This is a genomic window from Luteipulveratus mongoliensis, from assembly GCF_001190945.1.
GTDB classification, from domain to species: Bacteria; Actinomycetota; Actinomycetes; order Actinomycetales; family Dermatophilaceae; genus Luteipulveratus; species Luteipulveratus mongoliensis.
On record NZ_CP011112.1, the window covers coordinates 2,146,815 to 2,598,713 of the forward strand.

The window sequence follows — 451,899 nt, forward strand, 5'->3', positions numbered from 1 at the left end:
TCGGTACGTTGAAGTCGGCGGGCCGGTCCGTGCCGACTCGCGAGGTCACCAGTACGACGTATCGGTCTGGGGCGTATGCAGGCCGATTCGAAGGAGGTACGGGGGTGAGCTCCGACGGCGATTCTGCGGGTCGCAGGCTGTGGTCGATCCCGGCCTGGCGCTACGCGTTCCCCGCTGCCGTCATCTCCAAGCTCGGCGACCTCGTCTTCGACCTCACGATCGTCCTGTGGATCAGCACCGACATCGCCAAGGGTGAGACCTGGGCGCCCGCCGCTGTCGGCGGGGTGCTGATCGCGGCCGCTCTGCCGGTTCTGCTGGTCGGGCCCATCGCCGGCGTCTACGCCGATCGGTCCGACCGTCACGCGATCCTGGTGCGTAGCAACGCCGTTCAGGCCATCGCGATCGCAAGCCTGCTGCTGATCCCGATCCTCGGCGACCGGCTCAGCCGGACGGCCGACCTGGTCTGGATCTTTGCCGCGATCGTGCTCACGAGCGCGGCCGGTCAGTTCTTCACGCAGGCACGCACGGCGATGATCGCCAAGACGATCCCGGACGAGCTGCGCACGTCGGCGTACTCACGGCAGGGCTCGGCCAACAGCCTTCTGGCGATTGCCGGTCCGCCCCTGGCCGCGCCGCTCTACGTCGCGCTCGGCGCCAGTGCCGCCCTGACCGTCAACGCACTGTCGTTCGTGGTGTCCTCGATCCTGCTGGGCCTCGTGAAGTGGGACTCCAAGCCCGACCATGCCGCCGCCGCGCAGTCGTTCTGGGACTCGCTGCGGGCCGGCATCCGCACCGTGTCGACGCACCGGCTGCTGCTGGCCGTCACGATCGCGCTGACGATCGTCACGTTCGCGACCGGCATGATCAACGTGCTCGAGGTCTTCTTCGTCACCGACGTGCTGCACAGGCAAGCGGGACTGCTCGGAGTGCTGCTCATGTGTTTCGCGATCGGCACTCTGGTCGGCACCCTGACGGCGCCGCGCATCGAGCGGCGGCTCAGCGCGGCCTCGATCTTCGTGTGGTCACTGATCCTGGTCGGAATCGGCATCGTGCTCTACTCGCGGATGACCTCGATCGTCCCGGCGGTCGTGCTGTTCTTCCTGCTGGCCATCCCGCTGGGTGCGGCCAACACGGTGTTCATGCCGATGATCATGCGCTCGGTGCCGTCCGAGCTGCTCGGGCGCGCGACGGTCGCCATCTCGGTGTTTCCGACTGTCGCGAGCCTGGCCTCGATGGGCGCGACCGCGTGGGTGGTCAGCACCGTCATGCAGGACCTGGACACTGATGTCGCGGGCCTGCACTTCGGACCCGTCGACACGGTTTTCACGGTCTCCGGGCTGATCATGATCGCCACGGGTCTGCTGGTGTGGCGCCCGATCGCGGCGGCGCAGTCCGACCGGACTGGGACGCCTGGCCGCTCTGGGACGCCTGGCCGCACCGTCGGGGCGGATGGTCCGGACTCGTCTCACACGATGCGCGCTGCGACGACGCGCCCCCGACGTACGGCCGGCAAGCACTTCGCCAAGTGACCTGAGCGGCGTACGGCTCAGGCGCGCAGGTCGTGCCAAGCGATGTCGATCTCGGTCAGCATCTCGCGGACCAACGGAAGGCTGAGGCCGACGACGTTGTGGTAGTCGCCCTCGATGCCCCGGACATACGCGCCGCCGAGACCGTCGATCTTGAAAGCCCCTGCTACGTCTAGGGGTTCGCCGGTTGCGACGTACGCCGCGATCTCGTCTGCGGTCAGCGTCGCGAAGTGCACGGTCGTCGAGGCCACCGCCCCGAAGGTGGCACCCGTACCGTCGTCGCGGTTGTCGATCACCCAGTGGCCGGAGTGCAGTACGCCCGACTGGCCGCTCATCTGGGCCCAGCGCTCAGCGGCCTCCGCGGCGTCGGCGGGCTTGCCGTAGGTCTGACCGTCCAGCTCCAGCACCGAGTCGCAGCCGAGGACAACAGGGCTCTCGGGTACGTCGTCGGGCTCGTTGTCCGTGATGGTCGCCGCGACCGCCTCGCACTTGGCCCGCGCGAGCAGCAGCGCGACGTCCTCCGGTGCCAGCTCGCCGAACTCGGTCTCGGCGCGTTGCACGAGAGCCGGCTCGTCGACGTCGGACACCACGACGGTGGGCTCGACGCCCGCGCTGCGCAGCGTTGCGAGACGGGCAGGTGAGGCCGAGGCCAGGACCAGGGGGATCGCCATGCCCAGAGGGTAGCGACGCCCACGCGACGCCCGCGCGACGCCTGCGCGACGCGTCAGACCGGCAGGGCCTGCGGTACGTCGACCGGACCGGCCGGTGTACCCGCCAGCTCACCGCGCAGCACGTCGCGCACGTAGGAGAAGTAGCGCTCCACGTTGGTCACAGCCTGCGGGAAGTCGGGCACGGTGCAGGTGACGTAGGTGTGCGCCGGCATCCGGTTGATCCAGACGTTGACGTCGTCGTCGTCACCGCCGCCGGTGACGCCGAAGAAGCGCTGCTCCAGCCAGGCGTCCTGCCCGGGGATCTTGCGGCCGTCGAGGTAGGACACGATGCGCGGCCGCTCGGTGCTGTTGGCATCGAAGCCGAACATCTCGGACAGGATCTCCAGCACCCGCACCGCCGGCACTTCCTGTGACGCGCGGCCGTCGCGGAACGCCTGTCGGGTCGAACGCGCGATGTCCATGAGCGAGGCGTCGGCCGGGGCGTCGACGTGCACGGGCATGACGTTGATGAACCAGCCCATCGCGGCGGCGGTCTCGGGCGTGAGGCGGGTGCTGACCGGATTGAAGAACCGGTACGCGCTCTGGCCGGCGAGGTCGCGAGCGGCAGCCGCGCAGGCGGCGTACACGAGGGCGGGGAACGTCGCCCCAGCCTCACGGGCGACGACCTCGAGCGCGTCGGTCTCGGCGGCGGTGAGCAGGTCGTAGCGCTCGGAGCGGATCGGTCGCTTGTCGCCCTTCTCCAGCCCGAGGTCCATCGGAAAGCGCGGCGAGCCCTCGAGGTCCTTGAGTGCGTAGTCGGTCCAGTACGCCACGGCCGGGTGCTCACGGGTGATCGACTCGGCGGCGGCTCGCTCGGCCTGCGCGAACTCGAGGTAGCTGGCCACCTCGGGGAGCTCGGCGGGCGTGCCGGTGGTCTCCTCGCGGTAGAGCGCGTTGACCTCCTCGAAGGCCACCAGGATGCTGAAGCCGTCGCTGTAGGTGTGGTCGCTGCCGGCGTACATCACGGCGTGCGCGTCGCCCTGGACGGCGGCGAAGCCGTAGCCGAGCCGGTCCAGCGGCGTGCAGACCTTGTCGAAGAGCCGCCCGACATAGGTATGGGTGCCACCGGGGGAGGCCGCCGTGCCGACCACGCGGGGGACGACCTCGATGTCGGCCGGGTCCAGCTGGACGCGCTCATAACCGTCACCTGCGACGCGGAACCAGCCGTGCATGACCGCGTGCCGCCGCACCCAGGCGGTCAGCGCACGACCCATAGCCTCGAGGTCGAGCTCACCGGGCAGGTCGAACGCCATCCCGATCCAGCTGGCGTCCCGCTTGCCGTCCCGCTCCATCGCCAGACGCAGGCCGATGTGCGTCTCCTGCATGTACGACGGCCGGTCGCCGGTGACCGGCGCGCGCTCGATGGCAGCGAGGGTGCGCTCGCTCGGCTCCCAGGTGATCAGCCGGCCGGCCACCGTCTCGTGCTTCTCGAGGCGGGTCATCTGCATGGGTCAGGCTCCTTGGGCGTCGGGCAGGAAAGCGGTCGAGGCGTCGAGCAGCTCATCGCGCATGCTCAGCGCCAGCCGGTGCACCCAAGAGGTGCACCGCGGGGTCTGTGGGTAGCGGATCTCCAGGTAGGTCCCGTGCGGCAGGCAGCTGATCCAGGCGTGCACCTGAGCGCCCGGGGCAACCGGTCCGAGCAGCACCTGCGCCTCGCTGTCGGCCCAGCCCTCCCAGCCCGGGCAGCGTCGACCGTTGATGTAGGACAGCACCAACGACGGCTCCAGCTCGGCGTCCAGCAGCTCGGCCGCAAGAGGCAGGGGTACGTCGGCGGCCGGCTGCGAGGCGTCCCACGCCTCAGCCGTCGCCTGGGTCACCTCGGCCAGGTCCGCGTGCTTCGGTGCGTTCACCGTCATGGGCGCGACGCCGGCGAACCAGCCGACAGCGGAGGCCAGCGCGGGCGTCGCGCGGTTGTGCGTCGACATCAGCGCGGTGAGTCTGCTGCTGCCCTCCTCGAGCATGAGCGCGTGCACCAGCAGGGCGATGAAGCCGACGCCGACGGGCGTCTGCGCCGCGCGCAGGTGACCGATGAAGTGGTTGGTCTCCGTGGGTGAGGCGATGAGGTGGGACTCGACCGTGTGCCGGTGACGTGCGCCCCGGCGTACACCGGACGCGGACGGCAGCGCCGGGAGCCGACGGTGCTCATCAAGGGCCGCACTCCACCGCTCCAGACCGGACTCCACGTCGCCCGTCGTGCACAGCTCCTGCTCGGTCACGGCGAAGTCGACGTAGCTGCCCACCTGTGGTGGTGCCTGGCGGTGCAGATCGGCGAGCTCGGCCACGCTGAGGTAGGCGGAGTAGCCGTCGAAGGTGCCGTGGTCGAAGGCCGCCAGCAGCGTGGTGCCCTCGGCGCCGTCGACCGTCACGAACGCCGCGGACGGCCAGGCGAGGGGATGGGTCTCGGCGGCGAGGTGCGCGGCCGCGACGTCGTGGGCGGAGTCCGCGTCGGCGTACTCCGCGAGGACCTGTGGCTCGAACGTCACGATGCCAGCCGGGAGCGTACGACGGACGAGGCGCCCGCCGTCCCGCGTCACGAAGCCGCTGCGCAGGCTCTCGTGCCGGTCCACGTAGCGGGCGAGCATCGATGCGACGCTGTCCTCCGTCGCATTGCCGAGCCGGCATGAGAAGCCGATCCACGGAGCGGGCTGCTCGTCGTGGGGGCGGGTGGTGCCGACCTGCTTCGCGCGGTGCAAGTGGGCGCGCTGGTTGAAGGTGGGCGGGCGGGGGTCGAGCGTGGTGGCGGCGTACGAGCGGTGGGTCTGCTCGCAGGGGCGCCAGGCGACGATGCGACCTGCGCCGACATGCTCTCGGTCGAACTGAAAAATGCGCACGGGACCTCCCAGATGCCTGGTCGGGCGAGAAGGTAAGGGGGGTGGTCACGGCAACCTTGCCGGCGACCGCAGCAACGTTAGGGCACGAAGTTCAAGCGTTGGTCAAGAGAGAACAGGGCGCCTTCAAATCACGAGTGACGTTGGGCACAAAGGGAATTCGCGGGTGACGTGAGTCACCCGATCAGCCCAGCAGGTTGTGCTTGAAGCACCAGCGCCATGCCTCGCCCGGCTCGAAGGAGCGCATGACGGGGTGGCCGGTCTCCTCGTAGTGGCGGGTCGCGTGCCGGCTCACCGAGGAGTCGCAGCAGCCGACGTTGCCGCAGGTGAGGCAGAGCCGCAGGTGGACCCAGGTGGTGCCTTCGCGGATGCACTCCGGGCACTCGTCGTGGGTCTCGGGCTCGACCGACGAGTCGGCGTCGCGCAGGTCCTCGCAGCCGCCTTTGCGCCCCTCAGGGGTCAGCAGCATCCGGTCGCGCATCTGCTCCTCGCGATCTCCGATCGAGGCGATCATCGACTCCTCGATGTCGAGTGAGCTCATCACCGTTCGCAGTATGTCGTGGTCCAGGAGTCCGTGGTCGCGCATCTTCAGGACCTTGGTGCGCTCGGCCTGCAGCATGGCGGTCCGAAGCCGCCGGTAGACCTCGGTCGGTGCCTCCGAGTCGTCGCGGCCGCCGCCCAGGCGCTCCCAGGCGAGGTTGGCCCGCCGCTCGGCCTGCGCACGCAGCGCGTGCTCGATGTCCGCGGGCACGGGCGGCGCGTCGGGGTCCTCGATGACCCGGTCCAGCTCGGCGCCGCCTGCGCGCACGGCGGCCTGGGTGACCTGCGCGGCCTGCAGCGCGTCCTCACGCGGGTCGGGTGCGTGCAGATCCAGCCGTCGCGACAGCCAGCCCAGCGAGAAGCCCTGGATGATGAGGGTGCCGACGGTGACCACTAGGGCGATGAGCACGATCGCCTCGCGCTGCGGGAAGTTCTCCGGCAGCAGGAAGGCCGCCGCCAGCGTCACCACACCGCGCATGCCGGCCCAGGAGATGATCGCCGCCTCCCGCAACGAGAGCGCGTTGGCGAGGGAGAACGGGCGCTTCCACAACCAGGCCAGCGGCATCACGAAGATCGGCCGCAGCAGCATCACGGTCACCAGGACGCCGAGGCTGACGAGCAGTGCCGAGCCGAGCCCGATGTTGGGATCGTGCACGACCGCGTCGACGATCGTGCGGGTCTGCAGGCCGATCAGCAGGAAGACGAGGTTCTCGAGCAGGAACTGGATGGTCGACCAGTTCATCCGCTCGTAGACCCGCGACTGGGCGGTCTGGATGATCGGCGCCTTGTGTGCCAGCAGCACGCCGCAGACGACGACCGCGATGACACCCGAGGCGTGTGCCCCGTCGATGTTGATCTCCTCCGCAGGCAGGTACGCCAGCCACGGGGACAGGAACGAGATCGCCACATCGGTGACGGGTTCGGTCACGTGCGTGCGGACGTACGCGATGACCTTGAACGCGATCAGCCCGACGACCGCGCCACCGATCGAGGCGATGAGGAAGTCGCGGGACGCGATGAAGAGTGAGGCGCCGCCGGCAGTGACGGCGGCCGCAGCAGCTGTCCGGACGGTCACCAGCGCGGTGGCGTCGTTGAACAGCGACTCGCCCTCGAGGATCGTGACGACACGTTTGGGCAGCCCGATTCTGCGAGCCACCGCCGTTGCGGCCACGGCATCCGGGGGAGCCACCACGCCACCCAGCGCGAGGGCCGCAGCGAAGGGGATGGCCAGCCCGAGCCAGCTGTGCAGCAGCAGCCAGGCCACGACGCCGACGCCGAGCGCGGTGAACAGCACGAGGAACACCGACAGCGACAGGATCTGGATGCGGTTGCGTCCGAGATCGATCAGCGACGTCTGCGACGCGGCCGCGAACAGCAGCGGCGGCAGGAACCCGAGCAGGATGACCTCGGGGTCGACCTCGAACGGGAACGGCATCCACGGCAGGTAGGACGCCAGCGCCCCCAGCGCGGTGAGCACCAGGGGCGCGGACAGGCTGACGCGACGCGACAGGGTCGTGATGATGACGACCGTGGCGACGAGCAGCAGGATGGGGAGGGCGACGTCCACCGGGTCATCCTTCCACCGCGCAGCGGCGGGTTACGCCGCTATCCGGCCAGGGCCTCCCGCAGCGTGTCCAGGCCGAGCCCGCCGAGGTCGAGCGCGCGACGGTGGAAGGCCTTGAGGTCGAAGGCGTCGCCCTCGCGGGTCTTGACCTCCTCACGCAGCTGCAGCCACAGCCGCTCGCCGATCTTGTACGACGGAGCCTGGCCCGGCCAGCCGAGGTAGCGGTCCAGCTCGAATCGCAGGAAGCCCTCGGCCATGTCGGCGTGCGCGTTGAGGAACTGCCAGGCCTTGTCGTAGGTCCAGTCGCCGCCACCGACCTCGGCCGGCGCCTCGAACCCGCAGTGCACACCGATGTCGAGCACGACGCGGGCCGCGCGCAGCGACTGACCGTCGAGCATGCCGAGTCGGCTGCCCGGGTCATCGAGGTAGCCGAGCTCCTCCATCAGCCGCTCGGCATAGAGCGCCCAGCCCTCGCCGTGACCCGAGGTCCACACGTCCATCCGGCGCCAGGAGTTCAGCAGCTCGGAGCGGTACATCGTCTGGGCGACCTGGAGGTGATGGCCAGGGACACCCTCGTGATAGACGGTCGTCAGCTCGCGCCAGGTGCCGAACTGCTCGACACCCTTGGGCACCGACCACCACATGCGCCCCGGACGGGAGAAGTCCTCGCTCGGGCCGGTGTAGTAGATGCCGCCGGACTGGGTCGGCGCGATCATGCACTCGATCGTGCGCACCGGGTCGGGGATGTCGAAGTGCGTGCCGCCAAGCTCCGCGATCGCCTCGTCGGCCTTCTCCTGCATCCACGCCTTGAGCGCGTCGGTGCCGTGCAGCTGGTAGGCCGGGTCATCGTCCAGAACCTTCATGGCCTCCTTGACCGAGGCGCCCGGCTTGATCTGCTGGGCGACCTTGCCCATCTCGGCGGTGATGCGCGCGAGCTCTTCCTGACCCCAGGCGTACGTCTCCTCCAGGTCGACCTTCGCGCCGAGGAAGCGACGGGAGTGCAGGGGGTAGATCTCGCGCCCGCAGCCGTCCGTCTCGGGCGCCTGCGGCAGGAACTCGGCGCGCAGGCGCTCGCCGGCCTTGGCGTACGCCGACGCCGCGGCCTGGGCGGCCTTCTCCAGGTCCGTACGCACCGCGTCGGGGAGGGTGTCGCCGTCGCCGGCCTTCGCGTTCTTGACGAGGCTGGCGAAGTAGCCGTCGTCGGCGGTGTGGTCGACGGTCTGCGTGATGCACGCCTCGACCTGACGACGGGCGCTGACCGAGCCGCGCTCGGCGCCTGCGGCCAAGGACTCGAACCACTGGTCGAGGGCCTTCGGCATGGCGTTCAGGCGGCCGGCGATGTGTGACCAGTGCTCGCCCGTGTCGGTCGGCATCAGGTCCAGGACGTCGCGCATCTCCTGCAGCGGGGAAGCGATGACGTTGAGATTCATCAGCTCCAGACCGGCCTCGTGGACCTCCTGGGCGAGGCCAAGCCGCTCGCGCATCGCCGAGATGGTCACCCGGTCGACGTCATCGGTCGCCTCGACACCGTCCAGGGACGTGAGGACGTCGGCTCGCAGACGGGCGTGCGCATCGAGCCCGGCCGGTGAGAAGTCGTCGAGCTCCTCCTCGTGGCCCTCGATCCCGAGGTAGGTCTGCCCGATCGGGCTGAGCGCCAGCTGATCCTCGTGGTAGCGCTCAGCGATCGCGTCGACGGCGGTGGGCGTGCGGGTGGGAGTGGTGTCGGTCACCTCTGGACTCTAGGCAGAGTGACATCGGTCGGGCCACACAGTTGTCGAACTGTCTGGGCCCGCGTGCGCCGTACCCCCGCTAGCGTCGCACCATGACAACGTCCCATGTGAATGGTCAGGCCCGGCGTACGACGTGGACGCGTGCCGTCATCGGCGTCGTCGCGGCGTTCGTGATGGTCCTCGGGGCGGCTGCTCCGGCGCGCGCAGCCAGTCCGGTCAAGATCGCGAATGTCGGTGCCTGGGCTGAGAACTCGGTGACCTTGCCGAACGGCGACATCATCGTGTCAGGCGACGGGCTGCAGCGGATCGACCACGACACGCACGCCGTCACCAAGGTCGCCGACGTGAGCGGGCCGGGCGGCCTGGTGCTCAAGGGGGACACGGTCTACTTCGCGGCAGGCGTCAGCCCCGCCAATGTGATTCAGCACCATGCGACCATCGAGTCGCTCGACCTGTCGACCGGGCAACGCGCGGTGGTGCTGTCGGGTCTGCCGTTCATCAACGGCCTCGGTCTGCTGCCCGACGGCTCTCTCGTGTTCACCGCGACGATCGATCTGACCTTGTCCGGTGTCTACCGCACCTCATCGGACCTGAGCACCTATCACCGGATCAACACCACGATCCCCACGCCCAACGGACTCACAGTCGGTCCGGACGGCCAGATCTACGTCGGCTCGACGGTGCAGGGCACGATCACCCGCGTCGACCCGACGTCGGGTGCGGCGAGCGGTGTCACCGGCAGGCTGCCGCTGATCGACGACCTCACGTACGCCCCCGACGGCTTCCTCTACGCCGCCACCAACACCGGCTGCATCGTGCGCGTCGACCCGCGCACGGGTGCCCGCACCACCGTAGCCAGCGGACTGCTCGGGGCGACCAGTGCCAAGACGTACGACGCCACCCAGGTCGTCGTGACGACGATCCCGGGTGACGTCTCGCTCGTGCCGACGAGCTGAGTGTCAGCTGCGACGAGCGGTCAGCAGGAGGTACTCCCACTGCATCCGACCGTTGCCCAGGTCGTGCTGCGCAGCGAGGTCCACGAGCGCCTGGTCCAGGGCGGCGATCCGGTCGGCATCGTCGCCGAGGGACGTGTAGACCGCGATGGTCGGGCCGTACGCCGCCTTGAAGAAGTCGCGGAACTCCTCCGGGCGGGCGAAGCAGGTCACCTCGAGCAGCTCCTTGCGCGCGGACACGTCCGTGACGCGGTCGCCGAGCAGCCCCCGTACGTGTGCCTCGTCGCCCCACAGCGGCGGCGGCTGCGCGCCGGGAGGCGGCGCGGGAGCGTACGGCTTCAGCGCCGCGAACAGCTGGCCGATGAACCCCTGCGGGGTCCAGCTGACCAGCCCGAGCGATCCGCCGGGCCGCAGCACGCGGACCAGCTCATCGGCGCTGTCCTGGTGGTGCGGCGCAAACATCACGCCGACGCAGGACATGACGGTGTCGAACTCGCCGTCCTCGAAGGGCAGGGACTCGGCATCGGCCTCGCTCCACGTGAGCACGGCTCCCTGGGCCGCGGCCTCCTTGGCGCCGATCTCGAGCAGCTCCGGGGTGAGATCGGTCGCCACGACCCGGCCGCCCTCGAGCGCCGCGGGAATCGCCGCATTGCCCGTCCCGGCCGCCACGTCGAGCACGTGGTCTCCCACGCGAATCTCTAATGCCTGCACCAGAACTCGGCCGAGATCGGGGATGACGTCTCCCGCCACAGCGGAGTAGTCGCCCGAGGCCCACATGGCACGGTGCCGGGCCTTGAGCTCGTGATCGAGGGTGGTCTGCTGGGTCATGTCGTTCTCCTTTGAACGGGTGATCTCAGGGTCGGTGGGCGTGCTCCGGGCCGCTAGTTCCAGGTCTGAAGCGCTCACGGTTCACGATCTGTACTGGTGCGCCGGTCGGTCCGGGCGTCTACTGGGGGTGGGGAGCGGTGAAGGAGGGAGCACCCACTTCAACGAGCTGCGGCGCGGCAACCCCAAGATGTCGCCGGCCCTGCTGTCCAAACGGCTGCGCAGCCTCGAGCGCGCGGGAGTCGTACGGCGCACCGTCGACCACGGTCGCGCGGCGTACACGCTGACCGAGTGCGGTATGGAGCTGCGCCCGGTCGTGGAGGGCTTGGGCGCGTGGGGCGTGCGCTGGATCGGCGAGCTCGGCGAGGCCGACCTTGACCCGCACCTGCTGATGTGGGACATCAAGCGCACGGTGCCGCTGGACGCCTGGCCGCGGGCGCGGACCGTGGTGGCGTTCCGGTTCGCCGATGTGAGCCCACAGGTGGCGCGCTGGTGGCTGTGCGTCGCCGACGGCGCCATCGACGTGTGCGACTTCGACCCAGGTTTCGAGGTCACCGCGCAGGTCGACATCGGCCTGCGCACCCTCACCGAGATCTGGCGTGGCGACACGTCCTGGCTGCAGGCGCTGCGCGCCGACCGGGTGACCGTCACCGGACCTGCCCAGGTCCGTACGGCCGTGCCGACCTGGCTGGGCCAGTCCGCCCTGGCGGCCGTCGCCAGACCTGCGTGAGCCCTCAGCACGCGGCAGCGCGGGTGAGGGGGAGTTCCATGAAGTACGCGTGCTCCTGGAGACCCGACAGCGCGGTCTCGGAGTGCTCAAGCATCGGGATGCTGTGGAAGCCGAGCGAGCGGTACAGCCCATGCGCCTCGGTCATGAACACCGCCGTCTCGAGCCGCACGCACTGATAGCCGATGGCGCGGGCCTCCGAGAGCAGTCGCTGCAGCAGCGCGCGACCGAGTCCGTCGCCCCTGAACTCCGGGCGGACGTACATCCGCTTGATGTGAGCCGTGGTGTCGTCGACCGGCCGCAGCGCGCCGACGCCGACGACCTCGCCGTCGTCCAGGCCGACCAGCAGCCGGCCGGACGCGCCGAGCAGTCGAGGCAGCTCCTGCAGGAACTCTTGGTGGTGCTTCTCGGCGAGCGCCTGGTGGTCCTCGATGACGACACCGCACTGCTGCTCGAGCTGGTGAGTGGCCCAGTGCAGGTACTCCCGCAGCAGGGGCTCGACGAGCGCTCGCGCCTGGATCGGCGGGTTGCCCAGTCGTTGGATACGCATGGTGCTCCTTCCGTCGCCGCCTCCGCGTCGACCTGCTGGAAGGAGTACGTCCCGGGCGGGCTGATACTGCCTCGCGCCTTGCCGATGCCCGTCGTACGGTGGCGCCGTGTTCACAGTGCTCTCGGTCAACGTCGGCTCAGCGCAGGCCCAGCCGGGCGGCAAGGGACTGCCGACCGGCATCGGTAAGCAGCCGGTCGACCACATCGACGTCCGCGACCCGGGGCCCAAGCACGGCGGTGAAGGCAGCGGCGTCACGGGTGACTTCATCGGCGACCGTCAGCATCACGGGGGATCACTGCAGGCGCTGTACGCCTTTGCTCGGGAAGAGCTCGACGGCTGGCAGGAGCGCCTCGGCAGAGAGCTGCCCAACGGCATGTTCGGCGAGAACCTCACGACCCAGGGCATCGAGGTCGACGCCGCTCTGATCGGTGAGCGCTGGGCGATCGGACCCGAGGTGGTGGCCGTGGTGACCGCGCCACGCATCCCGTGCGTCACGTTCGCTGCGCGCATGGGCGAGCCTGGATGGCTGAAAACCTTTGCAGCGCACGGTCTTTCAGGTGCCTACCTCGCGATCGAGACGCCCGGACGGATCAGCGTCGGCGCCGAGATCGAGGTGTTGTCCAGGCCCGACCACGACGTGGTCGTACCCGTGGTGTTCGAGGCGTTCATGGGTGACCTGGATGCCGCTCGCCACGTCCTCGATGCCGAGGTGCTGCACTCGGTCGAGCACGAGTCCTTGCGGCGGCACGTCGAGCGGCGCAGCGCGCCCTGACGTCAGGCGTTGACCGACGCCGGGACGGACTCGGGTGTGGTCTGCTCGATCCGCTCGGCCTTGCGCCACTCGCGGACGGAGTAGGCGATGGCGGCGGCCCAGACGGCGTACAGCACGACGTAGACCGCGTAGCGGGTGCCGTCGGACGCGTCGATCCAGTCGCTCTTGAGCAGCGTGCGGCTGTTGGTCACGATGATGACGCCGCCGACCAGCGAGCCGAGGATGCGCGGCGGGATGATGCGCACGAGCCAGGCCGCGATCGGAGCGGCGATGGCGCCACCGATGAGCAGCGCCGCCACCCAGCCGAAGTCGATGCCCTTGGAGCCGAGCGCGGTCAGGAATCCGATGCTCGCGGCGATGGAGACGAGGAACTCCGCGGTGTCCACGGACCCAATGACCTTGCGCGGCTCGAGCCGACCCGAGCTGAGGATCGCCGGCGTGCCGACCGGGCCCCAGCCGCCGCCGCCCGTGGCGTCCACGAAACCGGCGACCAGGCCGAGCGGGCTCAGGAAGCGCTTGCGCAGCGGCTTGCCGAGGTGGGTGGTCTTCAGTCCCCAGAGCGTGAAGCGGGTGAGGACGTAGATGCCGAGCGTCAGCAGCACGATCGACATGACCGGCTCGGCCGTCTCGGTCGAGAGGTTGGACAGGAACGTCGCTCCGGCGAACGCGCCGACTGCGCCGGGGATGCCGATCTTGAGGACGACGCCCCAGTCGACGTTGCCGAACTTCCAGTGCGAGGTGCCCGAGACCAGCGTCGTACCGATCTCAGCGAGGTGCACGGTGGCCGACGCGGCGGCCGGGTTGGTGCCGATCGCGAGCAGCAGCGTGGTGGAGGTGACGCCGTACGCCATCCCGAGGCTGCCGTCGACGAGCTGAGCGCCCAGGCCCACGAGGGCGAGCAAGAGGAGTTTGCGCATGGGGTGCTGCTCCTGGCGTCGTACGGGCACGGTCAGGGGCACGAACCCCACGCCGGACGATAACAGGGCACACGGAGATTGATAATTGAGTGTTACTCATTGTGAGACGCGGACGTTCAGCCGGGGCGGCCCGAGCCGACCCACCCGTCGTGCGATGCGCGTACGGCCGACCGCAGCTGGGGACGACCCCACCTGGAGCGGGGGTCGGGCGCCGATGGCTCGGCCGAACCGCGCGCCGCCGAGAGGACCGCGAGCACCGCAGCAACCTCCTCGGGCGAGGCGTCGCCGCTGATGACCCGCAGCGGTGGTTGCTGCTCGCTCATAGCGGGATGTTGCCGTGCTTGCGGGGCGGCAGGGTCTCGCGCTTGGTGCGCAGCGCGCGCAACGCCTTGACGACGTAGGTGCGGGTGTAGGACGGCGGGATCACCGAGTCGACATAGCCCCGCTCGGCCGCGATGTAGGGGTTGGCGAGCGCGTCCTCGTACTCCTGGATGAGCTCCTGGCGCCTCGCCTCGATGGCGCTCTGATCGCCACCGCTTTCCTCGGCCGCGGCGGCAATTTGCTTGCGGTACAAGATGTTTGCCGCACCTTGCGCACCCATCACCGCGATCTGCGCCGTCGGCCAGGCGAGGTTGATGTCGGCGCCGAGGTGCTTGGAGCCCATGACGTCGTACGCGCCGCCGTAGGCCTTGCGGGTGATCACCGTGACGAGCGGCACGGTGGCCTCGGCGTACGCATAGAGCAGCTTGGCGCCGCGACGGATGATGCCGCCCCACTCCTGGTCGGTGCCGGGCAGGAAGCCCGGCACGTCGACAAACGTGAGGACCGGGATGTTGAACGCGTCGCAGGTGCGGACGAAGCGGGCGGCCTTCTCGGAGGCGTTGATGTCGAGCGTGCCGGCCAGCTGCATCGGCTGGTTGGCCACGACACCGACCGGGCGACCCTCGACGCGCCCGAACCCGGTCACGATGTTGGGCGCGAAAAGCTCTTGGGTCTCGAGGAACTCGCCGTCATCGAGCACGTGGTCGATGGCGGTCTTGATGTCGTAGGGCATGTTGGGCGAGTCCGGGACCAGCGTGTCCAGCTCGCGGTCGACATCGGTGACCTCGAGCTCGACCTCGGTGTCGTAGACCACCGGCTCATCCATGTTGTTGGACGGCAGGTACGCGAGCAGCTCCTTGACGTAGGAGATCGCATCGGTCTCGTCGGAGGCCATGTAGTGCGCCACGCCCGACTTGGTGCTGTGGGCCCGCGCGCCGCCCAGGTCCTCGAACGCGACGTCCTCGCCGGTCACGGTCTTGATGACGTCCGGACCGGTGATGAACATGTGCGACGTCTGGTCGACCATCACGGTGAAGTCGGTGATGGCGGGGGAGTAGACCGCACCACCGGCGCACGGTCCCATCACCAACGAGATCTGCGGGATGACGCCGGATGCGTGCACATTGCGACGGAAGATCTCGGCGTAGAGCCCGAGCGCGACGACACCCTCCTGGATGCGCGCGCCGCCGGAGTCGTTGATGCCGACGACCGGGCAGCCGATCTTGGCCGCGAGGTCCATGACCTTGACGATCTTCTCGCCGAACACCTCGCCCAGCGACCCGCCGAACACGGTGAAGTCCTGGGAGAAGACGCAGACCGTACGACCATCGACGGTGCCGTAGCCGGTCACCACGCCATCGCCGTACGGCCGCTCCTGCTCCTGCCCGAAGCTGGTCGATCGGTGCCGGGCCAGCTCGTCCATCTCGATGAACGAACCTTCGTCGAGCAGCAGGTCGATCCGCTCGCGGGCGGTCTGCTTGCCCTTGGCGTGCTGCTTGTCGACCGCACGGGCGGATCCGGCGTGAACAGCCTCGTCATTGCGCTGGTGCAGGTCCGCCAGCCGCCCCGCCGTGGTGTGCAGATCCGGTGTGCCGTCGGAGGGGAGGGCGTTTCCTGTGCCGTTTCGCGTAGCTCCTCCTCCCGTCGGCGTCGCAGGCTCCGCCGAGCGGGCATTGTCGCTACTCATGCGCGAGACAATAGCCTTGGCCGTGTGAGCCAGATTGAGGACGTCTCAGGGAGCACGCGCCTCCCCCTCGATCGAGACCGCCTGACCGTGCTTCTCGAGGGTGCGCCGTGGGCCGATGTCGTGGTGCACGAGACCGTGGGCTCGACCAACGCCGAGCTGGTCGATGACGCCCGTCCCTGGCGGGTGGTGACGGCCGACCACCAGCAGCAGGGCCGTGGACGGATGGCCCGGACCTGGCAGGCGCCGCCCCGCTCCTCGATCGCGCTCTCCGTCAGCCTTCCGCTGCCCGCCTCGCCCGAGGTCTGGGGCTGGGTGCCCCTTCTGGTCGGCGCGACCGTACGCACGGCTCTCGTGGGTCGTACGGGTGTCGACATCGGGTTGAAGTGGCCCAACGACGTCCTCGCGCGCCGGGCGGGCTCCGACGACGAGTGGCGCAAGGTCGCGGGCATCCTCTGCCAGACGGCGACAGCGGCCGGCACAGCGCCTCTGGTGGTCGTCGGTATCGGACTGAACGTCGACCTCACCGAGCCCGAGCTGCCGGTGCAGACCGCGACCTCACTGACGTTGAGCGGCGCCGAGCCGCTCGACCGCGAGCAGCTCATCGCTGACATCCTCGACGGCCTCGTCCGGCTCCAGCGCACCTGGGAGGGTGAGCCCGACCTCGGAGCCCTGCGGGCGCCCTACGTCGAGCACTGCGTCACCCTCGGTCAGCAGGTCGACGTCCACCTGCCCGACGGATCCGTACGCCGGGGCCTGGCTCGCGACATCGACGCGACCGGGCGGCTGGTCGTCGAGGGCGACGACGGGTTGGTGCCGCACGCCGTCGGTGACGTGGTCCATGTGCGAGCTGCCGGCGCGGCCGGGCCCAGGAGCGCGGCCCCGTGACCGAGCCCGAGCAGCGCGAGAGTGCGCGCTATGTCGATGACATCGAGGCCCAGATCATGGGTCACCCCCGCACCCTGCGACGCACCGACGTCGGGCGGATCGCAGGGGTGTCGGGCGAGGACATGCAGCGGCTGTGGCGGGCGCTGGGGTTCGCCAGCCCACGCGATGAGGACGTGCTCTTCTCCGAGGCCGACGTCGTCGCACTGCGCGGTGTGATGAACCTTGTCAGCGACCAGGAGGTGGACCGGGCGACCGCATTGTCGATGGCCCGGGCCTTCGGTCGAAGCACCGACCGCCTCGCCATGTGGCAGACCCAGCTGATCGCCGACTTCGTCAGCGGTGATGACGGCATCGGCCTGGACCGGCACACCGCGTTGCAGACGGCGCAGGTCACCGCCGAGCTGGCCGACCGGCTCGAGCCGCTGCTGGTCTACGCCTGGCGCCGCAACATGACCCTCGCGATCTCACGGATGGTGGCCGACTCCGAGCCGGAGAGCCAGGTCGGCGTGATCCGCACGGTCGGCTTCGCGGATCTGGTGAGCTTCACCCAGCTGGTCCGCCAGCTCAGCGAGCGCGAGCTGGCGCAGCTCGTGCTGAGGTTCGAGGCGCTGGCCTCCGACGTGGTCTCCGCCCATGGCGGCGCGCTGGTCAAGACCGTCGGCGACGAGGTGCTCTTCACCCACCAGGAGATCGAGGGCGCCGTCGACATCGCCTTCGACCTGCTGGACGCGGCTGCGGCCGACGATCTGGTGCCGCGGATGCGGGTGGGCATGGCGACCGGCCGGGTCCTCGCCCGGCTGGGGGACATCTACGGCAACACGGTCAACCGCGCCGCTCGCCTCACTTCGGTCGCTCGGCCAGGTACCGTGCTCGCCGACGCCCAGGTGGCCACCGCGGTGCAGGACCGACCGCACGTCCGCACGGCCGCACTGGACAAGATCGACCTGCCCGGGCTGGGCGAGCTGCGCCCGTGGGCCCTGCAGCACAAGCGAGACTCCGACCAAGGAGACGCATGACCACCGACACCCTGGTGCGCATCGAACGTCACGGCAACCACGTGGCCGAGCTGGTGCTCGACCGCCCGGACTCCCTCAACGCCATCTCCACCGAGATGGCTCGCCAGCTCGCCGCCCGCGCTGCCGAGCTCGCCGCTGATGAGAGCGTGCGCTGCGTCGTGGTCTCCAGCAGCCAGGCCAAGGCGTTCTGTGTAGGCGCCGACCTCAAGGAACGCAACGGGTTCAGCGACGCTGAGCTGATGGCTCAACGGCCCGTCACGCGGGCGGCGTACGGCGGTGTCCTGGCTCTCCCGGTGCCCGCGGTGGCCGCGGTCGAGGGCTATGCGCTCGGTGGCGGTCTGGAGATCGCGCTGTCCTGTGACATCGTCGTGTGCGGCGACTCGGCCGTGGTCGGTCTGCCCGAAGTTTCGGTCGGAGTCATCCCAGGTGGCGGCGGTACCCAGCTACTGACCCGTAGAGTCGGCTGGTCGCGCGCCGCGCGGATGATCTTCTCCGCCCGACGGCTGTCGGCGGACGAGGCCCACCGCGACGGTGTCGTCGATCAGGTTGTTCCGGCGGGTGAAGCACACGCCGCCGCTCTGGCTCTGGCCGAAGCGGTGGCGGCCAACTCGCCGGTCGGCCTGCGCAACGCCAAGAAGGCGATGCGGCTGGGACTGGATGTTGACCTGGCGACCGGGCTCGAGGTGGAGGACGCGTGCTGGAGGGCTACAGCTTTTTCTGCGGACCGGGCCGAAGGTGTGCGAGCCTTCGCCGAGAAACGAGCTCCGCAATGGCCGTGACGGCGAACGTACGGTGTGCAGGAGTTGAGGAAGCGGTGAAGAGTGATGTCTGAGGCCCCTACGATCACGCCCATGGCTCGGGTGCTGCTGGCGGAGGACGACCCGACCATCTCCGAGCCCTTGGCGCGCGCGCTGCGACGCGAGGGTTACGAGGTCGATGTACGCGAGAACGGCGAGGCCGCGCTGGCCGGGGCGAAGGAGAACCCCGACGTCGTGGTGCTCGACCTCGGACTGCCCAAGATCGATGGGCTGGAGGTCTGCCGTCGGCTGCGGGCCGCCGGCCGCACGGTCCCGGTGCTGATCCTCACCGCTCGGGCTGACGAGGTCGACACGGTGGTCGGGCTCGATGCCGGCGCCGACGACTACGTCACCAAGCCGTTCCGGCTCGCTGAGCTGCTGGCCCGCGTGCGGGCCCTGCTGCGGCGCAGTCCGACCGATGCGGCGACCGTCGCACCGCTCGTGCGGATCGACGCTGACGCACGCCGCGCGTTCTTCGGCGACGACGAGCTGCAGCTGACGGCCAAGGAGTTCGACCTGCTTCGGGTGCTGGTGCGCGAGCAGGGCAAGGTCGTCTCTCGTGAGCAGCTGATGCGCGAGATCTGGGAGACCGCGTGGTTCGGGTCGACCAAGACGCTCGACATGCACGTGTCCGTGCTGCGTCGCAAGCTCGGCGACGACGCCTCCTCGCCCCGATTCATCACCACGGTGCGTGGTGTGGGCTTCCGGTTCGAGCCTGGGGCAGGCGACTGAGTGGGGCTTCGGTCTCGGCTGGTCCGGGCGACCCTTCTCACGGTCGTCGTCGCGGTCCTGATCATCACGCTGCCGGTCCTGGTGATCGTGCTGTGGCGTGGTCTCGCGCTCAACGGCAGCTCCGTCGACACGGCCGTCTGGCGCCTCGTGGGGCTGCTCGTCCTGATGAGTGCCATCGCTCTGGTTGTCGCGACGGTCATGGCCCGGCGCAACGCCGACCTGGTGGCCAGTCCCATGACCGAGCTCGCCGAGCGCGCCGCGGACCTGGGTGCGCGGCGTCCGCAGTTCCAGGCGTTGAAGACCGAGATCGCCGAGATCGACAAGGTCGCGGAGGTGCTCCAGCGGCGCGCCACCGACGTCGCCCGTCAGCTCGCCAACGAGCGCGACTTCGCCTCTGATGCGAGCCACCAGCTCCGAACACCGTTGACAGCGCTGCTGATTCGGCTCGAAGAGATCTCGCTGTCCGATGACCCCGTCACGATGCGCGAGGAAGCCCACATCTGCATCGACCAGGTCGAGCGGCTCACCCGCGTGGTCGATGACCTGTTGCGACGCTCGCGCGCGACGCCGGCCGAGGAGGTGCCAGAGGTGTCACTGGACTCCGTGCTGGCCTCGTTGCAGCTGGAGTGGCTCCCGGCCTTTCAGCAGGCTCGTCGCAGCGTGAAGGTGTCCGGGCAGCGCGACCTGCGGGTGCTCGCCAATCCTGACCACCTCGCCCAGATCATCTCGACCCTCCTGGAGAACTCGCTCAAGCATGGTGACGGCCGGGTCGAGGTCAATGCGCGGCGCAGCGGTCCTTCTGTCGTGCTCGAGGTGACCGACGAGGGCCGGGGCATCGACCCGAGCATCGCCGCGCGGATCTTCGAGCGGCGTGTCACGACCGGAGGCACCGGCCTCGGTCTGGCTCTGGCCCGCGACCTGGCTCAGTCCAACGGTGGCCGCCTCGAGCTGCTCGGCATCCACCCACCGCAGTTCGCGCTGTTCCTGTCGGAGGCGCCGGGCTCAGGCTCGGCCTGAGGCGGTCGGGACTAGGACCGGCTGCCGGCGTTGTGGTTGGTCTCAGTGCCCACTGCGTCATGGTCGCTGAGCGGCTCGTTGGCGAAGACGAACTGGCGGTAGGTCCAGAACCTGAAGAGCGTGCCCAGGCCGATGCCGATGAACGCGTTGACGTTGTTGGCGAGCTTGCCGTCCATGTTGAGCGTGTAGTGCGCGAAGGCCAGCCAGCCGGCCGCGATGGCCAAAGCGATGCCGTTGACGACGAAGAACAGCAGCACCTCGTGGGTCACAGGCCGGTTACGGCGGTGCCGGAACGTCCAGTAGCGGTTGCCGACCCAGGCCACGAGCGTGGCGATCGCACCGCTGACGATCTTGGCGGTGGTGACCTTGTGCTCGAGCGCACCGTTGACCAGGACGTTGAATCCGCCCATGTCGATCACGAAGCAGACGGCGCCGACGATCCCGAACTTGGCCATCTCACGCCAGAGGACGTCAACGGCACCCCGGAGCCGGTCGATGAATGGCACCCCATGACTGTAGACGTGGTCCCGGCGCCGTCCACGTAGGGTGTGCGACGTGATCGAACCGACCACCTCAGCCCCCGTGCGCCGGGCCCCTGGCGGCTTCCCCGTGGTGGGTGTCATCGGCGGCGGCCAGCTCGCCCGGATGATGCAGCCGCCCGCCGTCAACCTCGGCCTCACCCTGGCGGTTCTCGCCGAGTCCGACGACGCGTCCGCCGCGCTCGTGGTCCCACACGCGCCGGTCGGGCAGCACACCGACGTCGAGGCCGTCCGGGCTTTCGCCCGGGAGTGCGATGTCGTCACGTTCGACCACGAGCACGTACCAGCCGAGGTGCTGAGCGCCCTCGAGGCCGACGGCGTCGTCCTGCACCCCTCGCCCGCGGCGCTGGTGTACGCCCAGGACAAGCTCGCGATGCGTCGTCGCCTGACCGAGATCGGCATCCCGTGCCCCGCGTGGGCGCAGGTCACCGACCTCGCCGGGCTGCAGGCGTTCGGCGACGAGCACGGCTGGCCGGTCGTGGTGAAGACGCCACGCGGTGGCTATGACGGCAAGGGTGTCCGCGTCGTCGGCACTGCTGCCGAAGCGGCGGACTGGCTCGACCGTGCGGTCGAGTCGGGCGGTCTCCTCGCCGAGGAGGCGGTCGGCTTCAGCCGCGAGCTCGCGGTGCTCGTCGCCCGCAGTCCCTCCGGCCAGGCGGCGGTGTGGCCGGTCGTCGAGACCGTGCAGACCGACGGCATCTGCACCGAGGTGCTGGCGCCGGCCCCGGAGCTGTCCGAAGAGCTCGCGGTCCAGGTCACCGAGGCCGCGCTGCGCATCGTCGGCGAGCTCGACGTCACGGGCGTCATGGCCGTGGAGCTTTTCGAGATCCCCGGTGAGGGCCAGCCGACGTACGTGGTCAATGAGCTCGCGATGCGTCCGCACAACAGCGGTCACTGGACGATCGACGGTTCGGTGACCAGCCAGTTCGAGCAGCACCTGCGTGCCGTGCTGGACCTGCCGCTGGGTGACGTACGCGCCCGAGCGCCGTGGACCGTGATGGGCAACGTGCTCGGCGGCGACTACCCCGAGCTCTATGCGACCTACCGACACATCCTCGCGCGCGACCCGGGTCTCAAGGTGCACCTCTACGGCAAGGGCGTGCGCCCCGGTCGCAAGATCGGACACGTCAACGTCAGTGGTGACGATCTCGCCGACCTGCGCGGTCGCGCGCAGCACGCGGCCGACTACCTGCAGGGAGTGATCACTGAATGATGCTGGATGCCAAGGCTGTTGGGCCCGTCGGGCTCGTGATGGGCAGTGACAGCGACTGGCCCGTGATGAAGCAGGCCGCAGACGTCCTGCGCGAGTTCGGCGTGGCCTTCGAGGCCGACGTCGTCTCAGCGCACCGGATGCCGCACGAGATGGTCGACTACGGCGCGCGAGCGGCCGAACGCGGACTGCGCGTCATCATCGCCGGCGCCGGGGGAGCGGCCCACCTGCCCGGCATGCTCGCGTCGGTGACGCCGCTTCCGGTGATCGGGGTGCCGGTGCCGCTGAAGTACCTCGACGGCATGGACTCCCTGATGTCGATCGTGCAGATGCCGGCTGGGGTTCCCGTCGCGACCGTGTCGATCGGTGGTGCCCGCAACGCCGGGCTGCTCGCGCTGCGGATCCTCGCGGCGGGTAGCGGCGACGAGGCGGCGCGTCTGCGCGAACGGATGACGCAGTTCCAGACGACGCTCAAGGAGCAGGCCTACGCCAAGGGTGAGGCGCTGCGCCAGCAGGTCGCGAACCCGGCCGAAGACTGACTCAGCCGCGCATCGCCCGCCGGACACCTCGGCGTACGGCCTCGGAGACGGTCTTGGTCGTGTGCGGGTTGGTGTGCACGGCCATGTGCACAGGCGGGGGAGTCGGCAGGGACTCGACCTCGCGCAGCCCCTCGGGCGGAGCACCGAGCGTGGGCAGGAGGAGTACGCCCATGCCGGCTCGTGCGGCAGCGTGGCCCCCTGCGAGGTCGCCAGTCTCGGCCACGATGTGCCACCGCAGGTCACCGCCGGAGAGCGTGTCGAAGGATGGCTGACGCAGAGTGCACGGCGCATTGAAGACCACCAGCGGAACGGAGCCCAGGGGTGGCATCCAGGTGCTGGCGGCGTACCACCGCAGCGTGAGCTTGCTGCGCTCCTGAGCAGGTGCTGCGCCCAGCTCTGTGACGACCGCGACGTCGATCGCACGGGCGTCGAGCATGTCGAGCACGGCGTACGTCCGGTCGAGGCGGAAGCGAATCTCCTTGTGCGGCAGGCTTTCTCGCACCGCGGAGGCCATCTCAGGGAGCATGATCTCGGCTGCGTGCTGAGCCGCACCGATGACGAGCACGTCGGACCTGGTCTGCTCGAACTGCGCGATCGCCGCGTCGTGCGCGGCCAGGATCTTGCGCGCCTCGCCGAGGAGTCGTTCGCCGTCCGGGGTGAAGCGGGTACGTCGGCCGACCCGCTCCACGAGGGGTGCGCCGGTCGCCTGCTCGAGGCGGCGTACGTGCTGGCTCACCGCCGACTGGGTGAGGTGCAGAGTGACGGCAGCCCGGTGGAAGCCACCTGCAGCGGCGATCGCAACCAGGGACCTGAGCGGAGCGATGTCGAGTGTCTGGCTCACGTCTACAGGCTATCTGAGTAGCGATCGCGATTGATAATGATCACTGATCATTGTTGGACATGGCGGCCGGTTGGTCGCACGCTGGGTGACATGAAGCTGAAACCCCAGATGGCCGTGTCGGTCGCCTTCCTCTATGCACTGGGCTACCCGATCGCGGCGCTGGGCGTCGAGGCGATGTCACCGGGTCCACTTCTCGTGCTGCGGTTCGCGCTGTCCGGTCTGATCCTCGCGCTGATCGCGAAGGTCACCCATGCACGGTGGCCGCGTGGGCGGCAGCTCCGGGACGCGGTCGTCGTGGGGCTGCTGACCCAGGCCGTGCAGTTCATCGGCTGCTACGAGGCGCTGCGGCTGGGTGTCTCGCCGGTGCTCGTGGCGCTCGTCGTCGCGATGAACCCGCTGTCGACCGCGATGCTGGCCGCGCTTCTGCTCGGTGAGCCGATCTCGCGGCGCAAGGTGGTGGCTCTCGTCCTCGCGGTCGTGGCCGTCGTGGTGGCGTTCGCCGGTCGAGTGGCCGACGTGGGCGGGATCGACCTCGCGGTGCTGCTGCCTGTCGTGGCGCTGCTCGGCATCTCGCTCGGCAGCGTTCATCAGCAGCGTCGGCTGAAGGGCGCCGATGCGGTCCCGGTCAGCGCGATCGGTGTCACGGCGTCGGTGCCGTTCGCCGTGGTGTTCTCCCTGACCGCGCCCATGGAGGTGTACGACGTCCGCCAGGCGGTCCTGTCGTTGCTCGCCATGGTGGTCTTCAGCTCCGTGCTCGGCATGACGCTCTTCCTCGCGGCGGTCAAGCAGGCCGGTGCCGCACAGGTCTCGATGTTGTTCGCGGTCATCCCCTCGGGCGCCGCGTTGCTGACATGGGTGCTGCTGGGCACTCGGCCGGACATCGGAGTCGGGATCGGTCTGGTGATCGGAGCCGTCGCCTGCCTGGTCGGCCGGGAGGCGACGTCGCGCAAGCCGGCCGCGCGACCGGCGTACGACCTGGAGGCAGGGGAGGTGCCGGGCCGCTCGGCCCGGGCGGCGTCGTACTAACGTCCTGCATGGTTGTCGTCCACGTAGGAGGTCGGTGTGCGTTTCGGAGTCTTTGTTCCGCAGGGTTGGAAGATGGATCTGGTCGGCATCGAGCCGGCTCGGCAGTGGCAGGTGATGAACGACCTCGCCCAGCGGTTCGACGCCGACGAGCGGTGGGAGTCCATCTGGGTCTTCGACCACTTCCACACCACACCGGTCCCCACCGAGCAGGCGACGCACGAGGCGTGGAGCCTGATGGCGGCGTTCGCCGCGTCGACGTCGCGGATCCGCCTCGGGCAGATGTGCACCTGCATGGCCTATCGCAACCCGGGCTACCTCGCCAAGGTCGCCGCCACGATCGACATCATCTCCGGTGGACGGGTCGAGATGGGCATCGGAGCGGGCTGGTACGAGCACGAGTGGCGGGCGTACGGCTACGGCTTCCCGCGGGCGGGCGTGCGGCTGGAGATGCTCCGTGAGGGTGTCGATGTCTTCCGGCAGATGTGGACGACGGGATCCGCGACGCTGGACGGCAAGCACTACCAGCTGGACGGCGCGATCTGCCAGCCTCAGCCGCTGCAGACCACCTCGCCGGAGAACCGGATCCCGATGTGGGTCGCGGGCGGTGGCGAGAAGAAGACGCTGCGCATCGCGGCGGAGTACGCCGACTACACCAACTTCGATGGCTCACCCGAGGGGTTCGTCGCGAAGTCGGCGATCCTCGAGCAGCACTGCAAGGACGTCGGTCGCGACTTCGGCTCGATCGTGCGGTCGGCCAACTACAACGTGTTCATCGGCGAGAACGCTCAGGAAGTGCAAGATCGGCTCGACTGGCTCGAGGAGCACTACCGCGAGGCCGGCCTGACCGCGGAGAAGGCGGCCGAGCAGCGCGCCAACTTCTCGCGGGGGCCTCTCGTCGGCACACCCGAGCAGATTGTCGAGACTCTGCGCGGGCTGGAGGCGAGCGGCATGACCTACGCGATCACCAACTTCGCAGAGGCGGCGTACGACACTTCCGGCATCGAGCTGTTCGAGAGTCAGGTCCTGCCCGAGCTGGGCTAGCCGCCTCTGTCCACATCCCCGCTGTGCTTGCGGCGCCCTCCACAGGGGTGGCCTCGGGCATCGTGCGGTCTGGCCCCTCGGCCGAGGATCAACGCATCAGTCGATCTCTCGCTCAGGAGCCCTGCCATGATCCGTCCCGTTCTCGTTGTCGCGTCTGCCGTTCTCGCCGCCGCAGGCACGCTCGCGCCGTCCACCGCCCAAGGAGTCGAAGTACCCATGACGACCACCCCCAGCCCGACGAGCCCGGCCGCCACCCCGCCTGCGGAGGTGGGCGGCGTCGCGCTCTCGCAGCTGCCCGCCGGTCTCGGCGCGCTGAGCGTGTTCGACTCGGAGGACGACGACGCGCAGATCTCCACAGGTGTCTGGGAGTCGACCGTGCCCGAGGGTTCGGCCGTCGATCTGAGTGTCACGGTCGTGCGATCCGACCGGTTCACCACGCCGGAGGCGTTTCACGACTGGGTGGTGCCGTGGCAGGAGCGTCCGGCGGAGGAGGCTGTCTACGAGCAGACGACGGTCGGCGGTGGGACCGCGTGGCTGGCCAAGGACCAGGTGCTCTGGCTGATCCGGCCGGGTCTGGGCGCCTCCGTGACGATCGATGCGAAGCGATTCGACGCCACCACGCTGCCGCAGGTCGCCGAGGCCGCTCACGAGACAGCTTCAGGTGGTGCCGGCGCGCCGAAGTAGAGTGCCCCCCGTGACTGGGAACACTGACTTCGACCTCTTCAAGATCTCCGAGGACCACGAGGCCCTCCGCGAGGCCGTCCGAGCTGTTGCGGACGACAAGATCGCGCCGCATGCGGCCGAGGTGGACGAGAAGAGCGAGTTCCCACAGGCGGCACTCGACGCGCTCGTGGCCTCCGACTTCCACGCCCCGCACATCGCCGAGGAGTACGACGGCGTCGGCGCGGACGCGCTCGCGACCTGCATCGTCATCGAGGAGGTTGCGCGCGCGTGCGCGTCGTCCTCGTTGATCCCGGCGGTGAACAAGCTCGGCTCGATGCCGGTCATCCTCGGCGCCTCCGACGAGGTCAAGGCCAAGTACCTCCCGCCGGTGGCCAAGGGAGAGGCGATGTTCTCGTACGGCCTGTCCGAGCGCGAGGCCGGCTCGGACACCGCGTCGATGAAGTGCAAGGCCAAGAAGGACGGCGACTTCTACGTCCTCAACGGCCAGAAGTCCTGGATCACCAACGCGGGCGTCTCGCAGTTCTACACGGTCCTCGCGGTCACTGATCCGGACGGCGAGCGCGGCCGCAACATCTCGGCGTTCGTCGTCGAGAAGGACGACGAGGGCTTCGGGTTCGGTGAGCCGGAGCGCAAGCTCGGCATCAAGGGCAGCCCGACCCGCGAGCTGCACTTCGACAGCTGCCGCATCCCGGCCGACCGCATCATCGGCCAGGAGGGTGAGGGTCTCAAGATCGCGCTGCGCACCCTCGACCACACCCGCGTCACGATCGGAGCCCAGGCCGTCGGCATCGCGCAGGGTGCGCTGGACTATGCGCTCGGCTACGTCAAGGAGCGCAAGCAGTTCGGCAAGGCCATTGCTGAGTTCCAGGGTCTGCAGTTCATGCTCGGCGACATGGCCATGAAGCTCGAGGCCGCGCGGCAGATGGTCTACGTCGCGGCTGCCAAGTCCGAGCGTGGGGACGCCGACCTGCCGTTCTTCGGTGCGGCGGCCAAGTGCTTCGCCAGTGACGTCGCGATGGAGGTCACGACCGACGCCGTACAGCTGCTCGGGGGTGCCGGTTACGTCAAGGACCACCCCGTCGAGCGGATGATGCGCGACGCCAAGATCACCCAGATCTACGAAGGCACCAACCAGATCCAGCGCATGGTGATGGCCCGCCAGCTCCTCAAGCGCTGACCCAGGGCGCCCTTCTGCCGGGGAGAGTTCACTCGTGCGGGACAACGCAGAAGGTTCGAGCGTCATAGCGCTCGAACCTTCTGCAGTTGCCGTTCAGCTGGCGAGCGGTTTGCTGATCCGGACCTCTTCCTGCTCATATCCGAGCGCCGCGTAGAACGTGCGCGCGCCCTGGTTCGCGGCACCGGTCTCGAGCTGGATTCGTTGATGTCCGCGGGCGCGAGCCCACTGCTCGGCTGCGCGTATGAGTGCGGAACCGACTCCCAGTCGAGTCGCGTGCTCGGCGACCACGAGCTCGCCTAGGCATCAACCTCGCCGGACCAGTGCGTTCGTGTGCCCAACGAGACGAAACCGAGAACGCCGCTCTGATCCGCCGCTACGTACAGCGCATGTCCTGGGTCATCCGCACGCGCGATGCTCTCGGATACCCACGAAATCACTGCCGCTTGGACGCCGCGATGGTCACGCCACGAAGCAACGCCAGACGTCAGCCGCGGAGCGAGTTCAAGGACTGCATCTCGTTCTATGGCTCTGAACCGTCGGATCTCCATGAGGCGAGGCTAGAACTCGGTGCCCTAGTGAATAAGGCAACGGGTAAGCCCAGGAACGGCGGCGGGTTCGGGTGCCATCGGGACCGCGCGGGTCTGCGAGTCTCCGCATCCCACAATCGGTGCCCTTTCCGTCCACAGGTCGCGTTCGTCGACTGTGACCCAGTCACGGACGTTGAGAGGCTGGTTGCCATGGACGGTACGAACGGGCGGAACTCGTCGCGGAGCTCGCAGACGCCCAAGGCGGCGTGTTGTCGCGAGCGCAGCTTCGCGGTCTCGGCCTCTCACGCCACGAGGTGAAGCGGGAGGTCGCCGCGGGGCGATGGCGACTGCTGGGCACGCGGACGGTAGCTGTACTGCCCGACCTTGAGCCGGCCGCACGGTGGTGGCGAGCGGTGTGGGAGAGCGGGGAACGCGCGCGACTTGATGGTGCGACCGCCTTGCTGGCTGCGGGGCTAAAGCACTGGGATGAACCGGTCGTGCACGTCTCGGTGCCACGCGGCAGCCATGCGCGGCGCGTGACGGGAGTGCGGATCCATGCCGTCACGGACCTGGAGTTGCCGCATGGAGCGAGCATCCCGACGACGCGCCGGGAGATCGCCGTGGTCCGTGCCGCGCAGTGGGCAAGGACGGATCGCGAAGCCGCGACGATCATGGCGATGTCGGGTTCAGCAGCGCCTCGTCTCCGCGGCCCGACTTGCCGAAGCATGGCGGCACGTGACGCGCAGTCGGCGTCGAGCCTTGCTGGACGCCGTGATCCGAGACGTATGCAACGGTGCCGAGTCGCTGAGTGAGCTGGACTTCGCAGCGGCTTGCCGCGCGCGCGGCCTGCCGACACCGTCCCGGCAGGTGCTACGCCGAGGGCCGAAGGGCCGGATCTATCTCGACGTCGCCTGGGAGGACCTCGGAGTCGCGGTGGAGATCGACGGCGCACATCACGGATGGGGGCTCGGCGCAGTCGAGGATGCGTTGCGAGACAACAATGTCCGTCTGGACGGACTGCTGACGCTACGAATTCCCGTGTTGGGCTGGCGCATGGATCAGCGCGCCTTCATGGACCAGGTCGAGAGGGCCTTGGTTGCCGCAGCGGAGAGGGCGGAACTGCAGAAGGTTCGAGCGTCATGACGCTCGAACCTTCTGCGGAGAATTGCCGCCGTTGGTACGGGTGGCAGCGAAACCGGTTGCTAGGGCTTGACGTTGGGGGACTGGTCCTGGTTGAGCGCGTCGAACAGGGCGGCTGCGCCCTTGTCGTCCCACAGCACTGCGGACCCGGCCGGCGTCGAGTAGTTCGTATCCGCCACCGGCACCTGGATCGACTGACCCTTGCCACCGGAGAGCGACTTCAGGGCCCGCATGACCTTGAACGCCTCCCACGGCGACATGTCCTTGTCGACCGCAACACCTTGCGCACCCGAGGCGCCCATCTTCTTGAGCTTGAACGGGTTGATGATGTTGCTGGGCGAGGCCATCTTCTTCATCAGCGCACCGAGGAACTCCCGCTGCCGCTTGGCGCGACCGAGGTCACCCAGCGGGTCGGAGTAGCGGGCCCGGACGTAACCGAGCGCGTTCTTGCCGTCGAGGTTCTGGCAGCCGGCCGGCAGGTTGATGTGCGCCTTCTCGTCCTTCATCGCCTTGGGCAGGCACATCCGTACGCCGCCGACCGAGTCGACCACCGACGCGAACCCGCCGAAGCCGATCTCCATGTAGCCATCGACGTGCAGGTTGGTCGCACCCTCGACGGTCTGGACGAGCAGCTGCGGCCCGCCGACGGAGAAGGAGGCGTTGATCTTGTTCTTGCGGTGGCCCGGGATCTTCACATAGCTGTCGCGCGGCAGGCTGACCAGCGTCGGAGAACCGCTGTCGGGCATGTGCAGCAGCATGATCGAGTCCGTACGCCGTCCCGCCGCCGAGCCGGTGCCGAGGTCGTGCTTCTGGGCCGCGCTCAGACCCTCGCGGCTGTCGGAGCCGACGAGCACGATGTTGGTGCCCTTGCCCTCACCGGGACGCTCACCCGACGTCGGGATCGCGTCCACCTTGGTCACCTTGTCCCAGACGGTCTTGCCCGCCCAGGCGATCGCGGCGATCCACAGCAGCAGGATGATCAGGAATGCGCCGACCCACTTGGTCCAACGCCGCTTGCGCCGCGGACGCGAGATCGGGGCCGGGGTGCCCATGGGCCCGCCGGGACCGCCCGGCCCCTCGGGTCCTCCTGGTCCACCACCCGAACCGCCCGGTCCCTGGGGCCGGGTCTGGGTTGGACGTGGTGCGCCGACGGGCAGCCGCTGAGTGTGATCGGCGTACGCCGGGTCCTGGCCCGTGGCCGCCGCAGACGGGCGAGGGGCTGAGGCGGCTGCGCGCGCGCCGCTGGCGGGACGTGCGCCGGTCGGGCGTCGCACGGGTGCGGCCTGAGTGGCGCCGCCGTCGAGGTCGTCGTCGTACTGCGGTCGCTGGTCGTGGCGTACGGGAATCGGTTGGGCTCCAGGTTGCTCAGGCCCGCGACGACGCGGCCGCGGGGTCGCTCGCTCAGCGCCGCGGCGGGTGTCAACCGTGAACGCTTCGGTCTCCTCCGGGCCTGGTCGTGGAGCCGCAGGACGCGGCCGACGAGGGTCCGACTTGTCTTCGTGAGGCACGGCGTCAGGGTAACGGCCCCTCATGAGGGTGCAGTGGGGCGCAACGCCGTCATTTCCGGGACGCCGTACCGGTATGTGTGGTACGCACCCATCGCGTCGAGACCAGTCGGTGAGCGGTGGGTGGTGCACCGTCCCGAGCGCCGCCAACGGCCCTGTAACCTCGTGCAGCCATGACTGACGAGACAGCCGACCGCGCGACAGACGCCGCAGCAACAGGGATCTCGGTGGTGATGCCGATCCTCAACGAGGAGCGTTATCTCAAGACCGCGGTCGAGTCGATCCTCGCCCAGGACGCGCCAGGACCGGTCGAGGTCATCCTCGCCGTCGGGCCGAGCACCGACCGCACGCAGGAGATCGCCGATGCGATCGCTGCGAACGACTCACGTGTCCACGTGGTGGACAACCCCACCGGTCGGACCCCTGACGCCCTCAACGCGGCCCTGGCCAAGGCGTCGTACGACATCGTGGCCCGTGCGGACGGCCACGGCATCCTCTCCCCGGGCTACCTGCGTACGGCCGCGGAGGCGCTGCGCCAGACCGGCGCCGCCAACGTCGGCGGGATCATGGACGCCGTCGGCACCACGCCCTTCGAGCGCACCGTGGCCGCGGCCATGAAGTCGCGGCTCGGCGTGGGCGGCGCACGGTTCAAGCTCGGTGGTGAGGCCGGCGAGGCGGAGACCGTCTACCTCGGCGTCTTCCGCCGCGACTGGCTGGAGCAGATCGGCGGCTACGACAGCCGCTTCAGCCGCGCCCAGGACTGGGAGATGAACTACCGCATCCGGCAGGCGGGCGGGCTGGTCTGGTTCACGCCCGATCTGCGCGTCGAGTACCGACCGCGCGGCACCTTCCGCGCTCTCGCTCGCCAGTACCGCGACTACGGCCGCTGGCGCCGGGTCGTCGCACGGCAGCACAAGGGCTCCATCAACCCGCGCTACCTCGCGCCACCCGTGGCGCTCGGCGCCGTCGCGCTCGGCGCGGTCGGTGGGTTCGTCTGGCATCCGCTGTGGGTCGTGCCCGTGGCGTACGCCGCCGCCGTCACCGTTGGTGGCGTGCTGATCTCGCGCGGTGAGGGCCTCGGCGTTGCGGCTCGAATGCCCGCCGTACTGGCCACGATGCACATGACCTGGGGCTGGGGATTCCTGACTAGTCGCATCCGTCTGCAGGACTCACAGCAGGCGTTCGGCCAGGTTCAGCAGACTCCCAGCGACGGGACGGTAGCCTGACTCGGCGCGCCCGCGAGAGTGGGCGCTGGGGTGGGGGCATGAGCACGATCGACAACCAGGCAAGGACGGCATGGACAGCACGCGGCTGGCGAGCATCTGGTCACAGCGCAAGGTGCTCGACACCCTGGTCCGTCGGGACCTTCGAGTGCGGTACGCACGGAGCTGGCTGGGCTATCTCTGGACCCTGATCGACCCACTCGCGATGGCGCTGGTCTACTTCTTCGTCTTCGGGATCCTGTTCCACCGCTCGACTGGCGACAACGACCTCGTCTTCATCCTCTATCTGCTCGCCGGAATGCTCCCGTGGAACTGGTTCAACAGCTCCCTCAACGAGACGGCTCGGGCGCTGTACGCCGAACGCCTGCTCGTGCGCTCGACCAACATCCCGCGCGAGATGTGGGTCATCCGGGTCGTGATCGCGAAGGGCATCGAGTTCCTGCTCTCACTGCCGGTGCTGGCGTTCTTTGTGGTGCTCGTCCTCGCCGGCGTCAACCTTGGCAAAGGCAATCTGAGCCTTAATGTGCAGCTCCTCGCCATCATCCCGGCAATCCTGCTGCAGTTCGTGCTGTGCATCGGGATGGGGCTGGTGATGGCGCCCGTCACGGCACTCGTCGACGACTTTGTGCGCATTGTGCGCATTGTGCTGCGGATGCTGTTCTACTTCACGCCGATCGTCTACTCCATGGCTCTGGTCGACAAGGAGCTGCCGGAGGCGCGCAACATCATGATCTGGAACCCACTCGTCGGGATCATGGACATGTGGCGGGTCGGACTGTCCGGCAAGGTCGGCGTCGAGGGCTGGGCCTGGATCACCGCGACCATCGTGTCGTTCGCGTGGCTGGCGTTCGGGCTCTGGGTGTTCCGCAAGCTGGAGCCGGCAGTGCTGAAGGAGATCTGACGTGACTGACGTGAGCGACTCTGTGGAGTGGCGGACCAAGCCCGGCCAGCCGGTGATCACGGTGGACAACCTCGGGATCGAGTTCCTGCGCGGCCGCAAGCGCAAGCTGTCGTTGCGCGAGATGGTCTACCGCGGTGGCACCAGCCACGACAAGGAGACCTTCTGGGCGCTGCGCAACATCTCGTTCGAGGTGGGTCGCGGCGAGGCCGTGGGTCTGGTCGGCGGCAACGGTGGCGGCAAGTCGACGCTGCTCAAGATGATCGCCGGCACGCTGCTGCCTGATGAGGGCAAGGCGCAGGTCCGCGAAGGCGTGGCGCCGCTGATCGAGCTGACCGGCGGCTTCATCGGCGAGCTGTCCGCGCGCGAGAACGTCTACCTCACCGCCGGCCTGCACGGCATGTCCAACGATCAGATCGACGAGCGGTTCGACCAGATCATCGACTTCGCCGGTCCGCAGGTCCGCGACGGCGTCGACAAGCCGTTCCGCCACTTCTCCTCAGGTATGCAGGTGCGACTCGGCTTTGCCGTCATCACCTGTCTCGACGAGCCGATCATCCTGGTCGACGAGGTGCTCGCCGTCGGTGACAAGGGTTTCCGCGAGAAGTGCTACCAGCGGATGGAGGCCCTGCTCGAGCAGGGCCGCACGCTGTTCCTGGTCTCACACTCCGAGGGCGACCTCAAGCGGTTCTGCACCCGGGGCCTCTATCTCAAGGGCGGCGAGCTCGCCGCAGACGGCAGCATGGATGACATCCTCGAGCAGTACAACGTCGACATCATGAGCGAGTGACTGAGTCGGACCGCGCCGCCCGCTCGGGTGACTAGGCCAGGTCGACCGTGAGCTCGGGCTCGGTCTTCTGACGGACCTCGTCCTCGGTCACGCCGGGTGCCAGCTCGCGCAGCACCAGCCCGTCCGGGGTGACGTCGATGACCGCCAGGTCGGTGATGATCCGCTGCACCACACCCTTGCCGGTGAACGGTAGGGAGCACTCGTTGACGATCTTGTGCGAGCCGTCCTTGGCGACGTGCTCCATCAGCACGATGACCTTCTTGGCGCCGTGCACCAGGTCCATCGCACCGCCCATCCCCTTGACCATCTTGCCGGGGATCATCCAGTTGGCGATGTCACCGACCGCCGAGACCTGCATCGCGCCCAGGATCGCGGCGTCGACCTTGCCGCCGCGGATCATCCCGAACGACGTTGCCGAGTCGAAGATCGACGCGCCACGACGCAGGGTCACGGTCTCCTTGCCGGCGTTGATCAGGTCCGGATCTTCTTCGCCAGCAACGGGATACGCGCCGACGCCGAGGATGCCGTTCTCGGACTGCAGCACGAGCTCGACGTCGTCAGCGACGTAGTTGGGGACCAGCGTCGGCAGGCCGATGCCGAGATTGACGTAGTCGCCGTCGGCGAGCTCCGCCGCCGCGCGGGTGGCCATCTGCTCACGAGTCAGAGCCATGTCAGCCCTCCTGCTGGGGTGCCGGTCGGGTGGTCACGCGCTCGATGCGCTTGTCAGCGGCCTGCTCGGGCGTCAACGCGAGCACGCGCTGCACGTAGATGCCAGGCAGATGGATCTCGTCCGGGTCGAGCTCGCCGGGCTCGACCAGCTCCTCCACCTCGGCGATGCTGACCTGACCCGACATCGCGCACAGCGGGTTGAAGTTGCGCGTGCTCGTGCGGAAGACGAGGTTGCCGTGGCGGTCGCCCTTCCAAGCACGGACCAGACCGAAGTCGGTCACGATGGCCTCTTCGAGGACGTACTCACGGGACTGGTCGCCCATGGTGAGGGTGCGGGTCTCCTTGGGCTCGGACGCCTTCGTCACTGAGCCGTCGCTGCCGTAGCGCAGCGGCATGCCGCCCTCGGCCACCTGGGTGCCGACGCCCGTCGCGGTGAAGAACGCCGGAATGCCTGCTCCACCGGCACGCAGCTTTTCGGCCAGGGTGCCCTGCGGCGTGAGATGCACCTCGAGCTCGCCGTCGAGATACTGCCGCGCGAACTCCTTGTTCTCACCGACGTACGACGCCGTGATCTTGGCAATCCGCTTGTCCTGCAAGAGGATTCCGAGACCCCAGCCATCGACGCCACAGTTGTTGGAGACGACCTGCAGGTCGGTGGCACCGGACTCGTGGATCGCGCGGATCAGCACGCTGGGGATGCCACAGAGTCCGAACCCACCGACAGCCAGGGAGGATCCGTTCTGGATCCCCTCGATGGCCTGCTCGGCGCTTGAGACGACTTTGTCCATGAGCGCGACTGTATCGGCGCCGAGCCGAGGCCCGTGGCGCGGGTCACACCGGCGGCGAGGCCGTCCGGGTCACTCCTTCGGTGGTCAGACGGGCATCGAGCCGTGCCTGATCGGGCTCGCGCACGAGCACCACCGAGCCGTCGTCGGCCCAGGTCGCGAGGGTCTCGCGGAGCACCTGCTCGAGGTCACCCGTGACGTACGCCCTTCGCCCAGCCTCGTCGCTCGCCACGGCGACGAGGTCGGCGTACGACGTCTCACCCGTGGCCGACCGCAGCGCGACGTCCGTGGATGCGGGCTCGCCGTGCGGGGTGAGCTGGTCGCCGTAGGTCGCGAGCTCGTGCGCCTCATCGATCGCCCCAGCCGGGACAGACTGGTCAGCGCGTCGCGCAAGGGCGGCGAGGGTGACGACCACCTGCTCGGCCGACGAGGACGCAGACGGTGATGTGGTCACGACGACCTCGGCCTCCGGGTCTGCGACGACGGAGACCGTCGCCCCGACCGACCAGGCCGCCAGCGCCCAGTAGAGCGTGCGCCAGTGGTGTGCCGGCAAGTCCAGCACGACCACGCCGCCGGGCTCGACATCGAGCTCGTCCTGCAGCAGGTTGCCGGCCTTGGCGACCCAGTTGGCTAGCACCTTGGCCGACAGCTCGATGCGTTCGCCCTGGGTCGGTCCGGGCGCGTCGTCGTAGTAGGTGACGCGAGGTCGGGTCGCGTCCCGGCGCAGCATCGCGAGGAGCACTCCGGACGGGGTCATGCACGCACCTTGGAGAGGGCATCGTGCACCTGCTGGACCTCAGCGGGGGAGAGGGGCTCGCGCGCCGCCAGGTCGGCGTTGCGGCGTACCTCTTGGTCGCTGTGGCAGCCGATCACGGCCGAGGTGATCACGTCATGGCCGAGGACGTACGCGAGGCACAGGTCGTCGACTCCGTCGCGGCCCAGGTCGTCCGCCAGCGACGCCAGCACCTTGGCTGCCGGATGGTCAGCGAGGAGCGCGCCCCCGTCGTACGTCCGGTAGGTCGCGACGACGACCTTGGCCGATCGCAGGGCTCGCTCAGTCTCTTCGGGGAGAGCCTGCAGCACGTTGAACGGCATCTCGAGGTAGCCGATCTCGCCCAGTGCCAACGCTTTTGGGACTTCATCAAGTGAGGAGACCGAGACGCCGAGGCGTCCGACCTCGCCCGTCGCGTGGTACTTGCGCAGTCGCGCCCACGCCTTGTCGCCCGCGTCTCCCGGGCCTGCCAGCACGGCTGCGGCCACGCTGCGGCGACCGAGCTCGGCGAAGGTGCGTTCGAGGCTCGCCTCGACCGCGAGCGCCTCACCGGCCTCGAGTGGGCGGAGGCGGCTGATGTAGCCCAGCCGCCGGGTCAGCTGCGGCTCGATGCCAGCGCGCAGGACTCGCTCCGCGCGTCCGTCGGCCCGGCCCACCTCGACGTGCGTGACGCCCCGAACGACCGCGGTGTCCAGCAGGGTGCGGACCTCGGCTGCGTCCGGAGCGTGGTCACCGGAGAGATGCGCACCGCCGACCACGAAGGCGCTCTGGCGCAGCTCGGAGGTGTCGCGGGTACGCACCGTCGGACCCTGCTCGGCGATGTCGCCGGAGAGGGCGTCCATGAAGTCGGTCCACGGCACAGCGACCGGGTCCTCGACGTGCGCGAACAACCGGCTCACCCGGTCGAAGTCGCTGAGGTTGTCCACGGTGCAGCGGTAGCGGGCCGGCTCGCCCGGGTTGGCCTTCGGCGCGAAGAGCAGCTCACCGAGCGTGCGGCGCAGCCACGGCGTGACGTGCTCACGGTCGTAGGGGTCCTGGGTGGACTCCGAGGCGCGGCGCAGGTCGCCGACCCAGAACCCTTCTGCGCCCAGGCCTTCGGGGACGACGTCGATGTCGACGCGGCCGTACGCGTGGCCTGACTCGTCCATCGCGGCGAGCAGCTCATCGACGACGTCGGCGTCCATGACCGGGTTGTCGCCGGTGAGGCGGACGACGCGGTCGGTCGGGTCGAGATCTTCGGTCGCCTGCACGAAGCGGCCCAGGACGTCGTCGAGCGCACCGCGGACGACGCGGATCCCGACGTGCTCCAGGTGCTCGGCGATGCGGGTGTCGTAGTGCTCGTCGCTGGTCGCCACGACCACCTCGTGGCCGCTGCGTGACGCGCGGCGGGCGACCAGCTCGATGAGCGGCATACCGGCGACGGCCATCAGGGCCTTGCCGGGCAGGCGTGAGGAGTTGAGTCGTGACTGGATCACGACGCGGGTGCGTGGCACCGGAGTGACCTCCGCGGGGAGGGGATGGGCGGACCTGGGCAGGCTACCCGCGCAGCTCGTACACCGCGGCTTCGCCCGCGCTGATCTTGAGCCGGGCCAGCGAGCGCAGCCGTGGGCTGACCGGGCCGGCCCGCGTGTCGGCGACCAGCCAGCGGACACCGTCGGCGTACATCCGCTTGAGGACGTCAGCGGTCGGGGCCGTGAACGCGGCGTCGTTGCGTCGCAACCGCTCCGGGTCGTAGAACGGCTGACGGACGTACGGCAGCCCGTCCTTTCCGTGCATCGCGCGGGCCTCGTCGGTGTAGGCCCAGCCCTCGACGTACGCCGCCCGCTCGCCGAGACCGGTCACCCAGAACGAGCGGGTGTCGCAGTGAGGGGTGGGCGCGATCCCGCGGCAGTGCACGTTGGTCGCGACCAGGTCGTCTCGCGGCGTATGGGCGCGCAGCCAGCCAGTCACTGTGACCTCACCAGACGTGAGGTGGTGGCGTGGCTCGTCGCGCAGCAGCTCGCTGATGGTGTGGCTGGAGGTCTGTACGCCGGTCGGCACGACCGCGGCGGCCAGAACTCCGATCACGGCGAGGGTCGCGAGGCCTGGGCGTCGCAGCGCCCAGAGCGCGCCGAGGACGACCACGATCAGGCAGACGGCGAGGGAGAGCCGGAGAACGGTGTGGGCGCTCGAGGTCGGGCCCGCGACGAGTCGTACGCCACCCCACGCGGCCAGGCCCGCGGCGGCTGCCAGCGCGGCGTCGCGCGCGCCGGGCGGTCGGCGCTCGAGCAGGTGCACCGCGCCCCAGGCGCTGAGCACGGCCCACAGCGGCACAACCCCGCGGAGGAAGTAGACCTGAGAGCCGGACGGGTGCACCAAGATCAGCACCACGGCGAAACCGGCGGTGAACGCTCCCGCGATGAACCACAGCGTCGGGTCGCGGCGCGGCAGGCTGAGCGCGCCGATCGCGTGGGCGTGCTGCGCCAGCATGAGTACGGCCACGGCCACGCCCAGCAGGACGAGGGCCGGTCCCGACAGATGCGCGCTGGTGTACGCCGGCAGGTGCCTGGCCGTACCTCCCACCTCGAGCTCCGACCCGCCTCCGCCACCGGCGAACCACGGGATGCTCACGGCCATGACGAGGGTGGCGAGGCCGAGCGCCAGCGCGGTCGGACGCCTGGCCGGTGTCCGCCAGGTCGCGACGAGCGCCACGGCGAGGCCGCCGACCAACGTCGGGAGGATGGAGCTCTTCGCGCCCGAGCACGCCGCCAGCATCAGGACCAGCAGCAGCCAGCCGCGACCGCTCGTCCGGCCGCGCAACGTGTCGATGAGCAGCCAGGCCGACAGCAGCATCATCGAGTGTCCGAGTACCTCCGTCGGCGAGGCCGCAGACAGGGCGTCCACGCCGACACCAGGGACGGACAGGATCGGCGTGAGTGCTGCCGGTGCGAGCAGCAGCCCGCAGGCCAGCACCCCGGCCCAGGGACGCCGGCTGAGGTGGACGGTGAGGAGATAGACCAGGGCCAGCGTGACGGCGTACACCGGGAGGTACCAGAGGCGGGCGCTCACGGTGATCAGGTCGACCTTGGACACGAGGGAGTCCGCGGCCGTGTGAGCGCTGGAGAACCAGTGGTAGCGCAGCACCTCGCCGCTGGCCTGCGGGACCTGCGGCGGCGCCGAGCGGGTCGCCTCGGCGTTGATCGACAGCTGCCAGTAGAGATCGGGCGGCCACATGCCGGTGCGCCTCGGCAGGGGAGTGCTCTCGAAGACGTTGGCGCAGACGCGGGCGAGGCCAAGGCTGTACGCCACGAGCAACCCCCACGCGGGGCCGACCGGCAGGCGCTCGTCGTAGGGCTTGAGGTGCAGACGCTGCCGCAGCCCCGGAACCGCGCTGAAGACCGCGAGCACGAGGAGCGGATAGGTCGCGAGCCAGTCACCCAGGCCGAGGGCGACGTACGCGGCCCAGGCCAGAAGTCGTACGGCCACACCGACAGCGAACGCCGGCGCCACCTCGGCCAGCAGGTGCGCCGGCCGGGACCGCAGGGCGCGGTGGACGAGCACGCCGGGGAGCAGGACCGACCAGAGGGACGCGAGCGCGAATCGTGTGGTGTCCCAGACGGATACGCCGTAGATCGCGAGGACGATCACTGTCCCGGCGACCGCGACGAGCGCGGGCAGCCAGCCCCGAAGTCGGCTCACCGGGGCAGCCGAGCGAGCAACGCATCGGCCACGCGCGTGCGGCCCTGGCCGTCGACGAGCCGCTGCCCGAGCGCCGCGAGATCTGCACGCCGGTCGCCGTCGGTCAGCACGGAACGCAGCTCCGCCACAGCGGCGGCGCGAGCGGCATCGTCGGTGCGCAGCTCGTCCAGCACGCCGACGGGCGCGACGACGCCCTCGCCGACCGTCGCGGTGTAGCCCTGACGTTGGTTGTCGACGACGCACACGACGCCAGTCGGCACGCCTAGGCACAGCAGCTCCCACACCGAAGACCCGGAGGCGCTCACCGCGACGTCGCTCTCGGCCGCCAGTGCAGCCAGGTCGGAGACGGGGTCGAGCACCTCGAGCGACTGGCCGGCGCCGGGGGAGAGTCCGGCGAGCGTCGTACGGACCTCCTCGCGGGCCGCGATCACCGTCACCTGGACAGGCACCTCAGTTGCGAGCACGAGGGGTACGACGGTCGCGGCGGCCGCGTAAGGATCAGTCCCGCCGAACACGGCGAGCAGGCGGGGCGGGTCGTGGGCCGGGACGGGCTCGACGCGGCGACGGGTGAGGACGGTGTCGCGGAACAGCGCGTAGTCCAGGCCGGCGAGCGCCGCGGCACCTGGCGGCAGGTCGGCGCGAGGTGTCGCGCGGAGGTTCTGGTCGACGTACAGATCGGCCTCCTGGCCGGCGCCGAACTCGGCGTCGACCATGGCGAGCACCACGAGCCCGGCAGTGCGCAGGGCGGCTCCCGTCTCAGAAGGCAGGTGGTAGCCGTCGAGGACGACGGCCACGGCCGCCAGCGCAGTGACCTGCTCGGCCACCTGTGCGGGGTCCTCCTGCGCTGGGAGAACGGGGATCCCGCGGTCGCGGACGAGCTGCTCGACCCATGTGATGCCGCCCAGGTCGCCCACGAGCGAGACGGCGACGCCGCGGGCCTGGAGCTCCTCGGCCAGTGCCAGGCTGCGGATGAGGTGACCGACACCGAATGTGGGGTGTGCGTCGCACCGCAGGACCACGCGCGTCTGGGGAGGTTCATCCATGCCCGAATCGTAGGGTTGTGGCTGATAACCTCTGCGATGGCCTGCACCGCTGACGGCGGGCCCAGATCACATCACCACTGGGAGAAGTTGAGTGAGCATTCTCGAAGGTTCGTCCATTCTCGTCACCGGCGGCACCGGTTCCTTCGGGAAGGCGTTCATCACCAGGCTGCTCGAGGACTACAACCCCAAGCGCGTCGTGATCATCTCGCGCGATGAGCTGAAGCAGTGGGAGGTCCGCGCGCAGTTCAAGGACGACCCGCGGCTGCGCTGGTTCATCGGTGACATCCGCGACCTGGACCGCCTCAAGCGCGCGATGCACAACGTCGACTACGTCGTGCACGCCGCTGCGCTCAAGCAGGTCGACACCGCGGAGTACAACCCGTTCGAGTTCGTCAAGACCAACGTGCTGGGCAGCCAGAACGTCATCGAGGCGGCCATCGACTCCGGCGTCAAGAAGGTCGTGGCGCTGTCCACCGACAAGGCGTCCAGCCCGATCAACCTCTACGGCGCCACCAAGCTGACCGCCGACAAGCTGTTCATCACGGGCAACCACTACGCCGCGGCGTACGAGACCCGGTTCGCCGTGGTCCGCTACGGCAACGTGATGGGCTCGCGCGGCTCGATCATCCCCAAGTTCCGTGCGCTGCAGGAGGCCGGCGAGTCGCTGCCGATCACCGACCTGCGCTGCACCCGCTTCCTGATCACCCTGCCGCAGGCTGTGCAGATGGTGCTGGACACCTTCGAGCTGATGCAGGGTGGCGAGCTGCTCGTCCCGCGCATCCCCTCGATGAAGGTCACCGACCTGGCCCAGGCGATCGCGCCCGGCGCCAAGATGCACGACATCGGTCTGCGCCCGGGCGAGAAGCTGCACGAGGAGATGATCAGCCCGGAGGAAGGCCGCCGCGCGGTCATCGTCCACGACGGCAAGTACTTCGTGATCCAGCCCGACCTGGCGACCTGGGGCTACCAGCCGCCGGCTGACGGCAAGCCGGTCGAGGACGGCTTCCACTTCTCCTCGGACAACAACGACCAGTGGTTCACCATTGAGCAGATCCGCGAGATCTTGGAGTCCGACGTCTGATGGTTCTGCCTTACGGGCGCCAGTCCATTGATGAGTCCGACATCGAGGCTGTCGCGGCGGTCCTGCGTGGCGACTGGCTGACCACGGGTCCGGCAGTCGACCGTTTCGAGCAGGACATTGCGGCGGTCGCCGGCGTCTCAGCGTCGGTTGCGGTGACCTCCGGGACGGCTGCGCTGCACACGGCGTACGCCGCGGTGCCGTTGCAGCAGGGAGATGAGGTCATCACGACCCCGCTGACGTTCTTCGCCACAGCCACCTGCGCCATCTGGCAGGGCGCCACGATCGTCTTCGCCGACGTCAGCGAAGACACCGGCAACTTGGACCCTGCGGCCGCGGCTGCTGCGGTCACGGGCAAGACCAAGGTCGTCGCCGGCGTCGACTACGCCGGGCACCCGATCGACGGCCCCGCCCTGTCGAAGGTCGCGCACGACGCGGGCGCGCTCCTGCTCGAGGACGCGGCCCACTCGATCGGTGGCTCGCTCGACGGCGTACCGGTCGGCTCGTTGGCCGACGTCACGACGTTCTCCTTCTTCCCGACCAAGAACCTCACGACCGGTGAGGGTGGCGCCGTGGTCTCCACGAGCACCGAGGTGCTCGACCGGGCGCGTGAGTTCAAGTCGATCGGCTACACCCGCGACCCCGAGAAGTGGCACGCCAAGGGCGATCAGGGCGGCTGGTACTACGAGGTGCACAACCTCGGGCTGAACTACCGGCTCCCCGACGTGCTCGCGGCCCTGGGCTCCAACCAGCTGCACCGCCTGGACGCGTTCAAGAAGCGCCGGCAGGACATCACGGACCGCTACAACGCTGGTCTGGCCGGTATCGACGCGCTGCGCACCCCCGCGCACCGGGAGGGCGCCGACCCCATGTGGCACCTCTACCCGCTGCGCATCCAGGACGGCCGCCGGCGTGAGCTGTTCGACCACCTGCGCGGTAACGGCATCGGTGTCCAGGTCAACTACATCCCGGTGCACTGGCAGCCCTACTTCGCCGAGCGCGGCTACCGCAAGGGCATGTGCCCGATCGCGGAGACCTACTCCGAGCAAGAGGTCAGTCTGCCGATGTTCCCCGACCTGTTGGACTCCGACGTGGACCGCGTCATCGAGCTGGTCCGCGAGTTCGTCGGCGCCTGAGCCGGTGCATCACGCCAACCACTTCTATGGTCACGCGTCGATCCTGGCGCGCTACTGCGGGCTGACGGGGTCGCCGACCATCTGGGGCTACCTCCAGCACGGCTGGAACACCCACGACGGTTTTGCGGTCGGTCACGAGTTCGTGCCCGGCTATCCCAAGCTGGTCTGGTCGGAGGCAGTCGCCCGTCGCGGGTGGGCGCTCGGGCTGCGCAACTACGTCGTGATCGGCTCGCCCTGGGCCTACCTCCTGGCGCTGCAGGCGCAGGCGCCGCCGCCGGAGGGTGAGCGTGCGGGCACGCTGGTCTATCCCTTCCACGGCTGGGAGGGACAGCAGATCGTCGGTGACCACGAGGCCTACGCCGACGATGTCCGCGAGCGTGAGGGCGACGTACCGCTCACGATGTGCCTCTACTGGAACGACTACGAGGACGCGAACGTACGAAAGACGTACGAGGACAAGGGTTTTCGTGTGATCACGCACGGTCGGCGCGGCCATATGTACGTCGGTGGTGACCTCGACTTCCTCGATCGGCAGCTCACCGAGGTGCGGGCGCACCGCCGCGTCGTCAGCAACCGCCTCGGCAGCGCGCTGCTCTACGGCGCGAGCACCGGAGCGGAGATCGGCGTCTACGGCGACCCGATGGTGCTCGAGGGCGACCATGCGGTGCTCGGCGGGATGGCCAAGCAGCAGCGGCTCTTCCCCGAGCTGCACCAGGACCAGGTCCCGGACGCGGTCGCGCACGCGGTCGCCCGCCGGGAGCTCGGCCTCGACGAGACGCTGAGCCCCACACTCCTTCAGCACACGCTGGGGTGGGACGATGACATGCCCCCTCAGCCGAACCAGGAGCACGTCTGACATGGACTCCAGCAACCACTGGTACCGGCATGCCCACATCTGGTCGCAGTACTGCGGGCTGGGTTTCGAGCACCCGCCACGTCTCAACGGCGTCATCCAGCACGGCTGGACGTTCGTGCACGGCTTCGGCGCGGGTCACGCGCCGCCGCACGGCTTCGCCAAGTACATCTGGGCCGACGTCAACCGGCGCCGCGGCCAGGCGATCGGCTGGCGTGACTACTACGTCACCGGTGCACCGTTCCTCTATCTCGATGAGATGACGCCGTACGCCGAGGACGACCCCGAGCCCGAGGGCACCATCTGGTACCCGTTCCACGGCACGGTCGACTACGAAGCCGTCTCCGGCGACCACGACCGGCTGATCGATGAGATCAACGCGACCGAGACCGGTCCGGTCACGATGTGCCTCTACTACGTCGAGTACAAGATCCCGGCCATCCGGGCGAAGTACGAGGACGCCGGCTTCCGGGTCATCAGCCACGGCGACCGAGGCATCAAGTGGACCGGCGGCGACGCGGACTTCCTGCCCAGCCAGCTGCGCGAGCTGCGCCGCCACCGGCGGGTCGCGTCCAACCGGCTGAGCACCGCGATCATGTACGGCGCCTCGCTAGGGCTGCAGCCCGCGGTCTACGGCGACCCGATGGACCTGGTCGGCGTGAAGGCCGGCTTCAACGGCACCGACCTGCTGGAGCACACCTTCCCCGAGCTGCACGGCACCGACATCGATGCCGCGGTGGCCCATGAGATTGCCAATCGTGAGCTCGGCCGCGACGCCATGCTGAGTCCCACCGAGCTCGCCCTGGTCCTCGGCTGGGAAGAAGAGCAGCGACTGACGACGAAAGTGAGCGCATGACTACCACGACCCAGGTCGACCGCCCGGACAACGTTCTCCTGGTGCCGGGCGCCATGCAGAACTGGTCCGACCTCGACCACGGTCCGGCCGGCACCTCCGCAGCCTTGCGTGCGCTGGTCGAGCAGCATGTCGGCGACGGCTCGCGAGTCGCGGTCGTCGGTCCGCACGCGCTGGACCTGATCAGCGGCCTGGCCAGCCAGGTCTCGCACCTGAGCGTGTTCACCCGCTCGATCCCGGACGCCGCGACCATCGGCGCCGCGCTCTCGGAGGTCCCGTCCGCGAAGGTGTTCTGCGGCAGCGTCGCGCACCTGACCGAGCAGCCCGAGCCGTACGACGTGGTCATCGCCCTCGATGACGTCACCCGGGTGCTCTCGCTGGAGACCGAGGCCCTCACCTGGCGTGAGATGTTCGATGCCGTACGCCGGTTGGTCGCCCCCACCGGCACCCTCCTGCTGGCCGTCGAGCACGAGCTCGGCCTGCACCGGATCGCGTCCCTGCACTCGCGCTACACCGCCAACAACGACGCCGACTGGTCGGTCACCGCGACCTTCGACCTGAGCCGCCCTCGCACTCCGAAGGCCGTGCTCGCCGCGGCCGCCGAGGCGGGACTGACCACGCAGGCCCTGGGGTCGGCGTACCCCGCCTGGGACGACCAGACCGTGCTGGCGTACGGCGCCGAGAGCTTCACGCCACCGATGCATGCGGTGCTCGCAGCGGTGACTCTCGGGTCGCCGGCGTTCCGTCGGGTCGGCGCGGATCCCACCCGCGTGACTCGTGCGGCCGTCATGTCCGGCCGTCTCGCGGACCTGGCGTCGGGATGGGTTTTGGTCGCGAGTGGCGTTGCAGGGCAAGGTAATTCGCCGACAAAGGCCATCGTCGAGTCGACGTTGCATGGTGGCGTCGCGACCTACACCGCGGTGCGCGCCGGAGTGCAGCGCACCCTCGACGACGGCGAGCCGACCAAGATCGCGATCCCGGCCGGGTCTCGGCTCCTGTCCGAGGACATCCTCGACGCCTGTGCGGCCCACGACCTCCCGGTGCTGCGTCGTCAGCTCAAGCAGTACGCCGGCTGGCTGGCTGCCGCTGCCCCCGAAGGCACCCTGCCGGCGGCGCGCAGCGATGCCCGCCTGGACAACGTACTCGTCGACGGTGACCGGTTGCTCCCGCTCGCTCCGGGTGACCGTGAGCGGCCGCTGGAAGCGGCCACGTGGGTCGGCCTGGCCGATCTGGTCCACGTTATCCGGGCCCGTGGTGCACGCCACCCGTGGCCGTCCGCGATGGACGACCGCACGATGCTGGCGACGATCGGCGCGATGGCCGGGCTGACTCTGCAGGACGACCTGGACCGCTACCTCGCTGCAGCGCCTGCCTCACAGGAGCCGGCGTTGCCCGCGCACGACGTGCCGGGTCTGCTGGCCGTCATCGAGCGGCTCACCGAGACCAACGAGGCGCTGGCTTCGCGGGCGCAGTGGTTCGAGGACCGGCTCAACACGCGCGAGCGTGAGATGCGTTCGCGCGCCTCACGGCACGACGAGGAGCTCAAGCGCGTCATGCGGCAGCAGGACGTGCTGCGCGAGTCGGCCGAGGACGTACGTCGGTCCATCACCTACCGGACCGGCAACGTCGTGATCGGCCCGATGCGCAAGCTGCGCGACCGCACCAAGTCGTAGCAGCCGTCAGCGGGTGCGGCGGAGCGCCCGGACCTTGCCGTCGAGCTTGCGCGCGACGCCGCGGACCAGCGTCTTGGGCTGCGCGACGAGGCTTGCTCGGCGCATCTGGTTGGCCAGCCGGTAGGTCCGGGATCGGCGCAGGTCCTGGGCCAGCTTGACGGCACGGTCGCGGTTGCGCGCTGCGCCGAGGGCCTGCTGGCGCAAGGTCCTGATGCGTGCTTCACGGATCAGCAGCTGCTCGTCACGAGCCGCGAGCGTGTCGGTGAGCGCAGCCACCCGGTCCTGCAGGATGTCCAGCCGCGAGGCCTCGTCGACGACGGCGGGCACGGCAACTGCCGGGGCGTCGGCCTCCGGGGCAACGGTGCCTGGAGCGACACCGGACATCGTGAGCCACAGCTGGACCAGGTCCTCCTCGCCGAAGATCGCCGGCCAGGCGCTGCGCCGACCGGAGTGGGCGAACCGCGTGGCGAACCGGCGCCAGGCCTGCGCGAGGCGGGCCTCCGATGCGCTGACCTGCCGCGCCGACGGGTCGGGCTCGCGCTCCACATCGGGTGCGTCCTCGGCGACCGGGGCCGCATCGGTGACGGGAGCGTGCCGGAGGCTGATGCCGCGTGCCAGGGTGGCGCCGGCCACGCGGACCTCGTCGAGTCGGATCTCGGAGGACTCGGCTGCGTCAGCACTGCTGCGGACCCAGTCACCCAGCTGGCGGGCGACCGCCCTGAACGCCGGCAGGTCCGCGCGTGCGATGTGGCGCAGGAGCGTGCGCTCGACCGTGATCGTGTCCGGGACCCGCTGCGGCAGCGCCGCTGCAGTGTCGGCGTCCCCGCCGATGACCCAGTCCAGGCCGGGCCCGTCCTGGTCAGCCCAGACGACCGCGTCGTCGACGGTCCAGTAGACCGATCGTCCACGACCGCCCGAGACCGCGACCCACTGTGTCGCGAGGTTGGACAGCTGGCCGCTGCGCGCCGCAACCGCGACGACATCGGGCGCGGGGATGCTCGCCGTGCCGGCCTGGTCGATCACGTGCTCGACCACCTGCGCTGGCAGTGAGCCGTCGCGGCTGCCGGTGGCCAGCGCGTCGATCACCGCGGCGCCGGGATTGACCGGGTCGCCGTACAGGCCGTGCACGGTGGTGACCGGCTGCCCGGCGGCAGCAAGAGCCTGCGCCAGCGCGGCCGCAGAGGTGGGCCTGGTCGGGTCGTCGTCCGCGCGCGCCCAGTCGATCCGCTCGGCGTGGCCAAGAGCCATCAGCGGGGCGTCATTGCCCAGTCCGACGATGACCGTGCCGCCGGCCTGTGCCAGTGCGGTGACGTGCGCCAGCCGCTGCTGCCAGGGCATGGTGTCGGCTGGTGGCAGCAGGCCGTCCAGCCCGCCCAGGGCGAGCACCAGCTCGCGCGGCTGGGAGCGGCGGTCCTGGGCAAAGGCGGCGATGCCGGCGGTGACGAGCTCGACCGCGTCGGGCAGCTCGTCCTTGAGCTGCGACGCCTCCTCGTCGGTGGCGACCAGGACGGTGGTGCTGCGGCTGCGCTCCAGCACGAGGTCCAGGATCTGCGGGCTCGGCAGGCCGAGGACGTAGGCCGACTCGACCCGCGGGATGACGTCACCCAGCAGCGTCGGCACCAGCGCGGTGTCGGCGGTCTCGGGGATCGGATCAGCCACGGGTGCTCCATTCGAGGACGGCGCGCAGCTCATCGCGCGGCATCAGGTGGTCACGCCCGAGCTCGCGGTCGGCGAGCTCGCGCAGGGTGCGGTCAGGGGAGGTGGAGTCGCGCAGCAGACCGTCGATGGGCTGCTGCACAGCAAGTCCGAGAGGCGCCTGCCCGTAGACGCGGACGGGCAGTCCGGCCGAGGCGGCGTAGAGCAGGGGCGTGTCCATCGCGTTGCTTGCCACCCGCTCGTGCGCGCGCAAGAGGTCGAGCAGACGCAGGAGGTAGCGCGGCTCGTCGGTGCCGGCCTCGTCGTCGCGATCACCCAGGGGGACGACGTCGAACCCTGCGTCCTCGTAGGCCCGCTTGAGGGCATCGATCGCGAAGTCCTGGTGGGACAGGGCGACGGTGACAGGCCCGGTCTCGCGCTCATGGATCTGGGCGATCAGTCGGGTCGCGCCGTGCACGCCGTGCAGGTCATGACGCGGCAGCCAGAGCGTGCCGGCCGGCGGGACCTGGGGCTTGTCGCCATTGCCATTGCCATTGCCATCGCCGTTCCCGTTGCCGTTGGGTGCCTCCGACGGCAGCCAGTCCGGCTCCTGGACCTTGGGCATCTCGTCGCGGTCCAGGGTGAGCAGGTAGAGCCAGGGTGCACCGATGACGACATGGCCGGTCTGCCCTCGGGCCGTACGTCGGCGACGCGCAGCATCGCTCCAGAGGTACGCCGTCCGGCTCGGTCCCAGCTCGTCGGCCGCTGGGCACGGACTCACCAGGTCCCAGTCGTGCTGGATGTGGCCGGCGATGCTCGGGACGCTGTAGGGGTCGACATCGCCGACATAGACCGCCAGCGCCTGGTTCTGGCCGAGAAGGGTGTTGTGAGGATGCATGGCGCGCCTCACCGTACCTGCGCGCGGACCGTCTCGGCGACGGTCGTGAGGGTCAGATGACGACCGTCGGCCTCCCAGTCCAGGGGCAGCACGCTGGCGAGGGCGGCCTGACAGGCAACGGCCTGGTCGCCGGTCGCCAGCTCGACGAACAACGTCCACTCACCGGCCGGGGCGCCCGGCTGGATCGGCTGGTCGACCTCGGGGATGAGCTGTGCCGACGGCACCGTGACCTGCCAACGGCCGTCGGCGCGTACGACGTCACAGCTCGCCTCGGCGTAGTCGTCCGAGCCCGGCAGGAAGCGGCGCCAGGAGAAGGCGGTCGGCGGGAGGCTGGACCACTCGACGCCCTCGACCACGAGGTCGGACCCATCGACCCGCGCGGTCACCGCGGACGGGTTGGCCGGGCCGTGGGTCAGGTTGGCCAGCCCGAACGGCGTGCGTACGAGAGAGACCAGCTCGTCGCCGGACTCCAGGGACACGGCACCGTGGTGCGCGGGCCAGGTGAGGTTGTGCGAGCCGAGGTCGGTGTCCAGGCGCAGCGCCCGCACCGAGCGGAGGGTGAACGGGTCGTCGGGGTAGTCACCCTCCAGCGCCTGCTCGCCCGGGATCCGCGCGATGACCCGCGAGCCTCGCTCGTCCTCGATCACCTCGGCAGCGATGGTGACCGGCGTGGCTGGCGCCGTGCGCGCGATCACCACATCGGCGCGCCGCAGCCGGTCCGGGCTGAGGCACTCGAGCACCAGGTGGCCATCGGTGGCACTGGCGCCGGTGACTATGACCGGGTCGGCCACCCGGTGCAGCACGTAGGCACCCTTGGTGCCGCGGCCGGGCTGGATCCACTCGTGATCGCTGAGCCAGTGCCCGTGCGGATAGTTGGGACTGCCGCCGCGCGGGCCACCCAGGTGCGCCTTGCGACGCATGCTGCCCACGCGCAGGTCGAGCTCGAAGCGCAGCGGCCAGACCAGCTCGTACTCCTTGTCGACCTGCTCGAGGTCGACGCTCACCTCGAAGCCGACAAGCGTGCGGTCGGCGTGCTGATCGACAGTCTCGAACCGCTTGACTGCCAACGGAATTCGCTGGATGCCATTGATGAGGGAGGCTTCCAGCTCGGAGTCCGCGACCATCGGCAGGTGGCTGATCTCAGCGGTGCCGCGCAGGGTGACGGTGCTGCCCATCCAGGCGACGTGGTCGACCGTGCTGCGCAGCCGCAGGGACGTCATCGGGTAGGCGTAGGTCTTGGCGGGCGCGGTGGAGCGGCCCCGGCCAGGGAAGTCGGCGTCGAACTCCCACGGCCGGCTCCGGCGTCGGTGGACGTGACCGCCGCCGACCAGGCCGCCCTCGTCACGGAACACCGCAAGGTCGTGCAGCAGCTCCGCATCGCCGGCGCGCAGGGCGTGCCACTGGATCTGATCGAAGCGCGGACGTGAGCCGATGTTGACCTGGAGCCTGTTGACGAGGCGCTGGCCGAGCTCGATGGTGCGCTCGACGTCCTCCTCGGGTACGACCGCGAAGGCCTGGGCGAGCGCGATCACGTCGATGAACGTGAAGTAGTCGTGCGTCGCCTGCCGCACCTCGGGCGACGCCTGCTGGTCGAGGATGTCCAGCACCATCTCGGCCGAGACGACTCGGTCGAGCAGGTTGTCGTAGCGGAAGACCTGCTGGGTGATCGAGTCGCCCGACTCACGCTCGCGCCAGAAATAGGTCGGGGTGTTGATCACGTCGACGGTCAACGCGTCGAGGTGCGCCTTCAGCGTGACGGGATAGTCCTCGTACCGGATCGGCGGGAAGGCGTAGCCGTATTCGTCCCAGAACGAGCGGCGGTAGACCTTGTTCCAGACCATCCGGTCCATGACCAGCTCGGGCCGCTCGAGCACGTGGGTCGCGAGTCTCGGTGTGGCGCAAGGCTTCTGGTGAGTCCAGGACTGGCGTACGCCGGACGTACGGCTGAAGCGCTTGGCGTTGCCGAGGACGAACGAGGAGCCGGTGCGCTGCAGGCTGCCGACCATCTGGGCGTAGGCGTTGAACGGCACCAGGTCGTCGGAGTCGACGTAGGTGATGAACTCGCCGTGGGCGTGCGCCGTGCCCGTGTTGCGCGCTGGCCCGAGGCCCTGGTTCTCCTGGATGACCAGCTTGAACCGCTCGTCGCGAGCGCAGAAGCGCTCGGCGATCTCGATGCTGTTGTCGGGCGAGCCGTCATCGACCATGACGACCTCGAAGTCGGTCAGGGTCTGGCGGCGCAGCGACTCGAGGCAGTCATGCAGGTAGGCCTCGACGCCGTAGTAGGGAACGACGATCGACAGCAGGGGAGTAGGCACGCGCGCCCCGGGCTAGAAGAGGTCCCAGGACAGCGCGGTGCCCTTGGGCACGTCCTGGGTGAAGGTGCGGCCCTGGACGAGATCGAAGGTGTCGGGGGCCAGGCCGTTGGCCGGGCGGATCGACCGGACGTTGTCCGGGGTGATCGCGTCGCCCGCCTTGACGTCCGCCACGACGTAGAGCGAGCGGCGGAACCGCAGGCCCTCCTTCTCCTGCTGGCGAGCACCGATCCGCGCCTGTCCCAGGCACTGCCAACCGACCTTGGTCTGGGACACCAGCGCCTCGAGCTCGTCCGGCTCGCTGGAGAACGCCGAGTCCACGCCGCCGCCCTCGCGCTGCAGCGTCACGTGCTTCTCGACCAGACAGGCGCCGAGGGCGACCGCAGTGATGGCGGCGCCGATGCCGATGGTGTGGTCGGAGTAGCCGATCAGCGTGCCGAGCGCATCGGCCATCACGGGGATGCCGCGCAGGTTGGACTCGCTGGGGTCGGCCGGGTAGTTGGCCGTGCACGCCAGGACCACGATCTGCTCGTTGCCGGTGCTGCGCGCGGCCTCGACGGCTGCGTTGATCTCACCGAGTGAGGCCATGCCGGTGGAGATGATGATCGGCTTGCCCTTGGACGCCGCGAGCCGGATGAGCGGCAGGTCGACGATCTCGGACGACGCGATCTTGTACGCCGGTGCGCCCAGCTCCTCGAGCAGGTCGATGGCGGTCGGGTCGAACGGCGAGGAGAAGACCGTGATGCCGACCTTCTTGGCCTCTTCGAAGATCGGTGCGTGCCACTCCCACGGGGTGTGCGCCTCGGTGTAGAGGTCCCAGAGCGTACGACCGCCCCACAGCTCGTGGCCCTCGGACAGCCGGAAGTCAGGCGAGTCCGACTCGATGGTGATCGTCTCGGGCTTGTAGGTCTGCAGCTTGACCGCGTGCGCGCCGGCCTTGGCGGCCATGCGGACGATCTCCAGTGCCTTGTCCAGCGAACCGTCGTGGTTGCCGGACATCTCGGCGATGATGTAGGGCTCGTGCTCCGGACCGATCGAGTGCGGGCCGATCTTGATGTCGGGCAGGGTCATGGGTCAGGCCTTCTGCTGGTCTCGGGTACGGCGGATGCGGTGCACGAGCGTGGGTTTGCCACCGACCTCGCGCTCGTAGGAGTCGATCTCCTCGAAGCCGCTGCGCTGGTTCATGCTGCGCACGGCCTCGTTGTGGTCCAGGACCTCGCCCTCCAGGATGTCCAGACCGAGCTCCTCGAAGGCGTAGCGGGCCCCTTCGCGCTGGATCTGCATCCAGGCGGGGAGCAGCGTGCCCGACGCCGTCAGGCCCGCGTTGTCGAGGTAGTAGCCCCACATCCCGGAGCGCGGGCTGGTGCCCTCCGGGGTGATGTCGAAGAAGTTCACGACGCCGGCCGGCTGGTCGCGGCGCTCGTACATCAGCACCAGGCGGGACGGGTCCTGCTTGACCGCGGCCCACCACTGCTCGTGCATCTCCGGGGTGATCTCGTCCTGGGTCAGGGAGACCGCCTGGACGTCGGGATGATTGCGCCAGACGCGGACGGACTCCTGGTCGGCGTCCGTGGCGGGGCGAAGCATGAAGAAGCCTCCGGAAGAGTTGAAGGGGGCGGGGGCGGGAGCGGCTAGGGCGGTCGGGCGGGGGAGGCATTTACACTACAACGGGCCCGGCCCCGGGCATTCATCCGATGACAGCGAGGATCAATGAGCACGCAGCTCAGCCGTGACCAGGTGCGCACCATGATGGCCGAGGTGCTGTCCGCGCAGGGCAAGGAGCTCCCGGCCGATGACTCGGCCTCCCTGGAGACCATCGGATTCCGGTCGCTGGACTTCTCCGAGCTGGCGCTGCGCGTCGAGGACGAGATCGGCGACGAGCTCAACTTCGACGCCCCCGGTCTGCGCGCGATCGAGACCATCGGTGACGTCCTGGACTTCCTCGAGCAGCTGCAGACGGCGTGACGCAACCCGCTGAGCCCGTCGGTGCGGGCAACCGCATCATCACGGCCGGGTACGACGGTCCTTGGAGTGGACTGCCCGGTTTGCCGAATCTGCCGCCGGCCGCCGCTGTGCTCGTCGCCGACAACACCGAAGCCGTGCGAGCGGTCTGGCAGGCCGCGACCACGCCGCGCGAGACGCTGGTCGCGGCCTCGACGCGGGTCGGGGACGAGCAGGCCCAGGGGTTCCGGGAGAGCGGCCTGGCAGTCGTACGCGCCGGGCAGGTAGAGCCGGCCCTCACCGAGCGGGAGCCCGAGGTCGGGCGGGTCTGGTTGCTGACGTCCGGCTCGACCGGGCGACCCAAGCAGGTCGCGCACACCCTCGAGTCGCTGACGACCGTCGCCGGTGACCCTCCGCCGCGCACCTGGCTGTGTCCTTATGCGACCGGCGCGTACGCGTGGTGGCAGGTCGTCACCTTGTCGCTGTCGCTGCCCGGTCAGGACGTGCTCTTCATCGAGCCGAGCGAGCTGGACCGCTGGCCGAAGATGGCGCTCGACGCCGGCGTTACGGCCGCCTCAGGTACACCGACCTTCTGGCGACAGGCGCTGTTCCGTTCCGGCGATGTGCTGGCTCAGCTGCCGCTGGAGCAGATCACCCTCGGCGGCGAGCCGGTCGACCAGGCGATCCTGACCCGGCTGCGCGAGGTCTACCCGGAGGCGCGGATCTCCTGGATCTACGCCTCGTCCGAGGCCGGCGCGGCGATCGTCGTGCACGACGGGCTGGCGGGCTTCCCCGCCGCCTGGCTGGACCGCGAGACGCCGGGTCGCCCGCGGCTGTCGATCGTCGACGGCGAGCTGGTCATTGCCTCGTCCAAGGCGGCCGAAGGTATGGACGCCGCCATCCGCACCGGTGACCGCGCCGAGATCGTGGACGACCGCGTACTCATCACCGGCCGGATCGCCTCCGACGAGATCAACGTCGGTGGCTCCAAGGCGTCGGCGTCCAAGGTGCGTGGCGTCCTGCTCGACCACCCGGACGTCGAGTGGGCTGCCGTCCGCGGACGCAAGGCACCCCTGGTCGGTCAGGTGGTGATGGCCGAGGTCGTGCTGACCGAAGGCTCCTCGACCACCGACGTCGAGCTGACCGCGTGGTGCGCCGCACGACTGCCTGACTACTCCGTGCCGCGCCGGCTGCGCGTGCTGCCCGAGATCCCGATCAAGGAGACCCTGAAGAGCGATGTCTGACCCCACCGGCCCCATCCCCGCAGCCCAGTGCGTGCTCATCACCGGCGGCACCAAGGGCCTGGGCCTCGAGCTCGTCCGGGACACCCTCGCGCAGGGCGCCAAGGTGGCGACCTTCTCCCGCTCGCTGACACCGGAGATCGAGGCGCTGCGCAAGGAGCACCCTGACCGGCTCTTCGTCGCCTCGCTCGACATCAACGACGAGGCCGGGGCCAAGACGTTCCTCAAGGACGCCTCCGCCGCGCTCGGGCCGATCGACTCGCTCGTCAACAACGCGGCCATCGGGCAGGACTCGATGCACCTGCACACCTCGCCCGAGCGCATCGCGCAGATCGTCCAGACCAACCTGACCGCGCCGCTGATCCTGACCCGGGCCTTCATCCGGCACGCGATGGCCAAGGTCGGCCGTGGCCGCATCGTCATGGTCACCTCGATCTGCGCCCAGCGCGGCTACTCCGGCCTCGTCGCGTACTCCGCGACCAAGGGCGGGCTCGACTCGGCGATGCGCACTCTCGCGCGTGAGATGCACGGACGGTTCATGGTCAACTCCGTGGCCCCGGGCTTCTTCGACTCCGAGATGTCCTCCGTGCTCGGCACCGAGCAGCTGTCCACCATCGCGCGGCGTACGCCGTCGGGTCGCATGGTCACCCCGACCAACATCGCGCCGGTCGTGCGCTCGCTGCTGTTCGACGACACCAACATGAACGGCCAGGTCGTCGTCATTGATGGCGGCGGCTCGATCTAGTCCATGCGCTTGATCCAAGAGGTCTCCTGGGGCGATGCCCCGGGAGACCTCTTGGCTTCTGTCGCGACCCCGTCGTCACTGACGGTCGACGCGTCGGTCTCGCGGACGTCGTACCCCTCGTCGTCGCGGACCTACCTCGCCGATGGCAGAGGCGTGGCGTGGACTGCATTGGCACCCAACGGTTTTCGGCTGGCGATCGACGCCGAGCTGGTGGCGCAACGGGTGCCGCCTGCCGTCGTACGCCGCGCTCGGCTGACCGAACCCGTCGAGCCCGTGGACTTCTGGCGGCGGTGGACACAGGCCGAGGTGCTCGCCAAGCTGCTCGACGTCCCGATCCTGTTGTGGGTGCGTACGCATCGCCTGGTCGCGCCGACCGAGCTGGACGCGTCGGTGGCCTTGCGGACCGTGCTGTACGACGACCTCGTCATCACCTTCGGCCTCGCCCGGGAGGGCGCGGCCGACTAGCCGTCGTGGGTCGCGGTGACGAGCGTTCGCAGCGGCGCGGCGACCTCGTCCGGCTGCTCGATCCACGGGAGATGTCCTGCGCGACGCACCGGGCGCAGCTGTGCGCCACGTGTCGCATCTGCGAGCTGGCGGGCGTTGTCGAGCGGACGAGGGTCCTCGGTGCCGTGGATGAATGTCACCGGGCAGGTGACGGACGCGGCCCAGGCGACACAGTCCTCGTCGGTGAACGTCAACGCCTTGTTGGCCCGCGTGTTGATCGCCAGATCGACCTCGGCCATCGGTCGCGCGAGCTCGATGCCTTGCGTGGCGTCGGCGTAGTCGGTGGCCCAGTGAAGCTGTCGCCACTCGGTCTCCTCGGCTGCGGTGCGCACGGTGCGTTCTTCCAGGTCGCCCAGGCGCGCCGCGAACGGACGTCCCCGCCTCGCGCGCTCGCGCATGAACGGCGTCTGCCAGTCGCCGATCCCGACACCCGAGACGTAGCCCAGGCCGGCGGTGTGCGAGGGGTGTCCTGAGGCGTACGCGAGGGCAAGCGTGGCGCCGAAGGAGTGGCCGATGACGGTCCAGCGGTCATAGCCGGCCGCGGCGCGCAGGGCGTCGAGGTCGGCGACGTACTGGGACATCGAGTACGGGCCGCCGATGTCGCTGCGTCCGCACCCGCGCTGGTCGTAGCGATGGACGAGGGTGAGGTCGTCGATCAGGGCCGCGAGCGGGGCGAGGTAGTCCCACAGACCGGGGCCGCCGTGCACGAGGACGACGGGCGGATGGGCGCCCGGCGATCCGGTCGTCCAGGTCGCGAGTCGGTGGCCATCCGGCATGGGCGTGAGGCGCATAGCGCGAGCGTACGTCGCGGTTGCGGCCGGGTGGTCGCGGTGGGTGTCAGTGGTCGATGGCAGGCTGTTGTCGGCCATGTCTGGAACTCTTTGTGGCAGCGAAAAGCATTGGCAATGAAGATGATTGGGCACATTCCGGGTTGACCGTGGATTCGAACATGTGTATGGTCTCTGCATGGGGAAGATAGCGCAGGTCATCGGTGCGGAGGCGGTCCGCACCGATGACCTGCGTGCATTTCTTGACGCGCTGCCGGGTCTGAGCGCCGACGTGAGCGACTCCGAGCGGATCGATCAGCTGGCTCTGCTGGAGCGGGTTCAGGCGGCGTGCGTGGCGGCGCAGGCGAGGGTGATGGTCGACTTCGATGCGTCGCAGAGACATGACCAGGCTGAGGCCGGTGTGCCGCGGCGTCGGCAAGGTGGGGGAGTGGCCGACCAGATCGGTCTGGCCTGCAAGATCTCGCCGCAGGCGGCTGCGATGCGGCTGGGGCGTGCCCGCGTGCTGGTGGCCGAGATGCCGTGCACGATGAGGGCGCTGGCGCGTGGCGACATCAGTGAACGCGTCGCCGACGCAGCCGTGCGACAGACGTCTCACCTCGAGCCGGCTGATCGCCGGGCCGTCGATGCGCTGGCCGCTCCTCGGTTGCCTGACATGTCACTACGCGAGGCAGACGCGGCCGTACGACGACTGGCCTATCAGCGCGATCCTGAGGGGTCTGTGGCTCGCATTGCGGCGGCGGCGCGGGATCGGGCGGTCTGGTCTCGGCCGGCGCCGGACTGCATGAGCCGGCTGAGCGCGATCCTTCCGGCCGCGCAGGGCGTTGCTGCCTATGCGTCACTCGACCAGCAGGCGCGACATCTGCGGGCGCAGGGAGACGGCCGGACACTGAGCCAGCTCAGGGCAGATGTACTCGTGGAGCGGCTGACGGGGCAGGCCAGCGCAGAGGCCGTGCCGGTCGAGGTCGGCATCACGATGACGGTCGAGGCGTTGCTCGACGACAGTGACGAGCCCGCCTATGTCGACGGTCACGGCCCGGTTCCGGCCGCACTCGCCCGGACGATCGCGGCAGGACGCCAGCAGGCAGAGACTTCGCGCGACCCGGTGGGGGAGCGGTCGCGGGCTTGGGTGCGACGGATCTTCACCGACCCGATCGACGGGTCAGTGATTGCCGTCGACCCCCGACGCCGCGAGCTCGACGGTCCGCTGCGTCGGCATCTCGACACTCGGGACCGGGTGTGCCGAGTGCCGTTCTGCGACAGTCCGATTCGGCACCGCGATCACGTGGAGCCCTACTCCGAGGGTGGGCTCTCCACGATCGCCAACGGGCAGGGCGTGTGCGAACGGTTCAACTACACCAAGCAGCTGCCCGGCTGGCGCACGATCGTGCTGCATCCGGGACACGAGCATCCCAGGCACGAGCACTCCACGACCGATGCGGCACAGCGACGGCCACGGGCACGCGGGCCGGCGCACCGCGTCGAGATCATCACGCCGACCGGTCATCGCTATCAGTCCCACGCGCCGCCGGCCCTCGGTCCCGGTGCCGTGCCGGCGCGGATCGGCGAGGTCAGCGAGCTGGAGCACCAACTGGTGCTGCGGTTGATCGATGCTGCCTGAGTGCCTGGGCTCAGCTCGGGCGCCGCTTCACCCGTGATCGTGCAGCCTCGACAAGGCGGTGAGTGGGCGCGGTCATCACCAGCAGGACGCGTCGGGGCAGCGGTCCGTCCGCGGTGCCGATCGCGTGCTCGAGGGCTCGGATTCGGCGTTCCTGCTCGCTGACCTTGCGCTGCAACCACTGCACCTGGCCCGAGCGATCGCGCAGACCCGCGGTCAGCTCGGCGACCCGTTGGGCCGAGTCGGAGGCGGCAATGCTCGCACCCTGCGACGTCGTCGCCGGCTCGGGCCCGTCCGCCGGGGTGAGTCCGGCAAGGGCTCGCAGCTCACGAGTCACACCCTGCGCATCCAGCTCGGGCGCGAAGGGATGTGCACCGGCAGCACCCGCCACCTGGTCACCCAGCTCAACCAGCGCCACCCCGCAAGCGTTCTCGTCGTCGTAGGCGCCCCGCAAGTCGGCGAGCAGGACGCGGGTCCGTGCGAGATTGCCGTCCCGCAGCGCCCGCAGCAGGGGCAGGCGACGCGACACAAGGGTCGACTCAGACGACACGGTCGCCCCAGACCCCGCGTCCGAAGAGGGCGTGACTGCCGGCAGCATCACCGTGCTCGGGACGTGCCCAGCGACCAGCAACCACCCGGCCGCGAGGTCGCGCGCCGCGCCCGCCTCGATCGCATCAATCGCGCGATCCGCTCCCTCAACGCGGTGCACCGACGCAGCCAGTGTCTCGACGGCGGAAGTCCGCCCCTCCTCGTCCTGGCTGTCGACCGTGACGACCGGTGACGCGAGGCTGGGCAGCACCGACCGCCCCGCCCACAGGTGGAGGCCAGCGTCCTCGAGCAGCGACCGCAGCTCGTGGTGGAAGGGCCGGCGGACGTCGTACCCGCTGGTGCCGACCCACCAGGCCCGGTCGTCCGCGAGGGCGCGCGGCGCAGGCACAGCCGACAACGTGTCGAGCCCGATCCCGTTGGCTACCAACGCGATCAGGGCACCATCAGCGGCCAGCGCATCAGCCGCGACACCCAGCATGTCAGTGTGCGAGAGCCCAGGGGAGTCCGGCGTGAGCAGGACCTCAGGCGGGTCGAGAACGACGACGAGGTCGTACCCCGCATCGGCCGCCAGGCGGTCCAGCCCACCGCACAGGGCAATCACGCCGGCATCGGCGAGCGAGGTGGCGTCCGGCAGCCCACGCACCAGAGCCGCGACCTCGCGGTCGCGCAGCGCGGGCGCCAGGACCGATGCGCGCGGTCCGGCGAGCAGAACCCGTCGGGCGCCGGACGGCACGGCTGCCAGCACCAGCTCCTCCAGGGCGCCGAGCGCGGCGGCCGGCAGGTCACGCTGCTGCGGCATCTCGCCGCCGATAAGGCGAACGCCGTCGCCGGAGGGGTCAGTGTCGCCGGAGGGGTCAGAGTGGGACGACTGGGACAACGCTGCCTCGCTCGCGGATGTCAGTGGTGGGCCGGTGATCTAACCTAGCCGGGTGCCTCAGGAGACGACCTTGCCCCGTGTCGGAGTGGTACTGCTGCACATGGGTGACCGCCCGGTCGAGCTCGCTGAGGCACTGCGCACCCTGCGCGCCCAGGAAGACGTGGATCTGGACGTCGTTCTCGTCGGCAACGGCTGGGAGCCGCAGGGTCTGCCCGACTGGGTTCGCACCGTGCACCTGCCCGAGAACGTCGGCATCCCCGAGGGCCGCAACGTCGGTGCTCGTGAGGTCAAGGGCGAGCTCCTCTACTTCTACGACGACGACGCGTCCCTGCCGACACCGGATGTCCTGTCGCGCCTCGCCCGCGTGATCCTGGGCGACCCGACGGTCGCTGTTGCCCAGCCGCGCGGACTCGACCCGACCGGCAAGCCGTCACCGCGCCGATGGGTCCCGCGCTTCAACGTCGAGGACGGCGGCAAGGCCGGCCCGGCCACCTGGTTCTGGGAAGCCGTCTTCATGGTCCGCTGCGAAGCCTTCGAACAGGTCGGCGGCTGGCCCGGTCACTTCTTCTACGGCCACGAAGGCATCGATCTCGCATGGCGTCTGGTCGATGCCGGCTGGACGATCCAGTACGTCCCCGCCGTCATCGTCAACCACCCCGCGACCAGCCCCGCGCGACACCAGGTCTTCTACCGGATGAACGCCCGCAACCGGGTCTGGGTCGCTCGCCGCAACCTGCCTGCCCCCTTGGTGCCCGTCTACCTCGCGTCCTGGACCGCCGTCACCCTCGCGAGAGTGCACGACAAGGACGCGCTTGCGGTGTGGTTCAAGGGGTTTGGCGAGGGTATGACCTCGGACGCGGGGGAGCGCCGACCGATGTCCTGGCGCACCGTCGGTCGTCTTGCTCGTGCCGGCCGTCCGCCGGTGATCTAGCCGTGGCTGAGGGGCGAGACGCGGGTCTGCATGTCGTGATCACCGGGGTCAGGAGCCTGACCCACCTGGTGCATGTGGCGTCCTACCTGCGCGCCGAGCTCACCCGTCGTACGACACCCATCACCGTCGCGTACGTCGGCGGCGGCACGTTCCTGGGCCGCGCGTCGGTCGGTGAGGACGACGTACGCCGTCTGCTCCCGTCGGACGAGCGGCTGCAGCTTTCCTTCGCCGAGGGTGACGCCCGCTGGCAGTGCCCAGACGGCGTCGACGTCGTCTACGTCGCCGTCGGCGCCCCCGGCCTGAAGCCGTGGGCACAGCTGCGAAAAGCCAATCCTCGCAGGCGAATTCGCGTGGTCGTGACAGATGAAGGACTCGGCACCTACGGTGACTGGCGGACCCGGCGCGATGCCTGGGCACGACAGGGCGTGCAGGAGCCGTGGCGCTCGATCCGTACGGCCGCGGTCACCGGCGGCGCTCACGCGCTCACCTCCGAGAGGTGGCCGCTCTACCGGCAGAGCCACGGTTCGTGGCAAGTCGTCGAGGTCGTGGCCGACGAGTTCCGGCGGCACACCTCGGCGGTGACACCTGGCAGCGTGCCGCGCCGCGTCGTCTTCGCCACCCAGCCATGGGTGGACCTCGGGCTGCTCAATGAGGCTGCGTACCTGTCCCACGTCGAGCAGGTCGCGACCGCGGTTGACCGCTCCGGTGGCACGCTCACCGTCCGCCCGCACCCCGGGGAGCCGGCCGAGCGTTATGCCGGGTTCGAGCTGATGAGTGGGCATGGCCCGGCCGAGCTCGACCCAGAGGTCGTCCGAGCCGGAGCTGTCGTGGGTGGCGGCAGCACTGCCGTGCTCAATCTGGCGGCGGTCTTCGGGCTGTCCGCTGTCCGCCTCACGGTGCCGGGACTGGAGCACCTCGACAACGAGCTCGGCAGCGCTCAGCGCGACCTCTTGGAGGCGTTCACGGGACCGGTCGTCCCCGCGACCGAGCTGCACGTGCGCCTGCGCCTGGGCTGAACGAGTCTGCGGACGTCGCACCCGGCGACTAGTCTCGATGGTGTGAACGGTAAGGCGGGGAGTGGCGACGATGCCGGTTCGCGGGAGCGTGCGACCGGGACCGGAGGAGGAGCCGCGCGAATGAGCTCAGGAACCAAGGCGGGCCGCGTGCCAGCCGCATCGCGTGCCGCGACCGCTGAGGTTCGCCGGTTGGCAGCGTCTCCTGCAGCCCAGCGGATCGCCGGGCGGGTGCGCCAGGCGGCGCAGCAGACCGCCGCCCGCCTGCCTCACTCCGAGGTCGCGCTGCCGCTGCAGGCCGCGGACCTGCGCGGCGTCCGCGCCACCGACATCCTCGTCGACGGCGTCGAGGCGAGGGCAGCTCGTCGTACGGCCCGGGCCCTCGGTCTCCCACGCACGCTGGACGACACGTCCGCCTGGGTCGCGCTCGGCGCGTTGGCCGCGCTGGTCCGGATCGCCGACGACGGACGTCGGAAGGCGGTCGTCCTGGACGCCTCCGGTCCGCGGTCGCTGTTCTTCCGGTGGGCCACCCGCGCCGGGTTCGCCCCCATCCAGCTGGACGTGACCCGTCCTGAGGTGGTCGGCTCAGCGATCGACCCGGGCTCGGTCGACCTGGTCGCCCGACTCCACCCGCGCTCGGTGCGCGCTGATGAGGCGGACGTCGACCTCGTCCGCGGGTCGTCCGCACTGCGCCGCGGTGGCCTGATGTCCATCACCCTGCGCCTCGGGCCGGCGGCTGACGGTGGCGTCGGTGTGCCTGAGCTGCGTTCGCTGATCGCGCGCGCGGACGAGCAGGGCCTGAGCCTGATCGGGGATCTGGACATCACGGACGGGCTGCGCCTGCGCGCGGCTCAGCAGGCGTTCGCCGACAGCAGTGTCGGCCTGGCGCTGATGACGTTCCGGCGCCGGTGACCGCCGCGGGCCGGCGAAGCTGCTCACCGACCCGCGACGATGACCTACGGAGTCGGCACCTCGAAGGTGCCGCGTGGGATCACACCGCTGGGGATCGTGTTGTCGGCGATGTAGGAGTCGAGGAACGCCGATTTCGAGCCCTCGGTCTTCACATCATGCGCCGTCGACTGCACAGCCAGCTGCAGCTGGGCGTCGTTGACGGTGATCGTTCGACCACTGGCGTTGATGTACCAGTAGCCGCCCTGGATCGTGCCGATGGTGACCGCGAGGCGATGGCCCTTGGGCAGCGTCCAGTCCAGGGACTTCAGGTCGAACGTGCGTCCCGACTTGGTCAGCTCCGCCACGTTCTCGTTGATGAGGGTGGCCGTGCCCTTGTCCGGCGCCACGTCCCACATGCCCACATAGACCTCACCCTGGCCGCGCGTGTTGAGGATGATCCGGGGTGTCCCGGTCAGCCTCGTGCTCACCTTCACCGGCTTGGACCAGGTCTGGTAGGAGTTCGGGACTGCTGCGGCATCGGAGAGCTTGGCCGCACGACGCTGCGCCGCGGTGCCGAGCTGACTGGTGACCCGTTGGTCGACGTCCTGGCCCGAACGCTGCGTCCTGCGCGTCGGCACCTGGTTGTCGCGGACCTTCTCAGCCTGTACGGCGGTGAGTCCCTTGCCGTTGGCGTCTCCGGCACGTCGGGCACCGGCCGCGGGCGCCTGATCAGCGACCGGTCCGCTGTCGATGTACTTGCCCGGCTGGAGGGTCACCAGGGAGCGGTTCTGCGTCACGGGCCACGTGGTCTGGGCGCGCCAGCTGCCGAAGTTGTCCTGGATGGCGTAGTTGGGGTCCTTCACCGTGGGTTTGATGCCCTTGAGGTACTGGTCGTAGAACCGCACCACCTCGCCGAAGAAGTTCTTGCGACCCTGTGCCAGCCGGCCGGTGGTCGGGTCGACATCGTTGCCGCGCACGTGCTCCCACGGCCCCAGCCAGCCCCGCTCGGGTCCGACGTGGTTGCTCAGGAACTGCTCCATCTGCTCGGGCTTGGTGTTGCTCTCGGTGAAGCCCTGCGTCACGAACAGCGGGGTCGTGGTGCCCTTGGCCAGGGCCGCGTGGTTGCGCACCTTCCAGTACTTGTCATCGGCGCTGGTGTTGCTGACGTTGTCGTGCAGGTTGCGGGTGTAGCACTCGGGGTGCTGCTTCTCGTAGTCCGCCGCGGCCTTGTAGCGGGCGCTGTCGCCGGTGGTGCCGCCCAATCCTGCGATCGAGTTGTACGCCAGCGGCGTCCCGTCCTGGTTGGGGCGTGGCACGTCGTTGCTGTAGAGGTAGGGATACATGTTCCACAGCGGCTCCTGAGCCACCACCGCCTTGAGGCCCTTGGGCTTGAGGTCGTTGGCCCACAGGCCGGTGACGGCGTCGTACGACTTGCCGTAGGTGCCGACCTTGCCGGTCGACCACGGCCGGCTCGCGGCCCACTCGACGGAGGCCTTGATATCGGCCTGCTCGCCGGGTCCGACCCAGTCGAGGCAGCCGGTGCTCGCACCGAAGCCGCGCAGGTCGACCGCGATGAATGTGTAGCCGCGCTTCATCAGCTGGGCGCCGTCGATGAGGTCATCGAAGCGCGAGGTCGGCTGGTAGGTGTCGGTCTCACGCCCGGTCTGACCGGAGTGATTGAAGTAGGGCCCCATCGAGATGATCACGGGGGTCTTGGCGTTGGCCGGCAGGTTCGCCGGCCGGAAGATGTCCGCGTGCAGCGTCACCTTGGACGGTGCGCCGGCACGAGGGCTGGAGAAGTACTGCTCGCTCCAGGACGCGCCCTTGGGCACGCCGGGGTTGTCGGCGTGTGTGACGCCCTTGGCCGACGGCGTGACTGGAGCACCCTGCGCTGGGGCCGCCAGCGCTGCTCCGGTCGCCACGGCGGCGGTGGCTGCCAGGGTCGCCAGAAGTCGAGATCGATTCATGGGATCTTTGTTCCTCTCCGAGAGCATTCCTCCGGACCGACGGGCGGTCGCCCGGCTCAAAATAACGCGACGCGCCACCTGATCACGGAGACATCCGATGAATTACGTATCTGACATCGCGGCATCCGACGAGCCTGCGGTCCGCGCCTGGAGTCCGGGCCGCCCAGTCCCGCTGGGCACGATCCTGTCGGGACTTCGACACGGCGCCGGCGACCCGACCTGGCAGCACGACTCCTCCGGCATCTGGCGCGCCAGCCGCACACCGGACGGCCCGGTCACGATGCAGCACACGCTGATGCCGAGCGAGGCTGGAGACACGGTGACCACGCGGGCGTGGGGTCCGGGCAGCGACTGGCTGCTGGAGCACGTCCCGGATCTTCTCGGAGCGTCCGACGACCCGGACGGCTTCGTGCCCGATCACCCGGTGCTGCACGACGCGCATCGACGCGCGCGGCACTTCCGGGTGCCACGCAGCGGACTCGTCATCGAGTCACTGGTCCCGGTGATCATCGAGCAGCGAGTCACGGGCAAGCAGGCGTTCACGGCCTATCGCACGCTCATGCGTCGCTACGGCGAGCCGGCGCCCGGCCCCGGTGCCGCCCGCCGCCTCGTCGTGCCGCCCGCGGCCGCGACGTGGCGCCGAGTCCCGTCCTGGGAGTGGTTGCGCGCCGGCGTCGACGCGTCGCGAGCCGACACGCTGATGCGCGCGCTGGTCGTCGCGGCGCGGCTTGAGGACTGCGTGCACCTGCCCGCGGAGGAGGCCCGACGTCGGTTGCGCGCCGTGCCCGGCATCGGTGTCTGGACGGCCGCCGAGGTCGCCCAGCGTGCCCTCGGCGACGCGGACGCGGTCAGCGTCGGCGACTACCACGTCGCCAAGAACATCACCTACGCACTCGAGGGCCGCGTCGGTGACGACGCGCGCATGCTCGAGCTGCTGCAGCCGTACGCCGGGCACCGGTTCCGAGTCCAGCGCCTCATCGAGCTGGCCGGGATCGTACGACCTCGTCGTGGGCCTCGGCTGTCGGTACCGACCCACTTGCCACGCTGAACAGTCCGAAGGATGACAGGACCATGACGACGCTCAACGTTGACTCACACGCGATCATCACCGGCGGCTCCAGCGGCATCGGGCTGGAGACCGCGCGGCTGCTGGCCGCACGGGGTGTGACCGTCTCGCTGGTGGCGCGGCGGCAGGAGGTGCTCGATGCAGCCGCCGAGGACCTACGTGCAGACGGGGCCACCGTGCAGGTCGCCTCTGCGGATGTGGCTGACCAAGAGAGCATCGTCGGGGCCATCAGAGGCCTGGAGTCCGCCGCGGGTCCGTGCGACGTCCTGGTCACGAGCGCGGGCCAGGCCAGGCCGGGACACTTCCTCGAGCTCGATGACGAGGTGTTCCGGCGGATGATGGAGGTCGACTACTTCGGCACGCTGTACGCCGTGCGGGCGGTGGCACCGGGCATGGTGGCGCGAGGCGGCGGATCGATCGTGGCGGTCTCGTCCGGTGCCGCCCTGGTCGGCGTCTTCGGCTACACCGCGTACGGTCCGGCGAAGTTCGCCGTACGTGGCCTCATGGAGGCGCTGCGTTCGGAGCTGGCGCCGCATGGCGTGCACGTGGCGTGCGCCTACCCGTCGGACGTTGATACCCCGCAGCTTGCTGAGGAGAACGAGTTCAAACCGGCGGAGACGGCAGCGATCAGCGGGACCGTCAAGCCGGTCCGGCCCGAGCGGGTCGCAGCTGCGGTCGTGCGGTCGATCGACTCCGGCCGGTTCGCGGTCTACTCCGATCCCGGGATGGCCGCTCTGGCCGGCGTCGGACCGCTGCTGGCCCCGGTCGTCCGGCGCTTCGTCGATCGCAAGGTTCGTGCGGTGAGACGAGGGGCCGGCACCGGCCTCAGGACGTGACGTCCTTGCTGCTGAACCGCGCCCAGGCCGCCAGCCAGGCGACGACGATGTAGGTCAGGGCGACGAACACCCCGTCGACCAGCGGATCCCAGTTGATCGGGTCGCGGAACACCTCGATGAACGCCGTCCAGTGATGCGTCGGCAGATAAGGCCCCAGCCAGTCCAGCTGCGGGATCTGGTCCAGGATCAGGCTGATGACATCGATCGCGATGACGCCGATAGCGGCGCCGATCGGCTGCTCGGTCAGGGTCGAGAGGAACAGCCCGATGGCGCCGAGCGATGCCAGGCACAGCACGACGTACGCCGTCACGATCAGGATCCGCAGGACCGCGTCTCCCATGCCGATCTGGGTTCCTGAGAGCAGCGTCATCCGCCCGGTCCCGAACAACGGGATACCGATCGCGGCGCCGACGACCACGATCAGGAGCGCGGCGACCGCGGCGGCGATGACGATCATCGTGAACTTCAGGACGAGCAGGCGGGTACGGCTCACGGGCACCGTCAGCAGGTAGCGCAGCGTGCCGATGTTGGCCTCGCCCGCGACGCTGTCTCCGGCCACCAGACCGATCGCCAGAGGCAGGAAGAACGGCAGCTCCATCCCCAGGGCCGCGAGCGGCACGAACAACCCGTTCTGCGTGACTGAGCCCAGGAAGTTGGGGGCTTCTGGACCCGGCGCGGAGGCGGCCACCTTGATCGAGATCGCCAGCACGATCGGCACGGCGGCGAGCACCAGCATGCCGACCTGGTTGCGGCGCCGTCCGAGCACGAGGGTGAGCTCGGACCGGAGCAGCCGGCTGCTACCCGCTGACATCGAAACCCTCCCCGGTCAGGGACACGAACAGGTCCTCCAGGCTGGGCTCCTCGACGGCGTACCCGAGCACAGGCACCTCGGCGCGAACCAGCGCAGGAACGACACTCGTCCGCGGCGTCTCACCGATCAGCCCGCTCGCGTGCGCATGGTCGACCTTGACGTCGTCCAGGCCGAGCTCGTGCAGCACTCGTGCCGCATCGGCCGGCCGATCCGTCTGGACCACCGCGCGGCTGGTCGTCGTGGCGCGCAGCTCGGCCACCGGTCCCTGGGCGACCAGCGCGCCCTCGTTCATGACACCGATGTGCGTGCAGATCTGCTCGACCTCGGCGAGCAGGTGGCTGGAGACAAGGACCGTGCGTCCTTCGTCGGCAAGGTCACTGACGAGGTGTCGCACCTCCCGAGTCCCTTGCGGGTCAAGGCCGTTCGTCGGTTCGTCGAGGACGAGGAGGTCTCGCGGTGACAGCAGCGCAGCGGCGATTCCGAGGCGCTGTCCCATGCCCAAGGAGTACGCCCGGTAGCGCTTGTCCGCGGCCGCCAGCAGTCCGACGCGATCGAGCGCCTCGTCGACGCGATGCGCTCTGTCACGTGGGTCCGTGCTGGCGTCCGCGTCGTCGAGTCGGCGCAGGTTGGCCCGGCCGCTGAGGTACGGGTGGAACGCCGGACCCTCCACGAGGGCGCCGACCCGCGGCAGCACGGAGGCCGCCGACGAGGGCATCGCCTCCCCGAGCAGAGAGTGCTCTCCCGCGGTGGGGCGTACGAGTCCGAGCAGCATGCGGATGGTGGTGGTCTTGCCCGAGCCGTTCGGCCCGAGGAAGCCGTACACCGAGCCGCGGGGCACGACCAGATCGATACCGGCGACGACGGTCTGGTCGCCGAATCGTTTGGTCAGCCCCGCGGACTCGACCGCGAGGGCTCCGGTCACTTGACCGCGGCGTACAGCGTCCGCGGGGGCACCGCACCGACCAGGAGCTTGCCGTCATCGGTCAGCAGCGCGGTGAACAGCGTGCCCTCCAGCTGGTGGCCTGAGCCCCACGTGCCGTGCACGCGCGGCAGCATCTTGACCAGCTGGCTGACGTCGGGACCGCTCTCCTTGCCGGACTTGGGGTTGAGCAGCTCGTCAGGCACGTTCGCCTTGAGCACGGAGGCCCAACCGGCGCCGACCACGTTGGGCGAGCTGGTCTTGAGCAGGCTGCCCAGCTGAGACGGCATGATGCCCGAGTTCTTATGTGTCGGAACGGATTTGGTCGTCACCTTGGTGCCGGGCGGCGGGTTGAAGGTGAACTGCCCGGCGTCCGGCTTGCCGAAGTCGACCGACGTGAACCCGACTTCGATCGCGGGCTTGGAGATCTTGGTCGAGTGGACCTGAACCCGCAGCGGTACGTGCGTCTTGCCGTCCACCGCGACGCGCACGTCCTTGACGAGCGTGCCGGACTGCTTGGGTGTGAGGACCAGCTCGTACGCCGCTCGCCCGGCGACCGAGGTCGTCCCCCCGACCGAGACATTGGTGCTCGGACGGAGGTCGGCGAGGATCGCGTTGCTCGTCTCCTGCGGGGTGATCGGGACTGATGTCTGTGCGCGCGTCTGCTTCGCAGGCAGCGTCAGGTGGGTCGCCGAGCGGCCCTGGCTGGACCACAGCCACACGTCGCGGCCGTTGCGGATGACGTCGGACTCGCCGTTGGACCCGAGCAGGGCGAGGCGTGCCTTGTCGTCACCGGAGGCCCAGACCCGCATGGTGTGGGTGCCGGAGATGAGGGACGACAGCTCGCTGCTGCCGCGTCCGCCGCCGGTCGGGAGCGCCGGCAGGCCCAGGTCGACCGAGGCGACCACGGTGCCGGACAGGCCTGGGATCTTCACAGTCTGCACGTCGGTCATCAGCTGGGCCGCGCTGCGCTCGGGCAGGTTGGTGTCGGCGCTCGCGCTCATCCGGCTGGCTACGGCGCTGCCGCCGATGAGGCAGGCCGCTGCCGCCACGGGGGCGGTCCATCGAAGGGACGGGTGCTCGGCGATGAGGCTCATGACTCATATGTTGCGCCCGGCCCCCTGTGAAGGTGCTGAGAACCTGACAGCCCTCTCAGGCGCGACCATGCCAAGGTGTCGGCATGCGGCTGCTGCTGGTGGAGGACGAGGAGCGCCTGGCGCTTGCCCTCCAGCGTGGGCTGGTGGCCGAGGGCTTCGTCGTCGACGTCCGCCACGACGGACACTCAGGACTCAACGCGGCTCGCCACGGCGACTACGACGCGCTGATCCTCGACATCATGCTGCCGCGGATGTCCGGGTACGACGTCGTACGGACCCTGCGCGCCGAGCAGGTCTGGCTGCCGGTGCTGATGCTGTCGGCCAAGGACGGCGAGTACGACCAGGCGGACGGCCTGGACTACGGCGCGGACGACTACCTCACCAAACCGTTCTCGTTCGTCGTGCTACTTGCCCGGCTGCGCGCGCTGCTCCGACGCGGCGGCGCGGCCCGAGCACCTGTGCTCACATCAGGTGACATCGAGCTCGATCCGTCGCTGCGCGAGGTGCGCCAGGGCGGCGAGACGGTGCCGCTCAGCCCACGCGAGCTGACCTTGCTGGAGTACCTCATGCGCAACTCCGAGCGCGTCATCGGCAAGGTCGAGCTGCTCGACCACGTCTGGGACTCGGCGCAGGACACCGACCCCAACGTGGTCGAGGTCTACGTCGGCTACCTGCGCCGCAAGCTCGGGCGCGAGGCGATCCGGACGGTCCGGGGCGCCGGCTACACCTTGCGTCGATGAGGCTCCCGTCGCTGAGCCGGCTCACTCTCCGGTGGCGCCTGATGCTGATCGGTCTCGCGGGTGCCGCGGTGGCTCTGCTGGTCGGCAGCATCGTGCTGTCGGCCGTGCTCGGTATCGCCGGACGCCGCGCGCTGGACGAGACCGCCTCCAACGCCGCTAAGGACATCGCGCTCATCGTGACGAGCGATACCGCGCCGGACCCGTTGCCCGCATCGGGCGCTCAGTCGGTGCAGGTCGTCGACTCGCAAGGGAGAGTCGTCGCGGGGTCTGCCAATGCCGACCGTCTCACCTCCCTCCTACGACCCGCCGAGCTCGACAGAGCGCGGGACGGCCAACGACTCCAGGTGTCCGGCCGAAGGGTGGGGGCGTCCGGACCGCTGCGCGTGGTCGCCGTCCCGGTGACGCGACCGGGGGAGCGCCGAGACGCCTCGACGGTGATCGTTGCGGTCCAGGCCGGCGACGTCCTGCACGCCGAAAAGGTTTTGAGGACAACGCTTCTCGTCGTCGCCCCGCTCATCCTGCTCGTGATGGGACTGGTCGCGTGGTGGGTGATCGGTCGAGCCCTGCGGCCCGTCGAGCGACTGCGCGCCGGTGCCGAGACCATCAGTGGCGACGCCGGGGCGGAGCGGCTCCCGGTGCCGGCGCAGGTGGACGAGATCCAAGCCCTCGCAGTCACTCTCAACGGAATGCTCGACCGCCTCACCCACGCGCGGGAGCGGCAGCGCGGTCTGGTGGCCGATGCGGCTCACGAGCTGCGCAGCCCCCTGGCAAGCATCCAGACCCAGCTCGAGGTCGAGCAGCGCGTGAGCGGCAGCAACGCCCTCACGGACGACCTGCTGGTCGACGTGCGCCGTCTGGCGGCACTCATCGAGGACCTGCTGCTCCTCGCACGGTCAGATGAGAACGCCTGGGTTGCTCGCAGACCCGAACCCGTAGACGTACCAACGCTTCTCGCTGACATCGCGAGGTCGTACGCCGGTGCTCGGGTGGCCGTCACCGTCACCGACTCCGCGGACACACTCACCGCCAGGGTCGTCCCCGAGGAGCTGCGACGCATCCTGACCAACCTGGTCGACAACGCCGTCCGGCACGCCTCGACGGCGGTGACGCTGACCGCAGCTGCGGACGGCGGTGAGGCGTTGATCGTGGTCGGTGACGACGGCACCGGCATCCGACCCGAGGACCGAGTGAGGGCGTTCGAACGCTTCACCCGTCTGGACGACGCTCGCGACCGTGATGCCGGCGGCAGCGGCCTCGGGCTGGCGATCGTCCAGGAGCTGGTCCATCGAGCGCGCGGCTCGGTGGTCCTGACTGACCATCCGGCCGTTGACGGGGCGACACCCGGACTTCGCGTGGAGGTCCGCGTCCCTCGCTAGCGTCGGCACAAGCCGCGCGGACCGTCGCTCAGGCTCCAGGCTAGGACGGCTGAGTGACGTGTACGACGCTGGTGCTGTCGTCGTACGCCGTTGTGGCAGTAAGGCGTTCGCCGGCCAGGGCGACTTCGAGGCGGGCGACCGCACGGCCGAGCTGGATGTCATCCCGAGCGCGGATCCGCAGTGTGCTGGCGTCGCCGGCCGGATGGGCAGCCTCGACGCCGTCGCAGCCGTGCAGGGCCACCTGGAGAGCGCGGTCCACCCTCTGACTCAGCGTCTCGGGGTGCACGGACTCGATGCCGACGTTCTCGGACTCGGGGGAGCCGGCCCTGATCCCAAGCGCTTCCCGGACCGCCTCGGCGCGACCGAGCGCGAACCAGTCGTCGGGTCCTGAGCGGACCAGCGAACGCGCCGACGAGCCGTCGGAGACGACGAGATGGGACAAGCCGCGGATCACGGCCGCGGGCACGCGGTCGATCTTGCCCTTGACCAGGTCTGCTGCGGCCGCGAGCTCATCGGCGAGGCAGCGGACCGTGACTGCGAGGTCGCGACCGTCGGTGTCGGCGCGTCCACGCAGGTCGTCGATGCCCTCGATCCCGGAGAGCCCGAGCGCCAGGTCCACGAGACCAGCCCGCCACGGACGCCCGGCGGTGTCACTCAGCACGACGCCGATCCGGAGGGGCTCGGTGCTGGCGGCCAAGACCTTGTCGTGGACCCAGCGCGCGCTGGCGTCGGGGTCCTGGGGCAGCAGCAGCAGATCGGCCTCGCCGGTGTTGGACGCGTCGATTCCAGCGCCCGCCATCACCGGGCCGGCATGGGCTGCGACAACGCGGGTGAGGCCGGTGCTGGTGGCGCGCTCGCTGACGACCCGGTCGGACTCTCGCAGCACCAGCTCCTGTCGGTCGCTGGGCTGTGTGGTCCGGACGACGAGGCCCTCCGCCTTGGACACCACCTTCGATGTCACCACGAGGATGTCGCCGTCCTGCAGGGGCGACCCTGCCTGCTCGAGCGCGCGCATGATGAGCAGTCCGAGGTCATCGCCCGGGCCGATCTCGGGCAGCCCTCGAACCGGGATCAGCAGCACCGCACCGGGCGGCGTGGACTCAGGCATCGCGCAGATCGAGGGCCAGGTCGAGTGCTCCGCCGGCGATGCGCGCGGCGTGGTCGATGTCTCGCATCAGCAAGGGCATGCTGCGGACTGTAGGGCTTTTGCTCGCCGCTGCGGCCCGCATGGACTCCGCATCTGCGTCATCGACCAGCCAGCCGTCCAGGAAGTCGGCGTAGAGACCCGCGACACCCGATGCGCTCGACTCGACGCCGATGGCGCTCAGGCACGCATCGGCGTGGCCTCGCACGGGAGCGCCACCGACGAGCGGAGAGACGCCGACCACGGGAGCAGCGGTGCCCCGCAACGCATCTCGCACTCCTGGCACTCCGAGGATGATGCCGATCGAGACGACCGGGTTGCTCGGCGGCAGCAGGATGACGTCAGCCGTCCGGAGGGCGTCCAGGACGCCCGGGGCAGCGGACGCCTGGTCGAGTCCGGCGACCACGAAGCGCTGTGCCGGCACAGCCGCCTGCAGGCGTACCCACCACTCCTGGAAGTGCACCGCGCGCTGCTCGCCGTCCTCCTCGAGCACCACGTGGGTCTCGACAGGGGTGTCGGTCATCGGCAGCACGGTGACGCCCTGCTCGGGCAGACCCCAGCGCTGTGCGAGCCGCGCGGTGACCTGCGAGAGCGTCTGACCCTGCGCGAGCCACTGGCTGCGCACGATGTGGGTGCCGAAGTCGCGGTCGCCGAGCCCGAACCACTGGGGCGAGGCGCCGTACGCCTTGAGCTCGCCCTGGACGGTGTGCGTCTCGTCGGCGCGCCCCCAGCCCTGTGCTTCGTGCACGCCGCCACCAAGGGTGTAGACGAGCGTGTCGAGGTCGGGGCAGACCCGGAGACCGAACAAGGTGATGTCGTCGCCGGTGTTGCCGATCACGGTGAGGGAGTGGGGTCCGTCGGTGCGGGCCTCGAGGTGGCGGAGGAGCCCACGCAGAAAACGGGCTCCGCCGACGCCACCCGCCAGGGCGGTGATGCGCATGCGCGACAGTCTCTCAAGCGGTCCGCCGAGCCGACCGTGGGGGCGGAATTGTGCACCCCCGGAGAAACTCGCGCTTGACGAATGGCGAAATACACGCGTGTAATTGCAGTGTTGTTGTTCGGCCGCGACAGCACTGCACAGGCAAACGACCCGCGATCAGTCGAGGAGGAGACGTGCACGAGCTGCAGCTGATCAGCATGCACGACGACGCGCAGGGAGAAGACGGCGAGGAGTCCTGGCAAGAGAATGCGCTGTGCGCACAGACGGACCCGGAGGCGTTCTTCCCTGAGAAGGGCGGCTCCACCCGCGAGGCCAAGAAGGTCTGCGTCGGGTGCGAGGTCCGCTCCGAGTGCCTGCAGTACGCCCTTGAGCACGACGAGAGGTTCGGCATCTGGGGAGGGCTCTCGGAGCGCGAGCGCCGAAAGCTGAAGAAGCGCGCGGTCTGACCGCGCGTCTCCTTGGGAGCGGCCGGGCTGACTGGCATGGTCAGGACATGACCACGCCACCCGGCGTTTCAGGCCCAGTGTGCGTGAGCGACTCATGACCATGACCGACGCGCCACCATCTCCACCCGCTGACCCCGAGCCCGGGTGGGGCCCACTCGACGACGACACCTCCTCCACGCCGCTCGTCGTCACGGCTCTTCTGGTGATCCAGCACTCCTGGTCCTCGTGGATGGAGCGCACGTTCTCCGCTCTGGCTGATCTCGAGGTCAGCCCCGACCGGCTCGTCCTCGTCGACGCCACCCCGCAGCACCAGGTTCGCCAGCTGCTGGACGATCGCGACGACCTGAGTGCGGCCTTCCCTGACGTCTCGGTCGTGACCGTGCCGTCGGGTAGCGCGTTCGCGGCCATCGTGGACACCGCGGTCGAGGCGCTGCCCCGTCCCGGAGAGGACGCGGTCGTCGCCCGTCGAGTGCGTCAGCGCGCCCGCAAGCGGCAGGTTCGCCCGCGTGACCGGCACGAATGGTTCTGGTTGCTGCACGAGGACACCGCACCGGACCCGGACGCGCTGGATGCGCTCACCCGCGTGGTCGGCCGGTCCGAGCGCATCGGGATCGCCGGCTGCAAGGTGGTCGAGCTGCGCGACCGCGACCAGATCGTCAACGTCGGGCTCGACGTCACCCGCACCGGGCGGCACGTCGGCTCGACGATGCTGGGCGAGCCCGACCAAGGTCAGTACGACGACCGTCACGACGTCCTCGCGGTGTCCAGCGCGGGCATGCTGATCCGGCGTGACGTCTACCTGAGCCTCGGTGGCTTCGACCCGGCCTTCGACGGTGATGGCGACGGCCTCGATCTCTGCTGGCGTACGCACCTCATGGGTCATCAGGTCGTCGTGGTGCCCCAGGCGCGGGTCAGTCAGGACCTCGGTGGCAAGGCCCTGATCACCTCGCTGGCCGAACCGGAGCCAGAACTGGAACCCGAGGCGGAGGCGGAGGCAGAGGCAGAGGAGCCGACGGGCGAGGACCCCACCGCCGAACCCGAGTCCGAGACCCCTGAGTCCGAGACCCCTGAGTCCGAGCCGGAGGCCGCCGCTGAGCCCGAGTCGCCACCACGATCCCTGCGCCGCCACGGCGACACCGACCGTCCGGCACCGTTGTCGGCACGCACCCTGCGCCGACACCGCCAGGTCGCCCTGGCTCGCTGCTCCTGGTTCGGGATGCCGTTCGTGGCCCTGTGGACCATGCTCAGCTGCACCGCCCTCGGTGTCGTGCTGCTGCTCGTCAAGCGGCCGCGCCATGCGTTCGCCGAGCTCGGCCAGGCAACGGCACCCCTCGGCGTACGCCGGGTGCTGGGTGCGCGGGCCCGCTTCGGGACCCGAGGCGTCACGAGGCGACGAGACCTCGATGCGCTGTTCGTGCCTCTCGGTGCGGCCAGCCAGCACGCCTGGGACGCGGTCCGCGATGCGGTCAGCACGGAGCCGTCCGGCCATGACCTGCTGGACGACCCGGATCGACTTGAGTCCGGACCAGTCAGCGACGAGTCCGGTGCGCTCCCGGCCGTGCGGTCCACCTGGATCCGGCGGACCCTCCGCCACGCGGGCTTGTGGATGACCGTCTCCCTCGCCGTCGCGAGCGGGTTCATGTGGCGGCACCTGCTGACCACCGACGCTGTGCGCGGCACCGCGCAAGGGCTCGATGGAGGTCAGCTGCGACCGTTCGACACCGACTCCGGCGGCGTGTGGCGACTCTGGCGCGACCAGTGGGTCGGCCCGGGCCTCGGGTCCGATCTGCACGAGCAGCCTTATCTACCAGTGCTCGCCGCACTCGCGCGCGGCGTCGAGACGTTGCCGTGGGTGGACGACACCACGACCGGCGCGACCGTGATCACCTGGCTGCTGCTCCTCGCGATGCCGCTGTCCGGCGTGACCGCCTACCTCGCCGGACGTGCCGCGACGCGGGCCCAGTGGCCGCGCGCCGTGGCCGGGCTGGTCTGGGCGTCCCTCGCCACCCTCACCGCCGGCGTCTCCTCCGGACGCATCGGACCGGTCGTCGCCCACATCCTGCTGCCGCTCGTGCTCGCCGGGGCGCTGTCGATCGGCCGCAGGACGGCAGGCGCCCCCGTGACGTTCGGCACCGTGCTGGCCGCGGCGCTCATGGGAGCCTTCGCACCGGTCCTGCTCGTGGCGACCACCGTCATCGCGTTCGGCGTCGTGCTCGTCGGCACCGGTTGGGCACGCCTGCGCGGCGCCTTCCTGCTCGTCGTGCCGTGGCTGCTGCTCGGCCCGTGGACCGTCGACCGGATCCGTCAGGACTGGCGGGTCCTGCTGGCCGGACCCGGCGCCCTGCGCAGTGGCCCTGACGCCGACCCCTGGCAGCTGGCCCTGCTCCACCCGGGCGGCGCGGGCTCCTACCTCGCGCTGCTGTCGGCTCCCGTACTCGCCCTCGGAGTCCTTGGGCTCCTGCGTCGCCGACCTCAGCACGGTCGTACGGTCGTCGGGCTCGGCCTCGTGGCCCTGCTCGGTCTGGGTGCCGCGCTCGCGGCATCGCACGTCACGGTCACTGCGGGTGGCTCCGGTCCACGGTCACCGTGGCCAGGCCCGGCGCTCGACCTCTGCGCTGCCGCGCTGCTGGGCGCGGCCCTCCTCGCTGGAGGCGACATCTTTGCCAAGGCGCGCTGGCAAGCGCTCGCCACGCGTTGGCGTACGGCACTCGCCGTGGGTCTCGTGCTCGCCCTCGGCTGGGCACTCGGCCTGGTCGCGCTCGTCGGCTGGACCGAGGACATCACGACCCTGGAGCCCGCGACTCCGCGGATGCCGGCGGTCGCCGAGCAGATGAGCCAGGCCAACCGGGCGACGCGCATGCTGTCGATCAATGTCGGCAAGGACGGATCGGTGACCTACAGCCTGGACGGCTCGGAGACCGGGCTGCCCGCCCGCGACCTCGACGTCCCGATCCGCACCAGTCCCGTGGTGGCGCGCGGCGTGGCCTCGCTGCTCACGCCCGGCACGGCGGTCGGCGGACAGGCCCACGACCTGATGGCCGATCTCGATGTCGGCTTCGTCGGCGTGACCGGACCTGGTGACCGGGCTGCGCTGAGCCGCCTGTTCCAGACCGTCGACGGGCTGTCGCCGATGGCCAGCAACCGGTCCATCTCGCTGTGGCGCGTCGACGCGCTCGACGGTGCGGACATGGGCTCGACGGTGTCGCCCAGCCGCTTGCGGCTGACCCTCGAGGGACAACCCTGGGGTGAGCTGCCGTCGGCCGGGCCGCACGGCCGGTCGACCACCCGCGTACCCGAAGGTCCCGAGGGTCGCCGACTCGTCGTCTCGGAGTCGGGTGGCTGGGCCCGGCGGGCACACGTGAGTCTCAACGGCCACCGGCTGACCCCGCTGGCAGGCCAGACCTTCCCGACCTACGCGGTGCCGGCCGGCGGCGGACGGCTGCACGTCGAGCCGGGTCTGTCCTACCAACGCTGGCGGTGGGTCCAGGGCGCGCTGCTGTTCCTGGTGGTCTTCCTTGCGGTGCCGTTCGGCAACGCCCGCTCCCGGAGGAACGCATGAGAGGTCTCGGAGTCGTCCGCGTGCTCGTGGTCGCCGGCGCCGGCTCGGCGATGGTGTGGGGCGCGACCGGCTCGGATGCCCGTGTCGACCTGTCTCGCGCCGGTGACACCCGCGCGACCAGTGCCGTCAGCACCCAGTCGCTGACCCGCAGCGAGCTCGTGTGTCCAGGACCGGACCGCCCCGGTGTGGCCGGCTCGGGATCAGCGCAGCAGACCGTTGCGATCCAGACGGCCAGCCTGCCTCCGACGCTCTTGCCACCGGACGACGCCGGCTCGAGGGAGACGGGTGAGGTGAGCGCAACCCGGCTCCCCGGGTCGGCCGGCGACCTGGTCAACGCCGTGACCAGTCGCGGAGGTTTTACCTCCACCCCGGTGAGCGGCGCCGGCTCGGTCGACATCGTCGGCTCGGCGGGCCTCGCGCCTGGCCTCGCTGCGCTCCAGGTCAATGACGACCGCACCGCGACCGCGCAGGGCCTGGCGATGATGCCGTGCCCGACGACCAGCACGACCTCCTATCTCCTGGCTGGTGGCCCGCAGCCGGGTCGGCTGGAGCGCATCGTCCTGAGCAACCCCTCGCCCAACGCGGTCGTCGCCCGGCTGAGCGTCCTCGGCGCGGGCAAGCCCCAAGAGGTCTCGGTGCCGGCCCGCTCGCGCACGGTGGCGCTCCTCGGCGAGATCGACGACACCTCACCGGCGCCCGTCGTCAAGGTGACCACCACCTCGGGCACCGTGGCCGTCGCGATGGCCGATATGGCGTTCGAGGGCACCGTTCCTCAAGGGTCGGAGCTGGTCGGACCCGCCACCGATCCGTCCACCGACGCAGTGATCCCGGCCGGGCTGGCCAGCGGCGGTCGGGTGTCCGTTCGCGTGGGCGTCCCTGGCAAGGACGAGGCCGTGGTCCGTGTCCAGGTCCTGGGGCCGCCGGATGCCAACGTGCCCGACGCCGTACAGACCGTGCCGGCCGGGTCCAGCGGCACGATCGACCTGACCGGCCTGCCACTGGGCCGCTATGCGCTGCGGGTGACCGCTGACGTCCCGGTCGTGGCGGCGGCGGAGTCCACGACCGCCAAGGGGCCGCAGGGCAGTATCGACAACGCCTGGGCGCCGACGGCTGCGCCGATCACCACGATCGCGGGCACACCCGTGCCGCACGTGCCCGGTGTGAAGTCCGTGCTCATGCTCTCGTCCGTGGGCCGCGAGGCACACGTCACGGTCGGCAGCACGGATGCGACCGGCAGCACGACGACTCAGCTGGTGACCGTCCCGGCGGACGGCGTGGCCTCGGTGTCGACCGGCAGCGCCTCTGCGGTCTGGGTCAAGACGGGTGGCCACGCGGTCTACGGTGCGCTCGTGCTCGGCGGCGGTGACACCAAGAAGCAGCCGCTCCTCTCGGTCGCACCGCTCAACCCCGTGCCCGTGTCGGCCAAGGTCATCGACGCTCGAGAAGGCTTGCCGCAGTAGCCCGTTGGGCCGTTTCGGCCGCGAGCTGGTCAGGCGGCGGCGACGCGTGCGGCCAGCCACTCGGCGTACGGCAGGCCGCCTCGCTCGGCCCCGGGCCCGGGCAGGTTGGAGCCGCGCGAGAGCGCCCGTAGCACCGCGCCGACGGCAGGCATCGGCACCAGGCGTGGCGCGGGCTGCCCCTTGATGCGAGCCGTCAGCACGGCGATCTCACGAGCCGACAGCACCTCGGGACCAGCCAGCTCCAGCGGTTCGCGTCGCGGCTCGGACAGGGCGTGGTCGACCAGCCGACCGGCGACGTAGACGGGGTCGACGCTGGCGAACCGCAGACCCTTCACCCCGAGGCCGAACGGTCCGACCGACACCCGGGTGAGGCGTTCGACCAGGTCGTGGAACTGCGTGGCTCGGACGATCGTCCGTCGGCCCTCCCAGCCCGTGACGAGGGTCTCGGCGGCCACCTTGGCGCGGTAGTAGGGCAGCGGGTTGGCGAGCGCGCCGAGGATCGACATGTGCACCAGGTGGGCTTCGGGGCTGACCTCGGACAGGACGTCGAGCAGGCGCCGGGTGCCCGCGACGTCGACGTCCTGAGGGTGGGTCGGGTGAGTGGCGCAGTGGATGACCGCGTGTACGCCGTCGACCGCCTCGTGCAGCCCCTCGCCGGTCGTCAGGTCACCGTGTACCTGCTCGGTCTCGACCTGACGGGGTGTGCGGGTGAGCACTCTCGCCGGCACGTTGGAGCGCTCGAGCTCGGCCACGACCGCTCGACCGAGCGTGCCGGTGCCGCCGGTCACCAGGATGGGCGCGCGGCCGACGCCAGGAAGGCCCTCGACCCAGACAGGCGGGTCCGTGGGGTTGGTCACGCGTCAGTCCTCGAGGTCTTCGGGCGACAGACCGAGCAGGCTGGCGACCTGCTCGGTGACCACGCTGTCGACGAGTGCGGCCAGGTCACGGGGTCCCTCGGCGCGGCTCTCGACGGGGCGGCGGTAGACGACCAGCCTTGCAGGAGAACGGTTTTCGGCCGGAAAGAGACGTCCCAGCGGCACGGTTTCTTCCCACGACGAGGGGTCGCTGGGCGGTACGTCCTCGACGGCCAGCTCGACCTGGTCGAGAGGTCGTCCGAGTCGGCGCTCGAGGCGTTCGGCAGCATCCAGCACGAGCTCGTCGAAGCGGGCGGCGCGGGCCACCATCGAGGGAACCCGCGGCCAGGCGGTCGGACCGCGCAGGCCGCGCCCGTGCCGGTCGCGGCGAGACCGCGCGGTGGGCCCCTCGCTGCCACCACGGCCGGACCTCAAGGACGAACGCACTCTGTGAGCGTACGACGGGAACGATCCCTCGGCGTGGCCGCGGGAGGTGTGTCGGTGTCCTGGCCTAGAGTCCTGAGGGTGACGACGACGCCGCCAGCCAGAAACAGGTCCCGCACCTGCTCGCGGGCGGCCTGCCACCGCGCAGCTGTCGCCACCCTCACCTATGTCTATGCCGACCAGACGGCCGTGCTCGGACCGCTGGCGACCTACGCAGAGCCGCACACCTACGACCTGTGCGCCGACCACGCCAGCCGGCTGACCGCACCGCGCGGCTGGGACGTGGTCCGCCTGGCCGTCGACCTGACCGAGCCCGAGCCCACACCGGACGACCTGCTGGCCCTCGCGGACGCCGTACGCGCCGCGGCCCGGCCGGCGACGCCCGTCTCGCCGCCCGCTGCCGAGCCGTCGGCGCAGCCCGCGACTCCCGGTGCCGGCGACCAGGTGCTGGCCGGTGACCGTCGGCGCCACCTGCGCGTACTGCCCGACGTGTGATCCGCGGATCACTGCGCCGGTAGAGTCGCGCACTGTGAATGCACCCCGACTCGCCGACTTCGTGAAGGCGTACGACGTGCGGGGCATCGTTCCCGATCAGGTGAGTCCGCAGGTGTCCCGCGCACTCGGTGCCGCCTTCGCCCAGGTCGTTGCGATCCCCGACGGTCACCGCTCGATCGTCATCGGTCGCGACATGCGGCCGAGCTCACCCGAGCTGGCCCGGGCCTTCGCCGAGGGTGCAGCCGCACATGGCCTGGACGTCACGCTGATCGGGCTGTGCTCGACCGACGGGCTCTACTACGCCAGCGGTGTGCTGGACGTCCCTGGCGCGATGTTCACCGCTAGCCACAACCCCGCCCGCTACAACGGCATCAAGATGTGCCGCTCGGGCGCGCGGCCCATCAGCCAGGACACCGGCCTGGCCGAGATCCGCGACCTCGCGCAGTGGACGCTGGACCGCGGAGACGTGCACGACCTCGGCAGCACCTCGCCCGGTCAGATCGTCGAGCGAGACATGCTCGAGGACTACGCCGACTTCCTGCGCAACCTGGTCGACGTGTCCGGCTCGCGCCAGCTCACGGTGGTGGTGGACGCTGGGAACGGCATGGCCGGCCACACGGTGCCCGCGGTCCTGAAAGACCTTCCGTTGCACGTCATTCCGCTCTACTTCGAGCTGGACGGCACGTTCCCCAATCACGAGGCCAACCCGCTCGAGCCGGCCAATCTGGTCGACCTGCAGGCTGCGGTGCGCGAGCACGGGGCCGACCTCGGCCTCGCCTTCGACGGTGACGCCGACCGCTGCTTCGTCGTGGACGAGCGCGGCGAGCCGGTCAGCCCGTCGGCCATCACGGCGCTGGTGGCGGTCCGCGAGATCGACGCCCAGGTCGCGGCCGGGACGCCCGCCGGCGACATCGCTGTGGTCTACAACCTGATCTCCTCCCGCGCGGTGCCGGAGATCGTGGCGGAGCATGGCGCGCGCCCGGTGCGTACCCGCGTCGGGCACTCGCTGATCAAGGCCGAGATGGCCGCGAACAACGCCTTGTTCGGTGGCGAGCACTCCGCGCACTACTACTTCCGTGACTTCTGGTTTGCCGACACCGGCATGCTGGCGGCCCTGCACGTGCTGGCCGCGCTCGGGGAGACCGACCGGCCGCTGTCGCACGTCATGGCTGACTACAGTCGCTATGTCGCCTCGGGGGAGATCAACTCGACGGTGACCGATGCAGCAGCGGCGACCGACCGTGTGAGAGCGTGGGCGATCGCCCAGGGCGATGTCATCGAGGACACCCTCGACGGACTGACCTTGACCCACGCCACCGCACCGATGTGGTGGCTGAACCTGCGGGCGAGCAATACCGAGCCGCTGCTGCGGCTCAATGTCGAGGCCACGGACGACGCGACCATGGCGATGATCCGCGACGGCGCCCTGGCGCTGGTGCGGCAGGAGGAAGGACAGACATGAGCCCGACGATCGAGCCTTGGCTTCGAGAGATCCTGCGTTGCCCGCTGTGCCGCAACGAGCTGGTCGACGCCACCGGTGCCGATGGTGGCGCCGAGCTGCACTGCGACGGCGACTGCGAGCAGCCCGGCCAGCGCCGGGCGTACCGCATCGATGACGGCATCCCGGTGCTGCTGGCCGAGGAAGCCCGGACCTTCCAGGTCTGACGATGCCCTACATCGAGGAGTCCGCACTCGACGACGTCGAGCGCCTCAGCCGCGTGGACTCCCAGGACACGCTGCGGGCGCTCGCGACAGCCGGAGCCCAGGTGCGCGAGGCGGTCACCCTGTCGCAGGAGGCCGGTGTCGAGCGGGTGGCCTACGGCGAGCGTCCCCGGTCGGTGCTGGTCGCGGCGCTCGGTGGTTCGTCGGTCGTGGCCGATGTGCTCGACCTGCTCGCCGAGCCCGGGTCACCGGTGCCCGTGACCGTACGCCGCAACCTGCCTCTCCCCGGATGGGTGGGTCCGCTGGACCTGGTCATCGCGGTGTCGCTCTCGGGACGCGCTGAGGGTCCGCTGGCGCTCGCGGCCGAGGCAGCCCGTCGTGGCGCGGCCCTGCTCACGGTGGGTGCCGAGGACTCGCCACTGGCCGACGTGTGCAAGCAGCATCGCGGCGTGCACATCGGCGTCGGACGCGACCGGACCTCGAGCCGTACGTCGTTGTGGTCATTGCTGACGCCGGTGCTGATGGCGGGCGACAGTCTCGGACTGATCGACGCACCTGCGTCCGTGCTCCCTGAGCTCGCAGCCCGGCTCGACGTGCAGGCCGAGTCGTGCCGTCCGTCCTCGGAGTCCTTCGTCAATCCGGCCAAGCTGGCCGCCGTACAGCTGGGTGACACGGTGCCGATGGCGCTCGGCGACAACGCGTTGACAGGTGTCGCGGCCCTGCGGGCGGCGTCCATGCTGACCCGGACGGCACGGATGCCGGCCACCTGGGGTGAGCTGCCGGATGCCGCATCGCAGGTGGTGGCGTGCTTCGACGGTCCGTTCACCGCAGGTGGCGGTCGCGGATCCATGAACGGCGGTGTCGACGTGTTCGCCGACCCGTTCCTGGACGCACCCGCCCAGCCTTCGCTCGGCCTGCTCATGCTGCAGGACGCGCCGCCCGAGCAGCCGAGCCAGCAGACCGACGAGGCGCAGGCTCTGACCGACGCGCTGCTCGAGACCGCCCGTGAGGCCGGGGTCACCGTCGTCGAGACCGTTGCCGAGGCCGGACCGGCCGTCGTACGTCTGGCCGGAATGCTGTCGTTCACCGACTACGTCTCGACCTACCTCGCCCTCGGCCTCGGCCTGGACCCATCGGTCTCGCCGCACGTCGCTGAGCTGCGTGACCGCACCAAGGGCTGGAAGCCGTGACCGATGGCGCCCGTCCCGCCCAGCGCGATCTCGAAGGTGGTGTCGAGCGGGACTTCCGCCAGGCGATGTCCTACGGCGACTACCTCGACCTGGACCGCCTGCTGTCGGCGCAGCACCCGCTCGCTCAACCGCCGCAGCACGACGAGCTGCTGTTCATCGTGCAGCACCAGACCAGCGAGCTGTGGTTCAAGCTCGTCCTGCACGAGCTGCGTTCGGCGCGCGACCTGCTGCGTGGCGACCAGCTCGCGGCATCGCTGAAGCGGCTGGCCCGGGTCAAGCACATCCAGTCCACACTCACAGAGCAGTGGTCGGTGCTGGCGACCCTGACACCGAGTGAGTACGCGCAGTTCCGCGACTTCCTGGCGACCTCGTCAGGCTTCCAGTCCTACCAGTACCGCGCCGTGGAGTTCCTGCTCGGCAACAAGAACGCCGACATGGTCCCGGTCTTCGACCACGACCCCGTCGCGCAGGAGATGCTCACCCAGCTGCTCCACGAACCGAGCCTGTACGACGAGTTCATCGCGCTCCTCGCGCGGCGCGGTCTCCCGGTCCCGGCCGAGCTCCTGGACCGTGATTGGTCGAAGCCGCACCAGGCGAATCCCGCTCTCGTGCAAGCGATCCGGGCGGTCTACGAGGATCCCGAGGAGCGCTGGGACATCTACGAGGCGTGCGAAGAGCTGGTCGACCTCGAGGACAACTTCCAGTTCTGGCGGTTCCGTCACCTCAAGACCGTGGAGCGCATCATCGGGTCGGCCCGAGGCACCGGCGGCAGCAGCGGTGTGCCGTTCCTGCGCAAGGCCCTGGAGCTGACGTTCTTCCCCGAGCTGTACTCCGTCCGAGGGCAGATCGCCGAGTCGCGGTAGGGCCCACTTACGCTGACACCGTGACGCACTTCGACCTCGCCATCATCGGCACCGGCTCCGGCAACTCCCTGGTGACTCCCGACTTCGACGGCAAGCGTGTCGCGGTCATCGAGGAGGGTCTGTTCGGCGGCACCTGCCTCAACGTCGGGTGCATCCCGACCAAGATGTTCGTGTACGCCGCTGATGTCGCCGACCATGTGCGCGACTCCGCGCGCTACGGCATCGACGCCACGCTCGACGGCGTGCGCTGGCCCGACATCCGCGACCGCGTCTTCGGACGGATCGACCCGATCGCCGAGGGCGGCAAGGACTACCGCGTCAACGGACCCAACACGACGGCCCACCTCGGGCACGCGACCTTCACCGGGCCGCTCTCCCTGGAGGTCGATGTCGACGGCACGAAGCAGGAGGTCACGGCCGACCAGATCGTCGTGGCCGCCGGCGGGCACGCCAACGTCCCGGAGGTCGTCCAGGCATCGGGTGTGCCGTTCCACACCAGCGACACGATCATGCGGATCGATGAGCTGCCCGCCTCGATGGTCATCGTCGGAGGTGGCTTCATCAGCGCCGAGTTCGCCCATGTCTTCTCGGCGCTCGGCGTCGACGTCCGCATCGTGACCCGCGGGCCTGCGCTGCTGCGAGCCGAGGACGCCGAGATCTCCCAGCGCTTCACCGAGATCGCCCAGAAGCAGTGGGAGGTCCACCTGTCCGCCACCGTCGAGACCGTCAAGGGCGACGACGCCGGTGTCACGCTCTCGCTCGCCGACGGCACGACCGTCGAGGGCGACATCCTGCTGGTCGCCACCGGTCGCACACCCAACACGCAGCACCTCGGGGTCGAAAAGGCAGGCATTGTAACGCATTCCGACGGTCGCATCAAGGTCGACGAGTTCGGTCGTACGACGGCTGCCGGAGTCTGGTCGCTGGGAGACATCTCGTCGCCGTACCAGCTCAAGCACGTCGCCAACCATGAGGCGCGCACCGTGGCGCACAACCTCGTACACCCCGACAACCTGCGCGCCAACGATCACCGGTTCGTGCCCGCTGCGGTGTTCACCCATCCCCAGGTCGCGTCGGTCGGTCTCACCGAGCAGCAGGCGCGCGACGCGGGCCACGACGTGACCACCAAGACGCAGGCCTTCGGTGATGTCGCGTACGGCTGGGCGATGGAGGACACGACAGGTGTCTGCAAGCTGGTCGCGGATCGAACGACCGGCGCGCTGCTGGGCGCGCACATCATGGGGCCGCAGGCGTCGACTGTCATCCAGCCGGCCATCCAGGCGCTGTCATTCGGACTCGGGGTCCGCGAGATGGCGCGTGGACAGTACTGGATCCACCCGGCACTGGCCGAGGTGCTGGAGAACGCCCTGCTCGGGCTGGACGTACCCGGCCAGGACTGAGCACCACGACTGACGGTCCGCCGGTCGGTGGCGTCGTCTGACGGTCGCTCGGTGCCCATACGATGTGCGCCATGGCTGGCGGACTGGTTGCTCTTCTGGACGATGTCGCGGCGCTCGCACGAGCTGCTGCCGCATCGATCGACGACGTCGGCGCCGCTGCGGCCCGGGCGAGTGTGAAGGCCACCGGTGTCGTCGTCGACGACACCGCGGTCACACCGCGCTACGTGCAGGGCCTGGACCCCAAGCGTGAGCTGCCGATCATCAAGAAGATCGCCAAGGGCTCGATCCGCAACAAGCTGCTGTTCATCCTGCCGGCGATCATGCTGCTGTCGCAGTTCCTTCCGTGGCTGCTGATGCCGGTGCTGATGGTCGGCGGTGCGTACCTCAGCTACGAGGGTGCCGAAAAGCTCTGGGAGGCGCTGCGCGGCGGGCACGAGGAGGAGAGCAACGCGGACAAGAGCGAGGCCGAGATCACCGGCGGGGCGATCCGCACCGACTTCATCCTGTCGGCCGAGATCATGGTCATCTCGCTCAAGGAGGTCGAGGACGAGCCGTTCCTCTCGCGCCTGGCCATCCTGATCGTCGTCGCCCTCCTGATCACCGTGCTCGTCTACGGCGTGGTCGCTCTGATCGTGAAGATGGACGACGTCGGCCTGCACCTGACGCAGAAGCCCGGCCGTGGCGCACAGCGCCTCGGCAGCACGCTGGTGCACGGCATGCCCAAGGTGCTCAGCGTGCTCTCGACCGTCGGGATCGCCGCGATGCTCTGGGTCGGCGGCCACATCCTGCTGATCGGGCTGGACGACGTCGGCTGGCACTGGCCCTACGCGCAGGTCCACCACCTCGAGGAGTCGGTGCACGACGCCACCGGTGCGCTCGGCAGCGTCCTCGGCTGGCTGACCAACACGCTAGGCTCGGCCCTCGTCGGACTGGTCGTGGGCGCGGTCATCGTCGCCGCCCTGCACGTCATCCCGCGCCGCAACAGCAAGGTGGCCGAGGGCGCCGCCCACTGAGGCGTTCAAGGTGGCTGCTGCTGTTCAACATCGGGAGTGTCGGCAAAAGCCTCGATGAGCCCACGCCGCTCTACGTGATCCTCGAGGGCGTCCTCGGCGGCAACCTGTACATGTCCGAGCTGCGCGACCGCATGTACCGAGGCGACATCCGGCACGGGCGTGCCCGGACCTACCATCGCGTCTGAGCAAACCTCACACAGACGCAGGAGGCTGACGTGACTCAGGAGATCGTTCCGGACACCAAGGACTGGACCTGGACCCTCGAACGTCCTTGTCCCGACTGCGGATTCGACGCAGGCGCGGTGACCGCTGATCAGGTGGGCATTCTCGTCCTGCAGGCCGCGCAGCCCTGGACCGAGGTGCTGGAGCGCGCAGACGCGCGTGACCGTCGTACGCCTGGGGTCTGGTCGGACCTGGAGTACGGCTGCCACGTCCGCGACGTGTGCGTGCTGTTCGCTCAGCGGACCCAGCAGATGCTGGAGGAGGACGACCCGGCGTTCGCCAACTGGGATCAGGACGTAACGGCGGCCGAGAGCAACTACGCCGAGCAGGATCCGGCGGCCGTGTCGACCGAGCTCGCCGAGGCTGCAGCGGCCTATGCCCGGGCGTACGGAGAGGTGACGGGGGAGCAGTGGGCGCGCACCGGCGTACGGTCCGGCGGGTCGCACTTCACCGTGCTGACCCTCGCGCAGTACGGCTTGCACGACCTCAACCACCACCTGCACGACGTCGGTGCCGTCGGAGTCCAGACCCAGCAGTGAGCTCGGGCCTCTACACTGGCCCGTGCCGGCGTGGGTGATGACCCGCGAGTTCCCAGAGGGGCGCGCCGAGTCCGAAACCAAGACAGGGAGTTCTTCCACCATGTCGTTTGACCACAAGGTTCGCGATCTGAGCCTCGCCGAGGCCGGCCGCCACCAGTTCCGCCTGGCCGAGCACGAGATGCCCGGCCTGATGTCCCTGCGCGAGGAGTTCGGCGACAGCCAGCCGCTCAAGGGCGCCAAGATCGCCGGCTCGCTGCACATGACCGTGCAGACCGGCGTGCTCATCGAGACGCTGACGGCGCTCGGTGCCGAGGTCCGCTGGGCCTCCTGCAACATCTACTCCACCCAGGACGAGGCCGCGGCCGCCGCAGTTGTCGGCCCCGACGGCACTCCCGAGGACCCCAAGGGCGTCCCGGTCTTCGCCTGGAAGGGCGAGTCGCTGCCGGAGTACTGGGAGTGCACCAACGAGATCCTCACCTGGCCCAATGGCGAGGGTCCCAACATGATCCTCGACGACGGCGGCGACGCCACGATGCTGGTCCACAAGGGCCGCGAGTGGGAGGCCGCCGGTCAGGTGCCCCCCACGACCGACGCGGACTCCGAGGAGTTCTCCGTGTTCAAGGACCTGGTCCGCAAGACTCTGGCCGAGGACCCGAAGAAGTGGACCAAGATCTCTGAGGGCATCAAGGGTGTCACCGAGGAGACCACCACCGGTGTGCACCGGCTCTACGAGCTGGCCAAGGCCGGCGAGCTGCTGTTCCCGGCGATCAATGTCAACGACTCGGTCACCAAGTCCAAGTTCGACAACAAGTACGGCTGCCGCCACAGCGTCATCGACGGCCTCAACCGTGCGACCGACGTCCTCATCGGCGGCAAGGTTGCCGTCGTGGCCGGCTTCGGCGACGTGGGCAAGGGTGTTGCCTCCGCGCTGGCCGGTCAGGGTGCGCGCGTCATCGTCACCGAGGTCGACCCGATCTGTGCGCTGCAGGCCGCGATGGAGGGCTTCCAGGTCGCCAAGCTCGATGACGTGCTGGACATTGCCGACATCTACGTCACGACGACCGGCTGCTACGACGTGATCACCGCCGACCACATGTCGAAGATGAAGAACAAGGCGATCGTGTCCAACATCGGTCACTTCGACAACGAGATCGACATGGCCGGCCTGGCCAAGATCCCGGGCGTCAAGAAGGTCGAGATCAAGCCGCAGGTGCACGAGTGGACCTTCGAGGGTGGCAACTCCATCATCGTGCTGTCCGAGGGTCGCCTCATGAACCTCGGCAACGCCACGGGCCACCCGAGCTTCGTGATGTCGAACTCGTTCGCCAACCAGACGATCGCGCAGATCGAGATCTTCACCAAGCCGGGCGAGTACAAGAACGACGTCTACGTCCTGCCCAAGCACCTGGACGAGAAGGTCGCCCGTCTGCACCTGGCGGCGCTGGGTGTCGAGCTCACCGAGCTGTCCAAGGCGCAGGCCGAGTACCTCGGTGTCGACGTCGCCGGCCCCTACAAGCCGGAGCACTACCGCTACTGACCGATCCGCCGGTCGAGTAGGGCGAGGGGTCGAGTAGGGCGAGGAACGAGCCGTATCGAGACCCAGAACCCGTATCGAGACCTCTGCCGTACGCCGTCCGCTCACCTGAGCGGGCGGCGTACGCGTGTGTCACGGCGTACTTGGAGAACTCTGTGTGAAAATGTGGCCGCGTCCCGGGGCGCTGTTCGGCGAGCCCGGGGGAGCCACAACGGAAGGACACCCACACGGTGAAGGGCCGCATACTCGTCGTCGATGACGATCCCGCTCTCGCTGAGATGCTCGGCATCATCTTGCACAGCGAGGGTCTCGAGGTGACCCATTGCGCCGAGGGGGGCACCGCCGTACAAGCCTTCCGCGACAGCAAACCCGATGTCGTGCTGCTCGACGTCATGCTTCCCGGGCTGGACGGCATCGAGGTGTGCCGGCGGATCCGCGCCGAGTCCGGTGTCCCGATCATCATGCTCACCGCTCGCACCGACACCGTCGACGTGGTCGTCGGCCTGGAGTCCGGAGCGGACGACTACGTCAACAAGCCGTTCAAGCCCCAGGAGCTGGTCGCCCGCGTGCGAGCCCGGCTACGCCGGGGCGATGAGCCGGAGCCGGAGCGCCTGCAGATCGGTGACCTGACGATCGATGTCGCAGGACACACCGTCAAGCGTGCCGACGAGCTGATCTCGCTGACACCGCTGGAGTTCGACCTGCTCGTCGCTCTTGCACGCAAGCCGTGGCAGGTGTTCACCCGTGAGGTCCTGCTGGAGCAGGTCTGGGGCTACCGCCACGCCGGCGACACCCGACTGGTCAACGTGCACGTCCAGCGGCTGCGTTCCAAGATCGAGCGGGACCCGGAGCGTCCGGAGATCGTGCTGACCGTGCGTGGGGTCGGCTACAAGGCGGGATCGAGCTAGGCCCATGTCCAGCAGCGGTGTCACCGACGGGACCAGTCCGGCCGCCGGTGGATCGACCCCTCGGGCGGGCGAACCGACGTGGGACGAGCGCCTCCGGCTGCTGCTGATGCACAGCGGCTGGCGCGGGCGGCGCGTGCTGCGCCGCTGGCTACGGCCGTGGCGGCGATCACTGCTGCTACGGGTCATGACGACCACCGTGCTGCTGGGGGCGCTGACGTCGTTCGCGCTCGGGTCGTTCATGTACCAGCGCATCGCCGACGGCCTTGTGGCCGCCAAGATGCGTTCGTCGGAGCAGGACGCTGCGCAGCGCCGCACCGATGCCGAGCGGAAGATCGCCAGCACCATCAGGGTCGACCCGAGCACGATGCAGCAGCTCGGCCAGGACATCGTCGACCAGACGGCGGCGCCAGGCGAGGACCGGTCACGTCTAGCCATTCTCACGCTAGCGAAGACGCCGGGCGAGACCAACGACGCCTTGCCCGCGATGTTCACACCGCCCTACGTCCAGGAGAGCTGGATCCCGGAGTCGATCCGCGACGCGCTGGATGCTGATCCTGAGCACCAGCAGGCGATGACGATCCGCGTCAGTGGGCAGGACGAAGGGTCGCCGACCAACATCCCAGCGGTCGTCATCGGCTCTCAGCTCCGCCTGCAGCAGGCCGGCAACTACGACCTCTACATCATCTATCCGATGCAGACGGAGACTCGCACGCTCGCGCTCATCAAGAACGCGTTCATCCTGGGTGGTCTCGGACTGGTCCTCCTGCTCGCCGCGCTCGCCTACATGGTGACGCGCATGGTGGTCACACCGGTCCGCTCGGCCCGGCACGTGGCCGAGCGGCTGAGTGAAGGCGCGCTCAACGAGCGCATGGTGGCTCAGGGAGAGGACGACCTGGCCCGGCTCGCGACATCGTTCAACGCCATGGCCGACAACCTGCAGCGTCAGATCCGTCAGCTCGAGGACCTGTCTGAGGTGCAGCAGCGTTTCACCTCCGACGTCTCGCACGAACTGCGCACCCCGTTGACCACGATCCGGATGGCGGCCGACCTGATCCATCAGAGCCGCAGCGACTTCAGCGCGCCGGTGTCCCGGTCGGCCGAGCTGCTGCTGCGCGAGCTGGACCGCTTCGAGTCGCTGCTGGCCGACCTTCTGGAGATCAGCCGGTTCGACGCCGGTGCAGCCTCCCTCGAGCTGGAGCAGGCTGACCTGCGCGATGTCGTACGCCGGGTCATCGACTCCACGGCGACCCTCGCCTCACGCGCCGGCACCGTGGTCATGGTCGAGGCTCCTGCGCCCTGCCGTGCGGACATGGACCAACGCCGTGTCGAGCGAGTGATCCGCAACCTCGTGAGCAACGCCATCGAGCATGCCGAGCAGCGTCCGATCGACATCACGGTGGGGGCCAACGACACCGCGGTTGCCGTGTCCGTACGCGACCACGGCGTCGGTCTCAAACCGGGGGAGGCCTCGATGGTCTTCAACAGGTTCTGGCGATCGGATCCGGCCCGCGCGCGGACGACGGGCGGCACCGGACTAGGGCTGTCGATCTCGTTGGAGGACGCCCGTCTGCACCAGGGTTGGCTGCAGGCCTGGGGAGAGCCGGGTGAAGGCTCGTGCTTCCGTCTCACTCTGCCGTTGCGGCCGGGTGACGCCATCAAGCGCTCGCCGACGCGCCTGGTCGATGTGGCGCCCACGGCGACCGCGGACCCGAGCACGTTGGTGATTCCTGCTGCTACGGACCGGGTGGACCGATGAGGCGCGTGCTGGTCGCGGTCCTGACGGTGTGCTGTCTCCTGGCGCTCAGCGCCTGTGGCGGGATCCCCAAGCAGAGCGCGGTGCAGCCGCGGCTCGCGGTCGGCACCGATTCCGGCAAGGAGGTCAACCGCGTCTCGATCGACCCACTGCCGCCCCAGTCGGGTGCGACTCGCGAGCAGGTGGCGGCGGGCTTCATCAAGGCGCACATCGGCACCGACGACGCCTTCGCGACAGCCAAGGACTTCATGGCGCCGGCCGCTCAGCAGCGCTGGGGGCCCGACCAGTCGATCGTGGTGCTGCGGGACCATAACCTCACGATCACCCGCAAGGGCAACGTCGTGACGGTCTCAGCGGTCGCGATCGCGCAGGTCAGCTCCGACGGACACCTCTCGGAGCTGCCGGAGCCCAAGTCAATGAGTGTCGCCCTGCCGATGGCGAAGGTCGGCGAGGACTGGCGGGTCGCTCAGGTGCCGCCCACCCTCGGGTTGTGGCTGGCCAAGGACGACTTCACGCGGCTCTACACCCCGCGTCAGATCTTCTACGGCGCGATCGGTCAGAAGAAGGTCCTGGTGCCCGACACACGATGGCTGTCCGAGCCGGCCAGTGTCACCGCGATGGCCAAGGCGGTGCTGACGCCACCGCCGGCATGGTTGTCGCCCGCGGTGCGGCACCAGATGCCTGCAGGGATCGACCTTCCGGTGCAGTCGGTGCCGGTGTCGGACGACGGCACCGCCCAGGTCGAGCTCCCGCCCGAGATCCGTGACGCGTCACCGGCAGACCGAGTGCTGCTGTGGGCGTGCATGCTGCAGACCCTCAGCCTGGGACCGAAGGTGCAAAAGGTCGAGGTCACGGTCGGTGGCGCACCCCTTCAGGTGCCGCAGTTCCCGCCACAGCCGGCCTCTGCGGGAGACCTGGGCTACCAGGCGATCGTCTCCAACGACGGCCCGGCGATCCTGCGCGACGGCGAGCAGCTGCAGTGGGAGACAGACACCCTCGGCAGTGAGAACGACCACAACACCAAGCTGCGCCCCGAGGAAGAGACGCTGCCGAGTCTGCCTGCCATCACCCGCAACTGGACGCTGCTGGCCGCCGACAGCCAGGCGCGTGAGCTGGCTGCCGTCTCGGGTGACCTGCGCACGATCTCTCGCTGGGTCGGGGGCCATCGGTACGATCGGCCGGCCTTCGCGACCGGCCTGGTGCGGCCCTCGTACGACGGTGACGGGAGCCTATGGCTGGCGGGCCGAGCCCTGGCGACTGCGGGCCCCACTCCGACGACCGGCAAGCCTGATGCTGCGGGGCCGGCAACGGTGTGGGTCATCGACACCGGCGATCCCGTCGAGCAGGCGCAACCCAAGGCGATCGACGCCCCCTGGCTGGCCGGCCGCGACGTGCTCGCCCTTGAGGTCTCTGCGGAGGGACAGCGTGTCGCGCTCGTGGTCCGCGAGCGCAACGGCGGCCGAACCTCCTTGCTCATCAGTGCGATTCAGCGGGATCCGCAGGGTGAGGTCGAGTCCCTGACTCCGCCGCGGGTGGTGAACGACTCGGTCACCCACCTCACCGACGTGTCGTGGGTCAACAGCACGACCCTGGCGGTCGTCGGCAAGCTTCGGTCCGACCCGTCGCAGGAGCGGCCGATCCTGGTGAATTTGGACGGTTTCGCGGCACCGCTGCGGCGCGCCGACGGCGCCGTTCGCGTCGTCGGAGGTACGCGCTCGCAGGACAACGTCAGCGTCGTCACCAATCGCGACACGATCCTGGTCCGCCAAGGCGAGGCCTGGAAGAAGGTGGCCACAGGCCAGGACCTGGTGGTCCCCGCCCCTCAGTAGTCCACAGCCCATGGCCGCAGGCGGGCTTCGCACACAGCTCGAGTGCCGGACCTGCCGGATCGTGGCCGGCGCTGGTCCGATGGGCGCATGACTGCTGCACATGCACTGCTCGACCTGGTGCTGCCGCGACGCTGCGCAGGTTGTGACGCACCGGGGGACGGGTGGTGCGCCGACTGCCGGGACGAGGTGGCGAGGCGTCGTCGTGGCCCGGCTCGGCCGACGCGCCCGTCGCCCGCCCCGGACGGATTCCCACCCACCTGGGCGATGACGACGTACGAGGACCCGGTGCGCCGAGCCATCGTGGAGCACAAGGACTCTGGTCGTGCCGATCTGGTGCCGTTGCTCGCTGCCTGGTGGCGCGATGCAGCGGCGGGAGCCCTATCAGGCGACCCGCACGCCTGTGCGGCCCTGGGGCAGGCGCCAGTGTTCGTGGTCCCTGCGCCGTCCTCGGGGAGCGCGAGGCGGCAGCGCGGGCGAGACCCGTGGGCTGAGGTCACCAGAGCGGCCGTCGCGGGAGTGTCCACGCTGTCCTTCCATCGTTGCTTGACGCAGGTGCGGCGAGTCGCAGACCAGTCCGGGCTGGACGCAGCCGCGCGATGGGACAACCTGCATGCCGCGATGGCTGTCCGCGATCCGGGACCTCTGAGAGGGGCGGTGTGCCTGGTGAGCGATGACGTCCTGACCAGCGGCGCCACCCTCACGGAGGCCTCTCGAGCGCTCTACGCCGCCGGTGCGAGGCACGTCTGCGCGGCGGTGCTGGCGGCCACGCAGCGACGTCCGCGGACTACCCGTGGACTCCAGGCACCGGGTCGTCTACCGTGACGGGATGGAGCACCTGCTGCACTCAGCGCAGCGCCTGGTCCGTCGAGCCGCGAGCGGTTCCGCGCCAGGAGTGCCCGACGAGCACCAGACATCGTGGACTGGGGTGATGCCGTTCAGCGAAGGGGCCTGACCGCCCTGTTCTCTCGAATCGTTCATCCCCAGGAGGTAGTCCATGGAGATCACTGTCACGGGACGGCACGCCACGATTGCGGACAGGTTCCGCCGCCACATCGAGGACAAGCTGTCGAAGATCCCTCAGCTCGACCCGAGGGTCACCCGATGTGAAGTCGTTCTGTCGCATGAGTCGAACCCGCGCCAGGCGAAGGCCTCCGAACGGATCGAGATCACCTGCTACGCCAGACGTACGGTGATCAGGGGTGAGGCTTCGGCCGACGACGAGTTCGCTGCGCTGGACCTGGCCATGAACCGGATCCTGGAGCGCCTGCGCCGCCAGCACGACAAGCGTCGCGTGCACCGTGGACGGCACCAACCCAAGTCCGTCGCACAGGCCACTGCTGACCTCCCCACCCACGCTCTCGGCAGCGCCGAGGAGGGCGAGGCGTCGCAGGCGGCACTGCCGGAGCACATCGCCAAGGTCGGCGGCGACGAGGACTGCCCGGTCCAGCTGCGCGAAAAGGTGCACAACACCGAGCCGATGACCGTTGACGTGGCCCTGAGCCAGATGGAGCTGGTCGGCCACGACTTCTACCTCTACGAGGACGCTGAGACCGGCAAGGCCAGCGTCGTCTATCGTCGGCGTGGCTGGTCCTACGGTGTGATCCACCTCGAGGTCGAGCGCGCCGCTGGCACCACTTCCGACGAGGTATCCGTGCGACGCCCACAGAACGGTCCGGATACGGTCCCGGGCCGAGCAGCAGCCAAGGCTGAGTCCGCCTGAGCCACGCCTTCCACCGGGGCGGGCTCACCTGCTCCGGTGGAAGGAGGCGCCCAACGTGACCCAAGACATCCGCGTCGTGGTGATCGACGACTACGGCATCTACCGGCGCGGCATCGGCACCGTCCTGGAACTCGAGCCGGACATCACCGTGGTCGGTGAGGCGGAGAGCGCCGAGGATGCGCTGCCCCTCGTCCGTGACCTCAAGCCGGACGTGATCCTGCTGGATATCTATCTGCCCGGCGAGAGCGGTATCGCGGTCTGCCAACGACTCAAGACCCTCTCGCCCAGCTCTCAGATCCTGATGCTGACGGCCTCGGACGTCGACGCCGACCTGGTGGCAGCCATCAAGGCCGGCGCCACCGGTTACCTGCTCAAGGACGTCGGCCCCGACGAGCTGGCCGACGGCATCCGGGCCGTACGCAGTGGGCAGGCCTTGCTGTCGCCGTCTTTGGCGTCCGTCCTGCTCGGTGAGTTCGCCCAGCTCGTCCGCAACGAGCCTGCACCGTCAGCGGCCGTTCCCACGCCCATGCCGTCGCTGACCGAGCGCGAGCGCGAGGTTCTCGCCCTGGTCGCTCGCGGGTGGAGCAACCGCACGGTTGCCGACGAGCTCTACATCTCCGAGAACACCGTCAAGAACCACATGCGCAGCATTCTCGACAAGCTCCAACTGGGGTCACGGATGGAGGCCGCGATGTACGCCGTCCGCAACAAGCTCGTCGATGACCCGGCGGACGGAGCCGACGCCGGATGACCAGAACGACGCGGAGACTGGGTCAGGATTGATCCGCCCACTCGGTCGCGAGAAGGTCGAACCGGCGCAGGTCGACGTAGGAGCCGTCGCCGAGAGGCTCGGCCAGCCGGTCTGTCCCGACCTGGGTGAAGCCGAACCGCCGCGGCACCCGCGCCGAGACCTCGTTGCCCGCGGCGACGTTGAGGCTGAGTCGTCGTAGGCCAAGACCACCGGCGTCGACAGGGGTCAGCGCGTGCATGATCGCGAGACGGGTCGCCTCGGTCGCCACTCCCTTGCCACGGGCGTCCGGCGAGACCCAGTAGCCGATCTCGGCCACCGTGGGGTCGAGGCCGCTCATGCCCATCAGCGCCAGGGAGCCGAGGGCCTCATCAGTGTCCGGGTCGGCGATGCACCAGCACAGGGTCCGACCTGACCGCGCGCCCTCGTTGATGTTCTTGATGTACGCCCGTGCCGACGCCAGGGTGTACGGATCTGGCAGGTCCGCCAGCCAGTGCCGGGTCACCGGATCGGTGCAGGCAGCCACGATCCGCTCGCTGTCGCCGTCGCGCCACGGGCGCAGTCCTAGACCTTCGCCGTCGAGAACAGGAACCGTGATGCCGGCGCGCTCAGGCGGATCGGCGTCGTCGTGCTCTGCGCGCCAGTCGTCCACGAGCAGCTCGAAGTACGCCCCGTCGGACAGCGACCCGTCGGCACGGGCGTAGGACTGATGGTCCTCGCCCCAACGGTGAAAACCGTTGCCCTCCAACAACTTCTGCGAGGCGACGTTTTCCAGATCGGTGTCGGCGTGCACGCGATGTAGACCGAGGCCGTCCAGCTCGACCGGCGTGAAGGCATGCTCGAGAACGGGCGGGATGGCCTCCTGGAGATAGCCGTTGCCGCGCGCGTCGGCGTACAGCCAGTAGCCCAGCTCGCCGTCGCCGGGCGTGCCGGCGCTGAGCCCGAACAGCAGGATGCAACCCAGTGGCTCGCCAGTCTTCCGGTCGGCGATGCACCAGCTCAGGTCGCCGAGATCCTGCAGCCGGCCACGGCGCTCGAGCCAGGGGTCGTACGTCGATGCGCTCGGCTGAGCGCCGGCCGGCATGAACCGCAGCGAGTCGCGGTCCAGGTCCTGGTCGCCGCGGGGCCGGTCCTGCGGCGTCCATGGGCGGAGGCGGAGCCGCTCGGTGTCCAGCACCGGGATGACGCCGGGTTCGATGGTCTGAGCGACCCGGTCGTCGGTGTCGAGCAGCTCGAACGAGATGGCCCCGGTCGGCGGGCGGTCGTCGTGCGCGATCGCGGCTCGCTCGGTGCAGACCTGGCGGAAGCCGGCACGGCGGAGGGCTCGTTGGGAGGCGCGGTTGCCCTCGTCCGTGCCTGCCCACAGCCGGTGCAGCCCCAGGCCGCTGTGCCCGGCGTCATCAGTGCGCGGTGCGAAGGCGTGCTCGATGACCAGGTCGAGCGCATCCTGGATCGCGCCGCGACCGCGGCCGTGGGGGTGCAGCCAGTAGCCGACGACCCCCGTGCCCCTGGTGAACGGGATGTGCAGCTGTGCGAGCTGGATGCCTCCGAGCGATTCGTCGGTCTGTGCGTCGGCGATGCACCAGTAGACGCCTTGGCCGTCCGCCATCCGGTTGAGGCGGATCTGCCGCCACTCCTCGAAACCGTCCGGAGTGGGCTGCTTGCCGCCGTTGTAGAGCTCGGACGCCTTGTCCGGGTGACTTGGAGGTACGTCTTCCGCTCGCCATGGGCGGATCCGAATGTGTTCGGACTCAAGGACCTCGGGCTCCCACCATGGGTGGCGAGGCGTGCGCGGCTCGCCCTTGTGGAGCTGGCCGAGCCACATGTCGTCCACATGGCCGGACGGGATCGCGTGCATGCCACGCCAGAGCCCCTCGACCGCGAAGCCGTTGGCCCACGCGACGCGTCGTGACGCCAGGTTGCCGACCGCAGCCCGCCAGCCCATCGTCTCGACGCCGTCGTGCTCGAAGGCCCAGCCGAGCACGAGGCGCAGCGCGTGCGACATGACCCCAGCTCCGCGGGAGTCCACGTGGAGGCCGTAGCCGACCTCAGCCGTACCGCCGCCCTTGAGTCGGTAGTTGATGGTCCCGGCGTACCGACCGCCGACCTCGACCGCCCAGAAGCGGGCGTCGCCGTCCTCCCAGGCGCCACGAATGATCTCGAGGAAGGCGAGGGCATGCGAGTCGTCGTACGGCAGCGGCACGCTCGTCCAACGCTGGAAACGGGCGTCGTTGATCTGCTCCACGATCCTGCTGACGTCGTCCACGTGATGGGCGCGCAGCTGGACCACGTCATCGGCGAGGACGGGTACGACGCCGGGGAAGGTCGCGGGGGCCATGTGCACACCCAAGCAATCAGGTCCCGTCCGCTCAAGCGAGTTGCGCCGCTGGCTCAACCAATCTCGCTCGTGCTGCGTCGGGAGGTCATGATCATGGGATGGGGGAGGTGCGATGCGACCTGCTGATGAGGACTCGTTCGTCGCGTTCGTGGAGGCGTCGTCGCCGCGGCTGCTGCGCTTGGCCTGGCTGACCTGTGGGGACCCGCACCTGGCTCAGGAGCTGCTCCAGGAGACGTACGAACGCGTTTACGTGAAGTGGGGCAAGGCCAGTGTCGCCAACCCGACGGCGTACACCCGGCGCGTCCTGATGAACCTCACCACCGACCGATGGCGTCGACGCCGCAAGGAGACGCTGTCGATCGACGGCACCCTCCCCGAGGTCGCCGGTGCCGATGAGCACGGTCGAGCCGAGGACCGCGACCTGCTCATGCGGCTGCTGCGCGCCCTCCCACCGCGTGAGCGACAGATCGTTGTCCTGCGCCACTACGACGACCTCTCCGAGCGTGAGGTCGCCGACGCCCTGGGTATCAGCCTGGGCACCGTGAAGAGCTCGACCTCGCGCGGCCTTGCCACGATGCGCGCCGCGCTGACCCAGATGCAGGAGGCCTGACCATGCCGTTCACACCTGACGACACCGACCTGGCCACGCTGGTCCGCGAGGCGCCCGCCCCTGACATGGCGATCGACCTCGACCGCATCCGGTCCGGTGGGCAGCGCCGCCAGCGCCGTCGCCGGGTGTCGTACCTCGGGTCCGGTATCTGTGTCGCTGTAGTCCTCCTGGTCGCGGCAGGCCTCGCGCTGAACGTCGACCGAGCCAAGGAAGTCCGTCCGGCGGCCCCCAGCGTGGTGACGACTGTTGACGGTTGGCGCGCCGCGGTTCGTCTGATCCCTCAGCCGAGCGACCCCGAGCCGCCGCTCATCCAGGTCAGATCGATCAGAGGCATCCTCAGTGTTCGCTCGCTATCAGCGGAGCAGGGGACGCCAGTCGTGTGGACGGCGGAACGACGACCCTCCTCGGAGGACGTCGTCTTCCGTGACGGCACGCGAACCTTGGTTGCGAGCGTGTACCCGAAGGGTTCCCAGGAGCCTCGACTCATTGCACCCGACCGAGGCAATGCCACGTGGGCATCCCAGGTTCTCGCGGTTCCAGGGGCCGTGCTCTCCATACGTTCCACGGCGTCATCAGTAGCTGCGGCCGGGGTCGGCACAGCCTGGACCTTCCGGCGTGACAGTGGGCTCGTAGCCATGCCAGGCGGTCGAGCTGCACGTGAGGCATCGGCACGCGGCGTAGGTGTGTGGGGCAGCGAGTCCGCTGCGGCCTGGGGGGTGGACTGGGAAGGTCAGCACCTGTCCGCATCGAACGAGCCGGAGGTCGCGCTCCGTGGCGTGGCGGCAGGTGCCGACGAGCGCTCGTGGCGCCTGATCGTTGCGGCCCGGGTCCTCGCGGACCAGACGAACCCGAGCCTGAGCGCGCCTCCCGGCGCGACACCGGTGGGTCCTGGCACGGTCTCAGGACCTATCGACAGCGCAGGCACTCGAGTCGTTGTCCGGACCTTCACGGTCATGGAGAAGGCGGCACTGGTTGCACCGGTCAGGCTGGAGTTCGCGCAGGACGGTCGGCCAGGAGCGTTCGCGACGTTGCGCTGATTCGAGCGCATCCTGCGGACCGGGAACCATGGTCTGGCGTGACACGCTGGAACGAACGACTACCCTAGATGGGTCTGTCCTGTGTGCAGCGTCACCATGGCGTGTGCACAGGCAGTCCATCGGTAGTCATGGCGTACGCCGACCGCGTCGCCACCGAGAACGTTGACCAGGAGTCCTGCGTGCCCAAGATCGTCGAGAAGGTACTGCGTGCTGGCGAGGGCCGGCTGCTCAAGAAGCTGGAGGGCATCGCCGCTCAGGTCAACATCCTCGAGGAGGACTTCCAAAAGCTCACTGATGCCGAGCTGAAGGCTGAGACCGCTTCGTTCAGGAAGCGGCTCAAGGAGGGCGAGACGCTGGACGACCTCCTGCCGGAGGCGTTCGCCGCCGTCCGTGAGGCCAGCGTCCGCACCATCGGCAAGCGTCACTTCGACGTCCAGCTCCAGGGTGGCGCGGCGCTCCACCTCGGCAACGTGGCGGAGATGAAGACCGGTGAGGGCAAGACGCTCGTCGCGACCCTGCCGTCCTACCTCAACGCGTTGTCCGGCAAGGGCGTCCACGTCGTGACGACCAACGACTACCTCGCCGAGTACCAGTCGGAGCTGATGGGTCGCGTGCACCGCGCCCTCGGCCTGGAGACCGGCGTGATCCTGTCGGCCATGACCCCGGAGCAGCGTCGGGTCGAGTACCGCAAGGACATCACCTACGGCACCAACAACGAGTTCGGCTTCGACTACCTGCGCGACAACATGGCGTGGTCCAAGGACGAGCTGGTCCAGCGCGGTCACAACTTCGCGATCGTCGACGAGGTCGACTCGATCCTGATCGACGAGGCCCGTACGCCCCTGATCATCAGCGGTCCCGCGGACGAGGCGACCAAGTGGTACGTCGAGTTCGCCAAGATCGTCGATCACCTGACCCGGGCGAAGAAGGACAAGGACAACAAGGTCATCGCCGGCACGGGTGACTACGAGGTCGACGAGAAGAAGAAGACGGTCGGTCTGCTCGAGTCGGGCATCGAGAAGGTCGAGGACCTGCTCGGCATCGACAACCTCTACGAGGCGCACAACACGCCGCTGATCGGCTACCTCAACAACGCGATCAAGGCCAAAGAGCTGTTCAAGCGCGACAAGGACTACGTCGCGATGAACGACGAGATCCTCATCGTCGACGAGCACACCGGCCGCATGCTGTCGGGCCGTCGCTACAACGAGGGCATGCACCAGGCCATCGAGGCGAAGGAGGGTGTCGAGATCCAGAACGAGAACCAGACGCTCGCCACCGTCACACTGCAGAACTACTTCCGCATGTACGACAAGCTCTCCGGCATGACCGGTACGGCCCAGACCGAGGCCGCCGAGCTCTACCAGATCTACAAGCTGGGCGTCGTCAGCATCCCCACCAACAAGCCGATGATCCGCAAGGACCAGGCCGACCTCGTCTACCGGACCGAGGAAGCCAAGTTCCACGCCGTGGTCGAGGACATCGTCGCCCGCCACAAGGAGGGCCAGCCGATCCTGGTCGGCACGACGAGCGTCGAGAAGAGCGAGCGCCTGTCCGAGCAGCTCAAGCGCAAGGGCATCCCGCACGAGGTCCTCAACGCCAAGCAGCACGAGCGTGAGGCCGCGATCGTGGCCCAGGCCGGCCGCAAGGGCGCCGTCACTGTCTCGACCAACATGGCTGGTCGAGGCACCGACATCATGCTCGGTGGCAACCCCGAGTTCATGGCGGTCGCAGCACTGAAGAACAAGGGCCTGGACCCGGTGGAGACGCCGGAGGAGTACGAAGCGCAGTGGGACGAGGCGATGGCCAAGGCTGAGAAGTCCGTGGCCAAGGCGCACGACGAGATCCAGGAGGTCGGCGGCCTCTACGTCCTGGGCACCGAGCGGCACGAGTCGCGCCGTATCGACAACCAGCTGCGCGGTCGTGCCGGCCGTCAGGGTGACCCGGGCGAGAGCCGCTTCTACCTGTCGCTGCAGGACGACCTCATGCGGCTGTTCAACGCGGCCATGGTCGACCGGTTCATGCAGACCGCCAAGATCGAGGACGAGGTCCCGATCGAGTCCAAGATGGTCAGCCGCTCCATCCAGAGCGCGCAGAGCCAGGTCGAGTCGCAGAACTTCGAGATCCGCAAGAACGTCCTGAAGTATGACGACGTCCTCAACCGCCAGCGCGAGGTCATCTACGACGAGCGTCGCCGGGTGCTGGAGGGCGAGGACCTCGAGCCCCAGATGCGGCACTTCGTCAACGACACGGTCGACGCCTACGTCGACGGTGCGGCTGAGGTGGGCTTTGCTGACGACTGGGACCTCGACAAGCTGTGGGAGGCCCTGGCCGAGCTGTACCCGGTCTCGATCTCGGTCGACGAGCTTGAGCAGGAAGTCGGCGGTCGCGCCGGTCTGACGGCCGACATCCTCACCGAGGAGTTGCGCTCGGACGCCCAGCACGCCTACGACGCCCGTGAGACCGATCTCGGCGACCGGGTGTCCCGCGAGGTGGAGCGCCGCGTCGTGCTGTCGGTCCTGGACCGCAAGTGGCGTGAGCACCTCTACGAGATGGACTACCTCAAGGAGGGCATCCACCTGCGCCAGATGGCCCAGCGTGACCCCTTGGTGGAGTATCAGCGCGAGGGCTTCCAGATGTTCGACGCGATGAACGACGCGATCAAGGAGGAGTCGATCCAGTACTTCTTCAACGTCGAGGTCGACCCGGCCGAGGTCGAGTCGTCGCTTCCCGCGAGCAAGCCCAAGATGCACCTCACCGCTCCTGGCGAGGACGGTCTGGCCCACGAGCACGACATCGACGAGCACGGTCGCGTGCTCGAGGAGGACGCGAGTCTGCCTCGGCGCGAGCGTCGCGCCCGCGCCAAGGCGGACAAGTCCTCGGCGACGGCGCCGGCCACCCGCTCGGCGAGCAAGAACAAGCAGAAGGCCAAGGCCAAGCGCCGCTGACCCGACGCGACGAAGGCCGGCACCCGTCAGGGTTGCCGGCCTTTGTCGTACCCGCTTCGTCGGACGCGGTCAGCCGATGACCAGCTCGGTCATCAGCCAGCGACCGTCCACGCCGTTGAGTCGCAGCGCGACCGCCCGCAGCCGGCCGTCCAGCAGCACCAGCGCGGACGCCTCGACCACTCCGTCAGAGGGTTCGGTCACGCGCACCCGACGTACCTGAGGGCGGTCGACCGGCCGGCGCCCTCGCCGCTGAGCAACCTTGTGCCGCCTCGCAACTCGCTCATGTACATCAATCGTCATCCAGCGCGTGAGCTGCTGCGGAGTCCGTACGCCGACGCTGCACTCCAGCGCCGCCAGCAGCACCTGATGGGCCCAGGCGAGCGGGTCGGGCAAATCGGTACGGGAGGTGGCCTGCGGTCCGAACTCGGGATCCTCACCGCGGCCACGGAAGTCGACCGCGAGGCTGCCCTGGACGTACGCCGGGATCGCCTCGGGACGTCGTACGCCGCGGCGCGCGTCGGCGTACAGGTCTCGCACCGTCTCCTCGTCCAGGGCCGGTGGCTCGAGCGTAGGCGCCGGGCGGAGGGTGACGGGTCGCGGGCAGGTGCGCAGGGCGGCAGCACTCATCGGACGGCTCCTTCGGGGATCCGCAGGGTCAGGCCGATCTGCAGGAGGTTGGGGTCGTCGCCGATCTCGGCGCGGTTGGCGTCGTACCACCGCGGCCAATCCTGCGCGATGCGAGCCGGGTCCGCGTCGCTGCCGAGATGGCGCTCGACCAGCGACCAGAGGTCGTCGCCACGATGGACGACCACGGTGTCGGAGTCACTGTCCGAGGGACAACCAGCGAGCAGATGTACGTGCTCGGCGCCACGGGCGCGGACCGGCGTCGGCCGATCCGGCGTCCAGCCGGGGACGGGCGCTTGGGGAGCGCATCCGGGTGGCTGCGTCATGTCGGTCTTGCCGAAGGACGGGACGGGCGCGGGCGCAGGCGGCTCGCCGAGGCCGAAGGACGGGACCGGTGCTGAGGCGACGACAACGGAGGCGGCGGGCGCGTCCGGCGCGGGCTGAGCGTGCGCCGCTCCGGATCCCAACGCGGTGACCGCCAGCAGCAGACCGGACACCCGCAGCGCGAGATCGGGAGCCAGTCGCCAGGCGAGCGGATCGGAGTACGCCGGTCGCCTGGGGCGGAGCAGGTCGTGGGCGCAGGCGGAGAGCAGCACGACACACCACAGCAGCGCGAGCACCAGGACGAGGAGCGCGAGCACGGTGACCGCATCGCTGGTCTGCACCGTGGGGCGGGTCGCCAGGCCGCGCAGAAGGGCCTGCAGCGCGCGAGCTGCCGCAAGGGCGAGCACGAGCAGGCCGCCGGCGCCGAGCAGACCGAGAAGGCCCGCTCGCCACCGGTGCGATGTCGAAGGGTCACCCGTGAGATGGCCAGGTGAAGTGCTCATCGATCCCCCAGTGCAGTCAGATGGTGTTTCCTGATGACGTTGATTGCACAGTAATGACGTTTAGTGACGTTTGTCTACCGTTGCCGTCACCTCTGTCGTGCTGACCGTCCGCATAGGATCCGGCTGTGCGCTGGCAGGACCTGTTCGCCGATCTCGAGGGACAGCTGCGTCATGCCGAGCAGCGGGACCGCATCGCAGAGGTCGCTGACCGCACCCGACGAGAGCGCGCCACGGTGGCGTGGACGGACCGCGCGGCCGTCTCGGTCGGCTCGTCGATCACGGTCGTCACCGCAGCGGGACCAGTCGTCGGCGTGCTGGAGGACCTCGGCGAGGACTGGCTGCTGCTGGAGGAGACCGGTCGGCGTACGGCGCTGGTCCCGACCGCATCTGTCCTGAGCCTCGTCGGCTTGGCGCAGCAGTCGGACGGGCACCGTGGTTTCGGTCGACGTTTCGGCCTGAGCGTCGCGCTGCGCGCGGTGAGTCGGGACCGGGCGCCGGTGGTGGTGCACGACGTCGCTGGGAGCGCGACGAGCGGCACGATCGACCGGGTGGGCGCGGACTACTTCGACCTGGCCGAGCACCCGGCCGATGTCGTACGCCGGCCCGGCTCGATCACCGGTGAGCGCACCGTGACCTTCGCAGCCCTGGCCGTGCTGCGACGGGCCTGATCCTCAGGCCTCGACGTCGTCGTCGACCAGCTCGTTGTTCTCGACCTGGCGACGGGTCTGGGCATAGGCCCGTTCGATGTAGCTCTCGAGCTCGGCGCTCTCGACCCGCCAGCTGTTGCCGACCTTGATCGCCGGCAGCTCGCCGCTCTTGACGAGGCTGTAGGCCTGCCGGGCAGAGATGTTCAACGTCTCGGCGACGTCGGCGATCTGCACAAAGCGAGGCACGGGCTGCTCCTGGTCTTCTCGGGTCCGCCCAGCCTAGAGCGACCTGACGCGGCTCGGCGTACCCGCCTGTGGATATCGCCGGCCGTCGTCCTGACCAACTCCTTACCCTGTGGGCCAACCGTCCGCGCGCCGGCCAGGACACCATGTGGTGCCGCTCCGTGCGACTCAACAAGGAGGACCCGTGGGGGAGACACGTTCGGGCAGGGGAGAGACGGCGCTGCCGCGACCCGCTGCTCAACGACTGCAGAAGCCGTCATGGCGGGACAGTCGGCTAGTGATCGGCGTCCTGCTCATCGTGCTGGCCACGGTCGGCGGGGCGACGGTGATCCAACGCTTCGACAACTCGGTCGAGGTGCTGCAGGCCTCCCGGTCCTTGGTGCCAGGCCAGCCGATCACCAAGGACGACGTACGCACGGTGCGGGTTCGCATCGATCGGGCCGGGAGCACCTACGTCTCGGCCACTCGTGCCCTGCCGACCGGCCGCCTGGTCCGTGAGGTCCGTCCGGGCGAGCTCCTGCCGCGGTCGGCGATCGGATCGCCCGCGCAGGTCGAGGTGAAGGCTGTGTCGGTGCGCATCGACCCGTCGTTGGCCGCTGCCCTCGTACCCGGCTCGATCGTCGACGTGTGGGTCAGCGCCAAGCGGGATGTGGCCGGCGCGGCCACCTATGCCAAGCCGACCCGGATGATCGAGCGTGCGGTGGTCTCGCGCGTCCCGGCGGACGACGGACGCTTCGGCATCGGGTCCGGACAGGACGCGGCCGTGCACGTGCTCGTGCCCAAGGACCGAGTGGCCGCCGTCATCGGAGCGGTCAACACCGAGGCCAAGGTCACCCTCGTCCCGACCGCCGACTCCCCGCTGCGGAAGTCGTCGTGACGGTCACCGTCCTCACCGGCGTGTCCGCCGCGCTCGAGGCCGAGGTCGCCACACGGCTCGAGCTGGCTCCTGACCTGCGTCTCGTACGCCGGTGCCCGGACGTGGAGGACCTCCTCGCCGCAGGTGCCGCCCAGGTCGCGCAGACGGCCGTGGTCGGAGCCGACCTGCCGGGCCTGGACCGCACCGTGGTCGCTGACCTTCGGGCGGCGGGCTGCTGGGTGGCAGGCGTGCATCGAGCGGGCGACGAGGCCGAGCAGCGCCATCTGCGCCAGCTCGGCGTCGAACGCCTGGTGGCGTTGGACGGTCTCCCTGGCGACTGGGCAGACGCCCTCACCCCGACATCCGAGGTGTCCGAGCAGGACGCGGGTCTGGCACAAGCGCACGAGACCGATCTGGATGACGCGATCAGCCGCGAGCTGCTCGGTGGGCCGATCGGCCCGATCCTGCGCGCGAGCGGAGGCCCGCCCACGGGCGCCGCAGCCACGACACCCGGCGCCGCGTCGGTCATGGGGCCGCCGGCGCCGTTGCCCGCCGCGCACTGGGCGGGCGACGTCGGCCCGCCCGAGGCGCCTCGGAACGAGCGCGCGCTGATCGTCGTCTGGGGGCCGGCAGGCGCCCCGGGCCGGACGACCGTTGCGGTCAACCTGGCGGCAGAGATCGCCAGGCTTGGGCGCAGCGTCGTGCTGGTCGACGCCGACACCTACGGAGCGTCCGTGGCTCAGCACCTTGCGCTGCTCGACGAGGCGCCCGGGGTGGCCGCAGCCACGAGGCTCGCCGACGCGGGGGCCCTGGATCTGCCGCGGCTGGCCGGGATCGCACCGGAAGCAGCGCCCGGTCTGCGGGTGCTGACCGGCCTACCGCGCCCCGACCGGTGGACCGAGCTACGCGAGGACGCGTTCGCCGAGGTCCTGCGCCAGTGTCGCCGCCTCGCCGAGGTCACCGTCGTCGATGTCGGGTTCTGCCTCGAAGAAGACGAAGAGCTCAGCTACGACACCCGGGCTCCTCGCCGCAACGCCACGACGACGGCCGCACTGCGGGAAGCCACCGAGGTGCTGGCCGTAGGCGCGGCGGACCCTGTCGGGCTGCAGCGCCTGGTCCGCGGGCTCGATGACCTCAAGTCCTTCACCAGCACCCCACGTGTCGTGGTGACCAAGGTGCGCGCATCCGCAGTGGGCGGCTCGCCCGACCGCCGGATCGCTGAGGCTCTGGACCGATTCGCGGGCGTCCGGGACGTCGTCACCGTGCCGGATGATCGGCCCGCCCTCGACAGCGCCATGCTGGCCGGGCGCACCCTTGCCGAGGCCGCGCCCAGCTCGCCCGCACGACGGGCGCTGGCCGAGCTGGCGGGCGTCCTGCTCGGCGTCGATGTGGTGCTGCGTCGCAGAGTGCCGCTCAGGTCACGGCGCGCGGCACGCGCGACATCGGGGTGACGATGGCAGGATGACGCGCGTGGCCGAACGTATGAGCTCGCTGGATGCATCCTTCCTCTACCTGGAGGATCGCAACACGCCGATGCATGTCGGCAGCGTGCTCATCTTCAAGCCCGCGGACGACGGGTTCGACTACGACCGCCTCGTCAGCCTGGTCACCAACCGGATCGCCTATGTCCCGCGCTACCGGCAGCGGGTGCGAGAGATCCCGGGACGGCTGCTCAACCCGGTCTGGATCGACGACGCCGACTTCGACGTGACCTATCACGTACGCCGCTCGGCGCTGCCTCGTCCCGGCACCCTCGCGCAGCTCGAGGAATTCGTTGGCCGGATCGAGGCCCGCGCCCTCGACCGCAAGCGCCCGCTCTGGGAGCTCTACCTCGTCGAGGGGCTCGAGGACGGCCGGTTCGCGATCGTCACCAAGACCCACCAGGCGCTGGTCGACGGCGTGCACGCCATCGACATCGGCCAGGTCATCGTCGACTCCGACGTCGAGACGGCCGACCCCGTCCCACACAGCTGGCGGGCGGCACGCGAGCCCAGCAGCGTCGAGCTCGTCGCCCAGGCGGCCATCGACGTCGTACGCCGACCCGCTCACGTGCTCGATGGCGTCCGGTCCGGACTACTCGATGCCACCAAGGTCGCCGGCCGCGCCGCCTCCGTGGTCGGTGGCGTCGCTCAGACAGTCGCCCGTTCGGCCGCGCTGCCCGCACCGTCGAGCCCACTCAACCGTGATGTCGGCGCGCATCGCCGGTTCGTCATGGTCGAGACGGATCTTAAGGATTACCAACGCATTCGGCGCCGGGTCGCCAAGTCGCGGGGTGCCGTCGACATCACCGTGCACGACGTCATCCTGGCCACAGTGACCGGTGGTCTGAGGGCCTGGCTGCTCACGCGTGGCGAGTCGATGACGACGGGTGAGACGGTGCGCGCGATGGTGCCCGTCAGCACGCACGTCGTCGAGGGTGACCGACCGACCGAGCAGGTCGTGCCGTCCTTCGTCGACCTCCCCGTCGGCGAGTCGCGGCCGACGATGCGGCTCCACCAGGTGGCCTACGCCATGCACCAGCAGATCGAGAGCGGTCAGGGGGTCTCCGCAAGCACGCTCGCCGGACTCGCCGGCTTCGCGCCGCCGACCCTGCACTCATTGGGTGCCCGGCTCGGCAGTGCGATGTCGCGCCGGCTGTTCAACGTGGTCATCACCAACGTGCCCGGTCCGCAGCAGCCGCTCTACGCGGCGGACGCACTGATGACCGCGTCCCACCCGGTGATCCCTCTGGCCAAGGGGCAGGCGCTCGCCATCGGGCTGACGTCGTACGACGGAGGCGTCTACTTCGGTCTCAACGCGGACCGGGACGCGATGCCCGACGTGGACGTGCTCGGCCAGTGCCTGATCGACGCGCTCGAAGAGCTGCGCGAGGACAAGGAGGTCTTGGCATGAAGACGATGGTCCGGGTCTACCTGCCTGTGACGCCGGCGGATCTTGAGGCGCTGTCGGAGACCAACCGGCTGCCCGGCGAGCGGCAAGACGCCTACGCCGTCACCGAGAAGGTCCGCCGCGACCAGCCGACCGAGGACCCGGAGGTCCTGGAGTTCGGAGCCTTGCAGGACGCGGCCATGGCCAGCGGTGCGAGCAGTGACCGCATCCTGGTGGCCGCCGCGGACATGCACCCAGGGGTGGTGCGCGAGCCGGACGAAGGAATCGAGACCGCTGTGTCGGTCGAGGGCATCGTGGAGCTGCAGCGCGTCGTCAGCCTGCACCTGGGCGATCCTGGCGACGACGGCACCGGCGACGATGATGTCGAGCTGTCCTGGTACGACGTGACTGAGCTGGATCAGGTCCGCGCCGAGCTCGGCTGATGCAAGCAATCGAGCTCGCGCGGCGCGTCAAGCGCGGTTGGACGGCGCCGGTCGACGTCGCCTTCTTCTCGTATGAACCGATGCCGGACGATGGGCGTCGCCGTGATCTGCCCGGCAGTGCCCGCCGCGCGGTGCGGCAGACGCAGCTCCGCAACGTCTGGCACTCGATCCGAGGCAACGATCTCGAGACGGACGCGCAGACCCTTGCCACGCGCCGCGAGCAAACGCATCCGGTCTCGGTTGAGGAACCTTGGCAAGACCTCGTCGATAGGGCCGGTTCGGACGGCGCCACGCCCTTTCCTCTGTCGCTCGAGGAGTCGGTCGAGCTCGCGAGACGTGTTGTGAATGAACGGTTTCCGGATGTCGTGGCGGCTTGGCTCGGGGGCAGCGTGGTGCGGGGCAACGCGACGGCGACCTCCGATTTGGACATCACGGTCCTGCTCGACGGTTCGCCCGCACCGTTCCGCGAGTCGCTGATCGAGCAGGGCCTGCCGGTCGAGCTCTTCGTCCAGACGCCCGCATCGCTGACGCACTACCGGACCAAGGATCAACAACGTCGGCAGCCGACGATGGCTCGCCTGGTCGCAGAGTCGGTGATCCTGGTCGGCGGCAAGCGCGCAGAGAAGTTGCGCGCGGAGTGTGCCGCCGAGGTCGCAGCGGGACCAAGACCGTTGTCCCAGAACGAGATTGACGCCCAGCGCTACGCCCTGACCTGCCTGGTCGACGACCTGGTGGGAAGCGTCGAGCCGATGGAGAGAAGCGTGCTCGCCTACGAGGCGTGGGACGCCTCGGCGCGGCTGTTGCTGGGGCTCGAAGGACGATGGCAGGGCAGCGGCAAGGGGCTGCAGCGCGCGCTCAGTGACTGGCACAGAGACGTCGACATGATCGGCGACGAGGACGCCCACTCGCGGAGCGAGGAGTACGAGACCGCCATGGTTGGCCACTACCTCTTCATGACACTCTTCGGCATCGGGGACGCCCCAGCCGGCGTGATCCAGGCCGCAGATGGGGTGCTGAGCCGTTGCGGCGGAAGGCTTTTCGAGGGTTACCGGCTCGGCGGCGAGGCGGGCTGATCCAGCGCCTCCGCGAGGAAGGGGTCGACCACAGAGTGGTAGCCCTCGGGGTTGTCGAAGCGGACGAAGTGTCCCGCGTCAGCGACCTTCGCCACGCGAATCGCTGGATTGCTGATGTCGGACACCATGCGCAGCGACTCGTCATTGACGGTGTTGTCGTCCTGGTCGCCGGTGACCAGGAGAGTCGGCACGGTCAGAGCAGCGGCCACGTCGGCCCACGGAGTTCGTGCGACGCACTGTCCGGTGTGCTTGAGCAAGGGATCGATCTGCGTCGTGGAGGTCGCCCAGCTGCGTAACAGCTCGTCCGACCAGGCCGGGTGCTCCTTGCGCAAGGCAGCGACCGCTTCTTCGAAGTCATCACGGAACTCCTGCGCCCACTCCTGGGCAGGGTGCTCGTCACGCCAGCCCTTGGCACGTTCGAGCGGCATCCACGCCGGGTCCTCCAGCACCAGCGCGCCGATGAGGTCGGGTCGTTCGGCCCCGACTCCGGCCGCGACGCCTGCACCCATGGAGTGCCCCACCAGCACGTTCTTCGAATCGCCTTGTGCAGCAAGAGATTCCAGAATCCGTACGACGTCAGCGATCATGATCGGCGCAGCCGTCGGCTTGGCCTGCTCGATCGTGAGGCGGGGTGAGCCGCCGTGGCCGCGGGCATCCGGGACGACGAGGCGATAGCCGGCCCACCGTCGTACGGCATCGGCCCACACCGCGCCCGAGGCGAGGAATCCGTGCAGCAGCACGACCGTCGGGCCGGGCTCGCCGTGGACAGAGATCGACAGGTCTGTGGGCTCCGTTGCCATGCCGGTCACCCTAGGCAGCGTCGTCGCGGAGCGGACACCGGCTGGCGCGGACCATGGTGATGGCCATGCCACGATGGGGTGTCCCACACCTGGACGCCGAAGTCGTCGCCCGAAGGAGCCTCTTACCCATGGACGCTGTCACTCAGGTCCCCACCCCGCTGAACGAGACTGTTCTCGAGTACGCGCCCGGCAGTGCCGAGCGCGCGAGCCTCGAGGTCGCCCTGGCCGAGCTGGGCTCGACCCCGGTCGATCTGCCCCACACGATCGGCGGCAAGCGGGTCATGGGCGGAGGGCGCGCGGTGGCCGTCCGCCAGCCGCACGCGCACAAGAAGGTCCTGGGCACGCTCAAGAACGCCACCGTCACCGACGCGCAGGCTGCGGTCGACGCTGCGAAGGCTGCGGCTCCCGGCTGGCGCGCGCTGTCGTTCGACGACCGCGCCGCGATCCTGCTCAAGGCGGCTGACCTGCTCGCCGGCCCGTGGCGTGCGCGCCTCAACGCGGCGACGATGCTGGGCCAGTCCAAGACGGCGTACCAGGCCGAGATCGATGCGGCGTGCGAGCTGATCGACTTCTGGCGCTTCAACGTCCACTTCGCCCGGCAGGTGCTGGCCGAGCAGCCGGTCGCCAACTCGCGTGGTGTGTGGAACCGCACCGACCACCGCCCGCTCGAGGGCTTCGTCTACGCGATCACGCCGTTCAACTTCACCGCGATCGCTGGCAACCTGCCGACCGCGCCGGCGCTCATGGGCAACACCGTCGTCTGGAAGCCCTCGCCGACCCAGCAGCGCGCGGCCCAGCTGACCATGGAGCTGCTCGAGGCCGCTGGCCTGCCGCCGGGTGTCATCAACATGGTCACGGGAGATGGCATCAACGTCTCCAAGGTCGCGCTGAACGACCCCGACCTGGCCGGCATCCACTTCACCGGCTCGACCGCGACCTTCCAGCACCTGTGGCAGGAGGTCGGCTCCAACCTGCAGAAGTACCGCACGTACCCGCGACTCGTGGGCGAGACCGGCGGCAAGGACTTCATCCTGGCGCACCCCTCCGCGGACCCAGATGTGTTGCGAACAGCCATGATTCGCGGTGCGTTCGAGTTCCAAGGGCAGAAGTGCTCGGCGGCTTCACGCGCCTATGTGCCGCAGTCGCTGTGGCGCAAGATCAAGAAGGACCTCGTCTCGCTGACCGAGGGCATCACCCAGGGTGACGTCACCGACCTGTCCAACTTCATGGGCGCGGTCATCGACTCGCGGGCGTTCGCCAAGCACAAGGAAGCGCTCGACATGGCGCACGCGCACGCCGACATCGACGTGATCGCGGGCGGCACGTACGACGACTCGGTCGGCTACTTCGTGCGGCCGACGGTGCTTGAGGTGAGCAACCCTGAGAACCAGGTCTTCTCGACCGAGTACTTCGGTCCGATCCTTGCGGTGCACGTCTTCCCAGACCGGCAGTACGACAAGGTGCTGGACCAGATGGAGTCCTTCGCGCCGTACGCCCTCACCGGCTCGATCATCGCCCAGGACCGGGCGGTCGTCGCGGACGCGATGGCACGGCTGCGCTACGCCGCGGGCAACTTCTACATCAACGACAAGCCGACGGGTGCGGTCGTCGGGCAGCAGCCGTTCGGTGGTGCGCGCGGATCAGGCACCAACGACAAGGCGGGCGCCGCGCAGAACCTCGTGCGCTGGACGAGCACCCGCTCGATCAAGGAGACGTTCGTCCCGCCGACGGACTACACCTACCCGCACCAGGCCTAGGTCAACCGGCGTTTGCGAGCCACTCGCGGCCGACCGCCGCCTCTGAGCTCGCTGCGGCCTTGATGACCGGGGCGACAGCCTTCTCGACCCGGCCGCCGAACAGCGGGATACGCGCTTTGACATCACCGTCGATGACGATGCGCGTCCCGCTGCCTTCGGGACGTGAGACGGCGCGGCCCTCCATCCCGACCGGCTGACCCTTCATCACCACCTGGATCGTGGCCTCGCGCGATCCGTCGCCGCGGTCAGGGCCCCAGGTCTGGGTCTCGGTGATGGTGACGGTCCGGCCGACGACGGCCCGCAGCTGCTCGGGGACGCCGTCGGTCGCCATCTCGCGCGTGGCCACGATGACCGTCCGGTCACCGTCCGCGGTCACGCTCGTCTGGTACGACGCGGCGCCGGCTTCCTTGCACTTGCGGTCCTGGAAGTCCTTGCTCGCGGTCATCGCCCATACCTCGGCAGGCGGTGCGTCGTAGGTCCAGTCGACAGTGATCTTCATGACCGCAGGGTAGCCACGGCAACCTTCTGGAGCCGGTGTTCGGCGCGCACGACACGGCCGAGCAGCTGATCGACCGCCGTCGCGTCGGTCGGCTCACCCGCCGTGTCCTGCGGGGGAGCGGTCTGCAGCCGGACCAGTCGCGCAGCCTCGTCGCGCACGACGTCGGACTGCTTGGTGAGCGCCTTGGCCAGCCGGCTCAACGCGTGACTCAGCTCGTCGCCGCCGGATCGCAGCCGTTCGTCCTCGACCTGCGCGGCGATCTCGTCGACGACGCCCCGGATCTGCCGTAGCTCACCGGCCGCGGTCTGGGTGCTGATCGGGTTGCCGGGTACGCGTCCGGCCCGGATGGCGTGCGCGAGCCGCCGCGATGCGCGGGCGGGCGCGAGGTCGTACGCCGTGCTCGCGCTCGGCAGGAGGCCGTGGGACCGGCCCTCGACCAGCTCGTCGTGCCAGGTCAGAAGTGCCTCCGCGAGGCGCTCGACGGCCTCGTCGACGACATCTGCGGTCTCGGTCTCGGCCGGCTCCACCTGCACCGCGAGGAGCCGAGGAACGACACCCGCGACGCGGGTCGCGAGCAACGCAGGCGATGAGGTCACAGTCGCACCATAAACGCCTGACGGCCTCGCGGCCATGGTCACCCACAGGCACCGCCCGGCGTTCCGGTCCCACGGCTCGACCCGTGTCGGGCATCAGGCCGACTCAGCGTTACGCTCGGCAAGGCGCACAACGACGTGGGCCATGCCCTGCTGGTGGATGAGGTAGAGAGCTCCAATGTCTGCAGTCGTGCAGTCCCGGGACGACATCCTTCGCGAGACCGCGAAGCTCGACGACGTCGGGGGTGACATCCCCGGCTGGCTGATCGGTCGCTACTTCCGGCACGTAGCCGAGGACGACCTCTCCGAGTGCGGGTCGCCCATGCTGGCCGGAATCATCCGCAGCCACCGCGAGCTCGCCGAGCACCGACCCAACGGCACGTCACGGGTGCGGATCTTCCACCCGAGCGACGAGCAGGACGGCTGGACCTGCTCGTACGCCGTGCTCCAGGTCGTCACCGACGACATGCCTTTCCTCGTCGACTCCGTGACGGCGGCCCTGGCCAAGCACGACCGCGACGTCCACCTGCTCATCCACCCTCAGCTCGTGGTCCGACGCAACGCCGTCGGCGACATCGAGGAGATCCGCGACGTCGATCCGGCACCCGGACCGGCCAACGGCGAGGCCGGGGCGATCGATGAGTCCTGGATGCACCTGGAGATCGACCTCGGGCCCGACCAGGCTGCCGACGACGCGCTGGTCAAGGCCCTCGAAGCGGTGATCCGGGATGCCCGTGACGCCGTCGAGGACTGGCCCAAGATGCACGCGGAGTGCGAGGACATGGTCGCGGAGCTGGAGTCTGCGCCCCCGACGAGCGTCCCGACCGAGATCGTCCAGCGCACGCAAGGTTTCCTGCGGTGGTTGGCCGATGACCACTTCACGTTCCTCGGCTACAAGGAGTACGCCCTCGACAACGTCGACGGCGAGGACGTCCTGCGCACCGTCCCCGGCACCGGCCTGGGCATCCTGCGCTGGGACCGGCCGGGCAGCAAGTCCGACAGCTTCAGTCGGCTGACGCCCGAGGCGCGCGCCACGGCGCGTGATCCGCAGCTGCTGATCATCACCAAGGCCAACTCGCGCGCGACTGTGCACCGCACGGCCTACCTCGACTACATCGGCCTCAAGATGTTCGACGCCGACGGCAACGTCACCGGTGAGAAGCGCTTCCTCGGACTGTTCACCTCCAGTGCCTATACCGAGTCCGTACGCCGGGTGCCGATCGTGCGTGAGCGCATCACCAAGGTGCTCGCCCGGGCCGGGTTCGCCCCGGACAGCCACTCGGGCAAGGACCTGCTCCAGGTGCTGGAGACCTACCCGCGCGACGAGCTGTTCCAGACCAGCTCCGAGCACCTCTACGCGGTGGCGACCAAGGTGCTGCGGCTCTCGGAGCGTCGGCAGTCGCACCTATTCCTGCGCAAGGACGACTACGGCCGGTTCGTCTCGGCCCTGGTCTACCTGCCGCGCGACCGCTACAACACCACGGTCCGACTCAGCATGGAGAAGATCCTGCGCGAGGTGTTCGACGCGCAGACGGTCGACTACACCACCAGCGTGAGCGATGCGATCCTGGCCCGGATCCATTTCGTCGTCCGGGTCAAGCGCGGTGCCGCGATTCCCGACGTCAACGAGGACTCGCTGCGGCAGCGGCTCATCGACGCCACCCGCACCTGGGGTGAGCGGCTCGGCGACATGTCGCGCGCCGAGGACGGTGACGACGCGGCCGCACGGGTGATCAGCCTCTACTCGCGGGCCTTCCCGGAGGCCTACAAGGAAGACTTCACGCCGCGTCAGGGCGTCGCCGACCTGCGTCGCATCGAGGCGTTGGACGGCGAGGACCACACGCTGCTCACGCTCTACCGCGAGCCGGGAGCCGACGAGCGCGTACGCCGCTTCAAGCTGTTCCGTCGCTCCAAGCTCATCCTCACCGACGTCCTTCCGGTGTTCACCGATCTTGGCGTCAAGGTGTCTGACGAGCGGCCCTACGCCATGCATCGCGCCGACGGCACCGAGGTCTACGTCTACGACTTCGGCCTGATGGCGCCTGACGCCACGGTCTGGGGGAGCGACGACGCCGGCGTGGCCTCGATCCGTGAGGTGTTCCAGGACGCGTTCTCCGCGGTCTGGGACGGCGAGGCCGAGAGCGATGGGTTCAACGCTCTCGTGCTCCAAGGCGGTCTCACCTGGCGTCAGGTGGTGGTGCTGCGCTGCGTGGCCAAGTACCTGCGCCAGATCGGCTTCACCTTCAGCCAGGACTACCTGATCTCCGCGCTGGTCGGCAACGTCGACCTGGCGCGCGCTCTGGTCGAGCTGTTCGAGGTGCGCTTCGACCCGGCCTTCGAAGGCGGTGACCGCGCTGCGGGCGAGGCGGACGTCGTACGCCGCATCGAGGCCGACCTCGAGGACGTCGCGAGCCTGGACCACGACCGGATCATCCGCGCGTTCATGGGCGTGATGCGAGCAACGTTGCGTACCAACGCTTTTCAGCGTGACGAGGAGGGCAACCGTCGTCCGGTCGTCAGCCTCAAGCTGGACTGCAAGGAGGTCCCAGGGCTGCCCAGCCCGCGGCCGATGTTCGAGATCTGGGTCTACAGCCCGCGGGTCGAGGGTGTGCACCTGCGCTTCGGCAAGGTGGCCCGCGGTGGGCTGCGCTGGAGCGATCGACGCGAGGACTTCCGGACCGAGATCCTCGGCCTGGTCAAGGCGCAGACGGTCAAGAACGCCGTCATCGTGCCGACCGGCTCCAAGGGCGGGTTCGTCGCCAAGCAGCTGCCGGACTCCAGCGATCGCGACGCCTGGCTGGCTGAGGGCATCTCGTCATACAAGTGCTTCATCTCCGGTCTGCTCGACATCACGGACAACCTCGTCGCGGGCGAGGTCGTGCCACCACAGGGTGTGGTCAGGCACGACCCCGACGACACCTACCTCGTGGTGGCCGCGGACAAGGGCACCGCGACGTTCTCCGACATCGCCAACGGCGTCGCGCAGGACTTCGGCTTCTGGCTGGACGACGCTTTCGCCTCCGGCGGATCGGCGGGCTATGACCACAAGGCCATGGGCATCACCGCCCGTGGCGCCTGGGAGTCGGTCAAGCGTCACTTCCGCGACCTCGGCGTCGACTGCCAGACCGAGGACTTCACGGTCGTCGGCATCGGCGACATGAGCGGTGACGTGTTCGGCAACGGCATGCTCCTGTCGGAGCACATCAGGCTGGTCGCGGCGTTCGACCACCGCCACATCTTCATCGACCCGCAGCCCGTGGCCGCGACGTCGTACGCCGAGCGCCGCCGGCTGTTCGACCTGCCGCGCTCGTCCTGGGCGGACTACGACACCAGTCTCATCTCCGAGGGCGGCGGCATCTGGCCGCGGTCGGCCAAGTCGATCAAGATCAGCCAGGAGGCAGCCGACGCGCTGCACATCAAGGGCGGCGCGACCAAGATGACGCCGGCCGAGCTGATGGAGGCGATCCTGCTCGCCAAGGTGGACCTGTTCTGGAATGGCGGCATCGGCACCTACATCAAGTCCGCGATCGAGACCAACACCGACATCGGTGACCGCGCCAACGACGCGATCCGCGTCGACGGAAAACAGTTGCGCTGCAAGGTGATCGGCGAGGGCGGCAACCTCGGCGCGAGCCAGCTGGGGCGGATCGAGGCGGCGCGCCACGGCGTACACGTCAACACCGACGCAATCGACAACTCCGCCGGTGTCGACACCTCCGACCACGAGGTCAACATCAAGATCCTGCTGACCGACCGGATGCGCAGCGGCGACCTGACGCTCGAGCAGCGCAACGAGCTGCTGCAGTCGATGACCGACGACGTGACGCGACAGGTGCTGCGGCACAACTATGAGCAGAACACCCTGCTGGGCAACGCCCGCGCGCAGGAGCACGCGATGCTGCCCGTGCACGTCCGGCTGATCCGCTGGCTGGAGAAGCGCGGCGAGCTGGACCGCGACCTGGAGTTCCTGCCGAGCAAGGCCGAGCTCAAGCGTCGTGCCGATGCCGGTCTTGGCCTCACCTCGCCGGAGTTCTCGGTGCTGGTGGCCTACGCCAAGCTCGCGCTGAAGGCCGACCTGGCCGAGAGCGAGCTCACCGACGACCCGTGGTTCGAGCAGACGCTGCGCGGCTACTTCCCGGAGGCGCTGCGGGAGCGCTACGCCGACCAGCTGCGGGAGCACCCGCTGCGCCGCGAGATCGTCATCAACGCCGTGGCCAACAGCATGATCAACCGTGGGGGCATCACCTTCGCCTTCCGCGCGGGGGAGGAGACCGGCGCGTCCCCGGAGCAGATCGCCCGCGCCTACGTCATCGCGCGTGAGGTCTTCGGGCTGGCTGACTTCGTGGCCGCGGTCGAGGCGCTGGACAACAAGGTGCCGACCTCGGCACAGACGGGCCTCTACCTGGAGTTCCGTCGCCTCATCGACCGGTCGGTGCGGTGGATCCTGCACAGCCGGCCCACCCACCTCGACGTGGGCGCTGAGATCGAGCGGTTCCAGGGTGTGGTCTCCGAGCTGGCACCCCAGCTGCCCCAGCTGCTGCAGGGTGCCGAGCACGACCGGTGGGAGCGCAATGCCTCGACCCGGTTCGCTGAGGGCGGCGTGCCCCGAGAGCTGGCCGAGCGGGGCGCGACCATCCTCGACACGTTCTCGCTGCTCGACATCGCCGAGCAGGCACGGGCCACGGGCGAGTCGGCGAAGTCGGTCGCCGAGCTCTACTTCACGCTGTCGGAGCGTCTTGGCATCGACCGCATGCTGTCGTCGGTCTCCCAGCTGCCGCGTGATGACCGCTGGGACGCGCTGGCGCGCGGGGCCGTACGCGATGACCTCTACGCCGTGCTCGACGCGCTGACCGGCGCGGTCCTGGCCGGTACGCCCCGCGACCTCCCAGCGACCGAGCGAGTCAGTCAGTGGTCGGGTGCCAACGATGCCGCGATCACCCGCGGAGAGCAGGCGCTCGCGGGCATCGGCGAGCTGGACCACCCCGGTCTCGCGCCACTGTCGGTCGCGCTGCGCACGCTGCGCACCGTGATCCGGTCGGGGTCGGCCACCTGACCTGACCTAGGCTCGGCCCGTGCCCACCATGAATGACGTCCTGGCTGAGCACACCCGGCTGGACGCGGCGGCTGCCGACTGGCTGCACCAGCTGGTGGGCGACTGGCAGCTGCTGTCCGACCTGTCCTTCGCCGACCTGGTCCTCTGGGTCCCGCGCGAAGGTGGGGGTTGGACGGCGGCGGCCCACGTCCGTCCGACGACGGGCGTAGGTGTCTTCCTCGAGGACTTGGTCGGGCAGGACATCGACCGCAGTCGCATCGGCCCGGTCGACCAGGCGTTCACCCACAACCGTCTCGTACGCGCGCCTCAGACGCTGTGGCGGGACGACACTCCCGTGCGTGAGGAGTCGATCCCGGTCGTCGCCCGAGCCGGAGGTGACCCGGTCGCCGTGGTGACCCGGCACACCAACCTGGCCTCCATGCGTACCCCGAGCCGGCTCGAGGTCACCTATCTGGCGACCGCGGACGCGCTCGCCCGGATGATCTCAACGGGGGAGTTCCCGACCAGGGGCGGCCACACCGGTCGGCGCCGGGGTGCACCGCGCGTCGGCGACGGTGTGCTGCGGCTGGACCGTGAGGGCAAGGTGACCTATGCCAGCCCCAACGCGGTCTCGGCGATCCACCGGCTGGGCTACGGCGGCGAGCTGGTCGGCGTACGACTGGCGAACGCGCTGTCGGGGCTGCTGCCGCGCACCGGGCCACTGGACGAAGAGCTCATGCCCGTGCTCGCCGGTGCGCTCCCGTGGGCGACCGAGCTGCCATCGCGCAGCGCCAACGTCACGGTGCGCTCCATCCCGCTGTCGGAGGCGGGCAAACGGGTCGGCGCCGTGCTGCTCGTCCGCGATGTCAGCGAGCTGCGACGGCGCGAGCAGGAGCTGCTGACCAAGGACGCGACGATCCGCGAGATCCACCACCGGGTCAAGAACAACCTGCAGACGGTGGCGGCGGTGCTGCGGCTGCAGTCGCGACGGCTTGACGACCCGGGCGCGAAGGCGGCGCTGGATGATGCCGTACGCCGCGTCGCGACGATCGCGCTGGTGCACGAGACGTTGAGCACCCACCTTGAGGACTCGGTCGACTTCGACGTGATCGCGCTACGCGGGTTGAAGGCGGCCATCGAGGTGGCCAACCGGACGGCTGTCCGCGTGCGCGGGGTGACCACGGGTTCGTTCGGCGTGCTGTCCTCGGAGGACGCGACCGTGCTGGCGATGGTGCTGGCGGAGCTGGTGCACAACGCCGTCGAGCACGGTCTGGCCGATCGCGACGGGACGGTCGCGGTGGACGCCCGCCGAGTCCAGGTGGACGGCGATGAGGTCCTGCAGGTCAGCGTCACCGATGACGGTCCGGGGCTGCCGGTCGGCTTCGTGCCGGGCAACGGCGGGCTCGGGACCCAGATCGTGCTGTCCCTGGTGCAGGACCTGCGCGGTCAGATCACGTGGGGCGCTGCCCAGCCGAATGGCACCAAGGTGACGTTCGACGCCCGGCTGCGGCCGCGTACGACCGAGGCCGGCTCGGCCGGCATAGACGAGCCCCCGGAAGAGGACCGGGGGCTGTAGCTGCGCTCGGGGTCAGCCGGCGCGGCGGGCGCGAGCATTGCGGCGCTTGAGAGCGCGGCGCTCGTCTTCGGAGAGACCGCCCCAGACGCCGGCATCCTGGCCGGTCTCGAGGGCCCATTTCAAGCAGGTGTCTACGACCTCGCAGCGACGGCACACCACTTTGGCGTCCTCGATCTGCTGCAGGGCGGGACCGGTGTTGCCGATCGGGAAGAACAGCTCCGGGTCCTCGTCCAAACACGCAGCGCGGTTGCGCCAATCCATGGGGTGTTGCTCCTTTAGCCTTGTTTCGTACGCGCACAGGCGCGTCGCGATGCGGTGTTGCTCGCAGTGGATGTCAGGCAGTCCTCGGCCTCGTCGGAAGGGCTGGGGGGCCCAGTGGGTGATCGATCTCCAGAAGAGACTTCTCGACTCCGACACCCGGGCAACGCCCGCCGGTCACAGACTGTTCCCCAACTGTCACAGATCTGCACAGGAGCACACAAGGCCTTTGGGAGAATTTTTCGGTACCGAAGATGAGGTCTCGGTCACACCCCACGAGGCGACTACCCTGCCCGCTTGTGACGTCGTCCTCGCCAGATCCTGCCACTACATCCAGCGCTATGGCCGTTCGAGCAGCGGCTTTTCTCATGGCCGCACAAGCGGCAGCGCTCGTCGTCCTGGTGGTGATCGCCCTTGCGCAGGTCATCACCGGGCATGCCGATGGGGTGACTCAGGCACTGACCGAGGCCGCATTGGTGCTCGTTTTTGCCGCCTGCGCGGCGGCTCTGGCCTGGGCTCTCCTGCACGGCAAGGCCGTCGCCCGTACGCCCACACTGGTCTGGAATGCGCTGCTGCTGCCGGTGGGCGCGTCCATGGTGAGCGGCGGCGCCACGGTGGTCGGCGTCGTGGTGCTCGTCTGTGCGATCGCGACTCTGCTCGCGGCGTTGTTGGTGCCGCGCGCCGACCTGGACTGAGGCGTCAGCCGGCTGAGGTGTCAGCCGCCAGCTTGGCAGCCAGCAGCTGGACCAGAGCCGGGACCACGCGCTGGCGGTAGTCCTGGCGCGAGGCGAGGTAGTCCGGCTTGAGGTGGGCGAAGCCGATCCCGCTGAACCACACCTGGCCCGCGACAGTCCCCTGCTGCAGCAGAGCTCGAGTCGTGGTGCCGTCGGTCTGGGCGGCGGCCGCGCCGAGGCTGCCGTTCTTGTAGAACGTGTAGAGACCCGGTCGCTTGACCGAACGCTGCCGCTGCTCGGCGTCCGTGGTGGCCCAGCTCTGGCCGATGGGCATCGGGAGGCCGAAGCCGCGGATGTTGACCAGCAGCTTGCTCTGGTTGTCGCGCGGCTCGCCCTTGATCGTCAGGTCGAGCGTGCAGCGCGTGCTGTGGGCGGACGACTTGCCACCCGTGATCTGACTGGTGGAGCAGTCATGTGCCCGGATGGCGGTCAGGCCAGGCAGGACCTGGGCCAGCTCTTTCGCCGTGAAAAGGGTCGAGGCGTCCGGCCAGGTCGCATCGAGCGGCTGCTTGCCGGTCGGGTCGCTGCGGACCGCGAACGCGCCCTCGGGTGTGATCTTGACGGCAGTAGCCGTGACGGCTCCGGCCGCGTCCGCAGGCGGGACGTAAGGCTTGGGCGCTGGGGGAGTGGTGGCGGTGGCGGTGCCGGTCGGCGTCGTACCGCTCGGAGGCGTCGGCGACCCGGTGCCCGGGACCGCCGGAGGACTGGTGAAGCGGGTCGGCGTAGCGGCCGGCGCCGAGCGTGGCGCGGCCGAGCCCTGGGAAGCGGCGTAGGCCGGCACAACGGTGAGCGTGAGGGCCGCGACGGCCGCGCCCACGGTGAGGCGGCGACTCATGCGAACTTCCGGGGCAGCTTACCGACGAGGTCCTGCACGGCGATCGGGAAGATTTGCTTGCGGACCACATCGCCCACGCCGCCGCCGGCCGGCGCGGTGAGGAAGTCGAAGCCGACGAACTCGATGTCGATCCACGCGGCCACCTGACCGTCGGAGATCACGAACGAGCCGAGGCCCTTCTGTCGGAAGAGCGCGCGCCGCGCGCCGTAGGTCCCGTCTTGGTAGAAGACGTCCTGGCTCACATTCTCCGCGCGGTATCCGTCGCGGGCCTTGTCCCACGCCTTGGTGACCTCGCTGTCGGCGCCGATGCCGCGAAGGTGGACCTTCATCTTGGACTTGGCGTCGTCGTACTTGCCCTCGTTGACCTTGACCGAGACGGTGCAGTTGGCGTTCTTGGGCGTCATGCCTCCGCCGTCGATCGACCCGAAGCTGCACGGGGTCAGCTGCAGGCTCTTGGACTCCGGGAGCATGCCGGTCAGCTGATCGCTGGCGTAGAGCTCGTTGGCGTCCGGCCAGGACGCGAAGTCGACCATGGCCGAGTCGGGTGCGAGCTTCATGTCCTGCCAAGAGGTGGCCGACGGGACGACCTTGCGGTTGCCGCCCTGCTCCTGCTCACCCGGCTTGTCCTGCTTGTTGGAGGCGTCGCCTGCGCTCCAGGCCGTCGGGACCGGGCCGCCACCCGACTTGCCATTGCCTCCGCCTCCGCTGCACGCGGTGGTCGCGAGCGTCAGGGCGAGCAGACCCGCGGCGATGGTGGCGGTGCTGCGACGAGCCGACATGTTCTCCCCTCCGGTGGCCCTGCGAACGAGCTGCCGCGGGCCGTGGTGTGCACAGATGTGCGCCAGTATGCCTGCTCGCCCTGGCACCGTGCGGCGTGCCTGTCGCATGTGTCATCTGGCGACCTGGACCTCCACCGCACGACCGCGCACGACGAGGACACCACGGCCCGGGACCCGTCGGCGTACGTCGGGCAGCCTCGCGCCCAGCAGCTCGCCGTCGTGTCGGTCCGGCTGCAGGATCAGACCGGTCTGGCGCCGCCGGAGCTCGTGCGCCACGCCGCGGTAGGCGCCCTCGAGGTCGCGGGTCGTGCCGGCCGCGAGGAGTCCGCCTCCGCTGGAGCGGCACCGGCGCAGGTGCTCGACGGCCATGTCCTGCACCTGATCGCTGACGATCTGCTCGAGGTCATCGAGCACCAGCACGGTGTCGGGGTGCGCCTCGAGGTGCGACCAGACGGCGTCGGTGTCGTCCCACTCGACGTGCGTCGCCCCGGACGGGAGGCCTTGGTCCGGCAGTGCACCGCCGGTGAGCCACAGGATGGGCGACGTGTCGCGCAGCTGGCCCACCAGGGTGAGGAGGGTGGTCGTACGGCCGCTGCCGGGAGGGCCGCACACGAGCCCGGCGAGGCCCCAGGTCGGGTCACGGCTCAGACCGACGACATCGAGGTTCTCGCCGCCCAGACCAAGCACCGGGCTGGGGTCATCCGCTCCGCCCGTCAGGTCGGCCAACGAGACCGAGTCCGGCAACGATGCGAACCGTCGCGGTGGCGTGCCAGCCGGAGGGGGCATCGATGACGCACCGTGCTGAACCGCGGCGGCCTGCGCACGCCCGGACGCGTCGGCGTCCAGCAGGGCGAGCTGGACCTCTTGAGCATCGGGCAGAAGAAGCGCGCGGCCCGGTGGCATGTCGGCGGGCACCTGGTCCGAACGCAGACCGGCCATGAGCAGGTCCATCTCGTCGGCCATCCGCAGACAGAGGCGGTGCTGGAGCGTGGCGGACACCCGTGACGAGAGCAGGCTGCGTCCGCCGGTGAGGACGACATGGATGCCGGCGGCCACGCCGTCCCGCAGAACTTCCAGGAAGAGGTCGTTGACCCGCCCGTTCTCGATCGCTTCGTAGGTCTCCGCGAACGCCTCCCAGCCGTCGACTGCGACCAGGATCCGGGGCAGGCTCTCCGCGGCGACGCCTGCGGCCTCTCGGGCGGCGCGATGCTCGGTGAGGTCGGCATGGTGCTCGGCGGCCAGCAGCGCCTGACGCCGGGCGATCTCCTCCGCGAGCCAGGTGATGAGGCGCACGCCGGCGCCCTCGTCGTCGCGACCGATGACCGCACCGACGTGCGGGAAGTCGTGGAGCGCGCGCAAGGACCCGCTCGGGTCGAGGACGTAGAGGTGGAGCTCATCCGGTGTGCAGCGGACTGCGAGATCCGTGCACAGGGTGCGCAAGGCGGTGGTCTTGCCGCAGCGCGGACCGGCCACAACGGCCAGGTGCCCGCCGGCCAGGTCCCAGCCGAGCGGGTCCTGACGCTGGAGGTGTGGCAGGTCGACCAGGCCCAGACGAGCGTGTGCCGTCGTCACCTGGACCGGCTCGTCGTCCAGTCGGTCGAGCAGGCGGTGTGTCGGGGCGAGTCCGTCGATGGTGCACGTGCCGTCCAGCGGAGCGAGCCATGGCGAGACCACCGCTGGGATGTCAGCCATCCGTGCTGCCTCGACAGTGGCGTCGACGAGGCACTGCAGGTCGGTCGCACCCGCGGGCGTCTCGCTTGGTGGCGGCAGCAGCGCTCGACCGGTGATCGGGTCGACCGGCCAGACGGTGACGGATCCTGCGGCACCCAGCGCGTGCCCGCCCACTCTGGCCGTCTGGAAGGTCACGGTGGGAGACGACGCCGATCGCAGGATGGCGCGGCCCGGCGTCCGACTCGAGATGCGTGCCGCGGCCGGTGAGTCGATGACGTCATCGGAATCGGCCGTGTCCCGGACGCGCAGGGCGATCCGCAGGTTGACGTTGGCTCGGATGTCGGTGGACACGACGCCGCCAGGACGCTGGGTCGCGAGCACCAGGTGGATGCCGAGGGAGCGCCCGACGGCCGCGATGCGCACCAGGCCGTCGATGAAGTCGGGCAGCTCCTCGGCCAGCACCCGGAACTCATCGATCACCAGGACGAGCCGGGGGAGCGGCGCTACGTCCGCCATGCCCTGGTAGTCGTCGAGGTCCTTGGCGCCAACCGATCCGAGCAAGCGCTCGCGTCGATGGATCTCGGCGTCGAGTGAGGTCAGGGCGCGCTGGGTGAGGTGGGCGTCGAGGTCGGTGACCAGGCCGATCGTGTGCGGCAGCCGAGCGCAGTCCTTGAACGCTGCCCCACCCTTGTAGTCGACCAGCACGAAGACCATCTCGTCCGGCCGGTTGCCGACGGCGAGCGAGGCGATGAGGGTCTGGAGCAGCTCGGACTTGCCGGACCCTGTCGTACCGCCGATCAGGGCGTGCGGTCCGTCGGAGGCCAGGTCGATCGTCACCCGACCGTCGGCGCCCAGTCCCAGAAGGGCACGGGTCGTACGCCGCTCGCTCGCCCAGCCATCGGCCAGAGCCTGTGCATCGGTCGCCCCCTGTATGAGGTCGAGAAGCCTTGCTGCTGAAGGAGGTCCGGCATCCTCGGAGGTTGGCGTGACGTCCACGCAGGAGGTGATCTCATCGACGATGCCGAGCGTCCAGCCTGCCGCTGGCAGGTCCGGCGTGAACCCCTGGCTCAGCTCGCCACGTAGGAGTGCCTGGGTGGCCGACACCAGGTCGACCGTCACGGCACACTCGGCAGGAAGGTGCTCGCGCCGCTCGTCGACCGCGACCACCGTGACGCCGTGCTCGTGCCCATGAGCGAGCACCCCGGCGATGACGGGATGCCGGACGAGGCGGCGCGCACCGTCCAGGATCAGCACGGTGCGGACCGGTGGCGCCGTGTGTCCGAGCCGCTCCTCGACGGCGACGGAGCGGTCGCCGAGATGGTGCGCGATGAGCTCGTCGTCCTCACCCACGACGAGGACGGTCGCCGGGTCGGCCAGGTCGCGGGACAGGTGGGGCAGCCAGCCGGCCCACGCCCATGCCGGCCGGGTCGCCCGATCGGCGAGCACCACCACGACGTGCACGAACAGGGGTGAGTGCAGCACTGCGAGCTGACCGAGCAAGCCGTCAACGGCCGCCCGCAGCAGGGCGGTCGCTCCGCTCAGGCCGACGACGCGGTGCTCGGCGAGAGACACCATCACCGGGCATCCGCCACGGGTCGCCTCGTCGGGCTCGCCGTCGGGGTCGTAGACAGTCACGCCCACGAGCACGATCCCCGTGCCGACGCGCCACCAGAGGTGATCGCCATCGGTTGGTCGCCGCGGCCAGAGGCGTCCGCGGGAGGCCATCGCACGCATCTCGGCCAGGTCGGGCGCCAGGCGGCGGCGCAGGGTCACGGCTGCCTCGACCGCCTCCTCGCGGCGCCCCTCCACCCGGTGGCGCTCCCGGTCGTACGACGCCTGGTCGCGTCGGCCGTCGGCGCGCCCCGTGCGCCGGTCGTGCAGGTACTGGCCCAGCATCATCACGGGACTCATCAGCCCGAAGCCGAGCATCATCATCGACTTCATGGCCAGCGCCATCACCACGGCAAGAGGGATCGGCAGCAGCATCATCAGCCAGGGCAGACGATCGTTGCCGTGCCCTCGTGGGGCGCTGGGCAGGTGCAGCTCGATCTCTGGCAGACGTACCGGCTCTCGAGGCGCCCGATGGATCTGCCGGCGGCCGGCCACCACGGCCATTCGGGCTTCGGCCCGAGCAGCGGTCTGCAGCCGAAAAGTGCTGCTACCAGCCATGATTCGCTGACCGACGCGGACGTCACGAGGTACGCCTGCCGCCAGCCGGTCGTCGTCGACGCAGGTGCCGTTGGTCGAGCCCAGGTCAGTCGCGCGCACCTGACCGTGCGCGATCTCAAGCAGGAGGTGCGAACGTGACAGGTCAGGGTCAGCAACACTCACGGTCTCGGTGGGCGCACGTCCGATGCGGACGGTTGACGCGGTCACCGCAGCGACGGCACCGGCGTCCGGCCCTTCAGCGACCGCGACCTCGAGCAGTCCCGACGGCGAGGTCGCACGCGGACGGTCGGTCAGGACGACGCCATGAATGAGTGGCGAGCTGCCCAGGACCGCGTCGTCGTCCACGCGGACTGCGCCTGCGTACACGTCGACGGGCAACGGCAGGTGCGGCGTCAGATGCGGACGTAGGTCGCCCCAGCGCACGTCGGAAGAAGCGGTGACGACGACCTGGTGGCGTGTCGCGTCGCGGCTGCACACGAGCGTGATGAGGATGCTGGCGAGGTCGTCGCCGTCGGTTGACGTGGTCACGCGGCGGAGTATCGACCGGGGAGTGCCTGGTCTGCAGAGGTGCCTGTGGACAACTACCGAGAAGCGACCCGAATGGTCACGTCACCGTCTGTGATTGGTCAAGGCTGAGTAAAGACCCCTGTGCATACCGCCACGGGCGTCTCCGGGTGACTTTCATAGCCGCGGACGTCGCCTGCAGGGGGCACGACAGGGAGTGGGGCGCGCATGGAGGGGATCCAGCTCATCGAGGGCGAGGTCCGTGAGCTGATCCGTCGGCAACGGCTCGACCCGGGGCGCGATCACGGCGAGCTGCGCGCCCTCGTCCGCGAGGTCGTACAGGACTACGAGGAGCGCAGCCTGCACGGCGGGCTCGTCCCGCTGGCCGACCGGGATGTCGCGACGAGAGCCGTGCTCGACGCGGTCGTGGGCTACGGCCCGCTGCAGCCCTACCTGGACGATCCGACGATCGAGGAGATCTGGATCAACGAGCCGGCACGGGTGTTCGTCGCTCGTGACGGCGTCGCCGAGCTCACGCCGACGATCCTCACCGACGAGCAGGTCAAGTACCTCGTCGAGCGGATGCTCAAGCCGTCCGGCCGCCGGATCGACCTGTCCTCGCCCTTCGTCGACGCGGCGCTCCCGGACGGGTCGCGGCTGCACGTCGCGATTCCCGATGTCACACGGGCTCACTGGATGGTCAACATCCGCAAGTTCGTGGTCCGTGCACATGGTCTCGAGGACCTGGTGCGGATGGGCACGCTCACCCAGCCGGCGGCCCGATTCCTTTCAGCCTGTGTGGCTTCCGGCCTCAACATCCTGGTCGCGGGCGGGACTCAAGCCGGCAAGACCACCATGCTCAACTGCCTTGGCGCCGCCATCCCCTCCAACGAGCGGGTGGTGTCGTGCGAGGAGGTCTTCGAGCTCAAGCTCCCGTTGCGCGACTGGGCGGCCATGCAGTGCCGGCAGCCCAGCCTCGAGGGCACCGGTGAGATCCCGCTTCGTCGCCTCGTCAAGGAGGCGTTGCGGATGCGACCGTCGCGGATCATCGTCGGCGAGGTCCGCCAGGAAGAGAGCCTGGACCTGCTCATCGCGCTCAACAGCGGTCTGCCTGGGATGTGCACGATCCACGCCAACAGCGCTCGCGAGGCCGTCATCAAGATGTGCACGCTGCCGCTGCTGGCCGGCTCCAACGTGAGCAGCCGGTTCGTGGTCCCCACCGTCGCGAGCGCGGTCGACATCGTGGTGCAGATCGCCCTCGAACGTGACGGCCGCCGCCGCGTCCGCGAGATCGTCGCGGTGCCCGGCCGCGCCGAGGGAGACGTGGTCGAGCTCGCTGAGCTGTTCGTGACCCGCGGTGGTCGGCTGGTCCGCGGCGACGGCTTCCCGCCGCACCAGGACCGCTTCGAACGAGCCGGGTACGACGCCATCGAGCTGCTCCGGGATGTCGCATGACGGGCGCGCTGCTGGGCCTCGTCCTGGGGCTCGGGCTGTTCTGCGTGTGGTGGTCGTGCTGGCCGCAGACGGCGAAGCAGGTCGAGACCCGCAAACCGACCTACGCCGACCGTCTTCACGACGAGATCGTGCAGGCCGGCATGCTGTCCCTCACCGTCACTCGGCTCCTCCTGGCTTGCGCCGCAACGGGTTTCGTCGTCGGCGCGCTCGTGCTGGCCGTCACGGGAGTTGCGCCGCTCGGACTCGGAGCGGCCGCGGCGGCGGGCTACGCACCCGTTGGCCTGGTGAAGTCGCGAGCCCGTCGTCGACGTAGCCAGCTGCGTGAGGTGTGGCCCGACGTGGTCGACCACATCGCCTCCGCTGTGCGAGCCGGCCTGGCCCTGCCGGAGTCCCTGAGCCAGCTCGCGGTCCGTGGTCCCGAAGAGCTGCGACCGGCCTTCGCCGACTTCGCGCAGGACTACCGCACGACCGGTCGCTTCCAGGACTGCTTGGACAGCCTGAAGTCCCGTCTCAGCGACCCGGTGGCGGATCGGCTCATCGAGTCCTTGCGGATCGCACGGGAGGTCGGTGGCACTGACCTCGGCCGCCTGCTGAGGACCCTGTCGACCTTCCTGCGCGAGGACGCTCGCACCCGCGCCGAGCTCGAGGCACGGCAGAGCTGGACCATCAACGCAGCTCGGCTGGCCCTCGCCGCTCCATGGGTCGTCCTCGCCATGCTCGCGACCAGGGGAGACTCACTGTCGGTCTACCGCGAGCCGGCCGGCGTGATGGTGCTGCTGGTCGGTGGCGCGGTGTCGTTCGCTGCCTACCGGATCATGCGGCGGATCGGTCAGCTGCCCGAGGAAGTCCGGGTGCTCCGATGAGTGCGCTCGCGTGGTCGTGGCCCGGTGCCTTGCTGGGCGCGGCCCTCGGGGTCGGCATCCTGCTCGTCTACCGCGGTCTGCCGATGCGGCGCCGGCCCGATCTGATGACTCGGGTCGAGCCCTACATCAGGGACAGTCCGCGGCCCTCGCGGCTGCTGGCCTCCGGGCAGGCGGATCTCGGGGTGCATCACCTGCTTGCGCCACTGCTGCACCGCCTGGGTGCCGCTGTCGACTCGACGCTCGGCGGTGCGGTGTCCGTACGCCGGCGCCTGGAGCGGGCAGGGCAGCCCACCGACGTCGAGGGCTTCCGTGCACAGCAGGCCCTGTGGGGCGTGCTCGCCGGTCTGGCCGCTGCCGTCATCGGCTCACTGCGCTGGATGAGCGACGGCGCCTCACTGGTCAGCGCACTCGCGCTCGTGGTCGTGTCGGTGATGGGAGGGATCGTCGCTCGAGACCAGGCGCTGACTCGAGCAGCGCGGCGCCGCGAGGAGCGCATCCTGGCCGAGTTCCCTTCTGTCGCAGAGATGCTGGCGCTGGCGGTCACGGCTGGCGAAGGTGCGGCGGCCGCTTTGGATCGGGTGGCCCGACTCTCGTCGGGTGAGCTGTCCGGTGAGCTGGGCCGATGCCTGGCCGACGCCCGAGCCGGCGCGACCTTGCCGGAGGCTCTGCAAGGACTGGCTGATCGCACCGGCATCGCCAGCCTCGCCAGGTTTGTCGACGGCATCGTCGTTGCTGTCGAACGTGGGACGCCGCTTGCGGATGTGATGCGCGCCCAGGCCCAGGACGCCCGAGACGCCAGCAAGCAGCTCCTGATCGAGGAGGGCGGCAAGCGCGAGATCGCGATGATGATTCCTGTCGTCTTCCTCGTCCTGCCAGTCACGATCTTGTTCGCGGTCTATCCAGGACTCAACGAGCTCAGGCTGTCGCTGTGACCGGCTGATACAGACCACCAATCATGTGACGTACCAACTTCATCGGAGGAAAGATGCAGACCAACCGCACCCTGAGCGACCGCCTCGCTCGCACCATGCTCACCGCACGCCACCGCTTCACGGCGCACGCCGAGCGTGATCGCGGGGATGTGCCCGGATGGGTCCTGATCACCATCATGACCGCCGGACTCGTGACCGGGTTGTGGGCCATCGCCGGTCCTGCTCTGAAGCGCATGTTCAGCGACGCGGTCAACGGCGTCTCCGGCCCGTGACCCGACCCCTCGGTCGGTGGGCCGAGGCCAGCGCTGAGGGCCGTCGACGGCGCGAACGTGGTTCTGCCGTCGCTGAATTCGCGATGGTCAGCACCCTGGTGATCGTGCTGTTCATGGCGGCGTTCCAGCTGGGCTTCGCGCTGCACGTGCGCAACACCTTGATCGCCCATGCGAGCGAAGGTGCCCGCTACGGCGCTCGTGCCGACAGCTCGCCGGGACAGGGGGCGGACCGCGCGCGTCAGCTCATCCGGACCAGCCTGTCCGGCCGCTTCGCGCGTCACGTCAGCGCGACGCGGACCACGGAAGGTGGCGCGGCGGTCGTACGCGTCACGGTCGTTGCCCCGATGCCTGTGTTCGGCCCGTTCGGGCCGGGCGGCGAGCTCAAGGTCAGCGGGCGCGCCTACGCGGAGGACCAGTGACTCTGCTGCCGAAGGCGTTGGTACGCCTGCACGCTCGCGCTCGTCGGGACCGCGGCACCGCGGTCATCGAGTTCGTCGTGCTCGGTGTGCTGATGACGTTGCCGGTGTTCTACCTCATCGTGGCGCTGGCACGCCTGCAGGCCGGAACGTACGCCGTCGCAGCAGCCTCGAGGGAGGCGGGCCGCACCTTCGTGACGGCGTCGACGGAGGACGAGGCTGCAGGGCGGGCGCAGGCATCTGCCCGAATGGCGTTCCAGGATCAGGGTTTTGGGGGCCGAGGGTCGGTGCGTGTCTCGTGCGACGCATCGCCCTGCCTGACGCGGGACGCGACGGTGCGGACGTACGCCGAGGTGGAGGTCCGACTGCCGCTCATCCCGGATCTGCTGTCCGGTGTGCTGCCGACGAGCATCACGGTGAGTGCTGACCACGCCGAGAAGGTCGACCGATTCGGAGCCAAGCGGTGAGCCGGCTGTGGGCGCGCCCGGGGCGTGGCGACGACGGCCGGATCTCGATCCTCATCGTGGGTCTGTTCGCGCTGCTCGGCATCCTCGTGATGGGTGGTGTCGATGTGACGGCCGTTCAGCTGTCACGCATGCACCTGATCGATGTCGCGGACGCCGCGGCTGTCGACGCTGCGGATGCGATCGACGACCCGACTGTCTATCAGCAGGGAGTCGGGTCCAACCTGCGCCTGACGGATCGCTCGGTCGGGACGGTGGCCGGCAGCAGCCTGGCCCAGCAGAAGAAGCCCGCGCACATCACCAGCTGGGGACTGATCGGCGGCACGGGCACCACGGACGGACGTACGGCAGTGGTCCGGCTGCGCGGAAACGTACGACCACCACTACTCGGAGGCTTCATGTCGTTCTTCGACGCCGACATCTCGATCACCGTCGAGTCCCGCGCCCGCGCAGACGTGGGCGGGTGACCGTGAAGACAGTGTCCCGAGCGGTCCTCGCCGCCCTTCTGGTTGCGGCACTCGCTTCCTGCGGTCTTGACATAGCGGCGCCCGGTTCTCTGCGGGCAGGAGGCGACAGCGCGGTCATTCCTGGAGGAGTATCCGGTCATGCGGTGGTGGGCGAGAAGGTCTCCATTGCGAGCTTCCCGATCTGTGTTGCTGGAGGTCCCGCCACGCTGTCTGGCCTTCGGATCAGCGACCCCGGAGCGGTGATCGTCGACTCTCGTCTGCGGGTGGTGGCGCCGGGCGGCCAAGGAGATGGGGTCGGCGCGGCCACACTCCTGCCCGGCGGGCGCGCCATCAAGGGCGCCAGGATCGAGGTCGTGTGCGGGCACCACAAAGGATCCTCCGCTCCGGAGGTCAGCATTCTTCTCCGACGAGTCAGTGCGGCGGCGTTCTCCGGCAGCTTGATCGTCGACTACGAGTCGGGCGGCGCGAAGCATTCCTTGACCTACCCCGTGAGCGTCGCCCTCTCGCCGGCGGCCAACCAATGAATCGAGGCGGTTCGCCGCATGAATGACTTCACTCGTCGATCGGTCGTCTGCGTGCTCTATGGAGTGGTCGCATCAGCAGCGCTGACGGGCTGCAGCGACCAGTCGCCCACCGTCCAGGGAGCGGAGAAGGCGGGCAAGAAGTTCGTTGAGGCCCTCAACGCGAAGAACGACGACGCATTGGCCAAACTGTCCATGGGCACCGGAGAGGTGCGGCCGGCACCACAGGCCGACCTACGAGCCACCATGGCGACCTACGGCGGCGCTGGCCTGTCGACCAGGGACGTCTCGGTGACCGCCGAGACGCGAGGACACGGATCGCTGCAGCTCCAGTGGAAGGGCAAGATCGTCACGTGGCCGATGACGTGGGTCGACAGCGAATCACGTTGGTATGTCGTGATCGTGAAGGCGTCCTAGCTCAGGGCGTCGATGGTGCGGCCGCTGGTGATCGGTGCCGGCGACAACGAGCCCGGGCCGATCAGTGACGTCAGCGCCTTGGTCGACAGGTCGTAGCGGCGCAGGCTCGGGGTGCCGGTCTCGCCGTTCCAGAAGACGTAGATCGACGAGCCACGGGCGCCCGTCAAGCGGTGGTGCGGGTCGTCCGGCTCACCCGGCAGGTTGAGTCCCCTGAGCCCGCCGGCATCGACGTAACCCACGTAGTTCGGGATGCCCGTGGCCTCCGGGATGCTGACCACGCGCAGCGGAGTGGTGTTCCAGACCGCGGATGCGCCCGCCGGTGTCACCGCCGACGTGGCGCCCGTGCTCAGCACGACGCGGTACTGGCGGGGGAGTGCCGGATCGGTGCTCTCGCACGAGAGGACAGCGGACGTCGAGTCCCACAGCCGGCGCGGGAAGCACCAGTGCCCAGCTGGGTCCGCCACCGTGCGTGTGACCGCACCGGTCGCAGCGGAGCGGACGGCCGTGCCCGCAGTCACGCGCTGCAGCACGGTCGAGCCGTCCGGCGTGACCGCCGCTTCCGCCTGCCCGGCGACCGTCGGATAGGTCCGGATGACAGCGCCGTTCGTAGTCGAGCGCACGCGAGTGGTGCCCGTGCCATAGTCCACGGTCAGGATGCCGCCGCTCACCAACGCGATCGACGTCGTGGCGCCGATGGCGAACGACGTCTTGGTGCCGGCCCCGAGGTTCCAGGTCGTGATCGACTGCCGCGGGTAGGTCAGCGGCGTCACGGTCAGGACGGTCCGCGCGTCCGTGCTGGTGTCCAGCACCTGCTCGTTCGCGCGCGTCGCTCCGAGGGCTCGGTGACCACCATCAGGGGCGACGAGGACGAGCTGCCCGGCGGCGTCGTACGACCCCTGGGTCACGACCGAGTAGCCGATGTTGGCTCGCCCGGCCGGCGGGAGCGGGATGTCGGCGGCGGCAACGGTGCGAGGAGGGCCGGACCCGAAGGACGCGCCGGGCGCGGCGCCGATCAGCGTCAGTGCAAGAACCCCGCAGGCGGCCGTGGCCGTGACCCGACTCATCTCCCCAACAGTAGCCACGCAAAGCCCTCCACGACCGGGAGGCGAGCGGCGGCGTACGCCGGCTGGTGGCTGACCGCGTAGGCTCACCGTTTGTGGCTGTTGACTTCCCCGCTGAGATCAAGGACCTGCGCACCACCATGGGCACCGTCCGTGACGTGAGCGACCTGGACTCCTTGCGCAGCCAGATCACTGAGCTGGAGGAGCAGTCCGGCGCGCCCGACCTCTGGGACGACCCCGAGAAGGCGCAGCAGGTCACCAGCAAGCTGTCCCGCGCGAAGGCCGAGCTGGGCCGTGTCGAGGGCATGGACCAGCGGATCGAGGATCTCGAGACCCTGGTCGAGATGGGGCAGGAAGAGGACGATGCCGAGACGATGGCGGAGGCCGAGAAGGAGCTGGCGTCCGTCAAGAAGGCCGTCGGCGAGCTCGAGGTCCGCACACTGCTCGCAGGCGAGTACGACCAGCGCGAGGCCGTCGTCACGATCCGCGCCGGGGCCGGTGGCGTCGACGCCGCCGACTTCGCCGAGATGCTGATGCGGATGTACCTGCGCTGGGCCGAGCGGCATGGCTTCCCCACCAAGGTGATGGACACGTCGTACGCCGAGGAGGCCGGCCTCAAGAGCGCCACCTTCGAGATCAACATGCCCTACGCCTACGGCAACCTGTCGGTCGAGGCAGGCACGCACCGCCTCGTGCGGATCAGCCCGTTCGACAACCAGGGCCGGCGGCAGACGTCGTTCGCCGCGGTCGAGGTCGTGCCGCTGATCGAGCAGACCGACTCGATCGAGATCCCCGAGAACGAGCTCAAGATCGACGTGTTCCGCTCGTCCGGCCCGGGTGGGCAGTCGGTCAACACGACCGACTCGGCCGTGCGGATGACGCACATCCCGACCGGCACGATCGTGTCGATGCAGAACGAGAAGTCCCAGATCCAGAACCGCGCCGCGGCCCTGCGCGTCATGCAGTCCCGCCTGCTGCTGCTCAAGAAGCAGGAAGAGGCCGCGGAGAAGAAAGAGCTGGCCGGCGACATCAAGGCCAGCTGGGGTGACCAGATGCGGTCTTACGTGCTGCACCCCTACCAGATGGTCAAGGACCTGCGCACCGAGCACGAGGTCGGCAAGACTGACGCGGTGTTCGACGGCGACATCGACGGCTTCATCGAGGCTGGCATCCGCTGGAAGCGCGGCCAGGAGCGCGACAACGCCTCCTAGGCCGACCGGCCGGAAGGGGCTGCACGAATGGGCGAGTACGCATCGGTCAACGGCATCGACCTCTACTACGAGGTCCACGGCGCCGACAACCCCGGGCCGCCGCTCGTCATGCTGCACGGCGGCGTGCTCACCTTCCACCTGAGCTTCGACGCGTTGCTGCCCGAGCTCACCGCCGACCGTCACGTGATCGGCATCGAGCTGCAGGGGCACGGCCACACCGCCGACAGCGACCGGCCGTTCACCATCCGGCAGTGCGCCGACGACGTCTTGGCGCTGCTCGACCAGCTCGGCCACCAGCAGGCTGACTTCTTCGGCTACAGCCTGGGCGGCCTGGTCTCGACCGACATCGCCACGCGCCACCCCGAGCGGGTCGGCCGCCTCGTGCTGGCGGCAGCGCACTTCCGCCCGGACGCGTACTACCCGGAGATCACCGGACCCGAGCAGAACTCCCCGCGGCTCCCGACCGAGGCCAACTTCGACGCGATGCACCGGGCGTACGACGAGGTCGCGCCCAACCGGGACGACTTCTTCCCGTTCATGGAGAAGATCCAGCCTGCCGTCCACGAGTTTGAGCCGTGGACCCCAGAGCAGCTCGCCCAGATCACCATGCCGGTGCTGATCATCATCGGCGACACCGACTTCATCCGGCTCGAGCATGCCGTCGAGATGAAGCAGCTGCTGCCTGACGCCCAGCTGGCCATCCTGCCCGGCACGAAGCACACCGAGGTCATTCGAGCTGACCTGGTACTGCCCATGATTCGGCCGTTCCTGGCTCAGTCGCCCGGTGCGGACCTCGGCAGGACCAGCCCGGTCTCGTAGGCGAACACGACCAGCTGGGCACGGTCTCGGGCGTGCACCTTGGTCATCGACCGGCTGACGTGCGTCTTGGCCGTGGTCGGGCTGACCACCATGTGCTCGGCGATCTCGTCGTTGGACAGGCCCTGGCCGACCAGAGCCACGACCTCGCGCTCGCGCGGCGTCAGGTGCTGCAGGCCCGCGGTCGACACCGATGCCGGTGGCCTGGACACGAACTCGCTGATCAGCGTCCGAGTGATCGCCGGTGAGAGCAGCGCGTTGCCGTCTGCGACCACCCGTAGTGCCTGCAGCAGGTCAGCGGGCTCGGTGTCCTTGACGAGGAAGCCGCTCGCGCCGGCGCGCAACGCGTTGAAGACGTACTCGTCGAGGCCGTAGTTGGTCAGCACGATGACGCGCACGCGAGAAAGGTTGTCGTTGTTGACGATTCGCCGCGTCGCCTCGATGCCGTCCATGACGGGCATCTGCACATCCATCAGCACCAGGTCCGGCACCAGCTCTGCGGCGAGCTCGACCGCTCGGGCACCGTTGTCCGCCTCAGCCACGACCTCGAGGTCGTCCTCGGCGTCGAGCAGGGCGCGGAGGCCGGTGCGGATGAGCGTCTGGTCATCGACCAGCAGAACGCGAATCATCAGCATTCCGTGGGCAGCTCGGCCCGCACGGTGAACCCACCGTCTGGTCGACCCTGCGCCACGAGGCGGCCTCCGAGCGCCGTCGCACGCTCACGCATCCCGATCAGACCGAGGCCGGGAGTCGGCGTACCGCCAGGGCAGCCGTTGCCGTCGTCGTCCACCTGAACGGTGAGGGCAGTGCTGCTGTAGGTGACTGTCACGCGGGCCGAGGTCGCGCCGGCGTGCCGCGACACGTTGGTCAGCGACTCCTGCACGATCCGGTACGCCGCGCGGTCCACCTCGGGAGGCAGCTCGCCTCGGCGTCCGAGTGTCGTGACGTGCGTGCGCAGGCCGGCGGACGTCGCGCGGTCCACGAGCTGGGGGAGTGCGTCCAGGCCGTGCCCGTTGGTGGCGTCCACGCCGCGGAGCACGGTCAGCGTCTCCCGCAGCTCGCGCGCGGCGTCGCCGGCAGCCTCCTCGATGGCGACGAGGGAGGCGGGCACCTCGTCGCCGCGCTTGCGCGCCAGGTGGGTCGCGACGCCGGCGTGCACCTTGATCACCGAGATGCTGTGGGTCAACGAGTCGTGCAGCTCGCGGGCGATCCGCAACCGCTCGTCGTCCGCTCGGCGTGCTGCTTCCTCCTGGGCGCGCTCAGCCTCGACGGCTCGCGCCTCGATCGCCTGAACCTTCACGTGCCACTGCCGGAACGCCACCACCGTGACCACTTCCGAGAGAAGCAGTCCGGCGGCGTAGAGCCGCTTCCGTCCGAGGTCTGTACGCACATCCAGAACCCTAGGCGCGGCGCCCGCATGTCACATCCTCCACAGGGAGTACGTCATCTGTACGTCAGCGGCAGCACTCAGCCCTCCGGACCAGGCCCTGAGGAGGCGCGCCAGGTGTCCTCTCCTGGGGGAGGACTTCGGGGTCGACCTCGACCAGCGTTGAGCGCGTGACACCGGCCACCCCGACGAAGGAGTCAGCATGACCACGCAAGCGACTGCACCCGACCCGACGGAGCTCGGCATGGGAGAGGTGCTCGCCCCGCAGGATGCGGGATACGCCGATGCCTCCCGCGCCGTATTCGCCACGGGCACAACGGATCTCATCGTCCGGCCGCGTGATGCAGGTGAGGTCGCGGCGGCAGTCCGGCAGGCGTCGTACGCCGGTCTGGCCCTGACCGTGCGCTCCGGCGGACACAGCATGGCCGGCCTGAGCAGCCACCACGAGGGCATGCTGATCGATCTGTCCGCGCTCGACCGGGTCGAGGTCCTGAACGAGGACTGGCTGGTGCGGATCGAGGGCGGCGCGACCTGGGGTCAGGTGGCCGACGAGCTGCGTGGTCACGGTCTCGGGATCACCGCCGGTGACACCGCGAGCGTCGGTGTCGGCGGCCTCCTGCTGGGTGGCGGCATCGGCTGGATGGCGCGGCGCTACGGCCTGGCCATCGACAGCCTCGTCGCCGCCGAGGTGGTCACGGCCGACGGTGACCTGGTGCGCACGACCGCAGAGAGCCACCCGGACCTCTTCTGGGCGCTGCAGGGCGGCGGTGGCAACTTCGGTGTGGTCGTGGCCTTCGAGGTGATCGCGCAGGCCGTCACCGACGTGCACTTCGGCACGATCACCCTTGAGCTGGACAACGTGGCACGCATCGTCACCGACTGGAGTGAGGCGATGCGGGACAGCGACGAGCGACTCACGAGCACGTTGATGATGCTGCCGCCGATGATGGGCCGACCGGCGCTGGCCAACGTCGCAGTGTGCTTCGCGTCGGCGGATGCCGCCGCAGCCGACGCGGCGCTCCAGCCGCTGCGCGCGCTCGGGACCGTCCTCGACGACGACGTCTCGGTCCGCCCCTACGCCGACGTCCTCGTGGAGGAGTCGCAGCCGGAAGGTGTGCAGATGCTGGTGCGCAACACCTTCGTCCGCGAGGTGAACGACGACGTCGTCGCCGCGCTGCACGAGTCGTTCGGTCAGGGACCAACGGCTTTCATCCTGCGCAGCCTCGGTGGCGCGGTCGGCCGGGTCCGTCCCGACGAGACCGCCTTCGCCCATCGCGACGCGGAGGCTCTGCTGGTGACCGGGACGATGCTGCCGGTGGGTGCGCCGGCGCAGCTCCGGGACGAGGCCATGGCTTTCTGGCCCGCGCTCGCGGAGCTCGGTGAGGGCGCGTACGTCGGCTTCCTCGGCTCTGCGACGCCGGAAGACACGGCGGCCGCGTACCCGCCCGCGACGTACGAGCGGCTGGCGAAGATCAAGGGGGCGTACGACCCGGGCAACGTGTTCTGTCGCAACCACAACATCGAGCCGTCGCGATGATCCTCAGCCCACGCAGTCTCGGCCGGGGCCTTCGAGCGTCCGAAGCGCGGCAGGGCGCCGCCCTGTCGCGAGCAGGAGCACCGCTCCCGCCGGACCGCGCAGCTCGGAGCCAGAGCCCGCGGACCAGTCGGCATCCGTGGCGATGAGACGTACGCCGTTCAGCCGGCGACGTGCGTGGAAGGGCCATCCCATCGTCCAGACCCGCTCGAGCGCAGCTGCCGCGGGCTCGGGTGGGACGGGGCGAGTGCGACCCAGCGGGAGCGCGATGTCCTGGCCGTGCACGAGGGCGTCGATCAAGGGCTCCAAGGACGTGATGCCCGGTGCGGTTCTGTGCGAGCCGACCATGGACCGCAGGCTGCGGCTTAGGTCGTGGAGCGGCGGACGGTGGCGTACGGCGGTGTCATGAATCATCCGATTGACGCTGCCGCGCGCCCGCACCATCTCGCGCAGCGCGGTCGGCGTGGACGTGTGCGCGAGCGTGAGATGCGCACCGACGTCGCGGACGGTCCAGTGCTCGCACAGTGAGCCCGCCTGCCACTCGTCCGGACTCAGGTCGTCCAGCAGGTCGGCCAGGCTCTGACGTTCCTGATCGATCGCGGCCCAGATGCGGTCCTCATCCATGACTTGCCCCGCTCGATAAAGTACGATCTTCGAACCATAATGGTTCGAAGATCTGACTAATGTCAAGGGGTTAGCCGCGTGCCTGAGGCCATCGATCAACCCAGTGTCGGCGTACTCTGCTTCATCGCGCACCGCGCCATGGAGACCCGTGTGATGGAGGGGCTGGCCGACGCCGGCTTCGACGATGTGACTCTGGCCCAAAGCCGGGTCTTCCAGAGAATCGCACCCGCGGGCAGCAGGATCACCGACCTGGCCGAGCAGGCGCGCGTGACCAAGCAGACGGCCGTCTTCCTGGTCAATCAGCTCGAACGAGTCGGTTACGTCGAGCGCGTCGCCGACCCGACCGATGCCCGAGCCCGGCTCGTACGGGTGGCCGGCCGCGGTCAGGCGGCGGTGGCGGCGGCCCGTCGGCTCGAGCGGCAGGTCGAGGAGGAGTGGACCCAGCACCTGGGTGCGAGAGATGTCGCCACGCTGACCAGGATCCTCGCCCGGCTGCGCGAGGTGACCGACCCGTACGCCTGAGTCTCGTACCTGGTCGGCGTGGCGACTCTCGTAGTCCACCTCTCGCGGCCTACCGTGGCGTACGCCTGCCAGGGCAGTAGTACATCTGCCCACGAGCCAGCGAGGTTGCCGCCGCCCGATGATCCGTTTCGACGCCGTCACGATGCGCTACGACAAGCAGAGCGAACCCGCTCTGGATGACGTGACTCTCGACATCGAACGTGGTGAGTTCGTCTTCGTCGTCGGTGCCTCGGGGTCGGGCAAGTCGACCCTGATGCGGATGATGATCCACGAGAAGGTCCCGTCCTCGGGGCAGGTGCTCGTGGCCGGCCGCGACCTCGGCGTGCTGCCCGACCGCAAGGTGCCGGCGCTGCGCCGCGGGATCGGCGTGGTGTTCCAGGACTTCCGGTTGCTGGAGAACAAGACGGTCTACCAGAACGTCGCGTTCGTGCTGCAGGTGCTGGGCCGTCGACGTCACCAGATCAAGCAGACCGTGCCCGAGACCCTCGACCTGGTGGGCCTGGACGGCAAGGCCGGCCGGATGCCGCACGAGCTCTCCGGTGGCGAGCAGCAGCGGGTCGCAATCGCCCGCGCTGTGGTCAAGAAGCCGGCGATCCTGCTGGCCGACGAGCCCACCGGCAACCTCGACCCCGAGACCAGCGTCGGCATCGTCAAGCTCCTCGAGCGCATCAACAAGACCGGCACCACGGTGCTGGTCGCCACCCACGACCACGGAATCGTCGACCAGTTCCAGAAGCGGGTCGTCGAGCTGGAGTCCGGGCGGGTCGTACGCGACGAGGCGATCGGTGGCTACGGCACCGACGTACGCAGCGCGCTCCCGCCGGAGGCCCACGAAGGCGCGGTCGACCCCGAGGGTGACCGCTGATGCGACTGCAGTTCATGCTCAGCGAGATCGCCAACGGGCTGCGTCGCAACGCCTCGATGATCATCTCGGTGATCCTCGTGTCGATGGTGTCGCTGTTCTTCCTCGGCTCCGGCCTGCTCGCTCAGCGCCAGGTCAGCACCGCCAAGGGCTACTGGTACGACAAGGTCCAGGTCTCGATCTTCCTGTGCACCGCGCAGTCGACGGACTCTCCCTCGTGCGCCGACGGTGCCGTGACGGCCACCCAGCGCGATCAGATCCGCCGCGACCTGGACAGCCTCAAGCCGCTGGTCGAGAAGGTCTACTTCGAGAGCTCGGACCAGGCGTTCACCAGGTTCCAGGAGCAGTTCCGCAACAGCCCCTACCTCGGCAGCATCGACAAGAGCGCGATGCCGGAGTCGTTCCGGGTCAAGCTGTCGGATCCGACGCGGTTCGGTGAGGTCGTCTCTGCATTCGACGGTGCTCCAGGCGTGGAGACGGTCAGCGACCAGCGCAAGGTGCTGGACACGTTCTTCAACCTGCTCAACGTGCTCTCTATCGGTGCTGTGGCGCTCGCCGTCATCATGCTCATCTGCTCGATCCTGTTGATCACCACCACGATTCGGCAGGTGGCGTTCACCCGTCGACGTCAGGTCGGGATCATGCGGCTCGTGGGCGCCTCGTCCACGGTCATCTATCTCCCGTTCGTCGTCGAGACCGTGCTAGCGACGATGGTCGGGGCAGCACTGGCGATCGGGCTGCTGTGGGCGATGGTGCACTACGGCATCTCGGGTCTGTTCGACAACGACCCGGGCGGCGGGGGTCTGGTGAGTCTGATCGGCGAGCATGACGTCTGGCTGATCACGCCGTGGCTCGCCGTCGGCGGGCTGGTGCTCGCCGTCGTCACCTCATGGATCACGTTGCGTCGATATCTGCGTGTCTAAGGTCTACGAGGACAAGGAGCTGTCATGACCGGAGCATCACGAGTACGCCGCGCGACGGCGGGCGTCATCGTCTCCGGCCTGCTGCTCGGCGTGGGCGGCTCGGCGATGGCCGACGACCCGGGCGCGCGCAAGAAGAAGATCGACGGGCAGATCGGCACGTCCCAGGAAGACCTCGAGATCGTCTCCAAGGATCTGCGCACAGCGCTGACCACGCTCGCGGCGACCAACAAGCGCGTCGGAACCGCCCGCACGACGCTGACCAAGGCCGAGGGTGAGCTGCGGGCGGCCAACAAGTACAACAAGGACATCGGCGGCAAGCTCAAGGTCGCGCAGGCCAACGAGGGCAAGAACGTCAAGTCGCTCAGCGACAACACGAAGGCTCAGGGCCGCACCAAGACCTTGGTCGGCGGGCTCGCACGGCGCAGCTACATGCAGGGCGGCATGGGACGCCTCGAGCTCACTCTCGACGTCCTCACGTCCGGCCGCAGTGATGTCACCGACAACCTCTCTCTGGCCGACATCGTGCTGCGTCAGCAGAGTGGGGTGCTGCGCAACCTGTCCGGAGAGAAGTCGGCCGGCAAGGCCACCGGCAACCGGCTCACGGCGATCCGCAAGCAGGTCGCCGATCTCAAGCGCAAAGCGGCGGGCGGCGTGGTCCGGGCCAAGAAGGCTCGCGACAGCGCCGGGCGCGCCAAGACCTCGTTGGACAACCTGCAGAAGTCGCAGACCAAGGCCGCGGGAGATCTGAAGCGTAAGAAGGACAAGGAGATCAAGGACCTTGCCTGGCTCAAGGGCGAGTCGGGTCGTCTGCAGCGCGTCCTCGATGCGCGCGCCAAGGCTCGCGCCAAGTCGAATCCCAAGGACGCACCCGCACCGACCGGCAGCGACGGCCACTTCCTCACCGGCCCACGGCCCAAGAGCCAGATCACCTCGGCCTTCGGCTACCGGCTGCACCCGATCCTGGGTATCTGGCTGCTGCACGCCGGCTCGGACTTCCACTTCGGCTGCGGCGCACCGGTCTATGCCGCTGCCGCCGGCGACGTCATCGAGGCGAGCACCAACTCGATCGCCGGCAACAACATCGTGATCGACCACGGCCGGGTCAGCGGCACCAACCTGGCGACGCAGTACGAGCACCTCAGCGCCTTCGTCGTCCGGGGCGGCCACGTCACCAAGGGCCAGCTCATCGGCCGGGTCGGCTCGACCGGCCGCTCGACCGGCTGCCACCTGCACTTCGCGGTCCTGGCCAACGGCCGTTACGTCAACCCTGCAGGCTGGATCGGCTAGCCCCAGGGAATCCATTGGGAGCCCAGGCGTTGCTCTGGGTAACCTGGGTCGCTGCCGTGCGGACGCCGTACGGCAGCACCAGTACTCGTGGAGGGAGGCGTGACCATGCCCAAGGAACAAGGCAACAAGGTGATTGCGAACAATAAGAAGGCCCGGCACGACTACCTCATCGAGGACACCGTCGAGGCCGGCCTGGTGCTCATGGGCACCGAGGTGAAGTCGCTGCGGATGGGCCGCGCGTCGCTCGTCGACGGATATGCCACCGATTACAACGGCGAGCTGTGGCTCGAGGGTGTGCACATCCCCGAATACCTGCAGGGCACCTGGACCAATCATTCGGCGCGGCGGCGGCGCAAGCTGCTGATGCATCGCCACGAGATGGACAAGCTGATCCGCAAGAGCCAGGAGTCCGGCCACACGCTGATCCCGCTGTCGCTGTACTTCAAGGACGGCAAGGTCAAGGTCGAGATCGCGCTGGCCAAGGGCAAGAAGCAGTACGACAAGCGGCAGTCGCTCAAGGAGCGTCAGGACCGCCGCGAGACCGAGCGCGCGATGTCCGTACGCCGGCAGCCTCCCGTCGCGAGGTAACGACCAGGGCGGTCCGGCGGCCGTCGTACCCGACATCTGACAGTCTGTGCGCCATGCGACGGATGTGGGCTGCGGTAGCAGCTGTGCTGGGTGTGCTGGCCCTGCTGACGATTGGTCCGGTGGGCGCGGCACACGCGGCGACGGGGGAGCGGATCACCTCGTTCGAGGCCGACTACGCGGTGCAGCCGGACGGCTCGGTCAAGGTCACCGAGCACCTGACCTGGCAGTTCGCCGGCGGCGACTCGCACGGGATCAAGCGCAACATCATCACGGCCCAGGGCTACGACCCGGACCCCAGCAAGTACCGCGCGTACCCGATCAGCGACATCAAGGCCTCCAGCCCGACCGGAGCGCCCGCCGACGTGAATCGGCAGCAGCTCGGCGCCAACACGGTGATCCGCATCGGCGACCCGAACGAGACAGTCAGCGGGACGCAGAAGTACGACGTCTCGTACACCCTCGGCCACGTCGTCAACGACCAGCCCGACCACGTCGAGCTCTACTGGAACGTCACCGGTGCGCAGACCTCGATCCCGACCGACCGGGTCAAGATCACCGTCCACGGACCCGGCGGCGTCACCAAGACCGCCTGCTACTACGGCCTCACCAAGGAGGCCAAGCAGTGTCAGTCGACCCCAGGCCAGACGGGGACCTTCACGGCGGCCGACCTGCAGGGCTTCGAGCAGGTCACCGTCGTCGCGGCGTTCCCCAAGGCCGGGTTCACCGACACCAAACCCCAGCTGGAGCAAGGCAACCCGGACTCCTACGACAAGGGTGACTCAGGCAAGCTCGGCGACAACCTGACGCCGGAGCAGCGGCGCGCGCTGCAAGGCGTATCGCTCGGTGCCGGTGTCGGCCTGCCGGTGCTGGCGGCCTCCGGCATGGGACTGCTGCTGTGGAAGCGCGGCCGCGACGAGCGCTATGCCTCGGCGGTCCCCGGACTGACCCCGCTGGCCGGCCAGGACGCGACCGTCGTACGCGGCAAGGGACCGGCCGTACCAGTGCAGTTCCAGCCGCCTCAGGGCGTCCGCCCCGGGCTCATGGGCACACTCATCGACGAGGACGCCGGCACGGTCGACGTCAGCGCCACGGTGATCGATCTCGCGGTGCGCGGCTTCCTGCAGATGAAGGAGGTCGACAAGGGCGGTCTGTTCAAGACGACCGACTGGGAGCTCACCCGGCTCGAGCCGCCTCAGGGCGAGAGCCTGATGTCGTACGAGAACACAGTGCTGAGCGGAATCTTCAGCAGTGGCAGCCCGATTCGGCTGTCGGAGCTCAAGAACAAGTTCCACGTGTCGTTGGCATCGGCCAAGAAGCAGATGTACGACGAGGTCGTGCAGCGTGGCTGGTTCCGGAAGTCGCCGGAGTCCACCCGAGGCGTCTGGAAGGCCGTCGGATTCCTGCTCGTCGGAGCGGGCGTGCTCGGCTTCTTCGTGCTGCCGGCGATCATGCGGCAGGCCATCGGCATCCCGATCGGCCTCGTGCTCGCCGGCCTGATCACGGTGTGGATGGGTCGACACATGGCGGCCAAGACGGCCGACGGCAGCGCGGTCACCACGCAGAGCCTCGGCTTCCGTCAGTACCTCGAGACCGCGGAGGCCAACCAGATCCGCTTCGAGGAGGCCGAGCAGATCTTCAGCCGCTACATGCCGTACGCCGTCGTGTTCGGCATCGCCGACCGGTGGGCCTCAACCTTTGGCAACGTCGCGGAGGCGGCTCAGGCCGCGGGTCGACCGCTGGTCATGCCGCTCTGGTACATCCCGTTGGGCACCGGCTTCCCGAGCTTCAACGGGATCGCCGAGGGTGTCGACGCGTTCGGCACGGTCGCGTCCGGCACCTTCGTCAGCACGCCCGGTTCGTCTGGCGGCAGCGGCTTCGGTGGCGGCGGGTTCTCCGGTGGTGGCGGCTTCAGCGGTGGTGGCGGCGGAGGCGGCGGCTCCAGCTCCTGGTGAGTACTGATGAGCATCGACCGGTCAGACGAGCCGCAACCAGTACCGGCACCACTACGGCCAGCCGTCCGACGGGGACGAGCGCACCCTCGGCTGGCTGACCGACATGGTCCAGTCGAAGATGCTCACGGTCTACACGGCATCAGTGGGCTCGCCGGCGGATGCACCTCCGATCGGCCTGGCGACCGGCCATGCGGTCCCTGCGTCGCTGGTCATGGGACGGTTCTGGCAGCTGCGTGACCTGTACGTGCTTCCCCGGTCCCGTCGCCAGGGAGCGGCAGCGGCCCTGGTCAGCGCTGTCCGAGAGGCTGCCAGTTCTGCTGCCGTGTAGGGCTGCTCGCTTGCGGCTCCTGTCACCTCCGAGGGTGGACCACTGGTCCACACGTCGGCCATGGCACGGGGCCTAGTTTCGGCCCCGTCGTAGCCAATGCCCTCATGGACGCCGTGGGTCGCCCAAGAAAGTTGTCCCCGTACGTCCCCACGGTCCGATCGGCCCGGATATGGTCCTGCTACCTCGGTAGGGAGCCGAGGGACAGGGGGACGACACAGGCGGGGATGCGTCCTGTCGACTCCATGATTTCTCATGAGAAGAAAGCTGTCAGACATGATCAGTAGAGGCATGGGCAGTATTGGTGGGGCTTTTCTATTGGCGACGGCAGGCATTGTGACGCCTGTCGCGGCGCACGCATCGTCAGGCCAGGCGGAAGAATTTGAGATCGCATCTGGAATTGTGACGAACGCCGGTCGCCCGCAGGCGGGTGTCGACGTCGTTGTCCAGCAGATGCCAGAGGATGTGTCTGCGAAGTCGTTTGCGGTCAAGCTGGTAGGATCGGCCCGAACAGATTCGAGCGGAAAGTGGTCGCTCAAGATTTCAAAGACGAAGGCGCCAACCTCGTCAGACGGCAGTCCCGATCTTCTGATCACCGCTGTTTCTGATGCAGCGACTGCTGTTTGGAATGAGCCTGTCGTTCCGCAGAGTGGAAAGGCGAAGACGGGCGCGACTTCAAAGGCAAAAATGGTCGCCCTGGACATGAAGGGTCGCACGGCAGTCCAATCGCCACGTGCGGCGTCTCTGATGCGACGCTACATCAAAGAAACTCACTTGTCGGCGGGTGGGGTCGAGCCCATGGCCAGCTGTCAGTTCTATAAGATCAAGGACCTTCCGCAGAGCGTCATCTACTTCACGCGTCTGTGGACAGACTCCCAGACGCGTGGACGAGTGATTCAGTCGGCATCCTCGAGTCATACTATGGGGGCTGGATACTCGGCGAGTGGCGACTATGGCAGCTTCGGCGCATCGGGCACCCAAACGAAGACCAGCGGAACGGGATACGACACGGGCTTCACCATCTGGAACAGCGCCATTGGAAACAAGTGGCTCTATGGGCTCTACGGGCGCAAGTGCGACGGTAGCTGGACGCCGGGGTCATTTACCTTCCCGATCAGGGCGACGGCTGGGCCGTACACGACAGGCACCGCCGCCGTTGGGTGGTGCGTGAACTCCACGCCGTATAAGGCGGGTTGGACGTTCGATAGGTACGCGAATAAGAGTGGCTCGGTCACATGGACCGGAAACATCATGGGCGCTCACATGTCCGCTCAGAGCGGCTGGGCAACCACCCAGAGGATTCAGTACCACTTCTACTACAGCGGCAGAATGTGTTCCGGAAGCTCGGCCGGCATCTTCGACGCCTACAATGTCAGAGCAGATCGCTAGTGAGGAGCGTTCTCCGAGCGATTTTCGCCGGCCTTCTCATCGCTGCTCTTGGTGGATGCAGCGATGAGAAGGCCGCGCCGGGTTCTCTTGAAGCTGGAAGCGGATTTGGAAAAGCACAGCCTGGCCAAGTTTCGGGCAACGCGGCCGTAGGCGAGAAAGTCTCCGTTTCCAGTTTCACGCTGTGCATTGGAGGGAAACCTGCGACCCTGTCCGGTGTGCGATTCAGTGATCCGGGAGCGGTGGTCTCAGATTCCCGGTTGCGTGTGGTGGCACCGAACGGCAAAAGAGATGCTGTCGGCGCTCCTACGCTCGAGCCAGGTGGGCAGCCCGTGAAAGGTTCGAGGATTGCCGACGAGTGCGGAAAGCGTAAAGGATCGTCAGTCACGGAGGTCAGTATTCTCCTCCGACGGGTAACCGCGCCGGCGTTCGCTGGGAGTTTGATCGTCGACTACGAGGTAGGTGGAGCGAAGCACTCCTTGAAGTATCCGGTAAGCGTTGCGTTCTCGGCGGCTGGAACGGCCTGACGTCTGACGGTCCGAACCCGTCACGACCGGACTCGCACCCTGTCGTGACGGGTTCGCCGTGCTTGCGCGTAGTCAGTGCTGTGCGGGCCCACATGGATAGCTTGGTCGGCAGGACGGGCAAGGGAGACTCAACGCGCCCGACTGATCTCATTCCGCTACTCGAAGGTCCTCGCCAGGTTCGGAGCAAGCCGTCTCGCGTGCTGAAGAAAGCAACGAGTCGCCGCAAGGGTGCCCTGCGTCCTGGTGCTGAGCGCCGGATGCAGCAAGAAGTCGAGCGCACCGGATCCGAAAGAGCCCCTGACAAGCCGATCCCGCTCGCGGGACAAGGTCTATGCATCCTGACGGCGTCCTCGGGCGGTGGGCCGGACAACTTGGACCCATTGCGCGTCAAGGCGATTGAGAAGGACCCAAGCATGATGCTGGTCTGGGTGACGGCGGTGGACCAAGTCGCCCGCGCCTCACGCGGGGCACGTACAGCACTGAGCGGATTCCCTTCTTCTCGCCGATCGCCCCAACGATCGCGGACTGAGTTCTAGGCGTACGTCGTTCGCTCGTCGATGTTCTGCGGGACGCCCCACGGGTTGCTGTCTTGCAACGGCGCGGGCAGCGCGGACTGCGGCCAGCCCTGATAGGCGACCGGCCGCAGGAAACGGTCGATCGCGGCGGTGCCCACGGAGGTCGTACCCGGTGCGGTCGTCGCCGGAAACGGCCCGCCGTGCTGCTGCGCAGCGCTGACTGCGACACCCGTCGGCCACTGGTTCCAGAGCACCCGACCCGAACGTGCAGCGAGAGCGCCCGTCAGGTCGGCGAGCTCGGCAGCCTCGTCGCTCGCGGCCTGCACGGTCGTGGTGAGCTGGCCGGGCAGGGAGGCGATCTCGCGTACGACGTCGTCCAGGTCGTCGTACGTCACCGTCACTCCGAGGGGACCGAACGCCTCCTCGTGCAGCACGGGCGAGCTCGCGAAGGTCTGCAGGTCGCAGGTCAGGAGCCTGGGTGAGAGCGGATCCGACGGTTCGACCGGTGCAGTGACGCCCGGGACCTGGGCCATCTGGCCCGCGACGGAGTGAAACCCGCTGGCGATCCGGTCGTTGAGCATGGGCGCCGGAGCCACGTCCGCCAGTCGGTCCGCGATCTCGCCGAGCACAGCGGAGCCGCGTGGCACGAACAGGAGGCCGGGGTTGGTGCAGAACTGACCCGCGCCCAACGTGAGCGAGCCGACGTAGCCCGCAGCGATGTCCGAGGCACGCTCGGTTGCGGCCCGAGGGGTGACGACGACGGGGTTGATGCTCCCCAGCTCGCCGAAGAACGGGATGGGTTCGGAGCGCGATGCCGCGATGCGAGCCAGTGCGAGGCCGCCGGAGATGGATCCGGTGAACGCTGCGGCCGCAAGGTGCGGGTGTTCCAGGACGGCGACACCGTCGCCCACCGAGGTCACCAGGCCGAAGCCGCCTGGCAGGTCGACTGCAGTCTCGACCAGAGCGGCGGTTCGGGAGGTCAGCTCGGGATGCCCCGGGTGTCCTTTGAGAATGACTGGGCAGCCCGCTGCGAGTGCGGACGCGGTGTCGCCACCAGCGACGCTGAAGGCGAACGGGAAGTTGCTCGCGGCGAAGACCTCGACGGGGCCGAGCGGCACCCGATAACGACGGAGGTCTGGGCGGGGTCCGCTCGGCCAGTCAGCGGCCGGCCGGTCGAGACGGACGTCCAGGAACGTGCCTTGTCGTACGGCATCGGCCAGCAGCCGCAGCTGAAATGTCGTGCGGGTGAGCTCGCCGTTGAGTCGCTGCTCCCCGAGATACGTCTCCCGGATAGCGAGCATGACCAATGCTTCTCGGTCGGACTCGAGGGCTTCGGCGATCCGTTCGAGTCGGTCGGCGCGCTCGGTCAGCGGCTCTTGAGCGAGGTGCCGGGCAGCCTTGCGTGCGGCCTCGAGGAGGTCATCGACGGACTGGCTCATACGAGCTCCTTGTCATCAAAGTTGTGGATCTGGTCAAGCGGATCGGCCAGCGCTCGCTCAGAACGCGAATCCGCGGGGGAACGGATCGGTCGGATCCAGCTGGTACGTCGCGGTGCCCGTGATCCACGCGCTGCCGGTGAACTCGGGTACGACGGCCGCGTAGCCACCGACCTCGGTCTCGCCGATCAGCCGGCCGGTGAAGTGTCGACCGATGAACGACTCATTGCGGAACTCGGTGTCCAGCGGCAGCTCGCCGCGGCCGTGCAGCTGCGCCATCCGGGCGCTGGTGCCGGTGCCGCAGGGGGAGCGGTCGAACCAGCCGGGGTGGATCGCCATCGCGTGGCGGGAGTGCCGTGCCGTCGACCCAGGCGCCACGAAGTGCACGTGCTTGCACCCGGCGATGCTGGACTCGGTCGGATGAGTCGGCCGGTCAACGTCATTGATAGCGCTCATGATTCGCAGCCCAGCATCCAAGATGTCGTCCTTGCGCGCCCGGTCGAACGGCAGGCCCACAGCATCCAGCTGAGTGATCGCGTAGAAGTTGCCGCCGTACGCGAGGTCGTACGTCACCGCACCCAGGCCGGGTACGTCGACGGTCGCGTCCGTCCGCATGAGGAACGAGTCCACGTTGCGGAGGGTGACGGCTTCCGCCCGACCGTCGCGCACACGTACACGGGCCTCGATGAGACCCGCCGGGACGTCGAGGCGGATGACCGTCTCCGGCTCGGTCACCTCGACGAGGCCCGTCTCCACCAGCACCGTCGCCACGCCGATCGTGCCGTGACCGCACATCGGCAGCAGGCCACTGACCTCGATGAACAGCACGCCCCAGTCCGCGTCGGGCCGGGTCGGCGGCATCAGGATCGCGCCGCTCATCGCCGAGTGTCCACGCGGCTCCAGCATCAGCAGCTCGCGCAGGTGGTCCATCTCGGACGCGAAGTGCACGCGCTTGTCGGCCATCGTGTCGCCGGGCACGAGCGGCAGGCCGCCCGTGATGACCCGGGTCGGCATGCCCTCCGTGTGCGAGTCGACGGCTGCGATGCTGTGGAGCGAACGCATGTCAGCGGCGCTGTGCGAGTGCGTCGACGGCGCGGGTCATGTCGGCGCGTACGCGGTCGGCCACCTCGGGCAGCAGCGCGCCACGGGGCGGGCGGCACGGGCCGCCATAGCGCCCGACCTGGTCCATGCACTGCTTGATCGCCTGCACGAACTCGGTGCGCGAGTCCCAGCGGAACGCCGCTACGAGAGGCGCGTACAGGTCGTACGCCTGCTGAAAGTCTCCCTTGCCGACCAGGTCGAACAGCTCGACCGATTCACGAGGGAAGACGTTCGGGAAGCCGGCGAACCAGCCGGTCGCGCCCATGGCGAGTGACTCGAGTGCGACGTCGTCGGCGCCGGCCACGACCTGCAGGTCCGGCGCGACCTCCTTGATCTCCAGGACCCGGCGGACGTCTCCGGAGAACTCCTTGATCGCGACAACGTTGTCGAGCTGCGCGAGCTCGGCGACCAGGTCCGGCGTCAGGTCGACCTTGGTGTCGATCGGGTTGTTGTAGGCCATGATCGGGAGGCCGACCTCGTTGATCGCCTCGTAGTGCTCGATCACGTCGCGCCGGTTCGCCCGGTACATGGTCGGGGGCAGGCAGAGCAGACCGTCGGCGCCGTCCTCGGCAGCGAGCTCGGCCCAGTGGCGAGCCTGGTGGGAGCCCGCACCGTGCACGCCGACCACGACGACGCCGTCGTCCCCGACCGCTTCGATGGCGGTCTGCGCGACCTTGCGGCGCTCCTCGTCGGTCAGCGACGAGTACTCCCCGAGCGAGCCGTTGGGCCCGACGCCGCGGCATCCGCTCTCGACAACCCAACGGCAGTGCTCGGCAAACCGGTCGTAGTCGACCTCGAGTCCCGCTGGCGCAGAAGGGTTCTCGCGGTACGGCAGGGCGGTCGCGACGATCACGCCGCCGAGGTCACGGGTGGGCTGCTTGCTCATGATGCTTCTCCTTGCTTGGTGGTCCGGTCGGCGTGCACGAGCTCGCCGAGACGGATCGGTGTGCTGATGGGTCGGGTCGTCTGGGATGGGTCGGCATGTCCGGTAGCGCGCGTCAGGGCGGCGATGGTGGGCCCGCACGTACGTCCCTGGCAGGGTCCGAGTCCGGCTCGCGTGCCGAGTCGTACGGCCGCGGTGCCGGACGTCACGGGATCGGCGAGAGCCTGGCGTACGACGTCATACGGGACGTCCTCGCAGCGGCAGATCACGGTGTCCGGTCGGAGCCACTCGAGCGAGCCCGGACCGATGGCGGTCGCTCCGGCGAGACGTCGCGCAAAGCCGCGCCACACGTCGCGAGCGCGCAGCTGCGGCGCGATGGCATCGGCTGATCCGCCGCCGGCGATCCAGCCGGCTACGGCGCCCTCAGCGGCGGCGCCCGCCTCACCCGCGATGCTCGTCACCTCGCCGGCTGCGAAGACGTCAGCCACGCTCGTCCGCTGATGTTCGTCGACCTCGACGAACTGGTCATCGGTGACGGTGCAGCCGGCCGCGAGCGGCAGCTCCAGGGCCGGGGTGAACCCGTGCCCGACGGCCACTGCGTCCACGGCGATGGTGGTCTCGGTGCCGGCGCGGACGCTCCAGTCGGGGGACAGGCGGGCGATGACCGCCTCCTCGACCCGGCCGTCACCGCGAGCCGCAACCACACCCCAGCCGGGGCGGTATTGGGTGCGTGATCGGGCAAGGCCGGTGACGTATCCGCTGAGTTCCCAGACCTTTTCAAGGTGCGACCGCAGCTCGTGAGGTCGCGCGAGCCAGTGGCGAGCGAGGTGGTTCGGGCGCTGCGCCTCGAGGACGGCGACCACCTCGGCGCCGACCGAGCTCAGGGTCTGGGCAACAGGGAGCAGGAACGGGCCGGTGCCGGCGATGAGCACACGACGCCCGATGGCGAGACGCTCGCGCTTCGCGAGGGCTTGCGCAGCGCCGGCGGTGTAGACACCTGGCAGGTCCCAGCCGGGGAACGGCAGGACGCGGTCGTGCGCGCCAGGACACAGCACGAGGGCATCTGCCCGCAGGCAGTGCTGCGTCCGGTCGGTGCCGTCCGACGGGCCGGTGACCACTCTGACCGTGGTGCCGTCCTCGATGGCCCAGACCGTCGCCGAGCGCAGCCAGGTGACGCCCTCCGGCGCCGTGGGGCCGACCGCGTCCGGCGTACGCAGCTGTGGTGCTGCCTGCCGGTGGTACTGACCGCCGAGACTGTCCGACTGATCGATGAGCGTGACCTCAGCGCCCGCACGGGCGGCCGCAGCCGCGGCCGCCAACCCCGCGGGTCCTGCGCCCACGACCGCGACGTGTCGGCCGGTCATGCCCGCTCCTCGTGACGGGACTGGGTGACGACGACGTCGCCCGCGGTGGCCGGTCGGCGACAGGCGCGTACGTCGGGCAGATCATTGACGGTGACCAGGCAGTCGAAGCAGACTCCGATGCCGCAGAACACGCCTCGCGAGGACCCGCCAGGTCCCGTGCGCCACGCCGAACGCCGCTGCGCCAGAAGGACGCCCGCGATGCTCTGACCCTCAACGCCCTCGAAGTCGACGCCGTCGACCGTGATGATGAGAGGAATGTCCTGAGGCTCACGCCGGAAGGTCGCGGGCATCAGACGGCCTCGTCCGCGTGCAGTCGTACGGCGTCGTTGGTGACCGCTTGGCGGACGCCGAGCGCCGACAGGTCAGGCTCCTGCACACCATCGACCATGAGCTGCGCCAGGAGCTGCGCTGTCCCGACGCTGAGGCCGATGCCGGCGCCCTCGTGGCCGGTCGCGTGCCACAGACCGGCCAGTCTCGGGTCCGGCCCGATGACCGGCAGGTGGTCAGGGGTGAAGGGCCGGAAGCCGCCATACGCCCGCATGACCGGGACGACGGCGAGGCGCGGGAACAGGGTGATGGCACCCGCGGCGAGGGCGGCGTACTGCTCGGCGCCCATCGTGCTGTTGAACCCGACGAGGCGGCGGGTGGAGCCGATGAGGATGGTCCCGCTGCGCGTGCTCTCGACGACGGTCGAGGTCTGCATGGCTGCTGAGCCGTTGTCGACCGCACCGACGTAGTCGGCGTCGTAGACCTTGTGGTGGACGATCGGCGGCTGTGCGGTCGTCACGAGCACCTCGCCACGACGGGGCCGGATGTCGAGGCTGACGCCGAAGTCGGACGCCACCGCGCCCGCCCACGGCCCGGCCGCGTTGACGACCGCGTCGACACGCATCGTGCCGGCCGTGGTTCGCAGCGCGCGAAGAGAGTCGCCCGACGTGATGCCGCCGAGAACCGTTGTGTCGCAATGCAGTTGGGCGCCCGCCATCACAGCGGACCGCAGCAGGAGGGTGGCGGCGCCGACCGGCTGGACCTGTGCGTCATCGGGATAGAGGTACGCGCACCGCGCCTCGCGGGTCACGTGCGGCTCTGCCTCGGCGAGCTCATCGGCGGACAACGGCTCAGCCCTGACTCCGGCTTGCTGCTGTCGGGTGGCGAACGCTTGCAGGGCATCAGCGCCCTGCTCCGTCGTCGCCACCACGACGCCGCCCTTGGGTTCCCACTCGACGTGTCGTACGGCGTCGTGACCGAGCTGCTCGGCCAGCTCCTCCAGCACCTGGGGCCACAGCTGCCGCGAACGCATCGCCAGGGTCAGCTCAGGCCCGGGCGCCTTGTCGGAGACCAGGATGTTGCCCTCGCCGTGAGAGGTCGTGCCGGCGCCAGGCATACCGCGCTCGATCACGTGGACCGACAGGCCGCGGAGGGCGAGCGCGCGGGCACAGGCAGCGCCCACCACACCGGCGCCGATGACGGCGACCGTGCCAGCGCTCATGGCACTCCACTTCGGGCGTTCGGGGAACTCGGACAAGGCGTTTGATATATCGAACGCTTGTCACGGTAGAGAGAACACGTTCGTCGTGTCAAGAAGTGGGCCGCGTCAGGGGTGCAGGTCGAAGACGCGCTGGGCCTCACCTGGCGGGTACTCCAGCAGCAGCACGGACCGTACGTCGCCATCGATCGCCTCGTAGCTGTGCGGCTGGTGGGCATCGAAGGCGATCGCGTCGCCGGCGTGCAGGTCCACGGTCTGCTCGCCGACGTGCACCCGCAGCGTGCCGACCTGGACGATGGTGTGCTCGGTGCCGATGTGGCCCGAGGAGGGCTGCGGCCCACCCGTGCGGATCTGCTGGTCGAACACCTCGACGGCGACGCCGTTGCGTCGCAACGTGCGGAGCATGCGCAGGTCGATGGTGGGGCCGCTGAGCACGTCCTGCTCATCGCCGCGCACGACCGACAGCGTCGGGACGGAGTCCTCGAGCAGCGTCGAGATCGGTGCGCCCAGCGCGCGAGAGAGGCTGAAGACGGTCTCGATCGTCGGGTTGCCCGCGCCCGACTCGAGCGCCGACAACGTGGCCTTGCCAATGCCCGAGCGACGCGACAGCTCGGACAGCGAGATGCCGGAGTCGAGGCGCGCGCGCCGCAGGTTGTCGGCGAGGACGCGGCGTACGGGCTCCGGCTCCATGCGCCGAACCCTAACTCGTCCGACGCGGGCCACGGCCGCGCCGCGCGACGGTATGGCTTTCCCAAGATCGTTCGACATACCGACCAGTTGCGTTTAATGTGCCGAACACTGTCGGTGCGCGGGGCGCCGGCGCCAACGGAAGGACGGGCATGAGTCGGACGGACGAGCTGGAGACCTCGAAGCCTGTGGCGCAGGATCCACGGCTGCCGCGGTTGTCCGAGAGCCCGGCGTTCGTGGACTACATGTCGAGCGGGTGGGACGAGCCGGACCGTACGCCGGTGGTCGCCGAGGGCGCAGCCGCGGCGGCCGCGCAACACCGAGCGCGACTGTCGGATCTGACCGTCGGTCGCACGGTCGTGATCGGCGCGGGCAGCGCTCCGACACGGAACGACGACAACGTCTACGACTTCCGGGTCGACTCCGGGTTCTACTGGCTGGCGGGAGCCTCGATCGAGCGCGCCGTGCTCGTCTTGCAGCCCGTCCCCGGCGGGCACGACGCCGTCCTCTTCCTTCCGCCGCCGGCCCGCCCCGGTGGTCCAGAGTTCTTCTCCGACTCCGCGCACGGCGAGCTGTGGGTCGGTCCGGCGCCTGGCATTGCCGAGTGGTCATCAGCGTTGCAGATCACCGTGCGACCGCTCGAGGAGCTCGAGTCCGCGCTCAGCACTGCGGTCCAGCCCTTCGTCGGAGGCCAGCTCGACCATGACGTCCTCAGGGGTCTGGGCGCGCAGGAGAGCGTCGAGCAGATCGTCTCCGAGCTGCGGCTGGTCAAGGACGCGTGGGAGGTCCAGCAGCTGCGCCGTGCGGTGGACCTGACCGTCGGGGGTTTCGCGGCGGTCGTTGCGGAGTTCCCGACCGCGATCGCGCACGGTGGCGAACGCTGGCTGCAGGGCACGTTCGACCGGCATGCGAGGACGTACGGCAACGGCGTCGGTTACGCGACGATCGTCGGCAGCGGCGCCCACGCGCCGACCCTCCACTGGGTCCGGTGCGACGGCCAGGTCCGTCCCTCCGATGCTGTGCTCCTGGACATGGGTGTCGAGACGCGCAGCCTCTACACGGCTGATGTCACCCGTACCTTTCCGGCCTCCGGCACGTTCAGCGATGTGCAGCGACAGGTGCACGACCTGGTCGAGAAGGCCCAGCGCGCAGCGCTCGCGACGGTCGCGCCAGGCCGCACGTTCGACGACTTCCACCACGCGGCGATGGAGGTCATCGTGCGCGGCCTGCACGACTGGAGCCTGTTGCCGGTGTCCGTCGACGAGGCGCTCTCGCCGGACGGTCAGCACCACCGCCGCTTCCTCGTCTGCGGTGTCGGCCATCACCTCGGGCTCGACGTGCACGACTGCTCGTCGGCTCGCTACGAGGAGTACCACGCCCGGTCGGTCTCCCCGGGGATGGCCATGGCCGTCGAACCCGGCCTCTACTTCCACGCGCACGACCTGTCGGTGCCGCCTGAGCTGCGCGGTATCGGCGTACGGATCGAGGACAACGTGCTGGTGACCGACACCGGCTCGGAAGTGCTCTCGGCCGCGCTCCCGCTCGACGCGCGCGGTCTGGAGAACTGGATGACGGCGCAACAGGTGCGCTGAACCGACACGGAGGCAACGATCATGGCTAGACGTGCAGGCGTTAGCAGATTCCTCTTCTCTACCGGTGTTCTCGGGCTTGCTGCAGCCACCATGGCTTTCAGCAGCGCGGACGCGGCGACCAGGCCACGTGGCCACGGCCACGGTCCCGGTCACGGCCACAAGGACACGACGTGCCTGACCGGCACGCTGAAGTACCACGGCTTCAACGCGGAGGCCGGGACGAGCAAGCCGGCGACCGAAGCGCCAGCCCGCAACGCCAACTGGGAGCTCTGGGGTTCGACGACCGCCTCGGGCTCGCCGAAGAAGCTCTCCGGCGGCATCACGTCGGCCGGCAACGGGTCCTTCAACGCGTGCTACTCCGCAGGGCCGTTGGCGAAGGCGTACGTCCGGTTCACCTCGGCGAGCACGGCGACGTGGCGGGTCATCACCAGCGAGACAGGCGGGGTGTACGCCTTCACGACGCCGACCCGGTCAGCGTCCGGGACCGTGAATCTCGGCACCGTGTGGGCGCCGACCGCGATCCAGGACGCCTGGAAGATCGTCGACACGATGAACCTCCTCTACTGGAAGCGCGCCAACCCCACGACGCCGTGCTGGACCAAGCACCAGGCTGCTGGCAAGTGCGACATCTTCACCGTGGTCTGGAGTGCGGACAGGGACGGGGGCTACTGGGACTACGGCGGCACCAACTTCGTGATCTTGGGCGGCGACCAGCCGGACTCGCAGCACCTGGTGCTGCACGAGGCCGGCCACTGGTTCCAGTGGCAGCTCTACAACAAGTCATTCCCCGAGGTGACCGGCTGCTCCCCGCACTACGTCGAGCGCAGCAGCTCGACCTCGTGCGCCTGGACCGAAGGCTTCGCTGACGCGGTCGCGGCCTACGCCCTGGGCGACTACCGCTACGTGTTCGACACGGGTCAAGAGGCGAGCTTCGTCAACGACCCGAGCACGCCGGGCTGGGACAGCGGTGACACCGTCCAGGGCCGAGTCGGCAGCTCACTGCTCGACCTGTGGGCGGGCGACGGGCCTGACGGCGGCTCGTGGGACAGCAACATCGCGATGATGAGCGGTCACTTCAGCCAGGACTTCCGGGAGTACTTCACGACGGACCGCCCGGCTGCCGGACTGGGCACGCAGGGAGTGCCCACCCAGATCCTGGCGTCGCACACGATCCGCTACTGAGTACCCGGGCCGGTCAGGCCGGTTCGATGACGGCGATCAGATCGCCGCCCTCGACCTGGGCCTGGCCGGTCACGGCCACTCGCTTCACGGTGCCGCTGACCGGCGCGGTGATCGCGGCCTCCATCTTCATCGCCTCGATCGTCGCCACAGCCGCACCAGCCTCGACGACAGTGCCTTCCTCGACCGAGACGGTGACGACTCCGGCGAACGGTGCGGGCACCTGCCCGGCCTGGCTCGGGTCGGCCTTCTCGGCCTGCTTGATGTCGACCGTGACCGACTCGTCCTTGACCTGGACCGGGCGCAGCTGGCCGTTCACGAGGCACATGACGGTGCGGAAGCCGCGCTCGTCGGGCTCGCTGATCGACTGGAACGACAGCAGCAGCCGCTTGCCCTGCTCGATGTCGACCTCGTGCTCCTGGCCCGGGCCGAGCCCGTGCAGGAACTCCTTGGTCGAGAGCAGTGAGAGGTCGTAGTACATCTCCTGCGACCGCTCGAAGTCCTTGGTGGGGCCGGGGAAAAGCAGCCGGTTGAGCGTACGTCCGGGGTTGGCGAGCAGTGCCTGCTCGTCCTCCTCCGACAGGTCCGTCACCGTCGGCCGGATCGTACGACCGGCGAGCGCCTTGGTGCGGAACGGCTCGGGCCAGCCGCCGGGCGGGTCTCCCAGCTCGCCGGCGAGGAAGCCGACGACCGAGTCCGGGATGTCGTACCTGCTCGGATTCTCTTCGAAGTCAACGGGATCCGCGTCCGCACCGACCAACGCGAGGGCGAGGTCGCCGACCACCTTGGACGACGGAGTCACCTTGACGATGTTGCCGAGGATCGCGTTGGCCGCGGCGTACATGTCCTCGATGTCCTCGAACCGGTGGCCGAGGCCCAGCGCGATGGCCTGCTGGCGCAGGTTGGACAGCTGACCGCCGGGGATCTCGTGGTGGTAGACGCGGCCGGTGGGGGAGGGGAGCCCGGACTCGAACGGCTTGTAGAGCTGACGCACGGCCTCCCAGTAGGGCTCGAGGTCGCCGACAGCCTGGAGGTCGAGTCCCGTTGCGCGAGTAGTGCCGTCGGTCGCAGCGACCAGCGCCGACATGGACGGCTGGCTCGTGGTGCCGGACATCGACGCGCTCGCGACATCGACCGCGTCGACGCCAGCATCGATGGCCGCGAGCAGCGTGCCGAGCTGGCCACCGGCCGTGTCGTGGGTGTGCAGGTGGACCGGCAGGTCGAACCGATCACGCAGTGCCGTCACGAGGGTGCGCGCCGCCGGCGCACGCAGCAGTCCGGCCATGTCCTTGATCGCGAGCACGTGCGCGCCGGCGTCCACGATGCGCTCCGCGAGCCCGAGGTAGTAGTCGAGTGTGTAGAGCTTTTCGTTCGGGCTGGTCAGGTCGCCGGTGTAGCAGAGCGCCACCTCGGCGACGGCCGTGCCGGTCGACCGGACGGCATCGATGGCCGGGCGCATCTGCTCAACGTCGTTGAGCGCATCGAAGATGCGGAAGACATCGATGCCGGTCCGCGCCGCCTCGTCGACGAAAGCGTCCGTGACGCGCGTCGGATAAGGCGTGTAGCCGACCGTGTTGCGACCGCGCAGCAGCATCTGGATCGGCAGGTTGGGCATCGCACCGCGCAGCTTGGCCAGCCGCTCCCACGGGTCCTCCGACAAGAAGCGCAGTGCGACGTCGAAGGTCGCGCCGCCCCAGGCCTCGACGCTCCACAGCTGCGGCGTCATCCGCGCGACGTAAGGCGCGACGTGCATCAGGTCGCGGGTGCGCACGCGCGTCGCCAGCAGCGACTGGTGCGCGTCACGCATGGTCGTCTCGGTGACGGCGACGGCCGTCTGCTCGCGCAGCGCCCGCGCGAACGCCTCCGGTCCGTCCTTGAGCAGCCGGTCACGGGCGCCCGACGGGATCGGGGTCGTGATGTCGTACGCCGGCAGCTTGCTCCGCGCGGTGTGCTTGATCGCGGCTTCGGGCCCGTAGGGCTGGTTGACGGTCTGGTGGGCGAGATAGCTCAGCAGCTTGGTGCCGCGGTCGCCCGGCACTCGCGCGCTGAGCAGCTGCGGCCGCTCCTCGATGAATGACGTGGTCACCCGGCCGGCCAGGAAGTCCGGCTCCTCGAGCACGGACTGCAGGAACGGGATGTTGGTGCTGACACCACGGACACGGAACTCCGCGAGCGCACGCCGCGCGCGACGTACGGCCGTCGCGAAGTCGCGTCCACGACAGGTGAGCTTCACGAGCATCGAGTCGAAGTGGGCGCTGATCTCGGCGCCGACGAAGATCGTGCCGCCGTCGAGGCGTACGCCGGAGCCGCCGGCCGAGCGGTAGACCGTGATCGAGCCGGTGTCCGGGCGGAAGCCGTTGGACGGGTCCTCGGTGGTGATGCGGCACTGCAGCGCCGCGCCCTTGACCTGGATGTCGTCCTGGGTGAGGCCGAGGTCGGTCAGCGTCTCACCGGACGCGATGCGCAGCTGCGAGGCGACCAGGTCGACGTCGGTGATCTCCTCGGTGACCGTGTGCTCGACCTGGATGCGCGGGTTCATCTCGATGAAGACATAGCGGCCCTGCGGATCGAGCAGGAACTCGACGGTGCCGGCGTTGACGTAGCCGATCTCGCGTGCGAAAGCCACTGCGTCAGCACACATCTGGGCACGCAGCTGCGGGTCGAGGTTGGGCGCCGGCGCGATCTCGACGACCTTCTGGTGGCGGCGCTGCACCGAGCAGTCCCGCTCATACAGATGGATCACGTCACCGTCACCGTCAGCCAGCACCTGCACCTCGATGTGCCGCGGGTCGACCACGGCCTCCTCGATGAAGCAGGTCGCGTCGCCGAACGCGGACTCCGCCTCGCGCATCGCGGCCTCGAGGGACTCGCGCAGATCCTCCGGACGCTCGACCCGGCGCATACCGCGGCCGCCACCACCGGCCACGGCCTTGACGAAGACCGGGTAGCCGATCTTCGCGGCCCCGCCGAGCAGCACATCGAGGTCATCACTCGGCTCGATGCTGCGCAGCGTCGGCAGCCCGGCCTTCTTGGCGGCGGCGATGGCTCGGGCCTTGTTGCCGGTCAGGTGCAGCACGTCGGACTTGGGCCCGACGAAGGTGATGCCGGCGTCGGCGCAGGCCTCGGCCAGGGCCGGGTTCTCCGACAGGAAGCCATAACCCGGGTAGACCGCGTCGGCGCCGCACTCGACGGCCACCCGGACGATCTCGGCCGGGTCGAGGTAAGCGCGGACCGGGTGCCCGACCTCACCGATCTGGTAGGCCTCGTCGGCCTTCATCCGGTGCTCGCTCTTGCGGTCCTCGTAAGGGAACACCGCCACGGTCGCGGCGCCGAGCTCGGTCGCAGCGCGGAAGGCGCGTACGGCGATCTCGCCTCGGTTGGCGACCAGGACCTTGCGGAACATGCGGAACTCCCAGGTACTCAGGGGGGCAGACGCTCGGGCGAGCCTAGCCGGGCCTCTCACGCGCCCTGGGGTACGTCCGCGGATCGTGCTCCGCCACACCTTGGTCGTGCTCCGCGAGACCTTCGGCCGATGTCGCACGGGTGGCGGTCTTCATAACGTCTGGGTCGTGAAGGCCAGACTCCACCTCCTCGCGCCCGTGCTCTTCGTCCTCGTGTTCGCTCCGGTGACGGCCGAGTACCTGATCGGGTACGACGACACCATCGCCAACCCGGTCGCGCTCATCTTCGGGGTGTTCATCTTCGGACCGCTGTACGGCGCCCCGGCCGTCCTCATCCGCGACGTGGCCCGGCGCAGGGGACTGGGCTGGCCGACGATCCTGCTGCTCGCCACCGCCTTCGGGCTGATCGAGGCGGGGCTGGTCGACCAGAGCCTCTTCGACCCGGACTACTCCGACATCCCGTACTGGGACGACCTGCGTGACCCGACCTTCATGCCGTGGGCGGGCACGAGTGCGTACATGGCGCTGACCTTCGTCGCCGGTCACGTGTTCGGCAGCATCGCCGCGCCCATCGCCCTCGCCGAAGGGCTGTGGCCGGCACGACGTCGTACGCCGTGGCTCGGCCCGGTCGGTCTCGCTGTGGTCGCGCTGCTCTGGCTGGGCGCGTGCGGCGTGATCCTCGGCGACCAGCTGAATGCGACGTCGTTCCGGGTGTCAGCGGGGCATCTGGCCGGTGCGGTCGCGGTGGTCGTGCTGCTCGTCGTCCTCGCGCTGACGCGACGGCGAAACCCGGCCGTACGAGCGGGGACAGTCCCCGCCCCGTGGGTCGTGGCGCTCGTGAGTGCCGCGCTGCTGATGGTCCGCAGCGTCGTCCCGACCGGATGGTTCTCCACCGGGGTCGCGGCCGCAGCGATCGTCGCCTGGGTGGTCCTGGTCGGCCGATGGTCGCAGCGCGCCGGCTGGGAGCGCCGACACGTCGTGGCCGCGGTGATCGGCGACCTGCTCTCCATCGGCATACCGGCGTTCTTCACCACGCCGCTGGGCGACATCCCGACCTGGCAGAAGCTCATCAGCAACGTGGTCCTGCTGTCGCTGGTGCTCGCCGTCGCCTGCCGCGCCTACGTGCGCGTTCAGCGGACTGCGTAGCGCTGGGTACGACGAAGGGCCGGGGTAGGCGTACCCCGGCCCTTCGTCTCGGTTCCCCCGATCTACCGGGTCAGCCGATGTGGACGCTCTCCTGGCCGTCCGTGGCCAGCTCCTCGTGCTTGACGTTCAAGAACACGAGGGTCGCGACCGCACCCAGCAGGAGCATGCCGGCGGCAACCCAGAAGCCCTGCGTCGAGGCGTAGGTCTGGATCTCACCACCGAACTGCTGCTGGAACTGCTTGGCGGCGGCTGCCTTCTCGGCGGCCGTCGTCGGCAGCGGCAGACCCTTGGCCTGAGCCTGCGCGATGACCTGCGCCATCAGCTCCTTGCCCTTGTCGGTCGCGGCGCTGGTGAACACGGTCGACAGAGCGGCGATGCCGACGGCGCCACCGATCTGCTGTGCGGTGTTCAGAGCCGATGCCGCGGCGCCCGAGTCGTTGGCACTGATGCGTGCCGTTGCCGTCATCGTCAGCGGGATGAACAGGAAGGCCATACCGACGGACTGGATGACGATCCAGGGCAGCAGCCCCGTGACGTAGTTGCTGTCGACGCTCAGCTGGGCGTAACCCACCATGCCGCCCGCGGAGAACAGGCCACCGATGCCGGCCAGCCACCGAGGGTCGATCTTGCCGACCAGGCTGGAGGCGATGCCTGCGGCAACCGCGATACCGACGCTGAACGGCAGGAACGCGAAGCCGGCCTTCACGGGGGAGTAGCCCAGCACCTGCTGGACGAACAGCCCGAGGAAGAAGAACATCGCGAACATCCCGGCACCGACCAGCAGCATGGCGAACAGACTCACCGCGCGGTTGCGGTCGGCCAGCACACGCATGGGCAGCAGCGGGTGCTTCGCCTTGGTCTCGACGAACACGAAGGCGCCGATCAGGACGAGGCCGCCGATGAGCGGGAAGAGCGTCATGAAGTCGCCCCATGACGAGTCCGGCTGAGCAGCGTGCGACAGGCCGTAGACGATGCCGAACAGGCCGGCGGTCCCGACCACTGCGCCAGGCACGTCGACGCTGGCGTCATTGCCCTCCGACTCCACGAGGACGCGCGGAGCCAGGAACGCGACGAACAGGCCGATCGGCACGTTGACGAAGAACGTCCAGCGCCAGTCGATCTCGGTCAGTGCGCCACCGAGAATGAGGCCGACTGCGGCACCCGCACCGGACATCGCGGCGTACGTCGCCATCGCCCGGTTGCGTTCCTTGCCAGCCGGGAACGTGGTGTTGATCAGCGCCAGCGCGGCCGGCGAGGCGAGTGCAGCGCCCGCACCCTGCAGCGCCCTGGACGCCAGGAGCAGGCTCTCGTTCGGCGCGACACCGCCGAGGAGTGACGCGGCCGCAAAGAGCAGCACGCCGTAGAAGAACATCCGACGGCGACCGAACAGGTCACCGAGGCGACCACCGAGCAGCAGCAAGCTGCCGAACGACAGGGCGTACGCCGTGACGACCCACTGACGGTTGGCGTCGGTGAAGCCCAGGTCGGTCTGGATGTGGGGTAGTGCGATGTTCACGATGCTCGCGTCGAGCACGATCATCAGCTGAGCGCTGGCGATCACGATCAACGCAAGGGTCAGATTGCGGGAGCGTGGCTTCTCCCGCTGCTCTGACGCTGTTTCGACAGATGTCGACATGAGCGGTCCCTCTCTCGGGTGGTCTGTGGTGTGCGGTGTGGTTCTGGTCTGTGGGCTTAGATCAGTCTTGATGACCTGGCGGACAGCTTCTGTCCGCTATCAGGTCGCCGAGGCCGACAGGTTTTTGGCGGGGTTCACGGTGGCCTCGCAAGCGGGTAGCAGGATGTGGTCGACGACATCGCGGATGTAGTCAGTACTAGGACCCGCGCCGTGCTCCACGGTGTGACGCATGGCCATCGCGGGTACGACGGCCGACAGCAGATCGAGGTCGGCGTCCGGCCCCAGCTCGCCCCGTTCCTGGGCCCGCTTGAGACACTCGATGAGGAGGGCGTGGCGCGGAGCCATGACCTTCTCCATGAAGCGTTCGGTGAGCTCCGCGTCGCGGTGCAGTGCAGGGACGATGGCGGCCATCACGCCCGAAACCCGTTGTGTCAGATCGGGATCCGCGCACGCGAGGGCTTCCATGTCGCCTCGGAGACTGCCGGTGTCGAGCGCCTGTCCGTCGTCGCCGGGACAGACCTTGACGAGCTGGACGGCGGCGATGACCAGGTCAGCCTTGGTTGGCCACCGGCGGTACAACGTCGCCTTGCTCGCCCGGACGCGGGCTGCGACCAGGTCGAAGGTGAGCTTGTCGTACCCCACCTCGAGGAGCACGTCCAGCACACCATCGAGGACTGCGTCCTCGCGGTCTCCCATGACCCGTGGGCGCTGGCTCGTGTCGTTCATCGGATCTCCTTCGACCCTTGTCCTGGCGTTCTCCGCACCCATGGCGGGGAATAAATCGGTGGTGAATGCATCTGTATGGATCGAAGACTGGTCTCGACTCCGGAAGGCGTCAGCCCTCCAGGAGGTCGGTGACCGGGTCCCTGATACCGATCGGCCGAACGAAACGAAACTGTTTCGTACTACTTGAGAGAGAGTAGACCCGTTGCGCGACGGATGCCAACCCGATTTGGTAGTGACCGACACCACAGTCCCCGGGTCGGCAGTCACCGCGGGCCGACGCGGGTGCAGTCTTGGCAGCGACGTGCAGCAGCAAAGGAGCGGCTTGTGACGAATGGATCGAGCACGGTGGGCTGGGAGCAGCATGAGCGCGCGGTGACCGAGCTGCGCGCGCAGCTGGCTGCCGTTCCTCGGGGTGAGCCGGTCCGGCTCGCCAAGCGTTCCTCCAACCTGTTCCGCCCGCGCGAGGGCACGGGTCGCCCGGGTCTGGACGTCTCGGCCCTGGACTCGGTGATCGAGGTCGACCCCGTACGCCGGGTGGCTCAGGTCCAGGGCATGTGCACCTACGAGCACCTCGTCGAGGCGACGCTGCCGCACGGGTTGATGCCCTTCGTCGTACCGCAGCTCAAGACGATCACGCTCGGCGGCGCGGTCACCGGCCTGGGCATCGAGTCCTCGTCGTTCCGCAACGGGCTGCCCCACGAGTCGGTGCGTGAGATGGACATCCTCACCGGCACGGGCGAGATCCTCACGGCGACGGCGGACAACGAGCACGCCGAGCTCTTCCGGACGTTCCCCAACTCCTACGGCTCGTTGGGCTACTCCGTCCGCCTCGAGATCGACCTGGACCCGATCAAGCCCTACGTCCACCTGCGGCACCTTCGCTTCGGCGAGCTGAGTGAGCTGACGGCCCGCATGGACGAGCTGCTTCGCACCCGCGAGCTCGACGGCCAGGCCGTGGATTTCCTTGACGGAGTGGTGTTCTCGGCGACCGAGAGCTACCTGATCGTCGGCACGTGGGCCGAGCACGCGCCGTACACGAGCGACTACACCGGGCAGCAGATCTTCTACCGCTCGATCCAGGAGCGCGCCGAGGACTACCTCACCGCACACGACTACATCTGGCGCTGGGACACCGACTGGTTCTGGTGCTCGCGAGCGTTCTACGTCCAGAACCCGAAGGTGCGCCGGCTGGTGCCGAAGCGCTATCTGCGCAGCGACGTCTACGGCAAGATCATCCGGTTCGAGAACCGGCACGGATGGTTCGCCAAGCGCGATGCGCGCAAGGGCAACCTCCCTCGCGAGCGGGTCGTCCAGGACGTCGAGATCCCGATCGAGCGCACCACAGACTTCCTCGAGTGGTTCCTCGACAACGTGCCGATCGAGCCGATCTGGTTGTGCCCGTTGGCTGTTCGCGATCACGACAACGGTGACCAGCCGTGGCCGCTCTATCCGTTGCGGGTCGGGGAGCAGTACGTCAACGTGGGCTTCTGGTCCACGGTCGAGATCCCGCAGGGCGGCTCGGACGGCGACACCAACAAGGAGATCGAGCGCGTCGTGGAGGAGCTGGGCGGACACAAGTCGCTCTACTCCGACGCCTACTACGACGAGGCGACCTTCTGGTCGCTCTACGGCGGCGAGACGTACCAGCAGATCAAGAAGACCTATGACCCGGACGGGCGGTTGCCCGACCTTTACGCAAAGGCGGTGGGACGACGATGAGCATGACGATCGGACAGGTGGCGGACCGTATCTTCGGTCCAGATGTGCCGTTCAGGTTCGAGGCGTACGACGGCTCAGTGGGTGGCCGTCTCGACTCGGACATCGTGGTGCGGGTGGAGAACGAGCGCGGGTTGCGCTATCTCGTGACCGCGCCGGGCGAGCTGGGCATGGTTCGTGCCTACGTTCAGGGAGACCTGGTCCTCGAGGGCGTCGACCCAGGCGATCCGTACGACCTGTTGTCCGTGTTCCTGGACAAGCAGCTCGTCCAGCGCCCGGCGCTCAATGAGCTGCCGGAGATCGCGAAGTCGTTGGGTATCAACGCTTTTCGGCCGCCCGAGCTGCCTCGTGAGGAAGCAGTTCCAGGGTGGCGCCGCACGGTCGAGGGCCTTCGCCACTCGCGCCGCCGCGACGCGGACGCGATCCATCACCACTACGACGTGAGCAACGCGTTCTACGAGATGGTGCTGGGTCCGTCGATGACCTACACCTGTGCCTGCTACCCGGAGGACGGCTCGACGCTCGAGGAGGCCCAGGCGCACAAGTACGACCTGGTCGCCAAGAAGCTCGGGCTCGAGCCCGGCATGCGTCTGCTCGACGTCGGCTGCGGCTGGGGCGGCATGGTGCGGCACGCGGTGCAGCACTACGGCGTCACCGCGCTCGGGGTCACGCTGTCGGCCGAGCAGGCCGCCTGGGCGCAGCAGCGCATCAAGGAGGACGGTCTGGACGATCGCGCCGAGGTCCGTCACATGGACTACCGCGATGTCGCCGAGGGTGGCTTCGACGCGGTCAGCTCGATCGGTCTGACCGAGCACATCGGGATCAAGAACTACCCGGCGTACTTCACTTTCCTCAACGGCAAGCTGCGTGAGGGCGGGCGGATGCTCAACCACGCCATCACCCGTCCCGACACCGCCTCCAACGGGCTCAAGCGCGGCGGGTTCATCAACCGCTACGTGTTCCCCGACGGTGAGCTGGCCGGGGTCGGCACGATCGTGTCGACCATGCAGGACCACGGCTTCGAGATCCGGCACGTCGAGGACCTGCGCGAGCACTACGCCCGGACGACCCGCGAATGGTGCCGGAACCTCAGCGCCAACTGGGACGCCTGTGTGCGTGAGGCCGGCGCCGGGACCGCTCGGGTGTGGGGCCTCTACATGGCCGGCTCGTCGCTCAACTTCGAGCGCAACAACATCCAGCTCCACCAGGTGCTGGGTGTGAAGGTCGGTTCCGACGGCGACGCGCACTACCCGCTGCGCCACACCTTCGGCGTCTGAGTCAGGCGCCTGGACTCAGAGGTGGGGCAGGCTGCTCTCGATCGACATCGGCTTCTGCAGACCTTCGCGGAGGTATGACGGAGCACCGGTGCGTTCGAGAGCGGCCTGCACCCGACTGATGAGCGCGTCACCGGGCCAGACGTGCCACCACATCGAGGCGAGCACGAACGGCAGGCCCACCAGGAATGCCAGGCTGCTCGTGGGCTCGACGGCGAAGCAGACGACCATCGTCAGGAGCATGGGCGCCTCGGTCATCGCGATGCGCAGCATGTGGGTGAGCCGGAAGTCAGTCTCCGACCGACGTGCGGCGCGCTGTGGTTCGAGCCCCGCCTCGGCCGCGGTCACCCGGTAGCCCGCGACGGTGGCGAGTCCGAAGCCGACTGCCGCGAGGACCGGGCCGACGGCGTACGTCCATGAGGGCGGTGCGTCCACGCCGAGGCTCACGACCAGGACGACCGCGATCACCAGGGGAGCGAGCAGGATGGCGCTGCTCAGGATTCGCAGGCTCATCAGGCTCGAGGATCGGGTCCGTGGACCGGTCGCGGCGCTCATCCCCTGAGCCTAGCGATCGCGCGGATCTGGGCCCCTGGCGCCGGAATTGGGTGGCGGGACCCGGTGTTGAGTCAAGTAGGCTGGAGAGCCTGCGGCCAGCTCGTCCGGTCGCGACAACTGAACAGCGTGACGTGCCCGTCCGACATGTCGGACTCCATGGGGGTGATCGGTTTCGACGTTGATCGCCGTTGCAGGAGAAGCGGGCCGAGGATGCACGGTTATCTCGTTAACGATCCGTGCAAACCCCATAGGTGCCAATTCAAAGCGCACCGACTTCGCCCTTGCTGCCTAAGCAAGCCTGAAGTCCGTCAGCCTGGGCGCGCTTCCGTCCCAGATCCTGGCGTCAGCTAGGAAGCTTGCTGCGTCGTCATGTCGAGGGACGGCGCGGGACTCTTACTCGACTGGGCCTGTCAGGGAACGTGTGCGTGCGAGCCCTGGGGCCGAGAAAATCCATAGCGCACTGCGCCCGGAGAAGTCCTTCTTCGCGCTCAGCGGACCCGGGTTCGATTCCCGGCACCTCCACCACCCATGTGGCACGTCACGCCAGTCAGCCAGAGGGCTCGAGCGATCTTGTCGCTCGAGCCCTCTGGTTTTGTCTGTGCGCGGTCAGTCCAGCGCCCACCGCACCTGCAGCTGGGTCTTGACGGTGTGCTGGCCCTGCTCGACCCCTCCGTCACCGGCCGCCATCGCGAACCGCATCTCGGGGCCGGGGCCGCCTCGCGCCCCCGGCTGGTCGATGGCCAGGACCTGACCCAGGGACCGACCGGCCAGCTCGGCGAGGGCGGTCACCTGGCGGTGCGCGTCGGCGTACGCCGCCTGCCGGGCTCGGTCCGCCAGGCTCGTCTCGTCGTCGACGGCCAGCCCCAACGACTCGAGCCGGAAGGCGTTGCCGACGGCCGACGCGACCTTGGACAGCACGGTCCCGACGGTCCCCGGCTCACGCCACGTCACGCTGAATCGGTGGGTGGCTTCGTAACCGGACGGCACGCCGTCCTGGCCCCATCGCGTGTCCACCGACACGCCAAGGGTGCGCAGATCTCGATCCTCGACGCCCTGCTCGCGCAGTGACGTGCTGAGTGCGACGGCCGATTGCTGGCAGGTGTCGAGGGCGGTGCTGACATCGCGAGCCTCGGCCCGCGCGGCCATCACCAGACGGACGATGTCGGGTGCATCCGCGGCCGAGCCGGTGCCGATCACGGTGATGCTGTGGTCCGGAGCAGTCATGTCGCGACTCTCGCACAACCAGCCCGGTCACGCCGTTCGCAGACCGGGACTGACAGAATCCCTTTCGTGCAATCGTTCGCGGAACGGCACTCTCGGGACGGGGGCGATGGAGCGCCGGTCGGGGGCCGGTCAGATGCCCTCATGTGGTTGGGCCTGGGTGCCCTCGTCAGCGTGGTCGGATTCATCCTTGGCCACCTGATGCCGACCATTGCCGGCATCCTCCTCGCGCTCCCAGGCCTGCTGATCTTCCTGCTCGACCGCTACTCCGGCGGACACCCGGCGCCGCCGCTCCTCTCTGATGAGGAAGAGGACGACGAGGACGAGGATGAGTACCGGGACGAGGACGACGAGTACGGCGAGTACGACGACGAAGACCCTACTGAGGAGTACTTCCCGCGGCGGAGATGACATGGTGGCCCGCTGACCGTCGTACCCGGTTGTGGGGCCAGAATGTCGGGCATGAGTGTGCCGTCAGTCTCCAACTCGATCACTGTCCGCCTCGAGCTCCCCGGTCGTACGACGGCCGTCAGCGAGCTCACGAGCGCGGTCGAGCGCGGAGGCGGGCTGATCACCGCTCTCGACATCACGGCCGCCAGCAACGACAGGCTGCGCGTCGATGTCACGGCGGCGGCCAGGGACACCGGCCACGCCGATGAGCTGGTCGAGGCGATGCGGGCCGTCGACGGCGTCGAGATCGGCAAGGTGTCCGACCGGACGTTCCTGGTCCACCTCGGCGGCAAGCTGAAGATCGAGTCGAAGGTTCCGATCCGCAACCGCGACGACTTGTCCTTGATCTACACGCCAGGTGTGGCGCGCGTCTGCATGGCGATCGCGGACAACCCGGAGGACGCACGGCGGCTGACCATCAAGCGCAACACGGTGGCCGTCGTGACCGACGGCAGCGCGGTGCTCGGCCTGGGCAACATCGGGCCGCTGGCTGCTCTGCCGGTCATGGAGGGCAAGGCCGCGCTGTTCAAGCGGTTCGCCGATATCGACGCGTTCCCGATCTGCCTGGACACCCAGGACACCGAGGAGATCATCCGCACCGTCAAGGCGATCGCACCGGTGTTCGCCGGAATCAACCTCGAAGACATCTCGGCGCCCCGCTGCTTCGAGGTCGAGGCCCGACTGCGTGACGAGCTGGACATCCCGGTCTTCCACGACGACCAGCACGGCACCGCGATCGTCACGCTGGCCGCGCTGCGCAACGCGCTGCGCGTGGTCGACAAGGAGCTGGCCGACGTCCGCATCGTGATGAGCGGTGCAGGCGCGGCCGGCACCGCGATCCTCAAGCTGCTGCTGCACGCCGGCGCTCGCGACGTGGTCGTCGCCGACATCAACGGTGTCGTGCACAGCGACCGCGAAGACGTACGCGACGGAGCCCATGGCCACCTGACCTGGACGGCTGAGCACACCAACCCGAGAGGTCAGTCCGGGACATTGAAGGATGCCTTGGTCGGTGCCGATGTCTTCATCGGGGTGTCGGCGCCAAACCTGTTGCAGGGCAAGGACATTGGCACGATGGCCGACGACGCGATCGTGTTCGCGCTCGCTAATCCAGTGCCCGAGGTCGATCCGGCTGAGGCAGGCAAGTACGCCGCTGTCGTCGCCACCGGACGCAGCGACTCGGCCAACCAGATCAACAACGTGCTCGTCTTCCCGGGCGTCTTCCGTGGCCTGCTCGATGCAGCAGCGACCAAGGTCTCGGAGAAGGTCATGATCGCCGCGGCGAACGCGCTGTCGGAGACGGTGTCGGCAGACGAGCTCAACCCGGCGTACATCGTGCCCAGCGTCTTCCACCCCGACGTGGCGAAGGTCGTCGCACGCGCAGTCGCTGACGCGGCTCGCGCAGAGAAGGAAGAGTCCGACAGCTGATCCAAGCGGGGCAGACGCGACCGTCGATGGCGGTCGCAGTCCTGATTCCGCGGTGAATCGTGGCGGATATCACCCGAATCGTCGCCCGCGAGGCCTGGATGTGGTTCTTTACCACACGCTGAGGCCGCTATGCTTGCCGTTCACCTAGTACGCGATCTTGCGTTCCCCTTCTTGAGCGCCGAGATCACACGATGCCGCCTGAGCGGGCCCACGATGAGGCCCGGCTCCGACAACGATGCGGCCGGTACTCAAGTCGAAGCGAGAACGAAGTGAAGTCATCTCACCGTGGGCAAAGCCCTGCCCAGAACCAGAAGAAGGCGCGCTGGTCGCGCGTTCAGAAGGTCGAAGCGCAGCGCGCTGCCGTGCGCAAGCAGGTCAAGCAGACCCGGTCCGAGGCGGCCGGCTCCGACCAGCCCCGTCGCGACGATCGCCCCCGCAACAACGAGCGCTCCTACGAGCGTCGTGACCGCGACGACCGGCGTCCGCCGCGTGGTCGCGATGACCGTGGTGGATACCAGGGCAACCGTGACGGCGACAGCCGCACGGGTGGTTACCAGGGCAACCGGTCCGGCGGGTACCAGGGCAACCGAGACCGCGACGACCGCGGTGGTTACCAGGGCAACCGAGACCGCAATGACCGTGGTGGTTACCAGGGCAACCGGACCGGTGGATACCAGGGCAACCGTGACGGCGACAACCGCACGGGCGGCTACCAGGGCAACCGGGACCGTAACGATCGCGGCGGCTATCAGGGCAACCGGACCGGTGGCTACCAGGGCAACCGTGACGGCGACAACCGCACGGGCGGCTATCAGGGCAATCGGACCGGTGGCTATCAGGGCAACCGTGACCGGGACGACCGCACGGGCGGCTACCAGGGCAACCGGGACCGTAACGACCGTGGCGGCTATCAGGGCAACCGTGACGGCGACAACCGCACGGGCGGCTACCAGGGCAATCGGACCGGTGGCTATCAGGGCAACCGCGACCGCAATGACCGTGGCGGCTACCAGGGCAACCGTGATGACCGTGGTGGATACCAGGGCAACCGCGACCGAGACAACCGGTCCGGCGGGTACCAAGGCAACCGAGACAACCGGACCGGTGGCTACCAGGGCAACCGGGATGACCGCGGTGGCTATCAGGGCAACCGCGACCGCTCGACCCAGCGACCGTCGTACGACCGTCAGCAGGCCCCTCGACGCGATGACGCGGTCGAGGCCACCGTCGAGGCGGCTGACACCTCAGCTGTCGAGGCGACGAACGATGCGGTCAACGTGACCGTGGACTCGGTCGAGGAGGCCACGGACATGCAGACAGAGACCATGTCGACAGAGACGGTGCCAGCAGAGACGGTGCCAGCAGAGACGGTGCCGACCGAGACCGTGCAGGCGGACGAGTCCGAGGGCACCGAGCCGATCGCGACCACCTTCGCCGAGCTGGGCCTGCCCGACGCCCTGACCGAGCGGCTGGCCCGCGACGGCATTACCGCACCGTTCCCGATCCAGGCCGCGACGATCCCGGACGCGATGGCCGGCAAGGACGTGCTCGGCCGAGGCCGTACGGGCTCCGGCAAGACGCTCTCCTTCGGCCTGCCGACACTGGCTCGCCTGGCTGCGGGTGGCAAGGCGCGCCCGGGTCAGCCGCGTGCCATCGTGCTCACTCCGACCCGTGAGCTCGCGATGCAGATCAGCGACGCGCTCCAGCCCCTGGTGCACGTCGTCGGGCTGCGGCACAAGCTGGTGGCCGGCGGTATGCCGTACGAGCCGCAGCTGCAGGCCCTGGATCGCGGTCTCGACCTGCTGATCGCGACCCCCGGCCGCCTGATGGATCTGATGGAGCGCGGCGCCGCAGACCTGTCTCGGGTCGAGGTCGCCATCCTCGACGAGGCCGACCACATGGCCGAGATGGGGTTCCTTGAGGCCATCACCGAGATCCTGGACCAGGTGCCGGAGGGCGGCCAGCGGCTGCTCTTCTCAGCGACGTTGGACCGCGGGATCGACGGAATCGTCGATCGCTACCTCGTCGACCCGGTCACCCACTCGACGGACGACGCGCAGGCCTCGGTGGCCACGATGGTCCACCACGCGCTGCTGATCGAGCCGCGCGACAAGAAGGCTGTCATCGCGGAGGTCGCCAACCGTGAGGGCCGGACCGTGGTGTTCTGCCGCACCAAGCTGGGCGCCGACCGCGTAGCCGGCGAGCTGCGCGACCTCGGTGTCGTGGCAGCCGCACTGCACGGTGGCCTCAACCAGGGACAGCGCAACAAGGTGCTGTCGGCGTTCAAGGACGGCCGGGTGCCCGTGCTCGTCGCGACCGATGTCGCGGCCCGCGGTATCCACGTCGACGACGTGGGCGTCGTGCTCCAGGTCGACCCGCCGGCTGACCACAAGGACTACCTCCACCGTGCCGGACGCACGGCTCGCGCAGGCGAGAAGGGCACCGTCGTGACCCTCGCGCTGCCGCACCAGCGTCGGACCGTGCAGCGCCTGCTGGACGACGCGGGCGTCGGCGTACGTCTGCAGAAGGCCAACCCGGGTGACGCCGTGATCGCTGACGCCGGTGGTCGTACGCCCGAGGGCCGACCGATCACCGAGAGTGACCTGCACCGCCTCATCGCGCCGCCGCGTAGCGGTCGTCGTGAGGGCTACGGGCAGCGCTCGGGTGGTCGCCAGGGCGGCTACCGCGGGGGCCGTGACCGGGGTGGCTCGTCCTACCGCGGTCAGGGCGGTCCGCGACGCAGCCACCGCGACCGCTGAGCGGCAGGTCACAATAGCCCGGTGGAGGAACTGACCGGGAGGCTGCTGGTGGCTGCCCCTCGCGCGAGCGAGGAGCAACCCGTCGACGATGTCGAGGACGACGTCTTCGACCGCAGCGTCGTGCTCGTTCTGCACCACGACGACGAAGGCGCGCACGGCCTGGTCCTCAACCGGCCGCTCAGCGCCGAGGTCGATGCCGTCCTTCCCGGCTGGCAGCAGCACGTGGCGACACCGCAGTGCCTCTTCCAAGGCGGTCCGGTGTCCCTCGACTCCGCTCTAGGGCTTGTCTCGGTGCCGGGCGACGACACGTCGCTCGGCATCAAGCGGTTGTTCGGTGCGGTTGGTCTCGTTGACCTCGACGCGCCGCCCGTCGTCGTCATGCCCGAGGTCGCTGCGCTGCGCATCTTTGCCGGCTACACCGGCTGGAGCGGCGGACAGCTTGAGGGTGAGATCCGCCGCGGCTCATGGTTCGTCGTCGACGCCGAGGCGCGTGATGCCTTCACCGATGACCCCCGCGACCTGTGGGGCGACGTCCTGCGACGGCAGGCTGGGACCTTGCGGTTGGTCGCGAGCTTCCCGGTGGACCCGTCGCTCAACTGAGCTCGGCGACGTACGACTCAGACGAGATCTTCAGTGATCGGTCATGCCATCATGCAGCCATGACGACGGCAGGGGAGCTGTCACCGCGAGCGCAGGCCGTCTACGGCGAGCTCAGGAGCGGCGGCGAGGTGCCCATCTCGGGCCTGACGGACGACTCCGGGCCCGACGTAGACCTGGTCGTCAAAGAGCTGCTGGGCTCCGGCCTGGTCGAGGCGCCTGCGACCGGGGAGGTCCTCAGGTTGCGAGTGGGAAGCCACTCGGCGTTGCACGGTCTCCTCGCAACGCAGTCAGTCGCCTCCGTTGAGCGCTCTCTCCTCCAGGCCAGGCAGGCCCTCGACCAGGTGCTGAGCGCGGTGGCCCCGGCCGCCGTGGTGCCTGCGGCCAACCCCGGCCTGGAGCATGTCAGCGACCTGGATGTCGTACGTGAGCGGCTGCTCCAGGTGGTCCGTGGCACCCAGCGTGAGCTGCTCAACCTGCACGAGGGCCGCGCGCCCACGCCCGAGGAAGCAGCATCGGGCTCCTCAGAGGACGACGACATGCTGCGCCGTGGTGTCGCCTTCAGAACCGTCTGCCCTCAGCACTTTGTGCAGCACGAGTACATCCGCGCCGAGGTTGAGCGCACCGAGCAGCTCGGTGCAACGACTCGCTTCGCCGACTCCTTGCCGCACCGCTTGATCATCTCGGACCGGCGTCTGGCGATCCTGCCGACCGATCCGCCGGAGCTCGCGAAGGGCATGGTCTTCGTGACCGAACCGGCGCTCGTGAGGTGCCTGACCCAGCTCGCGCTGACCATCTTGCGGTCGGGCCGCACCCTCGAGGAGGCCATCGCCCTCCCCGACGATGGCCCCACCGAGCGTGAGCGCGAGGTCCTGCTGATGATGAGCTCCGGCCTGACCGACAGCGTGTCGGCCAAGCGGCTGTCCGTGACTGAGCGTCAGTTTCGACGCTATGTGGCACGGGTGATGGAGCGGCTGGGTGCAACGAGCCGGTTCCAGGCGGGCGTGCTGGCGGTCGAGCGCGGCTGGTTGTAGCCCGGTCTCCTCTGATGCCGGTCGGGCCGGCTACTTGTGCTTCTTGTACTTGTGCACCGGCGGCTTGTGCGGGTGCCCGACTGCACAAGCACCGCAGAAACCACCGATGTGGTTGGCCGGGACGACACGATGCTTGGTCACCGTCCCGGTCTGGCTGGGGGAGGCTTCACTGCGCTGCAGCTGGCCGACCAGCCCGAAGGACAGGACGCCGGTGGCGGCGAGAACGACGTACGCACGGGTCTTGTGACGCATGATGCTTCTCCTTCGACGTGAGGTACGGATGACAACACAGGCGGCGGGCTACAGGCGGTGCGAACTGGGCGAGATGTCCGGTTCCGGACCTCCACCGAAGGCGTTGACGTCCGAGAGCGGACCTTAGACGGGCCGATCGTTGTTCTCGCTCCTGTCGCGCCCGAGTCTGATCTCGCTGCAGCAAAACCGTTGCGGCTCAGGGGTTTCGACTCGAACGGAGATCATCATGAACAAGGTCCGCACCACCTTGGCCGCCGCAGCGGCCACAACGCTCGTGAGCGCAGTCCTGGTGGCTGGAATGGGCGAGTCGGCATCAGCGGCCACGACCGGTCGCGTCGACGTCGCCGCCGGCAACACACTCAGTATCCGAAACGCGCCGAGCGGCAACGCCGCCAAGGTCGGGTCGTACGCCGATGGGGCCTCCATCGCCATCACGTGCAAGGTGTCGGGCACGAGTCAGACGGGCACCTTCGGCACCACCAACCAGTGGGATCGCGTCGCCTCGGGCTACGTCTCGCACGCCTACGTCTCCTCGTCATCGGCCATTCCGGCCTGTACGACCGCCCCGCCGGCTCCGTCGGGCACCGCCGTGCAGAAGGCGGTTGTGGCCAAGGCGAAGTCCCTCGTCGGGAAGTACCCCTACGTCAAGAATCAGGGCGGCTACTACGGACCGACCAATGGCGGTTTCGACTGCTCGGGCCTCACGATGTACGCCTGGTACCAGGGCTCGGGCGGCCGGGTGAAGCTCACGCACTGGTCCAAGCAGCAGTACAACGAGGGTGCCAGCGTCCCGTTCAGCCAGCGTCAGCCCGGCGATCTGATGTTCAAGTCCGGCTCGGACGGCATCTATCACGTCGTCGTGTACGTCGGGAACAACCAGTACGTCGGCGCACAGTCTCCCTCGGACGGGATTCGCCTGATCAGCTTCAGCGGGGCGGTGCCGTCCGGATACCTGTCGACAGTCGTACGCCCGCGGTACTGACTGCGGCGCCGCACCTGCATCGCGGTGAGGCGGTGCCTGCCTAGACTTGGTGGCATGAGCACGCCTATCGACGACCCGAACCGCCCCTCCGCGCCCGAGGCGGAGCCGGGCGGTCCGCAGACCTCCACGGCCGTCCTGGAGCGTGAGCAGCTCCAGGACCAGGAGGCCGAGCCGGGCGATCACGAGCGGTTCTCGCACTACGTGCGCAAGGAGAAGATCCTCGAGAGCGCGATGTCCGGTGACCCCGTGACGGCGCTCTGCGGCAAGATCTGGGTCCCCGGTCGCGACCCCAAGAAGTTCCCGGTCTGCCCGACCTGCCAGGAGATCTACGACGGTCTGCGCGCGCCTCAAGACGGCGGCAAGTAGTCCGGGCCGTGGCGTGGCGAATCGATGGGCATGACGTCCCGTCAGTGGGCGGAGATGACGGCCACACTGTTGCGGTAGATCGAGCTCGGCACCCGCACGCCGCGGCGATGGTGATCTTGTCGATGTTGGCAACCGTTGCGCTCGGCACGATCTTTGCCCAGATCGGTGGCGGACTGATCGTTGCGCTCGTGCTTGCCTTCACGGTGCTGCGCAATACGGGACCATCGAGATGGTGGGTCGTTGCACTCGGCGGGTTGATGACCGTCTACGGCTTCTACCTGGTGGCCGCCTGACGTGATGTTCAGCACCAGGTCGTCCCACGCCGGGAGGGCCTGCGCTGCAATGTCATTCAGCCCGGCTACTGTGGCGCGCGATGAGCACCTCAGCCGCGTCGCACCTGTCGCCAGCGTTTCCGGAGCGAGCGGCCTGGGGCACTGCCAGCAAACTCCGCGCCTGGCAGGCGCAGGCGCTGCAGACCTACCTGGCTGAGGGTCCACGCGACTTCCTCGCAGTCGCCACACCGGGCGCCGGCAAGACGACTTACGCGCTGCGTGTGGCCACCGAGCTGCTGGGCGCGGGCATCGTCCAGCAGCTGACGATCGTGGCGCCGACCGAGCACCTCAAGACCCAGTGGGCGGACGCTGCGGCTCGGGTCGGCATCAACATCGACCCGAAGTTCACGAATGCACAAGAGGTGCACGCCGCGGACTACGACGGCGTCGCGGTGACCTACGCAGGCGTCGCCAGCCGGCCCTTGCTGCACCGCGCCCGCACCGAGTCGGTCCGCACTCTGGTGATCCTGGATGAGATCCACCACGGCGGCGACGCCAAGTCGTGGGGTGACGCGCTGCGTGAGGCGTTCGAGCCGGCGACCCGTCGGCTGTCACTGACCGGCACCCCGTTCCGCTCGGACACCAGCCCGATCCCGTTCGTCACCTACGCCGAGGACGAGCACGGCATCCGTCGCTCATCGAGCGACTACACCTACGGCTACGCCGAAGCACTGCGCGACGGCGTCGTCCGACCGGTGCTCTTCATGGCCTACGGCGGCAACATGCGCTGGCGCACCAGTGCCGGTGACGAGATCGCCGCGCGGCTCGGTGAGCCGATGACCAAGGACGCGACCGCCCAGGCCTGGCGTACGGCGCTGGACCCCAAGGGAGAGTGGATCCCGTCCGTGCTGCGGGCGGCGGACAAGCGGCTGTCGGAGGTACGCCGACACATGCCCGACGCGGGCGGCCTCGTCATCGCGTCCAACCAGACGGCAGCACGCTCGTACGCCCGCACGCTGGAGGACGTGACCGGCGAGAAGGCGACGGTCGTCCTGTCCGATGACGCCGGATCCTCCTCTCGCATCGAGAAATTCGCTGAGGACGACTCGCGCTGGATGGTCGCCGTACGCATGGTGTCCGAGGGCGTCGACGTCCCGCGGCTCGCGGTCGGTGTCTATGCGACGTCCACCTCTACGCCGCTGTTCTTCGCCCAGGCCGTGGGTCGTTTCGTACGCGCCCGTCGCCGTGGCGAGACGGCCTCCGTCTTTCTCCCGAGCGTCCCGCTCATCCTTGAGCACGCCAGCCGGATGGAGGACGAGCGCGACCACGCACTCGACCGGCCCAAGAAACCTGGCGAGGAGGAGTCGATCTGGTCCGAGGAGGAGGGCCTGCTCGCCGAGGCCAACCACGAGGAGAAGGCACTCGGCGGGGACGACCAGCTGTCCTTCGAGGCGCTGGAGTCGGACGCCGAGTTCGACCACGTGCTGTTCGATGCGCAGCAGTTCGGCCTCGGGGCCGAGGTCGGCAGCGACGACGAGCAGGAATACCTCGGCCTCCCGGGACTGCTCGAGCCCGACCAGATGACTCAGCTGCTGCGGCAGCGCCAGACCAAGCAGGCCAAGAGCGGTCGCAAGCGGCCAGTGGACGATGCTCCGATGGCTGCACACCGTGCGCTCGCGGCTCAGCGCAAGGAGCTCAACTCCCTCGTCGGCGCCTACGCCCGCAAGTCGGGCCAGGCGCACGCCACGATCCACAACGACCTGCGTACGTCCTGTGGCGGGCCGACGCTCGACCGCGCCTCGACAGAGCAGGTCACCGCGCGGATCGCCTTGATCAGGAAGTGGTTCGTCGGCCGGCGCTGAGCAGGACCGCAGCCGCGACGATGGCGCCGAGCCCACAGAGCACCGCCAGCACCCCGAAGACACGGACCGAGCCGCCCTGACGTGTCAGCCAGGCGCCTTCAACCGACAGGATGAGCCCGGCGAGGACTGCGAGACCCGGCCCTGAGGGTCGCCCGCGTGAGATCAGGATCGAGCCGCGTCGCCCGACAACGATCAGCACGACCTGGGTGAGCACGACCAGCCCCGCGACGATCACCCACTCCCTGTCCCCATCAGGAAGCGAAGGGCCGTCGATGCTGAGGCCGTACGAGAGGATGAACAGCGCCCAGAGGGCGACGCCGAGCAGGATGACCCCGCCGAAGTAGCCGCAGACCTGGGCAAAGACCGCGGCGGTCGTCCGCCAGGTCGGGCCGGACCGGGCCGGTGCGGTCGCTGACGGACCCTGCTCGTCCACGCGCTGCTCTCAACAGCTCGCGCGGAGGCGGACGACGACTGGCGCGCTGGAGCTGGGCATCAGCGAGCGGAGGTTGGTGGGCAGCCGCAGCCGGGCATCGACCTGAGGTGACAGGCGGTACGGCTGGCTGAGCAGCAATGGCCCGAGCGTCTGCCGTAGCCGGGACATCTCGGCTCGTACGGTCACGGCGCGCGTCGGGTCGGCGAACAGGTCATCAGCGAGGGCCGCTGCCGTGCGGCCGGTCGGCCCGGCATCGATCAGCGAGATCAGGATCTCAGCATGCCGCGGACTGAGGTCGTAGCGCCAGCTCCCGGTGGGGCCCGAGACCGCGAGATGGGGCGCGCCGCTGAGGTCGAGCAGCGCGCCGGTGGGCACCGCCTCCTGATCCGAGCCGAGCCGCAGCAGCCATCCGCCCGGCAGCGGTTCGGCGACTGCGGGCCCGAGTCCCGGCAGCCAGAGGCCGCCCTCGCCGACGGTGCTCGGCAGCATCACCCGGTCGGGGGCGGCGAGACCTGTCGCTGCCGCCACGTGGCCGGCCTGGTCCACGACGAGCGCCTGACCCGTGAGTCGCTCAAGCAGGCCGGCAGAGTCAGCCCGGAGACGGCCGAGCCGCGTCCGGTGCTGCTCGCGAACCTCCATCGCGCCCAGCCGTGCCGACATCTCAACCAGGGCCAGCTCCGCCGGGTGCATGGCCCGAGACGGACCGCTCACGTCGATGACGCCCAACGTGCGACCTGTCCACGGATCGCTGATCGGCGCGGCAGCACAGCCCCACTGCGTGTGCGACTCGACGTAGTGCTCACCGCCACGGATCTGCACCGGTGCGTTCAGCACGAGACAGGTGCCGATCGCGTTGGTGCCGACGTTGCCCTCGGTCCACGCCGAGCCGCTGACGAAGCCGAGCCGGTCGGCGAACCGGCGTACCTGCGAGCCACCCTGACGCCACAGCACCCGGCCCTCGCGGTCGGTGATCACGACGAGCTGGCCAGCGTCTACGACGGACTTCAGCGCTGACGTGAGGTGCGGCAGCAGCGGGAGCAAGCCACTCGTCGTACGCCGCTCCTCGATATCGGAACGGTCGAGAGGGGCGACCTCCGGGTTGGAGCCAGGGTCGAGTCCGCTGGCCCGCAGCCGTCGCCAGGAGGCTGCGATCTCAGGTCGGGCAGCGGCACCGTGGCCACCGGACAGTACGCGCTCGCGAGTGCGGCGCTGGGCCCGGTCCTGGTCGTCCACGCGTGCTCCTTCGCCTGCCCCGGAGGCGTCCGGCGGAACCCGGTGCAACGTCCTGCAACTCTTCCGCGGGCCGAGCCGAAGCGATGTGCTGCAGGTCACAGCCTAAGCGAGAGGAGATCGCGATGACCCAGACCGTGGATCAGGGAGTGGACGTCAGCACGGAGGACACAGCGCAGCCGCGGGACGCAGCCGCCTGGCTGGCCGCGCTCGAGAGCGCTCTCCGGGCCCAGGACGTACCAGCGGCTGCAGGCCTGTTCGCGACCGACTCCTACTGGCGCGACCTCGTCTCCTTCTCGTGGAACATCGTCACGGCCGAGGGCCGGGAGGGTGTCACCGACCTGCTCACCGAGACCGTGGCGCGTGCGACGCCGTCGGGCTTCGCGCTGAGCGAGCCGGCGGACGAGGCGGACGGTGTGACGACCGCGTGGTTCACTTTCGAGACCGCGGTCGGGCGAGGGCGCGGACTGGTCAGGCTGAAGGACGAGGACGGCCTGAAGGCGTGGACCTTCCTCACCACGATGTACGAGCTGAAGGACCACGAGGAGCCGCGCGGCACGGCCCGTCCCATGGGCGCCGAGCACGGCGCGAGCAAGGACCGGGTGACGTGGTCCGAGCGGCGTCAGCAGGAGGCGGAGGACCTCGGCAGCACGACCCAGCCGTACGTCCTCGTGATCGGCGGGGGTCAGGGTGGCATCGCCCTCGGTGCCCGGCTCCGGCAGCTCGGCGTACCAAGCCTCGTCATCGACAAGTACGCCCGCCCGGGAGACCAGTGGCGTGGCCGCTACAAGTCGCTGTGCCTGCACGACCCGGTCTGGTACGACCACCTGCCCTACCTGAAGTTCCCGGACAACTGGCCGGTCTTCGCACCCAAGGACAAGATCGCGGACTGGCTGGAGTCGTACACGAAGGTCATGGAGGTGCCGTACTGGTCGAGCACGCGGGCGACCAGCGCGACGTACTCCGAGGAGACGAAGGAATGGACGGTCACCGTCGAGCGCGACGGTCAGCCGCTCACGCTCCGGCCGAAGCAGCTCGTGCTCGCGACCGGGATGTCCGGTAAGCCGAACGTCCCGACCATCCCCGGGATGGACGAGTTCACCGGCGATCAGCACCACTCCTCGGCGCACCCCGGCCCGGATGCCTACACCGGCAAGCGCTGCGTGGTGATCGGCAGCAACAACTCGGCTTTCGACATCTGCGGCGCCCTGTGGGAGCACGGTGCCGACGTGACGATGGTCCAGCGCTCATCGACGCACATCGTCAAGAGCGCGAGCCTGATGGACATCGGGCTGGGTGACCTGTACTCCGAGCGGGCGGTTGACGCCGGGATGACCACGGAGAAGGCCGACCTCGTCTTCGCCTCCCTGCCGTACCGGATCATGCACGAGTTCCAGATCCCGCTGTACGACCAGATGCGCGAGCGGGACAAGGACTTCTACGACCGGATGACGAAGGCTGGCTTCGAATTGGACTGGGGCGACGACGGATCCGGGCTCTTCATGAAGTATCTGCGTCGAGGGTCGGGCTACTACATCGACGTCGGCGCGGCCGAGCTGGTCGCCGATGGCGAGGTCAAGCTCGCCCACGGCCAGGTCGACCACCTGACCGCAGACAGCGTGGTCCTCGCGGATGGGACGTCGCTGCCCGCAGACCTCGTGGTCTATGCGACCGGATACGGCTCGATGAACGGTTGGGCCGCTGAGCTCATCAACCAGGAGGTCGCGGACACGGTCGGCAAGGTCTGGGGTCTGGGCTCGGACACCACCAAGGACCCGGGTCCCTGGGAGGGCGAGCAGCGCAACATGTGGAAGCCCACCCAGCAGGAGGCGCTGTGGTTCCACGGCGGCAACCTGCACCAGTCGCGCCACTACTCGCTCTACCTCGCGCTCCAGCTGAAGGCGCGGCACGAGGGTTTGGAGACGCCGGTTTACGGACTTCAGGAGGTGCACCACACGTCCTGACGGCTACGTTGTCCCCGACGTGGCACCCTGCCGGTGCCGCCCAGAGGTGAGAGATGGTTCGCATGAGGGTTCAACAGGTCCTGGTGCCGACAGTGGTCACATTCGCAGCGGTCGGGTTTATGGCTCCGACAGCGAGCGCGAGCAATGCCTCGTCGTCGGTGAGCTATGGCGGGGTCGTCCGCGGCACGGCGAGCTGGACGGACGTCACCGACAACCTCTGCGTCACAGCGACCGGCGGCGACGGCATCAACATTGCCACCGCGAAGATCCGCCCGGCCAACGGGTCGGGGCCGTCCTTCACGATCTCGGACCTCACCGACACCTCCGGCGGGCAGTGCACCGGCAACCTCAGCATCCCCGAGGACCGCGCCTACATCCTCACGCTGCAGTGGGACAGCGAGGGCGGTGTAAGGCGTACGGCCACGCCGAAGAACTTCTACACCTGATCGGTCGGCGGACCGAGCCGATCACGGGTGGGTCTTGAAGGCGTCCACGATCATGTAGTCGCCGTCCTTCATGGTGCCGGTGAGCGTGTGGACGCCCGGTGGAAGACCGGTGATCGACACGACCGTGGCCTGGTAGACCCGGGTCGGCGTGGAGAAGCTCACGGTCTTGTACGCCTTGCCGTCGAGCACCAGGTCAACGTTGCCCTCGTCGGTGTTCGTCTGGCTGATCACGTCGACGCCGGTGCCGTTGAAGGTCAGGCTCCAGGTGTCGCCGACGTGCTGCGTCGCCCATATGTCGTCGAGGTACGACTTCGCGCCACCTGCTGACGTGCCTCGCCAGCCCCATCCGGACCCGGTGTAGACGACGCCGGAGATGTCGTTGAGCTGCTCGGGCTGCGAGGTCTTCTTCAGGTCGAGCGTGACGTCCTGCTGACCCCGCCGTACTCCGAGAGTGAGCGTGCCGCCCGGGGCGATCTTGTTGTACTCCCGCCAGAAGGTGTTCCGGTCGGTCGTGACGGCAGCCTGGTTGACCTTGAGGACGTCATCTCCCGTCTTGAGGCCGGCCTGGGCTGCGGCCGAGCCGGCCGGGACCTCGCTCAGGTAGAGGCCGATCGGCTCAGTCAGTCCCAAGGAGGACTGCACCGCCTTCGAGGGGATGTTGATCGCAGTCGCACCGAGGAACTTCTCGGGCTGGGCCTGCGGCGTGGTCGGGGCTGTGGCGCCCACATCCCGGTAGTCGATGACCGCCTTCGGAGGCACCTGCGCGCCAGGCGTACCGAACCCGTTCATAGCGAAGTTGCGGAAGCCCAACGCGATCGCCGGCGAGCTGGCACCGACCGTGAAGTCGTAGCTGTCAGCCGGATCCTTGGCGACGAACCCGGGATCGGCGACGGCCGAGCTCACGTCCATGCCGGCGGCCACCCATGGCGACGCCGGATCGATCGATGTCCCGTCGGAGGAGAGCCGGACGAGGCCGCTCCCATCAGGGTTCACCGAGACCGGCAGACCGCCGTTCCAGAACAGGTTTCGGTCGATCTGGTACTTCGCGGTCTTGGGGTCGTTCAGGACGTTGTTGTACGGCAGTCCGCCGAGGGTGATGTTGTGCTCGATCACGTCGCCGTCGTCGCTGTGGCTGACCTGTTCGTAGATCGATCCGTTGACCAGGATGTTGTTCTGCACCGTGCGGACGTAGCCGTCACGCAGCTTGATGCCGCCCTTCAGCACCAGGTTGTCCTTGACCACGTAGTTCGACGAGCCGTCGTCCAGGTCGATCGCCCAGTCGCCGTCGTGCCAGAACCGGTTGTGCTCGATGGTGATCGGTTCGAGGACATCCAGCTTCATCAGGTGCTTCGCCTGGCTGTCCGTGAGCTTTGTGCCCTTGCTTCCCTCGAACTCGGTGTCCGGTCCGAGCTGGTTGTTGCCGGCGCTGGCCCAGAAGCGGCTGCGTCCCCAGGCGTTGATCGAGCCGTTGTCACCGGTCGACTGGACGCAGTTGAACAGGTCGTTGTTCTTGATGTCGTGCCCGCCCCAGGTGCCGTCCTCGAAGTTCAGACACGCACGGGGGCTCCCGTCGATCGTGTTGCGATCGACGGTGACGTCACGGCTCATCGCGATGTTGATGCCCGAGGACTGCTTCTCGAACTGCCCCATGTCGTGCATCAGGTTGCCGGTGACCTGGATGTCGCGCGGGTAGTCATTGGTCTTGGGCCCAGGTTGTACGTCGTCGACGGCGACGTCGTCGTAGTAGTTGTGCGAGTAGTTGCGCACGGCCGATGAGGATCCGACGATCTGTACGTCGGTCGCGCCGTCCTGCTCGAAACGGTTGCCTCGGATGACGTCGTGGTCGCCATATCCGTCGATGAGGACGCCGTTGCCGCCGAGCTGGTCGAACATCGAGCCGGCGATCGTCACGCGGCGGGTGTTCTTCAGGTGCACGGCAGCCTTACGGACCACAGACCAGTCGCCCTTGGCCAGAGGCTCGAACGTCTCGCCGAACAGCGTGCGATGGGTGTGGGCGAAACGGAACCCGGAGAAAGCGATGTCGTGGGCTGGACGAGCACTGGAATCGCCGGTCACGGTGATCAGCTGATCCTGCTCGGCCGTCTGGACCGTGGCCTTGGCCGGGTCGATCCCCGCCGGCGGGTAGTAGCTGAGCTGACCTGTCGACCGGTCGTAGTGCCACTCGCCCGGAGCATCGAGCTCCTCCAGCACGTTCTCTGCCATGACCGGACCGACGCGTCCGGGGCCGCCACCGAGGCTGATCCCGCAGTCCTGGGGCCGGTTGTTGTCTCCCACGAAGTGCATGTCGAGCTTGTCGTTGGTGCGACCGCTCACCGTGAAGCCGAAGCTGCCCCAGTCTCCGCAGTGCATCGCACGAACGAGCGCGGTGTTCGGGTGTGCCCAGCCGGCCGATCTTGCCTGGAGGTCAGCCAACGACGTGGACCCTTCAAGTCGACTGGCCGAGCGGTCGTAGTTCGGATAGCGGGCCAGGATCTGGCGTTTGCCGTCGACGAACAGTCCGTCGAAGTCGAGCCCCTTGGGCACGTCGGCGGTGAGCACCTTGCTGCCGGGTGCCTTCGGTCGCCAGAGCGCATGCAGCTGCCGGCCTCCGCTCAGGGTCACGTTGGCGCCAGGTGCCGCCGCCCACGTAACCGGCCTCGAAGCGGTGCCGGAGTCGGCCTCGGTCAAGGACAGAGGCGAGCTCAGCTCGTACGTGCCGCCGGCGACCTGGACGCTCAACGCGCGGTTCCTGCCTTCGGCGCGGAGCACCTTGCGGACGGCCTGCTGAGCCCCGGCCAAGGTCGCGAGTGGCTTGCGAGCCGAGGTTCCTGGGTTGTGGTCGTTGCCGTGAGTGGAGACGTAGATCGTGACCCCGTGAGAGCCAGCGGAGCCGGGATCGGCCGACGGAGTGGCACCTGCGGTTGATCCCGCGAGGGCCATCGCCGACGCGGAGGCGATCGAACCGAGAAACAGGCGTCGCGGGCTGAGCGGGATTCTCATGGCTGTCCCTAAACATCCGATGACTGGGTTGGGAGCGGACGCTACTCCCGACTCAATGGCGCGTCAACGGAAGGGACGAAATCACTGGTGCATAGCGCTGTTCGCGAGGTAGCGCCGGCTGCGCGCCGTGCTGCCGCGCCGACGAGCCCGGCCAACCGGCGCTTTAAAGATCCAATGTTTGGCGGTGCCTTTGCAGGAAGACCGAGCCCGACGCGGGAGGCGTCGATGATCACCCTGCGCGTCGTTGGTCGGCACCCGCTGGAGGCCCGGAGACCGTTGTCTCCGGGCCGTTGCGTTTGCCTTACGGGTGCGCGCGGAGCGCTCCCACGAGGGCGCCGAGCGAACCGATGGCCACGACTGTGCGTACGACGTTCCAGCGAATCCATTTGTCCTCGAACAGCTTTCGCGCCTCCTCGATGGCCTTGGTCGCCTCCAGCTTGTCGTTCAGCGGGATGTTGATCCCGAACGTGATGGCGAGCGTGGCGGCGTACAGGACGACGGCGGCAATGAGCCAGGGGAGTGCTTCCTTGTGCGATCCGACCGCGACCACGACCAGAGCCAGGATGCCCAGCACGATCGGCCCGCCGAAGATGATGGCGAACCAGCCGTTGAGGATCTTGATGTTCATGCTGCGCATGGCCAGGACGAACGTGCGGTCGTCGGTGGCCGACAGCCCAGGCATCACCGCGATGCTGAAGGTGAGGTAGAGACCGGCCATCAGGCCCGTTGTCAGTGTGGTAGCGATGATCGCTGCCGTGCGGATGCTGTTCATGACTGGCTCCAGACTCCGTGCGCGGCCGCCTCGGCGACGACCTCACTGAAGGCTCGGGCGGGACGCCCCAGAGCCTGTTGTACGCCGTCGGCCGGCGTGCGGTTTCGGCCGTCGAGGATCTCCTCGAAGAGTGCTGCCAGACCCGCCGCGTCCTCCGTCGGGAGGCCGAGCTGCTCGAGGTCGGCGATGAACGCCTCTGGCGGCACCTGCTCGAATCTCACGGATCGCCCTGTCGCAGAAGCGATCTCAGCGGCGGCCTCGGTGAAGGAGACCGCGCTCGGCCCACTCACCTCGTACGTCTTGCCGCGGTGCCGCTCGTCTGTGAGAGCGGCCGTGACGACCGCCGCGATGTCGCCCGTGTCGGTGAACGGCTCGGGCATGTCAGCGGCTGGCAGGCTGATCACACCGCTCATGATGGCCGGATGGAACAGCCCTTCGGTGAAGTTCTGCGCAAAGACGGAGGCCGTGACGACAGTCCAGTCGAGGCCGCTGTCACGCAGCGCCTGCTCGGACTCGACCGCGCCGGGCTCGTTGCGACCGGACAGGAGCACGATGTGCTCCAGACCTTCCTCGCGGGCGATGGCGGCGATGCGAGCGATGGCCTGCGGTGCGCCGGGGAGCGCCAGGTCGGGCTGGTAGACGAGGTACGCCGCCCGCGCGCCTGAGAGGGCCGGCCGCCAGGTGCTCTCGTCGGTCCAGTCGAACGGGGTCTGCTCGGAGCGGCCGACGGGCCGTACGTCGACGCCCTGGCTGCTCAGAGCCTGGAGGACGTCGCGGCCGGTCTTGCCGCGCGGGCAGGTGATGACGACGGTGTGGGTGCGGGTCTGGGTCGTGGTGTCGGTGTTCATGAAGACCAGTGAAGTCGGCGAGAGCGAGACGAACCATGCCTCAAACTCTTGTCGACATACGTGATCGTCCTGCATCATCGACGTCATGGATCTCACCAGCGCCCTTCTCGCCGGCCCTCGGGCGCAGCGCGCCTTCGCTCTCAAGGTGTGCCTGGCCAGCGGGTGGCGACTACGCATCCAGGACGAGGCTGCGCTCTGCCTCGTGACACCCATGCGTGGTGAGGTCACCGTCCGGTTCGACGACGGCGAGACCGCGCGGGTCGGGGTCGGTGAGGTCGTCCTGGTGCGCGGCAACGATCACTACGACACCTACGACGACCCCGACGCACCCCAGCTCGCGGCGATCGACCCGAACGGCCAGTGCTTCGCACCCGACGGCACTCTGCTCAAGGACCAGCTCAGCCTCGGAGTCCGCACCTGGGGCGATGACCCGGACGGTCAGTCGGTCTTCGTCACGGCGAGCTACGCCGAGACCAACGAGGTCGGCAGCCGGCTGATGCTCGCGCTGCCCCGGCTCCTGGTGATCTCGGCCGACCGGCTGGAGTGGCCGGTCGTCTCGATGCTGCAGGCCGAGATGATCCGGACCGCTCCCGGTCAGGACGTGGTGATCGACCGGCTCCTGGACCTGCTGCTGATGGGCGTGCTGCGCGTCTGGGCGCAGGACAGCACTCACGAGGCGCCCGGGTGGGCGGGCGGTGGTGACGACGAGATCGTCCGTGCTGCGCTGGCCGCCATTCACCACAACCCGGCCGAGGCCTGGACCGTCGCGTCACTCGCGCGATTCACGGGAGTCTCCCGGGCCGTCCTGGCGCGGCGGTTCGCCGACGCGGTCGGTGAGCCGCCGATGGCGTACCTCACGCGCTGGCGGATTCAGCTGGCCGCGGACCTCCTCGTCGAGGAGTCGTCCACACTCCAACGCGTGGCGCGGGAGGTCGGCTACGCCTCGCCGTTCGGTCTGAGTGCGGCCTTCAAGCGAATCAAGGGGATGAGCCCTCAGCAGTTCCGTGATCGAGCCCGAGCAGAGCGCGCGGCGCGAGACGCTCAGACGGGTTGAGTGCGCGTCCGTCGAGCCACCCTGAGATGCTCGCCGCATGGCCTTGTGGGGACGCAGCAAGCGAAGCGCGCGGGACAGCCGCCAGACACAGATCGACGCCTTTTGGCAGTGGTGGTCGGACGAGGGGGCGCAGCAGTGCGCCTCGGCGCTCGGCGACGGCGGGCCAGAGCTGGTGAATGCGCTGCTGGCGCCCAAGGTCGACGAGATCGCGCGGGGACTGGCCTGGGAGGCAGGGCCTGGCAGCGAGGCCATCCACCAGCTGGTCGTCACTGCGGACGGTGATCCTGAGCTCCGCGCCGTGGCTCGCCGGTGGCTCACCACCGCCCCCGAGACGGACATCGTGTGGTGCTACGCCGATAGCCGTCAGCCGGCTGTGGACATCGATGAGGTCGAGATCGACCTCGAGGACCACCAGGTCCAGGCCGCTCAGGCGACGGTCGGCGTACGACGTCAGGGCGTTCGCGTCGACGTCACCGTCCACCATCCTGTGCTGCGCGATCTCGACGAGCCGCGTCGGGCGATGGCAGCGTTCCTGCTGCTGGACGCGGCGCTGGGGGAGGAGCAGACCGAGACCTGGATCGGTGAGCTGGTGCCGAGCCTGACCAAGCCGCTCGACGGGTTCGGGCTGCGCGGACTGATCTCGGTCGTCCGCGACCTGCGTGAGGAGTTCCGCGACGAGGACGGCAAACCGGTCTGGGTGACGCTCGAAGGCCAGGGATTTGCCGGCCCGGTTGTCGCGGTCGCGCAGGTTCCGTTGGCCGCCCCATCGGCGCCCGAGCTCGACACCTACGTCGCCGTCGTCGCGGAGTTCGCGGACCGCACGGAGGACGGCCTGCCTGGTGAGAAGTCAGTCGCGGCCCTGCAGCGTCTGGAGTCAGCGATCGCGGAGCGGCTCGGTGACTCAGGTCGCCTCGTCGCGCACGAGACGACTGGTGGGGCTCGTCGGCTGCACTGCTACGTCGACGGCACGGTCGAGGTCCCCGATCTCTCGGACGCCTGGGGCGAGGGCAAGCTCACCACCCACGTCGAGTACGACCCGGGTTGGAGCGCGGTCCAGCACTTGCGGGGCTAGCCGCGAGATCGGCGGCGGTCAGGCCGTACGCCGTCCGCCCGGCTCTCCCGGTCGTCGTCCGAGCCTGCAGCAGGGAGTGGAGGATCGCTGCCTCCGTGGCCTCGATGGTTGCCGTGAAGAGAGCGTCGAGCGTCGGGTCTGGCGGCGCTGCTGTCGGCTCCGCGCTGGAGAAGGCGATGGCGTAGTCACCACTGCCGTGCCGGTAGTCGGCGCCCAGGCGACCCATCGCGTACACCGCCCGTCGTGCCATGCGACCGAGCTGGCGCGCGTCGACGGGTGCATCGGTTGCGACCACGATCATGCACGAGTTGCCTTGAGCCTCAAGGTGATCCGACTGCTCGGCTGCGGCGGGCGGCTCGATGGCGCGACCACGAATCGTGAGAGTGCCGGAGAAGTTCGTCTGCACGAGCACGCCGACGACGTGATCGCCGCCGGCGCGGGACGCCGTGCCGATCCCGCCCTTGAAGCCGAGTGCGCGCATCCCGGTGCCTGCGCCGACCGCACCTTCTTCGGGCCGTGATCCAGTGGCGTTGTCGAGGGCGGCCAGCACGTGCTCCTCGCGGACGGGTCGCGTGCGGATGTCGGAGAGCCAGCCGTCGTTGCACTCGCCGACCACGGGATTCAGCGAGATCGTCGCCTCATGTCCGGGGCGGCGGAGCATCCACGTGACGAGAGCATCGGCGGCTCGGAAGGCGGACAGCGTCGAGGTCAGCACGATCGGGGTCTCCAGGTCCCCGAGCTCGCTGATCTGGGTGGCGCCAATCAGCTTGCCGTGGCCGTTGCCGACAAAAACGTTGCAGGGCAATGATTTTCGGCTCTCATCAAGCTGTCGGGGTACGACTGCTGTCACGCCCGAGTGGATCTCGCGGCCGTCGGTGACGGTGGTCTGGCCGACCTCTACACCGTCGACGTCGGTGATCGAGTCAGTCGCTCCAGCGGGGCAGGTGTGCGCAAGGAGCGCGTGGACATCCACGTCCGGGTGGTCAGCCATGTGCCCACGGTAGGTTGCGAGACGACGATGCCGGACCGAGGGAGCCTGCGACCTCGGCCGGAGGAGGAGTCTCGCCAAGAAGGACAGGTGACGCAGATGGCGCAGGAGCATCCGGCGACGTCCGATGTCGGCGGCGAGACATCGCAGACGATGGATCGCGGGCTCGAGGTTCTCGATCTGCTCGCGTCCGGTGACCACCCGCTGGGGATGACCGTGACCGAGCTGTCCGCGGCACTCGGCGTCGGACGTCCCGTCGTCTATCGCCTCGTCGCGTCCTTGATGCGGCACGACTTCGTGGTGCGTCGTGATGACGGCCGAATCCGGTTGGGGCTGGGCCTGATGCGGATGTCAGCATCCGTGCTCCCACTGCTGCGGGACACCGCGCTCCCGATCTTGCGGCGCCTGGCCGATGACCTGCAGGCAACGGCTCATCTGGCCGTGGTCGATCGTGGTGATGCGGTCGCGCTCGCGGTCGTCGAACCCAGTCGTTCCGACCTGCACGTGTCCTACCGGGTCGGCGCGCGTCATCCGCTCGATGCCGGTGCAGCGGGGCGCGCGATCCTCCTCGGGCGCGAGAGCGCGTCGGACGCGACCTTCGTGACGACGGACGGCGAGCTGCAGGCTGGGGCGCACGGACTCGCGGCGCCGGTGCTGGCCGTGCCCGGTCTGGAGGCGTCGATCGGCGTGGTGTCGTTGCGGGTGCTGGACGGCGATGTGGCAGGCCCGGCCGTGGTCAGGGCCGCCGAGGAGCTGGCGACCGACCTGACCTAGCGGGCTCGGTCCGTCGGTTGGCTTGCGGTCCACAACGACGCCAGCAACATCCGCCACGGCAACGTCCCATCGGGTGGGGCGTCGCGATTTGAGAAGGGGTAGTAGCGCACTGTGCACTGCCTCACGAGATGGGGCAGTGCACAGTGCGTCAGTAGGTGCCCGGTCTCGAACGTGTCCCAGGTGATGGGCAGATCTGAGACTCAGCCCGGACCGTGCGCGGCGAGCCAGGTCTCGGCTCGCCGCCGCGACGCGCGTGACAGCCATGCGTCCTGGACGACCTCGACGAGCTGGTCGCGCCTCAGCTCACCAATCCGGCTGCCGCGCAACAGAACTGAAGGATGCCCGTTGAAATGCGCAGTGGTGAACCACGGCGACGAAGGATCCTGGACGAGGGCTTCCTTGTCGTCAGGTGACGGGACCCAGAAGACGATGACGTCGTCGTACGGCTCACCCGTCCCGGGGTCGAACGCGTCCTTGCGCGGCGTGCGGAAGGAGAGGAAGGACTTGCCGCCGACCTGGTAGGCAACGGCGCCGCGCGACGAGGTCTCGCTGGTGACGTGGGGCATCGACTCGGCCGTGTCGTACACGTCCTGAAGTCGGGCTCTTCGCGCTGCCACGACGTCAGGCTACGACTGGGCTGCGGCCTGGACGAGGGGTTCGGTACGACGTGCCATCAGCTCCGCGAGGGCGATCACCGTGCTGGTGCGCGTGACGATCCCGGTGCTCACCACGAGGTCGATCACCCGCTGCAGGTCGGGGTTGTCCCGGGCCACCACGCGCACCATCAGGTCGCCGTCGCCCGTGATCGTGTGCACCTCCAGCACCTCCGGGATGCCGCGCAGGTGCTCCAAGAGGTCTTCGTGGCCGGACTGCTGTCGGATGGCCAGCGTGCAGAACGCGGTCACCGGATAGCCCAGCGCGTGCGGGTCCACGGTGGGCGCGAGCGAGCTGATCACACCGCGGCGCAGTAGCCGGTCGAGGCGGGCCTGGACGGTGCCGCGGGCGACGCCGAGCTCGCGGGAGGCGCCGAGCACGCCGATCTGTGGTCGCGTGGTCAGCAGGCTGATGAGTCGAGCATCCAGATCGTCCAGTGACTCCGGCGTTGACATGGACACAATGTACAGCGCTCGTGCGCGACGCCAGCGCAGTCTGCGCACTGTGACCAGCGATCGCTGCGACTGTTGCCGTGTGGCCGGAGCGGAGCCACAGTGACCCCATGACCGACACTCTGAATCTCACTCCGCAGGAGCGCGAGGCCGACCTCAACCTCGACCAGCTCAAGCAGCTGGTCGGTCTGGTCGAGTACGACGAGCAGAAGGACCCCTTCCCGGTGACGGGCTGGGACGCCATCGTCTTCGTCGTCGGCAACGCCACCCAGACGGCGCACTACTACCAGTCCGCGTGGGGCATGGAGCTGGTCGCCTACTCGGGTCCGGAGACCGGCAACCGTGACCACAAGTCGTTCGTGCTGAAGTCCGGGTCCATCCGTTTCGTCGTCAACGGCGCGGTCGATCCCGAGAGCCCGATGGTCGAGCACCACCGCAAGCATGGTGACGGTGTCGTCGACATCGCCCTCGAGGTGCCCGACGTCGACAAGTGCATCGCGCAGGCCAAGCAGGCCGGTGCGACCGTCGTCCGTGAGCCTGAGGACGTGACCGACGAGCACGGCACGATCCGTGTCGCGGCGATCGCGACGTACGGTGAGACCCGCCACACCCTGATCGACCGCAGCAAGTACGACGGCCCGTATCTGCCCGGATACCAGGCCTCTTCGTCGACTTTCGTCAAGCGCGAGGGTGAGCCCAAGCGGCTGTTCCAGGCGCTCGACCACATCGTCGGCAACGTCGAGCTCGGCAAGATGGACGAGTGGGTCGGGTTCTACAACCGCGTCATGGGCTTCGTGAACATGGCCGAGTTCGTCGGCGACGACATCGCCACCGACTACTCCGCGCTGATGTCCAAGGTCGTCTCCAACGGCAACCACCGGGTGAAGTTCCCGCTCAACGAGCCGGCGCCGGCAAAGAAGAAGTCGCAGATCGATGAATACCTCGAGTTCTACCGCGGCGCCGGTGCCCAGCACCTCGCGGTGGCGACGGGCGACATCCTCGCGAGCGTGGATGCGCTGCGTGCCAACGGTGTTGAGTTCCTCGACACCCCGGACTCCTACTACGAGGACGACGAGCTGCGGGCTCGCATCGGTGAGGTGCGCGTACCCGTCGATGAGCTGCAGAAGCGCGGCATCCTCGTCGACCGGGACGAGGACGGCTACCTGCTGCAGATCTTCACCAAGCCGCTGGGTGACCGCCCGACGGTGTTCTTCGAGCTGATCGAGCGACACGGCTCGCTGGGCTTCGGCAAGGGAAACTTCAAGGCGCTCTTCGAGGCGATCGAGCGCGAGCAGGACCGACGCGGCAACCTGTGAACGTCCAGATGACGATTTCTGAGACGCGCTGACGGAGGGCCCGAGAGCCCCGGAATCACGCGGTAGCAGCGCCTTTCACGCCGAGCGGCGTACCCGACACGGGTACGCCGCTCGGTTGCGCTCAGGCGCTCGTGATGGAACGGTGCTGAGCCGGAGACTCCGGTGTACGGTGTCTGATTGTCGACAATTACTGAAGCAGAAGTAGCTCACCACCGGCTCGGGACGGAAGAGAGATACCCATGTCAAGCGAGAGTCCGACGACAGTCGAGGAGGTGCCGCCGAACATCCTCCACCGGGCGATCGGCGCATCCGCGATTGGTAACGCGGTCGAGTGGTTCGACTACGGCGTCTACGCCTACATGACCACGCACATCGCGAAGTCGCTGTTCCCAGAGGGCGACGACGCGGTGTTCTTCACCCTCATCGGTTTTGCCGTGTCGTTCCTGATCCGCCCGATCGGTGGCCTCTTCTGGGGTCCGCTGGGCGACAAGATCGGCCGCAAGCGCGTCCTGGCGATGACGATCATCCTGATGGCCGGCTCCACGCTGTGCGTCGGTCTGATCCCGAGCTACTCGACGATCGGCTGGTTCGCGCCAGTCATGCTCTACCTGCTGCGGATGATCCAGGGCTTCTCGGCCGGTGGTGAGTACGGCGGCGCGGCGACCTTCATGGCGGAGTACGCCCCCGATAAGAAGCGCGGGTTCTACGGCAGCTTCCTCGAGGTCGGCACCCTCGCCGGCTTCACGCTCGGCAACGGCATCGCGCTGATCCTGGTGCACACCCTGAACGACAGCCAGCTGGCTGACTGGGGCTGGCGCATCCCGTTCATGGTTGCAGCGCCGCTGGGTCTGATCGGTATGTACCTCCGAAGCAAGATGGAGGACACGCCCGTCTTCCGGGAGCTGGAGGCCAAGAACGAGACCGAGGAGATGGTGAAGGGTGTCTTCAAGGACCTGATCACCAAGTACACCCGCCCGATCCTGACGCTGTTCGGTCTGGTTATCGCGCTCAACGTCGTCAACTACACCCTGCTCAGCTACACGCCGACCTATCTGCAGGGCACGATCGACATGAGCGAGGACGACGCGCTGCTCGTGCCGTTCTTCGGTCAGATCGCCATGCTCCTGACGCTGCCGTTCTTCGGCGCACTGTCGGATCGCATCGGGCGGCGGCCGATGTGGCTGTTCTCGTGCGCGGCGCTCATCATCGCGATCATCCCGATGTACAAGCTGATGGGCACCAACCTGACCGGCGCGATCATCGCGTTCGCGGTCATCGGGCTGCTCTACTGCCCGCAGCTCGCCACCATTTCGGCGACCTTCCCTGCGATGTTCCCGACCATCGTGCGGTTTGCCGGAGTCGCCATCGGGTACAACGTGGCGACATCGGTCTTCGGTGGTTCGGCGCCGTCGATCAACGAGTGGCTGATCGACAAGACCGGTGACAACCTGTGGCCGGCGTACTACATGGTCGCTGCCTGCATCATCGGCATCGTCGCGGCGTACTTCCTCATCGAGACGAAGGGTCATTCCTTGCGCGGGACCGAGGTGCCGGGCACCCCTGAAGCTGCCGAGGAGCAGAGGCAGCTCGCCGCCGAGGCAGCCCGCTAGCTCACGCTCCACGTACGACGGCCGGTCACCTCGCGGGGTGACCGGCCGTCGTACGTATCGCGTTGTGGCTCATGGCTTTTCGACGTGAGCGGCATGCGCGGCCTGGATGTCCGGGACGTGCTCCTCGGCCCAGGCGCGGACGGCGCTCAGCGGCACGAGCAGGGACCGTCCGAGCTCGGTCAGCTCGTACTCGACGCGAGGCGGGCTCTCGTCGTACGAGGTTCGCTGGATCAGCCCGTCGTGCTCGAGGGCTCGCAGCGTCTCGGTGAGCACCTTGGGGGTGATGCCCTGGATGTGCGCCTTGAGCTCGGTGAACCGCATCGGTCCGCCCTCGAGTGCATTGACGACGAACACCGTCCACCGAGCGCCGATGCGGTGCAGGACCGTCCGGCTCGGACACGTCGCGGCCATCACGTTGTACGCCTTGCCCATGGGTCTCCCGTCGGTATCGTTGAAGGTACCGGTTTCAAAAGCATACCGTCCTTCTCGACGGGCCCGACCCGGGCCCGAAGACGAGAGAGGACGTGCCATGACGCACGCAGCAGATCTGACCGGACAACGGGTGCTCATCGTGGGCGGATCACGCTTCATCGGAGCCGAGCTCGCCCGGCGCGCAGCGTCGTTGGGCGCCGAGGTCGTCATCGGTGCGCGCGACCTCGACCGTGCGACGGAGGTCGCGGATGCGCTCCCCGGTGGCGCGGGCAAGGTCGTACGCATCGACGTGCTCGAGGAGAGCACGATCGCGGCTGCCGCCGCTGACATCGGCGAGGTCGACCACGTCATCGTGACGGCCGCTGCGCACCATGACGTGCCGGTCGCCGAGCTGGAGCATGACAAGGTCGTGGCGGCCTTCGAGGCCAAGGTCATCGGACCGCTCATGCTGGCCAAGCACTTCGCTCCGCGGATGCGCGCCGGCGGTTCGTTCGTCCTCTTCTCGGGCATCGTCGGGTGGAAGCCCGGCCCCGGCTCGACGGTCAAGGGCATCACCAACGGGGCGGTGGCGTACGCCGCCGCGCACCTGGCCGCCAACCTCTCGCCCCTGCGCGTGAACGCGATCGCACCCGGCGTCGTCGACTCGGGCACGTGGGACGAGAAGGTCGGCGACAAGGCCGCTTTCCTGAGCCGGGCCGGCGAGCACACGCTCGTCGGACGGTACGGCGAGATGGCCGACATCGCCGACGCCGCGATGTGGCTCCTCACCGCCGGCTACGTCACCGGTGAGGTGATCCACATCGACGGTGGCGGCCGTCGCGTGGCCTGAGCGACCGAGGTCAGAGGACGGCGTCGATCGTCTCGGCCCACAGGCCGGCGGCCTCGTCGACCTCCTGCTCGGAGACGACCAGCGCCGGGATGAATCGGACGACCTGGCTCCACGCGCCGCAGGTGAGCAGCAGGAGGCCACGCTTGGCGGCCTCCTGCTGGGCCTTCGCGGCTGTGGATCCGTCGGGGTTGCCGTCGGCGTCGCGGAACTCGTTGCCGATCATCAGCCCGAGACCGCGTACGTCGACGATCTCGTCGTGCTTGTCGGCGACCTGCTGGAGGCCTTCCTTGAGCTGGGCGCCGCGAGCGGCGGAGTTCTCGACGAGCTTCTCTTCCTGGATGACGTCCAGGGTCGCGATGGCAGCGGCGCACGCGACCGCGTTGGCGCCGTAGGTGCCGCCCTGCGAGCCGGGCCAGGCCTTCTCCATGAGTGCGTTGGAGGCTGCGATCGCGGACAGCGGGAAGCCGGAGGCAAGCCCCTTGGCCGTGACGAGGATGTCGGCCTTGGCGTCGAAGTGGTCGCCGCCCCAGAACTTCCCGGTGCGACCCCAGCCGGTCTGGACCTCGTCGAGCACGAGCAGGATGCCGTGCTTGTCCGCGCGCTCGCGCAGGCCGGCGAGGAACTCGGTGCTGGCGGGCACGTAGCCGCCCTCGCCGAGCACCGGCTCGACGAAGAACGCCGCGGTGTCGTTGGGCGCCGACAGCGTCTGCAGCGTGTAGTCCAGCTGCTTCAGCGCGAAGGCGGTGGTCTCCTCCTGGCTCCAGCCGAAGTGGCCGGGGTCGGGGAACGGCGACACCTGGACGCCGGCCATCAGTGGCGAGAACCCGCTGCGGAACTTCGTGCCGGACGACGTCATGGACGCCGCCGCGACCGTACGACCGTGGAAGCCTCCGTGGAAGACGATCACGTTGGATCGGCCGGTCGCCTGACGAGCCAGGCGGAGCGCGGCCTCGATCGCCTCGGAGCCGGAGTTGGCGAAGAACGCGCGGTCAAGGCCCTGGGGGAGCACCTCGCTGAGGCGGTCGACCAAGGTGAGCAGGGGCTGGTGCATCACCGTCGTGTACTGCCCGTGGATCAGCTTGCCGACCTGCTCCTGAGCAGCGGCGACGACCTTCGGGTGGCAGTGCCCGGTGCTCGTGACGCCGATCCCGGCCGTGAAGTCGAGGTATCGCCGACCGTCTGCGTCGTAAAGGTTGACGCCCTCGCCATGAGTGGCGACCACGGGGGTCGCCTGCTTGAGCACCGGTGACAGCTGTGCCATCTCGCTTCTCCTCGTCGGCTGATCGTGCTGATTGAATCTGGCTGCTAGATTGTAGACAATCTGACTATGGCATGGAACAGCACGGTGCGCGAGAGGACGGCATGACCATCACTGCAGCAAAGTCGTTGACCGACAATGAGATTCGCGTCCTGAACGACGTGCACAAAGAGCTCCTGATCGGTGGGCAGTGGAGCGCGGCCGACAGTGATGCGACCTTCGAGGTGCTGGACCCGTCGACCGGCGCCGTGCTGGCAGAGGTGGCCGATGCGTCACCGGCTGACGGACAGCGCGCCCTGGACGCGGCCGTCGAGGCGCAGGCCGCGTTCGCCGCGACGACGCCGCGAGAGCGCTACGACATCCTCATGAAGGCGTACGGCCTGCTGCACGAGCGGATCGACGACCTCGCGCTGCTGATGACCCTGGAGATGGGCAAGCCGCTGGCAGAGGCGAAGGGCGAGATCACCTACGCCGCAGAGTTCTTCCGGCACTTCGCGTTCGAGGCACTGCGCATCGACGGTGGCTACCAGACGGCGCCGGCCGGGGGAGCGCGCTTCCTGATCTCCAAGCAGCCGGTCGGGCCGTGCCTGCTGATCACGCCGTGGAACTTCCCGATGGCAATGGGCACTCGCAAGATCGGTCCCGCGATCGCCGCGGGCTGCACGAGCGTGATCAAGCCTGCTCACCAGACGCCGCTGTCGATGCTCGCGCTCGGCGCGATCCTCACGGAGGCGGGTGTGCCCGACGGCGTCGTCAACATCGTCACCTGCATGAACGCCGGCGACGTGATGGAGCCGCTCATCAAGTCGGGCAAGGCACGCAAGCTGTCCTTCACCGGCTCGACCAAGGTCGGCAAGGTGCTGCTCGAGCAGTGCGCGGACAAGGTGCTGCGCACCTCGATGGAGCTCGGTGGCAACGCGCCGTTCATCGTGTTCGAGGACGCCGACATGGACGAGGCGGTCAAGGGTGCGATGGCCGCCAAGATGCGCAACATGGGTGAGGCGTGCACCGCGGCCAACCGAATCTTCGTGCACGAGAACGTGATTGACGAGTTCGGCAAGCGACTGTCACAGGCGATGAGCGAGCTCAAGGTTGGACGCGGCACCGAGGACGGCGTCCAGGTCGGACCGCTGATCGACGAGGCGGGCCGGCAGAAGGTCATCGATCTGCTCGAGGATGCGACCGCGCGCGGCGCCACCGTGCTGACCGGGGGAGATGCGCCCGACGGAGACGGGTTCTTCTTCACGCCGACGGTACTGACCGGCGTACCTCACGATGCACGGATGACCTCCGAGGAGATCTTCGGACCGGTCGCGCCGCTGACTCCCTTCACGACGGAGAAGGAGGTCGTCGCGGCCGCCAACGACACGCCGTACGGCCTCGTGTCCTACGTCTTCACCAACGACCTGCGGCGTGCGCTGCGGGTCGCCGAGGCGATCGAGTCGGGCATGGTCGGCCTCAACCAGGGCGTCGTGTCCAACCCGGCGGCACCGTTCGGTGGCATCAAGGAGTCCGGCCTGGGCCGCGAGGGCGGCAGCGTCGGCATCGATGAGTTCCTCGAGGTGAAGTACATCGGCATCGCCCTCTGAGGCGGCAACCTGCCAGTGCCGGGGTGTCAGTCGGCGCGCAGGCGTTTCAGGGCGTCGTGCATGTGCGCCACCAGCAGCTTGTCGGTCAGTCGCGGCTTGCGGTCGACGAACGACTGGGCGATGGCCCGGTGCTCCTCGATGCGCGCCTCGTGGCTGCCGTAGGTCGCCTTCAGCGCGTTCAGGCACATGCGGGTCTCGGTGAGCAGCGTGCCGTGCATCTGCGCGAGCCGAGGACTCTGCGACAGCTCGACCAGCACCTCGTGGAACTCCCGGTCGACGTCGGCCACGCCGGACTCGTCCCCGGCTGCGCCGCGCTCTCGCATCTCGTCGATGACGGCTAGCAGCCGTGCACCGCTGCCGACGGGATCCAGCACATGCACCTGCTCGGCCGCGGCCCGCTCGACGGCCTGCCGAGCGATGTACATGTCGCGCACGCGGTCAGGCGTCATCTCGATGACGAAGAGCCCGCGGTTGCGGATCGCGAGGAGCAGACCCTCCTGGGTCAGTCGCTGCAGCCCTTCGCGCAGCGGGCCCCTGCTGACGCCGAGCTGTGCGGCCAGCTCGATCTCGGTCAGCTGTGCGCCGGGCGGGATGTCGCCCACCGCGATGGCCTCACGAACACTGTCGGCGACCATGCTGGCCGTCGACTCCTGTGCCACGGGTTGAAGCACCCTTCGTAGCTGTGCCTGCGACATGCCCCTCAACTCCTCGCTCGGAACAGTGTGCCCAGTCCGTCGATCTGAGTGCTCGCGCCGAGTAGGTCAAGACCTTTCCACACGGTGACCTGGTTGGCCGTGAGTACCGTTGTCCCCGTGGCGTGTTCGAGCTCGTCGAGCCACTCCAGCGTGTGCATCGCGGTGTCCGGGACGAGGATCGCGTCGGGCTCGCCGGTCCGGTCCGCACCCTGCACGAGGCGTACGACGTCGTCCCGTCCCAGCGTGCCGACCTCGGCAGCCGTGATGATCCCGTGGCTGCCCATCGCGGTCACGTCCACGCCGCCTGCCTGCAGCAGGCTGACGAAGTGCTCGGCGACGTCCTGCGGGTACGACGCCGCCACCGTGACCTTTCGCGCACCGACAGCGTGGCATGCGTCGACGAACGCCAACGACGTCGAAGAGGTGGGAAGCCCTGTCACCTCGGCCAGCCGGCGTACCTGCTCATGCGCGCCGTCCCAACCGAATACGAAAGAGCCGGACGTGCACGCCCACATCACTGCGTCCGGGTCGTGCTCCTTCGTCAGCGTGCGCGCGCCCTCGGCGAGACGGTCGTCGCCACCGAGGTCGAGCAGGGCGTCCACGCGGTGCGCGTCCTCGCCGACGGACGTATGCACCAGCGGCAGCTCGACGGGCTCGCCCGCCCGATCGGCCAGGCGGCTCTGCAGGGCAGGGAAGTCGTCCTCGGCGCTGTGGCCGGGGTAGAGCAGTCCAACGCGGGGCATCGGTTCTCCGATCTCAGTCAGGTGAGCAGGCGAAGGGCGGCGAGGGCATAGGTACGGGCAGCGGTCACGAGCTCGTCGACACCGACCGACTCGTCGGGTCGGTGCGCCTGATCGTTGATCGATCCAGGGCCGAGCACGATGACCGGGACGTGCCAGTCGCGGGCGATGAAGCCCCCGTCGCAGGCAGCAGTCCAGCCACCGAGCGGGTGACCCGGCCCGCCGGCCGCAGCGAGGGCGCCGTCGACCGCTAGGACGAACGAATCATCCTGCGGCGTCTCGAAACCCGGCATGTCCATCGGCATCTCGACGTCGACACTCAGGCCGTCGCGTTCGAGATGCAGTCCGTCCACGCGGGTCTGGATGGACGTCAGCACGTCGGCGGGCACCTCATCGGGCAGCAGGCGACGATCGCAGTGGATCGTGGCGCTTGCCGGCACGATGGATGCGCCGTGTCCGCCTTCGATGCGACCGACGTTCCACGTCACCGGGCCGACGAGCGGATGCGCGTCGGAGGCGGCCCCCTCGTGCCACTGACGCAGCGACTCCACGACGCGGGCCGCGCCGTAGATGGCGTTGCGCCCGTCGTCCGGCCGACCGGCATGCGCGGCGACGCCGTGGACCGTGATCCTCACGTAGGCATCGCCACGCGCGGCGACGATCGTCTGCAGGTCGGTCGGCTCGGCGGTGATGCACCCGAGGTAGTCGCGCGGCTGAGGCTGGGCAACGACATGACGTACGCCGATGCCCGTCGACTCCTCGTCGACCGTCGCGGCCAGCTCGATGGGGCCGGTCAGTCGTACGCCGGCCGCCTGGGTTGCGCGCTGCACCGCGGCCATCGCAACCACCGCGGCCGCCAGACCGCCCTTCATGTCGGTCGTGCCGCGGCCGTAGACCCGACCATCGCGAAGCAGGCCGCCGAACGGATCCACGGTCCAGTCGTCGCCGAGTGGCACCACGTCGGTGTGCCCGAGCAGCAGCAGCCCCGGGCCGTTGTCGTGACCGGTGGTGAGGGCGTGGACGTTGTCGCGGTCGGGCGCGGCCGGGCTGGTGCTGACGTCGAGGCCGAGCTCGCGGCAGATGGCGACGAGCGCGGCGACGGTCTCGGCCTCTTCGCCGGGCGGGTTCTGGCCGACAGCCTGGACGAGGCGTTGGGTGAGCCGGACAACCTCGCCGTCGTCGATGAGCGCGAGTACAGCAGTTTCGAGAGCCGAGAGTGGCTGTGCGGCAAGCGAATCCGTGCGCGTGGTGCCCATCAGGAAGTGACCTTGTCGACGGCACGACGCAGCCGTTCGACGCCCTCGTGAATGCGCTTGGGAGTGGTCGCCGCGAAGCACACCCGCAGCGCGTGTGGGAACTGCTTGCTCGGCGAGAAGGCGTTGCCGGGAATGAAGGCGACACCCTCGGCGAGCGCCACTTCGAAGAGCCGCTCGGTGTCGACCTCCGGACCGAACGTGACCCAGAGGAAGAAGCCACCCTCCGGGTCGGTCCAGCGGGCCTCGCCGCCGAAGTGCTCGGTCAGTGCCGCCTGCATGGCCTCCTTGCGAGCCCGGTAGACCGCACGCTGGGTCGTCAGGTGCTCGTTGAGGTGTCCGCCGCGCAGGAAGCCGGCGATCAGGCGCTGCATCGGCAGATTGGTGCAGGTGTCCATCGCCTGCTTGGCGTTGATGAGGAGCTGCTGGAGCTCGGGCGCCGCGTCCACCCATCCGACACGCAGACCCGGCGCCATGATCTTGGAGAAGGTCCGGACGGACAGCACGAGCGGGTCGCCAGCGGCCAGCTCGTGCAGCGACGGCACGGCATCCCCGGCGAAGCGCAGCATGCCGTACGGGTCGTCGTCGATGACCAGGCTGCCCCAGCGGTTGGCCAGCTCGAGGAGGCGGTGCCGGCGCTCGAGCGTCATGGAGGCGCCGGACGGGTTCTGGAAGGTCGGGATCGTGTAGATCACCTTGGGTGGCCGGCCGCTGCCGATCATCTCCTCCAGCCGGTCCACCTGCATGCCCTCGGCATCGACCGGCACCTCTAGAAGGTCCGCCTGGTACGACAGCGCGGTCGCCGATCCGTTGGTGTAGGTGGGAGATTCGACCACCACGAGATCTCCCGGATCGACGAACAGCTTGAAGGCGAGGTCCAGCCCTTGCATGCCTCCCGACGTGATGGTGAGGCGTTCGGGAGAGGTGGCATCCGTCGTACCGGACAGCTGGGCGAGTAGTGCCTCCCGGAGGGCGGCGTCGCCTTCGGTGGCGGCGTAGTCGAAGGCATCGGGTGCCTCAGCGCCGATCTCGCGTACGCCGATCTCGGCCAAGACGTGAGTCGGAATCGCTTCAGGCGCAGGGCTGCCCATCGCGAAGCGCACGATGTCGTGGGTCTGCGACGCCAGCAATGACGTGCTCGAGTCGATCACCGAACCGACCAGGTCTGAGGCCCGGCTGGCCAGGGGAAGGGTGGTGGTCTGCATCGTGCTCACCTCCGTGCTCGCGTGCGGATTGCCTTGATGTGTTTGGTCTTTGGTCACTCGCGGATCGTCAGACCGCGGGGAACGTGCGTGAGCTGTTCGGCGCCAGCATCGGTGACAAGCACGGACTCCGACGTCTCGTAGCCCCAGCCGTCCATCCACATCCCGAGGATCACGTGGAAGGCCATCCCGGACCGGATCTCGGTCTCCTCCTCCGAGCGAAGGCTGATCGTGCGCTCGCCCCAGTCGGGTGGGTAGCCGATGCCGATGGAGTAGCCGATGCGGGACTCCTTGTGCAGGCCGTACTGGCCGACCGTCTCGGCAAAGGCGCGGTGCACGTCGCGACCGAGCGCACCGGGCTTCATCGCGTCGAGCGCGGCTTCCATGCCCTCACTCACCGCGTCGGAGCACGACTGCAGCCGCTGCGGTGGCTTGCCGAGGACAACGGTTCGGGCCAGCGGCGCGTGGTAGCGGTGATGGACGCCTGCGATCTCGATCGTGGTCGCCTCGCCCTTGATCAGCGGCAGGTCGGACCAGGTGAGGTGCGGCGTACCGGCCGTCTCACCCGTGGGCAGCATCGGGACGATCGCCGGGTAGTCGCCGCCCAGCTTGTGCGCGCCGAGGGCCTGCGCGTGCTGGATCTCGGCGACCACGTCGCACTGCCGCCGGCCGGTCTCGATCGCCTCGATCGCGATCTCCATGACCCGCTGCGCAATCTGGCCGGCGAGTCGCAGCTTGTCCTGCTCCAGGTCCGACTTGATGACCCGTACCCAGTTGACCAGCTCGTAGCTGTCGACGACCGACGCCTGCCGCAGCAGCGCATGCATCGCGAAGAACGCGCGAGCGGTAAAGAAGTGGGAGTCGGTCTCGGCGCCGACGTACGACCCAGGCTCATCGCTGAGCACGCCGATCTCCAGCGCCTGCTTGGTGATCCAGTCGAACGGGTGGGCGTCGGTGCGGTGGACGAGGTCCTCGGGGTAGCCGTGGATCTGGTCTTTCGAGAGGTACGCCGTGTAGTGGGCTCCCTGCGCGTCCATCGCGCGGGCGAACAGGTGTGGCTCGCCGCCAGCCGGGACGACGAGGCACTGCGGCATGTAGAACGACCAGGCGTTGTAGCCGGTCAGGTAGTAGATGTTGGCCGGGTCAACGACCAGAAGCGACGTCAGTGCGCGCTCGGCCATCCGGGCCTGCACTGCGGCGAGGCGCGCTCGGTACTCGTCGTCGGGAAACGGGCGCGAGCGCAGCTGGCCGTCGACCGCGACGGTGTAGGGCTTGACGCCGTCCGGAGTGGGGTCGGCGGGGTCCAGCGGGTACGTCGTCATGCGGCCTCTCCGGTGATCACGCGGGCGAGCAGAGTCTGGCCGGGGCCGATCGCCTCGAGTCCTGCCATGTGGAGTGCCGCCCAGATCGTGACCTGGTTGGCGGTGAGGACGGGGATGCCGAGCTCGCGCTCCAGCGGTGCGATCAGGTCGTACGTCGGCAGGTTGGTGCACGAGATGAAGACCGCCTCGCAGTCGCCGGCGGCCACGGCTTCGCGGGCCAGGTCGAGTGTGAGGGCGTACGGGACCCGCCAGATGCGGCCCGCGAGACCGAGCTTGGCCGAGCCGCTGACCTCGATGCCGACCTCTTCGAGGTAGTGCTCCAGGGCGGCGGTGATGTCGTCGTCGTAGGGCGTCGCGACGGCGAGGCGGGTGATGCCCAGGTGCTTGAGCGCCATCACGAGCGCGCCGGACGTGGACAGCGCTGCGGGTGCGCCGCCGGCGAACATCGCTGCTACCAAAGCACGTTCGCCTGCTGCGCCGTGAATGAAGCTGCCGGACGTACAGGCGTAGGCAATGACCTCCGGTTGGGTCGCGATGAGCTCAGTGGTGCACTCGGCGACCACGTCGGAGTCGCCGACCTCGGCGGCCATGTCGACCGAGACGGGGAGGGGGGAGTAGGGCGTACGGGTGACCAGGAGGGTGGCGTTGTCGGGGACCCAGCGCCAGAGCTCACGGTCGAGGGCAAAGTCGTACGGCGCGATCACGCCGATGCCGATATCGCCGATCGGTGCGTCGACAGGGACACCGATGGGCGTCGCCGTGGCGTCCTCGAGGACCTCGGGGTCGAGGCCGGGATGTGGCTCCATCTGCACATGGTGCATCCCGAGTAGGATTGTTGACAATCGGTTGTGACGATTCCTACGTTGACCGCGTGACCCAAGCGCTCCCGGTGATCGTCGTCCTCGGCTCGACGAGCGACGATCGACCCGCCCATCTGACCCCGCTCGACGGACGCGTCGAGCTGCGCTACACCGATGCCGCGGGGCTCGGCGACGCACTCGACGGCGCCCGCGGCCTGCTGCTCTGGGACTACTTCTCGGAGGCGATCAAGAGCGTCTGGGACAGGTCTGACTCGTTGGAGTGGATCCACGTCGCGGCGGCCGGGGTCGACAAGCTGATGTTCGACGACCTGCGGCGCTCCGACGTCGTCGTCACCAATGCTCACGGGGTCTTCGACCTACCGATCGCTGAGTTCGTGCTCGCCTCCGTGCTGGCCCGCGCCAAGCTGGTCCACGAGAGCCATGACCTGCAGCTGGCGCGCACCTGGCATCGCCGCGAGACGCTCCCGGTCGCCGGCGCGACGGCGCTGGTGGTCGGCACCGGCGGCATCGGGCGGGCCATCGCGCGACTCCTGCGCGCGGTCGGGATGAACGTCGCAGGTGCTGGCCGTACGCCGGCCGCGGACGACCCCGACTTCGGGCGGGTCGTCGACAGCTCACGTCTTGTGGATCACGTGGGCGAGTTCGACTACGTCGTCAACGCGACGCCCCTGACCCCTGAGACGACTGGCCTCTTCGAGGCAAAGGTCTTCGCCGCCATGGGTCCGGGCTCCTACTTCATCAACATCGGTCGCGGCGCCAGCGTGGTCGAGGCCGATCTTGCCGATGCCGTTCAGCGGCAGGAGATCAGCGGCGCGGCCCTAGACGTCTTCGAGCAGGAACCTCTGCCCGTCGACTCGCCCCTATGGACGCTCCCGGGCGTCGTCGTCTCGGCGCACATGGCGGGGGACGTGCTTGGCTGGAAAGACAGTCTGGCGCGACAGTTCGTCGATATCGCCGAACACTGGCTCGAAGGGACCCCCATGCCAAACGTGGTCGACAAGCAGCGCGGGTATGTTCCGGGGAGGTCCTTGTGAGCGGCGAGGAGGATGCAGCGAAGGTTGGGAGCGAGGAACGAGCGCCCGGCCGCAGCGGAGTCCGACCGAGCGCGACAGATGGAATGACTGAGCTCAATCTGATCCCGGCGAGTGAGCTGGTCGACGGATTCCGTTCTGGCACCTTCGATCCCGTCGATGCACTCGAGGCGTCGCTGCAGGCCGTGCGCGACCATGACGAGCAGGTCAACGCGACGGTCCTGATCGATGAGGGTGCTGGTCGCAAGGCTGCAGAGGCATCGGCGGCGCGGTGGTCCGCAGGCACGCCACTCAGCCCTGCCGACGGCGTCCCGGTGACGATCAAGGACATCATCCTGACGCGCGGCTGGCCGACGCTGCGAGGCAGCAAACTGGTCCAGGAGGATGTCGCCTGGGACGAGGACTCTCCGGCAACTGCGAGACTGCGCGAGTCCGGCGCGGTGATCTTCGGCAAGAACACCACGCCGGAGTTCGGCTGGAAGGGCGTCACCGACTCGATCCGGCACGGCGTGACCCGCAACCCGTGGGATCCGAGCAAGGCAGCCGGCGGCTCCAGCGGCGGAGCCGCGGCCGCGACCGCGCTCGGAATGGGCTCCTGGTCCGTCGGCACCGATGGTGGCGGATCCGTCCGGATACCAGGGTCATTCAGCGGCATCGTCGCGTTGAAGCCGACTTACGGGCAGGTACCCGTGTGGCCGGCGAGTGCGTACGGCACGCTCTCTCACATCGGGCCGATGACGCGAACCGTGCGCGACTGCGCGCTGCTGCTCGACGTGCTCGCGCAGCCTGATTCACGTGACTGGTCGACGCTGCCAGCGCCCGCGACGTCGTACGTCGCCGGTCTGGATGGAGGAGTGGGCGGGCTGCGCATCGCGTTCTCGCCGGACCTCGGCTACGGGCACAACGACCCGGAGGTCGAGCGCGCCGTGCGTACGGCGGTCGACTCGCTCACTGATGCCGGCGCAGTCGTCGAGGAGGTCTCGCTCGACCTGGAGGACCCGGCCGCCGCGTTCCACGTGCTGTGGTTCAGCGGCGCGGCCAAGGTACTGAAGGCGTACGGTCCTGATGCGCTCGATCAGGTGGATCCTGGTCTGGCACAAGCGGTTCGGGAGTTCGGGCTCGAGGCGACTGCGGCCGACTTCCTCGACGCCACTGCGGTGCGGATGGCGCTCGGTGAACGGATGGGAGAGCTGCACCAGACGTACGACGTGCTGGTGACACCGACGATGCCGATCCCGGCGTTCACGGCCGGTCAGCCCGCCCCGGACGGATGGCCATCGCAGCTGTGGACGTCGTGGACGCCCTACACCTACCCGTTCAACATGACTCAGCAACCGGCTCTGACCCTGCCGTGCGGCTTCACCGACGACGGGTTGCCGATCGGTCTGCAGATCGTCGGACCGCGTCACGCGGATGCCCTCGTGCTGCGGGCTGGGCAGGCGTACGAGCGGGCTACCGACTGGCACACCCGCCGCCCACCCATGCTGAATCACGATTGAGGAGAAGTGTTTTGGCTCGTCTCATCACCATCACTCTCGACCTGCGCAAGGTCTCGTGCACGGCTCGCCTGCTCGACGAGGCAGCGCCGCGCACGTGTAACGCCGTGTGGGACGCGCTCCCGCTGACGGCACCGGCCTTCCACGGCAAGTACGCCCGCAACGAGGTCTATGGCCTGCTCACCGATCTCAAGGCGCCCGAGCCCGGCCCGGAGAACACCACCATTACGCCGATCCCGCGGGACGTGTGCTGGTTCAGCTTCAGCGGTGACGCCCTGGGCAACCCGGCGTACGGCTACGAGGCCGAGAAGGAGAACCGTGCCGCGTCACGCATCGTGGACCTGGCGATCTTCTACGGACGCAACAACCTGTTGATCAACGGTGACCAGGGCTGGGTGCCGGGCAACGTGTTCGGCGAGATCATCGAGGGCTACGACGAGATGGTCGCGGCGTGCCAGGACGTCTGGATGGGTGGCGCCCGCGGCGAGACCCTGACCTTCGCCCGGGCCTGATCGGCGGTCGTTCACCGGGCGCGGCCGGGCCAGCCGCGGCGTCGTGGCATGCCTATGAGCCCGCGCACGCGCGGGCTGCTGAGCGGAGCGGTCAGGTATGTCCGGCGCTCGCGAGATCCCAGACGACGCCCGTCAGGGTGACCGTTGCCGTCAGGTTGCGCCGGTGGACCAGCGTGTGGTGCCGTCCGCACAGGAGCGCGGCGTTGCCGAGATCGGTCGCTCCGCCGCGGGACCACCAGACCACATGATGTGCATCGCACCACTGCGGCGGGATCGTGCAGCCCGGATAGGTGCATCCGTCGTCTCGGTGCCAGAGCGCGCGCCGTTGTGCAGAGGTGAAGAGGCGCACCTCGGCGCCGACGTCCAGAACCTCGCCACGTGAGCCGAGGACCATCGGGATGATCCCCGCGTCACAGGCGTGGCGGCGGACTTCAGCCGGCGACAGCACCTCGCCGGTGGCCGTGACACCGGCGCCGCGCAGACCGTCGATGAGTTGATCGAGGGTCATGGTGGCGACGACCTGTGCCTTGGTCGAGCGCGGACCGTCGCCGGGCGAGCTGACGCCACGCCGGATGACGTCGACAAGAGCGTCCGCCCGACGGCGCGAGGGCGTGCGTGGATCCGGCTCGCCGTCCGGACCGGACACCGGAGCGGACAGACCTGCCACGGCCGCATCAACGATGGCGGCCGCGTCAGGGTCAGCGAGCAGGCGGTACTCAGCAAGGCCGGCCGGACCGGGCCGCTTTGTCAGCGATCGTCCGCGGATGAGGGCCTCGTGCTCGGCCTCCACGTCGCGCTCCGGCTTGAGGAGCGCTCCCGCGTAGCGCACGGCCTTCGCGAGGTCACGTGGCGTCAGACCAGTGCCGGCGGGACCGTCGATCGCTGAGTCGACCAGCTCCGCGACGACAGCCTCGACCTCCTCCGCCGCTGCGACGGGTGTGACGTCCTGCTCGAACCGAGCGAGCTGATCTGTCTTGCCGAGCGACAGGTGGCCACCCCTGAACTGTGCCCAGATGGCTTGCGCCGCAGGCCGATCCGCCGACCCTGCGACACGACTGATCCGGGAGAGGTGCGCAGGCTCGGCCACCGCCGCCCCACCGGCTCGCTGACACCAGCGGACCCAGTCGACGGCGCCATAGCCGTGCTCGGTGTGCAGACCGCGGCCCAGGCCCTCGCGCACCGCTGCCACCTCGATGCGGTCGAGTGCCGCCCGGGCCGCTGCGACCGACTCGATCAGGTCCTCGACGTCCGGACCGCTCAGCGCCCACAACGGCGCGCCGTCCACACGCGACAACGCGCTGGCGACGACATGCATCGTCCCACCGACGAAGTGGGCCGCAACGGGTGCGGCAGGTGTCTGAACGGCCATGCATCGAACGTATATTCGACCACCGACAGTCAGGATCTCGCCGCCTCCAACTCGGCGGGGCGGCCTGTCAGAAGGGTGGGCGGCCGACGCCGCTGATGCGATAGCGGCCCCACAGGTCGATGTCGCTCAGCTTGCCTTCTGCGACGCCGTGCGCCGTCTCGAGGGTCACAGCGGCGCCCGACGAAACCTGTGCTGCCAGAACGTCATTCGCGACGATCCGGCCGTACCAGTGGAACCGACCGTCGATCGGCTGGAACGCCCCGCGCAGCCGTACGACGACCGGCACCGGCGCGTCGGCGAGACCAAGCACCTGGGCGACTCCGTCGTACGCCTCGCCTGGCTCGTGCTGCGCCTCGGTGACAGTGGGCGTACTCATCGGCGGCCCTTCTCGATGGGGGTGGCGGCGCGCAACGAGGACTTGCGATCGAGGTCGTCCAGCGAGACGCCGTAGCCGTCGGCGATGCCGGCGAATGCGTGCCAGATCAGCTCGGTGAGGTAGCGACCGACGGCGGAGCGGGACATCGTGCGGCGCTCCAGCCACCACTCGCCGGTGGACAGCCCGAGCCCGACGAGTCCGTGTGCCCACGGCTCGGCACCGGCGGCATCGACACCCAGCGAGCGCAGCGAGTCGCCGAGCATGACGGCCAGGGCGGCCGCGATGGTGCCCTTCTCTGCGGCGAGCAGGTCGCCGTCGCCGCGGTGGTGCACGAGCAGCAGGAACACCTGCGGGTGCTCCTCGATGACGCGCAGATAACCGTCGACACCGGCGGCGATGCGGTCACGGATCGGACCGGGCGCCGTGAGTGCCGGCAGCAGCTGCTCGGCGACGCGGGCGCTGGACCAGGCAGCAACGGCCGCATGGATCTCGTTCTTGTCCGCGAAGTAGCGGTAGAGCACCGGCTTGCTGGCCTTCGCCTCCGCGGCCATCTCGGCCACGCTCGCGTCCGGGCCGAGCCGGTCGATGGCGCGCACGGCGGCCTCGACGAGCTCGGCCCGCCTCTGCTCGCGGTGCTCGTCCCAGCGGGTCGTACGGCGATCACTCTTGACGCGCGAATTCACGTAGACCACAGTAGCGCAGTAGACGTTACCGTGAGTTACATATATCGACATCGATCGCTGAGGAGCCCCCGATGACCATCAGCACCAGAGCGTCCGGACTGACCGATCCGGTGTCGGCGCGACTGCTGACCTCGAGCGCGCGGCACTCCTACGATCCCGACGTCGACCTTGACTGGGAGGCGCCGTTCGTCGAAGGCAAGTGGTTCATGCAGCCCGAGCGCATGTCGCTCTACGGCACCCGCACCTGGGACCGCCTCAGCGAGGAGCAGCTGATCGAGCTGTCCAAGCACGAGGTTGCCAGCATCATGTCGGTCGGTCTGTGGTTCGAGATCGTGCTGATGGAGCTGATGCTGCGCGACATCTACGACGCCGATCCGCGGGCGGACCGCACCCACTACATGCTGACCGAGATTGCCGACGAGTGCCGTCACTCGACGATGTTCGGCAAGGCCATCGAGCGTCTTGGCGTCCCGGCGTACGGTCCGCAGCGCCGGGTGCACGTGATGGGCCGCGTCATGAAGGCGATCGGATCAGGCGTGAGCGCGTACGCCGGGATCCTGGTCGCCGAGGACATCCTGGACCGGTGGCAGCGCGAGCTCATCAAGGACGAGCGCTGCCAGCCGATGTCGCGGATGGTGTGCCGGATCCACGTGCTGGAGGAGGCGCGGCACATGACCTTCGCCAAGGAGGAGATCGAGCGCCAGCGTCCGCGGCTGTCCGGCGTACGGCTCGCCTACCACCAGGCAATGCTCGCCCAGTCGGTCTTCGCGGTCTCGCGCTCCCTGGTCAACGCGGAGGCGTACGCCGCCGTCGGGCTCGATCCGGACGCTGCGCGCCGCGAGGCGCTCGGCAACCCGCACTACCAGGCGACGCTCGCCTGGATGGGTGAGCGGGTGGTGCCGTTCCTGCAGGAGCAGGACCTGATTCCGCAGCGGCATCGCCAGACCTGGGAGCGTTCGTACCTCCTGCCGAAGGCCTGACGGGAGCGCGCATCCCGCGATGAGAGGATGCGCGCATGGCGCAGCGTGCATCCGGGTGGTACGACGACCCCGACGATCCCAGTCAGCTTCGCTATTTCGACGGGATCCTGTGGACTGAGCGGCGCACGCCCAAGGTCATGCCCGGCTTGGAGGGCTCCACGATCGGCTCGCCGTCGCTGCAGCAGAAGTCCGACCAGGAGGCCAGCGCCAAGGTGCGCCGGGACCGGGACCACGGCGGCGCAACGCCGGCCGCTCCTCCGGCCGAGCCCGTGTCGCCGCAGGATCCTCCGCCGAGCACCTGGCAGCCTCCGTCGGACAACCCGTGGCAGGCGCCTCCCTCGAACAACCCCTGGCAGGCGCCTCCGACCGCCGGACAGACGCCGGAGCGCGGGCAGCAGCAGTACCCACCGGGATACGGCGTCCCGACCAAGATTCGTCCGCGGACTCCCGACGGCCAGCTCATCAGCGGCTGGTGGCGTCGGCTGGTGGCCTACTTCATCGACTCGGTCATCGTGCTCGGTGTCAGCTTCGCGGTCTCCTGGCCCTGGTCCCAGTCGTGGTTCGAGACCTACCGCGCCTACGTCTCCGACGTGATGGACGCCAGCAGGAACGGCTCCAGCGCCCCACCGATGCCCGACTCCTTGAGCGACATTCCGTGGCAGTGGGCGCTGATCTCGGTCCTCCTCTACGCGGTCTACGAGATCGCCCTCGTGACCTGGCGGGGACGTACGGTCGGCAAGGTCGTCACTGGTATCTCGGTGCGGTCCTGGGAGCACGCTCGCCCGCCTTCGTTGAGCGAGGCGGCCGTCCGGTTCCTGGTCAAGGGAATCGCCACCGTGGTCTACCCGGTCCCGGTGCTGAGCGGGCTCGGTTCGATCTTCACGGTCGTCGACGGCCTGTGGCCCCTCGGTGACGGCCGCAAGCAGGCCCTGCACGACAAGGCGCCGAGCACGGTCGTGGTGATCGGCAAGGTCCACCGTCAGCAGCCGCTGAAATGAGGCGGGTCGCTCTGTTCACCGGCTCGTCGTTCGGCGAGGGGGACCGGTGGCGTACGACGGCTGAGGAGCTCAGCAGGTGGTTCGCCCGCCAGGGTGTCGGCATCGTCTACGGCGGCGCATCGGTCGGCCTCATGGGAGTGGTCGCCGACGCGGCACTGGACGAGGGCGCCGAGGTGATCGGCGTCGTACCGCGTTCGGTGTTCTCCTCAGAGGTGCCCCATCTTGGCCTCACCGAGCTGCACGAGGTCGAGTCGATGCACGAGCGCAAGGCACTCATGGCGTCGTACGCCGATGCTTTCGTCGCGCTCCCTGGCGGCATCGGGACGCTCGAGGAGGTCTTCGAGGTGTGGACCTGGCAGCAGATCGGGCTGCACGACAAGCCGGTCGCGTTCTACGACGTCGACGGCTACTGGTCGCCGCTGCTCACGGCTCTGGACGGGATGGTCGAGGCCGGCTTCGTCCGGGCGTCGGCGCGCGATGCGCTCGTCGTCGCCGACAACCCAGGCGACCTGTGGGCCGGGCTTACTGGCCCTGCGAAGCCATCCACTCCTTGACCCGGCGCTCGGCCTCCTCGTCGGAGACCTCTTCGACGCGGGTCATGATCGACCAGCGCACGCCGAACGGGTCCAGCACGGAGCCGAAGCGGTCGCCGGTGACGAAGGTCGAGGGCGCCTCGCGGACCGTCGCGCCTGCGGCCTCGGCAGCCTTGACCGTCGCATCGCAGTCGGCGACATAAATCGCCAGCGAGTACGTCGCCGGCGCGCCCTCTGCGTGCGCCGCGAGGTCGTACGCCTCCATCGGGTCGGCCACCTGCAGGCGACCCTCTTCGAGCTGGAGCTCGGCGTGCACGAGGATCCCGCCGGGTCCGTCCATCTTCGAGATGAGCGTCGCACCGAAGACCTCGGTGTAGAAGTCGATGGCCTTTGCGGCTCCGTTCACACACAGGAACGGGGTCAGCGTCGTGTAGCCGGTCGGCCGGTACGACGTGGTCTGGGTGCTGGTGCTTGTCGTCATGTCAGCCATCGTGCCTACCCTCGGAGGGTGAGGTCTTGGACGAACGCGACAACCGGCGAGCGGCGGCAGGTAGGGCCGCGCGGTCGCCGTGATGGGCTCGGGGAGATCGTCCACCCGCAGCGCAATGACCAGGTCATGGAGCGCGGCATGCTCGAGGTCACCTCACCTGCGCTCGCGGCGTACGCCGACCGGTTCTGGTCGGTGCGCTGGCGCCGCTACGGCGAGCCGCTGGAGGTCAGCGAGGTCATCACCAACCCGGTCTGTCACCTCACGTTCGAGGACGGCCGACGTGAGGACGGCGGGCCGTTGGTGCGGCAGGGGATCGAGCTCCCGGCCGCGGTGCTCACGACCGTATGGACCGACCGGTTCGTCGTCCGGTTGGAAGGTGAGGCGCGGGTCCTCGGAGTCCGCTTCCGACCCGGTGCCATGGCCGCGATCGCGGGGCGACCGCTGTCGGCTGACCAGAGCCTGGCCGTGGATGACGTGCTCACCGGATCGGCGGACACGCTCTCGCGGGTGCTGGCCGAGCCCACCGACGAGGGCCGCCGCGAGATCGTCCAGGACTGGCTGGAGCCACAGCTGCCCGAGCCTGCACCCGACTACCTCGAGGCCGCGGCTCTCGTCGATGCGATCCACCTCGACGCCTCGATCGTGCGGGTCGAGCAGATCGGCGACGCCGCCGGTCTGTCGGTGCGTTCGGTCCAACGGCTCTTCCGCCGCTACATCGGAGTGACGCCGAAGTGGGTCCTGCTGCGCTGCCGGCTGCAGGACGCAGCAGCCTCGCTCGATGGCGATCCGTCTGCGGATCTCGCTGAGATCGCCACCCGACTGGGGTGGTACGACCAGTCCCACTTCGTCCGTGACTTCCGCCGGTTTCTCGGCGTGACGCCGGGGGAGTACGCCCGGGATGCGAGTGGCGTTCGCCCTTAACCCCACGTTCATGGCGGCCACCTATCGTCCCCGTCATGCTGGAGAACGTCCGTGAGTACATCGACCGCCTCAACACCGAGGGCCACACGATCGGTGAGGACCACGACGACGACCCGGTGCTGATCGGGCCCGACGGCCGAGCCGTCGACACCTGGCGCGAGAACTACCCGTACGACGAGCGGGTGACGCGAGAGGCGTACGACGAGCAGAAGTACCTGCTGCAGGTGGAGCTGCTGAAGTTCCAGAGCTGGGCGGTGCGTACGGGCAGCAAGCACGTGCTGCTCTTCGAGGGCCGCGACGCCGCGGGCAAGGGCGGCACGATCAAGCGGTTCATGGAGCACCTCAACCCGCGCTACGCCCGCACGGTCGCGCTGACCAAGCCCAGCGACCGCGAGCTGGGGCAGTGGTACTTCCAGCGCTACGTCCAGCACCTGCCGACGGCCGGGGAGATGGTGCTGTTCGACCGGTCCTGGTACAACCGCGCGGGCGTCGAGCGGGTCATGGGCTTCGCCGAGCAGGACGAGTACGAACGCTTCATGCGGCAGGTGCCGTTGTTCGAGCAGATGCTGGTGGAGAGCGGCATCACGCTGACGAAGTACTGGTTCTCGGTGACGCAGTCAGAGCAGCGCACCCGCTTCATCATCAGGCAGGTGGACCCGGTCCGGCAGTGGAAGCTCTCGCCGATGGACCTGGAGTCCCTCGACAAGTGGGGCTCCTACACCGATGCCAAGGAGCAGATGTTCCTGCGCACGGACACCGACGTCGCGCCGTGGACCACCATCAAGAGCAACGACAAGAAGCGCGCTCGGCTGAACGCCATGCGTCACTTCCTCGATCAGTTCGAGTACGACGGCAAAGACACCTCCGTGGTCGTCGCCCCGGATCCGTTGGTCGTCAAGCGCGGTATCGAAGCGGTCGGCGACTGACCCACGACAAACCTGTCGCGACCTGTCAGTGGTCGGCGGCAGAGTATGCGTCGTGTCCGACACCCCCAAGCCACCACCGCTGACCGACTTCTGGCACGACCTGCCCCGTGAGGGTAAGTGGCTGCTCTCGACGATCATCCTGGACTTCATCGGCACCGGGTTGGTCCTGCCGTTCAGCGTGGTCTACCTGCACGAGGTGCGCGACATCCAGCTGTCCACGGTCGGTGTGCTGCTCGGCATCCCGGCCGTTGTCGGACTGCTGCTGGTAGCCCCCGCCGGAGCCCTGATGGACCGGGTCGGGGCCCGACGACTCGTGGTGGCCGCACTCGCGGTCCAAGTGGTCGCCGAGGTGCTGATGTCGCAGGTCCACGGGCCGGGGATGGCCGCGATCGCCCTGACGATGCTGGGGGTCGCGAGCGCCGCGATGTGGCCGGGCTTCAACACCCTGATCGCCACGATCATGCCGACGAGCGTGCGACAGCGGTACTTCGGTGTCAGCTTCGCGATGGTCAACGTCGGCATCGGGATCGGCGGCGTTGCGGGCGGCCTGCTGGTCGACGTCGAGCGGCCGGCCACCTTCGTGGCGATCTACCTGATCAATGGGCTGACATTCCTGGCCCCGCTGGCCGTGATGCTCGGTCCGCTGCGTCGGGTCAACGGGGTGCCCGAGGCCCCGGCCGATGACGAGCACGAAAGCGTCGCGCCGTCGTACGCCAGTCTGTTGCGCGATCGAGCGCTGCGTCCGGTCCTGGTGCTCGCGTTCGTTGCCGGCTTCGTGGGCTATGCCCAGCTCAACGTCGGTATGCCGGCCTTCGCGCGCGCCGAGGGCGGGGTGTCCACCCAGGCGCTCGGGGTGGCGTACGCCGTCAACACCGCCTTGATCGTCGTGCTCCAGCTCGTGGTGCTGCAGCGCATCGAGGGCAAGCGCCGCACCAGGGTGCTGATCGCGATGAGCGTGATCTGGGCGGTCGCCTGGCTGTCCCTCGGCGCCTCGGGGATGGCAGCCGGCACCGTCGTGGCAGCCGTGCTCCTGTGTGTCTGCTTCGGCGTCTTCGGTCTGGGCGAGACGTTGTACCAACCCACCGTGCCGGCGATGGTCAACGATCTGGCACCGGCCGGTGCGATGGGTCGCTACAACGCCGCGTTGACCGCGTCGTTCCAGCTCTCAGGTCTGGTCGGGCCGGTCGTCTCCGGGCTGCTGATCGGACACGGCCTGTCGACGGTCTACATCGTCGTGATGGTCGTCGGCTGTGCCATGGTCGCCGGGCTTACCCGCCAGGTTGAGCGACGGATCTCCTTGCAGGCCAACGGTGCTCGAGCCGACCGTGATGGCGTTGTGCTGTCCGTCTGAGGTGCGGACCAGGGGCTTGCGGGTCTCAACAGGACGCGATCGCCAGCGCAGTCGGGCGACTGACACCACCGTCGCGCACACCCACAGCGGGATGGCGAGGAGCAAAGACCAGGCAACGTCGGGCGCCCACAGCCGTAGCGTCGACCAGCCCGTGCCGAAGTAGCCCGGCACCATCAGCATGACGCCCACCAGCCCCACACCCAGTAGTGCCACGAGCAGTCGTCGGACCACACCTGAGCGGCGTCGGCGGACGAGTCGCCATGACTGCCCGATGAGCATCGCGAGCCCAGCGACAGCCAGTCCAAGACTGACCCACGGCGCGGCGCTGAGCACCGGATCTCCCTGCTCTGACTGAGGTTTCGCACCGGCTGCGGTCCGCAAGAGGTTCTTGCCCACACTGCCCAGCACAGCTGCCTTCGCCTCGGACGAGGCATTGGCCAGGACTACGACGGCGACACCTCGCGAGGGCAGGAGGAGCACGTGTGCGAATGAGCCAGGCGTGGCTCCTGTGTGCTCGGCGACGGTGGCGGGCACGCCGTCGACAGCGCCGACACTCCAGCCGAGCCCGTAGAACCGATCAGGCTTGCCGGTCGACACCGCCGCCCTGTGCATCGCGTCGAACGACTCCTGGGTGGTGCCGCTCCTGCTCGCCGGCCCGAGCTGGGCGCGCGCGTAGGTCACCATGTCATCAAGCGTGCTGCCGACGTAGCCGTACGCGACGCCCGAAGCAACGTACGCGCGGTCCAGCGCGACCGCGCGACCGAAGATGTAGCGGTGGCCGGCCTGAAGATGTGCGGCGCGCGCCTGCCGGGCGGTGGTGATGGTGGCGCGCATGCCGAGCGGGTTGAGCAGCCGCGTGGTCAGGATGTCCGCGAACGGCTTCCCGGCAATGCGTTCGACCATCGCTCCCAGGACGAGGTAGTTGGCGCTGGAGTACTCGTAGTGGGTGCCGGGCGTGGCGGCGGGATCGGCATCCCTCAAGGAGCGCATCTGCCGTTGAAGGGCATCGGGTCGGTCATCGATCACGTCGCCTCGCGAGATGCCATCGGCCGCGCTGATGCCGCTCGTATGGGTCAACAGCTGTCGGACCGTGATCTCAGCGCCGCGCCCTCCCGAGAGCTCGAAGTCCGGCAGATAGGTCGCGACGGGCTTGTCCAGGTCGACCTGGCGCTGATCGACCAGCTGCATCACGATCGTCGCGGTCATGGTCTTGGACACCGAACCGATGAGGAAGGGCGTCTCGCGGGTGATCGGATCGCCGTTGTCCTTGCTGCCGGAGACGTCTCGATGAACCACGCCATCCTGGGTCACCACTGCGACTGCCCAGCCCGGAACATGTTGCTGATCAAGCGTTTTGGTGACTTCTCTGTAGTCCGACGCGGACGTGCTCGCGACCGGTTCTGAGGTGGGTGCCGGCCAAAGGCTCGTCGCTTGAGCGGTGCTGCCCACGAGCAATGACAGCAGAGCTGTGACAGCCAGTCCGATGGCCAGGACTGGCCGTCGGGCGACGTACGGCGTGGCTGGTGTCGGCCGAGAAGTCATAACAATATGTATATACGGTTATGGTCCACAGTGTCTATGGTGCGTCTATGGCAAGGACGGCTGACCACGGTGCTCGGCGGCAACAGATCCGTGACGCGATCCGTGTTGTTGCGCTCGAGTCAGGGCTTCCTGCGGTCACCGTGGCGCGGGTCGCTGCTGCTGCCGGCATGTCCGTCGGGCTCGTGCAGCACTACTTCCCGAGCAAGGAGGCGATGCTCGTCGACGCATTCACGGAGGTGCGCCGAGAGGTCATCGAGCGCATCGACGTCGTGCGGGTGCGGGCCGAGAAGCGCTATCAGCGAATCGAGCAGATTCTGGTTGCCGCGTTGTCCGAGATGCTCCCGCTGGACGCACGCCGACGTTCGGAGGTCTACCTGGTCCTCGCGTTCGCGGGCATGGCCCTGCACCACGAGGGCATGCGGCGTGCCGAGCGGGACAACGATCGGGAGCTGCGTCGTCGGATCAGCGAGGCGGTGACCAACGGCAAGGAGTGCGGGGAGGTCGCCACCGAGACCGACGCAGAGCAGACTGCGTGGACCATGCTTGCGGCCGTACAAGGCCTGACGTGGCACCTCTACGACGACGACACGTCGGCCGCCCGCAAGCGGACTCGCGGGTCGGTGGAGCAGATGGTGCACGCGGTCTTCGTCGGCCCGTGCGCCCGGGCCGATGAGGCTCGCGCCGCACGGAGCGACGCCTAACGAGCGGGCGCGATCGTGCCCGTCACCTCGCCCAGGCCGATGCGCGAGCCGTTCGGCCCGGGTGCCGACCCCGTGATGGTGACGGTGTCGCCGTCCTCAAGGAAGGCACGAGTCTGTCCGTCCTGCAACGTGATCGGTTCTTTGCCGGACCAGGTGAGCTCCAACAGGCTGCCGCGTTCGGCCTTCTCGTCACCGGACACCGTGCCGGAGGCGAACAGATCGCCGGGGCGCAGGCTCGCGCCGTTGACCGTCATGTGCGCGAGCATCTGAGTCGGTGACCAGTACATGTCGCGGTAGGGCGGCCGCGAGACGACGGTGCCGTTGATCGACACCTCCATCTCGATGTCCAAGCCGTAAAGGCCCTCACCTCGCAGGTAGTCCATCGGCTCAGGGTTCTGGGCGGGCAGATCGACACGAGCTGCGCGTAGCGCCTCCGTCGGAACGACCCACGCGCCGAGGCTGGAGGCGAACGACTTGCCGAGGAACGGGCCGAGCGGGACGTACTCCCAGGCCTGGATGTCACGCGCTGACCAGTCGTTGAACAGCGCCACCCCGAACAGGTGCTCATCGGCCTGGTCGACGCTGACCCGGCTGCCGACCGGCGACGAGCCACCCACGACGAAGCCGAGCTCGGCCTCGATGTCGAGCCGGATGCTCGGGCCGAACACAGGCGCGGCATCCTGCGGCGCCTTGCGCTGACCGACCGGGCGTACGACGTCGGTGCCGCTCACGACGACCGTCCCGGAACGACCGTGGTAGCCGATCGGGAGGTGCTTCCAGTTCGGCGTGAGTGCGTCGCCGTCCGGCCGGAAGATCGAGCCGACGTTGGTGGCGTGCTGCTCGCTGGCGTAGAAGTCGACGTAGTCGGCGACCTCGATAGGCAGGTGCAGCCGGACCTGGTCCAGCGGATAGAGGTGCGGTTCGACGCAGTCGCGCTGACTCTCATTGGTGAGCACCTCGACGATCCATGCGCGTCCCGACTCCCAGGCCGAACGCCCTTCTGCCAGAAAGGCATTCAGACTTGAGGTCTGCCAGACACGGGCAGACTCCATGCCGGCCGCCTCGGCGCAGGCGCCGAGGTCGAGCACCTGGTCTCCGATGCGCACTCCGACGCGCGGGCCTGCGTCCTGGGTCGAGAACACGCCATAGGGCAGGTTGTGGATGCCGTACGGATGGTCGGCCGGGGGGACGAGCTCGCTCATACTTCTTGCTCCTCGATGAGTTTCAGGTGCGCCAGGTCGCGGACCGGGTCCAGGACGTCGCAGCAGCCGTAGGAGTGGAACTGGTTGCGGACAGCGGCGACTGCGTCGCCGTCCAGAGCGCGGATCTCATCCACGATGGCGGCCGGATCGCGTTGCTCCAGAACGCTGTTCACGTCAGCCGCAGTCGCGCCGGTCTGCGCGAGACGAGTGGCGAGCAGCACGTTGAGGAACCCGTGCTGCGACTCCTGGCCACCAGCCGTCGAGGCCGTGTGAGCGATGGCTTGGTGCATGCCGCCGGTCAGCTTGAACGCGATGCCGTGCTCCGTGGTTGCCAGCAGGAAGGCGCCGACCTGGCTGGCGGTCGGCACGTTGATGGTCTCGGTGGACCCCGTCCGCAGCTTGGCCCGGACCTGCTCGTTGCCGGCCAGGTCCGCCAATGACTCGAGGCCGCCCTGGTCGGGCGTGATCTCGACGGCGATCGGTACGCCGAGCTCGAGCGCGTCGCGCCAACCGGGTCTGTAGGCCAGCTCGATGCCGGCCAGCGAGTGCCCCTTCGCATCCGCAAGGAGCCGGGCTGCGGTCAGCACAGGACCGAGGTCGGCATCGGGGCGCCCGATCACGGCAACCGTCAAGGGGGACGTGCCTGCGACGGCTTCGGTGACCTGCTGAGGCGGGAGGAGGAGGGGGCCGATGAGGTCGGCGTACGACGCGTTGCGCCGGTGCTCTCGTCGGGTGATGGCGTCGGGAAGGGGCGCGTTGCCCGGAGGGAAGACAGCGGCGTCGTCGATGAGGCCGGTGAACAGCGCGCGCGGGGGCCGTGGCGGCGTTGACATGGCCGTCACGCTACTGCATTCTCGGTTGGCCGATGATACAGGTACGTCCGTTAATCGGACGCCCGATCTCGGCCTCGCCGCCGCACGAACAAGGGGCATGACCATGGCGTACTACCGGTCGCAGGGAGCCATCCCTCCGAAGCGACACACCCAGCACCGCACGCCCGAAGGCGGCCTCTACTACGAGGAGCTGATGGGGGAGGAGGGCTTCTCCTCCGACTCCTCTCTGCTCTACCACCGTGGCATTCCGTCAGCGATCTCCGATGCCCAGGTGTGGGAGCTCGGCGACTCTCTCGACACCGCCCCGAACCACCCGCTCGTGCCGCGGCACCTCAAGCTGCACGACCTGTTCGGCGACGACGACAAGGACGTCGACGTGGTGACCGGCCGACGACTGGTACTCGGCAACGGAGACGTGCGGATCTCGTACGTCGTGGCCGACAAGGTGAGCCCGTGGTATCGCAACGGCATCGGCGATGAGTGTGTCTACATCGAGCGCGGAAACGCCCACGTACAAACGGTTTTCGGCGCTTTCGACCTGCGTCAAGGTGACTACCTGATCATCCCGCGCGCCACGACGCACCGCTGGCTGCCGGTCGTCGAAGGCGACGAGGGCTATATCGAGCCGCTGCGGGCGTACGCCATCGAGGGCAACTCGCACATCGCACCTCCCAAGCGCTACCTCTCCCGCTACGGGCAGCTGCTGGAGCACGCGCCCTACTGCGAGCGTGACCTGCGCGGCCCGGCCGGACCGCTGCTCGCCGAGGACATCGGCGCTGATCGGGGCGAGGCGACCGAGGTCTACATCAAGCACCGGGGGAGTGGCCCGCAGTCCAGCGGCGGCATCGTCGGCACGGTCTACACCTACCCGCACCACCCGCTCGACGTCGTCGGCTGGGACGGCTGCCTCTATCCGTACGCGTTCAACGTCGAGGACTACATGCCGATCACGGGCAAGGTGCACCAGCCGCCGCCCGTGCACCAGGTGTTCGAGGGCTACAACTTCGTCGTCTGCAACTTCGTGCCGCGCAAAGTCGACTACCACGAGCTGTCGATCCCGGTGCCGTACTACCACTCCAACGTCGACAGCGACGAGATCATGTTCTACGTCGACGGCGACTACGAGGCGCGCAAGGGCTCGGGCATCGGCAAGGGCTCGATCTCGGTGCACCCGGGTGGTCACGCGCACGGGCCGCAGCCGGGGGCGTACGAGAAGTCCGTGGGCGTGCACTACTTCGACGAGCTCGCGGTCATGGTTGACACGTTCCGGCCGCTGGAGCTCGGCGAGGCCGGCCGCGCGGTCGATGACGGCAAGTACGCCTGGACCTGGGTCGGCGGCAAACCGTAGACAACCCACGGCGTGGAGGGTGAACGGAGGCTGACAGTTCGGGGCGTACGGCTGTGGGACCCAGGCGAGGCGAGTAGCGTCGCGCCGGTCCCACCGGACGTACATCCATAGGAGAGCAATGTCGTACCCCACCAGCTCCGTGTCCCGCCGCAACCTGCTGTCGATGGCGGTGGTCGGCGGAGCCGGCCTGGCCCTGACATCGAGCGAGTCCGCGCAGGCGGCCGGCCACGGCCACGACAAGTCGCTGACCCTGACCGTCCTCGGGACGACGGACCTGCACGGCAACGTCCTCAACTGGGACTACTTCAAGAACGCCGAGTACGACGACGCCACCCACAACGACATCGGCGCTGCCAAGTGCGCGACGCTGATCAAGGCCATGCGCGAGGAGCGGGGCGCCGACACCTGCATCACGCTCGACGCCGGCGACACGATCCAGGGCACGCCGCTGGCGTACTACTACGCCAAGATCGACCCGATCACCCAAGGCTCCAAGCACCCGATGGCCGCCGCGATGAACGAGATCGGCTACGACGCCGCGGCCCTCGGCAACCACGAGTTCAACTACGGCATGGACCTGCTGCGCGCCTTCGAGCGCCAGCTGCACCACCCGCTGCTCGGCGCGAACGCCCTGGACTGGAAGACCGGCCGGCCGGCCTTCAAGCCGTACGTCATCAAGACCGTCAAGGTGCGCGGCCACAAGCCCGTCCGCGTCGGCATCGTCGGCCTTGTGACTCCCGGCGTGGCGATCTGGGACAAGGCCAACGTGGACGGCAAGGTGAAGTTCAACGGCATCGTCGAGCAGGCCAAGATTGTGGTGCCCCAGGTGAAGCGCGCCGGCGCCGACATCGTCATCGTCTCGTGCCACTCCGGCGCTGACACCTCGTCGTCCTACGGCGACGCGCTGCCCTACCCCGAGAACGCGAGCACCCTTCTCGCAGAACAGGTTCCGGGCATCGACGCGATCCTCGTCGGCCACGCGCACAAGGAGATCCCGCAGCGCTTCGTGGCCAACAAGCAGACCGGCAAGCAGGTGCTGCTGAGCGAGCCGTACTACTGGGGCATGCGCGTGACGGTCATGGACCTCAAGCTCACCAAGGTCCGCGGCAAGTGGCAGGTGACGAGCTCGGCCGCCACTCTCCTCAACGCCAACACCGCACCCGAGGACAAGCGCGTCGCAGCGCTCATCCGCCCAGCCCACGAGAAGGTCCTGACCTACGTCAACGGCGTCGTCGGCACGAGCAAGGCCGCCATGTCGGCCGCGACGTCGCGTTACGAGGACACACCGGCGATCGACTTCATCAACTACGTCCAGGCCGATGCGGTCAAGCAGGCCATCGCCGGCACTGCTGACGCAGCCACGCCCGTGCTGTCCATCGCGGCGCCGTTCAACAAGGACGCCGCCATCCCGGCGGGCAACGTGACGGTTCGTGACGTGGCCGGGCTCTACATCTACGACAACACGCTCCTCGGCATCACGTTCACCGGTGCCCAGGTGAAGGCCTACCTCGAGAAGTCGGTCGAGTACTTCAAGCAGGTCTCCGGCGCCGGCCCCTTCACGCCCGACCAGCTCACCAACGCCGTGACGCCGACGGCGCCCAACGGCACGCCTGACTACAACTACGACATCATGGGCGGCCTCGACGCGGCGCTGACCTACGACATCGACGTGAGCGTCCCGGCGGGTGCCCGCATCCGCAATCTCGCGTACGACGGCAAGCCGGTCGGCGCCACCGACCCGTTCGTCATCGCGATCAACAACTATCGGCAGTCCGGCGGTGGCGGCTTCCCGGGCGTGACGGACGCCGAGGTCGTCTACAACCGGCAGGTCGAGATCCGGCAGCTGCTCATCGACTGGGTGACGGCCAAGAAGGAGATCGACCCGGCGACGTTCTCGACGGTCGACTGGCGACTCGTCTCGGGCTCGACCCCGATCGTCATCAACGGCTGAGCCGTCTGGTGTGGCTTACCCACGACATGTGATGCGCCGATAGCCCGGCGAGTGCTCATCCGTGGCCGAAGGCCTCGATGACCTGCTGCTGCGTCTCCTCGAACGTCGGTACCGATGCCTGGGCGCCGGTGCGTTGCACCGCGAGCGCGGACGCAGCAGTCGCCGTTCGCATGGCTTGTCCGATGTCCTGGGCCTGGGCGAGTGCCGCGGCGAGCACGCCGCAGAAGGTGTCGCCGGCGGCGGTGGTGTCGACGGCGGTGACCTTGGGGGCGGTGACCCGGACGTCGTCGTACGCCCGCCGCCGCAGCACCGAGCCGCGGTCGCCGAGCGTGACCAGCACGGCCGGAAACTGCCGGGCGAGGACTGCCAGGGCCCCATCCGCGTCGTCGACTCCGGCGATGACGCGAGCTTCATGCTCGTTGACGACCAGGAGGTCGGTCTCGAGAGTGAGGTCCTCGATGAGTGGTGCCGCCGGGGCCGCGTTGAGGATCAAGGGCACACCCTCGCGGCGGGCGCGTGCCGCTGCGACAACGATCTCCTGCGGAACCTCCAGCTGAGCGAGCACCACATCAGCGTCTGCGACGATCGAGCGGACCGAATCATCCACGGAGAGTGAGGAATTCGCGCCCGGAACAACGACAATGGTGTTCTCGCCGCGTTCATCGACGGAGATGAGGGCAAGCCCGGTGGGTTCACCACGACGCGTGGCGACGGTGGACACATCAACCGCGGACGCGGCGAGGTTGGCTCGCATCTCGGCGCCTGCCGGATCGTCACCGACGGCCCCGACCATCGTGGTCTGGACGCCACCACTGCGCGCGGCGGCGACCGCTTGGTTGCCGCCCTTGCCGCCCGGACTGCGTTGCAGACCGCGTGCGAGCACGGTCTCACCGGGTGCTGGCAGACGGTCGCACATCAGTGAGAGGTCGACGTTGATGCTGCCGACCACAACCACGTGAGCTGCCATGAGTTACGCCTGGCTAGGCGGCGACGACGGGCTCGCCCACCAGCTCGACGCCGGCAGCGCGCAGCTCGGCGAGCGCCTTATCGGTCGTTTCGGGCGCGACGCCGGCAGTCATCGGCAGCAGCGCCCGGGTGGCAAAGCCCTCGCTCGCGGCGTCCAACGCGGTCGCACGCACGCAGTGGTCCGTGGCGATCCCGACGACATCGACCCGGTCGACGCCGCGTGCGCGCAACCAGTCGGCCAGACCGATGGCTCGGCCGTCCTGGTCGGTCGTTCCTTCGAACCCGCTGTACGCCGCCGCGAACCGGCCCTTGCGGAACACCGCCTCGACCCGCCCGATCGCGGGCTGGACCGCGGGGTGGAAGTCCGCTCCAGGCGTACCGATCTCGCAGTGCACCGGCCAGGTGTCGACGTAGTCGGGGTTGCTCGACCAGTGCTCGCCTGGGTCCTGGTGCCAGTCGGCCGTCGCGACGACGTGGGCGTAGTCGGCCTCGGACTGCTGGACGTAGGTCGCGATGTCGGCCGCCACGGCGGCCCCTCCTTGAACGGCCAGGGAGCCGCCCTCGCAGAAGTCGTTCTGCACATCGACCACGATCAGGGCTGCAGCGCTCATGGTGTCGAGCCTAGATCTCAACGCCTGTATGACTCGGTCGGCCCTCGCGGCTTCCTACAGTGACCGGCATGAGTGAACGTTCATGGTGGGAGTCGCTGCCTGCCGCGATCCTGGCGGCTTTCGTCATCTCCGGCGGAGTCCTCGGGTCGGCCGAGCACATTCCCGCTTCCGCGAGTGGCCAGAAGATCGACGGCCTCGCGATCGCCCTTGGCCTCATCGGTGCGTGGTCGCTGCTGCTGCGCTGGGTCCAGCCGTACCTCATGGTCGCCGTCGCCGGCTTGGCCATGGCGACGTACGCCTTCATGAACTATCCGGGCGGCCCCGCCTATCTGCCAGGACCCTTGGCGGTCTTGACCTTCGGGTTCGTCCGGCCGCGGCGTGAGCTGTACTACGTGGCCGGCGCCTACCTGGCGGCGATGACGCTCGGGACGGTCCTTGCGGGTGACTGGGACGACTACTCCGCGTTCGTGGGGTTCATCGGCTGGACCGGTGCGGCCGTGCTGGTGGCCGAGGTCCTGCGGGCCCGGCGCGAGCGGGCCGCAGCCCACCGCGAGACCCAGCGACGCCAGCAGCAGCAGACGTTGGTCGAGCAACAGCTCGGACTGGCTCGTGACCTGCACGACAGCGTCGCGCACGCTCTGACCGCGATCAATGTGCAGGCCTCGATCGCGGAGCGGATGGCTCGTCGCGACCCGGAGGCCGCGGTGACGGCGGCGTCCGCGATCCGTGAGACCAGTCGTAGTGCGCTGATCGACCTGACCGACATCGTTCGCTCGCTGCGGGCAACGGATGACACACCCACTGCGCCGGACCGTGGTCTGGCCGATGTCGTCGGGCTCGTGGAGCAGGCACGCGGAGGCGGGCTGCACATCGACGTCGAACGGCTGGGGCCGGATGCCGCAGTCGGCCCCGAAGCCGGCACGGCGGCGTACCGGCTGGTGCAGGAAGCCCTCACCAACGCCACGCGGTACGCACCGGGTTCGCGGGTGCGCGTCACCATCGACCAGCGTGACGGGCTCGTCGTGAGTGTGCGTGACGACGGGGGAGACCCGCTGCGCGCGGGTGAGCAGGTGCAGGGCTCAGGACACGGGCTGCTCGGCATGCGCGAGCGTGTGGTCGCCTCCGGTGGCACACTGCATCACGGGCCTACCCAGCCAAGAGGATTCGAGGTCGTCGGCCGATGGACCAACCCGTGACACCCGAGTCGGACGATGCCGCTTCGGCGATCCGAACCGGCCCAATTCGCGTCGTTGTCGCTGACGACCAGGCTTTGGTACGAAGGGGATTCGCGACCTTGGTCGGTCTCGAGGACGATATCGAGGTGGTGGCCGAGGCGACCAACGGCGAGGAGGCCGTCCGGTCGGCTCGCGAGCTGCGGCCGGACGTCATCCTCATGGACATCCGGATGCCGGGTCTCGACGGGCTCGAAGCCACCCGGCAGATCACCGAGGACCCGGATCTGGCCGCGGTCCGCGTCCTGGTGCTCACGACCTTCGACCTCGACGAGTACGTCTTCGAGGCGTTGCGCCTCGGAGCCAGCGGCTTCCTCGTCAAGCACACCGACCCGGACGAGCTGGTCCGTGCGGTCCGGGTCGTCGCGGCCGGTGAGGCGCTGCTGTCGCCCGGGGTCACCCGACGCCTGATCCACCAGTTTGCCCAGGGCCCAAGGGTTTCCGCGGGTTCGCCGACGGCGCCGTCCGACTTGGCCAAGCACCTGACCGATCGCGAGCGAGAGGTCGTCGGCCTCGTTGCTCAGGGGCTCTCCAATGAGGAGATCGCCGGTCAGTGGTTCGTCAGCCAGGCGACCGTACGCACGCACGTCAGCCGCGCGATGACCAAGATGTACGCCCGCGACCGCGCTCAGCTGGTCGTCCTCGCCTACCAGCACGGTCTAGCCACGCCGCCGAACTGACCCGACTACCCCGCCACTTCGCGCACTGCCCCGGGTGAGATGACCGGTCGTCTCACCCGGGGCAGTGGCTGTTGTGGCGGGGTAGTGATGACGCTCGCCCGCCTCAACACCTGACGTACACCGCAAGTCGACACCTGACCGACGTGCGCGACCACCGCCCGGCGGGAGTCTCTTCACATGAGCACTCAACGACTCCACGATGCGGTGGCGGTGACAGGCCTGACCAAGCGTTACGGCCGTCGTACCGTCGTCGACGATGTCTCCCTGCGGATCCCGCGTGGCTCCGTCACCGGTCTGATCGGCCCCAACGGCGCCGGCAAGACCACGGTCATGTCCATGCTGCTCGGCCTGGTCCGCCCGACGGCGGGTGAGGGCGAGGTGCTCGGCCACGACCTCCACCACCCGAAGGCCTACCTCGGCCAGGTCGGCGCGCTGATCGAGAGCCCGGCCTTCCACACCTCCATGAGCGGGTACGACAACCTGCGCAACCTCGTCCGTCTCGGCAAGCACGATCCGTCCAAGGTCCAGGAGCTGCTGGACCTCGTGGGTCTCGGGGATCGCGGCGAGGACCGTTACGGCGCGTACTCCCTCGGCATGAAGCAGCGCCTCGGCATCGCCGCTGCGCTGCTGGGCGACCCGGAGCTGGTCATCCTCGACGAGCCGACGAACGGCGTTGACCCGCAAGGGATGCGGGACATCCGCAACCTCGTCCGGCGGATCGCGGAGGACGGGCGTACGGTCCTCGTCTCCTCGCACCTGCTGGCCGAGCTCGAGCACGTCTGCGACAACCTCGTCGTCATCGACAAGGGCGGCCTGCGCTACCAGGGCGCGATGGACGGCCTCCCGACCGCACGCCGGGACGTCATCCGGGTCGCGGCTAACGGGTCGAGCGGCAACCTGCACGAGCTGCTCGTCGCGCAGGGCTTCGTGGCCACACTGTCCGGTCCGGCCACGGAGGTCACGATCGGCGAGACCGACCCGACCGAGCTCGCAGCCCACATCAACCAGACCGCACACGCAGCCGGCATCACTCTGACCGAGCTGCACCACCAGCGTCAGACGCTCGAGGACCGCGTCCTCGAGCTCGTCGGAAATGGAAGTGAGTCATGAGCATCACCGAGACGGCGCCGACGCGCGTCGCATCCACCACCAAGACGACATCGCTGCGCGGGGGAGCATTCCTCGCCGAGTGGTCCCGCTTCGGGCAGCGTCGCGTGTGGGGCCCGGCCCTGCTCACGACCGTGGTGTACGCCGCCGTCGTCACCCTGGCGCTCATCATGACCGCCGAGGCTCGCGGCCCGTTCAGCATCCAGTCGCTGTCCCAGGCCGGCGGCGCGACGGCCGCGCCGGCCAGGGCCGCGTCATTCTCCTCGGTCCTGCTGCTGGCGCTGTTCGTCGGGATGTCGGCGAACGCCTTCGCGAAGGGCACCTGGCGGGCAGCGCTGCTGCACCACCCCGGTCGTACGTCATTGGCCATCGGGACGTTCGCGGCTCGCATCGTCGGTCTGGCGATCATCGTTGCGACGCTGTTCGTGGTCGGCTGGATCACGGCGATCCTGGTCGCACCGGGTCAGGGCGTCGAGACGGCGAGCTGGATGGACGCTGAGTCATGGCGCATCGCCGGGGAGGACTTCCTGCGGGTGATGGGCTTCGGGATCGGCTGGGCGCTGCTCGGCACCGCAGTCGGCATGATCACGCGCTCGGTGCCGGTCGGCCTGGCTGCCGCGGTCCTGTGGGCCGGTCCGATCGAGAACCTGCTCGGTGACTCGCTCGACTTCGGCCAGCGCTGGTTCCCCGGTCTGCTGCTGCGCTACGTGGTGGCGCCCGACTCGCTGACGATCTCGATCAGCAACACGGCGCTCTACGGCACCTTGGCGGCGTACGGCGTGATCCTGATCGGCGTCATCGCCTTCCTGGTCAACCGCCGGGACGTCACCAGCTGACCGACCAGGGCCAGTCCTCCACAAATTGACGTCGGTAGCACGCATGCGTGCTACCGACGTCAATTTGTGCAGGAGGTCAGAGGGTGGCGGCGACGCCGTCGAGAAGGTGACCCAGGCCGTACCTCAGCGACGCCTCGGGCTCACCGGCCGAGGCGACCGTCTCGCCGACCCGGGCCGCGATGGGCAGGTGCAGGCCCTCCATCGCGCGGGTGAGGACGGGTTCGGCAGTCCGCCACCACTCCTCATCGGTGAGCTCGGTCTCGTCCCGGATGCGGTCCAACCCCGCCTGCCAGCGCGCGGCCTCCGACGTCATGGACAGGACCGTCGTGAGCAGGTGGTTCATCGCGTGATCGTCCAGTCCGATGCCGTCGAGCGGCTGGATCTCGTGCTCGAACTTGATGGACACACCCGGACCGAGCAGGGGCCGACCAGGCGGCACGTCGGTCACCCATGGATGCTCGCGCAGGTTGTCCCAGTTGGACCACACGACGTACTCGATACCGGCGCGCCAGCCGCCCTGATCTGCGGGCAGCGGGCGGTCGGCGTACACGCGAGAGGCGGCGGAGTCGAGCATCAGCTCAACGAGCTCGGGCCGCCCCGGCACGTAGGTGTAGAGCGACATCGCGCCGATCCCGACCTCCTGCGCCACTCGTCGCATGGTGACCGCTTCCAGGCCGTCGGCGTCGGCCACCGTGACGGCCGCCTCGGTGACTGCCTCCAGCGATACCCCGGACCGACCGACCGCTTCCGACGGCGTCCAGAGCAGCTCGAGCAGGCGGACGGTATCGGCTGGTCTGGTGCTCTTGCGCGGCATGGGGAACATCCTGGCTGGCATCGGCGTTGTGGCCTTCTGCACTGTAACCGTACAACGTACGAATGGGGCCATATGGCTGACCGAATGTCAACCGTTGATCAGGCACACGCAGAGCTGGAGCGCGAGCAGCAGCATCTGGACGAGCTCTTCGACCGCCGCGACAGCCTCATCGGGACCGTGGCTCGCGACCGGGCCGCCCACCTCGCAACGGCCCACGACGAAGCGGACCGTACGACGGCTGCCGCGGCAGTCGCCGCACTCACCAGACGGGAGCAGGAGCTGGAGCGCGCCGACCGAGGGCTCTGCTTCGGGCGGGTGGATACCGACGAGGGGGAGCAGCGCTACATCGGCCGGATCGGGCTGCCGAGTGAGGACGAGGACGCCGATCCGTTGCTCGTGGACTGGCGTGCCCCGGCGGCACGGCCGTTCTACACGGCGACCGCCGCACAGCCGCTCGGCCTGCATCGTCGTCGCCACATCCGCACTGACCAACGGACCGTCCTCAGCATCGACGACGAGCTGCTGGACGCCGAAAACACCTCAGACGCAAGCGGTCTCGTCGGTGAGGCCGCTCTGATGGAGGCGCTGGACGCGCGGCGTACAGGCGCGATGGGCGACGTCGTCGCCACCCTGCAGGGTGAGCAGGACGAGATCATCCGGGCCTCGCACCGCGGCTGCCTGGTGGTGCAGGGCGGTCCCGGCACGGGCAAGACCGCCGTGGCACTGCACCGAGCGGCGTACCTCCTGTTCACCCACACCCACCTGGTCGAGCGAGGCGTCCTGGTCGTCGGTCCGTCGCCGGCATTCCTGGACTACATCGACCAGGTGCTGCCATCGCTGGGGGAGACACAGGTGGTGGCGACCACGGTCGAGCGTCTGCTGCCGGGTGCCGAGGTCGGCCGCGTCGACACCGCCGCCGCGGCCGAGGTCAAGGGCCGCGCGCTGTGGGCCGACGTGCTGCGGCGCAGCGTCCAGGCGCGACAGCCGGTCTCTCGCGCCATCGAGGTCCCTTACGACGGTGAGCGCGTGACGCTCGATGAGCCCGCCGTCGCAGAGATCTTGGCGCGTGCCCGTGCCGGTCAGGCATCGCACCACCTGGCGCGCGAGCGCTTTCGCGAGCAGGCGATCGATGCGCTGGCTGCAGCCGCTCTCAAACGGGCTGCCCAGCTGCTCGAGGAGGTCGAGCACGGGTTCGAGGACATCCTCGGCAAACTCGACAAGAGCCTGCGCAAGCAGGCGGAGGTGGTCGGCGTCCGCAGCAGCAGCCGCGGCGTCCAGGTCGACGGCGTGGCGACGGCTGAAGATGCGGCGGACCTGCGTCGTGATCTGGCCACGAGTCCCGACGTGCTCGCCGAACTCGACTCCGTGTGGCCGACCCTGGATCCTCAGCGCATCCTCGGAGGGCTCCTCGCCGACCGCGCGGTGCTCGCCGAGTACGCACCTGAGCTCACGGATGCCGACCGTGCGGTCGTCTGCCGGCCCGAGGGCGCAGCGTGGTCGGTGCCGGACATCGCCCTTCTGGATGAGCTCGCGGACCTGGTCGGAGAGACGGATCGGGCAGGCGAGGTAGCCGCGGACAACAGCCGAACGCTCGCCGAGCGGGCGAGTGCTGACCGCACCTGGGCGTTCGGGCACGTCATCGTCGATGAGGCGCAGGAGCTCTCGGCGATGCAGTGGCGGATGCTCGTACGCCGTTGCCCCACAAGGTCTTTCACGCTAGTGGGCGATGTCAACCAGGCGTACGCCCCGGGCTCGGCTCCGTCATGGGAAGACGCCCTGGCGTCGTCGTTCGGAGACCGGTGGCGGCGTACGGAGCTGACGATCAGCTATCGCACTCCTCGGGAGGTGATGGAGCGTACGGCGCCGGTGCTCGCAGCGGCCGGCAGCTCGGTCGAGCCGCCTCGGTCGGTCCGGTCGAACGACCGGCTACCGACGCGTCGTGAGGTGCTCGAAGCGCGCTTGGTGACCGAGGTGACGGACGCCGCGAGGGAGCTGTCCGAGCGTTATCGCGGAGGGCAGGTCGCGGTCATCGCGTTGCCCGGACGGCACGAGGCGCTCCGCGCGGCCCTGGGATCGTCCGCCGAGGGCCACGCGCAGGTCCGGCTCGTGTCTCCGCTGGACAGCAAGGGCCTGGAGTTCGACGCCGTGGTTCTGGTCGACCCGCACGCCGTGGCCGCCGGACCGCGCGGCTGGAGCTCGCTCTACGTCTGCATGACGCGGTGCACGCAGGAGCTGCACATCGTCGTACCCAGCGACGGGTCGATCACCCCGGACGTGGATGTGCTGGCTGGTCAGGGCTGGTCGTCGAGATAGGTCGTGGGGATGACGGGCTCGCCACGCGACAGCTGAATTGCCTTGCGTGACAGCTCTTTTCGTGACGCGAGGTGTCGCTCGCGGGCCTGCTCCAGCGTGGCGTCTCCGACGATCTCGCCGCCCTTCACCAGGGGCACGAGCAGCTCGCGGTCGTTGCCGTCGTTCTCGGGGCGCTCGCCGATGCCGATGATCTCGGCCTCGGCGACGCCTCGGGAGTCGATGCGACGCAGGGCGTACTTGCGGCCGCCGACTGACTTCTTGTCCTTGCTGGCCTTGGCAACGCCGACCATCGTGCCGGCGTCGTCGGCGCGCGCCACGAGCTTGTAGACCATCCCGGCGGTCGGCGCTCCTGAACCGGTGACCAGCTGGGTGCCGACGCCGTAGGCGTCGACAGGCCCGGCCTGCAGCGCGGCGATGGCGTACTCGTCGAGGTCGCTGGTCACCACGATGCGCGTCTTGGTGGCGCCGAGTCCGTCGAGCTGCTCGCGCACATCACGGGCCTGGCCGAGCAGGTCACCGGAGTCAAGCCGTACGCCACCGAGCTCCGGTCCGGCGACCTCGACCGCGATCTGCACCGCGTTGGTGACGTCGTAGGTGTCCACGAGCAGAGTGGTGCCGGCACCGAGGCAGTCGACCTGAGCCTGGAACGCCTCCCGCTCGTCGTCGTGCAGGAGCGTGAACGAGTGAGCGGCCGTCCCCGACGTCGGGACGCCGTAGCGGCGTCCGGCCTCGAGGTTTGAGGTCGTCGCAAAACCGGCGATGTAGGCCGCCCGCGCCGCCGCGACCGCGGACAGCTCGTGCGTGCGTCGGGATCCCATCTCGATGCACGGGCGGTCGCCGGCCACGGCCGTCATCCGGGACGCCGCGCTGGCGATCGCGCTGTCGTGGTTGAAGATCGACAGCGCCACCGTCTCCAGGATGACGCCCTCGGCGAACGTGGACTCGACCACGAGGATCGGGGAGCCCGGGAAGTAGGCCTCGCCCTCGGCGTACCCCCAGATGTCACCGGAGAAGCGGTACGACCCAAGCCACTCGAGGGTGGCATCGTCGACAACCTTTCGCTTCCTCAGGTCGTCCAGCTCGGCTGTGCCGAAACGGAACTCGCGCAACGCCTCAAGGAATCGGCCGGTTCCCGCAACGATGCCGTAGCGACGCCCGTCGGGCAGCCTTCGGGCGAACAGCTCGAACACGCTGGTGCGGTGAGCGGCGCCGCTGCGCAGAGCCGCCTGCAGCATGGTCAGCTCGTAGTGGTCGGTCAGGAGGGCGCTGGACGGGACGACGATGCCGGACCGGGGGAGCGTGCGACCTCGGCCGGAGGAGGAGTTTCGCCCAGAAGGTTCAGGAGACTGCGGGCCGTACGGCGTTGTTGTTTCAGGGCTCACATCAGTCACCCTAAGGTTGGAGTCGTGTCCGTAGCCCCACCAGAGCAGGCGACGCCGGATGTCGACACCGACACCCGGACGGACGTCAACGTCTCCGAGGGCCTGGACCGTCCGTGGGTGACGATCGTCTGGAACGATCCGGTCAACCTGATGTCGTACGTCTCCTGGGTCTTCCAGAGCTACTTCGGCTACTCGCAGGAGAAGGCCGAGAAGCTCATGCTGGCGGTGCACCACGAGGGGCGTGTGGTCGTCTCGCGCGGGACGCGCGAGAAGATGGAGACCGACACCGAGGCCATGCACGGCTACAGCCTCTGGGCGACCTTCCAGAAGGATGAGTAGGAATGGCAACGGCGTTCAGGCGTAAGGGTTCTCGGGTGGTGGGCCGGATGGACACCCAGGAGCGCGAGGTCGTGATCAGTCTCTTCGAGCAGACCCGTGAGCTCGTCGGCGGCGAGGACCACGTCTCGTCCGGAGATCCGCTGCAAGACCTGATCGGTGGGTGGGACCGCGCGCCCATCGACCCCGAGGAGGTTGCGTCGCGCGACCCCGCGCTCCAGCGGCTGCTGCCACCCGCCAGCCGCGATGACGATCAGCTCGCGGGCGACTTCCGGGCCATGACGGAGGACAACCTGCGCCGGCAGAAGGCGACCCGGCTCAGCACCGCTATCGCGGCGTTCGGCGGCGAGCCGGGCGGTGCGGTCGGCGTGGACCTCGAGCGTGGCGGCGAGAAGATCGAGATGGACCTCGGTCAGGCGCAGGCGGTCATGATGGCCCTGTCCGACGTACGTCTCGTGCTCGGCGAACGACTCGGGCTGCGCACCGACGAGGACAGCGAAGAGCTGCACGCGATGCTCGAGGCGGCCGAGGAGCTCGAGGACCCGCGGATGCTGCTGGCGGCGTACTACGACTTCATGACCTGGTTGCAGGAGTCGGTCACCATCGCGGTCATGGCCTGAGCAGCCAGGTCCAGCTCGCGACAGCCACCCCGCTGGTCGAGTAGCCGGAGCGCCAGCGCAGGCGTATCGAGACCAACGTGCACGCGGTCACCGGGTCTCGATACGGCTCGCCCCTTGGGGCTCGCCTACTCGACCAGCGGTTGAGCTCAGCGCCGACGGGAGAGGGTGAGGCCGTCGTACGCCGGCAGCATGACTGTCTCCATGCGGTCGTCCGCGCGCACGTGGTCGTTGAATGCCTTGACAGCAGTGAGGGTTTCGTCGCTCGAGTCGTCCTTGACGACATCACCGGACCACAGGGTGTTGTCGGTCGCGATGACGCCACCGGGACGCATCCGCGGGACGAGGGCGTCCCAGTAGGACACGTAGCCGCCCTTGTCGGCGTCGATGAACGCGAGGTCGATCGTCGGCTCGTCCGGCAGCGCCGTGAGCGTCTCGAGCGCCGGCGCGATGCGCAGCTCGATCCGGTCGGCGACACCCGCCTTCTCCCAGGCTCCCCGTGCCAGCGCGGTCCACTCCTCGCTCACGTCACAGCACAGCAGCCGACCCCCGTCGGCGAGGCCCTCTGCGATGCAGAGGCTGGAGTAGCCGGTGAACGTGCCGACCTCGATCGCGTTGCGGGCCCCGACCAGGCGGGTGAGCCAGGTGAGCAGCTGCCCCTCGTCGTGCCCGATCTGCATCCCGGACGATCGACCGAGCGCGGCGGTGTCCTCACGTAGCTGGGACAGCACCGGTGACGGTGGAAACGAACCGTGATCGACGACGTACGACTGGACCTGGTCAGTGACCTCGAAGCTGCGCGCCATGGCGTCAGGCTAGACCGAGGCGCCGCACTAGGATCGGGCGCATCATGAGCACCGAAGACTCGCGCCCTGTCCGCCTCCGCATCGCCCCGTCACCCACTGGTGACCCGCACGTCGGAACCGCCTACATGTCGATGTTCGACCTGGCGTTCGCCCGACAGCAGGGCGGCCAGTTCATCCTCCGCATCGAGGACACCGACCGGGCGCGACTGGTCGAGGGCAGCGAGCAGCAGGTCTACGACACCCTCTCCTGGATCGGCCTCGGCCACGACGAAGGCCCTGACGTTGGCGGGCCCTACGCGCCTTACAAGCAGTCTGAGCGCCTCGACACCTACAAGCCGTACGTCGACCGGTTGCTGGACGAGGGCAAGGCCTACTACTGCTGGTGCTCCAGCGAGCGGCTCAAGGAGATGCGCGACAAGCAGCAGGCGCTCAAGCAGCCGACCGGCTACGACCGCCTCTGCTACGGCAAGACCCAGGAGGAGCGCGCGGCGCTGCCGGGCTACTCCGACAAGCCGGTCGTCCGCATGCACGTCCCGGACGACGTCGACCTCTTCTGGGACGACCTGATCATGGGCCGCACCAGCGCGCCGCGGCCGGACGACCAGGTGATCCTGAAGGCTGACGGGTTCCCGACCTACCACCTGGCTGTCGTGGTGGACGACCACGAGATGGCCATCACGCACGTCGTGCGCGGCCAGGAGTGGATGTCCAGCACACCCAAGCACCGGCTGCTTTACAGCTGGCTTGACCTGCCCATGCCGAAGTTCGCGCACATGCCGCTGCTGCGCGATGAGAAGAAGGCCAAGATCTCCAAGCGCAAGAACCCGTGGGCTCGCCTCACGTGGTTCAAGGAGCAGGGCTACCTGCCCGAGGCGCTGCTGAACTTCCTTGCGCTGCAGGGCTATCCGCCGGTCATCGAGGCGGACGGCACCGAGCGCGAGGTGTTCTCGTTCGAGGAGTTCACCCAGCGCTTCGAGTGGTCCAAGGTCAACAAGGCCGGTGCGATCTTCAACCTCGACAAGCTCAGCTGGCTCAACGGCCACTACATCCGTGAGCTCGAGGTCGGCGACCTGGCGAGCCGGTTGCTGCCCTTCCTGTACGCCGACGGTGTGCTGCCCGAGCAGCCGAGCCTTCCGCAGCTCGGCCGTCTCCAGCTGGTCACCGAGCAGATCCAGACCCGCATCAACCTGCTCACCGAGGCGACGCCGCTGGTCAAGCCGTTCTACGTCGACGACGCCGACCTGGAGATCGCCGACGACGCACGCGCGGGCCTCAAGGACGGCGCCAAGGAGGTCCTCGACGCGGCCATCAAGGCGCTCGAGCCGATCTCGGGCACCATCGGCAAGCCGGACGGCACCGGCGTCGAGTGGACGCACGATCGCATCGAGGCCGCGCTGCGCGAGGCGATCGTCGACGGCATGGGCATCAAGCCCCGCCTGGCCTTCGGGCCGCTGCGCACGGCGGTCTCGGGGCAGAAGATCTCGCCTCCGCTGTTCGAGTCGATGGAGATCCTCGGCAAGGCTTCGGTGATCAAGCGGCTGGAGCGGCTGCGCGATTCGCTGTGACACCGCGGTGGACGGGCCTGCTGCTCGATATCGACGACACGCTCCTGGACACCACCCGGGCGATGATCACGGCAGGCACCACCGCCATGAAGGCTGTCTGGCCGCAGCAGCCCGACGACTGGTGCGTGCGAGCGTCCGAGCGGTTTCGGGCCGACCCCGGCGGCTACTTCGCGCGGTTCACGAGGGGCGACCTGGCCTTCGATGACATGCGTGCCGCGCGGCTCGCCGAGGTCGCGTCGGCGTACAACCTGCCGGTGCCCGACGCCGCTCACGCGACGTACGAAGCGGCCTTTCGGCCGGCCTTCAACGCCGCCCAGCACGTGTACGACGATGTGCAGCCCCTGCTGCGGCGCTGCGCGCAGCGAGAGGTCGTGGTGGGTGCCGTCACCAACTCCTCGGAGTCGGCCACTGCGGACAAGCTGGCCGTGACCGGCCTGGGGGAGCAGCTCGTGACGGTCGTCACGCGGGACACCCTGGGTTTCGGGAAGCCCGACCCTCGGATCTTCGCGTACGCCTGCCAGCAGCTCGGTCTGTCGACGGACCAGGTGCTGTTCGTCGGCGACGAGCTGGCTGCCGATGTGGTCGGTGCACAGGACGCGGGACTCACGGCGTACTGGCTGAGGCGGCCGGCGGACGTCGTCTCCCGACACGCTCCGGACCGCGCTGCGGGGCCGTCCGAGGCCCGAGTCATCAGCAGTCTCAACGAGATCGAGCTCTCGTAGCACGCGCCATCCGGCGGCTCATCGCGCCACGTCACGAGCCGATTTGGGAGGTACGCACCGGGCCGGTAAGGTTATCCCTCGGTTCACTAGAACGCAGGCGGACGGCGACGTCCGAGCCGAGTTCGGTGATACCCCCTTGGGGTATGGTGTAATTGGCAGCACGACTGATTCTGGTTCAGTTAGTCTAGGTTCGAGTCCTGGTACCCCAGCGCTAGTCGCCCGCATCGCTCTTGATGCTGGCGATTCGGAGAAAATCACCGCCCACGGTATGGTTTCCTCCGCTGCTGGTGAGGTTTTCTGATCCAGGAGCAAGTGCCGCGGCCCCGTTGTGTAGCGGCCTAGCACGCCGCCCTCTCAAGGCGGTAGCGCGGGTTCGAATCCCGTCGGGGCTACGTTGAGATAGACGGCCTCTGACCTTTGCGGTCAGGGGCCGTTTTCTCTGCCCTGGGCGCCCAGCCTCAGCCGCGATCCCCGCCCAGCACGGCTCTCCGCGCACGCCACGACAGCACTGACCGGTCGGAGGCCGCTGACAGCAGCGAGGCCACGCTGGCGAACGACCCGATCGAGAACGCCGACGCGAACGATCCGATGGACCCGATCGACAGCACCGACCCGACGGATCCGATCGACAGGATCGAGCCCTTCGACCCGATCGACAGGATCGAGCCCTCCGACCGGATGGAGAGCAGGGACGTCTCGCGGCGCATCATGCGCCCATCATGCAGCGGTTCCAGCTCCCTCCGCTGGGGGAGGCGGATCTCAGAGCCGGACCATACCGTTTGGTATGTCGATCCATCCGCACACCTGGGAGCAGCCGTGCCGAACACCGTCAGCAGCCAGCCGAGCAGCGACGCACTTCAGCGCGCGGACCGCGCGGCCCGCCTCGCCGTACCGGCGGTCCTCGGGGCCATCGGCGCGCTCCACCTCAGCTGGGCGGCTGGCAGCACCTGGCCGAAGAGCACGGCGGCCGAGCTCGGCGAGGTCGTCATCAGCAGCGGCTCGTTGCCGCCGGCGGGCGCCTGCATCGTTGTTGGTGTCGGCCTGATCGGCGCGGCCGGAGTTGTCGCTGCCCTTCGGCCGAGCTCGTCACGGCGGCTGCGTGCCGCGGGAGGGGTCCTCGGTGGCGTCCTGGCCGCGCGAGGGGTCGGGTTCGAGGCGATGCACCTCGTCGCCGGTCTCCCGGACACCTTCAGCCGCCTCGACGCGGCCTACTACTCGCCCTTGTGCATCGGTCTGGCTGCGGGCGTGGGCGTACGACTCCTGGCGACACGGCGTCGTACGCCTGCGCTCACCGCCGTGGACGCGCGTCCCCACGCGGCCTGACCAGCCAGACTGGGGGCGTGCACGACCACGTCTGGTACGCGTCGTACGGCTCGAACCTCTCTGCTGCTCGGTTCGGTCACTACCTCCATGGCGGGCAACCTGCAGGTGCGACCCGTGACTACCCGGGTGCCCGTGACCCCAGCCCGCCCACCGACCGTCGCGCACTGCACCTTGCCGGCGAGGTGTTCTTCGGCTGGGAGTCGCCGACCTGGGGCGGCGGCGTCGCCTTCCTGGACATCGAGGCGACCGGCGACGCGTTGGCGTGCGGCTATCGCATCACCGCCGAGCAGCTGGCGGACGTCGTCACCCAGGAGATGCACCGGGAGCCGGGCCCGTTGCTCGATCTCGACGTCCTGCTGGCGCAGCGACGCCTCGTGCTCGGTGACGGACGCTACGAGACGGTCCTGGTCGTCGGAGACGTGGACGGCGAGCCGGTGGTGACCTTCACGTGCCCGTCGGATGATCGGCGGCCGACGATCAACCCGCCGAGCGCGGCTTACCTCGCTGTCGTCGCCCGCGGTCTCGTCGAGTCCCACGGCCTCGCGCCTGACGAGGTCGTCGGCTACCTCGAAGGTCTGGCAGGCGTACGAGGGCGCTGGCCGTCCGATGACCTCACCGAGGTCGTTCGGATCGCCCTGGGCGGTTAGACGCCCCCGCCCGGTCCTGAGCGCGCGCTGCGGTCCTGCTGGGCGAGGCGGCGCAAGGTCAGCAGAACCGGGTCGACCATGACGGTGGCGACCACCACGTAACGCAGCGCGTCCGCGTCCTCGGTCGGCACCGAGTCCACATCGGCGCCGGCCACGATCTCCATGCCGTCGGCATAGCGGTCCAGCCGTTCGTCGGGGACCTCGATGCCGGCGGAGGCGGCCGCGTCCAGCTGTTCGGCCAGTCGCCCCAGCAGTGGGTCCGTCGGCGGGACCTGCCAGCCCCGCTGCTCAAGCCATCGCGAAACACGTTGCTGCGCTTCAGGACTGGCGGACTCGCCGGCCTCACCGGTCAGCGCGTGCTGAGCGGCGCCGAGGAGGTCGTGACGCAGAGGTGGAGGGTGCTCCAGGGTCTCGATGACCGACAGCGCCCCGGCCATGGAGAGCCCGCCTGAGTCCGTCAGCGCGCGGACGAGACGTACGCGCTCGACGTGTGAGTCGTCGTACCTCGCCTGCGTGCGGTTGAGGGGTTCGCCGGCGTGCAGTACGCCCTCGCGAAGGTAGAACTTCAACGTCGCGATCGGGACGTCGGTCCGGGCGGACAGCTCTGACATGCGCATCTGAAGGGACCTCCTTGACACTGGAGAGTACTACTGTCCAATATGGGTACTGAAGATATCCAATCAAGGAGGACGTCATGGTCGAGCGACAGACCCACAGTCATGAGGGTGAGATCGCGGTGTTCCTGCTCGGGATGACGATCAACCGCCCGTGGCGACCCGATCACTGGCTGCCGGCCTTCCGCGCGATGCCGGCCATGCTGGGCGAGCTCTACACCAACAAGGCGCAATCCGAGGGCGGCGAGGAGGAGTGGCTCGGCTTCATGGGCGCGCGGTCGTTGTTCGGTGCCCGCGGGCCGACCGTCATCCAGTACTGGCGCAGCACGGATGACATCTACCGCTATGCCGGTATGACCGATCGCGTCCATCGTCCGGCGTGGCTGGAGTTCTACCGCCAGGCGAAGGCGCACCCGGACTCGGTCGGGGTCTGGCACGAGACCTACGCGGTGCCGGCCGATGGGCACGAGTCGATCTACTACGCGACACCATCCATGGGACTTGGTGCTGTCACCTCGCTCGTGCCGGTCCGACGTCGCGGCGACACCGCGCGCGAGCGACTCGGCTCAGAGGTGCGAGCGACGACCGCCTAGGCGGACTCGCCGCGCTGGGCCTGCTGGGCCGCGGCGCGAGCCAGCACCTCGGTGAGCTTGTTGGCGCCGGCGATCACCGTCGCGGCGTGCAGGCGGCCCGGCTGGCGGGAGACCCGCTCGATGGGTCCCGAGATCGAGACGGCGGCGATGACGCGGCCGGACGGGCTGCGCACGGGAGCGGACACCGAGGCCACACCCTGCTCGCGCTCGCCGACGCTCTGCGCCCAGCCGCGACGACGGACGGCCGACAGCATGGTTGCCGTGAACTTCGCGCCCTGCAGGCCCTTGTGGAGCCGCTCGGGCTCCTCCCAGGCGAGCAGGATCTGAGCGGCCGAGCCGGCCTGCATCGACAGCGTCGCGCCGACCGGGATCGAGTCGCGTAGGCCGACCGGGCGGTCGGCGGCAGCGACACAGATGCGCTGGTCACCCTGACGCCGGAAGAGCTGAGCGCTCTCGTTGGTGTGGTCGCGCAGCGCGCCGAGCACGGGCCCGGCTGCGGCCAGGAGGCGGTCCTCACCTGCGGCCGAGGCGAGCTCGACGAGGCGTGGGCCGAGGACGAATCGTCCCTGGGTGTCGCGCGCCACCAGCCGGTGGTGCTCGAGTGCGACTGCCAGTCGGTGGGCCGTGGGGCGGGCCAGACCGGTGGAAGACACGAGCTGAGCAAGGGTCGAGGGGCCGGCCTCCAGGGCAGAGAGCACGACCGCCGCCTTGTCGAGAACTCCGACGCCGCTTGACTTGTCCATGCCTTGATACTGACGTCTCAGGAAGCGAGACGCAAGTCCACCGCGAAATTCAGCGGCGGAAGATGGGCTGGACGTGGGGGTGGCCACGTTGTCATACAGAGGAGAGAGCCTTGCCACGGACGCTGGCCGAGAAGGTCTGGGACGAGCACGTCGTACGACGCGTCGCGGGAGAGCCGGACCTCCTCTATATCGATCTCCATCTCCTGCACGAAGTGACCAGTCCGCAGGCCTTCGACGGTCTGCGGCACGCCGGCCGGGGTGTACGGCGCGTGGATCAGACGGTGGCCACCGAGGACCACAACGTGCCGACGACGCCCGGGCCGATCACCGACCCGGTCAGCCGCACCCAGGTCGAGACGCTGCGCAAGAACTGCGCGGAGTTCGGCGTCCGGCTGTTTCCGATGGGTGATGCGGAGCAGGGGATCGTGCACATCATCGGTCCGCAGCTCGGGCTGACCCAGCCGGGCATGACCATCGTCTGCGGCGACAGCCACACCTCGACCCATGGTGCGTTCGGCGCTCTCGCTTTCGGCATCGGCACCAGCGAGGTCGAGCACGTGCTCGCGACGCAGACCCTGCCGCTCAAGCCGTTCCGCACGATGGCGATCAATGTCGAGGGCGACCTGCCGGCAGGGGTCACGGCCAAGGACATCATCCTCGCGGTCATCGCCGAGATCGGCACCGGCGGCGGGCAGGGCTACGTGCTCGAATATCGCGGCAGCGCCATCGAGCAGCTGTCGATGGAAGCCCGGATGACCGTCTGCAACATGTCGATCGAGGCGGGTGCCCGAGCGGGCATGATCGCGCCGGACGACACCACGTTCGACTACCTCGAGGGCCGCCCGCACGCGCCGTCCGGTGACGACTGGGACGCTGCGGTCGAGGCCTGGCGGTCGCTGCGCACCGACGAGGGCGCGGAGTTCGACCACGAGGTCCACATCGACGCCGCGCAGCTCGCACCGTTCGTCACGTGGGGCACCAATCCCGGTCAGGGGCTGCCACTCTCGGCGTCCGTGCCAGACCCGGAGTCGTTCGGTGACGAGGGCGACAAGGCCTCCGCGGAGCGGGCGCTCACCTACATGGGCCTCGAGGCCGGCACGCCACTACGCGAGATCAGCGTGGACACCGTCTTCCTCGGCTCCTGCACCAACGGTCGGATCGAGGACCTGCGCGCAGCGGCGGACGTCATCAAGGGACGCCAGGTTGCCCAGGGCGTACGGATGCTGGTCGTGCCTGGCTCCGCGCGAGTTCGGCTCCAGGCCGAGAGCGAAGGGCTGGACCAGGTCTTCTCCGACGCCGGCGCCGAGTGGCGGCTAGCGGGTTGCTCGATGTGCCTGGGCATGAACCCCGACCAGCTCGTGCCAGGGGAGCGGTGCGCGTCGACGTCCAACCGCAACTTCGAGGGCCGGCAGGGCAAGGGCGGGCGTACGCACCTCGTGAGCCCGCTCGTGGCCGCGGCCACCGCGGTGCGCGGCACGCTGTCGAGCCCCTCCGACCTCTGAAAGGACCTGTGCCATGGACCAGTTCACGACTCACACCGGCGTCGGCGTCCCGCTGCGGCGAGGCAATGTCGACACCGACCAGATCATCCCTGCCGTCTACCTCAAGCGCGTCACTCGCACGGGATTCGAGGACGGGCTGTTCTCCGCCTGGAGAGGCGATGAGTCCTTCGTCCTCAATAACCCGGTGTACGCCAGGGGCTCGGTGCTCGTCGCAGGTCCCGACTTCGGCACGGGCTCCTCGCGTGAGCACGCTGTCTGGGCGTTGATGGACTACGGCTTCCGCGTGGTCATTTCGTCGCGCTTCGCCGACATCTTCCGAGGCAACTCGGGCAAGGCTGGGCTGCTGACGGCGCAGGTTCGCCAGGACGACGTCGAGCTCCTCTGGAAGCTGCTGGAGAACCACCCGGGTCTGGAGATCACGGTCGACCTCCAGGAGCGCACGATCGTGGCCGGCGAGTTGGTCATCCCCTTCGAGGTGGACGAGTACACCCGCTGGCGGCTGCTCGAAGGTCTCGACGACATCAGCCTTACCTTGCGACACGACGAGCTCATCAAAGAATTCGAATCTCGCCGTCCGACATGGAAACCGTCGGTTCACGAACCCGTTTGACGCAGATCGACCCCTCCCGGGAGCGGTCGAGGCACGCTGGAAGTCGTCCGGTGGCGCGCATGTGGCGCTGGTGCGCTGGCCCGAATATCGTTGGTAATCAACGATATTCGGGCTTCTGTCGTTTCTGGCTCCTCTGTGACGACTGCTGACTTCGCCCCTCGCGGGTGTTGGTCTCAGCCGGCGCAAATCCTGTCGCGCCTGGCTCGGGCAGGGCCCAAAGCCGTTACGACACAACGGATTCGAGATGCCAAATGGTGGACGAGCCGGTGTCGGGGGCATAACGTCGTCCCAAGTCGGGCGTTCCCGCTCGGCCGCAAGCAGCAGTCCGGCGGACGCCGGCAGCGATCCCTGAAGGGGCATCACCGTGAACAAGGCAGAGCTCATCGCGAACCTTGAGGGCCGTCTGGGCAGCAAGAAGGCTGCTAGTGACGCACTTGAGGCCGTCCTGGACGTCATCATCCGAGAGGTGGCGAAGGGCAACAAGGTCGGCATCACCGGCTTCGGGACCTTCGAGAAGATCGGCCGTGCCGCGCGCACCGGCCGAAACCCGCGTACCGGTCAGTCGGTTCGCATCCGCAAGACCGCCATTCCCAAGTTCAAGCCGGGTACGGCGTTCAAGTCGGTCGTCGCCGACCCCCGCGCGCTCCCGAAGACCGGCAACGCCGGTGGCCGCGCGTCCACTGCCTTGGCGGCGCCGGTGAAGGCGACCGCGAAGAAGGTCGCCAAGGCTGCTGCGAAGAAGACGACGGCCAAGAAGGCCACGGCGAAGAAGGCTCCCGCGAAGGCTGCGGCGACCAAGGCCGTCGCCAAGAAGGCTCCCGCGAAGAAGGCGCCCGCGAAGGCTGCGGCGACCAAGACCGTGGCCAAGAAGGCTCCCGCGAAGGCTGCGGCGACCAAGGCCGTCGCCAAGAAGGCTCCCGCGAAGAAGGCTCCGGCCAAGAAGGCCGCCGTCAAGAAGGCTCCGGCCACCAAGGTCGCTGCCAAGAAGACGGTCGCCAAGAAGGCGCCCGCCAAGAAGGCCGCCGTCAAGAAGGCTCCGGCCAAGAAGGCACCCGCGAAGCGCGCCGCCAAGCGCTGAGCCATCTGCTCGGGACGGGTCATCACCGCATGGTGGTGGCCCGTTTCGTCGTCAGCAGTTCGAGTCGGTCAGCGGATCCGCTGACCGGGGCCGACCCCGGTTATCCACAGCCGGGTCACGCCCTGCGCGCCGACCTCGACACTGACCCGCTGACCGAGTCTCAGGTGCCGAAGGCCGCTGGCCTGGAAGGCCGCCCGCGTGAAGTCCAGGGCGCGTCCGTTGTCCATCAGCACCGAACCCGAGCCCTCGTCAGCGTCGAACGTGTGCACTGTCGCCTGCATGTCAGGCCGACTGCGGCGTCGGGGAGCCGAGGACTCCGCTGGACCAAGGACCGATGCCCATCTCGACTGCCGCCTCGAGCGACTCGATGTCGTCCACGTCGTGGCGCAGGGTGGGCAGGTCGAGCTCGAGGACCGTGCACCGACGCGCATGGCGTGCGGCGGAGCCACGACCGAACCGGGGCGCGAGCGCTGCCGGGTCGTGGTGGGTCAGCAGGACGGTGCCGGAGCCGTCGTGGTCGGGGACGAGCGCACTCTCGGTGGCCGCGCAGGCCCGCAGACCGGCGTACAGCTCATCGGCCTTGAGCGTCGGGAGATCGCCGAGGAGTACGGCGGTCGGGAGCGTGGGTTCGCGCCGCAGGGCCTCATCGAGCCCGACGCGGACTGCGCCGTTGAGGCCACGGCCCGGATCAGGAACCACCGTGATGTCACGCTCGGCCATCTCGGCCGTGATCTTGTCGTCCTCGGTCACCACGATGACGCGGTCGGCGCGGATCACCTCGAGCACGACCGACAGGGTGTCCATGGCGAGCGCGAAGGCCAGATCGGGTCGGGCGATGCCCGATGGGGGCTGCAGACGGGACTTGGCTCGGAACCGGCTCTTGATCGGGACGATGATGTGCCAGGTCGACGTGACAGGTGTGCTCACCGGTCCATCGTCGCAGAGCGCTCCGCATGTCGTGCAGCAACACACGGGTCGACAGCCGATGATGGGGGAGGCAGTATGACCCGAACCCCACAGCCGCGAGAGGAGACCCGTGCAACGCCCGGCCATGCGTGAGGACATCACTCCTCTTTATCGCGGCATCATCGCCAGTGTCCGTCCGTTGCTGCAGCAGGTGACGCTGCGTGACTGGGGTGGGGCGGAGCACATCCCTCAGACGGGCGGGTTCGTGGTCGCGGCCAACCACATCTCCAACTTCGACCACTTCCCGCTGGCGCACTACCTCGTCGATCACGGACGAGCGCCGCACTTCCTCGCCAAGAGCTCGCTGTTCAAGCCGCCGGGCGTGAAGCAGATCATGTCGGGCACCGGCCAGATCCCCGTCTTCCGCGGCACCCATCAGGCCTCCGAGGCGCTGTCGGCCGCGACGGACGCCATCCGCGGCGGCGCGTGTGTCTGCGTCTATCCCGAGGGCACGATCACGCGGGAGGCCGGCTACTGGCCGATGACCGGCAAGTCCGGCGCGGCACGCATCGCGCTCGAGACCGGCTGCCCGTTGGTGCCGCTCGCGATCTGGGGCACGGAGAAGATCCTCCCGCCTTACGTCGGCAAGTTCGTCCCGAAGGTGTTGCCGCGCAAGCCTGTTGCCGTACGCGTGGGGCCGCCGGTCTCGCTGGACGACCTCCAGGGCGAACCGATCACCGCAGCTGTCCTCAACCAGGCCACCGATCGGCTCATGGACGCGATCACGGTGCTGCTGGAGGAGATTCGCGGCGAGCAGGCACCGGCACACCGGTTCGACCCACGCACGGACACTCCCGCCCGTAGCAAGAAGACCCGCGGCAAGAAGAGGGCGTGACGATGACGAGCGTGACGGTCTATGGCAGCGGGAGCTGGGGCACGGCGTACGCCGCGATCCTGGCTGACGCCGGGTGCTCGGTGACGATGTGGAGTCGGCGAGCCGAGGTCGCACGGGCGATCAACGAGGAGCACATCAACTCGGCCTACCTACCGGAACTCGTACTGCCGCAACGAGTCCGGGCGACCGATGATCCCCACGAGGCCGGGGCAGGTGCCGAGATCGTGGTGCTCGCGGTGCCCTCACAGACACTGCGCGACAACCTCGTGGTCTGGGGTGACGCGATCGAGGGTGAAGCCGTCGTCGTCTCGCTGATGAAGGGCATCGAGCTAGGCACCACCAAGCGGATGAGTCAGGTCATCGAAGAAGCGGGATCGGTTGACCCGCAACGCATCGTGGTGGTGTCCGGTCCCAACCTTGCGCCCGAGATCGCGGCCAAGCAGCCCGCCGCCGCGGTTGTCGCCTCGGTCGGCAAGAACGCACGGGCCAAGGTCGCCGAGGCGTCCGCGACGCCGTACTTCCGGCCCTACACCAACGGCGACGTGATCGGCACCGAGATCGGCGGCGCGGTCAAGAACGTCATCGCGCTGGCCGTCGGGATGGCCAAGGGCATGGGGATGGGCGACAACAGCATGGCCAGCCTGCTCACGCGTGGCCTCGCCGAGACCGCCCGCTTCGGCGTACGGCTCGGGGCCGACCCGCAGACCTTCCTCGGTCTGGCCGGTGTGGGCGACATGGTCGCCACCTGCGCGTCGCCGTTGTCGCGCAACAACTCCTTCGGGTTCAAGCTCGGCCAAGGGATGACCTTGGCCGAGGTTGTCGCCGACACCAAGCAGACAGCCGAGGGCGTCAAGTCCTGCGAGTCCATCCTGGCGCTGGCCCGCTCGGTCGGGGCCGATGTGCCCATCGTCGAGGCCGTCGAGGCCGTGGTCCACGAGGGCCGCGACCCCAAGGACCTTGTCTCGCTGCTGATGACCCGGGCGCTCAAGCACGAGCGCAGCTGACGCAGGTCAGCGCAGGGCCTGGTCCAGGTCGCGCCAGAGGTCCTCGATGTCCTCGACCCCGACGCTGAGCCGGATCAGCTCCACCGGCACGGTCGTCGGCTCCAGAGGGTGGCGACGTCGCCGCTCCAGCAGCGACTCCACTCCGCCGAGGCTGGTCGCAGGCGTCCACACCGAGACCCGTTGTTCGACGCGCTCGGCTGCCGCTTGACCTCCAGCGACCTCGATGCCGATGACGGCACCCGCCCCGGGGTAGCGCAGGCGGGTGACGGCCGGGTGCTTGCCCAGTCGCTTGGCCAGCTCCGACGCGTTGTCGCAGGCGCGCTCGAGGCGAAGGTGCAGCGTGCGCATGCCACGGAGGGCGAGCCAGGTCTCCATCGGTCCGGGGATCGCCCCGCCGAGGGTCCGGTGCTCGTGCAGCTGCTCGTGGGCCGCGTCATCGCGCGTGACGGTTGCTCCGAGCAGGAGGTCGGAGTGACCCGACAGATACTTCGTCGCAGAGTGCACGACGACGTCCGCGCCGAGGTCCAACGGCCGTTGGCGAAGGGGCGTCGCGAATGTGTTGTCGCAGACCGAGAAGACGCTGTGCGATCTGGCTCGCTCGAAAAGGGTTGGCAGATCAGCGATCTCGAGCATCGGGTTGGTCGGTGACTCGGCCCAGAGCATCGCCGCCCCGGGCAGCGCGGCGAGGACCTCGTCGGTGTCACTGATGTCGACGCGACGGACGGACAGGCGGCCCTGGCGCTCGAGTGCGGCGAGGAGGCCACCGGTTCCGTTGTAGGCGTGGTGCGGTGCGACTACGACACCGGCGTGCGGGACGAGCGACAGGCACGCCGCGATGGCGCCCATTCCTGAGGCGAACGCGAGCGCTCGACCGTCCTCCAACGAGCCCAGGGTGTCCTCGAAGGCGGTCCAGGTGGGGTTGCCGTTGCGGGCGTAGCCAACGGGACCGTCTGCGACGTACGTCGAGCTCAGCTCAAGGGGCGGGCTGACCGGCGCTCCCGGGGTGCGGTCCGGTCTCCCGCCAGTGACGAGCAGAGTTGCGGTCGTGAGGTTCGGGTCAGGCTCGGCCATGGCGACAGAGTCGCACGCATGCTTCCCCGCGCTGCGCCGTGGACCGGAGTCTGGGCATTAGTCTCGACGGCGATGAGCACTTCTCCAGCACCCCGCAAACCCCGCGTCGCGATCGTCTTCGGCGGCCGATCCTCTGAGCACATGGTGTCGTGTGCGACGGCGGCAGGAGTGATGCAGGCCATAGACCGCGACCGGTTCGACGTCCTCCCGATCGGCATCGCTCGTGACGGTCGCTGGCTCTTGATGGCCGACGACCCGGAACCGCTGATGCTGACCGCCTCGCAGCAGCCCGAGGTCGACGGCGCCACGTCGGTCGTCGTACCCACCGACCCGGGTGGCAAGGGCGTTCTGGTGCTGGAGCCCGGGCAGCCGCCGCGTGAGCTCGGCACCGTCGATGTGGTGCTGCCGCTGCTGCACGGACCGTTCGGCGAGGACGGCACCCTGCAGGGGCTTCTGGAGCTGGCTGATATCCGTTACGTCGGCTCCGGCGTGGCTGCGTCGGCGGTGATGATGGACAAGCACCTGATGAAGGTTGTCTTCGCCGCAGCGGGCCTGCCGATCGGGCGCTACATCGTCATCACCGACAAGGAGTGGCGCCGTGACAAGGCCGCGGCCCTTGACCCGGTGGCCTCGCTGGGCTGGCCGGTCTTCGTCAAGCCGGCCCGAGCGGGTTCGAGCCAGGGCATCGTCAAGGTCGAGGGGCGCGACGATCTCGAGGCAGCCGTCGAGTCGGCGCGTGAGCACGACCCCAAGGTGATCATCGAGGCGGCCATCAAGGGGCGCGAGATCGAGTGTGGCGTGCTGGAGGGCCGTGGCTCAGATCGCCCGCGTGTCAGTGAGATCGGCGAGATCGAGGTCACCGGTGGTCACGAGTTCTACGACTTCGAGGCCAAGTACATCGACGAGGCCAACGTCCGCTTGAGCTGCCCGACCAACTTGCCGGTCGCCATCGCCGAAGAGGTCAAGACGCTGTCGGTGAAGGCGTTCGAGGCGGCCGGCTGCGAGGGTCTGGCCAGGGTCGACTGGTTCTACGAGTCGGGAGGACGGTTGGTGCTCAACGAGATCAACACGCTGCCCGGGTTCACGCCGACCTCGATGTTCCCTCAGGTGTGGGCCGCGTCCGGCCTGTCCTATCCCGAGCTGATCACCGAGCTGATCGAGCTCGCACTGAGTCGGCAGACCGGTCTGCGCTGAGACTGATCAGGCGGAGCAGCGGTGGGGGCCTTGCGGGATCGCTGAGGCGGCCTTCGTGAACGCTCCGAGCACGAGCGGCTCGGGGGAGTAGTCCTTGGGCACCAGCACCTCGATCGCCGGTTCGCGTCCGTAGGTGACGAACGACATGCCGTCCGAGAGCGTGGTGCCGACCCAGTCGACGCCGCTCACGCCGAAGCATTGTCGACTGGTCGCTCCGGGAGACGTGACGCCGCAGCGGGCGATGATCGCCGGGTCACCCCAGGCATGGACCGTGGGCGACTTCACCGAGACCTCACGGGACTTCTCACCGGAGACCGTCGTGGGCCATTGAGCAGCGGCCTTGGCGCACCAGGGGCTCGACGCCTTGTCGGCCACGCTCACGTCGACCGAGGAGCTGCACGCGCTCAGGGTGCCGGCGCCGGCGAGCAGCCCGGCCAGCGCGATCAGACGTGGACGATGGTGCACGTGAGGGTGCGGGTGATGCCCGGGACGTCCTGGATCTTGGCGATCACGAGCTTGCCGAGGTCATCGACCGTCTTGGCCTCGATGCGGGCGATCACGTCGTAGGGCCCGGTGACGTCCTCTGACAGCGCCACGCCCTCGATCGCGGCGACGTCGGAGGCGACGGACTGTGCCTTGCCGACATCGGTCTGGATGAGGATGTAGGCCTGAACCACTCTTGCCTCCGAGCTCGAACCGCTCCGGCGCATTGCCGGATGGGGACCTCAGGGTCCCACCTGCGAGACGCTACCGTGCAGGTGCTCGACCGCGCTGCCGAAGAGGAGACAGGTGACCAGCCACCGGACGTCGGACTCCGCTGACCCCTCCAGACCGCTTCTGTCCGATCTCGACGAGGACGAGCTGCTCCGACAGATCCTGCCCGGACTCCCCAGCGGGCCTGCCGTGCTGCTGGGTCCTGGCGACGACACCGCTCTGGTCGAGGTCCGACGAGGGGCCGTGCTCGCCACCACCGACGCGATGGTCCGCGGTCGGGACTGGCTCGACGAGTGGTCCACCGCCGACGACGTCGGCCGCAAGCTCGTCGCACAGAACGCCGCCGACATCGCGGCCATGGGAGGGCGTACGACCGCCCTGCTCGTCACGCTCGCGGCGGATCCGGCCACGCCGGTCGCCTGGGTACGCGAGATGACGGCCGGCCTCGCCGCCGCCTCTCGCGAGGCGGGCATCGCCGTCGTCGGGGGAGACCTGTCCTCTGCCCCCGAGGGCACCTTGATGATCTCGATCACCGCGCTCGGTGACGTCGACTCCGACCCGGTTCTTCGGTCCGGCGCTCGGCCCGGAGATGTGCTCGCGGTGCACGGGACGCTCGGTTGGTCCGCCGCGGGTCTCCTTCTGCTGCAACGTGATTCGGCGGACCGGGGTCCCGACCAGGTGAGCTATCACCGGAGGCCGCGGCCGTCGTACGAGCAGGGACCACTGGCCGCGTCCGCAGGGGCGACAGCGATGCTCGACATCTCTGACGGTCTGGTCCGCGACGCCGGGCGGATCGCAGCGGCCAGTGAGGTCCAGCTCGCCGTCGACTCCGCACTGCTCCGCGACGACATCGAGCTGCTCGCCCCGATCGTCGGCGCCGAGGACGCGCGTGCCTGCGTGCTGACCGGCGGCGAGGAGCACTCGTTGCTCGCCTGCTTCCCGAGCTTGCAGCTGCCGCAAGGGTGGCGGGCGATCGGTGCCGTTCGGGCCGGTGCCGGTGTGACGGTCGACGGGCGGCCCGCAACCGGCGGCGGGTGGGACCACTTCAAGGACTGAACGGCACGCGGTCGGTGTTCGTCCATAGGCCGTCAATCAGGAGTAGCGTGCCAGCGTCAGGTCGCCGATGACCGGGAGGTCTCGCCAATGCCCATGGACACCAGTGCGTTACGGCTCGACGCAGGACCTATCGACTACGCCCTCGTCGCGTTGTACTTCGTCTTCGTCCTTGGCATCGGGTACGTCGCCCGGCGTCAGGTCTCGACCAGCCTGGACTTCTTCTTGTCCGGGCGTTCGTTGCCCGCATGGGTGACCGGTCTGGCGTTCATCGCGGCCAACCTCGGCGCCGTCGAGATCATGGGTATGTCCGCCAACGGTGCGCAGTTCGGCATGGCGACCATGCACTACTTCTGGATCGGCGCCGTCCCGGCGATGCTCTTCCTCGGCGTCGTGATGATGCCCTTCTACTACGGCTCCGGCGTGCGCAGCGTGCCGGAGTTCATGCGCCGCCGCTTCGGCACCGGCGCCCATCTCGTCAACGCGATCAGCTTCGCGGTGGCGCAGGTCCTCATCGCCGGCGTGAACCTCTACCTGCTGGCCACGATCGTGAATGTCATTCTGGGCTGGCCGATCTGGGTCTCCACGATCGCCGCCGCCGTCATCGTGCTCTCCTACACCGCACTCGGTGGACTGTCCGCCGCGATCTACAACGAGGTGCTCCAGTTCTTCGTGATCGTGGCTGCGCTCACGCCGCTGACGATCATCGCGCTGCACAAGATCGGCGGCTGGGACGGACTGGTCGACAAGGTCAAGGCGAGTCCGGGTGGCGAGGAGAACCTCCAGTCGTGGCCCGGCACCGGTCTCACCGGCATCGAGTCGCCGTTCCTGTCGGTCGTCGGCATCGTCTTCGGCCTTGGATTCGTGCTGAGCTTCGGCTACTGGACGACCAACTTCGTCGAGGTCCAGCGCGCCATGGCCTCGAAGTCCATCTCATCCGCGCGGCGCTCACCGATCATCGGCGCCTTCCCCAAGATGTTCATCCCGTTCATCGTGGTCATCCCTGGTGTGATCGCGGCGATCATCATCCCGGAGATGGCCAAGTACAAGGCGGCCGGCGGACCGGACGGGAGTGAGGTCAAGTACAACTACGCAATCCTCTACCTGATCCGAGACCTGCTGCCCAACGGGATGCTCGGCATCGCGATCGCCGGTCTGCTCGCCTCGTTCATGGCCGGTATGGCTGCCAACATCTCCGCGTTCAACACGGTCTTCTCCTACGACCTCTGGGAGCAGTACGTCGTCAAGGACCGGGAGGACGGCTACTACCTCAAAGTCGGCCGGGTGATGACCGTGGTCGCCACGGTGATCGCCATCGGCACCGCCGCGATCGCCTCCGGCTACAGCAACTTGATGGACTACCTGCAGACGCTGTTCGGGTTCTTCAACGCGCCTCTGTTCGCGACGTTCATCCTCGGAATGTTCTGGAAACGGATGTCGGCCTCTGCAGGTTGGGCCGGTCTGGTGTCTGGCACCGCGGCGGCGGTCACGGTCGCCCTGCTCAGCAAGGACTCTCTCGGTGACCTCAGCACGGGCACGCTGAACCTGTCCGGCCAGGGCGCCAGCTTTGCGGCGGCCGGTGCGGCATTCGTGGTCGACATCCTGGTCAGCGTCGTGGTGACGATGTTCACCAAGGCTCGAGAACCCTCCGAGCTGCGCGGCCTGGTCTACTCGCTCACGCCCAAGGAGGACTTCGAGGACGAGGAGTCCCGCTCCCTGCCGTGGTACCAGGCGCCGGTCAAGCTGGCCGGGATCGGCCTCGTGCTGGTCATCGCCCTCAACGTCATCTTCCACTGAGTCGGACGGAGTCTCACCATGGCCAAGAAGACAGCGGGCGCGTTCGACATCCGCAACATCATCGCGATGCTCATCGGGATCTACGGCGTCGTTCTGGTCTTCCTCGGGCTGTTCTCCGCGGATGACCATGAGCTCGACAAGGCCGATGGCCTCAACATCAATCTCTGGGCCGGGCTCGTCATGGTTGCGGTCGCCGCAGCGCTGGTCGCGTGGAGCCTCATCCGACCCGTGGTGATCCCGCCGGACGCCGAGCTCGAAGCCGGCAAGGACGGCCCGGCAGGGTCGGCGCCGGAAGGCGGCGAGAAAACGGTTCCCGACGAGGCTCCTCAGGCCGACGCCGACACGCCTGAGATCACGGCCCACGGAGGCGTGGAGAACATCTCGACGAGCGGCGCGAGCGTCGTACCGCCACCGGACGACCAGAAGGGCTCGTGAACTTCCTTGTGATCTAACGGGATTGGCCTTGCCAACTCCATACCTCCGCTGGTGAGGCCGCGAACGTGGGCCGACCTACGTTGAAGTAACCCGCTGGCGCCAGACCGGCAGCCGTACGCGGGTTCGACCAGGAGGAATCGCATGAGGAAGACCGCAAGCGCCGCCGTCGCCGTCCTTACCGGGGCCCTGACGATCGGCGTCTCCACGGGATCCAGCGCCCACACTGCCGACGTCTCGAGCAGCACCGTCGCATCGACCCACAGCTCGGCCTACACGCCCGGCTCCAAGGACGACGCCCAGAACGACCGCCTGCGAGCACAGCTCAAGGCGGCGCTCGCCCGCAACGGCGTCCAGACCAACGGTGCCGGACAGGCTCGTGCCGCGACGACGGTGTACTTCTCCGTCTCCGACGCGCCCACCTACGCAGGCGTCGTCCGCGACGGCGCCTCGGTGTGGAACAACGCCGTCAGCAACGTCAAGCTCGTCGAGGACGACGGCCAGGCGACACTGACGTACCGGGAGGGCAGCGACCCCAACGGGTCGTACTACTCCGGCGACGGACACGGCGGGGGCTACATCTTCTTGGACTACGACCAGATGGGCCAGTACGCCCAGGTGCGCGTCACCGCCCACGAGACCGGTCACGCGCTCGGCCTGCCCGACCACTACGAGGGCCCGTGCAGCGAGCTGATGTCCGGTGGTGGACCCGGCCCGTCCTGCACCAACACTCAGCCCGACGCCACCGAGCGGTCGTCAGTGGAGTCGATCTGGGCGAACGGCTTCGCGGCCGGCGCCAGCAAGACGCCGAACGCGGCACCCAAGGTGCTCGTGCACTGACCGTTCACTGACACAAGGGGATCCGTCGACTACGACGGATCCCCTTGTGTGTCAACGGTATTCGGGGTTGTGCCAGCCGAAGTGCGTGCCGGGCGTCCCAGGCTGACCGCTGGTTGCCGTACGCCGGTACGCCGCCCGACTCCTTGAGCATGCGAGCCAGGTGCATGAGGTTCCAGGTCATGAACGTGGTGTTGCGGTTGGTGAAGTCGTTCTCCGGCCCACCGTTGCCAGGGTCGAGGTACGACGGTCCGGGCCCGGCCTCGCCGATCCAGCCAGCGTCGGCGTTGGGCGGGATCGTGTAGCCGACGTGCTGGAGGCTGTAGAGGATGTTCTGGGCGCAGTGCTTGATGCCGTCCTCGTTGCCGGTGATCAGACAGCCGGCCACTCGCCCGTAGAAGAGGTACTGACCCTTGTCGTTGACCTGACCGCTCAACGCGTAGATCCGCTCGATGATCCGTTTGGTGACGCTGGAGTTGTCGCCCAGCCAGATCGGGCCGGCGAGCACGAGGATGTCCGAGCCCAGCAACCGCTCGGAGATCTCGGGCCAGTCATCGGACTCCCAGCCGTGCTCGCGCATGTCGGGGTAGACGCCGGTGGCGATGTCGTGGTCGATGGCGCGCAGCACCTCGACGTCGACGCCGTGCTCGGACATGATCGCGGCACTCGCGTCGATCAGACCTTGGGTGTGGCTCGGCTCGGGGCTCTTCTTCAGCGTGCAGTTGACGAACATCGCTCGCAGGCCGCTGAAATCGAGATCGGTCATGGAGCGACTCTGGCACTTCGTGGGCCGACCGGCCCGTTCCTCCGCGGAACGTCTGCGGATCATCAAGATTCGATGCCGGTACGGGCCTGGTTCGTCATCGACCTGTACCGCTGGTCAACCAGGTGCTCCTACGTTGTCGCCACCGCTCGGTCCGCACAGGCCGGTGGACGACCCTTCAGGAGGATGACACCGATGAAGAAGTTCACGTCAGCAGCAGTCCTGACCGGGGCCTTGGCCCTGGCGCCCGGTTTCGCGTCCGCACACGGCACGAACGCAACGAACGAGGGCGGCCAGTCCTCGCGCCCAGCCGCGGCGTCGGCGTACGCCCCAGGATCCGGAGACAGCGCCCAGAACGCCCGTCTGCAGGCCCAGCTCGACCGTGCTTTGAAGGCTCCCGCAGGGAAGCCGGTGGCAGCGACCACGACGGTCTACTACTCGACCTCGAACGCACCGACGTACAGGAGCCAGATCCGCCAGGGCGCAGCCAACTGGAACGGCAGCGTCACCAACGTGCGGCTGGTCGAGGACAGCTCGCGCGCAACCCTGCGCTACTACGAGGGCAACGACTCGGCAGGGTCGTACTACTCGGGCAACGGGCACGGTGGTGGCTACATCTTCCTGGACTACACGCAGATGGGTCAGTACGCCAAGGTCCGGGTCACCGCCCACGAGACCGGCCACGCGCTCGGCCTGCCCGACCACTACAGCGGTCCGTGCAGTGAGCTGATGTCCGGAGGCGGGCCGGGTACGTCGTGCACGAACGCCTACCCCAACTCCACGGAGCGCAGCAAGGTCAACCGGATCTGGGCGAACGGCTTCGCGGCCGGCGCCCAGAAGTCGGTGACGAACACGATCACCGTGCACTGAGCACGGCCATTGCACAGCGAGTCCACGACCCCGCACGGTCGTGGGCTCGCTGCGTGCGGTCAGACTCTGGCCAGGAGCTCCCCGTGCAGGATGCTGAACCACCCGTCGGGATGGGCCGCCCACTCGCGCCAGCCGTCCGAGATCCGTTGCAGCAGTGCGCGATCACCCAGCCCGTCGCGGACGACCTGGCCGGCGAGGTCCGACGTCAGGATGCGGTCGGCCCACATGCCGCCCCACCATGCGCGGTCCTCCGGGGTCGAGAAGCACCAGGTCGACGACGTGACCTCGACGTCGTTCAGCCCGGCGGCGTGCGCCCAGGAGAGCAGGCGGCGCCCGGCATCCGGCTCACCACCGTTGGTCCGAGCGGCAGCGCGGTAGAGCATCAGCCACTCATCGAGCGCGGGCACCAGCGGCCACCAGGTGAAGGCGGCGTAGTCGCTGTCACGCGCCGCGACGAGCCCACCCGGTTTGGTCACGCGAGCCATCTCACGCAGCACCTGCACAGGGTCACCGACGTGCTGCAGCACCTGGTGAGCGTGTGTGACGTCGGCAAGGCCGTCACGGAGGTCGAGGCGGTGTGCGTCGGAGACGTGGACGGTCGCGTCGATGCCCTGTCGCTCGAGCTCCGTGCGCGTGATCGACGCGGCGACGTCGTTCATCTCGACCGCGTGCACTCGGCCCGGAGCAACCAACCTGGCCAGGTCGGCCGTGATCGTGGCCGGTCCGGAGCCGATGTCGAGCAGGTCGAGGCCGGGCCGCAGGTGGGGGAGGAGATAGCCACACGAGTTCTCCGCCGTACGCCAGCGGTGCGAGCGCAGCACGCTCTCGTCATGGCCATGGGTGTACGCCGCGCTGCGGCTCATCGTCGCTCCTTCACCGAGGTCTGGGGACACCTCTGAGCCAACAACAAGGCCGACCCTCCAGACGGAGGATCGGCCTTCATGTCTCGCCGGGTGGGCGAAAGGGTCAGCGCTTGACCTTGCCCGCCTTGAGGCAGGAGGTGCAGACGTTGAGACGCTTGGGGGTCGTGCCCGACGGGCCGACGAGCGCACGAACACGCTGGATGTTGGGGTTCCAGCGGCGCTTCGTGCGGCGGTGCGAGTGCGAGATGTTGTGACCGAAGCTCGGTCCCTTGCCGCAGACGTCGCAGTTGGCAGCCACGGGTTTCTCCTGAAGTCGAACGTGATGGGTCTAAGGATGTCGTGCAGGTTGAGTCTTTGGTGCTCCCACCGGACGTATCGCCGCACACGTGATCGGCCTCGTACAGCACGGGGGAACCGGTCAAGAGTAGCCGAGGGTCCCGGCAACGGCCAAAACGAGCAGGCGTGGACGCGTGGACCGCGTCGCAGGCGGCCTGTTGTCCCGGCTGCAGACTAGCCTTCCTGCGAGCCTGGTCGGAGGAGGAGTTCGAGCGGGGACTCCTAGGAGGTGGAGATGGCCCTGACGGTCCTGGACCTGCCGGCGCTGCGCCGTTGGGTGGTCGCAGCGCGTGCGGACCTGGCCGTCCACGCCGAGGCCATCAACCGCCTCAACGTCTTTCCCGTGCCCGATGCCGACACGGGCACCAACATGCTCGTCACGCTCGATGAGGCCATCCGAGAGGTGACCGCGCTGCACCCGCAGGAGGTGCCCGAGTCGGTGGCGGCGCTGTCCCGCGCAACGCTGTCCTCCGCACGGGGCAACTCAGGGGTCATCCTCAGTCAGCTGGTCCGGGGCGTGGCGGAAGTCGTCCAGGACACCGACAACGGTCAGCTCGACGGACCTGGTCTCGCCCGTGCTCTGGCACGGGCCAGTGAGCTGGCCTGGGCCGGCGTCACCCGTCCGGTGGAGGGCACGGTCCTGAGCGTGGCGGCGGCCGCCGCGGCCGGTGCGCGGCAGGCACCGAGTCCGGAGCTGACGGACGTGTGCCGGAGCGCCCTCGTGGCAGCACGGACGGCACTTCTTGCGACCGAGGACGAGCTCGAGGTGCTGCGCCTCGCCGGCGTCGTGGACGCCGGGGGTGGGGGCTACCTCTTGGTGCTCGAGGCGCTGGAACGAGTCGTCGAGGCGCCGCCATCAGGCCCCGTACGCCCACGGGGCGAGGTGCCCGAGTGGCTGACTCGGGTCCCGGTCGAGACGTCGGCCGCGCGCGCCGAGGGTGACTGCGCGGCGACCGGCGGCGGTCCGGCGTACGAGGTGATGTTCTTGCTCGACGCCAGTGACGCGCCGCGCGTCGAGCAGCTCAAGCAGGAGCTGGACCCGCTCGGCGACTCCCTGGTCGTCGCGGGCGGTCCCGACCTGTGGTCGGTGCACGTGCACGTCGATGACGTGTCGGCTGCTCTCAACGCCGGCGCCGCGGCGGGACGGCCGCACCGCTTTGCAGTGACGCGGTTCGGTGAGCAGCTCCCGCCCGCGCCGACTGACGGCTACGGCGTCCTGGTCGTCGGCGATGGCCTGGCAGGGCTGGTGGCACACGTCGGACGGTCGGACGTGATCGTTGCGGACATCGCCACGGTGCGCGCGCAGCCCGGAACCATCGTCGAGCTGCTCCGTGGGATCCGCGCCGAGCGTGTCCTCGCACTCGCCGACTCCACTGATGCCGCGGGCCTGGCTCAGGAGGCGGCGCGGATCGCCGGCCGCGACATGACGGTCATCGGAGACCACCCCGTGCACGTCCTGGCAGGGCTGGCAGTGCTCGACCCCGCTGACGACCGTGACCGTGCTGCGGCCACCGCGCAGGACGCGATCGCCGATGTGCGCACCGTGCCGGTCGGCGAGCCGCTCGACATCGACGCGGTGGTCGCGGAGATCGGCACGCGGCTGAAGGCCGGAGGCGAGCTGGTCACCGTCGTGCGTGGGGCGCCTCGCTCGTCCGACTCGGCCGCCGACATCATGGCTGCCGTGAGCGCCGAGCACCCCGAGGCCGAGGTCATGGCGCTCGACAGCGATGCCCGTGGTTGGGCGCTGGCGGTGGGAGTCGAGTGAGAGGGAAGCGCCGATGGCGGCACTGACGCGCCAGAGCCGGCTGACCGGCATACTGGGCGCCGCGGCCAAAAAGCTCGAGAAGGCGCGCGACCTGCGCACGGTCGGCGACCTGCTCGACTTCCTGCCTCGCCGCTACATCGACGCCAACACCTCGGGTCGGCTGTCGGAGTTCACCGTCGGTGAGACGGCAGTCCTCGTCGCCACGGTCGTGTCCGTGCAGACCCGGTCGATGCGCAACCGGCGCGGCAAGATGCTGGAGGCCGTCATCGAGGACGCCGACGGCACCGCTGCGCGTCTCGTCTTCTTCCGTGCCTACGGCCACGAGCAACGCCTGCTGCCGGGCGTCCGCGCGCTGTTCCGCGGCAAGCTCGACACCTATCGCGGCGGTTGGCAGCTGTCGCACCCGGACTACACGCTGCTGGACGACGACCAGGAGCAGGACTCGGTCTATGCCGGCGGTCTGGTGCCGGTCTACCTCAACGTCGCCGGCGTGACGGACATGCAGATGACCCAGTCGTTGCGGCTGGTGCTCGACCAGCTCGACGTGCCCGAGGACCCGGTGCCGGGCAAGATCCGTACGGGCCGGGGCCTGTCCGACCAGCTCGATGCCTACCGCCTGCTCCACCTCCCACAGACCCAGGCCGATGTCGGCCGCGGCAAACGACGGCTGCGCTATGACGAGGCTCTGGTCGTGCAGACGGCCCTGGCTCAGCGTCGCGCACGTTATGACGCGGAGGAGGCGGTCCCGCGCGCCGTGCGGCCCGGTGGGCTGCTCGCCGCGTTCGACGAGCGGCTGCCTTTCGAGCTGACCGCGGGACAGCGTGAGGTCGGAGCGGAGATCGCTGCGGACATGGCACGGGACCGGCCCATGCACCGGCTCCTCCAGGGCGAGGTCGGATCGGGCAAGACGATCGTGGCTCTCCGGGCGATGCTGGCGGCGATCGACGCCGGTGCGCAGGCTGCTCTCCTGGCGCCGACGGAGGTCCTGGCTCAGCAGCACGAGCGATCGATCCGCGCGATGCTCGGCGATCTCGGTGAGGGCGGCATGCTCGGTGGCGCCGAGCACGGGACACAGATCGCGTTGCTGACCGGCAGCATGCCCAAGTCCCAGCGTGAGCGTGTCCTCCTCGACATCGTCAGTGGACCGGTTGGGATCGTCATCGGCACCCATGCCCTCATCCAGGAGCACGTCATGTTCGCTGACCTCGGTCTGGTCGTCGTGGACGAGCAGCACCGATTTGGTGTCGAACAACGAGATGCGTTGCGCGGCAAGGCTGTTCGGCCACCACACGTGCTCGTCATGACGGCCACGCCGATTCCACGCACGGTCGCCATGACGGTCTTCGGCGATATGGACACGTCGGCGCTGACCGAGCTCCCGAGCGGCCGCCAGCCGATCGCGTCCCACGTGGTGCCGGCCAGCAAACCGGCCTGGCTCGAACGCACTTGGCGACGTGTGGCCGAGGAGGTCGCGGGCGGTCATCAGGTCTACGTCGTCTGCCCGCGCATCGGTGACCCGGACGACGCGATGCTCGAGGTCCCCGACGACGGGTCCGCACCCGACCTGGAGACCTACGGCGACGAGGAGCCCGAGGTCGTACGCGAGCTGCACGGCGTCTACCAGATGGTCCAGCGACTGAGGTCTGAGCCGGCCATGGACGGACTGCGCATCGAGATGCTGCACGGTCGGATGAGCCCCGACGACAAGGACACCGTGATGCAGGTCTTCGGCCGAGGTGAGATCGACGTCCTGGTCTCGACGACCGTCATCGAGGTCGGAGTGGACGTACCCAACGCGACGACGATGGTCGTGATGGACGCCGACCGGTTCGGTATCTCCCAGCTGCACCAGCTCCGGGGACGAGTCGGACGAGGTGATGCCGGCGGGATCTGCCTGCTGGTCACGGAGTCGGACAACCCGACGACGGTGAGCCGGCTGGAGGCGGTGGCCGCAACGACGGACGGCTTCGCCCTGGCCGGACTCGACCTCGAGCTGCGTCGTGAGGGTGACGTGCTCGGCTCGAGCCAGAGCGGACAGCGTTCTCAGCTGCGGCTGCTCCGGCTCACGCACGCCAAGGACGTCGAGCTCATCGAGCAGGCCCGCGAGGACGCGATCGGCATCGTGGCCGATGATCCCGAGCTCACCAAGCACCCGGCGCTCGCCGCGATGGTCCAGACCCGGCTCGACGACGAGCAGGCTGCCTTCCTGGAGCGCGGCTGATGACCAGGATCATCGCCGGGACGGTCGGCGGTCGGCGGCTGACCACACCACCGGGCGACGGCACCCGTCCGACCAGCGACCGAGTGCGCGAGTCGCTCTTCTCGCGGCTGGAGCACCTCGAGGCGCTGCGTGGCGCCACGGTCCTCGACCTCTATGCCGGCTCCGGAGCTCTGGGTCTCGAGGCCGCCAGCCGTGGCGCTACGTCCGTCACCCTGGTCGAGTCCGACCGCAAGGCGGCCAAGGTCATCCAGCGCAACATCTCCGACCTGGACCTGTCGCAGTGCCGGGTCCGGGCCGAGACCGTCGAACGTGCGCTCGCCGGCGCACCCGCCGAGGGCACGGTCGATCTCCTGCTGGCCGACCCGCCCTACGACGTCCCTCCCGAGGCCCTCGATGGAGTGCTGGAGCTGGCCATCCCCTGGCTCGCAGCGGACGCGCTCCTCGTTGTGGAGCGGTCCTCCCACTCACCCGAACCCACCTGGCCCGCGGACGTCGAGCTGATCGGCCCACGACGCTACGGCGACACGGTGATGTGGTTCGCTGAGTACATTCCTGAGGGCGAGATCGCCTGAGGGTCTCAGTCTGAGCGATTCCCGTCCTCGCGTGATGCCCTGTCCCTAGCGTGTCTCACATGGGAGTTAGCCGACGGCAGGAGATCGTGCAGCGGCTGCGACCCTTGCTGTCCGATGCCGGATACAAGCCGACCCGCCCGACGGCGTACCTCTGGCAACGGACCGACGCCGAGATCACCCGGACTGTTGAGCTCGTCTGGCACAGCAATGTGACGGAGATGGACATTGAGTTCGATCGCCAGCTCGCCGGCACGTCTGAGGATGAGCCTCTGAGTGCGTTGCGGGCGTCCTCTACGGTGGCGGACTTCCGGATCCGTTGCCTGCAGCGAGGCGGCCTCATGCTCGACTACGGCCGGAGCGACGTCCTTCCCACGATCGAAGCAGCGACCGTCGCAGTCCTGGCTTACCTCGAGGGCGACATCGAGCCTTTCGAGGAGGAGCGCTCGGCATGGTTCGACGGTGTGTACTGGACCGACTCTTCACCGGCTGACTGGGACCGCACTGCCGTTCTAGGGCCGGACATCGAGCTGGACGGCCCAGGACAGATCGTGCGTGCGTGTGCCCCTGAGCTATTCGCTGGTGGTTACGAACCGCGCAGCGACGGAGCGCAGGACTGGATCAGCGTGCGGGGCGGTGTTCGACGTGGAGTGTCGTTCCGGTGGTTGGAGGGCGAGGTCGACATCCTGGCCGGACGCCTGACCGAGGACACAGCCGCGGCGTGGAATGCACACAACGACTCATTCGATGCCGGGCCAGGGTTGCCAGGAGATCCGCCGGCCCCGAACGATCTCGGCCCCTTCGTCGACTTCTGGCGAAATGGTGACATCGAGGGCTACGTGATCGCCGGCGACACGGTCAATGGCTTTCGCACTGGCAGCTGGGGTCACGACTTCAGCGACACCGACCGCTCGGTCCTCGTCGTGGTCGAGGCTGTTGCGCTGATGACTGACTTGTTGAAGGACGGCGAGGCCGACATCCAGATCCCGCCGCAGCTCCACCCGTGGTTCGACGGCCACGAGTGGACGACGTACGACCCCGACGAGCTCTGAGGTCCACCGTTAGGGTCATGCAAGAACGGGGTTCTGACCCCGTTCTTGCATGACCTTGGCAGTCCGGACCAGGAGGCACGATGAGCGGCGACCCACGGCGGTGCGTCTGCCCGGGCTCGTACGACCCGATGACGATGGGGCACCTGGACGTCATCACGCGGGCGAGCGCGCTCTATGACGACGTCGTCGTCGCGGTGCTCTACAACCCGGACAAGCAGGGTACGTTCAGCCCGGACGAGCGGCTGGACCTCATCCGGCAGTCGACGCAGAGCCTGCCAAATGTCCGGGCCGAGGGCTTCGGGCAGCGGCTGATCGTGGACGTGTGTCGTGACCTCGATGCGGGAGTGCTGCTCAAGGGCATCCGCAACGACACGGACTACGACTACGAGCTGCCGATGGCCTTGATGAACCGTGAGATGACCGGCGTCGAGACGTTGCTCCTGCCGGGCAACCCGTCGATGGGTCACTACTCCAGCTCGCTGATCCGCCTGATTGCCAGTCACGGGGCGGACGTCTCGCACATGGTCCCGGAGCCGGTCCTGGCGCCGCTGCTCGAACGCGTACGCCCTGCCCCGCCTACGGGGTGATGAGGGAGAGGCCGGCGGGCACGGCCTCGATCACGGCCGGGAGGCTGCCGGCGCAGTCGCCGTCGGCGTAGGCGTTCATGTCCGGCGTGATGAGCTCGATCCGTCTGCCGCGATGGGTGCTGACCGCCGGGTGCTTCACGTGAGCGCCGGAGAACACCTTGGGCAGGATGGCCGGCAGCTGCAGCCGCGGGTAGCGCACGCCGTGGATGATCGTGACGTCCAGCTGCCCGTCGTGCGGGTCGGCGTCCGGGCAGATCTTCATGTCGCCGCCGTAGGAGCGGGTGTTGCCGACGGCCGCCAGGATCATCGGCCCGTCGATCACTTCGTCGTCGACCACGACGCGGAACTGTCGGGGCTTGAGCTGCGCGTACTCCACACCGATCGCGACGACGTAGCGTGCCCGCCCGTTGGGCCAGGACATCGCGTTGTTGCGATCGGCCACCAAGGAGTCGAAGCCGGCCATGGCAACGGTGACGAAGTAGCGCGACGCGCCGTCGGCGGTGGTGACCCGGCCGACGTCGTACGCCTGGGCCTTGCCGGTCAGGGCGACCTCGACAGCCTGCTCGACCGACTTCAGGGGCAGGTCGATGACTCGCGCGAGGTCGTTGCCAGTGCCAGCTGGGACGATCGCCAGGGGTACGCCGGTCGCGACCGCTGCCTGCAGCGCCACGCCGTGCGTGCCGTCGCCGCCGACGCTGAGGATCGCGTCGGGGCCGTTCTGTGCGGCGGTGAGGATCTTGGCGGCAGCGTCCTCGCGGCTGGTGCCCGTGACATGCTCGACCTCGACCCCACGGCGTTCGAGAAGGTCCAGGACGGGCGCGGCCGCGCTCTTGCCCTTGCCATGACCAGCGTTCGGATTGGTCAGGACCGCGAGGCGGCGGCGGGTGTCGGAGGTCACGCGGGTCAGTGTGCCCGACAGGTGCGCTCGACGGGCGCGACCCTTGCCATCCCGCTGCATTTGGGTGGCAGGCACTGCTCCGGTAGCCTTGTGCGTCGGCCTACGTCTCATCTGACGTGTGGCCGAGCCACCCCGACACGACAGAGCAGGTCATGACGCATGCGGACCCCCGCCGGCCCCTGGTGCTTGACACCCGGGAGCTTGGTCGGCGACCCGGTCAGATGCTGGAGCTGCAGCGGACTGTCGAGGCACCAGAGGACATGGGCACGGACGTGATCGCCGTACCGAAGGGCCAGCCGATCGAGCTGGACCTGCGGTTGGAGTCGGTCATGGAAGGCGTCTACGTCTCAGGCTCGGCCCGCGTTCGTGCGACCGGCGCGTGCGTGCGGTGCTTGGACCCGGTCCACATCCCTGTGGATGTGGACCTCCAGGAGCTGTTCGCCTACGCCGATCGTGCCGCTCACCACCAAGAGGTGGCGAGCGACGACGACGAGGACGAGACGCGCGAGCTGGACGGCGACTTCGCCGACCTTGAGCCTGTGCTGCTGGACACGGTGGTGCCTGCACTGCCGTTCCAGCCGGTGTGCCGAGAAGACTGTCCTGGTCTGTGCTCCGAGTGTGGAGCGCGCCTGGCGGACGACCCGGACCACCACCACGAAACGCTGGACCCCCGATGGGGCGTCCTGGCCGCGATCAGCGATCAGGTTGCTCCCGACGACGAGAAGAAGAGGAACTGACGTGGCTGTCCCGAAGCGGAAGATGTCGCGCTCCAACACCCGCTCGCGCCGCGCGAACTGGAAAGCGACGCCCGTGGCCACCGCGGCCTGCCCGCAGTGCTCCGCGCTGAAGCAGCCGCACATGGCCTGCCCGTCGTGCGGTTCGTACGCCGGTCGCCACTACAGCTCGGCTGAGCGCAGCGAGCACCAGGGCTGACGCCCGCCTCGCTGCCGTGAGCTCAACGACGAAGAAGTCGCAGCGGCACGAAGCAGCGCAGCGGCCCGTCGCTGACCTGGCTCGGATCCTCCTTGAGGTGTCCGGGACGGTCATCGACGAGCCGCTGCTTCTGCGTGCGCTGACGCACCGGTCCTACGCGTACGAGAACGGCGGAGTCCCGCATAACGAGCGGCAGGAGTTCCTGGGCGATGCCGTCCTGGGTCTCGTCGTCACCGACTCCCTGTTCCGTACGCATCCCGACCTTCCCGAGGGCCAGCTCGCCAAGCTGCGTGCCTCGGTGGTCAACTCCCGAGCTCTGGCCCAGGTCGCCCGCACCCTCGGCCTGGGCGACTTCGTGATGCTCGGTCGCGGCGAGGCCATCACCGGCGGCCGCGACAAGGACTCGATCCTGGCCGACACCACCGAGTCGATCATCGGGACGGTCTATCTCGCCGGTGGCATCGAAGCCGCCGATCGCCTGGTGCACTACCTGATCGACCCCTTGATGGCCACCGCGGCAGGTCTCGGCGCCGGCCTGGACTGGAAGACTTCCCTGCAGGAGGCGACCGCGGCCGCCGATCTGGGCGTGCCCTCGTACGTCGTGACGGACGAGGGTCCCGACCACGACAAGGAGTTCACGGCCACGGTGCTCGTCGGCGACGAGGCGCTCGGCAGCGGCACCGGTCGCAACAAGAAGGGCGCCGAGCAGATGGCGGCCGAGGCAGCCTGGAAGCTCCTGCAGAGCCAAGCCGCTTCAGGCGAGGTAAAGGTCGGCGCCGAGGACGCGCCGGCGTCGTCGGACGAGGATGCCTGAGCTCCCTGAGGTCGAGGTCGTACGCCGCGGGCTGGCCGAGCACGTCGTCGGCCGGACCGTGGTCGCCGCCCAAGTGCGCGGCCGCCGCGTGGCCCGGCGCCATGTCGCCGGGCCCGACGACCTCGTGGCGCGCCTGACCGGCACGACCGTCACGCAGGCTCGCCGGCGCGGCAAGTACCTCTGGCTGGTGCTGGACGAGCCGGGCGAGGCGGCTCTGGTCGCCCACCTCGGGATGAGCGGGCAGATGCTCGTCGAACCCGCAGAGGCGCCGATGGAGAAGCACGCGCATGCGGTCTTCGACCTGCGCGATGCGGACGGCAGGGTCGGGCTCCAGCTCCGATTCGTCGACCAGCGCACCTTCGGGGGCCTGTTCATCGACGAGCTTGTCCCGGACTCCTTTGCGGCAGAGCAGGACTGGGTGCCCGAGACGGTTGCGCACATCGCCCCGGATCCTCTGGAGCCGTCGTACGACGCGGCTGAGGTGGTGCGCCGCATGAAGGCTCGCAAGACTCAGGTCAAGCGAGCCCTGCTGGACCAGTCGCTCGTCTCCGGCATCGGCAACATCTATGCGGACGAGGCGCTCTGGCGCGCGCAGCTGCACGGCGAGCGGACCACGGATGTGCTCACCAAACCGGCTCTGGCGCGACTGCTCGATCACGCGCGAACGGTGATGTTGGAGGCGCTCGGCGAGGGCGGCACGTCGTTCGACGCGCTCTACGTCAACGTCAACGGTGCCAGCGGCTACTTCGAGAGATCGCTGAATGCCTATGGGAGAGAAGGCCTTCCGTGTCGGCGGTGCGGTCGGTTGATGCGGCGCGAGGCCTTCATGAATCGGTCGTCCTACTCCTGCCCCAAGTGCCAGCCGCGACCGCGCAGCCCGAGGTCCGTACGCCGTCGCTGACAAACCGGGCAGACCTGCGTCAGACGATCGACGTAAGGTGCCGACGTGAGTGATCTGCAACCCCTCGCCCTGCCAGCTGCTGCCGATGCCCTGGACTGGTTGACCCGTCGGTGCGACGGAGAGCTGGGCCGGGCCCGACAGCTGGTCGATGACCTCAAGAGCAGCCCGCCGGCCGAGGCACTCGACGTGCTGCGCCGCTGGAACGACGTCGCCATCGCGATGGCGAATGCCAGCTCGGTGTCGTCCCTGATGGCGGAGGTCCACCCGCAGCAGCCCGTGCGCGAGGCGGCTGAGGCAGCCATGCAGCGTGTCGATGCCTACTCGACCGATCTCGGCCTGGATCGCGACCTCTTCGACATCATCAGCGGCGTCTCGCGTGACGGGCTGGATGCGGCGGCAACTCGGGTCCTGGACCACGCGCTGCGCGACTTCCGGCGCTCCGGCGTGGATCGTGACGAGGGTGTCCGGGCTCGCCTCAAGGAGCTGGCCGAGCAAGAGCTGTTGACGGGCCAGGAGTTCGGCCGCAACATCCGCGAGGACGTCCGCACGATCAGCGTCACACCCGAGCAGCTCGACGGCATGCCGCAGGACTGGCTCGATGCTCACCCGGTCGGCGAGGACGGCCAGGCGACGGTCACCAGCGACTACCCCGACTCGGTGCCCGTGCGCACGTTCGCGACAGACCGTACGACCCGTGAGGCTATGGCCAAGGCGTCACTGAATGTCGGCTGGCCGGCCAATGACGCCGTGCTGCAGCGGTTGTTCGCGTTGCGCGCCGAGCACGCCTCGATCCTGGGCTACGGCTCCTGGGCCGACTTCGACGCCGAGGTCAAGATGATCGGGCAGGGCTCGGCGATCAAGGAGTTCATCGACCGCATCACCGAGCTGTCCGGTGACAGTGCCGAGCGCGACAAGGCGGTCCTGCTCACCCGCAAGCAGCAGGACATCCCGGACGCCACGGACGTCATCTCTCCCGATGTGCAGTACTACTCCGAGGTCGTACGCCGTGAGCAGCACTCCGTCGACGGCCAGCTGGTCCGCACCTACCTCGACTTCGGGCGGGTGCGTCAGGGTCTGCTGGATGTCACCGGGCGCCTGTTCGGCCTGAGCTGGCGACCGGCCGAGGACGCAGCGGTGTGGGACAAGGACGTGACGGCGTACGACGTCCTGCGCGACGGTGCACGGATCGGCCGGATCTACCTCGACCTGCACCCGCGGGAGGGCAAGTACAAGCACGCTGCGCAGTTCGACATGGTCCGTGGCGTCCGCGGTGCTCAGCTGCCCGAGGGTGTGCTGGTCTGCAACTTCAACCGCGGTCTGATGGAGCACGACGAGGTCGTCACGCTGTTCCACGAGTTCGGTCACCTGATCCACCACGTGCTCGCCGGCGACCAGCAGTGGGTCGGCTTCTCCGGTGTCGCGACCGAGTGGGACTTCGTCGAGGCACCGAGCCAGATGCTGGAGGAGTGGGCCTGGGACGCAGACGTGCTCGCGACCTTCGCCACCAACGCGGCCGGCGAGACGATCCCCGCCGACCTGGTGCACCGGATGCGCGAGGCGGACGACTTCGGCAAGGGTTTCCAGGCGCGTACGCAGATGTTCTACGCGGCGTTGAGCCTGGACTTCCACACGGCGCGGCACGAGGACCTGACGGCGCGCGTCGAGCAGCTGCAGAGCGACTACTCGGTCTTTCCCTACCTGCCCGACACACACATGCACACCGCGTTCGGGCACCTCGACGGCTACAGTTCGGGCTACTACACCTACATGTGGTCGCTGGTGATCGCCAAGGACATGTTCTCGGCGTTCGACCGCCGAGACCTGTTCGCACCGGCCGCCGCTCAGCGTTATCGCGACCGGGTTCTCGTCCCGGGCGGCTCGCGTGATGCGGCGGTTCTGGTGTCCAACTTCCTGGGCCGCGCGTACACCTTCGACGCGTACGCCGCCTGGCTCGCCGAGTAACCCGACGATCGTTCGGGTCGATCGTCAGGTCACGGTGAAGTGGACCATCATCGCCATGTCCTCGTGCTCGAGGTTGTGGCAGTGCATGACGTAGCGGCCTCGGTAGCCCTCGACCTGGACGAGCACCTCGACCGCGTCGCCGGGCACCACATCGATGGTGTCCTTCCAGCCGAGCTCGGGCTTGCCATACAGCTGCATCCGCACCATGTGGGGGTGTACGGGGTGATGGACGTCGCTGCTGATGCGCCAGCGCTCGACCGTGCCGAGGCGGGGCCGAGCGATGTCCTTGCCGTCCGCGAACGTGATGCCGTTGACCGACCACTCACCATGAGGATGCCCGTCAGTCGCCTTGCCGAGTGCGAAGTGCAGGTCGCGGGTCACCATTGACGCCGTCTCACGCAAAGGTTCGACGGTCGACAGCCGTGCGGGAATCCTGCTGTCGTCCTTGGCTTTTCGCGCGATCTGGAACTGCATGACCTGGCCTGCACCGCCTGACCCGAAGCCGTTGCGCATCGTGACGCGAGTGCCGACCGGGACGGTCGAGAAGTCGACCACGACATCGACGCGCTCCGCGGGGGCGAGGGTCAGGGAGCGCTCGCGCTGAGGAGCCGGCAGCAGCCCCTGGTCGGTGCCGACCTGCACCAGGTCGACGCCGTGATCCATCGAGATGCTGAAGCGGCGCGCGTTGGAGGCGTTGAGCACGCGGAAGCGGTAGCGCGCCTGGTCGACCTGCATGAGAGGCCACGGCCGTCCGTTGACGAGCACCACGTCGCCCAGCACGCCACCGAGATAGCTGTCGCGTACGCCGTGCGCCTTCTGGTTGGCCGACAGCGCCGGATAGCTCAGCTCACCGTCAGGGCCGAACGCGCGGTCGCAGATGATCAGCGGTACGTCGCGCTCGCCGCGGGGGAGCGGCAGTGCGTCGTCCTCGTCGTCATGGACGAGGAACATCCCGGCCAACCCGGCGTAGACGTTGGGACCGGTGAAGTCCATGGTGTGGTCGTGGTACCAGAGCGGCGCTGCGCGTTGCCGCAGCGGATAGGTGTAGGTCCGCTCGCCGATCACGGTCCGGGCGGCCAGGCCGCCGTGCAGCTGACGTCGGGCAGCGGGATTCCGCGGCTGGACCAGGTCGGTCGGGTAGCCGTCCTCAGTCGACGGGGTGACGCCGCCGTGCAGGTGCATGACGGTGGGCACGGGGAGGTCGTTGCGCAGTCGTACGGTCGTCTGCTGGCCGGCGCGCGCCGTGATGGTCGGACCAGGGAACGTGCCGTCGTAGCCCAGGATTCGGGTCTTGCGCCCGGGCAGGATCTCGACGTCGGCGGGGCGCGCAACCAGCTCGTACGCCGGTGCGCCGTGTTGGGTGGACCGCGCGGCCGGTGGCCGGGTGAACGGCACGGTGTAGGGCTGGGGGAGCGGAGCGCTGCTCTTCAGGACGGTGCCGGTCGAGCCGGTCTGCTCGCCACACGCCGCCAGGCCGGGGACGAGTGCGAGCGCACCGCCTCCGAGAATCAGGGCGCGTCTGCTCACCTGCGGGCCGGTCATCGGACGGGCTCCACCGGAGTGCGGGGCCGCCAGGACATCCGGGCCCGTCCGGGACGGCAGGCCCACACGACGAGCGCGACGGAACCGGCCACGATGGCGACTCCGAGCGGGATGTGCACCGAGGTCGTACGGGTGTAGCCCATGGCGAGCTGAGCCGGGATCAGCACGAACATGGCGGCCGACCAGATCAGGGGCTGGAGGCCCAGCCGCCCTGGTCGCCACACCAGGACTCCGGCGACGAGCAGGAGTGTGGCCGACAGCATCGCGATGCCACCGACTGCCGCGTGCGCGGACAACGACCCGAAGTCGCCCTCGAGGAAGCGTCCGATGAGGATCGGTTGCGCCACCATCAGCAGCGCGTGCAGCACACTGACGACGCGGTAGATCCAGAGGGTGGTCATGGTCTGCGCAGGCGGCGAAGGTGCGGCGACTTCTGCGGTGGCCATGGTGGCAGGCATCGGAGCACTCATAAGCAGGCAATCTACATGTAGATAGCCGTCATGTCACTCGGTCGGAGGGGGTGGCCGTAGCGAGCGGACGCGCGGCATACGGTAGGACCCGTGATCGAGTTGAAGACGCCGCAGGAGATCGAGGCGATGCGACCGGCCGGCCGGTTTGTCGCATCCGTGCTGACCGCGCTGCAGGAGAAGGCCGCCGTCGGGGTCAACCTGTTGGAGCTGGATGCGCTGGCGCACCAGATGATTCGCGACGCCGGCGCAGAGTCCTGCTATATCGACTACCACCCGAGCTTCGGCGCGAGCCCGTTCGGCAAGGTGCTGTGCACGTCGGTCAATGACGCGGTGCTGCACGGCCTGCCGCACGACTACGTCCTTGCCGATGGAGATCTGCTGTCGGTCGACTTCGCGGCGTCTCTGGGTGGCTGGGTCTCGGATGCGGCACTGTCCGTCATCGTGGGCACGCCGCGAGCAGAGGACAAGAAGGTCATCGAGACCACCGAGCGGGCGCTGGACGCTGCGATTGGGCAAGCGCAGGTCGGTGCCAAGGTGGGCGACATCTCCGCTGCGATCGCCGAGATCGCTCACGCCGCAGGCTATTCGGTCAACACGCAGTTCGGCGGCCACGGTGTCGGTCGCACCATGCACGGCGACCCGCACATCGCCAACGACGGCCGCGCGGGTCGAGGGCTACGGCTGCAGCCGGGACTCGTCATCGCCATTGAGCCGTGGTTCATGGAAGGCACCGATGAGATCTACACAGATCGCGACGGCTGGACCCTGCGCAGCCAGGACGGGTCCCGCGGCGCGCACAGCGAGCACACGATCGCGATCACGCCCGACGGTCCGCTCGTCCTGACGGCGCGCGACTGATCGCGGCTCAGGACCACTTCCAGCTCGACGTCACGGCGCTGATCGCGGTGTTGCGTGCCTGCTGGGTTGAGGTCTTGCTGAACGAGAACGTGACCGTGTAGGACGTGCCGTCGCGCAGGATGTAGAGCTGTTCGACCAGGTACGGCGTCGGGCCTGTCTTGGCGTCCGCGGTCACGTGAGATGACTCGGTGCCGTCGACCTGGGTGCGCGGCAGCACCTGGACGTTGGACGCGCCGGCCGACTTCAGCTGGGTGGCCGATGCGGCTTCGACGGCAGCCAGGGTGACGCGGCCCGCACCGGTCTGGCGAATGACGTTGACGTTGTCGGCGAAGCCGTCTCTGTCGCTGGTGTTGGTCATGATCGTGTCGACCTTGGCTGTGGACTGGCCCGTGACCTTGTCCTTGGCGTCGGTCCACCCGGTCGGGCCGCTGTAGGAGTAGCCCGTACCCGTGATGGTGGCGCCACCTGCCGGTGCACTCGTCGAGGCGGGCGCAGACGGACCGGACACCACGCCTGGGCCGGAGTCCGAGCAGGCGCTGAGCGCGAGGGCAGCGAGCACGATCAAGGGCCCTGCGGTGGCTGTACGACGCATAGTTGGCACCTTACTGACGGGTCTCGTGGGCAGTCGGCAGAGGGCCGTCGTGGTCAGCTTGCGGAAGTCGCATGAGGCGAGCGCCGCTGTGCCACAGCACGTCTCGCATCCAGTCATCGCCCAGCTCAAGTCGTTGCAGCGACTCGAGCTGATGGGCGTAGGGGTACGGAATGTTGGGGAAGTCGCTGCCGAGGACGACCTTGTGCTGCAGGTCGGCGAGGCGAGAGGCGTAGCCGGGTGGCATCGGCGTCATCGCCTCGGTGAAGTCGGTGCCGACCATCGTCGTGTCCAGGTGGACGTTGTCGAACTGTGCTGCCAGGTCTGCGAACTCGTTGTACTCGGGGAGCCCGGCGTGAGCGATGACCAGGGTGAGTCGAGGAAACCTGGCGAGCAGCCGGCGTATGGGATCGACGCCCGTATGGGCGCCGCCGTGCGGACCGGACCCGCAATGAGTGACCACGGGAATACTGTTGTCCTGCAGCACATCCCACGCGCCATCGAGGACCCGGTCGTCGGGTGCGAAGTTGCCTACCTGGACATGCACCTTGAAGAGCCGAGCGCCCGCGTCGACGGCAGCCCGGACGTATGCCGGCGCGGTGGGTTCGGCGTACAACGTGCCGCTGTGGATCGCATCCGGCACGCGTGCCGCGAACTCGGTGCACCACTCGTTCAGCCAGCCGGCCATACCCGGCTTGTGTGCGTACGTCAGGGACGGAATTCCCTTGAGTCCCAACGTTCGTACGATCTCCAGCCGCCGGTCTTCGTCGTAGCGGTAGGCGATCGGCCAGGGCGGGCCGCCGAGCTGCTCGACCGAGTCGAAGAACGCCCAGACCTTGTCCAGCACGCGGTCGGGGAGGAAGTGGACGTGGATGTCCGCCAAACCCGGGAGCCCGAGGTCGCGCCAGAGCGCAGGGACGTCCTGGTCGTGCAATGTCATGCGCTCAGTCCTCTGCCTTGTCGAGGGCGATGAAAGCCTTGCGCAGCAACGCATTCAGACGCGTCATCTCGGTCACGGTGAGGCCGGCGAACAGCCCCTGCTCGCGTTCGCCCCAGCGGTGCACGATGCGGTCCCATGCCTCGCGGCCGGCGGGTGTGGCGTCGATCAGCACGCTGCGACGGTCGTTGGGGTCCTCACGTCGAGTCACCAGGCCATTGGCGACGAGACGGTCGATCCGGCTGGTCATGCCTGCGCGCGTCACGTCCGCTCGTGTGGCCAGCTGCGCGGGGGTCGCCCTGTTGTCCACGTCCTCGCCGCCGAGCAGGTGGTGCAGCGTCTTGAACTCCTCGTGGGAGAGGGGATCGCCGACGAGCAGCTCACGCAGCCGGCGGTCGGACAGCTTGACCATGTTGTGCATCCGGGTCAGCGCACCCTCGACCTCGCGGTCGAAGCCGTCCTCGTCCTTGAACAGGCGAGACCACCGATCGAGGTGCTCGTCCGCGAAGTCTGTCGGCGGGGTACGTCCTGGGCTCACCCTTCGCAGTCTGGCATCTCCTCGCCACCGTGCCGTGCTCTGCCTGATAGTTGGATGACAGATAGTTAGATGGCGTACTACTATTCTGTCATGATGATGCAGGGAGAGGGCTGGGCCGTGTGGCGGCACCGTGACTTCCGGTGGCTGGCCACCGGGCAGGGGCTGTCCTGGCTGGGTGATGCATTCCAGCCGATCGCGCTGGCGGCCGGAGTGCTCCTGCACGACGGCAGCAAGACCGATCTGGGGATCATCCTGACGCTGAGCATGGTCACGCGGGTGGTCTGCATGCTGGCCGGCGGAGTGTGGGCGGATCGCCTGATGCCGCAACGCATCATGGTCGTTGCTGACATCGTGCGCCTCGGCGCGGCGCTCGGCATCGCGGCCCTGTTCGCCTCGGGTGCATGGAGCGTCGCGTCCCTCGCTGCTCTGGCCATGGTCTCGAGCGCGGCGGGCGCGTTCTTCATGCCTGCCTTCATCGCTCTCAAGCCCAACCTGGTGCCGACGGCCGAGCGGCAGACGGCCAACGCGATGCTGACCATGCTGCAGACCGGAGCCATGATCGTCGGCTCGGCGACCGGTGGTGCCTTGGTGGCCCTGACCGGTTCGGCGACCGGATTCCTCATCAACGGAGTGTCTTTCGTCGCCTCGGCGGTCTGTGTGACCCGAGTTCGGGTGCAGCCTGTGCGTCAGGAGCGAACTGGCTTCTTCGACGAGCTGCGCGGCGGACTGCGGGCCATCACCTCACGGCCGTGGTTGCGCGCGGGCATTCTCGGTGCGACCGCCTACCACCTCGGCAACGGCATGCTGCTGGTCCTGATCCCGTCCATCGCGATTCACGAGCTCGGTGGCCCGACCGCACTCGGCCTCATCGAGGCCGCGACCGGCGTCGGTGGGCTGATCGGTGGCATCGTGGCGATGCGGATCAAGGTTGGTCGCCCGCTCCTGCTCGCGTGGCCGATGCTCGCGGCGCTGCCGCTCGGGCTGCTGAGCTATGTGTGGCCGCAGCGCCTGGCGGTCGTGCTGATGTGCACGGTGGCGGGCTACCTGGCACTGATGTTCTTGGAGGTGCTGTGGGAAACGGCGATCCAGCACCATGTGCCGCAAGAGCAGCTGGCCCGGGTCGGCTCCTGGGACTCGCTGCTGAGCTGGGTCATCTTCCCGCTCGGCAGCAGCCTGGCCGGTCCGTTCGCCGACACGTTCGGCACCAAGCAGGTGTTTGCGGTCGCGTGCTCCTATATGGCCGTCGCGGCGCTCTCGCCCCTGCTGACCCGACAGACGCGTGAGCTGCGGTCGTCCTCGACGCCGAGCGCTCCGCGTACGGCTCAGCCTTCGGTCTCAAGCGAAAGCATGGTGTCCTTGACGGGGTCGTGAGAGGCCGTTGACCGAGTCTTGGCGTGTCTCTTGCTGCACGGCCACCAGGTCTGTCGGGAAATTGTGCACCCTGGAGAGCATGACGAAGAAAACGATTTCCGCCGGCCTAGTCGCTGTAGCCGCCACAAGCGCGCTGCTCGCGGCTCCAGCCGTGGCGCAGGCCGAGTCCGCACCCCACTCAACGACCCAGAGCACCGCACCGGGCGCCGGCAACGGCCTGCGTGAGTTCCAGGCCGCGCACGGCCTGAAGCCCACCGCCCGGCTCAACCCTGAGACGAGCCGCGCGCTCGGACAGACCTCGGCCACCGAGGCAGCGCGCTACTTCAAGACCGCCGACGACCTCGACCCGACCCAGCTGGCCAACGCGCGCATCGTCATCGGCGTCGGCAAGGGCGCCGCCAACGTCTCCGACCAGGGCAAGGTCATCGCGCTGATGACGGCGATGCAGGAGTCGAAGTTCGTCAACTACACGGTGCCGGTCGACCACGACTCGCTCGGGATCTTCCAGCAGCGGCCCAGCACCGGCTGGGGTACGCCCGAGCAGATCACCGACGTACCGACCTCGACGAAGTCGTTCTACGGCGTCGCGCCGTTCGGCAACAACCCCGGCCTGATCCAGATCCCCAACTGGGAGACCCGCCCGCCGGGTGAGGTCTGCCAGGCCGTGCAGGTGAGCGCCTTCCCCGACGCGTACGCCCAGTGGGAGGGCTTCGCGCGCGACCTGCTCGCCAAGGAAGGCCCAACCGTCGACCCCATCTTCTGACCCGTCCGCGTCGCCGGCGGTGCGCTGGGGGAGGGCTGCTCATACCTCAGACGCGCCGTCGGCGACGCGCGAGTTCCCGACAAAGCCGCCCGGCGCCGTACAGTGACCTGAATTCGCCGCCGCCGGGAGGATCCGCCGCTCGTGTACGTCAAGAGCCTGACCCTGAAGGGCTTCAAGTCCTTCGCCTCGGCGACCTCGATGCGCCTCGAGCCCGGCATCACCTGCATCGTCGGCCCCAACGGGTCCGGCAAGTCCAACGTCGTCGACGCGCTCGCCTGGGTCATGGGGGAGCAGGGGGCCAAGAGCCTGCGCGGCGGCAAGATGGAAGACGTCATCTTCGCCGGTACGCCGGGGCGCCCGCCGCTCGGTCGCGCCGAGGTGACCCTGACCATCGACAACACCGACGGCGCCCTGCCGATCGACTACACCGAGGTCACCATCTCGCGGACGATGTTCCGCAACGGCGGCTCGGAGTACGCCATCAACGGCACCTCATGCCGTCTCCTGGACGTCCAGGAGCTGCTGTCCGACTCGGGTATCGGCCGCGAGATGCACGTCATCGTCGGTCAGGGCCAGCTCGACGCGGTGCTGCGGGCGACGCCGGAGGAGCGGCGCGGCTTCATCGAGGAGGCCGCCGGAGTCCTCAAGCACCGCAAGCGCAAGGAACGTGCGCTGCGCAAGCTCGAGCAGATGGACGGCAACCTCACGCGCGTCAACGACCTCACCACGGAGATCCGCCGTCAGCTCGGCCCACTGGGTCGCCAGGCCGAGACTGCGCGCAAGGCGGCGGTCATCCAGGCGGACGTACGCGACGCACGGCTGCGCCTGCTCGCTGACGACCTGATCCAGCTCACCAGCACCCTCGAGCAGGAGGTTGCCGACGAGACGGCCCTCATCGAGCGACGCACGCAGGTCGAGCAGACCCTGGCCGGTGTCCGCGCCGAGCTGGACCGCCTTGAGCGCGAAGCGGCCGATGCCGCGCCGATGCTGACGACGGTGCAGAACCACTGGTTCACGCTGAGCTCGCTCAAGGAACGTCTCGAGGCAACCGGCACACTCGCCGCGGAGCGCGTACGACTGCTCGCCCAGGACGACGAGGACGAGCAGCAGAGCTCGACCCGAGATCCCGAGCAGCTGCGTCGCCAGGCCGAAGAGCTGCGCGGTCAGGAGCAGGCGACGCGCCAGGAGATCGAGCAGGCAGCGACCGCGCTGCAGGTCGCGATCGATGGACGAGCCGAGCTGGAGAGGGCCTACGAGGACGAGCAGAAGCGGCTGGCCACGCTGGCCCGAGCCGCGGCAGATCGGCGAGAGGGTCTGGCCAAGCTGCAGGGTCAGGTCGGCGCTCGTCGCAGCCGGATCGAGGCCGGTGAGGCCGAGCTGGGACGACTGCGCGAGAGCATCGGCGAGGCGCTCACCCGGGCCAGCCGTGCGGAGCAGGAGTTCGCCGCTCTCGAGGCCACCATCGCCCAGGACGAGGAGGGCGAGGAGGGTCTCGACGACGTCTACGAGAGGGCGGCCGAGGCCCTTGAAGCGGCCCAGCTCGAGCTCGAGGAGGTCCGGGAGGCCGAGCGCACTGCCGACCGGGACCGCAACAGCTTCCAGGCGCGAGTCGAGGCGCTCGAGCTCAGCCTGCGGCGCAAGGACGGCGCGGCATCGCTGCTGGCGGCCGAGCAGCCGCATCGTGGTCTCCAGGGCTCCTTGTCCACGCTCCTCCAGGTCGAGCAGGGTCGTGAGGCCGCGGTCGCGGCGGCCTTGGGCGGCGCCGTCGATGCGCTCGTCGCGGACGATGTTGACGCTGCCGCCGGAGCCTTGCGAGCGCTGCGCGAGCAGGACGCCGGCCGCGCAGTCCTCCTTGTAGGCAGCACCGCTCGCCCTGACGACTCCTTCGAGAAGCCCGATCTTCCGCAGGGCGGGGCGTGGGCGGTGGACGTCGTCACCTGCGCACCCGCGCTCCGACCGGTCATCGACCAGATCCTCCAGCGCGTTGCACTGGTCGCGGACAGCACCGAGGCGCAGCAGGTCACTGCTCGCGCGCCCCACGTCACGGCCGTGACGGCTGAGGGTGACGTCTTCGGTCCGGGAGTCGTCCGCGGCGGATCTGCGGCGGCACCCAGCCTCATCGAGATCCAGTCAGCCGTGGACGATGCGCGTGCCCAGGTCAGTGCTGCGGCGCACCGCGGCGAGCAGGCGCAGTTCAAGGTGAACGAGCTCGGTGGCCGGGTGGAGTCCTTGGCGACCGAGGCCGAAGCAGCGCTGGAGCGACTGCACGAGTCCGACGCCAGGATGTCGGCCGTGGCCGAGCAGCTCGGCCAGCTGGGCCAGCTCACGCGGTCCGCCGGCGCCGAGCGGGATCGGTTCCAGCAGGGCATCGCCCGCGCCGAGACCGCGCTCGAGGCAGATCAGGCCGAGCTCGATGAGCTCGAGCAGCGACTTTCCGCCGCCGAGGAGGAGCCGGGCGATGTCGAGCCCAGCACCGACGACCGCGACCGGCTCGCGCTCGAGGCGGCACAGGCCCGTAGCCGCGAGACCGACCTTCGGCTGGCGCTGCGCACCCGTGAAGAGCGCGTCCGTGCGCTCGCCGGTCGCGCCGACGGCATGGAGGCGGCCGTTCGCTCCGAGCTCGAGGCGCGCGAGAAGGCCCGCGCCCGCCGCGAACGACGCGAGCAGCAGGCCACCGTGGCCGCGGCGGTCGGCCGGGGCGCGGCGTACTCCGTGCAGATCGTGGCTGGACTGCTCGAGGTGGCGGCCGACCGGCGTACGACCGTCGAGCGCCAGCGCACCGAGCGCGACCGAGCGCTCGCCGAGGTCCGCGCCAAGGTCAGCACTCTCGGAGACCAGCTGCGCGAGCTGACCGACACCGTCCACCGCGACGAGGTGGCCCGCGCCCAGCAGCGACTGCGGATCGAGGCCCTGCAGACCAAGGCGATCGAGGAGCACGGCACCGATCCCGACGTCCTCGTCGAGGAGTTCGGACCGCACCAGCTGATCCCGCACGTGCCGGGGCCGGACGACGACCCGGACAACCTGCCCGAGCCGCAGCCGTTCGTGCGCGAGGCCCAGGAGAAGCGGCTGCGCAGCGCGGAGCGCAAGCTTGGCCAGCTCGGTCGGGTCAACCCGCTGGCGCTCGAGGAGTTCGCGGCGCTGGAGGAGCGACACAAGTTCCTCACCGAGCAGCTGGACGACCTGCGGCGTTCCAAGGACGACCTGCTCTCGATCATCGCTGAGGTGGACGAGCGGGTGCAGAAGGTCTTCGCGGAGGCGTTCTACGACACCGCGGCGCAGTTCGAGGGCGTCTTCGGGCGGCTGTTCCCGGGCGGCGAGGGCAAGTTGATCCTCACCGACCCGAGCAACATGCTCACGACCGGCATCGAGGTCGAGGCCCGGCCGCCCGGCAAGAAGATCAAGCGGCTGTCGCTGCTGTCCGGTGGCGAGCGGTCACTGGTCGCGGTCGCCCTGCTGGTGTCGATCTTCAAGGCCAGGCCGAGCCCGTTCTACATCATGGACGAGGTCGAGGCCGCCCTCGACGACGCCAACCTGGGCCGCCTCATCACGCTGTTCGAGGAGCTGCGCGGCTCGAGCCAGCTCATCGTGATCACCCACCAGAAGCGCACGATGGAGGTCGCCGACGCGCTCTACGGCGTCTCGATGCGCGGCGACGGTGTGACCACAGTGGTGTCTCAGCGGCTGCGTGACGTGCAGGACGACCCGGCGCCGGTGGCCGAGCCGCGCCCGGCCGAGCACGCACCGGACGCCGGGCAGGACGACGGCGATCGCGTCGACCCGAGCCACGAGCCGGTGCCGATCTCCTGAAGCCCTAACGGGTCGGCTCACATGTGAACCCCCGACGAACACCGGTGATACATGTCCGGATTCGGGCGCGCCGGTTGGGTATAAGGGGATTCATTGCGCACACTAGGCGCATGGTGTGGTTGATCTTGGCAATGGTGGTCTGTGTCGTACTCGCGGGTGCGGTGGTCGGGCTCGTTGCTGTTCCCGCTCGCCGGGAAGGTCGAGAGGTCTTCACCGAGCGTGGTGACGACGTGATCGCTGGTGTCGCCCGCCGCACCGACAAGGTCGTGAGTGGCGCCAAGGGCGCGACCGGTTCCGTCGTCGAGGCGGCTAAGAACCGTACGCCGTCCGTGCCGAACCGCACCGAGACGAGCGAAGCCAGCGAGTAGCCCGCCACCGTCGTACGACGGTGCTCGGCTGACGCGACCTCGAGGGGTCGCGTTCGTTGTCTGTGGGGCCGCACCGCCGACGCCTGAGTCCGCGAGGCTCGACGTTTGCCATGATGGGCGCGTGGATCAGCTCTGGGTAATTCTCTCCGTCATCACGCTCGCCGCCGTTGCGGGCCTGATTCTGGTCGTTGGCCTGTTCCGCGGGCGAGGTGGCAAGACCAAACAGCTGCCGCCGACTCCGGCACCGACGGAGCAGCCTGAGCGGACCCCGCCCAAGGCCAACACCTACAAGCCGGGGGCTGGCGCGAAGATCGACACCAGCGGTGGCACCGCCACGCTGGACCGCCCCACGGCAACACCCCCGACCACGCCGCCACCGGCTGACACGGCCCCGGCTCCCGCACCGACCGATCCGGAGCCCGAGCTCGCCGAGCCGACCGCCCCGTCGCTCGAGCGGCCCGAGTCCGCGCGCGGTCGGATGGCTCGGCTGCGCGAACGCCTCTCCCGTTCCAACACTGCCCTCGGCAAGGCGCTGCTCGCCCTGCTGGCCGGCGGCAAGCTCGATGACGAGGCCTGGGAGGAGGTCGAGGACACGCTGCTGCAGGCGGACCTCGGCGTCGAGGCGACCACCGAGGTCGTCGACTCCCTCAAGACGCGCGTCCAGGTGGCCGGTGTCGTCGACGAGGACGAGGTCCGCGGCTGGCTGCACGAAGAGCTGCTCAAGCAGGTCAACCCGACGATGGACCGGCGGATCGCGGCGAGCCGGGTCGACGGCCGCCCTGCCGTGGTCCTCGTCGTCGGCGTCAACGGCACGGGCAAGACGACAACGGTCGGCAAGCTCGCTCGCGTCCTGGTCGCCGAGGACAAGGACGTCGTGCTCGGCGCGGCCGACACGTTCCGTGCTGCCGCCGCAGACCAGCTCGAGACGTGGGGCGCCCGCGTCGGCGTACCCACGGTCCGTTCGGACCGTGAAGGCGCCGACCCCGCGGCCGTCGCCTTCGACGCGGTCAAGGGAGGCGCTGAGTCGGAGGCCGATGTGGTGCTGATCGACACGGCCGGGCGACTGCACAACAAGTCCAACCTGATGGACGAGCTCGGCAAGATCAAGCGCGTCATCGAGAAGCAGAGCCCGATCGACGAGGTGCTGCTGGTGCTCGATGCCACCACGGGTCAGAACGGCCTGCGCCAGGCGGAGGTGTTTGCCGAGGCCGTCGATGTCACCGGCATCGTGCTGACCAAGCTCGACGGCACGGCCAAGGGCGGCATCGTGGTCGCTGTCCAGCGGCAGCTGGGTGTCCCGGTCAAGCTGGTCGGACTGGGCGAGGGCCCGGACGACCTGGCGCCGTTCGACCCGGCAGCCTTCGTCGACGCTGTCCTCGACTGACCCGTTCCTGGTCTAACCCGCCCGCAGGCTGCGCGCCCGCTGGACCGGCGGATCGCTCAGCATCCACCGGACCGCGGCGGCTCCGGCGCGGCCACCGGCGTTCAGCACGGTCGGGCCGCCCGGCGGGAGTCGGATGCCGAGCATGGCGCGGGCCGGCGACGGCAGTGATGCCACGGCGCCGCTGACCAGCAAGGCGTAGCCCGGTCGTACGGCGACCGGCATCGGCGGCTCGAACATCACGAAGCGTGCGGCGTCCCGAGCCAGGTCCGAGCCCTCGAGCTCTGGTTCGTACGACGCGAGTACCTCTCGCAGTCCTCGCACCGTGCTCGGCGGCTCAGGGACGCCGAGGCGTGCCGCGATCGAGCCGATCTGGGCGACGTAGACGTCGGCATCGGCCGCGCTGAGCGGCTGGGCGCCGTAGCGCGTGTGGCACTCCAGGAAAGAGTCGGCCTCGGCCGCGTGCACCCAGGAGAGCAGGTGCGGGTCGTCGGCGCGGTAGCCGCGACCGTCCGGCGCGGAGCCACGCACCCGCCGATGGATCCCGCGGATCCGGGCAAGCAGCCGCTCGGCGTCCTCGACGGTCCCGAACGTCGTGGTGGAGATGAAGTTGCTGGTCCGCTGCAACCGTCCCCAGGGATCGCCGCGGTAGCCGGAGTGGTCCGAGACCCCGGCCATCGCCAGCGGGTGCAGGGACTGCAGCAGCAGGGCGCGCAGGCCGCCGACGAACATCGCCGCGTCCAGATGGACCTGCCAGATCGGGTCGGCGGGGGAGAACCATCGCTCACCGGCACTGCCCCAGATACGGTCCGCACGCTCGCCGGCCTCGGCCCCCGCGACCCGGCTCTGCAGTGCCATGGCCGCACGATGGCGTACGACGGTGTGCGCCCTCCGCAGGGCGCTCACGGGGTCCAGGGAGCCGGGGACGAGAAGCGGTGCAGCCACCCCTTCAGTATCGCTCTGCGGGCTGCAGATCTCGCGGGGTGAGACGGTTCCGGCCCCGCGACACCGAAGATTTGCGCGTCATTACTGGGCGCAACACAGACGTAACACAAGGGCACGGCCCTCGAAATCCGCGCCGATCAGGGTTCTGGGTCATGAGCTACGTTTCCCTTGCCGCCGCCGAGGCGCCGACGCTGGATGTGGGCAATACCGCCTGGGTCCTGACCGCCGCCGCCCTCGTGCTGCTGATGACGCCAGGCCTGGCTTTGTTCTACGGCGGTATGAACCGCTCGAAGTCAGTCCTGAACATGATGATGATGTCGTTCGGCGCCCTCGGGGTCGTCGGTGTCATCTACGTGCTGTGGGGCTTCTCGATGTCCTTCGGCCCCGACGACGTTGGCGGCATCTTTGCCAACCCGTTCTCGCTGTTCGGCCTCAACGGAGCCATCAACAACTCCGCGGGCGAACCGATCCTGTGGTCGGTGGGCAACATCCCGACCTCGGTCTTCGCCGGCTTCCAGCTGACCTTCGCGGTCATCACGGTGGCGCTGATCAGCGGCGCGCTGTCGGACCGCGTGAAGTTCAGCACCTGGCTGGTCTTCTCGGGTGTGTGGGTCACCCTCGTCTACTTCCCCCTGGCCCACATGGTCTGGGGCGGTGGCAAGCTCAGCGCGGCCGGCTGGTTCGGCAAGACGGCAGCTGATGGCACCGTCGAGTACGGCCCGATCGACTTCGCCGGCGGCACCGTGGTGCACATCAACGCTGGTATGGCGGGCCTGGTCCTGGCGCTCCTGGTCGGCAAGCGGATCGGCTTCGGCAAGGTGCCGATGCGTCCGCACAACGTGCCGCTCACGATGCTCGGCGCCGGTCTGCTGTGGTTCGGCTGGTTCGGCTTCAACGCCGGCTCGGAGCTCGCCGCCGATGGCACGGCCGGTCTCGTCTGGATCAACACCACCGCCGCGACGTGTGCCGCCATCCTCGGCTGGCTGCTGGTGGAGAAGATGCGTGACGGACACGCCACCTCGATCGGCGCGGCCTCCGGTGCCGTGGCCGGACTCGTCGCCATCACGCCGGCCTGTGCGGCCCTGTCGCCGATCGGCTCGCTCGTCCTCGGCGTCGTCGCCGGTGGCCTGTGCGCCGTCGCGGTCGGCCTGAAGTACAAGCTCGGCTACGACGACTCGCTCGACGTCGTCGGCGTCCACCTGGTCGCCGGCCTGTGGGGCACGATCGGTATCGGCCTGCTGGCCACGGGCAGCGGCCTGTTCTACGGCGAAGGCTTCCGCCAGCTGGGCATCCAGACGGCTGTTGCTCTGATCGCCGTCGGATTCACCGCCGTCATGACCACGATCATTGCCCTGGTGCTGAAGGCCGTGATGGGCTGGCGCATCAGTGAGGACGACGAGGTTGCCGGCATCGACCAGGCGGAGCACGCCGAGTCGGGCTACGACTTCGGAGCCTTTGGCGGTGGCAGCCGTTTCGGTCACCTGCCGCCAGCAGGCAGTACCCCGCTGTCGTCCGAGCACGCTGAGGAGGTCAACGCATGAAGCTCATCACCGCCATCATCAAACCGTTCAAGCTGGACGAGGTGAAGGAAGCCCTCGAGGCCTACGGCATCGCCGGCATGACGGTCAGTGAGGCCAGCGGCTACGGCCGTCAGCGCGGTCACAGCGAGGTCTACCGAGGCGCTGAGTACACCGTGGACTTCGTGCCCAAGGTGCGCCTCGAGGTCATCGTCGAGGACATGGACGCGGCCAGTGTCGTCGATGTCATCGTCAAGGCGTCGCAGACCGGTCGCATCGGCGACGGCAAGGTCTGGACGATCCCCGTCGATGAGGTCGTACGCGTACGCACTGGCGAACGAGGAGCGACAGCTCTGTAGGACGTGGTGGTGCCCAGGGACATCGTCGGCCCTGGGCGCCACCCACCCACGCTCGCTCCCAGCATCAGAGAGGTCAGATCGATGGACGCCGCTGCGCTGCACACGACGACGAGGCTCGACCTTGCCGCGACGCGCGACTTCACCCGCGCGGGCGCGGGACGAGGGCGCAGGGAGCGACTGACGGCGTACGGCCGCAGCTGGCTCGGTGACATCTGGGACGAGGCCGTCAAGCTCACGACCGGAGGCCGTGAGGAGGGCATCGCGCTCGCCGCGGTCGGCAGTCTCGCGAGGGGTGACTGCGGTCCGCTGAGCGACTACGACCTGGTGCTGCTGCACGACGGCCGCAGCGTGCGTACCGACGATGTCAACGCCCTCGCCGAGAAGATCTGGTACCCCGTCTGGGACTCCGGTGCGCGGCTGGACCACTCCGTACGCACCCTCGGCGAGTGCCGCCAGGTGGCCAGCAACGACCTCACGGCCGCCGTCGGCCTGCTCGACCTCGAGTGGATCTCCGGTGACCCGGTGGTCGTCTCGGGCGTCCGCCAGAGCATCGCCCACGACTGGCGCTCCAACGCTCGCAAGCGGCTGCCTGAGCTGATCGAGAGCCTGGAGCAGCGCCACGAGCGGCACGGCGACCTCACGACCTCGATCGAGCCGGACCTCAAGGAGGGCCGGGGCGGGCTGCGCGACATGACCATCCTGCGTGCGCTGACAGCGGCCTGGCTGGCCGACCGTCCGCACGGCGAGGTCGACGAGGCCTACGAACGTCTGCTCGACGTACGAGACGCCCTCCACGTCGTCACCGGTCGGGGCCGGGACCGGCTCGGTCGCGAGGACCAGGACGCCGTCGCCGCGCTGCTCGGACACCCGGACGCCGACGCGATGCTCACCAGCGTCGTCTCCGCCGCCCGCTCGGTGTCGTTCGCGCTCGACGGGACGATGCGTCGCTCGGCGCAGTCGCAGCGGGCCCGTACGCTCCGGGTCGGCCCTCGTCGTCCCGTGCTCACACCGCTCGGCTACGGCCTTTTCGGGCACGACGGAGAGGTTGTCCTCGGGCGCGGTCTGATCCCGACGGGCGACCCGCTCCTGCTCCTGCGCGCGGCCGGCTCAGCGGCCCGCCGACAGCTCCCGCTCGCGCCGACCACCGTCGCCAACCTGACCCGTGACATCGGTCCGCTGCCGACGCCGTGGCCCGAGCCCGTACGCGATGCCTTCATCGACCTGCTCGCCAGTGGTCCCGGGCTCGTGCAGGTCTGGGAAGCCCTCGACATGTCCGGTGTCATCAGCCGCTGGCTACCTGAGTGGAAGGCGGTCCGTAGCCGTCCGCAACGCAACGCCGTGCACCGCTTCACCGTCGATCGGCACCTCATCGAGACCGTGGTCGAGGCGGGGCGGCTGCGTCTTGGCGTCGACCGGCCCGACCTCCTGCTCGTGACCGCCCTCCTGCACGACATCGGCAAGATCGCCGGCGTGCACGACCACGCGGTCGAGGGCGCGCCCGTCGCGGCGAGCATGGCCGGCCGGATGGGATTCGACGACGACGACGTGGACGCGATCGAGCTCCTGGTCCGCGAGCACCTCAGCCTCATCGACCTCGCGACGCGTCGTGACCCGCAGGACCCGCAGACCGTACGAGCCGTGGTCGCCGCGGTCGAGGAGCGCGCCGACCTGCTCGAGCAGCTGCGCGCCCTGACCGAGGCCGACGCGCTCGCCGCCGGGCCGACGGCCTGGACGTCGTGGCGTACCCGGCTCGTCGACGAGCTGACCACGAAGGCGCGTGCCGCGCTCGCGGGCCGCCACGTCGTGCGCTCCGAACCGGAGGACGCGCCCGAGGTCCTCACCCAGGAAGCCATGGATCGCCTGATGCTGGGCGATGCCCATGTCGTCGTCACGGTCGTCGAGGGTGGCGCCCGAGTCGACGTCGCGGACCGGGACCGGCTCGGACTCTTCGCCGACACGGCCGGGCTGCTCGCGGCGTACGGCGCAGTCGTCCGCACCGCGCGCCTGCGCACGGTCGACGGCGTGGCCGCCAACACCTGGCACGTCGAGGTGCCGGACGGCGATCTCCCGGCGGCCGAGACGCTCCGGCGAGGACTGAAACAGCTGGCCGGCGGCGACCGTACGCCGTTGCGCGCCTTGGAGCGGCGCCGTCCGACGGGCGCGATCCCGCTGCGTCCTCTCACCCGGGCGGCGGTCGTCCCGGAAGGTTCGCAGGATGCGACCGTCATCGAGGTGCGCTCGCCCGACCGGCCCGGGCTGCTACGCGACATCGGCATGACGTTCGCGCGCTTCGGCCTCGGGGTACGCAGCGCGCACGTCGCGACGTACGCAGGCCAGACCCTCGACACGTTCTACCTGACGGGCGCGGGCGGTCAGCCCGTCGCGCCGCCCGCCGTGGCCCAGGTCATCGGTGCGCTCATCGATGTCTGCGACGGAGCGAACTCAGGCTGAACGCCGCGTCAGCGCCGACACGAGAAGGAACTACCCTGGGGCCGTGTTTACCAGCCTGTCCGACCGCCTGACCGCGACGTTCCAGAACCTTCGCGGCAAAGGACGCCTCTCCGAGTCCGATGTCAACGCCACGGTGCGCGACATCCGGATGGCGCTCCTCGACGCCGACGTCGCTCTGCCGGTCGTCAAGGAGTTCACCCGCGGCGTCCGCGAGCGGGCACTCGGCTCTGAGGTCAGCCAGGCGCTGAACCCCGGCCAGCAGGTCGTCAAGATCGTCAACGACGAGCTCGTGAAGATCCTGGGCGGCGAGACGCGTCAGCTCCAGCTGGCCAAGAACCCGCCGACCGTCATCCTGCTCGCGGGCCTCCAGGGTTCCGGTAAGACGACCTTCGCCGGCAAGCTCGCCAAGCTCCTCAAGGATCAGGGTCACTACCCGCTCCTGGTGGCGGCCGACCTGCAGCGCCCCAACGCGGTCACCCAGCTGGAGGTCGTCGCCGACCGGGCCGGTGTCGTCTGCTTCGCGCCGGAGCAGGGCAACGTCGGCGGCCACGACGCCGTCACGGACTCGGGCGAGGGCACCCACTCCTTCGGCGACCCGGTGTGGGTCGCCAAGGCCGGCGTCGGTCAGGCCAAGGTGCGTGGCTACGACGTGGTCATCGTCGACACGGCCGGCCGCCTCGCGGTCGATGAGAACCTCATGCAGCAGGCCCGCAACATCCGCGACGAGATCCAGCCCGACGAGGTGCTGTTCGTCATCGACGCGATGATCGGTCAGGCCGCGGTCGACACCGCGCTCGCCTTCCAGGACGGCGTCGACTTCACCGGTGTGGTGCTGTCCAAGCTCGACGGTGACGCCCGTGGTGGTGCGGCGCTGTCGGTCGCCTCCGTGACCGGCCGGCCCATCATGTACGCCTCCATCGGTGAGCAGACCAAGGACATCGAGGTCTTCCACCCGGACCGGATGGCCTCGCGCATCCTCGACATGGGTGACGTGCTCACCCTCATCGAGCAGGCCGAGAAGGCGTTCGACCAGCGGCAAGCCGCCGAGATGCAGCGCAAGTTCCTGGCGGACGAGGACTTCACGTTCCACGACTTCCTCGAGCAGATGTCGGCCATCAAGAAGATGGGCAACCTGAAGTCGCTGCTGCAGATGATGCCCGGTATGGGGCAGATGAAGGAGCAGCTGGCCAACTTCGACGAGCGCGAGTTCGACCGGGTCGAGGCCATGGTGCGCTCGATGACGCCGTTCGAGCGGACCCACCCCAAGCAGATCAACGGCTCGCGTCGCTCGCGCATCGCCAAGGGCTCGGGTGTCACGGTGTCCGAGGTCAACCAGCTCCTGGAGCGCTTCCAGGGCGCCCAGAAGATGATGCGGCAGATGCGCAAGGGCGGCGGTATGCCGGGCATGCCGCCGATGCCGGGTATGCCTGGTCCCGGGGCCGCTAGCAAGAAGAAGCAGGTCAAGAAGAAGGGCAAGAGCGGCAACCCGGCCAAGCGTGCCCAGCAGGAGAAGGCGGCTGCGGAGAAGGCCGAGGCGGCGCGTACGGCCTCTTTGGGCAACGCCTTCGGCACTCCTGAGCCCGAGCAGGACATGTCCGACATCAAGCTCCCCAAGGGCTTCGAGAAGTTCCTCGATCGCAAGGACTGAGCACCGCACCGTGTTCCGGCGGAACCCCACGCGGGTATCCAGCGTCTTGGCCTAGGAAGCAGAACTGGCCGGGAAGGGACCACAATGCTGCGCATCCATTTTGATGAGGCCGATCTGACCTCGATCGTGCTGGCGCCGAGCGCGTCCCCCATGTGGGAGATGCTGCTCAGCCTGCACGCGCTCCAGGCAACGTACGCCGACCCCGTGTTCGGGGCTTGGCGCCGCGAGACTCGAATCAAGGCCACGCCACATCTGCGCCTTCTCCTCGACGTCGCACCGGCGTACGGCTACTCACCCGACTTCGTGACGCCCGAGGTGATGGGCGGCTCGATCGACACCGCGCGTGACGCGCTGATGGCGACGCCGCTGGAGCGGGTGCACGAGGAGATCTCAGCGGTGGCCACCCGAAGCCCCGCGCGGCCCCGCCTCGAGCAGCTGGCGGGCAGTCCCAAGACCGGTCTGTCGATGCTGGTCGACGCCGTGGGCGCCTACTGGGCGACCGCGATGGCTCCGCACTGGGCGGGCCTGCAGCGTCGGGTCGCCGAGGACCTGGACCGTCGGCGACAGCTGATGACCACCCAGGGCGTGGGTGCGCTGCTGGACAGTCTTGGTCCGAGAGTCCGGTGGACGGGACGGGTCCTGGAGATCGCCGGATTCAACGACAACGACGTCTACCTCGAGGGCCGCGGTCTGACCCTGCAGCCGTCCTACTTCTGCTGGCAGGACCCCACCAAGCTGCGTGAGCCTCAGGGGCGGCCCGTGCTGGTCTATCCGATCGAGCACGACCGCTCGGTGCTGTCCGGCCGGAAGGCGCCGGAGCGGGAGAGCTCGATCAGCCGGCTGCTGGGAGAGGCGCGTCGCGACCTGCTCAACGCTGCTGAGAGTCCTGGCACCACCAGTGAGCTCGCACAGCGCTGCATGATGTCGGTCTCGAGCGCGAGCCGACACGCAGCAGCTCTGCGGGACGCCGGCCTGCTGACCTCGCATCGCGACGGGCAGTCCGTTCAGCATCAGACCACCGCACTTGGTCGTGCGCTGCTGTCAGGTTCAGTCGCCTGATTTCGAGCACTGTTGTGCAATAACCACATTCGCCTCTTGCGTGGGGCGTTTCGAACACCTAGATTGGCGCGTACGCATTTGGCGTACGCGCCAATTGTGTTTGTTTGCAGCGGTTTTCGGAGACGCAACTCGATGCGATCCGGTTCCATCTTTGCCATCTTGTGCAAAGGATTGGACGACGCTTTCCCGTTCGGCAATCTCTTAGGTGTTCGGCCAATCCCGGTCGAACAAGCCACGGGAAGGGAAGCATCATGAAGCACAAGATGCGCTACATCGGGGCGGGGCTCGTTGGATCCTGTGTGATCGCAATGGGTCTCGTCGTCACGCACAACTCAGCCAGCGCTGCCGACGGCAGCTGCGTCGCGCACGGCCAGGTCTCTGCTGCGTCAGCACGCGCCATCGAGGCGGCCTGCGCCGAGTTCAACAAGAAGACGCCGTACTCCTGGGGCGGCGGCCACGGGGGCCAGCCCGGCGCCACGACCGGAAGCATCTACGGCGACGAGCCCGGCGAGTCCGGCGGCTACTACGACGACCGCAACCTGGTCGGCTACGACTGCTCGGGCCTGATGCGCTGGGCGTGGTTCAAGGCGACCGGTGTCGACTACGGCGCCGGCGGAACGAGCCAGCAGGGCGGGGCAATGACCAGCCACGGCTTCACTGCGCTACCCAACCCGGGCGACGCCGGCAGCTACCAGCCCGGCGACGTCATCGTCTGGCGAGGCCACACCGCGATGGTGCTGGGCGACGGCATGATGGTGCAGGCCGAGGGCGACGACGCCGACCTCACGGTCAAGCCGATCTCCTCGCACGGTGGCACCCCCACCGGCGTCTACCGCTACAACGGCGACGGTGGCACCCCGCCGCCCCCGCCGCAGGATCCGGGCGAGGGTAAGCCGCTCTCGATCTGGGCCAGCAACGTTGCGGTCCGCACTGACTCCAACAACGGCAGCGCACAGGTCGGCACGACGGGTCCGGGCACGTTCGGGTTCACCTGCCAGAAGCGCGGCGAGAACGTCTCTGCCGACGGCTACTCCAACGACCTGTGGTCGTACTCCAAGAAGCTCGGTGGCTTCGTGAACAACGTGTTCATGAAGGGTGAGGCCGACTACGGTCTCCCGGCTTGCGGTGGCGACGCCCCGAAGCCCCCGGCTCCTTCTGACCCCGGCAAGTCCCTGGACATCTGGGCGACGGACGTCAACGTCCGCACCGACGCCACGTCGGCCTCGGGCAAGGTCCGCACCATCCAGCCCTCCTCCGCGACATTCACCTGCCAGAAGCGCGGCGAGATGGTCAACGACAGCGGCTACTCCAACGACCTGTGGTCCTTCTCACCGCAGCTCGGCGGCTACGTCAACAACGTGTTCATGAAGGGCGACGCGGACTACGCCCTCAAGGCCTGCTGACCGCGCACGCCACCACACACATCCACGCAGTGAACTCATAGGGGAGACGTCATGAAGAAGCTCAACAAGACGCGGTCGAAGGTGGCTCTGGTGCTCGTCGCCGGAATCGCCGTCGGTGGCCCAGCTGCCGCGTCGTTCGCCGCCGACGGCGGTGCGAAGATCCACGGAGGCGCCAAGACGCCGTACGCCACCAAGCGCATCCCGGGTCCGGCCGGCCCGCCAGTCAGCCCGTCCACGAAGGAAGTCAACGGCAAGAAGTCACACGGCCTGCGCAAGCAGACCAACCTGTCGACCAAGTCGTGTGGCGTGACGGCCGGCGACCAGGACGTGGCCAACCGCATCGGTGGCAACGTGCGCGGTGACCGCATCCAGGGCGCCGACGCCGAGCAGATCGCCTGTGCGCGTCGCGTCATCGAGGCCACCAAGGGTCACGGCCTGGACCGTCACGCCGGCTACATCGCGCTCATCACCGCGGTCGCGGAGTCGACGCTGCACAACTACGACGGTGGTGACCGTGACAGCCGTGGTCTGTTCCAGCAGCGTCCGTCGCAGGGCTGGGGCAGTCCTGAGCAGGTGACCGACCCGACGTACGCCACCAACAAGTTCCTGTCCGTGATGGAGGACATGCACCCCGGCGGCAGCTGGCACAACGGTGACCCCGGTGGCATCGCGCAGTCGGTGCAGCGTTCGGCCGTCCCGGATGCGTACAACAAGGAGGGCAACGCCGCGAACGTTCTCCTGGACGCGATGTGGGGTGGCGGCGGCGACAACCCGCCTCCGCCTCCTGCCGAGGGCAAGCCGCTGTCGATCTGGGCCGGCAACGTCGCCGTGCGCCAGGCGTCCAACAACGGCAGCGGCCTGGTCAAGACCGTGGGCCCGATGACCGCGAACTTCACCTGCCAGCAGCAGGGCGAGAAGGTCTCGGCGGACGGCTACTCCAACACGCTGTGGTCCTACTCGAAGGAGCTCGGCGGCTTCGTGAACAACGTGTTCATGAAGGGTGAGGCCGACTACGGTCTGCCGATCTGCGCCGGCGACGCGCCGAAGCCTCCGGCCGACGAGGGCAAGTCCCTCGCGATCTGGGCGACGGACGTCAACGTCCGCGCCGACGCCACGTCGGCCTCGGGCAAGGTCCGCACCATCCAGCCGTCCTCGGCGACGTTCACCTGCCAGAAGCGCGGCGAGAACGTGAGTGACAGTGGCTACTCCAACGACCTGTGGTCCTTCTCACCGCAGCTCGGCGGCTACGTCAACAACGTGTTCATGAAGGGCGGGTCCGACTACGGACTGAAGGCCTGCTGAGCACACCCAGGACCGGGTGCCACCACTGCTGTCAGGGCGGTGGTGGCACTCGCATGCCGTCTCAAGGCGTGCTGACCTAGGGTCTGTGGCATGGCTGCGGTGCTGCATGTCTCAGGGCAGGTCCTCGTCGGAGCGGATGAGGTCCGTGAGGAGATCTGGGTGATCGACGGGCGGGTGTCGTACGACCCGCCCGCCTCCGGGGTCGAGGTCCAGTCGGTCGCCGGCTGGGTCCTGCCGGGCCTGGTCGACGCGCACTGCCACGTCGGTCTCGAGTCCACCGGGGGAGTGCCGCCGGAGCGGGCCGAGGAGCACGCCATCGCCGACCGTGAGGCCGGAGCTCTCCTCCTCCGCGATGCAGGCAGCCCGGTCGACACCCGCTGGATCGATGACCGCGAGGACCTCCCTCGCCTGATTCGCGCCGGCCAGCACATCGCGCGGACCCGCCGCTATATGAAGAACTTCGCGCACGAGATCGAGCCTGAGGACCTGGTCGCCTACGTGCGGCAGGAGGCCCGGCGCGGTGACGGCTGGGTCAAGCTCGTCGGTGACTGGATCGATCGGGAGACCGGAGACCTTTCGCCGTCCTTCCCGGCCGAGTCGCTCAAGCCGGCGATCGATGCCGCGCACGCCGAAGGCGCGAAGGTCACCGCACACTGCTTCGGTGAGCAGTCCCTCTACGACCTCGCCGAGGCAGGCATCGACTGCATCGAGCACGCGACCGGCCTGCAGTCGGAGTCGGTCGAGATGTTCGCCGAGCGGGGGATCGCGATCGTGCCCACGCTGGTCAACATCGCCAACTTCCCGAAGTTCGCGGCGGCCGGCGAGAAGAAGTTCCCTGAGTACGCCGGCCACATGCGTCGGCTGCACGAGTCCCGCTACGACGTGGTCGGCGCGGCGCACGACGCAGGGGTGCAGGTCTTCTGCGGTACCGACGCGGGCGGTCAGCTGCCGCACGGGCTGGTGGCCGACGAGGTGATCGAGCTGGGCCGGGCCGGCCTCAGCCGGGTCGAGGCGATCTCGGCGGCGAGCTGGGGTGCGCGCGAGTGGCTCGGACGCCCTGGCCTCACCGAAGGCGCGAGCGCGGATCTCGTGGTCTACCAACAGGATCCACGCGAAGACCTACGCGTCCTGAAGGACCCGGCGCACATCGTGCTCAGGGGTCGTGTTGTCACCTGAGGTCAGGGGTCTGGAGGCGACGGGCGCACGAGTCCGTGTCAGCACGGTCGTCCAGTCCGACATCGCGCCCTATCGGCTGGCGGTCGAGATGTCCCGCGAGCGGCTGGCGCGCTGGAACCCCGTCGACCCGGACGACCTGGCCCGCCACCTAGCCGCCCAGTCGGCGACCCACCGCACGTTCGTGGTCCACGCGCTCGAGCCGGTGGGCCAGCACGACATCGTCGGCAAGGTCAACGTCACCAACATCGCGCGTGGCCGATTTCAGAACGCCACGATCGGCTACGACTCTTATGACCCGTACGCCGGTCGCGGACTCTTCGGCGAGGGCCTGCGGCTCGTCGTCGGACTGGCCTTCACCGCAGAGCCGCGCGGCCTCGGCCTGCACCGCGTCAACGCCAACGTGCAGCCTGGCAACACCAGCTCGGCAGGAGCCTTGCGGTCATTGGGTTTTCGGCGTGAGGGCCGGGCGGCGGCCATGCTCTGGCTGTCCGACGACACCGGTGCGACGGCCTGGCGCGACCATGATGAGCACGCAGTGACCGCGGACGAGTGGCCGGCTCCGGCGTACCAGCCGCATCAACATGCGCGCGTCGTGACGATCGTCAACGGCCCGTCGAGCGCCGGTAGGACCACCGTCACGCGAGCACTCAGCCAGGAGCTCGGCGTACCCGTGCTGTCCAAGGATCTCGTCAAGGACGACGAGACGCTGTGGTCTCTGCTCGCTGACTCGCCGACGGGTGCGGTGATCGAGGCGTCGTTCGCGCGAGAGGCGCAGGCTTTCGTACGAACTGGCTTGGAGCGTGCGGGTATTCGCGCCGAGCGCGTTCCGCAGGTCTGGTGTGAGGCGCCCTCGCTCGCGGCGCCGAACCAGCCGCTGGAGCTGGGGCCGCTGCTGCGGGTGGACACCTCCGCGCCGTGGACGCCGCGCGCCGTGACGGCGCTCGCGCTCCAGATCCGGGCGATCATCCACTGAGCCTGAGCTCCAACCTGATCGGCATCCGATCAGTAATCCTCGCCGGATTGATCCTTTATTCCTCTCCTCAGGTGCGCCCAGAGTGTCGCCGAGCCCGTGGGTAGCGGCGTCGCCCGATCGCGCACGTTTCCCACCCACCTCTGTGAGAACCCAGGAGATCGCGATGATCATGTTCGGACGAAAGGCGCACTCGGTCGTACTCGCCGTTGTTGTCGCGGGCCTGCTGGCGGCCACGTCGGGGACAGCGCTGCCTGGCCGTGCGCTGGGCGCGCCTCCGTCCGGAGTCACCGGTGCCCCGAGCGCGCACACCCTGTGGTACGACAAGCCGGCTACCGACTGGGAGCGTGAGTCCCTGCCCGTGGGCAACGGACCGCTGGGCGCGAGCTTCTTCGGCGGCGTGGACAAGGAGCGTCTTGCGCTCAATGAGAAGACGTTGTGGACGGGTGGCCCGGGTTCGCACGAGGGCGGACACGCGTACGGCTTCGGCAACTGGGAGCAGCCGCGACCGGGTGCCCTCGATGAAGTCCGTCGGCGCATCGCCACTGATACCAAGGTGCCGTCAAGCTGGGTCGGACAAAAGCTGGGACAGTACGAGTGGGGCTTCGGCGCGTACCAGCCGTTCGGTGACCTCGGCCTGGACTTCGCCGATGCGTCTGGTGACGTCAGCGGCTATCGGCGGTCGCTCGACCTGCAACAAGGCGTCGGAAGTGTTGTCTACCAACGGAATGGGACCACCTTCCGCCGGGAGTACCTGGCCAGCCATCCCGCGGACGTCGTGGCGGTGCGCCTGACAGCAGACACTGCTGGCGCGATCTCGTTCACCACGTCCTTCACGTCTCCCCACGCCGGCCGCTCGGTGAGTACGTCCGGCGGGCGGATGACCATCCGCGGGAGCCTTCCCGACAACGGCCTCGTCTACGAGGGCCAGGTCCAGGTGGTCGCCGACGGCGGCACGGTGCTGGACGGCAAGGAGACGCTCACGGTCCAAGGGGCCACCGCCGTCACCCTGCTGTTCTCGGCGGCCACCAACTATGCCGATACCTATCCCGCCTACCGCGGCGCGGACCCACACCACAAGGTCTCGACGAAGATCAACGCGGCGGCAGCCCTGCCCTATCGAGTTCTGCGGTCCCGGCATGTGGCCGACCACACCGGGCTGTTCAACCGGATGTCGCTCGACCTGGGGCAACCGCTCCCAGCGGTGCCCACGGACCAGCTGGTAGCCGGCTACACCGGGAGCAGGCCGCAGGACACATCCCTCGAGCAGCTGTTCTTCGAGTACGGCCGGTACCTGCTCATTGCCTCATCTCGCGCCGGGTCGCTGCCGGCCAACCTGCAGGGTGTCTGGAACACCAGCACGGCACCTCCGTGGGACGCGGACTACCACGTCAACATCAACCTCCAGATGAACTACTGGCCGGCTGAGGTGACCAACCTGACCGAGACGACGGCGCCGTTGTACGCGTACGCCGACTCCCTGCGTGCCCCGGGACGCGTGAGCGCCCGTCAGATCTTTGGGGTCGACAAGGGCTGGGTCGTCAGCAACCAGACCAACCCTTGGGGCTTCACGGGCGTGCACGACTACGCCGACTCGTTCTGGTTCCCGGAGGGCGGCGGGTGGCTCGGTCAGTCCTTCATGGAGCACTATCGATTCACCGGCGACAAGACCTTTCTGCGCAAGACGGCTTACCCGTACCTCAAGGAGACGGCGGAGTTCTGGTTGGACTTCCTGGTGCCAGACCCTCGGGACGGCAAGCTCGTCGTGACACCGAGCTTCTCACCGGAGCAGGGGTCGTTCTCGGCCGGCGCGAGCATCTCCCAGCAGATCGTCTGGGACCTGCTCAGCAACACGATCGAGGCGAGCCGTGACCTCGGGGTCGACACGGACTTCCGCAAGGAGCTGACCACGACCCTGAACCGGCTGGACCCGGGCACCCGGGTGGGCTCGTGGGGGCAGCTCCAGGAGTGGAAGGAGGACTGGGACGACCCGACCAACCAGCACCGCCACGTCTCGCACCTGTTCGGTCTGTTCCCCGGAAGACAGATCTCCCGGGACGACACGCCTGCGCTGGCCAAGGCCGCAGAAGTCTCGCTCCGGGCCCGAGGCAACGGCGGGACCGGGTGGAGCACCGCGTGGAAGACCAACTTCTGGGCGCGACTGGGTAACGGCGACGAGGCACACTCAACCCTGGCCGGCCAGCTGAACGAGTCCACGCTCCCGAACCTGTGGGACAGCCACCCGCCGTTCCAGATCGACGGCAACTTCGGCGCCACCAGCGGCATGGCGGAGATGCTGCTGCAGAGCGGGGAGGGCGTGGTGGATCTGCTTCCGGCGTTGCCGACCGCCTGGGACAAGGGTCGCGTCGACGGCCTACGTGCCCGAGGTGGTCTCACGGTCGGCATGGACTGGAAGACCGGTCACCTGGGCGAGGCCCGCCTGCGGGCCGATCGGACTGGCACGGTGCGGGTGCGCAACGCGGAGTTCGCAACCACGCCGATGCGGGTCGTCGGCGAGCAAGGCAGAGCAGTGGCGAGCACCCTCCGCGGCGATGTGCTGGAGATCGAGGCCAGAGCGCACGAGTCGATTCGCATCCTCCCGAAGGCCTGAGGGCTCGGCGTGGAGCCCTCAGGCCCCGCGGCCGCCAGCAGAGGTCGGCAGGTTCGGGTGGACGCGCTGCGCTCCGCAGGACTCGCGGACCACGATGCGAGGCCTCAGCCTGATCTGCTGCACGGGACAGGCGTCGCCTTCAGTGATGCGCCGCAGCAGGACTCCGACCGCGGTCTCACCGATCCGGAACTTAGGTGGTGAGACCGCGGTGAGCGGCACTGCCGCGATGTCGGCCGTCTCGTCGTCGTACGAGACGATCGCGAGGTCCTCGGGTATGCGGACACCGGCGCGGCTGGCGGCGCCCTCCAGGAAGGCGGCTTCCCGGTCGCCGAACGCGAGGGCCGCGGTCGCGCCGGCCTCGCGCAGCGACGCGATCGCCTGGTCGGCCTCGGGACCGGCCCACGCGTGGTACGTCGTGAAGGTTTCGCCGAGCTCGGGAAGCGAGAGCCGGGCCAGTGCCTCGCGATAGCCCCGAAGCACTTGGTCCCCAGTGGGATTCGGCGAGCGGCAGACCAGACCGATCCGGGTGTGCCCGAGATCGACCAGGTGCTGGACGGCATCCATCGCTCCGCCGGCGTGGTCGGTGCAGACGTGCTCGCTTCGGTCCTCGGTCCCCGCGTCCAGCGGGCGCCGTTCGAGCAGGACGACTGGTACCTGGAGCTGCATGAGCTCAGCCACTCGCCGCTGTGGGTCTTCGATGTCGTGCAGGGTCGGCGCGAGCAGGAGACCGTCGACATCGGAGTCGAGCAGCGATGCGATGTCGGTGTCCTCACGAGCGCCGTCGTACTGGGAACAGGCCAGCACGAGGCGGGCGGAGGCGGCGGAAAGGGCCGACTCGATGCCGGCGAGCACGCTCGGGTAGTACTGGGTCGTGCTCGGGACCAGGACTCCGACGGTCCGTCGGACTCGGGGAGGCGTGGTGCGCTCGGCGACGAAGGTGCCTGCGCCCTGACGGCGGACGACCAGGCCCTGCTCTGCCAGCTCGTCAAACGCTCGACGCACCGTGGTCAGGGACAACCCGCTGCGTGTGACCAGCTCCTTCTCCGTGGGGAGCTTGGCGCCGGGCACCCACTCTCCGGCCAGGATGCCCCGGCGCAGCTCCCCGGCAAGCGACCGGAACTTCAGTTCTCGGACCGTGGCATCGCGGGGCGCACCGCGCACGCGTCGATGTCCCATGCCACCCATGATGGTGGTCGCAAAGGGATGATTGAAGGTCTAATTCGGCCGGCGGCACCACCTTTTGCAGTCTGGTCGAAAGGTGGAGCCGCATCCCCCGACCGGCGTCCGATCGGTGTTCCTGTCCTGATCGTGAACAACCTCAAGGGGAGTACGTCATGAAGAAGAAGCTGATCATGGGCGCCGTCGGCCTAGTGGCCGCTGCCGCACCGATCATCGCCGTGCCCGCGATGCATGCCAGCGCGAAGCCCGCGGACGCTGTTCAGACGTTCATGAACGGCATGAGTGCTGACTGCATCGACGACAGTGACCAAGGCCTGCGGATGATGGACTGCGAGTCCGACAACCCGCACCAGCAGTGGGAAGTGCGCAAGTGGAACGACAACACCCGTCAGCTCAAGAACGTCGCCACGGGCCGGTGCCTGGACCACAGCAACCAGTACGGCGTCCGCACCTTCACCTGTCACGACCCGTCCAGTGACTTCTCCAAGTTCCAGAGCTGGACGGTGGATCACAAGTCGGGCAGCGCCGGCGACGGCGAGGCCTCGGGCATCAGCCTGACCAACCAGGCGACCGGCACGCGGCTGGCCGAGGAGGGGAGCGGCTGGTTCGGTATCGGCGGCGGCGACCTGATCGGTACGCCGGCGGACGGTGGCATCGACAACAACGAGACCTGGAGCTGAGGCTCCCTGCTGGCGCCGCGGCCCTACCCCCCGACGCGTCGCGCCACCTCGACCCCCGGAGCGCCCTCCCGCGCTCTGGGGGTCAGGTCATGCCCTGGACGCGAGCGCCGACCTTTGCAGTTTCATCGAAAGGTGGAGCGGGTCTTCGTGGCCGGCGTCGGATCAGTGTTCCTGTCCTGAACGTGAATGACTTCAAGGGAGTACGTCATGAAGAAGAAGCTCATCCTGGGGGCTGCGGGCCTTGTGGCTGCTGCCGCTCCGATCCTCGCCGTGCCGGCGATGCACGCCAGCGCCGCGCAGGGCGACCCGACCAACACCTTCCGCAACCTGGCCTCCGGGCGCTGCCTCGATGACAGCAACGAGGGCCTGCGGATGTTCAGCTGTAACGGTGGTGACTTCCAGAAGTGGGAGGTCCACAAGTGGAACGACGACACCCGCGAGCTGCGCAACAAGGCCACCGGCCGGTGCCTCGACCACAGTGAGGCCTACGGTCTGCGCACCTACCCGTGCAACAAGTCCAAGTGGCAGAGCTGGTACGTCATCCACGGGCTCGGTCGTAACGTCAACGGCTCGGAGATCCAGCTGGAGAACCAGCAGACTCGCAAGGTTCTCGACGGCTCGTTCAACAAGCCGGGTGCGAGTGAGAACTGGTACGACGGCACGCAGGCCTGGGTCTGAGCTGATCCGCACCACCCCTTGCCCGTCGTGGGGCACCCAAGGCGCCGTTCCTCCCATGAGGAACGGCGCCTTGCCATGCGCGAGCAGATGATCTCGAAAGCCGTTGCAGTGCATGGGAATTCGGTTGCCGCGGGCACTCTTCAGGCCAGCCCGAAAGGTCGGCTACCGAGGGAGCCAGACTCGCTGGGCGACGTCCTATCCGTGTACTTGTCCTGAGCCGCAAGACCACGGAGGAAGAGTCATGAAGAAGAAGATCATCCTGGGGGCCGCTGGTCTGGTGGCCGTCGCCGCACCGATCGTCGCCGTCCCGGCCATGCAGGCCGACGCCGCATCGGGGACCCAGACGTTCAAGAACGCCAGCACCGGCACGTGTCTGGACGACAGCAACCGCGGTGTCCGCGTCATCGGCTGCCACGGCGGACCGAACCAGCAGTGGCGCGTCCGGGTGTGGAACGACGGGACCCGCGAGCTGCGCAACGCCGCGACGGGCAACTGCCTGGACTACAGCAGCCGTTACGGTCTGCGTGGCTACCCGTGCAACAAGTCCAAGTTCCAGAGCTGGTTCATCGACCGTTGGAACGGCAAGATTGCCTTCCGCAACCAGCAGTACGGCCAGCGCCTTGAGGCCAACTGGTTCAGCGGCGTCGGTGTTGACTGGTCGAGCAGCTCCAAGACGCAGTTCTGGTCCTGACCCCACGATCTGGCCCAGCGCGCAGCCTGTCAGCGCGCGCGGGTCACGACGCGATCCCGGTGCGCACCTGTCAGCGCACCGGGATCGTGTGCGTCTGGGGGTCGTACGATCTCGCGGGCTCGAGGACATCCGGGCCACCGAACTCGCCGAAACGGACAGCCTTCACCGGTGGCTCCGGTCTTGGTCTAGCTGACGATGTTGCGCAGCAGGGTCGACCCGGAGGAGCTGATCGAGTGCTGCACCGATCGACCCGCGCGACGGGTCTGCACCAGCCCGGCGGCGTGTAGTACCCGCGCGTGCTCGCTGGCGCTGGCCAGCGAGATAGAGGTGCGTTGCGAGAGCTCCGTGGTCGAGCATGCACTGCGCGAGATCTCGCGCAACACCTTGGCCCTGGTGCTGCCGAGCAGGTCGTCGAGGGCTCGCAGGTGGTCATGGTCGCGTGGGGTCGTGGTCTGGTGCCACGTGAGGTCGTGGTGGATCGGGTAGACGAGAACCGGTTGAAGGCTGGTGTCCCGCAACGCAATCGGATGGCGGTGGCAGAAGAACGAGGGGACGAGGCGCAGTCCGCGCCCGTCGAGCCACAGATCGGAGTCGACGTGCCCGATGTCGACTTCGAGCACGGGTGGGCGCCAGTGGATCTTGGGATGCAGCTCCGCGGCCGCACCCGCGAGGCCGCCAGCGACGACGACCCTGGCGCGCGAGTCGAGGTCCTGGCTGGTCTGCCGGCGGATGCTGGACCAGAACGGTGCGAGCGCGCGGTCGTGATAGCTGCGAATCGCGCCGCCCAGCCTGGTCATGGTGCCTCGGTCGGGCTCTGGCGTCGTCAAGGCGTGTGCCCACGAGGGCAGTGGCCGGTCCTCGGCGAGATCGCGCAGGTCGGCACCCAGGCGAGCGGCCGGCGTACCGACGATGGCCTGGAGCCCGGCGTCCAGGCCGTGCACGGACTCGGCGGGCGTGAGGAAGTCGGGTGAGTAGCCCTCGGCCGGTGCGAGATCGATCAGCCGCCGGTCACTGTCCTCGAGCTGGCTCTTGATCCGCCGCCGCCACCGGCCATAGACATCGGGCTCGTCGTCGGTCTGCAGCATGTGCAGGCTCAGCAGCACCTCCCACAGCGGGTCGGGCTCCGTGGCGAACCGGGTGCGGGCCAGGTCATCGACGCCGAAATGGATCCGCAGACTCATGCTGTCCCCTCCCTGTCGGCGTCGGTACCGTCGCACGGCGCGATCGCTACACCCCCGAACCAATTTACGGCGTACGCGAATCAAAAAGTGCCTGCGACGACGCCAGTTGGTGCGACGGGCGCTGGTCGAAGCGGGTTCCGGGCTAACCGGTGACGGTGAAGTCGACCTTGCTGACCTGCCGGCCGTCGACGAGGAACGTGCAGCTGTAGGCGCCCGTTGAGATCGTGCCGCCGAGCGTCGCGGCGTCCGCCGCGAGCTGGACGATGGTGGCTCCATTGGTCTGCTTGCCGGCCGCTCGGTAGGGACCGCTCGGGGTCTGCACCCGCACCTCGACGGTCTTGCCGAGCACGTCCGTGATCAGCGAGCTGCACCCGATGCTGCGTGGCGCGGTCAGGGTGGCGGCGCCGCGGGCGCAGTGTGCGATGGTGCCGGCGCGATACATGGTGGCACCGTCGCACGCCATGGTCTGGCTGGCCTGACCCGCTGGTCCCTTGAAGGTTGTCGAGCCGGTCCAGGTCCGGGCGCCGGCCTTGAACTGGCACGCATAGGTGCCGCCCGGCATCTGCAGGTGACCGACCGAGAAGTTGAGGAAGAGCGGCTGCATGTCGGACTGCCGCGTCGCATTGGCGGTGTAGACCTGGGCGCCGTTGCGGAACAACGTGACGTTGATCGTGCCGGTCGCTTCCTTGGGCAGCAGCGCCGAGCAGGAGACCGCGCTGGTCGTGACGTCCTTCTCGGGCTTCTTGCAGTCGCGCGCCGTCAGGTCGGCCTCCTTGGTCCCGCACACCCGCACCAACGTGCTCGCGGAGCCCGGCGCGGCCTTGCTCGCAGGGCTGCTCGCGACCGGTGCCGGTGCGGGCGCGCTGGAGGCCGAGGCGCTGCTCTTCGTGGTGCTCGGCGGCGTGCTGGCGCTCCCGGAGTCGTCACCCGAGCAGCCGGTGAGCGTGAGCAGGGCGGCGACGCCCGCGACCAGGGCGGACGTACGGAGACGGAGCATGTGACTTCCTCGGGTGGCGCAGGTTGATCGGTCCGAGTGCGGTCGGAACCAGGAGCACAGCCTGCCACGACCGGCGTACGGCCAGCGCCCCCACGTCGAAGACGGCATGGGGGCGCTGGTTGTACGGGAGCTCGGCGGTCAGGCAGCCGAACCGTTGGTGGCACCGGTCGTCGCAGGCACCTGCTCGGACTGGCGCAGGTCGTCCGGTGTGAGCGCGCCCTTCATCCGCAGCGGCCGGTCGGTCAGGTAGCGCACGTAGCCGTAGTTGGTGAAGAAGCCCGGCAGGTAGTCGTCCAGCGCCACCTGAGTGAGGATGTCGCGGGCCGCCTCGTAGCGAGCGGTCTCGCCGGCGTCGCCGCTGCGCGTCAGGTGCGCCATCTCTTCCTCGATCACGCGCTCCAGCAAGTCCTTGGTGACCTGCGGACCCTCGGCCAGCTGTGAGCGGTGGTGCAGCCACTGCCACAGCTGGGCCCGCGAGATCTCGACCGTCGCGGCGTCCTCCATCAGGTTGTCGATGGCGACCGCGCCGGTACCGTCCACCCACGACGCCAGGTAGCGCAGCGCCACGGAGACGTTGGTCCGCACACCCTGGAGGGTGATGGTGCGCTGGGTGCCTTCCAGGGACACGAGGTCCCGTGCGGTGACATCGGCGATCCGCCGCACGTCGCGCTGGCAGCTCCGGTCACCCAGCACCGTGGCGTACGCCGTCAGGCACGTCTCCACGACCGCCGGGTGAGCGACCCACGAGCCGTCGAAGCCCTCGGCCGCCTCGCGCTCCTTCTCGGCACGGACCTGGGCGAGCGCGCGGTGGCGGCCGTCCTCGTCCTGCCGGGTCGGGTTGACCGCGGCGGGGCCGCCGATCGCGTGCGCGCCGCGCTTGTGGCAGGTCGCCACGAGCAGCTGCGTGTACGACCGCATGAACGGCGTCGTCATCGTCACCCGGTCGCGGTCCGGGAGCACGAACTCGTCGCCGCGCTGCGCGAACGTGCGGATGTAGCTGAAGATGTAGTCCCAGCGACCGGCGTTCAGACCGGAGGCGTGCTCGCGCAGCTCGTAGAGGATCTCGTCCATCTCGAACGCCGCGGTCAAGGTCTCGATCAGCACCGTCGCGCGGATCGTGCCCTGCGGGATGCCAAGCAGGTCCTGCGCCATCACGAAGACGTCGTTCCAGAGGCGAGCCTCCAGGTGCGACTCGACCTTGGGCAGGTAGAAGTAGGGACCAGCGCCGCCCTCGATCAGGGCCTTGGCGTTGTGGAAGAAGTACAGGCCGAAGTCGACCAGGCTGGCCGAGATCGGACGTCCGTCGACGGCGATGTGCTTCTCGCACAGGTGCCAGCCGCGCGGACGCATGATGATCGTCGGCGGGTTGAGCTGGCCCTGCTCGGTCACGCCGTCCTCGTCGGTGTACTCCAGCTGGCCGCGCACGGCGTCGTAGAGGTTGACCTGACCGGAGATGACGTTGGACCAGGAGGGAGCGGTCGCGTCCTCGAGGTCGGCCAGCCACACCTGAGCGCCAGAGCGCTGGGCGTGCACACCCATCTTGCGGGTGGCGGGGGAGACCAGCTCGCAGCGGCGGTCGGTCAGGCCCGGCCCGGGCGCAGCGACCGTCCAGCTGGGGTCGTTGCGGATGTTCTTGGTCTCGGGCAGGAAGTCCAGGTCCTCGCCCGCACTGATGCGGCGGGCTCGATCGCGGCGAGCCTGCAGCAGCTCGGCCCGCCTCCCGGCGAACGCGCCGTCGAGCGCAGCGACGAAGGCCACCGCCTCGGGGGTCAGGATCGTCTCGAATCGCGGGTGCATGGTGCCGCGGATCGTCGTAGTCATGATGTGCCTCCTTCGCTTGTCGTTCGTCCGGTGTGTGAAAAGAACCTGGGCCCCCGCGGCCGGAGCCAGGTGACCGCGGGGACCCAGGTGGTACGTACGGAGTGAGCTCAGGTCAGAACTGAGCGTTCTCCGTCGAGCCCTTCAGCGCCGTGGTGGAGCTGTTGGGGTCGATCGCGGTCGCGACGGCGTCGAAGTAGCCGGCGCCGACCTCGCGCTGGTGCTTGGTCGCGGTGTAACCACGGTCCTCGCTGGCGAACTCGCGCTCCTGCAGCTCGACGTACGCCTTCATCTGCTCACGGGCGTAGCCGTGGGCCAGGTCGAACATCGAGTAGTTCAGGGCGTGGAAGCCGGCCAGGGTGATGAACTGGAACTTGAAGCCCATCGCGCCGAGCTCGTTCTGGAACTTGGCGATCGTGGCGTCGTCCAGGTGCTTCTTCCAGTTGAACGACGGCGAGCAGTTGTACGCCAGCATCTGATCGGGGAAGTCGGCGTGGACGGCCTCGGCGAACTGCTTCGCGAGCTCGAGGTCCGGGGTGCCGGTCTCCATCCAGATGAGGTCGGCGTACGGCGCGTAGGCCTTGGCCCGGGCGATGCACGGCTCGATGCCGTTCTTCACCTTGTAGAAGCCCTCAGTGGTGCGCTCACCGGTGATGAACGGCTTGTCGCGGTCGTCGACATCGGTCGTGATCAGGGTCGCGGCCTCGGCGTCGGTACGAGCGATGATCAGCGACGGCACGTCGGAGACGTCAGCGGCCAGACGCGCGGCGTTGAGCGTGCGCACGTGCTGCTGGGTCGGGATGAGCACCTTGCCACCGAGGTGGCCGCACTTCTTCTCGGACGCGAGCTGGTCCTCCCAGTGCACGCCCGAGGCGCCGGAGGCGATCATCGACTTCATCAGCTCGTACGCGTTCAGCACGCCACCGAAGCCGGCCTCGGCATCCGCGACGATCGGCACGACCCACTCGTCGACCGACTTGTTGCCCTCGGCGTACTCGATCTGGTCCGCACGCAGCAGCGCGTTGTTGATGCGACGCACGACGGCCGGCACGGAGTTGGCCGGGTAGATCGACTGGTCCGGGTAGGTCTGACCCGAGAGGTTGGCGTCACCGGCGACCTGCCAGCCGGACAGGTAGATGGCCTTGAGGCCGGCCTTGACCTGCTGGACGGCCTGGTTGCCCGTCAGCGCGCCCAGCGCGTTGACGTAGTCCTCGGTGTGCAGCTTGGTCCACAGCTGCTCGGCGCCGCGGCGAGCCAGGGTGTACTCCTCCTGGACGCTGCCGCGCAGCTTGACGACGTCGGCGGCGGAGTAGTCGCGCTTGAGGCCCTTCCACCGCTCGTTGGTGTCCCAGTCCTTCTGGATCTCGGCGGCCGCTGTCGACCGCGGGTCCAGGCCCTGCTCGCTCAGCTGCGGGGTCTCGGTAGTGGAGGTCATGGCTCCTCGTCAGTCCTTTCGGTGCCGGCCACATGGGCCGGTTTGCCCTTCGATGTCACATGCGCCGGTCGCCGCGTTCGGCGTCCTGCGTTGCCCACACTCTGGCCGACTGGAACTGACAAGTAGCCACCCTTGCACTGTAAAGATCTGCGTTTCTTTCGTTAATGTGACGATATGTCCCACCTTTCACCCCGACACCAGGCAGACTCACGTGTCATGAACCGCGCTTCTTCGCAGGTGGCCCCATCCACTGGTCGCCTCACCCAGCCTCGGTCTGCGGTCGTCCCTGACGAGTCCCGCAAGCCCGCGCCGGACGCCCTGACGATCGGTCGCCGGCTGCGACATGTGCGGCAGGAGTCAGGTCAGACGCTGGGCGAGGTCGCGGAGTCGGTGGGCATGTCCGCATCCGCCCTGTCGCTCATCGAGAACGGCAAGCGCGAGCCGCGGCTGTCCATGCTGACGGCCCTCGCGGAGGCCCTCGATGCCCCGCTGGCGGACCTGCTGGCGACGGCGCCGCCGAGCCGGCGCGCGGCCTTGGAGATCCGCCTGGAGCGCGCGCAGCGTGCCGACTCCTACCAGCACCTGGGACTGCCGGCGGTCAAGATCGGCCCGCGGCTGCCGATGGAGGCCCTGGAGGCGCTCGTCGGGATGCACGAGGCGATGGCTGCGGTGCAGGCCGAGCGGGCGGCGACCCCCGAGCACGCGCGGATGGCCAACGCCGAGCTGCGCGAGCGGATGCGCGCCGCCGACAACTACTTCGGTGAGATCGAGGCCGCTGCGGCGGACCTGCTGTCAGCGATCAAGCACCCCGGGGGTCCGATCAGTCGCGCCTCGGTCGATCGGCTGGCCGGCCACCTCGGCTACAGCCTGGTCCATATCTCCGACCTGCCAGGGTCGACGCGGACCGTCACGGACATGACCCACAAGCGGGTCTACCTCCCTCAGCCGGAGGCCGGTCAGCACGACTCGAGGTCGTTGGCGCTGCAGGCGATCGGGCACCTGGTGCTGGGTCACCAGGTGCCGGCGGACTACGCCGAGTTCCTGTCGCAACGCGTCGAGATCAACTACTTCGCGGCAGCGCTGCTGATGCCCGAGCAGGACGCCGTTGCGCGTCTTCAGGAGGCCAAGCAGTCCAAGGACATCGCGATCGAGGACCTGCGCGACGCCTTCGCGGTGTCTTACGAGACGGCCGCCCACCGGTTCACCAACCTGGCCACCCGCCACCTCGACATCCCGGTGCACTTCATGCGGATCTCGCGCGATGGTGTGATCTACAAGGCCTATGAGAACGACGGTGTGAGCTTCCCGCGCGATGCCACGGGTGCGATCGAGGGCCAGCGGGTCTGCCGTCAGTGGACGGCACGGCGGGTCTTCGAGCAGCCGGATCTCAGCCAGGCGTTCCAGGCTTACACCGACACCCGGTCGGGCACATATTGGTGCACCGCCGTGGTCGACCGCACTCCCGAGGGACTCTTCTCGGTCAATGTCGGGGTGCCCTACCAGTCGGTGAAGTGGATGCGCGGTCGCGAGACCACCCATCGGTCGAAGTCACGTTGCCCCGACCCGACCTGCTGCATGCAGCCGCCCGCCGACCTCTCGTCGCGCTGGGGCGGCCACGCCTGGCCGAGCGCCCGCGCCCACTCCCACCTGCTGGCGGCGATGCCGCCCGGAGTCTTCCCGGGCGTGGACGACACCGAGGTCTATACGTTCCTGGAGCGCCACGCGCCGACGGACTAGACCGGCGGCAACCTTCTGAGCCTCTGCGCCGTAGTTGACGGTGACGGACTCGAGGAGGCCACCAATGCGTACTGCCCTGATCGGTACGACCATCGCCGGACTGCTGCTCGGCGCGACCGCCTGCGGTGGGGACCCGGCGAAAGCACCACCGGCACCGCAGCCTTCCCAGATCAAGGCGGCCGTGGTTCGGGCGAAGGCCCCGACGAGCACGCCTGCTGGGTCGATGCTGAGCACCCTCGGTGCGCGAATGTTGTTGTCCACGAAGGACATTGGCGCCCACGAGAACGGGTCTGTCAGCCCCTACTCGATCTACTCCGCGCTCGCCATGACGAGGGCCGGCGCCAGAGGGACCAGCGCGCAGGAGCTCGATCGAGTGCTCGGCTCGAGTGAACCTCAGCAAGCGGCGGCCATCACGGCGATCGACGCCCAGCTGGCCAAGCGAAGCGGGATCACTCTCAGCACGGCGAACGGTCTGTGGCCCGAGCGGACACTGCAGGTACGCCAGCCGTTCCTCGACCGACTGGCCTCCGGCTTCGGCGCGGGTGTCTACCCCGTCGACTATCTGCATGACCATCAGGGAGCGCGAAAGTCGATCAACCAGTGGGTGTCAGGCAAGACCCACAAGCTGATCCCGGAGCTGCTGCCAGCGGACTTCGTCTCGGAGGGCACGAGGTTGGTGCTCGTCAACGCGCTGTATCTCAAGGGCAGCTGGTCGACGCAGATGACTCCGATGTCCGACCCGCAGCCATTCATGACGGCGGGTGGCCGGTCGACCCCGACGACCATGATGTCCGCAACCTCCGCCTATCCGACGGCAGCCGGGTCCGGCTGGCGCTCGGTCTCGATGCCGTTGAAGGACAAGCGATTTGCGATGACCCTGATCGTGCCGGACAAGGGTCGGTACGACAGCATCCGGTCTCAGCTCGGCGCCGTGGTTCCGCGTGCGTTGGCGACTCGGTCGGCGGGCTCGGTCGAGCTCTCGGTCCCGTCGTTCTCGGTGCGCACTGCTGCTGACCTCAAGCCCACGCTCGAGGGGTTCGGCGTGCACGAACTCTTCGATTCCAATCGGGCAGATCTGTCCGGCATGGCGGGGGAGCCGGGTGACCTCTTCGTCAGTGGAGTTGTGCACCAGTCGGTCGTGAAGGCCACGCCCGGAGGTGTCGAGGCAGCCGCTGCGACGGCGGCTGGGATGGCGGTCGGCAGCGCGCCGCAGATCGACCGGAAGATCACGGTCGACCGCGCGTTCTTCTTCGTCATTCACGACACCGCGACGCGCGCACCGCTCTTCCTCGGCCAGGTCGCCGACCCGAGCGTCCCCACTGGTTGAGCCGTCGAGCACGCCCCATCGCTGGTCGAGTAGGCGAGCGCCCAGGCGCGAGCCGTATCGAGACCGGGTGACCGCGTGCACCTGGTCTCGATACGCCTCCGCTGGCGCTCCGGCTACTCGACCGGCTGGTAGGACGTGTCGCGGCCGATGGGTTCGACGGCGTCGAGCTCGCTGAGTCGGCTCTGCAGGCGGGCTCGGATGCCGTCGAACGACTCCGGTCCCAGAGGCAGTCGCAACGGCACGTCAGTCCCGCTCGCGACCTCCACGATCACTCGCGCCGCTGCGTCCGGATCACCCGTCTGCTGACCGTCCTGCGCGGCGAATCGCTCGCGTGCGGCACTCAGCACAGCGTCGTACGCCGGCAGGGGAGTGGGCCATCGGTTGGACCGCCCGGCGAAGTCGGTGCGAAACGGTCCCGGCTCGACGATGAGCACGCGCACCCCGAATGCCGCGACCTCGTTGGACAACCCTTCGGAGAGACCTTCGAGGGCGAACTTGGTGGTGTTGTACGCCGTCCCGCCGAGCGTGGTCCGCACACCACCGATCGAGGACATCATCACGACGGTGCCCGAGCCCTGCTCGCGCATCGCCGGCAGTACTTCTCGGGTGACGTTGGCAACGCCGAACACGTTGACATCAAACACATCTCGCAGCTCTGTGTCGGCCCATTCCTCAAGAGCGCCACGCAATGAGTAGCCCGCGTTGTTGACGAGTACGTCGATCCGGCCGAACCGCTCGTGGGCTGCGGCCACGGCGTCCGTGATGCTCTGTGCGTCCGTGACATCGAGGCGGGTGGTGAGTACGTGCTCGCCAGCCAGGTCAGCGACGTCGTCGGGGCGGCGCGCGGTCGCAACCACGGCGTTGCCAGCGGCCTCGGCTGCAAGCGCGATGGCCCGGCCGAGTCCGGTGCTTGCGCCGGTGATGAACCACACCGGCCGATCGGTTGTTGCCACAGGTATTGCCTCTCCATCGGGGTGTGTGCGCGACAGGACTAATTCGAAACGATACGTTTCGTAACAACGAATCGCAAGGGATACGAGGAGGTCTCGGTGGTAGATGACAGGCTGCCCGGTCGACCACGGAGCGAGGCGAGTCGCGCTGCCACGCTGCGGGCGGCGTACGACCTGTTGCAGGAGAAGGGTTTTCGTCAGGTGACGACGGCGGAGATCGCCCGTCGCGCTGGTGTCAGCACGGCGACGGTCTACCGGTGGTGGGACTCCAAGGCCGATGTCTTGCTGGACGCTGTGCACGAGCAGGGCGATCGCTACCCGGCGTTCGAGGAAGGGGATGACACGTTCACCGAGCTGCTCACCGAGGTGCGTGGCGTGATCCGTTTCTATGCGTCCGCCACGGGACAGGCCACGTTGGACCTGGTCGCGGAGTCGCGCTTCGACGACGACCTGGCGCGCGGCCTGCGAGAGCGGTTCATCGCCGGTCGACGGGCGAGCGCGAAGGCCGTCCTGCGTCGTGGCATCGAGCGGGGTGAGGTGCGCTCCGATCTGCGGCTGGACGCCGCGGTCGACGCGATCTGGGGCGCGCTGTACTACCGGCTGCAGGTGTCGGGAGAGCCGTTGCGGCCGGCATACGCGCGCGAGCTGCTCACGACGCTGTGGCCGGCCCTCTCTGCTCAGGCGGGCTGACGAAGGCGGATGTCGTTGCAGGCGGCGCAGGTCTCCTCAGGGATGACGCCCAGCCGCATGAGGTGTCCGAAGACGTAGCAGCCGGCGCAGAATCCGAGTGCGGACTCGAGGGTCGCGAAGACCACGAGGACACCGGTCAGCACGAGGGCGAATGTCGTCCAGCCGAGCGCCAGTCCACCGATCGCAGCCGCCGTGGTCAGCACCGCGCCGATGCCCTGGGCGAACCGCTTGGGCGGGCCGGGGGAGAGGCGGGGTTCGCCGAGTCGGGGCGCGATGACCTTCATGGCCACGGTGCCGAGCGGGCTGAGGCGTGGGCCGGTCAGGACGCGCGCGACGAATCCGTACGCCAGGGGCACGAGCAGCCAGAGCCAGCCCGTCACGAGGATGACGGCGCCGGTCACCGCAACCACGGCTGCGACCGTGCGCGCGGCCTTCTCGTTGACCGGGTTGGGGAAGCCCAGCAGGGAACTCATGTGGCCAGGCTACATAACGAAACCTTTGTCATCGAGTAATGCGAGCCAATGATGAGATGCTCACCTCGGTGGGTTTCGGCCTGGCGCGTGCCGTCTGGCACAATGTCCGCCGTACCCGTGCGACCTCGGGCCCTCTACCCCGGGTCAGTGCGCCTACCCCCGAGCTGCGGCTCCCCGTGTGTTCCCCACCCGGTCTCGCCGTGCCTCACCTGACACAGAAACAGGAGACACCTACACGTGTCCGTCAAGATTCGTCTGAAGCGCCTCGGCAAGATCCGCACCCCCCAGTACCGCGTCGTCGTCATGGACGCGCGCACCAAGCGGGACGGTCGCGCCATCGAGGAGATCGGCAAGTACCACCCCAAGGAGGAGCCGAGCCTCATCGAGATCGACTCCGAGCGAGCGCAGTACTGGCTGGGCGTCGGCGCGCAGCCGACCGAGCAGGTCACCGCACTGCTGAAGATCACCGGCGACTGGCAGAAGCACAAGGGCGAGCCCGGCACTGAGGGCACCCTCAAGGTCAAGGCGCCCAAGCCGGACAAGAGGGCCCTCTACGAGGCCGCTCTGGCCGCGTCGCAGAACGCTGCGGACGACAAGAGCAAGGGCTCGGCCACGACCACCAAGAAGAAGGCTGAGAAGGTCGAGGCCGAGGTCAAGGCTGCCGACGCCAAGGCCGTGGCCGCCGACAAGGCGGACGAGGTCGAGGTTCCGGTCGAGGAGCCCAAGGCTGACGTCGAGGCTGCACTGGTCGACGGTGGCTTCGGCGCCGACTCGGCTGCTCCGGCCGCTGACGGCTCTGCCCCCGAGGGCTTCACCGTCAAGGGCAACAAGGACTCGATGAAGTACCACGTCGCGGGTTCGCGCTGGTACGACGCGACTGAGGCCGAGGTCTGGTTCAAGACCGCTGAGGCTGCGGCCGCGGCGGGCTTTGAGCCGGCCGGCGGCGAGGCCGCCCAGAAGGTAGAGGCCTGATCCGTGCTCGAGGAGGCCCTGGAACACCTGGTCAAGGGCATCGTCGACCACGACGGTGACGTCGTGGTCCGCCGCAAGGACAACCGTCGCGGCGAGCTGCTCGAGGTCCGGGTCCACCCCGATGACCTCGGTCGCGTGATCGGCCGCTCGGGTCGCACTGCTTCGGCGCTGCGCACCGTCGTGTCGGCTCTCGCGGGTGGCAAGAGCGTCCGGGTCGACATCGTCGACACCGACCGGGTGCGGTAGGTCCGCCAAGCACGACACACGCAGAAGGCCCGCTGGGAGACGTCTCCCAGCGGGCCTTCTCGCGTCGTGGTCAGCCGGTCACTCGGCCGAACGAGCGCTGGTAGCCGTTCATCACGGACAGGTTGTCCTTGTGGATGCCGTTGACGTTGCCGTACTGGATCGCGCTCAGCATGGTGCTGCTGCCGAGGTAGACACCGACGTGCGAGATGGCCGCTCCGGGCTTGTTGAAGAAGACCAGGTCGCCTGCGACCGGCCTTGAGGTCGCGACGACCTTCCTCTTCTGGTCCGCGGACGAGTCCCACCTCGCGAACTTCTCGTGGCCCAACGCCTTGCCCACCACCCAACGGGTGTAGCCGGAGCAGTCGATGCGGCCACTGGTCGGCCCGGGCTTGGCGCCGTGTCCGTCACCGAGCCCGTAACGGACGTTGGGCGTCTTCGCCAGAGCCTTGGCCTGGCTGACGATGCGTGCTTGGACGCTGGTCGACGGCTTGCCCTCCAAGGAGGCCTTGGTGGCCGGGCCAACCAGACCGTCCGCGGTCAGCTTGTGGTTCTTCTGCCAGGTCACGACAGCGACGCGGGTGCGCTCGCCGAAGACGCCGTCGGCGACCAGCTTGGCGCCCTGCTTGGCATTGAGGAGGTCCTGCAGGCGAGTGACGCAGCCACTGGTCTGGCCCTTGGCGATGCTGTACGGGCACGAGGCCGAGGTGAGCGTGATCGGCTTGGGCGCGGCAGAGGCCGAGCCCGCTGTAGCCACGGCGCCACCGGCGATCATCGCCACGGCGGCGGCCGAGATCGCGGCGCGTTGAAGGATGGTGCGAGCCGTGCTGGCGTTGCGAGTCATGGTCATCAATCCCTCGACGTCTGAAGTGGTGGTGCTGACATCGACGAAGTTATTGATCGACGAGCACGCGCTCCACGGGCCGAAGTCCTGTCTTGGTCGGGTCAAGGTCCCGGGACCCTGGGCCGGTCGAGCCGTACGTCTTCGGACCCTTCTGCGCCATCGATGACGTAGGCGATGCTCGAGCGTTGGCTGATGCCGAGCTTGCGCAGGATGCCGCCGACATGGCCCTTCACGGTCTTCTCGGAGATCACCAGACGCTCGGCCAGCTCTGAGTTGGTGTGTCCGCCCTCGGCAATGAGCTGGGCGATCTCTCGCTCGCGATCGGTGAGCGGAGCCAGCGGGTCGGCCGCAGCCTCCTTCACCGGTTGGTGCAGGAGCAGGTGGGCGACGTGGGTCTGCGCCTGCTCACAGAGCGCACGCGCCCTGGTCGCCGACGCCAGCTGCTTGCCGTCGTCCTGGGCGCGCGCGTGGTCCTGCAGCTCCTCGATGGCGACGTGCAGTCGCTCCAGGCGCGAGCTGACCTCCACCACCAGATCGGTGTCGCTGCGAGGCACCGTGCTGTCGAGCTCGGGATAGAGCGCGTAGAGGTCCAGGTCCTCGGCCTCGTCGGCGTCACGCGCCGCGGCCGACACGAGGGCCTTCGCCAACCACTGCGCGGCGTGTGCGACCTCGTCGTCGAAGACGTCCGGTGTGCCGCTCAGGGCCGCCATCAATCCGGTGGCCTCACCGGTCTCGCGATCGAGCAGCGGCACGATCAGCGCGTCCTGTGAGCGCTCGTCGACCTTCCCGAACGGATAGCCCCGCCCGAGCATCCGACCGTTGTCGTCGGCGTAGCGGTAGGGGCGTCGAGAGGCCCGGATCCAGGCCGACATACCGTGCGGACCGAAGTCCTGCACCGTCGATCCGTTGAACGCCTCGCGGTCCACGGTGTAAGGGATGACCAGGGTCGACTCGCCGCGGTAGTGACCGACGTAGAAGCTCTCGATGGGGGCGAGACTGGCGAGCGCCGTGCGGCAGGCGGCGTACCGCTTGACCATGTCGCCGCGCTCGGCAGACCGCAGCCGGCGGTCGGCGTTGCGCAGTACGGAGAGGGCGATCGGTGAGAACGTCCGCGAGGTCACGCGCTGCCCTTCGCTGGGTCCTGTACGTGTCGGCGATTTTAGCGGCTCTTCGAACGTGAGCGGTGCGCTCGGTGCCTGCGAGAACGGTCGGTCTGGCGACGGACCTGACTACAGTCGCTGCATGTCTTCGAGCGTTGTTGCCCAGCAGTCCCGCGCCATCCCGATCCCGGTCGACGAGGCGTTCGCGCGGACCTTGGTGCTGCCGTTGCCGGACCTGTTCTCGCGGCGGTACGGCCCGGTGCCACGCATCAAGGAGGTCCGCGACCAGGACGGCGAGTGGGCTCGGGCGGGTCAGACCCGCACGATCGCGCTCGCCGACGGCGGGAGCATGGTCGAGGAGCTCATGACCGTCGACCCGCCGCACCGGTTCACCTATGTGCTGACGCAGGTCAAGGGTCCGCTCGCACCGCTGAGTCAGCGCATCGAGGGCGAGTGGGCGTTCGTCCCAACAGGGACCGGGACCGAGGTGACGTGGAGCTGGACGATGGCGCCGCGTACCCCGGTGTCCCGAGCGGGCCTGATCGTGTTCGCCCGGTTGTGGAAGGGCTACGCCCGACACGCGCTCGAGGTGCTGTCCCACGAGCTCGTGCGCTGACGTCTGGAGCGCGCCGGCCTGAGAGGATGCGCACCATGGACGACGTGATGGTGGCCCGGATCGGCAAGGCCCACGGGCTGAAGGGCGAGGTGACCGTTCAGGTCCATACCGACTCGCCGGAGGAGCGCTTCGTCGTTGGCGCGACGTTCGTCACCGAGCCCGCTGAGGCCGGACCGCTGACCGTGCGAGCTTCGAGGGTTCACAACGGGATTCAGCTGTTGGCCTTCGAGGGCGCCCCCGACCGTACGGCTGCCGAGGCTCTGCGCGGGACCCGCCTCGTCGCCGCGCCGGACCCCGATGACGAGGAGGACGCCTGGTATGAGGACGACCTCATCGGCCTGGAGGTCCTCGACACCAAGGGTGTGTCCGTGGGTCGCGTCGTGGCCCTGCACCCGCGGCCGGTGCAGGACCTTCTCGAGATCGAGAAGACGGGCGGTGGCGTCGCCTATGTGCCGTTCGTCGAGGAGATCGTGCCGGAGGTCGACGTCGACGCCGGCCGCGTGGTGATCGACCCGCCGCCCGGACTGCTGGACCTGGAGTCTTGATGCGCCTTGACGTGGTCTCGATCTTTCCGGACTACCTTGCGCCGCTTGACCTTTCACTGATCGGCAAGGCCCGGCGCGACGGGCTGCTGGACCTGAAGGTTCACGACCTGCGTGACTTCACACACGACCGGCACCGCACGGTCGATGACTCCCCGTACGGCGGTGGCGCCGGCATGGTCATGAAGCCGGAGCCGTGGAGCGAGGCGCTCGCCAGCGTTGCTGCGGACGTCGACGCGCGGCCGACGCTGATCGTGCCGGGACCCGGTGGCACGCCGTTCACCCAGGCGATGGCTCGCGACCTCGCGAAGCAGGACCACCTCGTGTTCGCCTGCGGCCGCTACGAAGGCATCGACGAGCGTGTCTACGAGGCGGCGGCGGAGGCGTACGACGTGCGCATCGTCTCCCTGGGCGACTACGTGCTCAACGGCGGCGAGGTCGCCGTGCTCGCCATCGTGGAGGCCGTCGCCCGGCTGCTGCCCGGAGTCATCGGCAATGCGGATTCGTTGGTCGAGGAGTCGCACGAGGACGGGCTGCTGGAGTACCCCGTCTACACCAAGCCCCCGGTGTGGGACGGTCGCGCGGTGCCGGACGTGCTGCTGTCGGGTGACCACGGCAAGATCGCGGCCTGGCGGCACCAGCAGCGGCTCGAGCGCACGGCCGCGCGGCGGCCCGACCTGCTCCACGCGTCCGGATCCGTCGCCGTCGGTGACCTCACGGACGGCTCCCTTGCGCTCGCGACGCCCGGCGATGTGGGCGAGCTGCTCACCCTGACGCACGCGTGCTGGCTGAAGGAGGGCATCGCGAACGGCATGCTCGACATCCCGGCGCAGCACGAGACGGTGGAGTCCCTCACCGCGTCGCTCGGGGAGTGGCAGACGTACGTACTCCGCTCAGGTGGTCGCCTCGTGGGTTCGATCAGGGGTCAGCTCGAGGATGACGTCTGGGAGATCGGCCGCCTGATGGTCGCTCCGGACCTGCACGGCCGTGGGCTCGGCCGGTGGTTGCTCGGACGCATCCAGGCGCTCGCACCGACCGCCGCGACCTCGTTCGCGCTGGTCACCGGCGCGAGGAGTGAGGCGAACATCCGGATGTACAAGAAGGCCGGCTTCCGCCAGGCGCCCAGCAGCCCGATCGCCGGCACCGTGCACCTGACTAAGCGGCGGCGTTGAGTAGGCGCTCACTGCGCGCGAACGGCAGTGAGTGGGTGCTCACTGCGCATCAGTGGCTCTGGTACGTCGCCTGAGGCGGCCACTGGCGCGCACTCGGTGCTGGGAACGCGCCGTCGTCGCCGCCCGTCCGGTGGCCGTCGCCTGTCCGCGGATTTCTCGTACGCCGCGGGCTCTGGCAGACTTGACCCTCGCGTCACGCACCAGCACGGCCCCCGCCACAGGGGGAGTGGCCCGCTCGGTGACCGCCTTCACGAAGGCGACCACCCGGCGTACGTCATGAGGTCATCGGAGCTGACGCGCGCACCATCTTTCTCAAACCTCAAACGGTGGCGACCTGTGGCGCCGCAAGGAAGCAGTACGCGATGAAGAAGTTCGACGCGATCGACGCGGCCAGCCTGCGCGACGACGTCCCGGAGTTCCGCGCCGGTGACACCCTCAATGTGCACGTCAAGGTCATCGAGGGCACGCGCTCTCGTGTCCAGGTGTTCAAGGGTGTTGTCATCCGTCGCCACGGAGCCGGCATCGGCGAGACCTTCACGGTCCGCAAGGTGTCCTTCGGCGTCGGCGTGGAGCGTACGTTCCCGCTGCACACCCCGGTCATCGAGAAGGTCGAGGTCGTCACCCGTGGTGACGTGCGTCGCGCCAAGCTCTACTACCTGCGCGACCTGCGCGGTAAGGCCGCGAAGATCAAGGAGAAGCGCGACACGCCTGCCAAGCAGGCCTGAGCGTTCTCCCGGTGCTCACAGCATCGGCGGCTAGTCTCGCCGAGAGATGACCGAGCACGTCGCTTCTGAGCGCATCACCACCGATGGCGTGGACTCCCCGGAGCCCACGCCATCGTCGCGTGTCGGGCGTCGGCGCTGGCCGATCCTGGTCCTGGCATTCCTCGCGCTGGTCGTGCTGACCCGCGGGCTGCTCGTCGAGACCTTCTACGTCCCCTCGGGCTCCATGGAGCCGACTCTGTCCGGTGGTGACCGGATCGCGGTCTGGAAGCCCGGCGCCGATGACGTACGCCGCGGCGACGTCGTGGTCTTCAACGGCACCAAGGCGTTCGGTCCGAGCCGCGAGACCAGCGAGCCGTCGGGGCTGTCGAAGGCGGTCCGGTCGGTGGGCGACGCGCTCGGATTCCGCTCCGGCGAGTCTGACTACGTCAAGCGAGTCATCGCGGTCGGCGGCGATCGGGTCCGGATGGACTCAGCCGGAAAGGTGTTCGTCAACGACACCGCGATCACCGAGCCTTACGCCCGCGTCCAGAGCGCTGGGCCACCGTTCGACGTCGCCGTGCCGTCCGGCCGGCTCTGGGTGATGGGCGACAACCGAGCCCAGTCCGACGACTCGCGAGGGCACCTCGGTGACCCGGGCGGCGGAACCGTGAAGGCCGATGATGTCGTTGGCAAGGTCGTGGGGCGATACTGGCCGCTGACCGACGTCGGGGGTCTGCCCTCAGACGCAGCACAGGACCGCGGGGGCAACCATGACTGACGGCGACAGGCCACCGCCTCGCGGTGCCAGCCGGCTGCCCAGCCGTCGCACCACCCCGCCGCAGGACGGCGGCGATACTCAGCCAGCCACTCCGGCGTCCGACGATGCGCCCACCGTCGGCATCCGCAGGGATCCGCTGCGCGACGACGTCACCCGGGCGATCCCGCGCTGGAACCCGGCCCGGGACAACGCCACGCTGCCGATCTCGCGAGACGCCGTGCGCGCGCATGGTGGCGAGCGGCGTACGACGCCTGAGGGTTCGCCTGCGGCGCACCCACTGCCGGGTGCACCGGCCACGCGAGCCGCGTCACCGCAGTCGCTCAACGGCTACTCGACCTTGCCCGGAGAGGGGTCGGTCGGGACGCCTGCCCCGCCCCAGACGCCCGATGCCGATGTCGAGGGGGAGGAGCCGGAGAAGGAACCCAAGCACGGGCGCACCTTCGTTCTCGTGCGCGAGCTCGCCATCGTCACCGTCATCGCGCTGACGCTGTCCCTGGTCGTGAAGACCTTCCTGATGCAGCCGTTCTGGATCCCGTCAGGGTCGATGAACAACACGCTGGTGCGCGGCGACCGTGTCGTGGTCAGCAAACTGACGCCCGGACCGTTCGACCTCAAACGGGGCGACGTCGTGGTCTTCTCCGACCCGGACAACTGGCTGGACGAGGCACCACCTAACCCGGGCCCGTTGCTCAAGGGCATGGAGTTCGTGGGGCTCTACCCGGCCGGGGACAACCACCTCATCAAGCGGCTCATCGGGTTGCCGGGCGACCACGTGGTGTGCTGCGACTCCAAGAAGCGCATCACGATCAACGGCGCACCCATCGAGGAGCCGTACGTCATGCCCGGCAAGGCGCCCAGCGACGACCCATTCAACATCCGGGTCCCGGAGGGCCGCGTCTGGGTGATGGGTGACCATCGCGACGACTCCGCCGACTCGCGCTACCACGACGACGGCACCGGGGCCGAAGGCTCCGTGCCGATCAGCAAGATCACCGGCCGCGCTGTGGCCATCGCCTGGCCACTTGGCAGGATGGGATGGTTGAGCGATTACCCCAAGACTTTCGACAAGGTGCCATCTTCGTGACTGACGACTCCTTCGGGCGCGCTTCCTCTGACACTGGACTCCCGCGCGCTGATCCTCCGAGCCCTGAGGATGCAGCGACGCGTGCCTCGCGGCGAGCTTCGGCAGACGGTGCGTCGCCGGCGCCCTCCACACCGCTCGAGCCCGTGACGGTTGCCGAGGGTGGTGACACCGACGAGCCACCACGTCCGCCGTCTCACCCGACCTTCTTGCACCGCCTGCGCGAGTACGCCGTCGTGGCGGCGATCGCCATCACGCTCGCCTTCCTGGTCAAGACGTTCTTGGTGCAGCCGTTCTGGATCCCGTCGGAGTCGATGGAGGACACGCTCATCACGGGTGACCGGATCATCGTCAACAAGCTGCCGGGCAGCACCAACGACCTCAAGCGCGGCGACGTCGTGGTCTTCGAGGACCCGGACCACTGGCTCGGCCAGCAGCCGAACACCGGTGCGATCAAGAAGGGCCTGCAGTTCGTCGGCCTGTACCCGGCAGGCGACCAGCACCTGGTCAAGCGCATCATCGGGCTGCCCGGTGACCATGTCGTCTGCTGCGACCAGCAGGGTCGCCTGACGGTCAACGGTGTCTCAGTCACCGAGCCCTACGTGCGCAAGGGTCAGAAGCCGAGCAACGAGCGCTTCGACATCACAGTGCCTGCCGGCAAGCTGTGGCTGATGGGCGACAACCGCGCCTTCTCCTTCGACTCCCGCGGTCACGACGGTGGCTCCGGCGGGCAGCGCGGTTCGGTGCCTGAGTCCGATGTCACGGGCAAGGCGGTCGCGGTGGTCTGGCCGCTCAACCGGTTCGGCGGTGTGGAGTCCCAGCACGACGTGTTCGCGAAGGTGCCCGCGCCGTGACGAGCCGCCGACCGAGTCTGCGCGTCGAGCGCTCCCTCCAGCGCGAGGGGCATCGCCTGCTCGCGGGCATGGACGAGGTCGGTCGGGGAGCGCTCGCTGGTCCGGTGTCGGTGGGTGTCGTGGTCATCGACGAGACCACCCGGACCGTGCCGCAAGGCGTCAAGGACTCCAAGCTGCTCAGTCAGCCCGCTCGCGAGCGGATGGTGCCCAAGGTCCGCCGATGGGCGATCGACTACGCCGTCGGCCATGCCTCGGCGCAGGAGATCGACGACGTCGGCATCATGGCCTGCCTTCGGCTGGCCGGCACGCGCGCACTGGCCCAGCTGACCGTCGTACCCGATCTGGTGATCCTCGACGGCAACCACGACTGGCTGACTGATCCAGGACGTGTCGGTCTGCTCGGTCTGATCGACGAGGGCCCGACGGTCCCGCCCGTCATGACGATGATCAAGGCCGATATGCGCTGCTCCTCGGTGGCTGCCGCCAGCGTGCTGGCCAAGGTCGAGCGAGACCAGATCATCACCGATCTCGGTGAGGGTCATCCGGTCTACGGCTGGTCCGGCAACAAGGGCTACTCAGCACCGGATCATCTCGCGGCGCTGGACGAGCACGGCTCCTGCGAGCACCATCGACGATCATGGCGCAGGTTCGTGCAGGAGGCCGAGCAACGATCGGGCCGCCCTGTGGCTGAGGATGTTGTCGAGGCCCGACCGGATGCACCGGTCGCGGTCGTGGAGGAGCTCGCGTGAGTGCCGAGGACCTGGAGAAGTACGAGACCGAGCAGGAGCTGCAGCTCTACCGCGAGTATCGCGACGTGGTCGGGCTGTTCAGCCATGTCGTGGAGACCGAACGGCGCTTCTACCTGTGCAACGAGGTCGACGTGCAGGTTCGGGGCGAGGGCTCCGAGGTCTTCTTCGACGTGCGGATGAGCGACGCGTGGGTCTGGGACGTCTACCGGCCGGCGCGCTTCGTCAAGAACGTCCGGGTGATCACCTTCAAGGACGTCAACGTCGAGGAGATCGCCAAGGCGGACATCGAGTTCCCCAAGGGTGAGAACTTCCCTCGCTGACGCTCCGTCCACATCCCGTGCCCGCTGACTTGGTCGTCCCCAGGCGCCGCTGAACCCCTCGCTCGACCGTGTGCCGCTCGGCCAACCTCCTCGCAGGAGGTGGTCCGATGGCACCCAAGACAGGCACGAGCGCCGCGCGACAAGCAGTGGGGCACTACGGCGAGAACGTCGCAGCCGGCTACTTGCAGGACAAGGGCCTGCGCATCGTGGAGCGCAACTGGCGTTGCGCGGCCGGTGAGATCGACATCGTGGCGTACGACGACGCCACGGCCTGTCTGGTCGTCGTCGAGGTCAAGACGCGACGGTCGGAGACCTACGGTTCACCGCTCGAGGCGGTGACCTGGTCCAAGGCCGCCCGGTTGCGCCGGCTGGCCGCGTCCTGGCTGGAGGAGCACCGGGCGCGACCTGCGTCAGTGCGCATCGACGTGATCGGTGTCATCCGTCCTCGACGCGGTCCGGCCCGGGTCACCCATGTGCAGGACGTGACCGCATGACCCTCGGATGCACCCGGTCGGTCGCCGTGACCGGTATCGAGGGCACCGTGGTCGCTGTCGAGGCGGATGTGGCCAACGGTCTGCCCGCGTTCATGGTCAGCGGGCTGCCCGATGCGGCGTGCGCGCAGTCGCCGGACCGAGTCAAGGCGGCCGTCGTCAACTCCGACCTCCGGCTGCCGCATCAGCGGATCACCGTCAACCTGTCGCCGGCGTCGCTGCCCAAGCAAGGTGCCGGGTTCGACCTGGCGATCGCGGTGGCGGCGCTGGCCGCGGGTGGGACGGTCCCAGCCGACCAGGTCGCCGAGGTGGTCCACCTGGGCGAGCTGGGGCTGGACGGAGCCGTCCGGCCGGTTCGAGGTGTGCTGCCAGCCGTGCTGGCCGCGGCGGAGGCCGGTGTGATGACGGTGGCTGTGCCGGTCGAGAACGCCGCGGAGGCTGCCCTGGTCGAGGGCGTACGAGTGCATCCGGTCCGTCACCTGGCCGACCTGGTGGCGCGCTATGTCGCGCAAGGACGCGGGCGGCCCGTGGAAGAGCCAGAGATTGTCCTCGGGCCCAACGAGCCACCGGAGTCGCCACTCGATCTCGCCGATGTCGCCGGGCAGCCGGAGGCGAGGTACGCACTCGAGGTCGCGGCGGCCGGCGGTCACCACATGTCGATGCTCGGGCCTCCCGGCGCGGGCAAGACGATGATCGCCGAGCGGCTTCCCGGTCTGCTTCCGCTCCTGGACCGCCCGCAGGCGCTCGAGGTCACGGCCGTGCACTCGGTGCTCGGCGTCCTCAGCGACGCGGTGCTGATCGAGCGGCCACCCTTCGTCGCGCCGCACCACGGGGCGTCGATGGCGGCGATCATCGGTGGCGGCTCGGGACGCGTCCGCCCTGGTGCCGTGTCGCGGGCGAGCAGTGGCGTGCTGTTCCTCGACGAGGCTCCGGAGTTTCGCCGCGACGTGCTGGATGCGCTGCGCCAACCACTGGAGTCCGGACGGGTCAGCATCGCTCGCGCCGATCGCAACGTCACCTACCCGGCCCGATTTCAGCTGGTGCTGGCGGCCAATCCGTGCCCGTGCGGCCAGGCGTACGGCAAGGGTCGCGGTTGCACCTGCTCGCCGTTGCGGCGCCGTACCTACCTCGCCAAGCTGTCCGGACCGCTGATGGATCGGGTCGATCTGCAGCTCACCGTGCAGCCGGTCACCAAGGCCGCGCTGCGAACGGGCCCAGGGGAGTCGTCCTCGCTCGTGGCCGAGCGGGTGGCGGTCGCCCGCGAGCGACAGGCTCGACGGTGGCAGATGCATCCCTGGCAGCTCAACAGCCAGGTGCCCGGCCCGATCCTGCGCTCCGAGGCATGGCGTCTGGAGCGCCGAGCGACCCGCACGATGGACAGTGCGCTCGAGCTCGGGACGCTCACGTTGCGTGGCTACGACCGCGTGCTGCGTATCGCCTGGACACTCGCCGACCTCGCGGGACGGCCATGTCCGGGGGAGGGCGAGCTGATGACCGCCCTGAGCCTGCGCTCTCAGCAGGTGGAAGCCGCATGACGACCATCGAGCCGGGGGCCGTGGACCCACTCGCTGCCGAACGAGCCGCTCGCATGACGTGGGCACGGTTGGTCGAGCCGCGTGAGGACAAGGGCCGCCCGCTGATCGCCGAGCACGGACACCTCGGCGCGCTGGCGCGGGTGCGTCACGACCCGACCCTCCTCGGCCGGGCGGCGGTGGCCCGCCTCACGGCGTTCGACCTGTCGCGTGAGCTGCGCGCCGCAGACCTCGTGGAGGCACGAGTGCTCATCCCAGGGGATCCGGAGTGGCCGCTCAGCCTCGATGACCTGGCGCTGCCTCCTCATTGCCTCTGGGTACGGGGGCCTGCTGATCTGCGAGCCGTCACCGAACGCAGCGCGGCAGTCGTCGGTGCGCGCACGGCGTCCGCGTACGGTCGCCAGCTGGCAGCGGAGATCAGCGCCGGCCTCGCCGGGCGGGGGTTCACGATCATCTCGGGCGCGGCGTTCGGCATCGATGCGGCGGCCCACCACGGAGCCCTCGCCGTCGATGGGCTGACGGTGGCTGCCCTGGCTTGTGGGATCGACCGGGCGTACCCGGCGGCCCACACCAACCTGTTGAAGGAGATTCTCGAGCGTGGTGCCGTGGTGACGGAGATGCCGCCGGGGTCGGCTCCGATCCGCACCCGGTTCCTGGATCGCAACCGCGTGATAGCAGCGTTGAGCCTCGGCACGGTCGTGGTCGAGGCGGGTCTGCGGTCCGGATCGCTCAACACAGCACGGCACGCCGCCGAGTGTGGGCGCTACGTCGGTGCGGTGCCCGGTCCGGTCACGTCCGTCACCAGCGCCGGTACGCATGAGCTCATTCGCACCCGTGAGGCCGAGCTGGTCACCGATGCGGCGGAGGTCGCCGAGCTGCTCGGAGTGATGGGAGACGATCTGGCGCCGGCACGCCGGGGGCCGGATCGTCCTGAGGACCGCCTCGGCCGCAAGGAGCGCACCCTCTGGGAGGCGCTGCCCGCCAGTCGTGGCGCACCACTCAGTCGGCTCGTTGAGGCGACCGGGATGTCAGCCTCGGATGTGCTGCAGGCGCTCGGTTCGCTCAACCTGATCGGGATGGCGGTCCGTGATCGCGGTGGCTGGCGTAAGCCACCTGAGCCAAAGCTCGAGGACACGTCGCCATGACCCGTGGGCGGTGCGGCGGTCCCCGGAGACCAGGGTCGCTCGGGATAACGTCGTCAGGTGGATCACGCCGTGCTCGCCGACTTCGAGCGACACCTGCGCGCCGAGCGCGGCCTGTCCGAGCACACGATGCGTGCCTACATCGGCGACGTCACCGCGCTCGCGGACTTCGCCGCCGATCGAGAGCTGACGAGCTGGCAGGACATCACGCTGGCGGACCTGCGGTCCTGGCTGGCGGCGATGGACGGCACCGGCGCCTCCCGGGCGACGCTCGCTCGGCGGGCGGCAGCCGCCCGCACGTTCTTCCGCTGGACGACGCGGTCCGGTACGACCTCTCAGGACCCGTCGCTCCGGCTCGTCGCGCCGCGACGCTCTCGCGCCCTGCCCGGCGTACTGAAGCAGCAGGATGCCAGCGCCCTCCTCGACGTCGCCGCCGTGGCCGCCGATGACGATGACCCGGTGCATCAGCGCGACAGAGCGGTGCTGGAGCTGCTCTACGCCAGCGGCATCCGCGTGAGCGAGCTCACCGGGCTGGACGTGGATGCCATCGATCTGCGTGAGCGCACGGTCCGAGTGATCGGCAAGGGTGACAAGGAGCGCACAGTGCCGTTCGGGATCCCCGCCGAGCGCGCCCTGATCGTCTGGCTGCAGCAGGGCCGGCCCCGGCTAGCGACCGCGCAGAGCGGCCCCGCCGCGTTCCTCGGCCGCCGCGGCAGACGGCTGGATCCCCGTCAGGTCCGTGAGGTCGTGCATCGGATGCTGGCCCATGTCGCGGACGCTCCCGATCTCGGCCCGCACGGTTTGCGGCACAGCGCGGCGACTCACCTGCTGGAGGGCGGCGCGGACCTGCGGCAGGTCCAGGAGCTGCTCGGTCACGCCAGCATGGCGACGACCCAGATCTACACCCATGTGTCCGTCGACCGGCTGAGGAGATCCTTCCGACAGGCCCACCCTCGTGCGTGAGTCCTCTAAGGTTGCGGGTTGTGAACAACGCGTGGTCAGACTCCGAGCCACGCGATGAGCGTGCTTCGGACATGGCCAACGGGTCAGGTCGTGGACGTGAGCTCACATTGACGCTGTTCCCGGCTCCTGGGGAGCTGACCGTCGCCCAAGGTCTGCAGCCGATTGTGCTGCGCCGACGAGTGACCCCGGACGAGTTCGAAGCCCCCTCAACAGAACTGAGCCTCGGGCCGTCGTGGGATCCGCCGCCGTCCGGCCGCAATGGTCGAGCGAGCGCGTCGACCTACGCGACGACCAGCAGTCGCGCTCTGAGCGTGGCGCGGCCCATGGTGGATGCACTCCGGCACGCGCTCCCGACGCCGCGCCCGACCAGCCGTACGGATGCTTTCGGACAGCGGTTGCCCAGATCAGCGCCGGTCGGACTCGCACCCAGCGGATCGTCCTCGTACAGCTGGTTCGAGGCCGCCACCAACGTCACGCCGGCCGGGCCGGAACGGGTCGCGCCGCTCGAACGCGCGCCGCTGCCGCTCTCCCCACGATTCGACCAGCCGTCACTTCCGTCGTCTCCGCTCCCGGCGGCCCGCCCTCCGTCGCCCCCGCCGGTCCAGGCCGGCCCGACGTCGGACGCCCAGGGCACGCCGACCTTTTCGCACACCCCGCCGGTCTCGCCGACCTTCTCGCACACCCCGCCGGTGCCGCCAACCCCGTCGTTCTCGCCGGCGCCATCGACCCCGCCCGCGCCGGTGTTCCGGCCAGCCGCGCCGCCCGCGGTCGAGCAGGCCGCTCCCAGGCCGGCACCCGTGGAGCCCCCGCCACCCGCCTTGACTTTGCCACCGGCGAGTCGTCGTCCCGAGCCTGCCGATCCGGCCGGATCGTCCAGCTGGTCCTCGTCACCGACCTCGACCGGACCGACAGCGACTGGACCGACAGCGTTTGCCGCAAGCCCGGACTCCTCGCCCGCGTCGTCGGCCACGAAGTACACGCCGCTGCTGGCTACGACCAGCCTGAAGATCACCCAGCCGGTGGCAGCGCGTCGCATGTCCGACCCGGCTCGTACGACAACATCTCCGGAAGCGCCCGCCCCCGCGGTGGCGGAGGGCGCAACGGCGCCGACCCGGCGGGTGGGGCTCTCGATGCGCGCGGAGGACAGCGAGCCGGTGCGGCTGACCCGGTTGGCGCCCGATCCGGCCACGCTGCCGCGGTCCGCGCGAGACCACGCCGCCGCCCCGCGTCGTACGAGCCTCGCGTCGTCCGTGCCCTCGGGATCGAGGGCGATACCTGAGGCTTTCGCGCCAGATCGGGGCGAGGACTCGACCCAGCTCTATACACCCCGCAAGCCGCGGCCCGTGCCCGAAGCCAAGGGTCAGGAGTCGGGTCGTGCGGCGACCCGGATGAGCCGGTCCACTATGGGCCCCGACGCGCCGCCGGATCGAGCCTTCGAGTCCGTGTCCCGGACCGCGCCCAAGACCGTCGCACCCGCGCCGAGGGTTCCGACGCCTCAGGCGCCGTCCGCGGCATCCCAGGGTCCGAGCATCGTTCGAGCCACGCCGCCGGCGTTCAAACAGACCTCGAGCCCGAGCGCGCCAGTCCCGCCTCAGCGTGTCGACGACGTCTATGACGACGAGGACGACTACCCGGTCGGCGGCTGGGGCAAGGGTCTTCTCGCGGGCGCGTTGGTCCTGACCGTGGCCAGCGTCGGCGGCTACCTCGCGTTCCACGGACTCGACGCCCAGCGGGCGGCGCCCAACACGGTCGAGCCGCGCTCCAGCACGTTGCTGCCCTCCTCCGATGGTTCGGGCAAGACATCGAGCGGCGCCTCGGCCCCCGGCCTGGTGCCCGTCCTCGTGCCAGGTGCCGACCGCACGAGCAGCGCCAAGGCGGTGACCTACTCGCTCGAGATCGACAAGAGCGTGGGTGCCGGCTCCGCCGAGATCGCCCGCAAGGTCGGTGAAGTGCTCAGGGATCGACGCGGGTGGGAGAACAAGGGCGACCTGCGCTTCCAGCAGGTGCCGCCCAGCAAGCTCCAAGCCGGGGTCAAGCCGCAGCTGCGCATCATCATCGCCAACGCCGCGACGGTCGACCGTCTCTGCGCGCCGATCGGCGTGCCTGAGGACTCCTCGTGCGGGGGCGGTGGCAAGGCCGTGCTGAGCCTGGATCGCTGGCAGCAGGGCAGCCAGGCCTACAAGAACGACCTCGACGGATTCCGGACCTACCTGATCAATCACCAGATCGGGCACGCGATCGGTCGAGCACACGAGGCGTGCGGTGGCACCGGTGAGTACGCGCCGGTGATGGCCGAGCAGAGCAAAGAGCTGCAAGGCTGCAAGCCCTGGCCCTGGCCGGTCCGCCCGAGCGCCTGACGCGCCAGCCCGTCAGCCCAGCGGCAGCAGCACCGGACGCCGAGCGCCCAACAGCTGCAACGGATCTCGATAGGTGTCCGGGGCAGTCAACAATCCCCAGTGCAGGCATGCCCCGGGCGCGCAGTGGCTCCCCGACGTTGCGAGATGTCCGATCGTGCTCCCCGCGGCGAGAGTCGTGCCCACGTTGACCCGTGAGTCCAGCGGCTCGTACGTCGTGCGCCAACCCCCGGAATGCTCCACGGACACGACGCCACGACCGGCGATGACGCCGGAGTACACGACGCGCCCTGCCCCGGCGGAGCGTACGACCTGACCCGGATGGCCCCGCAGGTCGACGCCGCGATGGCCGGGGGACCAGGGCAGGGGCGGCGGCTCGAAGGCACGCACGACCTCCGGCTGTGGATCCAGCGGCCAGACGTAGCCGTGCGCCGGTGCCGGGCGGCCCGGCGCCGCGGATGAGCCGGCGATCGACGACGAACCGACGGATAGCACGGCGGTCGCGGCCGCGAGCAGGGCGGCAATCAGGGTGGCATCCATGCCTCGGATGGTGCTCGCTTCGACCAGGCGGGGCGAGCTCGGCAGCGGACCCTGTGGACGACGGCCATGGGCGGGCCGGGGATGTGGACGTGACCCACGACACGTGGACCGGGGCACCGTGCACGTCCCACGTTCGCGCGCGGCGCGTTCCTAGAATCCGAACATGTCACCCCAGCCGCCGACCAGGTTGCGCGGCGCCGCGCCCTCGACGTCGGACGCCGCGGGCCAGCTACGGGTCCGCCGCACCCTTGCGGCGGTCGCCGTCACCCTCGCACTCGCCAGCTCCCTCCTCGGCGCAACGCGCGATGAGAGCAGCGCGGCCGGGCCGTCACCGAGGGCCACCGGGACATCGACATCCGCCCCGGCGCCTGCCGGATCGCCGACCAGCAGCACCGGGCAAGGTTCACCGACGCCGATATCGTCTGCGAACGGTCAGGCAAGCCCGTCACCGTCGGCCGTTCCTGATCACGGCGACGGTCGGGTGTCGCCGGTGCTGGTGCCGGGTGGCGACAGCACGGTGGAGGGCAAGGAGGTGACCTACGCCTTGGAGGTCGAGGGCGGCCTGGGCATCGATGAGAAGGACGTCGCGACGACCGTCGGCTCCGTCCTTCGAGACGCGCGCGGCTGGCAGGCGCAGGACCACGTCCGCTTCGTGCAGGTGACGCCGAGGCAGCGCGCAGCCGGCACCGTCCCCAAGATCGTCATCTCGCTGGTCAGCCCGGCGAAGGTCGACCAGCTGTGTGCCCCGCTGGAGACCGGGGGCCTGTGGTCCTGTGCCAACAAGGACCGCGCGGTCCTCAACTACCGGCGCTGGGTCGACGCGACGCCGAGCTACGGCGGCAAGGTTGCGCCCTACCGGATCTACCAGGTCAACCACGAGGTCGGTCACGAGCTCGGTCATGCCCACGCGAGCTGCCCCGCCAAGGGGAGTCCCGCTCCGGTGATGCTGCAGCAGTCGATGGGACTGGGCGGATGCCTGCCCAACAACCTGCCGACGGTTACCCGGGGCTGAGCATGCTGCAGGCGTGCGTCAACGGCAGTCGCCCGCCGCGGGACCATCCGGCAATCCCGTTCTCCCCGAAGCAGATTGGCGCCGATGCTGAGGCATGCATCGCAGCCGGCGCCACCGAGCTGCACATCCATCCCAAGGCGGATGACGGCGCCGACACCATGGACGCGGAGGTCGTTGCGGCCGTCGTCACCGCCGTACGCGAGCGCCTCCCGGGCACGCCCATCGGTGTCACCACCGGAGCGTGGATCGGCGACGCCGACCACAGACTGGGTCAGGTACGTCAGTGGACCGTGCTGCCGGACTACGCCTCGGTCAACTGGCATGAGGACGGCGCCGAGGACCTCGCGGCGCTGCTCATCGAGCGCGGTGTCGGCGTCGAGGCCGGCTTGTGGACCGTCGATGCCGTACGCCGATGGGTCGCCTCGCCGGTGCGAGACCAGTGCCTGCGCGCCCTGGTCGAGCTGCCCGACGGTCCGCCCGAGGACGAGGTGCCCGCTCTCGCGGAGCAGATGCTGGCCCCGTTGCGCGAGTCCGTGCCGGTCGGTTTGATCTTGCTGCACGGCGAGGGTTCGTCAGCCTGGCCCGCGATCGGCTACGCCGGCTGGGCGGGCCTCGACACGCGAATCGGCTTGGAGGACACGCTCGTTCGGCCGGACGGTGCGGTCGCCAAGGACAATGCGGAGCTGGTGATCGAGGCGCGCCGGCAGCTCTGGCAGGGCTACCCCTGACCGAGGGGACCTAGACGGCCAAGGCGCCCAGACAGCGTACGGCGTCGTGCAGCACCTCGTCCTTCTTGCAGAACGCGAAGCGCACCAAGGTCCGCGCCGCGTCCTTGTCGTCGTGGAACACCGAGACCGGCACCCCGACGACCCCGCAGCGCTCCGGCAGCTCCCAGCAGAAGTCGACGGCATCCGTGGCCCCCAACGGCGCGGCGTCGGCGATGACGAAGTAGGTGCCCGCCGGGCGGCTCACCTGGAGACCTGCCTGCTCGAGGCCCTCGATCAGCAGGTCGCGTTTGCCGGCCAGAGACGCCGAGAAGCCTTGGTAATAATCATCATTCAGGCCCAGCCCTACGGCGATGGCGGGCTGGAACGGCCCGCTCCCGACATAGGTCAGGAACTGCTTCACCGTCCGGCACGCGGTGACCAGCTCAGCCGGGCCAGTCAGCCACCCGACCTTCCAGCCGGTGGTCGAGAAGGTCTTGCCGCCCGAGCTGATGGTGATCGTGCGCTCGGCCATGCCGGGCAGCGTCGCGACCGGGATGTGCTCGGTGCCGTCGAACGTCAGGTGCTCGTAGACCTCGTCCGTGACGACGTACGCGTCGTGCTCGCGAGCGAGCGCGCAGACCAGCTCGAGCTCGGCTCGGGTGAAGACCTTGCCCGTCGGGTTGTGCGGCGTGTTGAGGAGGACAAGCCGTGTACGGGGGGAGAACGCCGCGCGGAGCGACTCCTCGTCGACGGCGAAGTCAGGGAACCGGAGCACGCTCGTACGCCGGACCGCGCCGGCGAGCGCGATGGTGGCGGCGTAGGAGTCGTAGTAGGGCTCGAAGGTGACGACCTCGTCGCCCGGCTCACAGAGAGCCAGGATCGCGGACGCGATGGCCTCGGTCGCGCCCACGGTGACCAGCACCTGGGTGTCGGCATCGACCTCGAGCCCGTAGAAGCGCTGCTGGTGCGCCGCGATCGCCTCGCGCAGGATGGGAAGTCCGGTGGGTGGCGGGTACTGGTTGAATCCGTCGCTGATCGCCTGGCGTGCGGCCGCCAGGACGGGGGCGGGGCCGTCGGTGTCCGGAAAGCCCTGGCCGAGATTGATCGCGCCGGTGCGTGCGGCAAGCGCGGACATCTCTCCGAAGATCGTCGCGCCGAAGCCCTGCATGCGGTCCACGAGAGGCGTCGTCATGGGCAGAGGCTAACTGGCCGATTTCCGCGTCAGGACGCCTATCCCGTACGCTGGAGGTACGACTCGTGTGCGCTCATCTAGATCGGGTGTTGTCGCGGGTCGAATTCGCGCGTCCTCCTCCGGCTGCCTTTGCCGGGTCGCGCTCCCCACAGTCCGGGGTGGCCAGCCAGCCACCGCGGGAGGGACGGGTCAGGACGCCAGGCTTCACGACCACCACCGGTGGGCGTGGGAACAACTGGAATCACAACGAAAGGCAGACCGCCACCATGGCCGTCGTCACCATGCGCCAGCTCCTCGAGAGCGGCGTCCACTTCGGGCACCAGACCCGTCGCTGGAACCCCAAGATGAAGCGCTTCATCATGACCGAGCGCAACGGCATCTACATCATCGACCTCCAGCAGTCGTTGACCTACCTCGCCGACGCGTTCGAGTTCATCAAGGAGACCGTTGCCCACGGCGGCACGATCCTCTTCGTCGGCACCAAGAAGCAGGCGCAGGAGTCGATCGCCGACCAGGCCATGCGCGTCGGCATGCCCTACGTCAACCACCGTTGGCTCGGTGGCATGCTCACCAACTTCAACACCGTCAGCAAGCGTCTCGCCCGGCTCAAGGAGCTCGAGGAGATCGACTACGACGACGTCGCCGGCTCGGGCCGCACCAAGAAGGAGCTCTTGGTGATGAAGCGCGAGAAGGACAAGCTCGAGCGCAGCCTCGGCGGTATCCGCGACATGGCCAAGGTGCCCTCGGCGGTGTGGGTCGTCGACACCAAGAAGGAGCACCTCGCGGTCACTGAGGCGCGCAAGCTCAACATCCCGGTCATCGCGATCCTGGACACCAACTGCGACCCCGACGAGGTCGACTACAAGATCCCGGGCAACGACGACGCGATCCGCTCCGTCACGCTGCTGACCCGCGTGGTCGCCGACGCCGTGGCGGAGGGCCTCATCGCCCGTTCGCAGGGCAAGTCCGGTGACGCGGCTGAGGGCGAGGCCACGGTCACCGAGCCGATGGCCGAGTGGGAGCGCGAGCTGCTCGCGTCCGACGCTCCGGCCGCGGAGACCACTGAGGCTCCGGCCGAGGCTGCCGCGACCGAGGCTCCGGCCGAGGCTGCGGTCGAGACGCCGGCCGCTGAGGCGACCGAGGCCCCGGCCACCGAGGCTGCGGCCACCGAGACCCCGGCCGCTGAGGCGACCGAGGCCCCGGCCGCTGAGGCGACCGAGGCTCCGGCCGAGCAGGCCTGACACCCCTATCTGCTGACTCTTCGAGAAGGAGAAACGCACACTCATGGCGAACTACACCGCCGCTGACATCAAGACGCTGCGCGAGCAGACCGGTGCCGGCATGCTTGATGTCAAGAAGGCTCTCGACGAGGCTGACGGCGACCACGCCCAGGCCACCGAGATCCTGCGTGTCAAGGGTCTGAAGGGTGTCACCAAGCGCGAAGGTCGCTCGGCCTCCAACGGCCTCGTGGCCGCCAAGGTCGAGGGCAACGTCGGCACTCTGGTCGAGATCAACTGCGAGACCGACTTCGTGGCCAAGGGCGCGAAGTTCGTCGAGCTGGCCCAGCGCGTGCTGGACCAGGCTGTTGCCTCCAAGGCTGCCGACGCCGACGCGCTGCTGGACAGCGAGCTGGACGGCCAGTCGGTCCGAGAGGTGCTCGACGGCGCCAACGCGACCATCGGCGAGAAGATCGAGATCAAGCGGGTCGCGCGGCTCGAGGGCGACACGGTCGTGGCTTACCTGCACAAGACCAGCCCCGACCTGCCTGCGCAGATCGGTGTCCTGGTCGCGACGACGGGCGGCGACGAGCAGGTTGCTCGCGACATCGCGATGCACGTGGCGGCCTTCAGCCCGACCGTGCTGAACCGCGACGAGATCGATGCCGAGACCGTCGAGAACGAGCGTCGGGTTGCCGAGGCCACGGCCAAGGAAGAGGGCAAGCCTGAGCAGGCGCTGCCCAAGATCATCGAGGGTCGGGTCAACGGCTACTTCAAGGACAACGTGCTGCTCGAGCAGCCGTTCGCCAAGGACAGCAAGAAGACCGTCGCCAAGGTGGCCGAGGAAGCGGGCGCGACCGTGACCGGCTTCGCTCGGTTCAAGGTCGGGGTCTGACCTCACTCACGCACCACACACGTACGCCGGTCGCCCACTCGGGCGGCCGGCGTACGTGCGTCTGCGGGGGCTTAGGAGATGTCGGCCATGATCTTGCCGATGTCCTTGGCGAGCGCCATGTTCCAGCAGCCCTGGTTGTGGCCGCCGTCGCAGGTGTAGCCGCCGTAGGACACGTTGTGCCCGTACATCTCCCAGTAGTGGGGGATACCAAGCGCCGTCAGCCGGCCCGCCAGGGTGTTGGTGGCGTTACCTGCGCCGCGCTCGATGACGGCGCTGACCGGGTCGGTTGTGCCGAGGCCGTCGCCGGCGTACAGCGAGATGCCGACGCCGCGGAGCTGGTCGGCGTGCCGCACGGGGTTCTCGCTCTTCCAGACGGTGTCGAACGGCCAGATCGGGTTGCCGAACGCGCCGAGCGCGGGGAGACCCTCTTGGACGAGGCTGCCGGTCACGGCCGTACGGATGGCCTGGTCCTCCAGGTCGACTCCGCCGGAGTAGCTCGAGACGTGGTTGAACAGGTTGGGGTGCTTGAACGCGTAGTGCAGCGCTCCGTAGCCGCCCATCGACAGGCCGGCGATGGCCCGGTGCGCCTTGTCCGGCTTGGTCCGGAAGTTCTCGTCGATCCAGGGGATCAGGTCGTCGACGTGGTACTTCTCCCAGTTCTGGGCGCCGGCTGACTGGTCGACCCAGTTGGTGAACCAGCCGGCCTTGCCGCCCTCGATGCTGACCAGGATGACGCCCTTGCCGGCGGCGATCTTCTCGGCGTCGCCGGGTGCGCCGGTCCACTGCTGCTCGGTGCCGCCGTGGCCGTGCAGCAGGTAGAGGGTCGGGTAGGTCTTGCTCGAGGTGAGGTAGTCCTCGGGCAGGGTGACGCGCACCGCGAGCTGGCCGAGGAACGTCACCCTCCCGTCGGCGTTCGGGTCGGTCATGGTGATCTCGTACGTCCGGCTCAGGCCGAGCTTCTCCGGCCCGAAGACCTCGCCGACGGTGATGTTGTGCCCGTTCTTCAGCGGCGGCAAGTCAGCAGCACGGGCGGGAGCCGAGCCGATCGCGATGAGGGCGACGGCTCCGGCAGCCACGAGAGCGGTACGACGAGGCGTACGACGGTCTGTCATTTCGGGTCCACCTTCGGTCCAGGGAATCGGTGCTGTACCCAGCAGATCCCACGGCTAGGCCCGTGTCACCACTGCGCGCGTAAATGTTTATCCAATATTGGCGAGTGCCGTAAACATTGTTCGAACATCTGGAGACTGAGGCGCTCATTCGTCGCCGGCCAGCGCCTCAGCCTGGTGCCGGTGTCCGAGTAGTTCATAGCCGACGACGCTGACCAGCGGCGCGGCCATCAGCACCAGCAGGCACACGCTCATCGAGACATCGCGCGCGGCGAGCCAGATCGCGAGTGCGATCACCACGGCGGTCCCGACGAGCAGGACGAGATGCAGCGGGTCGGAGCGGCGTACGAGATAGGTGTAGAGCGCGTAGACCAGCAGCACGAACACGGCAACCGGGACGGCAACCGCCACGACGGCGCCGAGGGAACCGATATGGACGAAGCCCGCCTCGGGCGCACCGTGCTCGTGCTCGACGACGTACGCCGCCACGTGCAGTCCGGCACCCACGGCGGCGATCGCGGCGAACAGCGGCATGTGGCCATAGCCCCAGATGAAGGATCGCTCACGGTGCCTGTGCAGCACCGTCCCGGACGGCATGACGAAGTACACCCACCACATACCGAAGGTCAGCCCGATACCGGCTGCGGCGACGTAGACCGCACCGGAGTCCCAGCCGCCGGCCGAGGTCGCGCCGACCGATGCGACGGTCCCGATGACGCCCTCGCCGAGCGTGATGATGGCCAGCAGGCCGTAGCGCTCGGCGATGTGGTGGGCGTGCCACGGTGTGCCGCCCATACGCGTCTCTGCGATCGCGGGGCCAGCCAGCTCGACGAGGATGAGAGGCGCCGCCACGAGGAAGAACACGCCCGTCGGGAGGTCCGCCACAGCGGTGTAGATCCAGCCGACCTGGGCGATGACGAGGGTGGCCGCATAGGTCAGGCATGCGCGCATGTCCCCTGGGCACTGTCGCGCGGCCCGGAGCCACTGCGCCAGCATGGCCACCCGCATCACGACGTAGCCGAGCACCATGACCGAGTTGTCGAGGTGGTCGCCGTGCTCCAGAGACGCGAACATCCGCGGCAGGCCGAGCGTGAGGATCACCACACCGACCATCTGCACCATCGTGGTGACGCGGTAGATCCAGTCGTCGGTGTCGTACGCCGAGGCGAACCACGAGAAGTTGATCCACGCCCAGATGACGCCGAACATCGCGAAGCCGAACCCGACGAGACCCACCGAGAGGTGATCGGCCGCGATGGCGTGGGCCATCTCCTCGCCGGCCTTACCGAACGCGACCACGAAGGTGAGGTCGAAGAGCAGCTCCAGCGGGGTCGAGGCCCGACCTTCTTCGTGCGGGTCCCGGCCACGCATGGGAGAGAGGCGGTGCGCGAGGGACGTGGGCATGGCTGGTTCGGCGGACATCGGCCACCCTTCGTGAAGTGATGCGGGTCGGCACCATGATGGGCCCCGGGGCGCGGTGGGTGGACGAACCACCGCCGTAGGTATGGAAGACTGCGTCGATCCCTGCACACGCACCGCTGGAGGCGACGTGACCCTTGAGACCGACCGTACGTACACGAGGGTCTTGCTCAAGCTCTCTGGGGAAGTCTTCGGCGGCGGGCAGGTCGGCGTCGACCCGGATGTCGTCAAGAGCATCGCGCAGCAGATTGCGGCCGCGGCACGCTCAGGCGTACAGATCGCCGTCGTGATCGGCGGTGGCAACTTCTTCCGCGGCGCCGAGCTGCAGACCAAGGGCATGGACCGGGTCCGGGCGGACTACATGGGCATGCTCGGCATCGTCATGAACTGCCTGGCGCTGCAGGACTTCCTCGAGAAGGAAGACATCGACACCCGCGTGCAGACCGCCATCACGATGGGCCAGGTCGCCGAGCCCTACATCCCGCGTCGGGCCATCCGACACATGGAGAAGGGCCGGGTCGTGATCTTCGGCGCCGGCATGGGCATGCCGTTCTTCTCGACCGACACCGTCGCCGTGCAGCGCGCGCTGGAGAGCCGGTGCGAGATCGTGCTCGTGGGCAAGAGCGGTGTGGACGGGGTTTACACCGCCGACCCCAAGAAGGACCCCAACGCCACCCTGATCGAAGAGCTGACCTACCAGGAAGCCGTCGAGAAGGACTTGCGGGTGATGGACCAGACCGCGTTCGCGCTCTGCGCCGAGAACAAGCTGCCGATGGTCGTCTTCGGAATGGAGGGCGAGGGCAACATCACCCGTGCCCTGCAAGGTGAGAGGATCGGCACACTGGTGGCGCCGGCCTGATCCGTCGTACACACCTCGCTCAACCGAATCAAGGGAGTCGCACGACCATGGACGGCAGCATCGACGACAGCCTCTTCGCGGCCGAAGAGAAGATGGAAAAGGCCGTCGAGGTCGCCAAGGAAGACTTCGCGAGCATTCGTACCGGTCGAGCCAACGCGGCCATGTTCAACAAGCTCACGGTCAACTACTACGGCGCCCCGACCCCGCTGCAGCAGCTGGCGTCCTTCCAGACGCCGGAAGCCCGCACGATTCTGGTCCAGCCGTTCGACAAGGGCGCGATGACTGAGATCGAGAAGACGCTGCGTGAGTCCGACCTCGGCGTCAACCCGAGCAATGACGGCAACGTCATCCGCATCATCCTTCCCCAGCTCACCGAGGACCGCCGCCGGGACTACATCAAGCTGGCCCGGTCCAAGGGCGAGGACGCCAAGGTGTCCATCCGCAGCATCCGGCGCAAGGCCAAGGAAGAGATCGACCGTTTCGTGAAGGACGGCGATGTCGGCGAGGACGACGGTGCGCGTGGTGAGAAGGAGCTCGAGGCGACCACCCGGAAGTACGTCGAGCAGATCGATGACCTCCTCAAGGGCAAGGAAGCCGACCTGCTCGAGGTCTGAGGACCCGCAGCAGGTTCGTTCATGTCCGCCGCGACTCCCGGCCCGGCATCCCGTCGCGAAGCGCGCGGCGGGGTGACTGGTTCCACTCCCGGCACCACGTCCAACCCGACGCCCAAGGCAGGCCGCGACCTGCCGATGGCCATCGGTGTCGGCCTCTTTCTCGGTGCTCTCGTCCTGGCTTCCCTGCTCGTGCGCAAGGAGCTGTTCGTCGTGCTCGCGACGGCGGCCTCCATGGTTGCGGTGTTCGAGCTGCTGAACGCGCTGTCGAAGGCCAAGGTCCACCCGCCGACGATCCCGACGCTGGCCGCGTCGGTCGCGATCCCGGTCGTCGCGTACGTCTGGGGCCCCCGAGTCCTCGCCCCGGCCATCGTGGTCGGAGTGCTGGCCATCCTCGCGTGGGGCGCCGCAGAGGCCAATAGTCCCGATGCCGTCAAGGACGTGGCCGGCGGTGTGCTGATCACGCTCTACGTCCCGTCGTTGGTCGCGTTCGCGATGATGCTGCTGGAGCCCGACGACGGCGTCGCGCGGATCGTCACCTTCGTCATCGTGACCATCTCCAGCGACATCGGCGGCTACGCGGTGGGTGTGATCGCGGGCAAGCACCCGATGGCGCCCACGGTGAGTCCCAAGAAGTCCTGGGAGGGCTTCGCCGGCTCCGCGGTCTCGTGCATCGTCGCCGGTGCCGTCTGCGTCATGTTTGCGCTCGACGGCGACTGGTGGGCCGGTGCACTGCTCGGTGCGCTCGTCGTGGTCGCGGCCACGGTCGGCGACCTGTGCGAGTCGATGATCAAGCGCGACCTCGGCATCAAGGACATGAGCAATCTCATTCCCGGTCACGGCGGCCTGATGGACCGACTCGACTCCCTCCTGCTCGCCGCTCCGGTGACGTGGGCCGTCCTGACCCAGTTCGTGAGCTGACATGACCACTGACTTGCCCGATCCGAGCCGGCGTCCGACGCCCGGCCAGCTGACGTTCTCCGCTCCGCGGCGCGGCAAGCCGCCGAAGCACCTCGCGGACCTCGATCCCGGCGAGCGCAAGGCGGCCGTGGAAGCCTTGGGGCACAAGGGTTTTCGAGCCAAGCAGCTGTCCACGCACTACTTCGAGCGGCTGGTCGCCGACCCGGAGGAGATGACCGATCTCCCAAAGGCCGCCCGCGAGGAGCTGGTCTCCGGGCTGCTGCCACAGCTGCTGACTCCCGTGCGTGAGCTGCGCGCCGACAAGGGCGCGACCATCAAGCAGGTCTGGCGGCTGTTCGACGGTGCGCTGGTCGAGTCGGTGCTGATGCGCTACCCGGGTCGGGTCACGATGTGCATCTCCAGTCAGGCCGGCTGCGGCATGAACTGTCCGTTCTGCGCGACGGGCCAGGAGGGCCTGACGCGCAACCTGTCCACGGCCGAGATCGTGGAGCAGGTCGTGGCCGGAGCGCGTGCACTGCGCCACGGTGACCTGGCCGGCGATGCCGGGGACGACGAGGTCGACTCGCCGCTGCGGGTCTCCAACGTGGTGTTCATGGGCATGGGGGAGGCGTTGGCCAACTATCGCCAGGCGATCAACGCCATCCGCAGGCTGACCGATCCCGCACCCGACGGCCTGGGCATGTCGGCTCGCGGCATCACCATGTCGACGGTCGGGCTCGTGCCGGCCATGGACAAGCTGACCGCCGAAGGCATCCCGGTGACGCTCGCGCTGTCGCTGCACGCACCGGACGACGAGCTGCGCAACGAGCTCGTCCCGATCAACACCCGCTGGACGGTCGATGAGGCCCTGGACGCGGCGTACCGCTACTACAAGGCGACCGGCCGTCGGGTCTCCATCGAGTACGCCCTCATCAAGGACATCAACGACCACGGCTGGCGGGCCGACCTGCTGGGCCAAAAGCTCAACCAGCGCGGCAAGGGATGGGTGCACGTCAACCCGATCCCGCTCAACCCGACACCCGGGTCGAAGTGGACGGCCTCGCGACGCGGCGTCGAGCAGAACTTCGTCGAGCGGCTGCGCTCACACGGCGTCCCGACGACCGTGCGCGACACCCGCGGCTCGGAGATCGACGGCGCCTGCGGGCAGCTCGCGGCGTCCACCGCCTGAATACTCCTCGCGCCGCTCCGGCCGCCGAGCGACACTGCTTCCATGCCCAGCTCCAGCCAGTGGCTCGCCTTCGTCGTGGCCACGATCCTGTTCATCCAGGTCCCGGGACCGAGCCTGCTCTTCACGATCGGTCGCGCCCTCACCGTCGGTCGGCGTGACGCGCTGCTGTCCGTGCTCGGCAACGCGCTCGGCCTCCAGGTCCAGATCATCGCGGTGGCGGTCGGCCTCGGCGCGGTGGTCGCGGCGAGCGCCACGGTCTACTCCGTCCTCAAGCTCGCGGGCGCGGCGTACGTCGTGTGGCTGGGCATCCAGGCCATCCGGCACCGCAGTGACGCACGGGCGGCGATGGAGCAGCAGGACGATGGGGCCGCCACGCACCGATCGGGGTCGCGGTCGGTCTGGACGGGTGTCGTCGTGGGCGCGACCAACCCCAAGACCGTCGTCTTCTTCGTCGCCTTCCTGCCGCAGTTCATCAACTCCTCCGCGGGTCACAGCGGTCTGCAGATCATGCTCATGGGCCTGGTGTTCTGTGGGGTCGCGATCATGTCCGACACCATCTGGGCGCTGGGTGCGAGCAAGGCTCGGGACTGGTTCGCGCGCAAGCCGAAGCGGCTGGACACGCTCGGTGCGACCGGCGGCCTCATGATGATCGGCCTCGGTACGACGATGGCGGCTGCCGAGCGCAGCTAGCGGAGGCGTATCGAGACCAAGGGCCGGCAGGAAATGTAGCGAGTGTGTAGGGATCTCGTAGAGGCCCTCTGGATGGTTGTCCTCATCCCAAGCCCCTCCGTTTTAAGGACATCGACATGAAGCGCACTATCGCTGCGGCTTGCGTGCTCGGCGCCGGCCTCACGTTTGCGGCCACGAGTACCGCGTCGGCCGCACCATCGAGCGCGACCCTGGCCTCGTGCACGATCAACTCCACCAGCACCGTGACGGCGTCCGCGTTGCGCGTCCGCAACGCTCCCAACGGATCCACCGTCGTTGGTCTGCTCTACCGCGGCACCACGGTGCACATCTGCTCGTCGGGCAAGAGCGCGGGCGGCCACTACTGGATGTACGGCTACGGCAACAACGGCGGCACCAGGGTCACCGGTTGGATGGCGGCGGACTACCTCGCCCTTCCCTGATCGATCGCGCCCGTCTGCTCAGCGGGTCCCGACCAGCTCAAGGGCTGCTCGGGGCCCGTCGACCAGGTGGATCGAGTCGGCCATCGGCCGACCCTTGGCCAGCGCGACGAGCAGGTCCCAGACCGGCACCTGCTGCGTCCAGTGCTCGCGCCCGACCAGCACGAGCGGTGGTGCCGTGGCCTCGTCCTGCGCGTAGTACAGCCGCGTGACGACCTGGAAGATCTCCTGCACCGTGCCAGCCGCACCAGGCAGGACCAGCACACCGGCATCACAACGGGCCAGCAGGATGTCCTCGCGCAGCGCGTTGGAGAAGAACTTGGCCACCGCGGTCGCGAAGAGGTTGGGCGGCTCGTGCCCGTAGAACCAGGTCGGTACGCCGACGCTGCGTGCCGGACCATCTGCCGCGTGGTCGCGGCGCACGTCCCAGGCCAACCGCGCCCACGCCTCGATCGAGGGCCGGAACGACGGGACGGCCGCCAGCCGGTTGAGTGAGTCCGCCAGCGCGGCCTCGGTCAGGCACATCGCGCCGAGGTTGGTGGCCTCCATCGCGCCCGGACCGCCACCGGTGGCGACGAGCAGACCGCGGTCGGCCAGGGCGTGGCCTAGCTGGGCCGCCTGGGCGTATGCCGTGCTGCCGCGCTCGACGGCGTGACCGCCCATCACGCCGACGACCTGACGTCCCTCGATGAGCTCGTCGAGCGAGTCCCTCATCGAGTGGTCATGGATCGCGCGCAGCAGTGTGACGAAGGCGTCCCGCGTGAGGTGGGCATCGCGCGACCAGGCGTACGCGCGCGCGTCGGGAGTGGCGGCGTACCCCTCGGTGAGGAGACCGGCGTACAGCTCGGTCGGGTCGTAGAGCCGCGCGCGATAGGGGTCGATCGGCGCCGACGGGTCGGTCGGAAAGATGGTGGCGCCCTGGAGACGCAGCTCGTGCTCCAGCTCGGGAGTGAGCTTGCCGCCGAGCACGACCAGTCCGTGTGCGTGGCCCGCGAGGAGGAGGGCGCCTTCGGGTCCGGTGAGGTCCAGTCCCTGCAGGCGCAGGCCCTGCAATGAGCGCCCTGACTCCAGTACCTCGTTCAGGGCATCAAGAGTCTCTATCTCGGTGCTCGGCATGGCGACATCTTGCCTGGTGGACACTTCATCACGGTCCGGTGACGCGATCACTGTCGTATCCAACCTCTTTCGCACCTCGCACGTCTGACCGGGTGCCGACGGAGATGTCGGCATCACTCGGGGACCGCGGTCGAAAGGCCGCAGAAGGAGCACGACCAATGAAGCGTCTTGTCACGACCATTGCCCTCACCGCCGCCGTTGGCGCAGGCATGCTGTCCATGGCCGACACGGGTTCGGCGGCCACGTCCGCGCCGAAGGCCGCGACCTCGTACGTCGTCATGGCCAAGACGCCGGCGTCGACCACGCCGAATGCGGCCACCAAGGCCGCGATCGTGCGCGCCATCGAGCGCAGCCCGCTGCTCGGTGAGGTGCCGCCCACCGGGATCGTGGTGAGCCAGATCAAGGTGTCCACGGTCAACCCGACCTGGGCCTCGGCGCTGATCCAGCCCAAGAACAGCGACGTCGACCCCGCCCAGGTGCTGCTGCACAAGACGTCGAAGGGCTGGACCGCTCGCGACCTGGGCACCGACCAGATCGGCTGTGGCCTGGTCGCCAAGAAGGTCCGCGCGGACCTGGCGCTCTGGGACAACTGCGCCGCCTGATCGTCACCTGAGTCTTCTGGACGAGACTCCTCCTCCGGCCGACGTCGCAGGCTCCCTCGGTCCGGCGTCGTCGCAGGCTCCCTCGGTCCGGCATCGTCGTCTCGTCGGACCCGGGCTTTAGGTTGAGCCCATGCTGACGACCGTTGCCGTCTCCGGATACCGGTCTCTGCGTGACGTGGTCGTGCCGCTGCACGGCTTGGACGTGGTGACCGGTCCCAACGGCAGCGGCAAGTCCAGCCTTTACCGCGCGCTGCGCCTGCTGGCCGGGTGCAGCCGCGGTGAGGTCATCGGGTCGCTGGCCCGCGAGGGAGGTCTGACCTCGGCCCTGTGGGCAGGACCGGCCTCGCTCGACGGCGCTCGCAAGCGCGGCCACGAGGTCCAGGGCACAAAGCGCAAGGGGCCGATCAGTCTCCAGCTCGGGTTCGCCTCGGACGACTTCGGCTACCTGATCGATCTGGGCCTTCCCGTTCAGGCGCCGGGCTACGAGTCGGCGTTTCTGCGAGACCCGGAGATCAAGCGGGAGGTCGTGTGGAGCGGCCCCGTGATGCGACCAGGCTCAGTGCTCGTACGCCGGCGCTGGTCGGTGGTCGAGACCCGCGACGGGCGCGGCTGGCGTGAGCTGTCGCGAGGCGTTGCGCCGTGGGACAGCATGATCACCGAGCTGGCCGACCCGCAGCAGGCGCCCGAGCTGCTCGCCGTCCGCCGGATGATGCGCGGCTGGCGCTTCTACGACGGCTTCCGCAGCGACGCTGATGCCCCGGCCCGCCAGCTGCAGGTCGGCACCCGCACTCCCGTGCTGGCCGACGACGGCCACGACCTGGCGGCCGCGCTGCAGACGATCCGCGAGAACGGCCAGTCTGGGCTCGATGAGGCCGTCGCTGACGCGTTCGAGGGCGCGCGGTTGGACGTCGCCGTCATCGACGGCCGATTCGAGGTGCAGCTGCACCAGCCCGGGATGCTCCGACCGCTGTCCGTGGCCGAGCTCTCCGACGGCACCCTGCGCTACCTCCTGTGGGTCGCCGCACTGCTGACCATCTCGCCGCCACCGCTCATGGTGCTCAACGAGCCCGAGACGTCGTTGCACCCGGCGCTGCTCGGCCCCCTGGCGCGGCTGATCAAGGAGGCGGCGACCTACACGCAAGTGCTCGTCGTCTCCCACTCCCAGGCACTCATCGAGGCACTCGGGATCATCGACGACGACGGTGCGCCGACCGGACTCGGCACATCGGCTCGAGCGTTGCGACTGTCGAAGGACCTGGGCGAGACAGCCGTCGAGGGCCAGGGCATGCTGACCACACCGGACTGGACATGGGGGAGCCGTCGATGACCGAGGTACCACTGCCCGGAGGGGACGTCACCGAGGGTGTCGTGCGGGTCGACGACACCGTACGCCGGCCGCTCGGTCCTCATTCGCCGCTCGTCCACGCGGTGCTGAATCACCTTGAGAACGTGCGCTTCTCGGGCGCTCCGCGATTCTTCGGGATCGATGGCAAGGGCCGGGAGACCCTCACGTTCGTTGACGGCGAGGTCGCGGTTCGCCCGTGGCCCGGCTGGGTCGCCGACGAGGCGCGGATCATCTCGGTGGCAAAGCTGGTCAGGGCGTTCGACGACGCGATGGAGCCGTTCGGCGTGCCCGATGACCTCATCGGACACACTCAGCGTCCTGAGCCGGACGGATGTCCGCCTCGAATTCCGTTGCCGCAGAACCTGATCGGACACCAGGACGTAACACCCGAAAACGTCGTGTTCCGATCCGGGCAGGCACACGCGCTCATCGACTTCGACATGCTCCGGCCCGCAGCGCGGGAGGAGGAGGTCGTCAATGTCCTGCTCTGGTGGGCACCCCTGATGCCGCCTGATGACCGGGAGTCGGCGCTGAGTGAGGTCGACGCCATGCGACGGGTTCGGCTCATCGTCGACGCCTACGGGCTTGCCGAGCGAGATCGCCTGCCAGAGCTGATTATTCGGATGAACGAACGCGCCTGGTTCCTCATGCGCTGGCGTGCGCAGACGCAGGGCGGCGGCTGGCAGCGCATGTGGGACGAAGGCGTGGGAGACGTGATCGAGCGTCGTACGACCTGGTTGCGTGAGCGGACCGACGAGCTCGGCGAGGCTCTCGGCTGAGCCGCGTCGGTCAGTGGTCGAAGGTCCAGGTGGCCTTCGTGCCGGGACCGACCACGAGCTGTGAGTGTCCGATCGTCTCGACGTGCCGGTAGGCGACCGGACGGTTCAACGCGAAGTCGATGCGGCGCCACCCGGCGTGGGCGCGGTCGGTCGTGACGTAGCGCAGCGTGGTGCCGCGGCCCCGAGCGACGAAGCCCTGCGGGCTGTCGACCACGACATAGCCCGCGGCCTGCAACATGGTTCGGGCTGGAGTCAGGTCGCGCGCGGTGACGCCGATCTCGACACCGGTGACGTCGCGCATCAGCCGCTTCTTGTAGTCGTCGGACAGCACTCGCGCTCCGCGCACATCGTCCGGGTCGGTGCCGGGCTCGGCCTTGGCTCGCGGATCGTCCAGGTAGCTCGGGAGATACTCCATGGCCCACGTGAAGTAGCCGTCGTAGTCCGCGGTGGTGAACACGTAGTCGAACCACGGCACCACGTCGTCGCCGAACACCTTGGTCTGCACGGCCCGTGTCGGTGCGTTGCCGGAAGCGGTGAGCCGCTCCTGGACCGTGTTGATCTTGCCGCGCCGTTCGGTGGCGACGGCCAGGCCGGTCATGCCGATCACGTTGTCGGGCGGCGCGAGGTCGTTGGGGCCGAACATCTCCAGGTAGGTCTCCCGGCCCATCAGGTATCGCCCGGTCCAGCTCGTCTCACCCGAGGAGGTGGTGCGGACCTGGAACACGCCGAACTTCGGCAGGTAGGTCGAGTGCTCGATGGCGTCGGCCGTCGCCTGGTCGAACACCGAGTAGGTGTGGTTGAGGTAAGCGACCTGCGGTCGGGCCGGCGGCGACTCCGCGGCCGAACCTGGTGCAAGCGCAACGGTGCTCACGACCGCGAGCAGCATCGTGACCAGTCCTGCGGTCCGACGAGGAGCAAACAACCGAGTCATGCTCGCGATGCTATGTCGGCGCTCGCGCCACGAACAGACCAAAAGATACCTAACCGCCGACGTGGACCTGAGGGCGACGCGCCTCGTCCGGCTCGGCCCGGCGCAGCACCTCGTGGGTCAGTGGGGGTACGTCTCCCTCGCCCGCCAGCAGGAAGCGCAGCGCATTCTGGCCCGGGCCGGACTCGCTCCACTCGAAGTAGGCGTGCGGCGGCACCTCGGCCCGGTCACGGACGTACAGGAGCACGGCGGCCAGCACGTTGGGGATGCTCGTGCCGGTGGCGCGCAGGATGCGGTGCTTGCCGATCCGCGTGGAGGTCACCGTCACCGGCGAGATGAAGTCGCTGGCGTCCGTGACCTCTACCTCGAGGAAGATCGCGTCCTCGCCCTCGGAGAGGTGGTTGTCGAGGCGGACCTCGAGCGACTTCTCGATGTATTCGTCCTCATCGCCCGCGTCGAGCTTGTTGGCGATGAAGCGCACTGGCTGCGGACCCTTGAGTGCATCGGCGAGCAGGTTCTCGGACTCCTCGTCGAAGACAACTCGCTGGACCCGCAGCTCGGTGCTGCGGCGGACCCGCGAGGTCACACTGAGCACGACGATGGCCGCGATGAACAGCAACGCGATCAGCAGGCCCTCGGGCTCCTTGGCGATCGTCACGACCGTCGTGTAGATGAAGACCACGCTGACGACGCAGAACAGCACCGCGTTGCGGCGGTGGCCCCGACGCAGCTCGGTCAGGAAGACGGCCACGGCCGCCGACGTCATCAGCGCCAGGACACCGGTGGCGTACGCGCCCGCCTGGTCATCGACGTCGGCCTTGAAGAAGATCGTCACGAGGGCGGCGACGACGGTCAGGACGACCACGAGCGGCCGGGTCGAGCGGGCCCAGTCGGGCGCCATCCCATAGCGCGGTAGGTAGCGCGGCACGATGTTGAGCAGGCCGGCCATCGCGGACGCGCCGGCGAACCAGAGGATCCCGATGGTCGCGACGTCGTACGCCGTGCCGAACGTCTCCCCGAGCCGCTCGTGGGCGAGGAACGCCAGGGCGCGGCCGTTGGCCCCACCGCCCTGTTCGAACTCGTCCTCCGGGATGAGCAAGGTGGTCACCAGCGATGAGCTGATGAGCAGCACGCTCATGATGAGCGCAGCTGTCGTGAGCAGCTTCTTGGCGTTGCGTATACGGCCGAGGGGTTGTGCCGGGGTGTCGCTCGGGTCGCCCTTGACGAGCGGCATCACAACGACGCCGGTCTCGAATCCGGACAGGCCCAGGGCGAGGGCGGGGAAGACCAGCAAAGCCGCGCCGATGACGCCGAGCGGCAGGGTGTGCTCGGCCTTCATGGCATCGACCCAGCCGTCGAATCTGTCCGGGTGCGTGAGCACCTCGATCAGGCCGTCGCCGATGACGACCGCACTCAGTCCGAGGTAGAGCACGACGAGCACGACCGCGACGCCGATGGCCTCTTTGAAGCCCTTCAGGAACACCGCCGCGAGCAGCGCGATGAGTCCGAGTGTCACCGGGACCTGCTGACCGCTCAGGGTGTCGTGCATGAACGGGTTCTCGACCATGTGGGCGCTGGCATCGGCAGCGGACAGGGTGATCGTGATGATGAAGCCGGTCGCGACGAAGCCGATCAGCGCGAGCACCAGGATCTTGCTCTGCCAGTAGGACAGCAGACGCTCCAGCATCGACAGGCTGCCATCTCCGCGCGGGCTCTCGGTGGCGACCCGGCGGTACATCGGCAGCGCCCCGAACAACGTGATGAGCACCAGCACGAGGGTCGCGACCGGGGCGACGGCACCGGCAGCGAGGGCAGCGATGCCGGGCTGGTAGCCGAGCGTGGAGAAGTAGTCGACACCGGTGAGACACATGACGCGCCACCACGGCTGCACGTGATGCTGGCTCTCGGCTTCCTTCTCGCCCTCGTAGTAGCCGCCCGGATCGGCCTGCTCGGCGTCGAGGAACCATCGGTTGAATCGACGCCTGGTCATCGTCACGGTCGGCAGCGTAACCGGGTCACCGTCGTACGTCGGGTGCGGTCGCCAGGTGGCCGATGCGCGTGTCCCAGAGCTGGTCGGCGAGCGCGAGCGCCGCGACGCCCCAGGGCGCCAGGCGTGTCCCGGGTGCCAGCTCCTTGGGCTGATAACGGATCAGGCCACCGGCCAGATGCGGGCCGAGCTCGAGGGTGCCGACCGCGTGCTCGGGCTCGAACGTCACCGACAGCTGGTGCGCGCTGCCTGACACGTCGATCTGTGTGGTCTCAGTCGGATTCACGTCGTGCGAGACGAGGTAGGCCGACCCGAATCGACTCGCGTCAGCCGCCTGGAGCAGCACGTCCTCGAGGTCCGGCGCGGTCACACCGAGGTCCACACCGCGCAGCGCCAGATCGTGGACGCGGTTGAGCGGCAGGTCGGGCAACCCCTTGCCGATCGCGCTGATCCCGCCGGAGAAGCGTGGGTTGAGCTCGTGCGGCCGGAACCCGTCGGCCGTCAGGACGCCGTCGATCCCAAATGCGCCTCGGTAGTCGTGCTCTCGCGCGAGGTAGGTCCCCACCCGGCGGGCGACTTCGCGCATGGCCTCACGGTCGTCCGGGCGCGGGTCCCACGCAGTCGAGATCCCGGCGTACACGAACTTGAGACTGCCGGGGCGACGAAGCACGAGCAGCTCGACCGGCCGCAGCACCACGACGCCGTCGGGCAGCACCAGTCCGTGGATGCTGCACGGCACGCCTTGGAGGAACGGCATGAGCCGGGCTCGCTTGGCGTAGAGACGGAGGTTGTCGTACGCCGCCCGCGCGCCTTGGTCGTCGCGCACCCAGAAGACGCGGTCCGAGCCGCCGTTCATCCCATCGGATGCGTCTGCGGACCACACCGTGCCTTGGCCCTTGTCGAGCCGAGAAGCGCTGTCGTGCAACGCTTCTCGATCAACCGGTACGACGACTTCCGGGCTGTGCGGCACGTCGGAGTCGCGCCAGATCTGCTCCGAGAGCGTCTTGTCCTCGAGGGCGGTGAACGCCGGAGGGCGGCCACCCCAGGTCTCGCGGCCGGCGTACGACTCAAGGGTGACCGGGAGCAGGCACAGGACGGCGGCCTCATGGGCGGGGTCGAAGATGGTGAGCGCGTCGAGCGCCTCGGGCGGAGGCTTGTCGACGTACGCCTGCCAGACCGCGATCTCATCGGCGACGGATCGGATGGGTGGGCTGTCGCACTCCACGCACGTCACGCCATCTCCACCCGGCCGCTCACCGGTGCCGACACTCAGCCCGATCACGAGGATCTCGCCTGCGCCCTGCTGCCGTAGCGCCTCGACACGGGTCGTCGCACCGGCCAGGACAGCGCACACCACGACGACTCGGCGACCGAGCACCGTACGTGCAACGAGATCCTGCACGTGCTCCACGATCTGCTCGGTGTCGGCCATGCTCGGTGACGCTACTCACCACTCGGTCGCCACGCGCGGCATTTCACTGGGGGAGCGCTCTGCTCAGACGTGGAAGGGCGCGGTCGACCACCGGGTCGAGCGTCGAGAACGGTTCAACCGCAACGGTTGCGCCAGGCTTGGCAGGACGCTTCCAGGTCGCCACGATGCGACCGCGATGCGCGACCGTCGGAAAGAAGACGCCGTTCTTGCCTGGCACGACGAGCTCGAAGTCCTGCGGCAGGAGATTGGCCGAGCGGTCGGTGTAGCCCAGCAGCAGCTCGTCGAATGCAGACAGCAGCATGGGCTTGGCCGTCGCGGCTTTGTGCCGCGAATAGCGTTCTGGCGTCTCGGGATCCATGAAGTAGTCCGTGCCATCAACGGTCACGCACTCCAGCGACTCCATGATCGTCGGCATCAGCGGTTTGACCTCCGACGCCAGCAGCTTGGTCCACCACAGGAAATCCTTGAGCGTGGCCGGTCCATGGCTGCGGAAGTAACGCGTCGCCCACTCGACGATGGCCTCGTCACGCTCGAGCTCTCGCGCCTGCGGGACCCACTCGTCGATGAGCACGAGCCGTTGCTGCTTGCCGGTCATCGCGCCCTGACAGATGACCCCGCGCGTCGCCAGCAGGCCGATCACGTGATAGCCGCGCTGACCCTCCACGTCGAGCCCAGCGGCACGCCAGACGTCCAGCAGCTCGTTGCGCAGCAAGCCGTCACCCGCCAGTGCAGTGCGTGCCGCGCCCTCCGCTCGCTCGTACACCGCATCCGTGATGCCGAGCTCCTCGTGCGTCCTTCTCGCCTGGCGGTTCTGCCGCTCGCGGGTCAGATCGGTCATCCAGCGAACGTCCTCGGCGAGCAGGACGTGCAACGTGCCACGCATCGGCCAGGTGCGTACGACGGCGCCTGAGTCCAGCGTCGCGTCGACATCGGCCAGCGAACGGGTGCCCGCACGCTTGGCCATGGCGATCCGCGCAGCGGGTAGGTCCTGAGCCTGCATGCACGTCATCCAGCGGACGACCGAGGTGACGTCGGGCATATCGGAGGCGACGAGTCGTTGGGCGACCAGCCGCATCCGGCCGACGTCAGCGAGAGAAGTCATAGCCCGAGGCTAGGTGCGCCGGCGGACAGATGCTGTCCGGTTTGGGCTCACCGCAGGTCGAGTCGCATGAGGACTCGCGGGAACCCGTTGATGACCGAGTCGGTCGGCCCTGCCATCGTGAACCCGGCGTGCTCGAACATGCTTCGCGTGCGGACGTACGCCATCGTCAGGTCGACGTGCTCGCCGTCGTTGTCGACGGGGTATGCCTCGGCTGCGGGAGCGCCGTGGTGGCGAGCGAACTCGACCGCGCCCTCGATCAGATGGTGAGCGAGTCCTTGCTTGCGGTGACCGGGTCGGACTCGGACGCACCACACAGACCACACGGCCTGGTCATCGATCCGGGGTATCTTCCTGCTGGTCGCGAACGCAGTCTCACTGCGAGGTGCGACTGCAGCCCATCCGACGACCTCGTCCCCGTCGTAGGCGAGGACGCCAGGCCCAGGCTCGATCCGGCACAGCCCTTCGACGTAGGTGCCACGAGCGGTCCCGGCAAGCTCGCGGTTCAGCCGCGATGGGATGCGGTGGCTGAGGCACCAGCAGACGTTGGCGTCGGGTCTCTTGGGACCCAGGACCGCTGCGACATCGACAAACGTGGTCGCGGGCCGGATCTCGATCGCCATGGTGCTGCGTGGTCAGAGACGGTCAGCGGTGCAGATGAACTCTTGCGCCTTGAGCCGCTCGACCAGCACGTCGCCGAGAGCGGTGGCGGGGGTGAGGACGCCGCCGGTGACGCCGGCAGGCAAGGGGCAGCGGTCGCGCTCGAGAGCGAGGCACAGCGCGCTCTCGCCGAGCATGACCGCAGTGGCCGCGTAGCCCGGATCTCCTTGCGCCGCAACGATGCTGCGGTAGTGCGAGCCGTCCGTCGTGATCGTTCGGACCTCCATCTTGAAGAAGCCCTCGGCTTGCGCCTTCGGGCTCGGCCCCTGACCAGGGGACGGCAGGACGCGGTTGGTCACCGGCCGCAGGAACGGCAGGTTGAGCGCGGCGAAGCCGGCTCCGAGGCCGCCGGCGATGGCGTACGCCTTGGCCCGGCCGGCCTTGCCGTCACCGGCGCGCATGACCTCGCGGTAGCGGAAGCCCTTGCCGTAGGCGTGCCCGAGGAGGGCGTTGCTGCGGCGGACGAGGCGGGTGTTGAACATCGCCATCACGAACGGCGTGGTCCACGACTTCACCTCGTCGCTGTAACGGACCGCAGCGGAGTCCTTCCACTCGCCCTTCGGCTCGGAGCCGCGGTCAGGGCTCAGCGCGAACTTGTCGACCGCGATCTTGCGAGCGGCCTTGTCGGCGCGGACCTCGTCGAGCTGCTGGACCGCCGAGGCGATGGTGCCGCCGCTGAAGCCGCCCTTGAGCGTGGCGTAGAGCGTGGTGTCGGTGAGCTCGCCGGCGCCGTCCGCCTGAGCCTTCTTGGCGACCAGCATCACCGCGAGGTCGGAGGGCACCGTGTCGAAGCCGCAGCTGTGCACGATGCGTGCGCCACTCGCCGCGGCGAGGTCCTGGGCCAGGTCGATCGACTTGCGGATGAACAGCACCTCGCCGGTGAGGTCGACGTAGTCGGTGCCGGCTCGCGCGCACGCCTCGACCAGGGGCAGGCCGTACGACGCGTAGGGGCCGACTGTGGTGATGACGACGTGCGCCCGCTCGGCCAGGGCGGCGAGGGAGGCCCCGTCGGAGGCGTCGGCGATCACGATCGGCCAGTCGGCCGCTCGTTCTCCCAGCTCGGCGCGGACCTGCTCGAGCTTGGCCTGCGTTCGGCCGGCGAGTCCGATGCGGGTGCCTTCCGGGGCGGCCTTGGCGAGGTGGCGGGCGGTGAGCTTGCCCACGAAGCCGGTGGCGCCGTACAGGACGACATCCAGGTCACGGGCGGGTCGGGCGGCGCTGGCTGGGCTCATGTACTCCAGAGTAGGGGTCCGTCGCTCTTGCGCCGCGCTGTCCGGCGCCCAAGGCTGAGGCCATGAGTGATGAGCGCACGATTGCAGTGGTCGGTGGCGGGCTTGCGGGCGCGAAGGCGGTCGAGGCCGTGCGCGACGAAGGCTTCGAGGGACGGCTCGTGCTGCTGACCGCGGAGCAGCGACTGCCGTACGAACGGCCGCCGTTGTCGAAGGGCTACCTGCAGACCGGTGAGGGCCTGGACGACGCGACGGTCCATCCCCAGTCCTGGTATGACGAGCACCAGGTCGACCTGCGGCTCGGCGCGACCGTGACCGAGCTCGACACCAAGGGCCATCAGGTCGTGCTCGACGGCGGCGAGACCATCGCGTACGATCTCGCGCTCGTCGCGACCGGCGCTGAGCCGCGACACCTGTCACTGCCCGGAGCCGACCTGGACGGCGTGCTCTACCTGCGCACGGTGGAGGACAGCGACAGGCTCCGCGCGGCGTTCACCGAGGGTGCGCGAGTGGTGATCGTGGGCGGTGGCTGGATCGGCCTGGAGACCGCCGCCGCTGCGCGCGAGGCAGGCGCCGAGGTCACGGTGCTGGAAACCCTGGAGCTGCCGTTGGTGCGCGTGCTCGGTCCGACGATCGCGCAGGTCTTCGCCGATCTGCATCGCGAGCACGGGGTGGACCTGCGCACCGGCGTCAGCGTCGAGGCGTTCGAGGGGGAGGGGCGAGTCAGTGGCGTACGCCTTGCGGACGGCACCGTGCTGCCCGCCGATGTGGTCGTCGTCGGGATCGGCGCAGTCCCCCGCGTCGGTCTGGCGGAGGCTGCCGGGATCGACGTCGACGACGGCATCATCACGGACGAGCACGGCCGGACCAGCGACCAGGACGTCTATGCCGTCGGTGACGTCGCCCGCTTTGCTCACCCGTCGTTCCCCGCCAGGATCCGGGTCGAGCACTGGGCCAACGCGCTGAACCACCCGGCTGCCGTCGCCGCGGCCATGCTCGGCAAGGACGCGGCGTACGACGACCTGCCCTACTTCTTCACCGATCAGTACGACCTCGGCATGGAGTACGTCGGACTCGCCTCTCCCGACGACGAGGTCGTGGTGCGCGGTGACCTGAAGGCTCGGGAGTTCATCGCGTTCTGGCTGCGTGACGGTCGGGTGCTGGCCGGAATGAACGTCAACGTCTGGGACGTGGTCGATGACGTGAAGGCGCTGATCCGCTCGGGCAAGGCGGTCGACCCGAAGCGACTCGCGGACCCGGCTGTGCCGCTGACGGATCTCCTGCAGTGACTCAGAGCTCGAGGCGGTAGGTCAGCAGGTGCACGCCCGCCACCGGTGACCAGTCGCGAGCGGGCGTGCGGGTGAACCCGAGTCGCTCATAGATCCGGTGCGCGGAACGCATGCTGGGCTGGGTCGACAAGACCAGGGCCGCCAGGTCGAGCTCGCGTGCACGAGCCAGGCAATGACGTACGAGCGCCTCGCCGACGCCTCGGCCGCGGGCGGCGGCATCGACGGTCAGCATCCGAAACTCGCCCTCGCGCTCCTTCGCGAGCTCGGCGAGCCGCGACCCGGGCGCCACGAAGGCCACTGATCCGAGGACGGCCTCCGACTCCGGGTCCTGGGCGACCCAGAGCTCTGCATCACGCGCGCGAACCGTGGCGTCAGTCAGGTGCGTGACGTAGGCGGCGTCGGCAGCGATGTGGCCGCCGTCCACGTAGGACTCGCCGGCGATCTGACCGGCGCGGTCGAGCGTCTCCTCATCCGCAAGGTCGGCGCGGCGAATCACGAAGCGAGCGGCACCCATGGGCGCCATTGTGGGTCACCCAGAGATGGGCGCCTTGCCCTGGGCTGCCGCGTCGAGCAGCAGCTGTGCGGCCACGGTCGCCCCGTCGGCGCGGACGGCCCCTGCCAAGACGCTTGCACGGCCTTGGGTCTCGGGTGTCAGGGCGGTCTGGAGTGCCTCGGACAGGGAGTCGACGGTCGGTGTCGGCTCGAGGTGAGCTGCGCCGATGCCGAGCTCGGCCACCCGGCGCGCCCAGGAGGGCTGATCCGCGATCCGGGGCACGACCACCTGGGGCACGCCGGCCCGGGCTGCCGTCGTGGTCGTACCCGCACCTCCGTGGTGCACGACGGCCGCGCATCGGCCGAACAGCGCCTGCTGGTTGACGTCGCCCACGACGAAGCAGTCGTCCGCATCGTCGGGCGGGGCCAGGTCCGCCCAGCCGCGGGCCAGGACGAGACTGCGACCCTGCGCTCGGCTGACCTTGACGGCCACGTCCGCAATGCCCTCCGGCGCGTAGGCCGCCATGCTGCCGAAGCCCACGTAGACCGGCGGTGCGCCCGAGTCCAGGAACGCCTCCAGCTCGTTCGGGAGTGGACGTTTGTCGGGCAGGATCCATGCTCCGGTCTGGATGAGCTCGAGGTCAGTCTTCCCCTGCGATGGCCACAGCGTCGCGTCCGCCGCCAGCCACGGGTGATCGGTGAAGACGTGGTCGCGGACGTTGTCCACCGGTGGCAGACCGAGCGCCTCCCGGTGGCTGTTGAGGGCTGGGCCGTACAGGTCGTTGACCCGCTCGGCGTCCTGCTTCCAGAGCACCCGGTTGTCGGTCTCGCCCTCCGGTGACGGCGTGCCCGGTCGTCGCCCCGGAGGGAAGTGCTGGGAGGGCAGGCCGAGGGTGTGGAAGCAGGCGAGCACGTAAGGAATTCCGACCTTCTCGGCCACATCGCGTACGCCGGCCGGCATCAGACCGGTGGCCAGGACGGCATCGCACTCCTCGGCGACCGGCATCAGCGTGGTGAACCGCGCTGCGACCAGCTCGGGCGCCAGCCGGAACGCGTCCTTGCCCGTCGGCGGCTTGGGGCCGGCGACGATCGAGTGCACCGTCGGGCCGAGCGGCACGTGAGGTACGCCCGCCCGCGCCAGCAAGGTCGCGAACTCCTCGTCCGGTGGCGCGGCCACCAGGGCCTCGGCGCCCAGCTCCTGCAACGCCGTCGCCAGTCCTGCAAGTGGCTCGACGTCCCCGCGTGAACCCCATGTCGACAACAAGATTCGCATGTCTTGAGCTCCCCATCTCTGCAGCCGCTCTGGCTCCGAGCCGCTGATTCTGGGGCACCACCGGGGTCTTGCCGCAAGCCCCCTGATGCGCTATATCTTGGTAGTGGCAGGGAGATTCATCTCCCTGCCTTTGCTATGTCGTCGGGCCGTCCACTCATCTGAGGGACGCGTCGAGTGGCCAGTCCTCAGCACCGGGACCGTCGTCAGTGCTGAGGAGTGCGTCGAGTGGTTGCTACTCAGAACGGTGGCGGGTCGGGTGGGCCCGGCTCGTGAGTGACCTCGACGATGAGTGGCCGCGGCTCGAACATCGTTGGTGCTGATAGCGATTGGCGCGCTTCTGGTGATGCATGACGGCGCTGCAGGATCGCGGCCATCACCGGCGTGACCGGTGGGATGTCCTGGTCGTGCTCTAGCAGGGCGTCCAACGCGGCCTCCATGCGTGAGCACTCGATCGCCTCGAGGTCGGCAACCTCGTGATGGTCCGCGGGACGGGTGGTGATCTGCTGTCCGCTCAGGGTGCTCCAGGTGACTGCGCCGTCGTCGTGCTGCTGCGAGGTCCACCAGCGCCGCGTCTTGGCGATGTGGTGCGCCCGATGTAGTGCGCGCAGGTTGGTGACATGCGTCGCGCCTTGCCCAGGAGACTCGGTATCCGGCCGCCAGCTGACGTTGTGGTCGATATCGCACTCCATCGCCGGGTGCTCGCATCCGGGTGCCCGGCACCGTTGGTCTCGCGCCTGCACGTGCTGGCGCATCGCGGCAGTGGGTCGGTAGGTGCTCGCCGCATCGATCACCGCGCCGGTCAAGGGATCGGTGACCAGTCTTCGCCAGATGCTGCCCTCGGCAAACGCCAGCTCGCGAACCTGATCGGCCGTGAGGAACCCGTGCCCAGGGACCTCGCCGATGCCCTGCCCAATGGCTGGTGAAACGGCCACGACTCGGCCCGACGATGGCTTCGGCGGCCGGACGCTGACAGCGCCGTGGTTGGTCGCCATCAGCGACGCCAGGTGCGCGATGACGTGGACGTGTGCCTGGGGCGCCTTGCCCAGGACTGCATCGCCCGCGACCTGCCCATGGACGAGCAGGTCGGTGGCGATGTCGGAGCGCAGCTGCGCCAGGGTGCGTGGGTCACCGGCGGCGCGGGCTGTGCGAGCCAGCGCCGTCACACGTTGCTGTGCGGCGTAGGTCCGCTCGGCCGAGGCGGTGATCTCCAGCTGCGCGACGCCGTGAGCGCCCGGACTGGTGCGCACGTCGCGCTGGTCGACGGCTTCCTTGCGCCGGCGTGCGGCCACCTCGGACGCGGACTCGGCCAACGTGATCTGTCTGCTGAGGCGACGCCGGAAAGTCTGATGAGACAACGGAGTTCGATCGTCACCGGCGACTGGCCGCAGCACGCGATCGATGACCTTGCTCGCGACAGGTGAGGGCAGGTGGCGTGTCTCCTTGAACAGGATGCTTGCGCGCCACCACGACAGCTCGCCCTCTGCCATGCGTCGTTGGAGTCCTTCAGTGCGATCGCCCACTGCACCGGCGAAGCCGATCCGCTCGCGACACTGGGTCAGAGGCAGACCGCTCAGCAGCTGCAGCTCGGTCGCCGCGGCGGTTCGTGCAAGGCCCAGCCGTGTGCGTCGTGTCGATCGCGACTCCTGCTGACCGAGGTCCAGCGACATGTCTGTCTCGACCCCTTCGAGCAGCAGACTGACGGCTTTGACCTCGACCGACTCGGCCCATGCCTGCAGACACCTGCTGGCCGCAACCACCTCAGCGGCGCGAGAGCGCACAGCCTCAGGATCATCAACGGGCGAGTGGTCACCGCCGCCGAGCGCGATCGTGCGCAACCACGTCGAGACGTGCGCAGGCAGGTGACTCGACGCGGGCATGGACGCGTCATCTTCAGCGGACGGCGTGTGGCCCATCGAATCACCTCCCGGATCGGATGTATGTTCGAAGCCTAGTGAGATGCCGTTGCCTGGTCAACAGTGAATTGCGAGCAATAGCAATGTGTTTGGGGATTCTTGGCCCCGCTCGAGTTGGGCCGGCGGTGCGCCCGCATCACTCTCGCACGGGCCACCGACAGGGCAGTGGCGGGCAGGTCACCGGCGGGCAGGTTACGGGCGGGCCATGAGTGCCTTGTCGACGCTCGGTATGCAGTCCATCTGCACCGGGCTCCGAACCGATTCTCTCGGCTCGGCCATTTCGGATCATCGATGGAAACAGCGAATTCTCAACGTTACGAGCGGAACTCACCGGCGAGTGTTGTCGACCGTCTGCGGCCCGCAGTCCGTCGCGGCACCATGCGAACCCAGTCCGACCTGCTCGAGCCATTCGCCGACGGTCTGGACTCGACGAACCTTGGGATGGAAGTAGAAGACGCTCTCGTGCTGGATCGGGCCGACCACGACAACGTGGTCGAGCGTGCCGACCTCGGCGCGTGCGAGCGCGGCGCCGAGCTCGACGAACATCCCTCGGCCATCATGCTGTGAAGCGATGACCAGGACTGCATCGGCCTTCAGGACGGCCGAGATCTCGTCCTGCGCCATCTGCGCCGAGCGGTCCGGCATCGACGCGAAGCTCTCGCTGAAGGACAGATCGGACGTCCAGTCCAACGTCAGCTCATGTCCCGCCGCAACCACCTCGGACTGGACCGCTCGGACCGTGGCCGCATCGGCGACCGGTCCGGCGACGTACACCTTCACGGGGTGGTGCTCCTTGTCCGGATGCCTGACGACATGATCATGGTGGCGGACACCGACATTCCGACCCGGTCCGGGGACGCTCAGGTTTGCGGGGCCGACTCCGAGCGGGTCGTTTGCCGCGGTGTCGTAGGGGAATGGTGCGTGTCCGGGTGTGGCCGTTCACCTCGCACGCGGCTCAGCGATGGTCACCGGATCCACCGAGGATCGCGCGGCGCTGGCGGTCGGCGAGCTTGTCGATGTTGCGTTGCGCGACGTCGTTCAGGGAGAGGTCGAGGAAGTTCGCCAGGACGGCGGTGTACCAAAGAACGTCGCCGAGCTCGGCGGCCATGTCATCGCGGTCGAGCAGGTCCAGGTCGCTGTTCTTGTCGCGCACCAGCTTCTTGACCTTCTCGGCGATCTCGCCTGCCTCCCCGACGAGCCCGAGAACGAGGTGCATGAACTCGTCCGGGGCGTCCTTGGCGCGGGCCGTGCGCAGCGCGGCATCTTGGTAGTCGTCGCAGTTCATCGCATCACCGTAGGGCTCTCCGAACCGGCGATCGGGCTCACGACGACGGCCGGCCGCCCCGCGTGAGCAAGGCGACCGGCAGTCGTACGGGCTGGGTTGATCTAGAGGAGCGACCACGCCTCGGTGAGCACGCCGCGCAGCTTCTGCTCGATCTCGTCAAACTCGGTCTGTCCCACGATCAGTGGGGGAGCGAGCTGGACGACGGGGTCGCCACGGTCGTCGGCGCGACAGTAGAGGCCGGCGTCGAACAGCGCCTTCGACAAGAAGCCGCGCAGCATCCGCTCGGACTCGTCCTCGTTGAAGGTCTCGCGGGTCTCCTTGTCCTTGACCAGCTCGATGCCGTAGAAGTAGCCCTCGCCGCGGACGTCACCGACGATCGGCAGGTCGTTCAGCTTCTCGAGCGTCGCGCGGAAGTTCGGAGCGTTGTCCTTCACATGCTGGTTGAGGCCCTCACGCTCGAAGATGTCGAGGTTGGCCATCGCGACAGCCGCCGAGACCGGGTGGCCGCCGAAGGTGTAGCCGTGCGGGAACGACGTCGTGCCGTGCTTGTACGGCTCGAACAGCCGGTCGCTGGCGATCATCGCGCCGATGGGGGAGTAGCCCGAGGTCAGACCCTTGGCGCAGGTGATGATGTCCGGCACGTAGCCGAAGTCGTCACAGGCGAACATCGAACCGATGCGGCCGAACGCGCAGATGACCTCATCGGAGACGAGCAGCACGTCGTACTCGTCGCAGATCTCGCGCACCCGCTCGAAGTAGCCGGGCGGGGGCGGGAAGCAGCCACCGGCGTTCTGCACGGGCTCGAGGAAGACGGCCGCCACGGTGTCCGGACCCTCGAACTCGATGGCCTCGGCAATGCGGTCCGCGGCCATCCGGCCGAAGGCCTTGGGGTCATCGCGCAGCGACTCATCGGCGCGGTAGATGTTGGTGTTGGGCACCTTGAACGCACCTGGCACCAGGGGCTCGAACATCTCCTTCAGCGGCGGGAGGCCGGTGATCGAGAGGGCACCCTGGGGCGTGCCGTGGTAGGCGATCGCTCGGCTGATCACCTTGTGCTTGCCTGGCTTGCCGGTGAGCTTGAAGTACTGCTTCGCCAGCTTCCAGGCCGACTCCACAGCCTCGCCGCCACCCGTGGTGAAGAAGACCCGGTTGAGGTCACCGGGGGCGTACGCCGCCAGTCGCTCGGCCAGGTCGATCGCCGACGGGTGCGCATAGGACCAGATCGGGAAGAACGCCAGCTCACGCGCCTGCTTGGCGGCCGCCTCGGCGAGCTCCTCGCGGCCGTGCCCGGCCTGGACGACGAAGAGACCGGACAGCCCGTCGAGGTACTTGTTGCCCTCGGCGTCCCAGATGTAGGCGCCCTCACCCTTGACGATGATCGGCATCTTGCCGCCCGCACCGCCCTCGGCCACGGGCTCGTAGACAGACTGGCGGCTGAAGTGACCCCACAGGTGGTCCCGCGCGGCGTCGTAGCGGTCGGTGCCGCGTGGCGTCGTGCCGGCGCCGGTCTGGGCAGTGGTGGTGTCGGGTGTCGTGGTCATCGTGTTCCCCAGTCGTAGCGTTGCTTGTTGAGCTTGAGGTAGGTGAAGGTCTCGGTCGTCATGACGCCTTTGACCTTGCGGATGCGGCGCTGCAGCACGTCGAGCAGGTGGCTGTCGTCCTCGCAGACCACCTCGACGAGCAGGTCGTAGCGTCCGGCCGTCGTGATGACGTAGGACACCTCGTCGAACTCGCTGATGTGGTCGGCGACCGGCCCGGTGTCGCCGGTGATGGTCAGGCCGATCAGGGCCTGGCGTTCGAAGCCGACCTGGGCCGGGTCGGTGACCGCGACGATCTGCACGACCTCCGACTCCAGCAACCGCTGGACCCGTTGGCGCACGGCGGCCTCGGACAGGCCGACCTCCCGCGCGATCGTGGCGTACGGCATGCGCCCGTCCTGCTGGAGCAGGTCGATGATGGCCTTGGACGTCTCGTCGAGCACGGGCCGCGGCTGGCTGCGGGTTTGCTCGGTCACAGGGCTAGTGTGGCGTGTGATCCGTGGCAAATCAAGTCTTTCTGTACGGATTCCGTCGCGCCTCGCCGGGACGATCTATGCTGACCGAGGCGATCGCGCAGAGCCGCGCGGACCCGCTTGGAGCCAACGAAAGGTGTCCCCGGATGGCACTCAGTGCCTTCGACCTCTACTCCGTCGGGATCGGTCCGTCCTCTTCGCACACCGTTGGCCCGATGCGTGCCGCCAAGCAGTTCGTGGACGGGCTCAAGGCCGACGGTGAGCTCGCCCGGGTGACCCGTGTGCACTCCGAGCTGTTCGGCTCCCTGGGTGCCACCGGTCACGGCCACGGCTCCGACAAGGCGATCATCCTCGGACTCGAGGGCGAGACACCCGAGGGCGTCGACACCGACACCGCGGACGACCGGGCCGCGCACGCTCGTACGACGCACCGTCTCCTGCTCGGCGGCGCGCACGAGGTCGCGTTCCACCCCGACGAGGACCTCGTCATGCACCGACGCAAGTCGCTGCCCGCCCACCCCAACGGCATGACGTTCCATGCGTACGACGGCTCTGGCGCCCTCGTGCGCGAGCACAGCTACTACTCGGTCGGCGGAGGGTTCGTCGTCGATGAGTCCGCGACCGGCGCCGACCGTGTGGTGCAGGACCACACTCCGCTCCCGATGCACTTCTCCACTGGCGCCGAGCTGCTCGAGATCTGCGAGCGAGAGCACATGTCAGTGAGCGAGGTGATGCTGACCAACGAGCGAGTCTGGCGCAGTGACAAAGAGATTCGTGAGGGCATGCTCCATCTCTGGTCCGTGATGGCCGAGTGCGTCCAGAATGGCTTCCGTCACCAGGGCACGCTGCCCGGCGGGCTCAAGGTCCCGCGTCGCGCACCCGGTCTGCATCGCGACCTGACGAGCGGCAAGCTCAAGGACGACCCGCTGAAGGTCATGGACTGGGTCAACCTCTATGCGCTCGCCGTCAACGAGGAGAACGCTTCCGGCGGCCGGGTCGTGACTGCGCCGACCAATGGCGCGGCAGGCATCATGCCGGCCGTCCTGCACTACTACGTCAACTTCGTCGAGGGTGCCGATGACGACGGCATCGTCCGGTTCCTGCTGACCGGTGCGGCCATCGGCATCCTGTTCAAGGAGAACGCGTCGATCTCCGGCGCCGAGGTCGGTTGCCAGGGAGAAGTCGGGTCCGCCTGCGCCATGGCGTCCGGTGCGCTGTGCGAGGTCATGGGTGGCTCGCCGACGCAGGTCGAGAACGCCGCCGAGATCGGGATCGAGCACAACCTCGGCCTGACCTGCGACCCGGTGGGCGGCCTCGTACAGATCCCGTGCATCGAGCGCAACGCCATCGCGAGCGTCAAGGCCATCAACGCAGCACGCTTGTCGCTCAACGGAACTGGCGCGCACACGGTCAGTCTCGACAAGGCCATCAAGACCATGCGCGACACCGGTCGCGACATGTCGATCAAGTACAAGGAGACCGCTCGAGGCGGTCTCGCTGTCAATGTCATCGAGTGCTGAGGAGCGCGCAGTGAGCAGTCCCCGCCAGCTGAAGAACTTCGTCGATGGCGCCTACGCCGCGCCGGAGACCGACGAGACGACCGATGTCGTCGACCCGTCCACGGCACAGGTGGTGGCCAAGGCGCCGGTGAGCACGCAGGCTGACGTGGATGCGGCGTACGCCTCCGCGGCCAAGGCGTTCGCCGAGTGGGGTCAGACCACGCCCGGGGAGCGACAGGAGGGGTTGCTGAAGTTCGCCGACGCGCTCGAGAAGCGCTCGGACGACCTCATCAAGCTGGAGGCCGAGAACACCGGCAAGCCGCACGCTCTCACGGCCTCTGAAGAGGTGCCGGTGATGATTGACCAGCTGCGCTTCTTTGCAGGCGCCGCAAGGGTTCTTGAGGGTCGGGCGTCGGCGGAGTACATGAAGGGCCACACCTCCTGGATCCGGCGTGAGCCGATCGGGGTCATCGGCCAAGTCACGCCGTGGAACTACCCGATGATGATGGCGATGTGGAAGATCGCCCCGGCGCTGGCCGCGGGCAACTCCGTCGTCCTCAAGCCCTCGGACACCACGCCCGAGACCACCCTGCTGATGGCGGAGATCGCGTCGGAGTTCCTCCCGGCGGGCACGTTCAACGTCGTCACGGGTGACCGCGACACCGGTCGCATGGTCGTCGAGCACAAGACGCCGGCGATGGTCGCGATCACGGGCTCGGTCCGTGCTGGCATGCAGGTCGCCGAGGCGGCCGCCAAGGACGTCAAGCGGGTCCACCTCGAGCTAGGCGGCAAGGCTCCGGTCATCGTCTTCGACGACGCCGACATCGAGGCTGCCATCGAGGGCATCGCGATCGCCGGCTACTTCAACGCGGGTCAGGACTGCACAGCGGCGACGCGCGTGCTCGCGGCGCCGGGCATCCACGACGACTTCGTTGCCGCCCTCGCGGAGTACGCCAAGAAGGAGGCGAAGGTCGGCATGCCTGATGACGACGACGCGCTCTTCGGCCCGGTCAACAACGAGAACCAGCTCGCGCATGTCACTGGCTTCATCGACCGGTTGCCTTCGCACGCAACGGTTTCGGCCGGCGGCAACCGGGTGACGTCACTCGGTGACGGATTCTTCTTTGAGCCGACTGTGGTGTCGGGGCTCCAGCAGGACGATGAGGCTGTCCAGGACGAGATCTTCGGCCCGGTTATCACCGTGCAGAAGTTCGACGACGAGGCCAAGGCCATCGCGTGGGCCAACGGTGTGGAGTACGGCCTCGCGTCCTCGGTCTGGACCAAGGACTTCGGCCGCGCGATGCGGGTGTCCAAGGCGCTGGACTTCGGCTGCGTCTGGATCAACACGCACATCCCGCTGGTCGCCGAGATGCCGCACGGTGGCTTCAAGCACAGTGGCTACGGCAAGGACCTGTCGATGTACGGGTTCGAGGACTACACGCGCATCAAGCATGTGATGGCCAACATCGAGAGCTGACACACGCGTACCGGCAGAAGGTTCGAGCGTCATGGCGCTCGAACCTTCTGCCGTTTGATTGCTGCTGTCAGGCGGACAGGCCCTCGAACAGCACGTCCCAGGTCGTGACGTTGACGATCCCGGTGACCGGACGCTGGAACGCCGACTGATAGGCCCGGACCGCCTTGAGCGTCTTGGGGCCGAACGAGCCGTCCACCGTCACGCCGAAGATCGTGCCGTACTGATTCGCGAGCCGGAGCTGCGCGGCCCTCACGGCGTTGCCCGTCGAGCCGTAGCGGATCGCATTGCGCTCGAAGAGCCGGATCCAGTCGGCGTTGGTGCGCATGGAACCGGTGTTGGCCAGGCGCTCGGCCTTCTGGAACGTACGGACCGCGGTCTGGGTGCGGTAGCCGTACTGCCCGTCGACCGCCAGGGATGGGACGTACCGGCGAAGCAGGTACTGCAGTTGGCTGACCTGACGGTTAGCGGCGTTGACGTCTCGCGATCCCAGACCGAGCGGGTATCCGGTCGACAACGCTGCGGACGTGAGGCTGTGCTGTCCGCTTGTCGTGGCTGCATCTGCTGAGCCGGGCACGGCCGCCGTCAATCCTGCTGCCGCCGCTACGAGAGCGGTGCCAAGGACGATGATCTTACGTGCGTGGTGACGAAGGTGGTCGTTTGTACGCATGGTGATGCCTTCCCCTGTCGATGCCGCAAACCCCCTGTCTGCGGCAAGTCGGGCGCCCCGAGGAGCGTCCTTGCCGACCAAGACGCCTGACACCAGGGAAGGTTGCACGAGCGCCTGAAAGTATTCGTTCATGGTGCAGCGCGTAATCATCGTCGGGATCGGCACGGAGAGCTCAGGGTTCGCGCCGCATCGGACCACGTTGGCGGACTTCGATGTACGCCGCGGGGCGCGCATCATGGAGCGGTATCCCTTCCTGGGTGAGTCGGATGCACTGCCCGATCGGCCCGAGGTCGTCTTCGTTCCCGGCGTGGTCGCGCGCGCCCTTCCGGGCGGTCCTGTGGACCGCGCGGCGTACGACACGCTCGTGACCGAGGTGTGCGACGCCGTGGCCGCTGGTGGTCCGTGGGACGGAGTGCTCCTCGACATCCACGGCGCGATGCTCGTTGAGGGTCTGGACGACGTGGAGGCTGATCTCGCCGGCCGGGTGCGAGCGGTCGCCGGCCCCGATGTGCTGGTCGCCGCTGCCATGGATCTGCACGGGCAGATGTCACGCGAGCTCGTCGAGCTGGTCGACCTGCCGACGTGCTACCGGACAGCACCTCATGAGGACGAGGAGCAGACCCGGGAACGCGCGGCGACGCTGCTCGCGCACTGCCTTGCCGATGGCGTACGCCCGGTGCGGGCCTGGAGTCGGGTCCCGGTCGCGCTACCGGGAGAGAAGACCTCGACGAGGGACGAGCCGGCGCGGTCGATCTATGCGTCGCTGGCCGACGAGCGCCGCCCGCCGGGCGTCTCGGAGACAGCGCTCTGGGTCGGCTACGCATGGGCGGACGAACCTCGCACGGCAGCGGCAGTCGTGTCCTGCGGCATGGACGAGTCGGCCGTGCGCGCCGAGGCGGGACGGGTCGCAGGCGAATGGTTCGCGGCCCGGCATGACTTCGAGTTCTGTTGCGAGACAGGCGACTTGCAGTGGGCAGTCGCCAAGGCACTCGACTCGGGTCAGCGACCGTTCTTCGTCTCCGACAGCGGTGACAACCCGACCGCGGGTGGTTCTGGTGACGTGGCGACGACGCTGAGCGCCCTCCTGGACGTGACCGATCTGGTGAGCGGCCGGCGTACGGCCGTCTGGTCTGCGCTGGTGGACCCAGCGGGAGTGGCCGCTGCACAGGTGGCCGGGGTCGGTGGGCCGTTCGACACAGAGGTCGGTGGCTCCTTCGGCTGGCCGTCGCGCGTACGACTGGTCGGCACCGTGACGCAGGTCGTCGACGAGGCGGCAGTCGTTGCCGTGGGAGGGCTACAGGTTGTCCTCAGCAGCCGCCGGCGACCGTTCCACTCGAGTGCCGACTACGTCGCGGTCGGCATCGACGTTGACTCAATCGACTTGGTAGTCAACAAGATTGGCTACCTCGAGCCAGACCTTCACCAGCGCGCTGCCGGATGGGTGATGGCTCTGACGGACGGTCCGGTCGACCAGCGGATCGAGCATCTGCGGTTCGACCGCGTCGAGACGCCGCTCTTCCCGATGACTGATGTGCCGGCCGACTGGTCGCCGGACGTCGAGGTCTTCCGCAGCTAGGCGGGAGCCAGGCTGTCGACCAGCTCGCGGAGCCGCGCCACGCGGCCCGCGTCGACGGACGTACGCCAGCTGCCGTCCGGGCGGACGCCCCTCCCGAGGTGCACCGCTCGTACGCCGGCACGGGCTAGGTCAGGCAAGTGGTGGCTGCGGAGGCCACCGCCGACGAGCACAGCGCCGCTGGGGGGCGCCGCCGGGTCAGCGAGGAGGTCATGCAGACGCGGTAGGCCTGACTCCACCCCATCGGGATGTCCTGCCGTCAGTACGACGTCGCAGCCGGGCAGGTCGAGGACCGCTCGCATCGACTCCGCGAGCGCGGGGCTCGTGTCGATCGCCCGGTGAAAGGTGAACGCCAGACCGTCGAGCGCGTCGAGCACCGGAGCCAGTCGGTCGACGTCCGGGCTGCCGTCAGCGCGAGTCGCCCCGACGACGTATCCATCGGCCAGAACGCCCCGCAACGCCGCCACATCGCGCGCAAGGCGCATCGCGTCGTCAGCAGTGATGCAGTGCGACTCCGTCCGACGCACCATGACCCGGACCGGGATGTCGACAGCAGCGACAACGTCGGCAGCGATCGCCGTATCCGGTGTCATACCACCGAGATCCGGCGCCGCCACGAGCTCGAGTCGATCAGCGCCACCCGCTGCTGCTGCGGTCGCGTCGGACACGTCGGTGACGATGACCTCCAGCAGCACGCGGCTCCGATCTCAGTGGTGAGATCCAGACTGTACAGAGCCGTCCGCGTTCAGCAGCAGTCGTCCGTTCGGCCGACCGTGGGTCTGCAGCATCGCGGCGAGCGAGTTCGCGCGCTGGTCGAACGAGCCGTCGCCGACGCGCCCGGTCTTCCAGTTGTCCTCGATGAAACGCAGGATCGAGGTCTGCTCCATCGGGGTGTGGCTGACCGTGTTGGGCTTGGTGAACGGCGAGATGACCAGCAGCGGAGTCCGCGGGCCGGGGCCACAACGGTCCTGGTAACCACCGAAGTTCACGGACGCGGCCTTGCAGGCAGCCCCGTCGTTGGTGCTTGACGTGGAACCCGTGCGGACGGGAGAGGAGGTGTGGTCGTACCAGCCGTCGGAGTCGTCGTACGCCACCACGATCGCGGTGTCCTTCCAGTACTTCGACTTCTGGATGGCGTTGATCTGCTCGACCAGGAAGTGCTGCTCGTCGATCGGGTCCGAGTAGGCCGCGTGGCCGTCCTGGTACTCGCCGGCCTTCAGGTAGCTGACGGCAGGCAGGTTGCCAGCCTTGAGCGCCCGGGAGAAGTCGGTGAGGTCGTAGTTGTGGTTCGCCTGGTCGGTGCGCCCGATGGCCCACGTGGAGCTCGGCGGCAGGTGGTGCGGGTTGGCCGTCGACTCGTAGTAGGCGAACGGGTTGTGGTGCGGGCTGTAGTCCACGACCGAGGCACCGCCGACGTTGGTGTGCGCAGCCCCGCAGACGGCGTACGTCGTGCCGTTACCGGCCTTCGTGGTCGGGGCGAAGCCACCCTGGAACCAGCCCCAGGTCACACCCTTGGCGTTGAGCAGGTCGCCGACGTTCTTGCCGCTCAGGGTGGCGAGGTTGTTGGTCGAGGTGTGGTTCTTGTCCGAGCAGTCGTCGTACGCCGGGTCCGGGTCGTTGATGACCGTCCCGACTCCCGACGCGTCGGGATCGACGACGGCGTACGGGTCGGTGGTGGGCTTGTGCGTCACCGGGTCGACCGCGGTCGCGGCGTGGGTCTGGCCGGAGATGAGGTTGAGCGCTCCGGGCGTCGAGGGGCCGTAGGTGGAGGAGTAGGCGTTGTCGCTCATGGCGTAGTGCTGGGCGTAGTTCCACATGCCCGTCACCGTGTTGCCGTCGTAGTAGCCCATCGTGAGGCCGGGCGCGCCGTAGAGGCCGGTGCACGTGTCGACGCTGGTCTGCTGGACGTACTGGTCGTTGGCGCCCTTGTTCGCTGCCTTCTGCTCGGGCAGATAGCTGTGGTTCTGGTCGCAGGTCATGGCCTGGTTCGAGCTGAGCCGGAACGGCTGGTAGAGGTTGGGATTCTTGCCGTTGACCAGGCCGGCATTGGTGACCGTGTCGGCCCTCGGGGTGTGGCGTGCGGGCGTGAACTTCGTGCCGTCGGTGTTGGCGGCCTTCGGATAGGTCGCGAAGTAGTGGTCGAACGACACGTTCTCCTGGAACAGCACGACGACGTGCTTGATCGGTCCGGCGCCCGGATGCCCGGGATGGCCCTGCGAGTCGTACGCCGCAAGGCTGGCCTGGCCGGTCGCGGACGCCTGAGCGCCTGCGGCGTACCAGGCGCCGGCACCGAGGCAGAGTGCCGCTGCGGCAGCCGCGGTGATGCGGGTCTTGCGTTGCATGCCCATGTTTCGTCCTCAGGTTGAGTGGGTGTGATCAGGTCAGGAGCGCGCGGGCGAAGTAGTCGTTCGCGTCGCGCACACCGGGGAGGGTGAAGAAGTAGCCGCCGCCGACCGGCGAGATGTAGTCGGTGAGCGGTTCGTCGGCAAGCCGCCGTTGGACGGTCGCGAACTGTCGCTCGATGTCGCGCTGGAAGCAGGTGAACAGCAAGCCCATGTCGAGGTTGCCGTTGCTGTCGACGCCGGAGTCGTAGCTGTAGGCGCGCCGTAGGAGCTGGCTCGAGCTGCTTTGCGGCGTACGGGGATTCGCCAGTCGGATGTGGCTGTCGAGCGGGATGGTCGAGCCTTTGGGATCGTCGGCGTAGTTGGGGGTGTCGAGCTCCTTGGTGCCGGTGAGCGGAGCCCCGGAGTCCTTGCGACGTCCGAACATCCGCTCCTGCTCGCTGATCGTCACCCGGTCCCAGAACTCCACGAGCATCCGGATCACCCGCACGACCTGGTACGTGCCGCCGACCGTCCAGGGCGGCTCGCCACCACCGCCAGGCAGCCAGACCAACGAGTCCCGTTGCGCTGCAGGGATGCTCGCGGTCCCGTCCTTGAACCCGAAGTGGTTGCGCGGGCTTCCGGAGGGCCGTGGCGGTGGGGAGAAACCTTCCATCCGCCAGCGCACCTGCAGGCCTCCGCGGGTCGTGCGCAGCAGGGTGCGGACGGCGTTCAGGACCGTGTCCCGTTCCGGTGCCACGAGCTGGAGCATCAGATCTCCGTGGCACAGGTCAGGTTGCAAGGCGTCGTTCGGGAACGTGTCCATTGCCTTCAGCCGCAACGGCTTTCGGCTGCCCAGACCAAAGCGGCCGTCGAACGCAGAGGCGCCGATGCCTACTGTCACGGTCAGGCTGCCAGCGGGCGCATCAGGACCGAGCACTCCCGTATCGGGCGACGGGGCAGTAATGCCTGTCGGAACGGACGGCCCGCCTGTGGTGAGGGCGCGCGCGTGGGTGGTGAGCATCTGCATGACCTCGACGAGCTCGGCCCTGCTGCGCGCTGTGAAGTCGCAGGAGAGGAAGGCTGAGCAGTGGCCGGGCTCCTGGAGGACGCCGGACTGATGGATCCCGTGGAACGCCGGCGCGGTCGGGGTCGTGGCCGCCGTGGCTGAGCGCGCGATGGCCACTCCGCCGGCTGCGACCGCACCGGTCTGCAGGAGACGACGTCTGGACAGATCGGTCATGTCTCAGACCCTCCGCGGCTCGAGGATGGTTGCGACCGGGGCGAGCAGCTCGGTCAGTTCGGCGAAGTCACCGTTGATGCGCTCACGCTGGGGCCGGGTGAGCCGGCCGAGACTGGGGTACCGCCCGCCCCGCAGGAGTGCCCGCAGGTCCTTCTGAGCCCGGACGATGCGGGCGGAGACCAGCGATGTGCTCGGGTAGCGCGGACGAAGCAGTCCGTCGAGCTGGCCCAGGACGAGCTGGGTGCCGGTCAGATTGGCGTCCGCCGTGGCGAGGGAGGACCCGCTGCCCAGGTCGGAGGAGCCGGTGAGCTCGACCTGCAGGGTGTTCTCGGTGATCTCGTGCGCACGGATCACGGTCTCGTGCGGGTCGATCTGAGCCGTTCCGAAGGACGAAGAGAGTGTCGTCACGTCGCCGAGGAGGCGATGGCTGAACGGGCCGATGGAGGGCATTGCCCCGTTGTGCCAGAGCAGCTGCTCGATCCGGTGGAAGCCGGTGAAGTCGGGGTCGGAGATGCCCTGTGGAAGGCCGTCCGGTCGTCCGTTGATTGCGCCGTCCGCGTCCCCAAAGGCGCCGTACGCAGCGCCGAGGCTCTCGTACGCAAGGTGAGCTGTCAGCCAATCACGTTGCGCTGCAGCGCGATTGCCGGTGGTGATGTCGTGATCCAGGGTGCGCGTCTGCCCTACAAGGGTTCGCAGGCGCCCGGCAACGATGTCGTGGTAGCGCTTGGTCGGTGCAATGAGGTCCGTCTGGGTGACTGCGGCCACTGCAGGCGAACCAGCTGCTGTGCCCGTGACAGTGGTTGGGGGTCCGCGGACCGGGTCCGCGTCCTCCATGGAGCAGACCACCGTGTAGCTGCCCGATCCGAGCGCGACGCTCATGTCGCCCTCGGCTCCGGGCCCCAGAGGATCGAGCACCGCGACGACCTGATCGGTTCGTGCGCGGGTGAGATACACCTCGCCCGCGCGGGTGTCCGTGTTGCGGACGTGCAGCAAGGTCGGGCCGGCTTGGCTCGGTGACCAGCCCTCGCCGCAGTGGCTGAGGGAGACCTGAACCGTCCGCGAGGACGACGAGCGGCGGCCCGCGCTGACGTGAGTCGACCGAGCGGACGAGGTGCCCGAGGAGCACCCGGTCAGCAGCAGGACAACGCCTGCGAGTACGGCAACGAGACGACTCACACCCTGAAACATAGCCACGCTGTGCATGGCCGGATGGATTGCCGACCGGCTGTTCACCCAAACGTCGGACGCCAGTCATCCGGGCGCCGGCGAGGTCGCAGGCTTCGTCCAGGTCGCTGCCAGGAACGGTGTCGTCCGGACCGGCGTCAGGGCCGTGAGAGCAGGTGAGACGCTGTGCCCATGGGTGAGACAAAGACGTCGGTCCTGGAGCGCGTCAAGAAGCAGCTGTTCATTGCCGGCGAGTGGCGAGATGCCGAAGGTGGAGCCACGCTCGAGGTGGACAACCCGGCAACGGGCGAGGCGCTGACGCACGTCGCCGATGGCTCGGTCAAGGACGGCGACGCCGCCTTGGCTGCCGCGGCCGCAGCGCAGGCGGACTGGGCCAAGACCCCGCCGCGCGACCGGGGAGAGCTGCTGCGGTCGGCGTACGAAATGCTCGTGGAGCGCACCGAGGACCTCGCGACCCTGATGACGCTGGAGATGGGCAAGCCGCTCGCCGAGTCGCGGGGTGAGGTGGCGTACGGCAGCGAGTTCTTCCGCTGGTTCTCCGAGGAGGCCGTGCGGATCTCCGGCCGCTGGTCGACCGCGCCCAACGGCGCCACGCGCCTGGTGACGATGAAGCAGCCGGTCGGTCCGACGCTGATGATCACGCCGTGGAACTTCCCGCTGGCAATGGGCACCCGCAAGATCGGTCCGGCGATTGCCGCGGGCTGCACGATGGTCGTCAAGCCGGCCGCCGAGACGCCGCTGACGATGCTGCTGCTCGCCCAGATCCTCGAAGAGGTCGGCTTGCCCAAGGGTGTGCTCAACGTCATCACGACCTCCACGTCCGGACAGGTCATGGAGCCGCTCATCCGCGACCCGCGATCCCGCAAGCTCACCTTCACCGGCTCGACGCCGATCGGTCAGAAGCTCATCGAGCAGTCCGCTGAGCAGCTGCTGCGCGTCTCGATGGAGCTCGGCGGCAACGCCCCGTTCCTGGTGTTCGAGGACGCCGACCTCGACGCCGCGGTCGAGGGCGCGATGCTCGCCAAGATGCGCAACATCGGCGAGGCGTGCACCGCCGCCAACCGGTTCCTCGTGCACGCCGACGTGGCGGACGAGTTCTCGCGCCGGCTCGCCGAGCGGATGGGTGCGCTGACCGTCGGCGACGGCATGGACGACGACACCAAGGTCGGGCCGCTCATCAACGCCAAGGCGGTCGACAAGGTGAAGGCCCTGGTCGAGGACGCGAAGGGTCGCGGCGCTCGCGTCGTGACCGGTGGCGAGACCGTCGGAGATCGCGGATTCTTTTACGCACCAACGGTTCTCACTGATGTCACCGGCGAGGCTGACATGGCTCGCGAGGAGATCTTCGGACCCGTCGCAGGCATCCAGACCTTCACCGATGAGGCGGACGCGATCGAGCGGGCCAACTCCACGGAGTACGGCCTTGTCGCCTACTTCTTCACCAAGGACTTCTCGCGTGCCATCCGGGTCAGTGAGGCGCTCGAGTACGGCATGGTCGGCGTCAACCAGGGCATCGTCTCCAACCCGGCGGCGCCGTTCGGCGGGGTCAAGGCGTCCGGCTTCGGTCGTGAGGGCGGTTTCGAGGGCATCGATGAGTACCTCGAGACCAAGTACGTCGGACTCGCGTTGTGACCGGCGTGCATCGGCGCCCTGTGGATAACTGAGACGCGACTTCTCCCGCTCGCCCTAGCGTCTGGCGAGTGGGAAGGAGTCGAGGATGAGGTACTACGTCAGGGCGTCCGAGCTCAGGGGCGACGGCACGGCCGTCGGGTCGTCCGCCACTGGTCTGGCCAGCACACCAGGTGATCTGTCACGAGCCCTGCGCGCGATCGGGGCGGCCACCGGGTGCCCCCAGCTCTCCGGTCTGACCGAGAGCCTGGCGCGCGGCTGGGGTCGGTCGGCCGCAGGGCTGGAGGCCGAGGCACGAGCACTGAGCCGTGGGCTGGGCGCCACGGGGACGGCGTACGACGACGCGGAGTCCGTGCTGGGTGTGGCCCCGGAGGGCACGCCGTGAGCCGGCCGCCGGGATCGCCGGACGACCTGTTCGCACAGACGCGCGCCATCCGCCGGCAGACCAGTGCGATGCGCTCGCACGCCCGCACGGTGTCCACCACCGTCGGCGGACACGTCAGCACCTGGCAGGGGACCGGCTCGATCGCGTACGCCGGGCGGGCCGGCCAGCACCGTCGTACGGCCACGGCAGGCGCCGGTTCGCTGGACTCGGCCTGCGGGAGCATCGATCGGTTCGCTCGCGACCTGAGCCGGCTGCAGTCACAGGCGAGTCGGATCCTGAGCAAGCGAGACGGCCTTGAGAAGGACCTGCGGCTGATGCTGCGTGACGGGCGCGAGGGCGCCGCCATCAGCGCGGTTGACCGGTCCTCCCTCGCGCGGGAGATCGCCGGCCAGCACCGGCTCATCGGCCAGCAGAACGCCGCACTCGGGCGGGTGATGACCGAGTACCACCGAATTCGAGCCGCGCTCTACCGCGAGATCGCCACGACGCTCCCGCCCCACGTGCGGATCGCCTTCAGGGAGTCGCCGGACTACAAGCAGGTGATGCACCTGAGCAAGGCGGCGACGACTGCGCCCGCGGCAGCGACGTACCTCTACCAGCTGCGCCAGGCGCAGAAGGGGATGAAGACACAGACGCCCGAACAGATCGTCCAGCGGGTGCGGGCTGCGGCATTCAACCTGCAGAAGGTGAAGGAAGGCTCCCTCCTCACCGCGCGACGGCTGCCGGGGACCAAGCGGTTCTGGGTCACGGCTCTCGGCAAGGAGATCTCCAAGAAGGCGACACCCGTCGGGATCGCGCTGACGATCTACGACGCCAGCCACGACCTCAAGGACGGAGGCGGTCACGACGGGTTCCGCGGCGGTGCGACGAAGGCGTTCGCCGGAGGAGCCATCGTCGGAGCGGCGTTGTTGCCGACCGAGATCGGCGCGCCGGCCGGCGCCTACCTCATCGGTGCCTACGCGACGTGGACCCTCGGGAGCTATGCGTACGACAACCGCGACGCGATTGTGCGTACCCTGCGGCCCAAGGGCATGGGGTTACTCACGCGCGGCGCTCTTGAGCTGCTGGAGTCGGGCACGCCGACCGCGTCATGCAGCGCGTCGGACACCCAGCAGTCGGCGTCCCGGCTGTCCGCGGTCTATGGCCATCAGAAAGACACCAACCTGACCAGCGCCGGGATCGACGGTCAGCGCTCTCATCTCGACCCGACCGGCGGCCGGCACGACACCGGACCGACCTCGGCAGGGATCGACCCACAGCGGCCGCATCTGGTGGATCGCCCGATCAAGGGGGTCGCATGACTGCCGTCGAGCCGCTCGCCCTCAGTCACCGCGACGCGGAGCCGGCTGACGCACGGGAGCCGGTCTGGCTGGCCCGTCTCACCGACGAAGAGCTCGTGCTGCTGGGTGCCGAGCACCCGATCGTCGTGCTCCCGCACTACGAAGAGCTCCCGCCCGCGTCTCAGGACGTCGCCGTACGCACCGCTCATCGCTCCCTGCTCGCACGGGGAGTCGAGGTCGCGGACGACGGTCGGGCACTGCGCGTCCCGCAGGAGGTCAGCGACCTGCTCGACGTCCGCGGCGGGGCTGAGTGGGTCCTCGTCGTACGTCGGCGCGTCACGGTCCGCGACGACAGCTGGCCAAGCGGGGACGGCGGGCCAGGCGGAGCCGCGCCCACGCGCGAGGTCGAGACGCAGCTCTACGGGCACCTCGTCGATGACTTCGTGCTGCTCGAGGAGGTCGATGCAACCGGGCAGCACGAGTTCCACGCACTGGACGTGCCGGCTCTCGATGACGTGCTGAGGGGTCATCTTGAGCATCCCGACGTCGTCGACGGCGTGGGCTCGACGATCACGCTGGACCTCGAAGGCATCGCCCACGGCGAGGGTGACGTGCACCTCGAGCAGCTCGGACGGGTGACCGTGCAGGTCGATGCGACCCTGTGGCGTCGCGGGCCACAACCTGCGCCGGTGCTGCTCGGCCTGATGCTCGGTCCGGACGGCTGCTGGGCGTCGCGGGCGGTCTACGGCGCCAAGGGTCCGGTCGTCCTCGAACCCGTGCCGGTGAGCGCCCTGGGAGAGCTCGTGACCAGCCTCCTCGGTGCCCGCGGCTGACCGACTCGGACGCCGGCCGCCACAATGTCGAGGTGACCTCACCTCGCACAGTCGCCCTCCTCGGCTCGACCGGGTCCATCGGGACCCAGGCCATTCAGATCGCTCGCGCCAACCCGGAGCGCTTCCGCATCACGGCGCTGTCGGCCGGCGGACGCGACCTGCGCCTCGTCGCCCAGCAGGCGGTCGAGCTGCGGGTCGAGGCGGTCGGCATTGCGTCGGGCGATCCCGCTCAGCTGCGCACCCACCTGGGTGACGCGGCCCGCGAGGCCGGGCACCAGTCGTACGCGCCGGAGATCCTGGCCGGGGACGACGCATCCAGCACGATCGCGGCCGGGGGAGCCGACGTCGTCCTCAACGGCATCACCGGATCAATCGGGCTGCGGCCGACGATCGCTGCGCTCCAGGCGGGCTCGACGCTGGCGCTTGCCAACAAGGAGTCGCTCATCGTGGGCGGACCGGTGGTCAAGTCGCTGGCCCGGCCGGACCAGATCGTCCCTGTCGACAGCGAGCACAGTGCGATCGCGCAGAGTCTGCGGGCCGGCCGGAAGGACGAGGTACGCCGCCTGGTGCTGACCGCCAGCGGCGGGCCGTTCCGGGGACGCGTCGAGGACGACCTCAAGAAGGTCACCCCGCAGGAAGCGCTCGCGCACCCCAACTTCGCGATGGGCAAGGTGATCACCACCAACTCGGCCACCCTGGTCAACAAGGGCCTGGAGGTGATCGAGGCGCATCTGCTCTTCGACGTGCCGTTCGACGCGATTGACGTGGTCGTGCACCCGCAGCAGTACATCCACTCGATGGTCGAGTTCGTCGACGGCGCGGTGGTGGCCCAGATCGGCTTGCCGACCATGCTCGTACCGATCGCTCTCGGTATGGGCTGGCCCGACAGGGTGCCCGACGCGGAGACGCCCATCGACTGGACGAAGGCCTCGGACTGGCGGTTCGAGCCGCTTGACGACGACGCGTTCCCAGCAGTCGCCCTCGCGCGTCAGGTCGGGACTGCGGGCTCGACCTACCCGGCCGTCTACAACGCGGCCAACGAGGAGTGCGTCGAGGCTTTTCACACGGGCCGCATCACGTTCGTCGACATCGTCCAGACCGTTGCGCGCGTCGTACAGGACCACAGCGCCGAGTCCGGTCAGCTGTCCGTCGAGCAGGTGCTGGCGGCCGAGGAGTGGGCCAGGGGGCGGGCTCACGAGGTCCTTGAGCAGAGGTGAGTCGCCCCGGGCATTCGGCCTGAGCGCGAGGACATGAGAATCTAGAAGACGTGATGTTTCTCCTCGGGGTTCTGCTCGTCCTGATCGGTGTGGCGCTGTCCATCGCGCTGCACGAGATCGGGCACCTGGTGCCGGCCAAGAAGTTCGGCGTCAAGGTGACTCAGTACATGGTCGGCTTCGGGCCTACCGTCTGGTCTCGCCATCGCGGCGACACCGAGTACGGCGTCAAGGCGATCCCGCTCGGTGGCTACATCCGGATGATCGGGATGCTGCCGCCTCGCAAGCAGGACGCGCCCGGCACGTTGCGTGCCTCCTCGACCGGCCGCATGAGCCAGATGGCCGACGCCGCCCGCGAGGACTCCTTCGACCAGATCAAGCCGGGCGACGAGGACCGCGTCTTCTACAAGCTGCCGGTGCACCAGAAGGTCATCATCATGCTCGGCGGTCCGTTCATGAACCTCGTGATCGCCGCGGTCGTGCTCGTGATCATCGCCTGCGGTGTCGGCCTGCCCAAGCAGACCAGCGCGAGCATCGCCAGCGTCAACGAGTGTCTGCCGATCAAGGTCGTCAACAGTCAGAAGGCGACCTGCACCGAGGCCGACCGCTCGCCCGCCTGGAAGTCCGGGATGAAGCCGGGCGACGTCGTCGTCTCGGTCGCCGGCAAGCCGGTCACCACGACGCTCGAGACGACCCAGGAGATCCGCCGGTACGCCGACCGTGCGATCCCGGTCGTCGTCAAGCGTGGCGATCAGCAGCTCACGCTGACGGTGACGCCGGCCAAGCGCACCATGGCCAAGGTCGACAAGGACGGTCAGGAAGTCCTGACCATGAGCGGCGACACGGTGACCGAGGACGTCGGTGTCATCGGCACGTCGATCGGCGGCACCTACGTCAACCACCGCGCGCCCCTGACCGAGGCGCCCAGCATCCTCGGCGAGGGCCTGCAGCGCACCTCGGCGGTCTTCCTGCGCATTCCGCAGAAGATGGTCGGGGTCTTCAACGCCGCGTTCGGTGACGGCCAGCGCGACACCAACGGCCCGATCTCGGTCGTCGGCGTGGGTCGGGTCGCCGGCGAGGCCGCCGACACCCAGAACGTCGGACTGGGCGACAAGCTGGTCTTCCTGCTGAGCCTGATCGCCTCCCTCAACCTCGCGCTCTTCGTCTTCAACCTGATCCCGCTGCTGCCCCTGGACGGCGGTCACGTCGCCGGTGCGCTGTGGGAGGGCGTCAAGCGCGGCATCGCGCGCGTCCGCGGTATCGAGGGCCCGATCTATGCCGACGTGACCAAGGCGCTGCCGATCGCCTACACCGTCTCGATCGTGCTCATCGTGATGTCCGTGCTGCTGATCTACGCCGACATCGTCAACCCCATCAAGCTCGGCAACTAGGTGGCGGCTCGATGACGATGCCGGCCCGACCGAGCCTGCGAGGTCGGACGGAGGAGGAGTCGAGCCCAGAAGGCTCAGTTCCGGCGGCCCCAGACTGGGCGGGTCCGGCGTACGTCGTCCCGCCGGCTCTGCACGAGGGTGACCGGGTCGCGGTGCTCAGCGTGAGCGGCCCGCCGGTCGCCGAGCGCCTGGACGAAGGCCTGGCCGTGGTGCGCTCGTGGGGGCTGGATCCTGTGCTGCTCGACTCGGCATCCGCTGCCCACCCCACGTTCGACTATCTCGCGGGCGACGACGAGCTGCGCGCCCGCGACATCGAGCACGCGCTCACAGACCCGTCGTACGCCGCTGTCCTGTTGGCCCGCGGCGGCTACGGCTCCCAGCGGACGCTGGAGCACGTCGACTGGTCGCGCGTCGTGGCGGCCCAGCCGCGCCCGCGGCACGTGGTCGGCTTCTCCGACGTCACCGCGCTCCAGGAGGGTCTGCTGCGGCATCTCGGCTGGTCCTCGCTGTACGGCCCGATGGTGGCCACCTGGTACTTCCAGCAGGGTCGAGCGCAGGAGAGCCTGCAGCGTGCGCTGATGGCGCCGGACTCGGTCACCGCCATCGAGCTGCCGGACGGGTTCGCGCTCGTCGACGGAGTTGCCGAGGGCACGCTCCTGGGTGGCTGCGCGACGCTGATGGCCAGCTCGATCGGCAGCTCCACGGCTGTCCCTGCCAAGGACGCCATCGTGTTCCTGGAGGACGTCGACGAGGAGCTGTTCCGGCTGGACCGGGTCTTCACCCAGCTGCGCCGGTCGGGCTATCTCGACGGCATACGCGGTGTGGTCACTGGGACGTTCGACGGCTGCGGTGACCCGGACCTGGTCACGGCGCTGCTGCGCGACCGCTTCGCTGACCTCGGAGTGCCGGTGCTGGCCGGCGCCGACATCGGCCACGGTGTGCCCTTGCAGACGCTGCCCATCGGCCGTAGGGCCCGCCTCGACACTGCCGCCGCGCGCCTCGACCTGCTCTGACGATCGGCCGGTCCCGAAGCGCTCCGGCCATGAGTGATACTTGAAGTCATGAGTGTGTCCCTCGGAATGCCGTCCGCACCTGCCCCAGTTCTCGCACCTCGACGGCAGACCCGCAAGATCAAGGTCGGCAAGGTCGAGGTCGGCGGTGACGCACCCATCTCCGTGCAGTCGATGACGACGACGCCGACCACGGACATCAACGCCACGCTGCAGCAGATCGCCGAGCTCACCGCCGCCGGCTGCGACATCGTGCGAGTGGCCTGCCCGAGCCAGGACGACGCCGAGGCGCTGCCCGCCATCGCGACCAAGTCGCAGATCCCGGTCATCGCCGACATCCACTTCCAGCCCAAGTACGTCTACGCGGCGATCGAGGCCGGTTGCGCTGCGGTCCGGGTCAACCCCGGCAACATCCGCAAGTTCGACGACCAGGTCGCCCAGATCGCCAAGGAGGCCAAGGACGCCGGCGTCTCCATCCGCATCGGCGTCAACGCCGGCTCGCTCGACCCGCGGCTGATGCAGAAGTACGGCAAGGCCACCCCGGAGGCGCTCGTCGAGTCCGCCGTCTGGGAGGCGTCGCTGTTCGAGGAGCACGACTTCCACGACTTCAAGATCTCGGTCAAGCACAACGACCCGGTCGTGATGGTGCGGGCGTACGAGCTCCTCGCCGAGCGCGGTGACTGGCCGCTGCACCTCGGTGTCACCGAGGCCGGCCCGGCGTTCCAGGGCACCATCAAGTCGGCGACCGCGTTCGGCGCGCTGCTGTCCAAGGGCATCGGCGACACCATTCGCGTCTCGCTGTCCGCGCCTCCCGTCGAGGAGGTCAAGGTCGGCAACCAGATCCTGCAGTCGCTCAACCTCAAGCCGCGCAAGCTCGAGATCGTGTCCTGCCCGTCCTGCGGCCGCGCCCAGGTCGACGTCTACACGCTGGCCGAAGAGGTCACCGCCGGCCTGGAGGGCATGGAGGTGCCGCTGCGCGTCGCGGTCATGGGCTGCGTCGTCAACGGGCCGGGTGAGGCCCGTGAGGCCGACCTCGGCGTCGCCTCCGGCAACGGCAAGGGCCAGATCTTCGTCAAGGGCGAGGTCATCAAGACCGTGCCCGAGAGTCAGATCGTCGAGACGCTGATCGAGGAGGCGATGCGGATCGCGGACGAGATGGGTGAGTCGGCGGATGGCGCCGAAGGTGCCCCTGTCGTCACGGTGTCCTAGACCCGTACGTCTCCAGCCAGCGCCCGCATACCTCGCCGAACGGCTCGGCTCGGGTCTGCACCATCTTCAGCACCCGAGCGCAGTCGGCCTCGCTCTGAGCGATGACGTCCGCGGGGTAGCCGTAGCGCACCTGGTGCTCGGCGAACTCGTCCTCGTCGTCCACGAAGACCTCGCCGTTGGTCCGGCGGATGACGTCCAGATCCATGTCGACGAGCGTCACCTCGACCCCGTCAGGCGTACGCCGCCACTCGGGTCGGGTGCAGATGTCCACGTAGACCAGCACCTGCGGGCGGGCGTCGGGGTCCTCGACCCGGGCATGGAACGTCGGGGTGTAGCCGTCGTCGGGCATCAGCAGGACCTGCAGGACGTCGGCGTCGAACTGGGCGCCTGGCCGCTCGAAATGGCACCCGACCGGGATACCGAGCCAGACGCCGTACTCGTCGGTGCCCACGTAGGAAGCATCGAACTGCCAGTGCTCACCGCCGTCCCACTTGCGCGTGTCGACGTGGACCGAGGTGCCCACCACGGACGGTCGGTGGTCGGTGAAGCCGGCGGCGGCGTACGGACCTGAGGACGAGGAGTCACTGTGCGGCACGTTCCTCACGGTAGAGGTGCGGAAACGATCGGCGCGTTTGGGTGCCCGAAGTGGCCTTGACCAGGCAGGCTGGGAGGGTGCTAAGGACGTTCGGCGCCACGCGCACCCTGGGAGCGGGTGATTTCGAGCGCGTCATGCAGCTGTGTGCCCAGGACCCGATGACCAACGTCTTCGTGGCCGCGCGGGTACAGGAGGGCGGTCTGGGCTTCGGCGGATCGCTTCTGGGCGTCGAGGAGGACCACCTGCTGACGTCGATGTGCTGGATCTCGGCCAACGTCGTACCCGTCTCGTGCGATGACGAGGCGCTCGATGTGTTCGCGAGCAGGCTGCGACGGCACCGGCGGCGGGTCTCCTCGATCTTCGGTGAGTCCGAGCAGGTGCTCGGGCTCTGGGAGCGGCTCTACCGGCACTGGGGCGAGCCCCGCTCGCTGCGACCGGACCAGCCGATGATGGCCTGCACGACGCTGCCTGCGACCCAAGGCCGCCTGATCGATCCGCGGGTGCGGCAGGCGCGGATCGATGAGGTCGATCTGGTGCTCCCGGCGTCCGCAGCGATGTTCACCGAGGAGATCGGCTACCCGCCCTACGTCGGCTCGGACCGCGACTACCGCAACCTGGTCAGCTCACTGATCCGAGCCGGTCACACCTATGTGGTCATCGAGGACGGACGAGTCGTCTTCAAGGCTGACGTCGGGTCGATGGCCGGGGGAGTGGCGCAGATCCAGGGCGTCTGGGTCGCACCGGACGCCCGGGGTCAAGGTCTGGCGGCACCCGCGATGAACGGTGTCGTCCAGCACGTCATGGAGGTCTTCGCGCCGGTCGTCACGCTCTACGTCAACGGCTACAACGAGCCGGCGCTGCGGGCGTACGACCGGGCCGGCTTCGCACAGGTCGGGCAGTTTGCGACAGTGATCCTGTGATCTTCTCCCTGTCCACGCTGCCCCGGGGCGCCCGCGGAGTCGCGGCCGCGTTGCTCGGTTCCGGCACCGTCCACCTCACCCGCCCGCAGGTCTTCGAACCGTTCATCCCGCCAGCGCTGCGCTCGCACCAGCGCGAGCTGATCTACGTGTCGGGTGTCGCCGAGATCGCTTGTGCCACAGGCCTTCTCATCCCTGCCGTACGCCGCCCCGCGGCTCTTGCGTCCGCGGCGCTGCTCGTCGCGGTGCTCCCTGGCAACGTCCAGATGGCCGTCGATGCGCACCAGCGCATCCAGCAGAAGGGCTCGACGCCCAAGCGTGAGGCGATCCGGGCAGCGATGATCGCGCGGGTCCCGCTGCAGATCCCGTTGATCAAGGCCGTGCTGCGCGCCGCCAAGCCGTCATGACGCTGGACGTAGCCGATCGGCTGGCGATCCATGAGCTCATGGCGCTGCACGGCCACCTGGCCGACAGCCGCGGCGCGGACCGTCTGCATCTGCTGATGACCGACGACGTCGTCATGGATGTGACTGCCTACGACCTCGGCGTGGTCGACGGGTTGGAGGCCAACCGTCGGCTCTGGACCGAGGCGCCCGGCAACCAACCGGTCGGCCACCACGTGACCAACGTGATGGTCAGCGAGGACGACGACGGCACCGTACGCGTGCGGTCCAAGGGCATCGCCGTGATGGCCGACGGGACCACCGGGACCGCCGACTACGACGACGTGGTGGTCCGGACGCCGGACGGCTGGCGGATCGCCCGCCGGGTCGTCGGTCGGCGCGCCTGAGGCCGCTCAGCCGCCGGTGTTCTCGGGATAGAGCCCGGCGGCGTACTGCGCTCCGTAGTAGCGGTCCAGCTCCTCGAGGGTCTGGTTCTTGCGCACGAGCTCCTTGGCGATCACCGCGTGGCGAGGCATCGCCTCGGGCGCCCACGTGTCTGGCTGCCAGGTCTGCGACCGCAGGAACGCCTTGGCGCAGTGATAGAAGACCTGCTCCACGTGGACCAGGAGCACGAGCACCGGCCGGTGACCCTTGACGACCATGTCCTCGAAGAACGGGCCGTCGGTGACCAGGCGGGCGGTGCCGTTGATCCGCAGGGTGTCGCCGCGTCCGGGGATGAGGAAGTTCACGCCGACGTGCGGGTTGGCGAGGATGTTCTTGTAACCGTCGGCCCGTTTGTTGCCCGCGCGCTCCGGGATTGCGATGGTGTGCCGGTCGAGGACCTTGACGAAGCCCGCAGGGTCTCCCTTGGGCGAGACGTCGCAGCTGCCGTCCGCGGCGGCGGTCCCGACGAAGCACAGCGGTGACGCGGCCAGCCACTGGATATCGAGGTCGTGCAGCTCGGGTCGAGCCTTGTCACGGACGGCGGGCGTCGGTGTGCCGAGCAGCTCGACGAGCCCGGCTTCGTCGGTGATCGTCGGCAGATCCGCGTAGGCGTCGGTAGGGCTTTCGGCGGTCTCGGTCGTCATTGCGGTGCCTTCATGCCAGCTCCTGCTCGATCGGTGGTCGGCGCTCGCCGCGGACGGCCTGTGCCGGAGGTCGGTCACCCCTGATGGTCGCCACCATGTCGACGACACGGCGGGTCGCTCGGACATCGTGCGCGCGAAAGACCGTGGCGCCGAGCCAGGCGGCGATCGCGGTGGCGGCGAGCGTGCCCTCGAGCCGGTCGTCCGCTGGGAGGTCGAGGGTCTCGCCGACGAAGTCCTTGCGGGAGAGCGCCTGGAGGATCGGGAACCCGAGGGTCGCGATGTCCGCGGTGTGTCGGAGGACGACGAGTGAGTGCCGGGTCGTCTTGCCGAAGTCGAGCGTGGGGTCGATGAGCACGCGCTCGGCAGGAATGCCTGCGGCACAAGCCTTTTCGGCTCCGGCGCGCAGAGTCCGCAGCACGTCGCGCAGCACCGCGAGCTCGTCATCGCCCTGGTCGTCGGCGTAGGTCATGTTGACCGGATCCGTACGAGGGGGGAGACCTCCGGTGTGGGAGCACACCACTCCGGCGCCGATCTCGGCGGCCACCTCGACGAGGGCAGGGTCATGACCGGCCCAGGTGTCGTTGACCAGGTCGAGCCCGACCTCGCCGGCAGCACGGGCGACCTCGGAGCGCCAGGTGTCGAGACTGAGGACGAGGTCCGGGTACGCCGACCGCGCCTGCTCGAGGAACGGCACCACTCGGCGTACCTCTTCGTCGGCATTGACCGACGCGCCTTCCTGCCCGGCCCGGACACCGCCGACGTCGACGATGTCGGCGCCGCGCTCGACAGCGGTGTCCAACGCACGCCGGGCAGAGTCGAGATCGGCGTGCCGGTTGCCGGACCAGAACGAGTCGGGCGTGCGGTTGATGATCGCCATCACGGCCGGTCGCGCGGCGTCGAACCGCTGTCCGCGCAGCACCAGTGCCGGGGTGCGCGGCAGCGGCGCGGCAGCGGGCTCGGGCGCAGTGGTCACGCTCTCATCGTGCCATCCGGCTCAGGAGCTCTCCTCGGCTCGGGTGACTCGCAGGAGCACCGCCTGCTCGGGGTACTGCGTCGGCGCGATCAGACCCATCCTCGACAAGGCGGCGCCGGAAGCCCGGAATCCGTTGTCCCACCAGGGGACTGCCTTGACGACGGTCCCCCGGACCTTGTTGCCCGGCACCAGCGGTCGTACGTCGTACGTCACGTCGGGTTGCAGCCCTGGCAGTCGTACGCGACCAGTGGGAGCCTCCAGGCTGGTGCCGCGCTGCGCGAGCGCGAACACCGCATCGCCGCCGTCCTGGGCCACGACGCCGTAGACCCACAGCTGGTCATCCGGGTGATCGCCCGTGACGGCACGCCCTGCGTGGAGCAGCGGCCGCACGGCCTGGTGTGCCGTCACCCAGGCGGCGACGTCGTCGAGGGTCTCGGAGTCCACCTTCGTGAGATCCCACTCGATACCGAAGTGGCCGAAGAACGCGGTGGCAGCACGGAATCCGAGGCTCTGCTTGCGACCGGTCGTGTGGTTGGAGTCCGAGCCGATGTGACAGCCCAACATCTCCCAGGGGATGAGCGCCGTCGTCCACCGCTGGATCTGCTGTCGCTCCAGCGCATCCAGGCAGTCCGATCCCCAGACACGGCACGCGCGTTCGAGCACACCGAGATCGACGCGGCCGCCGCCGGAGGAGCAGGACTCGATCTCCAGACCGGGGTGACGGCGCAGCAGCTCGTCCATGAGGGCGTACGCCGCCAGCGTCTGGCGATGGACTGCCGGGTGGCCGTGCCTGTCGCCCGCCTCGAGGAGGTCCCTGTTGTGGTCCCACTTCAGGTAGGCGATGTCGTGATCGCGCAGCAGCCCGTCCAGCTGACCGAGGACGTGCTGGTAGGCGCCTTCATCGGTCAGGTCGAGCACCTGCTGATGGCGCCAGCTCATCGGCAGGCGGCTGCCGCCCGGCGACAGGATCCATTCCGGATGAGCGCGCGCGAGGTCGGAGTCGGGGTTGACCATCTCGGGCTCGACCCAGATGCCGAACTCCATCCCGAGACCGCGCACGTGGTCGATCAGGGGTGCGAGCCCGTCCGGCCAGGCGTCAGCAGAGACGACCCAGTCGCCGAGTCCGGCGCGGTCGTTGCGTCGGGCACCGAACCATCCGTCGTCGAGCACGAACCTCTCTACGCCGACGCGGGCTGCGTTGTCCGCCAACGCTTTCAAGCGTCCGAGGTCGTGGTCGAAGTAGACCGCTTCCCACGTGTTGATCGTCACCGGCCGCTCACGCCGCGGGTGCTGGGGGCGACTGCGTAGGTAGGTGTGGAACCGCGCGCTCGCCTCGGTGATGCCGTCGCCGTACGCGCCGTACCACCAGGGGGACTCGTACGACTGTCCCGGCTCCAGCAGCATCTCGCCCGGGGCGAGCAGCTCGCCTCCGGAGAGCAGGCGGGTGCCGCGGACGGCCCGCTCGGCGACCAGCCGGTGGTTGCCGCTCCACGCCAGGTGCGTCGCCCAGACCTCGCCGCCCTCGAACCCGAAGCCGGGTGCCCCAGCGAACGTCAGGATGCTGCCGTCGAGGCCGGTTCGCCCGCGGCGGTTGTCGCGGACGTGTGCGCCGATGGTGAACGGCGACCGTTGCGGCGTCCGCTCGCGCAGGTGGCGCCCGGTGAGGTCGAGGAGCTCGCCGGCGTTGCTCGGCACGGGGTAGGCGCACAGGAGGCCGGTCAGCTCGTAGGTAGACGTGCCCGTGTTGGTGACCCGGTTGCGCTGGCGCACCAGGCCGCCCGGCAGCATTTCGATCGTCCAGATGAGCTCGAGGTGGGCCTCGGCGTCGGCGGCACGGACCGTGATCCGGCGTACGTCGTCGGTCTCCTCGATCTCCGGTGGGTCGGTCCGCACGAATTTCGGCGCGAAGTCGCGCCCGGACCGATGGCCCGACAGCCCCGGTTCGCCGACCCAGCCGGCGGACTCGAGGGGAAGGACCGTCGCGACCACCAGGTCGTCGGTCTCGTCCGACACGCGCTGGGGGTCGACCGTGTCGGCCAGCTCCTCGAGCAGTGTGTCGTCGTGATGCCCGAGGTCGGCGCCCCAGTGCAGGATCCGGGGGAGGGCCGGTCCGGAGAGGTCGACGAGGATGCTGACGTGCTCGTCGCGCCAATGGATCAGGTCGTTGCTCATGATGGGTCGAGACTCCTGGAGACGACGGTGGGTCGAGCAGTTAGTTTTGCAACGGAAGATAAGATCGTCAACAGGTGTCCGTGAGAGACGGGAGAGTGTCGATGCAGCACTGGCGATGGGACGGGCTCAGCGCGGGCGAGCGGCAGATCGCGCTCGAGCTGCTCCGGCGTGGACCCATGTCCCGTGCTGCTCTGGCACGGCACCTGTCACTTTCGGCGCCGAGCCTGACCAGGCTCACCAAGCCTCTGATGGACTCGGGCCTGCTCGTCGCAGGCCCCGAAACGCCTGCGGGACAAGGCCGTCCGGCCACACCGTTGCAGGTTGATCATGGTGAGCACCGGGTCGTCGGCATCAAGATCACGGCCGACCGGGTATACGGCGTGTGCACCGATCTGCGAGCTCAGGTGCTGTCCTCGCGGTCACGCGCCCTCCGCTCACGATCGCCCGAGCGCGTGGTGCGGGCCGTCGCTGAGCTTGTGCGTGCGCTCCTGGATGACGGCCCCTTGGCCGCGGTGGGTGTGTCACTGGGTGGACAGACTGTCGGTCATCGCTCGGTGTCGCGGGCGCCGTTCCTCGACTGGGTCGATGTCGACCTGGCCGATCTGCTCGAGAACGAGCTGGAGGTCCCGGTCACGGTCGAGAACGACGTGGTCGCCCTGGCCGAGAGTGAGCTGTGGTTCGGTGCGGGCACCCAGCACGACCACTTCGCTCTGGTGACGGTCGGTGCCGGTGTCGGGCTGGGTCTCGTGGTCGACGGGCTGCAGGTGACCACGCCGGACAGCGGTGTCGGCACCGTCGGCCATCTGCCGCTCGGTGTCGGAGACGTGACCTGCGATGAGGGGCACGTCGGGTGCGTCTCCGGACTGCTGACGGCCCGTGCGATCACCGACGCGATCACCCGGGCGACCGGTCGGCCACTGACGCTCGACGAGGCGTTCGCGCTGGCGTCCGGCGACCCAGGCGTACGGACCGCACTGGCTGCATCGGGAGCGCTGCTCGGGCGTCTGCTCGGGCTGATCGCCAACGTGTCACTCGCCAGCCACCTGGTGGTGGCGGGCGAAGTGGCTCCGTTGGCCCGCGTGGCGCGGGAGGAGGTGCTGACCGGCAGTCGTGACTACCGCCCGGAGCCCTTGCTGCCGCTCGATATCGAGGTACGTGAGGGCGGGTTCGTCGACTGGGCACGGGGGGCTGCCGTCGTCGGGATCCAGCGGTTGGTCGGCGGACAGGCCTCTGCCGACACGTGATTCGAGCCCTAGGCCGGTTCGGCAACCCAGATCATCGGGTCGCCCCAGCCGAGGTCGCTGATCCCATGGGCGTCGAGCGCGCGGACGACCAGCGTGCGCCGATGTGCGGCGAAGGTCAGCACGTGGGCGATCATCCCGCCGTAGGTGAACACTGCCGGTCGCTCGCCCAGCGCGTCGACGAACGTGTCGTCCAGGCGGCCCTGGTCGACGGTGTCGCGGACATGAGCGAGGTAGCGCGGCGCCTGCTCGGCGAGTCGCTGACGCATGGCGGTGATGCTCTCGTGCTCCTCGATCTCGAAGGAGTAGTCGTCGTTCTCCATCGCGGCGTTCCACATGTTCATCTGGCCGACCAGACGCGACAGGAGGCGGCGGATGGTCATGACGTCGGGGTCGTCATCCAGGCCATACACGATGCGGGCGTCGAGCTGTTCGTCCGTCAGGCGCGCGGCCCGCTCGATCATCTCGGTGGTCAACCAGATGTGGTGCTGGATCATGCGGGTGAGCAGGTCCATGGCAGTCACCTTCGTGGGTGCGGGCAGCCGGATGCTGCCGGGTGGATAGAAGTGGACGTCGTTCGCGGCGGCGATCTTGAAGTGCGTCGGATGCGACCGCCACGCGCGCGGTGCGACGCCGAAGCCTCGAGCGAAGGCACGGGTGAAGGCCTCGTGCGAGCCGTAGCCGGCCGCCACGGCGACATCGAGGATGCTGCGATCCGTGGTCGCCAGCTGGTAGGCCGCTCGCTCCAGCAGGAGCCGACGACGCAGTCGAGCGGGTGGTTCGCCCGCGACCGAGGAGACGATCCGGTCCAGATGGAAGCGAGACAGGTACAGCCGGTGGGCGAGGTCGTCGGCGCCGGCCGCGTGATCATCGAGCGAGTCGGCCAGGACGTCGACGAACGCGTGGAACGTGTCAGCCGGGGACGTCATGACGTCGATCCTGCGCCATGAGGGCTGTCGTCCGTTTGATCGTCCTTGCGCGAGGTGACGACCGGCCGTCTCAGCTCCAGTTGACCTGCATCCGCTCGCGCCACAGGCTGATCACGTCGAGACCATCACAGGTCACCTCGTCGCCGCGGTTCCACAGCCCGAGGTAGAGCTGTGCTGCGGTGCCGTGCACGATCGCGTCCGCGTCCTGCTGCTCGGTGCCGCGTCGGACCTCGAACGGTCCTTCGCTGACGACGGCCCGCCAGACATCTCCTGTGTCGCTGGCGCGCACCTCGACGTCGACGCGGCGCGAGGCGCGCAGGTCTTCCTTGGAGCGAGTGGCAAAGCCGCACAGCAGCTCATCCACCCCGTCTGCTGCGAGCTCGGGCGAGATGTCCGCATCGATCGACTTGGGGATGCCGCCAACGTGTGCGGCGAGCGCGTCGACGGCGTGGATCGTGGTCTCGTGGCACTGCCGGCGAGCCCACGCCTCACGTGGTCGTGGTGCGTCGTTGAGGAAGAACCACACGTCGAGGTCGGCCGGAGCGCGCCGCAACGACGCCAGCAGCACATCGGAGCCGTGGCCGAACCAGGCGAGCGGATCGCCGGATGCCAGGCCCTCCTCCTCGAGCTCCTCGGTGCTGCGGCCAGGCTCCTCGCGCACGATGGCGGTCGCCCACCGGTGCACCATGCCCACGTGCGCGATCAGCCGGTTGACGGTCCAGCCACGGCAGGTCGGGACCGCGGTCTCCAAAGGGGTCGACTCGGCGTACGCATGGAGCCGGGTGGTCGCCAGCGAGAGCCCGTCGAGGTGCTTCCGCATCGGCAGGATCGTCGGCATGGCCCAACCGTACGCGTGTGGCCGCTGTGGCGACAGATGCGACAGACCGCGGGGTCGTCGAGGGTGTTCGAAGACAATGCCTCGGACAACTCGGGTGAGATGGGCGTCGTACGGCGGATATCCTCGCCCACGCGGCCCGACCAGCCGCACGACCGACGAGGAGATCACCCGTGGCACTGCGCATGTCGACCCTGTTCCTGCGAACCCTTCGTGAGGACCCGGCCGACGCTGAGCTCCCGGGGCACAAGCTGCTCGTCCGTGCGGGCTACATCCGTCGGGTGGCGCCCGGCATCTACACCTGGCTGCCGCTCGGGATGAAGGTGCTCGGCAAGGTCGAGGACATCGTCCGCGAGGAGATGAACCAGATCGGCTCGCAGGAGGTGAAGTTCCCCGCGCTGCTGCCGCGTGAGCCCTACGAGGCGACGGGCCGCTGGACGGAGTACGGCGACAACCTGTTCCGCCTCCAGGACCGCAAGGAGACCGACCTGCTGCTCGGCCCGACGCACGAGGAGATGTTCTGCCTCGCGGTCAAGGACATGTACTCCTCCTACAAGGACCTGCCGCTGTCGCTCTACCAGATCCAGAACAAGTACCGCGACGAAGCCCGTCCGCGCGCCGGCATCCTGCGCGGCCGCGAGTTCATCATGAAGGACGCCTACTCCTTCGACATCGACCAGGCGGGGCTGCAGAAGGCGTACGACGGCTTCCGCGAGGCCTATGTCCGCATCTTCAACCGGCTCGGCTTCGAGTACGTCATCGTGCACGCCGACTCCGGTGCGATGGGTGGCTCGGCGTCGGAGGAGTTCCTGGCCGTCAACGAGAACGGCGAGGACACCTTCGTCCGCGACGAGCACGGCTACGCCGCCAACGTCGAGGCCGTGACGGTGCCCCAGGCAGCCGAGATCGATGCTTCGAGCACGCCTACCGCGCAGGTCCACGACACTCCGGACACACCGACCATTGCGACGTTGGTCGATGCTCTCAACGCGAATCACGCTCGTACTGATGGGCGTTCGTGGGACGGGGCAGACACGCTGAAGAACGTGCTCGTCATGCTCGCTCACCCTGACGGCACCCGTGAGCCCCTGGCGATCGGCCTGCCCGGCGACCGTGAGGTCGACGCCAAGCGGCTCGAGGTGCAGGTCGCACCCGCCGAGGTCGAGCCGTTCGAGGAGAAGGACTTCGCGGCGTACCCGATGCTGGCCAAGGGCTACATCGGCCCGGGCGTCCTGGGCGAGGAGAAGTCGTCCAAGATTCGCTACCTGCTCGACCCGTCGATCGCGGTCGGTTCGGCCTGGGTGACCGGTGCCGACGAGCATGGCAAGCACGTGCTGCACCTGGTGCACGGCCGCGACTTCACCGCTGACGGCACGATCCAGGCCGGCGAGATCCGCCAGGGCGACATCTCGCCCGACGGCAAGGGCACGCTCAAGCTCGCGCGCGGTATCGAGATGGGTCACATCTTCCAGCTCGGCACCAAGTACGCCGAGGCGCTCGGTCTGAAGGTGCTCGACGAGAACGGCAAGCTCGTCACCGTCACGATGGGTTCGTACGGCGTCGGCGTCACGCGTGCGGTCGGCGTCATCGCCGAGGACAACAACGACGAGTACGGCCTGGTCTGGCCGCGCGAGATCGCGCCGGCCGACGTCCACGTGGTCGTGGCGAGCAAGGATGCGGCGGTCTACGTACGGACCGACGAGATCGTGCGCCAGCTGGAGGCCCAGGGCCTGGCCGTCCTGTACGACGACCGGCCGAAGGTCTCGCCCGGCGTGAAGTTCAAGGACGCCGAGCTGATCGGTGTGCCGACGATCCTGGTGATCGGCAAGGGGCTGGCCGACGGCAAGGTCGAGATCAAGGACCGTCGGTCGGGCGAGCGCCGTGAGGTGGCCGTGGACGCCGTCGTCACGTCGGTCGTCGATGAGGTTCGCGGGTCTTGAGCGCGCCGTCCTCCGCCCGGCCGCTCGAGGCCGTGATCTTCGACTGGGGCGGCACGCTGACGCCGTGGCACGCGATCGACCTGCGTGAGCAGTGGCAGGTCTACGCGCGTCAGATCCACGACGACCGGGAGCGGGCGGAGGCGCTCGGCGACGCGATCCTGGCTGCCGAGCACGACTCCTGGCAGCACGTTCGCAAGGCGCAGACCTCGGCGCGGATGGAGGAGATCCTCGCTGAGGCCGGGGCCGATCTCGGGCACACGCAGCACGAGGCGGGCGTGGCGGCGTACAGGTCCTTCTGGCACGAGCACACGATCACTGACCCACAGGTAGGTCCCCTGTGGGAAGGCTTGCGCGCCAAGGGGATTCGCGTGGGCGTGCTGTCCAACACGATCTGGTCCGGTGACTACCACCGTGGCATCTTCGAGCGCGACGGTGTGGCCCACCTGATCGATGGCCAGATCTACTCCAGCGAGATCCCGTGGACCAAGCCGCACGTCGAGGCCTATCGCGCGGCTGCCGATGCTGTCGGCGTCGACCCGCGGGCGTGTGCTTACGTCGGCGACCGGTTGTTCGAGGACGTCTACGGCAGTCAGCAGGCCGGTATGCGCGCGATCCTGATCCCGCACTCCGACATCCCGGTCAACCAGCGGGTCGAGGGCGTGGAGGCGACACCCGATGCCCAGGCGCACGAGCTGCTCGACGTCCTCACGATCGTCGACTCCTGGACCTGATCAGCCCGAGCAGAGCCTCGTGCGTGGAGTGGTCGGCGGCCACGACCAGGCCGTTGACCTCAGCGCCCAGTGGCGCGCCGTGCAGGTCGGTCACCACGCAGCCTGCCGCCTGGCACAGCGCGATGCCTGCGCTGAAGTGCACGTTGTCCCGGAGGTCGCCGTCGGTGACATAGGCCGCACGACGACCCGCCGCCACCCAGGCAACAGCGAGCGTCGATGAGATGACGCGGGGCCGGAATATGTCGAGGAAGGCGTTGTCGCCGAGCAGGTCGGCGGCCCGGAAGGTTGCGCCGTTCGGGAATGGCGCGTCGATGTTGATGTCGACGATGAGGGACTGTGCGTTCGGTGCGATCGGCTCGTCGCTTCCATCGCGTCGCAGGACAGCGCGTCCCTCGTCCGTCCAGAAGATCTCTCCCGAGATCGGGTCGGCGACGGCTGCAACGTCGACGCGGCCGTGCGCACGCAGGGCGACATTGACTGCTGCCAAAGGGGTCTCGGCTGCGAAGTTGAGGGTGCCGCACAGCGGGTCGATGAGCCACGTGCGATCGCCTGCGCCGGACTGGCCGGACTGGCCGGACTCCTCGGCGACCAGGGCGTCTAGGGGACGGTGGCTGCGTACGACGTCAAGGATCACGCGTTCGGCGTCGATATCTGCGTCGGTCGCAAAGTCGTTGGGGGACTTCGCAATTCGGGTCAGCGTCGCACCGTAGCGAGATCTGACGATGGCAGCACCCGCTTCTGCGGCGGTCCGAGCCAGTGCAGAGTCAGAGAGATTCACCGCGCGACGCTATCGCGCTCCCGCGAGCGGTGCCTGCGGACTGCTTCGCGGCTGGCGCACCGGGTCGAGCAGTAGCGCTGGCGGCCGTTGCGCGACACGTCGGCGTAGACCCGGTCGCAGTCGCCCGCGGCGCAGCGGGCGAGCCGGCTCATCCCGCGGCTGGTGAGGTGCATCGCTGTGCCGACGCTGATCAGAGCGGTCAGCACACCGGCCAGGGAGCGATCGCTGTCGCGGTAGTGGATGTGCCAGGACTCGCCGGAGTGGTTGGTGACACGGGGGTGCTCGGCGTGGGCCTCGAGCAGCGCGTTCAGGCGCGCAACGCGCGTGACATCGTCCGGTGCATCGACGATCCCGAGCCAGGCGTCGAGGAAGGCGAGGGACTCGGCCAGGTCGGTCCGGCGTACGGGCATATCGATGACGACCCCCGCGTCGGCGCACCGCGTGCGCAGCTCGTCGAGTGTCTCCGGGAGCTTGTTGATGAGCTCGACGGCGAGCAGCACGGGCTCCTCGCCGTAAGGGTTGATATGCATAAGGCCATTACAGCACGCTAGGGTGCGTCACGAGACGGATCTGACAGCAGTCAGTCGTCGAGAGCTGTCCCGAAGGAGATCCGCGTTGAGCGACCCGTCCGTGCTCACTCTTGTCCTGCTCGTGCTCGCGGCGCTCACCGCTGGGTGGGTCGACGCCGTCGTCGGCGGTGGAGGACTCGTCCAGCTGCCGGCACTGATGATCGCCTTCCCCGGAGCCGCGCCCGTCCAGCTGCTGGCCACCAACAAGCTCGGCTCGATCTGCGGCACCTCGACCAGCTCGATCACCTACCTACGACGCGTGCGCCCGGACCTGCGGACCGCAATCCCGTTGGCGCTGCTGGCTTTTGGCGGTGCTCTGGTCGGAGCACTGATCGCGTCGCACATCCCGCGGTCGGCATTCAACCCGGTGATCCTGGTGGTCCTGATCGCGGTCGGTGCCTACACGATCCTCAAGCCGACCGTGGGTGAGCACACCGCCCTGCGCTTCAGCGGACATCACCACTACGTCGTCGCCAGCATCGCCGGCTTTGCCATCGGGATGTACGACGGTGCGCTCGGTCCGGGGACCGGCTCCTTCTTGGTCTTCGCGCTGGTCGGGCTGATGGGCTACGGCTTCCTCGAGGCGAGCGCCAAGGCCAAGCTCGCCAACTTCGCGACCAACCTGGCCTCCCTCGTGATCTTCGTGCCGCAGGGCGCCGTCGTCTGGTCGATCGGTCTGCTGATGGGCGTCGCCAACCTGGCTGGCGGCTACCTCGGCGCCAGGACAGCCGTCGCCAAGGGATCGAGATTCATCCGCATCGTGTTCGTGTGCGTGGTCAGTGCGTTCGTGCTGAAGATCGGCTGGGACGTGATCCAGCAGGTCCGCGGCTGAGCATCAGGTACGTGCTGTGAACAGATCTGACGACCTGTTCACATCTCTGAGGGAGCCTATGTAGCGCTGCCCTCCGTCCGAGGCGAAGTGAACCGAGACACCGGTTCACACACCTCAGGGAGGACAGGAACATGCGCTACACACGGAGAGCACGGATCTCGACGCTGGTTGTCGCGGGAGGGCTGGTCGCTGCAGTCGGCGGCATCGGGTTGAGCCAGATGTCCGCGGAGGCGAGCCAGGGCAGCAAGAGCTCGACGATGTCGAACGCCACGGCCAAGCCGAACTTCCAGCTGCCGTTCTCGTGCGGCACCACGATGCAGCTGGACAGCTGGGCCCGGCACGACCACGCCCCTGCCCTCGACATCCGCACCCATCCGCTGGGGCACCAGGAGGAGGGCCGGCCGGTCCTGGCGTCCGCGGGGGGCACGGTGAAGGAGTCGTCGTACGACAGTGGCGCCGGCAACTACGTGCTCATCAACCATGGCGGCGGCTGGTACACCGTCTACATCCACCTGCAGAGCAAGAACGTGCGTGCGGGCCAGAAGGTCGCGCTCGGCACCGTCATCGGCAAGCTCGGTCACTCCGGTGCCAACTCCAACGGCGTGAACCACCTGCACTACGAACAGCTCTACGACGCCAACCACAACGGCCACCTCGACTGGGGCGTCCCCGGTGGTGAGGACCGCCCGGCCGTGTTCAACGGCGCGAAGTCGGCCAAGGACGTACACGGCAAGGTCACGTCCTTCGGCACGCCTGGCGGCGAGTGGCTGGTCAAGAGCCACAACAGGTGCGGGAGCAACCCGACGCCGCCGAAGCCCCCGAAGCCGGGGCACAAGAAGTACTACGTCGACACCTTCGCCAACGCGGCGGGCTATGCCAAGCCGGGCTCGCACCGCACCGGCACCCTCAACAAGGGCAAGAACTACGTGTTCTGCAAGGCCAAGGGGCCGAAGGTCCAGCACGGCAGCCAGTACAACTCCTGGTGGCTGAAGACCGACCTCGACAGTGGCAGTCCGTGGAAGGGCCAGTACGTCTCCGCCTACTACCTGTCGCGGTGGGGCAGCAACGTGGCCAAGGACAACAGCGGCACGACGATCCCGACCTGCTGAGTCCGGGCGCGCCCGGCCCTCCAGATGGACGGGCCGGGCGTGCGAACGCGGTGACGCTTTCCCGCCAGCGTCTGGTCATCTGCCGAGTGAAACTTGTTGTGGCTTCAGGGTATTGGAGCCGACACCAACGTCTCGGAGGATCACATGTCATCCATCGCTCTCGTCACTGGCGCCAACCGCGGACTCGGTCAGGCGACGGCAGTCGAGCTCGCGCGGCAAGGACACCTGGTGGTGATCGGTGGGCGCAATCCGGCGGCCGCAGCCTGTGCGGCGGAAGCCATCCGCGCCGATGGCTGGAGCGCCGAGTCGGTCGAGCTGGACGTTACCTCTAGGGAGACCGTCCTCGCCGCTGCCAAGGAGCTGCAGACGCGGCACGGTCGCGTGGACGTACTCATCAATAATGCGGGCGTGCTCCCGGAGATCGCGGCCGGCGGCGAGCACGACCTGGTCGACCTCGACGCGCTCGAGCAGACGTTCGCCGTCAACGTCATCGGTGCGGCGGTGGTGCTCGAGGCGTTCCTGCCGCTCGTCACCCAGAGTGACGCCGGACGCATCATCAACGTGTCGTCGCGGATGGGCTCGATGGCCGACCAGCTGGACCCGGAGTCGCCGTACTACGGGATGGTGCTGCCGGCGTACCAGGCCTCGAAGGCGGCGCTGAACAGCCTGACGATCGGGCTCAGCAAGCAGCTGGGCGGCAGCACGACGCGGGTGGTGTCCGTGTGCCCTGGATTCGTCCAGACCGACCTGACGCCCATCAGCCGAGAGCAGGCTCCGCTGACTGCGGCTCAGGCCGCGCAGACGGTGGTTGCGGCGCTGGACTCACCGTCCGGGACGTTCGTCGATGCGGACGGCGTCGTCCCTTGGTGAGGTGATCAGTCGACGTACGGGGTGTGGTCGCCGCCCGCATGGATGCGCGCCTGTCGCAGGATCGCTTCCTGCGTGGCGGCGATCTGACCCCATGGGAGGTCATCCCAAGCGAACCACTCCGAGGTCTCGGACTCGTCGCTCAGCACGAGCTCGCCGTCGGCCAGGCGACCGATGAAGGCGACGGAGACGACCTGGCGCACATTGCCGTCCGGATAGGCAGCAATACGAGTGGGATTGGAGAAGACGCCGAGGAGCGAGTGCTCAGCGAGAGCGAGCCCGGTCTCCTCGAGGACCTCGCGATGCAGGGCGTGCGTGGCCGACTCATCACCGTCCACGCCGCCGCCGAACAGACCCCACAGTGCGCTGTCAGAGCGCCGTTCGAGGAGGACGCGATCACCGGTGCCATCGAGCAGCACCACGCTGACACCGAGGCCGCGCGGCATGTTGGGCTCGGGCGCGGCCGGGTCATCGACGTGGAACGAGGCCGTCATCGAGCCACTTTCGCATCGCATCCGGGACGCGACATCGCCGACACGGTGCGCAGGTAGGACTCGCGGTGCGAGGAGGGAGTCGCGAGGACGACGCGATGGCCGTGCGCTCGGTCGACCCACGTCGGCTGGTAGGTCAGGGACTGGGTGATGCGGCCAGTGGCGTCACGGTCGAACCGGACGGTCGTGACGATGCCGTCCTGAGCGCCGACCGGTGAGCCGACGGCGCTGCCCTGGGTGGAGATGAAGTTGCCGACGGAGTAGAGGACATAGCGGCCGTTGATCTTGGCGCACGGCTGCACGAGGTGGGGATGCGCGCCGATGATGAGGTCGACCGCACCAGACTTCAGCAGCGCGTCCCCGATGGTCTTCTGGTCGGACGTGACCTTGGCGTCGAACTGCGAACCCCAGTGCAAGGACACCACCACGACCTCGGCGCCCGCGGCCTTGGTCCGGCGGGCCGCCGCGATGATGCCGGAGGCGCGCTGCGCGGCGTACAGGTTGGCCTTCATCCACGGCGCGCCCGGGGGAGTGGTGCTGGTGTCGTGCTCGATGGAGTTCATCAGCGTGTAGCTGAGTGACAGATGCGCGACCTTGATCGGACCGCCGTACGTCGCCGGGTTGCCCGACCCGGCAGCCGTCGCGGTGGGGCCGACCGCCTGGATCTTGTTGTCTGCCAGCACCTTTCGGGTCTCGCGTACGCCGCGCAAGCCCGCGTCCCAGGTGTGGTTGTTTGCCGTGCTGCAGCCGTCGAACCCGACGTCGCGCAACGTCGCCGCGAGCTGATGAGGCGAGTTGAAGGCGTTGTCCCGGGTCAGCCTGGTGTTGTCCGCGGACAGGGCCGTCTCGAGCTGGCAGATGGCGACGGTCGACCTTTGGATCAGCGGTTTGACCGCCGCGAACATCGGTCGGTAGTCGTAACCGGACCCGGTCGCCGCGTCGCGGTTGACCGATGCGTGCGGCAGCACGTCGCCGATCGCCGAGATGGTGATGTGTGCCGACGGACGAGCCGAGGTCGGTGAGCTGGTGGGACGCGTCGTGGCGGACGAAGGAGACGCAGCCGACGTCGTACGGGCTCCGTCATCGCCCGAGCTGGAGCTGCACCCGGCGAGGGCGATCACGGCGAGGAGCGCCGCGCCGCGCGTCCACCGCATCGCCTCGTCAGCCACCGTCGGCTGGAGTGGCCGCGCAGTTGCCGAGCTTGTTGAGCGTGGTCTGGGTGCGCTTGAAGGACGCGGGGTTGGTCGACTGGCTCGACAGCCGGATCACGTGCTTGTCGGGGATGTCGACCATCGTCGGCTGGTAGGTCGCCTTCTGGGTCCACTTGCCCTCGGCGTCCCGCGTAAAGGTCAGCTTGGCGATGACACCGTCGGCGTTCTTGTCACTCAACGTGCCGGCCTGCCCCTTGCCCTGGTTGGACAGGAAGTTGCCCAGGCCAAAGAAGACCGTCTTGCCGTTGATCGTGGAGCACGGCTGGAGCAGGTGGGCGTGCGCACCGAAGATGCCGTCGACGTAGGGCGACTGCAGCAGCTCCTTGGCCATGGACAGCTCGTCCTGGGTCGGCGTCGCTTCGTACTCGGTGCCCCAGTGGACGCTCACGACGACGACGTCGGCGCCGGCTTCCTTGGCCTTCTTGGCGTCCGCGATGATGCCGGCCGCGCCGATGATCGGCCACGAGTAGCGCTTCAGATAGTCCGCGTCCGGCGGCAGGTTCTTGTTGGGGCCGGCCTGGTTGAGGATCGTGTAGGTATAGCTCAGGCTGGCGACCTTGACGCCCTTGGCCTCATAGACGGCGGGCTCACCGAAGTCCTGCGCCGAGGTCGTCGGTCCGGAGACCTTCAGGCCGGCCGCGGTGAGCACCTTGCGGGTCGAGGCGATGCCCTTCAGGCCCTGGTCCCACGTGTGGTTCGACGCCGTCTCGCAGCCGTCGAAGCCGGCGTTCTTGAGGCCCTTGGCAATCTCGCGGGGGACGTTGTAGACCAGCGAGCCCGGCTTGCTGAGGTTTTCGTTGTCCGAGGAGATCGGCGTCTCCTGGTGGCAGATCGACACGTCAGCCGCGCTGAGCACTGGCTTGACGTCGGCGAACATCGGGTTGAAGTCGTACTGTCCCTGGCCGGACCTGCGCGCGTTGGCCGCCGCGTTCTTGGCGACCGGCACGTGGATGAGGATGTCGCCCGTGCCGGTGACGGAGACGCTCACCGGCGCCTTGTCAGCCGGCTTGCTCGTGCCCGGCGCGGCGCTCCCGTCGGAGCTCGGGCTGTGGAAGCTCCCGTCGTCCCCGCTATCGGAGAAGGCAGAGCAGGACGCGAGCGCCAGGCTCGCGACGACGGCAGCAATCAGTGTTCCCCCACGGCGCATGACGGCGACTTTAGCCCGTGATTCTGACGCCGAGCGTCCGGATCACGTCTTCGACGTCCGTGGTCGGAGCGTCACAGACGAAGCCACGGCAGACGTACGCCGTCGGCCGACCCTCCCGTGCCTCTCGCCCTGCCATGAGAGGTACGCCGCCCGCACTCTCGCCGGACGCGCGCACCAGGCCGGGGGACGGGCTCAGCCAGGATGCGCGGACCAGAGCGTCGTCGGCGGTCGGCGCGGCCACGGCGACCTGCAGCGGGCCCGCGAGCAGAGCCTCGGCCCCTGCGAGGGACCACCCGCCGAATCGAGGATCGCGCCGCACGACCCCGGCACTTGCAGCAACAGCGCGCTCGGCGGCCTCTCGGTAGCGCTGCTCACCGGTGAGGGCAGCGGCACTGACCAGGGCCATGGCGAGCGCGCTCTGGCCGGCCGGCTCGGCGTTGTCGCCGGGGTTGCGCGGCCGGGTGAAGAGCGGCTCGGCATCAGCGGCCGTGTCGAAGAAGCCGCCGTCGTCGGTCGAGAACACGTCCAGCGCGGTGTCGAGGAGTCCGGTGGCTGCCTCCAGCCAGCGCGAGTCGCTGTCGACCTGGTGCAGCAGGAGCAGACCTTCGGCGAGGTTGCCGTAGTCGTCCGCGACGCCGACGCTCGCACTGACCGCGCCGTCGAGCGACGCCCGGCGCAGCCGTCCGTCGCGCAGATGGGCCGCCAGGACGTGGTCGGCGCAGGTCCGAGCCGCAGCCACCAGGTCCGGGCGCTGCAGCAGCATGCCGACATCGACGAGGCCGGCGATGGCGATGCCGTTCCAGGACGTGACGACCTTGTCGTCCCGCGCCGGCTGTGGGCGTGCGTCCCGGGCGATCAGCAGCCTCCGACGTATGCCGTCCCACCACTGCGCGTCGTCAGGGTCCGTCTGCAGCTGGAGGGTCGACGCGCCATGCTCGAAGGTGCCGGTGGGCGTGACGGAGAGGAGCTCTGCTGCCCTCTGCCCGTCCTCGTCCCCGAGCACGTCGACGAGCTGATCCGGCGTCCATGCGTAGGTCGCGCCCTCGACCCCGTCGGTGTCTGCATCCAGTGCGGATGCCAGTCCGCCCTGATCAGTGGTGAGGCGTCGAAGCACGAAATCCGCTGTCTCAGAAGCGATTCGGCGCGCCAGTGCCGAACCGGTCAGGCGCCACAGGTGCGCATAGACCCGCATGAGCTGGGCGTTGTCGTAGAGCATCTTCTCGAAGTGGGGGACCGTCCACGACCGGTCGACGCTGTAGCGCGCGAACCCGCCGTCGAGCTGGTCGTACATACCGCTGCAAGCCATGGCGTCGCAGGTCTCCTGCGCCATCCGCAGGGCGCTCTCGTCACCGGTCCGGGCGTTGTGGCGGATCAGGAACTCGAGGACCATCGAGGGTGGAAACTTCGGAGCGCCGCCGAATCCGCCGTACTGCCAGTCGAACTCGCGTTGCAGCCGGGTGACGGCGTCGCTGAGCGCGGCATCGTCGTACGCCTGGGATGTGGTGGGTGCGGCGGCCTCTCGAAGGCGGCTCACGATGTGGTTGCCACTCGCGAGGACGTCGTCGCGGCGCTCCTGCCAGGTCGTTCCGGCCATGTCGAGCAAGCGCAGGAGCTGTGGTTTCGGCAGGTAGGTCCCGGCGAAGAACGGCTCGCCGGCCGGCGTGAGCAGGCAGGTCATCGGCCAGCCGCCCTGCCCGGTGAGCGCCACCGTTGCCTGCATGTAGACCGCATCGATGTCGGGGCGCTCCTCACGGTCGACCTTGACCGCGACGTAGGACGCGTTGATCGCCTCGGCCACCTGAGCGTCCTCGAAGGACTCGTGGGCCATCACATGACACCAGTGGCACGCCGCGTAGCCCACCGACAGCAGGATCGGCACGTCTCGCCGCCGCGCCTCGGCGAACGCCCCGTCGCCCCACTCCCGCCAGTCCACGGGGTTGTCGGCGTGCTGGCGCAGGTAGGGGCTGAGGCTGTGCTCGAGTCGGTTCGCCACGACCCCACGCTAGGCGCCTTGAGGGCGACCAGGTCTAGGCGGGCGGCGCGACCTGGGTGTCGCCCTGGCCGGCGCGCTGCAGCGACTCAGCCACGAAGCCGTTGGCCTTCAGTTCCTCGACCGTCGAGGCCAGGAACGCGATCGTCTCGTCCGAGCGGTTCTTGGTCGTCGCGACGGCCTGCTGGATCTGCATGAACCTCTCGTCGATCAGCCGTAGGCCGGGGTGCGCCTGCGCGTACGCCGTCACCGGCTGGCGGATGCCGGCGCCCGCCTCGAGACCCTGCGCCTCGAAGACGTCGACGCCCTCGTCTCCGCGGACCAGCTCGGCGTGCTCGACGGTGCGGGTCAGGTAGAGGTCGTACGCCGAGCCGTTCTTGACCCCGATCCGTACGCCCTCCCGGTCGACGTCCGTGACGGCCCGGAGCTCAGAGTCCTCCGGAACGACGAAGACGCCCTCGATGACGACGTACGGGGCGGTGAACGCGACCTGCTCCGCGCGCGCCGGCTCGATCGCCAGGAAGCCGATGTCGGCGTTGCCGGAGGTCAGCGTCTCGAAGGACTTACGTGCCGCGTCGAAGCAGATCAGCTCGACCGGCACTCCGAGGCGAGCGCCCAGCTCGCGTGCGAGATCGACGGTGATGCCTGCCGGCTCGTCCGGAGTGCCTTGTGCGAGAACGGGGTTGCCCAGATTGATGGACGCACGGAGCGTGCCTGTCGGTGCGAGGTCGTCGACGATGGCGGCAGGTACGGAAGTCATGGGACTCAGCCTAAGGACGGATGTGTCCCCGCGATCGACCGCCATACGTTGGCGTCGTCAGGCACGTCATGAAGCGGAGGTATGTCGATGGGTCTCTTCAAGAAGCTGCACGAGCGGTCGCAGGCCAAGATCGAGAAAGCGCGTCAGGAGGGCTACACGAAGGCCCTGCAGAGCGGTGCGTCGGAGGAGGAGGCGCGTGCCGAGGGGGACAAGGCGGCCCGTCGTCAGAAGCGCCGTCAGGCCGCGATCATGGGCGCGGTCAACTCCTGACCGGCCACCCGCAGGCGTCGGCCGATGCCTGCGGTCACGGACTTCAGCCGTCCGCAGCGACGGCACCCGAGGTGGCGGGTAGCACGATCCGAGCAGGCGTGATCTGGCTCGCCTCCACCCAGGCGCGATGGAACGCACTCCCCGGTGCGACAGCAGCGCGGTCCTCGGGCGAGGCGACGATGTCGGCGGGCGCTGTGATGGTGCGCGGACTCGGGGACGGTGCCTGAGTCCGCGCCTGCCGCACGGCATCCCGTAGCGCGTACGCGATGGGCTTGGCGACGTGGTCCACGGTCACCAGGCCCAGGTCGTACTCCCGCTCGGGGAAGTCCGGCTGACCGCGGTCGATGTCGTGCGAGCACCACCACGTGATGGCCGTCAGCTCCGGCAGCTGGGTCACGGCCTCGACAGTGCGCTCCACGAAAACCTCGGCATCACCGACGGGCACGTCCGGGCTCGGAGCACCGATCTCTTGCAACCACACCCCTCGTCCCGGGTCCTCGGCGCAGGCGCTGGCGAGCGCGCACAGGTAGGCGGCGTGGGAGACGGTTGCCGGGCCGAGAGGTCCGTCGAGTCGTGAGGTGCCGTTGAAGATCCACGAGTGCACGCTGGTGACGTCGCCGAGCGCTGTCGCGTCGCCGGGCCCGAAGGGATGGCCGGGGGAGTAGAACGCGTCGTCGAACATGGAGTAGACGACCTGTACGCCAGGCGCCGCTGTGCGGATCGTCCCCACCATCTCGGCCGCCCAGTCGCGGCTGGTCGCCAGAGTGGTCGAGCTCGCCGGCCACAGGTTGTTGACCTCGTTGCCGACGGTGATCGCGAAGACGTTGGGCTCCGCAGCGACGGCTGCCGAGAGGACGTCCACGTAGGTCTTCAGGCCCTCGCGGACGCGAGCATCCTCGAACACGCTGCCCTGGTGCCAGGTGAGGGCCCACGACGGCAGGAAGTCAAAGCTCGACAGGTGGCCTTGGATGAGGTCCACGCAGACGTCCAGGCCGAGCTCAGCCGCCACCCTGATGACGGAGACGACGTCGCGGACGGCGCTCCGGCGCAGGTGTCCGCGTCCTGGTTGAATCCATGGCCACACCGGGAAGATCCGGACGTGGTCCATGCCGAGCGCCGCCAGGTCATGAAGATCGCGACGCACGTCGTCCAGATCGAGGTCCAGCCAGCTGTAGAACCAGCCGCGCGACGGCACGTAGTTGGCGCCGAGTCGGAGTGGGCTGTTCACGGCAGTGGGGTGTGGTGTCGGATCGCTCATGATGAAGCGAGCCTAGAACGGTTTAGCAACGAGGCAAAGAGACGGTGCCGTTCACCGAAGTGGGGCGGTGCTCTCGCGTACGACGAGCTGAGGGGCCGCGGCAGTCGTACGAACGACCTCGCCCGGGTTCTTGATCGTCTCGACGAGGGTCGCCGCGACCTGCTCGCCAAGCGCGAAGGTGTCGCGAGAGAGCGCGGTGATGGCCGGGTGCATGAGACGGACGAGGACGGAGTCGTCGAACGACACGATCGACACGTCAGCAGGCACTTCCGCACCCATCTCCATCGCGACCGCGAGGCCTGCCACGGCCATGATGTCGCTGTCGAACACCAGGGCGGTCGGCGTGGGGGATGAGGACAGGGCCGCTCTCGTCGCTGCGGCCCCTTCGGTGTCCGAGAAGTCCGTGGTCGTGGTCGTCACCTGCAGGTCGAGCGCCTTGGCGGCCGTGCGCAGAGCGCTGCTGCGCGCTCTGGTGTGGCGCAGGTGAGCCATGCCGGCGATGTGATGGATGCGGGTGTGGCCGATGGCCGCGAGGTAGTCGACGATGCGGCGCATGGCTGCCTTGTCATCTGCGGACACCGTCGAAATCGCCTGTCCCTTAAGGGGATCCCCGAGTACCACCGCTGGCAGGCCGAGGCGCATGACCTCGGCGATGCGCGGGTCGGAAGCCTGGATGTCCATCAGCACGACGCCGTCGACCCGGTGCTCGGCCGACCAACCTCGATAGACCTCGATCTCGGTCGCGGTGTCCTCGACGACCAGCAGCTGGAGGCCGATGCCTCCTGCCGAGAGGCCAGCCTGCAAGCCCGAGACGATCTGGGCGAAGAAGGGCTCGACGCCCAGGGTGCGAGCCGGGCGGGCCGATACCAGTCCGACCAGCTGCGCGCTCGAGCGACCGAGTGCGCGCGCCGCGCTGTGCGGCCGCCACTGCATGCGCTCAGCGACCTGGAGTATGCGTGCCCGGGTCTCCTCGCTGACTCCAGGCCGACCGTTGAGCGCAAAGGAGACGGCGCCCTTGGAGACGCCTGCCTCGCGCGCGATGTCGGCAATGGTCAGTCGGGCCAAGGTGGTACCTCCTGCTGAGCGAGCGTGCGGCACTCGCATCCGTGACGTGTTTTGTCCATCGTCGCAGGACCCAGTCTGAGCGAATCCCTTGACAGCGATTCTGGTGCCCGAGATAGTCGCATACTAGACCGGTTTTGTTACTGCCGCGTTCGCCTGAATCAGGCTGGTGCTCGAGGAGGAGTTCCCGGTGTTGAGCCGTCACAAAGTCGCCGTCGTCGGCGCGGTCGTCTGCACGTTCACTGCCGCAGGATGCGGGGTGGGCGAGGGCAGCGGTGACAGCACCACGGCCGCTCAGCAGTCCGTCTCCGCCCCGGCGAAGCTCGCCGGCACCATCACCTTTCAGACGTGGTCCCTGAAGAACGACAAGTTCACCCCGTACTTCACCCAGCTCATCGCTGCCTTCGAGAAGTCGCACGCAGGCACCAAGATCAACTGGATCGATCAGCCGGGCGACGGATACGCCGACAAGGTGGCCAGTCAGATCAAGAGCGGCAGCCTGCCGGACGTGGTCAATCTGCCGCCCGAGATCGCCTACCAGGCCACGCGCCCGGGCGCCCTGCTCAATCTGGCCAAGAGCGTGCCCACGCTCTCCACGGACTACGTGGCCAGCGGCATCGGGGCCTACACCTACCCGGGAGTGGACGGCAGCTACGCCTTCCCGTGGTATCTCGGCACCGACGTCAACTACTGGAACAAGGACATCCTGGGCAAGGCCGGCGTCTCGACGACAGCGCTGCCCACGACCAACGATCAGCTGATGGCAGCAGCCAAGAAGGTGCACGACGCGACCGGCGGCCGGGACTACCTGATCAGCCGCAAGCCAGGGCTGCTCGACTTCGTTGCCGCCGGCGTACCCCTCTCGTCCGCCGACGGCAAGAAGTTCGCCTTCAACACCCCGGCGGCAGCCGGTGTGGTGGACAAGTACGTGAGTGCGTACAAGTCCGGCTACATGCCCAAGGACGCGCTGAGTGACACCTACCTCGGCAACTCGGCGCTGTTCGAGAAGTCCCGGGTCGGCTGGACGACTGGGACCGGGTTCTTCATCAAGGATCTCCAGGGCAAGAGCCCGACCCTGGCGCCCAAGGTCATCGGCTCGCCCGTGATCGGCACGCCACCGCTCTATGCGCAGGGCATCAGCGTCGCGGCCAAGAGCAAGAACCTGCCGCTCGCGCTGGAGTTCGCGAAGTTCGCGACCAACAACACCAACCAGCTGGCATTCACCGACATCGCCACCGGCTTCCTGCCCGGCACGACTGCGGCACAGACTGATCCGCGGTTCAGCAAGAGCGACGGGACCGCAGCTGGCAACGCCGCCGTCCTCGCTGCGAAGGCACTGCCGCAGGCCAAGGTCATCCAGCCGCCGACCTGGACCGAAGCCATGTCGACGTATCTCAATCAGCAGCTGGCCCTCGCTCTGACCGGCAAGCAGTCGTCAAAGGATGCGCTGGACAAGGCGGTCAGCAAGGCCAACTCGCTGCTGTGAGGTCACATCGCTGGTTCACCCCGTGGTTGATGGTGCTGCCGGCCCTGGCGTGGCTGGCGGTCTTCAGCCTGTGGCCGGCGATCAACACGCTGCTGCTGTCGTTCACCAATGTGCGGACGCTGTCCGGTGGCAAGGTCGTCGGTCTCGAGAACTACCGCGCGATGTGGGAGGACGACCAGCTGCGCGACGCACTCGTCAACACGGTCATCTACATGCTGGTGTGTGTGCCGCTGCTGACCGTGCTGCCGCTGCTGCTGGCGATGCTGGTCGAGAAGCCGATACGCGGCCTGGCGATCTTCCGGACGGTGCTCTACTTCCCGGTCATTGCCTCCGCGGTCGTTGTCGCGGTGATCTGGCAGTGGATGCTCGACGAGCGCGGCGTGGTCAACGGTCTCCTGCAGCAGGCCAACCTTGTCCATGAGGCTGTGCCGTTCCTGACCGGGCGCTGGTTGCTGCTGTTCTCCGCGATCACGCTGACCGTGTGGAAGGGCCTGGGCTACTACATGATCTTGTACCTGTCCGCTCTGGGGAATGTCGACCCGACCTTGCACGAGGCCGCCCAGGTCGATGGCGCCGGCGCTTTCCGGCGGTTCTGGAGCATCACGATCCCCGGGGTCCGAGGCACGATGACGCTGGTCTCGATCCTGATCGCGGTGTCCGCGATGCGCATCTTCACCGAGCTCTACATCCTCGGCGGTACGACGGGAGGCGTTGGCGGACAAGACGTCTCGGTCGTCATGCTGATCCAGAGCTCGGTTGCTGGCGCGGATGGCCGACTCGGCTACGGCGCCGCCCTCTCGGTCCTGCTGTTCGTGATCGCGGTGATCCCCATGGCTGCACTCGCTCGGATCAACAAGAAGGCCTCGGCATGAGCCGGCGCAGGTGGACGACCGTCGGACGCTATGCGCTGTTGCTGGTCGTCACGGCCATCAGCATCGGGCCGATGCTGTGGGAGCTGAGCACCTCACTGAAGTCCAAGACCGAGGACATCTTTGCCGCGAACCCCAGCTTCGCCCCTGCGGACCCCACGTTCTCCAACTACGGCGAGGTGACCAGAGCCGTCCCGGTGGTGCACTTCGCCGGCAACTCGTTGATCGTGGCTGCCCTGGTCGTCGTCGGCAACCTGATCGGTGCGACGCTCGGCGGATTTGCGTTGGCACGCTTGGACTTTCGCGGTCGTCGTCTCGTCTTCGCGCTGTTCTTGACGACGTTGTTGCTGCCGGGCGAGGTGACGATCATCAGCCAGTTCCAGACGATCACCAGGCTCGGTCTGGGAGACACCCTGCTCGGCGTCGCCCTGCCGGCCATGATCGGTCCGATCAATGTGCTGCTGATGCGCAACGCGTTCCAGGCCATTCCCGACGAGGTCGAGCAGGCGGCGATCGTCGACGGCGCTAACGCCTGGCAGCGACTGCGCTACATCGGTGTGCCGAGCGTCATCGGGACCTTGTCGATCGTGACGATCCTGGCGTTCATCGGCGCCTGGGACGACTTCTTGTGGCCGCTGATCGTGCTGCAGGACCCCGACAAACTGACGCTGACCGTCGGACTGGCTTATCTGCAAGGCGCATTCGACACCGACCCACGCGTCGTGGCCGCCGGAGCGATGATCGCGCTGATCCCGATCCTGATCGTCTTTGCCGCGCTCCAGCGCTTCTTCTTCCGCGGTGTCGGCGAGGGCGCGATCAAGGGCTGATTGGGGATCTCTCGCCTCGTCAGCGGCGGGAGAAACGCAGGGTTGCGATCTGGAATGGCCTCAGCTGCAACGAGATTCGGCCTTCATCTGTCGTGAGCCCGTCTGGCTCGATCTGGTCCTCGAGCAGGTTCGTCTGGCGGACCTGTGCGAACTCGAAGTCGGGCTCGACCTCGACCGACGTGCGCGCGCCGTACGGCTCATAGAGGCGTACGACGACGTCACCACTCCCGTCCTCGGCGAGCTTGACGGCCTCGACCGCCGCCTCACCTTGGCCGGTCAGCCGGAGCACGGGCTCGAAAGCCCTTCCTGTCAGGCGCCGTTCGGGCAGGTTGACGTCGTAGCCGGCCCGCACGGCGTCTGCGATGTCGGGCGCCACGGCGACCGAATAGTGCAGCGTGTGCTGACCCTGGTCGGTCGCGGGATCGGGGAAGCGCGGTGCGCGCAGCAGCGACAGGCGTACGACCGAGAACGTCGCGCCGTCGTCGCCCGCGTGCCGGGTGACGTCGTGGCCGTAGGTCGAGGAGTTGGCGACCGCGACCCCGAAGCCGCGCTCGGCGACGTGGACGAAACGATGGGCGCACACCTCGAAACGGGCCTCGTCCCAGCTGGTGTTCTGATGGGTCGGACGCACGAGGTGACCGAACTGGGTCTCGAAGGCGGCCCGATCGGTGTGCACGTCAATGGGGACCGACAGCTTGAGGATCTTCTCGCGCTCGTGCCAGTCGACCTCGACCGTGCCGTTCAGCTGCCGGGCGCCGGGGCGCAGGATGAACGTCTGGACAGCGGTGCTCTCCGCGAACGTCCGCCGAACCACCACCGCCGCGGAGCCGTCAGGACGCTCCTCGACATCGAGCGCATCCAGGTCGACGAGATCCGCAACGGTGTTGCGGTAGAACGCATCCACATCCCAGGCATCCCACATGTTGGGGAAGTCCGGATGGAGCTGGAGCAGCCCAGCCACCTGGCCCGGCGGCACGGTGTCACGTCCGGTCTCCAGGTCGACCACGCTGGTCACCAGTCCGCGCGCGTCGAGTCGCACCCGCACCACGTCGTTGTCCAGGACGACCGAGTCGTCCTCGCGCGTAACCCGCACGGGTGGCACGTCGTGTCGCGGGCCGGCTCCCAGCGCCGGCGTCCCGCTGCGTGAGTAAGGGGAGGCATTGACCATGACCTCGCCCGCGCTGGCGTCGGGCGCGGCCGTCAGAAGAGCGAGCCGGTCGTCGATCAGAGCCTCGAGCTCGGCGGCAACGGCGTCGTACTGCTCGGCCGCCTCGCGATGCACCCAGGCGATCGAGCTGCCGGGCAGGATGTCGTGGAACTGCTGGAGCAGCACGGTTTTCCAGCAGCGACGCAACGCCTCGGACGGGTACGGCGCGAGGTCCCGCACGGCCGCAGTCGTCGCCCAGAGCTCGGCCTCGCGCAGCAGGTGCTCGCACCGCCGGTTGCCCTGCTTGGTCTTCGCCTGCGAGGTGTACGTCCCGCGGTGCAGCTCGAGATAGAGCTCGCCGACCCAGACCGGTGGGTTCGGGTACGCCTTCTCCGCTCGTTCGAAGAACGCGGCCGGTGTCTCGATCGTCACCTTGGGCGAGCCCTGCAGGTCGGTCGTACGCCGAGCGCGCTGCAGCATCTCCCGGGTGGGGCCACCGCCTCCGTCGCCCCAGCCGAACGGTGCGAGCGAGAGGTTCGTGGCGCCCTTGTCGCGGAAGTTGCTTGCCGCGTGGGCCAGCTCGCGGCCCGAGAGGTCGGAGTTGTAGGTGTCAATCGGCGGGAAGTGCGTGAAGACGCGGGTGCCGTCGATGCCCTCCCAGCTGAAGGTGTGGTGAGGGAACACGTTCTGCTGGTTCCAGGAGATCTTCTGCGTCAGAAAGTGGGTGCACCCTGCCTGCTTGACGATCTGGGGCAGGGCCGCCGAGTAGCCGAAAGAGTCTGGCAGCCATACCTGTTCGCAGGTGATGCCGAATTTCTCGCGGAAGTAGCCCTGGCCCATGACGAACTGGCGGGCCATGGCTTCGCCGCCGACCATGTTGGTGTCGGACTCCACCCACATGCCACCTGTGGGCACGAGCCGTCCGGTCTTCACCTGGTCGGCCAGCTTCGCGAAGACCTCGGGGCGGTGCTCCTCGATCCACTCGTACTGCTGTGCCGAGGACATCGCAAAGACGAGATCGTCGTGCTCGTCCATCAGGTTGGTCACGTTGGAGACCGTCCTGGCCACCTTGCGTACGGTCTCGCGGGTCGGCCACAACCAGGCCGAGTCGATGTGCGCGTGACCGACCGCCGAGACGTGGTGACTGCCTTCATCGGCACGTCGCTGCAGGAGTGGTGCGAGCTGTGCTCGGACGGCTGCTGCAGTCCCGGCGACATCCTGCAGATCGAGGGTGTCCAGTCCCCGTTCGAGGCCGTACATCAGCTCAGATCGCCAGCCGTCACTCTCGGGCAGCGACAGCATCAGCCCGTTGAGTACGTCGATGTCGGCCACCAGCTCCCAGACCTCGTGGTCGATGACGCAGACATCCGCCCGGGCCAGACGATAGAGAGGTTCGTCCCCGGCCGTCGTCTTCTCCCCGAGAGTCGTGGGCAGGAACGGGTGGACCTCGAGGATGAGCGGGTTGGCGGCGGCCTCGACGTACAGGTCGACGGCACCGTCCGTCGTACGCCACGGCACCCAGGTGTTGCGGGGATTGAGGCCCTTCACCACCGAGCCGTTCGGCCGGTAGACCAAGCCCTCGGACTGGAAGCCGGGGGAGTGGTCAGCCCAACCGAGGTCGATGACCAACTCGAGGTGCGCCGACTCAGCCACCGAGGGGACGTCGCCGCGCAGACGGAACCACGTCGTACCCCAAGCTGGACCCCACCGGTCGCCGACGGCGAACGGCTCGTAGTCAGCCGCGAAAGCTGTTGCAGGAGAGACGGGTTCGCCCTGGCCGCCATCTACGTGCCAGGCCGTGACGTCGAGCTCGGCGACGGTCCGGTGAACGGCAGGCTTGATGCGTTCGGTGAGTACTCGGTCGATGCGCTTCTCGATGAGGGACCGGCGGTCATGCACGTTGAGATCTCCAGGACTGTGGGGTGAGAAGGGCACCGCTACGGCTGCACGGTAGCCGTAGCGGTGGTCGCCGGGCCGCGCTGGTAGACCGCACCGATAGGCACCAGCTGGAACCTGCGATGCGCGCCCGTGCTCGGGAAGGTGTCGAGGGCGAAGAGCGCGTCGCTGTCGACGCGGCCGAGCCACTTCCAGGACGGCCCCACCTCCTGGAGCACGTCGTACGCACGCACCGACGGGTCGTCATCCCATGCGAACGCCGCCTCGACGCGGTCGTCGACCCGCGCCAGGTGGGTGACCCGAAATCCGGTCGGCCGGTCGGGCCGCTGCGGTGGAGTGTCCGAGGCGATCAGAGTGAGATTGCCGAGGTTGAGGCCGAAAGAGGCGACGCGCGGAGCGCGCACCCTCATCGCCACCGCCGCGACGGTGCGGTCCGCTGCTGGCACCCTCCCGTGCACGGTGACCCAGCCGTGCGTCGTGCGGGTTGGTTCCAGTGCGCTCCAGATCGTGAGCCGCGGATCGTCCGCGTAGGTGATGCCGATGTCGTACTGATAGCCGGGGTGATCGGGTCGTACGACGAAGGAGACGTCGAGGCCATGTCGAGCAGGAAGGGCCGTCTTGTAGAGCCGTAGCTCCACGGAGCCGGCGTTGCCTGTGCTGCCCTGGACCCGGATCGAGGCAGCGCCCTCCCAGACGCGCGTCTCGTCGAGCGTCACCGAGGACGATGCGCCCCGACGGTCGATGTTCCAGTACTGCCACGTCGGGAGTACGTCGGCGCACCCGATGTTGTTCCAGGGGCGGTCGCTCATCTGCTGGCCGCCGATGGTGAACGACGGGCCGACACCGATGTCGAAGTTGCTGGAGAAGGGCAAGGACCCGACGACCGACTTCTCGACGATCGTGTGCGCGACACCGTCCCAGTGCGCTGGGTTGTGGATGTCCGTACGACCAGCCGGTTGGGTCGCGCTGGTCTTGCCGCTCAGAGCGGGATTGCCCTTCGGCCCGACCCAGTACTGCTGCTCCCAGCGCCGAGCGTGCGCACGTCCCTTCGGGGTGAAGGTCACGTCGTTGTTGAACTCGCTGTTCCACATCTCGTTGGGCACGAACAGCGCCCAGGATGTCGGTGCGGTCGTCGTGGTGTTGGCCAGGTCGGAGAACCGCTCGCGAGGGTTGAAGCCACCCTGCTGTGCCTCCGTGGTGGCGAATACCGTCTGGAGCGGGTCGAACCCGGCCTTCACCGCCGTGCGACGAGAGATCGCGAGGTCGGAGTCCGCGCGCGGCCAGTCGTAGTTCATCCAGATCGAGTCGACCAAGGTCTCCTGGGGTGTGCCCAACCAGACGGCGTTCACCTCGTCGACGCGGTTGCGGTACTCCACCTTGCCGGTCTTGGCGTTGAACGAGTCATACCAGCACAGGTAGTAGTCGGGATCCTTCGCCTTGAGGTAGCGCACGAACTCCTTGAGTCGCGCCGCGAGCTCGGCGTCGGAGTACGGCGACGGCTGGCCCGCGGACGGCTCGCCCTCCTGGTTGATGAACATGCCGTCGTACCCGAAGAACTGTCGGATCTCGATGAGCTTGTCGGCGACGGGGAAGCTGCCGTCTGCGCGCTGCTGGACCAGTGCAGCGAACTGGTCTGCGTCGCCGCGTGGCCAGAACCAGCAGCCCAGGACCTTCACACCGTTGCGGTGCCCGTGCGCGATCCATGCCGGGTTGGGGATCTCGACCACGCCGTACTTCAGCGGGGGACCGCCGTCCTGCTGCGAGGCGATCACGTCCTCCTGGGTGAACCGTTTCAGGATCTGTCCGTGCCAGCTCGCCCAGTAGTCGAGGTAGCTCCAGTAGCGGTGCGTGTAGACGAACGACTCGTCTCCGTACGCGCGAGCGCGCAGGTCGGCGCTGCTGCCGCGGTAGTCGCCGTCGAGGGTCAGCAGCTGCGTGCCCGGATCGAGGTCGGGGTGGGCCTGGGTGGGGCGGAAGGTCGGGATGCGGGGTGCGAGCGGGACGCGGCCCCGGAAGTACCGCGCACTCGGATCGGTCTTGGGATCAAAGGCGAGCAGATCGCCACTGATGTAGCCGAAGGTGGACGGTCCTGGAGGGATGCGTTGGACGACCTGAGTGTGATCGGTCGGGTAGCCCGGGTCAGGCGTCGCAGCCGTGGCACGGGCAATGTGGAGGCCCGGTGCGGTGGTTGCGGCCGCGCTGGCGGCTGCGAACCGCAGCACGGTGCGGCGACTCGGTGCTGGTCGGCGGCCGTCGTGGTCCATACCGTTGGACATCGTCGATTCCTCCCTGCAGGCGGTGGACCAGTTCATGGCCCGGGAGAGAGATTAACCGCTTTAGTCGCTGGGCGGCAGGACACCGCAGACATTCATGTCGAGAAGATCCCGCTGTGTACGGCTAGGCGAACCAACGCTCGCGCGTGAGGCGGTAGAGCATGTGTTGCGAGAGTCGATGACCGGGTTCGAGACGCGGGTGGTCGAAGTCTTCGGTCTCGTTGCGCACCATGCCGATTCGCTGCATCACGGCTTGCGACCGCGTGTTCGTTGCTGCCGTGAACGACACGATCTCGTCGAGCTTCGCGACGGTGAATCCGTACCGGAGCGCGGCTCGCGCCGCCTCGGTTGCGTAGCCGTGACCCCACGCGTTGCGGGCGAGTCGCCACCCGACCTCGACCGCAGGTGTGAAGTGAGCCTCGAACGACGGCCTGCTGAGTCCCGTGAAGCCGATGAACTCCCCGGTGTCCTTGACCTCGACCGCCCATAAACCCCAACCATTTTCGCTGATGTGGGTACGCACTCGGTCGGCCAGAGCGTCACTCTCCTCCCTGGTCATCGGTGCCGGGAAGTGCTCCATCACTTCATCGTCGGCGTTGAGCGCCGCGAACGGTTCGAGGTCGGCGTCGCGCCACGGCCGCATGGTCAGGCGCTCGGTCTCGATCGTGGTCGGCGTCACCGGCGCAGCCTACCGAGCGCGTAGCGTCCGACCCGTGTGGAATCACGAGCCGGACCGCTACGACTGCCCGTTCTGTCGCCTGCTGCGCGGCGCGTACGACGAGCGCAATGCCGCGACGGACATCGTGCTGCGTGAAGGCGGCGCGACCGCACGCATTGCGCCGAAGTGGTGGCCCGCCAACGAAGGCGCCGTGCTCGTCATCCCCGATTCCCACGTCGAGAACCTCTACGACATCAGTCCAGAAGAGGGTCACGCGGTCTGGGACATGACCCGACGAGTCGCGATCGCGATGCGCAATTCCTATGATTGCCAAGGCATCTCGACTCGTCAGCACAATGAGCCGGCGGGCAACCAGGACGTGTGGCACCTGCACGTTCACGTCTTCCCGAGGTACGTGGGCGACAATCTCTACGGACGCCACGACGAAGTGCGGTGGGCGTCCATAGGTGAGCGGGCGTCGTACGCCGCCCGCCTCCGGGCAGCGCTCGAGGCACCCAGCAGCGGGCGCCCTGTGGATAACTTCGGAGGCTGATCTCCGACTCGCTCCATGATCAACGCCCATGACAACTTCTCTGCGCGACTGCGTGATCAAGACCGAGGTCGACCTCCTGGAGCTCTGGGAGGGCTTGATGGGCGAGGGAGGCTTCAGCCAGCGCAGCCTTTGGCTGATCTTCCTCGATCGCGAGGGGCGACCGACGCCGCTCATCGTCCCGATCGACGAGCTTCCCGACGAGCCCGACCCCGATGACGTAGCGCGCATCGCCCGTCTCATCGAGCACGCGCGCGAGGAGGTGAAGGTCGAGTCGGTGCCGATGCTGCTCTCGCGGCCCGGGCCGACGTGGATGCAGGACGGCGACCGGCGCTGGGCGGCAGCCCTCACCGAGGCGTTCGCCGGTCAGCAGCCTCAGTGGCCCATCCATCTGGCGACAACTGATCACGTGCAGGTCTTCGCACCAGACGACCTCGTCTGATGTGGCGTGGGAGGTGATAATTGGCGCATGGCGCGAGAGAGTCTGCCGGAGGACGAGATCGATGCGACGTACGCCGCTTACGACGCACATCCGTTGGCCGAGCCTGACGAGTGGGGCGACCTCGAGACGTTCCGAGCCGTGGCTGGCCAGTGACCGGCACCCCACAACGGGGTGCGGTTGAGCACGACCTCAGTCCTGCATCGCCTTGCAGACCGTCACCATGTGCGAGATCCAGTCCCGATCGGCATCATCAGGACGCTCGTTCTCCCAGACGGCGTTGAGCGCGCATCTCGCGAACGTCCAGTCGCGCGCCAGCTCCTCGCTGAATCCGCCTGCCTCGCAAGCGATCTCGAGACGTCGGCGCAGGTGGTTGCGGGCTGAAGGAGCGGCGATGGCTTCCTCGAGGCGGTTCCACATCAACGGCGCGATCGCGAACTCCGGCACCCCCGCGACAGGCTTGGGGTCGATCGCCAGCCAAGGGGCGCGATCACCGGCGAGCACGTTTTCGTCATGCAGGTCGGAGTTCACGAGCCGGGCATCGATGTCGTCGGCCGACCCGAGCTCGCGGAAGATGGCTGCCGCGCGCTCGGCCATCCGTCGGGGGAGTGCCCGAGGACCCTCGACACGCATCCGCTCGGCCCACCGTGTGCACTCCGTCGACAGGGTGACGAGCTGAGGAAACGCCGGTCGATCCAGATGGTGGAGCAGGTCGCCAATCACCCGGTTGGACTCGTCGACGTCCACATCGGCCAACGGACGCTCCGGGTCCAGCGCCTCCAGCAGCATCGCCCACCGTGACGGATCGGCCGCGACGAGGCGTACGGCTCCGTCGCCGTCCCACGCGCGCAACGCGAGATGCTCATGCGCCGCCTCCGGGTGCGGCCAGGTGACCTTCAGCATCACCGAGTCGCCGTCGTGCCGGCATGGGATGACCACGGCGCACATGCCGTGCAGCACCGCGCCGGTGGGCTCAAGGTCCCACTCGCTCGCGCACTCGCTCACCAGTCGGGGGAGGTCGCGCAGCCAGTCCGTGCCCTCGACTCCGCCCTCGGGCTCATGGCCGCTGACCATGCGCCGGAACTTCGCCGGGATGAAGCGGTCGACGTCGTTCAGGTCGGGCAGCTCGGTCATGCCGTCAGTCCCGGAAAGGCCGTCGGCGCAACGCCCCAGGTCCAGGACAAGGCGATCGCTGTCGACCACACGTCGAGCAGACCGCTGAGATCTGCCGGCCGACCTCGTACGCCGGCCGCCTGGCCCGCCGCTGTCGTCACCATCGCGGTGAGCAGCTCTTGGGCGAGCCTGCTCCGGGAGGATGCGTCGGTGATGGCGAACGGCAGCTGGTAGGTCAGCTGGGCCGGGGGAGCCGCCGCGCCGGCGGCAGCCTCGAGGCTGGATCGAGCGGCGTACAGCTGCTTGAGCGTGGCGCGCACCGGCTTGCGCTCCTTGCTCGGTGTCCTGGCCGCGATCATCTCGAACCCGTAGACCGCGGGGCGTACGGCTGCCAGCAGGGAGACCGCGAGGGCGCTCGGCATCCGGGCGGCCGGCCAGACCGGCGCCTGTCCGAGCGACTGCCCGGCGGCGCCGCGGGAGGCGAGCACTGCGGCCAGCATCGGGACGTAGGTAGTGCTCGCCCGAGCGATGTCGGCGACTCTTGCGCCCGGCGCGAATGCGACCTCCGCGGAGCCGAGCACCGGTGTGGCCGGTGAGGTGGTGGTCGGTGCGGTGATGCCCAGCCCGGCGACCACGGCGGCGAGCCGGTCGGCCTGCGCCTGATGCATGGCGGCGAGGCGCGCGCCCTCGCCGGGGGTGGCCTCCGCCGCCGTGTGCAGTCGACGCAGATCTGCCAGCGTGGCCAGGAGCACGGGCTGATCAGGGGGCGGGTCCGGGGTCTTGAGGCCCGGGATGTCCGGTGCGTCCCGCTCGAGCCGGACGCTGCAGCCTCCGAGGAACGCGGCTCCGGTCAGTCCGAGAACGCCGGCGACGACAGCTCTGCGCGTCGTCCCCCGACCTCCCTCTGCCACGGAGGGATCATGCCACGCGCGTCCGGGTCCGGCGCCTGAGACAAAGGTCCCCATCATTTGACGTTATGTGCCAGAAAATGGATGGTTATTGTCTGGCATCTGTCTGACGCCCAAGGAGGGCACCTGCTGTGACGACTGTGGCACGTCCCCCCAAGCCCGGCCGTTCGCGCGACGACAAGGTCGAGGGCCAGTGGGCGCTGGGACACCGCGAGCCGCTGAACCCCAATGAGGCGTTCAAGCAGGAGGACGACGGGCTCAACGTCCGGCAGCGGATCGAGGACGTCTACTCCAAGGAAGGCTTCGCCTCGATCACGTCCGAGGACCTGCGCGGCCGGATGCGCTGGTGGGGCCTTTACACCCAGCGTCGTCCCGGGATCGATGGCGGACGGACGGCCAGCCTGGAGCCTGAAGAGCTCGAGGACGAGTACTTCATGATGCGGGTCCGCAGCGACGGCGGAGCCCTGTCCGTCGAGCAGCTGCGCGTCGTCGCCGAGATCTCGCGCGAGTTCGCTCGCGACACCGCTGACATCTCCGACCGGCAGAACATTCAGTACCACTGGATCCGCATCGAGGACGTGCCCGAGATCTGGCGCCGCCTCGAGGCGGTCGGCCTGTCGACGACCGAGGCCTGCGGTGACTGCCCGCGTGTGGTCCTCGGCTCGCCCGTGGCCGGCGTCAGCACTGATGAGGTGCTCGATGGCACCCCGGCGATCGAGGAGATCAAGCGGCGCTACATCGGCGACCAGTCGATCTCCAACCTGCCGCGCAAGTTCAAGACGGCCATCTCCTGGCTGCCGGACACAGCACCTGAGATCAACGACGTGACGTTCGTCGGGGTCGAGCACCCTGACCACGGGCCCGGTTTCGACGTCCTCGTCGGCGGCGGCCTGTCCACCAACCCGCACCTCGCCGTCCGGCTGGGCACCTTCGTCCCGCTCGAGGAAGTGCCCGAGGTCTGGTACGGCGTCGTGTCGATCTTCCGTGACTACGGCTACCGCCGGCTGCGGCACCGTGCTCGCCTGAAGTTCCTCGTCAAGGACTGGGGCGCCGAGAAGTTCCGCGACGTCCTGGAGACCGAGTACCTTAAGCGGCCCCTGCTTGACGGTCCGGCCGCACCGGTGCCCTCGCGGCCCGTCGACCACGTCGGCATCTTCGAGCAGCAGGACGGTCGCCGCTACGTCGGCCTCGCGCCGGTCGCCGGACGTGTGAGCGGTACGACGCTCGCGGCCGTCGCGGACGCGGCTGAGGCCGCGGGGTCGGGGAGAGTCCGGCTCACGCCGTACCAAAAGCTCGTCGTCCTTGACGTCGACCCGGACCAGGTCGACACCCTCGTCGAGACGCTCGCGCCCCTCGGCCTGGTGGCCAGGGCATCGACCTGGCGGCGGTCAGTGATGGCGTGCACCGGCATCGAGTACTGCAAGCTCGCGATCGTCGAGACCAAGCAGCTCGCGCATGACCTGGTGACCGACCTCGAGGCCCGGCTGGCCGACCTCGAGCTGGACCGCCCGATCTCGGTGCACATCAACGGCTGCCCTAACTCCTGCGCCCGGATCCAGGTGGCCGACATCGGCCTCAAGGGTCAGATCGTCACGGACGCGGACGGCGAGCAGGTCGAAGGCTTCCAGGTGCACCTGGGCGGCGGGCTCGGCCTCGACGCCGGCTTCGGGCGCAAGCTGCGCTCGCACAAGGTCACCTCTGCCGAGCTCAGCGACTACGTCGTTCGCGTGGCTCGCAACTACCAGGCCGGCCACACCAAGGGCGAGAGGTTCGCCGAGTGGGCGATGCGTGCTGACGAGGAGGCGCTGCGATGACCGTCGCGACCGATCTGCGCGGGCTGGCCCAGCAGGGTGCCGCCGAGCTCGAGGGCGCGACCGCCGAGGACGTGCTGCGTTGGGCGGACCGTCACCTCGACCGTGTCGCCGTCGCCGCATCCATGCAGGACACGGTGCTGGTCCACCTGGCCTCGCGTGTGATCCCCGGCATCGACGTGCTCTTCCTCGACACCGGCTACCACTTCCCGGAGACGCTGCAGACGCGTGACCAGGTCGCGCGGACCTACGACGTGACCTTGCGCAACCTGACCGCCCGCCAGACGGTCGCTGAGCAGGACGAGACCTACGGGGCCAAGCTGCACGACCGAGACCCCGACCTCTGCTGCTCGCTTCGCAAGACACACCCGTTGGACGAGGCGATCGACACCTACGACGGCTGGGCGACCGGCTTGCGCCGGGCAGAGTCGGCGACGCGCGCCAACACTCCGGTCGTCGCCTTCGACGAGCGTCGCGAGAAGATCAAGCTTGCGCCGCTTGCGCTGTGGACCGACGAGCAGGTCGAGGCCTACATCGACGAGCACGACGTGATCATGAATCCGCTTCTGTCGCAGGGCTTTCCGTCGATCGGTTGTGCGCCGTGCACGCGTCGCGTGCTCGCTGGTGAGGACGCTCGCGCGGGTCGTTGGTCGGGCAACGACAAGACTGAGTGCGGGATCCACCTGTGACCACGGTCTGGCTGACCGGGCTCTCCGGTGCGGGCAAGACGACGGTCGCAGAGGCGCTCGCGGAGCGGCTGCGCTCCGAGGGCCGGTCGGTCGAGGTGCTGGACGGCGACGAGCTGCGCACGAATCTGTCTGCGGGGCTTGGCTTCTCGCGTGAGGACCGCAGCACGCACGTACGCCGGGTCGGCTTCGTCGCCGAGCTGTTGTCGCGTCACGGCGTCGTGTCTCTGGTGCCCGTCATCGCGCCGTACGCCGACGCCCGCCATGACGTACGCGCTCACCATGACAAGCACGACACGTCCTACCTCGAGGTGCACGTCGCGACCCCGTTGGCCGAGTGCGCGCGCCGCGACGTCAAGGGGCTGTACGCCAAGGCTGAGTCCGGCGAGCTGACCGGCCTGACTGGTGTCGACGACCCCTACGAAGCGCCCGAGGAGCCGGACCTGCGGCTGGACACGACAGGCATCGACCTGAGCACCGCCGTGGACCACGTCCATCAGCTGCTGACCGCAACGACCACAGAGGAGGCGGCGTCATGACTGCCACGACTGACGCGCCCGACGTCACTGGACTCAGCCCGACGCTGGCTGACCTGGAGGCCGAGGCGATCGAGATCATCCGCGAGGTGGTCGCCGAGTTCGACCGTCCCGCACTGCTTTTCAGCGGCGGCAAGGACTCGGCGGTACTGCTGCACCTCGCGCGCAAGGCAGTCTGGCCGGCGCCGCTGCCGATCACGCTGCTGCACGTCGACACCGGTCACAACCTGCCGGAGGTGCTGCGCTTCCGCGACCAGGTTGTTGCCGATGGCAACCTGCGCATCGAGGTTGCTCACGTCGAGGAGTGGATCGCCGACGGGCGTCTCAAGGAGCGCCCCGATGGCACCCGCAACCCGTTGCAGACCGTGCCGCTGCTGGACACCATCGCTGCGCAGAAGTTCGACGCCCTCCTCGGTGGTGCGCGCCGCGACGAGGACCGCGCCCGGGCCAAGGAGCGCATCTTCTCGGTGCGCGACGCGTTCGGCGGCTGGGACCCGCGCCGTCAGCGTCCTGAGCTGTGGAACATCTACAACGGTCGTCACGCACCGGGGGAGCACACGCGCGTCTTCCCGATCTCCAACTGGACCGAGCTCGACATCTGGGCCTACATCGAGGCCGAGAACGTCCCGCTGCCCGACATCTACTACGCCCACGAGCGTGACGTGTTCCTGCGCGACGGCATGCTGCTGACGCCGGGTCCCTGGGGCGGCCCTCGCGACGGCGAGACCCTCGAGCGCAAGACCGTCCGCTACCGCACGGTCGGCGACGGCTCCTGCACCGGCGCCGTGGAGAGCGACGCGAGTGACGTACGGACCGTGATCGCCGAGATCACCGTCAGCCGACTGACCGAGCGTGGCGCGACCCGAGCCGATGACCGGCTCTCCGAGGCTGCCATGGAAGACCGCAAGCGAGAGGGCTACTTCTGATGACGGTGCTCACCGAGAGGCCGGCGCCCACGCCGGACGAGAACGCCCCCGCCGCTGCGGGCCAGCTGCGCTTGGTCGTTGCCGGGTCGGTCGATGACGGCAAGTCCACCCTGGTGGGCCGGTTGCTGCACGACACCAAGTCGATCCTGGCCGACCAGTACGACGCGCTTGAGCACGTCAGCCGTAACCGCGGTGCTGATGGTTTCGACCTGGCACTGCTGACCGATGGCCTGCGCGCCGAGCGTGAGCAGGGCATCACGATCGATGTCGCCTACCGCTACTTCGCGACGCCGCGGCGCTCGTTCGTCCTGGCTGACACGCCCGGGCACGTCCAGTACACCCGCAACACGGTGACCGGTGCGTCCACGGCAGATGCCGCGGTGATCCTGGTCGATGTCCGCAACGGCGTCTCGGTCCAGACTCGTCGGCACGCTGCGGTGATGTCCCTGTTGCGCGTCCCGCACGTGGTGTTCGCGGTCAACAAGATGGACGCTGTCGAGTGGGACCAAGCACGGTTCGATGAGGTCGTGGCCGATGTGCGACGGGTGGCCAAGCGGGTCGGTCTGGACCAGATCGAGGTCGTGCCCGTGTCGGCGCTGACCGGCGAGGGTGTCGCGGCACCGGGCCCGGACTGGGTCGAGGGGCCGACGCTGCTCAGCCTGCTCGAGCAGCTGCCGGCGCGCCGGTCGTTGACCGATGAGGCGCTGCGGTTCGCGGTGCAGCTGGTGCTGCGCCCGCGTACCGATGACCACCCGGACTACCGGGGACTCGCAGGACGGGTCGGCTCCGGGACGGTCCGGGTCGGGGACGAGGTCGTGGCGCAACCGAGCGGTCTGCGCTCGACCGTGGCCGCGATCGACGGCCCGCGAGGCGAGCAGGCCGAGGCGACGGCGGGCCAGTCGGTCACGTTGCGTCTGGCCGACGAGCTCGACGTGGCTCGCGGTGAGGTGCTCTCCAGCGCGCAGGACCAGGCCGGTGTCGTCCGCGTCATCGAGGGCGTCCTGTGCTGGCTGAGCGAGGACGCCGGGCGCGACCGGCAGCGGGTTCTGGTCAAGGTCGGTACTCGCGTCACTCGCGGGCTCATCGGCCCGGTCGAGGAGCGTTGGCACGTCGATGACCAGCGCTGGGACCGCGATGCCGCTCCACTGGAACTCAACGACATCGGTCGCGTCACCATCCAGCTCGCCGACCCGGTCGCTGTGGACGGCTACGCCCAGCACCGCCACACCGGCGGATTCCTCGTCATCGACCCCGACTCGGGAGTGACCCTGGCCGCGGGTATGGCCGGCGGCCACCTCGGTGAGCCGCAGCTGATGATCTGAGGCGCGCTCCGGCGTACTCCGGTCGTTCGGGACGTCGCCCGTTCTCCGTTAGAGTTTCGGTGCGGGTGCGCGTTCGCGCCTGCGTACAACTCGAGAACAGGGCTGACGATGAGCGCGACGGCACGGGCCGAGCAGGTCCATGGCGACGTGGCCTCGGCGGTCGAGCCGCTGGGGCTCCTCGTCGAGGACGTCGCGGTGACACCCGCGGGCAAACGACGCCTCGTGCGTGTCCTCGTGGACCGTGAGGTGACTCCGCTGCTGTCCGGTGACGACACGACCAGCCCGGTGGAGCCCCTCAGCCTGGACGAGGTCGCCGATGCGACCCGAGCCGTCAGCGATGCGCTCGACGCGTCGGACGTCATGGGCGATCAGCCCTACGTGCTCGAGGTCAGCTCACCAGGCACCGACCGCCCGCTGGCCGAGCCCCGGCACTTCCGACGCAACGTCGGTCGTCTCGTGGAGCTCACACCGACCGAGGGCGAGTCCCTCACAGGCCGCATCACCGCCGCGACCGACCGCGAGGTGACGTTGGAGGTGCCAGGACCCAAGGGGCGCCCCGGCACCACGCACACCGTGGCCTATGCCGACTGCGCCCAGGCCCGGGTCCAGGTCGAGTTCAACCGCGCTTCCGGGGCGACCGAGACGGCCCCCGACGACGAGAAGGACAGCTGATGGACATCGATATGGCGGCGCTGCGCGCGCTGGAGCGTGAGCGTGAGATCCCCATGGATGTCATCGTGCCGGCGATTGAGCAGGCGCTCTTGACGGCCTACCACCGCGAGGAGGGCACCTACCGCGCCGCGCGCGTCGAGCTCGACCGCAAGACCGGTCACGTCGTGGTGTGGGCCCGCGAGGACGGCGAGGTCGACGACGAGGGCATCCGCGGCGAGGCGGGGCCGGAGTTCGACGACACCCCGACCGGCTTCGGCCGTGTTGCTGCGTCGACGGCCAGGCAGGTCATCGTGCAGCGCATGCGCGACCTGGAGGACGAGGCGATCCTGGGCGATTTCCGCGGCCGGGAGGGCGACATCGTCGCTGGTGTGATCCAGCAGTCCAGCGACCCGCGTGTGGTGCGCGTCGACTTCGGCACGGTGGAGGGCATCCTCCCGTCGGCCGAGCAGGTGCCGGGGGAGAAGTACGTCCACGGCGAGCGGCTGCGCTGCTACGTCGTGAGTGTGAAGCGCGGTCCCAAGGGTCCGCAGATCGGCCTGTCGCGTACGCACCCCAACCTCGTCCGCAAGCTGTTCGCCCTAGAGGTCCCCGAGATTGCGGACGGGACCGTCCAGATCGCGGCCCTGGCGCGTGAGGCGGGGCACCGCACCAAGATCGCGGTGCACTCCAAGACGCCGGGCGTCAACGCCAAGGGCGCCTGCATCGGCCCCATGGGTAGCCGCGTGCGCGCGGTGATGACCGAGCTGCACGGCGAGAAGATCGACATCGTCGACTACTCAGAGGACCCGTCCGAGTTCGTGGCGGCGGCGCTGTCGCCCTCCCGGGTCCAGTCGGTCGAGGTCACCGACCCCAAGGCCCGGGCGGCCCGGGTCACGGTCCCCGACTTCCAGCTGAGCCTGGCCATTGGCAAGGAAGGCCAGAATGCGCGGCTGGCGGCCAAGCTGACCGGTTGGCGCATCGACATCCGGCCGGACACCCAGGACACCGCTCCTGCGGGCGCTGCTAAGGCACCCGTGGACGGCGACGCCTGAGCTTCGGGCTAGAATGGCTGAGACCGGTCACTTGCATGCCGTCCGGCAGCCCCCATTGCACGCCTCGCGGCGCACCTGTGTGGGCTGTCGCCGGAGAGATGACCGATCAGCACTGCTACGAGTGGTTGCCCTCGTGGTCGAGGGGTCCGCGGCTCACGCCGTCGCGGTGGTCCCCGACACCCGTGAGCGGCTGCCGGGCCGAGGGGCCTGGTTGCATCCCACGGCTGACTGCCTCGCAGAGGCGGATCGGCGCCGAGCCTTCGGTCGAGCGTTGCGTGTCAACGCCGCGCTGGACCTGAGTCGGCTCAGGGAATGGATCGAGCAGCAGTGATGTACGAAGGACACGCCTTGGCGACCGACGTCGAGGCAGACCGTAGGAAAGCGGGTTTGACGCTGATGAGCACCCGATGAGTACTCAGCAATGAGCACCCAGTACTGACGGTCTGTGCTGCCCGGCAAGATGCCGGCCCGGCCCGGACCGTCACGATTCCAGTTGAGGAGAAACGTGGCTAAGGTCCGGGTCCATGAGCTCGCCAAAGAGCTCGGAGTCGAGAGCAAGGAACTGCTCTCGTACTTGAAGGAGCAGGGAGAGTTCGTCAAGACGGCGAGCTCGACCATCGAGGCTCCTGTCGTTCGCAAGATCAAGGAAAACCCCCCGCCGTCGGCCAAGTCCGACGCGGCATCTTCGGCTGCCCCTGCCAAGGCAGCCCCCAAGCCCCCCGCCAAGAAGGCCGCCCCGGCGCCGGCGCCCAAGCCTGCTGCCGAGACTCCGGCACTGAAGGCTGCTGCGCCCGCACCGGTCACGCCCGCTGCGCCTGCACCTGCCGCGCCGGCAGCACCGGCTGCTGCGGCCGAGCCGGCTCGTCCTACGCCGTCGAAGGCTCCCGCCCCGGGACCCGCGAAGCCGGCGTCTGCTGCACCCAAGCCGGGTGCGAAGAAGGCTGCCCCGGCTACCCCCGAGGCTCCTGCGGCCGCTGCTGAGGCACCCGCTGCTGAGGCACCCGCTGTCGAGGCACCGTCCACGTCCGCGCCTGAGGCGCCGGCCGCTCGTGGCGGCGACGCACCCCGTCCAGGTGGCGCCCCGCGTCCCGCGACCCCGGGCCCGCGCCCGGCCGCGCCGGGTCCCCGCCCGGGCAACAACCCGTTCTCCTCCTCGCAGGGCATGCGTCGCGAGGGTGGTGGCGGCAACCCGCGTCCGGGCAATAACCCGTTCGCGACCAGCCAGGGCATGCCTCGCCCGGCCAGCGCTCGTGGCGGTGGTGGCGCGCCCGGTCAGGGCGGTCCCCGTCCTGCCGCTCCGCGTCCTGCCGGTCGCCCGGCCCAGGGTGGCGGCGGCCAGAGCGGTCCGGGCGGCCCCCGTCCTGCTGGTGGCGGCGGTGCCGGACGTCCGAACCCCGGCATGATGCCGGATCGTGCTGCAACGCCCCGTCCGGGCGAGCGTCCTGCTCGCCCCGGTGGCGGCCGTGGTGGTCCCGGTGGTGGCGGCGGCGCAGGCGGCGGTGGCTTCGCAGGCCGCGGCGGCTTCGGCGGTCGCCCCGGTGGCGGTCGTGGCCCTGGTGGTCGCGGCGGCACCCAGGGTGCGTTCGGTCGCGGTGGCGGCAAGGTCCGCGGTCGCAAGTCCAAGCGCGCGAAGCGCCAAGAGTTCGAGCAGATGTCAGCGCCCAGCCCGGGTGGCGTCACCGTTCCCCGCGGCAACGGATCCACCGTGGTGCGCGTTCGTCGCGGTGCGTCGCTGACCGACTTCGCCGACAAGATCGATGCCAACCCCGCCAGCCTGGTGACGGTGCTGTTCCACCTCGGTGAGATGGCCACCGCGACCCAGTCGCTGGACGAGGACACGTTCCGCCTGCTCGGTTCCGAGCTCGGTTACGACGTCCAGGTGGTCTCGCCGGAGGACGAGGAGAAGGAGCTGTTCAGCGCCTTCAACATCGACCTCGAGGCCGAGCTGGAGGGCGAGGGCGACGAGGAGCTCGAGGCGCGTCCGCCGGTCGTGACCGTCGTCGGCCACGTCGACCACGGTAAGACTCGCCTCCTGGACGCCATCCGCAACGCGGATGTCGCCGAGGGCGAGGCCGGTGGCATCACTCAGCACATCGGTGCCTACCAGGTCCACACCGACCACGAGGGCGTCGACCGCGCCATCACGTTCATTGACACCCCGGGTCACGAGGCCTTCACGGCGATGCGTGCCCGTGGTGCCAAAGTCACCGACATCGCGATCTTGGTCGTGGCGGCGGACGACGGCGTGATGCCGCAGACGATCGAGGCGCTCAACCACATGCAGGCGGCCGACGTGCCGATCGTGGTGGCCGTCAACAAGATCGATGTCGACGGGGCCAACCCGCAGAAGATCCGTCAGCAGCTGACCGAGTACAACCTGATCGCCGAGGAGTACGGCGGCGAGACGATGTTCGTCGACGTCTCCGCCAAGCAGGGTCAGAACATCGACGCGCTGCTCGAGGCCGTCCTGCTCACCGCGGACGCGGCGCTGGACCTGCGGGCCAACCCGGACAAGGACGCCCGCGGTGTCGCGATCGAGGCCAACCTCGACCGTGGTCGCGGTGCCGTCGCGACGGTGCTCGTGCAGTCCGGCACCCTGCGTGTCGGTGACGGCATCGTCGCCGGTGTGGCCCACGGTCGCGTTCGCGCCATGCTCGACGAGCATGGCAACAACGTGAAGGAGGCGACCCCGTCGCGTCCTGTCCAGGTCACCGGTCTCGCCTCGGTGCCGCGCGCTGGTGACACGTTCATCGTGGCTCCCGACGACCGCACGGCACGCCAGATTGCGGAGAAGCGTGGAGCTGCGGACCGTCAGGCGTCGCTGGCCAAGGCGCGCAAGCGGATCAGCCTGGAGGACCTCAACGACGCGCTTGCGGCGGGCAAGGTCGAGACTCTCAACCTGATCCTCAAGGGCGATGTGTCCGGTTCGGTCGAGGCGCTCGAGGACGCGTTGATGCAGATCGACGTGGGCGACGAGGTCGACCTGCGGATCATCGACCGTGGCGTCGGCTCGATCACGATGAACAACATCAACCTTGCGGTCGCCTCCAGCGCGGTGATCATCGGCTTCAACGTCCGTGCAGAGGGCCAGAACGCCGAGTACGCCGACAAGGAAGGTGTGGAGATCCGCTACTACGGCGTGATCTACCAGGCCATCGAGGAGATCGAGCAGGCTCTGAAGGGCATGCTCAAGCCGGAGTACGAAGAGGTCGAGCTCGGAACGGCGGAGATCCGCGAGATCTTCCGCTCCTCCAAGTTCGGCAACATCGCCGGTTCCATCGTGCGCTCGGGTGAGATCAAGCGCGGCACCAAGGCACGCATCACGCGTGACGGTGTCGTCGTGTCTGAGGGTGTCGAGATCGCTGGTCTGCGCCGGTTCAAGGATGACGTCACCGAGGTCCGCGAGGGCTTCGAGTGCGGTATCAACCTCGGGTCCTACAACGACCTGCAGCTGGGCGACCTCATTGCGACGTACGAGATGCGCGAGAAGCCTCGCGACTGATCGAGGTCCACGTAGCAGCACAAGGCCGCCCCCGGCGTACTCACTGAGTACGCCGGGGGCGGCCTTGTCGTGCCCGTTGCCTACGCTGGCCGGCGTGACGACGGAGACCCGGGCCATGACCGAACCTCTGCTCCACCTGCAGACCGCGGCGGCAGGACGTGCTTCTGAGGGCACGATCGCGTCGATGACCGACCATCTCGCGCTGGAGGCCTCGGTGGGCAGCTATCCCGCCCAGGCCGAGGCTGCACCCGTCCTGGAGCGGGCCTACCGCGACCTCGCTGGTCTGCTCGGAGTCGATGAAGACGGGGTGGCGTTGGTCGGGAGCGCCACTGATGCGCTGCGGACGCTGCTGATGACGTGGCCGCTGCCCAACGGTGCAGCTGTCGGCGTCGTCCCTGCGGAGTGGGGGCCCAATGTGGATGCGTTCATCCATCACGATCTCCGTCCGGTGCTGATGGACGTCGACGACCGCGGGGTCCTGGATCTCGACGCACTTCAGCGAACCCTGCGCAGCTCGCCGCCGGACGTTCTGCACCTCACGCACCTGGCTTCGCACCGCTGTGTGAGTCAACCGGTGGTTGAGGCCATCGCCCTGTGCCGGTCGGCGGGCGTCACGGTCTGGGTCGATGCCGCCCAGTCGCTGGGGCACCTCGACACGGCGTTCGGCGCAGACGCCGCCTACGCACCAGGCCGCAAGTGGCTCGCTGGCCCGCGCGGCCTGGGCATCCTGGCCGTCCGAGCATCGGCCCGCGACCAGCTCACGCCGTTTCGCACCCGCACCGATGCGGACCTGTCGACCATCGAGGCACTGCGCAAGGGGGAGCGGCCGGTGGCAGCCCAGGTCGGCCTCGCCCACGCCGTCCGCGAGCACGTCCAAGCCGGTCCGTCCGAACGACGTGCCGCTCTCGCAGCGGCGGGCGCGCGACTACGCCAGGTGATGCGGGACGTTCCCGGCTGGGCGGTCGCCGATCCGCTCGACGCCGTCGGGGCGATCGTGGGTCTCCGACCGACTGACGGGCAGGACGTCGAGGCGGTGCAGCGCCGCTTGGCGCGCGATCACCGAATCTTGGTGACGGCATGTCTGCCATGGCGTTCAGCCGAGATCAGCGAACCCCTTCTACGACTGGCTCCGGCCGCCGCGCTCACCGCCGACGAGATGGGCTGTCTGACCTCGGGGTTAGGCTGACGGCAAGCCGGCTCTGGCCGGTCGAGCACGACCTGGTTGCGGTCCCTTGCCCGGGCCCGCGCACAGCCAGGAGCACGACGAGGACGGCCTGACGGGCCGCCCCCGCACCGACCCGCGGTCGTCATTGACGACCGGTCCGGACCAGGAGGGGGCGGATGACCGCGCCACGTTTTTCATCGAGCCTTGACCACGATCTGACCGATCCGTTGCTCACCGCCGATCCGGTGGAGGCAGCACGCCACTACCTCACTGAGAGTGCCTTCACCGCGGGCCCGGTTGGCCGGGTCGGGCTCGAGCTCGAGCTGCACCTGATCGACCTCCACCATCCAGGTCGTCGTCCGCAGTGGGACCAGGTGCAGCGCCTTGTCGCCGCGCTTCCGGTCATGCCGTCCGGCAGCGCGATCACGGTCGAGCCTGGCGGTCAGCTGGAGCTGTCGACGCCGCCCGAGCCCGATGTCGCCGCCGCGGTCCGGTCGCTGGCCGCGGATCGGTCGGTGCTGGCGACCGCACTGAGCGAGGCAGGCTACGGCGGGGCGCCGCTCGGCACTGATCTCGCGCGGAGACCGCAGCGCATCAACCCCGCCCCGCGCTACCGCGCGATGGAGGAGCACTTCAGCGCGCTCGGGTGCGCGCCCGCGGCCAGCCACATGATGACCTCGACGGCCGCGCTCCAGGTCAATCTCGATGCCGGTCCTGCGCACGGGTGGGCGCAGCGACTCGATCTGGCGCACCTGCTCGGGCCGGTCATGATTTCGCTCTCCTCCACCTCTCCCTATGTGGGCGGCGCGACCTCGGGCTGGCACTCCATGCGACAGGCCGCCTGGTTGGGGCTGGATCCTGCTCGTACCAAACGGTTTTCGTCGTCTGACCCCGATGGCGCGTGGGCGTCGTACGCACTCGCCGCGCCGGTCATGGCGGTCCACGACGGCGCGACGACGACCGGAGTGACCGAGCGAGTGTCGTTCGAGGACTGGCTGAGCGGTCTCGGGCCCGTGACCCGCGAGCCGCGCCTTGAGGACCTGGACTTCCACATCAGCACGCTGTTCCCACCGGTGCGGCCACGTGGCTACCTCGAGCTGCGCTACCTCGATGCGCTGCCCGACCAGTGGTGGCCCGCGGTCGCAGGCGTCGTCGCCACGCTGATGGACGATCCGACGGCGGCCGACCTCGCTGCTGACGCGTGCGAACCGGTGAGAGACGTCTGGCAGACCGCAGCTCGCGATGGCCTGGGCGACCGTGCCCTTCGCCGCGCGGCCCTGACGTGCCTGGAGATCGCGGCAGCGCACGGCCCGCCAAGCCTGCGTGCCCCGGTGGAGGAGCTGGCCGATCTGACCGCGTCGGGTCACAGCCTGAGCGACGTGATCCGCCGCCGTGTCGAGTCCGATGGTCCGATCCGAGTTCTCCAGGAGGAGTCCCATGCGTGAGTCCGTCGCCCGCGGCCTCGAAGCCGCTCGAGTGCGTACCCATCGTCTGACCGAGTTCGAGGACTCGGCGCTGACCACCCAGCACCACCGGCTGATGAGCCCGCTGGTCTGGGACCTCGCGCACATCGGTCAGCAGGAGGACCTCTGGCTGCTGCGTGGCGGCAACTCGGCGTGCCAGGGGTTGCTGTCCGCCAAGGTCGAGGGCTTGTACGACGCGTTCGAGCATCCGCGCGCGGAGCGGGTCTCGCTGCCTCTCCTCACTCCCCAGGAGTCGCGCGCGTTCATCGGCGACGTGCGCGGCCGGGTCCTGGACCAGCTCGAGAGCGCCGATCCGGAGCGGCTGTTTCCCTACGTGATGGTGGAGCAGCACGAGCAGCAGCACGTCGAGACGATGCTCGCGACTCACCAGCTGCGAGACGGCGAGCCGCTCCTCGGCGCTGGTGCCGCCCTACCGAGTGGGCGAGTGCTGCCGAGTGACTCAGTCCTCGTGCCGGCCGGCGAGTTCGTCCTCGGCGTGGACGGCGATGACGAGCCGTGGTCCCTGGACAACGAGCGCCCGGCCCACCGTGTCGAGCTGCCGGCCTTTCGGATCGGGCGCGTTCCGGTCACCAATGCCGAGTGGCAGCTGTTCATCGACGCCGGTGGCTACGACGAGCGGCGCTGGTGGTCCGAGCCGGGCTGGGTCCACCGGCTCGAGGCGGGTCTGCAGCGCCCCCAGTTCTGGTTGCCTGACGGCTCGCGGCTGCGCTTCGGCGCGGTCGAGGAGATCCCGACAGATGAGCCGGTGCAGCACGTGTCCTACTGGGAGGCGCAGGCGTACGCCTCCTGGGCCGGGGCGCGCCTACCCACTGAGCAGGAGTGGGAGAAGGCGTGTGCCTGGGATCCCGTTCTCTGCCGGCGCCGTCGCTGGCCGTGGGGTGACCAGCCGTGGACGCCCGACCTCGCCAACCTCGGCGGTGATGGCCTGCGTCCGGCCCCGGTGGGCGCCTACCCAGGCGGCGCGTCGGCCTATGGCGTGGAGCAGATGATCGGCGACGTCTGGGAGTGGACGTCCTCGCAGTTCGAGGCCTGGCCGCAGTTCCGGCCGATGCTCTATGCCGACTACAGCCAGCCGTTCTTCGGCGGCGACTTCCGGGTCCTGCGAGGTGGCTCGTGGGCGGTCGGCGGAGCGAGCATCCGACCGTCGTTCCGCAACTGGGACCTGCCGGTGCGCCGGCAGATCTTCAGCGGCGTACGACTCGCCTGGGACGCCTGAGATGTGCCGTCACCAGGCGTGGCTGGGTGAGGAGCGGTCGGTGGACTCGCTCGTCCTCGCGCCGGAGCACGGTCTGCTGCGGCAGTCCTATCAACCTCGCCGGCAGAAGCGGGGCCTGCTCAACGCCGACGGCTGGGGCGTGGGGCTGCACGTCCCCGATGTCGACCAACCCGTGCGATGGCGGTCCTCGCGGCCTCTGTGGTCGGACGCCTCGTTCGCCTCAGTCGCACCCGTGCTGTTCGCGCGGTGCGTCCTCGCCGCCGTGCGCTCGGCCACGGTCGGCATGCCGCTGGACGAGACAGCAGCCGCGCCGTTCACCGACGGTCATTGGTTGCTCTCGCACAACGGCCGTGTCGACCGCACGGCGCTGCCGACCACGCGCGACGCCGAATCCGTATGCGATTCAGCGGTTCTCGCGGCTCACGTCTTCGCCGAGGGCGTCGACAACGTGACCGAGACCGTACGGCGGGTGGCTCGGCGCGCACCCGACGCCACCCTCAACCTGCTGCTCACCGACGGCTCACGCGTCCTCGGCGTGACCTGGGGTGACCCGCTCAGCTATCTGGTCGACGACCTCGGTGTCGTCGTTGCCAGCGAGCCCTACGACGACGACCCGCGATGGGTCGACGTCCCTGACCACCACCTGATCGAGGTGACCCCGAGTGGGGTCGCCGTGACCGTTCTGGAGGACTGAATGTCCACGCTCGATGTCTCCGTCCATCTCGACCCGACGTCACTCGCCGCTCAGATGGCCGACGATGTGCGTGATGGCCTCACGCGCATCCCCAAGGTGCTGCCGCCGAAGTACTTCTACGACGCACGCGGTAGCGAGCTGTTCGACCGGATCACGCGCCTGCCCGAGTACTACCCGACCCGCACTGAGCGCGCGATCCTGCTCGAGCGCGTCGGTCAGATCGCGGCCTTCACGGGTGCGACGACGCTCATGGAGCTCGGCTCGGGGACCTCGGAGAAGACTCGTCTGCTGCTACAGGCGCTGCGCGATGCGGGCACGCTCGACCGGTTCGTCCCGTTCGACGTCGATCCGGCCGTCCTGGCCGACGCGAGTGTGGCCGTCAGCGCCGAGTTCGACGGTCTCACGGTGGAGCCGGTGGTCGGTGACTTCGAGAAGCACCTCGGTGAGCTGCCGCGTGAGGGGCGCCGGCTGCTGGCGTTCCTCGGCTCGACGATCGGCAACCTCGACCGCGAGCAGCGCTCGTCATTCCTCGCTGAGGTGCGTGACACCCTGACCGACGGCGACGCCTTTCTGCTCGGCACCGACCTGGTGAAGGACGAAGGTCGCCTGGTGGCTGCGTACGACGATGCCCAGGGCATCACGGCTGAGTTCAACGCCAACGTGCTGCAGGTCCTCAACCGCAGCCTCGACGCCGACTTCGACCCGGGTGCGTTTGCCCACCGCGCGCTGTGGGACCCCGAGGAGGAGTGGATCGAGATGCGGCTGGAATCCTTGCGCGACCAGCAGATTCGCATCGGGGACCTCGACCTGGACGTGACCTTCACGCGCGGCGAGCAGATGCGTACGGAGATCTCGGCGAAGTTCCGTCGCGAGGGCATCACCCGCGAGCTGGCCGCGGCCGGCCTGCAGGTCGTGCACTGGTGGACCGATCCGCGTGAGGACTTCGCGCTGTCCATCAGCGTGCCGGTGGCTCGGGACCTCAGGTGAGCGGTGCCTCGCCCGATCGAGTGACGCGGTACGTGAAGCACTGCGCGGTGAGGGACCGTACGTGGACCTCGGCTCGTGCGGGGTCCGCCAGCAGGTCCTCGAGCAGGGGTTCGAGATCTGCGTCGGGCTCGGCCACGACGATCCCGTCGTAGTCGAGCGAACCGTCCGCGCGATAGCTGCGCAGCACCTTCGAACCGATGCGCATCGCCTCCGGCAGGCCGGGGGAGTCGTAGCCGTCACAGGGCGTCGCGTGGACGAACACCGGACCGACCTCGGCCCAGGGGGAGGGGCCTTGCAGTGGGGCGTAGGAGATCAGCGCGATCTCCTCGGTGAGCTCGCTCTGACGCAGGCAGCAGCGCAGCGGGAACGTCTCCTCGTGGCGCTGGGGCCGCAGTGTGTTGCCGCGCTGGTCGAGGCCGGAGTGCCAGATGGCCTTCATGTCATCGGTCGGGATGGCGTACGCCTGGATCGTCGTCATGAGATCAGCCTTGCGCCCCGGCGCCGAGACGTCTGGCAGGAATCGGACGTCTCGTTGCCGGGGCGGCAGTCAGTCAGGCGGTCGGCGCCCCGGGGAGTCGGCGAGCGAGCATGCCCATCGCCAGCGCAGCGACGGTGAGCATCCCGAACAGCACGGTGAACGGGTCGTCCAGTGAGCGGGCGAGCAGGAAGCCGAGCACGGTGACCGCGAGAGACGCGGCCAGCTGGACCGTGATGAACAACGCCGTGGTGCCCTGCGCGGCCTTCTCGGGTGCGAGCGTCCGGTAGACGCTGGAGAAGGTCGGCGCGGCCACGCAGCCGAAGGCGAGACCGGCCAGGGCGAGCAGCCCCAGCAGCAGGGGCAGCGGCCAGGAGTCGTGGACCAGCATGAGCAGGACCATCGGCACCGCGAGCGTGAGACCGCCCGCCTGGACTAGTGGGCGTGGCCCGATCCGGTCACTGATCCTGGCGGAGCCCGCCATCGAGATCAGCAGCCCGGCGCCCAGCGCCGTCACCAGGACGCCCTGTGACAAACCCTCCAACCCGAACCGCTGCTCGCCGAGCAACGGCAGACCGGCCAGCATCGAGTACATCGTGAAGCCCACCATCGCCATCACCAGGAGCGCTCCGGCAAAGGAGGGTATGGCGAGCAGGCGTACATCGAGGACAGGTGCACTGGTCCGCAGTGCGTGTGCGACGTAGCCGAGGAGCATGGCCGCCCCGACCACGGCGAGCGCCACCACAACAGCGCCGGGCGCACCTTCGCCCCAGCGGTTCACGGCGAGCAGGATGAGTACGAATCCCGGTGACAGCAAAGCGATTCCGCGAAGATCGGCGCGCAGACCGGCGTGTGCGCCGCCGGTGCGGGGGAGGGTTCGCAACGCGGCTGCCAGGACGAGCAGACCGAGCGGAAGGTTGACGAGGAAGATCCCGCGCCACCACCCGTTGCCGGCCAGCGCACCGCCGAAGAGCGGACCGACGACCGGGGCGATGTTGATGATCAGCGACAGGAGGCCCATCACCCTGCCGACGTGCTCGCGCGGTGCGGCGGCCGCCACGATCGCGAGGGAGGCCGGCTCTAGCAGGCCACCACCGAAGCCTTGCACTGCGCGGAAGGCGATCAAGCTCTCGACAGACCAGGCCAGACCTGAGAGCCCTGACCCGAGGACGAACACGGCGAGGCCGACCAGGAAGATCCGGCGGCCGCCGAAGCGGTCGGTCGCCCATCCGACCAGCGGCAGAGCGAGTCCGGCCGCGATGAGATAGCCGGTCGTCGTCCAGACGATGCTCGAGACGGAGGCGTCCAGGCTGCCTTGCAGGTCCTTCAGTGCCGCGGTCACGGCGGTGCCGTCGAGGACGGCCATGAAGGCGGCGGCCGCCATCGCGGCGACAAGAACGATCGTGGTCCGGTCGAGGCGCGTCGGCCCAGACTCCTGCTCGAGTTCAGTTGCGTTAACTGTCATAGATCAAAACTAAACTGAACGGTTTGGTTTACGCAAGTGCCGTACGATGCAAACCATGAGTACCGCACCGGCACGGCCTCGACTCGTCACCGACCGTCGACAGCGCATCCTCGACGCTGCAGGGCCGGTCTTCGCTGAGCACGGCTACGAGCGCTCAAGCGTTGACGCGATCGCCAAGGCGGCCCAGGTGTCGAAGCCGACGATCTACAGCCACTTCGGTGGCAAGGAGCAGCTGTTCCGCATCTGGGTCGGCGAGGTTGCGCGCCAGACGACCGAGGACGCCGTGCGCGCCGTGCAGGCGATCGATGTGACTCCCAAGAAGTGGCGTGCGTCCCTGGTTGGGGCAACGACCGACCTCGTCGTCGCGTGGCACACCGAGTGCGCCGCCTCCCTCGCGCGGATCGCCAATGCCGAGGTCGGGCGCGACCCTGAGATCTTCACCGTGCTGCGAGAGTCAGCTCACGACCCGGTGATCGAGGCGCTCGCGGGCCGGCTCGCGATGCTGGGCAACGCGGGACACCTCACGGTCCCGGACCCGGTGCTCGCAGCCAAGCAGCTGATCGCCCTGGCGCGTACCGAGCTCGACGACATCAGCGAGTTCGGCACGAAGCCGGCCCCGGTCACCGTCGTGCGCCGGGTGGTCAAGGTCGGCGTCGAGACGTTCCTGCTTGCCTACGCGGCCTGAGCGGGCTGCGACAATCCTCGGATGACCGAGCTGCTCGTCCTCGTCTCGCCGTCCGCCAACCGGGTGTACGCCGACGTCGCCCCCCAATTGATGGTCGCCGAGATTCGTTGCCTGGCAACGGGATTCATTGATAGCGAGGTCGAGGTCGAGGCCACGGAGATCGCGGGCGTCGCCTACCTCAGCGTCCGAGCGGACGACCTCGGTCCGTCCGGCGTGCGTGCGCTGTCCAACCTGTCGGCAGTGCACGCGCTGTTCGAGCGAGAAGGCGAGCTGTTGCGCCCAGTCGCGCTGGATCGCGTCGACACCTATCCGAGCGACCTGCTCACCATCCAGAAGTACCCCGGCAAGACCAACGAGCAGCTCACCCGGCTGCTCCTCAACGTCACGGCAGCCGCAACGGCCCGGCCCCAGCGCCTGCTGGACGGCTCGCTCGACGTCCTGGACCCGATGTGTGGCCGCGGTACGACCCTCAACGTCGCGATGACGTACGGCCTGGATGTGACCGGCGTCGACATCGACAAGAAGGACCTGGAGTCGTACGAGACGTTCATCAAGACCTGGCTGCGACAGCACCGGTTCAAGCACACCGTCGAGGCGGGCGCCCTCCGTACCGGTGGCCAGCTGCGTGGCCGTCGCCTGGACATCGAGGCGGCACCGACCAAGGAAGCCTTCAAGGCGAAGGCCACCCAGCGGGTGACCTACCTCGGCACCGACACCACCGACCTCGCCGGCCTCCTGCGCGCCGCGACGTTCGACGTCGTGGTGACCGACACCCCGTACGGCGTCCAGCATGGCTCCCACGGTGACCGTATCGCCCGAAACCCGTTGGCACTGCTGGATGCTGCGCTCCCGGAGTGGGTCCGGGTGCTGCGCACGGGCGGGGCGGTCGGTATGTCGTACAACAGGCACGTCGCCAAACCTGGCGCTCTCGCCGATCTGCTGGTGGAGCACGGTCTCGATGTTGTCGGTGATCCCGATGACCAACGCTTCCGCCACCGTGTGGATGCATCGATCGACCGTGACATCATCGTGGCGCGCAAGACCTGAGGGCACCTACGTCCACGCCGCGACTGGCGTGGACGTCGGGTCGTCGCAGATCGCCTAGTGTTGACAGGCGCTGGAGCCCAATCGAACGCAGGAGGAGCCATGGCCGACCCGGCACGTGCCCGCAAGGTCGCTGAGCGAATCAAGGCACTCGTGGCCAAGTACCTCGAGTTCCGTCTGAAGGACGAGCGGCTCGGCTTCGTCACGGTGACCGACGTACGCGTCACCGGTGACCTCCAGCACGCCTCGGTCTTCTACACCGTGTTCGGTGACGACGACGAGCGGGCTGCCACAGCGGCGGTGCTCGAGGAGCACAAGGGACGCATCCGGTCGGCGGTCGGCAAGGGTCTCGGGATCCGGCTGACCCCGTCGCTGGAGTTCATCCCCGACGCGATCCCGGAGGGTGCTGCGCACCTCGAGGACGCGTTGCGCACCGCCCGCGAGCGGGACGCCGAGCTGGCCCAGGCCGCCTCCGGTGCGACCTTCGCCGGTGATGCCGACCCCTACCGCAAGCCTGCCGACGACGACGACGAGGCCGAGCCTGCGACGCCGACCGGAGGAGGAGGCGCGGCGCAAGGACTCAGTCACGAGGCTGGCAGCGCGCCCGAATGACCGAGGACTCGGCCAAACAAGTCAACGACGGGCTGTTGATCGTCGACAAGCCGGCGGGCTGGACCAGCCATGACGTCGTCGCACGCACTCGGCGTCTGGCCGGCACCCGCCGGGTCGGGCACGCCGGGACGTTGGACCCGATGGCTACCGGCGTGCTCGTGCTCGGCCTCAACCGCGCCACCAAGCTGCTGACGTTCCTGGTGGGTTGCGACAAGACCTACACCGCGACGATCCGGCTCGGGCAGGCCACGCTCACCGACGACGCCGAGGGCGAGGTCACCAGGACCGCCGATGTCCGTGATGTCGACCCGGCCGCCGTGGTCACCGAGATCGATCGGCTCACCGGGCCGATCGAGCAGGTACCCAGCGCGGTCAGTGCGATCAAGATCAAGGGCGTGCGCTCCTACACCCGGGCTCGTGAGGGCGAGGATGTGGACCTGCCGGCGCGTCCGGTCACAGTGCATCGCTTCGATCTCCTGGCCGAGAGGTGGATCGACCTGGAGGGCCTACGAGTCCTCGACCTGGACGTCGAGGTCGAGGTCAGCTCGGGCACTTACGTGCGAGCTCTGGCGCGGGACCTCGGCGCCGCGCTCGGTGTCGGCGGCCATCTCACGGCGCTTCGCCGCACGAGTGTGGGTCGGTTCGGGATCGAGGAGGCACACAGCCTCGACGCGTTGATCGAGCAGGTGGACGCCGGTGTGCCGCTGCCGGTCATCCCGATGGCGCAGGCCGCCCGCAACCAGATGGACGTTCGCGAGGTCAGCGAGTCCGAGGCCGTGGATCTGCGGCACGGCAAGCGGCTGCCGGCAGGCACCGCGCATCGCGACGTCGTCGCCGCGGTCTCCGGCGAGGACCTGGTCGCCATCCTCGACGAGTCCGACCGGCTGGCCCGCTCGCACGTTGTGTTTCCTGTGGCCGAGCCCACCTGAGGTGCCCGCTCATGTGCCGTACGACGCCAGTAGAGTGGCCGCCGTGCTCCGCCTGACCGACCTGTCCGAGGTCCCCGACAGCTTCGGGCCCACTGTCGTCACGCTGGGCAACTTCGACGGGGTCCACCGTGGCCACGCGTCGGTCCTCTCGGCAGTGGTCGAGCAGGCTCGCAGCCGAGGTGCGAAGGCTGTCGCCGTGACCTTCGACCCGCATCCGTTGGCCGTCTTGTATCCCGACCGGGCACCGGCTGTCATCACCAGCACGGCGGACCGGCTCGACCTCCTGGAGCAGACCGGTCTCGACGCGGTGCTGCTGATGCCGTTCACCCGTGAGCTCGCAGCGCAGACGCCGGAGGAGTTCGTCAAGAGCACCTTCGTGGACGGGTTGCAGGCGGTGGCCGTGATCGTCGGCAAGGACACCCGCTTCGGGGTCAAGAACTCCGGCGACATCACCACGTTGCGTGAGCTCGGCGAGCAGTACGGCTTCGAGGTGATGACCCTCGAGGACGTCGGCACCGACCACCGCTGGTCCTCGACCGAGGTCCGCGCGCTGATCGCCGACGGCGACGTGACCCGTGCGACTCAGATCCTCGGCCGCCCGCACCACGTGTCCGGCACCGTCGTCAAGGGCCTGCAGCGCGGTCGCGAGCTGGGCTTTCCGACGGCCAACCTCTCTCAGGACTCCAGCGGTCTGGTGCCCGGCGACGGGGTCTACGCCGGGTGGCTGGTCCGCCACGGCCTGGCCGAGACCGATCTGGAGCACCGGATGCCGGCCGCCATCTCGGTGGGCACCAACCCGACGTTCGACAACGTGGCCCGCACCGTGGAGGCGTACGTCCTGGATCGCGACGACCTCGAGCTCTACGGCGAGCGGGTGAGTGTGGAGTTCATCCAGCGGCTGCGCGGCAACGACCGGTTCGAGTCGATCGAGGACCTCGTTGAGCAGATTGCTCGCGATGTGGACACGGCCAGGACCCTGCTGCAGCCTTCCTGACGAAGGTCAGACACCGTTTTGGTGACCACGTAGTAACAAGGGCATGGCGGCTGGCATGCTTACGCCAGCCGGACCGACCACGCAGGAGAGTTCCCATGGTGATGTCGCTCAAGGACGAGCAGCACGATCAGTCCGTGATCGACGGCCGCGCGCGGTCCGTCGCCCACTTGTTCGTCGACCGGGTGGCCAAGTCACCCGACGAGAAGGCCTTCGGTCATCCCGTGGGCGAGGAGTGGCACTGGCTGACCTGGGCACAGGTCGACGAGCGCGTACGCCGTATCGCAGCCGGGCTGGTCTCGTTGGGTCTGCAGCCGCAGGACCGAGCAGCCATCGCGGCGAGCACTCGCCTCGAGTGGGCGCTCACCGACCTCGGTGTGATGCTCGCTGCGGGCGCGACCACCACGATCTACCCGACGAGCACGGCCGAAGACGTGATGCACATCGTCAGTGACTCCGGCAGCCGGGTCGTCTTTGCCGAGGGCGACGCTCAGCTCGAGAGCCTGCGCGCGGGACGTGACCAGGCCCCCGACGTGATCAAGGTCGTGACGTTCGACGGTGAGGCCGATGGGGACTGGGTCATCACGCTCGCGGACCTTGAGGAGCTCGGCGCCACTCTGCTGACCGAGCAGCCTGAGGTGCTCGAGGAGCGGATCGAGGGCATCCAGGCCGATGACCTCAGCACCCTCATCTACACCTCCGGCACGACCGGGCGGCCCAAGGGCGTACGCCTGGCGCACGCGGCCTGGACCTACGAGGCTGCCGCCGTCGACTCGGCCCACCTGCTGGACCGGGACGACCTGCAGTTCCTGTGGCTGCCGCTCGCGCACGTCTTCGGCAAGGTGCTGCTGACCCTGCCGCTGCAGATCGGTTTCCCCACCGCGATCGACGGTCGGGTCGACAAGATCATCGACAACCTGCCGGTCATCAAGCCGACCTGGATGGGTGCCGCCCCCCGCATCTTCGAGAAGGTCTACGGCCGCATCACCACGATGATGGCCGACGAGGGCGGCGTGAAGGCCAAGATGTTCGACTGGGCCAGCGGGGTGGCCACCGAGGCATCCACGGTCCGCGATGACGGCAAGAAGCCTGGCGGTCTGCTCGGCATCAAGTACTCCGTGGCCGACAAGCTGGTCCTGGGCAAGATCCGCGACCGCTTCGGTGGACGCGTGCGCTTCTTCATCTCCGGCTCGGCGGCGCTCAACCCCGATGTGGCGCGGTGGTTCGACGCCATGGGCCTGCCGATCATGGAGGGCTACGGCATGACCGAGACGAGCGCCGCGTCGTTCGTCAACCGTCCTTACCCAGGCGCCAACAAGATCGGCACCGTGGGCTGGCCGCTGCCCGGCACCGAGGTCAAGATCGCCGAGGACGGCGAGATCCTCATCAAGGGCCCCGGCGTGATGCAGGGCTACCGCGGGCTCGACGACGCCACGGCGGAGACGCTCAAGGACGGCTGGTTGCACACCGGTGACATCGGTGAGCAGCTGCCGACCGGTCACCTCAAGATCACCGACCGCAAGAAGGACCTCTTCAAGACCTCCAACGGCAAGTACGTCGCGCCGAGCGTCATCGAGTCCCTCTTCAAGGGCATCTGCCCCTACGCCTCGCAGCTGGTGATCGAGGGCGACGGGCGCAAGTTCGTCTCAGCTCTGGTGACGCTGGACGAGGAGAGCATCAAGGAGTGGGGCGAGCACCACGATCTGAAGGGCGCCGACTACCAGACGATCGTGTCCTCGGACGCCTGCCGCGAGATGGTGCAGGGCCACATCGACGAGCTCAACAGCAAGCTCAACCGCTGGGAGCAGATCAAGCGCTTCATCATCCTGCCGCGCGACCTGACGGTCGAGGACGGCGAGATCACGCCGAGCCTCAAGCTCAAGCGCAAGGTCGTGACAGGCAAGTACCAGGCCGAGCTCGACTCGCTCTACACCGACTGACGAGGTTCACGTCGCAAACTCGCTGGAGCCGTGACGGGGGCGAGATCTAGCCTGGTCGTATGAGCCAGTACCTCGCCTTCGTCGCGTTCGCCGCGATGCTGGCGCTCGCGCCCGGTCCCGACTCGCTGCTGACGCTGCGCAATACCGTCGTCGGCGGACGTGCACGGGGCTTCGCCACCCTCCTCGGGATCAGCGCGGCGAGCGCCGTGCAGGGTTTGTTGGTCGCGACGGGACTGAGCGCGCTGCTGGTCCGTGCCGAGCAGGTGTTCTTGGTCGTGAGATGGGCGGGCGTGCTGTACCTGCTCTACCTCGGCATCAGTGCCCTGCGTGCTGCCTGTCGGCGTCATGGGCCGGGCTGGGAGGCATCAGAACGTCGTGCAGTCGGCGGCCGGTGGGTGGTGATCCGGCAGGGCTTCCTGTGCAACATCACCAATCCCAAGGTGCTGATGTTCAACCTTGCGGTGCTGCCGCAGTTCGTCGGCTCGGACGCGGGCTGGTCGGTCCTCGTGGCGTACGCGTTCACGCTCATGGCGATCGGTTCGGTGGTCCTGGTCGTCGTCGTCCTCGCCGCTGACGCCGCGGGCCGATGGCTCCGTCGTAGCAGGGTGCGGCGACTGGTCGATGCCGGCACGGGTCTGGTGATGCTGGGCTTCGCGGGTGGTCTCGCTGCAGAACGCTGAGTCCGAGGATTCGGCAGCGTTCGTTGTCGGCCGTACCCTTGCAGGCATGCCCGGAGAGTCGCTGTTCCATGAGCTCGAACCGCTGCTGGAGTCGGTGAGCAAACCGATCCAGTACGTCGGCGGCGAGCTCAACAGCACCGTCAAGGACTGGCAGTGCGGGGGCTACGGTCCCGACGGCCAGGAGCTGACGACCCGCTGGGCACTGATGTACCCCGATGCCTACGAGGTCGGCGTACCCAACCAGGGCGTCATGATCCTCTACGAAGTCCTCAACGAGCGCGACGATGCGTTGGCTGAGAGAACGTACGCCGTCTGGCCCGACATGGAACAGGCCATGCGGACTGCGGGTGTCGCCCAGTTCACCGTCGACGGCCACCGCAGCATCCGTGACTTCGACGTGCTCGGTATGTCGTTCTCGACCGAGCTCGGCTACACCAACATGCTGACCGCGCTCGATCTCGGCGGCATCCCTCTGCACGCCGTGGACCGCACCGATGAGGACCCGATCGTGCTCGCCGGCGGTCACGCCGCCTTCAATCCCGAGCCGATCGCCGACTTCATCGACGCAGCCGTCATCGGCGACGGTGAGCAGGCCGTCCTGACGATCACTGAGCTGATCAAGGCCTGGAAGTCCGAGGGCCGACCGGGCGGTCGAGCTGAGCTGTTGCTCCGCCTGGCACGCACCGGAGGGGTCTATGTGCCGTCGCTGTACGACGTCGCTTACCTGCCGGACGGCCGCATCCAGCGCGTCGCGCCGAGTGCCGACGCTGCCGGGGTGCCGTGGCGGGTGTCCAAGCACACCGTCATGGACCTGGACGAGTGGCCTTACCCGAAGCAGCCTCTGGTGCCGCTGGCCGAGTCGGTACACGAGCGGATGTCGGTCGAGATCTTCCGTGGCTGCACTCGTGGCTGCCGCTTCTGCCAGGCCGGCATGATCACCCGCCCGGTGCGTGAGCGTTCGATCACCGGCATCGGCGAGATGGTCGAGAAGGGTTTGGCCGCAACGGGATTCGAGGAGGTCGGCCTGCTGTCGCTGTCGTCGGCGGACCACTCCGAGATCGCCGAGGTCACCAAGGGTCTGGCCGATCGCTACGAAGGCACGCAGACCGGTCTGTCGCTGCCGTCGACGCGGGTCGACGCCTTCAACATCGACCTGGCCAACGAGCTCACCCGCAACGGCCGCCGCTCTGGTCTGACGTTCGCCCCCGAGGGTGGCTCGGAGCGCATCCGCAAGGTCATCAACAAGATGGTCTCCGAGGACGACCTCATCCGGACGGTGGCGGCGGCATACGGCGCGGGCTGGCGGCAGGTGAAGCTCTACTTCATGTGCGGCCTGCCGACGGAGACCGACGAGGACGTCCTTCGGATCGCCGATCTCGCCAAGCGCGTCATCGATACTGGCCGAAAGGTCAGTGGCCGCAGGGACATTCGCTGCACCGTGTCCATCGGCGGGTTCGTGCCCAAGCCGCACACTCCGTTCCAGTGGTGCGCCCAGCTGGGCGCGGAGGAGACAGACGAGCGGCTCCAGAAGCTCAAGGACGCGCTGCGCTCCGACAAGCGCTACGGATCGGCGATCGGGCTGCGCTACCACGACGGCGAGCCCGGCATCGTCGAAGGCCTGCTGTCCCGCGGTGACCGCCGGGTGGGCCGGGTGATCGAGACGGTCTGGCGCGAGGGGGCCCGCTTCGACGGCTGGAGCGAGCACTTCTCCTACGACCGCTGGATGCGCGCTGCGGATGCCGCGTTCGCCGGCGAGACGGTCGATGTCGCTTGGTACACCACGCGTGAGCGCGGCGAGTCCGAGGTGCTGCCCTGGGACCACCTCGACTCGGGCCTCGACAAGGACTGGCTCTGGGAGGACTGGCAGGACTCGCTCGATGAGACCGAGGTCGAGGACTGCCGCTGGACGCCGTGCTTCGACTGCGGCGTCTGCCCGCAGATGAACACCGAGATCCAGGTCGGGCCGACCGGCAAGAAGCTCCTGCCCCTGTCGGTGGTCTGACCCCTCAGGGGAGCAGCCGAGCCAGGTATCGGTCGAGCAGCCGCGACGCTCGCCCCGGGTCGGCACCGATCGGATTGCTCACCACATCGAAGGCCAACCCGTCGGCCACGGCGAGCAGCAGCTCGGCGTCGGCTCGAGGGTTGAGCGGAGGGCCGGCGGCAGGGCCGCGTCCAGCAGACCGGGCGCGCTGCAGGGCTTCGGTGAGCCCGTCGAGCAACCGCCCTTGGAGGTCCTGCTGCACCTGAGCGAGCTGGTTGGAGGTTGCCGCTCGGGCTGCGAAGGCGAGGTAGACCCGTACCTCCGCCTCCCGGGTCGCGTCGAGGGGCAGCAGCTGGCGCAGCACCGCGGTGAGGTTCCGTCGTACGTCCTCGCCCAGCCGGACGGCCGCAAGTCGGGCCTCGGTCGCCGCGATCACCTGCTCGAACGCCGCGACGAGCATGTCGTCCTTGGTGGGGAAGTGGTGCTGAACCGCGCCGATGGACATGCGTGCGGCGGTGGCGACCTCGCGCACGCTGGCGTGCTCGAGTCCTCGATCGGCGATGACGTGGAGTACGGCATCCGCAAGTCGGGTCCGGGTGTCGACCTTGGTAGGTGTCCGGTCTGCAGTCACGCGCCTACCATACATACGTATGGGACAATACAAACGTATGGGAAGAGCGCACTCCGCACGGCGCGCGGTCGTGCCACTGCTGATCGCGTCGACTGTGATGGCCGCGCTTCAGTGGTTTCAGCTCGTGGCCTTCGGCGGAGGTTCGGCCACTCCGCTGGTCTACACGCTGGTTCTTGTCGTGAATGTCGTTGTGACGCTTGCATTTCCGCGTGTGAAGTGGCACCTCGTGCGGGCTCTCCAGAAGTACGTCGTCAACCCGCCGGTGCGTCTGCTGCTGCACCTCGGTCTCATGCCTCTCGGCTATGCGCTCATCGAGACCCGCGGCCGGGTGACGGGTCGACCACGTCGTACGCCGGTGGGCAACGGTCGGGTGGGTGACGTCTTCTGGGTGGTTGCCGAGCACGGCGAGCGGGCGGGCTATGTGCGCAACGTCAGGTCCGATCCGCGGGTGCGGCTACGGATGCGAGTCGGTTGGCGGTTCCGCTGGGTGGAGGGCTGGGCGACACTGCATCCCGAGCTCGATCCGGCCCAGGTCCAGCGGCGCCTCTCGGCCTGGCATCCGTTGCGGGCGTTCAACGCGATGCAGGTTCAGGTGCTGGGTTCTGACCTGCTGGTCGTACGCATCGATCTGGCGCCGACCGGCCAGGGCGAGCGCGCGCCTGTCCGGCCAGCGGCCGCACTCAGCCCCGGGCCGCCTCACGGACGAGCGGTCCGGTGAGGCGTACGGCTGCGACCATGACCAGAGCGCTGACGACAACGGCCACCACGGTCCAGGCCACCGTCGCAGCACCCACGGTGGCGATCGTCGGAAGGATGATCAGCGCGGTCATCGATCCGGCGATGACCACCGTCAGGATGAGCGGCAGCGTCGTCTCTCGCCGGGACGTGGCGACCAGCAGCTCCGGGTCGGCGCCGGCGAGCGCCATGCCGCGCAGCTCGCGCCGCCGGTCGATCACTCGGGCCGCCTGGACCACTCCGGTCGAGGTCGCCGCGATGACCGCGATGATGGCCAGCGTCACGAACGCTCCGGTACGCATGTCCTCACCGAGGAATGGCGACTCGCCATCTGCGCTGGGCGTGTCGGCAAGGGTGCCGCCGACTCCGGCGACGATGATGCCGAGACCCAGCGCCCCGACAGAACGCCATGCAGCGCGCGGGTCGTCGACGATCCGACGGGCGGCCAGCAGCGTCTGCGGGCCGCGTGCGAGTCGCGCCACGAGCCGGCCGAGCAGCATCATCACGAACGGTCCGATGACGTTGATCACCGCAACGATGCCGGCGAGCAGCACCATGACGACCGCGGCGCCCATCTGACCCAGCCCGCTCCCGACCGACATCCAGACGACGACCGCTCCGATCGTGCCGAGGACCCGCACCACGCTCAGGCGAGGCGGCGTCTGTCGGGCAGCCACGCCGAGAGGGCTGATGGCGACCCGTCGTAGGCCGACGAGTCCCGACACCACCGCGAGGTTGACGACGGCGAGGACGTCCAGGGGCAGCCACCACCACGGCACGATCAGCTCGGAGATCTCGAACGCACGGCCCTCGAAGGGGATTCGCGAGAGCAGGGGCACCAGCGCGGCGTACAGCCCGACGCCGGTGAGCGCACCCCACAGCGCCAGACGTCCGGACTCCGCGACAGTGATCGTGCTGACCTGGCTGCGCGTGGCGCCGACGAGGCGAAGCGCCGCTAGCCGCTGGTCACGACGGCCGACCGTCAGGCGAGCAGCCACACCGCCGAGGGTGAGGACGGGCGCCACGAGCATCCCGGCCGCGCAGTAGGCGAGGAGGACGTAGGTCTGGCCGTTGAAGTCGTTGGGGTCTGGGTGTCGCACAGAGAACGCGTGGACGCCTGCGACCGTGATGAGCAGCGCTGCGCTGGTCACTGCGAAGGCGAGGACGGCCAGGCGGTTCGGCAACGCATTGGTGCCCTGGGTGAGGCGTTCGGCGCGACGGCCGACTCTGATGGCAGCCAGCGTGGGTGACTCGCTCATCGCCGCTCCTCCCCGATGATCTGACCGTCGCGCATCGTGATGGTGCGGTGGCACCAGGCGGCGACGCCGGCGTCGTGGGTCACGAGCACGAGCGAGGCACCCAGCTGATGGGTCAGGCCGGTGAGGTGCTGCATGACCTCGGCGCCGGTGCGCTGGTCAAGCGCGCCGGTCGGCTCGTCGGCGAAGACGACGCGAGGCTGTCCGACGAGCGATCGCGCGATGGCGACGCGCTGAGCCTGGCCGCCCGAGAGCTCACCTGGCCGGCGTCGCTCCAGGCCGGCGAGACCGAGCGGGGCGAACAGGGCGCCGGCACGATCCTCGGCATCCCGGCGGGGCGTACCTCCGAGCATGAGGGGGAGCGCGACGTTCTCGATCGCCGGCAGCTCCGGGAGCAGCTGTCCCGACTGGAAGACGAAGCCGAAGGTCTCCCGGCGCAGGCGGGTGCGCTCGGCGTCGGAGGCGCCACTCACATCGGCTCCGTCGAGGGAGACCTGGCCGCCGTCCGGCTGCAGGACTCCGGCGAGCAGGTGCAGCAGCGTCGTCTTGCCCGAGCCGGACGGGCCCATGACGGCGACCGCCTCACCCGGTTGGACGACGACGGTGACGCCCCGCAGCGCGGGCGGACTCTCCTGAGCGGAGGCGTACGACTTGGTCAGGTTGGCGCCCATCAGTCCGGTCACGAGGTGGGCCTGTGGGGGAGCGGGATACGGCATCGCAGTGGTCATGAACCCAGGCTGTCGAGATCGCCCCCTCGAGTCGTCCGCCCGCGGGCCGGACCGGGCTACGACCGGAGGTGGACGGCTGCAGCCTGGCCTCAGACCTGGGTCACAGCGTCCGCAACCTCGTCCCGGTCCTCTGCCGTGGACGGCTGCTGGCGCCCGCCCACCATCAGGAGGCACAACCCGGCTGCCAGCAGGCACAACGCACCCGAGACGTACCAGGCCAGGTCGTAGTTGCCGAGGCGGTCGCGTACGACGCCCGCGAGCACGGCGGCGATCGCGGCCCCGATCTGGTGGGAGGCGAACACCCACCCGAAGACGATCGGTGCGCGGTCGCCGAAGAACTGCCGGCACAGCGCCATCGTCGGCGGCACGGTCGCGACCCAGTCCAGGCCGTAGAACAGGATGAAGACGAACATGCTCGGATGGACGTTGGCCGCGAACAGCGTCGGCAGCAGGAACAACGACAGTCCGCGCAGCCCGTAGTACGCCGCGAGCAGCGCGCCCGAGCTCATCCGGTCCGTCAGCCAGCCCGAGAAGATCGTCCCGACGACGTCGAAGATCCCGATGAGGGCCAGCAGGCTCGCCGCCGCAGGCGCAGCCATGCCGTGGTCGTGGGCGGCCGGGATGAAGTGCGTGCCCACCAGGCCGTTCGTACTGGCGCCGCACACTGCGAACGTCGCTGCCAGGAGCCAGAAGATCGGTTCCTTCGCGGCATCGCGCAGGGTGCGCAGCGCGAGCGTCGCGATGCCGGTGGTCGGCGCAGGAGGCGCCGCCACTGGCGTACCTGCAGGAGCGCCGTACGCGGTCGTGCCCATCGCGCCCGGGTGGTCACGCATCCGCCAGAGCACGAGAGGTACGACGAGCAGCGCAACTCCCGCGGTCAGCACGGCCGCCCACCGCCAGCCTTTGGCGTCCGCGAGATGGGCGAGCACGGGCAGGAAGATGAGCTGCCCGGTGGCGCCGGCGGCGGTCAGGATCCCGGAGACCAGGCCGCGGCGGGCGACGAACCATCGACTGGTGATGGTCGCGACCATCGCCATCGACATCGAGCCGGTGCCCAGCCCGACCAGCACGCCCCAGCACAGGATGAGCTGCCACGAGTGGGTCATCCAGACCGGGAGCAATGAGCCGACGCTGACCAGCAGCAGCGCACCGGTGACGACACGACGGACGCCGAACCGCTCCATGAGGGCAGCGGAGAAGGGCGCAGTCAGGCCGAACAGCAGCAGGTTGACGGACACGGCCGCGCCGATCACGCCGTGCGGCCAGCCGAACTCCTCGTGCAGCGGATCCATGAGGACGCCCGGCGTCGATCGGAAGCCGGCTGCGCCGATGATGGTCAGGAACGTCACGCCGGCGATCCACCAGGCAGGGTGGATGCGGCGGCTCACGGCTGACGGCGTGGGGCTGAGAGTCACGCGACCCAGCCTGGTGGGCCGGTCGACGCTGAGCCAGTGGCCTGAAAGCCAACATGTGCAAGAATCCGGCCATGGAGACACTGCGCCCCGTCCAGGCTCCGACGCATCGGGTCGTCGTCCTCGCGCTCGAGGGCGCGGTGGCCTTCGAGCTCGGACTCCCGCACCGATTCTTCGCCACGTCGAGCCTGCTGCCCGGGTGGCCGTCGAACCCGACCGGTGAGCCGCCGTACGACGTCGCGATGTGCACCGTGGACGACGGTCCGATCACGACCTCCGCCGGCTACCAGGTATTGCCGAGCCACTCGCGCGAGGCGCTGGCAACCGCCGACACGGTCGTCCTCGTCGGCATGCCGTGGCACGAAGTGATGGAGAACGGAAAACTGGACGCGCCGATCCGCGAGGCGCTCGCTCTCGTGCCAGATAGCGCGCGATGGTTGTCGATCTGCACCGGAGCCTTCGTGCTCGCCGCGCTCGGCAAGCTCGACCACGGTCAGGCAACCACGCACTGGATCCACGCGGACGCCTTCCGGCGGCTGTTCCCGCACATCGACCTCGACCCGGAGGTCCTGTTCATCGACAACGGCGACGTGCTCACCTCGGCGGGCAACGCTGCGGGAATTGACTTGCTACTACACGTGATTCGTCGTGATCTCGGCACTGAGGCCGCCAACCGCGTCGCGCGCGGATGCGTCGTGGCGCCATGGCGGGACGGCGGGCAGGCACAGTTCATCGACCGGCCAGTGCCGGCGCCGACCGAGGGTGGCACCGCAGCGACCCGGGCCTGGGCGCTGGAGCATCTCGCCGAGGATCTGTCGTTGCCCGTGCTCGCCCGACGTTCGGAGATGAGCGTTCGCACCTTCACCCGACGTTTTCGGGAGGAGACCGGTGAGAGTGCGGGGGAGTGGGTGCTCCGCCGCCGGGTCGAGCACGCTCGACACCTGCTGGAGACGACGAGCTGGTCGGTGGATCGCGTCGCCGCTGACTGCGGCTTCGGCACGTCCGCGTCCTTCCGTGCCCAGTTCCGGGCGTCCGTCGGACTGCCGCCCTCGGCCTATCGGCGGACCTATCTCACCTCGGCCTGACGCGAGCGCCTCACGCGAAGCGGTGGCGGGTGTGGGTGAACGGGCCCTTGCCGAAGGCCAGGGCCTTGCGGATCGGGACGCTGTAGACCGTGGACCGCTCATCGCGACCCGCCTGCCTGAACTCACCGTCGACGACCTCGTACTGCCAGGTACCGTCCCACTTCTGGGCCCACAGCTCGGCGAGCCGGGTCAGCGCGGCGGGGTCGGTCACCAGCGTGGCCTCGCCTTCGACCACCACGTCCAAGCCGGACTGCCAGTCGTTGGACCCGGTGAGCAGAATGACGTGCGGGTTGGCCTGCAGGTTGATGTCCTTCTGCTCGGTCGGGCCGGTGGTGAAGTACATCGTGTCGTCGAGCAGGACCGCCACCAGCGGGCTCACGTGTGGTCGGCCGTCCGCGCGGACCGTGACCACCCAGAACAGCTGAGCCTGATCGAGCTCGCCCCGGGTCGTCTCCCATGGCGTCGCGCTGGTGTCTGCCTCGCTGAAGCGTTGGTCCAGCTCGGTCTGTGGAGTCGTCACGATCGGTCCTCTCGCTCAGGGCTCGTCGCGGCCGCGACGAGCCGGTCGATGGTCTGCGCGGCAGCGAACCCACCGGCGAACCTGTTGCGCAGGACGGCCACGGCCACCCCGCTGTCGATGTCGGCGTACCCGACGCAGCCGTTCATCCCGAGCATGCCGAACGTGCTGCCCGGGCGAGCCCCGAGTGCGGGTCTGGCGAGGCTGTAGCCGAAGCCAAGCTCGGTCGGCATGTCCATCACGACGTCGCGACCGCGGTAGTGCACCTCGGCCAAGTCTCGTCGACGCCCGTCCGAGACCAGGTCCACGCCTCGTACGTGCCCGAGCAGCCCGGCGTACATCCGGGCCAGCGCGCGGGCCGAGGCGACGCCCTGTGAAGGGATATCGGCGGTCAGCACGTCGACGCGGTTAACGGTGTCCGGATCGGGCACGAACGGCATGGCGCGCCCGATCGGCGATCCCGGTGGAGGGGGCGGCGATGGCTCGTCATCGGCGAGCAGCACCTGGCGCGCGACGCGAGGCAGCGCCTCCTGCGGTACGCCGAAGTACAGCTCGTCGGTCATGTCCAGCGGGTCGCTGATCGCGTCCCGTAGTGCTGCGGACGCGGTCCGCCCCGTGATGCGCCGCACGGTCTCGCCGAGCAGGAAGCCGTAGGTGTGGGCGTGGTAGCCCAGCGCCGAGCCAGGCGGCCACCACGGTGACTGGTCGGCGAGGGCGGTGCACATCCGGTCCCAGTCGGTCAGGTCGGTCGCCGTGGTGCCAGAGGGAAGGCCGGGGACTCCGGCCGTGTGCAGCAGCGCGTGTCGGACGGTGACCGCGGACTTGCCATGGGTGGCGAACTCCGGCCAGACCTCGGCGATCGGCTTGTCGTAGTGGACGACGCCGCGCTCGGACAGGACGTGGACCACGGAGGCCATCACCGCCTTGGCAGCCGAGCCGATCCAGAAGAGCGTGTCCGGCCGGACGGCTGCATTGGTCTCGATATCGGCCGTGCCCGCTGTCGCCTCGACGACGACGGTGCCGTGCTGGATGACGCACACCTGAAGTCCGGTCTCTGCGCCCGAGCGGACCATCTCCTCGAGGGCGATCTGTACGCGGTCGGCCAGGTCGCTCACGTCGACTCGCGCCTCCCGACTCACCACTTGCTGATCACAAGCACCTCATCGCAGGCTAGCCATAGTGGTGGTAGTTTGCAAGCAGAAAGAGGGAGGGTCGATGACCACCGCACCGCGTTCGGGCTGCCCGATCAACGCCGCCGTCGAGGCCTTCGGCGATCGTTGGTCGCTCCTCGTGCTGCGCGACATCATGTTCGGCAACCGCCGGCACTTCCGCGAGCTGCAGGCCGGCTCCCTGGAGGGCATCGCCTCCAACATCCTCGCCGATCGGCTGCGCCGGCTGGTCGACGGTGGGTTGCTGACGAGGGAAGACGCCGGCCGCGGCAGTCGTGCGGCGTACAGCCTGACCGAGTCCGCGATCCAGCTCGTCCCGGTCTTCGCCCAGCTCGGGACATGGGGCGTCGCGCACCGACCCACCACACCCGAGCTACGCGTACGGGCCGAGCTGCTGACCGAGGGTGGCCCGAGTGTCTGGGCTGCCTTCATGGACGAGCTGCGCGAGATCCATCTCGGCGTGGCCCGTCCGGACGGATCGGGATCGG

The 451,899-nt window shown here is 68.7% G+C and carries 427 protein-coding genes, 2 tRNA genes, 1 other RNA gene and 3 pseudogenes (1 of these 433 cut by a window edge); 263 read left to right on the top strand and 170 right to left on the bottom strand.

Going from position 1 to position 451,899, the window contains the following annotated elements; genetic code table 11:
• The first annotated feature begins 104 nt into the window (after positions 1-104).
• Positions 105-1,529: an MFS transporter gene (locus VV02_RS10285; protein ID WP_052591456.1), complete on the top strand. Its 1,425-nt coding sequence runs from the start codon at positions 105-107 to the stop codon at positions 1,527-1,529.
• Positions 1,530-1,546: 17 nt separating this feature from the next.
• Here the strand turns inward: VV02_RS10285 and VV02_RS10290 are convergent, their stop codons facing one another.
• From VV02_RS10290 to VV02_RS10310, 5 genes are all read right to left on the bottom strand, one after another.
• A complete protein-coding gene (locus tag VV02_RS10290; RefSeq protein ID WP_052591458.1) occupies positions 1,547-2,197 on the bottom strand; it encodes a Maf family protein in 651 nt (216 codons plus the stop codon).
• A 53-nt stretch (positions 2,198-2,250) separates the two neighbouring features.
• Positions 2,251-3,684, bottom strand: coding sequence for a condensation domain-containing protein (locus tag VV02_RS10295; protein WP_052591459.1), 1,434 nt, complete (start codon positions 3,682-3,684; stop codon positions 2,251-2,253).
• 3 nt (positions 3,685-3,687) lie between these two features.
• The gene (locus VV02_RS10300; protein ID WP_052591461.1) at positions 3,688-5,067 is read right to left on the bottom strand and encodes a condensation domain-containing protein; all 1,380 of its coding nucleotides are present in this window, start codon (positions 5,065-5,067) and stop codon (positions 3,688-3,690) included.
• A 181-nt stretch (positions 5,068-5,248) separates the two neighbouring features.
• Positions 5,249-7,171, bottom strand: a complete 1,923-nt coding sequence (locus tag VV02_RS10305) for a cation:proton antiporter domain-containing protein (RefSeq protein ID WP_052591463.1) — start codon at positions 7,169-7,171, stop codon at positions 5,249-5,251.
• Positions 7,172-7,209: 38 nt separating this feature from the next.
• A complete protein-coding gene (locus VV02_RS10310) occupies positions 7,210-8,898 on the bottom strand; it encodes a DUF885 domain-containing protein (protein WP_052591465.1) in 1,689 nt (562 codons plus the stop codon).
• A gap of 92 nt (positions 8,899-8,990) precedes the next feature.
• Between VV02_RS10310 and VV02_RS10315 the strand changes: the two genes are divergently transcribed.
• Positions 8,991-9,854 (top strand): DUF6923 family protein, encoded by an 864-nt coding sequence (locus VV02_RS10315; RefSeq protein ID WP_157063355.1) that lies wholly within the window; start codon positions 8,991-8,993, stop codon positions 9,852-9,854.
• 3 nt (positions 9,855-9,857) lie between these two features.
• Here VV02_RS10315 and VV02_RS10320 read toward each other — a convergent pair whose 3' ends face one another.
• Entirely contained in the window at positions 9,858-10,679 is an 822-nt protein-coding gene (locus tag VV02_RS10320; protein WP_052591468.1) for a class I SAM-dependent methyltransferase, read from the bottom strand.
• Positions 10,680-10,806: 127 nt separating this feature from the next.
• On the opposite strand from VV02_RS10320, the gene VV02_RS10325 reads away from it, so the two are divergent.
• Positions 10,807-11,406: a winged helix-turn-helix transcriptional regulator gene (locus tag VV02_RS10325; protein ID WP_052591469.1), complete on the top strand. Its 600-nt coding sequence runs from the start codon at positions 10,807-10,809 to the stop codon at positions 11,404-11,406.
• A 4-nt stretch (positions 11,407-11,410) separates the two neighbouring features.
• Here the strand turns inward: VV02_RS10325 and VV02_RS25955 are convergent, their stop codons facing one another.
• Positions 11,411-11,953, bottom strand: coding sequence for a GNAT family N-acetyltransferase (locus VV02_RS25955; protein ID WP_083450063.1), 543 nt, complete (start codon positions 11,951-11,953; stop codon positions 11,411-11,413).
• A 106-nt stretch (positions 11,954-12,059) separates the two neighbouring features.
• Between VV02_RS25955 and VV02_RS10335 the strand changes: the two genes are divergently transcribed.
• Positions 12,060-12,725 carry an MOSC domain-containing protein gene (locus VV02_RS10335; protein WP_245633042.1) on the top strand — a complete coding sequence of 222 codons (666 nt, stop codon included), beginning with the start codon at positions 12,060-12,062 and terminating at the stop codon, positions 12,723-12,725.
• A gap of 2 nt (positions 12,726-12,727) precedes the next feature.
• Here the strand turns inward: VV02_RS10335 and VV02_RS10340 are convergent, their stop codons facing one another.
• The 3 genes from VV02_RS10340 to VV02_RS10350 form a co-directional block, all read right to left on the bottom strand.
• Complete coding sequence (locus VV02_RS10340; protein ID WP_052591471.1) at positions 12,728-13,642, bottom strand: sulfite exporter TauE/SafE family protein; 915 nt, start codon at positions 13,640-13,642, stop codon at positions 12,728-12,730.
• A gap of 116 nt (positions 13,643-13,758) precedes the next feature.
• Entirely contained in the window at positions 13,759-13,965 is a 207-nt protein-coding gene (locus VV02_RS10345) for an acyl-CoA carboxylase epsilon subunit (protein ID WP_052591473.1), read from the bottom strand.
• Positions 13,962-15,650 (bottom strand): acyl-CoA carboxylase subunit beta, encoded by a 1,689-nt coding sequence (locus VV02_RS10350; protein WP_083450064.1) that lies wholly within the window; start codon positions 15,648-15,650, stop codon positions 13,962-13,964. The genes VV02_RS10345 and VV02_RS10350 overlap by 4 nt, the downstream gene beginning before the upstream one ends.
• A gap of 24 nt (positions 15,651-15,674) precedes the next feature.
• On the opposite strand from VV02_RS10350, the gene VV02_RS10355 reads away from it, so the two are divergent.
• The 5 genes from VV02_RS10355 to VV02_RS10375 all read left to right on the top strand — a co-directional run bounded on the left by VV02_RS10355 (position 15,675) and on the right by VV02_RS10375 (position 20,097).
• Positions 15,675-16,535 carry a biotin--[acetyl-CoA-carboxylase] ligase gene (locus VV02_RS10355; RefSeq protein WP_052591474.1) on the top strand — a complete coding sequence of 287 codons (861 nt, stop codon included), beginning with the start codon at positions 15,675-15,677 and terminating at the stop codon, positions 16,533-16,535.
• Positions 16,532-17,551 (top strand): adenylate/guanylate cyclase domain-containing protein, encoded by a 1,020-nt coding sequence (locus tag VV02_RS10360; RefSeq protein ID WP_052591476.1) that lies wholly within the window; start codon positions 16,532-16,534, stop codon positions 17,549-17,551. The genes VV02_RS10355 and VV02_RS10360 overlap by 4 nt, the downstream gene beginning before the upstream one ends.
• Positions 17,548-18,330, top strand: coding sequence for an enoyl-CoA hydratase-related protein (locus tag VV02_RS10365; protein WP_052591478.1), 783 nt, complete (start codon positions 17,548-17,550; stop codon positions 18,328-18,330). Before VV02_RS10360 ends, VV02_RS10365 begins: the two co-directional genes overlap by 4 nt.
• A 72-nt stretch (positions 18,331-18,402) precedes the next feature.
• A complete protein-coding gene (locus tag VV02_RS10370; RefSeq protein WP_052596815.1) occupies positions 18,403-19,080 on the top strand; it encodes a response regulator transcription factor in 678 nt (225 codons plus the stop codon).
• A complete protein-coding gene (locus VV02_RS10375; RefSeq protein ID WP_052591480.1) occupies positions 19,081-20,097 on the top strand; it encodes a sensor histidine kinase in 1,017 nt (338 codons plus the stop codon).
• 11 nt (positions 20,098-20,108) lie between these two features.
• On the opposite strand, the gene VV02_RS10380 is transcribed toward VV02_RS10375, so the two are convergent.
• Entirely contained in the window at positions 20,109-20,603 is a 495-nt protein-coding gene (locus tag VV02_RS10380) for a GtrA family protein (protein WP_052591482.1), read from the bottom strand.
• 49 nt (positions 20,604-20,652) lie between these two features.
• Here VV02_RS10380 and VV02_RS10385 point away from each other — a divergent pair, with 49 nt between their 5' ends.
• Together VV02_RS10385 and purE are read left to right on the top strand one after the other, a co-directional pair.
• On the top strand, positions 20,653-21,849 hold the full coding sequence (locus VV02_RS10385) for a 5-(carboxyamino)imidazole ribonucleotide synthase (protein ID WP_245633043.1): 1,197 nt from the start codon (positions 20,653-20,655) through the stop codon (positions 21,847-21,849).
• Entirely contained in the window at positions 21,846-22,385 is a 540-nt protein-coding gene (gene purE, locus VV02_RS10390; protein WP_157063357.1) for a 5-(carboxyamino)imidazole ribonucleotide mutase, read from the top strand. The genes VV02_RS10385 and purE overlap by 4 nt, the downstream gene beginning before the upstream one ends.
• Before the next feature lies 1 nt (position 22,386).
• Here the strand turns inward: purE and VV02_RS10395 are convergent, their stop codons facing one another.
• Positions 22,387-23,226, bottom strand: coding sequence for a LysR family transcriptional regulator (locus VV02_RS10395; protein ID WP_052591484.1), 840 nt, complete (start codon positions 23,224-23,226; stop codon positions 22,387-22,389).
• Between the two features lie 90 nt (positions 23,227-23,316).
• On the opposite strand from VV02_RS10395, the gene VV02_RS10400 reads away from it, so the two are divergent.
• The 4 genes from VV02_RS10400 (at position 23,317) to VV02_RS10415 (ending at position 27,154) form a co-directional block, all read left to right on the top strand.
• The gene (locus tag VV02_RS10400; RefSeq protein WP_169787672.1) at positions 23,317-24,252 is read left to right on the top strand and encodes a DMT family transporter; all 936 of its coding nucleotides are present in this window, start codon (positions 23,317-23,319) and stop codon (positions 24,250-24,252) included.
• A 36-nt stretch (positions 24,253-24,288) separates the two neighbouring features.
• On the top strand, positions 24,289-25,293 hold the full coding sequence (locus tag VV02_RS10405) for an LLM class F420-dependent oxidoreductase (protein WP_052591487.1): 1,005 nt from the start codon (positions 24,289-24,291) through the stop codon (positions 25,291-25,293).
• A 216-nt stretch (positions 25,294-25,509) separates the two neighbouring features.
• The gene (locus VV02_RS10410; protein ID WP_157063358.1) at positions 25,510-25,977 is read left to right on the top strand and encodes a hypothetical protein; all 468 of its coding nucleotides are present in this window, start codon (positions 25,510-25,512) and stop codon (positions 25,975-25,977) included.
• Positions 25,978-25,987: 10 nt separating this feature from the next.
• Positions 25,988-27,154: an acyl-CoA dehydrogenase family protein gene (locus VV02_RS10415; protein ID WP_052591490.1), complete on the top strand. Its 1,167-nt coding sequence runs from the start codon at positions 25,988-25,990 to the stop codon at positions 27,152-27,154.
• 93 nt (positions 27,155-27,247) lie between these two features.
• Here VV02_RS10415 and VV02_RS10420 read toward each other — a convergent pair whose 3' ends face one another.
• Positions 27,248-27,442, bottom strand: coding sequence for a GNAT family N-acetyltransferase (locus tag VV02_RS10420; protein WP_052591493.1), 195 nt, complete (start codon positions 27,440-27,442; stop codon positions 27,248-27,250).
• Positions 27,443-28,416: 974 nt separating this feature from the next.
• Between VV02_RS10420 and VV02_RS10425 the strand changes: the two genes are divergently transcribed.
• On the top strand, positions 28,417-28,824 hold the full coding sequence (locus VV02_RS10425; protein WP_157063359.1) for a hypothetical protein: 408 nt from the start codon (positions 28,417-28,419) through the stop codon (positions 28,822-28,824).
• A gap of 59 nt (positions 28,825-28,883) precedes the next feature.
• Here the strand turns inward: VV02_RS10425 and VV02_RS27110 are convergent, their stop codons facing one another.
• Positions 28,884-30,329, bottom strand: coding sequence for an LCP family protein (locus VV02_RS27110; protein ID WP_245633044.1), 1,446 nt, complete (start codon positions 30,327-30,329; stop codon positions 28,884-28,886).
• Positions 30,330-30,499: 170 nt separating this feature from the next.
• On the opposite strand from VV02_RS27110, the gene VV02_RS10435 reads away from it, so the two are divergent.
• The 3 genes from VV02_RS10435 to VV02_RS10445 all read left to right on the top strand — a co-directional run bounded on the left by VV02_RS10435 (position 30,500) and on the right by VV02_RS10445 (position 33,237).
• Complete coding sequence (locus VV02_RS10435) at positions 30,500-31,552, top strand: glycosyltransferase family 2 protein (protein ID WP_052591496.1); 1,053 nt, start codon at positions 30,500-30,502, stop codon at positions 31,550-31,552.
• A gap of 70 nt (positions 31,553-31,622) precedes the next feature.
• The gene (locus VV02_RS10440; RefSeq protein WP_052591498.1) at positions 31,623-32,450 is read left to right on the top strand and encodes an ABC transporter permease; all 828 of its coding nucleotides are present in this window, start codon (positions 31,623-31,625) and stop codon (positions 32,448-32,450) included.
• Between the two features lie 10 nt (positions 32,451-32,460).
• On the top strand, positions 32,461-33,237 hold the full coding sequence (locus VV02_RS10445) for an ABC transporter ATP-binding protein (RefSeq protein WP_425412293.1): 777 nt from the start codon (positions 32,461-32,463) through the stop codon (positions 33,235-33,237).
• 31 nt (positions 33,238-33,268) lie between these two features.
• Here the strand turns inward: VV02_RS10445 and VV02_RS10450 are convergent, their stop codons facing one another.
• The 6 genes from VV02_RS10450 to VV02_RS10475 are packed head-to-tail and all read right to left on the bottom strand — an operon-like array spanning position 33,269 to position 40,184.
• Entirely contained in the window at positions 33,269-33,907 is a 639-nt protein-coding gene (locus VV02_RS10450) for a CoA transferase subunit B (protein ID WP_052591499.1), read from the bottom strand.
• 1 nt (position 33,908) lies between these two features.
• Positions 33,909-34,694: a CoA transferase subunit A gene (locus VV02_RS10455; protein WP_052591501.1), complete on the bottom strand. Its 786-nt coding sequence runs from the start codon at positions 34,692-34,694 to the stop codon at positions 33,909-33,911.
• Positions 34,695-34,737: 43 nt separating this feature from the next.
• Positions 34,738-35,448, bottom strand: a complete 711-nt coding sequence (locus VV02_RS10460) for a TIGR03089 family protein (protein WP_052591503.1) — start codon at positions 35,446-35,448, stop codon at positions 34,738-34,740.
• Positions 35,445-36,956 carry an aldo/keto reductase gene (locus VV02_RS10465; RefSeq protein ID WP_052591505.1) on the bottom strand — a complete coding sequence of 504 codons (1,512 nt, stop codon included), beginning with the start codon at positions 36,954-36,956 and terminating at the stop codon, positions 35,445-35,447. Before VV02_RS10465 ends, VV02_RS10460 begins: the two co-directional genes overlap by 4 nt.
• Positions 36,957-36,999: 43 nt before the next feature.
• On the bottom strand, positions 37,000-39,141 hold the full coding sequence (locus tag VV02_RS10470; RefSeq protein WP_052591506.1) for a hypothetical protein: 2,142 nt from the start codon (positions 39,139-39,141) through the stop codon (positions 37,000-37,002).
• Positions 39,138-40,184 carry a PseG/SpsG family protein gene (locus VV02_RS10475; RefSeq protein ID WP_052591507.1) on the bottom strand — a complete coding sequence of 349 codons (1,047 nt, stop codon included), beginning with the start codon at positions 40,182-40,184 and terminating at the stop codon, positions 39,138-39,140. Before VV02_RS10475 ends, VV02_RS10470 begins: the two co-directional genes overlap by 4 nt.
• A 91-nt stretch (positions 40,185-40,275) precedes the next feature.
• Here VV02_RS10475 and pseB point away from each other — a divergent pair, with 91 nt between their 5' ends.
• The 5 genes from pseB to VV02_RS10500 are packed head-to-tail and all read left to right on the top strand — an operon-like array spanning position 40,276 to position 45,777.
• Positions 40,276-41,265: a UDP-N-acetylglucosamine 4,6-dehydratase (inverting) gene (pseB, locus tag VV02_RS10480; RefSeq protein WP_052591508.1), complete on the top strand. Its 990-nt coding sequence runs from the start codon at positions 40,276-40,278 to the stop codon at positions 41,263-41,265.
• Entirely contained in the window at positions 41,265-42,398 is a 1,134-nt protein-coding gene (locus VV02_RS10485) for a DegT/DnrJ/EryC1/StrS family aminotransferase (RefSeq protein WP_052591509.1), read from the top strand. Before pseB ends, VV02_RS10485 begins: the two co-directional genes overlap by 1 nt.
• 4 nt (positions 42,399-42,402) lie before the next feature.
• Entirely contained in the window at positions 42,403-43,254 is an 852-nt protein-coding gene (locus VV02_RS10490) for a hypothetical protein (RefSeq protein ID WP_052591510.1), read from the top strand.
• A 1-nt stretch (position 43,255) separates the two neighbouring features.
• A complete protein-coding gene (locus tag VV02_RS10495) occupies positions 43,256-44,107 on the top strand; it encodes a hypothetical protein (RefSeq protein ID WP_052591511.1) in 852 nt (283 codons plus the stop codon).
• Positions 44,104-45,777 carry a class I SAM-dependent methyltransferase gene (locus tag VV02_RS10500; protein WP_052591512.1) on the top strand — a complete coding sequence of 558 codons (1,674 nt, stop codon included), beginning with the start codon at positions 44,104-44,106 and terminating at the stop codon, positions 45,775-45,777. Before VV02_RS10495 ends, VV02_RS10500 begins: the two co-directional genes overlap by 4 nt.
• A gap of 6 nt (positions 45,778-45,783) precedes the next feature.
• Here VV02_RS10500 and VV02_RS10505 read toward each other — a convergent pair whose 3' ends face one another.
• From VV02_RS10505 to VV02_RS10525, 5 genes are read right to left on the bottom strand one after another with little or no spacing between them, the layout of a single operon-like run.
• Positions 45,784-47,436 carry a hypothetical protein gene (locus tag VV02_RS10505; protein WP_052591513.1) on the bottom strand — a complete coding sequence of 551 codons (1,653 nt, stop codon included), beginning with the start codon at positions 47,434-47,436 and terminating at the stop codon, positions 45,784-45,786.
• A complete protein-coding gene (locus tag VV02_RS10510) occupies positions 47,429-48,310 on the bottom strand; it encodes a hypothetical protein (RefSeq protein ID WP_052591514.1) in 882 nt (293 codons plus the stop codon). The genes VV02_RS10505 and VV02_RS10510 overlap by 8 nt, the downstream gene beginning before the upstream one ends.
• Positions 48,311-48,318: 8 nt before the next feature.
• Complete coding sequence (locus VV02_RS10515; RefSeq protein WP_052591515.1) at positions 48,319-50,625, bottom strand: glycosyltransferase family 2 protein; 2,307 nt, start codon at positions 50,623-50,625, stop codon at positions 48,319-48,321.
• Positions 50,626-50,637: 12 nt separating this feature from the next.
• Positions 50,638-51,693, bottom strand: a complete 1,056-nt coding sequence (gene pseI, locus VV02_RS10520; protein WP_052591516.1) for a pseudaminic acid synthase — start codon at positions 51,691-51,693, stop codon at positions 50,638-50,640.
• A gap of 3 nt (positions 51,694-51,696) precedes the next feature.
• Entirely contained in the window at positions 51,697-52,209 is a 513-nt protein-coding gene (locus tag VV02_RS10525; protein ID WP_052591517.1) for a GNAT family N-acetyltransferase, read from the bottom strand.
• A 123-nt stretch (positions 52,210-52,332) separates the two neighbouring features.
• Here VV02_RS10525 and VV02_RS10530 point away from each other — a divergent pair, with 123 nt between their 5' ends.
• From VV02_RS10530 to VV02_RS10545, 4 genes are read left to right on the top strand one after another with little or no spacing between them, the layout of a single operon-like run.
• Entirely contained in the window at positions 52,333-52,587 is a 255-nt protein-coding gene (locus tag VV02_RS10530; protein ID WP_052591518.1) for an acyl carrier protein, read from the top strand.
• Entirely contained in the window at positions 52,584-53,807 is a 1,224-nt protein-coding gene (locus tag VV02_RS10535; RefSeq protein ID WP_052591519.1) for an AMP-binding protein, read from the top strand. The genes VV02_RS10530 and VV02_RS10535 overlap by 4 nt, the downstream gene beginning before the upstream one ends.
• Positions 53,800-54,549: an SDR family NAD(P)-dependent oxidoreductase gene (locus tag VV02_RS10540; protein ID WP_052591520.1), complete on the top strand. Its 750-nt coding sequence runs from the start codon at positions 53,800-53,802 to the stop codon at positions 54,547-54,549. The genes VV02_RS10535 and VV02_RS10540 overlap by 8 nt, the downstream gene beginning before the upstream one ends.
• Positions 54,550-54,552: 3 nt before the next feature.
• Entirely contained in the window at positions 54,553-55,014 is a 462-nt protein-coding gene (locus tag VV02_RS10545) for a hypothetical protein (protein WP_052591521.1), read from the top strand.
• Here VV02_RS10545 and VV02_RS10550 read toward each other — a convergent pair.
• The gene (locus VV02_RS10550) at positions 55,011-55,922 is read right to left on the bottom strand and encodes an alpha/beta fold hydrolase (RefSeq protein WP_052591522.1); all 912 of its coding nucleotides are present in this window, start codon (positions 55,920-55,922) and stop codon (positions 55,011-55,013) included. The genes VV02_RS10545 and VV02_RS10550 overlap by 4 nt on opposite strands.
• A 97-nt stretch (positions 55,923-56,019) precedes the next feature.
• Between VV02_RS10550 and VV02_RS10555 the strand changes: the two genes are divergently transcribed.
• Positions 56,020-57,459 (top strand): DUF222 domain-containing protein, encoded by a 1,440-nt coding sequence (locus tag VV02_RS10555; protein WP_052591523.1) that lies wholly within the window; start codon positions 56,020-56,022, stop codon positions 57,457-57,459.
• A 10-nt stretch (positions 57,460-57,469) separates the two neighbouring features.
• Here VV02_RS10555 and VV02_RS10560 read toward each other — a convergent pair whose 3' ends face one another.
• Positions 57,470-58,882, bottom strand: a complete 1,413-nt coding sequence (locus VV02_RS10560; protein ID WP_052591524.1) for a hypothetical protein — start codon at positions 58,880-58,882, stop codon at positions 57,470-57,472.
• A 52-nt stretch (positions 58,883-58,934) separates the two neighbouring features.
• On the opposite strand from VV02_RS10560, the gene VV02_RS10565 reads away from it, so the two are divergent.
• From VV02_RS10565 to VV02_RS10575, 3 genes are all read left to right on the top strand, one after another.
• Positions 58,935-59,813, top strand: a complete 879-nt coding sequence (locus VV02_RS10565) for a glycosyltransferase family 2 protein (protein ID WP_245633046.1) — start codon at positions 58,935-58,937, stop codon at positions 59,811-59,813.
• 2 nt (positions 59,814-59,815) lie between these two features.
• Positions 59,816-60,829, top strand: coding sequence for a hypothetical protein (locus VV02_RS10570; RefSeq protein WP_052591525.1), 1,014 nt, complete (start codon positions 59,816-59,818; stop codon positions 60,827-60,829).
• A gap of 120 nt (positions 60,830-60,949) precedes the next feature.
• The gene (locus tag VV02_RS10575) at positions 60,950-61,738 is read left to right on the top strand and encodes a hypothetical protein (protein WP_052591526.1); all 789 of its coding nucleotides are present in this window, start codon (positions 60,950-60,952) and stop codon (positions 61,736-61,738) included.
• A gap of 44 nt (positions 61,739-61,782) precedes the next feature.
• Here the strand turns inward: VV02_RS10575 and VV02_RS10580 are convergent, their stop codons facing one another.
• Positions 61,783-63,684 (bottom strand): CocE/NonD family hydrolase, encoded by a 1,902-nt coding sequence (locus tag VV02_RS10580; RefSeq protein ID WP_052591527.1) that lies wholly within the window; start codon positions 63,682-63,684, stop codon positions 61,783-61,785.
• A 97-nt stretch (positions 63,685-63,781) separates the two neighbouring features.
• Between VV02_RS10580 and VV02_RS10585 the strand changes: the two genes are divergently transcribed.
• Positions 63,782-64,732 carry a DNA-3-methyladenine glycosylase family protein gene (locus tag VV02_RS10585; RefSeq protein WP_052591528.1) on the top strand — a complete coding sequence of 317 codons (951 nt, stop codon included), beginning with the start codon at positions 63,782-63,784 and terminating at the stop codon, positions 64,730-64,732.
• Between the two features lie 23 nt (positions 64,733-64,755).
• Positions 64,756-65,586 (top strand): SDR family oxidoreductase, encoded by an 831-nt coding sequence (locus VV02_RS10590; RefSeq protein ID WP_052591529.1) that lies wholly within the window; start codon positions 64,756-64,758, stop codon positions 65,584-65,586.
• Here the strand turns inward: VV02_RS10590 and VV02_RS10595 are convergent.
• Genes VV02_RS10595 through VV02_RS10605 form a run of 3 tightly spaced genes read right to left on the bottom strand, consistent with a single transcriptional unit; the run spans position 65,576 to position 68,413 of the window.
• Positions 65,576-66,397, bottom strand: a complete 822-nt coding sequence (locus VV02_RS10595; RefSeq protein WP_052591530.1) for an ABC transporter permease — start codon at positions 66,395-66,397, stop codon at positions 65,576-65,578. The genes VV02_RS10590 and VV02_RS10595 overlap by 11 nt on opposite strands.
• Entirely contained in the window at positions 66,384-67,319 is a 936-nt protein-coding gene (locus VV02_RS10600; RefSeq protein WP_052591531.1) for an ABC transporter ATP-binding protein, read from the bottom strand. The genes VV02_RS10595 and VV02_RS10600 overlap by 14 nt, the downstream gene beginning before the upstream one ends.
• Positions 67,316-68,413 carry a LolA family protein gene (locus tag VV02_RS10605; protein ID WP_052591532.1) on the bottom strand — a complete coding sequence of 366 codons (1,098 nt, stop codon included), beginning with the start codon at positions 68,411-68,413 and terminating at the stop codon, positions 67,316-67,318. Before VV02_RS10605 ends, VV02_RS10600 begins: the two co-directional genes overlap by 4 nt.
• Before the next feature lie 83 nt (positions 68,414-68,496).
• Between VV02_RS10605 and VV02_RS10610 the strand changes: the two genes are divergently transcribed.
• Together VV02_RS10610 and VV02_RS10615 are read left to right on the top strand one after the other, a co-directional pair.
• Complete coding sequence (locus VV02_RS10610; protein ID WP_052591533.1) at positions 68,497-69,153, top strand: response regulator transcription factor; 657 nt, start codon at positions 68,497-68,499, stop codon at positions 69,151-69,153.
• The gene (locus VV02_RS10615) at positions 69,150-70,529 is read left to right on the top strand and encodes an ATP-binding protein (RefSeq protein WP_218917396.1); all 1,380 of its coding nucleotides are present in this window, start codon (positions 69,150-69,152) and stop codon (positions 70,527-70,529) included. The genes VV02_RS10610 and VV02_RS10615 overlap by 4 nt, the downstream gene beginning before the upstream one ends.
• Before the next feature lie 40 nt (positions 70,530-70,569).
• Here VV02_RS10615 and cofE read toward each other — a convergent pair whose 3' ends face one another.
• Together cofE and cofD are read right to left on the bottom strand one after the other, a co-directional pair.
• Complete coding sequence (cofE, locus tag VV02_RS10620; RefSeq protein WP_083450069.1) at positions 70,570-71,637, bottom strand: coenzyme F420-0:L-glutamate ligase; 1,068 nt, start codon at positions 71,635-71,637, stop codon at positions 70,570-70,572.
• A complete protein-coding gene (gene cofD / locus VV02_RS10625; protein WP_052591534.1) occupies positions 71,630-72,613 on the bottom strand; it encodes a 2-phospho-L-lactate transferase in 984 nt (327 codons plus the stop codon). Before cofD ends, cofE begins: the two co-directional genes overlap by 8 nt.
• Positions 72,614-72,810: 197 nt before the next feature.
• Here cofD and VV02_RS10630 point away from each other — a divergent pair, with 197 nt between their 5' ends.
• From VV02_RS10630 to VV02_RS10640, 3 genes are all read left to right on the top strand, one after another.
• On the top strand, positions 72,811-73,059 hold the full coding sequence (locus VV02_RS10630; protein WP_157063602.1) for a WhiB family transcriptional regulator: 249 nt from the start codon (positions 72,811-72,813) through the stop codon (positions 73,057-73,059).
• 94 nt (positions 73,060-73,153) lie between these two features.
• The gene (locus VV02_RS10635; RefSeq protein ID WP_052591536.1) at positions 73,154-76,618 is read left to right on the top strand and encodes a glycosyltransferase; all 3,465 of its coding nucleotides are present in this window, start codon (positions 73,154-73,156) and stop codon (positions 76,616-76,618) included.
• Positions 76,615-78,078 carry a DUF5719 family protein gene (locus VV02_RS10640; RefSeq protein WP_052591537.1) on the top strand — a complete coding sequence of 488 codons (1,464 nt, stop codon included), beginning with the start codon at positions 76,615-76,617 and terminating at the stop codon, positions 78,076-78,078. Before VV02_RS10635 ends, VV02_RS10640 begins: the two co-directional genes overlap by 4 nt.
• Before the next feature lie 29 nt (positions 78,079-78,107).
• On the opposite strand, the gene VV02_RS10645 is transcribed toward VV02_RS10640, so the two are convergent.
• Positions 78,108-78,935, bottom strand: coding sequence for an SDR family oxidoreductase (locus VV02_RS10645; RefSeq protein ID WP_052591538.1), 828 nt, complete (start codon positions 78,933-78,935; stop codon positions 78,108-78,110).
• A gap of 3 nt (positions 78,936-78,938) precedes the next feature.
• A complete protein-coding gene (locus VV02_RS10650; protein ID WP_245633047.1) occupies positions 78,939-79,379 on the bottom strand; it encodes a metallopeptidase family protein in 441 nt (146 codons plus the stop codon).
• A gap of 78 nt (positions 79,380-79,457) precedes the next feature.
• Here VV02_RS10650 and VV02_RS10655 point away from each other — a divergent pair, with 78 nt between their 5' ends.
• From VV02_RS10655 to VV02_RS10725, 15 genes are all read left to right on the top strand, one after another.
• Positions 79,458-79,871 carry a DUF3499 domain-containing protein gene (locus tag VV02_RS10655; RefSeq protein WP_052591540.1) on the top strand — a complete coding sequence of 138 codons (414 nt, stop codon included), beginning with the start codon at positions 79,458-79,460 and terminating at the stop codon, positions 79,869-79,871.
• Positions 79,872-79,905: 34 nt separating this feature from the next.
• Positions 79,906-81,333, top strand: coding sequence for a phosphomannomutase/phosphoglucomutase (locus VV02_RS10660; RefSeq protein WP_052596829.1), 1,428 nt, complete (start codon positions 79,906-79,908; stop codon positions 81,331-81,333).
• Positions 81,330-81,536 (top strand): Trm112 family protein, encoded by a 207-nt coding sequence (locus VV02_RS10665; protein WP_052591541.1) that lies wholly within the window; start codon positions 81,330-81,332, stop codon positions 81,534-81,536. The genes VV02_RS10660 and VV02_RS10665 overlap by 4 nt, the downstream gene beginning before the upstream one ends.
• Positions 81,537-81,538: 2 nt before the next feature.
• Positions 81,539-82,723: an SIS domain-containing protein gene (locus VV02_RS10670; protein ID WP_052591542.1), complete on the top strand. Its 1,185-nt coding sequence runs from the start codon at positions 81,539-81,541 to the stop codon at positions 82,721-82,723.
• Positions 82,720-83,586 carry a tryptophan 2,3-dioxygenase gene (gene kynA, locus VV02_RS10675; RefSeq protein ID WP_052591543.1) on the top strand — a complete coding sequence of 289 codons (867 nt, stop codon included), beginning with the start codon at positions 82,720-82,722 and terminating at the stop codon, positions 83,584-83,586. The genes VV02_RS10670 and kynA overlap by 4 nt, the downstream gene beginning before the upstream one ends.
• A 20-nt stretch (positions 83,587-83,606) precedes the next feature.
• Positions 83,607-84,986: a mycothione reductase gene (mtr, locus tag VV02_RS10680; RefSeq protein WP_052591544.1), complete on the top strand. Its 1,380-nt coding sequence runs from the start codon at positions 83,607-83,609 to the stop codon at positions 84,984-84,986.
• A 71-nt stretch (positions 84,987-85,057) separates the two neighbouring features.
• Positions 85,058-85,999: a DUF808 domain-containing protein gene (locus VV02_RS10685; protein WP_052591545.1), complete on the top strand. Its 942-nt coding sequence runs from the start codon at positions 85,058-85,060 to the stop codon at positions 85,997-85,999.
• A gap of 215 nt (positions 86,000-86,214) precedes the next feature.
• Positions 86,215-86,760 (top strand): DinB family protein, encoded by a 546-nt coding sequence (locus VV02_RS10690; RefSeq protein WP_052591546.1) that lies wholly within the window; start codon positions 86,215-86,217, stop codon positions 86,758-86,760.
• 100 nt (positions 86,761-86,860) lie between these two features.
• On the top strand, positions 86,861-88,297 hold the full coding sequence (gene ahcY, locus VV02_RS10695; protein ID WP_052591547.1) for an adenosylhomocysteinase: 1,437 nt from the start codon (positions 86,861-86,863) through the stop codon (positions 88,295-88,297).
• Positions 88,298-88,524: 227 nt separating this feature from the next.
• Positions 88,525-89,202, top strand: coding sequence for an MtrAB system response regulator MtrA (gene mtrA, locus VV02_RS10700; RefSeq protein WP_052591548.1), 678 nt, complete (start codon positions 88,525-88,527; stop codon positions 89,200-89,202).
• Positions 89,203-89,206: 4 nt separating this feature from the next.
• The gene (mtrB, locus tag VV02_RS10705; RefSeq protein ID WP_245633048.1) at positions 89,207-90,958 is read left to right on the top strand and encodes an MtrAB system histidine kinase MtrB; all 1,752 of its coding nucleotides are present in this window, start codon (positions 89,207-89,209) and stop codon (positions 90,956-90,958) included.
• A complete protein-coding gene (locus VV02_RS10710; RefSeq protein ID WP_157063360.1) occupies positions 90,955-92,784 on the top strand; it encodes an LpqB family beta-propeller domain-containing protein in 1,830 nt (609 codons plus the stop codon). Before mtrB ends, VV02_RS10710 begins: the two co-directional genes overlap by 4 nt.
• An 87-nt stretch (positions 92,785-92,871) precedes the next feature.
• Positions 92,872-93,606 (top strand): ComF family protein, encoded by a 735-nt coding sequence (locus VV02_RS10715; RefSeq protein ID WP_157063361.1) that lies wholly within the window; start codon positions 92,872-92,874, stop codon positions 93,604-93,606.
• A gap of 172 nt (positions 93,607-93,778) precedes the next feature.
• Positions 93,779-94,504, top strand: a complete 726-nt coding sequence (gene hpf / locus VV02_RS10720; protein ID WP_083450071.1) for a ribosome hibernation-promoting factor, HPF/YfiA family — start codon at positions 93,779-93,781, stop codon at positions 94,502-94,504.
• Between the two features lie 55 nt (positions 94,505-94,559).
• Positions 94,560-95,255 carry a response regulator gene (locus tag VV02_RS10725; RefSeq protein WP_245633049.1) on the top strand — a complete coding sequence of 232 codons (696 nt, stop codon included), beginning with the start codon at positions 94,560-94,562 and terminating at the stop codon, positions 95,253-95,255.
• A 22-nt stretch (positions 95,256-95,277) separates the two neighbouring features.
• Here VV02_RS10725 and VV02_RS10730 read toward each other — a convergent pair whose 3' ends face one another.
• Complete coding sequence (locus tag VV02_RS10730; protein WP_052591552.1) at positions 95,278-97,590, bottom strand: GNAT family N-acetyltransferase; 2,313 nt, start codon at positions 97,588-97,590, stop codon at positions 95,278-95,280.
• 112 nt (positions 97,591-97,702) lie between these two features.
• On the opposite strand from VV02_RS10730, the gene VV02_RS10735 reads away from it, so the two are divergent.
• From VV02_RS10735 to secA, 3 genes are all read left to right on the top strand, one after another.
• The gene (locus tag VV02_RS10735; RefSeq protein ID WP_052591553.1) at positions 97,703-98,200 is read left to right on the top strand and encodes a SigE family RNA polymerase sigma factor; all 498 of its coding nucleotides are present in this window, start codon (positions 97,703-97,705) and stop codon (positions 98,198-98,200) included.
• Positions 98,201-98,202: 2 nt separating this feature from the next.
• Positions 98,203-99,237 carry a hypothetical protein gene (locus VV02_RS10740; protein WP_052591554.1) on the top strand — a complete coding sequence of 345 codons (1,035 nt, stop codon included), beginning with the start codon at positions 98,203-98,205 and terminating at the stop codon, positions 99,235-99,237.
• 179 nt (positions 99,238-99,416) lie between these two features.
• The gene (gene secA / locus VV02_RS10745; RefSeq protein WP_052596831.1) at positions 99,417-102,185 is read left to right on the top strand and encodes a preprotein translocase subunit SecA; all 2,769 of its coding nucleotides are present in this window, start codon (positions 99,417-99,419) and stop codon (positions 102,183-102,185) included.
• 69 nt (positions 102,186-102,254) lie between these two features.
• Here secA and VV02_RS10750 read toward each other — a convergent pair whose 3' ends face one another.
• Both VV02_RS10750 and VV02_RS10755 read right to left on the bottom strand, forming a co-directional pair.
• On the bottom strand, positions 102,255-102,812 hold the full coding sequence (locus tag VV02_RS10750) for an Rv3235 family protein (protein ID WP_052591555.1): 558 nt from the start codon (positions 102,810-102,812) through the stop codon (positions 102,255-102,257).
• Positions 102,809-103,636, bottom strand: coding sequence for a LysM peptidoglycan-binding domain-containing protein (locus VV02_RS10755; protein WP_052591556.1), 828 nt, complete (start codon positions 103,634-103,636; stop codon positions 102,809-102,811). Before VV02_RS10755 ends, VV02_RS10750 begins: the two co-directional genes overlap by 4 nt.
• Before the next feature lie 125 nt (positions 103,637-103,761).
• On the opposite strand from VV02_RS10755, the gene VV02_RS10760 reads away from it, so the two are divergent.
• Positions 103,762-104,304: a hypothetical protein gene (locus tag VV02_RS10760; RefSeq protein WP_052591557.1), complete on the top strand. Its 543-nt coding sequence runs from the start codon at positions 103,762-103,764 to the stop codon at positions 104,302-104,304.
• A gap of 3 nt (positions 104,305-104,307) precedes the next feature.
• On the opposite strand, the gene VV02_RS10765 is transcribed toward VV02_RS10760, so the two are convergent.
• Positions 104,308-104,529, bottom strand: a complete 222-nt coding sequence (locus tag VV02_RS10765; protein WP_052591558.1) for a helix-turn-helix domain-containing protein — start codon at positions 104,527-104,529, stop codon at positions 104,308-104,310.
• 181 nt (positions 104,530-104,710) lie between these two features.
• Here VV02_RS10765 and VV02_RS10770 point away from each other — a divergent pair, with 181 nt between their 5' ends.
• Genes VV02_RS10770 through VV02_RS10790 form a run of 5 tightly spaced genes read left to right on the top strand, consistent with a single transcriptional unit; the run spans position 104,711 to position 109,766 of the window.
• Complete coding sequence (locus tag VV02_RS10770) at positions 104,711-105,403, top strand: SAF domain-containing protein (RefSeq protein WP_169787673.1); 693 nt, start codon at positions 104,711-104,713, stop codon at positions 105,401-105,403.
• On the top strand, positions 105,400-106,833 hold the full coding sequence (locus VV02_RS27335; RefSeq protein WP_052591560.1) for a CpaE/TadZ family protein: 1,434 nt from the start codon (positions 105,400-105,402) through the stop codon (positions 106,831-106,833). Before VV02_RS10770 ends, VV02_RS27335 begins: the two co-directional genes overlap by 4 nt.
• 19 nt (positions 106,834-106,852) lie before the next feature.
• Positions 106,853-108,274: a WS/DGAT/MGAT family O-acyltransferase gene (locus tag VV02_RS10780; RefSeq protein WP_052596832.1), complete on the top strand. Its 1,422-nt coding sequence runs from the start codon at positions 106,853-106,855 to the stop codon at positions 108,272-108,274.
• On the top strand, positions 108,271-108,693 hold the full coding sequence (locus VV02_RS10785) for a DUF6912 family protein (RefSeq protein WP_052591561.1): 423 nt from the start codon (positions 108,271-108,273) through the stop codon (positions 108,691-108,693). The genes VV02_RS10780 and VV02_RS10785 overlap by 4 nt, the downstream gene beginning before the upstream one ends.
• Positions 108,693-109,766, top strand: coding sequence for a nucleotidyltransferase domain-containing protein (locus tag VV02_RS10790; RefSeq protein ID WP_052591562.1), 1,074 nt, complete (start codon positions 108,693-108,695; stop codon positions 109,764-109,766). The genes VV02_RS10785 and VV02_RS10790 overlap by 1 nt, the downstream gene beginning before the upstream one ends.
• On the opposite strand, the gene VV02_RS10795 is transcribed toward VV02_RS10790, so the two are convergent.
• Positions 109,739-110,566, bottom strand: a complete 828-nt coding sequence (locus VV02_RS10795; protein ID WP_157063363.1) for an alpha/beta fold hydrolase — start codon at positions 110,564-110,566, stop codon at positions 109,739-109,741. The two genes, VV02_RS10790 and VV02_RS10795, sit on opposite strands and share 28 nt — an antisense overlap.
• Before the next feature lie 128 nt (positions 110,567-110,694).
• Between VV02_RS10795 and pruA the strand changes: the two genes are divergently transcribed.
• The gene (gene pruA, locus VV02_RS10800) at positions 110,695-112,323 is read left to right on the top strand and encodes an L-glutamate gamma-semialdehyde dehydrogenase (protein ID WP_052591564.1); all 1,629 of its coding nucleotides are present in this window, start codon (positions 110,695-110,697) and stop codon (positions 112,321-112,323) included.
• A gap of 1 nt (position 112,324) precedes the next feature.
• On the opposite strand, the gene VV02_RS10805 is transcribed toward pruA, so the two are convergent.
• A complete protein-coding gene (locus VV02_RS10805) occupies positions 112,325-112,822 on the bottom strand; it encodes a DUF2505 domain-containing protein (protein WP_052591565.1) in 498 nt (165 codons plus the stop codon).
• A complete protein-coding gene (locus tag VV02_RS10810; RefSeq protein WP_052591566.1) occupies positions 112,819-113,418 on the bottom strand; it encodes a hypothetical protein in 600 nt (199 codons plus the stop codon). Before VV02_RS10810 ends, VV02_RS10805 begins: the two co-directional genes overlap by 4 nt.
• A 175-nt stretch (positions 113,419-113,593) precedes the next feature.
• Here VV02_RS10810 and VV02_RS10815 point away from each other — a divergent pair, with 175 nt between their 5' ends.
• Positions 113,594-118,468 carry an NAD-glutamate dehydrogenase gene (locus VV02_RS10815; protein WP_052591567.1) on the top strand — a complete coding sequence of 1,625 codons (4,875 nt, stop codon included), beginning with the start codon at positions 113,594-113,596 and terminating at the stop codon, positions 118,466-118,468.
• Between the two features lie 28 nt (positions 118,469-118,496).
• Positions 118,497-120,023: a sensor histidine kinase gene (locus VV02_RS10820; RefSeq protein WP_169787762.1), complete on the top strand. Its 1,527-nt coding sequence runs from the start codon at positions 118,497-118,499 to the stop codon at positions 120,021-120,023.
• Positions 120,024-120,035: 12 nt separating this feature from the next.
• Here VV02_RS10820 and VV02_RS10825 read toward each other — a convergent pair whose 3' ends face one another.
• On the bottom strand, positions 120,036-120,284 hold the full coding sequence (locus VV02_RS10825) for a WhiB family transcriptional regulator (protein ID WP_052591569.1): 249 nt from the start codon (positions 120,282-120,284) through the stop codon (positions 120,036-120,038).
• Between the two features lie 365 nt (positions 120,285-120,649).
• Between VV02_RS10825 and VV02_RS10830 the strand changes: the two genes are divergently transcribed.
• Positions 120,650-120,976, top strand: a complete 327-nt coding sequence (locus VV02_RS10830) for a hypothetical protein (protein ID WP_052591570.1) — start codon at positions 120,650-120,652, stop codon at positions 120,974-120,976.
• 4 nt (positions 120,977-120,980) lie between these two features.
• Here VV02_RS10830 and VV02_RS10835 read toward each other — a convergent pair whose 3' ends face one another.
• The 3 genes from VV02_RS10835 to VV02_RS10845 form a co-directional block, all read right to left on the bottom strand.
• Entirely contained in the window at positions 120,981-121,850 is an 870-nt protein-coding gene (locus tag VV02_RS10835; RefSeq protein ID WP_052591571.1) for a hypothetical protein, read from the bottom strand.
• On the bottom strand, positions 121,847-122,629 hold the full coding sequence (locus tag VV02_RS10840; RefSeq protein WP_052591572.1) for a hypothetical protein: 783 nt from the start codon (positions 122,627-122,629) through the stop codon (positions 121,847-121,849). The genes VV02_RS10835 and VV02_RS10840 overlap by 4 nt, the downstream gene beginning before the upstream one ends.
• 111 nt (positions 122,630-122,740) lie before the next feature.
• Positions 122,741-126,997 carry a type VII secretion EssC family protein gene (locus VV02_RS10845; RefSeq protein ID WP_052591573.1) on the bottom strand — a complete coding sequence of 1,419 codons (4,257 nt, stop codon included), beginning with the start codon at positions 126,995-126,997 and terminating at the stop codon, positions 122,741-122,743.
• A 204-nt stretch (positions 126,998-127,201) separates the two neighbouring features.
• Here VV02_RS10845 and VV02_RS10850 point away from each other — a divergent pair, with 204 nt between their 5' ends.
• The 9 genes from VV02_RS10850 to VV02_RS10890 are packed head-to-tail and all read left to right on the top strand — an operon-like array spanning position 127,202 to position 132,780.
• On the top strand, positions 127,202-128,428 hold the full coding sequence (locus VV02_RS10850) for a TadA family conjugal transfer-associated ATPase (protein ID WP_052591574.1): 1,227 nt from the start codon (positions 127,202-127,204) through the stop codon (positions 128,426-128,428).
• Positions 128,425-129,291 carry a type II secretion system F family protein gene (locus VV02_RS10855; protein ID WP_052591575.1) on the top strand — a complete coding sequence of 289 codons (867 nt, stop codon included), beginning with the start codon at positions 128,425-128,427 and terminating at the stop codon, positions 129,289-129,291. Before VV02_RS10850 ends, VV02_RS10855 begins: the two co-directional genes overlap by 4 nt.
• Positions 129,288-130,223: a type II secretion system F family protein gene (locus tag VV02_RS10860; RefSeq protein ID WP_052591576.1), complete on the top strand. Its 936-nt coding sequence runs from the start codon at positions 129,288-129,290 to the stop codon at positions 130,221-130,223. Before VV02_RS10855 ends, VV02_RS10860 begins: the two co-directional genes overlap by 4 nt.
• A gap of 53 nt (positions 130,224-130,276) precedes the next feature.
• On the top strand, positions 130,277-130,495 hold the full coding sequence (locus VV02_RS27115; protein ID WP_052591577.1) for a hypothetical protein: 219 nt from the start codon (positions 130,277-130,279) through the stop codon (positions 130,493-130,495).
• A complete protein-coding gene (locus VV02_RS27120) occupies positions 130,492-130,914 on the top strand; it encodes a TadE family protein (protein ID WP_281177300.1) in 423 nt (140 codons plus the stop codon). Before VV02_RS27115 ends, VV02_RS27120 begins: the two co-directional genes overlap by 4 nt.
• Entirely contained in the window at positions 130,911-131,378 is a 468-nt protein-coding gene (locus VV02_RS10875; RefSeq protein ID WP_245633050.1) for a TadE/TadG family type IV pilus assembly protein, read from the top strand. The genes VV02_RS27120 and VV02_RS10875 overlap by 4 nt, the downstream gene beginning before the upstream one ends.
• Positions 131,375-131,842, top strand: a complete 468-nt coding sequence (locus VV02_RS10880) for a pilus assembly protein TadG-related protein (RefSeq protein WP_052591578.1) — start codon at positions 131,375-131,377, stop codon at positions 131,840-131,842. Before VV02_RS10875 ends, VV02_RS10880 begins: the two co-directional genes overlap by 4 nt.
• On the top strand, positions 131,839-132,366 hold the full coding sequence (locus VV02_RS10885) for a hypothetical protein (RefSeq protein WP_157063364.1): 528 nt from the start codon (positions 131,839-131,841) through the stop codon (positions 132,364-132,366). The genes VV02_RS10880 and VV02_RS10885 overlap by 4 nt, the downstream gene beginning before the upstream one ends.
• 18 nt (positions 132,367-132,384) lie before the next feature.
• The gene (locus VV02_RS10890) at positions 132,385-132,780 is read left to right on the top strand and encodes a hypothetical protein (RefSeq protein WP_052591580.1); all 396 of its coding nucleotides are present in this window, start codon (positions 132,385-132,387) and stop codon (positions 132,778-132,780) included.
• On the opposite strand, the gene VV02_RS10895 is transcribed toward VV02_RS10890, so the two are convergent.
• Positions 132,777-133,844, bottom strand: a complete 1,068-nt coding sequence (locus tag VV02_RS10895; protein ID WP_052591581.1) for a hypothetical protein — start codon at positions 133,842-133,844, stop codon at positions 132,777-132,779. The genes VV02_RS10890 and VV02_RS10895 overlap by 4 nt on opposite strands.
• A gap of 92 nt (positions 133,845-133,936) precedes the next feature.
• Here VV02_RS10895 and prfB point away from each other — a divergent pair, with 92 nt between their 5' ends.
• Together prfB and VV02_RS10905 are read left to right on the top strand one after the other, a co-directional pair.
• The gene (gene prfB / locus VV02_RS10900) at positions 133,937-135,052 is read left to right on the top strand and encodes a peptide chain release factor 2 (protein ID WP_052596840.1); all 1,116 of its coding nucleotides are present in this window, start codon (positions 133,937-133,939) and stop codon (positions 135,050-135,052) included.
• A 27-nt stretch (positions 135,053-135,079) separates the two neighbouring features.
• Positions 135,080-135,871, top strand: a complete 792-nt coding sequence (locus VV02_RS10905) for an alpha/beta fold hydrolase (RefSeq protein WP_052591582.1) — start codon at positions 135,080-135,082, stop codon at positions 135,869-135,871.
• Here VV02_RS10905 and VV02_RS10910 read toward each other — a convergent pair.
• Positions 135,826-136,497, bottom strand: a complete 672-nt coding sequence (locus VV02_RS10910) for a response regulator (RefSeq protein ID WP_052596842.1) — start codon at positions 136,495-136,497, stop codon at positions 135,826-135,828. The genes VV02_RS10905 and VV02_RS10910 overlap by 46 nt on opposite strands.
• Positions 136,497-137,258, bottom strand: coding sequence for a sensor histidine kinase (locus VV02_RS10915; protein ID WP_052591583.1), 762 nt, complete (start codon positions 137,256-137,258; stop codon positions 136,497-136,499). Before VV02_RS10915 ends, VV02_RS10910 begins: the two co-directional genes overlap by 1 nt.
• Positions 137,259-137,457: 199 nt before the next feature.
• Here VV02_RS10915 and VV02_RS10920 point away from each other — a divergent pair, with 199 nt between their 5' ends.
• Positions 137,458-138,792 (top strand): FAD-binding oxidoreductase, encoded by a 1,335-nt coding sequence (locus VV02_RS10920; RefSeq protein ID WP_052591584.1) that lies wholly within the window; start codon positions 137,458-137,460, stop codon positions 138,790-138,792.
• Between the two features lie 3 nt (positions 138,793-138,795).
• On the opposite strand, the gene VV02_RS10925 is transcribed toward VV02_RS10920, so the two are convergent.
• On the bottom strand, positions 138,796-139,413 hold the full coding sequence (locus tag VV02_RS10925; RefSeq protein WP_052591585.1) for a maleylpyruvate isomerase family mycothiol-dependent enzyme: 618 nt from the start codon (positions 139,411-139,413) through the stop codon (positions 138,796-138,798).
• A gap of 78 nt (positions 139,414-139,491) precedes the next feature.
• Here VV02_RS10925 and VV02_RS10930 point away from each other — a divergent pair, with 78 nt between their 5' ends.
• The 8 genes from VV02_RS10930 to VV02_RS26400 all read left to right on the top strand — a co-directional run bounded on the left by VV02_RS10930 (position 139,492) and on the right by VV02_RS26400 (position 147,261).
• A complete protein-coding gene (locus tag VV02_RS10930; protein WP_245633051.1) occupies positions 139,492-139,935 on the top strand; it encodes a MarR family winged helix-turn-helix transcriptional regulator in 444 nt (147 codons plus the stop codon).
• A gap of 118 nt (positions 139,936-140,053) precedes the next feature.
• Complete coding sequence (gene ftsE / locus VV02_RS10935; protein ID WP_052591586.1) at positions 140,054-140,800, top strand: cell division ATP-binding protein FtsE; 747 nt, start codon at positions 140,054-140,056, stop codon at positions 140,798-140,800.
• Positions 140,800-141,720, top strand: coding sequence for a permease-like cell division protein FtsX (gene ftsX, locus VV02_RS10940; RefSeq protein ID WP_052591587.1), 921 nt, complete (start codon positions 140,800-140,802; stop codon positions 141,718-141,720). The genes ftsE and ftsX overlap by 1 nt, the downstream gene beginning before the upstream one ends.
• Positions 141,721-141,744: 24 nt before the next feature.
• Positions 141,745-143,007 (top strand): peptidoglycan DD-metalloendopeptidase family protein, encoded by a 1,263-nt coding sequence (locus VV02_RS10945; protein WP_052591588.1) that lies wholly within the window; start codon positions 141,745-141,747, stop codon positions 143,005-143,007.
• Positions 143,008-143,112: 105 nt separating this feature from the next.
• Positions 143,113-143,595 (top strand): SsrA-binding protein SmpB, encoded by a 483-nt coding sequence (gene smpB, locus VV02_RS10950; RefSeq protein ID WP_052596850.1) that lies wholly within the window; start codon positions 143,113-143,115, stop codon positions 143,593-143,595.
• 53 nt (positions 143,596-143,648) lie between these two features.
• Positions 143,649-145,547, top strand: coding sequence for a DUF2207 domain-containing protein (locus VV02_RS10955; protein ID WP_083450075.1), 1,899 nt, complete (start codon positions 143,649-143,651; stop codon positions 145,545-145,547).
• A 103-nt stretch (positions 145,548-145,650) separates the two neighbouring features.
• Entirely contained in the window at positions 145,651-145,875 is a 225-nt protein-coding gene (locus VV02_RS10960) for a GNAT family N-acetyltransferase (RefSeq protein WP_052591590.1), read from the top strand.
• A 273-nt stretch (positions 145,876-146,148) separates the two neighbouring features.
• On the top strand, positions 146,149-147,261 hold the full coding sequence (locus tag VV02_RS26400; protein WP_157063365.1) for a hypothetical protein: 1,113 nt from the start codon (positions 146,149-146,151) through the stop codon (positions 147,259-147,261).
• A gap of 1,056 nt (positions 147,262-148,317) precedes the next feature.
• Here the strand turns inward: VV02_RS26400 and VV02_RS10970 are convergent.
• The 7 genes from VV02_RS10970 to VV02_RS11000 all read right to left on the bottom strand — a co-directional run bounded on the left by VV02_RS10970 (position 148,318) and on the right by VV02_RS11000 (position 155,260).
• A complete protein-coding gene (locus tag VV02_RS10970; RefSeq protein ID WP_052591592.1) occupies positions 148,318-149,739 on the bottom strand; it encodes an aldehyde dehydrogenase (NADP(+)) in 1,422 nt (473 codons plus the stop codon).
• A 57-nt stretch (positions 149,740-149,796) separates the two neighbouring features.
• Positions 149,797-150,798: a proline racemase family protein gene (locus VV02_RS10975; protein ID WP_052591593.1), complete on the bottom strand. Its 1,002-nt coding sequence runs from the start codon at positions 150,796-150,798 to the stop codon at positions 149,797-149,799.
• Between the two features lies 1 nt (position 150,799).
• Positions 150,800-151,723 (bottom strand): dihydrodipicolinate synthase family protein, encoded by a 924-nt coding sequence (locus VV02_RS10980; RefSeq protein WP_052591594.1) that lies wholly within the window; start codon positions 151,721-151,723, stop codon positions 150,800-150,802.
• Entirely contained in the window at positions 151,720-153,084 is a 1,365-nt protein-coding gene (locus tag VV02_RS10985) for an FAD/NAD(P)-dependent oxidoreductase (protein WP_052591595.1), read from the bottom strand. The genes VV02_RS10980 and VV02_RS10985 overlap by 4 nt, the downstream gene beginning before the upstream one ends.
• On the bottom strand, positions 153,081-153,374 hold the full coding sequence (locus VV02_RS10990) for a (2Fe-2S)-binding protein (RefSeq protein ID WP_052591596.1): 294 nt from the start codon (positions 153,372-153,374) through the stop codon (positions 153,081-153,083). Before VV02_RS10990 ends, VV02_RS10985 begins: the two co-directional genes overlap by 4 nt.
• Positions 153,374-154,573: an NAD(P)/FAD-dependent oxidoreductase gene (locus VV02_RS10995; protein WP_083450076.1), complete on the bottom strand. Its 1,200-nt coding sequence runs from the start codon at positions 154,571-154,573 to the stop codon at positions 153,374-153,376. The genes VV02_RS10990 and VV02_RS10995 overlap by 1 nt, the downstream gene beginning before the upstream one ends.
• A gap of 105 nt (positions 154,574-154,678) precedes the next feature.
• On the bottom strand, positions 154,679-155,260 hold the full coding sequence (locus tag VV02_RS11000) for a helix-turn-helix domain-containing protein (protein ID WP_052591597.1): 582 nt from the start codon (positions 155,258-155,260) through the stop codon (positions 154,679-154,681).
• Between the two features lie 149 nt (positions 155,261-155,409).
• Here VV02_RS11000 and VV02_RS11005 point away from each other — a divergent pair, with 149 nt between their 5' ends.
• Complete coding sequence (locus VV02_RS11005) at positions 155,410-156,849, top strand: aminopeptidase P family protein (RefSeq protein WP_052591598.1); 1,440 nt, start codon at positions 155,410-155,412, stop codon at positions 156,847-156,849.
• Between the two features lie 90 nt (positions 156,850-156,939).
• Positions 156,940-158,031, top strand: coding sequence for a metalloprotease (locus VV02_RS11010; RefSeq protein ID WP_157063366.1), 1,092 nt, complete (start codon positions 156,940-156,942; stop codon positions 158,029-158,031).
• A 13-nt stretch (positions 158,032-158,044) separates the two neighbouring features.
• On the opposite strand, the gene VV02_RS11015 is transcribed toward VV02_RS11010, so the two are convergent.
• Positions 158,045-161,431, bottom strand: a complete 3,387-nt coding sequence (locus tag VV02_RS11015; protein WP_052591599.1) for a pyruvate carboxylase — start codon at positions 161,429-161,431, stop codon at positions 158,045-158,047.
• 166 nt (positions 161,432-161,597) lie between these two features.
• Between VV02_RS11015 and VV02_RS11020 the strand changes: the two genes are divergently transcribed.
• Entirely contained in the window at positions 161,598-162,575 is a 978-nt protein-coding gene (locus VV02_RS11020; RefSeq protein WP_052591600.1) for a hypothetical protein, read from the top strand.
• A 70-nt stretch (positions 162,576-162,645) separates the two neighbouring features.
• Here the strand turns inward: VV02_RS11020 and VV02_RS11025 are convergent, their stop codons facing one another.
• A complete protein-coding gene (locus tag VV02_RS11025) occupies positions 162,646-164,211 on the bottom strand; it encodes a DHA2 family efflux MFS transporter permease subunit (protein WP_052591601.1) in 1,566 nt (521 codons plus the stop codon).
• A gap of 99 nt (positions 164,212-164,310) precedes the next feature.
• Entirely contained in the window at positions 164,311-164,937 is a 627-nt protein-coding gene (locus tag VV02_RS26670; RefSeq protein WP_052591602.1) for a TetR/AcrR family transcriptional regulator, read from the bottom strand.
• 324 nt (positions 164,938-165,261) lie between these two features.
• Here VV02_RS26670 and VV02_RS11035 point away from each other — a divergent pair, with 324 nt between their 5' ends.
• The gene (locus VV02_RS11035) at positions 165,262-166,656 is read left to right on the top strand and encodes an FAD-binding oxidoreductase (protein ID WP_245633052.1); all 1,395 of its coding nucleotides are present in this window, start codon (positions 165,262-165,264) and stop codon (positions 166,654-166,656) included.
• The gene (locus VV02_RS11040; RefSeq protein ID WP_052591603.1) at positions 166,653-167,930 is read left to right on the top strand and encodes an SAM-dependent methyltransferase; all 1,278 of its coding nucleotides are present in this window, start codon (positions 166,653-166,655) and stop codon (positions 167,928-167,930) included. Before VV02_RS11035 ends, VV02_RS11040 begins: the two co-directional genes overlap by 4 nt.
• 15 nt (positions 167,931-167,945) lie before the next feature.
• Here VV02_RS11040 and VV02_RS11045 read toward each other — a convergent pair whose 3' ends face one another.
• The gene (locus VV02_RS11045; RefSeq protein ID WP_157063368.1) at positions 167,946-168,482 is read right to left on the bottom strand and encodes a hypothetical protein; all 537 of its coding nucleotides are present in this window, start codon (positions 168,480-168,482) and stop codon (positions 167,946-167,948) included.
• A gap of 158 nt (positions 168,483-168,640) precedes the next feature.
• On the opposite strand from VV02_RS11045, the gene ssrA reads away from it, so the two are divergent.
• Positions 168,641-169,007, top strand: a transfer-messenger RNA (tmRNA) gene (gene ssrA, locus VV02_RS25975).
• Between the two features lie 81 nt (positions 169,008-169,088).
• On the opposite strand, the gene VV02_RS11050 is transcribed toward ssrA, so the two are convergent.
• Entirely contained in the window at positions 169,089-169,706 is a 618-nt protein-coding gene (locus VV02_RS11050; RefSeq protein ID WP_052591605.1) for an SIMPL domain-containing protein, read from the bottom strand.
• A 141-nt stretch (positions 169,707-169,847) separates the two neighbouring features.
• On the opposite strand from VV02_RS11050, the gene VV02_RS11055 reads away from it, so the two are divergent.
• The 5 genes from VV02_RS11055 to VV02_RS11075 all read left to right on the top strand — a co-directional run bounded on the left by VV02_RS11055 (position 169,848) and on the right by VV02_RS11075 (position 175,971).
• Positions 169,848-170,114 carry a hypothetical protein gene (locus tag VV02_RS11055; protein WP_052591606.1) on the top strand — a complete coding sequence of 89 codons (267 nt, stop codon included), beginning with the start codon at positions 169,848-169,850 and terminating at the stop codon, positions 170,112-170,114.
• Positions 170,115-170,165: 51 nt separating this feature from the next.
• Positions 170,166-171,581 (top strand): NAD-dependent malic enzyme, encoded by a 1,416-nt coding sequence (locus tag VV02_RS11060; RefSeq protein WP_052591607.1) that lies wholly within the window; start codon positions 170,166-170,168, stop codon positions 171,579-171,581.
• Between the two features lie 269 nt (positions 171,582-171,850).
• Positions 171,851-174,340: a DEAD/DEAH box helicase gene (locus tag VV02_RS27125; protein WP_245633053.1), complete on the top strand. Its 2,490-nt coding sequence runs from the start codon at positions 171,851-171,853 to the stop codon at positions 174,338-174,340.
• A gap of 21 nt (positions 174,341-174,361) precedes the next feature.
• The gene (locus VV02_RS11070) at positions 174,362-174,940 is read left to right on the top strand and encodes a YqgE/AlgH family protein (protein ID WP_052591608.1); all 579 of its coding nucleotides are present in this window, start codon (positions 174,362-174,364) and stop codon (positions 174,938-174,940) included.
• 59 nt (positions 174,941-174,999) lie between these two features.
• Positions 175,000-175,971: a helix-turn-helix transcriptional regulator gene (locus VV02_RS11075; RefSeq protein ID WP_052591609.1), complete on the top strand. Its 972-nt coding sequence runs from the start codon at positions 175,000-175,002 to the stop codon at positions 175,969-175,971.
• A gap of 30 nt (positions 175,972-176,001) precedes the next feature.
• On the opposite strand, the gene VV02_RS11080 is transcribed toward VV02_RS11075, so the two are convergent.
• A complete protein-coding gene (locus VV02_RS11080) occupies positions 176,002-176,223 on the bottom strand; it encodes a hypothetical protein (protein WP_052591610.1) in 222 nt (73 codons plus the stop codon).
• A 226-nt stretch (positions 176,224-176,449) separates the two neighbouring features.
• Between VV02_RS11080 and VV02_RS11085 the strand changes: the two genes are divergently transcribed.
• The 4 genes from VV02_RS11085 (at position 176,450) to VV02_RS11100 (ending at position 179,705) form a co-directional block, all read left to right on the top strand.
• Complete coding sequence (locus VV02_RS11085) at positions 176,450-177,205, top strand: C40 family peptidase (RefSeq protein ID WP_052591611.1); 756 nt, start codon at positions 176,450-176,452, stop codon at positions 177,203-177,205.
• Positions 177,206-177,259: 54 nt separating this feature from the next.
• The gene (locus VV02_RS11090) at positions 177,260-177,571 is read left to right on the top strand and encodes a DUF3039 domain-containing protein (protein ID WP_052591612.1); all 312 of its coding nucleotides are present in this window, start codon (positions 177,260-177,262) and stop codon (positions 177,569-177,571) included.
• Between the two features lie 122 nt (positions 177,572-177,693).
• A complete protein-coding gene (locus tag VV02_RS11095) occupies positions 177,694-177,864 on the top strand; it encodes a hypothetical protein (RefSeq protein WP_157063369.1) in 171 nt (56 codons plus the stop codon).
• An 80-nt stretch (positions 177,865-177,944) separates the two neighbouring features.
• Positions 177,945-179,705 carry a DEAD/DEAH box helicase gene (locus VV02_RS11100; protein WP_052591614.1) on the top strand — a complete coding sequence of 587 codons (1,761 nt, stop codon included), beginning with the start codon at positions 177,945-177,947 and terminating at the stop codon, positions 179,703-179,705.
• Here the strand turns inward: VV02_RS11100 and VV02_RS11105 are convergent.
• Positions 179,677-180,138: a hypothetical protein gene (locus VV02_RS11105; protein ID WP_052591615.1), complete on the bottom strand. Its 462-nt coding sequence runs from the start codon at positions 180,136-180,138 to the stop codon at positions 179,677-179,679. The genes VV02_RS11100 and VV02_RS11105 overlap by 29 nt on opposite strands.
• Before the next feature lie 9 nt (positions 180,139-180,147).
• Positions 180,148-181,371: a GAF domain-containing protein gene (locus VV02_RS11110; RefSeq protein WP_052591616.1), complete on the bottom strand. Its 1,224-nt coding sequence runs from the start codon at positions 181,369-181,371 to the stop codon at positions 180,148-180,150.
• 122 nt (positions 181,372-181,493) lie between these two features.
• Between VV02_RS11110 and VV02_RS11115 the strand changes: the two genes are divergently transcribed.
• Together VV02_RS11115 and VV02_RS11120 are read left to right on the top strand one after the other, a co-directional pair.
• Entirely contained in the window at positions 181,494-183,332 is a 1,839-nt protein-coding gene (locus tag VV02_RS11115) for a flavin-containing monooxygenase (protein WP_052591617.1), read from the top strand.
• Between the two features lie 62 nt (positions 183,333-183,394).
• Positions 183,395-183,778: a hypothetical protein gene (locus tag VV02_RS11120; RefSeq protein ID WP_157063370.1), complete on the top strand. Its 384-nt coding sequence runs from the start codon at positions 183,395-183,397 to the stop codon at positions 183,776-183,778.
• A gap of 21 nt (positions 183,779-183,799) precedes the next feature.
• Here VV02_RS11120 and VV02_RS11125 read toward each other — a convergent pair whose 3' ends face one another.
• From VV02_RS11125 to VV02_RS11135, 3 genes are all read right to left on the bottom strand, one after another.
• On the bottom strand, positions 183,800-186,778 hold the full coding sequence (locus VV02_RS11125) for a right-handed parallel beta-helix repeat-containing protein (protein WP_052591619.1): 2,979 nt from the start codon (positions 186,776-186,778) through the stop codon (positions 183,800-183,802).
• A 301-nt stretch (positions 186,779-187,079) separates the two neighbouring features.
• The gene (locus VV02_RS11130; protein ID WP_052591620.1) at positions 187,080-187,550 is read right to left on the bottom strand and encodes an anthrone oxygenase family protein; all 471 of its coding nucleotides are present in this window, start codon (positions 187,548-187,550) and stop codon (positions 187,080-187,082) included.
• Positions 187,547-188,398, bottom strand: coding sequence for an NmrA family NAD(P)-binding protein (locus tag VV02_RS11135; protein WP_052596860.1), 852 nt, complete (start codon positions 188,396-188,398; stop codon positions 187,547-187,549). The genes VV02_RS11130 and VV02_RS11135 overlap by 4 nt, the downstream gene beginning before the upstream one ends.
• A gap of 85 nt (positions 188,399-188,483) precedes the next feature.
• On the opposite strand from VV02_RS11135, the gene VV02_RS11140 reads away from it, so the two are divergent.
• On the top strand, positions 188,484-189,452 hold the full coding sequence (locus VV02_RS11140; protein WP_052591621.1) for an AraC family transcriptional regulator: 969 nt from the start codon (positions 188,484-188,486) through the stop codon (positions 189,450-189,452).
• Between the two features lie 37 nt (positions 189,453-189,489).
• Entirely contained in the window at positions 189,490-190,524 is a 1,035-nt protein-coding gene (locus tag VV02_RS11145) for a DUF695 domain-containing protein (RefSeq protein ID WP_052591622.1), read from the top strand.
• Here VV02_RS11145 and VV02_RS11150 read toward each other — a convergent pair.
• The gene (locus tag VV02_RS11150; protein ID WP_052591623.1) at positions 190,466-191,515 is read right to left on the bottom strand and encodes a P1 family peptidase; all 1,050 of its coding nucleotides are present in this window, start codon (positions 191,513-191,515) and stop codon (positions 190,466-190,468) included. The two genes, VV02_RS11145 and VV02_RS11150, sit on opposite strands and share 59 nt — an antisense overlap.
• 96 nt (positions 191,516-191,611) lie before the next feature.
• Between VV02_RS11150 and VV02_RS11155 the strand changes: the two genes are divergently transcribed.
• Positions 191,612-192,286 (top strand): IclR family transcriptional regulator, encoded by a 675-nt coding sequence (locus VV02_RS11155; protein ID WP_052596862.1) that lies wholly within the window; start codon positions 191,612-191,614, stop codon positions 192,284-192,286.
• 200 nt (positions 192,287-192,486) lie between these two features.
• Here the strand turns inward: VV02_RS11155 and VV02_RS11160 are convergent, their stop codons facing one another.
• Both VV02_RS11160 and VV02_RS11165 read right to left on the bottom strand, forming a co-directional pair.
• The gene (locus tag VV02_RS11160) at positions 192,487-192,903 is read right to left on the bottom strand and encodes an MmcQ/YjbR family DNA-binding protein (protein ID WP_245633054.1); all 417 of its coding nucleotides are present in this window, start codon (positions 192,901-192,903) and stop codon (positions 192,487-192,489) included.
• Between the two features lie 9 nt (positions 192,904-192,912).
• Positions 192,913-193,395 carry an Lrp/AsnC family transcriptional regulator gene (locus VV02_RS11165; RefSeq protein WP_052591624.1) on the bottom strand — a complete coding sequence of 161 codons (483 nt, stop codon included), beginning with the start codon at positions 193,393-193,395 and terminating at the stop codon, positions 192,913-192,915.
• A gap of 107 nt (positions 193,396-193,502) precedes the next feature.
• Between VV02_RS11165 and hppD the strand changes: the two genes are divergently transcribed.
• Together hppD and VV02_RS11175 are read left to right on the top strand one after the other, a co-directional pair.
• Positions 193,503-194,708 carry a 4-hydroxyphenylpyruvate dioxygenase gene (gene hppD, locus VV02_RS11170; protein ID WP_052591625.1) on the top strand — a complete coding sequence of 402 codons (1,206 nt, stop codon included), beginning with the start codon at positions 193,503-193,505 and terminating at the stop codon, positions 194,706-194,708.
• Between the two features lie 239 nt (positions 194,709-194,947).
• On the top strand, positions 194,948-196,318 hold the full coding sequence (locus VV02_RS11175) for an MFS transporter (protein ID WP_052591626.1): 1,371 nt from the start codon (positions 194,948-194,950) through the stop codon (positions 196,316-196,318).
• Positions 196,319-196,387: 69 nt separating this feature from the next.
• Here the strand turns inward: VV02_RS11175 and VV02_RS11180 are convergent, their stop codons facing one another.
• Complete coding sequence (locus VV02_RS11180; protein WP_052591627.1) at positions 196,388-196,750, bottom strand: winged helix-turn-helix transcriptional regulator; 363 nt, start codon at positions 196,748-196,750, stop codon at positions 196,388-196,390.
• Between the two features lie 97 nt (positions 196,751-196,847).
• Between VV02_RS11180 and VV02_RS11185 the strand changes: the two genes are divergently transcribed.
• On the top strand, positions 196,848-197,579 hold the full coding sequence (locus VV02_RS11185; RefSeq protein ID WP_052591628.1) for an SDR family oxidoreductase: 732 nt from the start codon (positions 196,848-196,850) through the stop codon (positions 197,577-197,579).
• A gap of 10 nt (positions 197,580-197,589) precedes the next feature.
• Here VV02_RS11185 and VV02_RS11190 read toward each other — a convergent pair whose 3' ends face one another.
• A complete protein-coding gene (locus VV02_RS11190; protein WP_052591629.1) occupies positions 197,590-198,840 on the bottom strand; it encodes an aspartate aminotransferase family protein in 1,251 nt (416 codons plus the stop codon).
• A 101-nt stretch (positions 198,841-198,941) separates the two neighbouring features.
• Between VV02_RS11190 and VV02_RS11195 the strand changes: the two genes are divergently transcribed.
• Positions 198,942-200,426 carry an NAD-dependent succinate-semialdehyde dehydrogenase gene (locus VV02_RS11195; RefSeq protein WP_052591630.1) on the top strand — a complete coding sequence of 495 codons (1,485 nt, stop codon included), beginning with the start codon at positions 198,942-198,944 and terminating at the stop codon, positions 200,424-200,426.
• Positions 200,427-200,452: 26 nt separating this feature from the next.
• Here VV02_RS11195 and VV02_RS11200 read toward each other — a convergent pair whose 3' ends face one another.
• The 6 genes from VV02_RS11200 to VV02_RS11225 are packed head-to-tail and all read right to left on the bottom strand — an operon-like array spanning position 200,453 to position 206,444.
• Entirely contained in the window at positions 200,453-201,085 is a 633-nt protein-coding gene (locus VV02_RS11200) for a GntR family transcriptional regulator (protein WP_245633055.1), read from the bottom strand.
• Between the two features lie 41 nt (positions 201,086-201,126).
• The gene (locus VV02_RS11205) at positions 201,127-201,864 is read right to left on the bottom strand and encodes a maleate cis-trans isomerase family protein (protein ID WP_083450079.1); all 738 of its coding nucleotides are present in this window, start codon (positions 201,862-201,864) and stop codon (positions 201,127-201,129) included.
• A gap of 17 nt (positions 201,865-201,881) precedes the next feature.
• Positions 201,882-203,117 carry a M20 family metallopeptidase gene (locus VV02_RS11210; RefSeq protein ID WP_052591632.1) on the bottom strand — a complete coding sequence of 412 codons (1,236 nt, stop codon included), beginning with the start codon at positions 203,115-203,117 and terminating at the stop codon, positions 201,882-201,884.
• Positions 203,117-204,319 (bottom strand): aminotransferase-like domain-containing protein, encoded by a 1,203-nt coding sequence (locus VV02_RS11215; protein ID WP_052591633.1) that lies wholly within the window; start codon positions 204,317-204,319, stop codon positions 203,117-203,119. Before VV02_RS11215 ends, VV02_RS11210 begins: the two co-directional genes overlap by 1 nt.
• A 53-nt stretch (positions 204,320-204,372) precedes the next feature.
• Complete coding sequence (locus VV02_RS11220) at positions 204,373-205,638, bottom strand: M24 family metallopeptidase (protein ID WP_083450080.1); 1,266 nt, start codon at positions 205,636-205,638, stop codon at positions 204,373-204,375.
• Positions 205,635-206,444, bottom strand: coding sequence for a maleate cis-trans isomerase family protein (locus VV02_RS11225; protein WP_179945356.1), 810 nt, complete (start codon positions 206,442-206,444; stop codon positions 205,635-205,637). The genes VV02_RS11220 and VV02_RS11225 overlap by 4 nt, the downstream gene beginning before the upstream one ends.
• Positions 206,445-206,509: 65 nt before the next feature.
• Between VV02_RS11225 and VV02_RS11230 the strand changes: the two genes are divergently transcribed.
• The 3 genes from VV02_RS11230 to VV02_RS11240 all read left to right on the top strand — a co-directional run bounded on the left by VV02_RS11230 (position 206,510) and on the right by VV02_RS11240 (position 209,498).
• Entirely contained in the window at positions 206,510-207,493 is a 984-nt protein-coding gene (locus tag VV02_RS11230; protein ID WP_083450081.1) for a D-2-hydroxyacid dehydrogenase, read from the top strand.
• 83 nt (positions 207,494-207,576) lie between these two features.
• On the top strand, positions 207,577-208,989 hold the full coding sequence (locus VV02_RS11235) for an amidase (RefSeq protein ID WP_157063371.1): 1,413 nt from the start codon (positions 207,577-207,579) through the stop codon (positions 208,987-208,989).
• An 11-nt stretch (positions 208,990-209,000) separates the two neighbouring features.
• Entirely contained in the window at positions 209,001-209,498 is a 498-nt protein-coding gene (locus tag VV02_RS11240) for a DUF3830 family protein (RefSeq protein WP_052591634.1), read from the top strand.
• A gap of 91 nt (positions 209,499-209,589) precedes the next feature.
• Here VV02_RS11240 and VV02_RS11245 read toward each other — a convergent pair whose 3' ends face one another.
• From VV02_RS11245 to VV02_RS11255, 3 genes are all read right to left on the bottom strand, one after another.
• On the bottom strand, positions 209,590-210,867 hold the full coding sequence (locus VV02_RS11245; protein ID WP_052591635.1) for an HNH endonuclease signature motif containing protein: 1,278 nt from the start codon (positions 210,865-210,867) through the stop codon (positions 209,590-209,592).
• A 67-nt stretch (positions 210,868-210,934) separates the two neighbouring features.
• On the bottom strand, positions 210,935-211,243 hold the full coding sequence (locus VV02_RS11250; RefSeq protein WP_052591636.1) for a DUF4873 domain-containing protein: 309 nt from the start codon (positions 211,241-211,243) through the stop codon (positions 210,935-210,937).
• Complete coding sequence (locus tag VV02_RS11255) at positions 211,240-211,926, bottom strand: TetR family transcriptional regulator (protein ID WP_169787674.1); 687 nt, start codon at positions 211,924-211,926, stop codon at positions 211,240-211,242. The genes VV02_RS11250 and VV02_RS11255 overlap by 4 nt, the downstream gene beginning before the upstream one ends.
• A gap of 71 nt (positions 211,927-211,997) precedes the next feature.
• Here VV02_RS11255 and VV02_RS11260 point away from each other — a divergent pair, with 71 nt between their 5' ends.
• The 3 genes from VV02_RS11260 to VV02_RS11270 are packed head-to-tail and all read left to right on the top strand — an operon-like array spanning position 211,998 to position 214,458.
• Positions 211,998-212,906 (top strand): AurF N-oxygenase family protein, encoded by a 909-nt coding sequence (locus VV02_RS11260; protein ID WP_052591638.1) that lies wholly within the window; start codon positions 211,998-212,000, stop codon positions 212,904-212,906.
• 35 nt (positions 212,907-212,941) lie between these two features.
• Positions 212,942-213,904, top strand: a complete 963-nt coding sequence (locus tag VV02_RS11265; RefSeq protein WP_052591639.1) for an RDD family protein — start codon at positions 212,942-212,944, stop codon at positions 213,902-213,904.
• Positions 213,901-214,458: an LOG family protein gene (locus VV02_RS11270; RefSeq protein WP_052591640.1), complete on the top strand. Its 558-nt coding sequence runs from the start codon at positions 213,901-213,903 to the stop codon at positions 214,456-214,458. The genes VV02_RS11265 and VV02_RS11270 overlap by 4 nt, the downstream gene beginning before the upstream one ends.
• On the opposite strand, the gene VV02_RS11275 is transcribed toward VV02_RS11270, so the two are convergent.
• Positions 214,427-214,918 carry a VOC family protein gene (locus VV02_RS11275; protein WP_052591641.1) on the bottom strand — a complete coding sequence of 164 codons (492 nt, stop codon included), beginning with the start codon at positions 214,916-214,918 and terminating at the stop codon, positions 214,427-214,429. The two genes, VV02_RS11270 and VV02_RS11275, sit on opposite strands and share 32 nt — an antisense overlap.
• Before the next feature lie 27 nt (positions 214,919-214,945).
• Between VV02_RS11275 and VV02_RS11280 the strand changes: the two genes are divergently transcribed.
• Genes VV02_RS11280 through VV02_RS27130 form a run of 3 tightly spaced genes read left to right on the top strand, consistent with a single transcriptional unit; the run spans position 214,946 to position 218,125 of the window.
• Positions 214,946-215,848 (top strand): AraC family transcriptional regulator, encoded by a 903-nt coding sequence (locus VV02_RS11280; protein ID WP_157063372.1) that lies wholly within the window; start codon positions 214,946-214,948, stop codon positions 215,846-215,848.
• Positions 215,849-215,883: 35 nt separating this feature from the next.
• Positions 215,884-216,774 (top strand): polyphosphate kinase 2, encoded by an 891-nt coding sequence (gene ppk2, locus VV02_RS11285; RefSeq protein ID WP_052591643.1) that lies wholly within the window; start codon positions 215,884-215,886, stop codon positions 216,772-216,774.
• A gap of 52 nt (positions 216,775-216,826) precedes the next feature.
• Positions 216,827-218,125 (top strand): MFS transporter, encoded by a 1,299-nt coding sequence (locus tag VV02_RS27130; RefSeq protein WP_245633056.1) that lies wholly within the window; start codon positions 216,827-216,829, stop codon positions 218,123-218,125.
• Between the two features lie 426 nt (positions 218,126-218,551).
• On the opposite strand, the pseudogene VV02_RS27135 reads toward VV02_RS27130, so the two are convergent.
• Positions 218,552-219,667, bottom strand: a pseudogene (locus tag VV02_RS27135) (serine hydrolase domain-containing protein); the annotation flags it as partial.
• A gap of 47 nt (positions 219,668-219,714) precedes the next feature.
• Between VV02_RS27135 and VV02_RS11295 the strand changes: the two are divergent.
• Positions 219,715-220,368 carry a TetR/AcrR family transcriptional regulator gene (locus tag VV02_RS11295; protein ID WP_052591645.1) on the top strand — a complete coding sequence of 218 codons (654 nt, stop codon included), beginning with the start codon at positions 219,715-219,717 and terminating at the stop codon, positions 220,366-220,368.
• Here VV02_RS11295 and fahA read toward each other — a convergent pair.
• A complete protein-coding gene (gene fahA / locus VV02_RS11300) occupies positions 220,365-221,570 on the bottom strand; it encodes a fumarylacetoacetase (protein ID WP_052591646.1) in 1,206 nt (401 codons plus the stop codon). The genes VV02_RS11295 and fahA overlap by 4 nt on opposite strands.
• A complete protein-coding gene (locus VV02_RS11305; protein ID WP_052591647.1) occupies positions 221,567-222,403 on the bottom strand; it encodes a hypothetical protein in 837 nt (278 codons plus the stop codon). The genes fahA and VV02_RS11305 overlap by 4 nt, the downstream gene beginning before the upstream one ends.
• 103 nt (positions 222,404-222,506) lie before the next feature.
• On the opposite strand from VV02_RS11305, the gene VV02_RS11310 reads away from it, so the two are divergent.
• Together VV02_RS11310 and VV02_RS11315 are read left to right on the top strand one after the other, a co-directional pair.
• A complete protein-coding gene (locus VV02_RS11310; protein WP_052596880.1) occupies positions 222,507-223,751 on the top strand; it encodes a homogentisate 1,2-dioxygenase in 1,245 nt (414 codons plus the stop codon).
• Positions 223,752-223,869: 118 nt separating this feature from the next.
• Positions 223,870-225,702, top strand: a complete 1,833-nt coding sequence (locus VV02_RS11315) for a bifunctional metallophosphatase/5'-nucleotidase (protein WP_052591648.1) — start codon at positions 223,870-223,872, stop codon at positions 225,700-225,702.
• Between the two features lie 55 nt (positions 225,703-225,757).
• On the opposite strand, the gene VV02_RS11320 is transcribed toward VV02_RS11315, so the two are convergent.
• Together VV02_RS11320 and VV02_RS11325 are read right to left on the bottom strand one after the other, a co-directional pair.
• On the bottom strand, positions 225,758-226,669 hold the full coding sequence (locus VV02_RS11320; RefSeq protein WP_052591649.1) for a ribokinase: 912 nt from the start codon (positions 226,667-226,669) through the stop codon (positions 225,758-225,760).
• A 13-nt stretch (positions 226,670-226,682) separates the two neighbouring features.
• Positions 226,683-227,279, bottom strand: a complete 597-nt coding sequence (locus VV02_RS11325) for an isochorismatase family protein (RefSeq protein ID WP_052591650.1) — start codon at positions 227,277-227,279, stop codon at positions 226,683-226,685.
• A 68-nt stretch (positions 227,280-227,347) separates the two neighbouring features.
• Between VV02_RS11325 and VV02_RS11330 the strand changes: the two genes are divergently transcribed.
• The 4 genes from VV02_RS11330 (at position 227,348) to VV02_RS11345 (ending at position 231,134) form a co-directional block, all read left to right on the top strand.
• The gene (locus VV02_RS11330) at positions 227,348-228,475 is read left to right on the top strand and encodes a sensor histidine kinase (protein WP_052591651.1); all 1,128 of its coding nucleotides are present in this window, start codon (positions 227,348-227,350) and stop codon (positions 228,473-228,475) included.
• Complete coding sequence (locus tag VV02_RS11335) at positions 228,460-229,191, top strand: response regulator (protein ID WP_052591652.1); 732 nt, start codon at positions 228,460-228,462, stop codon at positions 229,189-229,191. The genes VV02_RS11330 and VV02_RS11335 overlap by 16 nt, the downstream gene beginning before the upstream one ends.
• 177 nt (positions 229,192-229,368) lie before the next feature.
• The gene (locus VV02_RS11340) at positions 229,369-230,301 is read left to right on the top strand and encodes an ABC transporter ATP-binding protein (RefSeq protein ID WP_052591653.1); all 933 of its coding nucleotides are present in this window, start codon (positions 229,369-229,371) and stop codon (positions 230,299-230,301) included.
• Positions 230,298-231,134, top strand: coding sequence for a hypothetical protein (locus VV02_RS11345; protein ID WP_052591654.1), 837 nt, complete (start codon positions 230,298-230,300; stop codon positions 231,132-231,134). The genes VV02_RS11340 and VV02_RS11345 overlap by 4 nt, the downstream gene beginning before the upstream one ends.
• 76 nt (positions 231,135-231,210) lie before the next feature.
• On the opposite strand, the gene VV02_RS11350 is transcribed toward VV02_RS11345, so the two are convergent.
• Complete coding sequence (locus VV02_RS11350; RefSeq protein WP_052591655.1) at positions 231,211-231,948, bottom strand: TetR/AcrR family transcriptional regulator; 738 nt, start codon at positions 231,946-231,948, stop codon at positions 231,211-231,213.
• An 84-nt stretch (positions 231,949-232,032) separates the two neighbouring features.
• Here VV02_RS11350 and VV02_RS11355 point away from each other — a divergent pair, with 84 nt between their 5' ends.
• Positions 232,033-234,261 carry a HelD family protein gene (locus tag VV02_RS11355; RefSeq protein ID WP_157063373.1) on the top strand — a complete coding sequence of 743 codons (2,229 nt, stop codon included), beginning with the start codon at positions 232,033-232,035 and terminating at the stop codon, positions 234,259-234,261.
• Here the strand turns inward: VV02_RS11355 and VV02_RS11360 are convergent.
• Positions 234,240-235,544, bottom strand: a complete 1,305-nt coding sequence (locus VV02_RS11360) for a nicotinate phosphoribosyltransferase (protein ID WP_281177339.1) — start codon at positions 235,542-235,544, stop codon at positions 234,240-234,242. The genes VV02_RS11355 and VV02_RS11360 overlap by 22 nt on opposite strands.
• 123 nt (positions 235,545-235,667) lie before the next feature.
• Between VV02_RS11360 and clpS the strand changes: the two genes are divergently transcribed.
• Together clpS and VV02_RS11370 are read left to right on the top strand one after the other, a co-directional pair.
• A complete protein-coding gene (gene clpS / locus VV02_RS26905) occupies positions 235,668-235,982 on the top strand; it encodes an ATP-dependent Clp protease adapter ClpS (protein ID WP_052591657.1) in 315 nt (104 codons plus the stop codon).
• Positions 235,983-235,984: 2 nt separating this feature from the next.
• Positions 235,985-236,599, top strand: coding sequence for a DUF2017 domain-containing protein (locus VV02_RS11370; RefSeq protein WP_083450088.1), 615 nt, complete (start codon positions 235,985-235,987; stop codon positions 236,597-236,599).
• A 146-nt stretch (positions 236,600-236,745) separates the two neighbouring features.
• On the opposite strand, the gene VV02_RS11375 is transcribed toward VV02_RS11370, so the two are convergent.
• Positions 236,746-237,402, bottom strand: a complete 657-nt coding sequence (locus tag VV02_RS11375; protein ID WP_052591659.1) for an O-methyltransferase — start codon at positions 237,400-237,402, stop codon at positions 236,746-236,748.
• 44 nt (positions 237,403-237,446) lie between these two features.
• Between VV02_RS11375 and gltX the strand changes: the two genes are divergently transcribed.
• From gltX to VV02_RS11395, 4 genes are all read left to right on the top strand, one after another.
• Complete coding sequence (gene gltX / locus VV02_RS11380) at positions 237,447-238,967, top strand: glutamate--tRNA ligase (RefSeq protein ID WP_083450089.1); 1,521 nt, start codon at positions 237,447-237,449, stop codon at positions 238,965-238,967.
• Positions 238,964-239,689, top strand: a complete 726-nt coding sequence (locus VV02_RS11385) for an HAD family hydrolase (protein WP_052591660.1) — start codon at positions 238,964-238,966, stop codon at positions 239,687-239,689. Before gltX ends, VV02_RS11385 begins: the two co-directional genes overlap by 4 nt.
• Before the next feature lie 137 nt (positions 239,690-239,826).
• Positions 239,827-239,898, top strand: a tRNA-Gln gene (locus VV02_RS11390).
• A 110-nt stretch (positions 239,899-240,008) separates the two neighbouring features.
• Positions 240,009-240,081: transfer RNA gene (locus VV02_RS11395), tRNA-Glu, on the top strand.
• Between the two features lie 66 nt (positions 240,082-240,147).
• Here VV02_RS11395 and VV02_RS11400 read toward each other — a convergent pair.
• The gene (locus tag VV02_RS11400) at positions 240,148-240,399 is read right to left on the bottom strand and encodes a hypothetical protein (protein WP_052591661.1); all 252 of its coding nucleotides are present in this window, start codon (positions 240,397-240,399) and stop codon (positions 240,148-240,150) included.
• Positions 240,400-240,505: 106 nt separating this feature from the next.
• Between VV02_RS11400 and VV02_RS11405 the strand changes: the two genes are divergently transcribed.
• Together VV02_RS11405 and VV02_RS11410 are read left to right on the top strand one after the other, a co-directional pair.
• Entirely contained in the window at positions 240,506-241,012 is a 507-nt protein-coding gene (locus VV02_RS11405) for a DUF3995 domain-containing protein (RefSeq protein ID WP_052591662.1), read from the top strand.
• A 17-nt stretch (positions 241,013-241,029) separates the two neighbouring features.
• Positions 241,030-241,659 (top strand): hypothetical protein, encoded by a 630-nt coding sequence (locus VV02_RS11410; RefSeq protein ID WP_052591663.1) that lies wholly within the window; start codon positions 241,030-241,032, stop codon positions 241,657-241,659.
• Here VV02_RS11410 and VV02_RS11415 read toward each other — a convergent pair.
• Positions 241,656-242,276, bottom strand: a complete 621-nt coding sequence (locus VV02_RS11415) for a MerR family transcriptional regulator (protein ID WP_052591664.1) — start codon at positions 242,274-242,276, stop codon at positions 241,656-241,658. The two genes, VV02_RS11410 and VV02_RS11415, sit on opposite strands and share 4 nt — an antisense overlap.
• A gap of 77 nt (positions 242,277-242,353) precedes the next feature.
• On the opposite strand from VV02_RS11415, the gene VV02_RS11420 reads away from it, so the two are divergent.
• On the top strand, positions 242,354-242,866 hold the full coding sequence (locus VV02_RS11420) for a DUF4188 domain-containing protein (protein WP_052591665.1): 513 nt from the start codon (positions 242,354-242,356) through the stop codon (positions 242,864-242,866).
• Here the strand turns inward: VV02_RS11420 and VV02_RS11425 are convergent.
• Entirely contained in the window at positions 242,863-243,609 is a 747-nt protein-coding gene (locus tag VV02_RS11425) for an IclR family transcriptional regulator (RefSeq protein WP_052591666.1), read from the bottom strand. The two genes, VV02_RS11420 and VV02_RS11425, sit on opposite strands and share 4 nt — an antisense overlap.
• 110 nt (positions 243,610-243,719) lie before the next feature.
• Between VV02_RS11425 and leuC the strand changes: the two genes are divergently transcribed.
• The 3 genes from leuC (at position 243,720) to VV02_RS11440 (ending at position 246,799) form a co-directional block, all read left to right on the top strand.
• A complete protein-coding gene (gene leuC, locus VV02_RS11430) occupies positions 243,720-245,111 on the top strand; it encodes a 3-isopropylmalate dehydratase large subunit (RefSeq protein WP_218917398.1) in 1,392 nt (463 codons plus the stop codon).
• Positions 245,112-245,124: 13 nt separating this feature from the next.
• Positions 245,125-245,721, top strand: a complete 597-nt coding sequence (gene leuD / locus VV02_RS11435) for a 3-isopropylmalate dehydratase small subunit (protein WP_052591668.1) — start codon at positions 245,125-245,127, stop codon at positions 245,719-245,721.
• Between the two features lie 364 nt (positions 245,722-246,085).
• Entirely contained in the window at positions 246,086-246,799 is a 714-nt protein-coding gene (locus VV02_RS11440; RefSeq protein WP_052591669.1) for an HU family DNA-binding protein, read from the top strand.
• Between the two features lie 68 nt (positions 246,800-246,867).
• On the opposite strand, the gene VV02_RS11445 is transcribed toward VV02_RS11440, so the two are convergent.
• Together VV02_RS11445 and cofC are read right to left on the bottom strand one after the other, a co-directional pair.
• Positions 246,868-247,080 carry a S1 domain-containing protein gene (locus VV02_RS11445; protein WP_052591670.1) on the bottom strand — a complete coding sequence of 71 codons (213 nt, stop codon included), beginning with the start codon at positions 247,078-247,080 and terminating at the stop codon, positions 246,868-246,870.
• Position 247,081: 1 nt separating this feature from the next.
• Positions 247,082-247,726, bottom strand: coding sequence for a 2-phospho-L-lactate guanylyltransferase (gene cofC / locus VV02_RS11450; RefSeq protein WP_052591671.1), 645 nt, complete (start codon positions 247,724-247,726; stop codon positions 247,082-247,084).
• Between the two features lie 109 nt (positions 247,727-247,835).
• Here cofC and VV02_RS11455 point away from each other — a divergent pair, with 109 nt between their 5' ends.
• Both VV02_RS11455 and VV02_RS11460 read left to right on the top strand, forming a co-directional pair.
• On the top strand, positions 247,836-248,600 hold the full coding sequence (locus VV02_RS11455) for a lysophospholipid acyltransferase family protein (protein ID WP_245633057.1): 765 nt from the start codon (positions 247,836-247,838) through the stop codon (positions 248,598-248,600).
• Positions 248,601-248,602: 2 nt separating this feature from the next.
• Entirely contained in the window at positions 248,603-249,604 is a 1,002-nt protein-coding gene (locus tag VV02_RS11460) for an NAD(P)H-dependent glycerol-3-phosphate dehydrogenase (protein WP_052591673.1), read from the top strand.
• 6 nt (positions 249,605-249,610) lie between these two features.
• Here VV02_RS11460 and VV02_RS11465 read toward each other — a convergent pair whose 3' ends face one another.
• Positions 249,611-250,675, bottom strand: a complete 1,065-nt coding sequence (locus VV02_RS11465; RefSeq protein WP_052591674.1) for a trans-sulfuration enzyme family protein — start codon at positions 250,673-250,675, stop codon at positions 249,611-249,613.
• 72 nt (positions 250,676-250,747) lie between these two features.
• Between VV02_RS11465 and VV02_RS11470 the strand changes: the two genes are divergently transcribed.
• The gene (locus VV02_RS11470; RefSeq protein WP_052591675.1) at positions 250,748-251,869 is read left to right on the top strand and encodes a D-alanine--D-alanine ligase family protein; all 1,122 of its coding nucleotides are present in this window, start codon (positions 250,748-250,750) and stop codon (positions 251,867-251,869) included.
• A gap of 6 nt (positions 251,870-251,875) precedes the next feature.
• On the opposite strand, the gene VV02_RS11475 is transcribed toward VV02_RS11470, so the two are convergent.
• Positions 251,876-252,334, bottom strand: a complete 459-nt coding sequence (locus VV02_RS11475; RefSeq protein ID WP_052591676.1) for a DUF3515 family protein — start codon at positions 252,332-252,334, stop codon at positions 251,876-251,878.
• Positions 252,313-252,546, bottom strand: a complete 234-nt coding sequence (locus VV02_RS11480) for an Lrp/AsnC family transcriptional regulator (RefSeq protein ID WP_052591677.1) — start codon at positions 252,544-252,546, stop codon at positions 252,313-252,315. Before VV02_RS11480 ends, VV02_RS11475 begins: the two co-directional genes overlap by 22 nt.
• Before the next feature lie 112 nt (positions 252,547-252,658).
• On the opposite strand from VV02_RS11480, the gene VV02_RS11485 reads away from it, so the two are divergent.
• The 4 genes from VV02_RS11485 to VV02_RS11500 all read left to right on the top strand — a co-directional run bounded on the left by VV02_RS11485 (position 252,659) and on the right by VV02_RS11500 (position 256,705).
• On the top strand, positions 252,659-253,639 hold the full coding sequence (locus tag VV02_RS11485; RefSeq protein ID WP_083450091.1) for a thiamine-phosphate kinase: 981 nt from the start codon (positions 252,659-252,661) through the stop codon (positions 253,637-253,639).
• Positions 253,640-253,732: 93 nt separating this feature from the next.
• Positions 253,733-255,433, top strand: a complete 1,701-nt coding sequence (locus VV02_RS11490; protein WP_052591678.1) for a sodium:solute symporter family protein — start codon at positions 253,733-253,735, stop codon at positions 255,431-255,433.
• Between the two features lie 18 nt (positions 255,434-255,451).
• Positions 255,452-255,868, top strand: coding sequence for a hypothetical protein (locus VV02_RS26910; RefSeq protein ID WP_218917399.1), 417 nt, complete (start codon positions 255,452-255,454; stop codon positions 255,866-255,868).
• Positions 255,869-256,009: 141 nt separating this feature from the next.
• Positions 256,010-256,705 (top strand): snapalysin family zinc-dependent metalloprotease, encoded by a 696-nt coding sequence (locus VV02_RS11500; RefSeq protein WP_052591679.1) that lies wholly within the window; start codon positions 256,010-256,012, stop codon positions 256,703-256,705.
• A 51-nt stretch (positions 256,706-256,756) separates the two neighbouring features.
• Here VV02_RS11500 and VV02_RS11505 read toward each other — a convergent pair.
• Positions 256,757-257,468 (bottom strand): annotated as a pseudogene (locus tag VV02_RS11505) (flavodoxin family protein).
• A 192-nt stretch (positions 257,469-257,660) separates the two neighbouring features.
• Here VV02_RS11505 and VV02_RS11510 point away from each other — a divergent pair.
• The gene (locus tag VV02_RS11510; protein ID WP_052591680.1) at positions 257,661-258,335 is read left to right on the top strand and encodes a snapalysin family zinc-dependent metalloprotease; all 675 of its coding nucleotides are present in this window, start codon (positions 257,661-257,663) and stop codon (positions 258,333-258,335) included.
• Positions 258,336-258,394: 59 nt separating this feature from the next.
• On the opposite strand, the gene VV02_RS11515 is transcribed toward VV02_RS11510, so the two are convergent.
• Together VV02_RS11515 and rpmB are read right to left on the bottom strand one after the other, a co-directional pair.
• A complete protein-coding gene (locus VV02_RS11515) occupies positions 258,395-259,198 on the bottom strand; it encodes a class I SAM-dependent methyltransferase (protein ID WP_052591681.1) in 804 nt (267 codons plus the stop codon).
• Positions 259,199-259,301: 103 nt separating this feature from the next.
• Positions 259,302-259,496, bottom strand: a complete 195-nt coding sequence (gene rpmB / locus VV02_RS11520) for a 50S ribosomal protein L28 (RefSeq protein WP_052591682.1) — start codon at positions 259,494-259,496, stop codon at positions 259,302-259,304.
• A 273-nt stretch (positions 259,497-259,769) separates the two neighbouring features.
• Here rpmB and VV02_RS11525 point away from each other — a divergent pair, with 273 nt between their 5' ends.
• From VV02_RS11525 to coaD, 5 genes are all read left to right on the top strand, one after another.
• A complete protein-coding gene (locus tag VV02_RS11525) occupies positions 259,770-261,299 on the top strand; it encodes a DAK2 domain-containing protein (protein WP_157063376.1) in 1,530 nt (509 codons plus the stop codon).
• Between the two features lie 13 nt (positions 261,300-261,312).
• Positions 261,313-263,520, top strand: a complete 2,208-nt coding sequence (locus VV02_RS11530; protein ID WP_052591684.1) for an ATP-dependent DNA helicase RecG — start codon at positions 261,313-261,315, stop codon at positions 263,518-263,520.
• The gene (rsmD, locus tag VV02_RS11535) at positions 263,520-264,092 is read left to right on the top strand and encodes a 16S rRNA (guanine(966)-N(2))-methyltransferase RsmD (protein ID WP_052591685.1); all 573 of its coding nucleotides are present in this window, start codon (positions 263,520-263,522) and stop codon (positions 264,090-264,092) included. The genes VV02_RS11530 and rsmD overlap by 1 nt, the downstream gene beginning before the upstream one ends.
• 59 nt (positions 264,093-264,151) lie before the next feature.
• Entirely contained in the window at positions 264,152-265,141 is a 990-nt protein-coding gene (locus VV02_RS11540; RefSeq protein ID WP_157063377.1) for a hypothetical protein, read from the top strand.
• Between the two features lie 80 nt (positions 265,142-265,221).
• The gene (coaD, locus tag VV02_RS11545) at positions 265,222-265,728 is read left to right on the top strand and encodes a pantetheine-phosphate adenylyltransferase (protein ID WP_052591687.1); all 507 of its coding nucleotides are present in this window, start codon (positions 265,222-265,224) and stop codon (positions 265,726-265,728) included.
• Here coaD and VV02_RS11550 read toward each other — a convergent pair.
• Positions 265,718-266,626: a diacylglycerol kinase gene (locus VV02_RS11550; protein WP_052596884.1), complete on the bottom strand. Its 909-nt coding sequence runs from the start codon at positions 266,624-266,626 to the stop codon at positions 265,718-265,720. The genes coaD and VV02_RS11550 overlap by 11 nt on opposite strands.
• A 152-nt stretch (positions 266,627-266,778) precedes the next feature.
• On the opposite strand from VV02_RS11550, the gene VV02_RS11555 reads away from it, so the two are divergent.
• Genes VV02_RS11555 through VV02_RS11575 form a run of 5 tightly spaced genes read left to right on the top strand, consistent with a single transcriptional unit; the run spans position 266,779 to position 271,236 of the window.
• Positions 266,779-267,363, top strand: a complete 585-nt coding sequence (locus VV02_RS11555; RefSeq protein ID WP_052591688.1) for a YceD family protein — start codon at positions 266,779-266,781, stop codon at positions 267,361-267,363.
• A gap of 1 nt (position 267,364) precedes the next feature.
• Complete coding sequence (rpmF, locus tag VV02_RS11560) at positions 267,365-267,559, top strand: 50S ribosomal protein L32 (RefSeq protein ID WP_052591689.1); 195 nt, start codon at positions 267,365-267,367, stop codon at positions 267,557-267,559.
• Positions 267,560-267,575: 16 nt separating this feature from the next.
• Positions 267,576-268,373, top strand: a complete 798-nt coding sequence (rnc, locus tag VV02_RS11565; RefSeq protein WP_052591690.1) for a ribonuclease III — start codon at positions 267,576-267,578, stop codon at positions 268,371-268,373.
• Positions 268,366-269,274, top strand: a complete 909-nt coding sequence (mutM, locus tag VV02_RS11570) for a bifunctional DNA-formamidopyrimidine glycosylase/DNA-(apurinic or apyrimidinic site) lyase (RefSeq protein WP_052591691.1) — start codon at positions 268,366-268,368, stop codon at positions 269,272-269,274. The genes rnc and mutM overlap by 8 nt, the downstream gene beginning before the upstream one ends.
• 45 nt (positions 269,275-269,319) lie before the next feature.
• Entirely contained in the window at positions 269,320-271,236 is a 1,917-nt protein-coding gene (locus tag VV02_RS11575) for a M3 family metallopeptidase (RefSeq protein WP_052591692.1), read from the top strand.
• 24 nt (positions 271,237-271,260) lie between these two features.
• Here the strand turns inward: VV02_RS11575 and VV02_RS11580 are convergent, their stop codons facing one another.
• Together VV02_RS11580 and VV02_RS11585 are read right to left on the bottom strand one after the other, a co-directional pair.
• Complete coding sequence (locus VV02_RS11580) at positions 271,261-272,778, bottom strand: multicopper oxidase family protein (protein ID WP_052591693.1); 1,518 nt, start codon at positions 272,776-272,778, stop codon at positions 271,261-271,263.
• Positions 272,775-273,236, bottom strand: coding sequence for a hypothetical protein (locus tag VV02_RS11585; RefSeq protein WP_157063378.1), 462 nt, complete (start codon positions 273,234-273,236; stop codon positions 272,775-272,777). The genes VV02_RS11580 and VV02_RS11585 overlap by 4 nt, the downstream gene beginning before the upstream one ends.
• Positions 273,237-273,338: 102 nt before the next feature.
• Here VV02_RS11585 and map point away from each other — a divergent pair, with 102 nt between their 5' ends.
• A complete protein-coding gene (map, locus tag VV02_RS11590; RefSeq protein WP_052591695.1) occupies positions 273,339-274,106 on the top strand; it encodes a type I methionyl aminopeptidase in 768 nt (255 codons plus the stop codon).
• A 7-nt stretch (positions 274,107-274,113) separates the two neighbouring features.
• On the opposite strand, the gene VV02_RS11595 is transcribed toward map, so the two are convergent.
• From VV02_RS11595 to VV02_RS11605, 3 genes are read right to left on the bottom strand one after another with little or no spacing between them, the layout of a single operon-like run.
• Entirely contained in the window at positions 274,114-274,698 is a 585-nt protein-coding gene (locus VV02_RS11595) for a hypothetical protein (RefSeq protein ID WP_052591696.1), read from the bottom strand.
• Between the two features lie 10 nt (positions 274,699-274,708).
• Positions 274,709-275,635 (bottom strand): amidohydrolase family protein, encoded by a 927-nt coding sequence (locus VV02_RS11600; protein ID WP_052591697.1) that lies wholly within the window; start codon positions 275,633-275,635, stop codon positions 274,709-274,711.
• Positions 275,636-275,639: 4 nt separating this feature from the next.
• A complete protein-coding gene (locus VV02_RS11605) occupies positions 275,640-276,170 on the bottom strand; it encodes a MarR family winged helix-turn-helix transcriptional regulator (RefSeq protein WP_052591698.1) in 531 nt (176 codons plus the stop codon).
• Positions 276,171-276,260: 90 nt separating this feature from the next.
• Here VV02_RS11605 and VV02_RS11610 point away from each other — a divergent pair, with 90 nt between their 5' ends.
• The 5 genes from VV02_RS11610 (at position 276,261) to ftsY (ending at position 283,866) form a co-directional block, all read left to right on the top strand.
• The gene (locus VV02_RS11610) at positions 276,261-277,541 is read left to right on the top strand and encodes an MFS transporter (RefSeq protein ID WP_169787675.1); all 1,281 of its coding nucleotides are present in this window, start codon (positions 276,261-276,263) and stop codon (positions 277,539-277,541) included.
• A 79-nt stretch (positions 277,542-277,620) separates the two neighbouring features.
• Entirely contained in the window at positions 277,621-278,304 is a 684-nt protein-coding gene (locus VV02_RS11615; protein WP_179945358.1) for a peptidoglycan-binding protein, read from the top strand.
• Between the two features lie 141 nt (positions 278,305-278,445).
• Positions 278,446-282,114, top strand: coding sequence for a chromosome segregation protein SMC (smc, locus tag VV02_RS11620; protein WP_083450093.1), 3,669 nt, complete (start codon positions 278,446-278,448; stop codon positions 282,112-282,114).
• 110 nt (positions 282,115-282,224) lie between these two features.
• Positions 282,225-282,482 (top strand): hypothetical protein, encoded by a 258-nt coding sequence (locus tag VV02_RS11625; RefSeq protein WP_157063380.1) that lies wholly within the window; start codon positions 282,225-282,227, stop codon positions 282,480-282,482.
• A gap of 121 nt (positions 282,483-282,603) precedes the next feature.
• Positions 282,604-283,866 carry a signal recognition particle-docking protein FtsY gene (ftsY, locus tag VV02_RS11630; RefSeq protein ID WP_052591702.1) on the top strand — a complete coding sequence of 421 codons (1,263 nt, stop codon included), beginning with the start codon at positions 282,604-282,606 and terminating at the stop codon, positions 283,864-283,866.
• 12 nt (positions 283,867-283,878) lie between these two features.
• Here the strand turns inward: ftsY and VV02_RS11635 are convergent, their stop codons facing one another.
• Positions 283,879-284,808 carry an oxygenase MpaB family protein gene (locus tag VV02_RS11635; RefSeq protein ID WP_245633058.1) on the bottom strand — a complete coding sequence of 310 codons (930 nt, stop codon included), beginning with the start codon at positions 284,806-284,808 and terminating at the stop codon, positions 283,879-283,881.
• Positions 284,809-284,960: 152 nt separating this feature from the next.
• Between VV02_RS11635 and VV02_RS11640 the strand changes: the two genes are divergently transcribed.
• From VV02_RS11640 to VV02_RS11685, 10 genes are all read left to right on the top strand, one after another.
• A complete protein-coding gene (locus tag VV02_RS11640) occupies positions 284,961-286,349 on the top strand; it encodes an ammonium transporter (protein WP_052591704.1) in 1,389 nt (462 codons plus the stop codon).
• Positions 286,346-286,684 carry a P-II family nitrogen regulator gene (locus VV02_RS11645; protein WP_052591705.1) on the top strand — a complete coding sequence of 113 codons (339 nt, stop codon included), beginning with the start codon at positions 286,346-286,348 and terminating at the stop codon, positions 286,682-286,684. The genes VV02_RS11640 and VV02_RS11645 overlap by 4 nt, the downstream gene beginning before the upstream one ends.
• An 81-nt stretch (positions 286,685-286,765) precedes the next feature.
• On the top strand, positions 286,766-289,135 hold the full coding sequence (locus VV02_RS11650; protein WP_052591706.1) for a [protein-PII] uridylyltransferase: 2,370 nt from the start codon (positions 286,766-286,768) through the stop codon (positions 289,133-289,135).
• A 43-nt stretch (positions 289,136-289,178) separates the two neighbouring features.
• Positions 289,179-290,783, top strand: a complete 1,605-nt coding sequence (gene ffh / locus VV02_RS11655) for a signal recognition particle protein (RefSeq protein WP_052591707.1) — start codon at positions 289,179-289,181, stop codon at positions 290,781-290,783.
• An 84-nt stretch (positions 290,784-290,867) separates the two neighbouring features.
• Positions 290,868-291,842 carry a winged helix-turn-helix domain-containing protein gene (locus VV02_RS11660; RefSeq protein ID WP_052591708.1) on the top strand — a complete coding sequence of 325 codons (975 nt, stop codon included), beginning with the start codon at positions 290,868-290,870 and terminating at the stop codon, positions 291,840-291,842.
• Between the two features lie 251 nt (positions 291,843-292,093).
• Positions 292,094-293,245: an NlpC/P60 family protein gene (locus VV02_RS11665; protein ID WP_052591709.1), complete on the top strand. Its 1,152-nt coding sequence runs from the start codon at positions 292,094-292,096 to the stop codon at positions 293,243-293,245.
• 51 nt (positions 293,246-293,296) lie between these two features.
• Positions 293,297-294,547 carry a hypothetical protein gene (locus VV02_RS11670; protein WP_052591710.1) on the top strand — a complete coding sequence of 417 codons (1,251 nt, stop codon included), beginning with the start codon at positions 293,297-293,299 and terminating at the stop codon, positions 294,545-294,547.
• A gap of 90 nt (positions 294,548-294,637) precedes the next feature.
• Positions 294,638-295,723: an amidohydrolase family protein gene (locus VV02_RS11675; RefSeq protein ID WP_052591711.1), complete on the top strand. Its 1,086-nt coding sequence runs from the start codon at positions 294,638-294,640 to the stop codon at positions 295,721-295,723.
• Positions 295,710-296,696, top strand: a complete 987-nt coding sequence (locus VV02_RS26915; RefSeq protein ID WP_218917400.1) for a GNAT family N-acetyltransferase — start codon at positions 295,710-295,712, stop codon at positions 296,694-296,696. Before VV02_RS11675 ends, VV02_RS26915 begins: the two co-directional genes overlap by 14 nt.
• A gap of 163 nt (positions 296,697-296,859) precedes the next feature.
• A complete protein-coding gene (locus VV02_RS11685; protein ID WP_218917401.1) occupies positions 296,860-299,304 on the top strand; it encodes a glycoside hydrolase family 95 protein in 2,445 nt (814 codons plus the stop codon).
• An 18-nt stretch (positions 299,305-299,322) separates the two neighbouring features.
• Here VV02_RS11685 and VV02_RS11690 read toward each other — a convergent pair whose 3' ends face one another.
• Positions 299,323-300,480 (bottom strand): GntR family transcriptional regulator, encoded by a 1,158-nt coding sequence (locus VV02_RS11690; protein WP_052596887.1) that lies wholly within the window; start codon positions 300,478-300,480, stop codon positions 299,323-299,325.
• A 158-nt stretch (positions 300,481-300,638) separates the two neighbouring features.
• Between VV02_RS11690 and VV02_RS11695 the strand changes: the two genes are divergently transcribed.
• From VV02_RS11695 to VV02_RS11705, 3 genes are all read left to right on the top strand, one after another.
• Positions 300,639-301,163, top strand: coding sequence for an RICIN domain-containing protein (locus VV02_RS11695; protein WP_052591712.1), 525 nt, complete (start codon positions 300,639-300,641; stop codon positions 301,161-301,163).
• A gap of 207 nt (positions 301,164-301,370) precedes the next feature.
• The gene (locus tag VV02_RS11700) at positions 301,371-301,841 is read left to right on the top strand and encodes an RICIN domain-containing protein (protein WP_052591713.1); all 471 of its coding nucleotides are present in this window, start codon (positions 301,371-301,373) and stop codon (positions 301,839-301,841) included.
• Positions 301,842-302,082: 241 nt separating this feature from the next.
• Complete coding sequence (locus VV02_RS11705; RefSeq protein ID WP_052591714.1) at positions 302,083-302,532, top strand: RICIN domain-containing protein; 450 nt, start codon at positions 302,083-302,085, stop codon at positions 302,530-302,532.
• Positions 302,533-302,717: 185 nt separating this feature from the next.
• On the opposite strand, the gene VV02_RS11710 is transcribed toward VV02_RS11705, so the two are convergent.
• From VV02_RS11710 to aceA, 4 genes are all read right to left on the bottom strand, one after another.
• Positions 302,718-303,713 (bottom strand): ArsR/SmtB family transcription factor, encoded by a 996-nt coding sequence (locus VV02_RS11710; RefSeq protein WP_052591715.1) that lies wholly within the window; start codon positions 303,711-303,713, stop codon positions 302,718-302,720.
• Positions 303,714-303,855: 142 nt separating this feature from the next.
• The gene (locus tag VV02_RS26680) at positions 303,856-304,710 is read right to left on the bottom strand and encodes a hypothetical protein (RefSeq protein WP_052591716.1); all 855 of its coding nucleotides are present in this window, start codon (positions 304,708-304,710) and stop codon (positions 303,856-303,858) included.
• A gap of 138 nt (positions 304,711-304,848) precedes the next feature.
• Complete coding sequence (gene aceB, locus VV02_RS11720) at positions 304,849-306,531, bottom strand: malate synthase A (RefSeq protein ID WP_052591717.1); 1,683 nt, start codon at positions 306,529-306,531, stop codon at positions 304,849-304,851.
• A 112-nt stretch (positions 306,532-306,643) separates the two neighbouring features.
• Positions 306,644-307,963, bottom strand: a complete 1,320-nt coding sequence (gene aceA / locus VV02_RS11725; RefSeq protein WP_157063382.1) for an isocitrate lyase — start codon at positions 307,961-307,963, stop codon at positions 306,644-306,646.
• 216 nt (positions 307,964-308,179) lie between these two features.
• On the opposite strand from aceA, the gene VV02_RS11730 reads away from it, so the two are divergent.
• Together VV02_RS11730 and VV02_RS11735 are read left to right on the top strand one after the other, a co-directional pair.
• Positions 308,180-309,700 (top strand): helix-turn-helix transcriptional regulator, encoded by a 1,521-nt coding sequence (locus VV02_RS11730; RefSeq protein WP_052591718.1) that lies wholly within the window; start codon positions 308,180-308,182, stop codon positions 309,698-309,700.
• Between the two features lie 64 nt (positions 309,701-309,764).
• Complete coding sequence (locus VV02_RS11735) at positions 309,765-311,027, top strand: serpin family protein (protein ID WP_052591719.1); 1,263 nt, start codon at positions 309,765-309,767, stop codon at positions 311,025-311,027.
• A gap of 113 nt (positions 311,028-311,140) precedes the next feature.
• On the opposite strand, the gene VV02_RS11740 is transcribed toward VV02_RS11735, so the two are convergent.
• A complete protein-coding gene (locus VV02_RS11740) occupies positions 311,141-311,980 on the bottom strand; it encodes an SDR family NAD(P)-dependent oxidoreductase (protein ID WP_052591720.1) in 840 nt (279 codons plus the stop codon).
• A gap of 96 nt (positions 311,981-312,076) precedes the next feature.
• Here VV02_RS11740 and VV02_RS11745 point away from each other — a divergent pair, with 96 nt between their 5' ends.
• Positions 312,077-312,667 carry a TetR/AcrR family transcriptional regulator gene (locus tag VV02_RS11745; protein ID WP_052591721.1) on the top strand — a complete coding sequence of 197 codons (591 nt, stop codon included), beginning with the start codon at positions 312,077-312,079 and terminating at the stop codon, positions 312,665-312,667.
• Here the strand turns inward: VV02_RS11745 and VV02_RS11750 are convergent.
• A complete protein-coding gene (locus VV02_RS11750) occupies positions 312,655-313,140 on the bottom strand; it encodes a DUF4395 domain-containing protein (RefSeq protein WP_052591722.1) in 486 nt (161 codons plus the stop codon). The two genes, VV02_RS11745 and VV02_RS11750, sit on opposite strands and share 13 nt — an antisense overlap.
• Before the next feature lie 237 nt (positions 313,141-313,377).
• Here VV02_RS11750 and rpsP point away from each other — a divergent pair.
• From rpsP to VV02_RS11760, 3 genes and pseudogenes are all read left to right on the top strand, one after another.
• Positions 313,378-313,833, top strand: a pseudogene (rpsP, locus tag VV02_RS27140) (30S ribosomal protein S16); the annotation flags it as partial.
• Positions 313,816-314,112 (top strand): sunset domain-containing protein, encoded by a 297-nt coding sequence (locus tag VV02_RS27515; RefSeq protein ID WP_483806997.1) that lies wholly within the window; start codon positions 313,816-313,818, stop codon positions 314,110-314,112. The pseudogene rpsP and the gene VV02_RS27515, both read left to right, overlap by 18 nt.
• Positions 314,113-314,115: 3 nt before the next feature.
• Entirely contained in the window at positions 314,116-314,358 is a 243-nt protein-coding gene (locus VV02_RS11760; protein WP_052591723.1) for an RNA-binding protein, read from the top strand.
• 70 nt (positions 314,359-314,428) lie between these two features.
• Here the strand turns inward: VV02_RS11760 and VV02_RS11765 are convergent, their stop codons facing one another.
• Together VV02_RS11765 and VV02_RS27145 are read right to left on the bottom strand one after the other, a co-directional pair.
• Positions 314,429-315,199 carry a C40 family peptidase gene (locus VV02_RS11765; RefSeq protein ID WP_169787676.1) on the bottom strand — a complete coding sequence of 257 codons (771 nt, stop codon included), beginning with the start codon at positions 315,197-315,199 and terminating at the stop codon, positions 314,429-314,431.
• A 101-nt stretch (positions 315,200-315,300) separates the two neighbouring features.
• Complete coding sequence (locus tag VV02_RS27145; RefSeq protein ID WP_052591725.1) at positions 315,301-316,320, bottom strand: helix-turn-helix transcriptional regulator; 1,020 nt, start codon at positions 316,318-316,320, stop codon at positions 315,301-315,303.
• 121 nt (positions 316,321-316,441) lie between these two features.
• Here VV02_RS27145 and VV02_RS11775 point away from each other — a divergent pair, with 121 nt between their 5' ends.
• The 13 genes from VV02_RS11775 to VV02_RS11835 all read left to right on the top strand — a co-directional run bounded on the left by VV02_RS11775 (position 316,442) and on the right by VV02_RS11835 (position 327,243).
• Entirely contained in the window at positions 316,442-316,915 is a 474-nt protein-coding gene (locus VV02_RS11775; protein ID WP_052596891.1) for an SRPBCC family protein, read from the top strand.
• A 35-nt stretch (positions 316,916-316,950) separates the two neighbouring features.
• Complete coding sequence (gene rimM / locus VV02_RS11780) at positions 316,951-317,460, top strand: ribosome maturation factor RimM (protein WP_052591726.1); 510 nt, start codon at positions 316,951-316,953, stop codon at positions 317,458-317,460.
• Complete coding sequence (gene trmD, locus VV02_RS11785) at positions 317,460-318,629, top strand: tRNA (guanosine(37)-N1)-methyltransferase TrmD (protein ID WP_052591727.1); 1,170 nt, start codon at positions 317,460-317,462, stop codon at positions 318,627-318,629. Before rimM ends, trmD begins: the two co-directional genes overlap by 1 nt.
• Positions 318,630-318,991: 362 nt before the next feature.
• On the top strand, positions 318,992-319,354 hold the full coding sequence (gene rplS / locus VV02_RS11790; protein WP_052591728.1) for a 50S ribosomal protein L19: 363 nt from the start codon (positions 318,992-318,994) through the stop codon (positions 319,352-319,354).
• 46 nt (positions 319,355-319,400) lie between these two features.
• Entirely contained in the window at positions 319,401-320,111 is a 711-nt protein-coding gene (gene lepB / locus VV02_RS11795; protein WP_052591729.1) for a signal peptidase I, read from the top strand.
• Entirely contained in the window at positions 320,104-321,195 is a 1,092-nt protein-coding gene (gene lepB / locus VV02_RS11800) for a signal peptidase I (RefSeq protein WP_083450527.1), read from the top strand. Before lepB (VV02_RS11795) ends, lepB (VV02_RS11800) begins: the two co-directional genes overlap by 8 nt.
• The gene (gene lepB, locus VV02_RS11805; protein WP_245633059.1) at positions 321,192-322,046 is read left to right on the top strand and encodes a signal peptidase I; all 855 of its coding nucleotides are present in this window, start codon (positions 321,192-321,194) and stop codon (positions 322,044-322,046) included. Before lepB (VV02_RS11800) ends, lepB (VV02_RS11805) begins: the two co-directional genes overlap by 4 nt.
• Positions 322,043-322,795 (top strand): ribonuclease HII, encoded by a 753-nt coding sequence (locus VV02_RS11810; RefSeq protein WP_052591731.1) that lies wholly within the window; start codon positions 322,043-322,045, stop codon positions 322,793-322,795. Before lepB (VV02_RS11805) ends, VV02_RS11810 begins: the two co-directional genes overlap by 4 nt.
• Positions 322,792-323,115, top strand: coding sequence for a DUF2469 domain-containing protein (locus VV02_RS11815; protein WP_052591732.1), 324 nt, complete (start codon positions 322,792-322,794; stop codon positions 323,113-323,115). Before VV02_RS11810 ends, VV02_RS11815 begins: the two co-directional genes overlap by 4 nt.
• Before the next feature lie 107 nt (positions 323,116-323,222).
• Complete coding sequence (locus VV02_RS11820; RefSeq protein ID WP_052591733.1) at positions 323,223-323,609, top strand: YraN family protein; 387 nt, start codon at positions 323,223-323,225, stop codon at positions 323,607-323,609.
• Positions 323,606-325,141 carry a YifB family Mg chelatase-like AAA ATPase gene (locus tag VV02_RS11825; RefSeq protein ID WP_052591734.1) on the top strand — a complete coding sequence of 512 codons (1,536 nt, stop codon included), beginning with the start codon at positions 323,606-323,608 and terminating at the stop codon, positions 325,139-325,141. The genes VV02_RS11820 and VV02_RS11825 overlap by 4 nt, the downstream gene beginning before the upstream one ends.
• Positions 325,138-326,283: a DNA-processing protein DprA gene (dprA, locus tag VV02_RS11830; RefSeq protein WP_052591735.1), complete on the top strand. Its 1,146-nt coding sequence runs from the start codon at positions 325,138-325,140 to the stop codon at positions 326,281-326,283. The genes VV02_RS11825 and dprA overlap by 4 nt, the downstream gene beginning before the upstream one ends.
• 57 nt (positions 326,284-326,340) lie before the next feature.
• Positions 326,341-327,243, top strand: coding sequence for a tyrosine recombinase XerC (locus tag VV02_RS11835; protein WP_052591736.1), 903 nt, complete (start codon positions 326,341-326,343; stop codon positions 327,241-327,243).
• A gap of 280 nt (positions 327,244-327,523) precedes the next feature.
• Here the strand turns inward: VV02_RS11835 and VV02_RS26410 are convergent, their stop codons facing one another.
• Entirely contained in the window at positions 327,524-328,279 is a 756-nt protein-coding gene (locus VV02_RS26410; RefSeq protein ID WP_157063384.1) for a hypothetical protein, read from the bottom strand.
• Here VV02_RS26410 and VV02_RS26415 point away from each other — a divergent pair.
• On the top strand, positions 328,278-329,600 hold the full coding sequence (locus VV02_RS26415; RefSeq protein WP_157063385.1) for a DUF3152 domain-containing protein: 1,323 nt from the start codon (positions 328,278-328,280) through the stop codon (positions 329,598-329,600). The genes VV02_RS26410 and VV02_RS26415 overlap by 2 nt on opposite strands.
• Before the next feature lie 12 nt (positions 329,601-329,612).
• On the opposite strand, the gene VV02_RS11850 is transcribed toward VV02_RS26415, so the two are convergent.
• Entirely contained in the window at positions 329,613-330,137 is a 525-nt protein-coding gene (locus VV02_RS11850; RefSeq protein ID WP_052591739.1) for a murein hydrolase activator EnvC family protein, read from the bottom strand.
• 163 nt (positions 330,138-330,300) lie between these two features.
• On the opposite strand from VV02_RS11850, the gene VV02_RS26000 reads away from it, so the two are divergent.
• The gene (locus VV02_RS26000) at positions 330,301-331,149 is read left to right on the top strand and encodes a DUF3152 domain-containing protein (RefSeq protein WP_083450100.1); all 849 of its coding nucleotides are present in this window, start codon (positions 330,301-330,303) and stop codon (positions 331,147-331,149) included.
• Positions 331,110-331,877: a 3-keto-5-aminohexanoate cleavage protein gene (locus VV02_RS11865; protein ID WP_083450101.1), complete on the top strand. Its 768-nt coding sequence runs from the start codon at positions 331,110-331,112 to the stop codon at positions 331,875-331,877. Before VV02_RS26000 ends, VV02_RS11865 begins: the two co-directional genes overlap by 40 nt.
• A gap of 10 nt (positions 331,878-331,887) precedes the next feature.
• On the opposite strand, the gene VV02_RS11870 is transcribed toward VV02_RS11865, so the two are convergent.
• On the bottom strand, positions 331,888-333,048 hold the full coding sequence (locus VV02_RS11870; RefSeq protein WP_052591743.1) for a pyridoxal phosphate-dependent aminotransferase: 1,161 nt from the start codon (positions 333,046-333,048) through the stop codon (positions 331,888-331,890).
• A gap of 266 nt (positions 333,049-333,314) precedes the next feature.
• On the opposite strand from VV02_RS11870, the gene rpsB reads away from it, so the two are divergent.
• Both rpsB and tsf read left to right on the top strand, forming a co-directional pair.
• Positions 333,315-334,289, top strand: a complete 975-nt coding sequence (rpsB, locus tag VV02_RS11875; RefSeq protein WP_052591744.1) for a 30S ribosomal protein S2 — start codon at positions 333,315-333,317, stop codon at positions 334,287-334,289.
• A gap of 43 nt (positions 334,290-334,332) precedes the next feature.
• Complete coding sequence (gene tsf / locus VV02_RS11880) at positions 334,333-335,160, top strand: translation elongation factor Ts (protein ID WP_052591745.1); 828 nt, start codon at positions 334,333-334,335, stop codon at positions 335,158-335,160.
• A 71-nt stretch (positions 335,161-335,231) separates the two neighbouring features.
• On the opposite strand, the gene VV02_RS11885 is transcribed toward tsf, so the two are convergent.
• Positions 335,232-336,272, bottom strand: coding sequence for an alpha/beta hydrolase (locus VV02_RS11885; protein WP_083450102.1), 1,041 nt, complete (start codon positions 336,270-336,272; stop codon positions 335,232-335,234).
• Positions 336,273-336,416: 144 nt separating this feature from the next.
• Positions 336,417-337,691 carry a low temperature requirement protein A gene (locus tag VV02_RS11890; protein WP_052591747.1) on the bottom strand — a complete coding sequence of 425 codons (1,275 nt, stop codon included), beginning with the start codon at positions 337,689-337,691 and terminating at the stop codon, positions 336,417-336,419.
• A gap of 82 nt (positions 337,692-337,773) precedes the next feature.
• On the opposite strand from VV02_RS11890, the gene pyrH reads away from it, so the two are divergent.
• From pyrH to VV02_RS11920, 6 genes are all read left to right on the top strand, one after another.
• Positions 337,774-338,547 (top strand): UMP kinase, encoded by a 774-nt coding sequence (gene pyrH / locus VV02_RS11895; protein WP_083450103.1) that lies wholly within the window; start codon positions 337,774-337,776, stop codon positions 338,545-338,547.
• A gap of 47 nt (positions 338,548-338,594) precedes the next feature.
• The gene (gene frr, locus VV02_RS11900) at positions 338,595-339,161 is read left to right on the top strand and encodes a ribosome recycling factor (protein WP_052591748.1); all 567 of its coding nucleotides are present in this window, start codon (positions 338,595-338,597) and stop codon (positions 339,159-339,161) included.
• A gap of 21 nt (positions 339,162-339,182) precedes the next feature.
• Entirely contained in the window at positions 339,183-340,079 is an 897-nt protein-coding gene (locus VV02_RS11905) for a phosphatidate cytidylyltransferase (protein ID WP_052591749.1), read from the top strand.
• 1 nt (position 340,080) lies between these two features.
• Positions 340,081-341,247 (top strand): 23S rRNA (adenine(2503)-C(2))-methyltransferase RlmN, encoded by a 1,167-nt coding sequence (rlmN, locus tag VV02_RS11910; RefSeq protein ID WP_052591750.1) that lies wholly within the window; start codon positions 340,081-340,083, stop codon positions 341,245-341,247.
• A gap of 42 nt (positions 341,248-341,289) precedes the next feature.
• The gene (locus tag VV02_RS11915; RefSeq protein WP_052591751.1) at positions 341,290-341,937 is read left to right on the top strand and encodes a LysE family translocator; all 648 of its coding nucleotides are present in this window, start codon (positions 341,290-341,292) and stop codon (positions 341,935-341,937) included.
• Between the two features lie 116 nt (positions 341,938-342,053).
• Positions 342,054-342,377: an SH3 domain-containing protein gene (locus tag VV02_RS11920; RefSeq protein ID WP_052591752.1), complete on the top strand. Its 324-nt coding sequence runs from the start codon at positions 342,054-342,056 to the stop codon at positions 342,375-342,377.
• 18 nt (positions 342,378-342,395) lie between these two features.
• On the opposite strand, the gene VV02_RS11925 is transcribed toward VV02_RS11920, so the two are convergent.
• Positions 342,396-343,490 (bottom strand): LOG family protein, encoded by a 1,095-nt coding sequence (locus VV02_RS11925; protein WP_052596896.1) that lies wholly within the window; start codon positions 343,488-343,490, stop codon positions 342,396-342,398.
• A gap of 158 nt (positions 343,491-343,648) precedes the next feature.
• Between VV02_RS11925 and VV02_RS11930 the strand changes: the two genes are divergently transcribed.
• The 3 genes from VV02_RS11930 to VV02_RS11940 all read left to right on the top strand — a co-directional run bounded on the left by VV02_RS11930 (position 343,649) and on the right by VV02_RS11940 (position 346,216).
• On the top strand, positions 343,649-344,092 hold the full coding sequence (locus VV02_RS11930) for a hypothetical protein (protein ID WP_052591753.1): 444 nt from the start codon (positions 343,649-343,651) through the stop codon (positions 344,090-344,092).
• Between the two features lie 130 nt (positions 344,093-344,222).
• Positions 344,223-345,419 carry an AAA family ATPase gene (locus VV02_RS11935; protein WP_052591754.1) on the top strand — a complete coding sequence of 399 codons (1,197 nt, stop codon included), beginning with the start codon at positions 344,223-344,225 and terminating at the stop codon, positions 345,417-345,419.
• Positions 345,416-346,216, top strand: a complete 801-nt coding sequence (locus VV02_RS11940) for a phosphotransferase (RefSeq protein WP_218917402.1) — start codon at positions 345,416-345,418, stop codon at positions 346,214-346,216. Before VV02_RS11935 ends, VV02_RS11940 begins: the two co-directional genes overlap by 4 nt.
• A gap of 10 nt (positions 346,217-346,226) precedes the next feature.
• Here the strand turns inward: VV02_RS11940 and VV02_RS11945 are convergent, their stop codons facing one another.
• Genes VV02_RS11945 through VV02_RS11970 form a run of 6 tightly spaced genes read right to left on the bottom strand, consistent with a single transcriptional unit; the run spans position 346,227 to position 353,554 of the window.
• Positions 346,227-347,147 (bottom strand): DUF5829 family protein, encoded by a 921-nt coding sequence (locus tag VV02_RS11945; protein ID WP_052591756.1) that lies wholly within the window; start codon positions 347,145-347,147, stop codon positions 346,227-346,229.
• 49 nt (positions 347,148-347,196) lie between these two features.
• Positions 347,197-349,134: an APC family permease gene (locus tag VV02_RS11950; RefSeq protein WP_052591757.1), complete on the bottom strand. Its 1,938-nt coding sequence runs from the start codon at positions 349,132-349,134 to the stop codon at positions 347,197-347,199.
• A gap of 25 nt (positions 349,135-349,159) precedes the next feature.
• A complete protein-coding gene (locus tag VV02_RS11955) occupies positions 349,160-350,563 on the bottom strand; it encodes a hypothetical protein (protein WP_052591758.1) in 1,404 nt (467 codons plus the stop codon).
• A 43-nt stretch (positions 350,564-350,606) separates the two neighbouring features.
• Positions 350,607-351,665 (bottom strand): winged helix DNA-binding domain-containing protein, encoded by a 1,059-nt coding sequence (locus VV02_RS11960; protein WP_083450104.1) that lies wholly within the window; start codon positions 351,663-351,665, stop codon positions 350,607-350,609.
• Positions 351,666-351,712: 47 nt separating this feature from the next.
• Positions 351,713-352,285, bottom strand: a complete 573-nt coding sequence (locus VV02_RS11965) for a GNAT family N-acetyltransferase (protein WP_052591760.1) — start codon at positions 352,283-352,285, stop codon at positions 351,713-351,715.
• 12 nt (positions 352,286-352,297) lie between these two features.
• On the bottom strand, positions 352,298-353,554 hold the full coding sequence (locus VV02_RS11970; protein WP_052591761.1) for a saccharopine dehydrogenase family protein: 1,257 nt from the start codon (positions 353,552-353,554) through the stop codon (positions 352,298-352,300).
• Positions 353,555-353,616: 62 nt separating this feature from the next.
• Between VV02_RS11970 and VV02_RS11975 the strand changes: the two genes are divergently transcribed.
• A complete protein-coding gene (locus tag VV02_RS11975; protein ID WP_052591762.1) occupies positions 353,617-354,840 on the top strand; it encodes an NAD(P)/FAD-dependent oxidoreductase in 1,224 nt (407 codons plus the stop codon).
• A 1-nt stretch (position 354,841) separates the two neighbouring features.
• Here VV02_RS11975 and VV02_RS11980 read toward each other — a convergent pair whose 3' ends face one another.
• From VV02_RS11980 to VV02_RS12010, 7 genes are all read right to left on the bottom strand, one after another.
• Positions 354,842-355,354 (bottom strand): GNAT family N-acetyltransferase, encoded by a 513-nt coding sequence (locus tag VV02_RS11980; protein WP_052596898.1) that lies wholly within the window; start codon positions 355,352-355,354, stop codon positions 354,842-354,844.
• 15 nt (positions 355,355-355,369) lie between these two features.
• A complete protein-coding gene (locus VV02_RS11985; RefSeq protein WP_052591763.1) occupies positions 355,370-356,605 on the bottom strand; it encodes a glycosyltransferase in 1,236 nt (411 codons plus the stop codon).
• A 236-nt stretch (positions 356,606-356,841) separates the two neighbouring features.
• Positions 356,842-358,482 carry an HNH endonuclease signature motif containing protein gene (locus tag VV02_RS11990; RefSeq protein ID WP_157063386.1) on the bottom strand — a complete coding sequence of 547 codons (1,641 nt, stop codon included), beginning with the start codon at positions 358,480-358,482 and terminating at the stop codon, positions 356,842-356,844.
• A 363-nt stretch (positions 358,483-358,845) separates the two neighbouring features.
• Complete coding sequence (locus tag VV02_RS11995) at positions 358,846-359,298, bottom strand: hypothetical protein (protein ID WP_052591765.1); 453 nt, start codon at positions 359,296-359,298, stop codon at positions 358,846-358,848.
• Between the two features lie 175 nt (positions 359,299-359,473).
• On the bottom strand, positions 359,474-359,803 hold the full coding sequence (locus VV02_RS12000; protein WP_052591766.1) for a nucleoside triphosphate pyrophosphohydrolase family protein: 330 nt from the start codon (positions 359,801-359,803) through the stop codon (positions 359,474-359,476).
• Positions 359,804-359,904: 101 nt separating this feature from the next.
• Complete coding sequence (locus VV02_RS12005) at positions 359,905-361,344, bottom strand: aspartate aminotransferase family protein (RefSeq protein ID WP_052591767.1); 1,440 nt, start codon at positions 361,342-361,344, stop codon at positions 359,905-359,907.
• Positions 361,341-361,817, bottom strand: a complete 477-nt coding sequence (locus VV02_RS12010; RefSeq protein WP_245633060.1) for an Lrp/AsnC family transcriptional regulator — start codon at positions 361,815-361,817, stop codon at positions 361,341-361,343. Before VV02_RS12010 ends, VV02_RS12005 begins: the two co-directional genes overlap by 4 nt.
• Before the next feature lie 143 nt (positions 361,818-361,960).
• Between VV02_RS12010 and VV02_RS12015 the strand changes: the two genes are divergently transcribed.
• Together VV02_RS12015 and VV02_RS12020 are read left to right on the top strand one after the other, a co-directional pair.
• Positions 361,961-363,334 (top strand): L-serine ammonia-lyase, encoded by a 1,374-nt coding sequence (locus tag VV02_RS12015; RefSeq protein WP_052591768.1) that lies wholly within the window; start codon positions 361,961-361,963, stop codon positions 363,332-363,334.
• A complete protein-coding gene (locus VV02_RS12020; RefSeq protein WP_052591769.1) occupies positions 363,318-364,790 on the top strand; it encodes a gamma-aminobutyraldehyde dehydrogenase in 1,473 nt (490 codons plus the stop codon). Before VV02_RS12015 ends, VV02_RS12020 begins: the two co-directional genes overlap by 17 nt.
• A 67-nt stretch (positions 364,791-364,857) precedes the next feature.
• Here VV02_RS12020 and VV02_RS26010 read toward each other — a convergent pair whose 3' ends face one another.
• Positions 364,858-365,457, bottom strand: coding sequence for a peptidoglycan-binding domain-containing protein (locus tag VV02_RS26010; protein ID WP_052591770.1), 600 nt, complete (start codon positions 365,455-365,457; stop codon positions 364,858-364,860).
• Between the two features lie 130 nt (positions 365,458-365,587).
• Between VV02_RS26010 and VV02_RS12030 the strand changes: the two genes are divergently transcribed.
• Positions 365,588-367,033 carry a M81 family metallopeptidase gene (locus tag VV02_RS12030; RefSeq protein ID WP_052591771.1) on the top strand — a complete coding sequence of 482 codons (1,446 nt, stop codon included), beginning with the start codon at positions 365,588-365,590 and terminating at the stop codon, positions 367,031-367,033.
• On the opposite strand, the gene VV02_RS12035 is transcribed toward VV02_RS12030, so the two are convergent.
• Genes VV02_RS12035 through VV02_RS12050 form a run of 4 tightly spaced genes read right to left on the bottom strand, consistent with a single transcriptional unit; the run spans position 367,030 to position 371,770 of the window.
• Entirely contained in the window at positions 367,030-367,725 is a 696-nt protein-coding gene (locus tag VV02_RS12035; protein WP_052591772.1) for a copper homeostasis protein CutC, read from the bottom strand. The two genes, VV02_RS12030 and VV02_RS12035, sit on opposite strands and share 4 nt — an antisense overlap.
• A 12-nt stretch (positions 367,726-367,737) precedes the next feature.
• Positions 367,738-369,378: a phospholipase C gene (locus VV02_RS12040; RefSeq protein WP_052591773.1), complete on the bottom strand. Its 1,641-nt coding sequence runs from the start codon at positions 369,376-369,378 to the stop codon at positions 367,738-367,740.
• Between the two features lie 28 nt (positions 369,379-369,406).
• Positions 369,407-370,594, bottom strand: coding sequence for a Dyp-type peroxidase (locus VV02_RS12045; protein WP_052591774.1), 1,188 nt, complete (start codon positions 370,592-370,594; stop codon positions 369,407-369,409).
• Between the two features lie 3 nt (positions 370,595-370,597).
• A complete protein-coding gene (locus VV02_RS12050; RefSeq protein ID WP_169787677.1) occupies positions 370,598-371,770 on the bottom strand; it encodes an EfeM/EfeO family lipoprotein in 1,173 nt (390 codons plus the stop codon).
• A 180-nt stretch (positions 371,771-371,950) separates the two neighbouring features.
• On the opposite strand from VV02_RS12050, the gene VV02_RS12055 reads away from it, so the two are divergent.
• From VV02_RS12055 to ispG, 8 genes are all read left to right on the top strand, one after another.
• Positions 371,951-373,411, top strand: coding sequence for an NAD-dependent succinate-semialdehyde dehydrogenase (locus VV02_RS12055; RefSeq protein ID WP_052591776.1), 1,461 nt, complete (start codon positions 371,951-371,953; stop codon positions 373,409-373,411).
• Positions 373,412-373,496: 85 nt separating this feature from the next.
• Positions 373,497-373,793, top strand: a complete 297-nt coding sequence (locus VV02_RS12060; RefSeq protein WP_052591777.1) for a hypothetical protein — start codon at positions 373,497-373,499, stop codon at positions 373,791-373,793.
• Complete coding sequence (locus VV02_RS12065; protein ID WP_052591778.1) at positions 373,790-375,094, top strand: hypothetical protein; 1,305 nt, start codon at positions 373,790-373,792, stop codon at positions 375,092-375,094. The genes VV02_RS12060 and VV02_RS12065 overlap by 4 nt, the downstream gene beginning before the upstream one ends.
• Positions 375,091-375,906 carry a hypothetical protein gene (locus VV02_RS12070; protein WP_052591779.1) on the top strand — a complete coding sequence of 272 codons (816 nt, stop codon included), beginning with the start codon at positions 375,091-375,093 and terminating at the stop codon, positions 375,904-375,906. Before VV02_RS12065 ends, VV02_RS12070 begins: the two co-directional genes overlap by 4 nt.
• Positions 375,907-375,938: 32 nt before the next feature.
• Positions 375,939-377,123, top strand: a complete 1,185-nt coding sequence (dxr, locus tag VV02_RS12075; RefSeq protein ID WP_052591780.1) for a 1-deoxy-D-xylulose-5-phosphate reductoisomerase — start codon at positions 375,939-375,941, stop codon at positions 377,121-377,123.
• 53 nt (positions 377,124-377,176) lie between these two features.
• The gene (locus tag VV02_RS12080) at positions 377,177-378,511 is read left to right on the top strand and encodes a M50 family metallopeptidase (protein ID WP_052591781.1); all 1,335 of its coding nucleotides are present in this window, start codon (positions 377,177-377,179) and stop codon (positions 378,509-378,511) included.
• A gap of 11 nt (positions 378,512-378,522) precedes the next feature.
• A complete protein-coding gene (locus VV02_RS12085) occupies positions 378,523-379,524 on the top strand; it encodes a S66 peptidase family protein (RefSeq protein WP_218917403.1) in 1,002 nt (333 codons plus the stop codon).
• Positions 379,525-379,572: 48 nt separating this feature from the next.
• Complete coding sequence (ispG, locus tag VV02_RS12090; protein WP_052591782.1) at positions 379,573-380,730, top strand: flavodoxin-dependent (E)-4-hydroxy-3-methylbut-2-enyl-diphosphate synthase; 1,158 nt, start codon at positions 379,573-379,575, stop codon at positions 380,728-380,730.
• Here ispG and VV02_RS12095 read toward each other — a convergent pair.
• Entirely contained in the window at positions 380,717-381,325 is a 609-nt protein-coding gene (locus VV02_RS12095; protein ID WP_052591783.1) for a DUF402 domain-containing protein, read from the bottom strand. The genes ispG and VV02_RS12095 overlap by 14 nt on opposite strands.
• Before the next feature lie 77 nt (positions 381,326-381,402).
• Between VV02_RS12095 and VV02_RS12100 the strand changes: the two genes are divergently transcribed.
• The 3 genes from VV02_RS12100 to VV02_RS12110 are packed head-to-tail and all read left to right on the top strand — an operon-like array spanning position 381,403 to position 383,032.
• On the top strand, positions 381,403-382,245 hold the full coding sequence (locus VV02_RS12100; RefSeq protein ID WP_052591784.1) for a GNAT family N-acetyltransferase: 843 nt from the start codon (positions 381,403-381,405) through the stop codon (positions 382,243-382,245).
• Positions 382,242-382,649 (top strand): DoxX family protein, encoded by a 408-nt coding sequence (locus tag VV02_RS12105; RefSeq protein WP_245633061.1) that lies wholly within the window; start codon positions 382,242-382,244, stop codon positions 382,647-382,649. Before VV02_RS12100 ends, VV02_RS12105 begins: the two co-directional genes overlap by 4 nt.
• Entirely contained in the window at positions 382,646-383,032 is a 387-nt protein-coding gene (locus VV02_RS12110; protein WP_052591785.1) for a nuclear transport factor 2 family protein, read from the top strand. Before VV02_RS12105 ends, VV02_RS12110 begins: the two co-directional genes overlap by 4 nt.
• A 6-nt stretch (positions 383,033-383,038) precedes the next feature.
• On the opposite strand, the gene VV02_RS12115 is transcribed toward VV02_RS12110, so the two are convergent.
• Genes VV02_RS12115 through VV02_RS12125 form a run of 3 tightly spaced genes read right to left on the bottom strand, consistent with a single transcriptional unit; the run spans position 383,039 to position 386,858 of the window.
• Complete coding sequence (locus VV02_RS12115; protein WP_052591786.1) at positions 383,039-383,713, bottom strand: pyridoxamine 5'-phosphate oxidase family protein; 675 nt, start codon at positions 383,711-383,713, stop codon at positions 383,039-383,041.
• Positions 383,714-383,723: 10 nt separating this feature from the next.
• Entirely contained in the window at positions 383,724-384,686 is a 963-nt protein-coding gene (gene folP / locus VV02_RS12120) for a dihydropteroate synthase (RefSeq protein ID WP_052591787.1), read from the bottom strand.
• Between the two features lie 21 nt (positions 384,687-384,707).
• Positions 384,708-386,858, bottom strand: coding sequence for an alpha-galactosidase (locus VV02_RS12125; RefSeq protein WP_052591788.1), 2,151 nt, complete (start codon positions 386,856-386,858; stop codon positions 384,708-384,710).
• 101 nt (positions 386,859-386,959) lie between these two features.
• On the opposite strand from VV02_RS12125, the gene VV02_RS12130 reads away from it, so the two are divergent.
• A complete protein-coding gene (locus tag VV02_RS12130) occupies positions 386,960-388,102 on the top strand; it encodes an ROK family transcriptional regulator (RefSeq protein ID WP_052591789.1) in 1,143 nt (380 codons plus the stop codon).
• A gap of 8 nt (positions 388,103-388,110) precedes the next feature.
• On the opposite strand, the gene VV02_RS12135 is transcribed toward VV02_RS12130, so the two are convergent.
• Positions 388,111-389,028 (bottom strand): helix-turn-helix domain-containing protein, encoded by a 918-nt coding sequence (locus tag VV02_RS12135; protein WP_052591790.1) that lies wholly within the window; start codon positions 389,026-389,028, stop codon positions 388,111-388,113.
• 70 nt (positions 389,029-389,098) lie between these two features.
• Entirely contained in the window at positions 389,099-389,866 is a 768-nt protein-coding gene (locus VV02_RS12140; protein ID WP_052591791.1) for a maleylpyruvate isomerase family mycothiol-dependent enzyme, read from the bottom strand.
• 170 nt (positions 389,867-390,036) lie between these two features.
• Between VV02_RS12140 and VV02_RS12145 the strand changes: the two genes are divergently transcribed.
• Both VV02_RS12145 and VV02_RS12150 read left to right on the top strand, forming a co-directional pair.
• Positions 390,037-391,803, top strand: a complete 1,767-nt coding sequence (locus tag VV02_RS12145) for a proline--tRNA ligase (RefSeq protein ID WP_052591792.1) — start codon at positions 390,037-390,039, stop codon at positions 391,801-391,803.
• Positions 391,800-392,534, top strand: a complete 735-nt coding sequence (locus VV02_RS12150) for an HAD family hydrolase (RefSeq protein WP_052591793.1) — start codon at positions 391,800-391,802, stop codon at positions 392,532-392,534. Before VV02_RS12145 ends, VV02_RS12150 begins: the two co-directional genes overlap by 4 nt.
• Here the strand turns inward: VV02_RS12150 and VV02_RS12155 are convergent.
• Both VV02_RS12155 and VV02_RS12160 read right to left on the bottom strand, forming a co-directional pair.
• On the bottom strand, positions 392,509-393,312 hold the full coding sequence (locus VV02_RS12155) for an inositol monophosphatase family protein (RefSeq protein ID WP_052591794.1): 804 nt from the start codon (positions 393,310-393,312) through the stop codon (positions 392,509-392,511). The genes VV02_RS12150 and VV02_RS12155 overlap by 26 nt on opposite strands.
• On the bottom strand, positions 393,309-393,842 hold the full coding sequence (locus VV02_RS12160; protein WP_052591795.1) for a CGNR zinc finger domain-containing protein: 534 nt from the start codon (positions 393,840-393,842) through the stop codon (positions 393,309-393,311). The genes VV02_RS12155 and VV02_RS12160 overlap by 4 nt, the downstream gene beginning before the upstream one ends.
• 85 nt (positions 393,843-393,927) lie before the next feature.
• Here VV02_RS12160 and VV02_RS12165 point away from each other — a divergent pair, with 85 nt between their 5' ends.
• From VV02_RS12165 to VV02_RS12175, 3 genes are all read left to right on the top strand, one after another.
• Complete coding sequence (locus VV02_RS12165) at positions 393,928-394,713, top strand: TSUP family transporter (protein WP_052591796.1); 786 nt, start codon at positions 393,928-393,930, stop codon at positions 394,711-394,713.
• 131 nt (positions 394,714-394,844) lie between these two features.
• Positions 394,845-395,822 (top strand): M23 family metallopeptidase, encoded by a 978-nt coding sequence (locus VV02_RS12170; protein ID WP_052591797.1) that lies wholly within the window; start codon positions 394,845-394,847, stop codon positions 395,820-395,822.
• 144 nt (positions 395,823-395,966) lie between these two features.
• Positions 395,967-396,692, top strand: coding sequence for an SDR family NAD(P)-dependent oxidoreductase (locus VV02_RS12175; protein WP_052591798.1), 726 nt, complete (start codon positions 395,967-395,969; stop codon positions 396,690-396,692).
• A gap of 5 nt (positions 396,693-396,697) precedes the next feature.
• Here the strand turns inward: VV02_RS12175 and VV02_RS12180 are convergent, their stop codons facing one another.
• The 5 genes from VV02_RS12180 to VV02_RS12200 are packed head-to-tail and all read right to left on the bottom strand — an operon-like array spanning position 396,698 to position 402,288.
• Positions 396,698-397,183 carry an NUDIX domain-containing protein gene (locus tag VV02_RS12180; protein WP_052591799.1) on the bottom strand — a complete coding sequence of 162 codons (486 nt, stop codon included), beginning with the start codon at positions 397,181-397,183 and terminating at the stop codon, positions 396,698-396,700.
• Complete coding sequence (locus tag VV02_RS12185; protein ID WP_157063389.1) at positions 397,180-398,334, bottom strand: CapA family protein; 1,155 nt, start codon at positions 398,332-398,334, stop codon at positions 397,180-397,182. The genes VV02_RS12180 and VV02_RS12185 overlap by 4 nt, the downstream gene beginning before the upstream one ends.
• 7 nt (positions 398,335-398,341) lie before the next feature.
• Positions 398,342-399,538, bottom strand: coding sequence for a CapA family protein (locus tag VV02_RS12190; RefSeq protein WP_052591801.1), 1,197 nt, complete (start codon positions 399,536-399,538; stop codon positions 398,342-398,344).
• Positions 399,539-399,548: 10 nt separating this feature from the next.
• Positions 399,549-401,531, bottom strand: a complete 1,983-nt coding sequence (locus tag VV02_RS12195; RefSeq protein WP_052591802.1) for a thioredoxin domain-containing protein — start codon at positions 401,529-401,531, stop codon at positions 399,549-399,551.
• A 34-nt stretch (positions 401,532-401,565) separates the two neighbouring features.
• Positions 401,566-402,288: a transporter substrate-binding domain-containing protein gene (locus VV02_RS12200; RefSeq protein ID WP_052591803.1), complete on the bottom strand. Its 723-nt coding sequence runs from the start codon at positions 402,286-402,288 to the stop codon at positions 401,566-401,568.
• A gap of 87 nt (positions 402,289-402,375) precedes the next feature.
• On the opposite strand from VV02_RS12200, the gene VV02_RS12205 reads away from it, so the two are divergent.
• Positions 402,376-402,558 (top strand): hypothetical protein, encoded by a 183-nt coding sequence (locus VV02_RS12205; protein WP_169787678.1) that lies wholly within the window; start codon positions 402,376-402,378, stop codon positions 402,556-402,558.
• Between the two features lie 43 nt (positions 402,559-402,601).
• On the opposite strand, the gene VV02_RS12210 is transcribed toward VV02_RS12205, so the two are convergent.
• Together VV02_RS12210 and VV02_RS12215 are read right to left on the bottom strand one after the other, a co-directional pair.
• Positions 402,602-403,816, bottom strand: coding sequence for a glycoside hydrolase 5 family protein (locus VV02_RS12210; RefSeq protein WP_052591805.1), 1,215 nt, complete (start codon positions 403,814-403,816; stop codon positions 402,602-402,604).
• A 51-nt stretch (positions 403,817-403,867) separates the two neighbouring features.
• Positions 403,868-404,881, bottom strand: a complete 1,014-nt coding sequence (locus VV02_RS12215; protein ID WP_052591806.1) for a LacI family DNA-binding transcriptional regulator — start codon at positions 404,879-404,881, stop codon at positions 403,868-403,870.
• A gap of 187 nt (positions 404,882-405,068) precedes the next feature.
• On the opposite strand from VV02_RS12215, the gene VV02_RS12220 reads away from it, so the two are divergent.
• Genes VV02_RS12220 through VV02_RS12230 form a run of 3 tightly spaced genes read left to right on the top strand, consistent with a single transcriptional unit; the run spans position 405,069 to position 408,060 of the window.
• Positions 405,069-406,364 (top strand): ABC transporter substrate-binding protein, encoded by a 1,296-nt coding sequence (locus VV02_RS12220; protein ID WP_218917404.1) that lies wholly within the window; start codon positions 405,069-405,071, stop codon positions 406,362-406,364.
• The gene (locus VV02_RS12225) at positions 406,361-407,236 is read left to right on the top strand and encodes a carbohydrate ABC transporter permease (protein WP_052591807.1); all 876 of its coding nucleotides are present in this window, start codon (positions 406,361-406,363) and stop codon (positions 407,234-407,236) included. Before VV02_RS12220 ends, VV02_RS12225 begins: the two co-directional genes overlap by 4 nt.
• Complete coding sequence (locus tag VV02_RS12230) at positions 407,233-408,060, top strand: carbohydrate ABC transporter permease (protein WP_052591808.1); 828 nt, start codon at positions 407,233-407,235, stop codon at positions 408,058-408,060. The genes VV02_RS12225 and VV02_RS12230 overlap by 4 nt, the downstream gene beginning before the upstream one ends.
• Positions 408,061-408,079: 19 nt before the next feature.
• Here the strand turns inward: VV02_RS12230 and VV02_RS12235 are convergent, their stop codons facing one another.
• The 3 genes from VV02_RS12235 to VV02_RS12245 form a co-directional block, all read right to left on the bottom strand.
• On the bottom strand, positions 408,080-411,106 hold the full coding sequence (locus tag VV02_RS12235; RefSeq protein WP_052591809.1) for an alpha-mannosidase: 3,027 nt from the start codon (positions 411,104-411,106) through the stop codon (positions 408,080-408,082).
• Positions 411,107-411,144: 38 nt separating this feature from the next.
• Positions 411,145-413,379 carry an endo-beta-N-acetylglucosaminidase gene (locus VV02_RS12240; protein ID WP_052591810.1) on the bottom strand — a complete coding sequence of 745 codons (2,235 nt, stop codon included), beginning with the start codon at positions 413,377-413,379 and terminating at the stop codon, positions 411,145-411,147.
• A gap of 121 nt (positions 413,380-413,500) precedes the next feature.
• The gene (locus VV02_RS12245) at positions 413,501-414,055 is read right to left on the bottom strand and encodes a GNAT family N-acetyltransferase (protein ID WP_052591811.1); all 555 of its coding nucleotides are present in this window, start codon (positions 414,053-414,055) and stop codon (positions 413,501-413,503) included.
• A gap of 34 nt (positions 414,056-414,089) precedes the next feature.
• On the opposite strand from VV02_RS12245, the gene VV02_RS12250 reads away from it, so the two are divergent.
• Genes VV02_RS12250 through VV02_RS27340 form a run of 3 tightly spaced genes read left to right on the top strand, consistent with a single transcriptional unit; the run spans position 414,090 to position 415,179 of the window.
• Complete coding sequence (locus VV02_RS12250) at positions 414,090-414,587, top strand: HIT family protein (protein WP_052591812.1); 498 nt, start codon at positions 414,090-414,092, stop codon at positions 414,585-414,587.
• A gap of 28 nt (positions 414,588-414,615) precedes the next feature.
• The gene (locus VV02_RS12255; protein ID WP_052591813.1) at positions 414,616-415,026 is read left to right on the top strand and encodes a hypothetical protein; all 411 of its coding nucleotides are present in this window, start codon (positions 414,616-414,618) and stop codon (positions 415,024-415,026) included.
• Positions 415,027-415,053: 27 nt separating this feature from the next.
• A complete protein-coding gene (locus VV02_RS27340) occupies positions 415,054-415,179 on the top strand; it encodes a hypothetical protein (protein ID WP_281177301.1) in 126 nt (41 codons plus the stop codon).
• Between the two features lie 36 nt (positions 415,180-415,215).
• On the opposite strand, the gene VV02_RS12260 is transcribed toward VV02_RS27340, so the two are convergent.
• Both VV02_RS12260 and VV02_RS12265 read right to left on the bottom strand, forming a co-directional pair.
• Positions 415,216-416,157, bottom strand: a complete 942-nt coding sequence (locus tag VV02_RS12260) for an aminoglycoside phosphotransferase family protein (protein WP_052591814.1) — start codon at positions 416,155-416,157, stop codon at positions 415,216-415,218.
• The gene (locus VV02_RS12265; protein WP_052591815.1) at positions 416,154-417,047 is read right to left on the bottom strand and encodes a DUF4439 domain-containing protein; all 894 of its coding nucleotides are present in this window, start codon (positions 417,045-417,047) and stop codon (positions 416,154-416,156) included. Before VV02_RS12265 ends, VV02_RS12260 begins: the two co-directional genes overlap by 4 nt.
• Positions 417,048-417,175: 128 nt before the next feature.
• On the opposite strand from VV02_RS12265, the gene VV02_RS12270 reads away from it, so the two are divergent.
• The 14 genes from VV02_RS12270 (at position 417,176) to egtD (ending at position 433,076) form a co-directional block, all read left to right on the top strand.
• The gene (locus VV02_RS12270) at positions 417,176-418,858 is read left to right on the top strand and encodes a nitrite/sulfite reductase (protein ID WP_179945359.1); all 1,683 of its coding nucleotides are present in this window, start codon (positions 417,176-417,178) and stop codon (positions 418,856-418,858) included.
• On the top strand, positions 418,855-419,544 hold the full coding sequence (locus VV02_RS12275; RefSeq protein WP_052591816.1) for a phosphoadenylyl-sulfate reductase: 690 nt from the start codon (positions 418,855-418,857) through the stop codon (positions 419,542-419,544). The genes VV02_RS12270 and VV02_RS12275 overlap by 4 nt, the downstream gene beginning before the upstream one ends.
• Positions 419,541-420,080, top strand: coding sequence for an adenylyl-sulfate kinase (cysC, locus tag VV02_RS12280; protein WP_052591817.1), 540 nt, complete (start codon positions 419,541-419,543; stop codon positions 420,078-420,080). The genes VV02_RS12275 and cysC overlap by 4 nt, the downstream gene beginning before the upstream one ends.
• A complete protein-coding gene (gene cysD / locus VV02_RS12285; RefSeq protein ID WP_052591818.1) occupies positions 420,077-421,003 on the top strand; it encodes a sulfate adenylyltransferase subunit CysD in 927 nt (308 codons plus the stop codon). Before cysC ends, cysD begins: the two co-directional genes overlap by 4 nt.
• Positions 421,003-422,325: a sulfate adenylyltransferase subunit 1 gene (locus VV02_RS12290; RefSeq protein ID WP_083450114.1), complete on the top strand. Its 1,323-nt coding sequence runs from the start codon at positions 421,003-421,005 to the stop codon at positions 422,323-422,325. The genes cysD and VV02_RS12290 overlap by 1 nt, the downstream gene beginning before the upstream one ends.
• Before the next feature lie 108 nt (positions 422,326-422,433).
• Complete coding sequence (rimP, locus tag VV02_RS12295) at positions 422,434-422,997, top strand: ribosome maturation factor RimP (RefSeq protein WP_052591819.1); 564 nt, start codon at positions 422,434-422,436, stop codon at positions 422,995-422,997.
• Positions 422,997-424,028, top strand: coding sequence for a transcription termination factor NusA (gene nusA / locus VV02_RS12300; protein WP_052591820.1), 1,032 nt, complete (start codon positions 422,997-422,999; stop codon positions 424,026-424,028). The genes rimP and nusA overlap by 1 nt, the downstream gene beginning before the upstream one ends.
• A gap of 13 nt (positions 424,029-424,041) precedes the next feature.
• On the top strand, positions 424,042-424,359 hold the full coding sequence (locus VV02_RS12305) for a YlxR family protein (RefSeq protein WP_052591821.1): 318 nt from the start codon (positions 424,042-424,044) through the stop codon (positions 424,357-424,359).
• Between the two features lie 174 nt (positions 424,360-424,533).
• Positions 424,534-427,530: a translation initiation factor IF-2 gene (infB, locus tag VV02_RS12310; protein WP_052591822.1), complete on the top strand. Its 2,997-nt coding sequence runs from the start codon at positions 424,534-424,536 to the stop codon at positions 427,528-427,530.
• A 94-nt stretch (positions 427,531-427,624) separates the two neighbouring features.
• The gene (locus tag VV02_RS12315; protein ID WP_169787679.1) at positions 427,625-428,716 is read left to right on the top strand and encodes an aminotransferase class V-fold PLP-dependent enzyme; all 1,092 of its coding nucleotides are present in this window, start codon (positions 427,625-427,627) and stop codon (positions 428,714-428,716) included.
• A 155-nt stretch (positions 428,717-428,871) separates the two neighbouring features.
• Positions 428,872-430,140 carry an ergothioneine biosynthesis glutamate--cysteine ligase EgtA gene (egtA, locus tag VV02_RS12320; RefSeq protein ID WP_052591824.1) on the top strand — a complete coding sequence of 423 codons (1,269 nt, stop codon included), beginning with the start codon at positions 428,872-428,874 and terminating at the stop codon, positions 430,138-430,140.
• A complete protein-coding gene (gene egtB, locus VV02_RS12325) occupies positions 430,133-431,395 on the top strand; it encodes an ergothioneine biosynthesis protein EgtB (RefSeq protein ID WP_052591825.1) in 1,263 nt (420 codons plus the stop codon). Before egtA ends, egtB begins: the two co-directional genes overlap by 8 nt.
• Position 431,396: 1 nt before the next feature.
• Complete coding sequence (egtC, locus tag VV02_RS12330; protein WP_052591826.1) at positions 431,397-432,089, top strand: ergothioneine biosynthesis protein EgtC; 693 nt, start codon at positions 431,397-431,399, stop codon at positions 432,087-432,089.
• Positions 432,090-433,076 (top strand): L-histidine N(alpha)-methyltransferase, encoded by a 987-nt coding sequence (egtD, locus tag VV02_RS12335; RefSeq protein ID WP_052591827.1) that lies wholly within the window; start codon positions 432,090-432,092, stop codon positions 433,074-433,076.
• On the opposite strand, the gene VV02_RS12340 is transcribed toward egtD, so the two are convergent.
• Positions 433,069-433,554 (bottom strand): DUF1203 domain-containing protein, encoded by a 486-nt coding sequence (locus tag VV02_RS12340; RefSeq protein ID WP_052591828.1) that lies wholly within the window; start codon positions 433,552-433,554, stop codon positions 433,069-433,071. The genes egtD and VV02_RS12340 overlap by 8 nt on opposite strands.
• Positions 433,555-433,627: 73 nt before the next feature.
• Positions 433,628-435,016 carry a DHA2 family efflux MFS transporter permease subunit gene (locus VV02_RS12345; RefSeq protein ID WP_083450115.1) on the bottom strand — a complete coding sequence of 463 codons (1,389 nt, stop codon included), beginning with the start codon at positions 435,014-435,016 and terminating at the stop codon, positions 433,628-433,630.
• Positions 435,017-435,071: 55 nt separating this feature from the next.
• Here VV02_RS12345 and VV02_RS12350 point away from each other — a divergent pair, with 55 nt between their 5' ends.
• The 8 genes from VV02_RS12350 to VV02_RS12385 all read left to right on the top strand — a co-directional run bounded on the left by VV02_RS12350 (position 435,072) and on the right by VV02_RS12385 (position 443,899).
• Positions 435,072-435,701 (top strand): TetR/AcrR family transcriptional regulator, encoded by a 630-nt coding sequence (locus tag VV02_RS12350; protein ID WP_052591830.1) that lies wholly within the window; start codon positions 435,072-435,074, stop codon positions 435,699-435,701.
• A 21-nt stretch (positions 435,702-435,722) separates the two neighbouring features.
• Positions 435,723-436,748 (top strand): TRM11 family SAM-dependent methyltransferase, encoded by a 1,026-nt coding sequence (locus tag VV02_RS12355; protein WP_052591831.1) that lies wholly within the window; start codon positions 435,723-435,725, stop codon positions 436,746-436,748.
• A gap of 99 nt (positions 436,749-436,847) precedes the next feature.
• Positions 436,848-437,357 carry a 30S ribosome-binding factor RbfA gene (gene rbfA / locus VV02_RS12360; protein WP_052591832.1) on the top strand — a complete coding sequence of 170 codons (510 nt, stop codon included), beginning with the start codon at positions 436,848-436,850 and terminating at the stop codon, positions 437,355-437,357.
• On the top strand, positions 437,354-438,286 hold the full coding sequence (gene truB / locus VV02_RS12365) for a tRNA pseudouridine(55) synthase TruB (RefSeq protein WP_052591833.1): 933 nt from the start codon (positions 437,354-437,356) through the stop codon (positions 438,284-438,286). The genes rbfA and truB overlap by 4 nt, the downstream gene beginning before the upstream one ends.
• A 43-nt stretch (positions 438,287-438,329) precedes the next feature.
• Positions 438,330-439,280, top strand: a complete 951-nt coding sequence (locus VV02_RS12370) for a bifunctional riboflavin kinase/FAD synthetase (protein WP_052596911.1) — start codon at positions 438,330-438,332, stop codon at positions 439,278-439,280.
• A 95-nt stretch (positions 439,281-439,375) separates the two neighbouring features.
• The gene (locus VV02_RS12375; protein ID WP_052591834.1) at positions 439,376-441,217 is read left to right on the top strand and encodes an AMP-dependent synthetase/ligase; all 1,842 of its coding nucleotides are present in this window, start codon (positions 439,376-439,378) and stop codon (positions 441,215-441,217) included.
• A 59-nt stretch (positions 441,218-441,276) separates the two neighbouring features.
• A complete protein-coding gene (locus VV02_RS12380) occupies positions 441,277-441,897 on the top strand; it encodes a LysE family translocator (protein ID WP_052591835.1) in 621 nt (206 codons plus the stop codon).
• A 46-nt stretch (positions 441,898-441,943) separates the two neighbouring features.
• Positions 441,944-443,899: a TIGR03960 family B12-binding radical SAM protein gene (locus tag VV02_RS12385; RefSeq protein WP_052596913.1), complete on the top strand. Its 1,956-nt coding sequence runs from the start codon at positions 441,944-441,946 to the stop codon at positions 443,897-443,899.
• A gap of 4 nt (positions 443,900-443,903) precedes the next feature.
• On the opposite strand, the gene VV02_RS12390 is transcribed toward VV02_RS12385, so the two are convergent.
• The gene (locus VV02_RS12390) at positions 443,904-444,509 is read right to left on the bottom strand and encodes a TetR/AcrR family transcriptional regulator (RefSeq protein ID WP_052591836.1); all 606 of its coding nucleotides are present in this window, start codon (positions 444,507-444,509) and stop codon (positions 443,904-443,906) included.
• Positions 444,510-444,546: 37 nt separating this feature from the next.
• On the opposite strand from VV02_RS12390, the gene VV02_RS12395 reads away from it, so the two are divergent.
• The gene (locus VV02_RS12395) at positions 444,547-445,227 is read left to right on the top strand and encodes a nitroreductase/quinone reductase family protein (RefSeq protein WP_218917406.1); all 681 of its coding nucleotides are present in this window, start codon (positions 444,547-444,549) and stop codon (positions 445,225-445,227) included.
• Here the strand turns inward: VV02_RS12395 and VV02_RS12400 are convergent.
• From VV02_RS12400 to VV02_RS12410, 3 genes are all read right to left on the bottom strand, one after another.
• Positions 445,190-446,503 carry an FtsX-like permease family protein gene (locus tag VV02_RS12400; protein ID WP_052591837.1) on the bottom strand — a complete coding sequence of 438 codons (1,314 nt, stop codon included), beginning with the start codon at positions 446,501-446,503 and terminating at the stop codon, positions 445,190-445,192. The genes VV02_RS12395 and VV02_RS12400 overlap by 38 nt on opposite strands.
• Positions 446,500-447,228 (bottom strand): ABC transporter ATP-binding protein, encoded by a 729-nt coding sequence (locus tag VV02_RS12405; protein WP_425412268.1) that lies wholly within the window; start codon positions 447,226-447,228, stop codon positions 446,500-446,502. Before VV02_RS12405 ends, VV02_RS12400 begins: the two co-directional genes overlap by 4 nt.
• A gap of 89 nt (positions 447,229-447,317) precedes the next feature.
• Positions 447,318-448,643 (bottom strand): MFS transporter, encoded by a 1,326-nt coding sequence (locus VV02_RS12410; RefSeq protein WP_245633062.1) that lies wholly within the window; start codon positions 448,641-448,643, stop codon positions 447,318-447,320.
• 71 nt (positions 448,644-448,714) lie between these two features.
• On the opposite strand from VV02_RS12410, the gene VV02_RS12415 reads away from it, so the two are divergent.
• Positions 448,715-449,725 carry a GlxA family transcriptional regulator gene (locus tag VV02_RS12415; protein WP_157063391.1) on the top strand — a complete coding sequence of 337 codons (1,011 nt, stop codon included), beginning with the start codon at positions 448,715-448,717 and terminating at the stop codon, positions 449,723-449,725.
• Between the two features lie 10 nt (positions 449,726-449,735).
• On the opposite strand, the gene VV02_RS12420 is transcribed toward VV02_RS12415, so the two are convergent.
• Entirely contained in the window at positions 449,736-450,245 is a 510-nt protein-coding gene (locus tag VV02_RS12420; RefSeq protein ID WP_052591838.1) for a pyridoxamine 5'-phosphate oxidase family protein, read from the bottom strand.
• A complete protein-coding gene (locus tag VV02_RS12425) occupies positions 450,242-451,357 on the bottom strand; it encodes a serine hydrolase domain-containing protein (protein WP_052596925.1) in 1,116 nt (371 codons plus the stop codon). The genes VV02_RS12420 and VV02_RS12425 overlap by 4 nt, the downstream gene beginning before the upstream one ends.
• A 100-nt stretch (positions 451,358-451,457) precedes the next feature.
• Between VV02_RS12425 and VV02_RS12430 the strand changes: the two genes are divergently transcribed.
• A protein-coding gene (locus VV02_RS12430) for a winged helix-turn-helix transcriptional regulator (protein WP_052591839.1) crosses the window boundary here: on the top strand, positions 451,458-451,899 show its 5' portion. The gene runs 53 nt beyond the window's last position; 442 of the gene's 495 nt are visible here — the first part of the coding sequence; the start codon lies at positions 451,458-451,460; the stop codon falls past the right edge of the window.

Excerpts from the sequence above, each read along its gene's own strand:
- VV02_RS10290 (WP_052591458.1), bottom strand. The coding sequence starts at position 2,197 with ATGGCGATCCCCCTGGTCCTGGCCTCGGCCTCACCTGCCCGTCTCGCA.
- VV02_RS10295 (WP_052591459.1), bottom strand. The coding sequence starts at position 3,684 with ATGCAGATGACCCGCCTCGAGAAGCACGAGACGGTGGCCGGCCGGCTG.
- VV02_RS10315 (WP_157063355.1), top strand. The coding sequence starts at position 8,991 with ATGACAACGTCCCATGTGAATGGTCAGGCCCGGCGTACGACGTGGACG.
- VV02_RS10320 (WP_052591468.1), bottom strand. The coding sequence starts at position 10,679 with ATGACCCAGCAGACCACCCTCGATCACGAGCTCAAGGCCCGGCACCGT.
- VV02_RS25955 (WP_083450063.1), bottom strand. The coding sequence starts at position 11,953 with ATGCGTATCCAACGACTGGGCAACCCGCCGATCCAGGCGCGAGCGCTC.
- VV02_RS10340 (WP_052591471.1), bottom strand. The coding sequence starts at position 13,642 with ATGCGCAAACTCCTCTTGCTCGCCCTCGTGGGCCTGGGCGCTCAGCTC.
- VV02_RS10345 (WP_052591473.1), bottom strand. The coding sequence starts at position 13,965 with ATGAGCGAGCAGCAACCACCGCTGCGGGTCATCAGCGGCGACGCCTCG.
- VV02_RS10350 (WP_083450064.1), bottom strand. The coding sequence starts at position 15,650 with ATGAGTAGCGACAATGCCCGCTCGGCGGAGCCTGCGACGCCGACGGGA.
- VV02_RS10365 (WP_052591478.1), top strand. The coding sequence starts at position 17,548 with ATGACCACCGACACCCTGGTGCGCATCGAACGTCACGGCAACCACGTG.
- VV02_RS10370 (WP_052596815.1), top strand. The coding sequence starts at position 18,403 with ATGGCTCGGGTGCTGCTGGCGGAGGACGACCCGACCATCTCCGAGCCC.
- purE (WP_157063357.1), top strand. The coding sequence starts at position 21,846 with ATGATGCTGGATGCCAAGGCTGTTGGGCCCGTCGGGCTCGTGATGGGC.
- VV02_RS10400 (WP_169787672.1), top strand. The coding sequence starts at position 23,317 with ATGAAGCTGAAACCCCAGATGGCCGTGTCGGTCGCCTTCCTCTATGCA.
- VV02_RS10410 (WP_157063358.1), top strand. The coding sequence starts at position 25,510 with ATGACGACCACCCCCAGCCCGACGAGCCCGGCCGCCACCCCGCCTGCG.
- VV02_RS10435 (WP_052591496.1), top strand. The coding sequence starts at position 30,500 with ATGACTGACGAGACAGCCGACCGCGCGACAGACGCCGCAGCAACAGGG.
- VV02_RS10440 (WP_052591498.1), top strand. The coding sequence starts at position 31,623 with ATGGACAGCACGCGGCTGGCGAGCATCTGGTCACAGCGCAAGGTGCTC.
- VV02_RS10450 (WP_052591499.1), bottom strand. The coding sequence starts at position 33,907 with ATGGCTCTGACTCGTGAGCAGATGGCCACCCGCGCGGCGGCGGAGCTC.
- VV02_RS10455 (WP_052591501.1), bottom strand. The coding sequence starts at position 34,694 with ATGGACAAAGTCGTCTCAAGCGCCGAGCAGGCCATCGAGGGGATCCAG.
- VV02_RS10460 (WP_052591503.1), bottom strand. The coding sequence starts at position 35,448 with ATGACCCCGTCCGGAGTGCTCCTCGCGATGCTGCGCCGGGACGCGACC.
- VV02_RS10475 (WP_052591507.1), bottom strand. The coding sequence starts at position 40,184 with ATGGATGAACCTCCCCAGACGCGCGTGGTCCTGCGGTGCGACGCACAC.
- VV02_RS10485 (WP_052591509.1), top strand. The coding sequence starts at position 41,265 with ATGGTTCTGCCTTACGGGCGCCAGTCCATTGATGAGTCCGACATCGAG.
- VV02_RS10495 (WP_052591511.1), top strand. The coding sequence starts at position 43,256 with ATGGACTCCAGCAACCACTGGTACCGGCATGCCCACATCTGGTCGCAG.
- VV02_RS10500 (WP_052591512.1), top strand. The coding sequence starts at position 44,104 with ATGACTACCACGACCCAGGTCGACCGCCCGGACAACGTTCTCCTGGTG.
- VV02_RS10510 (WP_052591514.1), bottom strand. The coding sequence starts at position 48,310 with ATGCATCCTCACAACACCCTTCTCGGCCAGAACCAGGCGCTGGCGGTC.
- pseI (WP_052591516.1), bottom strand. The coding sequence starts at position 51,693 with ATGACCCTGCCCGACATCAAGATCGGCCCGCACTCGATCGGTCCGGAG.
- VV02_RS10525 (WP_052591517.1), bottom strand. The coding sequence starts at position 52,209 with ATGCTTCGCCCCGCCACGGACGCCGACCAGGAGTCCGTCCGCGTCTGG.
- VV02_RS10530 (WP_052591518.1), top strand. The coding sequence starts at position 52,333 with ATGAGCACGCAGCTCAGCCGTGACCAGGTGCGCACCATGATGGCCGAG.
- VV02_RS10540 (WP_052591520.1), top strand. The coding sequence starts at position 53,800 with ATGTCTGACCCCACCGGCCCCATCCCCGCAGCCCAGTGCGTGCTCATC.
- VV02_RS10545 (WP_052591521.1), top strand. The coding sequence starts at position 54,553 with ATGCGCTTGATCCAAGAGGTCTCCTGGGGCGATGCCCCGGGAGACCTC.
- VV02_RS10550 (WP_052591522.1), bottom strand. The coding sequence starts at position 55,922 with ATGGCCGACAACAGCCTGCCATCGACCACTGACACCCACCGCGACCAC.
- VV02_RS10555 (WP_052591523.1), top strand. The coding sequence starts at position 56,020 with ATGGGGAAGATAGCGCAGGTCATCGGTGCGGAGGCGGTCCGCACCGAT.
- VV02_RS10575 (WP_052591526.1), top strand. The coding sequence starts at position 60,950 with ATGAGCTCAGGAACCAAGGCGGGCCGCGTGCCAGCCGCATCGCGTGCC.
- VV02_RS10580 (WP_052591527.1), bottom strand. The coding sequence starts at position 63,684 with ATGAATCGATCTCGACTTCTGGCGACCCTGGCAGCCACCGCCGCCGTG.
- VV02_RS10585 (WP_052591528.1), top strand. The coding sequence starts at position 63,782 with ATGAATTACGTATCTGACATCGCGGCATCCGACGAGCCTGCGGTCCGC.
- VV02_RS10590 (WP_052591529.1), top strand. The coding sequence starts at position 64,756 with ATGACGACGCTCAACGTTGACTCACACGCGATCATCACCGGCGGCTCC.
- VV02_RS10595 (WP_052591530.1), bottom strand. The coding sequence starts at position 66,397 with ATGTCAGCGGGTAGCAGCCGGCTGCTCCGGTCCGAGCTCACCCTCGTG.
- VV02_RS10605 (WP_052591532.1), bottom strand. The coding sequence starts at position 68,413 with ATGAGCCTCATCGCCGAGCACCCGTCCCTTCGATGGACCGCCCCCGTG.
- VV02_RS10610 (WP_052591533.1), top strand. The coding sequence starts at position 68,497 with ATGCGGCTGCTGCTGGTGGAGGACGAGGAGCGCCTGGCGCTTGCCCTC.
- VV02_RS10615 (WP_218917396.1), top strand. The coding sequence starts at position 69,150 with ATGAGGCTCCCGTCGCTGAGCCGGCTCACTCTCCGGTGGCGCCTGATG.
- cofE (WP_083450069.1), bottom strand. The coding sequence starts at position 71,637 with ATGCCTGAGTCCACGCCGCCCGGTGCGGTGCTGCTGATCCCGGTTCGA.
- cofD (WP_052591534.1), bottom strand. The coding sequence starts at position 72,613 with ATGCGCATCACCGCCCTGGCGGGTGGCGTCGGCGGAGCCCGTTTTCTG.
- VV02_RS10630 (WP_157063602.1), top strand. The coding sequence starts at position 72,811 with ATGCACGACGACGCGCAGGGAGAAGACGGCGAGGAGTCCTGGCAAGAG.
- VV02_RS10635 (WP_052591536.1), top strand. The coding sequence starts at position 73,154 with ATGACCATGACCGACGCGCCACCATCTCCACCCGCTGACCCCGAGCCC.
- VV02_RS10640 (WP_052591537.1), top strand. The coding sequence starts at position 76,615 with ATGAGAGGTCTCGGAGTCGTCCGCGTGCTCGTGGTCGCCGGCGCCGGC.
- VV02_RS10665 (WP_052591541.1), top strand. The coding sequence starts at position 81,330 with ATGAGCCCGACGATCGAGCCTTGGCTTCGAGAGATCCTGCGTTGCCCG.
- VV02_RS10670 (WP_052591542.1), top strand. The coding sequence starts at position 81,539 with ATGCCCTACATCGAGGAGTCCGCACTCGACGACGTCGAGCGCCTCAGC.
- VV02_RS10685 (WP_052591545.1), top strand. The coding sequence starts at position 85,058 with ATGGCTGGCGGACTGGTTGCTCTTCTGGACGATGTCGCGGCGCTCGCA.
- ahcY (WP_052591547.1), top strand. The coding sequence starts at position 86,861 with ATGTCGTTTGACCACAAGGTTCGCGATCTGAGCCTCGCCGAGGCCGGC.
- mtrB (WP_245633048.1), top strand. The coding sequence starts at position 89,207 with ATGTCCAGCAGCGGTGTCACCGACGGGACCAGTCCGGCCGCCGGTGGA.
- VV02_RS10710 (WP_157063360.1), top strand. The coding sequence starts at position 90,955 with ATGAGGCGCGTGCTGGTCGCGGTCCTGACGGTGTGCTGTCTCCTGGCG.
- VV02_RS10715 (WP_157063361.1), top strand. The coding sequence starts at position 92,872 with ATGACTGCTGCACATGCACTGCTCGACCTGGTGCTGCCGCGACGCTGC.
- hpf (WP_083450071.1), top strand. The coding sequence starts at position 93,779 with ATGGAGATCACTGTCACGGGACGGCACGCCACGATTGCGGACAGGTTC.
- VV02_RS10730 (WP_052591552.1), bottom strand. The coding sequence starts at position 97,590 with ATGGCCCCCGCGACCTTCCCCGGCGTCGTACCCGTCCTCGCCGATGAC.
- VV02_RS10735 (WP_052591553.1), top strand. The coding sequence starts at position 97,703 with ATGCGACCTGCTGATGAGGACTCGTTCGTCGCGTTCGTGGAGGCGTCG.
- VV02_RS10740 (WP_052591554.1), top strand. The coding sequence starts at position 98,203 with ATGCCGTTCACACCTGACGACACCGACCTGGCCACGCTGGTCCGCGAG.
- VV02_RS10750 (WP_052591555.1), bottom strand. The coding sequence starts at position 102,812 with ATGAGTGCTGCCGCCCTGCGCACCTGCCCGCGACCCGTCACCCTCCGC.
- VV02_RS10755 (WP_052591556.1), bottom strand. The coding sequence starts at position 103,636 with ATGAGCACTTCACCTGGCCATCTCACGGGTGACCCTTCGACATCGCAC.
- VV02_RS10785 (WP_052591561.1), top strand. The coding sequence starts at position 108,271 with ATGAAGACGATGGTCCGGGTCTACCTGCCTGTGACGCCGGCGGATCTT.
- VV02_RS10790 (WP_052591562.1), top strand. The coding sequence starts at position 108,693 with ATGCAAGCAATCGAGCTCGCGCGGCGCGTCAAGCGCGGTTGGACGGCG.
- VV02_RS10795 (WP_157063363.1), bottom strand. The coding sequence starts at position 110,566 with ATGGCAACGGAGCCCACAGACCTGTCGATCTCTGTCCACGGCGAGCCC.
- pruA (WP_052591564.1), top strand. The coding sequence starts at position 110,695 with ATGGACGCTGTCACTCAGGTCCCCACCCCGCTGAACGAGACTGTTCTC.
- VV02_RS10805 (WP_052591565.1), bottom strand. The coding sequence starts at position 112,822 with ATGAAGATCACTGTCGACTGGACCTACGACGCACCGCCTGCCGAGGTA.
- VV02_RS10815 (WP_052591567.1), top strand. The coding sequence starts at position 113,594 with ATGTCTGCAGTCGTGCAGTCCCGGGACGACATCCTTCGCGAGACCGCG.
- VV02_RS10820 (WP_169787762.1), top strand. The coding sequence starts at position 118,497 with ATGAATGACGTCCTGGCTGAGCACACCCGGCTGGACGCGGCGGCTGCC.
- VV02_RS10825 (WP_052591569.1), bottom strand. The coding sequence starts at position 120,284 with ATGGATTGGCGCAACCGCGCTGCGTGTTTGGACGAGGACCCGGAGCTG.
- VV02_RS10830 (WP_052591570.1), top strand. The coding sequence starts at position 120,650 with ATGGCCGCACAAGCGGCAGCGCTCGTCGTCCTGGTGGTGATCGCCCTT.
- VV02_RS10835 (WP_052591571.1), bottom strand. The coding sequence starts at position 121,850 with ATGAGTCGCCGCCTCACCGTGGGCGCGGCCGTCGCGGCCCTCACGCTC.
- VV02_RS10840 (WP_052591572.1), bottom strand. The coding sequence starts at position 122,629 with ATGTCGGCTCGTCGCAGCACCGCCACCATCGCCGCGGGTCTGCTCGCC.
- VV02_RS10850 (WP_052591574.1), top strand. The coding sequence starts at position 127,202 with ATGGAGGGGATCCAGCTCATCGAGGGCGAGGTCCGTGAGCTGATCCGT.
- VV02_RS10855 (WP_052591575.1), top strand. The coding sequence starts at position 128,425 with ATGACGGGCGCGCTGCTGGGCCTCGTCCTGGGGCTCGGGCTGTTCTGC.
- VV02_RS10860 (WP_052591576.1), top strand. The coding sequence starts at position 129,288 with ATGAGTGCGCTCGCGTGGTCGTGGCCCGGTGCCTTGCTGGGCGCGGCC.
- VV02_RS27115 (WP_052591577.1), top strand. The coding sequence starts at position 130,277 with ATGCAGACCAACCGCACCCTGAGCGACCGCCTCGCTCGCACCATGCTC.
- VV02_RS10890 (WP_052591580.1), top strand. The coding sequence starts at position 132,385 with ATGAATGACTTCACTCGTCGATCGGTCGTCTGCGTGCTCTATGGAGTG.
- VV02_RS10895 (WP_052591581.1), bottom strand. The coding sequence starts at position 133,844 with ATGAGTCGGGTCACGGCCACGGCCGCCTGCGGGGTTCTTGCACTGACG.
- VV02_RS10905 (WP_052591582.1), top strand. The coding sequence starts at position 135,080 with ATGGGCGAGTACGCATCGGTCAACGGCATCGACCTCTACTACGAGGTC.
- VV02_RS10910 (WP_052596842.1), bottom strand. The coding sequence starts at position 136,497 with ATGATTCGCGTTCTGCTGGTCGATGACCAGACGCTCATCCGCACCGGC.
- VV02_RS10920 (WP_052591584.1), top strand. The coding sequence starts at position 137,458 with ATGACCACGCAAGCGACTGCACCCGACCCGACGGAGCTCGGCATGGGA.
- VV02_RS10925 (WP_052591585.1), bottom strand. The coding sequence starts at position 139,413 with ATGGATGAGGACCGCATCTGGGCCGCGATCGATCAGGAACGTCAGAGC.
- ftsE (WP_052591586.1), top strand. The coding sequence starts at position 140,054 with ATGATCCGTTTCGACGCCGTCACGATGCGCTACGACAAGCAGAGCGAA.
- ftsX (WP_052591587.1), top strand. The coding sequence starts at position 140,800 with ATGCGACTGCAGTTCATGCTCAGCGAGATCGCCAACGGGCTGCGTCGC.
- VV02_RS10945 (WP_052591588.1), top strand. The coding sequence starts at position 141,745 with ATGACCGGAGCATCACGAGTACGCCGCGCGACGGCGGGCGTCATCGTC.
- smpB (WP_052596850.1), top strand. The coding sequence starts at position 143,113 with ATGCCCAAGGAACAAGGCAACAAGGTGATTGCGAACAATAAGAAGGCC.
- VV02_RS10955 (WP_083450075.1), top strand. The coding sequence starts at position 143,649 with ATGCGACGGATGTGGGCTGCGGTAGCAGCTGTGCTGGGTGTGCTGGCC.
- VV02_RS10960 (WP_052591590.1), top strand. The coding sequence starts at position 145,651 with ATGGTCCAGTCGAAGATGCTCACGGTCTACACGGCATCAGTGGGCTCG.
- VV02_RS26400 (WP_157063365.1), top strand. The coding sequence starts at position 146,149 with ATGATCAGTAGAGGCATGGGCAGTATTGGTGGGGCTTTTCTATTGGCG.
- VV02_RS10970 (WP_052591592.1), bottom strand. The coding sequence starts at position 149,739 with ATGAGCCAGTCCGTCGATGACCTCCTCGAGGCCGCACGCAAGGCTGCC.
- VV02_RS10975 (WP_052591593.1), bottom strand. The coding sequence starts at position 150,798 with ATGCGTTCGCTCCACAGCATCGCAGCCGTCGACTCGCACACGGAGGGC.
- VV02_RS10980 (WP_052591594.1), bottom strand. The coding sequence starts at position 151,723 with ATGAGCAAGCAGCCCACCCGTGACCTCGGCGGCGTGATCGTCGCGACC.
- VV02_RS10985 (WP_052591595.1), bottom strand. The coding sequence starts at position 153,084 with ATGACCGGCCGACACGTCGCGGTCGTGGGCGCAGGACCCGCGGGGTTG.
- VV02_RS10990 (WP_052591596.1), bottom strand. The coding sequence starts at position 153,374 with ATGCCCGCGACCTTCCGGCGTGAGCCTCAGGACATTCCTCTCATCATC.
- VV02_RS10995 (WP_083450076.1), bottom strand. The coding sequence starts at position 154,573 with ATGAGCGCTGGCACGGTCGCCGTCATCGGCGCCGGTGTGGTGGGCGCT.
- VV02_RS11000 (WP_052591597.1), bottom strand. The coding sequence starts at position 155,260 with ATGGAGCCGGAGCCCGTACGCCGCGTCCTCGCCGACAACCTGCGGCGC.
- VV02_RS11005 (WP_052591598.1), top strand. The coding sequence starts at position 155,410 with ATGAGTCGGACGGACGAGCTGGAGACCTCGAAGCCTGTGGCGCAGGAT.
- VV02_RS11010 (WP_157063366.1), top strand. The coding sequence starts at position 156,940 with ATGGCTTTCAGCAGCGCGGACGCGGCGACCAGGCCACGTGGCCACGGC.
- VV02_RS11015 (WP_052591599.1), bottom strand. The coding sequence starts at position 161,431 with ATGTTCCGCAAGGTCCTGGTCGCCAACCGAGGCGAGATCGCCGTACGC.
- VV02_RS11025 (WP_052591601.1), bottom strand. The coding sequence starts at position 164,211 with ATGTCGACATCTGTCGAAACAGCGTCAGAGCAGCGGGAGAAGCCACGC.
- VV02_RS26670 (WP_052591602.1), bottom strand. The coding sequence starts at position 164,937 with ATGAACGACACGAGCCAGCGCCCACGGGTCATGGGAGACCGCGAGGAC.
- VV02_RS11040 (WP_052591603.1), top strand. The coding sequence starts at position 166,653 with ATGAGCATGACGATCGGACAGGTGGCGGACCGTATCTTCGGTCCAGAT.
- VV02_RS11045 (WP_157063368.1), bottom strand. The coding sequence starts at position 168,482 with ATGAGCGCCGCGACCGGTCCACGGACCCGATCCTCGAGCCTGATGAGC.
- VV02_RS11050 (WP_052591605.1), bottom strand. The coding sequence starts at position 169,706 with ATGACTGCTCCGGACCACAGCATCACCGTGATCGGCACCGGCTCGGCC.
- VV02_RS11055 (WP_052591606.1), top strand. The coding sequence starts at position 169,848 with ATGTGGTTGGGCCTGGGTGCCCTCGTCAGCGTGGTCGGATTCATCCTT.
- VV02_RS11060 (WP_052591607.1), top strand. The coding sequence starts at position 170,166 with ATGAGTGTGCCGTCAGTCTCCAACTCGATCACTGTCCGCCTCGAGCTC.
- VV02_RS11075 (WP_052591609.1), top strand. The coding sequence starts at position 175,000 with ATGACGACGGCAGGGGAGCTGTCACCGCGAGCGCAGGCCGTCTACGGC.
- VV02_RS11080 (WP_052591610.1), bottom strand. The coding sequence starts at position 176,223 with ATGCGTCACAAGACCCGTGCGTACGTCGTTCTCGCCGCCACCGGCGTC.
- VV02_RS11085 (WP_052591611.1), top strand. The coding sequence starts at position 176,450 with ATGAACAAGGTCCGCACCACCTTGGCCGCCGCAGCGGCCACAACGCTC.
- VV02_RS11090 (WP_052591612.1), top strand. The coding sequence starts at position 177,260 with ATGAGCACGCCTATCGACGACCCGAACCGCCCCTCCGCGCCCGAGGCG.
- VV02_RS11095 (WP_157063369.1), top strand. The coding sequence starts at position 177,694 with ATGTTGGCAACCGTTGCGCTCGGCACGATCTTTGCCCAGATCGGTGGC.
- VV02_RS11100 (WP_052591614.1), top strand. The coding sequence starts at position 177,945 with ATGAGCACCTCAGCCGCGTCGCACCTGTCGCCAGCGTTTCCGGAGCGA.
- VV02_RS11115 (WP_052591617.1), top strand. The coding sequence starts at position 181,494 with ATGACCCAGACCGTGGATCAGGGAGTGGACGTCAGCACGGAGGACACA.
- VV02_RS11120 (WP_157063370.1), top strand. The coding sequence starts at position 183,395 with ATGAGGGTTCAACAGGTCCTGGTGCCGACAGTGGTCACATTCGCAGCG.
- VV02_RS11125 (WP_052591619.1), bottom strand. The coding sequence starts at position 186,778 with ATGAGAATCCCGCTCAGCCCGCGACGCCTGTTTCTCGGTTCGATCGCC.
- VV02_RS11130 (WP_052591620.1), bottom strand. The coding sequence starts at position 187,550 with ATGAACAGCATCCGCACGGCAGCGATCATCGCTACCACACTGACAACG.
- VV02_RS11135 (WP_052596860.1), bottom strand. The coding sequence starts at position 188,398 with ATGAACACCGACACCACGACCCAGACCCGCACCCACACCGTCGTCATC.
- VV02_RS11140 (WP_052591621.1), top strand. The coding sequence starts at position 188,484 with ATGGATCTCACCAGCGCCCTTCTCGCCGGCCCTCGGGCGCAGCGCGCC.
- VV02_RS11145 (WP_052591622.1), top strand. The coding sequence starts at position 189,490 with ATGGCCTTGTGGGGACGCAGCAAGCGAAGCGCGCGGGACAGCCGCCAG.
- VV02_RS11150 (WP_052591623.1), bottom strand. The coding sequence starts at position 191,515 with ATGGCTGACCACCCGGACGTGGATGTCCACGCGCTCCTTGCGCACACC.
- VV02_RS11155 (WP_052596862.1), top strand. The coding sequence starts at position 191,612 with ATGGCGCAGGAGCATCCGGCGACGTCCGATGTCGGCGGCGAGACATCG.
- VV02_RS11165 (WP_052591624.1), bottom strand. The coding sequence starts at position 193,395 with ATGTCAACGCCGGAGTCACTGGACGATCTGGATGCTCGACTCATCAGC.
- hppD (WP_052591625.1), top strand. The coding sequence starts at position 193,503 with ATGACCGACACTCTGAATCTCACTCCGCAGGAGCGCGAGGCCGACCTC.
- VV02_RS11175 (WP_052591626.1), top strand. The coding sequence starts at position 194,948 with ATGTCAAGCGAGAGTCCGACGACAGTCGAGGAGGTGCCGCCGAACATC.
- VV02_RS11180 (WP_052591627.1), bottom strand. The coding sequence starts at position 196,750 with ATGGGCAAGGCGTACAACGTGATGGCCGCGACGTGTCCGAGCCGGACG.
- VV02_RS11185 (WP_052591628.1), top strand. The coding sequence starts at position 196,848 with ATGACGCACGCAGCAGATCTGACCGGACAACGGGTGCTCATCGTGGGC.
- VV02_RS11190 (WP_052591629.1), bottom strand. The coding sequence starts at position 198,840 with ATGGCACAGCTGTCACCGGTGCTCAAGCAGGCGACCCCCGTGGTCGCC.
- VV02_RS11195 (WP_052591630.1), top strand. The coding sequence starts at position 198,942 with ATGACCATCACTGCAGCAAAGTCGTTGACCGACAATGAGATTCGCGTC.
- VV02_RS11205 (WP_083450079.1), bottom strand. The coding sequence starts at position 201,864 with ATGCCCCGCGTTGGACTGCTCTACCCCGGCCACAGCGCCGAGGACGAC.
- VV02_RS11210 (WP_052591632.1), bottom strand. The coding sequence starts at position 203,117 with ATGGGCACCACGCGCACGGATTCGCTTGCCGCACAGCCACTCTCGGCT.
- VV02_RS11215 (WP_052591633.1), bottom strand. The coding sequence starts at position 204,319 with ATGCAGACCACCACCCTTCCCCTGGCCAGCCGGGCCTCAGACCTGGTC.
- VV02_RS11220 (WP_083450080.1), bottom strand. The coding sequence starts at position 205,638 with ATGACGACGTACCCGCTGGACCCCGCCGACCCCACTCCGGACGGCGTC.
- VV02_RS11225 (WP_179945356.1), bottom strand. The coding sequence starts at position 206,444 with ATGGAGCCACATCCCGGCCTCGACCCCGAGGTCCTCGAGGACGCCACG.
- VV02_RS11235 (WP_157063371.1), top strand. The coding sequence starts at position 207,577 with ATGACTGAGCTCAATCTGATCCCGGCGAGTGAGCTGGTCGACGGATTC.
- VV02_RS11245 (WP_052591635.1), bottom strand. The coding sequence starts at position 210,867 with ATGGCCGTTCAGACACCTGCCGCACCCGTTGCGGCCCACTTCGTCGGT.
- VV02_RS11250 (WP_052591636.1), bottom strand. The coding sequence starts at position 211,243 with ATGAGTACGCCCACTGTCACCGAGGCGCAGCACGAGCCAGGCGAGGCG.
- VV02_RS11260 (WP_052591638.1), top strand. The coding sequence starts at position 211,998 with ATGACCATCAGCACCAGAGCGTCCGGACTGACCGATCCGGTGTCGGCG.
- VV02_RS11265 (WP_052591639.1), top strand. The coding sequence starts at position 212,942 with ATGGCGCAGCGTGCATCCGGGTGGTACGACGACCCCGACGATCCCAGT.
- VV02_RS11270 (WP_052591640.1), top strand. The coding sequence starts at position 213,901 with ATGAGGCGGGTCGCTCTGTTCACCGGCTCGTCGTTCGGCGAGGGGGAC.
- VV02_RS11275 (WP_052591641.1), bottom strand. The coding sequence starts at position 214,918 with ATGACGACAAGCACCAGCACCCAGACCACGTCGTACCGGCCGACCGGC.
- ppk2 (WP_052591643.1), top strand. The coding sequence starts at position 215,884 with ATGCTGGAGAACGTCCGTGAGTACATCGACCGCCTCAACACCGAGGGC.
- VV02_RS11295 (WP_052591645.1), top strand. The coding sequence starts at position 219,715 with ATGGCAAGGACGGCTGACCACGGTGCTCGGCGGCAACAGATCCGTGAC.
- fahA (WP_052591646.1), bottom strand. The coding sequence starts at position 221,570 with ATGAGCGAGCTCGTCCCCCCGGCCGACCATCCGTACGGCATCCACAAC.
- VV02_RS11305 (WP_052591647.1), bottom strand. The coding sequence starts at position 222,403 with ATGTCAACGCCGCCACGGCCCCCGCGCGCGCTGTTCACCGGCCTCATC.
- VV02_RS11310 (WP_052596880.1), top strand. The coding sequence starts at position 222,507 with ATGGCGTACTACCGGTCGCAGGGAGCCATCCCTCCGAAGCGACACACC.
- VV02_RS11315 (WP_052591648.1), top strand. The coding sequence starts at position 223,870 with ATGTCGTACCCCACCAGCTCCGTGTCCCGCCGCAACCTGCTGTCGATG.
- VV02_RS11320 (WP_052591649.1), bottom strand. The coding sequence starts at position 226,669 with ATGGCAGCTCACGTGGTTGTGGTCGGCAGCATCAACGTCGACCTCTCA.
- VV02_RS11325 (WP_052591650.1), bottom strand. The coding sequence starts at position 227,279 with ATGAGCGCTGCAGCCCTGATCGTGGTCGATGTGCAGAACGACTTCTGC.
- VV02_RS11330 (WP_052591651.1), top strand. The coding sequence starts at position 227,348 with ATGAGTGAACGTTCATGGTGGGAGTCGCTGCCTGCCGCGATCCTGGCG.
- VV02_RS11335 (WP_052591652.1), top strand. The coding sequence starts at position 228,460 with ATGGACCAACCCGTGACACCCGAGTCGGACGATGCCGCTTCGGCGATC.
- VV02_RS11340 (WP_052591653.1), top strand. The coding sequence starts at position 229,369 with ATGAGCACTCAACGACTCCACGATGCGGTGGCGGTGACAGGCCTGACC.
- VV02_RS11345 (WP_052591654.1), top strand. The coding sequence starts at position 230,298 with ATGAGCATCACCGAGACGGCGCCGACGCGCGTCGCATCCACCACCAAG.
- VV02_RS11350 (WP_052591655.1), bottom strand. The coding sequence starts at position 231,948 with ATGCCGCGCAAGAGCACCAGACCAGCCGATACCGTCCGCCTGCTCGAG.
- VV02_RS11355 (WP_157063373.1), top strand. The coding sequence starts at position 232,033 with ATGTCAACCGTTGATCAGGCACACGCAGAGCTGGAGCGCGAGCAGCAG.
- VV02_RS11370 (WP_083450088.1), top strand. The coding sequence starts at position 235,985 with ATGGCAACGGCGTTCAGGCGTAAGGGTTCTCGGGTGGTGGGCCGGATG.
- VV02_RS11375 (WP_052591659.1), bottom strand. The coding sequence starts at position 237,402 with ATGGCGCGCAGCTTCGAGGTCACTGACCAGGTCCAGTCGTACGTCGTC.
- gltX (WP_083450089.1), top strand. The coding sequence starts at position 237,447 with ATGAGCACCGAAGACTCGCGCCCTGTCCGCCTCCGCATCGCCCCGTCA.
- VV02_RS11400 (WP_052591661.1), bottom strand. The coding sequence starts at position 240,399 with ATGATGCGCCGCGAGACGTCCCTGCTCTCCATCCGGTCGGAGGGCTCG.
- VV02_RS11415 (WP_052591664.1), bottom strand. The coding sequence starts at position 242,276 with ATGCGCATGTCAGAGCTGTCCGCCCGGACCGACGTCCCGATCGCGACG.
- VV02_RS11420 (WP_052591665.1), top strand. The coding sequence starts at position 242,354 with ATGGTCGAGCGACAGACCCACAGTCATGAGGGTGAGATCGCGGTGTTC.
- VV02_RS11425 (WP_052591666.1), bottom strand. The coding sequence starts at position 243,609 with ATGGACAAGTCAAGCGGCGTCGGAGTTCTCGACAAGGCGGCGGTCGTG.
- leuD (WP_052591668.1), top strand. The coding sequence starts at position 245,125 with ATGGACCAGTTCACGACTCACACCGGCGTCGGCGTCCCGCTGCGGCGA.
- VV02_RS11445 (WP_052591670.1), bottom strand. The coding sequence starts at position 247,080 with ATGCAGGCGACAGTGCACACGTTCGACGCTGACGAGGGCTCGGGTTCG.
- VV02_RS11460 (WP_052591673.1), top strand. The coding sequence starts at position 248,603 with ATGACGAGCGTGACGGTCTATGGCAGCGGGAGCTGGGGCACGGCGTAC.
- VV02_RS11465 (WP_052591674.1), bottom strand. The coding sequence starts at position 250,675 with ATGGCCGAGCCTGACCCGAACCTCACGACCGCAACTCTGCTCGTCACT.
- VV02_RS11470 (WP_052591675.1), top strand. The coding sequence starts at position 250,748 with ATGAGCACTTCTCCAGCACCCCGCAAACCCCGCGTCGCGATCGTCTTC.
- VV02_RS11490 (WP_052591678.1), top strand. The coding sequence starts at position 253,733 with ATGGACACCAGTGCGTTACGGCTCGACGCAGGACCTATCGACTACGCC.
- VV02_RS26910 (WP_218917399.1), top strand. The coding sequence starts at position 255,452 with ATGGCCAAGAAGACAGCGGGCGCGTTCGACATCCGCAACATCATCGCG.
- VV02_RS11500 (WP_052591679.1), top strand. The coding sequence starts at position 256,010 with ATGAGGAAGACCGCAAGCGCCGCCGTCGCCGTCCTTACCGGGGCCCTG.
- VV02_RS11510 (WP_052591680.1), top strand. The coding sequence starts at position 257,661 with ATGAAGAAGTTCACGTCAGCAGCAGTCCTGACCGGGGCCTTGGCCCTG.
- VV02_RS11515 (WP_052591681.1), bottom strand. The coding sequence starts at position 259,198 with ATGAGCCGCAGCGCGGCGTACACCCATGGCCATGACGAGAGCGTGCTG.
- VV02_RS11525 (WP_157063376.1), top strand. The coding sequence starts at position 259,770 with ATGGCCCTGACGGTCCTGGACCTGCCGGCGCTGCGCCGTTGGGTGGTC.
- VV02_RS11530 (WP_052591684.1), top strand. The coding sequence starts at position 261,313 with ATGGCGGCACTGACGCGCCAGAGCCGGCTGACCGGCATACTGGGCGCC.
- rsmD (WP_052591685.1), top strand. The coding sequence starts at position 263,520 with ATGACCAGGATCATCGCCGGGACGGTCGGCGGTCGGCGGCTGACCACA.
- VV02_RS11540 (WP_157063377.1), top strand. The coding sequence starts at position 264,152 with ATGGGAGTTAGCCGACGGCAGGAGATCGTGCAGCGGCTGCGACCCTTG.
- coaD (WP_052591687.1), top strand. The coding sequence starts at position 265,222 with ATGAGCGGCGACCCACGGCGGTGCGTCTGCCCGGGCTCGTACGACCCG.
- VV02_RS11555 (WP_052591688.1), top strand. The coding sequence starts at position 266,779 with ATGACGCATGCGGACCCCCGCCGGCCCCTGGTGCTTGACACCCGGGAG.
- mutM (WP_052591691.1), top strand. The coding sequence starts at position 268,366 with ATGCCTGAGCTCCCTGAGGTCGAGGTCGTACGCCGCGGGCTGGCCGAG.
- VV02_RS11580 (WP_052591693.1), bottom strand. The coding sequence starts at position 272,778 with ATGACCGGCCCGCAGGTGAGCAGACGCGCCCTGATTCTCGGAGGCGGT.
- VV02_RS11585 (WP_157063378.1), bottom strand. The coding sequence starts at position 273,236 with ATGCCTGCCACCATGGCCACCGCAGAAGTCGCCGCACCTTCGCCGCCT.
- VV02_RS11595 (WP_052591696.1), bottom strand. The coding sequence starts at position 274,698 with ATGCGTCGTACAGCCACCGCAGGGCCCTTGATCGTGCTCGCTGCCCTC.
- VV02_RS11600 (WP_052591697.1), bottom strand. The coding sequence starts at position 275,635 with ATGACATTGCACGACCAGGACGTCCCTGCGCTCTGGCGCGACCTCGGG.
- VV02_RS11610 (WP_169787675.1), top strand. The coding sequence starts at position 276,261 with ATGATGATGCAGGGAGAGGGCTGGGCCGTGTGGCGGCACCGTGACTTC.
- VV02_RS11615 (WP_179945358.1), top strand. The coding sequence starts at position 277,621 with ATGACGAAGAAAACGATTTCCGCCGGCCTAGTCGCTGTAGCCGCCACA.
- VV02_RS11625 (WP_157063380.1), top strand. The coding sequence starts at position 282,225 with ATGGTGTGGTTGATCTTGGCAATGGTGGTCTGTGTCGTACTCGCGGGT.
- VV02_RS11640 (WP_052591704.1), top strand. The coding sequence starts at position 284,961 with ATGAGCTACGTTTCCCTTGCCGCCGCCGAGGCGCCGACGCTGGATGTG.
- VV02_RS11645 (WP_052591705.1), top strand. The coding sequence starts at position 286,346 with ATGAAGCTCATCACCGCCATCATCAAACCGTTCAAGCTGGACGAGGTG.
- VV02_RS11650 (WP_052591706.1), top strand. The coding sequence starts at position 286,766 with ATGGACGCCGCTGCGCTGCACACGACGACGAGGCTCGACCTTGCCGCG.
- VV02_RS11660 (WP_052591708.1), top strand. The coding sequence starts at position 290,868 with ATGCTGCGCATCCATTTTGATGAGGCCGATCTGACCTCGATCGTGCTG.
- VV02_RS11665 (WP_052591709.1), top strand. The coding sequence starts at position 292,094 with ATGAAGCACAAGATGCGCTACATCGGGGCGGGGCTCGTTGGATCCTGT.
- VV02_RS11670 (WP_052591710.1), top strand. The coding sequence starts at position 293,297 with ATGAAGAAGCTCAACAAGACGCGGTCGAAGGTGGCTCTGGTGCTCGTC.
- VV02_RS11675 (WP_052591711.1), top strand. The coding sequence starts at position 294,638 with ATGGCTGCGGTGCTGCATGTCTCAGGGCAGGTCCTCGTCGGAGCGGAT.
- VV02_RS11685 (WP_218917401.1), top strand. The coding sequence starts at position 296,860 with ATGATCATGTTCGGACGAAAGGCGCACTCGGTCGTACTCGCCGTTGTT.
- VV02_RS11690 (WP_052596887.1), bottom strand. The coding sequence starts at position 300,480 with ATGGGACATCGACGCGTGCGCGGTGCGCCCCGCGATGCCACGGTCCGA.
- VV02_RS11695 (WP_052591712.1), top strand. The coding sequence starts at position 300,639 with ATGAAGAAGAAGCTGATCATGGGCGCCGTCGGCCTAGTGGCCGCTGCC.
- VV02_RS11700 (WP_052591713.1), top strand. The coding sequence starts at position 301,371 with ATGAAGAAGAAGCTCATCCTGGGGGCTGCGGGCCTTGTGGCTGCTGCC.
- VV02_RS11705 (WP_052591714.1), top strand. The coding sequence starts at position 302,083 with ATGAAGAAGAAGATCATCCTGGGGGCCGCTGGTCTGGTGGCCGTCGCC.
- VV02_RS11710 (WP_052591715.1), bottom strand. The coding sequence starts at position 303,713 with ATGAGTCTGCGGATCCATTTCGGCGTCGATGACCTGGCCCGCACCCGG.
- VV02_RS26680 (WP_052591716.1), bottom strand. The coding sequence starts at position 304,710 with ATGCTCCGTCTCCGTACGTCCGCCCTGGTCGCGGGCGTCGCCGCCCTG.
- aceB (WP_052591717.1), bottom strand. The coding sequence starts at position 306,531 with ATGACTACGACGATCCGCGGCACCATGCACCCGCGATTCGAGACGATC.
- aceA (WP_157063382.1), bottom strand. The coding sequence starts at position 307,963 with ATGACCTCCACTACCGAGACCCCGCAGCTGAGCGAGCAGGGCCTGGAC.
- VV02_RS11730 (WP_052591718.1), top strand. The coding sequence starts at position 308,180 with ATGAACCGCGCTTCTTCGCAGGTGGCCCCATCCACTGGTCGCCTCACC.
- VV02_RS11735 (WP_052591719.1), top strand. The coding sequence starts at position 309,765 with ATGCGTACTGCCCTGATCGGTACGACCATCGCCGGACTGCTGCTCGGC.
- VV02_RS11750 (WP_052591722.1), bottom strand. The coding sequence starts at position 313,140 with ATGAGTTCCCTGCTGGGCTTCCCCAACCCGGTCAACGAGAAGGCCGCG.
- VV02_RS11765 (WP_169787676.1), bottom strand. The coding sequence starts at position 315,199 with ATGACTCGCAACGCCAGCACGGCTCGCACCATCCTTCAACGCGCCGCG.
- VV02_RS11775 (WP_052596891.1), top strand. The coding sequence starts at position 316,442 with ATGTCTTCGAGCGTTGTTGCCCAGCAGTCCCGCGCCATCCCGATCCCG.
- rimM (WP_052591726.1), top strand. The coding sequence starts at position 316,951 with ATGGACGACGTGATGGTGGCCCGGATCGGCAAGGCCCACGGGCTGAAG.
- trmD (WP_052591727.1), top strand. The coding sequence starts at position 317,460 with ATGCGCCTTGACGTGGTCTCGATCTTTCCGGACTACCTTGCGCCGCTT.
- rplS (WP_052591728.1), top strand. The coding sequence starts at position 318,992 with ATGAAGAAGTTCGACGCGATCGACGCGGCCAGCCTGCGCGACGACGTC.
- lepB (WP_052591729.1), top strand. The coding sequence starts at position 319,401 with ATGACCGAGCACGTCGCTTCTGAGCGCATCACCACCGATGGCGTGGAC.
- lepB (WP_083450527.1), top strand. The coding sequence starts at position 320,104 with ATGACTGACGGCGACAGGCCACCGCCTCGCGGTGCCAGCCGGCTGCCC.
- VV02_RS11820 (WP_052591733.1), top strand. The coding sequence starts at position 323,223 with ATGGCACCCAAGACAGGCACGAGCGCCGCGCGACAAGCAGTGGGGCAC.
- VV02_RS11825 (WP_052591734.1), top strand. The coding sequence starts at position 323,606 with ATGACCCTCGGATGCACCCGGTCGGTCGCCGTGACCGGTATCGAGGGC.
- dprA (WP_052591735.1), top strand. The coding sequence starts at position 325,138 with ATGACGACCATCGAGCCGGGGGCCGTGGACCCACTCGCTGCCGAACGA.
- VV02_RS26415 (WP_157063385.1), top strand. The coding sequence starts at position 328,278 with ATGTCCGACCCGGCTCGTACGACAACATCTCCGGAAGCGCCCGCCCCC.
- VV02_RS26410 (WP_157063384.1), bottom strand. The coding sequence starts at position 328,279 with ATGCGACGCGCTGCCACCGGCTGGGTGATCTTCAGGCTGGTCGTAGCC.
- VV02_RS11850 (WP_052591739.1), bottom strand. The coding sequence starts at position 330,137 with ATGGATGCCACCCTGATTGCCGCCCTGCTCGCGGCCGCGACCGCCGTG.
- VV02_RS26000 (WP_083450100.1), top strand. The coding sequence starts at position 330,301 with ATGTCACCCCAGCCGCCGACCAGGTTGCGCGGCGCCGCGCCCTCGACG.
- VV02_RS11865 (WP_083450101.1), top strand. The coding sequence starts at position 331,110 with ATGCCTGCCCAACAACCTGCCGACGGTTACCCGGGGCTGAGCATGCTG.
- VV02_RS11870 (WP_052591743.1), bottom strand. The coding sequence starts at position 333,048 with ATGACGACGCCTCTCGTGGACCGCATGCAGGGCTTCGGCGCGACGATC.
- rpsB (WP_052591744.1), top strand. The coding sequence starts at position 333,315 with ATGGCCGTCGTCACCATGCGCCAGCTCCTCGAGAGCGGCGTCCACTTC.
- tsf (WP_052591745.1), top strand. The coding sequence starts at position 334,333 with ATGGCGAACTACACCGCCGCTGACATCAAGACGCTGCGCGAGCAGACC.
- VV02_RS11885 (WP_083450102.1), bottom strand. The coding sequence starts at position 336,272 with ATGACAGACCGTCGTACGCCTCGTCGTACCGCTCTCGTGGCTGCCGGA.
- VV02_RS11890 (WP_052591747.1), bottom strand. The coding sequence starts at position 337,691 with ATGTCCGCCGAACCAGCCATGCCCACGTCCCTCGCGCACCGCCTCTCT.
- pyrH (WP_083450103.1), top strand. The coding sequence starts at position 337,774 with ATGGAAGACTGCGTCGATCCCTGCACACGCACCGCTGGAGGCGACGTG.
- frr (WP_052591748.1), top strand. The coding sequence starts at position 338,595 with ATGGACGGCAGCATCGACGACAGCCTCTTCGCGGCCGAAGAGAAGATG.
- VV02_RS11905 (WP_052591749.1), top strand. The coding sequence starts at position 339,183 with ATGTCCGCCGCGACTCCCGGCCCGGCATCCCGTCGCGAAGCGCGCGGC.
- rlmN (WP_052591750.1), top strand. The coding sequence starts at position 340,081 with ATGACCACTGACTTGCCCGATCCGAGCCGGCGTCCGACGCCCGGCCAG.
- VV02_RS11915 (WP_052591751.1), top strand. The coding sequence starts at position 341,290 with ATGCCCAGCTCCAGCCAGTGGCTCGCCTTCGTCGTGGCCACGATCCTG.
- VV02_RS11920 (WP_052591752.1), top strand. The coding sequence starts at position 342,054 with ATGAAGCGCACTATCGCTGCGGCTTGCGTGCTCGGCGCCGGCCTCACG.
- VV02_RS11925 (WP_052596896.1), bottom strand. The coding sequence starts at position 343,490 with ATGCCGAGCACCGAGATAGAGACTCTTGATGCCCTGAACGAGGTACTG.
- VV02_RS11930 (WP_052591753.1), top strand. The coding sequence starts at position 343,649 with ATGAAGCGTCTTGTCACGACCATTGCCCTCACCGCCGCCGTTGGCGCA.
- VV02_RS11935 (WP_052591754.1), top strand. The coding sequence starts at position 344,223 with ATGCTGACGACCGTTGCCGTCTCCGGATACCGGTCTCTGCGTGACGTG.
- VV02_RS11940 (WP_218917402.1), top strand. The coding sequence starts at position 345,416 with ATGACCGAGGTACCACTGCCCGGAGGGGACGTCACCGAGGGTGTCGTG.
- VV02_RS11945 (WP_052591756.1), bottom strand. The coding sequence starts at position 347,147 with ATGACTCGGTTGTTTGCTCCTCGTCGGACCGCAGGACTGGTCACGATG.
- VV02_RS11950 (WP_052591757.1), bottom strand. The coding sequence starts at position 349,134 with ATGACCAGGCGTCGATTCAACCGATGGTTCCTCGACGCCGAGCAGGCC.
- VV02_RS11955 (WP_052591758.1), bottom strand. The coding sequence starts at position 350,563 with ATGGCCGACACCGAGCAGATCGTGGAGCACGTGCAGGATCTCGTTGCA.
- VV02_RS11960 (WP_083450104.1), bottom strand. The coding sequence starts at position 351,665 with ATGACTTCTCTCGCTGACGTCGGCCGGATGCGGCTGGTCGCCCAACGA.
- VV02_RS11965 (WP_052591760.1), bottom strand. The coding sequence starts at position 352,285 with ATGGCGATCGAGATCCGGCCCGCGACCACGTTTGTCGATGTCGCAGCG.
- VV02_RS11970 (WP_052591761.1), bottom strand. The coding sequence starts at position 353,554 with ATGAGCCCAGCCAGCGCCGCCCGACCCGCCCGTGACCTGGATGTCGTC.
- VV02_RS11975 (WP_052591762.1), top strand. The coding sequence starts at position 353,617 with ATGAGTGATGAGCGCACGATTGCAGTGGTCGGTGGCGGGCTTGCGGGC.
- VV02_RS11980 (WP_052596898.1), bottom strand. The coding sequence starts at position 355,354 with ATGGGTGCCGCTCGCTTCGTGATTCGCCGCGCCGACCTTGCGGATGAG.
- VV02_RS11985 (WP_052591763.1), bottom strand. The coding sequence starts at position 356,605 with ATGCGAATCTTGTTGTCGACATGGGGTTCACGCGGGGACGTCGAGCCA.
- VV02_RS11990 (WP_157063386.1), bottom strand. The coding sequence starts at position 358,482 with ATGCCCGCGTCGAGTCACCTGCCTGCGCACGTCTCGACGTGGTTGCGC.
- VV02_RS12000 (WP_052591766.1), bottom strand. The coding sequence starts at position 359,803 with ATGAACTGCGACGACTACCAAGATGCCGCGCTGCGCACGGCCCGCGCC.
- VV02_RS12005 (WP_052591767.1), bottom strand. The coding sequence starts at position 361,344 with ATGACCACGACACCCGACACCACCACTGCCCAGACCGGCGCCGGCACG.
- VV02_RS12015 (WP_052591768.1), top strand. The coding sequence starts at position 361,961 with ATGGCACTCAGTGCCTTCGACCTCTACTCCGTCGGGATCGGTCCGTCC.
- VV02_RS12020 (WP_052591769.1), top strand. The coding sequence starts at position 363,318 with ATGTCATCGAGTGCTGAGGAGCGCGCAGTGAGCAGTCCCCGCCAGCTG.
- VV02_RS26010 (WP_052591770.1), bottom strand. The coding sequence starts at position 365,457 with ATGCGTACAAACGACCACCTTCGTCACCACGCACGTAAGATCATCGTC.
- VV02_RS12030 (WP_052591771.1), top strand. The coding sequence starts at position 365,588 with ATGGTGCAGCGCGTAATCATCGTCGGGATCGGCACGGAGAGCTCAGGG.
- VV02_RS12040 (WP_052591773.1), bottom strand. The coding sequence starts at position 369,378 with ATGGGCATGCAACGCAAGACCCGCATCACCGCGGCTGCCGCAGCGGCA.
- VV02_RS12045 (WP_052591774.1), bottom strand. The coding sequence starts at position 370,594 with ATGACCGATCTGTCCAGACGTCGTCTCCTGCAGACCGGTGCGGTCGCA.
- VV02_RS12055 (WP_052591776.1), top strand. The coding sequence starts at position 371,951 with ATGGGTGAGACAAAGACGTCGGTCCTGGAGCGCGTCAAGAAGCAGCTG.
- VV02_RS12060 (WP_052591777.1), top strand. The coding sequence starts at position 373,497 with ATGAGGTACTACGTCAGGGCGTCCGAGCTCAGGGGCGACGGCACGGCC.
- VV02_RS12070 (WP_052591779.1), top strand. The coding sequence starts at position 375,091 with ATGACTGCCGTCGAGCCGCTCGCCCTCAGTCACCGCGACGCGGAGCCG.
- VV02_RS12080 (WP_052591781.1), top strand. The coding sequence starts at position 377,177 with ATGTTTCTCCTCGGGGTTCTGCTCGTCCTGATCGGTGTGGCGCTGTCC.
- VV02_RS12085 (WP_218917403.1), top strand. The coding sequence starts at position 378,523 with ATGACGATGCCGGCCCGACCGAGCCTGCGAGGTCGGACGGAGGAGGAG.
- ispG (WP_052591782.1), top strand. The coding sequence starts at position 379,573 with ATGAGTGTGTCCCTCGGAATGCCGTCCGCACCTGCCCCAGTTCTCGCA.
- VV02_RS12110 (WP_052591785.1), top strand. The coding sequence starts at position 382,646 with ATGACGCTGGACGTAGCCGATCGGCTGGCGATCCATGAGCTCATGGCG.
- VV02_RS12115 (WP_052591786.1), bottom strand. The coding sequence starts at position 383,713 with ATGACGACCGAGACCGCCGAAAGCCCTACCGACGCCTACGCGGATCTG.
- VV02_RS12125 (WP_052591788.1), bottom strand. The coding sequence starts at position 386,858 with ATGAGCAACGACCTGATCCATTGGCGCGACGAGCACGTCAGCATCCTC.
- VV02_RS12130 (WP_052591789.1), top strand. The coding sequence starts at position 386,960 with ATGCAGCACTGGCGATGGGACGGGCTCAGCGCGGGCGAGCGGCAGATC.
- VV02_RS12135 (WP_052591790.1), bottom strand. The coding sequence starts at position 389,028 with ATGACGTCCCCGGCTGACACGTTCCACGCGTTCGTCGACGTCCTGGCC.
- VV02_RS12140 (WP_052591791.1), bottom strand. The coding sequence starts at position 389,866 with ATGCCGACGATCCTGCCGATGCGGAAGCACCTCGACGGGCTCTCGCTG.
- VV02_RS12160 (WP_052591795.1), bottom strand. The coding sequence starts at position 393,842 with ATGCATATCAACCCTTACGGCGAGGAGCCCGTGCTGCTCGCCGTCGAG.
- VV02_RS12170 (WP_052591797.1), top strand. The coding sequence starts at position 394,845 with ATGCGCTACACACGGAGAGCACGGATCTCGACGCTGGTTGTCGCGGGA.
- VV02_RS12175 (WP_052591798.1), top strand. The coding sequence starts at position 395,967 with ATGTCATCCATCGCTCTCGTCACTGGCGCCAACCGCGGACTCGGTCAG.
- VV02_RS12180 (WP_052591799.1), bottom strand. The coding sequence starts at position 397,183 with ATGACGGCCTCGTTCCACGTCGATGACCCGGCCGCGCCCGAGCCCAAC.
- VV02_RS12185 (WP_157063389.1), bottom strand. The coding sequence starts at position 398,334 with ATGCGGTGGACGCGCGGCGCGGCGCTCCTCGCCGTGATCGCCCTCGCC.
- VV02_RS12190 (WP_052591801.1), bottom strand. The coding sequence starts at position 399,538 with ATGCGCCGTGGGGGAACACTGATTGCTGCCGTCGTCGCGAGCCTGGCG.
- VV02_RS12200 (WP_052591803.1), bottom strand. The coding sequence starts at position 402,288 with ATGACTTCCGTACCTGCCGCCATCGTCGACGACCTCGCACCGACAGGC.
- VV02_RS12205 (WP_169787678.1), top strand. The coding sequence starts at position 402,376 with ATGGGTCTCTTCAAGAAGCTGCACGAGCGGTCGCAGGCCAAGATCGAG.
- VV02_RS12210 (WP_052591805.1), bottom strand. The coding sequence starts at position 403,816 with ATGAGCGATCCGACACCACACCCCACTGCCGTGAACAGCCCACTCCGA.
- VV02_RS12230 (WP_052591808.1), top strand. The coding sequence starts at position 407,233 with ATGAGCCGGCGCAGGTGGACGACCGTCGGACGCTATGCGCTGTTGCTG.
- VV02_RS12240 (WP_052591810.1), bottom strand. The coding sequence starts at position 413,379 with ATGTCCAACGGTATGGACCACGACGGCCGCCGACCAGCACCGAGTCGC.
- VV02_RS12255 (WP_052591813.1), top strand. The coding sequence starts at position 414,616 with ATGACAACTTCTCTGCGCGACTGCGTGATCAAGACCGAGGTCGACCTC.
- VV02_RS27340 (WP_281177301.1), top strand. The coding sequence starts at position 415,054 with ATGGCGCGAGAGAGTCTGCCGGAGGACGAGATCGATGCGACGTACGCC.
- VV02_RS12260 (WP_052591814.1), bottom strand. The coding sequence starts at position 416,157 with ATGACCGAGCTGCCCGACCTGAACGACGTCGACCGCTTCATCCCGGCG.
- VV02_RS12275 (WP_052591816.1), top strand. The coding sequence starts at position 418,855 with ATGACCGTCGCGACCGATCTGCGCGGGCTGGCCCAGCAGGGTGCCGCC.
- cysD (WP_052591818.1), top strand. The coding sequence starts at position 420,077 with ATGACTGCCACGACTGACGCGCCCGACGTCACTGGACTCAGCCCGACG.
- VV02_RS12290 (WP_083450114.1), top strand. The coding sequence starts at position 421,003 with ATGACGGTGCTCACCGAGAGGCCGGCGCCCACGCCGGACGAGAACGCC.
- rimP (WP_052591819.1), top strand. The coding sequence starts at position 422,434 with ATGAGCGCGACGGCACGGGCCGAGCAGGTCCATGGCGACGTGGCCTCG.
- nusA (WP_052591820.1), top strand. The coding sequence starts at position 422,997 with ATGGACATCGATATGGCGGCGCTGCGCGCGCTGGAGCGTGAGCGTGAG.
- VV02_RS12305 (WP_052591821.1), top strand. The coding sequence starts at position 424,042 with ATGGCTGAGACCGGTCACTTGCATGCCGTCCGGCAGCCCCCATTGCAC.
- egtA (WP_052591824.1), top strand. The coding sequence starts at position 428,872 with ATGACCGCGCCACGTTTTTCATCGAGCCTTGACCACGATCTGACCGAT.
- egtB (WP_052591825.1), top strand. The coding sequence starts at position 430,133 with ATGCGTGAGTCCGTCGCCCGCGGCCTCGAAGCCGCTCGAGTGCGTACC.
- egtC (WP_052591826.1), top strand. The coding sequence starts at position 431,397 with ATGTGCCGTCACCAGGCGTGGCTGGGTGAGGAGCGGTCGGTGGACTCG.
- egtD (WP_052591827.1), top strand. The coding sequence starts at position 432,090 with ATGTCCACGCTCGATGTCTCCGTCCATCTCGACCCGACGTCACTCGCC.
- VV02_RS12340 (WP_052591828.1), bottom strand. The coding sequence starts at position 433,554 with ATGACGACGATCCAGGCGTACGCCATCCCGACCGATGACATGAAGGCC.
- VV02_RS12345 (WP_083450115.1), bottom strand. The coding sequence starts at position 435,016 with ATGACAGTTAACGCAACTGAACTCGAGCAGGAGTCTGGGCCGACGCGC.
- VV02_RS12350 (WP_052591830.1), top strand. The coding sequence starts at position 435,072 with ATGAGTACCGCACCGGCACGGCCTCGACTCGTCACCGACCGTCGACAG.
- VV02_RS12355 (WP_052591831.1), top strand. The coding sequence starts at position 435,723 with ATGACCGAGCTGCTCGTCCTCGTCTCGCCGTCCGCCAACCGGGTGTAC.
- rbfA (WP_052591832.1), top strand. The coding sequence starts at position 436,848 with ATGGCCGACCCGGCACGTGCCCGCAAGGTCGCTGAGCGAATCAAGGCA.
- truB (WP_052591833.1), top strand. The coding sequence starts at position 437,354 with ATGACCGAGGACTCGGCCAAACAAGTCAACGACGGGCTGTTGATCGTC.
- VV02_RS12375 (WP_052591834.1), top strand. The coding sequence starts at position 439,376 with ATGGTGATGTCGCTCAAGGACGAGCAGCACGATCAGTCCGTGATCGAC.
- VV02_RS12380 (WP_052591835.1), top strand. The coding sequence starts at position 441,277 with ATGAGCCAGTACCTCGCCTTCGTCGCGTTCGCCGCGATGCTGGCGCTC.
- VV02_RS12385 (WP_052596913.1), top strand. The coding sequence starts at position 441,944 with ATGCCCGGAGAGTCGCTGTTCCATGAGCTCGAACCGCTGCTGGAGTCG.
- VV02_RS12395 (WP_218917406.1), top strand. The coding sequence starts at position 444,547 with ATGGGAAGAGCGCACTCCGCACGGCGCGCGGTCGTGCCACTGCTGATC.
- VV02_RS12400 (WP_052591837.1), bottom strand. The coding sequence starts at position 446,503 with ATGAGCGAGTCACCCACGCTGGCTGCCATCAGAGTCGGCCGTCGCGCC.
- VV02_RS12405 (WP_425412268.1), bottom strand. The coding sequence starts at position 447,228 with ATGACCACTGCGATGCCGTATCCCGCTCCCCCACAGGCCCACCTCGTG.
- VV02_RS12415 (WP_157063391.1), top strand. The coding sequence starts at position 448,715 with ATGGAGACACTGCGCCCCGTCCAGGCTCCGACGCATCGGGTCGTCGTC.